Below are 444,244 nucleotides of genomic sequence, written 5' to 3'. Positions count from 1 at the left end.
CAAGTACCGCGCCGACCTCTCCACGCCGGCCGATTGGGTTTTCGCTCGCCTCCAGCCCTGAATTCATCTACTCGTGAATTTATAAGCCCTCGCGCATCCCAGGTGTGTACTTGGGCAACAGCGAGCTATATGCTGCGTTGCAGCATGAATGGGCGCCAGGCGCAGGGAGATGCCGATGGCCGTGGATTTCGGTTTGCAGGGTCAGGTCGCGATCGTGACCGGCTCGACCAGCGGCATCGGTCACGCCATGGCCGACGCCTTGGCCGCCCAGGGCGTCAATATCGTCCTCAACGGCCTGGGCGAGATGAACGCCATCGAGAAGACCCGCGCCGAGCTGGCCGAAAAGCACGGGGTCGAGGTGCTCTATAACGGCGCCGACATGACCAAGCCGGGCCAGATCGCCGAGATGGTGGCCGCCGCCAAGGCTGAGTTCGGCGAGCTGGACATCCTGGTCAACAACGCCGGCGTCCAGCACGTGGCCCCGATCGAGGACTTCCCCGCCGACCAGTGGGACCTGATCATCGCCATCAACCTCAGCTCGGCCTTCCACGCCACAAAGGCGGCGGTGCCGATCATGAAGGAGCAGGGGCGCGGGCGGATCGTCAACATCGCGTCCGCCCACGGCCTGGTCGCCTCGCCGTTCAAGGCCGCCTATGTCGCCGCCAAGCACGGGATACTGGGCCTGACCAAGACCGTGGCTCTGGAGGTCGCCCAGTCGGGGATCACCTGCAACGCCATCTGCCCGGGCTTCGTGAAGACTCCGCTGGTCGAGGCCCAGATCGCCGACCAGGCCAAGGCGCGCGGCATCACCGAGGAAGCGGTGATGAAGGACGTCATCCTGGCCAGCCAGCCCACCAAGCAGTTCGTCACCTTCGACCAGCTGAACGGCATGCTGCTGTACCTGGTCTCCGACGCCGGCGCCTCGGCCAACGGCTCGGCCTTCAGCATCGACGGCGGCTGGACGGCGCAGTAGCCGGGGACATGCCCTTGCGGCGTGTCCCCATCCGCTAGCGCCGCGCCAAGATTTGGGGACACGCCGCAAGGGCATGTCCCCGTCCCAGATCGAGGTCACGCCATGCCCATCGGTCCGTTCAAGAAGAAGCCTTCCGGTCCCAAGCCCCTGGCTCTCGCCCTACAGGGCGGCGGCTCGCACGGGGCGTTCGAGTGGGGCGTGCTGGACCGCCTGCTCGAGGAAGAGGCCCTGGAGATCTCGGCGGTGACCGCCGCCTCGGCCGGGGCGATGAACGCCGTGTGCCTGGCCCAGGGCCTGATCGACGGCGGCCGCGACGGGGCCAAGGCGCGGCTGGAGCGCTTCTGGAAGCAGGTCAATCGCAACGGCGGCCGCAACGTCTTCGGCGACACCTCGATCTGGACCAGCGCCTTCTCCGGCGGGACCGACTGGCTGAAGAACACGCCCGGCTGGCGGCTGGCCGAGACCTTCGCCCTGTCGATGAGCCCCTACGAGTTCAACCCCTTCAACCTGAACCCCCTGCACGACGCCCTGGAGGGCGAGATCGACTTCAAGGCGCTGCGCGAGCGCTCGCCGATCAAGCTCTACATCGCCGCCACCCAGGTGCGCACCAGCAAGGCCAAGGTGTTCCGCGAGACCGAGCTGACCGCCCGCCACATCATGGCCAGCGCCTGCCTGCCCCAGGTGTTTCAGGCGGTGGAGATCGACGGCGAGCCCTATTGGGACGGCGGCTTCCTGGCCAACCCGCCGCTATGGCCGCTGTTCTACGACGACACCCCCGACGACATCCTGCTGGTCAGCCTCAACCCGTTCGTCCGCGAAGAGACGCCCAAGACGCCGGGCGAGATCATGGACCGGCTGAACGAGATCACCTTCAACGCGGCCCTGGCCAGCGAGCTGCGGGCCATCGGTTTCGTGCAGAAGCTGCTGGACGAGGGCCTGCTGAAGGACAACGCCCGGGGCCGCTACCGCCGGATGCTGATGCACGCCATCACCGCCGACAAGGCCCTGGCCGACCTGTCGCTGGGCAGCAAGTTCGACACCGAATGGAGCTTCCTGACCGACCTGCGCGAGCGCGGGCGCAAGGCGGCGGACGACTGGCTGAGCCACTGCCTGACCCAGGTGGGGGTGAGTTCGAGCCTGGACCTGCGGACCGGGTTTCCTTGAGCGTCATCGGCCCGGCGGCTTGACGCCGCCCCGGCGGGGCTTATCCACGCGCCCATGGTTTCCGCCGCTTCTCCCGAGTCTCCCGTCCCCACCGTCGGCGTCGTCTGCCTGCGCGGCGACCAGGTGCTGCTGATCAAGCGCGGCACGCCGCCCAGGCTGGGCCAGTGGAGCCTGCCGGGCGGCCGCCTGGAGTGGGGCGAGACCACCCAGGTCGCCGCCCTGCGCGAACTTCTGGAGGAGACCGGCGTGGAGGCGCAGCTGCTGGGCCTGGTCGACGTGGTCGACGGCCTGTTCACCTCGCGCGAGACCGGCCAGACGACGCGGCACTATGTGATGATCGACTACGCCGCCCGCTGGACTTCCGGCGAGCCGGTGGCCGGCGACGACGCCGCCGAGGCGCGGTTCGTCTCCCTGGCCGAGGCGTTGGAACTGGTGGAGTGGGACGTGACCCGCAAGGTGATCGTCGAGACGTTCGAGCGGTTCGGGGGCTAGGTGGCGGATGCGGCTGGGGACACACGCATGCGTGTGTCCCCAAACCGTGGTGCGGCGCCGGGGCTGGCCTTCCAGCCCTTCCCCCGCCATGGTCCCCGAAAAGGAAACGCCCCCATGACCCTTCACGCCTTCGCCGTGCCGACCTTCACCCAGATGCTGCGCAACCTGTCGGGCTGGCTCGGCAAGGGCGAGGCTTTCGCGGCCGCCAATGGCCTCTCGCCCGCCGAACTGATCGAGGCCCGCCTGGCGCCGGACATGTTCCCCCTGGCCGACCAGGTGCGGTTCGCCTGCCATCAGGCCGCCGACGGGGTGGCGCGGCTGACGGGCCAGGCGCCTTCGGTCCACGCCGAGGTCGAGCCGAGCTTTCTCGCCCTGAAGGCCCGCATCGACGAGACCCTGGCGCGGCTGGACGCCACGCCGGCCTCGGCCTTCGACGGCGCGGAGACTAGGGCCATCGAACTGGTCATGCCCAACGGCATCGTCTTCGACATGACCGGCGAGCAGTTCTTGCGCGACTGGAGCCTGGCTCAGTTCTATTTCCACCTGATGACCGCCTACGCCATCCTGCGCCACAAGGGCGTGGCCCTGGGTAAGCCGGACTATGTGGCGCACGCGATCGCCTATGTGCGGCCGGGGACGATGCCGGAGCAGTAAACCCCCTCAGTCGCTTCGCGACAGCTCCCCCAGAGGGGGAGCATTTGGCGCCGATCAATCCTCCCCCTCTGGGGGAGGTGGCCCGAAGGGCCGGAGGGGGTTGACGCCGCCGCTCCCGCAAGCTCCCATTCAAACAAACGTTCAAAGCAACGTCCGGGAGAGGAACGCGCCATGGCCTATCAACCCTTCGACCTGACCGGCCGCGTGGCCCTGGTCACCGGCGGCAATCGCGGCATCGGGCTGGGCATGGCCAGCGCCCTGGCCCAGGCGGGGGCCGACATCGTGGTCTGGGGCTCCAGCGCCGAGCGCAACCAGGCCGCCGAGGTCGAGCTCCTCAAGCACGGGACGCGGGTCAAGACCCAGGTGGTCGACGTCTCCCAGGAGGCCCAGGTCCGCGAGGGCATGGACGAGGCCGTGGCCGCCATGGGCCGGGTCGACAGCGTCTTCGCCAACGCCGGCATCGGCTATGTGGCCAAGTCCTTCGTCGAGACCCGCACCGAGGACTATCGCAAGACCCTGGCGGTCAATCTGGACGGGGTGTTCTTCACCTTCCGCGAGGCCTGCCGCCACATGGTCGAGCGGGCCAGGGCCGGCGATCCGGGCGGTTCGCTGGTGGGCATCGCCTCGCTGGCGGCCATCGAGGGCGCGGCCCGCAACCAGGCCTACGCCGCCACCAAGGGGGCGGTGATCTCGATGATGAAGGCCGTGGCCGTCGAGCACGCCCGCTACGGGGTGCGCGCCAACGCCATCCTGCCCGGCTGGATCGCCACCGACATGACCCAGAGCGCCCAGGACAGCGACGCCTTCGCCGAGAAGGTGATCCCCCGCGTGCCGGCCCGCCGCTGGGGCAAGCCGGACGACTTCGGCGGGGTGGCCGTGTACCTGGCCTCCGACGCGTCCAGCTATCACTGCGGCGACACCTTCGTGATCGACGGCGGCTATTCGATCTTCTGAACGGGGACGAAAACTGGACGGCCTGGTCCACGAAAACCCCTTGCAGACAAGGGACTTGCGGAACTTCACGTCAAGTGAGAAGGTTTCATTTGTCGACAGCCTGGGCATCAGACCCGGGCGTCGCCAGAGGAAACGAAGATGACCCCGCAAGACGTCGTGAGCCTGGCTCCGCCCCGAGGCATGCTGGCCCTGATCGCCATGATCCTGACCTCGATGGCGGCCTGCTTCTGGACGTCCGAGGCTGACGCCCGTCCCGACGCCCTGTGGCGCGACGGTTCCGAACACTGATCGAAGGCTGACCTCGCGGCACGCTTTGCCGCGTCCCCGACAGCGTCCACCCTCCCGGGAAACGGGAGGAAAACCATGACCCTTCGCACGCCGCTGTGCGACCTGCTCGGCATCGAGCATCCGATCCTGCTGGCCGGCATGGGCGGGGTGTCCTACGCCCGGCTGGCGGCGGCGGTCTCCAACGCCGGGGGCTACGGCGTGCTGGGCATGGCCGGCACAAGCCCGGACTTCATCCGCCTGCAGATGGCCCAGGTCCGCGACCTGACCGACCGGCCGTTCGGCGTCGACCTGCTGGCCGCCACGCCCGACGCCCTGACCGCCTCGGTCGACGCCATCATCGCCGGCGGGGCCTCGTCCTTCATCGCCGGCCTGGGCGTGCCCCTGCCGATCATCGAGAAGCTGAAGGGCGCCGGGCTGAAGGTCATGGTGGTGTGCGGGGCGGTGAAGCACGCGGTGAAGGCTCAGGCGGCGGGCTGCGACGCGGTGATCTGCCAGGGCGGCGAGGGCGGCGGGCACACGGGCCTGGTCGGCACCTTGCCGCTGGTGGCCCAGGCGGTGGACGCGGTCGACATCCCGGTGGCGGCGGCGGGTGGGCTACATGACGGGCGGGGCCTGGCCGCAGCCCTGGCCCTGGGCGCCCAGGGCGTCTGGATGGGCACCCGCTTCATCGCCTCGGTCGAGGCCCATGCCGGCGACCTCTATCGCCAGGCGGTGGTCGAGGCCACCGACGAGGACACCGTCCGCACCCGATCCTATTCGGGCAAGCCGATGCGGGTGCGCAAGAACGCCTGGGTCGACGATTGGGAGGCGCGGCCCGCCGACATCCAGCCGTTCCCGCAGCAGGCCATGGTCTCGATCCAGGCCGGGGCCATGGGCGGCATCGGCGGCCAGCTGGAGGGGCTGGACCCGTCGCGGTCGTGCTTCGCCATGGGCCAGAGCGCGGGCGGGATCCGCGAGGTGCTGCCGGCGGGGGAAATCGTGGCGCGGGTGATGGCCGAGGCCGAGGCGGCGATCGCCAGAAGCGCGGCGTTGGTGGCGCACTGACTTGCCCCCACCTGACCGCTTCGCGGTCTGTCCGCCCCCGTAGGGGGCGGAGGACGCGCGCTCAACGTCCTCTTCCCCCTTCGGGGGAAGGAGGGCCGAAGGCCCGAAGGGGGCAAGTGTGCGCCGCCTAAGCGTCCTTAAGTCTTCACCTCCGGCAGCATCCGCTGGAAGTGCGCCTCGACCTGCGCATGGCACTCGCACGCCCGCCGCTCCAGGCGCGCCTGGTCGAGGATCTCGATCCGCCCCCGGCCGGTGCGGATCAGGCCCTCGTCCTGCAGGGCCTTGGCCACGGCGGTGACGGTGGTGCGCTGGACGCCCAGCATGTCGGCCAGGGTCTCCTGGGTCAGGCGGATGGTGGCGTCGTTGGCCCGGTCGTGGGTCGACAGCAGCCAGCGGCACATGCGCTGGTCGATGCTGTGCAGGGCGTTGCAGGCCGAGGACTGCATCATCTGGGCCAGCAACACGTCGGCATAGCGGGCGAACAGCTCGGCCAGAGGCGGCGATCGGCGCTTGGCCTCTTCCAGGCGCATGGTCGGGATGCTGAGGGCCGTGCCCGGAATGCGGACCACGGCGCGGCCGTAGGCGGGCTTGAAGCCGGCGCTGACGATGCCGCCGACCGCGCCCTCGCGGCCGATGGAGGCCACCTCGATCTCGTCGCCGTCGCGGGTGACCACCAGCAGCGAGACCATGGTCGAATAGCAGGGCAGGGTGGTGGTCACCACGTCCTCGCCGGCCTCGAACAGGGTGGCGCCCGTCACCAGCGAGATCGACGACAGGTGCGGGGCCAGCTGGGCCAGGTCGGCCGGGCGCAGGGCGGCCAGCAGGCGGTTGCCCGCGCAGCCCGCCGGCAGGGCCGTGCCCGTCATAGGGGTTTCACCGGTGTCAGCCATGTTCGCCTCCTGGAAGACAGCCAAGCTCTTCGGATGCAAAGCGCGCAGGCGGCGGATCAGTTTCCTGTCGACGACGGAGGGGTTCCGAGTCACCGTCCGGCGACGCTTCCGGCCATGCTTGGCCCTTGGGGGGAAGAGACCATGCGCGACCGCGCCGTCGTTCGACATCGGCTGAGCCAGTACAGCGCCCTATGGTTGGGCGGCTTCCTGGTGGTGCTGGTCATCGCCGCCGGGGCCAGCCTGGTGGCGGGGTTGGACCTGATCGACGTGGCCGACTGGGTGCTGCCGGCCGCCTTCGTACTGCTGAGCGCGGCCATGGTCGTGGGGGTGGTGGCCACGGCGATCTCGAAGGTGGGGCTGGCCACCAGGAGCCTGGTCACGGCCCTGGGCCTGCTGCTGCTCCTGCCGCTGCTGTGGGCGCCGGTGCTGGCGGTGGTGGTCACCGCGGCCATCGGCGGGGTGGCGATCGAATATTCCACCGCCTATGCCGGCTTCCGGATCACCGTCAGCCACCTGATCTATCCGCTGATCGCGATGTTCACCGAAAGCCCGCTGGTCACGGCCGTCTGGACGATGTTCCAGGTCGCCGCCTCGGTGATCGGGTTTTTGGCGTCGGCGGTGCAGGTCTGGAAGGCCGTGCGGGGCTTCCTCTACGACGGCGACGGGGACGTCGAGGCGGCTTAAGGCGCGTCCTTACTGAACCCAAAAACTTGTCATCCCGGACGTAGCGAAGCGAAGATCCGGGACCGACCTGGAGCGCGGCGCTCAGGCGTCGGTCCCGGATCGGCGCGCTGCGCGCTTGTCCGGGATGACAGTTTTGGTCGTTCGTAGCGTGTCGAAGCTTAACTCAGCAACGTCGGTTTCAGCAGCTCGCCGGTCTCGTCCTGCAGGTGCATGCGCACCGGAAGGCCCACGCCCGTGGCCTGTTCGGCCAGGCGTCGGGCGGCCGTCTCGGCTTGGCGGCGCGTGGCGTAGGCGCCCACCCGCAGCTGTTCGCCGATGATCGCCCAGGTGTCTCCGACGCGAACGACGCCGTAATGCACTTCGGTCATGTCGACCTCCCTGCAGGTGTGTTCCCCCACCTTATCCACAGGGTCGCTCCGATCGATGGCCTTCGCAAGGCCTAACCGAGTCCGCGATGAGTCCGGCGGTTCGCGCAGCAGGCGCGAGACGGTGACAGGGCGGGCGACAGCGGAGATAGTGGGGGCCATGAACCGCCTGCTCCGCAACGCCTTGCCGATCCTCGCCGTCCTGGCGCCCGCCCTGACCCTGGCCTCCGTCGCCGTGGCCCAGGATCGCGGCCCCGTCGAGCGCCAGCAGCTGCTGGAGCTGGCCTTCACGCTGGGCGAAAGCCATGCCCTGCGCCAGACCTGCCAGGGCGAGGGCGACCAGTACTGGCGCTCGCGCATGGTGCGGCTGACCGAGGTGGAGAAGGCCGACCAGGCCTTCGACGCCCAGCTGCGCGACCGGTTCAACACCGGCTACGCCGCTCGCCAGGGCCAGTACCCGCAGTGCGACGACGCCAGCCGCGCGGCCGAGCAGCAGGTGGCTCGCAAGGGTCAGGCCCTGTCGACCAAGCTGGCCCAGTCGATGGTGACCCGCGCCCAGCCGGACCAAGCGGCGCCGGATTCCGTGGCGGAGCACTAAGTCCCGCGCTAGGGTCTCCCCCAACGGTTGTGGGAGGCTTGTTCGTGCTGTCTTACCTTGTTCCGCTGGTCCTTGTGGGTCTGGCGCTGTTCCTGGTGGTCAACGTCATCAAGATCGTGCCCCAGGGGCGCGAGTTCACCGTCGAGCGGTTCGGCCGCTACACCCGCACGCTCAAGCCCGGCATCTCCATCCTGACTCCGTTCGTCGAGAGCATCGGCCGGCGGGTCAACATGATGGAGCAGGTGCTGGACGTGCCCCAGCAGGAGGTCATCACCAAGGACAACGTCTCGGTGAAGGTCGACGCCATCGTCTTCATCCAGGTGATGGACGCCTCGCAGGCCGCCTATCGGGTCGACAACCTGATGTACGCCATCACCCAGCTGGCCCAGACCAACCTGCGCACCGTGGTCGGGTCGATGGAGCTGGACGAGGTGCTCAGCCAGCGCGACGCGATCAACACCCGCCTCTTGTCGACCATCGATCATGCGACGGGGCCTTGGGGCGTGAAGGTGGCGCGGATCGAGATCAAGGATCTGACGCCGCCGGCCGACATCACCAACGCCATGGCCCGTCAGATGAAGGCCGAGCGCGAGCGCCGGGCCGTCATCACCGAGGCCGAGGGCGAGAAACAGGCCCAGATCGCCCGCGCCGAGGGCCAGAAGCAGTCGGCCATCCTGCAGGCCGAGGGCCGCCGCGAGGCCGCCTTCCGTGACGCCGAGGCCCGCGAGCGGGAAGCCGAGGCCGAGGCCAAGGCGACGGCCTTCGTGTCGGAAGCCATCTCCAAGGGCGACGTCAACGCCATCAACTACTTCATCGCCCAGAAGTACGTCGAAGCCTTCGGCGAGCTGGCCAAGAGCCCGCAGCAGAAGACCGTGATCGTGCCCGCCGACTTCGCCGGCCTGACCGGTACGGTCGCGGGCGTGGCCCAGCTGATCAAGACCCTGGGCGGCGACGACGCGCCGGTGCGTCCGGCCGTGCCGCCGACCCCCAAACGCGGAGCCTGACCCCATGCACGGCCTGACGGTGCTCTACGCGACCCACCCGTTCTGGGTCTGGCTGGCGGTGGCGGCCGTCTTCCTGGCGGTCGAGGTGGCCACCGGGACCGGCTGGCTGCTGTGGCCGGCGGCGGCGGGCCTGCTGGTGGGCCTTTTGACCCTGGTGGTCTCGCCAGGTCTGCCGGCGGAGCTGGTCCTGTTCGCCGTGCTGACCATCGCCGCCACCTATCTGGCGCGGCGGTTCCTGCGGCCGGTGCTGGAGGCGGGCAACCCCGACCTCAACGACCCGTCCCTGCGCCTGGTCGGCCGCGACGGCGAGGCGCTGGACGGCTTCGCCAACGGCAAGGGCCGGGTGTTCGTCGACGGCAAGGAATGGGCGGCCGTGGCGCCGGAGGGCGTGCCTCCGGCGGCGGGCCAGAAGGTGATGATCGTCGCGGTCGAGGGGGCCGTGCTGACGGTCCGATAGTTCCAACCCTCTCCCATAGGGAGAGGGAGGGACCCATGCGAAGCATGGGAGGGTGAGGGGTTAAAACGTCGGACGGCGTGCCGGCAGGGCGTTCGAGCGAAATCGGTGAGGGTGTAACCCCTCACCCTCCCACCGCTACGCGGCGGGCCCCTCCCTCTCCCTTTGGGAGAGGGTTTTAATTCTTCAGTCGGTACCCGGTCTTGAACACCGCCCACACAGCCGTCAGGCAGATGGCCAGGAAGCCCAGGGTCGCCCCGAAGCTGACCAGCGGGTTCAGGTCCGACACCCCGTAGAAGCTCCAGCGGAAGCCGCTGACCAGATAGACCACCGGGTTGAACAGGGTGATCTTCTGCCAGATCGGCGGCAGCATGCTGATCGAATAGAAGCTGCCGCCCAGGAAGGTCAGGGGCGTGACCACCAGCATCGGCACGATCTGCAGCTTCTGGAAGTCGGTGGCCCAGACCCCGATCACGAAGCCGAACAGGCTGAAGGTCACCGCCGTCAGCACCAGGAAGCCCAGCATCCAGAACGGATGCAGGATCTCGTAGGGCACGAAGACCCGCGCCGTGGCCAGGATCAGCAGGCCCAGGCACACCGACTTGGTGGCCGCGGCCCCCACATAGCCGATCACCGTCTCGACCCACGACACGGGCGCCGACAGCAGCTCGTAGATCGTGCCGGCCCATTTGGGCATGTAGATGCCGAACGAGGCGTTGGAGATGCTCTCGCCCAAGAGCGACAGCATGATCAGGCCGGGGATGATGAAGGCGGCGTAGCTGACCCCGTCGATGGCCTGCATGCGCGAACCGATGGCCGAGCCGAACACCACGAAATAGAGGCTGGTCGACAGCACCGGCGAGATCACGCTCTGGGCCAGGGTGCGGAACCAGCGCGCCATTTCGAACTGGTAGATGGACTTGATGGCGTGGATGTTCATCGCGCGTGCACCAGGCTGACGAAGATATCTTCCAGCGACGATTGGCTGGTGTGCAGGTCCTTGAAGTCGACGCCCTCCTCGGAGAGGCGCCGCAGCAGGCCGGCGATGCCGGTCTCCTCGGCCTGGGCGTCGAAGGTGTAGACCAGCTCGGTCCCGTCCTTGCCCAGCTCCAGGGCGTAGTCCGACAGCCTGGCGGGGATCGCGGTCAGCGGGCTCTGCAGCTGCAGGCTCAGCTGCTTCTTGCCCAGCTTGCGCATCAGCACGTCCTTGTCCTCGACCAGGATGATCTGCCCCTTGCTGATCACCCCGATCCGGTCGGCCATCTCCTCGGCCTCCTCGATATAGTGGGTGGTCAGGATGATGGTGACGCCGCTCTCACGCAGCTTGCGGACCATCTCCCACATGTCGCGCCGCAGCTCGACATCGACCCCGGCGGTGGGCTCGTCCAGGAACAGGATGGTCGGCTCGTGGCTCAGGGCCTTGGCGATCATCACCCGGCGCTTCATGCCGCCCGACAGCGTCATGATCTTGGCGTCCTTCTTGTCCCACAGCGAGAGATCCCGCAGCACCTTCTCGATATGGGCGTCGTTGCGCGGCTTGCCGAACAGGCCGCGACTGAAACTGGTGGTGGCCCAGACGGTCTCGAAGGCGTCGGTGTTCAGCTCCTGCGGCACCAGGCCGATCTTGGTGCGGGCCGCGCGGTAGTCCTTGACCACGTCGTGGCCGTCGGCCGTCACCGTGCCGGTGCTGGGATTGACGATGCCGCAGACGATGCTGATCAGCGTGGTCTTGCCGGCCCCGTTGGGACCCAGGAGGGCGAAGATCTCGCCCTTCTCGATGTCGAGGTCGATGGTCTTCAGGGCCTGGTGCCCGGAAGCATAGGTCTTGGTCAGACCGGAAACGGAAATGATCGCCATGGGGGCCCTGGGCTGGGTTCGCCCCCCTCCGGAGCGAAGCCGCCTGAGCCAGATGGGGCGCGCGCGGGGACTTGGCTAGGGCTCATGAGCGATATGAGCCGAAGTTTGTCGGCGGCCTTACGAGACGGTCAGCCGTCGCAGGCGCGGGATGGCGACCGGCTCGGCGACCGGCTCCACCTCGGCCACGACCGGGGCCGCGAACGCGATCGTGAACCGGCTGCCCTGGCCGGGCTCGCTCTCCACCCGGATCTCGCCGTGCATCAGCTCGACGATCTGGCGGGTGATGCTCAGGCCCAGGCCCGTGCCGCCGCCCCGGTCGGCGGCGTCGCCCGCCTGCTCGAAGGGCAGGAACACGCTCTCCAGCTGGTCGGCCGCGATGCCGACACCGGTGTCTTCCACGACGAAGCGCAGCCGCGCCGCCTGGCCCTCGGCCCCCGCGCACGACAGCGTCAGGGCCACCCGGCCGGCGGGGGTGAACTTGATGGCGTTGCCGACCAGATTGATCAGCACCTGGCGCACGCGCTTCTCGTCGGCGTCGATGAAGCGCGGCGTGTCCGGCGCGATCTCGACGGTGAAGTCCAGGTTCTTGTCCTCGGCCGGCAGGCGGAACATCTCGCCCACCCCGGCGACGCAGTCGTGCAGGTCGAACGGCGCGGCCAGCAGTTCGAACTTGCCCGCCTCGATCTTGGCCGCGTCCAGGATGTCGCTGATCACCGCCAGGAGGTGCTCGCCGCTGGCGGCCATGGTCTTGATCGCCGCGCGCTGCTTGGGATCCAGGTCCGTGCGGTTCAGCCAGTAGGCATAGCCGATGATGGCGTTGAGCGGCGTGCGCAGCTCGTGGCTCATATTGCCCAGGAAGCGGGACTTGGCGTCGCTGGCCGCTTGCGTCGCGGCGTGGGCGGCGGCTTCCCGGCGCCGGCGCTCTTCGTAGTCGCGGCGCATCCGCAGCACCCGGAAGACCAGGAAGCCGGCGGTCAGCACCAGCCAGACGCCCAGGATCACCAGGTAGTATTCCTCGGCCGAGAGGTACGAACCTTCGAAGGCGATGTCCTGGAGCGTCACCGCCAGATCGCTGCCCGCCGGGGCGTCGCTGGTGGTGACGGCCACCGAGCGCACGGCCTTGAGGTTCGGCGCGACCTCGGCCGCCGAGACGTTGTGGGCCGTCAGCCACCACTGCTCGGGCGCCAGCCGATCCAGCGGCAGCCGGACCTCGTTGTGTCCGCTCACGACGGGGATCTCGGCGGACAAGGGGATCGACGCGCCCCCCAGCCGGTCCCGCAGGGCCGGGTCGGGCGAGGTCTTGACGACCAGGCGCAGCCGGTCGCCCTGGCCGCGATAGGTGAAGCGCAGGGTCGCCGTCTGGAGGTGCGAGAAGTCCACGCCCTTGGCCTTGCGATCCAGGGCCAGTTGCAGCCCGTAGCCGCAGAAGGGATAGGCCGAGCCCTCGCCCAGCCGGCAGGTCCAGGACAGAGGTTTGGCGGGATCGGCGAGCGCGACCGTGCGGCCGCCGTTCTCCGCGTCCGAAAAGACATAGGCGGCGAACCGGCCCGCCTCGGGCGACAGCACCAGCGTCTGCTGGGTCAGGGCGCTCTTGCCCAGGACGGCGGCGAACGAGATCGCCACGAGCAGGAAGATCGCCGCTTCCAGCCTGATGTTGGCGTAGCCCAACCAAGGCTTCCGCTGGTCCGGTTGCTTGTGCAAGACGTTCCCCCGGCCTCCCGGGTCGGCCGGAAGCTTACTAAACCGCGATGTAGCGTTACCACGGCAGCGTTTCGCTATCGTTAGCGGAACGGCGAAACGTGCGCTCAGCGCGCCGGCAGGGGCGGCAGCTCCAGTTTCCGCATCTCGGCCATCCGGCCGTACAGCGCCACGATGGTTCGATGGCGGGGCAGGTCGCCGGCGTCCTCCACCGCCTCGTGCAGGGCGATCAGGCCTCGGCGCAGGGCGGCGTTGGCGCGGTCCAGGGCCTCCAGCGACAGGTCCGGAGCGGTGGTCGCCGCCAGCTCGGCATAGTGGACGCCGTAGGTGTCGGACGCCTCGGCCAGCAGGTCGGCGATGGCCTGGTTCTCCCAGACCCGCGCCTGGGTCCCGCGCTCGATCTCCTGGGCGGCCAGCAGGGAGAGCAGGGCGATCACCCCCACGCGGGTGGCCATGAACTCGCCCTGCTGCTCGGGCGGGCCGGGAATGGCCAGGCTCATGAAATTGCCGCGCAGGATGTCGGGCAGGGCGGGGGTCATCAGATCGCCTCCAACTCTGCCAGGCGCTCGGCCAGGATCAGGTCGTGGCGGCGGGCGGTGTACCAGCCGGAGATGGCCAGCATCGGGTCGGTAAAGCCGCCGTCGCGGTACTCCTTGGCCGCCGAGGTCCAGATCGCCTGGCCCTTCACGGCGTTGAACAGCGACCACCAGGCCAGGGCCTCCACATCGATCCGAAGACCGCTGGCCGCTTCCCACAGGGCGATGGCGTCGGCCTGCGGGATCAGGCCCGCGACCTTGCCCGTGTCGAAGTGGTTCCACAGCGGATCGAAGGCCCAGCCCAGGTCCTCCAGCGGATCGCCCAGATGGGCCATCTCCCAGTCCAGGATCGCCAGGATCGTCCCGGCCCCATCGTGCATGAAGTTGCCGGTGCGGTAGTCGCCGTGGACGATGCTGATCCGCTGGGCGGGCGGCGGCGGATGGCGGTAGAGCCAGCGGATGGCGGCGCGGACGATGGGCTGGGGATGCTGCTCGTCGGCCGCGATCACGCCGGACCAGTGGTCCAGGGCGATGCGCCAGCAATCCTCCGGGGCGGGGGCGTCGGCGACCTGCCGGATCGGCGTGCCCTCATGGTCCAGCGCCGCCAGTTTGCCGAGGTCGGTGAAGAACTGCTCGCCCAGGGCCTGGGCGTGCTCGGCGTAGGGATCGAAGACGAACGGCGAGGGCACGGTCCCGCCGTCGATCCGCTCCATCAGGAAGAACGGCCGCTCCAGCGCCCCGCCGTCCTCCTCCAGGGCGATGGCCTGGGGCACGGGCAGGTGGCCGTGGACGGTGCGGTAGGCCAGGAACTCCAGCCGCCGATCGGTCTCGATCAGGCTGCCGGGTGGGTCGCGGCGCAGGATCATGCCGCGCGTCACGCCTCCCGTGTCGGCGTCCAGGCGGTAGGTCTCGCGGCTGGCCCCGCCGGGGATGCGCGACAGGTTGGTCACGGCCGTCGGCGCGCCCCACAGCCGGGTGAGATAGGCCTCCAGCCCGGCCTTCAGGTCGCTCACGGGGCCCCCCTCATGGCGCCATGTCCAGGATGGACTTGAAGCCCGACGTGGCGTGCGGCCCCAGCACCAGCTGCTCGAACACCCCACGCCCGACGTGGGGGGTCCCGTCCGGGCGTCGCCAGGTCGCCTTCGACAGGGCCTGGACGTGCAGGTGGAAGGGCAGGGCGCGGTCGAGGTCCGCCAGGACCAGGTCCTCGCGTTCCACCTTCAGCGGGCCGTGGTTGAGGCCGTGGCCCCAGACCGGATGGTTGTAGCCCAGCCCCAGCATGAAGAACTCGGCCTGGGGCTCGAGGGTGATCTCGCCGCCGTCCGGCAAACGGACGACGCCCTGGCCCGCATGCCGCGTGCCCGGGCGCCAGTCGACGGCGTAGTCGACCGCGTCGAAGTCGGTGACCCCGTCGTGCGCCGAGCCCAGCGGCGCCCACACCGCCCGCCGGTTCCAGGGTCGGCCCAGCTCGTCGTCGTTGGTGTGGAAGAAGAGGTCGCCGTCCGGAAACACGCACGGCGTCCACAGCCAGAAGAACTGCGGCAGGACGGCCGGGGCCAGGTCCTGGCCGTCGCGCGCCCCGACCGGTCGCACGCCCCACGAGCGGTCGCGGGTGCCCACGAAGCCGGAGACGTCGTGGCGGGCGCCGTCCACCTCGATCCAGCCCGCATAGGACCCGTTCTGGGTCAGGCGGGTGTAGTCCATCAGGGTGCGCGGCCCGATCCGGCGGGTGAAGCGCGGCTCCTCGATGGGGAACGACCGGCCCTCGAACACCACCTCGGCCCGGATGCCTTGGCCGGGCGCCTCGACCGCCACCTTCAGCCGGCGCAGCGGCTCCAGCACCTCGATGCGGATCGGCCCGACCGAAAGGTCCATCCGCTCCATCTCCAGCCAGCGGCTGGCGTGCAGGTTCACCTGGCGGCCGTCCTTCATCCAGCAGAAGGCGGCGTCGGCGATGTTGAGGTGCGGATAGACCCCGAAGGCGGCGGCGAAGAAGGCGTCGCCATTACCCGTTGGTTCGTAGCCGTTGAAGAAGTAGCGGTCGTAGAAATTGCGATCCGTCCCGGCATAGGCCACCGGCTCGGCCGTCTGGTGGATCGGGTATTCGTCGCCCCGGGTCAGCATGGCCGTCAGGCCCGGCCGCCGGGGGTGAACTCCACGTCCAGCTTGCTGATGGCGTGGACGAAATTGTTGGGGGCGATCTCGATTTCGCCGGTCCAGCGGATGTCGGGGAAGCGGGCCAGGATCTGGCGATAGGCCTCCTCCAGCTGGATCTGGGCCACCCGCTTGCCGATGCAGACATGCGGACCATAGCCGAAGGCGATGTGCTTGTCGGCGTTGGGGCGGGTGACGTCCAGCCGGTCGGGATCGGCGAACACCGCCTCGTCGCGGTTGGCCGCGCCGTAGTACATCACCACCTTCTCGCCCTCGGCGATGGCCTGGCCGGCGATCTGCGCGTCCCGCGTGGCGGTGCGGCGCATGTAGATCACCGGGCTGACCATGCGGATGAACTCGTTGACCGCGCCGGGCAGCAGCGACGGATCGGCGACCAGCCGGGCCTTCTGCTCCGGAAACTCGGTCAGCAGCTTCATCGTACCCGACAGGGTGTTGCGGGTGGTGTCGTTGCCGGCGAAGACGATCAGCAGCCAAGAGCCGTCCAGATATTCGTCGCTGAGCAGGGTCCCGTCGACCTGGGCGCGGGCGATGGCGCTCATCAGGTCGGCCTGCGGGTCCTCGCGACGCTTCTTCAGCATGGTCTGGCCGTAGTCGAACATCTCCTCGACGTTGGTGTTGAAGTCCTGGACGAACTGCATCAGCTCCAGCGTCGGGGTGATCGGCGCGGTGGCCTGCTTCAGGGCAAGGTCCTGGGCCATCTCCAGATAGTGCATCCACTTCAGGAACTTGCCGCGATCGGCGGCCGGCACGCCCAGGATCTCGCACAGGGTGAACAGCGGCAGCTTGGACGAGAAGTGCTCGACCATGTCGCAGCGGCCCAGCGGGGCCATCTCGTCCAGCAACCGGCCGACCTCGGCCCGCACCGCCTCGGTGACGCCGCGCAGATAGGCGGGCGTGAAATAGGCCATGTGCTCGCGGCGCAACTGCATGTGCTCGGCGCCGTCGAGATTGATCATGGTGTCCATCGAGGCGCGATAGAGCAGGGCGTGGCGCTTCTGCGGGTCGCCGTGCTGCATCAGGATCCCCCCCTTGCGCGACGAGAAGGTCTGGGGATCGGCCTCCACGGCCATGATGTCGGCATGGCGGGTGATCGCCCAGAAGCCGGGGCCGCCATAGGGCTCGGGATGCCACATCACCGGCGCCTGGGCGCGCATCCGGGCGAAGTCGCCATAGGGCTGGCCGCGCGAGAACTGCTGGATCTCCGACAGGTCCACGCCGTCCAGGATGGGGAACAGGGTCGGGGCGCCGGGACCCGGAACGCCGTCGGTCGCGGTCTCGCTGACAAGCTGCATGGCTGCATCTCCCTATGAGCCCGCGAACTTCGCCGCGTGGACGATGGGAGTAGTTCAGACGACAGGTGTCGTGTCAATCGACTGGCGTTGAATCCAGGTGCATGGCAGAACGGGGGCGAAAGGGAGAGCGGTCTTGGCCAGAGCGGCGGTGGAGCGGAAGGGCGGCCTGCGCGAGGCCCAGCGCCTGCTGACGCGCGAGCGGCTGGTCGACGCGGCCATCGCCCTGTTCGGCCGGCGGGGCTTTCGGGCCGTCACCGTCGAGCAGATCGCCGCCGAGGCCGGGGCCAACCGCGCCACCTTCTACCTGCACTTTCGCAACAAGGAGGACGTGGCCAACGCCATCGGCGATCGGCTGGTCCCCAACATCCAGGCCACCTTCGCGGCCTTGGACGCCATTCCGAACCCGACCCTGGAGGACGTCCGCGCCTGGCTGGCCCAGGGCATGGCCGAGCAGACCGAGGAGCGGCGCAACCTGCTGGCCGTGGCCACCGAGGCCAATGTCGCCGACCCGGATCTAGCCGACGACTATCTGCGCTTCATCGGCATGTTCATCGACGCCATGCCCAACTATCTGGCGCGGTTTTCCGACGCCGAGCGCCCGGCGGCGCGTACGCGCATGCTGATGCAGATCGTGCAGTTCGAGCGACTGTCCTACGTGATGGTGGTGCAGCGCGCCTCGGCCCCGCTGGACCCGCTGCTCGACGAGCTGGCGGCCAGCTGGCGGCGGTTGCTCACAGCCTGACCCTGAAACGAGAACAGCGCCCGCGCCGAGGGGGGAGGCGCGGACGCTGCTTTTACAGGACGATCGGGGCCGGCTGGGGGGGGGAAGGGCCGGCTTGTCCGCGTCGAATAAGAGATTGGGATCCGAACCGGGCTTCGCAACGGCGCGACCAAGGTCTTTTCGCGGCGGATCGTTTCAGGGCGGAGATGGTGTTGCGGGCGCTCCCCCGAACCGCGCCCGATAGGCCTGGGGCGTGGTCGCCAGGGACTTCCTGAAGTGATGCCGCAGGGCCGGGGCGCCGAAGCCGACGGCTTGGGCGATCTGCTCGACGCCGGCCGGGGTGGTCTCCAGCAGCTCCCGGGCCCGGGCCAGGCGCTGCGCCAACAACCAGCGGGCCGGGGTCAGGCCCGTGGCGGCCTCGAAGCGGCGCAGGAAGGTGCGCGGGCTCATGCCGGCGGCCTCGGCCAGGCTGGCCACGGTGTGCTCGCGGGCAAGGTCGGCGCGCATGCGGTCCAGGATCGGCGACAGGCGGCCGGCCTCGTGGCTGGTCGGCACGGGCCGCTGGATGAACTGGGCCTGGCCCCCGTCGCGGTGGGGCGGGATCACCAGCCGCCGGGCCACGGTGTTGGCCGCCTCGGAGCCAAAGTCGCGGCGCACCAGGTGCAGGCCCAGGTCCAGCCCTGCCGCGCTGCCGGCCGAGGTCAGGACGTCGCCCTCGTCGACATAGAGCACGTCGGGCAGCACATCGATGTCGGGATGCAGCGCCCGCAGTTTGTCGACATAGCGCCAGTGGGTGGTGGCCCGCCGCCCGGCCAGCAGCCCCGCCGCCGCCAGCACGAAGACGCCCGAGCAGATCGACATCACCCGCGCGCCGTTGGCGTGGGCGGTCTGGAGCGCCCGGATCAACGGCTTCGGCACGGGCGTGTCGGCGCCGCGCCAGCCGGGGGCGACGATCGTGCCGGCCGCCTCGATCAATTCCAGCCCGCCGTTGGCCACCACCTGCACCCCGCCCAGGCCGCGCAGGGGACCCGGCTCGACCGCCGCCGTCGCGAAGTCGTACCAGTCCGGCCCCATCTCCGGCCGGGGCAGGCCGAACAGCTCGACCGCCACCCCGAACTCGAAGGTGCACAGGCCGTCATAGGCCAGGGCGACGACCTTGCGGTTGGCGGGTCCTTTGGGGTTTGGCATGATCTTTACGGTCATTGTCGATCCCGCCAGCTAACGCCGGGCCGCGCCGTGGGGCAAGTCTTCCTCGCCAACAGAGGAGGCCGCCATGAGCTTTGTGTCCGAGATCCCCGCCGCCGCGCCCGCCGTCGCCGCCGCCCACTTCGCCGCTCGTCTCAGCCTGGAGACCGACTGCGCCGACGTCGCCGCCGCGATGAGGGCGGGAGAGGTCGATTTCGTCCTGCTGCACGTGGTGGGCTCGGCGCAGGCCTATGCCCGCCGCCACGTGCCGGGCGCGCTCCACCTGCGCCACGCCGACATGACCGCCGAGCGCATGGCCGCTTGGCCTGCCGACACCCTGTTCGTGGTCTATTGCGCCGGCCCGCACTGCAACGGCGCCGACCGCGCGGCGCTGAAGCTGGCGGGGCTGGGGCGGCCGGTAAAGCTGATGATCGGCGGGATCACGGGCTGGGAGGACGAGGGTTTGGCCTTCGCGACGGGGGAAGAGCCTGGAGTGTTGGCGGCCTAGTTCGGCGGCGCGGCTGGGGACACGCATGCGTGTCCCCGATCGGTGGCGCGGCCTCAGGCCTTCTCGCCCAGCGTCTTCAGCATGCCCAGCCGGGCCAGCTCGTCGGCGCGTTCGTTGTGCACATGGCCGGCGTGACCCTTGACCCAGCGCCAGTCCACCTCGTGTCGAGCCCGCGCGGCGTCCAGCCGCTGCCACAGGTCGACGTTCTTGACGGGGCTCTTGTCGGCGGTTTTCCAGCCCTTGGCCTTCCAGCCGTGAATCCACTGGGTGACGCCCTTCATCACGTACTGGCTGTCGGTGTGCAGCTCGGCCTTGGTCGGCTTGTTCAGCGCTTCCAGGGCCTGGATGGCGGCCATCAGCTCCATGCGGTTGTTGGTGGTCGCCAGCTCGCCGCCGCAGATTTCCTTCTTCTTGTCGCCGTACATCAGAAGGGCGCCCCAGCCGCCGGGGCCGGGATTTCCGCGACAGGCGCCGTCGGTATAGATCACCAGGCGCGGGGTCACGCGCCGGCTCCGAACAGGCTGAGGCCCTCGCGGTGAACGGCCAGCTTGCGCTCGTATTCCAGCGGGTCCTTCGGCTTGACCAGCGCCCCGGCCGGGGTCGAGCCCCAGTCGGCCAGGCGGGTCAGGAAGAAGCGCATGGCTGCCCCCCGCGCCAGGATCGGGATCGCCTGGCGCTCGGCCGGGCTCAGCGGGCGGCGGCGCTCGTAGCCGGCGATCAGGGCCCGGGCGGCGGTGATGTTGAAGCTGCCGTCGGCCTCGAAGCACCAGGCGTTCAGGGTCACGGCCACGTCGTAGGCATAGGCGTCGTCGCAGGCGAAGTAGAAGTCGATGGCGGCGGCGAACTTGCCGTCCGGCTTGAAGAAGACGTTGTCGGGGAAGTAGTCGGCGTGGATCACGCCCGACGGCAGGTTCCGGGGCCAGGCCAGGGCCAGCTCGGCCAGGTCCTTGTCGATGGTGGCGGAAAGGCCGGGCTTGAGGCCCTCGGCGTCCTTGCGGTGCTTGGAGAACAGCGGCGCCCAGTGGGGCTGGCCCAGGTCGTTGGCGCGGCGAGCCGGATAGCCCTCGCCGGCCAGGTGCAGCCAGGCCAGGCCCTCGCCCGCCTCGCGGCAGTGGGCGACGGTCGGCCGGCGCGCCGACAGGCCCGGCAGGAACTCGACCATGGCGGCCGGCTTGCCGCGCAGGGTCTTCAGGCTCTTTCCCGAGCGGTCGACGATCGGCCGGGCGCTGGGATAGCCGCGATCGGCCAGCCAGGTCAGCAGGTCCAGGAAATAGGGCAGATCCTCGGGCTTGGCGCGCCGCTCGTAGACCGTGAGAATGAACCGGCCGGTCGTGGTCTCCAGCAGGAAGTTGGAGTTCTCCACCCCCTCGGCGATGCCCTTGAACGCCACGGCCTCGCCCAGGTCGTAATCGGCCAGGAAGGCGGCGAGTTCGTCGTCGGTGATATCGGTATAAACGGCCATGGCGCGGGGATGCGGGAGCGGGCGCTGGCGGTCAAGGGTGTCGTCGGATTTGTGCTAGGATCACGTCGGAAGGAGACGATCCATGATCGGTGAACCGGACAGCGATGAGGAGCCAGAAGTTTTGGTGGATCAGCATGCGCCCGGACGGTCTCAGGAAGCGTCTGCCGATGAGCGGCTTGCGCGCGGAGCAGTGTTCATGGCTCGTTACAGGACGACTTTCGAAGCGCTGGCGAAAGAGGACAGCGCCGCCGATCCGGAAATTATTCGCCAGATCAAACTCGGCGACGAGATCATGGATGAGTATGTCGAGACGTTTGGTGCACTAGCTAAGCCGACGGATTGACCCCCCAACGCCCGTCATCCTCGGACTTGTTCCGAGGATCCCTCGATCCGCCGCGAGGCCGCTAGCCGAGTGTGGAGCAGTCATGCTCCCGATCTGGTTCTGTCTCCGCGAGCGAAGCTGAAGCAGAGGTCCTCGGAACAAGTCCGAGGATGACGGGGGGAGGGGCGGGCCTCAGGCCGTCAGCAGCCGCGGCAGCTTGAACGTCACCGTCTCGCGGGCCTCGACCAGTTCATCGACGGTGAGGTCGTAGCGCGCCGCCATGGCGTCGATCACGCCCTGGACCAGGTCCTCGGGCGCGGAGGCGCCGGCGGTGAGGCCCACGGTCGAGACGCCGGCGAACCACGACCAGTCGATGCCGCGCGCGTCGTCGATCAGCTGGGCGTCGCTGGCCCCGGCCCGCTTGGCCACCTCTTTCAGGCGCACCGAGTTGGACGAGTTCCTGGAGCCGACCACCAGCACCAGTTCCGACGCCTCGGCCAGCGACTTGACCGCCTCCTGGCGGTTGGTGGTGGCGTAGCAGATGTCTTCCTTGTGGGGCGCGGCGATGGTCGGGAACCGCTGCTTGAGCAGGTCCACCATCTCGGCGGTGTCGTCGACCGACAGGGTGGTCTGGGTCAGGAAGGCCACGTTGCCGGCGTCCTTGGGAACCCAGGTGCGGGCGTCGTCGATGTCCTCGATCAGGGTGACGGCGCCGGGCGGCAGCTGGCCCATGGTGCCGACCACCTCGGGATGGCCGGCGTGACCGATCAGCACGATCTCGCGTCCGGCGTCGAAATGCTTCTGGGCCTCGACATGGACCTTGGAGACCAGCGGGCAGGTGGCGTCCAGATAGACCATCTCGCGGGCCTTGGCCTCGGCCGGCACCGACTTGGGCACGCCGTGGGCCGAGAACACCACCGGGCGGTCGGCGGGCGCTTCCTCCAACTCCTCGATGAACACCGCGCCCAGGGCCTTGAGCCGGTCGACCACGTGGCGGTTGTGGACGATCTCGTGGCGCACATAGACCGGCGCGCCGAACTTCTCGATCGTGCGCTCGACGATCTGGATCGCCCGGTCGACCCCGGCGCAGAAGCCGCGCGGGCTGGCCAGGACGACGCGAAGAGCGGGGCGGCCGAGGGGGGGAAGAGGCACGTGGGCGTTCATGGGCGCCAAACTAAGGGTTCCGCGTCCTCCGCGCCAGCGCCGCCGCGGAGTCTGCTGCGCATTGCGACGTCACGCATATGCCTTTATCAGGCTCCATGACGCTGGCGGGTATCCCGCTCAAGCTTTCATTCTCGCACCGGACGTTTCATGCGCCGCAATCTTACCGTCGCCCTCAGCGCCCTGATGGCTCTTTCGATCGCCGCGACGGCGACGTCCGTGCACGCCCAGATGGGCGGCCGTGGCGGCCAAGGTCCGGGTGGCGGCGGCGGCGACGACGACCAGGCCGCCAAGAAGAAGAAGCGCGACGACGAGTGGAACCAGCCCAAGGCTCCGCTGGCCCAGCTGCGCAACGCCGGCCCGTGCCCCTATGTGAAGGTGCTGTACGACGCCAGCCGCTATGTCGAGTTCAAGGACGGCAAGGAAGCCGCCGCCTCGACCGGCTATACCGGCGAGATCCAGGGGCTGACCTCGGGCTGCGCCTATAAGAGCAACGACCCGATCAAGATGCAGGTCGACCTGCTGTTCGCCCTGGGCCGCGGCCCGCAGGCGACCGGCGCCCAGAAGACCTATCGCTATTGGGTGGCCGTGACCGAGCGCAACAAGGACGTGCTGGCCAAGGAATATTTCGACCTGCCGGTGACCTTCCGCGACGGCCAGGACCGCGTCTACGCCAACGAGACGCTCAAGACGATCACCATCCCGCGCGCCGACGAGAAGGTCAGCGGCTCCAATTTCGAAGTGCTGATCGGCTTCGACGTGACCCCGGAAATGGCCGCCTTCAACCGTGAGGGCAAGCGCTTCCGCGTCAACGCCGGCCAGACCCAGCAGGCTCAAACCCAGACCCCCGGAAACGTCGCCAAGCCATGAGTGATTTGAAGCGGTCCCTGAGCGAGGCGGCCGCGGCCGCCTTCCAGGCCGCCGGACTGTCCCCCGACTACGGTCGCGTCACCGCGTCCGACCGGCCCGACCTGGCCGATTTCCAGTGCAACGGCGCCCTGGCGGCGGCCAAGAGCGCCAAGCGCAATCCGCGCGAGATCGCCGTCCAGGTGGTCGACATCCTCAAGACCGACCCGCGCCTGGCGTCCGTCGAGATCGCCGGGGTCGGCTTCATCAACATGCGCGTCTCCAGCGACGCCCTGGCCGCCCGCGCCAACGAGATCGCCGCCGATCCGCGCGCCGGGGCCGAGCCCCTGGCCCATCCACGCCGCGTGCTGGTCGACTATGCCGGCCCCAACGTGGCCAAGCCGATGCACGTGGGCCACCTGCGCGCCTCGATCATCGGCGAGTCGGTCAAGCGCCTGTACCGCTTCCGCGGCGACGACGTGGTGGGCGACGCCCACTTCGGCGACTGGGGCTTCCAGATGGGCCTGCTGATCAGCGCCATCATGGAGGAGGACGCCTTCATTCGCGCCCTGCTCGAGCGCCTGGTCGAGGCCCCGCGCGGCTTCTCCGCCGCCGACGAGGCCAAGGTGATGGCCGAGTTCGCCTCGCGCGTCAGCCTCGAGGACCTGGACCGCCTCTATCCGGCCGCCTCGGCGCGCCAGAAGGAAGACCCCGAGTTCAAGGAAAAGGCCCGCAAGGCCACCGCCGAACTGCAGAACGGCCGCTTCGGCTACCGCCTGCTGTGGCGCCACTTCGTCAATATCAGCCGCGTGGCCCTGGAGCGCGAGTTCCACGCCCTGGGCGTCGATTTCGACCTGTGGAAGGGCGAGAGCGACGTGCAGGACCTGATCGCGCCGATGGTACGCCAGCTGGAGGTCAAGGGCCTGCTGGTCGACGACCAGGGCGCCCGGATCGTCCGCGTGGCCCGCCCCGGCGAGACCAAGAAGAAGAAGCTGCCCGACGGCTCGGTGATCGAGGTCGAAAGCCCTGATCCGCTGCTGGTGGTGTCGTCGGAAGGCTCGGCCATGTACGGCACGACGGACCTCGCCACGATCCTGGACCGCCGCAAGAGCTTCGACCCGCACCTGATCCTCTACGCCGTGGACCAGCGCCAGGCCGACCACTTCGAGCAGGTGTTCCGCGCCTCCTACCTGGCCGGCTACGCCGAGCCGGGCGGGCTGGAGCACATCGGCTTCGGCACCATGAACGGCGCCGACGGCAAGCCGTTCAAGACCCGCGCCGGCGGGGTGCTGAAGCTGCACGACCTGATCGAGATGGCCCGCGAGAAGGCCCGCGAGCGCCTGCGCGAAGCCGGTCTGGGCGCGGAACTGTCGGAAGAGGCCTTCGAGGACACCGCCCACAAGGTGGGGATCGCGGCCCTGAAGTTCGCCGACCTGCAGAACTTCCGCGGCACCTCCTACGTCTTCGACCTGGATCGCTTCACCAGCTTCGAGGGCAAGACCGGCCCGTACCTGCTGTACCAGTCGGTGCGCATCAAGAGCATCCTGCGCAAGGCGGCCGAGCAACGGGTCGTCTCGGGCGCGATCGTCGTCGGCGAGCCGGCCGAGCGCGACCTGACCCTGCTGCTGGACGCGTTCGAGGGCGCATTGAGCGAGGCCTACGACAAGAAGGCCCCCAACTTCATCGCCGAGCACGCCTACAAGCTGGCCCAGACCTTCTCGAAGTTCTACGCCGCCTGCCCGATACTCGGCGCCGACGAGCCGGAAATCCGGGCCTCGCGCCTGGCCCTGGCCGAGACGACGCTGAAGCAGCTGGAACTGGCACTGAATCTGCTGGGCATCGAAGCGCCGGAGCGGATGTAGGAGTTCTCGCTAGGCGCGCTCAAGATCCTTGAGCGTCGCCAGCAGGCCTTCCACACCACCGGTCTCAAGATACTGCTGGGCCACCAGAACCAGGCGCAGCTGCTTGGCCAAGAGCGCCAACTGGCGGTGCTGGTTCTCGGTGCGCTTCTGGGCGGTCTCGGCCTCCAGCGCGTCGGCTTCGGCCAGCAGCTTGCGGACTTCCGCCAGGGTCTTCTCGTTCTGCACCCCGGCGCGCTTCAGATACTCCTTGATGCTGCGCAGCCCCTCGGCGGCGATGGCGCGGGCCTCGTCGCGGACCGTGGTCTGGGTCTCCGGATCGGCGATGGCGTCCAGCACCCTGCCCAAAGCGCTGTTGAGCTTGCTCATTAAGCCGGTGCGGGCCTCGCCCTCCAAGGGTAGCAGTCCTCGCGCGTCGATCAGCGACGGCAGGTTCATGCCGTCCGACACCAGAGCTTTGCGCCGAGCTTCGACGAAGACCTTGATGACGAACCGCGAGGCGGTGATCGCCTGCTCTGACTGCAAGACGGTCGCCGCCATGACGACGCCATGCTCGGTGAAGGCGTAGGGGCGGTGGCGCGTGCCGCCTCGGCCAATCTTTGAGGTCACAATTTGCAACCTCAAAGCCGCGAACTCTTCAGCGGAGAGCTGGAAGGCGAAACCGTCAAATTTCGTCTCGTTTCGTCGTGTCTGCTGATTGAGGCGTTTGGTTTCGACGTCGAACAGCCGGGCTAGATCCGCGTCGAGGATCACCGATAGCCCGCGCACCTGGAACACCTGCGGCGTGAAGGATACTTCGCCGAACCCATCGGCTGGATGCTCGTCGATCATAGGTCGCCCCTTGAGATCGCAAATTGCGATCTCAAGTTTGATCATGTTCCCGAAATGTTCTCAACCCTCGCGCGACCTCGCACGCGCACCGTTGACTCCCGTCGCCCCCTCGCCCAAACACCGCTTCGACTCACGCGGGAGACATCGGGATTCTGTCCCGAGGCCGAAGGCGCAACCGCCCCGGAAACGCTCAGGCAAAAGGACCGCGCGGGTTTAGGAACGCTGGAAAGAGGCACTCCGAAAGGTTTGCCCGCCGAAGGAGCAAGGTCCCGTTTCGGGGCTGGAATCTCTCAGGTCAAAGGGACAGCGGGGGCGAGACCACCTGGCGAAAGCCGGGCGGCGTCGCCGACCCCGATTGGAGCCCAAAGCGTGTCCGACCAAGATCTCAAGAAGACCCCGCTCTACGACGCGCACGTCGCGGCCGGCGCCCGCATGGTGCCGTTCGCGGGCTATCACATGCCGGTGCAGTACAAGGACGGGGTGCTGAAGGAGCACCTGTGGACCCGCGAGCACGCGGGCCTGTTCGACGTCTCGCACATGGGCCAGGCGCGGCTGCGCGGCGACAACCCGGCCAAGAGCTTCGAGAAGCTGGTCTCGGCCGACTACCAAGGCCTCAAGCCCGGCAAGCAGCGCTACGCCGTGCTGCTGAACGCCGAAGGCGGGGTGATCGACGACCTGATGACCGCCCGTCCCGACGACGACGGCCTGTTCATCGTCGTCAACGGCGCCTGCAAGGACAACGACTACAAGATCATCGCCGAGGCCCTTAAGGGCGAAGCCACGGTCGAGCGCCTGGAAGACCGCGCCCTGCTGGCCCTGCAAGGCCCCGAGGCCGCCGCCGTCCTGGCCGCCCATGTGCCGGAAGCGGCGGGCATGGTGTTCATGGACAGCGCCGCCGTCACCGCCTTCGGGACAGATGTCCTGATCTCGCGCTCGGGCTATACCGGCGAGGACGGCTACGAGATCTCTGTGCCCGCCTCCGAGGCCGCCCGCATCTGGAACACCCTGCTGGAAGACGAGCGCGTGAAGGCCATCGGCCTGGGCGCCCGCGACAGCCTGCGCCTGGAAGCCGGCCTGCCGCTCTACGGCCACGACATGGACGAGACCGTCTCGCCCATCGAGGCCGGCATGCCGTTCGCCGTCGGCAAGAGCCGCCGCGAGGCCGGCGACTATCTGGGCGCCGATCGTATCGCCAAGGAACTGGCCGGCGACCTCAAGCGCGTGCGTGTCAATCTGAAGGTGCTGGAAGGCGCCCCGGCCCGCGAGGGCGCTGAGATCGCCGACGAGGGCGGAGCCGTGATCGGCGTGGTCACCAGCGGCGGCTTCGGCCCCAGCTTCGGCGGCGCCATCGCCATCGGCTTCGTGCCGCCCGAATTCGCGACGGTCGGCTCGACCCTGAAGGTCATCGTCCGCGGCAAGCCGCAGAGGGCCGAGGTCGTGACCTCGCCGTTCGTCCCCACCCGCTACGTGCGCAAGCTTTAATCCAAAAGGGCCAAGACCATGAAGTTCACCAAGGATCACGAGTGGGTCGAAGTCGCCGGCGACATCGCTACCGTCGGCATCACCGGCTACGCCGCCGAGCAACTGGGCGACGTGGTGTTCGTCGAAGTCCCCGAAGTGGGCAAGACCGTGAAGCAGGGCGACGCCCTGGCCGTGGTCGAGAGCGTCAAGGCCGCCTCCGACGTCTACGCCCCGGTGTCGGGCGAGGTGGTCGAGGCCAACGGCGAGCTGTCGGACGCGCCCGAGACCGTCAACGCCGTGCCGGAAGCCGGCGGCTGGTTCGCCAAGCTGAAGCTCTCCAACCCTGCCGAGCTGGACGCCCTGATGGATCGCGCGGCCTACGAAGCGTTCCTGTCGACCCTCTAAGTCCCTTCGTCGTCCCGGACCGCCGCCGCTGTCCGGGACGACCCGTATAGGCATCTCCCCATGCGCTACCTGCCCCTCACACCCGAAGATCGCGCCGACATGCTCGGCGTCATCGGCGCGGCCTCGATCGACGAGCTGTTCGTCGACGTGCCCGCCGTCGCGCGTCGCACCGAGCCGGTCGACCTGCCGTTCCACGCAGGCGAGCTGGAGGTCGAGCGCGAGATGCTCAGCCTGTCGCGCCGCAACCACTCGGCGTCGGAAGGCCCGTTCTTCGTGGGGGCGGGGGCCTATCGCCACCATGTGCCGGCCACGGTCGACCACATCATCCAGCGGTCGGAATTCCTGACCAGCTACACGCCCTACCAGCCCGAGATCGCCCAGGGCACGCTGCAGGTGCTGTTCGAATTCCAGACCCAGGTCGCGGCCCTGACCGGCATGGAAGTGGCCAACGCCTCGCTCTATGACGGCTCCACCGCCGCCGCCGAGGCGGTGATGATGGCTGCCCGGATCACCCGCCGGAACAAGGCCGTCCTGTCGGGCGGCGTGCACCCGCACTATGTCGGCACGGTCGAGACCCTGGCCCACGCCGCCGGTGTCGCCACCGACCGCCTGGCGCCCGCCATCGACGCCGAGGACGCGGTGATCGCCGCCATCGACGCCGACACCGCCTGCGTCGTCGTCCAGACCCCCAACGTGTTCGGCACGGCCACCGACGTCAGCAAGATCGCCGCCGCCGCCCAGGCCGCCGGCGCCCTGCTGATCGTGGTCACCACCGAGGCGGTCTCCTACGGCCTGCTGAAGTCGCCCGGCGAGATGGGCGCCGACATCGTCGTGGCCGAGGGCCAGTCGATCGGCAACGGCCTGAACTTCGGCGGTCCGTATGTGGGCCTGTTCGCCTGCAAGGAAAAATACGTCCGCCAGGCCCCCGGCCGGCTCTGCGGCGAGACCGTGGACGCCGACGGCCGTCGCGGCTTCGTCCTGACCCTGTCGACCCGTGAGCAGCACATCCGCCGCGACAAGGCCACGTCGAACATCTGCACCAACAGCGGCCTGTGCGCCCTGGCCTTCAGCATCCACATGAGTCTGCTGGGCGAGAAGGGCCTGCGCCGGCTGGCCCTGGTCAACCACCAGAAGGCCGTGAAGCTGCGCGACGCCCTGGCCGCCGTGCCGGGCGTCGAGATCCTGACCCCGCGCTTCTTCAACGAGTTCGCGGTTCGCCTGCCGGGCAACGCCGCCGAGATCGTCGAGACCCTGGCCGGCAACGGCGTCCTGGCCGGCGTGCCGTTCTCGCGCCTCGACCCGGGCGCGGGCCTGGACGACGTGCTGCTGGTGGCCGCCACCGAGACGACGCCCGACGCCGACATCGTCTTCTTCTCCAAGGTCCTGTCCAAGGTCATCGCCCAATGAGCATGAACAACGTCGGACGGCCGACCCGTCCCGAAGCCGCCAACAGCGATGTCGCCGGCCATGAAACCCTGACCGGCGCGCGCGGCCTGCTGCAGGACGAAGCCCTGATCTTCGAACTGGACGCCTGGGACAAGACCGGCGTCGACCTGCCGGACGCCCCCGCCGCGGACGATCTGGGCGACCTGGTCCGCACCTCGGCCATCGGACTGCCGGGTCTCTCGGAGCCCGAGGCCGTGCGCCACTACGTGCGTCTGTCGCAGAAGAACCACGCCATCGACCTGGCGCTTTATCCGCTGGGCTCGTGCACGATGAAGCACAACCCGCGCCTGAACGAGAAGATGGCCCGCCTGCCGGGCTTCTCCGACATCCATCCGCTGCAGCCGCAGTCGACGGTGCAGGGCGCCATCGAGCTGATGGACCGCCTGGCCCACTGGCTGAAGACCCTGACCGGCATGCCCGCCGTCGCTCTGTCGCCGAAGGCCGGCGCGCACGGCGAGCTGTGCGGCCTGCTGGCCATCCGCGCCGCCCACGAGGCGGCCGGCAACGGCCACCGCAAGACGGTCCTGGCCCCGACCAGCGCCCACGGCACCAACCCGGCCACGGCGGCCTTTTGCGGCTACACGGTCGTGGAGATCGCCCAGACCGACGACGGCCGGGTCGACCTGGCCGACCTGGAGTCCAAGCTGGGCGACCACGTGGCCGCCATCATGGTCACCAACCCCAACACCTGCGGCCTGTTCGAGCGCGACGTGGTCGAGATCGCCCGCCTGACCCACGCGGCGGGCGCGTACTTCTACTGCGACGGCGCCAACTTCAACGCCATCGTCGGCCGGGTGCGCCCGGGCGACCTGGGCGTGGACGCCATGCACATCAACCTGCACAAGACCTTCTCCACCCCGCACGGCGGCGGCGGTCCGGGCGCGGGTCCGGTGGTGCTGTCGGCGGCCCTGGCCCCGTTCGCCCCCACCCCGTGGGTGGTCAGCCACGAGCACACCTTCAAGCTGGTCGAGGAGGCGGAAGGCCCCGCCGCCCAGGCCTTCGGCCGCATGAGCGCCTTCCACGGCCAGATGGGCATGTTCGTGCGGGCCTATGCCTACATGCTCAGCCACGGCGCCGACGGCCTGCGCCAGGTGGCCGAGGACGCCGTGCTGAACGCCAACTACATCAAGGCCCGCCTCAGCGACCTGATGAGCCCGGCCTTCCCGGACGGCCCGTGCATGCACGAGGCCCTGTTCGACGACGCCTGGCTGGAAAGCACCGGCGTGACCACGCTCGATTTCGCCAAGGCGATGATCGACGAGGGCTTCCACCCGATGACCATGTACTTCCCGCTGGTGGTGCACGGGGCGATGCTGATCGAGCCGACCGAGACCGAGAGCAAGCAGGAGCTGGACCGCTTCATCCATGCGCTTCGGGCTCTGGCCGGCGCGGCGAAGAGCGGCGATGTCGACCGCTTCAAGGGCGCGCCCTACCACGCGCCGCTCAAGCGGCTGGACGAGACCCAGGCGGCCCGCAAGCCTCGCCTGAGGTGGAAACCTGTGGCCCCCGCGCCACTGGCTGCGGAATAGCGGTCACAGTCGTACAAAGCGACAACGGGGCGCCTTTACGGAAGGGCGCCCCGTTCTCATATCGGGTTCTGTGAGCCGAGGAGGCCGGCCGTCGCCGGGATCGAACGGACCACGGAACCCGTTTCTTCCTGTCATGAACATCGCCCTCGCCATGCCGCCCGTGCGCTTCTCCGCCGCCGACGAACTCGCCCGCGAGCTTCTCGGGCGGATCGTGCGCGTCGTGCTGGTGACGCTGGGCCTGATCCTGATCGTGGCGGGCTTCCTGATCGCGCCGCTGCCGGGTCCTTTGGGCGTGCCGGTGACGGTGGTCGGGCTGATGCTGGTGCTGCGCAACTCGTTCCGGGCTCGGAAACAGTTCGTCCGCTTCCAGCACGCCCACCCCAAGCTGCTGTTCCCGCTGCGCCGGTTGCTGCGCCGCGAGCCCGAGGTGATGCCGGTGGCCTGGCAGCAGGTGCTGCGTATGGAGCGCCTGATCATCCCGCGCAGCCTGCGCCGGGCCAAGCGCTGGCGCCGGTCGCTGAAGACCTCCGGGCTCAAGCGCCAAGCCGCCAAGCAGGGCTCATCCTCCTTCAAGCAGGGGTCGTGAACACCCCGGCCGATACGCTCGCCAGACTCCCTTCGAGGCTCTACCGCCGCCGTCGTCGTCTGGCCCTGGTCCTGCGGGAAACCGCTGGGCGCGTGGCCCGCTGGGCGGCGCTGGCCTTCGGCATCCTGGTGCTGCTGGCCGGGGTGATCCTGACGCCGCTGCCAGGGCACCTGGGCCTGCCGCTGCTGGTCATCGGCCTGATGATCGTGCTGCGCAACTCGTTCCAGGCCAAGCGCCGCTTCCTGCGCTGGCAGCGCCGCCACCCCAAGCTGATCTTCCCGATCCGGAGGCTGATGCGCCGCGAGCCGGAGATTATGCTGGTGGCCTGGCAGCAGCTGCTGCGTTCGGAGAAACTGTTCCTGCGCAAGGCGTCCTGGCGGGTGCTGAAGCGCGGGCGGAAGTACCTGCGGCGGCGCTGGCTGAAGAAGCAGCCGGTCTGAGGCTCACTGCCTCGACACTTGCCCCCACCTGACCGCTGCGCGGTCTGTCCGCCCCCATAGGGGGCGGAGCTGCTTCCCCCGCGCCTGCCACACGCGGCTCCGCCCCCTACGGGGGCGGACAGGCGACGAAGTCGCCAGGTGGGGGCAAGTGCGCACGCACCGCGCTTTACCCAAAAGAAAAGGGCGCGCCCCGTGAGGAGCGCGCCCTTCTGTCTTTTTGCCGTACTCGAAACCGCTATTGCAGCTTCGCGCCGATCTGGCCGATGGCCGTGTCGACCAGGCCGTCCGAGGCGCCGGACGCCAGGCGGGCGACCAGGATCTGCTCGGCGGCCTGGGCGGCCAGGTCCACGGCGGCCGACTTGACGTCGGCGGCGGCCTGGGCCTCGGCCTGGGCGATCTTGCGTTCGGCCATTTCGGCGCGGCGCGCGATCTGCTCTTCCAGCTTGGCCTTGGCTTCCGACGCGATCAGGGCGGCGTCGACCTTGGCGGCCTCGATCATGCCGGCGGCCTGACGTTCGGCTTCCTCGCGCTGGGCCTTCACGTCCGCGAGCAGGGCCTGGGCCTCTTCCCGCAGCTGTTGGGCTTCGTCCAGCTCGGCTTTGATCTTGGCCGCGTGGGCGTCGAGCCCCGCGAACAGGGCGCCGGGCAGGACCTTGAGCACGACCAGCAGGCCGATGAACAGGGCCAGGGCGACCAGGACCCACAGCTCGGGGTTGGCGAGATCGAAGAGGCTTTCGTGTTCCATCGTCGTCTCTCCTTAGGCCAGCGAGGCCTTGAGCTCGGCGGCCGTGGCCGCCTTGCCCGTCAGCTTCTCGACGATGGCGCCGGCCGTGTCCGAAGCCACCGTGCGAACGTGGCCCATGGCCTCGTCGCGAGCGGCTTGGATGCGGGTCTCGGCGGCCGCCAGCTTTTCAGCCAGCGCGGCCTCTTCCTTCGCCTGACGCTCGGCGGCTTCGGCCGAAGCCTTGGCCTTGGCGTCCGCCGCGGTCTTCTGGGCCTTGGCGCGAGCCTCGGCCACCTCGGCGGCGGCCGCGCGGGCCTGCACCTCGGCTTCGTCCTTCAGACGACGGGCGTCGGCGATGTCGCCGGCGATCTTGGCGCCGCGAGTCTCGATCGCGCCGCTGACCCGGGGCAGAAGCACCTTGGACAGCACCGCGAAGAGCACGGCGAAGATGAGCAGCAGCCAGACGATCTGACCACCCCAATGCTCGAACTGCAGCTGCGGAAGGCCGCCGCTTTCGTGCTTGGGGGCTTCAGTCGTCTCAACCGTGCCTTGATGTTCCGTCGCCATGGGCGAAGAAGCCTCTTAGCTAGGAGTGATTACGAGAACAGGATCAGGAAGGCGATGACCAGGGCGAAGATGCCCAGGGCTTCCGTCAGAGCCATGCCCAGGAACAGCATCGGGCGCTCTTGAGCGGCGGCGGTCGGGTTCCGCAGCGCGCCTTGGAAGTAGTTACCGAACATGATGCCCAGGCCGACGCCCGCGCCGATCATGCCCAGCATGGCCAGACCAGCGCCGATGTACTTCGCGGCTTCAGCGTTCATTGTGAGGCTCCTTGAGAGGGTAGATTAGGTTGAAAATGAAGGGGTGATCAGTGGCTGTCGAGGTGCACGACGTCGTTCAGATAGACGCAGGTGAGCACCGCGAACACGAAGGCCTGAAGGAAGGCCACCATGAACTCTAGGGCCGTCAGGGCGACGACGGAGGTCAGCGACAGCAGGCCCACCAGCCAGTAGGCCGGGGCCATGGCCAGCAGGATGGCCACGAAGGTCGCGAAGATCTTCAGCACCACGTGGCCGCCCAGCATGTTGCCGAACAGACGAAGGGCCAGGGTGACGGGGCGGATCAGGAACGAGATGATCTCGATCGGGACCAGCAGGAAGTACAGGGGCCACGGCACGCCCGACGGGGCGAACAGCTTGAAGAATTTCAGGCCGTTCTTGGCGAAGCCCACGGCGATCACGGTCAGGATCACCAGCATGCCCAGGGTCAGGGTCACGGCCAGCTGCGAGGTGGCGGTGAAGCCCAGGAAGTTGCCGGTCCAGCCGAACAGCATGCCCTGCAGGTTACAGAACAGCACGAAGGCGAAGAGGGTGAAGACGAACGGCAGGTACTTCTTGCCGTCGTGGCCGATGATCGAACTGGTCAGGCCGTCGACCAGTCCATAGAGCAGCTCGCCGGTGGTCTGCAGGCGGCCGGGGATGACGGCGCCTTTGCCGGCGAAGGCGTAGAAGACGATGATCAGGGTCGCGGCCAGCAGCATGGCGGCGATCGAGTTGGTGATCGACAGGTCGATCGCGCCCAGGCCCGGGACAGTAACGGACGGCAGCTCCACGATCTTCTGGATCAGGAACTGGTGCATCGGGTCGATCGGCGTGGCCAAGGCCCTAGTCTCTCTTCTGCTTGGGGGCGGTAGACCCGCCTCCCGTGTCTCCGTCGACCTTTTGGATCGACGCCTGCGCGCTCAGTTTCGTCGCCTTGCGGACGACGGTGTAGATCGAGACCCCCATGCCGATCAGCAGTCCGCCGACCATGCCCCAGGGCCCAGTGCCGGCGTAACGGTCGAGCAGCCAGCCGAAGCCGAGCCCCACCAGAACGCCGCCGATCAGATCCGCCAGAAGACGATAGCCGTCCGTGGACGATTTCTCGTGCTCGGCGCGCTTCGGCGCGTCCGCCGCCTTCCGGGCCTCGAAAGCGTCGAGCCGAGCGTCCAGGCTTTGCAGGGCCTCGTCGTTCGGTTCGTCGGCCTTGGGCATGGGAAGCGGTCAGGTCCGAAAACGCCCGCGGCCACCTCGAAAAGAGGCGGAATTCCGGCCGGCTTGATCGCGGCGGAACCTATAGGGCGCGCTGCGGTGCGTCAAGGTTGGGAGAGTTCAAAGCAAGTGGCGGATTCATAACAGTTTTTGGCGATCCGCGCGACCGAATGGCGGAATCCGCGCGCCCTTACGTGGTCAACATCGCCAGCGCGGTCGCACAGGCGCCGCCGGGGCGGGCTTCTCGTCGCCGCAAAGCGCGCAGCTGTGCAGAAAAGCCTCGTCACAATTGTCCGATCAATCCATGTTACCGCAACCATTGCCGACGCCTCGACGCGCCGGCGGGCTTATGGAGGGAAGAAACACGTCATGATCCGCGTCACTCGTAGTCTGCTCGGCGCCGCGGCGCTGTGCGCCGTCCTCGCGCCGGCGTCCTTGCCCCAGGCCGCCACGCCGCAGCCCCTGCCAGCCTACAAGAACTTCAAGGCGGCCATCTATATCGCGGTCAACGACGCCAAGGCCCTGTCCGACAAGGCCGTCTTCGACGCCCAGTTCGAGCGCGCCAGCCGCCAGTTGCACTTCGACAAGGTCTATCTGGAGGTCTACCGCAACAACAACTTCGCCACCGACGAGCAGATCCAGCGGGTGAAGGGCTGGTTCGAGGCGCGGGGCGTGCAGGTGGCCGGGGGAATCACCCTGGCGGCCGGCGGCGAGGGCGGGCAGTTCGGCACCTTCGACTACGAAAAGCCCGCCGACCGGGCCGAGTGCGAGAAGGCCGTGCGCCTGGCGGCCAAGCACTTCGACGAGGTGATCCTCGACGACTTCTTCTTCTACACCTCCAAGAGCCCGGCCGACATCGCCGCCAAGGGCGACCGCTCCTGGACCCAGTACCGCCTGGAGACCATGCGCGCGGTCAGCAAGGACCTGGTCCTGGGCCCCGCCAAGGCGGTCAATCCCAAGGTCCGCATGATCATCAAGTACCCCAACTGGTACGAGCACTTCCAAGGCCTGGGCTACGACCTGGAACAGCAGTCGCAGATGTTCGACGGCATCTACACCGGCACCGAGACCCGCGATCCGGTGATCACCGACCAGCTCTTGCAGCAGTACGAGAGCTATTCGATCGTCCGCTACTACGACAACATCCGGCCGGTCGGCTCGAACGGAGCCAAGGGCAACGGCGGCGGCTGGGTCGACACCTTTTCCACCCTCTATGTCGACCGCTACGCCGAGCAGCTGTGGGACACCCTGCTGGCCAAGGCGCCGGAGATCACCCTGTTCAACTGGCGGCCGATGAACGAGCCGATCGCGGTCAAGCCGGGCGAGCGCCCGTGGAAGGACAAGGCGACCAGCTTCGACTGGAACGCCATGGCCGCCAGCTACAAGAGCTCGGGCAAGGCGGGCGATCCGGGGCCCGGCTGGGGCCGCGCGGCCGGCTGGTCGCTGGAGAAGATCGACAAGGACCTGGGCTATCTGGGCAAGCCCGTCGGCATCGCCGCCTACAAGCCCTACCAGTCGTCGGGCGAGGACTTCCTGCACAACTATCTGGGCAATGTGGGCATTCCCATCGAGCTGTCGCCCAACTTCCCCAAGAACGCCGACGTCGCCCTGCTGACCCAGGCGGCGGCCAAGGACCCCAGGATCGTCGAGGAGATCAAGGGCAACCTGGTGGCCGGCAAGACGGTGTTCATCACCTCGGGCCTGCTGGGCGCCCTGCAGGGCAAGGGCATCGAGGACATCCTCGAGGTGCGCGACACCGGCCGCAAGGTGGCCCTGCGCGACTTCCTCAACGGCTATGGCGCCGGCAATGGCGAGAGCCTGAACGACGCGGCCCGCGAGCATCCGCCCGTGCTGTTCCCGGAGCTGGCCTTCTACACCAACGACAGCTGGCCGATCATCCGGGGCGTGGCCAACGCCAAGGGCTTCCCGATCCTGCTGATGAACCGCTACGGCGGCGGCGTGATCTATGTGATCGCCATGCCGGAGAACCCCGGCGACCTCTACAACCTGCCCCAGGGCGTGCTGACCGAGATCAAGCGCTACATCCAGCGCGACTTCCCGGTGCGGCTGGACGCGCCCGACCGGGTCAGCCTGTTCGCCTACGACAACGGGACCTTCGTGGTGCAGTCGTTCCGCGACGACGACACGGCGGTCAGCCTGTCGCTGCTGGGCGAGGGGGTGAAGCTGCGCGACCTTTCGACCGGCAAGCTGGTCGCGGCCCAGGCCCCCGACGGCAAGGCCGACGCCTGGCGCCGCCAGGGCGTTCCGGCCCGCACGACCTTCGCCGCCGGCGTCGCTCCGCACAGCTACACCGTCTATCGAATCGAGAAATAGCCGCCGAAAAACCCCGGCGCGGCGTTTCGCGCCGGGGTGCTCCATTGCTTTTTGGGGCGTTTTGGGGTCTTAGAGGCGCACTTTCCAACAGCCCGAAGATTCATGTCGCATCTCAAGAACACCGGCTTCGCCGACCGCATCACCGCCGCCGCCGAAGCCAAGAAGGCCATGCTGGCCAAGATGAAGGTGAAGCCCACCGTTCAGGATCCCAATTTCGAGCAGCGCCACGCCGAAAAGGAAGCCGAACTGGAGCGGGTCCGCGCCGAGCGCGCCGCGATCAAGGAAGCCGCTCGCCAGGAAATCCTGGCCCGCGAGGAAGCGGCCCTGGCCGAGAAGCGCGCCAACCGCAAGGAACGCAAGGCCCTGTCGGCCGCCGAGCAAAAGGCCGCCCGCGACGCCAAGTACGCCGCCCGCAAGGCGCGCCAGAAGTAATCATCCGATACTCGCTCGACCGCGTGGTTCCGACCCGTTCAAGGGCGGACCATGCGAGGGCTTGAGCCAGTGCACGTCGACTTCGCCCTCCTCGCCACGATGTTCGCCGTCGCGGCGGTCGCCGGGGCGTTCGACGCCATCGCCGGCGGCGGAGGTCTCCTGACCCTGCCCGCCCTGCTGCTGGCCGGCGCCCCGCCGGTCGCGGCCCTGGGCACCAACAAGCTGCAGGGGGCGTTCGGGGCCCTGTCCTCGACCACGGCCTTCGCCCGGCGCGGCCTGATCGACTGGAAGACCGCCCTGCCGGTCGCCGGGGCGGCGGCGCTCGCCGGCCTCTGCGGAGCCCTCTGCGCCAGCCTGCTGTCGCCGCGCCTGCTGGCGACCCTGGTCCCGATCCTGCTGATCGTGATCGCCCTCTATTTCGGCTTCTCGCGGGCGCTGAAGGGCGAGGACGTCCATCCGCGCCTGACCACGCCGGTCTTCGCCTTCTGCGTGGCGCCGCTGATCGGCTTCTACGACGGCATCTTCGGGCCCGGGGCGGGAGCCTTCTACATGGTGGCCATCGTCACCCTGCTGGGCTACGGCGCGCTGAAGGCCACCGCCCATACGAAGCTAGCCAACGCCGCCTCGAACCTGGGGAGTCTGCTGCTGTTCGTCCTGAAGGGGGCGGTGATCTGGCCGGTGGGCCTGGTCATGGCGGCGGGGGCGTTCCTGGGCGCCCAGGTGGGCTCGCGCCTGGCCATGCGGTTCGGGGCCAGGCTGATCCGGCCGCTCTTGGTGGTGATGTCGTGCGCCATGGCGGTGAAGCTGCTCGGCGACCCTGCCAATCCGTTGAGGCAAGCGGTCGTTGGGCTGTTTGCCGGCTAACACTTGCCCCCTTCGGGCCTTCGGCCCTCCTTCCCCCATAGGGGGAAGAGGACGTGCGTTTTCGTCCTCCGCCCCCTACGGGGGCGGACAGGCGGCGAAGCCGCCAGGTGGGGGCAAGGGAGTGCGCCGCTGACCTACTGCGCCGCCACCAACTGCTCGGCCGTGGACAGATCCACGCTCACCAGTTGGCTCACCCCCCGCTCGGCCATGGTCACCCCGAACAGGCGATCCATCCGGCTCATCGTCACCGGGTTGTGCGTAATGGCGATGAAGCGCGTCCGCGTGCGCCGGCGCATCTCGTCCAGCATGTTGCAGTAGCGGTCGACGTTGGCGTCGTCCAAGGGCGCGTCGACTTCGTCCAGCACGCAGATCGGGGCCGGATTGGCCAGGAAGACGCCGAAGATCAGGGCGCTGGCGGTCAGGGCCTGCTCGCCGCCGCTCATCAGGCTCATGCTGGCCATGCGCTTGCCGGGCGGGCAGGCGAAGATCTCCAGACCCGCCTCCAGCGGATCGTCGCTCTCGATCAGCTTCAGCTCGGCCTGGCCGCCGCCGAACAGGGCCGTGAACAGGGTCTGGAAGTTGGCGTTGATGATGTCGAACGCGGCCAGCAGGCGCTCGCGCCCCTCGGCGTTCAGCTCCTCGATGCCCGCGCGCAGCTTGCCGACGGCGCCCGACAGGTCGGCCCGTTCGGTGCGCATGGTCTCCAGCCGCGCGGCGTATTCGTTGGCCTCTTCCTCGGCGCGCAGGTTCACCGGCCCGATGGCGTCGCGCTCGCGTTCCAGCGCGAACAGGTGAGCTTCCACGCCCGCGGCGTCCTTGGGCACGGCGATGGCCTCGCCGGCCAGGTGACGGCCCAGCTCCTCGGGCTCCATGCGGGCCTGTTCGCGGATGTGGCCGGCCACCTCGGCGAAGCGGGCGCGGACGGCGTCGAGCGTGGCCACCAGGGCCGCGCGCTTCTCGCGGGCTTCCGAGGCGGCCTGCTCGGCGGCGCGGGCCGCGCGGTCGGCGGTCAGGCGGGCGGTCTCGGCGGCCTCCAGGGCGTCGGAGGCCTTGGCGCGGCGGTCCTCGGCGGCCGAGAACTGCTCGACGATCGCCACCAGCTTCTCGGCCAGCACCGTCGGGGCCTCGCGGGCCGCGTCCAGGGCGGCGGCGGCCTTGACCCGGTCGGCCTCCAGGCTGGTCTCGCGCTTGGCCGAGGCCTCGCGGCGCTTGGACCAGTCGGCGTGGTCGCGCTCCAGGCTCTCCAGGCGGCGGGCGCGGCCGGCGGTCTCGCGGGTCTCCTGGTCCAGGGCCGAGCGGGCGGCGGCGGCGGCCTCGCGGGCGGCCGTGGCGGCCGCTCGGGCGGCGGCCAGACGCGGGGCCAGATCCTCGACGCTCTCGGTCCCGGCGGTCTCGGCGCGGACGGCGGCCAGGGCGGTGTCGGCCTCGGTGCGTTCGGCCTCGAAGCGGGCGATGGTGTCGTCCAGCGACTGGGCGCGGGCCTCGCGCTGAGCCGCCTCGCGCTCGAAGCGGGTCACCTGCTCGCGGGCGCCGTTCAGCAGGCGCTCGGCGTCGGGCGGACCGCGACGCTTGTCCCGCAACGTTTCCTCGGCGACCCGCAGGGCGTCGGCGGCGGTCTTCAGGGCGGCGGTCGCGGCCTCGGCGCGGGGGGCGACCTGGTCGATCTCGGTCTCGACCTCGGCCAAGCGCGTGCGCTGCTCCAGGCGGACGGCGGCGGGCTTGGGCGCATCGGCCTTGGCCACGAAGCCGTCCCAGCGCCACAGGTCGCCCTCCTTGGAGACCAGCCGCGCGCCCACCGGCAGGCCCTTGGCCAGGCGGTCGCCGTCGGCGCGCTCGACCACGGCCACGTGCGAGAGGCGGGCGGCCAGCTCGGGCGGGGCCTTGATCAGCGGCGCCAGGGGCGTCGCCCCTTCGGGCCAGGCCACGGGCTTGGCGTCGGCCCCGGCCCAGTACGAAGGGGCGCGGGCGTCCAGCGCCGCCTCCAGGTCGTCGCCCAGGGCGGCGGCCAGGGCCGCGCCGTAGCCCTTCTCCGGCGTCACCGCGTCCAGGGCCGGCGAGAAGCCGCTCTTGGCGCGCGGGGCGGTCAGCTGGGCCAGACCCCGGGCCTCGGTGCGCAGGCGGCCCAGCTGGTCCTCCACCTTGCGGGCCAGGTCGCGCGCCTGGGCCTCGGCCTGGGCGGTCTTGACCCGGGCGGCTTCCGCATCCTCGAGGGCCTGACGGGCGGCGGCGAGGCCCGCCTCGGCGTTGGCGAAGCGCTGGCGGGCCTCGGCGGCGGCCGGATCGACCACTGGACCGACGGCGGCGCGCTCGGCCTTGGCCTGGTCCAAGGCGCGGACGGTGCGCGCCAGGCGGCTTTCGGCCTCGGCCAGGCGCTGGGCGGCGGCGCGGGCGCGGGCCTCCTCGGCGGCGGCGCGGGCGGCCAACTGCTCGACCTCGGAGTCCGCCTTGGCACGGGCCTCCTCGGCGGCCTTGGCGGCGGCGGCCAGTTCGGGACCGCGTGCGGGCGCGGCGGCGATCAGGGCGCGCAGTTCGGAGAGCTCGGCGTCGGCGCGGGCCAGGGCCTGGACGGCGTCCTGCAGGCCCTGGGCTTCACGCGCCCGGTCATCGTCGATGCGGGTCAGGTCGGCCGACAGCCGCTCGAACTCGGCCTGGGCGGCCTCGGCCTCGCGCTCGGCGCGGTCCTTCTGGATGGCCAGTTGGCCCAGGATGGCCTGGGCGATCGAGGCCTCCTCGCGCAGCGGCGGCATGGCGGTCTCGGCCGCCAGGATGGCGGTCTGGGCGGCGGCGGCGGCGCGGGCGGTCTCCTCGACGGCGCGGGCGCTTTCGGTGGCGTCGGTCTGGGTGCGGTTGAGGTTGTCGCGGGCTTCGGTCCAGCGGGCGTAGAGCACCGCGCCCTGCACCGCGCGGATCTCGGCCGACAGGCGCTTGTATTTCTCGGCCTGGCGGGCTTCGCGGCGCAGGCGGCCCAGCGCCGTCTCCAGCTCGCGGGCCACGTCCTCCAGGCGCGAGAGATTGGCCTCGGCCGCCCGCAGCCGCAGCTCGGCCTCGTGGCGGCGGGTGTGCAGGCCCGAGACCCCGGCGGCCTCCTCCAGGATGCGGCGGCGGTTCTGCGGCTTGGCGCCGATCAGCTCGCTGATCTGGCCCTGGCGGACAAGGGCCGGCGAATTGGCCCCGGTCGAGGCGTCGGCGAACAGCAGCTGGACGTCGCGCGCCCGCACCTCGCGGCCGTTGATGCGGTAGGTCGAGCCTTCGCCCCGGTCGATGCGGCGCACCACCTCCAGCGTCGGATCGTCGTTGAACTGGGCCGGGGCGGTGCGGTCGGAATTGTCGATCGTCAGGGTGACGTCGGCGTGGTTGCGGGCCGGACGATTGCCGCTGCCGGCGAAGATCACGTCGTCCATGCCGCCCGCGCGCATGGCTTTCGCCGAATTGGCCCCCATCACCCAGCGCAGGGCTTCCAGCAGGTTGGACTTGCCGCAGCCGTTGGGGCCGACGATGCCGGTCAGGCCCGGCTCGATCCGGAATTCCGTCGGCTCGACGAAGGACTTGAATCCTTGAAGGCGCAGGCGCTGGAACTGCACGCGCGCCCGCTCCTCAGCCTTTGCCGGGCTTGGCTTGGGACGCCTTGGCGACGGCGCTGGCCAGGGCTTCCAGCGATTGACCGCCCTCGGCCCGCAGGCCGTCGACGAAGAAGGTGGGGGTCACCTCGATGTTGTCGCGCTTGGCGGCCAGTTCGACCCGAGCGTTGACGGCGTCCAAGGCCTTCTGGTCCTCCAGGGCGGCGGTGACCTCGGCCTCGGTCAGGCCGAAGTCCTTGCCGATCTTGGTCAGACCGCCCCAGAAGTCGCCGCTGCGGTAGATCTCTCGCTGCTGGTGGAAGATCGCGTCGACCACGTGGAAATACTTGTCCGCGCCCACCCGCCGGGCCAGCAGATAGCCGGCCGCGGCGAACTCGTAGGGCGGGGTAAGGTATTCGCGGAAGACATACCGCACCTTGCCGGTGGCGATGAACTGCTTGTTGAAGTCGGGGAAGATCTCGTTGTTCCAGTCGGCGCAGTGGCTGCACGACAGCGAGGCGTATTCCACGACCTGGACCTTGGCCTTGGGCGAACCCAGGACCATGTCGCCCTCGGCCGGCGGCAGGGCGGCGGCGCGCGCGATCGTCGGGACGGCCGCAAGGCCGGTCCCGGCGACCGCCAGACCCAAGGCGGGCAGACCTGTTCCGATCAGGGCGCGCCGGTCGAGGATCATTTCGCGGCGGCCTCGGCCGCGGCGATGTCGGCGTCCAACTGGGCGATCGTGCGCTCGCCGCCGTCGTCGCCGCCCGACTTCTTGCCGTTGATGATGAAGGTCGGGGTGCCGGTGATCTTGGCGTCGGCGGCGTACTTCTCGACGCGGGCGTTGAGGGCCTTGATGGCCTTCTCGTCGCTGACGCAGGTGTTGAACTGGTCCTCGCTGAGGCCGGCCGACTGGGCGATGCGCAGCAGCACGCCGCGATAGTCGCCGGTGGTGAACATCTCTTCCTGCGAGTGGTAGACGCTGTCGATCACCGAGAAATACTTGTCCTTGCCGGCGCAGCGGGCCAGCAGGAACGAGGCGGCGGCCACCTGCTCGGGCGGGGTCAGGAACTCGCGATAGACGTAGTTGACCTTGCCGGTGTCGATGTACTTGGCCTTGAAGGCCGGGAAGACCTCGTTGTTCCAGCGGCCGCAGTGGACGCACGACGCCGAGGCGTACTCGATGACCGTGACCTTGGCGTTGGGATTGCCCAGCGACATGTCGTCGGCGGTGGCGGTGTCGCCCTTCTTGCCGCAGCCGGCGAGCGCGACGCCCAGAGTGGCGGTGAGGGCGACGGCGGTCAGGAGCCGGCGGTTCAGCGGACGCATGAGATCTTCCCTGGGAAAGTCGTGAACAGTGGAGTTAAGCGCGATTCTTTAGTCGCGTGAAAAGGGCGCGGATAAGGCGTCGCATCAGCCTATCGGACGTCAGGTTGTCAATCCAGAGATGGGGCCAGACATGGGGCCAGAGAAGCGGCTAGCGCGGATCGCGCAGCACGCCGCGTCCCAGCTTCAGCAGGGCGTCCTTGAGGCCGCCCTCCGGCTGGCCCGAGAGGCTGTCGGCCAGGTCGCGCTCCTGGGCGGCGTCCAGAGGCGGCTTGCGGCGCGGCCTGGGCTGGGTGGATGCGGCGGGCGCCTTCACCGGACCCTGGACGATGCGCAATTTGGTCACCGCGCCCTTGCCCAGCAAGAGATCCAGGCGCTGGGTGATCTGCGGGGCCTGGTGCTGGATCAGCGAGGCCACAGGCCCGTCGACCCGCAGCTCCAGCGTGCCGCCCTCGCCGGTGCGGCTCTTGATGACCCGGACGGGTTCGGTGCGGCGGGCCAGGGTCTCGCCGACGATCTCGCGCCAGCGGGCCTGCAGCACGGCCGGCCCCTGGCCGAACTTCTCGTCCAGCTTCTTGATCAGCGGCGCCAGCGACTTGCCGGCGGGCGGCGGCGGGCGGACCTGCGGACGCGTGCGGCGGCGCTTGAGGATCTCGAGAGCTTCTTCCGCGGTGGGCAGGGGGCGACGGCGCATGGGGGCAGGTTAGCAGAGCCGGGCGGGTGGCGGGAGGCCGCCGGGCCTCAGGCGATCAGATAGTCGGCGAGGTCGGGGAAGGCGCCCTTGAAGGTGGCCAGCAGGACGAGCTCGTCGCCGCCGCCGTCGGCGTCGTAGCTCAGATAGGTCTGGCGACCGCTGACGACGCTTTTCAGGTAACCCTCGGCGAAGGCCCTTTCGATCGACACGTTCAGCAGGGCCGACAGGTCGACCGTCTCGCCCGCCGACAGGTCCATGATCGTGGCCGCATCGGCCGTCTCGAAGACGAAGGTGTCGACGCCGGCGCCGCCCGAGGCCTTGGCCGCGTGGGCCAGCACCAGGGTGTCGTTCCCGCCCTCGCCGCGCAGCTCGACGATCTCGGCGGACGATGGGAAGGACAGGGCCCGCAGGGTGTCGTTCCCGTCGCCGCCCTCGGCGAAGGCCAGCGGCGTCAGGTCGTCGTCGCCCCGGCCGCCGCTGATCCGCGAGACCCCGGAAATGACGTCGTCGCCCGAGCCGCCCACGATGTGGGGCGCGTTGGCGGTGTCGTTCCCCGCCTCGACGCTGGTGACCGCCGTGCCCGTGACGACGATGCCCAGGGTGGTGTCGCCGTAGCTGATCCGGCCCTGCTGCGAATAGAAGGTGTCGGCCGTGCCGTCCAAGGCGGCCTTGATGACGCCGCCCGGTCCCGGGCCGAAGTCGGCGCCGACGAAGACCTCGTCGTGGCCCGCCCCGTCCAGGATCAGGGTGGTCGGCAGGCTGCCCAGCACGCTGATCCAGTCGTCGCCGTCGCCGCCATCGACACAGCCGCCGCCACTGCTGGAGTACCAGTCGTCGCCGGCCCCCATGCGCAGGACCTCGCCGGGCTCGGCGAAGGGGCCGAACGAGAAGTGATCGTCGAAGGGCGTGCCCTCCACGCGGGCGGTGTCGGAATATTGGATGATCAGGTTGGAGACCGGTCCCGTCACCGCGCGCAGGTACGAGCCGGGGCCGACGGCGGCGTAGTCGCTGTCGTTGGAGGGATCGGCGTCGCGATTGACGTCGCCCGGCGCGAACTTGCTGGCGCTCACGCTGGTGCCGTCGGCCCACTTCCACCCGGTTTCGGTCCGATGGGCGCCGACCCAGTTGGGATAGGTGTTGATGGGCGCCTGGATCTCGTCGGCGAAGTGCTCGATCCACTCGTCGCGGGGCGAGGTGCTCTCCTTGAGCAGGAAGGCGCCGACGCTGGCGGCGAGGGCGGCGGCCTCCTCCCAGGTGAGCGCGTGACCGACGGATATGAAGTTCATGGGGCGCTCGGCCATGGGGCGGACCTCCTCTTGGACGCGTGGAGGTTGCTCTCGTCCGGAAGGGGCGCCTAGGGACGATCCGTCCGCGCGGGCGGCGGGCCGGCTCACAATGCCGTGCTTGCACGCTCTGGAAGCGGGTGACACGCCCGGCGCCGCTCCGCCATAAGGGGGCATGCTCGACATCCCCGCCCTCCGCGCCGCCCTGCTGGCCTGGTACGACGACCAGGCGCGCGACCTGCCCTGGCGGACCGGGCCGGCGGCGGGCAAGGCGGGACAGCGGTCCGATCCCTATCGTGTCTGGCTGTCGGAGGTGATGCTGCAGCAGACCACCGTGCCGCACGCCACGCCCTATTTCTTGAGCTTCACCCAGCGCTGGCCGACGGTGTCGGACCTGGCGGCGGTGGAGGATGGCGACCTGATGGCCGCCTGGGCGGGGCTGGGCTACTACGCCCGGGCCCGCAACCTGCTGGCCTGCGCGCGGGCCGTGGCGGCCGATCATGGTGGGATCTTCCCCGGCACCGAGGAAGCCTTGCGCGCCCTGCCGGGCGTGGGCGCCTATACCGCCGCGGCCGTGGCGGCCATCGCCTTCGACCAGGAGGCCAATGTCGTCGACGGCAATGTCGAGCGGGTGATGGCGCGGCTGTTCGCGGTGGAGGCGCCCGTCCCCGACGCCAAGCCCGAACTCAAGCGCCTGGCCGGGACGCTGGTCACGGCCGAGCGCCCGGGCGACTGGGCCCAGGCCCTGATGGACCTGGGGGCCACGGTCTGCCGGCCGAAAGGCCCTCTGTGCGACCGCTGTCCGGTCTCCACCTGGTGCGAAGGCTTCAAGACCGGCGCGCCGGAGACCTATCCCCGCAAGGTGAAGAAGGGCGAGCGGCCGCATCGTCATGGGGTGGCCTATGTCCTGACGCGCGGCGAGGCGACCGCCCTGGTCCGCCGCCCGCCCAAGGGCCTGCTGGGCGGCATGCTGGGCCTGCCCACCAGCGACTGGCGCGCCACGCCCTGGTCCGACGCCGAAGCAGCCGCCGCCGCGCCGGCCGCCGGGGCCTGGCGCGACATGGGGACGGTGGAGCACGTCTTCACCCACTTTTCCCTGACGCTACGGGTGCTGCGGGCCGAGTCCAACGGCCAGGGCGACTTCGTCTGGACGGGGCGCGAGGGGCTGGGCGCTCTGCCCAGCGTCTTCCTGAAGGCGGCCAAGGCGGGGCTGGAGCGGCTGGTCTAGGTCTAAAAAGTCCCGCGCCCTGGTGCGAACGCCCGATGGGCGCGAGACGGCCTCGCCCTTAGCCTGCCGGTGACGGACAGGGCTGCCGGCGATGAAAACAAGCATGGGCGGATGCGGTCTTCTGGGCCTGCTGGTCGCGGCGATGCTGGCGGTCGCGCCGACCGCCGCGCGGGCCGGCAACTGGGTGATCAGCAAGGCTGACTATCCGCCCGAGGTCTTGGCGCACATGAACAGCGTCAGGCACGAGGCCGACGCGAGCCGGCCGCAGCTGGAGACCAGCGACGCCAGGCCGGTGCGCAAGTACCGCGAGTTTCTCGACGACCTGGCGGCCAAGGGCGGCTCGCGGATGGACCAGATGAAGGCGGTCAACGCCTATGTCGACGGCCACGTCCGCCAGAGGCCCGACCTGACCCTGGACGGCGACATCTGGGCGCCGCCCTACCGGACGCTGGTCGAGGGCGGCGACTGCGAGGACGTGGCCCTGGTCAAGTACTGGGGGCTCAAGCGCCTGGGCTTCGATCCCAAGGACATGTTCCTGGTCATGGGCATGACCCTGCTGACCCACCCGCCCGAGGGCCACGCCCTGCTGGCGGTGCGCCAGCCGGACGGATCGTTCCAGGTGCTTTACAACCTCACGCCCAGGATCGAGGACGCCCGCAGCCTCAGCTATTTCGAGCCGGCCTACGCCCTCAACGAGGCGGGCTTCTGGAAGATCGAGGACCCGGGCTGGATGGACAAGGACTACTGGCAGGCCGCCTTCGCCCGCGCCGTCCAGCGCCAGAGCCGATAGGGCCTAGTTCATCCCCGCGCGAACCTGGCTGCGCAGGACGTCGATGGGGGCCAGGCCCGCGTCGGTTTTGAAGTGCCAGTAGGTCCAGCCGTTGCAGGCTGGGGCCGACTGCACCAGGGCGCCGATCTTGTGGATCGAGCCCGACAGGTCGCCCACCGTGATCGAGCCGTCGGCGCGCACCTTGGCGGCGTGCGAGCCTTTCGAGCAGAACAGGGTGTCGCCCGGATTGAGCAAGCCGGCCTCGACGATGGTGCCGAACGGCACGCGCGGCTCGGCGCGCTTGCTGCCCATCACGTCCAGGTCCTGCGGCGCGATGGGAACGACCTTGGCGATGCGCTCCTTGGCGTGGGCGATGTACTCGGCCTCACGCTCGATGCCGATGAACTTGCGGCCCAGGCGCTTGGCGGCGGCGCCCGTGGTGCCCACGCCGAAGAACGGGTCCAGGATCACGTCGCCCGGCTTGGTGGTCGACAGGATGACGCGATAGAGCAGGGCTTCGGGCTTCTGGGTCGGGTGGGCCTTGTTGCCGTCCGAACCCTTGATGCGCTCCTCGCCGGTGCACAGCGGGATGGTCCAGTCCGAGCGCATCTGCACCTCGTCATTGGCCATCTTCAGGGCGTCGTAATTGAAGGTGTAGCGCTTGGCGGCCTGGCTCTTTGAGGCCCAGATCAGGGTCTCGTGGGCGTTGGCGAAGCGGGTGCCCTTGAAGTTGGGCATGGGGTTGGACTTGCGCCAGATCACGTCGTTGAGGATCCAGAAGCCCAGGTCCTGCACGGCCACGCCGACGCGGAAGATGTTGTGATAGCTGCCGATCACCCAGATCGCGCCGTCGTCCTTCAGCACCCGGCGGGCGGCCTTCAGCCATTCGCGGGTGAACTTGTCGTAGGCGGCGAAGCTCTCGAACTGGTCCCAGTGGTCGTCGACCGCGTCGACCTTGGAATTGTCGGGACGCAGCAGGTCGCCGCCCAGCTGCAGATTGTAGGGCGGATCGGCGAAGATCAGATCGACCGACTTCTCGGGCAGGGCGTTCATCTGCTCGATGCAATCGCCCATGATGATGGTTTCAGGCCCGAAGGACATGTCCGCTTCCCGTCAAAAACAACGAGCGGAATCATGAGTCTCGATGGTTACGCCGGCGTGAATGGACGTGGTTACCGGCCCGTTAACCCAGGATTTTGAGTCCGATCGGACTCACTTTCTTGGGGAGAGTGGCGTAGGCCCCCTCAGTCGGCTTCGCCGACAGCTCCTCCAGAGGGGGAGCATCTGGCGCCGATCGATCCTCCCCCTCTGGGGGAGGTGGCCCAGAGGGCCGGAGGGGGATCAGCCGCCGAGGTCTTCGACCAAGTCGCCCGCCAGAGCCGCCTTGACCGGCGCCCAGCTCATGCGGTGGATCGGCGAGGGGCCCAGGCGGCGCAGGCCCTCCACGTGGATGGCGGCGTGATAGCCCTTGTGGCCGGCGAAGCCGTAGCCGGGATAGAGGGCGTCGGCCTCGACCATGATCCGGTCGCGGGCCTCCTTGGCCAGGATCGAGGCGGCGGCGATGGAGCACGACAGGCTGTCGCCCTTGACCACGGTCTTGATCGGGCAGGGCAACTTGAAGCGGTAATTGCCGTCGACCAGGGCCATGGCCGGCTGCACCGACAGGCCCTCGATGGCCCGACACATGGCCAGGCCCGCGGCGTGCAGGATGTTGAGCTCCTCGATCTCCTCGATGCTGGCCATGCCCACGCACCAGGCGACGGCAACCGACTTGATCTCGATCTCCAGCGCCGCGCGGGCCTTGGCGGTCAGCTTCTTGGAGTCGTTGAGGCCCGCGGGGACCCGGGCGGGATCCAGGATCACCGCCGCCGCGCTGACCGGCCCGGCCCACGGCCCGCGCCCGGCCTCGTCCACGCCGCAGACAAGGCCGGGACCGCAGGCGGCTTCCAGCATCATGTCGGGGCCCGTGCGGGCGAAGGTGGAGGGCTTGGGCATGGGGAAGTGTCTAAGCGGATTTGGCGGGGTTGGGAATCCGCGAGACCACCTCTCAACCGTCATTCCCGCCCTTGTGGCGGGAACCCCTGGTACAGCCCGCAAGTGAATTGCCGTGGCGCGCTGGCGCGCCACCCCTCCGCACCTGCGGCGGACAAAGGGGTTCCCGCCACAAGGGCGGGAATGACGAAAATAAAAAAAGGCGGAGAGGGAGTTCCTACCGCGCCAGCTTCCGGCACTCTTCATGCCGGTAGCAGCTGACGAAGTGGTCGTTGACCAGGCCCGTGGCCTGCATGAAGGCGTAGACGATCACCGGGCCGCAGTATTTGAAGCCCTTGGCCTTGAGCATCTTGGCCATGTCGACGGCCAGGGGCGTCTGGGCGGGCACGTCGCCCATGCCGGTCCAGCGGTTCTGGATCGGCTTGCCGTCCATCATGCCCCACAGGAGCTTGGAGAAGTCCTCGCCGCGCTCGCGCATGTCGCAATAGATGCGGGCGCCGGAGATGGCCGCGTCGATCTTGCCGTTGGAGCGGATGATTCCGGCGTCGGCCATCAGCCTCGCGCGATCCGCATCCCCGAACCTCGCCACCTTGTCCGGGTCGAAATTGGCGAAGGCGGCGCGGAAGGCCTCGCGCTTGCGCAGGATGGTGATCCACGAGAGCCCGGCCTGGAAGCCGTCCAGCACCAGCTTCTCCCACAGGGCGCGGGAGTCGTACTCGGGCACGCCCCATTCGTGGTCGTGATAGGCCTCGTAGAACGGGTCGCCGTTCATGCCGCGCCAGGTGCAGCGATGGATCTCGGTCATGGCCGCGAGCTTGGCCGAACTCGCGGGCGATTTCCAGAACTTTTCGGGAACATCAGTCCGGCAGCTGGAACAGCGCCTCGACCGTGGTGTCCAGCGCCCGGGCCAGTTTCAGCGCCAGCACGGTAGAGGGGACGAAGACCCCGTTCTCCACCGTGTTGATCGTCTTTCGGGTGACGCCGACCTTCTCGGCGAGGTCGGCCTGGGTCAGTCCGGCCGCCGTCCGCGCGGCCTTGAGGGTATTCAGCAGCGGGACTTCACTCACGATCGGCGCGGCGCTCCAGGAACAGGAACCGCAGGGCCGGGACCGCCACGGCGACCGACAGCAGGATGTGGGCGATTTCGCCCAGTTCCAGACGCACGAAGGGGGCGCTGGCGTAGAGGCCCACGATGCACAGGGTCAGGGCCCAGAAGCCCCAGGCATAGGCCTGGGCTCGATGGGCGCGGGTGGTCTCGTCGTCGAGCACGGCGCGCACCGCCTTGCCGTAGCGCCAGGCCCCGCCGGTGGCCAGCAGGACCAGCAGCACCAGGCCCAGGAACAGGTGCGCGCCCAGCGAGACGATCTCGACGTTGCGCAGCGGCGCGTGCGGCGTGGCGTAGCCGCTGAAATAGGCCCCCTGCCAGATGAAGAACAGGACGGGGACCCACAGCATGCGGTTGCGGCGGCGCTGGGCGCGTTCGGCGATCTGGCCGGGCGAGGCGTTGGAGGTCATCGGAGCGGTCCTGAATGTCACCTATGGGTTACTTGTAACCTTGAGGTGACATCCGGTCAAGCTGGCGGCGCGGCGGGCAGCCAGTCGGGCCGGTCCACCCGCACGGGGCGACCGTCGACGGTCAGCTCGGCGCCTTCGATGCGGTCCAGGCGCAGCAGGGCCATGGCCCGGCCGTCGCGGCCCGACAGCACCTCGCCGGCCCGAAGCTCGCCCGCCAGCACCTCGGCGCCGAAGGCCGGGGCGGGGCCGTCGAAGACCAGCGGCAGCATGCGGTTCTTGATCGTGCCGCGCCGCTTCATGCGGCTGGTGGTCTCCTGGCCGACGAAGCAGCCCTTCTTGAAGTCGATCCCGGCCAGTAGGTCGAAGTCGGCCTCGATGGGATAGGTCTTGTCCGTGCCCCAGTCGGCGGGGCCGGGCGCGCCCAGGGCCAGGCGGTGGGCCTCGTAGTCGTCTTCCGTGGCGGTGGTCGCCTGGTCGGCGGCGTAGAGGCGCGAACCCAGGGCGGGCAGGCGGGGATCGACATGGCCCTCGGCGGCGGGCCAGGCGGCGAACACCGCAAGGTCGCTCGCCGCGATCTCCACCTTGGCCCGCAGCTTGTACATGGTCAGGCGCATGACGATGGCGTCGCGATGCTCGGCCGCCACGTCCAGCAGGACGCCGTCCTCGCCGCCCGCCACGAACAGGTCATAGAGCAGTCGGCCCTGCGGCGTCAGCAGGCCCGAAAAGCGCAGCTCGCCGGGCGCCAGGGTCTCGACCTCCTGGGTCAGCAGGCCGTTGAGGAAGCTCTTGGCGTCGGGGCCGGTCACGGCGATGACGGCGCGGCTGTCGAGGCGGGCGATCTGGCTCTGAGTCATGCGCTCACATGTGGCGCGCAAGACGCACCCGCGCCAGTCCTTAACGAATGAAAAGCTGAGCCGTTAACGAGGGATGCGCCGACTCGCCGCTGGCCCTATACATGCTCCGATGACACAGCGGGCCTTCCCGATTCTCTTCATCACCGCCACGCGTATCGGCGACGCCGTGCTGTCGTCCGGCCTGATCAAATTCCTGGCCGACCAGATCCCCAACGCCCGCTTCACCATCGTCTCCGGGCCTTTGGCCGCGCCCCTGTTCGCCCACGTCCCGGGTCTCGACCGGGTGATCGTCATGGAGAAGGGCAAGGGCAAGGGCCACTGGTTCAAGCTGTGGAACCAGGTGCGCCACAAGAAGTGGGGCCTGGTGGTCGACCTGCGCGGCTCGGGCACGGCCCTCTTCCTGCGCCGCGAGAAGCGGGCGATCTGGAAGAAGCAGATCGGCGGCGAGCCGCTGCACAAGGTGATCGACGCCGCCCGCGTGCTAAAGCTGGAGGGCGATCCGCCCTCGCCGCATCTCTACATCACGCCCGAGGTCCAGGCGCTGGCCGATCAATTGCTGGCCCCGCGCGCCGGCGAGCCGATGGGGCCGATCCTGGCCGTGGGCCCGGCCTCCAACTGGGTGGGCAAGGTCTGGCCGATCGAGCGCTTCGCCCAGACCGCACAGCAGCTGCTGGGCCCCGGCGGTCCGCTGGCGGGCGGGCGGCTGATGATCCTGGGCGGCCCGGGCGACGAGCGCATGGTCGAGGAACTGCGCATGGCCTCGGCCCGGGGGCGCTATATCGACCTGACCGGCAAGGTGGACCTGCTGACCGCCTATGCGGCGCTGAAGCGCGCCGACCTCTTCATCGGCAACGACAGCGGCCTGATGCACATCGCCGCCGCCGCCGGCATTCCCACGCTGGGCCTGTTCGGTCCGTCCGACGAGCGCCGCTACGGTCCTTGGGGCGCGACCGCCAAGGCCGTGCGCGGCCCGCGCAGCTTCGAGCAGTTCCTGGCCGTCGACCCCGACCTTTCCCAGGCCATCCGCCACATGAGCGACCTGCCGGTGGCTACCGTAGTCAAGGCCGCCAAGGCCCTGCTGGCCGAGGTGAAGGCGGGGGCGGTCGCGGTCTCCGAGCCCGAGGCGGCGGTCGAGGAAGCCGCGCCCGAACCCACGGTCGAGGACGCGGCGATGACGCCGGAGCTCCAGGCGGTGGTGGAGGATGTGGCGGCGCCGGAGGTGGTCGAGACCGAAGCCTCCGAGGACGCCGTCGAGGCGGACCGCTCCTAGCCTACCCCACACCCGTCATCCTCGGACTTGTTCCGAGGATCCCTCTGTCGGCTGGTTTGCCGGTGAAGGTGAGGTCGCGACCTCGCCGCTTCACGGATCATCCTTCTTCGCGGTTGAAACAGGGATCCTCGGAACAAGTCCGAGGATGACGGGTGTGGGGTGGGTCTGTGAGCCCGCCCTAGATCCGCCCCAACCCGTCCATGATCGCCGTCAGCGCCACCACCGTCTCGGCCTCCATGGCGCTGTGGCCGGCGTTGGTGCGCACATAGGTCGCCGGCTTCACGCCCACGCCGTCCAGGGCCGCGACCAGGCGCGAGGCCTGGGTCAGGGGGCAGACCTGGTCGAAGCGGCCGTGGACGATGTGGACCGGGATGTCCTTGATCCGCCCGACCTCCCGGGTGATCTCGTCCGGCTTCAGGAACAGGTCGTTGGCGAAGAAGTGGGCCTCGATCTGGGCGAAGCACAGGGCGAAGTCGGCCTCGCCGAACTTCCCTGGATCGCCGCTCTCGGGGATCATGTTCGAGATCGCGCCTTCCCAGACCGACCACGCCACGGCCGCCCGAAGTTGGGCCTGCTTGCCGGCCTCATCGGCGGGCTTGCCGTCGAAGATCGCCTTGTAGGCGCCCATCATGTCGCCGCGCCGCTCGGGCGGGATCTCCTCGACGAAGCCCTTCCACTCGTCGGGATAGGTGACATAGGCGCCCGGTTCGCTCAGGGCGTAGGGCGTCTGGTCGAACACCGCCGCATTGCCCTGGTACATGTAGAGCAGGTCCTCGCGCGTCCCCAGGAAGATGCCGCGCAGCACCAGCGAGGCCACGAACTCGGGATGGCGGATGGCGTAGACCAGGGCCAGGGTGCTGCCCCAGCTGCCGCCGAACACGTGCATCTTGCCGGTGATCCCGAGGGCGTCGCGCAAGGTGTTGATGTCGGCCACCAGATGGTCGGTGTCGTTGCGCACCAGGGCCACGGCGGGGCCGTGGCTGGCCACGGTCGGCGTGCTCTTGCCGCAGCCGCGCTGGTCGAACAGGATCGTGCGGTAGCGCTTGGGATCGAAGAACCGCGACATCACCGGCGCGCAGGCCCCGCCCGGCCCGCCGTGCAGGAACATCACCGGCTCGCCGTCGGGATTGCCGTATTCCTCCCAGTAGAGGGTGTGGTCGGGGCCGCTGTCGACCCGCAGCATGCCGGTGCGGTTAGGCTCGCCCTGCGGATACTTCCACTGGCTCGTGACCTTGCTGGTGGCCTGGAGACGGGAAAAGTCCATGGGAGCCTCGCGACGCTGGAAGGGACGGGTGGGAGGTGCGCCCGCCGCGCGCGGCGGTCAATGTCGATTTGCCTTGCGGCGGCGGGAGCGGGCTCCTAGACCGCCGGAAACCCTCGCGAAAAGCCCGCCCAGGAGCGCCCCATGACCCAGACCTTCGACCTGATCGTGCGCGGCGGCGAGGTGGTCAATCACGCGGGGCGCGGCTTTGCCGACATCGGCGTGCGGGGCGGCAAGATCGTCGCCATCGGCGACCTCGGCCAGGCCAGCGCCGGCGAGGTGTTCGACGCCACCGGCCTGACCGTCCTGCCGGGCGTCATCGACAGCCAGGTCCACTTCCGCGAGCCGGGTCTGGAGTGGAAGGAAGACCTGGAAAGTGGTTCGCGCGGCGCGGCCCTGGGCGGCGTGGTCGCCGTCTTCGAGATGCCCAATACCGAGCCCACCACCACCGACCCGGACGCCCTGGCCGACAAGCTGGCCCGCGCCAAGGGCCGCATGCACACCGACCACGCCTTCTATGTGGGCGGCACCCACGAGAACGCGACCTTCCTGGGCGAGCTGGAGCGCCTGCCCGGCTGCTGCGGCATCAAGGTGTTCATGGGCGCCTCGACCGGCACCCTGCTGGTCCAGGACGACGCGGGCGTCGAGAACGTGCTGCGCCATGTGAACCGCCGCGCGGCCTTCCACTCCGAGGACGAGTACCGCCTGGCCGAGCGTCGCAGCCTGGCCCGCCCCGGCGACTGGACCAGCCACCCGGAGGTTCGCGACGCCCAGGCGGCCATGCAGTCGACCGAGCGCCTGGTCCGCATCGCCAAGTCGCTGGGCAAGCGCATCCACGTGCTGCACGTCACCACCCACCAGGAGATCGACTTCCTGGCCAAGCACAAGGACGTCGCCAGCGTCGAGGTCACGCCCCAGCACGCCACCCTGGTCGCGCCGGAAGCCTATGAGCGCCTGAAGGGCTTCGCTCAGATGAACCCGCCGATCCGCTCGGCCGAGCACGTGGCCGGGGTCTGGCACGCCATCGAGAGCGGCATCGCCGACGTGCTGGGCAGCGACCACGCCCCCCACACCCGCGAGGAGAAGGCCCGACCCTATCCGGCCTCGCCCTCGGGCATGCCGGGGGTGCAGACGCTCGTTCCCATCATGCTGACCCACGTGGTCGACGGCCGCCTGAGCCTGGAGCGCTTCGTCGATCTGACCAGCCACGGCGTCAACCGCATCTTCGGCCTGGCCGACAAGGGCCGCATCGCCGAGGGCTTCGACGCCGACTTCACCATCGTCGACATGAAGGCCAAGCGGACCATCACCCACGACTGGATGGCCACCCGCTCGGGCTGGACCCCCTTCGACGGCTTCGAAGCCAAGGCCTGGCCGGTGGCCACCATCGTGCGCGGCACGGTGGTGATGCGCGACGACGAGATCGTGGCCGAAGGCACGGGCGCGCCGGTGCGGTTCCTGGAGACGCTGGCGGGGTAGGCTCACCCCCTTGCCCCCACCTGACCGCTTCGCGGTCTGTCCGCCCCCGTAGGGGGCGGAGGACGCACGCGCCGCGCTTCTTCCCCCTACGGGGGAAGACGACCGCGAAGCGGTCCGTAGGGGGCAAGTGTTAGCCGCCTCGACTTTTCTGCGAAGGCCCTGTCGAAATCCCCCACCCTCGCGCGTCTCTGGACGAGGGCGCGATGTCGCGCCGATGGAGGATCCGATGAAGTACCTGCTGCTGATCTACACCCCCGAGGCCAGCTTCGCCCGCCCCGAGGTCCAGGCCCGGACGCCGGAGATTCTGGCCGGCCACCAAGCCTTGCAGGCCGAGCTTCGGAGCCAGGGCGTGGCCTGGTCGTCGGGGCGGTTGGAGCCGACGGCGAGCGCCCGCACCCAGGTCCAAGCCGCCGACGGGCGTGTGGTCCACGACGGGTCGTTCGCCGAGACCAAGGAACAGCTGGGCGGCTACTACCTGGTCGAGGCGCCCGACATGGCCGCGGCCGAGGCCTGGGCGGCCAGGATTCCGCAGATCGAGGGCGGCAAGATCGAGATCCGGCCGATCATGCAGAGCTACGACTGAGGCCTTCTTCGGGGCTGTTGAAAAACTTGCCCCAGGATGTCGAGTCCGGCGAGGCTGCCGCGTCTCTGATCCGAGACCGGGTGGCGCTTCCGCCGGACCGGCCGTCGAGAAGGATCCAAGCCATGCAATACGCCCTGCTGATCTACGAGGACGAAAGCCAGTACCGCGACGACAGCGGCCGGGCCTGGGAGGCGATCATCCAGGCCCACCAGGCCTTCGCCGGCGAGTTGGCCGAGAAGGGCCTGCTGCGCGGCGGGGCGGGGCTGAAGACGGCCGACACCGCCACCACCGTGCGCCGGACGCGGGGCCAGAACGGCCTGCACGACGGTCCCTTCGCCGAGGCCAAGGAGCAGCTGGGCGGCTTCTACATCATCGAGGTTCCCGACCTGGACGCCGCCCTGGCCTGGGCGCGCAAGCTGCCGATGGCGGGCGATGGCTCCGTCGAGGTCCGCCCCGTGATCGACGAGGGCTAGGTGCCGATGGCGGGGGCGTCTCTCGACCGGGCGGCGCGGGAGGCCGGGGGGCGGGTGATCGCCGCCCTGGCCGCCCAGTTCCGCGACCTGGACCTGGCCGAGGACGCCTTCGCCGAGGCCTGCGCGCGGGCGGCGGCGGTGTGGCGGGAGGACAGCGTCCCCCGCGATCCGGCCGCCTGGCTTTACGCCGTGGCGCGGCGGGCGGCGCTGGACATGGTCCGGCGACGGGCCACCCGCCGGCGCCTGCCGCCCGACCCGCCCGAGCCGCCGCCCAGCGCGGAGGAGCTGTTGACCCGCGACGACCGCCTGATCCCCGACGAGCGGCTGCGGCTGATCTTCGTCTGCTGCCATCCGGCCGTGGCGCCCGACGCCCGGGCGGCCCTGACCCTGCGCCTGGTCTGCGGTCTCTCGACGCCCGAGATCGCCCGCGCCTTCCTCGTGCCCGAGCCGACCCTGGCCCAGCGGATCGTGCGGGCCAAGCGCAAGATCGCCGAGGCGGGGGTGGCCTTCGAGGTGCCCGGTCCCGAGGCCTGGCCCGAGCGGCTGGGGGCGGTGCTGTCGACCCTGGAGATCGCCTACGCCAAGGCCCACGAGGACGCCGCCGGGGCCGGCCAGCACGCCGGCTACGCCCGCGAGATGCTGGACCTGACCGCCGTCCTGGCCGAGCTGCTGCCGCGCGAGCCCGAGTGCCTGGCCTTCGCCGCCCTGGTCCGCTACGCCGAGGCCCGCCGGCCGGCGCGGCTGGACGAGAGCGGGGCGATGACGCCGCTGTCCGACCAGGATCCGGCCCTGTGGCGGCGGCCGCTGATCGACCAGGCCGAGCGGCTGCTGCACGCCGCCGCGCGCCTGGGCCGGCCGGGGCCGCGCCAGCTGCAGGCGGCCATCCACGCGGCCTGGTGCTCGCGCGCCAGCCTGGCCGAGCCGCCGCCTTGGCCGACCGTACTGGCCCTCTACGACGCCCTGCTGACCTGGCGCGACGACGGCGTGGTGCGACTGAACCGCGCCGTGGCGGTGGCCGAGGTCTTGGGGCCCGCCGAAGCCCTGGCGCAGGTCGACGCCCTGGACGGGACGGGCTTCCGCGACTTCGGCCCCTTCCACGCCGTGCGCGCCGATCTCCTGGCCCGGCTGGGGCGCGGCGGCGAGGCGGTCGCGGCCTACGACCGCGCTCTGGAGCTGGACCCGGCTCCGGCCGAGCGCCTGTGGCTGGAGCGGCGGCGCGGGTTGGCGGCGGCGCGCTAGGGTCCTGAAAACAGGGTGGATTGCGCCCCGCCCAAGTCCGGTTAACACTTCGACTCATGGATGGGACGTCAGAGACCCACGCGCCGTTTCGAGACGCCCGCTACGCGCCCCGGGCGCTGGAGGTCGAGCGACGCGGCGACGTTCTGATCCTGCGCAATCCAACCCCTTTTTCCAGCACCGTCCAGACCACGGTCGCGCCCCTGCTGCGGTGGTCGTCCCAGGCCCCGCACCGGGTCTGGCTGGCCGAGCGCAAGCCCGGCGAAGAGGGCTGGCGGACCGTGACCTACGCGAAGGCCTGCGAGCAGGTGATGCGCCTGGCGGGCGGTCTCCTGAGTCTGGGCCTGGAGCGCGGCAAGCCCCTGCTGATCCTGGCCCGCAACGGGATCGACCACGCCCTGATTTCCTATGCCGCCATGATGCTGGGCGCGCCCATCGCGCCGGTCTCGCCGCAGTACGGGCTGAAGGGCGCGGATTCCGGGCGCCTGGCCTTCGCGGTCGAGCGGATCAAGCCGGCCATGGTCTATGTCGACGACGCCGACGACTTCGCCGAGGCTCTGGCCGCCCCGTTCCTGGCGGGCCTGCCGGTGATCGCCAGCCGCAACCCCCGCCCGGGCGACCAGCCGTTCGACACCCTGGAGCCGTCCAGCGAGCACTCGGTCACGATGTGCCGTCCGGGCGACACGGCCAAGCTGCTGCTGACCTCCGGCTCGACGGGCAAGCCCAAGGCGGTGATCTGCACCCACGCCAATATCGCCCTCAACGCCGCCCAGATCGCCGCCTGCTACGCCGATCCCGACCCGCCGGTGCTGGTCAATTGCGCGCCCTGGAGCCACAGCCTGGGCGCCAACGCCATACTGCACATGGTGCTGCACCGGGGCGGGACGCTGTACATCGACGCCGGCCAGCCGGTGGCGGGCAGGTTCGACGAGACGGTGCGCAATCTGCGCGAGGTGGCCACGACCTATCACAACATGGTCCCAGCCGGCTGGGGCCTGCTGGTCGGCGAACTGGAACGCGACGAGGCCCTGGCGGCCCGATTCTTCGAGAAGGTGCGGGTGCTGCAATATGGTGGCGCCTCCATGGCCCAGTCGATCCTCGACCGCGTCCAGGCCGTGGCGGTGCGGGTGACCGGCCAGCGCGTGACCTTCGCGGCCGGCTACGGCGCCACCGAGACCGGTCCGACCGCCTGCAACATCCATTGGCTGAACGCCCGCTCGGGCATGGTGGGGCTGCCCACGCCCGGCACGTCGGTGAAGCTGGTCCCGGCGGCGGGCGAGGGGGCCAAGTACGAGATCCGGGTCAAGGGCCCGCAGGTCTCGCCGGGCTATCTGGACATGCCCGAGGCCTCCGCCGCCGCCTTCGACGAGGAGGGCTTCTACCGGCTGGGCGACGCGGCGCGACTGGCCGATCCGATCAATCCCGCCGCGGGCCTGGTGTTCGACGGGCGGCTGGTCGAGAACTTCAAGCTCAGCAGCGGCACCTTCGTGGCGGCCGGCGCCCTGCGTGTGGCGGCGATCTCGGCCATCGCCGGGGCCGTGTCCGACGCGGTGGTCTGCGGCGAGGGCCAAGAGGGCGTGGGGCTGATGCTGTTCCTGGACCCCAAGGCGGCCCTGCGCATCGGCGAGCCCGAGGCGGTGCGGGCGGCGATCCGCGCCGGTCTGGAGCGTCTGAACGGCCTGGCCAAGGGTGGGGCCCGGGTGACCCGGGCCCTGATCCTGGACGGCGCCCCCGACGCGGCCTCCGGCGAGCTGACCGACAAGGGCTACATCAACCAGGCCCTGGCCCGCGAGCGGCGGCCGGTCGAGCTTGAGCGGCTGTTCGCCGAAGAGCCGGACGACGGGGTGATGGTGTTTACATAGAGCGCGGCGCGTGAAGGTGGGGACACACACTCACCCCACGATCCTGCTCATTCTGCCGAGGCCTAGCCGTGAGTGTGTGTCCCCGTCTCGGGGCGCGGCTCTCGAAGGGTGTTCACCACCCCCAGGCAGATCAGCAGCTGCCCGAAATAATACAGCCCCCATATCGCCAGGCCCGCCGCGAAATTGTCCGCCCACGGTCCGTTGCGGCCGAAGATGATGAGGTCCGAGACCACGAACATCAGCGCCCCGATCCCGACCCGGTAACGCGGAAAGCGGCTCAGCCAGGCCGTGGCCGCCATCAGCGACAGGCCAAGGCTGTAGACCGCCACGCCCGGCGCTCCGGCCCGGTCGACGGGCAGCAGGAAGGCGACGGTCACCACGGCGGGGACCAGGATCACGGCCAGGGCCAGCTGGCTGCGGCTGGGCGCGGGGCGGCGGTTGCGCAGGTAGAGGACGATGGCCGTCAGGTGGCCGGCCAGGAAGCCGATGGCGCCCACCGTCAGCCCGGCCGCGCCCAGCAGCACGTCGCCCAGGGCGCCGAAGGCCATCACCGCCGCCAGCAGCCAGCCGTCCAGCGAGCGGGCGTTGAGGGCGGCGTAGACGGCCAGCAGCCCGACGCCCAGTCCCTTCCAGGTCAGCGAGGCCGCCTGGGGCAGGCCCAGGCTCCACGACGCCACATAGCTGACCCCAGCGACGATCGAGGCGATCAGCACGGCCTTGGCCAGGCTCTTGGATTGAGACATCGACGCTTCCCCTTACCGGCGCTCTTCGGCGGCGCTTCGAGCGGGCAGACTGCGATGCGCCGGGCCGTTGGCGCAACCTTCCCAACCGTCATCCTCGGACTTGTTCCGAGGATCCCTCGTTCCGCTGGTTTGCCGGTTGGGGTTCGTCTCGACCTCGGTGCTTCACGGATCATCCGTCTTCGCGGCTGAAGCAGGGGTCCTCGGAACAAGTCCGAGGATGACGGATGGTGGGAAGCCGCGACCAGCGTTGGCCTATGCCGCGAAATGTCGGAAGGTCCCCCGAACGGTACGGAGAAGACCATGAACGGCGCCGACGCCCTGATCACCACCCTGGCCGACAACGGCGTCACCGCCTGCTTCGCCAATCCCGGCACCAGCGAGATGCAGTTCGTCGCCGCGCTCGACCGCGAGCCGCGCATGCGCTCGGTGCTGTGCCTGTTCGAGGGCGTGGCGACCGGGGCGGCCGACGGCTGGGGGCGGATGACGGGAACGCCCGCCTGCACCCTGCTGCACCTGGGGCCGGGCTACGCCAACGGCGCGGCCAACCTGCACAACGCCCGCAGAGCCTACACCCCCATCGTCAACGTGATCGGCGACCACGCGACCGATCACCGCCAGTACGACGCGCCGCTGAATTCCGACATCGCGGCGCTCGCCGCGCCCAATTCGATCTGGGTCAAGTCGGCCGAGACCGCCGACGCCGTCGGTCCCCTGGCCGCCGAGGCGGTGGCCGCCAGCTTCGGGGCGCCGGGCGGCAACGCCTGCCTGATCCTGCCCGCCGACAGCGCCTGGAACGAGACCAACACCTCAGGACCCGTGATCGCGCCGCCCCGGCCGCGCGCGCCCGATCCGGCCGCCGTCGCCGCCGTCGCCCAGGCCCTGAAGGCGGCCGCCAAGCCCGTGCTGCTTCTGGGAAGCGGCGCGTGCGGCGAGGCGGCCCTGGCCGCCGCTGGGCGGGTGGCGGCCACCGGCGTGCGGGTGCTGACCGACACCTTCACCGCCCGCCAGGCGCGGGGCGAAGGCCGCTTCCGGCCCGACAAGCTGCCCTATTTCGGCGAGCAGGCCCTGAAGGACCTGGAGGGCGCGGACCTGATGGCCCTGGTCGCCACCACCGAGCCGGTGGCCTTCTTCGCCTATCCCGACCGGCCCAGCGTGCTGGTGCCCGAAGGCTGCGCGACCCTGACCCTGAGCGACCGGGCTGCAGACGCGGTCGCCGCGCTCGAAGCCCTGGCCGACGCCCTGGGCGCGCCGGCGACCGGCGCCGTGGAGCCCTACGCCCCGCCCGCCGCCCCGAGCGGCAAGCTGGACGCCTGGGCCATCGGCGCGGCTGTCGCGCGGCACATGCCGGCGGGCGCGATCATCTCCGACGACGCGGTGACCGCCGGCCTGCCGATCTTCACCCAGACCCGCAACGCCCGCGCCCACGACTGGCTGTCCCTGACCGGCGGGGCCATCGGCCAGGGCGTGCCCCTGGCCATCGGCGCGGCCGTGGCCTGTCCGGACCGCAAGGTGCTGAGCCTGAACGGCGACGGGGCGGCGATGTACACGGTCCAGGGCCTGTGGACGATCGCCCGCGAGCGGCTGGACGTCACCGTGGTGGTGTTCGCCAACCACGCCTATCGCATCCTGGGCATCGAGATGGGCCGCACCGGCGGCGGCGAGCCGGGGCCGGCGGCCTCGCGGTTGCTGGACCTGGGCGATCCGAGGATCGACTGGGTGTCGGTGGCGGGAGGGCTGGGCGTCCCCGCCGAACGGGTCGAGACGGCCGAGGCGTTCGACGCGGCGCTGGAGCGGGCGATGCGCGAGCCGGGTCCGAGGTTCATCGAAGCGGCGATGCGATAGAGGCCGGAGGCAAGGCTGGGGACACACGCATGCGTGTGTCCCCAATGGTGGCGAGGCGTCCTGGGCCTACCCCGGCAACCTCAACACCGCCCGCAGCCCCCCCATCGGCGACCTTTGCAGCGTCAGCTCCCCGCCCAGCCCGCGCGCCATGTCGCGCGCGATGGCCAGGCCCAGGCCCACGCCCTTTTCGTTCTGGTTCCGCGACTCGTCCAAGCGGTTGAACGGCTTGAAGGCCTCCTCGTAGCGGTCCTCGGGGATGCCCGGGCCGTCGTCGTCGACGAACAGCCAGATGCCGCCGCCCGGCACGACGGTGGACGAGACCCGCACGGCCTTGCCGTGGGCGGCGGCGTTGTCGACCAGGTTGGCCAGGGCGCGCTTGAAGGCGTTGGGCCGCACGACGGCGGTCAGGTCGTCGCCGATGGAGACCTCCACCGTGGCGCCGGCTCGCATCGCCCCGTCGCACACGCCCTGGATCAGCGGCCGCAGCAGCACTTCGCGCGGGTCCTCGCCGCCCTCGCCGCGGGCGAAGGCCAGGTACTCGTCGATCATGTGCTCCATTTCGGAGAGGTCGCGCTGCATGGCCTCGTTCCGGGGGCCAGGCTCGGCCAGGGCCAGCTCCAGCTTCAGCCGGGTCAGCGGCGTGCGCAGGTCGTGGCTGACGCTGGCCAGGAGGGCCGTGCGCTGCTCGATGTGGCGCTGGATGCGGGCCTTCATGGCCAGGAAGGCCTGGGCCGCCTGGCGCACCTCGCGCGCGCCGTGCGGCTTGAAGGCGGCCTGGTCGACGCCCTTGCCGAAGGCGTCGGCCGCGTCGGCCAGGCGCTCGATGGCCCGCACCTGGTTGCGGATGAACAGGATCGCCACCGCCGTCAGCAGCAGGGTGGCCCCCACGATCCACAGGATGAAGATGTGGCCCTGGGTGGCGAAGGCCCGGTCGCGCGGGGCGATGATCCGCAGCACCCCTTCGTCGACCTTCACCCGGATGTCGACGTGGGCCGGATAGTGGTCGCCGCTGGCGTCGAACCAGAACGGCGCGTCCAGGCGGTCGGACAGGGCGTGGTTCAGCGAGCGGTCCACCACCCGGAACAGCGAGTTGCGCTTGCCTGCCGGCAGGGACTTGCCCTTCTGCAGGGCGATGGACAGGTCCATCGACTCCTCGGCCCGCTCGGTCAGCTTCTCCATCGCGGCGGGCGAGTGGTCGTCCTGGTAGCTCTCGACCGCCCAGGCCACGTCGCCGGCCAGGCCTTCGGACAGGCGGCTGGTCACGGTGTCCCAGTGGGCGTCGAAGAAGGCCCAGGTCACGGCGATCTGCATCACCGACACCGGCAGCACGATGATCAGCAGGCTGCGGCCGAACAGCGAGGTCGGCAGCCAGCGCTTGATCGGACGGGGGATGTGCAGGCGGGTGGGGAGGCGGAACATCAATCCGGCGCCAGCCTGTATCCCACCCCGCGCACGGTCTGCAGGTAGCGCGGGTTCTTCGGGTCCGGCTCGATCTTGCGGCGCAGGCGGGTGACCTGGACGTCGACGGCGCGGCCGGTGGCGTCGACGGTGTCGCGCGCCAGTTCGAGGCGGTCCACCGGTTCGTGGGCCGCCTTGGCCAGGCGGCGCAGCAGGGCGACCTCGGCCTCGGTCAGGCGGATGGGCTCGCCGTCGCGGGTCAGTTCGCCGCGCTCGGGCTCGAAGGCGCAATGGCCCAGGCTGAGGGCGCGCGGCCCCGACGGCTTGGGCGCCGAGCGGCGCAGGATTGACTCGATGCGCAGCAGCAGTTCGCGGGGTTCAAAGGGCTTGGCCAGGTAGTCGTCGGCGCCGTGGGTCAGGCCCTCGATGCGGTCGGTGGTCTGGTCGCGGGCGGTCAGCATCAGGATCGGCGTCTTGCCCGCCTCGCCGCCCCGCGCCCGCAGGCGTTTGGTGAAGGAAAAGCCGTCCTCGCCGGGCATCATCACGTCCAGCACCAGCAGGTCGAAGTCCATGGCGGTGGTCAGGCGGTCGGCGTGGGCCGCGTCGGCGGCGGCGCTGACCCGGAAGCCCTGGCGGCTGAGGAATTCCTTGAGCAGGGCGCGGATGCGGTCGTCGTCGTCGACCACCAGCAGGTGGCGCTCGGCGCGGTCTTCCGGGGTCATAGGCCGTCCCGCCGGTTGAGGCCGACGCCTTGGCGCGGACCCGCCAGGGCCGCCAGGATGCGGCGGGTCCCGGGCACCCCGTCCAGGCCCCCGGTGCGATAGGCCTTGCCCAGCAGGGCGCGCAGGCGCTCGGACACCCGGGTCTCGAAGGCCACGCCCTCGGCGGTCAACTCGGCCGGGCGGCGGCGAGCGTCCAGGTCGCCGGGCGCCTTCTGGGCCAGGTTCAGGCGCTGGAGGTCCGACAGGGTCTTGCTGGCGGCCTGCTTGGAGAGGCTGGTCAGTTTGGAGAGGTCCTGCACCCCGATGCCGGGGCGGCGGCGCAGCAGGAAGGCGGCGCGCCAGTGCGAGCGGCCCAGGCCCGGACCCTCGCCCTCGAGCGCCGCGTCCACCGCCGCCCACAGGGCCGCCTCGGCCAGCAGCAGCAGCTCCAGCCCGCTGTCCAGCTGGTCCTCGCCCAGGATCAGGCGCGGATCGGTCGAGCCTCCCGAGAGGCCGCCAGAAAGACCGGGTGAAAGCGGCGAGGCCATCAGCTTGCGTCCATTTTATTTGACCTTCGCCGGCTCGGAGCGTCTAAGAGCCGGGTTCCAAATAAGGAGGTCTTGGACCGATGTCTCTCGTTCCCTTCGACGATCGCGATGGTTGGATCTGGCTGGATGGCCAGTTCGTCGCCTGGCGGGACGCGAAGGTGCACGTATTGACCCACGGCCTTCACTACGCCTCGTCGGTGTTCGAGGGCGAGCGGATGTATGGCGGCGAGATCTTCAAGCTGACCGAGCATACCGAGCGCCTGTTCAAATCGGCAGAGATCCTCGATTTCAAGATCCCCTACACGGTGGCCGAGATCGACGAAGCGTGCAAGGCGACGGCGGCCAAGAACGGACTGACCGACTGCTATGTGCGGCCCATCGCTTGGCGCGGTAGCGAGATGATCGGGGTTTCGGCCCAGCAGACCAAGATCCACGTGGCCATCGCCGTGTGGGACTGGCCCAGCTACTTCGACCCGGCGACCAAGGCCAAGGGCATCCGCCTGACCTGGGCCAAGTACGACCGTCCGGCCCCGACCACGATCCCGACCGCCGCCAAGGCCGCCGGCCTCTACATGATCTGCACCATCTCCAAGCACGCCGCGGAGAAGGACGGATATGCCGACGCCATGATGGTGGACTATCGCGGCTACATCGCCGAGGCGACCGGGGCCAACGTGTTCTTCGTCAAGGACGGCGCGCTGCACACCCCGATCCCCGACTGCATCCTGAACGGCATCACCCGCCAGACGGTGATTGCGATCGCCAAGGAACGCGGGATCCAGGTGATCGAGCGCCACATCGAGAAGGCCGAGCTGTCGGGCTTCACCGAGTGCTTCATCGTCGGCACCGCCGCCGAGGTCACCCCGGTGGCCGAGATCGGCGAGTTCAAGTTCACTCCGGGCAAGCTGTCGCTGGACCTGATGGACGCCTATGCCGCCCTGGTGCGGCGGGAAGAACTGACGCCGGCCTGAGGCCGCCGCGCACCACCGCGTTGAAGGATCCCGGAGCGGCCGCCGCTCCGGGATTTTTCATGCCCGCTTCCTGGCTCGGAAGATGGCGCTTGACTCATTTAGACGATTAGCTAATCATCGCAATATGAGCCAGGTCTTCAAAGCCCTTTCCGATCCCACCCGCCGCCGCGTGCTGCTTCTGCTGCGCCAGGGGCCGATGAGCGCGGGCGAGCTCAGCGACCAGTTCGACGTCTCCAAGCCGACCATGTCGGCGCACTTCGCGGTTCTGAAGGAGGCCGACCTCGTCCACGCCGAGAAGGCCGGCAAGTCGATCATCTATCACCTGAAGCTGTCGGTGCTCGAAGAGGCGCTGCTGGGCTTCGTCCATTCGTTCGATCTCGGCGCGGACGCGCCGAAGCCCCAGGAGGAGGGTGTGCAATGACCAAGGAAGCCAAGCACGAACTGATCGGGAATTTCGCCTGGGCCGGCGCCATTCTGGTGGTGGCCCTGGCCGGGGTCGTGGCGCGCAAGCAGGGCTATGTCGACAGCGAGACGGTCACCCGGATCGTCATCGGGCTGAACGGGCTGATGATCGCCTGGCAGGGCAACCGCCTGCCCAAGGCCTTCGTGCCCAACGCCTGCGCCGGCAAGGCCCGGCGGGTCGCGGGCTGGTCGCTGGTGCTGAGCGGGCTGGTCTATGCCGCACTGTTCGCCTTCGCCCCCATGCAGATCGCGGTCGCCGGCGGGGTCGCGGCGGTGGTGACCGGCTTCGCCGTCACCCTGGGCTACTGCCTGGCGCTGCGGGACAAGGCGAAGGCGGCTTAGGGGCCCTCCAACGGCTGTCATCCGGAAAGCGTGAAGCGCTTGTCCGGGATGACGATGAAAAGGTGGATCCCAAGTTTGTTGACTAGGAAACCTTCTCGCGATAGTTTCCTAGTCAACAAATGAGGCGGCCATGACGGACGACGTTCCGGTTTCCCATCTGACGTCGCACCTGGGCTATTGGCTGCGCTACGTCTCCAACCACGTCTCCCACACCTTCGCCCGCAAGCTGGAGGGCGAGGGGGTGACGGTGGCCGAGTGGGCGCTGCTGCGCGAGCTCTACGGCGAGACCGCCCAACTCCCCAGCCGCCTGGCCGAAAAGCTGGGCCTGACGCGCGGAGCGGTCAGCAAGCTGGCTGACCGGCTGGAGGCCAAGGGCCTGGTGACGCGCGAGGCCGATGCCAAGGACCGCCGCGCCCACCGCCTGGCGCTCGGTCCGGACGGCCGCGCCCTGGTCCCGCGCCTCGCGGCCCTGGCCGACCGGAACGACGCCGAGTTCTTCGACCATCTCACGCCCGAAGAGCGCCGGACGATCGAGCGCCTGATGAGAACCATCGTCGAGCGGCGTGGCCTGAAGACCATCCCGCTCAGCTAGCCCGCCCCTTCATCACTGAGAGGACCGCGCCATGAACGCGCAGCAGAAGGCCCTGGCCGGGGATTGCCTGGCCGCCTCCGAAAACGGAACCATGACCTTCCCCCAGATCGTCGGCGCCCTGATCGACGGCGGTTTCGAGAGCTACGCCGTCGACTTCCGGCGGGAGACCGCCACCTACTACCTGCCCAGCGGCGACAGCGTGGCGCTGCCGGCCCACGAGGCCGAGGGGCCGGTGGCCGCGGCGTTCGACGTGGCCGCCGTGCAGGCCGCCATCCGCGAGGCCCAAACCCTGGCGCCCGGCTACACCTACAAAGGCTTCTGCGCGAAGGTAAAGGCGGCGGGCTGCGCCGGCTACCTGGTCTCGTTTCCCGGTCGCCGGGCCGTCTATTTCGGCCGGACCGGCGAGGTCCACACCGAGCACTTTCCGCCCTGACGGCCAAAGGCGCCCGGCAAAACCGCCTCGAACATAGTAAACGGATTTCCAGTTAACCATCTATACTGCTCAGCGCTCACGAAATTCAGTTTTCGCACGCGGCTTGCACCTGATCCGGCCAACGATAACCGGATGGGGTTCCTAGACGTCATGAGCATCAACAGCGCCATGCAGGCCGGCGTGTCCGGCCTGCTCGCCAATTCGTCGGCCCTGGCGGCGATCTCCGACAACATCGCCAACGTCAACACCGTCGGCTACAAGCGCAGCGGCGCCAACTTCTCGTCGATGGTCACGTCCAACTCCAGCGGCCTCTACAGCGCCGGCGGGGTGTCGTCCAAGACCCACCAGTTCATCAGCCAGCAGGGCCTGGCCCAGGCCACCAATTCCAATCTCGACCTGTCGATCTCCGGCTCGGGCTTCTTCGTGGCCACCGAGAAGGCCGAGGGCCTGACTCCCACCGACACCCGCTCGTTCACCCGCGCCGGCTCGTTCCAGCTCGACAACCTGGGCTACCTGCGCAACGACGCGGGCCTGTACCTGCAAGGCTGGCTGGCCGATCCGATCACCGGCCTGATCACCACCGACCCGTCGGACCTGTCGCGGCTGTCGTCGATCAACGTCGCCTCGGTGGGCGGGGCGGCCGAGAAGACCACCCGGGCCGGGGTCAACGCCAACCTGCGCTCCGAACAGACGGTGTCGGCCGCCGCCAACGCCAAGGTCGCCAAGACCGGCGTCGCCGAGACCCCCTCGGGCACGGCGGACTACAGCGTCGCCTACAGCCCGACCGGAACCGGGAACCAGTACGCCGTCACGGTCAGCCGCAACGGCGTGGACATCTCCACCGGCGTGGCCACCTACGATCCCACCAGCGGCGCCCTGACCGGCTATGTGCCGACCGGCTCCAGCACCGCCGTCACCACCCTGACCACCGGCGGCCAGACGGTGAACCTGTCGGACCTGGGCATGACCACCAAGGCCGACGCGGTGGCGGGCGGCGCCTATGACCCGGCCACCAATTCGATGTCGGACTACGCCCTGGACCCCACAAAAGGCGTCAAGCCGGACTTCGAGATCCAGATCCCGGTCTCGGACTCCAAGGGCGGCCAGCGCACCATCACCCTGTCGCTGATCAAGGGGCCGGGTCCCAACGAATGGTTCGCCGAACTGCGGGCCAAGCCCGGCGACCTGGACAACAACGCCAACGGCCTGATCAGTTCGGGCAAGGTCACCTTCACCACCGACGGCAAGCTGGCCAGCACCGGCGAGCTGTTCGGCAGCACCAGCCCCACCTCGATCAGCATCGGCGCGTCCGATCCGACCGCCACGGGGACGGGGCCGCGCTGGGCCGACGGCCTGGGCATCGACAGCCAGGACATCCAGATCGACCTGGCCAACGCCGCCGGGGGGCTGACGCAATACAACAGCCAGTCGGTGGTCCAGTCGGTCAACACCAACGGCACGGCCTTCGGCAACCTCACCAACATCGAGGTCGACGACCAGGGCTATGTCTCGGCGATCTTCGACAACGGCGTGACCCGCCGGATCGCACAGGTTGCGATCGCCACCTTCCAGAACCCGGACGGGCTGAAGGCGGTGAACGGCAACGCCTATCGGGTGACCAACGAGAGCGGCGGCTACAGCCTCAAGGCGCCCGGCGAAGGCGGGGCGGGCTCGATCGCGCCCTCGACCCTGGAAGCCTCGACCGTGGACCTGTCGACCGAGTTCACGGGGCTGATCACGACGCAGCGGGCCTATTCGGCCTGCTCGAAGATCATCACGACGGCCGACGAGATGCTGCAGGAGCTGCTGAGCATCAAGCGGTAGGGATGGAATCTACCCCGCCACCCGCGCTTCCAGCTCGGCCAGGCGCGCGCGCGTCGAGGCCAGGTCGGCGCCGAAGCGCGCCGGGTCGGCCGCGGCCAGCCGCGCGGCGACGTCGTAGCTCTCGCGATAGAGGTCCAGGGCCCGCATGCGGTGACCCCGGTCCTCGCGCAGGTCGGCCAAGCGCTCCAGCGACACCGACAGGGCGCGCTTGGCGTTCGGGTCGGCGGCTTCGCGGCCGCCGTGCGAGCGGCGCAGGGCCAGGGCCTCCTCGAAGGCCGACAGGGCCTCGTTCAGGCGGCCTTCCATCTCGGCCACGTCGCCCACGCCCGACAGGGCGCTGGCCAGCAGGTCGTCGGCGGCGAAGTCGCCATGATCTTGGGGGGGCTTGGCGGCGCGGACGGCGCGGGCGTAGCTGACCGATTCCTCATAGGCTTCGGCGGCGTCGTCCAGCCGGCCCTGGCCTCGGGCGAAGTCGCCCAGGTCGCGGCGGGCCAGCGCCTTCTCGTGATCGGTTCCGGCCACGCGCAGCAGGCGGTTCAGGGTCTGGGCGGCGTCTGACCAGGCCTCGGCGCGGCTCTGGGCCACCAGGCGGGCGCGCAGTTCGGAGAAGGTCTCGGCCGGGGCGTCGACCGCCACGGGCGCGGCCACGACGGGCTCGGGCGCGACTTCGACAGTCTCGGTTTCCACCGCCGGGGTCGCCACGACCTCCGGCTCGGGCGGCGCGGCCACGAACGCGACCGCCGGCTCCGACGCGACGTCGGCGGCCGCCACCGGAACGGCGACCAGATCGCCCCCCAGGTCCGTCGGCGCGGGCTTGGCCTTGCGCTTGGGCTTGGGACGCGGAGTCAGGGCGGCGACGAGCAACACGGCCCCCGTAATCGCCGCCGCCCAACCCACGAACGGGCGGTGCGGCTCGAAGGGGCCGAGATCCAGGTTCTGCGCCCATCCCCCGATGACGCCCCAACCTGCGATAACGTACCCCGATGTCGCCAGGATCGCCCCCAGGACGATCCCCACGAGCCGAGCCATCATGTCGCCCCCTTCATGACCGCGTTCGTAAGGAGCGGCAGGTGACGGCGCCGTCATTTCCGCGTCGAGCCGTGACAACCGTCAGGGGAAGCGCCGACGAGAAGCGGCGCGCGAACGGGCGCCTCGCCAGCGGCCTGCCTCTAAATCAGCCACGTCCGGGGCCGGGGGTAGGCTTCGCCCTTCAACAGATAGACCAGGCCCATGATCGCCCGGACCACGAACCAGACCCAGACGGCCCCCATGATCGACCCGCCGATGAACATCATCGGTATGCCGACGATGAAGATCAGCAGCGCCGCGCCCAGCAGGAACAGCGCGCCGCCGATCAGGAACCACCAGATCGACAGCCAGAAGCTGCGGATGGCGAAGGTGTAGTGGCTGGCGTTGATCGGCCCGGCCTCGCCCCGATAGACATAGGCGACGATCAGCCCGACCAGGAAGGTCAGTCCGTTGGTGAAGCCCAGCAGATAGAGGGCGTAGACGACGATCGGCAGGATCTTGTCTTCCTCGACGCGGCTCGGTTCGGAGGGCGCGGGGCTTTGGGCGATGTCGCTCATCGTCAGATCATCCAGTTGCGCGGCGTGGGATAGGCCTGGCCCTTCAACAGCCAGGACAGGCCAAGGATGCATCGCACCGCCACCCAGATGCCGACGGCCGGCAGGATCACGAAGCCGATGCCGATGGGCGTCAGCAGCCCGCCGATCACGGAAAACAGCAGCGACAGCCAGAAGGTGCGGATCTGGAAGACGTAGTGGCTCTGCATCCACTCGGGCGCGGCGGCCTTGCTGACATAGGCCAGGATCACCCCGACCACGGCGGTCATGCCCACCGACAGCAGGGCCGCCAGATAGAGGGCGTAGACGACCACGGGCATGGTCTTGTCGTCCTGCAAGGCGGGCGGGACGGCGGGATCGGCGGCGGGATCGTTCTGGGTCATGAAACGATGGTCGTCGAAGACGGGCGCCGATGCAAATTAAGGTCCGGTCAGGCTGGGCTTCCTCCTCACCCGCGCAGCGGGGGAGGTGGCGCGGCGCGGATACGCGCCGTGACGGAGGGGGCGTCGTGCGGCGGCCTGACGCCCCCTCCGTACGCTTCGCGTCCACCTCCCCCGTTTCACGGGGGAGGAGAGAGAAATGCCGTCAGACGCCGTCGACGATGGCCTGCAGGGTCCGCTTCAGCCAGGCGGCCATCATGACCTGCTGGTCCGTGCCAAAGGACGCCAGGTCCAGCTGGCGAGCATAGGTGGTGAAGCCGGTCGAGACCATGATGATCTGGGTGGCGCGGGCCCGGGCGTCGGGTTCGCCGATCCACTGGGCCAGGGGGGCGATGGCGTGGGCGTCGATGACCCGGGCGGTGATCGCGCGGGCGTCGGCGTCGCCCATCGAGAGCGCGATCAGGTCCAGCAGCCGGAAGTCCGAAGCCCGCTCGGTCAGGAGCTCGCCCAGCCGCTCGCCGGCCAGGGCCCGGTCCAGGCCGAAGACGTCCTCGTTCACGGTCAGCAGGTCGATCAGCGCCGCCTCGAACAGTCCCGCCTTGGAGCCGTAGTAGCGCAGCAGCAGGGTCGAGCTGGTGTCGGCCACCGCGGCGATGTCGCGGATGCCGGTCTGGGAATAGCCCTGGCGGCAAAAGACCGTCTGCGCCGCCGCCAGGATCCTGGTCTTGCTGGCCTGGGCGTTCCGGCGTTTGGGCGCGCGCGCGTCTTCCATGCCTGCCGATACATCCCCGTTTGACAGTCTCGCAAGTCGGTCCATAAGTTATCAATCGATAACTTAATGAAAGGGAGGCAGGGATGGCGACCTATGTGCTGGTGCACGGCGGCGGGCATGGCGGCTGGTGCTACCAGAAGGTGGCGCGGCTTTTGCGCGCGCGCGGACACGAGGTCTATGCGCCGACGATGACGGGCCTGGGCGAGCGCGCCCACCTGCTGAGCGCCGACATCGACCTGGACTTCCAGATCGACGACATCGTCCAGGTTCTGGAGTTCGAGGACCTGAAGGATGTGATCCTGGTGGGCCACAGCTATGGCGGCATGGTGATCACCGGCGTCGCCGACCGGGCCGCCGCCGGCCGCGTGGGCCACGTGGTCTATCTGGACGCGGCCAATCCCGAGGACGGCCAGTCGCTGGAGGACGTGGCCGGCCCGATGATGGCCCTGGCCCGCCAGGCCGGCCGGGTCCAGGACGGCATCGAGCTGGTGCTGTGGCCGTTCCCCGGCGCGGGCCAGTTCTACGGCGTGACCGATCCGGACGACCTGGCCTGGATGGACGACAAGCTGACGCCCCATCCCTGGGCGTGCTTCGCGCAGAAGCTGCGCCTGACGGGCGTGGGAGCCAGGATCCCCCAGTCGCACATCGTCTGCACCTCGACCCTACCGGGCCGGGACGTCGAGACCCTGACGGCGCGGGCGGAAGGGCGGTTCTGGGAGGTGGATACGGGCCACGATCTGATGATTACGGAGCCGGAGAAGGTGACGGAGTTGCTGGACCGGGTGGCGAGGGGGTAGGGCCTACCCCGTCGGCAACAAATCATCCGGCAGGGCGTGCGGGTCCAGCCCCTCGCCGCGCCCCAGCCAGGGCAGCACCGCCAGCAGCAGGATCAGCACGAAGGCCATGCGGGCGGCCAGGGCGATGGCGACGCCGGCCATGCCGGGGGTGAAGGCCAGCAGCAGCAGCACCAGGGTGCCGAAGGCCAGCAGGCCCATCACCCAGGTCAGGCCCTCGCGGGCGGCCATCACCCCCGCCGTTTCGAACCTTGCACGCGGGGCGAGGTCGGCGGCGACGGCGGCCACGGCGCGGGCGAACAGCGAGAAACTCTCCAGCCGGTCCTCGAACCGCCCCGGCCCCGCCCAGCTCTGGGCGGTCAGCACCAGCTTGCGGCGGCGGGTGAACGTCAGGGTCAGGGCGCGGCGCCGTCCGCCCTCGCGCGGCTTGGCCAGGCGGAAGGCGGTCAGGTCGGTCAGGGAGAAGCGCCGCTCGCGCGGGCCCCGGCGTTCGACCAGCTCCGCGCCCTCCAGGGTCCAGACCGTCTCGGGCTGGAACGGAACCAGGCGGGCGCTGTGCCGCAGCGCGCTCACCCCCGGACGGCGGTGATTTCCACCCCGGCCGCGGCGGCGTGGGGGGCGAGGGCCAGGGGCTTTTCGACCCGCACCCGGGCGCGGGTCACGCGGGCGTCGTCGAAACAGGCCTGGGCCATGCGCTCGGCGAAGGTCTCGACCAGGTCGATGTGGCCCTCGGCGGCGATGGCTTGGGCGGCCTGCAGGATGGTCTCGTAATTGACCGTGTCGCCCAGTTCCTCGCAATGGCTGGCCGCGACGTCCAGCTCGACGTCGATGACCAGGGGCTGCTGGCGGCCGTGCTCGTGGTCGTAGACACCGATCCAGGCGTCGACCTTCAGGCCGCGCACGAACACCTTGGTCACGATCACCTTGGCCGGATTGGGCCGGGGGGCTTGGTTCGGAGCTTGGGTCAGGGGCTGGGCGGACACGGGGAAACTCTTCAGGGGCCGACGATGTCGGGGGTGCGCCAGCCCAGGTGCTGACCGGCGTCGACCGCGATCATCTGGCCCGTGACCGACCCCGCGTCAATGAGGTAGCGCAGGGCCGCGGCGATCTCGCCCGGCGAAACGGCCTGTTCCAGCGGCGTGCCGGCGGCCTCGCGCTCGAACTCGCCGGGCGCCTGGTGGACCGAGGCCAGCACCGGGCCGGGGCCGATGGCGTTGACGCGGATGCGCGGCGCCAGTTCCTGGGCTAGGGTACGGGTCGCCCACCACAGGCCGGCCTTGGACAGGCTGTAGCTGAAAAACTGGGGATTGGGCCGCAGCACCCGCTGGTCGACGATGTTGACGATCAGACCGCGCGTCTCGGCGGGCAGGGCGGCGGCCAGGGCCTGGGCCAGCACGACCGGCGCGCGGAGGTTGGCGTCGAGGTGGGCGTCCCAGCTGTCGCGGGTGGCCGTGGCCAGCCGGTCGTCCTCGAAGGTCGAGGCGCTGTTGACCAGCAGGGTGACGGGGCCCAGGGCCTGGGCGGCGCGGGTGATCAGGCCCGCGGTCTGGTCTTCGTTCGTCAGTTCGGCGTCGAGCACGACGGCCTTGCGGCCCAGCGCGACGATCTCGTCGGCGACGGCCTGGGCCTCGTCCCGCGCGGTGCGGTAGTGCACGGCGACGTCGAAGCCGGCCCGCGCGGCCTCCAGGGCCAGCACGCGGCCCAGCCGGCGACCGGCGCCGGTGACCAGGGCCGCGCCGCGCGTCGTCATCGGTTTAGTCGAAGCGGCCGAATTCGAACTTGTTGAGGCCGAGGATGACCACCAGGAAGAGGGCGATGACGCCGATCGCGAGCATGGGCTGGGTCCGTTGTCGGATTGAAAGATGATCTGGGCTTTAGCGGTGCGCGGGACTGACCGCAAGCGACAGACGCGCTAGGGTCACGTCCATGCTCTGGCGTCGCCGTGTCGAACCCTTCACCCGTCCCCTGGTCTATGCCTGGTTCCGCTTCAAGCGGGGGCTGACGCTGGGCGTGCGCGGGGTGGTCACCGACGCCGAGGGGCGGGTGCTGATGGTGCAGCACACCTATGTGCCCGGCTGGTACCTGCCCGGCGGCGGGGTGGAGCGTGGCGAGACCGCCGAGACGGCGGTGATCCGCGAGCTGCAGGAGGAGGCGGGGATCAGGGTGATCGGGCCGATGAGCCTGGTCTCGATCCACAGCAACGAGCCGCACCATCCAGGCGACCACGTGCTGGTCTATCGCGTCCACGCCTGGGAGCCCTGCGCCGCCAGCGCTCAGGGCGAAATCCACGAGATCGGATGGTTCGCCCCCGACGCCTTGCCCGACGACGTCACGCCCGGCAACCGCCGCCGGATCGCGGAGGTGTTTCACGCGGCCGACAAAGACCCCATGTGGTGAGGCGTGCGATCATGGCTTCCCCAGTGATCAACGATCATTAAAATGGATGTTTGAACGAGGGCCGCCGTCCTTCCGGACGCGAGCCGCCCCAACCCGGAGGAGCACGGCATGCGCGACTACCTGAAGTTCTACATTGATGGCCAATGGGTCGAGCCCAAGGGCAAGCAGACCGTCGACGTGATCAATCCGGCCACCGAGGCCGTGGCCGGCCGGGTGACCCTGGGCACGGCCGAAGACGTCGACATCGCCGTCCGCGCCGCCCGCAAGGCGTTCGCCACCTTCTCCCAGACCAGCCGCGAAGAGCGTATCGACATCCTCGAGCGCATCGTCGCCGAGTACCAGAAGCGCTTCGAGGACATGGCGAAAGCCATCACCGAGGAGATGGGCGCCCCGTCGTGGCTGGCCCAGCGCGCCCAGGCCGCCATGGGCATCGCCCACGTCCAGACTGCCCTGCAGGTGCTGAAGGACTACAAGTTCACCGAGGATCGCGGCACCACCCGCCTGGTCAAGGAGCCCATCGGCGTCTGCGCCTTCATCACGCCGTGGAACTGGCCGGTGAACCAGATCGCCTGCAAGGTGGCCCCGGCCATCGCCACCGGCTGCACCATGGTGCTCAAGCCCTCGGAAGTGGCGCCCTTCTCGGCCTGGATCTGGACCGAGATCCTGGCCGCCGCCGGCGTGCCGGCCGGGGTCTATAATCTGGTCAACGGCGACGGCCCCGTGGTGGGCGCGGCCCTGTCCTCGCACCCCGAGGTCGACATGGTGTCGTTCACCGGCTCGACCCGGGCCGGCATCGAGGTGGCCCGCAACGCCGCCCCCACCGTCAAGCGCGTGCACCAGGAGCTGGGCGGCAAGAGCCCCAACATCATCCTCGACGACGCCGACTATCAGAAGGCGGTCGGCGGCGGCGTGGCCTCGGTGATGATGAACTCGGGCCAGTCGTGCAACGCCCCCACCCGGATGCTGGTGCCCTCCAAGCGCATGGACGAGGTGATCGCCATCGCCAAGGCCGCCGCCGAGGCCCACACCGTGGGCGACCCCAACGGCAATTCGAAGCTCGGTCCCGTGGTCTCCGAGGTGCAGTGGAACAAGATCCAGGGCCTGATCCAGAAGGGCGTCGACGAGGGCGCCACCCTGGTGGCCGGCGGTCCGGGCAAGCCGGAAGGGCTGGAGACCGGCTACTATGTGAAGCCCACCGTCTTCGCCAACGTCACCTCGGACATGACCATCGCCAAGGAAGAGATCTTCGGCCCGGTGCTGGCGATCCTGGGCTATGACGGCGTCGATCAGGCCGTCGCGATCGGCAACGACACCGAGTACGGCCTGGCGGCCTATGTCTCGGGCAACGACGCCGAAGAGGTCCGCAACGTGGCCTCGCGCCTGCGGGCCGGCCAGGTGATCCTCAACGGCGCGGGCACCGACCTGATGGCCCCGTTCGGCGGCTACAAGATGAGCGGCAACGGCCGCGAATGGGGCGACCACGCCTTCGGCGAGTTCCTCGAAACCAAGGCCGTGCTGGGCTACTCGCCCAAGGTGGCGGCGGAGTAAGATCCGCCTCCCCTTGTGGGACGGACGAGGGGTCGCGCCGGCGAAAGCCGCGCGGCCCCTTCTTCGTTTGGGATCAGAACTGGCGGGGAACCGGCGTCCATTCGAAGACGGATTCGTAGAGGTCGTCCCAGCGAGGATTGTCGCGCTCGATCAGGTTGATCTTCCATTGCCTGGGCCAGCGCTTGATCGAGGTTTCACGCTGGATCGCTTCTGTCATGCGGTGGTGAATTTCATACCAGACGAGGCGATTGAGGGCATGTTTGCGCGTGAAGCCCGATTGGCCTTCGCGGTGCTGGACGATCCGTGTCTGAAACTGGCCGGTGACGCCTGTGTAGAGCGTGCCCCGATAGTGGTCGGTCATCATGTAGACGGCGATCCAGGCTTCGCTTGAGACCATGGCGCATTCCTCCCATGCGACCGGAACAATACATGAACATATAAGCTTCGTCATTCCCGCCCTTGTGGCGGGAACCCCTCTATCCGCCGCAGGTGCGGGAGGGTGGCGCGCCAGCGCGCCAAGGCATTTCACTTGCGGGCTGAGCCAGGGGTTCCCGCCACAAGGGCGGGAATGACGGCTGAAAAATTGGAGACATAAGGCAATCGGTTGACGTTTGGGCACGCTTTACGTTCGCGTCAGGCTGCGCGACCCTCCCGGTTAACAACGATAATCGACCGGGAGAGAACGATGGACGGCGTCGACAGCCTCGCGCCCGCGCGCGATCCGAGCACCGCGCCTTTCAAGCCGCTGGCCATGCGCGGACCCCAGGTCAGCGTCGACCGGCGGGCCGACGGCAGCATCGTCATCACCTCCGACCATCCGCCCGGCGACGGGCCGCGCACGATCAGCCACCTACTGGCGGAAAAGGCGGCACTGCATCCCGACCGGCCGTACCTCAAGCAGCGGGAGCCCGACCACGGCCCCTGGCGGCAGGTCACCTACGGCCAGGCCCAACGAGCGGTCGAGGGGATCGCCCAGTGGCTGATCGACCAGGCCCTGACCGCCGACGACAGCGTGATGATCCTGTCGGGCAATTCCATCGAGCACGCCCTGATGACCCTGGGGGCCTATGGCGCGGGCGTGCCGGCCGCTCCGGTCAGTCCGGCCTACAGCCTGATCTCGACCGACCACGGCAAGCTCAAGCACTGCTTCGACAAGGTCGCGCCGCGCGTGGTGTTCGCTCAGTCCGGCGTGCTGTTCGCCGGGGCGATCGCCACCCTGCGGGCGATCCGGCCGGACCTGCTGCTGGTCACGGCGGATGGGACCGGTGACGGGGCCGTCGCCTTCGAGACGGTGGCCGCCACCGTCCCGCGCGACGTCGCCGCCAAGCGCGAGGCCCTGACGCCAGAGACGGTGGCCAAGTACCTGTTCACCTCCGGCTCGACCGGCATGCCCAAGGGCGTGCCCCAGACCCACGCCATGATGGCGGGCGTCATCGCGGGGCAGGAGGGCCTGCGCATCGACGAGCCCACCGACGAGATCCCCGACAGCCTGGAATGGATGCCCTGGAGCCACATCTCGGCCGGCAACATCAGCTTCAACGGCGCCCTGTGGGCCGGCGGTACGCTCTGGATCGACGAGGGCAAGCCGCTGCCGGGCATGTTCGAGACCACGATCAAGAACCTCTACGAGGTCTCGCCGGTGGTGTTCGGCTCGGCCCCTATCGCCTTTTCCATGCTGGCCGGGGCGATGGAGAGCGATCCGGTGCTGCGCAAGGCCTTCTTCAAGAACCTGAAGTACATGGGCTATGGCGGCGCCACCCTGTCGGACGATGTCTATACCCGGATGCAGGCCCTGGCCGTGGCCGAGACCGGCCATCGCGTGCCGCTGACCACCATGTACGGCGCCACCGAGACCCAGGGCGTCACCGTGGTCCACTGGATCACCGAGCGGGTCGGGCTGGTGGGTCTGCCCCTGCCGGGCATCGCCCTGAAACTGGCCCCGGCCGGCGCCAAGTACGAGGTGCGGGTCAAGGGGCCGACGGTCGCGGCGGGCTATCACAAGGACCCGGAGAAGACGGCGGCCGCCTTCGACGAGGAGGGCTTCTACAAGCTGGGCGACGCCGCCCGGTTCGTGGACCCGGACGATCCGTGCAAGGGGCTGGTTTTCGACGGGCGGGTGACCGAGGACTTCAAGCTGACCAGCGGCACCTGGGTCAGCGTCGGCGTGCTGCGTCCCGACATCGTGGCCGCGTGCAGCCCCTACATCCACGACGCGGTGATCGTCGGCCAGGACAAGCCGTTCATCGCCGCCATGGTCTGGCCCTCGCCGGCGGGCCTGTCGGCCCTGCTCCTCGACGACGGGCCCGGCACGCCGCTGGACAAGCTGACGGAGATCCTCCGTGAACGGATCGGAGCGTTCAACGCCGCCGCCGGCGGGTCGTCGCGACGCGTGGCCCGGGTGGCGATCCTCACCGAACCGCCGTCCATCGACGCCGGCGAGATCACCGACAAGGGCTATGTGAACCAGCGCGCGGCGCTGGAGCGTCGGGCCAAGGTGGTCGAGGGGTTGTATGCCGACCCGCCGGGGGATGGGGTGATCGTGATCTAGCGCCGCAAACCCCCTCCGGCCCTCTGGGCCACCTCCCCCAAAGGGGGAGGATCTAGGCCGAGCAATGCTCCCCCTTTGGGGGAGCTGTCGCGGAGCGACTGAGGGGGTTTATTGCGTGTCCGAGTTGACGAACGCCGGCCAGCTCAGCGTCCCGCGATCCAGCACGATGGTCTTGTCCGAATAGCCCGTGGCCATCAGCTCCGCCGGCTTGGCGGGGATGGCCGAGGCGCCACGCGGCCAGCCGTCGCGGATCTCGATCACGGCCACCTCGACCTTGCCGGCCGCCCGTGCGGTGAAGCTGAGGGTCACGCCGTTGGGGTCGGGGGCGTGGTAGGACAGGCTGCTCCACTCGCCCGCCTGGGTGGGCAGGACCAGCGGACGGCCGTTCAGGCGCGGTTGGTCGAGGGCCACACTGGGGCGGATGCGCAGGGTCAGGACCTCGGCGCCCGGGGTGGGCACGGCGCGGACCAGCAGGCGGTCGCCGGCCCGGTCCAGGGTCAGGGTCGGGCGCTCGACCGGCAGGACGGCGGTCGGCGCCATCCAGACCGGGTTGCGATAGAGCGGCGGATAGGCCTTGAGCGCCGGGGTGTTGTCGGCGTCCGACAGCACCACCCGCGACCAGGGGTCCAGGCGCGGCTGGGGCGAGACGCGCCAGGCCGTGCCGGTCGACAGATCCGCCAGGTGGCTGGCCTCGGCCAGGCGCGGACGGTCGGGCGCGCCCTCGGCCAGGCCGGCATAGGCCAGCAGGCCCGCCCCGGCCGCCGCCGCCACGCCCGCGAAGATCGGGGCCCAGCGATAGGCGGCGAAGTCGAAGGCCAGGGGCAGCAGGGCCGGGGCGGCCAGGATCGCGAAGGCGGCCAGCACGGCCGGCTCCTGCAGGCCCACGCCCGCGAAGGTCCAGGCCCCCCAGGCGCCCAGTTGGGCGACCACGGCGACGGCCACCACGCAGACGGCCAGGGTCAGGGCCCAGGCCACGCGGCGGTCGCGAGTTCCGCCCACGGCCATGACCAGGGCGGCCGCCAGGCTGGCGGCCAGCAGCGGCCAGGCCAGCATCACCGAGCCGGCGGGCAGCCAGACCATGGCCGCGACCGCCAGGCCCAGCAGCACCAGCAGCGAGCCCAGCCAGGGCCCGAACACCCCCACGCCCTTGCCCAGGCTCAGCCAGGCCAGGACGATCGCCCCGCCCGCCAGGTACAGGCCGATGGGGTCGTAGCCGCCGACGATGCTGCATGCTCCGCCCAGGGCGGCCAGCGCCAGGCTGACCCAGACCCGGCCCCAGACGCCCTTGAGCCCGCGCGCCTGCAGCACCAGCACGCCCATGCACGACCCGATCAGCAGCACGCCCGCGCCCAGCAGGAGGGCGTCGAACTGGCCCAGCACCGCGTAGTAGCGCTGCTGGTCGCCGATCCCGATCAGGCGTCCGGCCAGGTGCAGGGCCAGCACCGCCGTCACGGCCAGCAGCAGGAAGCCGGCGATCCCGCGCAGGATCTCCACGAAGGTCACGGCCTTGCCGCGCAGGGCGCGATAGCCGGTGAAGACGATCAGCACCCCCGCCACGCCCAGGATCGCCCAGCCCACATTGACGGGATAGGCCACCAGGCTCTGACCCAGGACGTCGGAATAGATCAGGTCGGGCGCGCGGCCGGGCAGCTGGGCGCCGCCGGCCAGGGCGCGGACGGTGGGCAGGGCCTGGTCGCCCAGGTTCTGCAGGCTGCCTTGGTCCAGGTGCTCGGGCGTGGCCAGGGGCGTGTGATAGGCCAGCTGGTCGTCGATGAAGGCGAAGTTCAGCCCCGGCAGGCCCTTGCGCAGGGCATGGGTGAAGTCGGTGTCGTTGGGCATGCGCTGGTAGACGGCGGCGGCCAGCGAGTTGGCGGTGGGCTGATGGGCGGCGCGGGCGTAGAGGCCGACCAGGTCGCCGGCCTCGGTCCCGGTCTGGAACATGGAGGCGCGGCCGGAATCGCCGCGCGCCTCCATGTTGATCACCACGCCCACATGGTCGCGCAGCGGGTCGCGGGCGAAGAAGGCCTCGGCGCCCAGCAGGCCCGGCTCCTCGCCGTCGGTGAACAGGAAGATCACGTCGCGGGCCGGGGGCGGACCGGCCTTCAGGGCGCGGGCGATCTCCAGGGCGGCGGCGACCCCGGCCGAGTCGTCGGCCGCGCCGGGCGAGTTGTGGACGGTGTCGTAGTGGCTCATCACCAGCACGGCGGGGGCGTCGCGGTCGGTTCCGGGCAGGGTGGCGACGATGTTCTGCACCGCCCCCACGGCGGCGGCGCGGGGCGACCACTTGGCCGCGTCGCGCACGCCCTCGCCGGCTCGGACCACCACCTCCAGCCCCAGGCCGTTGACCCGTGAGAGCAGGTGATCGCGCACCCGGACGATCTCGGCCGAGCCGGTGGGGTGGGGCTTGCGGCCGATGGCCCGCACGTCGGCCATGGCCCGTCCGGCCGAGAACTGGTCGGCGGGCGCGTTGGCGGGCAGGGGCGGCGGGGTGCGCAGGGCCAGGTTGGCGATGGCCAGGCCCAGCAGCAGACAGACCCAGACGCCGAGCAGCCGGACGGTCTTCATCGCGATGCGCCTCCGCAGGTCGAGCCCCGCCCCAGGGAATAGAGGGCAGGGTGAGGCGCTTCGGGATTCGAGGAAAGCCGGACAAAACGAAAAGGGCGACCCGGTCGCCCGGATCGCCCTCTCGTCTTCTACCCTATCCCGCTCATCCCGGCGAAAGCCGGGACCCAAGCCGAGTCCAGGGGTGACGCTCTGACCAAACAATCCGCTCAGCTTGGGTCCCGACTTTCGTCGGGATGAGCGGAGTTGTTAAGCCTAGAACTTCGACCGCAGCGTCACGCCGTAGGTGCGCGGCGCGCCGAGGAAGGCGTCGTAGGTGATGGTGTCGTTGGCCGCGTTGTAGGGCTGGTTGCCGACGTTGCCTTGCAGGGTGCCGTTGAAGGCCACCTGGGCGTACTTCTCGTTCAGCAGGTTCATGCTCCACAGCTCGACGGCCCAGCGGTCGTCCTGGGCGCCCAGGCCCACGCGGCCGTTCACGACCGTATAGCCCTTCTGCATCTTCGGCGGGAACAGGTCCGACCCCGTGTTGTACGAGGACGAATACTTGGCGCCGATGTTGAAGCGGGCCTTCAGGGCGTCGCCCACCGGGGTCTCGTAGGTCACCGAGCCGGAGGCCGAGTACTTGGGCGCCAGCGACAGGCGGCTGCCCGGCAGCAGGGCCAGGGCGCCGGTCGGGTCGTTGGCGACCGGCTGCTTGCCGTACTTGGTGTCGGCGTAGGTGAAGCCCGCTTGGGTGACCAGGCCGCGCACCGGGGTGAACCACAGGAAGTCGGTGTCGATGCCCTGCGAGGTCACTTCCTTGATCGAGCGCACCGCGAACGAGGTGCCCAGGAAGGTGTTCAGCTGGAAGTCGGTGTACTTCTGATAGAACACCGTCGCGTTCAGCAGGACCGTGCGGTTGAACAGGGTGTTCTTCATGCCGGCTTCGTAGCTGTCGACGAACTCGCCCGGGAACGAAGTGTCGGTGATCGGCACGACGCCCAGGCCGCCGGTGGGCAGGCCGTTGGACGACTGGGTGCGGTCCAGGTTGTAGCCGCCGCCCTTGTAGCCGCGGGCGTACGAGGCGTAGGTGAACACTTCCGGCGAGAAGCGGTACGACGCCTTGACGGTGCCGCTCCATTCCTTGTCGGTGCGCTCCTGGGTGGTGCCGCGGCCGTTGAACGCCGGGTTGGCCCAGGGCAGGCACATGTTGCCGACGACGCTGGAGATCAGGCTGGCGCCGGTCGAGGTGGCGAACAGGGCGGCCGGCACGCCGCGACCGACCAGGGCGGCGGCGATGCGCTGCTGGCCGGCGGAGGTCAGCACCGAGGCGCAGCCCGATCCGCCGTCCGAGGTGGTGTAGTAGGAATCCAGGTCCTTCTTGTCGATGCTGTAGCGCAGGCCGACGGTCAGGTCGAAGGCGTCGGTGACGTGCCAGCTGTTGTTGGTGAAGAAGGCCGCCGTGGTGGCGCGCTGGTTGTAGGTGTCGTGCAGGCCCTGGCCGCCGACATAGGTCGTGCCGTAGGGCTTGCCCGAGGCCTGCGAGATGAAGGCCGCGCCGTTGGCCTGGTTCACGGTGATGCCGGCCGCGGCCATGCTCTTGGCGATGCCCGACAGGATCACGGTCGACAGGTAGGGCTCGTAGTCGTTGCCGTAGTAGAAGTTGGCTTCCGACTTCAGGCGCTCGTCGGCCAGGAAGGCGCCGACCAGCCAGTCGAAGTGGTCGGTCTTGCCGGCCAGGCGCAGTTCCTGGCTGTAGGTGGTGAACTCGCTGTAGTTGGTGCCGTCCTTGTTGCGATAGGCCAGGTCGGCGGTGGTGAAGTCGGCGTCCTGGCCGTTGTCGGTGCGCCATTGGCGGATGGCCGAGATCGAGGTCAGGGTGCCGATCGGCAGGTCGATGTCGCCCTGCAGCGAGACGCCCTTGTCTTCCACCGACGACGGCGCGCCGCGGTTCGAATAGGTGACGCGGTCGTAGGGATCGTCGGTGGCGGAGGCCACGCCCTTGCCGCCAGCCAGGGCGTTGATGATCGCCGTGGTCGGGCCGGTCTTGATCTGCACCGCGCCGCAGCAGTTCTCGTCGCGCTTGGTGTAGTCGCCGATCAGCTTGAAGGTGGATTCGTCGTTGGGGACGAACAGCAGCTGGCCGCGCACGGTGTAGAAGCCCTGGTCGGCGTCCTGGTCGCGCTTGCTGGGGCCCTTGCCGGTGACCACGTCGTTGAAGCCGTCGCGCTCGCGGGCGGCGACGTACAGGCGGCCGGCCAGGGTGTCGGTGCCCAGCAGCGGGCCGGTGACCGAGGCCGAGGCGCCCTTGGCGCCGTAGTTGCCGGCCGTGACTTCAGCCGTGGCGCCGAAGCCGAACTCGGGCTCCTTGGTGACGATGTTGATGACGCCGGCCGAGGTGTTCTTGCCGAACAGGGTGCCTTGCGGGCCCTTCAGCACCTCGATGCGCTCCATCTCGCCCAGGTCGCCGAACGACACGCCGTTGCGGGGGCGGTAGACGCCGTCGATCACCACGCCGACCGAGCTTTCCAGGCCGGGGTTGTCGCCGACGGTGCCGACGCCGCGGATACGGGCGGTGGTCGAGGCTTCCGACGTGGTGGAGGTCACGGTCAGGCCGGGGGTCAGGACGGTCAGGTCCTTGATGTCCTTGACGCCGGCGTCTTGCAGCTGCTTGGCGCCGACGGCGGTGACCACCACCGGAACGTCCTGCAGGTTCTGCTCCCGCTTCTGGGCGGTGACGACGATGCTGTCGACGGTGGGGATGTCGGTTGTTTCCTGGGCCTGAGCCGCGATGGGGGTCAGACCGGCGAGCACGACGGCGGACGCCGTGCCGCAAAGCACCTGGGTGAAGCGCATTTCCTACCTCGGTTCGTTTTATGGCTTGAGCGCTTGCATCGCCCCCGCCTTTTGATTTGGTCCCACCCGAACGATTGTTCGAATAGACACGCAAGGGTTACGGCTCCGCCGGGAGCTCGGCAAGGGAAAACCTTATGGATTAAAGGTTCGCGAACGGCTGTTGCGCGGATGCGACAGCGTTATGCGAGCATGCCGGGTCTTCCGTACCCACTTTTTGAGGAGCCGGATCGGTCGCGTCGTCATAGTGGGGTCCGCCCTTGCGTCGGCGCGCGGACGGACGCATGTGCGCTGCATGCCCGTCTCTTCCGCCTACCGCCCCGATCCGGTCTTCATGCGCCTGGGTCCCGATTTCGCCGACCCGGTGGCTCCGGCCGACTTCCCGCGCGCCGTCTTGAGGTTCCGCAACGAGCGCGCCGCCGCGACCGTGGGGCTGGACGGGCTGGGCGAGGCCGAATGGCTGGCCCATTTCGCGCGCTTCCAGCCGTTGCCGGACAATCAGCCGGGGCCGCTGGCCATGCGCTATCACGGCCACCAGTTCCGGACCTACAATCCCGACCTCGGCGACGGGCGCGGCTTCCTGTTCGCCCAGCTGCGCGAGGCGAGCTCGGGGCGGCTGCTGGACCTGGCCACCAAGGGCTCGGGCCAGACGCCGTGGTCGCGGGCCGGCGACGGGCGGCTGACCCTGAAGGGCGGGGTGCGCGAGATCCTGGCCGCCACCCTGCTGGAGGCCCTGGGCGTTCCCACCTCGCGGGCCTTCTCCCTGGTCGAGACCGGCGAGGACCTGACGCGCGGCGACGAGCCCAGCCCCACCCGCTCGGCCGTGCTGACCCGTCTGTCGCACAGCCACGTCCGGTTCGGCACCTTCCAGCGCCAGGCCTATCTGGAGCGGCCCGACAACATCACCCGGCTGGTCGACCATGCGGTCGAGACCTATTTCCCGCACGTCGCCGACCTGCCCGATCGGCCCACCGTCCTACTGCAACAGGTGGTCGCCGCCAGCGCCCGCCTCTGCGCCCGCTGGATGGCGGCCGGCTTCGTGCACGGCGTGCTCAACACCGACAACATGGTGGTGACCGGCGAGAGCTTCGACTACGGCCCCTGGCGGTTCCTGCCCAAGAACGACCCCAACTTCACCGCCGCCTATTTCGACCATTCGGGGCTCTACAGCTTCGGCCGCCAGCCCGAGGCGGTGTTCTGGAACCTGCAGCAGCTGGCCGGGTGCCTGGCCCTGGTGGCCGAGGACCAGGGGCTGATCGCGGCCCTCAACGGCTTTTCCAACGCCTATCGCGACGCCCTGCGCGGGGCGGTGCTGAACCGGCTGGGGCTGAAGAGCCGCTCGCCCGACGAGGACGTCGACCTGGTCCAGGCCGCGTTCGTGGCCCTGGCGGCCGGCGGCGAGGCCCTGCGTTGGGAGCCGTTCTTCTTCGACTGGTTCGGCGGCGAGGCTTCGGAGCGTCGCGCCCTGGAGGGGCCGCGCGCCGATCTTTACGGCCAGGAGGCGTTCCTGGACTTCCGCCGCAAGCTGTCGGCCTTCGAGCCCGACCGTCCCGAGCGGCTGGAAGACCCGGTCTTCGCCCGTCCCGAGCCGGAGGAACTGCTGATCGACGAGGTCGAGGCCCTGTGGGCGCCGATCGCGGAGGCCGACGACTGGTCGGCCCTGGAGGCCAAATTGCGGCGGCTGGAGGCCGCCCGTGTCGCCTATGCGTTAGCGGACTGACATCAAGGTGAGACATATCTGCCGCATGCTGAGCTTTTCCGACTCGGGCGGGAACGATCGTCAAGCTTCGGCCTTACATGGGTTGAAGGCTTGTCCCCTCAAGAGCGGTTTGCCGGTGGAGAAATTCGCATGCGTATCTTCCAACCCGTGATGCTGGTCTGCGCCGTGGCCATGTCGTTCATCGGCGCCCTGGGCCTGCCGGGCTGCGCCCGCGCCATCGGCGAATGCCTCAACGACCGCCACGAGATGGCGTAGACCTGATCCGGCCACACGCCTTCCTTCTCCCCTTGCGGGAGAAGGTGTCGGCCGAAGGCTGACGGATGAGGGGTCGCGCCGACCTGTCCGCCGCTCGCGGCTGAACCACCTATCAACCCCTCATCCGACCTGCTGCGCAGGCCACCTTCTCCCGCAAGGGGAGAAGGAAGCTTGTATCACCCCGCCCACGGCGCATTGGCCATCCGCTTGGCCAGGAACGCGATCAGCACCTCCACGCGCGCCGGGCGGATGGTGCTGGGCGGCGTGACCAGGTGCAGGGCGATGGGCGGCGGGGCCCAGTCGGGCAGCACCTCTTCCAGCAGCCCCGCCTTGATGTCCTCCCAACACAGAAAGTCCGGCTGCATGGCCAGGCCCAGGCCCGCCAGCAGCGACGGGCGCAGGATGTCGGCGTTGTTGGAGCGCAGGGGCGCGGGCAGGCTGACGGCGTACTGTCCGTGCTCGGCGTGTTCGAACCGCCAGACGTCCTTGGTCCGGCTGTTGGTGTAGAACATGCCGCTCATGCGGCTGAGGTCCTTGGGGTGGCTGGGCCGGCCGTGCCTGTCGAAATAGGCCGGGGCGCCCACCAGCATCACCCGCACCGGACAGAGCCGCCGGGCCAGGAGGCTGGAATCCTCCAGGGCCGAGATCCGCAGGGCCAGGTCGAAGCCGTCCTCGACGATGTCGACCAGCTGGTCCGAGAGCGACAGCTCGACCGACACCTCCGGATATTGCGCATGGAAGTCGGGCAGGGCGGGGCCCAGGTGGGCGATGCCGAACGACATCGGCGCGGCCACCCGCACCAGGCCGCGCGGGGTGGCCGACTGGGCGCTGGCCTCGGCCTCCAGCGCCTCGCCCTCGGCCAGTATGCGCGCGGCGCGGTCCAGCGAGGCGCGGCCGGCCTCGGTCAGGGACAGCCGCCGCGAGGTGCGGTGGAACAGCGTGGCCCCCAGCTTGCGCTCCAGCCGGGTGACGGCCTTGGACACCGTGGCCTTGGACAGGGCCAGCTGCTCGGCCGCGCCGACGAACGAGCCGGTCTCCGCCACCTTGGCGAACACGGCCCAGGCCTCGAAGTCGGGGAGTTTCATGCTTTGAGCTCCAACAATCCCAATCCCACCCCAACTCCCAACATCCCGGCGAAGGCCGGGACCCAAGCCGAGTCTCAAGAAGGAGCGCTGCGCGCCGGTGAGATCAGAGGCCTATTCCGCCCCGTCAGCTTGGGTCCCGACCTTCGTCGGGATGTTGTATGAAAGGTGCGTTTTCAGAAACGGTTTGTTTCGATCATTTCCATTTCGGATCGCAAGGCAAGAGGCCATCTTCTCCTCAACAGAGACGGCCACACGGGTTCGTCTCCAGGAGATCAAGACGATGATCGACGTTCGAACCTTCGACAGCCTGGGCGGCGCCAACCACGGTTGGCTGGACGCCAAGCACCACTTCTCGTTCGCCGACTACCACGACCCCAGCCGCGTCCACCACGGCGCCCTGCGGGTGTGGAACGACGACACCATCGCGGCCGGCACGGGCTTCCCGCCCCATCCGCACGCCGACATGGAAATCATCACCTATGTCCGCGAAGGCGCGATCACCCACCAGGACAGCCTGGGCAACAAGGGCCGCACCGAGGCGGGCGACGTCCAGGTGATGAGCGCCGGCACGGGCATCCGTCACTCGGAGTACAATCTGGAAAGCACCACCACCAAGATCTTCCAGATCTGGATCATCCCCAACAAGCGCGGCGAAGGCCCCGCCTGGGGCGCCAAGCCCTTCCCCAAGGGCGACCGCTCCGGGAAGTTCGTGGCCCTGGCCAGCGGCTTCGAAGGCGACACCGACGCCCTGCCGATCCGCACCGACGCCCGCGTCCTGGGCGCGACGCTGAAGGCCGGCGAGACCACCGAGTACGCCATCGGCGCCGACCGCAAGGGCTACCTCGTTCCGTCGACCGGCAAGGTCGAGGTCAACGGTGTGGCGCTGAACACCCGCGACGGCGCGGCCATTCAAGACGAGGCGGTGATCCGCGTCACCGCGCTTGAAGACGCCGAGCTGGTGCTGGTCGACGCCGCCTAACGCCTGGCCTTCCGCCTTTCCCGGCCTCGCGCCGGGGAGGGCGGAAAAAGGCGGAAACGTCAAAGCCGAAAAACAGAAACTCCGATGTTCTCCCGCTTCTTCAAACCCAAGACCCAACCCCAAGTTCAGATCAAGGAGGCCAAAGTGGCCAAGGTTCTCGTTCTCTACTATTCCGCCTATGGCCACATCGAAGCCATGGCCAACGCCATCGCCGAAGGCGCGCGCAGCGCCGGCGCCACCGTCGACATCAAGCGCGTGCCGGAACTGGTGCCCGAAGAGGTCGCCAAGAAGTCCTACTACAAGATGGATCAGGCCGCCCCGATCGCCACGATCGCCGACCTGGAGAACTACGACGCCATCATCGTGGGCACCGGCACGCGGTTCGGCCGCATGAGCTCGCAGATGGCCAACTTCCTCGACCAGGCCGGCGGCCTGTGGGCCCGCGGCGCGCTGAACGGCAAGGTGGGCGCGGCCTTCACCTCGTCGGCCACCCAGCACGGCGGCAACGAGACCACCCTGTTCTCGATCATCACCAACCTGCTGCACTTCGGCATGACCATCGTGGGCCTGCCCTACAGCCACGCGGGCCAGATGACGGTCGAGGAAATCACCGGCGGCGCGCCCTACGGCGCCACCACCATCGCGGCCGGCGACGGCTCGCGTCAGCCCAGCCAGATCGAGCTGGACGGCGCCCGTCACCAGGGCGAGATCGTCGCCAAGACCGCCGCCAAGCTGTTCGGCTAAGCGGCCCCATATAAGAGCCTTCCGGTCGAACACCCTCCCCCCTCCGGTTCGACCCCGAGGCTCCCGCGACCGGTTCCCTTCCCCCTCCCCCAGGGGACCGGTCGCCCACGGCCGGCCGGCTCTCGCGCCCCGAGAGCCGGCCGGTTTCTTTTCCGCTCCACCCCAATCCAAAGGAACCCCGCCATGCGCCGTCGTCGCGCCAACATCCTCGTCGAAGCCTGGAAGCTTCTGGTCATGATGGTCACTGTCCGGATCGTCGCCCGCCACGTCCGGGGCCGCCGTCTGGGCTGGCGCTAGTCCCGGTTCGCCGTTCTCCCGGGGCGAGCGAAAACACTATCTGAAATAGAAATTTTCTGCCTTCATGCCTGTGTCGGGTAAGCGTCATAGGGGAGGTGGACATGTCGTGGGTCGACTGGCTGCTCAATCCGACGGGGCTGACGCCGCACGGCTTCTGCCTCAGCTGGGCCCCGGGCCTGGTGACGCTGCACGCGGCCTCCGACGTCGTGATCGGCCTGGCCTATCTGTCGATCCCCCTGGCCATCGCCGCCTTCGTCAAGCGCCGGCCCGACATCAAGTACAGCTGGGTGGCCTATCTGTTCGTGGCCTTCATCCTGGCCTGCGGCACCACCCACCTGATGGCGATCCTGACCCTGTGGGTGCCGGCCTACGGGGTCGAGGGCCTGATCAAGCTGGTCACCGCGATCCTGTCGATCGCCACGGCCGCCATCCTCTGGCCCCTGATCCCCAAGATCGCCGCCCTGCCGTCGGCCGCCGAGCTGGAGCGCCGGGTCGACGAGCGCACAGCCGAGCTGGCCCGGGTGGTCGAGGCCCAGAAGGCCACCCTGGCCGAGCGCGACCTCCTGCTGCGCGAGGTCTATCACCGGGTGAAGAACAATCTGCAGATGGTCGACGCCCTGCTGGTCATGCAGTCGCGCCAGCTGGCCGATCCCCAAGCGCGCCTGGCCCTGCGCGGCCTGCGAGACCGGGTCTTCGCCCTGGGCCTGGTGCATCAGCAGCTGATGACCTCGGCCGACCTGAAGACCTTCGACATCGCCCCCTTCCTCAGCGAGCTGTCCAGCAACATCGTCAACGGCGGCGGCGACAGCGAGGTGGCCCTGTCGGTCGAGGCCCTGCCGCTGGACGTGGGTCTCGATTTCGCCATTCCGCTGGGGCTTCTGGTCAATGAACTGGTGACCAACTCGCTCAAGCACGCCTTCCCGGAAGGCGGCGGCGAGATCGACGTCAATCTCAGCCGCGAGGCCGACGGCGAGCTGCTGCTCGTCGTGGCCGACAACGGCACGGGCTACAGCGCCGAACCCCTGCCGCCCCGGGCGGAACGGGTGGGCCTGGGCTCGACGATCATCGAGGGACTAGTCGCGCAGTTGGAAGGAACGATCATGGTCGAAAGTCGAAAAGGCCTGACCCGCAGCGAGATCCGCGTCGCAGCGCCGGTAGCCGCATGAGCGCCGCCGACCTCCAGAAATCGCGGGTGCTCATCGTCGACGACGAGTTCCTGATCGCCCAGGGCCTGTGCATGCAGGTCGAGGAAATGGCCATGGAGGTGTGCGGCACCGCCACCAACGCCGACGAGGCCCTGGCCCTGGCCATGATGCACCGTCCCGAGGTGGTGCTGATGGACATCCGCCTGCGCGGCGACAAGGACGGGGTCGACGCGGCCCAGGAGATCTCGCGCGCCGTCGGATCCAAGGTGATCTTCATCACCGGCTCGCGCGAGCAGTCGACGATCGACCGCATCTACCAGGACCATCCGGCCGGCGTGCTGTTCAAGCCGGTGTCGGACCGTCAGCTGCGGTCGGCGATCGGCCTGGCCCTGGCCGGATAGGCGCCCTTCCAGGGTGTGACATTCTGTCATGCAACCCGGCGCCGACCTTGCACGTATCTAGACCATGGGCCGGCGATGTGCCGGCATGCGTCAGGACCAAAGCCGTGAACGACACCGATTTCCGCTCGCCCCACCATGTCGACCAGCACGTGGGCGCCCTCATCCGCGTGCGTCGCAAGGCGCTGGGCATCAGCCAGACCGAACTGGCCGAGGCCCTGGGCGTCTCGTTCCAGCAGGTCCAGAAGTACGAGCGCGGGGCCAACCGGGTCAGCGCCTCCAAGCTGTTCGAGATCGCCCAGAAGCTGGACACCCCGCTGTCGGCCTTCTTCGAGGGTCTGGAGTCGCCCGAGGAGGCCGGATGGCAGGGCCAGGACGACGTCGTGCGCTTCCTGGGCCAGCCGGGTTCGCAAGCCCTGGTCGCCGCCTTCACCACCCTGCGCCCGCAACTGCGCTCGCGCCTGGTGGCCCTGGCCCAGGCCCTGGCCAATACGGACGACGGGTCGGAAGAGAAGTAGGGTAGGGCTGAAGCCCTACCCCGCCTTCGTCATCTTGAAGATGCCCTGGGCGTTGCCGCTGTCGAAGCGCAGGTCCAGGCGCTCGATGCCTGTCTCGTCCACGAAGCGGTCTCGGCTGATGAACTCGTGGAACGAGCCCGGCACCGTGAGCACCACCTCGCCGGCGTCCGTGGCGAAGGCGCGCTCGACCGGCTGGGCCTTGAAGGCGGTCTGGCGCACGCGGCCCGAGCCGGAGACCTCGACCTTGTCCTTGACCGGCCGGCCCAGGGCCTTCTGGCCCTCGGCCACGGCCTCGACGTCGGGCACCCGGTCGGTGGCGTGGTTGAAGGCCTGGCCCTCGGTGGCGATCCAGGCGGCCTCGCCCGACTCGGCCAGCAGGGCCTGATAGTGCTCCAGGCGCGGCGTGGCGTGGGTGCGCTCAAAAGCGGAAACGACCTGGGGCAGGGCGGCGCGGGCGGTGTCCAGGTCGCAGGTTCCCTCGGCGGCGAAGGCGGCCAGGGCCCGTTGGGCCTCGATCCCCAGGGCGTCGGCGGTCGAGTCGAACACGGCGTGGGCGATCACCCCGAAGGCCGGCGAGAACCGCTCCACATGCAGCTCGCTGACGAAGAACTGCGGAATGGCTTCGGGCAGGTCGCGGTGGGCGAAGGCCCGGCCGGTCATCTTCAGGCGGTCCAGCGGATAGAGGTCGGCGACCTGGTAGCCCAGCGGCTCCAGGATCCGGGCGAAGGCCAGGTGGCCGGCCGGCAGGGCGCCGGTCGGCTGGTCTTCGCCGAAATCGATCGTGCGAAGCGCCCCGTGGTCGAACACCAGCCGATGCCCCGCCGCCCGGCGCTCCGACACATAGGCCGCGCCCAGCGGCACCCGGCCCATGATGTCGTGGAACAGCACCGCGTTCAGGGCCATGGCGAACACCGCGCGCGAGACCGGGCCCTCGGCTTCCGAGGCCAGGGCCGGATCGATGTCCAGCACGTCCAGGATCGTGGCGGCGGCCTTCTGGCCGACGGCCGAGGCGACGAGGGTGGCAAGGTGGCTCATCTGAAATCCTAGACGTCGAACGTGACGCCCTGCGCCAGCGGCAGGGTGGTCCCGTAGTTCACGGTGTTGGTGGCGCGGCGCATATAGGTCTTCCAACTGTCGGAGCCGGCCTCGCGGCCGCCGCCGGTCTCCTTCTCGCCGCCGAAGGCCCCGCCGATCTCGGCGCCCGAGGGGCCGATATTGACGTTGGCGATGCCGCAGTCGCTGCCCTCGCCCGAGACGAACAGCTCGGCCTCGCGGACATTGAGGGTGAAGATCGACGACGACAGGCCCTGGGCCACGTCGTTCTGGGCGGCGATGGCTTCGGAGAGCTCCGAATAGCGCATCACGTAAAGGATCGGGGCGAAGGTCTCGTGCTTGACGATCTCCACCTGTCCGTCGATCTCGACCAGGGCGGGGGCGACGTAGAAGGCGTCCGGACCGGCCATGTCCACGCGGTCGCCGCCGACCACCCGGCCGCCCGCCGCGCGGGCCTGAGCCAGGGCGCCCTGCATGGCGTCGAAGGCGGCCTGGTCGATCAGCGGGCCGACCAGGGTTCCGGCCGCGCGCGGATCGCCGACCGGCACGCTGGCATAGGCCGTCTTCAGCCGACCGACAAAGGCCTGATAGACGCTGTCGTGGACGAACAGGCGGCGCAGGGTGGTGCAGCGTTGGCCGGCCGTGCCCATGGCCGCGAAGGCCACGCCGCGCAGGGTGAGGTCGAGGTCCGCCGAGGGGGCGACGATGGCGGCGTTGTTGCCGCCCAGCTCCAGCAGCGCGCGGGCGAAGCGGGCGGCCAGGCGCGGCCCCACCTGCCGGCCCATGGCCGTCGAGCCGGTGGCCGAGACCAGAGGGACCTTCGGATGGTCGACCAGGACCTCGCCCACGTCGCGGCCGCCGATCAGCAGGGTGGAGAGGCCAGCGGGCGCGTCCGGGCCGAACTTCGCGGCCGCGCGCTCGAACAGGGCCTGGACAGCCAGCGCCACCAACGGGGTCTTTTCCGACGGCTTCCAGACGACGCTGTCGCCGCAGACGAAGGCCAGGGCCGCGTTCCACGACCACACCGCCACGGGAAAGTTGAAGGCCGAGATGACGCCGACCACGCCGAGCGGATGCCAGGTCTCCATCATCCGGTGGGCGGGGCGCTCGGTGGCGATGGTCAGGCCGAACAGCTGGCGCGACAGGCCCACGGCGTAGTCGCAGATGTCGATCATCTCCTGCACCTCGCCCAGGCCCTCGGACGTGACCTTGCCGGCTTCCAGGGTGACGAGGGCGGCCAGGTCCGCCTTGGCCGCGCGCAGCTCCTCGCCCAACAGGCGCACCAGCTCGCCGCGACGCGGGGCGGGGACCTTGCGCCAGGCCAAATAGGCGGCATGGGCGGCGTCGATGGCGGCGTCGGCTTGGGCGGGGGTGTGTTCGGCCAGGCTGGCCAGCACCTCGCCGGTCACCGGCGAGCGCGCGGCCAGGGTCCCGCCGTCGAGGGCGACGGTCACGCCCAGGCGCTGGAGGAGGGCGCGGGCTTCAGAGACGGCGGAGGGCAGGGTGGTCATGCGGTGGTCCTGACGGGGAATCTGGAGAGGCTCATAACTCAATTGCCCCTCGGCGGTCCCAGCCGAACCGCCGCCGATCCCGTACCGAACACCGCCGCCACCGCGGCGCTGTAGTCCTGCACCAGCCGGGGGGTGAAGCGGTCATAGGCGTCCTGGAACGCCCGGCCCAGGCCGTGCTCGCCGCTGAAGCTGGCGCCGAAACCCTCGACCGCCAGGGTCAGCACCGCCTCGCGCAACGCCGTCTTGCGGTCGGCGTCGGTGGAGCCCACCAGGTTGAAGTGCACCCCGCCGTCGGCCACGTGGCCGAAGTCGCACAGGGTAAAATCGGGGAAGTCGGCCTCCAGCATCAGCACGGCGTCGCGGCGGAAGCGGGCCAGGTCGCGGCGGCGGAACGACAGGTCGAAGCCCACCACCGGCCCGCTGGCCCGCAGGCCTTCCGACAGGCCATGGCGCAGAGCCCACATCTTCTCGGCCGGACCGAACAGAGCGTCGACCAGCGGGCTGTCGTCGCGTTCCAGAAGGTCGCCGGCGATCTGCTGGATCACCTCGTCCAGGCCGGCCTCGCCTTCGCGCGGGGCCCAGCTGCGGGTCAGCTCCACCAGCACGGCGTAGTCGGGAACGCCGCCGGCGAACGGGTTGCTGAGCGACGGCACGTGCGCGATGGCCCGCTCCATGGCCGCCTTGGACATGCCCTCGAAGGCCGTCAGGGTCGAACCCGCCTCGGCCTCGAAGGCCTGGAGCAGCGGCAGCACGTCTTCCGCGTCGCGCGGCACCAGCAGGGCGGCGGCGCTCTGACGGGGGCGGTGGTGGACCTCGACCGTGACCTTGGTGATCACCCCGAACGCCCCGCAGCCGCCGACGAACAGCTGGCGCAGGGCGACGGCGGCGTTGTCCTTGCGCAGGCCATGGGACAGCTGCAGCACCGTGCCCGCCGCGTCGGCCAGCACCACTTCCAGGCCCAGCACGTGGCGGCGCATGTCGCCATAGCGCAGGAACCGCGCCCCACCGGTGTTGGTGGCCGCCATGCCGCCCAGCGACGGGTCGGCGCCCAGGTCGATGGGCAGGAACAGGCCGTGCGGCTCCAGGGCCGCGTTCAGGGCCGACAGCCGCACGCCCGCGCCGACGGTGGCCGTGCGGTCGGCGACGTCGATCTCCAGCGGGGCGGTCAGACGGTCCAGCGACAGGACGAGGTGCGCGCCGCTGGCGTCCGGCGTCGAGCCTTCGGCCAGGCCGGTGTTGGCGCCCTGCGGGACGAACTTCAGGCCGTGGCGCACGCAATAGGCCACGACCGCCGAGACCTGCTCGGTGCTGGCCGGCCGCACGACCGCCGCCGCCACGCCGCCGGCATAGCGGGCGGGCGTCTCGTAGGCGGCGCGGTCGGCCGGATCGAGGATCAGGCCGGCCCCTTGCGAACTCGTGTCGCCGACGAGGGCCGCCAGGGCGTCTTGGTGAGCTTGATCCAGCACGGGCGCGCGAAACTCCAGGGGCGGACATCATCCCCGCCGTTCCGTCGAATCCTAGTGGCGCGATCGTCGGTTTGCCGCCAAAGTTTCGGCGAAACGCAGGTCTGAGCCGACGAAATGCCTCTGGATGCCATCGATAGCAAGCTGATCGCCGCCCTGAAGGACAACGGCCGGGCCTCGACCGCCGATCTGGCCCGCCGCGTCGGCCGCTCGCGCACCACCGTGCAGAGCCGGATCGAGCGGCTGGAGCGCGACGGGGTGATCCTGGGCTACGGCGCGCGCCTGGCCCCCGACCTCGAGCACGGGGCGGTGCGCGTCCACGTGATGATCAAGATCGGTCCCAAGGAGGCCCGCGCCGTCGAGGCCGCCCTGCGCGCCATCCCGCAGGTGCGGCTGCTGCACTCGGTCAGCGGCGACTACGACATGATCGCCGTGGCCGCCACCGCCTCGGTGGCCCAGATGGACGAGGTGCTGGACCAGATCGGCCACGTGGCGGGCGTGGAGCGCACGACCTCGTCGATCATCCTGTCGACGAAGTTTGATCGGTAGGGGCGCCCTTGAGCCGCCTCGATCCAGGTTGCTTCTCAGCCACGCGCTAAAGTCGGCTTTCGACCCGTTTCGGACCAAGACCCTCTCCCCTTGCGGGAGAGGGTGGCCCCACGAAGTGGGGTCGGGTGAGGGGTCTCTCAGAACTCTCCGGACAGGGCTTTCGACCCCTCATCCGACCTGCTTCGCAGGCCACCTTCTCCCGCAAGGGGAGAAGGATTCATGTCGACTCATCACCCCTAGCTGACACCTCGGTGATCGGCTCGGTGGGGCGACGCCCTCCGTCTAGGCTCTGGCCAACGCGCTGGCCGCCTTGCCGTCGTACTGGCCGCCGAAGTTGGCCTTCAGGTGGGCCATGATCGCGCCGACGTTGGCGTCGGGGTTCTGGACCCGGAAGTCGTTGATGGCCTCGCGCAATTGCGCTTCCGTCATCTGCTTGGGGCCATAGGAGGATAGAATCGCCAGTTCGGTTTCAGCCGCCTTGGTCCGCTCGTCCACCTTCGAGACATCGCCGTCGGCTTCGACCCGTCGCGCGCGTTCGGCCGCGAGGTTTTCCAGCGTCAACTTCGTGTTTTTCAAGAACTTCGCGACGGTTGCGACGACTTTCTCGTCGGTGACTTCGGTCACGCCGCGCTTGAACTCTTCGGTCGTGATCTGGGTAGCTTCGCCGATCAGCGTGGTGAGCAGGTCGGCCTTCAGGCGGTCGCTCGCCTTGCGCGCCGCCAGTTGGTCAGCCTTGAGCTCGTCGAGCAAAGCCATGTCGCGGTCCTTTCAAGTCACTCTGTTCGGTCGTGCTGTAGTGGGGGACGGGAGACAGCCGTTCAAGAGCCCATCCGCTCGGCCGCCAGGATCGCGGCCAGCATGGCCAGGGCCAGAAGGCCGGCGACGACGCCCAGGCCCTGCCAGCCCCACACCCCGACGACGAGGCCCCCCAGGGGCGGGCCGATCAGGGCGCCGCCGGCGCCGAACTGGGTGATCAGGCCGTTGGCGGCGGCGATGCGGGGATCGTCGGGCGCGCGGGCCCCGGCCAGGACCGGCAGGCGGGCGAAGACCAGGGACGAGGCGATCCCGCTCAGCAGCAGGGGCAGTGCGGCGACGCAGGCGACCGCCGCCGTCCGTCCGGCGATCACGGCCGGGTGGAAGATGAACGGCGTGGCCAGGGCGGTCAGCACCAGGGCGGGGATGATGGCGACCACCACCCGGCCCGGCCGCGCCCCCGCCGCGTGCAGGATGCGCACGGCCAGGACCGAGGCGGGCAGGGCGGTCAGCGACACCAGGCCCGTGGCCAGGCTGGCGGTCGACAGGCTGGCCCCCGCCCGCTCGACCAGGAAGCTGGGCAGCAGCATGGTCACCGCGCAGACGAAGACGGTGTAGAGGCCGAAGCCGAAGGTCAGGACCACGGCCGCGCGGTCGGGCCAGACGATCCGTCCGCCGCCGGCGGCCACCGACGGCTGGCGGAAGGCGGCCGGCAGGCCCAGCAGGCACAGTCCGGCCCACAGCAGCAGGGCCGCGCGCGGGCCGCCGATCTCGATGGCCAGGCCGGTCACGCCGCTGCCGATGGCCACGCCCACCGGCACGAAGGTGCTCCACAGGGCCAGGGCCGCGCCCCGGATGCGGTCGGGGGCGACGGCGGCGATCAGGGTGGGGGCGGCGATGACCACCAGCACATAACCCAGCCCCTCGACGGCCCGGGCGGCGAAGAGGACGGCCACGTGGGTGGCGAAGGCCTCGGCCAGGCTGGCGGCCAGCAGGACCAGCAGGCCCGTGGCCAGGAACCGCCGTCCGCCGAACCGGCTCAGGGCCAGGCCCGCGACGACGCCCAGGGTGGCGCCGCCGATCTCCAGCAACGAAGTCAGCAGGCCCGCCTGGGCCAGCGACAGGTGGAAGGTCTCGCGCAGCACCGGGGCCAGCACGGCGATCTTGGGCAGTTGCGCGGCGGCCAGCACCCCGATCAGCCAGAGCGCGACGATGTTCAGCCAGGTGCGAAGCATGGCCGCTGTCTAGGACCGCGCGCGACTCGGGGACACGTAAAAATTATGCGTGGTGGGCGGATCGACATTCAGTCGCGGCCTATCCCCCAAAACCGCCGTCATTCCCGCCCCTGTGGCGGGAACCCCTCTGTCCGCCGCAGGTGCGGATGTGTGGCGCGCCAGCGCGCCAAGGCGCTTCACGTGCGGGCTGTACCAGGGGTTCCCGCCACAAGGGCGGGAATGACGGTTGAAAGGGAGAGATTCCGAGGCTGTCGGGCTAGGCAAGCGCTGAATGTCGATAGGGCCTAGGCCGCGACGTCAGGAAAGCGTGGTGGCCAGGCGCGCGACGCGGCCGTCGGCCAGGGGCAGGGTCTCCCATTGCAGCACGCTGGGCTGGATCGGGATCTCGCGGCTGGCGTTGGCGCCGGTGCGGAAGCTCGTCCGCTGGTAGGGCCGCTCGAACCAGCCGTCCGCCGCCAGGGTCGCCTCGGCCCGGGCGATCTCGGGACTGGCGAAGCGCCAGAGCGACACACCCATGAAGTCGCCCGGATCGACCCGCCAGGTCGCCGCGCGGGCCGGCGAGACCGCCAGCAGCCGGTGGGTGGCGTCGCAGACCAGGTGCACGGGCAGGGCCGAGGTCTCGACCAGCCGCCGCAGGGCCGCGTCGCCACGATGGTCGGCGCGGGCGGCGACCAGGGCCAGGATCGCCTCGCGGTGGGTCTCGTCGGGCTCCTGCGCGCCGCTCTCCCAGCGCGAGACAGTGGCCTGCGACACCGCCAGGAGCTCGGCCAGATGGCCCTGCTTGACGGCGTTGAGGCGGCGGAACCGGCGCAGCGCCCGCCCGACGGGAAGATCGTTCGGCATGGCGCCAGGGTAGCGGCTGGAGCCCTCACGGCCAAGGGCGAGGTCCGAGACGGCTGTTACTTGACTCCCGCGCCGCCTCGCCCCTTAATCTCCTCATACGAGAATTATCTCCGCACTAAATCCTTGAGAGTGGTTGGCGCGGAGCCTCCGCCCGCGCGCCGCAGAGCCGTGGGAGGAATGCATGTCGTCGACGCCGACAATCGATCACGTGGTCGTTCTGATGCTGGAGAACCGCTCGTTCGACAGCATGCTGGGCTGGGCCTACCAGACGGGAGCCCCCTCCCAGGTGATCCCGGCGGGCAGCAGCCCCAACTTCGACGGCCTGCAGGACGTGAAGCTGGACACCTTCTTCAACAACGCGACCAATCCGTCGGTTTCCAGTCCGCCGATCAAGGGCGCCTCGGGCTGGACCTCGCCGACCATCGATCCGGGCGAGGAGTTCGAGCACGTCAATCTGCAGTTCTTCAACACCACCACCTTCCCGCCGCCCAACGCCGCCAACATGCTGGGCTATGTGCAGGACTTCGTGGAGGTGATGACGGCCCTGGGCCTGGACACCAGCGCCATCGTCGCCGCCGCGCCGCAGGTGATGCAGACCTACACGCCCCAGCAGCTGCCGGTGCTGAACCAACTGGCCGAGGCCTATGCGGTCAGCGACGCCTGGTACGCCTCGGTCCCGTCCCAGACCAATCCCAACCGCGCCTTCCTGATGTGCGGCACCTCGCTGGGCCTGACCAACAACGGCCAGCTGGAAGACCCCAATTCGCCGGCCAAGGCCATCGAGGACCAGCTGGGCATGCTGGTGGGCGACGACCGCTTCGACGCCCCGACCATCTTCAACGCCGTGGACGCCGCCGGCCGGGGCTGGAACGTCTTCTGGCAGGCGCCCTATCTGCCGCAGAAGATCTCGACCCTGCTGGAGTACGGCGGAACCCTGGCCAAGATCCTGGCCGTGGTCGATCCGCCCGTCGGCATCGCCCTGCTGGCCGCCTGGGAGGCCTTGCAGCCCTATGTCAGCTACCTGCAGGGGCTGACCGATGGGTCGCTGGGCTCCTGCTACACGTGGCGGCTGTTCCCGCAGATCCAGGGCCTCAAGAACGCCTCCAGCAAGTTCCAGTCGCTGGACCAGTTCCACAAGCTGGCCCAGGCGGGGAACCTGCCGGCCTTCAGCTATATCGAGCCCTATTGGACGATCTCGCAGACCACCATGGCCAGCCAGTCGTCCCTGCCCAAGGCGCTGATCACGGCGCTCGGCAACGACTACCACCCGCCCAGCAATCTTTTGGTCGGCGAGCAGTTCGTGAAGGAGGTCTATACCAGCCTGATCTCGCACCAGGACGCCTGGCAGAAGACGCTGTTCCTGATCACCTTCGACGAGTTCGTCGGCACCTTCGACCACCAGACCGCGGGCCTGGCCGAAGGCCTGGTGCAGCCGCCCTGGGGCTCGGGCACGCCGCCGGCCCTGGCGACCCAGAACAACTTCAACTTCGACCGGCTGGGCGGCCGCGTGCCGACCATCGTGATCTCGCCCTGGGTCCAGGCGGGCACGGTGTTCCGCTCGTCCACCGACACGCCCTACGACCACACCTCGATGATCGCCACGGCCCTGAAGCTGCTGGGCGGGTCCAGCCAGCTGTCGCAGTTCGGGTCGCGCGCCGAAAACGCGCCCACCTTCGAGGGGCTGCTGAACCTCTCCAAGCCGCGCACCGACGCCACCAATCCCGCCTTCATGGACAAGACCCGGAAGAACGGCGACCCGGTGAACTACGGCGACAGCTTCCTGCTGAAGAACCAGAACGGCCACCACCTGACGGCCTTCCAGGCGGCGACGAAGGTGTCGGTCCCGGGCCTGCCCAGCGGGGCCATGGGCATGGCGGTCGACATCGGCCTGGCGGCCCTGTTCCCGACCCTGGGCCAGGGCACGCCGTCGCCCATGAGCTTCCTGACGCCGTCCCCCCTCGCCTCCGGCCAGGTGCCCGACCAGGCCCAGGGCTATCTGATCTCGCGCGAGACGGGGCTGATGGCCGCCGACGCCCTGGGGGCGTGGGCCGACTCCCACGACGTCTATTACTACACCCCCTACTTCACCAGCGACTACGCGCCCAATCAGACCTGGACGATCAAGAACCACAGCCGGCCGGGCCATTCGATCCAGTACGGCGACCAGGTGACCCTGATGAACCAGGCCTATTCGGGCCAGGGCCTCTGCAAGGACGGCCGGCCGTTTGAGGGCAACTGGATCACCACCTCCAGCAGCTACGACACCTGGACGGTGGAGCCGGCGCCAGTGACCTTGCCGAGCTGAGGGGGCGGCATTCGATCGTCCTCCCTCTTCTCGTCGTCATTCCCGCCCTTGTGGCGGGAACCCCTTGTTCAGCTTGCAAATGAAGCGCCTTGGCGCGCTGGCGCGCCACACCTCCGCACCTGCGGCGGATAGAGGGGTTCCCGCCACAAGGGCGGGAATGACGAAGGTAAAAAGAAGCACCGCTCACACGAACGCGGCCAGAGCCTCGCCCGCGAACGGTTTCATCCCCGCGTGGTCGCCGTCGCGCACCTTCACCGCCCAGTCGGGATCGGTGATCAGGGCGCGGCCGACGGCGATCAGGTCGAACTCGCCGCGCTCCATGCGGGCGATCAGCCCGTCCAGGCTGGTGGGCGTCGAGCGCTCGCCGGCGAAGACGTTGATGAAGTCGCCCGACAGCCCCACCGAGCCGACGCTGATGGTCGTCGCCCCGGTCAGTTTCTTGGCCCAACCGGCGAAGTTGAGGCCCTCCTCGCCGTCGATCTCCGGAAATTCCGGCGTCCAGAACCGGCGCTGCGAGCAGTGCAGGACGTCGACTCCGGCCTCGACCAGGGGAACCAGCCAGTCGGCCATCTGGCCCGGCGTATGGGCCAGGCGCGCGGCCAGGTCTTGCTGCTTCCACTGGCTGACCCGCAGGATGATCGGGAAGTCCGGACCCACCGCCGCGCGGATGGCGGCGATCGTCTCGGCGGCGTAGCGCGAACGGTCCTTGATCGAGGCGCCGCCGTAGCGGTCGGGGCGCTGGTTGGTCCCGTCCCAGAAGAACTGGTCCACCAGATAGCCGTGGGCGCCGTGCACCTCGAGCGTATTGAAACCCAGCCGCTTGGCGTCGGCCGCCGCGCGGGCCCAGGCGGCGACGGAGTCGGCGATGTCCTCCTGCGTCATGGCCACGCCGGAAGGCTGGCCCGGCTTGACCAGGCCGGACGGGCTCTCGGGCGGCCGGTCGCGGTCCCAGCCGGCGGTCAGGCTCTCGATCGAGCCGGTGTGCCACAGCTGCGGCCCCATGGCGGCGCCTGCGGCATGGACGGCGTCGATCACCGCCTTCCAGCCGTCCAGGGCCGGGCCGTGGAAGAACGGCACGCCCGGATCGTTGCGCGAGCTGGGCCGCTCGATCACCGTCCCCTCCGACAGGATCAGCCCGACCTGGCCCTCGGCCCGGCGGCGGTAGTAGTCGACGTGCGGCCGGCCGGGCAGACCGCCGTGGGCGAACGAGCGGGTCATGGGGGCCATGACGATCCGGTTCTTCAGAGCCAGGGACTTCAGGCGGAACGGTTCGAACAGCACGTCGGGGGCGGTCGACACGGGCGCTTCCTCGCGGAGTTTTTCGTTGCGGGAAGCATGGGAGGGCCGGGGGCGGCGGGCAAAGCCGAACTGTTCAACCCCCTAAAGGACTGGCCCCTGAAGGATCGCCGCGCGAGACGGGCAGGAAGTGACGGTCCATGGCGGTGTGCAGGTCGCCCAGCACGCGGCCCAGCACCTGCTGGTCCCCCTGTGGCAAGTCGCGGAAATGGCGCACGAACCGGCCCTCGCGCTCGATGGCCGCGCCGATGGCCAGCACCGTCTCCGAGCCCTTGGCGGTCAGGCGCAGCAGGGTGGCGCGGCGGTCGCCCGCGCCGCGCTCGCCCGTCACCAGGCCCAGGTCCGTCAGCTTGCGGATGCGGGCGGTCAGGGCGGCGTTGGTGACGTTCAGGGCCAGGGCCAGGTCGGTGGGCCGCAGCGGCCGCTCGGCGTCGATCATCAGGGCGCCCAGCAGGTGGAAGTCGGCGATGCTCAGGCCATGCCGCCCGGCGGTGCGGTTGAGCTCGGTCTCGACCAGCTGGGCCACCCTGGCCAGGTGCCACATCGGCCCGAAGTGGGCGACGTCCAGGCCCAGGGCGCCGAAGAAGGCGCGGCCGGCTTCCAACTGGTCGACCGGGGCGCGGGGCTTGGGATCTCTGCTCATCGAGCCAGGATAGCGGCCCCGCGCGGCGGCGACAGTCCCGAACGGCGTTCGGCGATTTGACTCTCGATTGACTGTGTGTCACACAGTGTATGTCACACACCAAGTGGCGCACACCATGCGACGTACACCATGCCTCAAGACGCCGACATTTTCGAAACCCTGCGCCAGGAGCTGCGGCGCGGGACCCTGATCCTGGCGGTCCTGGCCCAGCTGCAGGTCGAGCGCTACGGCTACAGCCTGCGCCAGGCCCTGGCCGAGGTGGGTCTGGAGATCGACGAAGGCGCCCTCTATCCGATGCTGCGCCGGCTGGAGAGCCAGGGCCTGCTGACCAGCGAGTGGCGCGAAGAGGACAAGCGCAAGAAGCGCTTCTACCGCCTGTCGTCCGAGGGCGTGGCCGTGCTGGCCCGCCTGTCCGCCGAATGGCGGACGATGAACGACACCCTGCAAAACCTGATCTGAGAAAGGACCGGTCATGGACCTGCTCGACCGCTACCTGGCCGCCGTCGCGGCCCTGCTGCCGAAAGACCAGCGCGAAGACATCGTCGCCGAGCTGCGCGACATCCTGCTCAGCCGCATGGAGGAAGAGGAGGCCCGGCTCGGGCGTCCCCTGACCCGCGCCGAGACCGAGGCGGTGCTGCGCGACTTCGGCCATCCGATCGCCGTGGCCGGGCGCTATGGCCCCACGCGCACCCTGATCGGGCCCGAGCTCTATCCCTTCTACATGTTCGCGGTGAAGGGCCTCCTGATCCTGGCGGCGGTGGTCACGGCCCTGCCACAGGCGGTCTCAGTGATCATCGGCGGCCAGGAGGTGACGGCCGGCGTCTCGCATTTCCTGTCCGACTTCCTGACCGCGGCCATGATCTTCATCGGCGCGGCCACCGTCGTGGCGGCCGGGATCGAGCGGGGCTGGATCCCCACGGGCCGGCTCATGGGCTGGAGGGTGTCGGACCTTCCGCGCCTGGACGGCCGGAAGAACAAGCTCCTCAAGTCGCGCTTCGAGGCCTCGTTCGAAGTCTCGGCCCTGGCGCTGTTCATCCTGTGGTGGACGGGCGCGGTGGAGGCGCCGTGGTCGACCGCGATCGGCAAGCAGGGGCTGTACCTGGCCCCGGCGGCGATCTGGACCAGCCTGCACCTGCCGATCCTGCTGCTGGCCGTCTGGCAGCTGGTCGCCAGCGTGATGACCCTGGTCCGTCCCGACTGGGTCCGGGCGCGGGCGGGCCTCTACATCGTCGCCGATCTGGCGGGCCTGGCCCTGGCGGTGATCCTGTGGCGGACCGGCAGGCTGGTGGAGGTGCTTTCGCAGGGTTCGGGACCGAACCCGACCGAGGTGGCGGGCCTGCAGACCTCGCTGGACCTGTCCTTCCACATCACCGCCGGGATCATGATCGTGGTCCTGATCTGCAAGACCATGGGCAGCGTCTGGCAGCTGGTGAAGGGGGCCCCGGCCGAGCGCGGCGCCCTGGCCTAGGGGATATCCTGATTTTTCAAAGGCGACCCGCCGGAGCCCCTCCGGCGGGTCGCCGCTGACGCTGCGTTAACCTCTGTGGCGCCCCTCGAAAAACTGCCCGAAAAGCAGTCACTATGTCCTGCGAGACAATTCGAGGGCGCGTTAGAGTAACAGTGTCGCGCGGACGGGATTCCGTAGAGAGCGACCCGGCCGAAGTCTTCGTGAACGGCTCAATATTCGTCCCGAAGGCGAAATTTGGGACTGTCGCGTTTTTTCGTTGGAATCAATGCATTAACCATTCGATCTGTCGCGCGGGGCGGCAAAGTTCAGGGTGCGGCGCCGCGTGCGCTTGCGACTCGTGGCCTGATGCGTCATAAGGCGGTCATAAGCAGGACTTCGGCCACCATCGTGAACCGGCCGAACCTCCGCTTTCAGAGCGGCCCGACAGTAGTTTTTCCGGGTTTCTGAGGGCGTTTTTGTCGGGGGGCGCACCGCCCTCGCCGCGCAGGACACGAGTTTTGAATATCAAGTCGCAGACGTGCGCAGACGCGCGCGCGCTGATCGGCGCTGTTTTGGTCGGATCCGCCACGGGTCTGGCTCTGGGCGGCGTCTACCTCGCGGGGGGCATGGCCCAAGCCGCGCATCAGCACGCTCGCGTTTCGCGCCTGGCCGACGGCGCCGAGGGGAATTTCTCCGACGCGGCGCTGTATTCGGCCGCGTCGCGGATGGACGCCGGGGCTTTGGCTATCGCCCGCCGTCACGATCCCTACACCATCTCCGGCGACGCCCAGCGCGACCGCCAGTCGGCGCTCCTGGTCGAGCGCCTGGAACAACGCCGCGCGTCCGACGATGACCGCCCGCCGATGATGCTGCGCGCCAGCTTCGGCGGGGCCTTCAATCCGGCCGTCGCGCCCTTCCGCCTGACCAACGCCCTGGAAAGCTCGCGTGAACTCGAGTGCCTTTCCGAGGCGGTCTATTACGAGGCCCGCGGCGAGACCCCGAGCGGCCAGGCGGCCGTGGCTCAAGTCGTATTAAACCGCGTGCGCCACCCTTCGTTCCCCAAGTCGATCTGCGGCGTGGTGTTCCAAGGGGCCTCCAACCGGGGTTGCCAGTTCAGCTTCGCCTGCGACGGCTCCATGCGCGGCCGCCGCGAGCCGGGGGCCTGGAACCGCGCCCAGAAGGTCGCCGCCCGCGCCCTGTCGGGCTCGGTGATGAGCGAGGTCGGCGCCGCCACCCACTTCCACACCACCGGCGTCGCGCCGGGCTGGGGTCCGCGCCTGATGCGCGTGGCCCAGGTGGGCATGCACGTGTTCTACCGCTTCGGCGGTCGCTCGGGCGCGCCGGACGCCTTCAGCCGCACGCCGCGGCCGTCGACGGCCGACGAGCTGCCGGGCGTGACCTTGGCCAGCAACGCCGACGGCGCCGCCCCGATGCGGGTGGCCAGCGCCCTGACCGTGGTCTCGCCGGCGCCGCAAGCGCCGTCCAGCGGCCTGGTCGCGGGCGGCATGGGCGGCCCGGCCGGTCCGGTCTCCGAGCCCGCCTCGGCCCCGGCCATGCACCCGACCAAGACGTCGAGCGAAGCGATCAAGTCCGCAGGGGCGATCGCGACCGGAGCTGCTTCCTGACGGCTCCGGGCATGTGACTGCTGGCGAAGCGCATCTGCTTCGCCCGCTTGCCCACGAAGTAATGCAGGTCCTTCCCGTGGACGGCGCGCCAGATCACCTCGGCGGCGTCCTCCACGGGATAGACCGGCAGGCCGCCCTCGCGCAGGGTGTCGGCCATGTTCTGGTTTGAGCCCGGCGCCCCGGCGTTGAGGATCGGCGTCTCGACGAACCAGGGCATCACGCAGGCCACGCTGACCCCGTGCGCCTTCCACTCGATATCCAGCGCCTCGGACAATCCCCGCACCGCGAACTTGGTGGCCGAATAGACCGCCAGGCTGGGCGAGCCGTAGAGGCCCGCGCAGGACGAGATGTTGATCAGCCGCGATCCGGGCGTGGCCTTCAGCCAGGGCAAGGCGGCGCGGGCCCCGGCGATCACGCCCTTGACGTTGATGTCCAGCTGCAGATCGATCTCGGCGTCGTCGTGGCTCTCGAACGGGCCGAACTTGGCGACCCCGGCGTTGTTGAGCAGCACGTCCAGCCGCCCCTCGGTCAGCCGGGCGAAGTCGGCCAATACGGCGGTCCACGAGGCGCGGTCGCGCACGTCCAGCTTGAAGATCGCGCCGTTGGCCGGACCGATGGCCACCAGGGCCGCCTTCAGCCCCACCGCGTCGATGTCTGACAGGCCCACGAACCAGCCCTCGGCGGCGAACCGCTTGGCGGCGGCCAGGCCGATGCCGCTGGCCGCGCCGGTGACGAACACGGCCTTGCGACCGTCCGCGGTGGCGTTCATGGCGTCCCTCCCGTTTTTGTTTGTTATCACCGATCAGACGCCGGGAGGGCGAGGCGGTCAAGGGTGGTGGCTGGGGTTGGGGACACGCGCGAGCGCATGTCCCCGTCCCAGGATCGATCTTTAGTCCGTCTGGTCGTCGACCTCGGCGTCCGGCCCGTTCTTCTTGATCGACTCGATGGCGTTCTTGGCCGAGGCCTTGGAGCTGTAGCCCTCGGTCCAGAAGATGCTCTCGCCGTTGTAGGTGAAGTAGGCGACGAACTCGCCCGCCTTGTTCTTCTTGATCAGGAACTTGTGGGCCATGGGGATTTCTCCTTGTGCTCTGACTGCGTCGTCAAGCCGACGCGGGCAACCTCGACCCGGGGCGCGGAGGCGTCAATCGGGTGAGGCTTCCCAACGGCCCGGGAAGGCGTAACTTTTACAAACCTTCACATACCGAGCGCCCATGACCCCCGATCAACGCCTCGACCAGCTGTCGCGCGACCTGCTGGCCACGCCCTACGCCCAGCTCAACGCCATCCAGAAGAGCGTCATCGACCTGATCGCCGACGAGGCGCCCACCGGGATCAACGAGGCCCTGGTGTCCGACGATCGCGGCTTCTGGGATCGCCTGGCCGACAAGGTCGCGGCGGTCGGCGGCTCGTGGGCCTTCATCGGCGGCTTCTCGCTGGGCCTGGCCGTGTGGACGGGGCTGAACCTGGCGCTCAAGCCGTTCAACCTGGCCTTCGACCCCTATCCCTTCATCTTCCTCAACCTGATCCTGTCGACCATCGCGGCCCTGCAGGCGCCGGTGATCATGATGAGCCAGAACCGCCAGGCCAAGAAGGACCGGCTGAACGCCGAGCACGACTATGTCGTCAACCTGCGGGCCGAGCTGGAGATCATGCGCCTGCACGACAAGCTGGACGCCCTGCGCGAGCGCGAGATGGTCGAGATCTTGCGGTGCAATTCGGAGACGCTGGAGATCCTGAAGGCCCAGGTGGCGAAGATGGCCGAGGGGCGGGACTAGGAACCCCTCTCCCAGAGGGAGAGGGAGGGGCCCAAGCGAAGCTTGGGAGGGTGAGGGGTTTCGCCCTCGCCGATTTCACACGAACGCCCTGCCGGCACGCCGTCCGACGTTTTAACCCCTCACCCTCCCACCGCTACGCGGCGGGTCCCTCCCTCTCCCTCTGGGAGAGGGTTTTAGACAACCGCCTCAGCGCCTGGGGCGGTTGCCCGAACGCCCGCACGAAGGCGCGGCGCATGCGCTCCTGGTCGCCGAAGCCGGTCTCCAGGGCCACGTCCTCCACCTGCAGGGGCTGGCTGTCCAGCAGGGCGCGGGCGGCCTCCACCCGCAGGCGCTCGACCGCCTTGGCCGGGGTGGCGCCGGTCTCGGCGGCGAACAGGCGGGCGAAGTTGCGCGGGCTCATGGCCGCCTGGCGGGCCAGCTGCTCGACGGTGAGCGGCTCTCCCAGGTTCTCGCGGGCCCAGGCCAGCAGGCCGTCGAACCGCCCGCCGCGCATTTCCAGCAGGGCCGAGAACTGCGACTGGCCGCCCGGGCGGCGGTGATAGACCACCAGCTCCTGGGCGGTCTTGCGGGCGATGTCTTCGCCCAGGTCCGCCCCGATCAGGGCCAGGGCGAGATCGATGCCGGCGGTGATCCCGGCCGAGCTCCACAGCGAGCCGTCCTGGACGAAGATCCTGTCCGGCTCCAGCCGCACGGCCGGGTAGCGCCGCTGGAAGTCGGCCGAGCGCCGCCAGTGGGTGGTGGCCCGCCGCCCGTCCAGCAGGCCGGCGGCGGCCAGGACATAGGTTCCCGAACAGACGCTGGCGGTGCGCCGGGCGGTCGCGGCGGCGGCCCGCACGAAGGCCAGGGTGTCGGCGCAGATGGCCGGGGTGCGCGTGCCTTCGCCGCCCGAGACGATCAGGGTGTCCAGAGGCGGGGCGTCGTCGAAACCGGTGGCGCTCATCATCATGCCCGACGAGGAGATCACCGGCCCGGCTTCGCGCGCCAGCAGGGCCAGGCGATAGGCGCCGGGCGCGAAGCGTCCGGCGATCTCGAAGGCGGTGATCGGTCCCGCCACGTCCAGCAGTTGGAAGGCCGGAAAGACCAGGAAGCCGATGGTGCGGGTCATGGCGGGCTCGCTTGGCGCTTTTCGAGGGAACTATGTCATTTCAGCCTGACGCTAGGCGGGGGATGATCGGGCGTCAACAGGAGGGCTCCCCATGACCAAGCCACAGCCGTTCCACATCGTGTTCGCCCTGTTCCCCGGTGTCACCCACCTGGACTTCACCGGACCCCACCAGATCCTTTGCCGCCTGCCCGGCGCCCAGGTGGTGGTCGCCAGCGAGGCGGGCGGCGAGATCGAGGCCGACGGCCTGGTCTTCGCCCACCTGCCGCGCCTGGCCGACATCGAGCGCTGCGACCTGCTGTGCGTGCCCGGCGGCTTCGGCACGACGGAGGCCATGGCCGATCCGGCCTATCTGGATCAGCTGCGCCGGCTGGCCGGCATGGCGCGCTACGTCACCTCGGTCTGCACCGGCTCGCTGCTGCTGGGCGCGGCGGGGTTGCTGCAGGGCAGGCGCGCGGCCTGCCACTGGGCCTGGCGCGACCAGCTGGCCCTGTTCGGCGCCACGCCCGACCCGGCCCGGGTGGCGCGCGACGGCAATGTGTTCACCGGCGGCGGGGTGACGGCGGGCGTTGACTTCGCCCTGACCATCGTCGCCGAGATCGCCGGGGCGGAAACCGCCCAGGCCATCCAGCTGGCCGTGGAGTACGCGCCGGCCCCGCCCTTCCAGTCCGGCCGCCCCGAGACCGCTCCGCCCCAGGTGCTGGAACGCATCCAGGCCCTCTACGCCAAGGGCATGGACGAACGCTGGGCGGCGGCCCGGACGGCGGCGCAGGCGCTGGGCGCGGAGGCTTGAGGCGAGGCTCCCCGCCGCCCCCACACCCGTCATCCTCGGACTTGTTCCGAGGACCCGTCTTTCAGCGGGTTTGCCGTTTGCCGGACAGGCGCCGCACCCGCCGCGCGCGTCCTGAGATGACAGCCCGGCGGACACAGGGATCCTCGGAACAAGTCCGAGGATGACGGTGGAGAGAGGGAGTTCGCGTCAACGCGGAAATATCCCGAAAACCACCGTGACTTGATCCAGCCGCAAACCTGCACCAAAACGCTCCGGGGACTGGAGATGTCGCGCATGCGTTGGGTCAAATCGGTTATCGCCCTGCTGGCTGGCGTGGGAGCGCTGTCGGCGGCGCTTCCGGCCTCGGCGGACGACACCTTCACCTACGGCGTCTGGCGCAACCCCAAGAATTCGGTCCATGTCGAGATCAAGCCCTGCGGCGGCGGGCGCGCCTGCGGGGTCGTGGTGTGGGCCAACGACGAGGCCAAGGCCGACGCCAAGAAGGGCGGCACGCCCAACCTGGTGGGCCTGCAGCTGCTGCGCGACTTCGCCCTGCAGAAGAACGGCAGCTGGAAGGGCAAGGTCTTCGTGCCCGACCTCAACATGACCCTCGGCGGCACCGCCGACTTCCCCGACGCCACCACCATGAAGGCCAAGGGCTGCCTGCTGCTGTTCTGCAAGTCGCAGACCTGGCGGCGGGTGGACGTGGTGGCGGGCGGTTCGCCGTCGAGCTAGGGCGCTCCGAGCCTGACCAAGCCTGAGCTGTTCCAGCCAGATGTCGGCGCGACGGCTTGACCCCCCGTCTGCATGCCAACGGCTTTCGCTTGTAGGCGCTCGGGCTGACAGTAAGCTTGGCTTTGAAACGAGCGGGGGTATGACATGGCTGCGGTCGCGAGGCGTAACTTCACAGGTCGGCTCCTGGGCCTGACGGCGTTGGCCGCGACCATGCCGTCGCTGGCGACCGCGGGACAAACCGTGCCCTCGGCGACGCTCGTCTCCGACTTTCGGGCGATGTGCATGGCCACCGACGCCAGCCGGGAGGGGGCGCTCGCCGAGGCGGAAAAGCGGCATTGGGTCAAATCCCCGACGAAGGGCTTCGCCCGGGGCAATGAAACCTTCATCGAGGCCAGACGGTCAGGCGACAGGCTTCTGTTGGTGAGCGAAAATCCCGGCGACCTGTTGGGGGGCGACGGCAAGCAAAGGATCCGGGTCCGCTACAAGGTGTGCCAAGTCTTCGCGGCGGTCGATGATCCCAAGGCCGTGATAAGTTTCGCCGAGGGTGTCGTCGGGCCGATAGAGCCCTACAGCGCCGACAGGTTCGCACGGGAGTGGTTCTATTCCCGTACGGACGCGGGTCCCAGGCCGCTGCGCACCAACGGCGATGCTGTCGAAGCCGCCCGCGCCGGCCGTTTTCGCCAACTGATGGTCAGCGACGAGCAGACGCCGCACAAGGCGGAGAACACGGCATTGAGCTATACAGTGGTGGTCATGCCCTAGGCCGGATCCAGCTCCGGATAATGCCGGAAGATCCCCTCGGTGCTGAACGCGATCCGCCGGTCCGACTTCAGATAGGCCGCGATGTTGGGCCGCTTGGCCACCGCGTCGCGCAGGGCGAGCACGCGGCCGATCTTCGGCGCCAGCCGCTTCATGGCGTGCGGAAAGGCGTAGGTCAGCCCCTCGACCGCCTGGAACAACGACAGGTCGGCATAGGTCAGGGCCTCGCCGGTCAGCCAGCCACCCTTGGGCGCGCGCTCCAGCACCGTCTCGAACCAGCCCAGGTATTTCGGGATCCGCTGACCCCGAAACTCCTCGGCCCGCCGGGCGGCCTCGGCCTTCTGGTCCTCGTAATAGAGGCCCATGCCGACGGGGTGGTGGACGTCGTGGGCCTCGGCGACCAGGTCGGCGATGGTCAGCTGCAGCTGGTGGACCCACAGCTTTCCGGCCTCGGCCTTGGGCGCGAGATCGTGCCTCAGGCCCAGGTGCAGCAGGATGTTGGCCGTCTGGCCGATCACCAGGTCGCCGTCGACCAGGAAGGGCGGGGCGAAGGGCGGGTGGTCGCCCCGGTCCAGGTCGGCCATCAGGGCCGCCTCGCCGCCGCCGTCGGCCTCGTCGCCGCGCGCCACGTCGACATAGGCCGCTCCGGCCTCCTCCAGCGCCAGACGCACGAACTCGCCGCGCCCCTGTATCGTGGGCCAGTAATGCAGTTGGTAGGTCATGGGGTGGAAACAGCTGGGGGGCGCGAAAGGATGCGCCGAAAACCCCCTCAGTCGCTTCGCGACAGCTCCCCCTGAGGGGGAGCATTGCGCCGCGTAAATCCTCCCCCTCAGGGGGAGGTGGCCCAGAGGGCCGGAGGGGGTCAGCTCCGCGTCACCGGTCCCGGCGCCGAGTCCGTCTCGATCTCATCCATCAGCTCACGGATCATTCGCGCGTGACCCTCGGCCAGGTCGCCGGAGAACACCGGGCGGGCCACGTCGGGTGGCACGCCCACGGCCTCGAAGCGCTCGCCGCGCGGGTCGCGATAGATCTCGGCCGGCAGGGTCAGCATCCAGCCGTTGGGCAGGGGCTTGTTCAACTGGTCCGACAGCCCGCCGCGCGTGCGCTCGCCCACCTGCACCACATTGGGCAGGGCGCGCATGGCCAGGACGAAGGTCTCGCCGGCGCTGACCGTGACGTCGCTGGTCACCAGATAGACCGGGCCCGTGTAGCGGGGACCGCGCGCCGGATCGACGTGGAAGGCCTGGGGCGCGACGTCGGCCGCGCCGGCGGCGTTCTTGCTCCAGGCCAGGCGCGAGCGGTCGGCGAAGCGGCCGGCGATGCGCAGGCTGATGGCGTCGAAGCCGCCGCGATTGTTGCTGACGTCGACGATCACCGCCTTGGCGCCGGCAAAGGCGGCCAAGGCGTCGTCCAGGGCCTTGTCCAGGGCGGCCGGATCGTCGGGCGCGCCGTCCTTGTCGAAGGCGCCCATGGTCACGACGTTCAGATAGCCGACCTCGCCCACGCGGCCCCAGAAGACGCGGTTGTTGGCCACCTGGTGGCCCTTGCCCTTCAGCACCCCGTCCAGCACGCCGCGCCGATAGGCCTGCAGCCAGGCCTTTTCCGAGGCGGCGGGGTCGTCGGTCCGCGACTGGGTGCGCACCTTGATCAGGGTGGCGGCCTCGCCGCTCTCGAACGCGCGCTCGTCGTCGCCGCCCAGGGTGGCCTGCAGGCCCACGTGCGGATCGTCCAGACCGTCCATCAGCCCGGCCAGCACGTCGTAGAGCGCCGCGTCGTTGGTCGCCTTGGCGGCCGCCTTGTCGGCGATGCGGGCGCGGGCGGTCCAGTCGATGTGGCGGGTCTGGGACGAGGGGTAGAAGGCCGCGAAGGTGCGGGCGGTCAGGGCGGTGATCCGGCGCGGGGTCCAGTCGGTCTTGGCCGCGCAGGCCTTGGGCAGGACCGGCAGGCGGTCGAACACATAGACCGTGTCGGCCGGACCCGACGAGAAGGCGACGGTGTCGGGGCCCAGGGCCCGGCTGACGGCCAGCACCCCGTCCGGATCGGGCTCGGGGCGCGGATCGGGATAGCAGACCCCGTCGACGGCGTGGAACAGCCTGGGCTTACCGGCCTGGAACTGGACCACGTAGCCATAGCCGCGCGAGCGCCAGACGCCGTCCATGGCGGGCTGGGCCAGGGCCGGGGCGGCAAGCGTCGTCAGGGCGACGGCGAGGGTGAGGGCGCGACGGCGCGGCATGCGTGAGTTTCCCCTGGGATCGGCGAGAGCATCCGGTGCGTCGGGGCGGCAAGGCAAGCGCGGCTTTGGGCGTTCCGATTGCTCCAAGTCGCCGAATGGTGGAGCCTGGGCGCGGCTCGCTCGAAAGGACCCGCCGGATGGACGCGCCGCGCACGCACTACTGGGGCAAGTATCGCGGCAAGGTGGTCGATAACCTGGACCCGCTCTTCATGGGCCGCGTGCTGGCGGAGACGCCGGCGGTCCCGCAAGGCCAGCCGAGCTGGGCCATGCCGTGCGCGCCCTATGCCGGCCCCGGCGTCGGCGCCTTCGCCCCGCCGCCCATCGGCGCGTCGGTGTGGATCGAGTTCGAGGGCGGCGACCTGGACTATCCGATCTGGGCCGGCTGCTTCTGGGGTCAGGGCGAGGTCCCGCTGGCCGACGACGGTCCGCCGACCGCCGTGCTGAAGACCGACACCGTCACGGTGGTCATCGACGACCGGCCGGAGGTCGGCGGCTTCGACCTGTCGGTCCAGCCCGCGCTGGGCGAGCCGATCCGCATCGGCGCCGGAGACGAGGGACTGTCGATCACGGTCGGGCCGATCAGGTTCACCGCCCGCGACGGCCAGGTCACCCTCGTCTCGGAAGCCAACCTCTTGGCCCTGACCCCGGAGACCGTCACCCTGGCCGGGCCGTCGGCCAGCATCTCGCTGGTCGAGGACATGGTGCTGATCCGGGGGCGGATCGTCACCGGCGACGAGCTGGCCTAGAGCGGACCGGCATTCAAGCGCAGCCCGTCCCCCATAACGGCCGTCATTCCGGGCCTTGTGCCCGGAACCCCTGGTTCAGCTTGCACGTGAGGCGCAAGCGGTTCGCCGGCGAACCGCCCCATCCGCACCGGCGGCGGGCAGAGGGGTTCCGGGCACAAGGCCCGGAATGACGGAGCTTAAAAGATATGACGCAGCTGAATGTCGATCCGACCTAGCCGATCTTCACGCTGGTCATCGAGATCGCCGCGAAGACGTCGTCGGTGAGGAACAACACCGGCTCGCCCGCCGCCTGCGCGCCCAGCACGTAGAGCAGGGGCAGGTAGTGCTCGGCGCTGTTGATCGAGGCCTCGGCGTCGGGGCCGAGGCTCCGCCAGTCGATCAGCGGATCGTGGTCGCCGGCGGCGATCAGGGCCTTGGCCGTCTCGTTGAAGCGCGGCGCCCAGTCGGGGGTCTCGCCCGTGCGGAAGTTCACCGCCCGCAGGTTATGGACGATGTCGCCGCTGCCGACGATCAGCACGCCCTCGTCGCGCAGGGCGGCCAGGCGCTTGCCCGCCTCGTAGTGCCAGCGGTCGGGCCGGCCGCGATCCAGCGACAGCTGCACCACCGGCACGTCGGCGTGCGGATACATCGGCCGCAGCACGCCCCAGGCGCCGTGGTCCAGGCCCCGCGTGGGATGCTGGACGACAGGATCGGGCGACAGGATCTCGGCCACGCGCCGGGCCAGCGCCGGATCGCCCGGCGCGCCGTAGCGCACGTCGAACAGGGCCTGGGGGAAGCCGCCGAAGTCGTGGATGGTCTCGGGGGCCTCGGCCGCGCTGACCGCGCTGGCGCCCATGGTCTCCCAGTGGGCGCTGATCATCAGCACCGCCTTGGGACGCGGCAGCTCGGCGCCCAGCGCCGCCCAGGCGCGGCTCCAGTCGTTGTCCAGGATGGCGTTCATCGGCGAGCCGTGGCCGAGGAACAGGACGGGCAAGCGGGCGGTCATGGTGGGTGGTCCGATTAGATACTGTAGAAGTTACAGATGGGGTGCCGGTGGACGGGTGCAAGGTCCGGGATGCGGCTGGGGACACACGCATGCGCGCGGGGCCGTTAGTTCGCGCTCAAGATGGAGTGGGGGGACGGGCCTAATCGTCGCGCCTGGAATTTGGCGCCGCGCCAAGGCTGGCGTTCTTCTCCCGCGCGGGCTAGCAGACCGCCCCATGATCCGCCTCGACAACATCTCCAAGCAGAACGGCCACCAGATCCTGTTCATCGAAGCCTCGATGGGCATCCAGAAGGGTGAAAAGGTCGGGCTGGTCGGCCCCAACGGCGCCGGCAAGACCACGCTTTTCCGCATGATCACCGGCCAGGAGCAGCCCGACGACGGGCTGGTGGCGAGCGATCCCGGCATCAAGATCGGCTATTTCAGCCAGGACGTCGGCGAGATGTCGGGCCAGAGCGCGGTCGCCGCGGTGATGGACGGCGTCGGCCCCGTCAGCGCCCTGGCCGCCGAGATGGCGCAGCTGGAGGCGGTGATGGTCGACCCGGACCAGGCCGACCGGCTGGACGCGGTCATGGAGCGCTATGGCGAGGTGCTGGAGCGCTTCCAGGAGCTGGACGGCTATGCGCTGGAAGCCCGGGCGCGCGAAGTTCTGGCGGGCCTCAGCTTCAGCCAGGAGCGCATGGACGGCGACGTCGGCCTCTTGTCGGGCGGCTGGAAGATGCGCGTGGCCCTGGCCCGCATCCTGCTGATGCGCCCCGACGCCATGCTGCTGGACGAACCCTCCAACCACCTGGACCTGGAGAGCCTGATCTGGCTGGAGGCGTTCCTGAAGAATTACGACGGCGCGCTGCTGATGACCTCGCACGACCGCGCCTTCATGAACCGCATCATCGGCAAGGTGGTCGAGATCGATGGCGGCCAACTGATCACCTACTCGGGCGATCTGGACTTCTACGACCAGCAACGCGCTCTGACCGAGCAGCAGCGCCAGGCGCAGTACGAGCGCCAGCAGGCCATGCTGGCCAAGGAAATCAAGTTCATCGAGAAGTTCAAGGCGCGCGCCTCGCACGCCGCCCAGGTGCAGAGCCGGGTCAAGAAGCTGGACAAGATCGAGCGCGTCGAGGCCCCGCGCCGCCGCCAGACGGTGCAGTTCGAATTCCAGAGCCCGCCCCGCTCGGGCGAGGACGTGATCAGCCTGCGTGGCGTGCGCAAGGGCTATGGCGACAAGCCGATCTATGACGGCTTCGACTTCCTGGTGCGCCGGCGCGAGCGCTGGTGCGTGCTGGGCGCCAACGGCGCGGGCAAGTCGACCCTGCTGAAGCTGGTGGCCGGCGACGCCAAGCCCGACCAGGGCGCGGTCCACATCGGCGCCAGCGTCCGGATGGGCTATTTCGCCCAGCACTCGATGGACCTGCTGGACGGCGAGGAGACGATCTTCGAGTCGCTGGAGCGCTCGTTCCCGCAGGCCGGACAGGGCGCGCTGCGGACCCTGGCGGGCTGTTTCGGCTTCTCCGGCGACGATGTGGAAAAGCCCTGCCGCGTACTGTCCGGCGGCGAGAAGGCTCGCCTGGTCATGGCCAAGATGCTGTTCGATCCGCCGAACCTGCTGGTGCTGGACGAACCGACCAACCACCTGGACATGGCCACCAAGGAGATGCTGGTGGCGGCCCTGGCCGACTTCGAGGGCACCATGCTGTTCGTCTCGCACGACCGCCACTTCCTGGCGGCCCTCTCCAACCGCGTGCTGGAGCTGACCCCCGAGGGCGTCCACCAGTACGGCGGCGGCTATACCGAATATGTCGCCCGCACGGGCCAGGAAGCGCCGGGGCTGCATCCGGGCGGGTAGGGGCCCCTGTCACCCATCCGCGACAGCCGCCGCGCCTAAGCGCCCCGCCGCCTCCTTAAGCGCGTCGCGTGCTTTCCCGCGGGGCCGGGCTTTGTTAAGGCGGGGACCGTGAGCGCTTCCCCCCTTCCTCCGCAGTCGCCGCTGTCCGCCGAGCCTGTCGCGACCCCCGTCGCCGAGCGGCCCGCGCGCGTGGCCACCCGGGGCGGGGCGCTGGACCTGCTGCGGCTGCTCGCCTCGCTGCTGATCGTGCTCTACCACTTCGGCGCGGAAGGCCCGATGCGGATCGAGCGCTTCGGCCAGGTGTTCTCGCGCGGGTTTCTGGCGACCGACTTCTTCCTGATGCTGTCGGGCTACGTGCTGGGCCGGGCCTACGGCGCCTCGACCCTGACGGGACGGATCAGCCACGGGCGGTTCTGGGTGCGGCGGGTCGGACGCGTCTGGCCGGGGCACCTGGTGGTGCTGGCCATGATGGCCGTGCTGGTGCTGATCCTCAACGCCGTGGGCACCGACGCCCACAAGCCCTCGCGCTTCGCCTGGGACCAGCTGCCGGTCCAGGCCCTGCTGGTCCATGCCTGGGGCTTCAACAGCGACGGCTGGAACCTGCCCAGCTGGTCGCTGTCGGCCCTGATCGTCTGCTACGCGGTGTTCCCCTGGATCTGGCGGGTCGCCGACAAGGTGCGCTGGCCGTGGATCCTGCCGCTGGCCGGAGCCCTGGCCTTCGCCGCCTGCGAGGTGCTGGCGCGCAAGGTGTTCGACCACGCCCTGTCGGATCTGCAGTTCCGCTTCGGCGTGGTGCGGGCCCTGCCGCTGTTCACCCTGGGCGTCTGCCTGGCGCGGGCGGTGGAGATGAACTGGCCCTCGGAGAAGGCCGCGCGCGGCCTGCTGGTCGGCGGGGTCGTGCTGCTGGTGGCCATGCAGCCGCTGGACCGCTACGCCCTGCCCGACGAGCTGTGGTTCGACGTGCCCTGCCTGGCCGCCATCGCCGCCATCGTGCTGGGGGCCGGCCGCCTGCCCGTCAAGCATCCCCGCGCCTGGATCGAGGAGGGCGCCAAGCTGTCGTTCGCCCTGTTCATCACCCACATCTTCGTGGGCGTGATCTACTGGAGCGCGGTGCACAAGCTGATCGAGACCGTGCCGATCGGCATCGGCTGGCAATGGCTGATGTGGCTGGCCTCGTTCCCCCTGGCCATGGGCGCGGCCTGGGCGTTCCACACCTATATCGACCAGCCGCTACAGGACCGCCTGGCGCCGTGGCTGCGCGGGAAGCGGTAGGACGCGCGACCGGGGACATGCACTTGTGCGTGTCCCCATCAGGAAGCGCCGAGCTTGAATTTGGGGACACGCGCATGCGCATGTCCCCGGCCGAGGCCGCTTAACCCCGCTGCTTTTCCAGCACCGCCGCCAGGCCCTGCAGGATCACCCCGTGGGTGGCCGGGTCGGAATCGGTGCGGTGCAGCAGCTTGATCGAGGCCACGTGCACCTTGATCCCCGCCAGCAGGTTGGGGGTCATGGTCTCGGCCTCGTCCAGCAGGTCGCACAGCGAGCGGGCGGCCACCTCGACGGCCTCGTTGCGCTCGGCGCCGCTGAGGCTGACGATGTCGCCGGCCCGGGCATAGAGCTTCTCGATCCGCAGGGCGTCGTCCACCTCGGCGATCAGCAGCTTGTCCAGCGCGGCGATGTAGTCGTCGATGCCGGTCAGGGACGGCTCGCGCAGGGTCTCCAGCGTGGCGTCGGCGCGCTTGAGGGCCTCGGCCACGTACATGCCGCCCTTCTGCGCCATCAGCTGGCCCAGGCGCGGCTTCATGCGGCTTTTCTTGACCTCGCTCATGCGATCGACTTCATCGGCTTGATCAGGGCGTCCAGTTCGTCCTGGCTCATGTTCTGGCCCTCGGGCTCGCCCAGTTCAATGGACTGATCGTCGCGGCGGCGGCCGTCTGGGAATTCCACGGGAGGTCCTTGGTTGCGCCAGCGCCGGTCGGGGCCGACATAGGCGTCGCATTCGATGAACAGGCGGTCGCCTTTGGCCACCCAGAGGATGCGCTCAAGCATGACGGCCGGCGAGATCGGCTTGGTGACGATGAAGTTGGCGCCGCAGTCGCGGGCCTTCTCCACCTGGCTGCGGCGGGTGTGGGAGGTGACGATGATCACCGGCGTCATCCGATTGGCCTCTTCGGCCTCGCGGCGCAGCCAGCGGGTCAGGTCGTAGCCGTCCAGCTCGGGCAGGGCGCTGTTGCTCAGCACCAGGTCGTACTGGTGGAACTTCAGCTCTTCGCGCGCCTCGGCGCCGTCGGCCTTGCGGGTGATGTTGCGCAGGCCAAAGCTCGTGAGCACGCCCACGAGAATGTCGAGGGACTGGGGGTTGTCGTCGACGACCAACGCCCGAGCCTTCTCGAGATTGATGTACTGACTTGGCTGCAAGACCCCGACGCGCTCCGCCCCCTGTCCCGCGACGTGCCGGGACCGTTACCCTATGCCTGAACACCGTTAAGAAAGGGCTGTCGCCTAAAGGGTGGGGCGGATTGTCGCACCATTTGCGGTTGGGGCGGCGACCCTCCTCACCCGCATGGCGGGGGAGGTGGCGCGATGCGGATACGCATCGTGACGGAGGGGGCGTCGTGTGGCGGCCGGACGCCCCCTCCGTCCGCTGCGCGGACACCTCCCCCGTTTCACGGGGGAGGAGAGAAGCCGGCCGCCCTCAAACCGCGTCCAGGCCGATATCCAGCACCACGGCCGAGTGGGTCAGGGCGCCGACGCTGATGACGTCCACCCCCGTTTCGGCGATGGCGCGGACGGTGGTCAGGTTCACCCCGCCCGAGGCCTCCAGCACCGCGCGGCCCTTGGCCAGCGACACGGCGGTCGAAAGGTCGTCGAGGCTGAAATTGTCGAGCATGACCACGTCGGGGCCGTGCTTCAGCGCGTCTTCCAGCTGGTCGAGCCCATCGACCTCGACCTCGACCTTGACCAGGTGGCCGGCGAAGGCGCGGGCCCGGCGGACGGCCTCGCCGACGCCCCCGCAGGCCGCCACGTGGTTGTCCTTGATCAGGATGGCGTCGTCGAGGCCGAAGCGGTGGTTGATGCCACCGCCGCAGCGCACGGCGTATTTCTCCAGCGCCCGCAGGCCCGGCGTGGTCTTGCGGGTGTCGACGATGGTGGCGCTGGTGCCCTCGACCATGCGCACATAGGCGCGGGTCAGGGTGGCGATGCCCGACAGCTTGCCCAGCAGGTTCAGCCCCGTGCGCTCGGCGGCCAGCACGGCGCGGGCGTTGCCCTCGGCCCGGGCCAGGATCGCGCCGGGGGCGGCGTCGGCCCCGTCGGGGGTGACGACCTCGAAGGTCGCGGTCGGGTCCAGGGCGGCCAGGGACAGGCGCGCGCACGACAGCCCCGCGATCCGCCCGTCCTGCCGCGCGGCCCACACCACCGACAGGCGGGCGTCCGGATCGATGCAGGCCTGGGCGGTGATGTCGCCGGCCCGGCCCAGATCCTCGGCCAGGGCCATGTCGATGATCGGGCGGACGAGGAGGTCGGGGAGCGGCGTGATGGGGGGCGTGATCGGGGGGGTAATCAAAACAGCTCCGACAGCGGGATATGGATCTGCGACGAGAACAGCGGCGAGACATAGGCGTCGCCGTCGAGAACGGTGATCGAAGTCCAGGTCCCGTCGGGCTTGGGTTCGCGATGGACGGTCACGCGACGAGCCTTGGGTTCGACCACCCAGTATTCGGGCACGCCGGCCAAGGCATAGAGGCGACTTTTCTCGGCGAGATCGTAACGACGGGTCGCGATTGAGACCTCGACCACCAGCACGGCCTGCGACGCCTGAGCGAATTTTTCGAGAGCGCCGGCGTGCATGACGAGGATGTCGGGCAGCGGCGCGTTGTGATCGTCGATATGCAAGGTGGCGCCCGCGAGCACCTTGAACTTTTGAGGCGCCACGACCGCTTGCGTGGCGCTCTTGAGGGCGACGCCGACATTGATGCTGACTTCGCCATGATCCGTCGAGGCTGGCGCCATCTGAATGATTTTCCCCTCGATCAGTTCGAAGCGACCCGGGACGCCCTCGAAGACCCCGGCTTCGTCCATTCGTTCGAACTGGTCGAAGTCGAACAGGAAGTCCCTGCGCCCAGAGTCATCGATCCACGGCGCGTCGAAATCCCACGCGAAGCCGCCGCGTTCCTCGAAGCCTGGGTTCGTCGCCGTCATGACTGCGCCTCCGTTCCCGTTATGTGCCCCTATTCCGCCGCGTAGCGCAAGCCGACGGCGGAGGCGTCCAGGGTGACGAAGGTGCGCTCGGCCAGGGCCGTGGCGGGGAAGTCGGCGCGGAAGTGGCCGCCTCGGCTTTCCTGGCGGGCCAGGGCGGCGCGGGCGATCAGCTGGGCGGCGACCAGGGTGGGGGCGCGGTCGTGGGCCGCTTCGAGGGCGTCGAGCACGGCGGCCAGGCGGGCCAGGCCCTCGGCGTCGCGGATCACGCCCGCGTCGCGGCTCATGGCCTGGCGCAGGATCTGGAGGGCGGCGTCGGGCAGGTCGGGCGCCGGTTCGGCCGCGACGGGTTCGCCGCCCATCGCGAGATCGCGGGCGACCCGGCCGGCGCGGGCGCCGAAGACGGCCGCTTCCAGCAGGCTGTTGGAGGCCAGGCGGTTGGCGCCGTGCACGCCGGTGGCGGCGCATTCGCCGGCGGCCAGCAGGCCGGGCAGGCTGGTGCGACCGTCCAGGTCCGTGGCGACGCCGCCCATGTGGTAGTGCACCGCCGGGGTCACCGGGATCGGCTGGACGCGCGGGTCGATGCCCGCGCCCATGCAGGCGGCGAAGACGGCCGGGAACTCGCGGTCGAAGTGCGCGCCGACCGCCGCCGTGGCGTCCAGGAACGCGCCGCGACCCGCCGCGCGTTCGGCGTGGATGGCGCGGGCGACGACGTCGCGCGGAGCCAGCTCGCGGGCGGGGTGGTAGTCGGCCATGAACGCCCGGCCGTCCGCATTGCGCAGGATCGCCCCCTCGCCGCGCAGGGCCTCGGTGGCCAGGGGGGCGGGGTCCTTGCCGATGTCGATGGCCGTGGGGTGGAACTGCACGAACTCCGGATCGGCGATCTCGGCCCCGGCCAGGGCGGCCAGGCCCAGGCCCTCGCCGCGCACCTGGGCGGGCGTGGTGGTGACGGCGTAGAGGCCGCCGATCCCGCCGGTGGCCAGGATCACCGCCGGGGCGACGATCTCGACCAGCGTCCCGTCGATCTCGGCCAACACCCCGACCACGCGGCCGGTCGCGTCCTGGAGCAGCCGCCGGGCGCGGGCGTTCTCGCGCACCTCGATGGAGGGCGCGGCGCGCACCGCCGCGACCACGGCGGCCATGATCGCCGCGCCGGCCCCGTCGCCGCCGACCCGGGCGACCCGGGCCTTGGCGTGGGCGGCTTCCAGGCTGAGCACGAAGTCGCCGTTGGCCTGGCGGTCGAACGGCGCCCCCAGGGCGGCGAGCGCGCGGACGGCGGCGGGGCCTTCGGTGGTCAGCAGCTCGACCGCCGCCGGATCGCACAGGCCCGCGCCCGCCGCGACGGTGTCGGCCGCGTGCAGGGCCGGGGCGTCGTCGTCCGACAACGCCGCCGCCATCCCGCCCTGCGCCCAGGCGCTGGAGCAGCCGGTGGCCAGCGGGACGGGCGACAGCACCAGCGCCTTGCCGGCGGCGAGGGCGGCGGTCAGGCCCGCCAGGCCCGCCCCGAGGATCACGGGGCCGTCGAAGAGGATGCGGCGCTCAATCATCTTACGCTCCAACTCCCTTCCCCCTTGATGGGGGAAGGGCCGGGGATGGGGGTGAACACGGCGGTTCAGCCATCGAAGAAGACAAGGGTGGCGGTGAGGCGGATAGGCCGCGCCACCCCCATCCCAACCCTTCCCCCATCGAGGGGGAAGGGCTTTTAGATCAGCTCAACGTCCACGTGGTGCTGGGCCTTGACCAGGTCGTAGCGGGCCGGAACGGTCGGCGGGGGCAGGTCGATCATCCGCTGCACGGCCAGCTTGGCGCGGATGGCCACCGACGGGTCGATCGTCACCTCGAACCGGTCATGCAGCAGGGCGTCGTGGATGTTCTGCAGGCTGATCTTCTTCATGTGCGGGCACATGTTGCAGGGGCCGATGAACTGGGTGCCCGGGCTTTCGGCCTGGACGTTGGAGGCCATCGAGCACTCGGTGATCAGCACCACCTGCTTGGGCTTGCGCAGGGCGACATAGTCGTTCATCGCCGCCGTGGAGCCGGCGAAGTCGGCCGCCTCCAGGATCTCGGCCGGGCACTCGGGGTGGGCCAGGATCTCGGCTTCGGGCCAGGCGTAGCGCATGTCGGCGATGTCCTGGGCGGTGAAGCGCTCGTGCACCTCGCAGCGGCCGGCCCAGGCGATGATCTTGACGCTGGTCTGGCGCGCGACGTTGCGGGCCAGGAACTCGTCGGGGATCAGGATCACCTTGTCGACGCCCCACTCGCGGGCGGCCCATTCGACCACCTGCACGGCGTTGGCGCTGGTGCAGCAGATGTCGGTCTCGGCCTTCACGTCGGCGGTGGTGTTGACGTAGGTGACGACCGGGATCCCGGGGTGGCGCTGCTTGATCAGCCGCACGTCGGCGCCGGTGATCGAGGAGGCCAGCGAGCAGCCGGCCCGCAGGTCGGGGATCAGCACCTTCTTTTCCGGGGCCAGCACCTTGCTGGTCTCGGCCATGAAGTGCACGCCGGCCTGGACGATCACGGCCGCGTCGCACTTGGCCGCCTCGCGGGCCAGGGCCAGGCTGTCGCCGACGAAGTCGCCCACGCCGTGGAAGATCTCGGGCGTCATGTAGTTGTGGGCCAGGATGACGGCGTTCTTCTCGCGCTTGAGCCGATTGATCTCGGCGATCAGGGGCGCGTGGGCCTGCCATTCCAGCGGGGTAACGTGGTGCTTGACCTTGTCCCACATGCCGGCGGTGGCCGCCTGGACGTCGGGGGTGAAGGCGAGGGGCGCGCAGCCGTCGGCCATGTGATCCTCTCTTATGCTCAAACTGAGCATTTCTCGGGCCTCAAAAAACGCCGGAGACGAGGGCCCGTTCCTCTGGGCGCCATCTCGGCGTCACCCTTATGCTGAAATTGAGCAAAAGGGATGGATCACATATAGACCTTCCGAGCGGGATTGCAAAGCGCCTGGGGAAAAATCCGTATGCGGCGCCCGCCCTGGCCGCACGGGCGATCCAAATTAAACCTTTCCGTGCATCACGCGTCATGATTGTGTTCAGGGAAGCGGCGCGCGATTCCGGTCGGACGGACGCTCGCGGAAACCAGGGGGAAAGCCATGAGCCAGTCCAAGCGCTACTTCGCCAGCCGGCGCGAGTTCTTCCTGGCCACGGGGGCGTTGGCCGCCGGCGCGGCCGTGGCGCCCGGCGTGGCGCGGGCCTTTTCCGAGCGCGAGGTGCGGCGGCTCAAGGCCCAGCCCGTCATCCCCGACGCCGCCTGGCAAAGGCTGGCCCGGGCCATGCCCACCGGCCGGGTGCTGCGGCCCTACGACGCCGACTACCGGCTGATCGTCCTGCCCAACAACCTGCGCTACGCCGACGTCCTGCCCCAGGGCGTGGCCCGCTGCGCCTCGGAAAAGGACGTGGCCGCCGCCCTGCTGTGGGCGCAGCGCGAGCGCGTGCCGCTGATCACCCGGGGCGGCGGCCACTCCTATGCCGGCTATTCCACCACCGAGGGGCTGATGATCGAGACGGGGCTGATGAACCAGGCCTCGTACGACGTGCGCACCGGGGTGCTCAGCGTCCAGGCCGGGGCCCGCAACCGCGACCTTTACACGGCGCTCGCCCTCAACAAGCGGGCGGTGACCCATGGCCGCTGTCCGTCGGTGGGGGCGGCCGGCTTCCTGCTGGGCGGCGGCATCGGCTTCAACATGCGGGCCCGGGGCCTGGCCTGCGACCAGGTGACGGGCGTCCGGATGGTGACGGCCGACGGCGCGATCCACGACCTGTCGCCCCGCTCGACGGGGATCGACAAGGACCTGTTCTGGGCGGCCCGGGGCTGCGGCGGCGGCAATTTCGGGATCAGCACACGCTTCGACCTGCAGACCTTCGACGTCTCCAGCCTGAAGGTCACGGTGTTCGAGCTGACCTGGAGCCGCACGCCCCAGACGCCCAGCCGCGTGCCGGTCGAGGTGCTGGGCGAGCGGCTGATGGCGGCGCTGAACGCCGCGCCCGACGCCCTGGGCTCGCGGGTGTCGTTCGGGGCGGTCACCCCGCTGCAGGTGGCGGCGGGCTACGACGTGCCGGTCAGCGTGCTGGGCCAGTATGCCGGCCCGCCCGGCGAGCTGGAGGCGATCCTGCGGCCGGTCACGGACCTGGTCGCCCCCACCGGGGGCTTCGGCCTGAAGTACCTGGACTATTGGGACGCCCAGACCGTGCTGCACGAGGACGGCTTTCCCACCTTCTACCAGGAGCGCTCGGCCTTCGTGAACCGGCCCTTCGGCCTGGACGACCTGACGGCGGGTTTCGCCCACCTGCGCCGCTGGCCGGGGACCTACGGCTATTGCGACCTGCGATTCTTCCAGACCGGCGGTCAGGTCAACAAGCCCAAGTGGAGCGACACCGCCTTCGTCCACCGCGACAGCCGTTGGCTGATGGTGGTGGGCCTCTACTGGAACGAGTCCGACGACCACAACGCCGCCCTCCTGGACCGCAACCACATCTGGCAGAACGACTTCTACGCCGCCATGCGCCCCCGCGCCGGCGGCGGCGCCTACCAGAACTTCGCCGACCCTTCGCTGGTGGATTACCGCGAGGCCTATTACGGGCCGAACCTGGGGCCGTTGCGGGCTCTGAAGACCAAGGTCGACCCGGCGGGGGTGTTCAACTTCCCCCAGGCCATCTGAGGGGCCGCTTCAGAAGCGGCCCAGCAGGGTCAGTTCGAAGCGGCGGCCGCGCGGGTCGGCATAGGGGCTGTAGCCAAGGCTCGCGGCGTCGGCGACCACCGGGGCGTCGTGGTCCAGCACGTTGAGGATCCCGCACCGCACCTCGATCGAGCGCGCCGGCGCCGTGGACGGCAGCTCGAAGCGATAGGCGCCGGCCAGATCGAAATAGACCTGGCGGGGAATCCAGGCCGAGCCCTGATAGCGCTCCATCTGGTCGATGGCGGCCTGGCTCTGGCCCGCCCGCGCGATCCGGTAGTGATCGTAGTATTGCGCGGTGACGCCCATCATCCACGGGCCTTGCGACCACTCCAGGCCCGCCGTGCCGCGCCAGCTCAGCGGTCCCGCCGCGTCGCCGACCACATTGACGGGGTCGGTATTCAGATCCTGGCGGCGCCTCAGGGAGGGCTGCCACGTCGCCGAGCTGGAGAACCGCAGCTCGCCGGCCTTTCGGGTGGCGACCACATAGTCCAGCTGGAAGTCCACCGCCTGGCTGATCGTCTCGCCGATGCTGAGGGAGGTGACGTCGATGCCGGTGATCGCCCCCGCCGTATAGCCCTTGGCCCGGTCGGCGTCGGTCAGGGCCGCGCGGGTCACCCGGCCCGGATAGAGGGACTCGTGGCTTAGGAAGTAGTCCACGCTGCCGTCGTGGATCAGCACGGGCTCGCCGGTCTTGGCGATGCGCGTGTAGTCGACCGAGAACCTCAGGCCGGGCAGGGCGCTGGGCGTCGCCACCAGGCCGACCGAAACGCTGCGCGCCCGCTCGGCGGCCCGCGATCCGCCCGTGGCGACGCCGAACGCCTGCTCGGTCCCGATGGGCTCGCCGCCCCGCTTGGCGTCGCGCGGCGCGGCGAACCACGGGATGTATCTGTAGCCCGCCGCCTCGCCGCCCAGGGCGTCGTAGAGATCGGCGTCCGAGACGTAGGGCGTGGTCGCCGAAGCCAACTGGCCGATGGCCGGGGGCAGGAAGCCTGACGCCGCGCTGGCGCGCAGCATCACGTCGCGTATCGGAAAGACCCGCAGGCCCACGGTGTAGACCGACACCGCCTGGCGGTCGTCGACCGTCTCGTTGTTGGTGTCCACGCCGTCCTCGAGATTGGCGGGAAGGATCGACCGCACGGCGTCGCGACGCGCCGCCAGCTGCAGCTCCAGCCCGGACAGCAGCAGAGGTCCGCCGTCTCGCGGCGTGAGCGGCGCGCGGGCCTCGGCGTAGTAGGAGCGGACGCTCTGGGTCACGTTGGCGGGCATGCCCGCGACGAAGCCGCCGCTAGGCGGGTTCACGAAGGTGGCGGTCGGGACGTGCTCGCGGCGATCCTCGGCCAGCAGCGACAAGGTCAGCGGACCGCCGGGCAGGTCGGTGACCGTTCCGGCCAGCCTGGCCGAGACGACGCGAAAGCGGTTGGACTGGGTGTAGACGCTGGTGGCGTCGCGCCGATAGGCGTCCAGCGCCTTGAGGAAGGTCTGGTAGTCGCCCAGCGGAAACAGCGCCGGCAGGCCTTGCGGCTGCTCGCCGACCAGGCCGGCATAGTAGTCGTCGCCGACGCTGTGTTCGGTCCGGACGCTGCGGACCTCGGCGTCGCCCACCGTGTAGTCGGCGTTGAGCTTCCAGGCGGCCGGCAGGTCGACGATCAGGCCGGCGGTGGCCCGCGTCGTCGTGGTGCGGTTGCGCCGCTCGATCGACTGGCCCGGGATCGCATAGTCGAGGGTGACCAGGCTGGTGAACGGATTGGCCGGGGCGTCGGGGCCCAGATTGACCTCGTCATAGGTGGTCAGGGGGCTGAACGAGCGCCCCTCGTTGCGCAAGGCCAGGCCGTCGACATAGGCCTCCACCCTGTCGCCGAACCGGCGGCGGATGCTGAGAAGGGCCGACGAGGTTTCCGGCCGCGTGACCAGGCTGGCCCGCGGGTCGATCAGGCCGGGCGCCAACGCGGCGTCGACCTTTCCGGCGTTGGCTGTCAGCAGCGCGCCGCCGTCGCTGGCGAGGCCGCCATAGCCGACCGGGACGAAGGTGGAGCTCGCGCCCAGGGCGGCGCCGCCATAGGCGTCCTTGAGGACCAGCGGCTCGGCGTAAGCGGGGCCGAAATAGCTGTAGTTCGTGATCCTGACCGCGGTGCTGGCGGGCGGTTCGCGCAGGAACGCGGCCGGGTCGTTGGCGTAGCGCCGCGCCCGGGCCCTGGCGGGATAGTCGCGCTCGCCGATCCGCAGGTCGGCGCCCATCGCATGGCTGAAGGCGACCATCACGTCGGTGCGGCCGCCGTCCGGGGTGAAGCCGATCCGGCCGTCCACCCGCTGGGTCGGCGCATCGAAGCGGGAGGTGTCGCCGTAGGTGACCGCCAGGTCGGCGCCCCGGTAGTCGCGCTTCAGCACGATGTTGACCGTCCCGGCCATCGCGCCCGCGCCGTAGATCCCGCCGGACGTGGCGGTCAGCACCTCGATGCGGTCGACCGCCGACAGCGGCACGGCGTTGATGTCGGCCTGCAGGAAGGCGTTGCTGTTCGAAGGCAGGCCCGGCATGCGGCGGCCGTCGATCAGCACCAGGGTCTGGTTGGCCCCCAGGCCCCGCAGATCGATCTCGGACCGGCTGCTGCCGTTCTGGCCGGCGGGATCCTGGACCGCCGCCCCGACCTGGCCGTTGCTGGACAGGCGTCCGCGCAGGAAGTCGTCGAGGGTCTCGGCGTGCGACAGGGCCAGGTCGCGCGAGCCCCAGACCTTGTAGGGCTGGATGTCGTTCTGGGTGCGCTGGATGTCGCTGTTCTGGCTGCGCCGGCCGGTGATCAGGAGCTCGGGCAGGGCCACCACCTCGTCGACCTGCGGCGGCGCGGCGGCGGCGGGGGGCAAGGCGTAGACGACGAAGGCGCCGTCGGGCGTGCGGCGAACGCCCAGGCCGCTGCCCTCCAGCAGGCGGGCCAGGGCCGTCTCGACCGACATCCTGCCCTTCAGGACCGGGGCCTTGCCGGCGACCGGCGAGGCGAACATCAGGTCGACGCCGCCCTGCCTGGCCACCTCGAACAGGGCCGAGGCCAGGGTGTCGCGATGAATGTCGAAGGCCACCAGGCGGCCGGCGGCGGCCTGGGCCGGAACGTCCGTCAGGGCGGCCCCGAGCACGACCGCGAGCAGCGCCAGGACAAGTCGGTCGTGCCGGCGAAAAGGCATTGAGGGCTCTAGCTGCGCTATCGGCCCCGAATAACACCGATATGGGCGGCGGAGCCAGCCCGCCTGAACGGCGATCCTATCCCTTGGCCTTCGCGCCCTTCCCCGCCTTCTTCGCCGACTGGACCGGCGAGTGGCGATCCCAGGCGTCGGCCATGGCCTGGGCCAGGGCGTCCAGGGCGAACGGCTTGCGCAGCAAGGTCCAGGGGGTCTCGTCGGCGCGGACCAGTTCCTGGCCGGTATAGCCGGAGCTGAGCAGGATCGGCAGTTCGGGGCGCTCGCTGGCCAGGACCACGGCCAGGTCCACCCCGCTCTTGCCGCCCGGCATCATCACGTCGGTGATCACCAGGCCCAGGGTGGGGTCGGCGCGGGCGATGACCAGGGCCTCGTCGGCGTTGGCGGCGCGGCTGACCATGTGGCCCAGCTCGTCGAGCATGGCCGAGATCAGGTCGCCCACCTCCACGTCGTCCTCGACCAGCAGCACGTGGGCCATGGCCCGGGTGGCGGGCGGCTGGACGGCCAGCACCTCGACCGGGCTGAAGGCCTCGCGCACCGGCAGCAACATGGAGACGGTGGTGCCGACACCAGGCTCGGACTCGATGGTCACCTCGCCGCCGCTCTGGCGCACGAAGCCGTAGACCTGCGACAGGCCCAGGCCCGTGCCCTTGCCCACCGGCTTGGTGGTGTAGAACGGCTCGAAGGCTCGCTGCAGGGTCTCGGCGTCCATGCCCGAGCCGGTGTCGCGCACGGCCACGCGCAGATAGCGGCCGGGCGGCAGCTCGCCGCGCGGCTCGGCCAGGTCCACGCCTTCGGACAGCACGGTGATCCTGCCGCCGGCCGGGGTGGCGTCGCGGGCGTTGACCACCAGGTTCAGCAACGCCGCCTCGAACTGACTGGAGTCGGTCAGGGTGGTGCGGGCGCCGGCCTTCAGATCCAGGCTCAGGTCCACCCCCTCGCCGACGGCGCGGCGCAAGAGGCCCTCGCTCTCGACGATCATGGAGTCGATCCGGCAGATTTCCGGGTTCAGCGGCTGGCGGCGGGCGAAGGCCAGCAGGTGCTGGGTCAGCTTCTCGCCGCGCCGGGCGGCCGACTGGGCCGCGCTCAGCATGCGCGCGCGCCGGCCCTCGTCCTCGGGATTGCGCTGCAGCACGTCCAGGGCGCCGATGATCACGGTCAGCAGGTTGTTGAAGTCGTGCGCCACCCCGCCGGTCAGCTGGCCGATGGCCTCCAGCTTCTGCGATTGGGTGAGCGCGGCCTGGGCGTCGTCGCGCTCGGACAGGGCCTCCTGCACGCGGTCGGCCAAGAGCTCGTTCAGGCCCGTCAGCTTGACCTCGGCCTCCTTGGCGTCGGTGACGTCGAAGGCGATGCCGATGAAGCCGATGAACTCGCCGCCGGGGCCCAGGCGGGGCTGGGAGAACGACTTCAGCCAGCGGGTCTGGCCGTCGGCCCGGCGATAGCGGCCCTCCATGTTGAACGGCCGGCGCGAGGCCTCGCCGGCGATCTGGGCCTTGAGGATGCCGGGCAGGTCGTCGGCGTGCAGCCGCGAGCGCCAGTCCAGCACCAGCGACTCCTCGTAGGAGACGCCGGCGAAGTCCTGATAGGCGGCGTTGACGAACTCGCGCGCCCCGTCCTCGCGGCTGATCCACATCAGGGCCGGGGCGCTGTCGGCCAGGGCGCGGAAGCGGGCCTCGCTCTCGCGCAGCCTCTCCTCGGCCAGCCGCCGCTTGGTGATGTCGTAATTGACGCCCAGCACGCGGATCGCCCGGCCGGTCTCGTCGCGGACCACCTCGCCCTGGCCGTGGATCCAGCGCTCGCCGTCGGGATGGTCGGCCAGGCGGTATTCCACCTCGTAGAGCGGGCCGCTCTTGATGGCGTCGCGGATCTTCTGCTGGATCAGGGGGCGGTCGTCGGGATGGACGCACTGGACCAGGGCGGCCATGTCGACCGGGCCGTCCACCGCCACGCCCAGGTTCTCGCGGGCGGTGCGCGACAGCTCCAGGGTGTTGTTGGCCACGTCCCATTCCCACGGACCGACCCCGGCCGATTTCTGGGCCACCTGCAGGCGGGCCTCGGCCTCGGCCTGGCGGCGGCGCGCCAGGCCCAGCTGGGCCAGGTTGTCGCGCAGGGCCTGGGCCAGGGCGGTGGTGATGATCGCCGACAGCACGAACAGCACGAGGGTGGCGATCTCGCCCTGGTCGATGTCGCCGCGCAGTCCGCCCCACAGCCACCAGGCGAAGGCCGAACCGATCACGATCGGCACGGCGCCCCAGCGCCAGCCGGCATAGAGGGTGACCACCACCAGGGCCGGGAAGAAGGCCTGGGTGGCCCCGATCCCGCTGCTCAGCCCCAGCAGAGCTATGCGCAGGCCCATCGCCGCGAGGATCGCCGCCGCGGTGATCAGCGCCGCCCGCCAGAACGGCGGCGGGGTCCTGGGAACCAGCCAGGCGCTGATGGCTTCAGGCCAGGCGCGCCCAGGCGTTTTTACGTGCGGATCTTCAATCTTCATGGGACTCCATGCGCACATAATCGCTTGCCTAGAGCATGGACACGCTTACCTAGGACACGCAACACGGGAGATCATGATGGCTGCGAACCTGAACACCGGCTTCACCGCGAAACAACGCGCCGACATCGTGGCGGGCCTCAACAAGGTTCTGGCCGACAGCTACGCGCTGTATCTGAAGACCCACGGCTACCACTGGAATGTGCGCGGCCCCAACTTCCAGGCGCTGCACGTGCTGCTGGAAGGCCAGTACACCGAGGAGTGGACGGCGCTGGACGCCATCGCCGAGCGCATCCGCGCCCTGGGCGAGCTGGCTCCGATGGGCTACGCGGCCTTCGGCAACCTCTCCAGCATCAAGGACGGCGACGCCGAGAAGGACTGGGAGGGCATGTTCGAGGAACTGCTCGCCGACAACGGCACGGTGATCGCCACCCTGCGCGACGCCTTCGAAGCCGCCGACGCGGCCGGCGACGAGGCCACGGCCGACCTCTACACCCAGCGCCTGGCCGCGCACGAAAAGCACGCCTGGATGCTGCGCTCCACCCTCGGGGGCAAGTGAGGCTGACGCCAGGGCGCTTCGGGGGCGTCTTCAGGGACGCTACGTGCCCGGTCTAGTCGATCGCAGGATGGCCGTCAGGGCCGCCGTCGCGCTGGTCGCGTTCGGCGGCCTTTCGGCGTGCGCGTCGGCGGGCGACGACCTGCCCGACGGCTTCGGCCGGGCCGGCGGGATGGCGACCATCACCCGCTCGCTCTCCGACGCGGGCCTGGCTCGCTACACCGCCGACATGGACCTGGCCATGCTGGCCCTGGCCCGCCGCCACGATCCGCGTCCCCACACCGACTACTGGGGCCGGGTGCGCGGCTGGGAGAAGCTGGACCTGCACAAGATCCCGCGCCTGGGCGACCGCGAGGCCGACTTCGTGGAGGCGCGGGTCATCAACGGCTTCAAGGCCGCCAGCCCGGCGGCGCTGGAGGCCTCGAGGCCCTTCATCCTGACCGGCGCGCCCGAGCAGCGGCGCAAGGCCCTGCTGTGCATGACCCAGGCGGTCTATTTCGAGGCCGGTTTCGAGCCCCTGGCCGGCCAGCAGGCCGTGGCCCAGACCGTGATCAACCGGATGCGCCATCCGGGCTATCCCAAGTCGGTCTGCGGGGTGATCTACGAGGGCGCGGCGCGAGGCACCGGCTGCCAGTTCAGCTTCACCTGCGACGGCTCGCTGCAGCGGGCGATCAGCCCGGCCGTCTGGACCAACGCCGAGATCGTGGCCAAGCGGGCCCTGAACGGCTTCGTGGCCAAGGACGTCGGCGCGGCCACCCACTATCACGCCGACTATGTCTATCCGTACTGGGCGCCCACCCTGGTCAAGCTGACCACCCTGGGCACGCACGTCTTCTACCGCTGGACCGGACGGTCGGGCACGCAGGCCGCCTTCCGGGGGCGCTATTCGGGCGACGAGACCCTCTCGGACGAGATCCTGATGGGCGCCGATCCGCGCACCCTGGAGGCCGCCCCGCCCGGCAGCCTGGCCGCCGCCGCGGCCGCGGGCGTCCTGCCGGTGGTCACCCGCGAGCCGGCCAAGATCGTCAGCCCCGAGGGCGTGGTCGAGATTCTGCCGCCCCTGACCGGCGACCCCGCCGCCGCCATGCGCGGCGGCCGCCGCCTGCCCACGCCGGAAGAGGTGGCCCGGATCAACAAGGCCCTGGGCGCGCTGGAGGCTCCGGTGATCGACACCACGGTCAAGACCGTCGAGGAGGCCCCGCCGCCGGCCCCGCCCCCGCCGCCGCCCAAACCGGTGCAAAGGCCGCCCAGCCTGGTCAATCCGCTGAACTAGGCGGCGGTCCTACTGGCCCCAGTTGACGTTGAACATCACCGTCCGGGTCAGCCGTATCTCGGGCAGGATGGCCTTCACGGCCTTGGCGGCTTTGCGGGACACCCGCTGCAGCCGCATCCGCATCTTGTCGGGGCGGCATTCGCGCAATCGTCCGTCGGGCGTCCATCGGCAGTCGAAGCTCATGCTGGCGGGGGGCAGGTCCTTGGCGCTGACGCCCGTGTTCGGCGCCTGCGTCAGGCCGCCCGCGACCCAGGCCGTCCATCCCGAGGGGTTCTTCTCCGACCGGCCGTGGGTCGAGACGCTGACCTGGACCGTCTCGGGCGTCGGCAGGGTGGCGCGATAGGCGCCGGCCAGGGCGATCGCGGCGGCGCCGTAGCCTTGGCCGGCGGGGGACTCCGCCACGACCGTGCAGTCGTACAGCCCGCCCGACGGGGCCAGGGGCGCCAAGCAGGTGAGCGTCGTCATGCCGATCGGCGCGGCGTCCCTGGGGCGCGCGGCCTCGATGGTCTCGCGGGAGGGCGCCTGGACGGGATCGACGTCGCTGAGGCCCTTCGGATGCTGGAAGGCGTGGAACACATAGATCGGCTTGCCCGCCAGCTGCTCCCGTTGGTCGACCGGAATCCGCATGAGGCGGGCGATCTTGATCAGGGCGTTGTCGAAGTCGAAATCGGGACGACCCTCGCCGACCACGACGCAATCGGCCAGCACGCCCTTTTCGGTGGGCACGCACCGCAGCCGGGCCCAGCTGGATACGCCCATGCGGTTGGCCCGGTCGGGATAGTAGCGGGCGGCGTCTTCCTGGTTCAGTCTGACCTGTGTGTCCGCCGCGATGGGACCCTGGGCCACCGCCTGGCCGCCGAGCAGGCCAAGCGCCGTGGCTACTCCGATCACGTATCGCCGCATGGTGAGCCCCCCGGTTCGCCGTTCTTGGGGAAGACCCTAGTTCGCCAACGTCAGGTTGCAACGAGAATTCGGCGCCCGACGCCGGCTCAGTCGCAGCCGTCGACCAGGACCAGCTTGCTGTCGGTCGCACCATGGCGGACGGCGAACAGGGCTTGAGCCTCGGGGTCCTGCAGGAACGCGGCGGCGTGGTCGCGCGAGGGGAATTCCAGGATCACCATGCGGTCGGGCGTCCAGTCGCCTTCCACGACCTCGGGCTTGACGCCCTGAACGATGTATCGGCCGCCGTGTTTTTCGATGAAGGCCGGGATCGCCGCGACATAGGGCATGAAGCCGCGAAGGTCGTGGATGGAAAAGTCGAGCACCAGATAGGCCTTCATCGTCTTCTCCGAGGGGCGCGCTAGATCCCGAAGGCCTTGGCGTAGGTCACCGCGACCGGCTGGTCCAGCGCGCCCGGCGTCAGGGCCAGGGCCATGAAGGAAGGGCCGGAGAACGGGGCCTTCACGGTGGCCGCGGCGGCCGCGTCATAGCCGGCGCGGGGATAGTAGTCGGGGTGGCCCAGCACGATCACGGCCTCGACCCCGGCCTTGCGGCACAGGGCGTGCCCGACCTGCATCAGGGCCAGGCCCACACCGTCCCGCTGGCGCGCGGGCAGCACCGACAGCGGGGCCAGGGCGGCGAAGCGCCGGCCGGTGTCGGTCGCCAGGGCGCTGAACAGGACGTGGCCGACGATGAAGCCGTCTTCCTCGGCCACCAACTCGACCAGGACGTCGCCGTCCGCGCGCAAGGCGTCGACGAGGGCGGCTTCACCCTGGTGGCCTTCAGGAGTCTGGCCGAAGGCGGCGGCGACCACGGCGTGGATCTCCGCCGCGTCTTCCGCCGCCGCTTCCCGGATCAGCATTACCAGGCGCCGATCTTCTCGGCCTCGTGGTGGCTGATCGGGTGGTGGGCCTTCTTGTGGTCTTCCTCGGCCAGGAAGCGCACGGCCTCCAGGGCGGCCATGCAGCCCATGCCCGCGGCCGTGACGGCCTGGCGGTAGATGTCGTCGGTGACGTCGCCGGCCGCGTAGACGCCCGCGACGGCGGTCGAGGTCGTGCCCGGCTTGACCGTCAGATAGCCGCCGGCGTGGGTTTCCAACTGGTCCTTGAACAGCTCCGACGACGGGGCGTGGCCGATGGCGATGAACACGCCGTCGCAGGGGACGGTTTGCGTCTCGCCGGTCTTGACGTTCTTCAGCCGCACGCCGGTGACGCCCATCGGATTGGAGTCGCCCAGCACCTCGTCGATGGCGCTGTCCCAGATCACCTCGATCTTGGGATGGGCCAGCAGGCGCTCCTGCAGGATCATCTCGGCCCGCAGCTCGTCCTTGCGGTGGACGAGCGTGACCTTGCTGGCGAAGCTGGTCAGGAACAGGGCCTCTTCCACGGCGGTGTTGCCGCCGCCGACGACCACGACTTCCTTGTTGCGATAGAAGAAGCCGTCGCAGGTGGCGCAGGCCGAAACGCCGAAGCCCTGGAACTTGCTCTCGCTCTCCAGGCCCAGCCACTTGGCCTGGGCGCCGGTGGCGATGATCAGGGTCTCGGCGAACCACTCCTGGCCGCTGTCGGTCTTGATGTGGAACGGGCGCTTGGAGAGGTCGGCCGACAGCACGATGTCGCTGACGAACTCGGTGCCCACATGCTCGGCCTGGGCCTTCATCTGGTCCATCAGCCAGGGGCCCTGGATGACGTCGGCGAAGCCGGGATAGTTCTCGACGTCGGTCGTGATGGTCAGCTGGCCGCCGGGCTGGATGCCGGCGATCAGCACGGGCTTCAGCAGCGCGCGGGCGGCATAGATGGCGGCGGTGTAGCCGGCGGGACCCGATCCGATGATCAGGCAGCGGGTGTGGCGGGGTTCGGGAGTCGACATGGCCGCAGATATAGGGCCGATTCCGGTCGTGCGCGACTCCGCGCGAGCATCGGGGAGGGGGACATGAAGCCAAACAAGTTCATGGGCGTGGGGATCGGCCTCGGGGTCGCCCTCGGCGCCGGCCTGGGCGCGGCCCTGCACAACATCGCCATCGGCGTCGGCCTGGGGATCAGCCTGGGCGTGGCCCTGGGCCTGGCGATGGGCCGGGCCGACGCCGGCAAGGACTAGGGCCGATGGGACCGATGATCGGCTTCAAGGGATTGCCCAGCGGCCTGATCGTCGGCCTGGGCTTCGGCGGCCTGGCCTGGCTGATCACCGGCATGCCCGGCGCGGGGATCCTGTTCGGCGTGGTGTTCGGCGGGATCATCTACGCGGTGGTCCGCTACTCGGCCCTCTACGGCAAGCCTGCGACCGGCGGCGAGGGCGGATCCGTCGGCGACGACACCTCGACCTACGACAGTTCCTATTCGTCCTGGATGTCGAGCACGTCGAGCGACGACCGGACGGACGACAACTGCTTCGACAGCGGTTCTGACAGCTCGGACGGTGGAAGCTGCGACAGTGGCGGCGGGGATGGTGGGGGCGGCGGCGACTGAGGTCGTCCGCTAGGCGCATTCAAGGTTTGGCGTTATCGTTCGCGCATGAACGCTCTGCTCGACCGTATCACCATTGAGCCCGGCAAGGCTGGAGGGCGTCCCTGCATCCGTGGCCTCCGGATGCGGGTCCAGGACATCCTGGAAATGCTGGCGTCGGGCATGACCTCGGCCGAGATCGTCGAGGAGTATCCGTACCTCGAACCTGACGACGTTCGCGCCGCCCTGGCCTACGCGGCGGCGGCGATGGCCGACACAGCCGTCGTGGCCGCTTGAAATTCCTGATCGACGCGCAGCTGCCGCCAAGCCTTGAAGCCTGGTTCGAGGCCAGGGGGCACGAGGCGCGGCACGTCGCCTCGCTCTCGGCGCTGAATGCTCCCGACGCGGAGATTTGGGATCGGGCCATAGCCGGCGGCTATGTCATCGTGACCAAGGACAGGGATTTCGTCGAGTGGGCGCGCAGCCGAACGCCCAGGGCCCGTATCCTTTGGGTACGTTTCGGCAATATGCGGCGTGAAGTTCTTCAGGCGCGCCTGGACGCGGCATGGTCAGAACTGGAAGCCGTCCTCGCCAGCGATACGACCGTGATCGAGGTCGGGCGTTAGGCGATTGACGCCTCGTCCACGATTTCAGGGTTAATATGGACGAAAGCCCCACGAGCCCGCCCATGACCGCCCCCTTCATCGAGATCGCCGGCCGCCGGATCGGCGCCGACTATCCGCCCTATGTGATCTGTGAGCTGTCGGGAAACCACAACGGCAGCCTGGAGCGCGCCCTGACCATGATCGACGCCGCCGCCGATACCGGCTGCGACGCGATCAAGCTGCAGACCTACACCGCCGACACCATCACGCTGGACGTCGACCGTCCCGAGTTCAAGATCCGCGGCGGCCTGTGGGACGGGCGCAGCCTGCACGAGCTCTACCAGGAGGCCCAGACCCCCTACGAATGGCACGGCGCCCTGTTCGAGCGCGCCGCCGCGCGCGGGGTGACGATCTTCTCCAGCCCCTTCGACGAGACCGCCGTCGACCTGCTGTCGGGCCTGGAAGCCCCGGCCTACAAGATCGCCTCGTTCGAGGCCGTGGACCTGCCGCTGATCCGCTACGCCGCCAAGCAGGGCAAGCCGCTGATCGTCTCCACCGGCATGGCCAACCTCGCCGAGATGCAGACCGCGCTGGACACCGCCCTGAGCGCCGGCGCCCCGGGCGTGCTGCTGCTGCACTGCGTCTCCAGCTATCCAGCCCAATTCGAAGATGCAAATCTGCGCACCATCGTCGACATGGCCCAGCGTTTCGGCTGCCCCATCGGCCTGTCGGACCACACGCCCGGCACGGCCGCCTCGGTGGCGGCGGTCACCCTGGGCGCCTGCGCCATCGAGAAGCACTTCACGCTGGCCCGCGCCGACGGCGGCCCCGACGCCGCCTTCAGCCTGGAGCCCGCCGAGTTCCGCGCCCTGTGCGACGACACCCGCAACGCCTTCAAGGCCCTGGGCGGGGTGAACTACGACCTCCTGGGCTCCGAGCGCGGCAACCGCCAGTTCCGCCGCTCGCTCTACGTCACCGCCGACGTCGCCGCCGGCGAGCCCCTGACCCGCGCCAACGTCCGCTCGGTCCGCCCCGGCGAAGGCCTGCCCCCCGCCGACTACGAAGCGGTGCTGGGCCGCCCGGCCGCCCGCGCGCTGAAGCGCGGCGAGCCTCTGGCTTGGGACATGGTGGGGTAGGGGGCGGGCTCAAGGCAGGTCGACCTCCGGCAGTTCGTCCGGGTGATCGTCGGGGCGCCAGGTGCGGGGTGACTTTCGCGGCAGGGGTCTCGTATCGGGCGGCGCCGGGGATGGGGCCGAAGCCTTTCGAGCGGGCGCCTTCGAGGGCGTGACTTTCGCCTTGGAGGCGGGTGATTTCGCGGTCTTGCGTGCGGGTTGCTTGGGCGGCGGCGCACTCGGCGGGGCGGACGGTGTCTCCGAAGCGACGGTCTCCTCCAATGTCGGCTTCGACGTCATGTCGAGCAGGAGCTGCGCGAGACGAACCCGGCCGGGATCGGCGCTGATCGTGCTCCAGCGCGTCTGAAGATCGGTTCTGATCACCGCCTGATAGGGACCCAGCCCGCGCTCATAGGTGATGAGCGCTCGGATGCACCAATAGTGCTCGAAGGCGCTGGCGAAGTTCCGATTGTAGCCTACGAGCCAGAGAATATTGATCGTGCTCTGGTTCTCGATGGCGATCAGGATCCGCATCAAGCGACGGCCGGGTCGATCATCCTCCGCGAACCTGCTCAGGATTTCGCGCACGGACCATGGCGACAGATTCGAGGCCCGGCCGAGGGCCTCGTTGGCGATCTCCGTCATCTTTCGGGTGCGCGACAGACTGCTGGATTCCGCGGCGCGCAGACGCTCGTAGCGGTTGGCCAGAGCCTCGAAGGCGGCGATATCGGCGTCCAGACCCTCGGTGGGCCGCACCGCGCGCGGCAGCACCGAGAACAGGCGGCTGATGTCGAACCGATTTAGCGAATAGCGTCCGCCGGTCAGGTCGGGGTTGCAACCGAAGGTCAGCAGCTGGGTCGCGCCGGGCTTCTCCAACCAGTGATAAGGCGGCTTGGTCCCGGAGGGATCGACCAGGGTCGCCAAGGCCGCCTCCTGCAGCTTGCCCAACATGTACGGGTCCTGCTCCAGGACGAACCGCAGGTCTGGGAAACGCAGCAGCAGGGCGATGAACTTGCCGATCTGCTCGGGCGTGGCGTCCGGGCCGCGCATCCCTTCCTTGTCGAAGAGGCCAAGATCGCTGGCGATGTAGAGCGACAGCCGGAAGGTGTTGATGAACTGCTTGATGCGCCTGGGATTGTATTCGAACAGCGCGCCCACGACCTTGACGATGTTGCGGATACGCTCGGAGTCCCGGTCCACCTCGAACCGATTGTATTCCCGGTCCGGGGGAGGCGCGAGCGGCGCCGAGGGGCCAGGAGCGGACGTGAACGCGGACGTACCGCCCCCGGACGGATCGTCGTTCTCCACCTCGGACGGTGCGGCCGGTCGGGCTAGGGGCAGCCGTTCCGACCAATAACCCCCCAGCCGCGCCCACCACCCCGGCGGCGGCGCGGCGAGCGTGGTGTCGCGGAAGAAGCTCTGGAGCGCTTTCTCGTCGGCCGCGACGGGCAGGGAGAAGCTGATCTGGATGAACTTCTCCAGATAGCCGTAGCCGAAATAGAGCGGGGTGTAGGTGTCCTTCTCGTCGTTGGGTTTCCAGTGGGCGCTGTCGCGCAGGAAGGGCAGGATGTCCTTGTATTTCTGGGCGATGCCGGCGGCGACCTTCTCGCGGTCCATGCCGATGACGAAGACCAGGTTGCGGGAGTCGCCGATCATCAGGTTGATCGCCTGCATCAGGTCGGCGGCGCGCGGCACGTCGCAGCGGTCCAGGTCGTCGATGAAGATGAAGACGCGCCGCTTGCCCGCATAGGCCTCGATCAGCCGGTTCAGGTCCTGGTGGAAGGTCTCGATGAACGTGACGTGGCCCTCGTAGTCGGGCTTGGAGATGTACTTTTCCAGCTTCCAGGACAGCGGCAGCTTGATGAAGGCGCCGAACTTCAGAAGCCCGGCTATGCCGACGGCGGCGATCATGCCGGCCGTCCCGGTGGAGGCGGCCAGCAGCAAGGGCTCGCCGCCAAGGATCAGGCTGGGCTTGGTCTTGTCCTCGGGCTTGATCGTCACCAGCCAGTCCAACAACTGCCGGGTCTCGTCCTGATGGAGCGTGACCAGCCGCCAAACCTCGAAGGCCCCGAACGCCAGGGCCAGCGCCGACAGCAGGATCAGCCCCAGCTCGAACCAGGCCGCCAGCCCGTTCAGCCGCTTGATGAACAACAGGATGTCCCCGCGCCAGGCGCGGAACGTCCCGACCTCTTCCCGCAGCGACTTGACGAAGGCCAGGGCGAAGGCCGCCCACAGGGCGTCCTGCTTGTCGTGCCGCCAGGCGTTGAAGCGCACGCTCAGGGCCTTGGCGGGCCGCTCGCTCGGCTTCAACCCGCCCAGCCATTCCGGCAGACGCTCCGACAGGGGACGGCGCGTCCGCGCCGCGCCGATGGCGTTTTCCAGCTGCAGCAGGAACGAAGACTTGCCGCTGCCCCACTCGCCCTCGATGGAGATGGTCAGGGGCGGCTTGGTGGCGTCGGCGGTCAGGAAGCGCGCTATGGCCTCGACATAGGGGGTGAAGCCCAGGCTGTCGACCGCGGTCGCCCCGTCGCCGAGGGCGCTGCCGGAGATGCTGTCGGCCTCGGGGGCCTGTGGGGCTGCTTGGGTCATCGCGCGGCCTGCTCGCCTAGTTTGCGCCTAGACAACCTGCACTATGGGGTTGAGGCAAGCGGGCGTTCGCGCCTGGACGACCGCCGTGACGATCCCGCCCGATGCTAGGGCGAAATGTCGCACCCCTGCATCCCAAGCGGGAAAGTCCTCGTTGCTTCGTCGGGCTGGCGCCGGGCTTGCGTGGATCGCGCATTCTGCGGCGTTGAGAGGAGGCGTTGGCGATGCCCCGCTTTCATTTCGAGGTTCGGGGCGCGCAGCGCTTTCCCGATCCCGACGGTGTGATGCTGAAAGACCGGGCCACGGCCCGGAAGGAGGCGGTGCGCCTGTCGGCCGCCTTGATGCGTGATTATCCAGAGGTTTTCGCCGAGGGACGCTCGTGGAGCGTCCACATCCTGGACCAGGAGGGGCGAACCCTGGAGACCCTGCCGCTCGACCCGCCGCGTTGGGCCTGAGGCCCGCGCCGGGTTCAGCTTCAGCGTGCCAAATTCTCCTGCGGGGCGACTTGGGCGTGCGGGATCGGCACGCTGGCGCTAGCCGCCGGGCAGGAGGCCCAGGCGCTTGCCGATGATCCGGTCCACGGTCCGCTTGGGCAGCAGGCCGCCGATCAGCAGCTGCATCGGCTGGGGCGTGACGGTGTAGCGGACCTTGGGGCGGGCGGTGGTCAGCGCGGTGTGCACCACCTCGCCGATGCGCTCGGGCGGCAGGCCCGACTTGCCCAGCGACAGCATGTAGGCCCGCAGCCGGTCCAGGGCCGGGGCGTAGATGGTGCCGGCATAGGCGGCCACGTCGATCTCGTCGGCCTTGTCCCAGATGGGGGTGGCCACCGCCCCGGGGGCGACCACGATCACGTCCACCCCGTAGGGCAGGAGCTCGCGGCGCAGGGATTCCGACAGGCCCTCCAGCCCGAACTTGGTGGTGCAGTAGGGGGCCATGAACGGATTGGCGTTGCGCCCGCCCACCGAGCCGATGTTGACGATGCGGCCGGGGTTCTTGGGTCCCGTTCCGCGCGCGCCGACCAGCGGGGCGAAGGCCTGGGTGGCGATCACCACGCCGGTCAGATTGACCTCCAGCTGCTTGCGCCACTCGTCGACGGGCAGGTTCAGCAGCGGGCCGGCCACGGCGACGCCGGCGTTGTTGACCAGGCCCGCCAGGGTGGCCTCGCCCAGCACCGCCTCGACCTGGGCGGCGGCCTCGCGCACGGCGGCCTCGTCGGTGACGTCGAAGGTCAGGGGCGTGACCCCGTCGCCGAACGCCGCCACCAGCCGTTCGGCGTCGGCGGCCTTGCGCACGCTGGCGAAGACGTGGAGCCCCTTGCGGGTCAGGGTCTGGGTGACGGCCCAGCCGATGCCGGTGGAGGCGCCGGTGACGACGACGGATTTCTTCTGGGCCATGTTCGCCTCCCCTTGTTACAGCCAAGATGGGGCAGGTGAACGGCGTTATCCAGCCCGTCCGATCACCGCCAGGAACCGCTCGGCCACGCGCGCGGCGCCGCGGCCGTCGCAGACCGCCGCCGAGGCGGCCGAGAGGCGGTCGCGCAGCAGGGGATCGGCCAGCAGGCGGGAGAGCTGCGTCCGGAAGGCGGTCTCGAAGTCGGGGGCGGCGACGTCCAGGGCCAGCACCGCGTCGGCCCCGGCCAGGGCGGCGCTGGCCTCGCGCTGGTTGGCCGCCAGCACCAGCAGCAGGGTCGGCAGGGCCAGGACGCAGCGCTCCCAGCTGGTGGAGCCGCCGGCCCCGACGGCCAGGTCGGCCTCCAGGGTGAGTCGCGGCATGTCCTGGCTGTCGACGTGCAGGACCACGCGCGGCTCGGCGGCGGCCAGGGCGCGCAGGGCCGGCAGGCTGGGGGCGCCCGAGCCGAGCACGACGTCCAGCGTGGTGTCGCCCATCAGCGGCAGCATCAGCTCCACGACCCGGCCGGTGATCCCCCCGACGTCGGTCAGGCCCAGCGAGACCAGGATGCGGCGCACCGGCGGGGCGGCGGCGCGGCGGGCCAGGGCCTCCTTGCGCAAGGCGCCGAAGGCCGGACGGACGGGAGCGTTGTTGGGGCCTAGCAGCAGTTCGGCGCCGGGCGGGATCAGGCCGTCGTAGTCGGCGGCCTTGCGGGCCGGGCCGGAGTCCAGCACCAGGTCGGCGGCCAGGGGGCGGTCGGCCAGGTCGTCGATGACCAGGGTCGGCCTGCCGCCGGCGATGGCGCGGTGGTCGTCGGTGGAGAGGCCGTAGTGGTCGATGATCACGGCGTCGGCATCTCCGGCTACCTTTGCCGCGACCTCGACGAGTTCGACCGGCGTGCGCGCCCCGGTCGTGATCCGGGCGATGTCGGCTCCGAAGGCGTCCAGCACCGTTGCCGTGGCCGGGGTGGCGAGGACGATGCAGGTCGCGCCTGCGTCCTGAAGCGCCCGGGCCAAGGTCAGACAGCGCATGACGTGGCCGCCGCCGACCGCCGGTCCGGCGTCGGGGACGATGAGGATGGAGGGGGTGATCACCGTGCCGCCCCTTTTCTTGCCGTCATCCCGGGCCTTGTGCCCGGGACCCCTCTATCCGCCGCAGGTGCGGGAGGGGCGGACCGCCGGCGGTCCGCTTGCATCTCACCGGAAAGCTGAACCAGGGGTCCCGGGCACAAGGCCCGGGATGACGCGCTGAGAGAGATGGGCGGAATGGAGAAGCTCACAGCCGTCTCACCCCGCCGAACGTCGCCAGGTCCTCGCGCTGCGCCAGCAGCCGCCGCACGTCGTCGGAGGTGAAGGCGCGGTCCAGCGGGTAGAGGGCGTCGTAGACGGCCGCCACGAAGGCGTAGTCGGCCGGGCCCTCGAGCGCCCAGCGCACCTCGCCCTGGTCCGGCTGGGCCAACAGGGCCAGGGACGACCAGCGGGCGGGGGGGCGGGTCTCGCCGCCGCCACGCAGCATCAGGGCCATGCTCTCGGCCGCCAGGCGGCGCAGGCCTTCGGCGGTGATCACCTCCACCCCCTGGCCGGCCGGAAAGGCCGCTCCGGGCGAGCGGTTGGTGGTGTGGTCGGCCTTCTCGGCCAGATGCAGGTCCAGGGTGGCGTCGATCAGGTCGGGATCGATCAGCGGGCTGTCGTCGCCGATCCGCACCACATGGTCGGCCGGGTGGGCCTCCAGCGCCCCGGCCAGGCGCGCCAGCTCGTCCTGGGGCGGCCCGCGATGGACGGCGATCGCTTCGCGCCGCACCGTCGCCTCCAGGGCGTCGTCGGCGGGGGCGGTGGTGGTGGAGACCACGATCTTGTCGATCCGCCGGGCGCGGGCGACCCGCTCGATCTGGCGCACGATGGCCGGCGCGCGGGCCAGCGGCATCGAAGGCCGGCCCGGCAGGCGTTCGTCGCCCATGCGGGCCTGGATGACGGCGAGGATCACCGGGCGATCATCGTCCAACGGGCCTGGTTTGGATAGCGGGGGCGCGATCCGTCCAGGCGCCTATTCCCCGGTCAGCAGCAGCCGGGCCGCCACGGGCTTGGGCTGGGCCAGGATCGCCTCGACCCACTTGGTGGCGCTGGCGCAGCGGCCTTCCGACGAGAGCTTGTCGGTGGTGTTGTCGCCCATGCCCAGCACCCAGGCCGGATCGCCGCCGCGCGCCAGATAGTCCCGGACGGCGGCGTCGATATCGGCCTCGGTGGAGGGTTCGCGCACGACCGGCGTCTTGGCCCCGGCCCGGGCGGCGACCAGCTGGGCGTGGCCGATCTTGGCCAGTTCGTCCACCAGGTCCGGGCCCAGGGTGCGCGAGGTCTCCTCGCTGACGCCGCCGTTCTCGACCAGTTCGTAGCAGGCCTTGGGATTGTAGCGTCCCAGTGTCTTCATGGCGGCCAGCTGGATCTGGACGAAGGCGATGTAGTCGTCGTCGGGAGCCTGGGCCAGGGCGCCGGCCAGCTTGGCGCGGGTGGCCAGGGCGAAGTCGTAGGTGCGCTTGCGCGCGCCGTCCTCGTCGACCTTGCCGGCGACCATGTCGTTGAAGACGCTCTCCTCGAAGGCCGCGTAGCCCTCCGGGTCGATCTCCATCAGCTCGCGCATGCTCTGGTTGGACATCAGGCCGTCGTGGAATTCCTTGCGGTCGCCCGGACCCATCGAGGGCTCGGGCGCGGCCTGGGCTCCCGTCGCGGCGCAGCACAGCAGGGCGGCGGCCAGGACCGCGAGACGACGAAACATGAAACCCCCGAACGCACGACAACTGGCGGTCAAGCTAGAGGAGGGCGGATGGCGAGGCTAGTCCGGCGGTCCGGGGCAGACCAATGCTTCGCTCGCCAAATCTCTTAAACTTCCGTCATTCCGGGCCTTGTGCCCGGAACCCCTCTGTCCGCCGCAGGTGCGGATGGGGCGGACCGCTAGCGGTCCGCTGGCGCTTCACGTGCAAGCTGAACCAGGGGTTCCGGGCACAAGGCCCGGAATGACGGCCGTTATGGGGGATAGGTCGCGACTGGATGCCGTTCCGCCTCAATCCGGCTTGGCCGTCCGCGCGTCCATCCGCGCCACCACCTCGGCGGCGGCGCGGGCGGTCTCGTCGACGGGTTCGTAGGTCCAGCCGTGGAAGGCGCCGCCATAGGGGCGGGCCGCGCCCAGGCTTTCCAGTTCCTGGTGCAGCAGGCGGAACTTCAGGCTCTGGCCGTCCATCTTCAGGATGAACACCGGCTTGCCCGTCGAGGCCGCCTCGGTGGCCATGTTGGTCGAGTCCTCGGTGACCAGGATGTAGTCGGCCGCCGCCAGGAAGGCGAAATAGGGGTTGGGGCCCTGGCCGTCCCAGATGATCCCCGGCAGGTGGCGCAGGCGGGCGGTCAGCAGGGCCTTGGCCTGTTCGGGCGTGCGCCGCGAGAAGGTCATCAGCAGGCTGCCGCCCTCCTGCTCCAGCGGCAGCTGGATCTGGTGGGCCATTTCGGCGGCGCGCACGGCCGACAGGTCGAAGGCCTTGGACTTGCCGCCCAGCAGCACCGCCACGCGCGGGTGGGGCAGGGCGTCGATCTGGTCCTTGAAGGCCTCGTACTCGGTCTCCAGGCGCTTCTGGGTCACGCGGTGGGGCGAGCCGGTGATCGGCAGCACGTTGTCGCCCGTCAGGCGGTCGTGCCGGGGCGGGATCACCAGGTCGAACATGTTGGCGGGCACGCGCGGGTCCTGGATCTGGACCACATAGGTCTTGCCGCCCGACCAACGCCGGGCGCGGATCGACAGGGGCAGGGTGGCGCGGCCGGCGGCGATCCACAGGTCGGGCCAGGGGGCGGCGATCTCGCTTTCGGGGGTCAGCCAGCGGCGCGGCAGCCAGTTGGCCCACCAGGGCAGGCGGCCGGTGCGGCCGCTCCAGCCCACGCGCTTGACCACGATCCTGGCGGGAACCTGGCGGGCCACGGCCTCGGCCAGGCCCACGGCCTGGGCCTCGATGCCGGCCCGGCCGTCGGAGATGGCCCAGATGACGATCGGCTCGCGGGCGGGAAGTTCGGGCTCGGGCGGGGCGACGGGTTTGGGCGCGGGCTTGGCGGTCTTGGGGCGCGGCGCGGGCTTGGGCGCGGGCGCGGTCTCGACATCGCCCGGACGCGACTTGGGCCGGGCCGCCGTGCGCGGCTTGGGGGCGGGCGTGGGTTCGGGCGCGACGGGCGCTTGCGTCTTCGGCGCGGCCTTGGCCTTGGGCGCGGCCTTCCGGACAGGCGCCGTCGCGGCCGCCTTGGCGGCCTTGGGCGCGCGGGGCTTGGGCTGGGCCGGCTCCCCGTCCTGTCGTTTCTTTTCAACCACGTCGCGATCCTGGCCAGGCACGCCGAAACGCCGGCACGCTAGGCGCACCGGCGTTATGGAGGCAATGGCCTTGGAATGGGGCCTAAGCTTGACCGGGAGAGGTCAGCCTAGATCCACTCGACCTTGAGGATCTCGTAGGCCTTCACGCCGCCGGGCGTGTTGACCTCGACCACCTCGCCGACTTCCTTGCCGATCATCGCGCGCGACAGCGGCGAGGAGAGCGAGATGCGGCCTTCCTTCACGTCGGCCTCGTGGTCGCCGACGATCTGGTAGCGGGCCTCTTCCTCGGTGTCCTCGTCGACCACGCTGACGGTGGCGCCGAACTTGACCTGCTTGCCCGACAGTTTCGTCACGTCGATCACCTGGGCGCGCGCGATCTTGTCCTCGATCTCGGCGATCCGGCCCTCGATCCAGCCCTGGCGTTCCTTGGCCGCGTGGTACTCGGCGTTCTCCGAGAGGTCGCCATGGGCGCGCGCTTCGGAGATCGCGGCGATCACCGCCGGCCGCTCGATCGTCTTCAAACGCTTCAGTTCTTCGTCGAGGGTCTGGTAACCCCCGGCGGTCATCGGCACTTTTTCCATTGCGGATTTTAGCTCGGTTCGCCTTAGGGGAGGAAGACTCCCGGACGCTGGCGGGCACGACCGGGGGCTGAGAGGATAGGCGCCGCGTTAGCGATAAGCAAGTGCCCGCCCTGAAAGCCAAGCTTGATCCCGTTGTCGCTCGGGATCAAGCGCGCTTGCGCAGGCCTTGTTCCGATTGACCTTGCGGGGGTAGCTGGAACTGTCCGACCAGCCCGGCCAGCTGGCTGGCGTCGCCGTTCAGGGTCTGGGTGGCGGCGGCGGTCTGCTCGACCATGGCCGCGTTCTGCTGCAGCACCTGGTCCATCTGGTTCACGGCCGTGTTGATCTGCGAGAGGCCGTCGGCCTGGTGGGCGGCGCTGGCGGCGATCTCGCTGACCAGGCCGTCGATCTCGGCGATCTGCACCACGATGCGCTCCAGGGCCTGGCCCGTGCGGCCCACCAGGTCCACGCCCGTCCCGACCTGGCTGGTCGAGGTGGTGATCAGCTGCTTGATCTCCTTGGCCGCCTCGGCCGAGCGCTGGGCCAGGCCCCGCACTTCGGACGCGACGACCGCGAAGCCGCGCCCGGCGTCACCGGCCCGGGCGGCTTCCACGCCGGCGTTGAGGGCCAGGAGGTTGGTCTGGAAGGCGATCTCGTCGATCACCCCGATGATGGTCGAGATCTGGGTCGCCGAGGTCTCGATGGCCCCCATGGCGCCCACGGCCTCGTCGACCACCTCGCCCGAGCGGCGGGCGTCCTCGCGGGCCTGGGCCACCACCTGGGCGGCGCGGCGGGCGCCGTCGGCGGTCTGGCCCACCGTGGCGGTGATCTCGTCCATGGCGCTGGCGGTTTCCTGCAGGCTGGCGGCCTGCTGCTCGGTGCGGCGCGACAGGTTCTGGGCGGCGTCGGCGATCTGGTCCGAGCCCCGGCGCACGCCGGCCACGCGGTCGTCGATGACGATCAGGGCGTCCGACAGCTTGCCGGCGGCCTGGTTGAAGTCGGCGCGCAGCTGCTCGTAGGACTCGGCGAAGCGCTCGACCAGACGCACCGACAGGTCGCCCTTGGCCAGGCGCGACAGGCTCTCGGCGAGGGCGTCGACCATGTCGGCCCGTTGGCGCTCGGCCTGGGCCTGGACGGCGGCGTGGGCGACGCGGTCGGTCTCCTGGCTGCGGCGGGCGGTCTCGGCGGCCTCGTCGGCTTCGCGGGCCTCGGCCATGGCGGCCTCGGCCTTGGCGCGGGCGCGGTGGGCGACGCCGAACATGTGGTTGACGTTGGCGCAGATGCCGATCAGGGCCCCGGCCTCGACGATCAGAATGGCGGCGTGGACGATCACGCGGCCAAGGCTCGCCGAACCGGGGAACACGGCGGCCGGCAGGATGTAGGACAGGCCCAGGTGGTGCACGGCCACGGTGGCGGCGGCCGCGGCGATCACCGTCCAGTCGCAATAGACCACCAGCAGGGCCAGGGCCGCGAAATAGGCCATGTGCATGTCGATCTGCCAGGCGTGGCCGCCCAGGGCGGCGACCAGCAGCGAGACCTGCGCCATCAGGGCCACGCCCGACAGGGCCCGGCCGAAGGTCCCGCCGGCCTTCAGGGCGACGCCCCCCAGGGCGGCCACCGCCGTCGCCGCCACGGTCAGGGCGATGGGCGAGTCGTGGACGCCCAGCTTGGCCAGGGCCACCACCGGGATCATCAGGGCGGTCAGCAGGGCGATCATCTGGGCGCCGACGCGACGCTGGTCGTCCAGGTTCGAGAAGATCAGGCGCATCAGAGGGTCTCCGGGGGGAGGGGGGTGCCCAAGGGGGTGCATTGTCCGGCGGCGTCGGGGTCGAGCAGCAGCCAGGCGCCGGCCGCGCGCAGGCGGGGCTCCAGGGCGTCGGGCTCGCCGCGCAGGATCAGGATGAAGGGCGCGCCGCCGGCGCCGGCGATCTGGCCGGCCGAGGCGGCGGCCGAGGCGGCCCGGGCCGAGCTCCACCACGGCGGAAAGACGGCGGCCACCCGGGCCGGATCGCGCGGCGCCGCGCCGGCGGCCACGGTGGCGCCCAGGGTGACCAGGATCGCCGCCCCGCAGGCCACGACCAGCCCGGCCGCCCGCAGCGCGCTACGCGCGGTCCGTTCGCCTGTCGGGGTTCCAGCCTGGGTCAAGACGGGCTCCAGCCGCCCGGCAACCGGGCGATTCAGGAGGCAGGATGGGCCGCGTCCGTGAGGGAATGCTTAACCATGCTTAACGGGCGACGCCGTGTCGCAGAGGGGCTCGGGACGGGGACATGCGCATGCGCGTGTCCCCACCCGGTGCAGGGCTTTCGGTCAACGTGGTTTGCAGCCTTGGGGACACGCGCATGCGCATGTCCCCGGTCGGGTCTAAGAGGCGTAGTCGTACGGTCCGCCGCGCTCCAGGGCCTTCTTGTAGGCCGGCCGCGCGTGCAGGCGCTCCAGCAGGGCCTTCACGTGCGGGCGCGAGGCCGCGCCGGCGCGGGCCACGGCGGCTTCCAGGGGGAAGCTCATGACGATGTCGGCGGCGGTGAATTCCGAGCCGGCGAACCACGGGTGCTTGGTTAGCTCGGCCTCCCAATAGTCGATGTGGGCCTTCAGCTGCGGGTCGATCATCTGGCTCTGGGCCTTGGCCGAGATCGCCTTGACCACACCCTTCAGCAGGCCCGGCGCGCGGGTGGGCAGGACGGTGAAGACCAGCTTCAGCAGCAGCGGCGTCATGGCCGAGCCCTCGGCATAGTGCAGCCAGTAGGTCCAGCGCAGGCGCTCGTCCGTGCCGGCGGGCGGGATCAGCCGGCCCTGGCCGTAGGTCTCGATCAGATATTCGACGATGGCCCCGGTCTCGGCGATGGTCTTGCCGCCGTCGGTGATCACCGGCGACTTGCCCAGCGGGTGGACGGCCAAGAGCTCGGGCGGGGCCAGCATGGTCTGGGCGTTGCGCTCGTAGCGCTTGGCCTCGTAGGGAACGCCCAACTCTTCCAGCAGCCACAGCACCCGCTGGCTGCGCGAATTGTTCAGGTGGTGGACGACGATCATGGCGCTGGCTCCCGCTTTTGCCCACCATGACCGGGCGCCGCTAGCGTCAGTCAAGCCGGCGGTTATGCTGATGCTTGGAACGATGGGGAGGGGCTGACGTGGGCGTGAACAAGACCAAGCTGGTGCTCAGCCACGGCGGGGTGAAAATCTACCACAGCTGGAAGGGGACCCGGCCCCAGACCTACTGGTACGCCCTGACGCCCGGCTACAACGCCGAGGGCGGCCAGGACCTGGACTTCGACATCCGCGAACTGCCGGCGCGGTTCACCGAGGGCCTGCGGATGGAGGAGCGGCCCTACGACGAGGGGAGCTTCGAGCGCGAGGCGGCGGCCCATAAGGAGGCCCTCAAGCGCGCCATCGACGGCGGCCACGACTTCCTCAAGGGGCGCAAGCGGCGTGGGTCGTGGGAACCGCCGACCGCCGCGACGGGGCTGACGGGCCTGTTCTGGGGTTGGCTCGAGCGGCTGGGTCGGTGGGACGCTAGCGCCGCCACCAGAGGATCGAGCCCACGATCAGGGCGGCGACCTGGGCGAAGACGATCAGGGTGAGCCAGGCCGAGAACGGCTGCTTGCGGGTCTTGTGGCGGAAGACCGGGCGGGCCAGCAGGGCGCCGGGGCTGCCGCCGAGGGCGGCCAGGGTCAGCAGGACGCGCTCGGGCACGCGCGACCGCTTGTCGGCGGCGGCGGCCTTGTCGAAGCCGAAGATCGCGAAGGTCGCCAGGTTCAGAATGCCCAGATAGACGGCGAGGAAGACGCTCACGCGGGGACCGGCGCCTCCAGCGGCTTCAGGTCGGGCTCGACCCAGCCGCGGCGGGCCTCGACGCTGAACAGCCGCTCGCGCGACCAGAAGGTCAGGGGCCAGGCCTTGTCGCCCATGGGCGTGGCCAGGAGGCGCGCGGCCGCCTCGCCGTCGGAAGTGCCGGCCGGCAGGGCGGCGACGAAGGCGCGGATGGCGGCCAGATAGGCCTGGGTGATGGTCTCGTGATAGCCGCTGGTGTCGTCGTTCGTCCCGCCGACGGCGACGTTGTAGGTCTGGATAATGCGAGGCATGTCGCGTTCCAGGTTCTCGTTCCGTGTGCGGATGAGGCGCATCGTGGCGGTCAGGTGCGCGGCGTGGGTCCAGGCTTCCTTGGGCAGGGAGTGGTCCAGCAGGCGAGCGGCGAGGTCGGCGACTTCAGCGTCGGTGTAGGGGGCGGCGGTCATGGGGATGGCTTAGCCGTTGGCGGGGCGGGGCTCAACGGGGGCGGGGCCGAGGCGCACCCACTTGCCCCCACCTGACCGCTTCGCGGTCTGTCCGCCCCCGTAGGGGGCGGAGGACGGAAAGCGCGCGTCCTCTTCCCCCTCCGGGGGAAGGAGCGCCGAAGGCGCGAAGGGGGCAAGTGATGGCTACAACCGCCCGCGCCTTCCGCCCTTCAACTTCTCCAGCGCCCGCCTGGCGTGCTCGGCCTGAGCCGCCACGGGCGTGGCCGTCGGCGGGATCAGATCGTGGACCATGGCGCTCAGGTCGCCGACGCTCTTGGTGGCCAGCAGGCCCGCCGTGGCGGCGTCCATCAGGGGTTTGCGGCCGGAGGGGACGATCAGGCCGACCTTGCGGGCGACCATGGCCAGCTGGCCGATGGCCTTGGCCTTGTCGAGCGCCTGGCGGACGGCGGCGGGATCGTCGCCCCGGTCCACCACCTTCCAGGCCGCGTCCAGGGCGGTGATCAGCTTGTATTGCAGCTCCACGAGCCAGGCGGGGATGTCGGTCTTGGTCATGCCCACAGTGTGCGGCCGTTCCGGAGGCCTAGGATCGGAAACGTGCGTTTTTGTGTAAGGGGTTGGTTTGGTTGGGGTTTGTTTCGGCGGGAGCGGGGATAGAGGCATGATCGGCGCGGCCGGGGACATGCACTTGTGCGTGTCCCCAAGCTCATCATGAAAGCCCACGGGAAGCGCCGCGCCTGCTGATGGGGACACGCACAAGTGCATGTCCCCGGCCGCGCCAGCCCTGTGGATAACTGCAACGCGCACGGCTCAAACGAAAACCGCCGCGACCGGCCTTTCGGCGGATCGCGGCGGTTGGTTCGTCGAGTCAGGCGGCTGGGGACACGCGCATGCGCATGTCCCCGGTCGGCTTACTGGTAGCTCTGCAGCGGACGCACTTCCAGCGCTTCGGCCGGGGCGCCCGAGATCGCCTGGGCGGCGGCCAGGGCGCCGGCGCTGGTGGTGTAGTAGGGCACCTTCATCATCAGGGCCGTGCGGCGGATCTCGAAGCTGTCCTCCAGGGCCTGCTTGCCCTCGGTGGTGTTGAACACCAGCTGCACGCCGCCGTTCTTCATCACGTCGACGATGTGCGGACGGCCTTCCAGCACCTTCTTGACCAGCTCGACCTCGATCCCCTGCTCGGCCAGGTAGCCGCGCGTGCCGACCGTGGAGATCACCTTGAAGCCCGCCGCCTGCAGCAGCTTCACCGGCTCGACGATCCAGGGGCGGTCGCTTTCCTTGACCGAGACGAAGGCGGTGCCCTCGGTCGGCAGCTTGACGCCGCCGCCCAGCTGGCTCTTGGCGAAGGCGCGGGCGAAGGCCGGGCCCAGGCCCTGCTCGCCCTCGCGGATCCAGTCCAGGCCCATGACCTCGCCGGTCGAGCGCATTTCCGGACCCAGCACCGTATCGACGCCGGCGAAGCGGGCGAACGGGAAGACCGCTTCCTTGACCGCGATGTGGTCGTAGGGGACGTCCTTCAGGCCGAAGGAGGCCAGGGTCTCGCCGGCCATCACCTTGGCGGCGATCGCGGCGACGGGGCGACCGATGGTCTTGGCCACGAACGGCACGGTGCGCGAGGCGCGCGGGTTCACTTCCAGCACATAGATGCGCGGGTTTTCCGAGTGCGGCTCCTCGATGGCGAACTGCACGTTCATCAGGCCGCGGACGTTCAGGGCCAGGGCCATCTTGACGGTCTGGCGCTTCAGCTCCTCGACGGTCTCGGCGCGCAGCGAGAAGGGCGGCATCGAGCAGGCCGAGTCGCCCGAGTGGACGCCGGCTTCCTCGATGTGCTCCAGCACGCCGGCCACGAACACGTCCTTGCCGTCGCACAGGGCGTCGACGTCCACCTCGGTGGCGCGGCTGAGGTAGTGGTCCAGCAGGATCGGGTGCTCCAGCGAGATCTCGCCGGCCCCGGCGATGTAGCGCTCCATCGCCTCGTGGTCGCGGATGATCTCCATGCCCCGGCCGCCCAGCACGTAGGAGGGGCGCATCACGAACGGGAAGCCGATCTTGTCGCCTTCGGCGCGCGCTTCGTCCCAGGTGCGGGCGATGGCGTTCTCGGGCTGGGCGATGTCCAGGCCGTTCAGCAGCTGCTGGAAGCGCTCGCGGTCCTCGGCCAGGTCGATGGCGTCGGGGGTGGTGCCCAGGATCGGCACGCCGGCCTCTTCCAGGGCGTGGGCCAGCTTCAGCGGGGTCTGGCCGCCGAACTGCACGATGACGCCGGCCATCTCGCCCTTGCTCATCTCGACATGCAGCAGCTCCAGCACGTCCTCGGCCGTCAGGGGCTCGAAGTACAGGCGGTCGGAGGTGTCGTAGTCGGTCGAGACGGTCTCGGGGTTGCAGTTGACCATGATCGACTCGATGCCGATCTGGTCCAGCGCGAAGGCCGCGTGGCAGCAGCAGTAGTCGAACTCGATGCCCTGGCCGATGCGGTTGGGACCGCCCCCCAGGATCACCGCCTTCTTGCGGTCCGAAGGCTGGCTCTCGCACTCGGGGATCTGGCCCAGAACGCCGGTCTCGTAGGTCGAGTACATGTAGGGCGTGGAGGCCAGGAACTCGCCGGCGCAGCTGTCGATGCGCTTGAAGACCGGGCGGACGTTCAGGTCCTGGCGGGCCAGGCGCACGGCCTTCTCGGTCGAGCCGGCCAGCTTGGCCAGGCGGGCGTCGGAGAAGCCCTGGGCCTTCAGGGCGCGGAAGCCGGCCGCGTCGGTGGGCAGGCCGCCGGCCTTCACCCAGCCTTCCTGGCGCACCAGCTCGGCGATCTGGCGCAGGAACCAGGGCTCGTAGGAACAGGCGGCGTTCACTTCCTCGACCGTCAGGCCGTGGCGGAAGGCCTGGGCGATCACGCGCAGGCGGTCCGGCGTGGGCGTGCCCAGGGCGCGGATCACGGCGGCGCGGCCGGTGTCCGGATCATCGGCGCCGGCGATCTCGATCTCGTCGAAGCCGTTCAGCCCGGTTTCCAGGCCGCGCAGGGCCTTCTGGACGCTTTCCTTGAAGGTGCGGCCGATGGCCATCACCTCGCCGACCGACTTCATGGCGGTGGTCAGCAGCGGCTCGCTGCCCGGATACTTCTCGAAGGCGAAGCGCGGGATCTTGGTGACGACGTAGTCGATGGAAGGCTCGAACGAGGCCGGGGTCGCGCCGCCGGTGATGTCGTTCTTCAGCTCATCGAGCGTGTAGCCGACGGCCAGGCGGGCGGCGACCTTGGCGATGGGGAAGCCGGTGGCCTTCGAGGCCAGGGCGGACGAACGCGACACGCGCGGGTTCATCTCGATCACGACCATGCGGCCGTCGGCGGGATTGAGGGCGAACTGGACGTTCGAACCGCCGGTCTCGACCCCGATCTCGCGCAGCACGGCGATGCTCGCCGCGCGCATCCACTGGTATTCCTTGTCCGTCAGGGTCAGGGCCGGGGCGACGGTGATCGAGTCGCCGGTGTGGACGCCCATCGGGTCGATGTTCTCGATCGAGCAGACGATGATGCAGTTGTCCGCCGTGTCGCGGACGACCTCCATCTCGTATTCCTTCCAGCCCAGGACGCTCTCTTCGATCAGCACCTCGGTGGTGGGCGAGAGGTCGAGACCCCGCGCGACGATCTCTTCGAACTCCTCGACATTGTAGGCGATGCCGCCGCCGGTGCCGGCCAGGGTGAAGGACGGACGGATGATCGCCGGCAGGCCGACGAACTCCAGGCCCTCGCGGGCCTCGTCCATGTTGTGGGCGGCCTTGGACTTGGGGCTTTCCAGGCCCAGCTTGTCCATGGCGTCGCGGAACTTCTGGCGGTCCTCGGCCTTGTCGATGACCTCGGCCTTGGCGCCGATCATCTCGACCCCGAACTTCTTCAGCACGCCCTGTTCTTCGAGGGCGAGCGCCGTGTTCAGCGCGGTCTGGCCGCCCATGGTGGGCAGCAGGGCGTCGGGACGCTCCTTCTCGATGATCTTGGCCACCATGTCGGGCGTGATCGGCTCGATATAGGTCGCGTCGGCCACGTCCGGATCGGTCATGATCGTGGCGGGGTTGGAATTGACCAGGATGATCCGGTAGCCCTCGGCGCGCAGCGCCTTGCAGGCCTGGACGCCCGAATAGTCGAACTCGCACGCCTGGCCGATGACGATCGGACCCGCGCCGATGATCAGGATCGAGGAGATGTCTGTTCTTTTGGGCATGTCAGTCCTCAATCAGTCCGGCTTCCCAGCCGTCATAGTCAATATTGTAGGTCTCGGCCCATCGCCCCACCTGCATCCTCATCAGGAGCAGCGAGATTGGATCGAGCGGCATCTTCTTCCTAAGGATCAGCCCATCGTCTTCAGCGCTGGGCAGGATCTCGAAGCCGGCCTTGGCCGCCACGGTCCGCAGGCTGTCCAGATCGCCGCCGTACATGAAGAACCAGACCGCGCGTCGCCGACGTCCGGGCCCCGGCTTGGGGAGAAGCGACATGGCGAGAGCATCTTGGTCCTGAACCGTGGCCTTTGACTTTGATCCGGACGGCCGTGTGAGAAACGACATCGTTCACTCGCGCGCAGAGACACGGTCGCGCACATCCGCGCGCCCGCTGCCGACCATCTTGCAGGTTAAGCCGCCCGTTTAGAGACGGAGTCGATCCGGCGCAACCCTGGAGTCTGCGTTCACCCTAACCCCGCGTCACGGCGGGATTTCACCGACCGCCGATCGCCGGAGGAGCCGGCACCGTGGGGGCGCCCGGCGGGACCTCGGCGGGCTCGTCGGTCAGGCTCCAGGCCCAGCCGGCCTCGGCCCGCTCGAAGCCCATGCGGAACAGGGTCGCGCGGTTGTCGGTGGCGAAATCCAGGCCCGAGGTGTCGACGTCGGCGCTGTCGGGAATGGCCGCGTAGAACAGCTGGCCGCCGTTGCGGCGGGCGAAGGCGCTGCTGGCCGCCAGGTGGGTGCGCATCAGGGCCTTGCTCATGGCGTCCCACGAGCGGCCGACGATGGATCCGGCCTTGCCCTTGGTGAAGCCGAACGTGCCGCCGACCTTGCCGTTGACGATCACATACAGCCGCCCGGGTCGCGCCTGGCCCTTGGCGGCGGTCCATAGCAGCAGGGATTCGGGGGCCACGAAGAACGGGATGGTCACCCCGCCGTCGACGTGCATTTCCGACAGCCGGCGGCTGGGACCCTCGATGCCGATCAGGGTGGGCGGGAAGACGCCGGGAATGCTGGCCGAGGCCACCAGCACGTCCTTGAACAGCTGGATCGAGGCCGGGTCGCCCCGGCTGGCTATGGCCCCCATGTCCCAGATCACCGTCTCCTCGGTGTCCAGATTGGTGGTGGCGATCAGGAGGCGGCGGCCGCGCTTGTGCTCGGCGACGATGGCCTGCAGCAGGTCGGGGGTGACATTGGCGTCGACCAGGGCTTTCAGGCCGCCGTTGCTGTAGACGCTGGTGTGGAACAGCAGGCCCAGGCCCCGGGCCTTCAGGATTCTGCCGGCCGCCTTGCCGGTATAGGCCTCGGTCAGGCGGTCGTCCCAGGTGGGGCCCAAGAAGGCGAAGGGGGCGGTCAGGGCGCCGGTCGAGACGCCGGTGACGATGTCGAACTCCGGCCGCTCGCCGCGCTTGGTCCAGCCGGCCAGCACGCCCGCGCCATAGGCCCCGTTCGAACCGCCGCCCGACAGGGCCAGGACGTCGAAGGTTCGCTGGGCCGAGGCGCGCTTGCGGGCCGGCTCGGCGAAGCGGATGGCCGCGTCGCTGTCGCTGGCGTTGAAGCGCAGCTCGGCCAGGCCCTTGGGGGCGGGGCCGGCCAGGTCCTTGGCGGTGTAGGCGTCGCGCGACAGCGACCCGCAGGCGGCCAGGCTCGAGGCCAGGCAGAGCACGGCGAGAAGGCGAAACAGGCGCATGGGGCTCTAGGGATCGCTGCGGACGTCGAAACGGTGTTACGCGACCGTCGGCGGGGCGTCCATCGCGCCCAAAAGCTTTACGCCCCCAGAAGCTTTGCGCCCAAAGAAAATGGGCCGGCGCCAGGCGCCGGCCCATTCCAGATTTCGCGGTAGCGAAGCCGATTAGGCTTGCAGGTTGCCCGCGGCCATCTTGCCCGAGCGGCGATCCTGCTCGAGGTCGTAGGTGATCTTCTGACCTTCGTCCAGGCCGCGCAGGCCGGCGCGCTCGACGGCCGAGATGTGCACGAAGACGTCAGCGCCGCCGTCGTCGGGTTGGATGAAGCCGAAGCCCTTGGTGCCGTTGAACCATTTCACGGTGCCGGTAGCCATAGTTCGTAGTCCTTGCAGTCTATATGCGTCGTCGGAGACGTTCCGGGCGACGACCAAATTTCGTTGGGGATCGGTAGGCGCGTCCGGCGCTCTCGTGGAGAGAGCATGGAAAAGCAGGCCGAACGGCAGCGAATTCGATAAGCCAACATGGGCCTCTACAGAGGCCACGGCAAGTGAATTCGTAAATCGACTTGAATCGAAAATAGTTTTGGACCCCAAGCGGGGCTTTGAACGTTAAGCAATTCTCTCGCGCTACTGCGGGAATTTTTGAGTTTCAAGGAGCGCCACATGACCCTGATCGAGCGGATTCCTCTGCTGAACGACCAGGAGCTGGTCACGCTTCTGGCCAACGCTCGTCGCCTGGACATCGTCGGCACCCCCGCCCAGCGCACCAGCGCCGCCGAGGTGCTGCCCGTGCTCGAACTGGAAGCCTCCAAGCGCCGCGCCGTCGCCCTGGAAACCGCCACCAAGAAGCGCGGCGCCACCGCCGCGGCGCGACGCAAGGCCGCGGCCGAAGCGGCCTGAAATAGCGCTCGGAGTCCGAAAAGGCGCCTTGCGCCCGCCGTTATTGATAGTCATTCTCAACACCAGAGCGCTTCGGAGGCGATCATGGTGTTTCGAACGGCGGGCGCCGGCTGGCTGGCCCTGATGATGCGAGCGGAACGGACCCGGGCGGGCCACGAGCCCGACACCGAATGGCTGCTGCACGGCCCCACCGAGCCCGAAGCGGTCGAGGACGACGAGACCGCGCCTCGGCTGCTGGCGGCCGAGTAGCCGCCTAGCGGGCCTTCAGGGCGGGTCCTTCAGACTGGGCGCCGATGCCGTCCAATCGGGCGACCGCCTCGACGGACAGTTTCAGCTCGGCCGCCGCCAGGTTCTCGCGCAGGTGGCCGACCGAGGACGTGCCCGGGATCAGCAGGATGTTCGGCGCGCGTTGCAGCAGCCAGGCCAGGGCCGTCTGCAGGGGCGTGACGCCCAGCTCGGCCGCCACCTCCGACAGGGCCGAGGACTGCAGCGGCGAGAAGCCGCCCAGCGGGAAGAACGGCACATAGGCGATCCCCAGCCCGGCCAGTTCCTCGACCAGGGCCTCGTCCTCGCGATGGGCCAGGTTGTAGAGGTTCTGCACGCAGACCACCGGGGCGATGGCGCGCGCCTGGGCGACCTGGGTCGAGGTGGCGTTGCTGAGGCCCAGGTGACGGATCAGGCCCTGGCGTTGCAGCTCGGCCAGGGCGGTGAACCCTTCCTCGATCGAACCCTCGGTGGGGCCGGCGTGGCCGTCGCCCAACACCCGCAGGTTCACCACGTCCAGCACGTCCAGACCCAGGTTGCGCAGGTTGTCGTGCACCGCGCGCTCCAGCTCGGCCGGGCTCTGGGCCGGGTTCCAAGAGGCGTCCTCGCCGCGCACCGCGCCCACCTTGGTGACGATGGTCAGGCCGTCGGCGTAAGGGTGCAGGGCCTCGCGGATCAGCTGGTTGGTGACGTGCGGGCCGTAGAAGTCGCTGGTGTCGATGTGGTCGACCCCGCTGGCCACGGCCTCGCGCAGCACGGCCAGGGAGCCTTGCGGATCCTTGGGCGGTCCGAACACCCCCGGCCCGGCCAGCTGCATGGCGCCGTAGCCCATGCGATGGACGGCGCGGTCGCCCAGCGTGAAGACGCCGGCCTGGGAAAGATCGGTCATGGGAAGCTCCTGGGACTTTGAACAGCCCTCAAGGTGGAGACGTTCCCGGCTTGCGATAAGCCGAGCAGCGCCGCACGGGCCGTGCGGAAAGTCGCACAATGGCGCGCGTCCGCTCTTGCCCGATCGTCCCGGTTTCTTGCGCCTCAGGCCTAGACCAGCGCCTTGCGCGCCGCTTCCCAGTATTGGGCGCCGGTGATCAGGGTCACGACCGCCGCGATCCACAGCAGGGCATGGGCGCCGACGGTGGCCGGGTTAACCACCGACGGGTCGGTCGGTAGGTGGAAGGCCGACCACGAGGCCAGGATCATCTCCGCGCCGATGGCCACCAGCTGCAGGGTGGTCTTCCACTTGGCCAGCAGGGTGACCGGCAGCTTGATGCCCTTGCCCGCGCCCACCTCGCGCAGGGCGCTGACGGCGAATTCGCGGAACAGGATCAGGCCCGAAGGCAGGATCACCAGCGGGTTGGGGCCCAGCGCCATCAGGCCCAGCAGGGCGCCGCAGACCAGGATCTTGTCGCCGATCGGGTCGAGGATCGCGCCCCAGATGCTGACCGCGTCCAGCTTGCGCGCCAGCCAGCCGTCGAAGAAGTCGGTCACCGCCGCCACCACGAACGCCCAGAACGCCCAGCGCTGCAGCGACATCTGCTGGCTCACGCTGATGTGGTCGGACAGGTACGGCACCCCGCCCGCCGCCGCGGCCAGGGCCACGAACATGAACAGGGCGATGACCAGGCGCGCGGAGGTCAGGATGTTGGGCAGGGCTTTCATGGCGCAGGTTCTAACGCATGAACGCGGGGAAGGGCTATGGGGCCGCCACGGGCGCCTTGGCCGAAACGACCACCTTGGCCTTGGCCGGGTCGTCCGGCGCGGCGCTCAGGGCGTAGACGCCGGCCAGGGTCTTCAGCCGCGCGACGCCCTTCGCGTCCTTGCGCAGCCGGATCGTCTCGGACTTGCGGCCATTGACCCAGGGCTCGACGACGGCGTCCTGGCCTTTCCAACCGGCGAAGCGGTAGTCCAGGCGCAGGTCGCCGGGGATATCGACCGGCTTTTCGTCGATGATCGGCAGGTTGGCGTAGTTGGGGCTGTAGCCGTTGAAGCTGGTCACGTCGAACGGATCGACCTTGGGCAGGATGGCCGCCAGCTTGGGACCCAGCATCACGCAGATCGGCTTGGGCTTGGCCGCCTCGCGCTCGCGCAGGAAGCACCACACCTCCTGCGAATTGATCATCGCCTGGGAAGAGAACGATCCGACATAGAAGCCGGGCGTGCCGGCCGGGGCCAGCACGCCGCGCACCAGAATGCTGTAACCGGTCAGGTCCTCCTTCAGCACGCCGGTGCGCTTGAACGCATAGGGGAAGGTGACGATCGTCTCGCCGGGGTCCGCCTGTTCCGCGGCGACCGGCGGACTGGCCGAGGCCAGGCGGCGGGCCTCCAGCCCCGCGCCGCCGTTGGCCTGGCCTGGGAAGTTCATGGGCACGACGACCCGGCCGCCGGGGACGTCGGCCTTCTTGGACATCAGGCCGGACTGGGCCAGCATCAGGGCGGTCAGGCCGAATTCCTCGCCCGCCGGAAGCTCCGACGTCACCTTGCAGTCGCTCAGCTTGCCGGCCGCGTCGGCCTGGCAGTCCAGCAGCACCTTGGCGTCGCCGGGCGCGGGCGTGGGCGAGACGTCGTCCGTCACCACCACCCTCTGCGCCGTGGCGAGCGTCGCGGCGGCCAGGACGCCGGCCAAGATCAGGGCGCCGGCCGCCAGCCGAAGTGTCTTGCGCATGTGTTCCCCCGTTGCGCCGCGACGCTAGCAGCGTCGCGCAACCTGTGGAAGAGCATGTTCCCATCCGAGAAGGTCTTTGACGGGGCTCAGACTCCCGCCCTCAACCCCGCCATCATCACGCTGAGCAGCCGCCGCGCCCCGGCCTCCCAGCCGGGCAGCTCGTAGCCCTGGCTGAGGCCGCTCATCATGCGCAGTATGTCCTCGAAACCGATGTCGGGACGGATCGCTTCGGCGGCATGGGCGGCGTCGGTCAGGCGGCCCAGGGCCGACAGGATGGTGGCCCCCGAGTCGGCATAGAGCCGCGAGCCCTCGCCGGGATCGGCGCGCAGGGCCGGGGCCACGACGCGCTTGGTGGCCATGTAGTCGATCAGCAGGTCCAGCCACGCCTCCAGCGCCTCGCCCGCCGGACGCTGGGCCAGCAGGGCGTCGGCCGAGGCGGCCAGCTGCTCGATCTCACGCGCATAGACCGCCGCCACCAGGGCCTCGCGGGTGGGGAAGTGGCGGTAGAGCGTGCCGATGCCGACCCCGGCCCGGCGCGCCACGTCCTCCAGCGGCGCCTCGGCCCCGAGTTCAGCGAACGCCGCCTTGGCCGCCGTCAGCAAGAGGTCGCGGTTGCGCAGGCTGTCGGCGCGGGGCTTGCGGAGCTTGGTGTCGGAAATTTCGGACATCGACCTTGAAAAACGGAGGCTGCCTCCGAATATCTATCCGGAGCCTTCCTCCATTTAACCCTCCAGGCGGGCCCGAACAACAACCCTGCATGGGATACGAGAGTCATGAGCGATCAATTCGGAGCCAAATCCACCACCGACGAGGTGCTGGCCGGCGTCGACCTCCACGGCAAGCGCGTGCTGGTCACCGGCGTTTCGGCCGGCCTGGGCGTTGAGACCGCCCGCGTGCTGGCCGCCCACGGGGCCGATGTCGTCGGCGCCGCGCGCGACCTGGACAAGGCGCGGGGCGCGACGGCCGTGGTGCGCGAGGCGGCGGCCGCCGGCGGCGGTTCGCTGGAGCTGGTCGCGCTGGACCTGGCGGACCTGAAAAGCGTGCGGGCCTGCGCCGACGCCTTGGTGGCCGATGGCCGTCCGTTCGACATCGTCATCGCCAACGCCGGCGTGATGGCCCCGCCGTTCGGTCGCACCGCCGACGGTTTCGAGACCCAGTTCGGCACCAACCACCTGGGCCACTTCGTGCTGATCAACCGCATCGCGCAACTGCTGAAGCCCGGCTCGCGGGTGGTGTCGCTGGCCTCGTCGGGCCACCGCTTCTCGGACGTGAACCTTCAGGATCCCAATTTCGAGACCACCGAATACACCCCGTTCGGAGCCTATGGCCGCTCCAAGACCGCCAATGTCCTGTTCGCCGTCGAGTTCGACCGCCGCCACAAGGACCGGGGCGTGCGCGCCACGGCCGTCCATCCCGGCGGCATCCAGACCGAGCTCGCCCGTCACCTCGACCCGGGGATGATCGCCGGCATGCTGGAGACCATCAACGCCCAGGCCAAGGCCGAGGGCGGCGAGGCCTTCTCGTGGAAGACCATTCCGCAGGGCGCGGCCACCAGCGTCTGGGCCGGCGTCGTCGCCCCGGTCGAGGCGGTCGCCGGGCGCTATTGCGAGGACTGCGGCGTGGCTCAGTTCAGCGAGGACGACTCGATGCTGCGCCAGGGCGTGCGCGCCTACGCCCTCGACCCCGACAACGCCAAGGCCTTGTGGGCGCTGAGCGAGAAGATGGTCGGCGAGACGTTCTAAGAGCGTACCCACTAGTCACCGTCATCCCGGGCCTTGTGCCCGGGACCCCTCTGTCCGCCGCAGGTGCGGAAGTGTGGCGCGCCAGCGCGCCATTGTCTCTCACGTGAAAGCTGAACCAGGGGTCCCGGGCACAAGGCCCGGGATGACGGGTATTGGGGAGGGTGAAGCACGCTCTGAACTGTCAGAGCTGTTCGAGGCGAAAGGAATTCGTCGTCCTGAGTGCTGAAGATCCTCCCATGGGGTCGTTTCTTGCGTCGCGGCGGTGGAGGCCGTAAGCCATGCTCCGATAGTCGGGGAGCGTAGCGACATGGCCAAAGACCAGGCGGACAAGATCGACGGCCCGTCCAACCGCCGGGTGCTGACCGCCAGCCTGGTGGGCACGGCGGTGGAGTTCTACGACTTCTACATCTACGCCACGGCCGCCTCGCTGGTGTTCGGCCAGCTGTTCTTCCCGTCCAAGTCGGCCAGCCTGCAGCAGATGGCGGCCTTCGCCAGCCTGGGCGTGGCGTTCCTGGCCCGGCCGCTGGGCGCCATCGCCTTCGGCCATTTCGGCGACCGGGTGGGGCGCAAGTCGACCCTGGTGGCCTCGCTGGTGCTGATGGGCGGCTCGACCCTGGCCATCGCCTTCCTGCCCACCTACGCCATGGCCGGCTGGATCGCCCCGACCCTGCTGTGCCTGCTGCGCTTCGGCCAAGGCTTCGGCCTGGGCGGCGAGTGGGGCGGGGCCGCCTTGCTGGCCGTCGAGAACGCCCCGCCCGGCTGGCGCGCGCGCTTCGGCATGTTCCCGCAGTTGGGCGCGCCAGTGGGCTTCATCGCCGCCAACGGCCTGTTCCTGATTCTGGGCCTGGTCCTGACGCCCGAGCAGTTCCTGGCCTGGGGCTGGCGCCTGCCGTTCCTGGGAAGCCTGGCCCTGGTGGCCGTGGGCCTGTGGGTGCGTCTGAAGCTGACCGAGACCCCGGCCTTCGCCGCCGCCATCGCCCACGAGCCGCCGCCCGCCGTGCCGCTGGGCGAGCTCCTGCGCGACCACTGGAAGGCCACCCTGTGCGGCACCCTGGCGGCCATCTGCTGCTTCGCCGTCTACTACCTGATGACCGCCTTCGCCCTGGGCTACGGCGCCAAGGACCTGGGCTATGGCCGCACCGCCATGCTGAGCGTGCAGCTGGGGGCGATCCTGTTCATGGCCGCCGGCATCGTCGTGGCCGGCTACTGGGCCGACGCCACCAGCCCGCGCCGGGTGCTGATGGCCGGCTGCGGCATGACCGTGGGCATCGGCGTCCTGCTGCCGTTCATGATGGTGACCGGCTCGCTGCCGACCATCGGCCTGTTCCTGGTGCTGGGCCTGCTGGTCATGGGCTTCGTCTACGGCCCGCTGGGCGCCTATCTGCCCGACCTCTTCCCCGCCCGAGTGCGCTACACCGGCGCCTCGGCGGCCTTCAATCTGGGCGGCATACTGGGCGGGGGGCTGGCGCCGATGATCGCCCAGGCCCTGGCTGACAAGGGCGGGCTGGCGCCGGTGGGCGGCTATCTGGCCGTGGCGGCGGGCTTGAGCTTCCTGGGCCTGCTGGCGATCAAGCCAAAGGCGGCTTAGCGCACTTCACTCACTTGCCCCCACCTGACCGCTTCGCGGTCTGTCCGCCCCCGTAGGGGGCGGAGGACGAAAACGCGCATCCTCTTCCCCCTCCGGGGGAAGGAGGGCCGCAGGCCCGAAGGGGGCAAGTGGTCGCCTCTCGAACACCCGTTTGCCCTGGCTCCACTTCCGCGCCACTCTGGCTCCCAACAACAAGACCTCGGGAGGCGCACCCATGAACCCCAATGCGGAATTCGACGTCGTCGTGCACGGCGCGACCGGCTTCACCGGCCGGCTGGTGGCCGAGCACTTCGTCAAGCATCACCCGGACGCCAAGTGGGCGATGTCGGGCCGCAGCGCCGACAAGCTGGCCGCCGTGCGCGACGAGATCGGCGCTTCCAAGGACACGCCGCTGATCGTCGCCGACGCCGACGACCCCGCCTCCCTGCGCGCCATGGCCGCCCGGGCCAAGGCGGTGCTGACCACCGTCGGCCCCTATCAGCTCTACGGCTCCGACCTGGTCGCCGCCTGCGCGCAGCTGGGAACCGACTATCTGGACCTCTGCGGCGAGCCGGCCTGGATGCGCCAGATGATCGACGACCACGAGCGCGCGGCCCAGGACAGCGGCGCGCGGATCGTCTTTTCCTGCGGCTTCGACTCCATCCCGTTCGAGCTGGGCGTCTGGTTCGTGCAGCAGGAGGCGATCCGGCAATTCGGCGCCCCCGCCGCCCGCGTGAAGGGGCGCGTGCGGGCCATGCGCGGCACGTTCTCGGGCGGCACGGCGGCCAGCCTCAAGGCCACCATGGCCGCCGCCGCGCGCGATCCCCAGGTGCTGGAGCACTTGAAGAACCCCTTCGCCCTGACCCCCGACTTCGCCGGACCCAAGCAGCCGCACGGCGCGGCCGTGGCCTATGACGAGGACCTCGCCTCCTGGACCGCCCCGTTCGTGATGGCGGCCATCAACACTCGCAACGTCCACCGCTCCAACTGGCTGATGGACCAGCCCTACGGCGCCGACTTCGTCTATGACGAGATGATCCTAACGGCGCCCGGCGAGGCGGGGGAGGCGGCCGCCAAGGCCGTCGGCGCGGCCAATGCGGCCATGGGCGCCGAGGGCGGCCCCAAGCCGGGCGAAGGCCCCAGCAAGGAAGAGCGCGAGGCCGGCTTCTACGACGTGCTGTTCGTCGCCCTGGCCGAAGACGGCCGCCAGGTCCGCGCCGGCGTCAAGGGCGACAAGGACCCCGGCTATGGCTCCACCAGCAAGATGATCGCCGAGACGGCCCTCGCCCTGATCGACACGCCCGACGTGGCCGGCGGCATCTGGACCCCCGGCGCGGCGCTGCAAGGCAAGCTGGTCGAGCGGCTGGAGACGGGGGCGGGGCTGAAGTTCGCGGTGGAGTAGCCGCCCTCAATCGCGCCCACCGATTGCGCCTCTGGAGGTTTCACGACAGTCTCCGCCGGTTTCGGGCGCGGGGGCGGATCGTCGGCATGGTCGATACTGTGGTGCTGATCCTGTCCTCGGCCACGGCCGGGGTGGGACTGTTTTCGGCCGCCCAGCTGGGTCTTCGGCGCAGCGTGGCGTCCTCGGCCCTGGGTCTCTTCCTGCTGATCAGCGCCCTGTCGGGCGTGGACCTGATCCTGGACCGCACCGGCGTCTACGCCGCCGCGCCGTGGGCGACGGGCATCCTGTGGACCACCTCGCTGTTCCTGGCTCCGGCGATCCTGGCCTATGTGCTGGCCATGACCGGCGCGCCGGAGGACGGCTGGACCCTGGCGCGCCTGGCCCGCATCGGCTGGCCGGCGGGCGTCGCTCTGCTGCTGGTGCTGCCGTTCTTCCTGCTGCCCGCCCGTATGCGTCTGGCGGTCTATGAGGGCGCGGGCGCCGACCCGTGGGTGGGACCGATCCAGCTGGCCCTGGTGGTGCTGTTCCTGGCCGTGACCCTGGGCTACCTGGCCGCCGCCTTCCGGGTGCTGGGCCGGCACGTGCGCCGGGTGCGCGACCTCTTCTCCAACATCGAGAACCGCACCTTGAGCTGGCTTAGAGTGCTGCTGCTGGTCATGCTGGCGGCCTGGATCTGGGGGGCGGTCAAGTCGGCCCTGACCGCCGGCTTCGTCCACGCCGGCTGGCTGGACGCGGCGGCCGCGGCGGTCGAGCTCAGCTGGACGGCGGCTATCGGCCTGTTCGGTCTGTCGCAGCAGCCGATCTTCACCGCCCAGACCGAGACGCCCCGCGCCCTGCCCGCCGGCGGCAAGTACGCGCGTTCCGCGCTCGCCGAAGCGCGCCAGGCCGAGATCGCCGCCCGGCTGGACCAGGCCATGCGCTCGGGCGGGCTGCACCGCGATCCCCTGCTGTCGCTCAGCGCCCTGGCCGGCCGGATCGGGGTGTCGCCCAACCACCTGTCCCAGACCCTGAACGAGCACCTGGGCCAGAGCTTCTTCGACTATGTGAACCGCTGGCGGGTCGAGGAGGCGATCTCGCGGATCCAGGCCACCGACGAGGCCATACTGACCATCGCCTACGACGTGGGCTTCAACTCGCGCTCCACCTTCAACGCCGCCGTCGCCAAGCATTCAGGCCGTCCGCCCAGCGCCTTCCGGCCCTCGGCCCCGCGTCCGAGCCGCTAGGCCCGGAAGGCTCTCCGGGTTCGAGCCTACCCGTCCGGACGACGCCCGCCGTCGCCCCGGCCAGGGTCATGACCATCATCCTCCCTTGAAGAGAGATCGTCATGATCCGTCGTCGGAACCACCCCAGCCTCGTCGTGGCCGCCCTTGTCGTCGCCGCCTTCTCAGCCGGTTCGGCCCGCGCCCAGGCGCGGGAGACCGAGCAGCCCGAGCGGCTGTTCCTGCTGGGGGCCGGCGTCTACGCCACCAGCAATCCCTATGCGAGCGCCCGCGAGGAGGTCGAGACCGGTTTCCTGCCGCTGTTCGTCTATCAGGACCGCTTCCTGACGGCCGACCTGTCGGGCCTGGCGATCACCGCCTATTCCAGCGACCACATCGAGCTGGCCGCCCGGATCAGCCCGCGCTTCCAGTTCGTCGATCCCAAGGACACCCGCGACTTCGCCTTCCTGGAGCGCGACACCGGCGTCGACGTGGGCGCCCGCCTGACCGGCTCGCTCGGTCCCGCGCGGCTGAGCCTGGAATATCTGGCCGACGTCTCGGGCGAGACGAAGGGCCAGGAGCTGAACCTGGACGTGGCCGTCAGCGCCTCGCCGACCGAACGCCTGTCGGTCGAGGCGGTGGTCGGCGTCTCGTGGAAAGACGAGGCCCTGGCGACCTGGCTCTACGGCCTGAAGGAGTCCGAGGTCGGGGCGGCCCGCGCCTACCAGTTCGGCCGCTCGCCCAGCGCGCCGTCGGGCGGGGTCTGGGTTCCGTCGTTCGGCGTCCAGGTCCGCTACCAGGTCAGCGACCGGGTCTATGTGATCGCCGCCGCCGAGACGGAGTTCTACGGTCACGAGATCACCGACAGCCCCCTGATGGCCAAGGATTTCACCACGGCGGGGTTCGTCAGCCTCGTCCGTCGCTTCTAGGCGGGGCGGGACCGTGCGTTCGGCGCGCGTGGAGACGGCGGCGATCCTGCTGATCTGGCTGGCGGCCACGGCGCCCATGGCCGTGCTGGCCTGGGTCGTGGCGCCGCGCCTGATGACGCCCGGCGATCCCCTGCCGGGCCTGGTCTTCTGGCGGATGATCGTGGTCGGCATGGCCTGGCAGTTCGTGCTGTCGCTGATCGTGCTGCGGCTGGAGGGCGTGCCCCTGCGATGGGCGGATCTGCGTCGGCGGCTGTGGCTGACGACGCCGGTCAACCGGTTGACCGGCCGGCCGCTGGCGGGAACCTTCCTGCTGGTCCCGGTGTTCGTCGCCCTCGGCTTCGTCGGCGACGAGCTGGTCACCGCCTGGTTCCAGGACACGGACCTGGGCCACCGCCTGGCCCGGGCCGTCCCGCGCTTTGCCTTCATCGAGGCCCTGGATACGCCCAAGGCCCACGGCCGCTGGGACCTTCTGGGTCTGGCCCTGGTTTCCGGCCTGTTCAACTACGGCCTGGGCGAGGCGCTGCTGTTCCATGGCGTGCTGTTGCCGCGCATGGAGAAGGCCTGGGGGCGTTGGGCGTGGCTGGGCAACGGCCTGCTGTTCGCCGCCTATCACGTGCACAAGTTCTGGCTGCTGCCCGGTCTGCTGATCAGCTGTCTCTGCTACAGCCTGCCGGCCCAGGCCTTCCGCTCCACCTGGCTGGCGGTGCTGATCCACGGCCTGGAGGGCGTGGTCCTGGTCGTCGCCGTGGTCGCGGTGATCGTGGGGTCGTGAAGCGGCCTTACCATTTGCCAAGTCGGCCGCCAGCGGCGACGCTCCCAGCATGCTGATCTTCGAATGGATCCTGATCCTGCTGCTGGGCGCGGTGCTGCTGTCGGCCCTGGCGCGGCGGGTGGGCGCGCCCTATCCGGCGCTGCTGGCCCTGGGCGGGGCGGCGGTGGCGCTGATCCCCGGCGCGCCGCGCCTGGAGCTGGAGCCGGAGCTGATCCTGGCCCTGTTCATCGCCCCGGTGCTGCTGGACGCGGCCTACGACTCCTCGCTGCGCGACCTGAAGGACAACTGGCGGCCGGTCTCGTCCCTGGTGCTGGTGGCCGTCAGCCTGACCACCCTGGGCGTGGCCTGCGCGGCGCGCTGGCTGTTTCCGGACATGCCCTGGGCGGCCGCCATCGCGCTGGGAGCCATCGTCGCCCCGCCGGACGCCGTGGCGGCCCTGGCCGTACTGCGGCAGGTCCGGCCACCGCACCGGGTGCTGAAGATCCTGGAGGGCGAGAGCCTGCTCAACGACGCCTCGGCTCTGCTGATCTACCGCCTGGCGGTGGGGGCGGCGGCCGGCGGCTTCAGCCTGGTCCATGCGGCGCCGACCTTCGCCCTGGTGGCGGTGGGCAGCGTGGCGGTCGGCTACGGCCTGGCGCGCTTTTCGCGGCCGCTGTTCGGGCGGGTGACGGATGTGCCCAGCTCCGTGATCATCCAGTTCGTCTCGACCTTCGGGGTGTGGATCCTGGCCGAGCGGCTGGGGCTGTCGGGGGTGATCACCATCGTCGTCTACGGGGTCAGCCTGGCTCGGCGGACCAACCTGCCGATGGCGGCCCGGCTGCGCATCCCCTCGTTCGCGGTCTGGGAGTCGGTGACGGTGGTGCTGAACGTCCTGGCCTTCACCCTGATCGGCCTGCAGATCGGCCCGATCCTGGAGGGGCTGTCGCCGCACGAGCGGGCTGCGTATCTGCGCGCGGCCGGGGCGATCCTGGCGACGGTGATCGGGGTGCGGCTGGCCTGGGTGATGACCTACAACACCGGGGTGCGGTTGAAGAACCGCTGGTTCGGCATGCGCGTGGCCCGGCCCAGCATGGCCGCGCCCACCGCCCGGGGCGGGCTGGTGGTGGCCTGGTGCGGCATGCGCGGCATGGTCAGCCTGGCCGCCGCCCTGGCCCTGCCGCAAGGCTTCCCCTATCGCGACTTCATCCAGCTGGCCGCCTTCGCTGTGGTGCTGGGCACCCTGGTGATCCAGGGCCTGACCCTTAAGCCGCTGCTGGGTCTGCTGCGCCTGCCCGACGACGACCCGGTGCGCCAGGAGCTGAAGATCGCCCGCGCCGCGACGCTGAAGGCCATGCTGGCCGAGCTGGAGGGCGACGACAGCCCGGCCGCCGAGGCCCTGCGCCGCGAATACGGCGACGCCCTCAGCCTGATGCGCCAAGGCCAGAACGCCCGCGACTCGGCCGACAACGCCCTGCGCCGGCGGGTGGTGGCGGTGTCGCGGGTGACGATCTCCGACCTGCGCCATCGGGGCGAGATCGGCGACGACGCCTATCGGGCGCTGGAGGAGGAGTTCGACTGGCTGGAGCTGTCGGCTAGGGAGTAGGGGGGCGGTGGATCACCACTTGCCCCCACCTGGCGGCTTTGCCGCCTGTCCGCCCCCATAGGGGGCGGAGCCGCGAACGCTAAGCTCTTCCCCCTATGGGGGAGGAGGGCCGAAGGCCCGGAGGGGGCAAGTCGGCGCGCAACGCGTGTGCGGCGGTTTTCCTAGCTCTTCCGGAAGAACGCGTGGATCCGCTCGGCCAGCGGCTGGCTCACCCCGTCCACCTTCATCAGGTCCTCGACCGCCGCGCGGCTGACGCCCTTGGCCGACCCGAACGCGTGCAGCAGGGCCTTCTTGCGGCCGGGACCCACGCCCTCGATCTCGTCGAGCGGGTTCTTCTTCAGATCCATGCTGCGCCGCGTGCGGTGCGCCCCGATGGCGAAGCGGTGGGCCTCGTCGCGCAGCCGCTGCAGGTAGTAGAGCACCGGCGACTTTGGCTCGAGCATGAACGGGACCTTGTCCGGCAGGAAGAACCGCTCCAGCCCCGCGTCGCGGTCCGGCCCCTTGGCCACCCCGACGATGGCGATGTCATCGACGCCCAGGTCGGCCATCACCTCCAGGGCCGCGTCCAGCTGACCCTTGCCGCCGTCGACCAGCACCAGGTCGGGGCGGTTTTCGCTGTCGCCCTCTTCCTCTTCCTTGACCAGGCGCGAGAAGCGGCGGCGCAGCACCTCCTTCATCATCCCGTAGTCGTCGCCCGGCGTCAGCTCGGTCGAGCGGATGTTGAACTTGCGGTACTGGCCCTTCATGAAGCCTTCCGGCCCGGCCACGATCATGCCGCCGACAGCATTGGTGCCCTGGATGTGGCTGTTGTCGTAAACCTCGATCCGCTCGGGCGGGGCCTCCAGGCCGAACGCCTCGCAGACGCCGGCCAGCAGCTTGGTCTGGGCCGAGCCTTCGGCCATCTTCCGGCCCAAAGCCTCGCGGGCGTTGGTCAGGGCGTGGTCGACCAGATCGGCCTTCTCGCCGCGCTTGGGGGTGGCGATCTCGACCTTGCGACCGCTCTTCAGGGCGAAGGCCTCGGCCAGCAACTCGCGGTCGGCCGGGTCCAGGTTGGTCAGGATCAGGCGCGGGATCGGCTTGTCGTCGTAGAACTGGCCCAGGAACGCGGTGAGGATCCGCTGCTCCTCGGTGGTGTTCTCGTCGGTGTCCTCGGCGTTGCCGGTCACGCGCGGGAAGTAGGCGCGGTTGCCCCAGTTCTGGCCGGCGCGGAAGAAGAACACCTGCACGCAGGCCTGGCCGCCCTCGACGTGCAGGGCCACGACGTCGGCCTCCTCCACGGTCTCGGGATTGATCTGGCTCTCCTGGGCCACGGCGGCCAGCGCCCGGATGCGGTCGCGCAGGCGGGCGGCGCGTTCGAACTCCAGGTCCTCGGACGCGGCTTCCATCTGCTGGGCGATCGACGCCATCACTGCGCGCGACTTGCCCCGCAGGAAGGCCTCGGCCTGGTCGACCAGGGCCTGGTAGTCGTCCTTGCCGATCAGGCCGGTGCAAGGCGCGGCGCAGCGCTTGATCTGATGCAGCATGCAGGGCCGCGAGCGGGTGTCGTAAACGCTGTCGCTGCACGAGCGGAGGAGAAAGGCTTTCTGCAGGGTGTTCAGCGTGCGGTTCACGGCCCCGGCGCTGGCGAACGGCCCGAAATAGTCGCCCTTGATCGTGTGGGCGCCGCGATGCTTGCGCAGCTGCGGCGCGCCGTGGTCGCGGCGGATGACGATCTCGGGAAAGCTCTTGTCGTCGCGCAGCAGCACGTTGAAGCGCGGCTTCAGCTGCTTGATCAGGTTGATCTCGAGCAGCAGGGCGTCGGCTTCGGTGCGGGTGGTGACGAACTCCATCGACCGCGTGGCGTCGACCATGTGGGCGATGCGGTTGGTGTGGAAGCGGCCCTGGGCGTACTGCACCACGCGCTTCTTCAGGCTCTTGGCCTTGCCGACGTAGAGGACTTCCTCGTTCTCGCCGATCATCCGGTAGACGCCGGGCCCGTCGGGCAGGCGCGTGACCTCGTCCTTGATCAGGGCGGCGCCGCGCAGGGCGTTGGCGGGGATGTCGGTGGTCGCGTCGTTCACGGGGGAGATATAGGCGAGTCTGGCCGGTTCAGCGATCTTCGAGGCTGTGGAAGATGCGGGCCACAGTCAGTCTATCCGCCCGCGCGCGATACTGGATGACATAGATGTTGGCGTGAAACGGCACATAGAGTTCGCGATAGCGCCCGGTGGCGCTGCTCGATCCTCGTTCCGGGAAGGAGGTCAGCGTCTCGACCGCCTCGACCAAGCAGGCGCCCAAACCGTCCGCAAACGACAAGCCGCGCTTGAAGAGCCAATCCTCGAGACGGTCTATATCATTTAGCGCCTCTTCGGTGATGAACAGGCGCATCAGCGCGTGCGACTACCGAGATTTAGGAGTCGATTCCTGAACTCTTCCCAAGGCACGCCGCCCGTCCTTTCGGCTTCGTCGCAGATCCGATCTAGTTCGTCGGCGTAGGCCTCGTTGTCGCCTTCGAGGCCGTTGTCATGCGGAGCGCGAACTGGCGGCCCGTTCCACGGGGCGCTGGTCTCTTCGAAGCCTGGCTGCTCTAGGGCGTGCCCGAGGACTCCAAGTGCATACTCCTCAACGCTCTGACCCGCAGCTTCCGCGCGCGCTCGCAAGCGCGCCGCGCGCTCGCCTTCAATCTTCAGGGTGATCTCGCCATCAGCCATGTTCACATGATGTTCCATCCGGGGTTTGTCGTCAACGCGCCCGCCCTGTATGACCCGCCCCATGACCACGCGCCCGCTCTTCGTCACGCCGCTCTACGAGGCCAGCCTGGCCGGGGAGAAGGGCTTCGCCGACTTCATCGACGAACTGCACGACGCCTGCATCGCCGTGGCCGAGGACGACGAGGCCGGCCAGGCCTGGGCCGAGAAGAAGGGCTATCTCGGCTACACCTCCTACGCCTCGCTGGACGACCTGGCCCAGCGCGACAGCCTGTTCGCGGACCTGAAGAAGAAGCTCGACAAGCACGCGCTCGCCTTCGCCAAGGCCCTGCATTTCGACCTGGCCGGCGGCAAGCTGGTGATGGACAGTTTCTGGATCAACATCCTGGAGCCGGGCGGCCAGCACACCGGCCACATCCACCCCCACAGCGTCATCTCCGGCACGGTCTATGTGACGATCCCGCCGGGCGCCTCGGCCCTGAAGTTCGAGGATCCGCGCCTGCCGATGATGATGGCCGCGCCCACCCGCCAGGCCGACGCGCCCGAGACCCTGCAGCCCTTTGTCTATGTCCAGCCCGAGCCGGGCTCGATCCTGATGTGGGAGAGCTGGTTGCGCCACGAGGTGACGCCCAACCAGGCCGAGGAACAGCGGATCAGCATCAGCTTCAACTACGCCTGGCGTTAAGCCGCCGGCGCGTAGTCGGGTTCAGCGGAGGGCTGCTCGTTGTCCGTGACGACCGGCCGCGCGCGCCAGTGGCGGTCCAGGCAGAACGCGGCGATGGCCAGCCACAGCAAGCCCAGGAACGCGTGGCCGCGCTGCCAGTAGCCCACGTCGTGGCCGGTGCGCACGTTCCACACGCCGGTCAGCAGGGCCAGCACCAGCAGCAGGCCGAAGAACCAGCCCAGCGAGAAGTGGGCCAGACGGCGATGGCCCGGCTTGCCCCACAGGGCCCAGGCGGTGAACAGCGGGGCGAACTGGATGGCCAGGCCCACGCCGCAGGCGCGGTGCATGGGGTCGGGCCAGTGGAAGAGGCCGGCGAACAGGGCGCCCAGGCCGGTCATCGACACCCAGAGCCCCGCGAAGGCCGAGACCCGGCGGCGGCCGCCGGCGTGCTCCAGGACGTGGGCGAAGCCGGCCCCGGCCGCCATGCCGGCCAGGCCCGCCAGGATCATGCCGATGTTGAACACCTGGGGCAGGGGCGCCTTGGGGCCGCCCAACTCGCTGATGAACTGGGCCCCGGCGTCGAAGCCCGGGAACAGGCGCTGGGCCAGCCAGACGTCGGCCACCATGATCGCCGGAACGATCAGGCCGATCCTCAGCAGGCTTCCCACACTCAACACGCGTCCCGTCTCCGGCTGATCGGACCCGCCCTAGATCGCGCCGGGCGGGGGCGGGGTCAAGCGGTGGGTCCGTCTTCCGCCGACGAAGCCCGCCCGGCCAGGCGTTCGCGCAACGCCTGGTTCTCGGCCTCCAGCGCGGCCAGCCGCTCGCGCAACGGCTGGACCGCGTGGCCGATCTCGGCCTCGGTGAAGCGGGGAACGATGTGCTGGGGGCAGTTCCAGTCGAAGGCCGCCAGACGCAGCCGGAACAGCCTTTCGGGCCTGGCCCGGTAGCCGGGAATCGTCACCTGGGCGAGGAGGTCGCGATGGTCGTCCAGCGCCAGGCGCTCGGCGTGGGCCAGGATCTTCAGCCGGGCCCGCCGGGGATAGTCCACCAGGATCAGCGCCACCCGGTCGTTGGCGTCCAGATTGCCGACGCTGATGTACTGGCGGTTGCCGGCATAGTCGGCGAAGGCCAGGGTGACCTCGTCGATCACCTTCAGGAAGCCGGGCGGTCCGCCGCGATGCTGGACATAGGGCCAGCCCGTCTCGGAGACGCTGGCCATGTAGAAGCTGTCGCGCTGCGCGATGAAGGCGACCTCGTTTTCCGTGAACCGCTCGAACCGCCGGTCGACCTCGCCCGGCCGCCACAGATGGTCGACGCCCATCTCCGCCTGGGCCGCCCGCACGCTGGGCGAACTGGCCAGGTCCAGGAAGCTGTATCGGCTCACGGGCGGTCTCCTCGGATAGACGGGCGACAGAGGGCCAGCACAGGGGGGCAGCAAACGACCCGCCTGTCTTGATCAATCGCCCGACCAAATCCGAGGCCGTGGGGACGGGCCCGTGAGGCCCGTCCCCACCCGGGGTCACTTCTTGCCGAACAGCTCGCCGAAGAAGTCGCCCTTGTTCCAGCTGGGACGCGCCGGCATGTCGGCCAGTTCGCGGGCGATCTCGTAATTGACCAGGGCGAAGCGGGCCCCGGCGTTGTAGTCGATCGGCAGCTTCAGGTCGTCGCTGGGCTTGTGATAGTGGGTGGCCAGGAAGTCGCGGAAGCCCTTCTCGCCGCCGTTCTTGAAGCCGGTCATCAGGAACACCGACGGCACGCCCTGCTCGACGAAGCGGTAGTGGTCCGAGCGGACGAACAGGCCCTCTTCCGGCATCGGGTCGGCCGACAGGCCGATGCCCACGCGGCCGGCGGCGCGGCCCACGGCCGGACCGATCGACGAGCGGTCGGCGCCGAAGGCCACCACGTCCTGGAAGTCGTACAGCAGCACCGGCATGTCCAGATTGACGTCGGCGGCGATGCCGGCCTTGGGCACGGTCGGGTTGTTGGCGAAGTAGTCCGAGCCGATCAGGCCCTTCTCCTCGGCGGTCACGGCCAGCAGCACGATCGAGCGCTTGGGCTTGGTCTTGGCTTCCTTGAAGCCGCGCGCCACTTCCAGCAGGGTGGCGATGCCGGCGGCGTTGTCCAGGGCGCCGTTGTTGATGACGTCCGGACCCTTGCCGTGCAGGCCCAGGTGGTCGAGGTGGGCCGACAGGATGATCGTCTGGGCCTTCAGCGTCGGGTCCGAGCCTTCGATCAGGCCGACGACGTTGCTGCTCTGGCGCTTCTCGATCTCGGTCTTCAGCTGGATCGTCACGTTGGTGGGCAGGTCGAAGCCCTTGACCAGGCCCTCCGGCGTCTCGGCCGTGGCCAGCACGGTTTCCAGCGAGGTCGGGGCGCCGGCGAACAGCTTGGCGCCGCCCTTCAGGCTGAGGCTGGCCAGGCCCGGGGCCGCGGCGCCGCGCACGCTGGGCGCGCCCTCGGCGTCGTTCCAGGTCATCCGCCAGTCCTGATAGCCGGGGATGCCGCGCGCGAACGGGCGGTTCTTCTCGCTGCTGGTGGTGGGCAGGGTGATGACGCCGATCGCGCCGCGCTTGGCGGCCTCGACCCGCTTGGTGTTGGTGTTGCCGTAGTGGGCGCGGACCTCGGTCTGGAAGCCCGACGGGGCGCCGTTCAGGATGACGACGATCTTGCCCTTCACGTCCAGGCCCGCGTAGTCGTCGCGGCCGCGCTCGGGGGCGACGACGCCGTAGCCGACGAAGACCAGCGGCGCGGTGACCGAGGTCTCGGCCTGGCGGGCCTGGGCCGAGGGCAGGTAGTCCTCGCCGAAGGTCAGGGCGCCGGTCTTGCCGTCGGCGCCGGCGAACGAGACGCCGCCCTCGTTGGCCGCGCGGAAGGCCGTCAGCGGCACTTGCTGCAGGTACGAGCCGTTGTCGCCGGCCGGCTTGACGCCCATCACCGCATATTGCGAGGCCACGTACTGGGCGGCGATGTCGTAGCCGCGCGTGCCGGCCTCGCGGCCTTCCAGCAGGTCGTCGGCCAGGAAGCCCATGTGGGCCTTGATGGCGGCGGCCGAGGGCTTGAAGTCGCTGCCGACGGGCTTGGGCGCGGCGGCCTTGGCGGGCGCCGGCTTGGTCGCGGCGGTCGCCAGGGCGGGTTGGACGGCCATCAGCAGGGCGGCGCCGGCGAGAGCGGCGCGACGGGAGAACGGCATCGAGGAAGGCTCCAGGAACGGGGCGATCCCCGCGAAAAGCGCGACCTTGACCAGACCGGCGCGGCTTGTCGAGATCGTGCGCCTGAACGTTTTGTAATCTTTCCGGAAAACGGCGCTTTGCGGGCGGGCGTGAAGAGGGCGTTTACCTTGTCTGGTCAGGCCCGCTTAACGCCTCGCGGCCAGATTGGCGGCGACGTCCAGAGGATATGCCGTGCAGGTTTCCGCCACCCCCGCCTACAGCGCTCCGCGACCTGTCGCGACCCAGGCCCAGCCGGCCCCGCCGGTCGACCTGACCCAGCTGGCCGTGGCCCAGACCAACGCCAAGGCGACCGCCGCCGCCGGCGCGGCCCTCGGCGCGGCCACGGGCGAACTGACCGGCACGCTGGTCAATATCAGCGCCTAGGCATCGATCCGGCGCTTTCCAACCTTCCGTCATTCCCGCCCTTGTGGCGGGAACCCCTCTGTCCGCCGCAAGGGCGGATGAGTGGCGCGCCGGCGCGCCAAGCCGCTTCACATGCCAGCTGAACCAGGGGTTCCCGCCACGAGGGCGGGAATGACGGCAGGAGGGGTTACGGCCTCTCATGCCGATTAACCGCCTAATTTCACCGCCTTTCCTTAAGCCCGCTTAACCGACGCATCGCACATTGCCCTGGCAACCAGGGAGTCGGCCCGTGCAAGCCCTCAACATCGCCGCGGCCGGTATGGCCGCCGCCACCGATCGTCTCAGCGCCAGCGCCCAGCGCACGGCCGCCTGGGGCGTGGAGCAGGTCCAGGGCGAGCAGAAGATCGACCTGGCCAAGGAAGCGGTCGAGCAGATCTCGGCCAAGACCGACTTCAAGGCCAACGCCGCCGTCGCCAAGACCGCCGACGAGATGACGGGCGCCCTCCTGGACATCCTCGCCTAGGACCGCCCGCCGTCGGCCACGAGCCGGTTCGAGCCCAATCCGCATTCCCCCCTGCGCGGGCTCGAACCTGCCGCCCTCCGGCCATGCCGGGGGGCGGCTCCAGGCGCTTAACGAGAAGGCTTCCACTTGGCCGCCCGGGCCTTGGCCTCGCCGGCGGCGTCCAGCGGCTGGCCCACGATCATCGCATCGACGCTGGCCATGACGGCGGAAGGGGTCTCAGACCCCGCCGTGCGGTAGTCGGCGCTCGAGGCCGGTCCGGCCGGGCTGACGGCCCGCACCTTCCAGGCCGAGGGTTCGCGGCAGGCGATGCCGGCGACCGGCGCCTGGCCCGAGGCCTGGAAGGTGCGGCAATAGAGGCCCGCCTTGTCCTTGAACGACAGGCCGATGCGCACCGGACCCGCGCCCTGGCCCGAGGCCTGGGTGTTCAGGGCCTGGGCCAGAGGGCCGGCGGCGATGGGGGCCGGCTCGTCGCCGCCGCTGAGGGTGGCGGGCGAGGGCATGGCCATCCGGCCGACCACCAGGCCGGCCACCAGGCAGGCGGCCATGGCGATCCAGGACGGGAAGCCGCCTTCGCCGGCGGCGCGCGCGGGCTTGGGGGGCTTCAGCTTGGGTTCGCGCGCCTTGGCCGCCTTGGCCTTCTTGGCCTGGGCGCCGGGGAAGGCGATCACTTCGGCCGGCTTGGGAGGCGGCTTGGGCGCGGCCTTGGCCTGGCCGGACACCGCCTGGGTCAGGGTCTCGGGCGGGGGCTGGCGCATGACGCCGGCATGGGCGCCCGACAGCAGGCGACGCAGCGCCCGCTGGGTCTCGACCCGCAGGGCCAACTGGGGATCGGTGGCCATGGCCGCCTCGATCCGCGCCATGGCTTCCGGCGGCAGCTCGCCGTCGACAAAGGCGAAGACCTCTTCGTCAGGAACGGTCATGGCTGGGCTCCCTGGTCGATCAACACAGTCTGCAACGTCGCGCGGCCACGGGCCAGACGGCTGGTCAAAGTGCCCATCGGCACCTCCAGGCTGTCGGCGGCCTCTTGATAGGATAGTCCCTCGATCAGCACCAAGGCGACCGCGATCCGCTGGTCCTCGGGCAGGGCGGCCAGGGCGCGCTCGACCGCCGAGGCCTCCAGCCGGGCTTCCAGCGAGGGGGCGGTGGGGTCGGCCGCGAACGCGCCCAGCTCGGGCGGGGCCAGGATGCGCCCGCGTCTCTGGCGGGTGCGGGCTTCGTCGATCCAGGCGTTGCGCATGATGCGGAACATCCAGCTGTCCAGTCGTGAATCCGGGCGCCACTGGTCGCGGCGCGTCAGGGCGCGCTCCACGGTCAGCTGCGTCAGGTCGTCGGCGTCCGCCGGTTCCCAGGCCAGCACCCGCGCCATCCGACGCAACCGGGGCAGCAGGGCCAGCATCTCCGTCTGGAAAGAATCCAAGGTTCGCCTTCGTCACCTGGGGAAGAAACGTCTCGCCGGCGGCGTTTAGTCCCTGAAGCCTAAACTTATTCCACACACGCCGCGATGCGGCCAATGTGTCGTCGATAGCGCAAGGACATTGATGTTTCGCAACTCCCGTTCAGGTCCCGCCATCGCGACCCTGTCTTGCCTGCTGGCCCTGAGCGCCGGACCGGTCCAGGCCCAGGCCTTGCCCACGCCGTCCTCGGTGCTGGGCCGGGTGGGCCTGCCGCTGCCGGACGCGGCCGACCGGCTGGTCTCGGGGCTCGACCAGGTCGCCGAGCGGCTGACGCCCCAGGCCCTGGCGGATGCGCGGTTGGACCGGCTGACGGCCCTGGTTCGCGCCCATCCCCGCGCCCTGGAGCTGGACGATCTGGGCCAGCCGGTGGTGCGCGGCCAGGTACTGGCCGTCTCGCCCAGCTCCGAGGCCTTGGCCAGGATCGCGGCCGCCGGCTTCGTGGAGGTGCGCCGCACCACGTCGGACGCCCTGGGTCTGTCGCTGGTCACCCTGGCGACGCCCAAGGGGCTTTCGGCCAAGGCGGCGGTCAAGCGCCTGCGCGAGCTCGACCCCGAGGGCAAATACGACTTCAACCATCTCTATGCCGACGCCGGGGCGGGCGCGGTGATCGCGTCTGGCGCGGCGGGCCTGGCCTCCGGGGCCGGGGAGGCGACGCGGGCGGGCCTGCTGGACGGGGGCGTGGCGACAGACCCGCCGGTGTTCACCGGCGTGAAGCTGGAGCAGCGGGGGTTCGCCAAGGGCGGTCCGCGTCCCAGCCCGCACGGCACGGCCACCGCCTCGCTGATGGCGGCGGGCGGGGTGCGCGAGCTGCTGGTCGCCGACGTCTACGGCCAGGGCCCGACCGGCGGCTCGGCCGAGGCCATCGTCGGGGCGCTGTCGTGGATGGCGCAGGCCCGCGCGCCGGTGATCAACATCAGCCTGGTCGGGCCGGCTAACGGTCCGCTGGGCGCGGCGGTCAGGGCGCTGGTGGCCAAGGGCTGCCTGATCGTGGCGGCGGTCGGCAACGACGGCCCGGCCGCCCCGGCCCTCTATCCGGCCTCCTATCCGGGGGTGATCGCCGTGACCGGGGTGGACCGCCGCCGCCGGCTGCTGCCGGAAGCAGGGCGCGCCGCCCATGTGGACTTCGCCGCCTATGGCGCCGAGGTGAAGGTCGCCGCGCCGGGCGGCCGGGCCGTCAGCGCGCGCGGCACTTCCTACGCCGCCCCGGTGGTGGCCGCGCGCCTGGCCCGGCTGCTGGACGTCCCCAACCCGGCGGCGGCTCAGAAGGCCGTGGCCAAGCTCGCCGAGCAGGCCGCCGACCTGGGCGCGCCGGGCGTCGACCCGGTGTTCGGCAAGGGCTTCGTCGAGGCCGCCGCACCTTAAGTCGGAAAAAAGTTCGCGGGGTCGGGAAGAAACCGAAAGCCTCCGTCGTTGGACGGGTCAGAGGCGGACAGAGCGCCGCCTCGAGCCATTCCTTGGAGGAAGACCATGCGCAAGATCTCGTTCTTCACGACCGCCACGGCCGCCGCCCTGCTGCTGACCGCCCCGATGGCCCAGGCCCAGATCCTGGGGGGCGGCGGCGGCCTCGGTGGTGGATTGGGCGGGGGTCTGGGCGGCGGCTTGGGCGGTCTGACCGGCCAGGGCGCCGGTTCGCTGACCGGCTCGGGCCAGTTCGGCCTGCCCGACACCAGCGGCGTGACCTCGCGCGCCGGCGACACGGTGAGCCGCGCCCGCTCGCGGACGAGCGACGCCACCGGCCGCGTGCGCGGCGCCGCCGACGGCGCGGTCCAACGCACCAAGGGCGCGGCCGGCTCGGCCAAGGGCGCCGTCGAGGGCGCGGCGAGCAACGCCAACGCCGCCGGGGCGGCCTCGGGTTCGGCCACCGGCTCGGCTTCCGGCGCGGGCTCGTCCCTGACCGGCGCCCTGTCGGGCAACGGCTCGGGCGGCGGCTCGCTGAGCGCCCCGGACACCAGTGGCGTGACCTCGCGGGTTTCCAACGCCGCCGCCACCGGCCGCAACGCCGTGGGCGCGACGCGGGACCGGGTCGGCTCGGCCGCCTCGCGCGGGACCGGCGTGGCGCGCAACGCCGCCGGCTCGGCCCGCGACGCCGCCGCCTCGACCAGCCTCGGCGGTTCAGGCTCGGGCGACGCCTCGGGCAGCCTGACCCGCGACGGCCTGACGGGCTCGGCCAACGGTTCGGGCTCCAGCAACGCCTCCACCTCGCGCGGTTCGACCGGCAACAGCGGCTCGCTGGGCCTCAGCGGCTCGGCCTCGCGCAGCGGCGCCAGCGCCTCGGCCTCGGGGACCGGCGCGGGCGACGTCAAGGTCGGCAACTAAGCCCGACCGCTCCGTCGGGACTTCAGGCGGCTCCGAAAGGGGCCGCCTTTTTTTTGGCGCGGAGCTCCCAAAAGCAAAACGCCCGCCCCGGTCTCCCGGGACGGGCGTCTGACTTTCGAACCTCGAACCCGCTTACGAGTCCAGGAAGCTCCGCAGCTTCCGCGACCGCGACGGGTGCTTGAGCTTGCGCAGGGCCTTGGCCTCGATCTGGCGGATGCGTTCGCGGGTGACCGAGAACTGCTGGCCGACCTCTTCCAGGGTGTGGTCGGTGTTCATACCGATGCCGAAGCGCATGCGCAGCACGCGTTCTTCGCGCGGGGTCAGCGAGGCCAGCACGCGGGTGGTGGTTTCCCGCAGGTTGGACTGGATGGCCGCGTCGATGGGCAGGATGGCGTTCTTGTCCTCGATGAAGTCGCCCAGGTGGCTGTCTTCCTCGTCCCCGATGGGGGTTTCGAGCGAGATCGGCTCCTTGGCGATCTTCAGGACCTTGCGCACCTTCTCCAGCGGCATGGCCAGCTTTTCGGCCAGCTCTTCCGGGGTCGGCTCGCGGCCGATCTCGTGCAGCATCTGGCGGCTGGTGCGGACGATCTTGTTGATCGTCTCGATCATGTGCACCGGGATGCGGATGGTCCGCGCCTGGTCGGCGATCGAGCGGGTGATCGCCTGGCGGATCCACCAGGTGGCGTAGGTCGAGAACTTGTAGCCGCGGCGATATTCGAACTTATCGACGGCCTTCATCAGGCCGATATTGCCTTCCTGGATCAGGTCCAGGAACTGCAGGCCACGGTTGGTGTACTTCTTGGCGATCGAGATCACGAGACGGAGGTTGGCTTCCACCATCTCCTTCTTGGCCTGACGGGCCTCGCGCTCGCCCTTCTGCACGGTCTGGACGATGCGGCGATAGTCGTCGATCGGCACGCCGGTCTCGGTGGCCAGGGCCGCGATCTCCTGACGGATGTCCAGGACCGAGTTCGAGTCATTCTCGACGAACTTGGTCCAGCGCACGCCCATGGCCTTGACCTGCTCGACCCAGTTCGGGTTCAGCTCGGAGCCGAAATAGGCCTTCAGGAACTCGCCGCGGCTGATGCCGTAGCTGTCGGCCAGGCGCAGCAGGCGGCCTTCAAGGCCGATCAGGCGCTTGTTGATCGCATAGAGCTGCTCGACCAGCGCCTCGATGCGGTTGTTGTTCAGCTTCAGCGTCTTCAGGTGCTGGATGATGGTGGTCGACAGGCCCTCGTAGGCCTTGCGGTCGGCGTCGCTGAGGTCGGTGCCCTTCAGGCGGCTGCCGACCAGCTTGTCCTGCAGCTTGCGGAAGGTCTCGAACTCGCCGGCGATGGCGTCGAGGATGGCCATCACGCCTTCGCGCAGCTCGCCTTCCATGGCGCTGACGGTGGGACCGGCGCCGTCGTCGAAATCGTCCTCGTCGTCGCCTTCGCCCTCGGCCTTCGGCTCGCCGCCGGCTTCCTCATCGACGGGTTCGGCCGGCTCGTCGTCGGCGGCGGGCGCGGCGGCCACGCCGTTGATGGCGGCGTAGGTGCCTTCCAGGTCGATGACTTCGCGCAGCAGGATGCGGCCGGTGCCCAGCTCCTCGCGCCACACCATGATGGCTTCGAAGGTCAGGGCGCTTTCGCACAGGCCCCGGATCATGGTGTCGCGGCCGGCCTCGATGCGCTTGGCGATGGCGATTTCGCCCTCGCGCGACAGCAGCTCGACCGAGCCCATCTCGCGCAGGTACATGCGCACGGGATCGTCCGTGCGGTCGTAGGCCGCCGGCTTCTCGCTGGTGATGACCGCCTGGTTGTCCTCGCGGGCGACGACCTCGCCGCCTTCGCTGTTCTCGGCGTCCTCTTCGGCCTCGACCACGTTGACGCCCATCTCGCTCAGCATGGCGAGGGTGTCTTCGATGGCTTCCGAAGTGACTTCTTCCGACGGCAGCACCTTGTTCAGCTCGTCCATCGTGACGTAGCCGCGGGCTTTCGCCTGCTTGATGAACTTCTTGACGCCGGCGTCGGTCAGGTCGAGCAGGGGGCCGTCGCCACCGGTGGCTTCAGGCGCTTCCGTCTCGGCCGAGGAATTGGTGCTCATTCAAGTCTCCGAAGCGACGCGGCGCCCCAAGCCTGGCGCGCGTCGAGAAATGTGTGGTGGTCGCTCGCGCATCGCGCCCTGACGTCCGGCCAAGCTCTCCAGTGAACCGCTGAAAAAATTCTCAAGAACAACGCGTTTCATGCGCCGAAGAGCCATGACCAAACGCTCCGCGAGCTGAGCTCGTTGCGGAGGCCGTGTCTTCGGGCGCGATCCGCGTCGCCTCTTGCGAGGTTTCGGCCGTCACTGGGACCTGTCGGCGGCGAGGGTGACATCCTGTTTCAAGGAGGGCGCGCGCGACGGCGGCCCGGGCGATGTCAATCAGCAGCGTGGCAAATCCTTGAGTCGCCAGATGGCGTTGCGTGACGCGCGAGTCAAGATGGGTAGTCGGAAGTATCGTTTTATTTCAGTACGTCCGCAGGGGATCCAAAGCGGCTCAGCTGGCCGCCTGCCAGAACTCCAGCCCACTGATCTGCCGTTCCAAGAGCGCGTTGCGGGTGCGCAGGTCGCGGGTGGCGGTCAGGGTGCCGGTGGTCACCGCCTCGCGGCGCAGGGCTTCCAGGGCCCGTTCGTTGTCGGCGATCTCGACCAGGGCCTCGTAGCAGGCCGACCACAGGGCCTTGGCGCGATGGGCGTCGGTCTTGGGGTCGAGGAACGGGGCGCTGATCGCCCCGGCCACGCGCTCGGCCTCGGCCGCCTGCGGACCCAGGCCCTTGCGGTCGAGGATGGCGCGGAACGGGGTCTCGTCGCTGATCTCGTCGGCCAGGGCCTCGAACAGCTCGGCCGCCAGCGGGGCCAGGCGCGGATCGCCGAAGCCGACCCGCTCGATGGCCTCGTCATAGGGCCGCGCCCAGCCCGGATGGCGCAGGGCGGCCACGGCCACGGCGGCGTGGAACGGATTGAGGCGTCCGCCGATCTCGGCGCGGGCGATGCCCCGGATGCCCGGATCGGGCGGACCCCGGTCGCGGCCGCCGCGCCACGGGCCGCGCGGGGTGAACGGCCGGCCGCCGCCGTCGCCGAAGCCGCCTCCGAAATTGCCTTGCCCGCCGCCGCCGCCCGGCTTGGGGAACAGGGCGTCCAGCTTTCCGTAGAGGTCGTCGCGATAGGCGGCGGCCAGGTCCTTGTCGGCGATGGTCCCGGCGGCGGCGCGCAGGCGCTGCTTGAAGCCGGCCTTGCGCTCGGGCGTGTCCAGCGGCTCGGCGTCGCGCTCGCGGTTGAACAGGGCCTCGACGAAGGGCGTGGTCTGGGTCAGCTGGCTCTTCAGGGCGGCGGGGCCCTGCTCGCGCAGCACGTCGTCGGGGTCCTTGCCGCCGACCACGATCGAGAACTTGAACGAGCGGCCGGGCTTCAGCAGCGGCAGGGCGCGGTCGATGGCCCGGCTGGCGGCGCGCTGGCCGGCCTTGTCGCCGTCGAAGCTGAGGGTGGGCTCGGGATGCAGGCGCCACAGCACCTCCATCTGCTCCTCGGTCATGGCCGTGCCCATGGGCGCCACGGCCGGCAGGCCCGCGCGCTGGCAGGCGATGACGTCCATATAGCCCTCGACCACCAGCATCGGCGTCTGTTCGGTGGGGGCGGCGGCCTGGGCGGCGTGCAGGAGCTTCCGCGCCTCGTAGAGGCCGTACAGCAGCCGACCCTTGTGGAAGAGCGTGGTCTCCGGCCCGTTCAGGTACTTGGCGCGGGCGGCGGGATCCATGGCCCGGCCGCCGAACGAGACGACCTTGCCCCGAGTGTCGGTGATCGGGAAGATGATCCGGTCGCGGAAGCGGTCATAGGGCTGGCCGCCGTCTTCCGGCGCGATCAAGAGGCCCGCATCGACCAGCTCGGCCGGCTTGGCGCCCTTGGCGACCAGATAGTCCTTCAAGGCCGTGCGGCTGTTGGGCGAGAAGCCGATGCGGAACCGGCTCCACTGATCCTCGGGCAGGGCGCGGCGCTTGAGGTAGTCGCGGGCGGTCTGGCCGACCGGGCGGCGCAGCTCGCTCTCGAACCAGGCGGCGGCCAGTTCCATCCAGTCGCTGAGGCCGGCGCGCTTCTTGTCCTCCTGGGCGGCGCGGGCGTCGGGTTCGGGCAGGGCCATGCCCGCCTCGGCCGCCAACCGCTCGACCGCCTCGGCGAAGGTCAGCCGCTCGGTCTCCTGCAGGAAGCTGATGATGTCGCCGTGCTTGCCGCTGGAGAAGCAGTGGTAGAAGCCCTTGTCGTCGTTGACGAAGAACGAGGGGCTCTTCTCCTTGGTGAACGGCGACAGCCCCGCATATTCGCGCCCCTGCCGCCGCAGCTTCACCGACTTCCCGATCACGTCGGAAGGGCGAAGGCGTTGCTTCAGTTCGTCGAGGAAGTGGTCGTCGAAACGCATGGCTGGCTAAGGGGAAGATAGGCCGAAATCGTGCGTTTCGCACGCCGGATGATCGGTTCGTCCAGAGTTGGATCAGCGCTGTGGATAAGCGCGCGGCCGGGGACATGCCCTCGCGGCGTGTCCCCATGTCTCGCACTGCGTCTGATGGGGACACGCCGCAAGGGCATGTCCCCGGCGCTAGGCCGCCGCCAGGAACCGCATCCGCACCTTGGGCCACAGCATGTTCACCGCCAGGCCGGCCAGCACCAGCACCGCCGCGCTCAGCTTCCAGACCGGCAGGCTCTCGCCCAGCAGGATCGCCGAGGCGCCCATGCCGAACACCGGCACCAGCAGGGCCATGGGCGTCACCGTCGCGGCCGGGTGGCGGGCCAGCAGCCAGCCCCAGGCGGCGTAGCCGAACATGGTGTTGCCCACCGCCTGCCAGGCCACGGCCGCCCAGGTCAGGGCGTCGGCGCGGCGCACGCCCTCGACCATGGCCGGCCAGCCCTCCAGCCACAGCGACATCAGAAACAGCGGCGGGATCGAGAAGAGGGACGCCCAGACCACGTAGGAGAGCATGTTCACCGCCCCGGCCTGGCGGGCGACGATGTTGCCGCCGGCCCAGCTGGCCGCCGCGCCCAGGATCAGAGCCACGCCCAGCGGGGTGGCCGCCCCGCCGCCGTGGGCGGCGATCAGCACGATGCCGGCCACCGACAGCAGGAGGGCCGCGATCTGGAACGGCTGCACCTTCTCGCCGCTGATCTTCATGGCCATGCCGATGGTGAAGAACACCTGGGTCTGCACCACCAGCGAGGCCAGGCCCGGCGAGATGTGGCCCTTCATGGCCACGAACAGCAGGCCGAACTGCCCCGCCCCGATCAGTAGGCCGTAGGCGGCCAGGTTGCTCCACGGAACCTTGGGCCGCTTGATGAAGAAGGCCATCGGCAACAGCACCAGGGTGAAGCGCAGGGTGGCCAGCAGCAGCGGCGGCAGGTGGTCCAGCGCCACCTTGATGACCACGAAATTGGTCCCCCACACCGCTACCACGGCCAGGGCGAGCAGGAAGTGGCGCAGCGGCAGGGACATCGGCGGGCTCCGGGCGGGTCGCGCCGTATCTAGGCCCTTACGCCAGGCCGCGCCATGTCAGTCGATCACCGGGCGGCTCGTTTGCTCGTCAAGCTCGACGCGCGCGATGGCGGCGGCGTCGCCGGTCCGCCAGCCGGCCAGCAGCTTGACGTCGTAGATGTGCTCGCCCTGCCAGACGCTCAGGACCCAGCAGCGCCGCGGCTCGGCGGCCTGGCGGTCGTCGGCGCAGGGCGTCACCGAGCGCAGGTCGGCCAGGGCGAGGCGGCTCAGGATCGCCGGACAGGTCTCGGCGGTCTTGGCGGCCAGGCCGCAGTCGAGGGCGAAGGCCGGGTCCGGCGCGGCGGCGTCCTTGGCCAGCTTGCCCAGCCACCACGCGCCGCTCAGGGCGAGTTCGGCCGTCGGCGCGTCGAAGAAGGCCACGTCGCGACCGGCCAGCTCCGCGCAGGCTTGGCGTGCCGAGGGCGGCGGCGGGCCTTCGTAATAGTCGTCCTCGCGGGCCGGCGGGGCCAGCAGGTGATAGCCGCTGCCGGCCTTGACGCTGGCGGCGCGCACGGCCGTGTCGGCGCCCTGGTCGGGTCCGGCGGGCTCGAAGCTGACCACCACGTTGTCGCGGGCGCAGACGCCGGGCGACCAGGTGGCGCGCGGCGCGGTCTGGAAGGCCAGGTCGCGCAGGGGGCGGACGGGCGTGCGGCCGCTGGGCGGCGGATCGGACGGCGTCAGCAGGTCGGCCACTTGGCCCATCACTCTTTGGGTCAGCTCGGCTGGCGGCAGGGCGCGGGCCTGCGTCTTGCTGAGGGGCGGGCTTTGGGCCGCCGCCGGTGCGGCGAGCGCCAGGCTCGCCAGAATGAGCGCCGTGCCCGCCAGGGCGGCCGCGTCTCGCCTCGCCATAGCCAGTCCTCCAAAGGCCGCGGCCAGAGTGATCTTGCCAATGTGGCCGTCAAGCGGCGACGACCTGTCTCGAAATTCAAACAAATGTTCGATATGCTCCGGAAAGAGCGCCGAGACCGGCGTCGAACCTAGGGAGACGAGGCCATGTCCAACTGGGATTTCGTGGTCGACAGGACCGACCTTCGGCAGGCCGAGACGCTGGCCGTCCAGCCGCCCGACCTGGCCGAGGGCGAGGCGCGGCTGGCCATCGAGCGCTTCGCTCTGACCTCCAACAACATCACCTATGCGGTGTTCGGCGAGGCCATGCGCTACTGGGACTTCTTCCCCGCGCCCGAGGGGCGGGGCCGGATCCCGGTCTGGGGCCATGCGCGGGTGGAGGCGTCCAACCACCCCGACCTCGCCGTGGGCCAGCGGTTCTACGGCTACTATCCGATGTCCAGCCACCTGACGGTGACGCCGCGCAAGACCCGGACGGGCTTCGCCGATGTCGCCCCGCATCGGGCCGAGCTGCCGCCGGTCTACAATCAGTATCAGGCGGTGGGCGAAGCTAGTCCGGCCGAGGACTACCAGGCCTTGCTGCGGCCGCTGTTCATCACAGGCTTTCTCATCGAGGACCTGCTGGACGAGAACGACCTCTTCGGCGCCCGGTCGGTGCTGCTGACCAGCGCGTCCAGCAAGACGGCGATCAGCTTGGCGTTCCAGCTGAAAGCGCGGGGCAAGGCGCGTGTGGTGGGCCTGACCTCGCCGCGCAACAGGGCCTTCGTCGAGGCCCTGGGCTATTACGATCAGGTCGTGACCTATGACGCCCTGGCCACCGCGCCGATCGAAGAACCGGTGGTGGTGGTCGACTTCGCCGGCGACGCGCCGGTGCTGAAGGCCGTGCACGAGCGGTTCGGCGACGCCCTGGCCTTCAGTCTCCTCGTCGGCGGCACGCACTGGGAGGCCGAGCGCGGCGGGGGCGAGCTGCCGGGTCCCAAGCCGGTGTTCTTCTTCGCGCCGGACCGCATCCGCAAGCGCGCCGCCGACTGGGGTCCAGGCGGCCTCGACCAGCGCCACGACGCGGCCTGGGCGCCGTTCGCGGCCGATGCGCCGAGGTGGCTGAAGGTGGTGGAGGGCGCGGGACCCGAGGCCGTGGCGGAAGCCTATCGCGCGGTGCTCGACGGCAAGGCCGGACCCGACGAAGGCCGGATTTTGAACCCTCTCCCATAGGGAGAGGGAGGGGCCCAAGCGAAGTTTGGGAGGGTGAGGGGTTAAAACGTCGACCGGCGTGCCGGAAGGTCGAATGAGGCTGGGGACAGGCACATGTGCCTGTCCCCGACCGTGGCAGGGCGCCAGCGTGAAATCGGTGAGGATGTAACCCCTCACCCTCCCACCGCTACGCGGTGGGCCCCGCCCTCTCCCTCTGGGAGAGGGTGTTATTTGGCCAGGTCCGCCGGCGTGGTCGGCTCGGAGATCACCGCTTCCATCCGCTTCCAGCGGGCGTCCTGCGACGGTCCGGCCCGTTCGACGTGGGCGCGGACCATGTCTTGGCCCAGGTTGTAGTTGATCACGTAGCTGCGATAGGCCGTGATGAAGCTCAGCGACTTCTCGGCCTTGGCGCGGGAGCTGAGGCCGTACTTGGCCAGGGCCGCCACGGCGGCGTCCTTGTCGAGCTTTCCGGACAGATAGAGGTCGGCGATGGTGTTCTGCGCGCCGGCCAGATCCGCTGTGGCCTCGCCCAGGGCGTCGTAGGTCTGGGCCGTGGCCGGGTCCAGTCCCGCCAGCGGGTAGAGGACCTTGCGCTCGAAGGCCACCTTCTCCTCGCCCGGGAAGGCCAGGTGGATGCCGTAATTGGCCGAGCCCTCGGCGATCAGCGATTGCGGCGAAAACAGCGGATAGACGCTGAACTCGACCCAGCCCTTGGCCTTGGTCAGCTTCTCTTCCAAGAGGGCGTTCAGCACGTGGTGGCCCGGATAGCCCTCGTGGCAGCCCAGGTCGACGGCGCGGCTGATCGGCACGGGCAGGTCGGTGTTGACCTCGATCAGGCTGTGGGCGCCGCCCTTGTACCAGTTGTAGCCGCCCCAGGGCTTGTTGGTGACGAACGAGAGGTCGAAGCGCTCGTTGGCGGGCAGGGCGATGTGGGCGGCCGTGCGCGCCTTGCACTCGGCGATGGCCGCCTTCATCACCGGCTCCAGCCGGTCGGCCGGGATGGTGTAGCGCGACTTGAAGGCGTCGACCCGAACGGCCAGGTCGCCGTCGCCGGGCACCAGCTTGGCGATCTTCTCCAGGATCGGGTCGTAGTCGGCCAGCGGCTTGATCGGCGGGCGCACGCCGAACAGGCCCTCGGCCTCGTCCTGGAAGCTGAACTTCGTGCCGGCCAGCATGGCGAGACGCGTCTGGGCGGCCTTGACCTGACCGGCCAGGAAGGCCTTGCGGCGCACCAGATCGGGGCTGAGCTTGGCGGTGTCGACGGCGGCCAGGGCCGTGGCCAGGCGGTCGGCCTCGGCGCGCAGGGCGGCCACGTCGCGCGGCGCGGCCTTGGCGGCGGTCGCCCACTCGGCGGGGCCGTAATAGGCGTCCACATAGCCCGGCTCGCGCTCGCCGGCCTCCAGCGTCAGGCGCACGAAGTCCTTGGCGATGATGTCCAGTTTGGCGGCCGGCGGCGGATTGGCGGCCTGCTCCCCGGCCAGGACGGGGGTGGCGAGCAGGGCGAAGGCGGCGGTCGCGGCGGCCAGGCGCAGGATCATGGGAAGCGTCTCGAAGCGAAGGAGGCCGGCACGCTGCACCGGGGCGTTCGACGGATCAAGCGCACTCTCGCTGTCATCCCGGACGAGCGCGCAGCGCGAAGATCCGGGACCGACGCGTGAACTCAGAGCTCCAGGTCGGTCCCGGATCGGCGGTCCTTCGGACCTTGTCCGGGATGACAGCCCTAGTTGCTCAGCTCTGGGCAAGGCTCACCGCCGAAAGATCGCCCGTCCAGCCTTTGCGGGCCTGGGCGAGATGCGCGTCGGCCTGGACGGTCTGGCCCAGTTTGCGTTCGGCCTGGGCCAGGACGTTGAGGGTGACCGGATCGGCGGGACGGCGGACCAGGGTCGCGCGGGCCTCGCGGGCCGCGCCCTCGGCGTCGCCCGAGGCCAGCAGGGCGGCGGCGAGGCTGCGGCGGGGCGGGTACCAGATCGGCGGGTCGGTCATGTCGGCGAAGCGCTTTTCCTCAAGCTCGGCGGCCTTGCGCAGGATCGTCGCCGCCTCCTGGGGCCGGCCGTCCAGCATGGCCGCGCGGCCGTCCAGCACCAGCCGCGCCAGCCTGGTGGCCTCGGCCATCTGGCCGGCATAGCCGCCGAAGCTCTTCAGCGCGCCTTTGCCGAGCTCCACCTGGGCGGTCTCGCGACGCAGGCCGGCCACGTCGCCCTGGCGACCCAGGGCCTCGGCCCGGGCGTAGCGCCACATCGCCTTCAGATAGGGCTGGCCAGGCGCGGTCAGGGCCAGCACCTCGTCCGGCGGCGCCAGGCGCGCGGCGGTGGCGTAGGCCGAACCGGCCACCATCTGGTTCCAGGCGTCGTCCGCCTGGAGCCGGGGCGCGTAGGCGATGGCCGAGCGGGCCAGGGTCAGGCCGCCGTCCGCGTCGCCGGACATCAGGGCGCCGGCCATGCCGAACTGCACGTTGTGCCCATGATAGAAGAGCTTGAAGGCGTCGTCGCCGAAGCCCTGGGCCTGGGCGTTGGCCTGGTCGATCTTCGCCGCCCGCACGTTCGATTGCAGCGCGTCCTCGTAGCGGCCCACCCAGTAGAAGGTGTGCGAGGGCATGTGGACCAGGTGGCTGGCCGACGGGGCCAGGGCCTCCAGCTTGTCGGCATAGGGCTCGGCCCGGGCGGTGAAGCCGCTCATCTCGGTGGCGTGGATGTAGAAGTGGATGGCCGGGGCGTTGTCCGGATCGCGCTTGAGCGTGGCCTCCAACAGTTCGACGGCGCGCGGCAGGTTGCCCTTGGCGCCCCGCAGCGAAGCGGGGACCATCAGGGCGTCGGCGGCCAGCACCGCCAGCTCGTTGTCGTCCGGGTTGGCGCGGGCCAGGGCGTCCATGGCCTTGGCGTAGGCGTCGTCGCCCGGACCCTTGCCGCCGCCGTTCCGGTAGCGGGCGCTCATGGCCGCGATCATCTCGCGCTCCAGCGGCGTGGCCTTGGCGGCCAGGGTCGCAGCGCGAGCCATCAGGGCGACCATCTCGCCCTGGGTCTTGCTGTCGACCGTGTAGTTGATGGTGGCCCCGCCGGCCCAGGCCTGGCCCCACAGGCACATGGCGCAGTCGGGATCGCGGCGGGCGGCCTCCTCGAAGGCGGCCACGGCGGCCTTGTGGGCGAAGGCGTGGCCCAGCTGCAGGCCGTTGTCGAAGAAGGCCTGGGCCTCTGGCGAGGTCGTCGTGATCTTCCAGCGCGACGCGCCGTAGCCGCTTTTGAGCGTCGTCGGGGCCGCCGGGGCGTCAGTCTTGGCGGCCTCGACCAGGCCCGAGGCGCAGAGGCCCAGGGCCAGGATCGGCGGGGCGGTCCCGTCGGCCTGGGTGAAGCCGGGAACGAGGGCGGCCATCAACCCGGCCGCCAGAATCTTCGCACGCATCGACTTCCCCCCAGATCGAGGCGGATGTTCCCGCGCCGAACGCCGGTCGGTCAAGCGCGCGGTCAGCCCCGGGCGGCGACCGCCAGGCCCGGGAAGTCGCTGAAGACGCCGTCGACGCCGGCCGCGTAAAGCGCCTTGAACACCGCCGCCACGTCGCCCGGCTGGGCCAGGTAGTCGGCGGCGGCCGCGTCGCCCCGGCGCAGGCTGGCGGGCAGGAAGTAGTTCTCGGCCCGCACCGTCCAGGGGTGCACCGCCAGGCCGGCGGCGTGGGCGTCCTTCACCAGGCTGGTGGCCGGCAGCAGGGTGTCGGCGTCCTGCGGTACGACCTGCGTCTTTTCCGGACCCAGGCCGTCGGCATAGATCGCCACCTCCTTCAGGCCCGAGGCCGAGGTCAGCTGGGAATAGGTGACGTTCGGCAGGTCGGGCGGGCCGCCCTCGCCGGCGGTCAGCAGCACCAGCCGCGCCTTGGTCTTGGCGCGGATGGTCTTCAGCGGCGTGACCTCGAAGCACTGGACGAAGACCGGCGCGGTGGCCGAGTTCAGCTCGTTCTTCTTGAGCAGGGCCACCAGGCGATCCTCGACTGGCAGGCCGATGCTGGCGAAGTAGCTCGGGTGTTTCATTTCGGGATAGACGCCGACGGTCCGGCCCGTGCGCTGTGAGCCGGCCTTGGCGATGGCCACCACCTCGTCGAAGGTCAGCAGCTGGGCCTGGCCGTCGTATTGGGTGTTGCCGGGGCGCAGCTGCGGCAGGCGCTCGCGGGCCCGCAGGGTCTTGATCTCGGCCAGGGTGAAGTCTTCGGTGAACCAGCCGGTGATCGACTGGCCGTCGATGGTCTTGGTGGCCTTGCGGTCGGCGAATTCGGCGCGGTTGGCCACGTCGGTGGTGCCGCCGATCTCGTTCTCGTGCCGGGCGATCAGGTGGCCGTCCTTGGTGGGCACCAGGTCCGGCTCGATGAAGTCGCAGCCCTGGTCGATGGCCAGGTTGTACGAAAGCTCGGTGTGCTCCGGACGCAGGCCCGAGGCGCCGCGGTGGGCGATGACGATGGGCTTGCGGGCGGCGCGGGCGAAGCCCAGGCCCGGGGTGGCGGCCAGGGCGGCGGCGGCCAGGGCGTGGGTGGTGAGAGCGCGTCGGGTCAGCAGGGTCATGGCCGCCATCTAGCGCGCCGGTGTGACGGTTTGACCAGCCCGGGATCGCGCCGCGCGGCGGCGGAATCTTTTTCGGATCCTGCCCGCATCCGGAGCGCGAGACGGTGCGTAGCTGCTCGCGATCGGCCCGCTCGTACCGCTTTTCCGGGCCGTCGCCAGCGCGTCCGCCGCCCCGTCCCCCACCTGACCGGCGGACGAGCCGGGGGCCCTTCCGCCTTCCTTCCCCCCGTCGGGAGGCGGAGGGGTCCTTGAGCTTCGCGACTTGGGAGGCTCCCTACTCCTTCGGCGCGCGGCCCAGGATGGCGCGCAGGCTCTGGGCCTTCTGGGGCAGGTCGGCGGCCAGGCGCGAGGCCATTTCGCGCACGCCCACCGCATAGGCGTCGCCGCCGTCGGCGATCTCCAGCGCCCGCTGGGCCAGTTCGTCGAGGTCGCGGCCCATGGCCTCGATCTGCTCGCGGGCCAGCAGCCGCGCTTCGCGCTGCAGGCGCCGGACGCGCTGGGTGGTGGTCTCCGGGCCTCGGCTGAGATTGTAGAGCTCGACGGGCTGGGCCTCGTCGGGGACCACGGTCAAGAGGGGGCCGTTCATGGGGTCTGACTCCTCGGGCGGCGCCTGAAGCGGGGCCGGCCCTCGGAAATACAAGGTGGCGGACTCGCCGACCGTTCCCCGGGTTTCGAGCGGTCCGTGCGATCGGTCGGACCCTGTGGCGCCCCGGACACTTAATCGCGGCCGTGGGGCGGCGAGCGCCTAGTTCGCGGGCGCAGCCCCGCCCTTTTCGCAGGCGCCCTGATAGGTGCTGACCGCCTGGACGTGCAGGGTTTGCTTGCGACCGAAGGCCGACAGGACCAGCTCCAGGTCGGTGGTGGCGCTGGTCGTGAAGTCGCCGCGCACCACGCCGGAGAGGTCGTATTTGATGTGATCCTTCTCGCAGGCCTGGGCCAGGGAGAAGCCGTCGGCGGTGCGGGTCATGACCGGCTTGCCGCAGGGCGAGGCCTTCTGGGCCGCCTCGGCGCCGGGGTCGAAGCCCTCGCCGACGCACTGGGTCGATTCCTCGGGGCCCATGGGCGTCTTGGTGACGGTCTTCCAGAGGCCCGGCTTGAGGGTGGTGGGACCGCCGGCCACGGGCGCCGCCGCGACGGGACCCTCGGCCGCGCCGGTCGTCCCGGCCTTGTCGTCGGTGCGGGAGCAGGCGGCAAGGCCCGTCAAGCTCGTCAGGGCCAGGACGGAAATCAGAAGACGTGAACGCATGGGTGAAGCCTAGCGCGACCGGCGGACAGCGCAAGCCGCCGCCGGTCAAACGCGCGATCAGCCCGGATAGACCGCCATGGCCGGCGTATGAACGCCGCCCGAGGTCGAGGATGCCGCCGGAGCGGGCGCCTGGGCGGGTGCGGTCGAGGTCGGAGCCGGGCGTTGGAACTTCAGGCTGCGGCCCTGGAACTGGGCGCCGCTCTCCATGGCCAGCTGCTCGTGGGTGATGTCGCCGTCGACCACGGCCGTGCCGTAGAGACGCACCTGCTTGGCCGAGACCTGGCCGGTCACCTTGCCGTGGATCTCGATGACCTGGGCGAAGAGCTGGCCTTCGACGCGGGCGTTGGGGCCCAGCACCAGCTTGCCCACGCGGATGTCGCCCTGGACCACGCAGTCCAGGTGCAGCTCGCCGTCGCCCATCACGTCGCCCTTGATGGCCACGCCTTGGGCGATCATCGAGGCGGGCTTGGGACGCGGCGGCGGAGCCGGGGTCGGCTGCGGAGCCGGAGCCTGTGCGACCGGCGCGGCGATGGGCTCCAGGGCCAGCGGCGGGTTGGTGTCTTTCTTCTTGGCGAACATGGCGGCGGCCTTGTCTCGAAATGGGTCGTTGTGTCTGGAGCGCAGCAAATCCGGCGCCGTTCCGCAGGCCCAAAGCCGCCGACTCGGCCCATGCTGCCCCCATGGCCGAACAGACCCTCGAACAGCTGATCGACCGCCTCCGCGCCGTGGAGGCCGAGATCGAGGCCGCCTTCGCCGCGCGGGACGCCGAGCGGGCCGCGGCCGCCGGCATGGTGATCCGCGACGGCAAGCCCTGTTTCAAGGCCGACGCCCTGCGTCGCCAGAAGGCGCATCGCAAGACCGTGGGCCTGGCCCGCACGCCCTGGCCCACCCTGATCACCATGCCGCTGATCTACGGCATGGCCCTGCCGCTCGCGATCCTCGACCTCAGCGTCAGCCTCTACCAGCTGGGCTGCTTCACCGCCTGGGGCATCGCCCGGGTCAGGCGCTCCGAATACGTGGTCATCGACCGCCATCGCCTCGGCTACCTGAACCCGGTGCAGAAGCTCAACTGCGTGTTCTGCGGCTATGGCAACGGCGTCATCGCCTATGCCCGCGAGATCACCGCCCGCACCGAGCAGTACTGGTGCCCGATCAAGCACGCCCTCAAGGTCAAGGGCAGTCACGAGCGCTATCGCGACTACCAGGCCTACGGCGACGCCGAGGGCTATGTCGCTAGCTCGGGGGCGTATCGGGAACGGCTGAAGCGAGGGGAGTAGGGCGGCGTCAGGCCTGCGAGGGATCCAGCAGATCGAGCCGTCGCCGGATTTCGTTTCGGACCTGTTCCAACTGCTCGGGGCTCGGTCTGATGTCCCGCCTGTCGCCCCGCTCTGGACGCCGACGCTTGACGACGAGGCGGATGCGCTTGGCGCGGGGTTGGGTCATGGAGAGCTCCTCGTGAAAGATTGCGCGTCCTCCGCCCCCTGCGGGGGCGGACAGACCGCGAAGCGGTCAGGTGGGGGCAAGTGGGTGTGATCTCACGCCAGCGGCTGTGAGCGGATGGAAAGGGATGCGGAGCGCCGGACGACGTCCGGAGTGTCTAGTGTGTGTACCGTTTCGACGAAGCCGATCGCTCCGCGCGCTCGTTATCCGTCAGCGTCCGGTAGGCGGCCCTGTTGAGGCCTAGCCGGAGACCGGTCCCGGTCGTTTCCGATCAGGACTGGCGACGAGGGCGCGGATCTACGACGCACGCGCTTTATCCCCGTTCGACGCCGACGGCGGGCGGGCTTCCCAACGATGGAAGTCCCCGGACACGCTGAAGTAACCCCCTCCAGCCCAGTCCCGCTCGATCGCCCCCCGCCGCCGCATCGGTCGCTGGCCATGCGCCCTTTCCATGCGGCGAGGTGACTCTGAGTCTACGGGAGGTTTCGGCGCCGAGGCGGTGGTGACGCTGGTTTTCGTGCAGGGCGTTGAAAGAGCTGAGGTTCTTCGGAGCGCCGGCGGGGATAGACGCCGCCCTATCCCCCAAAAGCCTTCCCTCCCCCTCGCGGGGAGGGTGGCCCTGGCAGCGCCAGGGTCGGGTGGGGGCTGCTGAGTCAGCGATCAAAAACCCCATCCAACACCCGGCGCCGATCCCCCACACGTCGGCTTCGCCGCCACCCTCCCCGCAAGGGGGAGGGAAGGGACGCTAGTTCTATCCCTACGCGCCGCCCCCTTCCTCGCGAAGGGGAGCCAGCCTTTCATCTCACGGCGAGACGGTCGCCGGTCTGGACAGGTCACTCAAGGACGGCCCGAAGGGCCGCCGCGTGGCGGCTGGCCGGAGGCCAGTCCTTGACTGACCTGTCCAGACCGGCACGCTGCTGCCTCCAAGAGATGTAAGGCGGGGCAGGGCGCGAGACGCCTGCCGTTGAGGGGGCGAAACCTTGTTGGACGAGCACTAGCTGGTGATGGCAACAAGTGCCGCCTTCAAATCAGGCGCGACTTCGAAGCCCTCGGGAATGGTGAAGGCATGTAGAAGCTTGTCGTCATAGCCATGGTCTTTGATTACGGGCTTGAGCGCCTTCCAGAGATCTTTGCCCAAAACCGTATCGACGGTCTTGCCCGCGTCACCCCATAGGTTGGCCGAATCCTCGCCACCCCCATTCGGCCAGACGACGCGTAGAATAACCCGCCGCTTCTCAAAAAATGTGTCCTTAGCGCCTGTAACCTTTGCGAGTGCTTGTTGGCGCCAAGCGCCAGCGTCCGCCTCACTGACTCCATAAAGCGCGGCTAGATAAGCGGGGTCGCAAAAATACGCCTCAACGTCGCAACCCCGCGTTACCCAAAGTCGCACGCCGTCGGTTTTGTAGAGTTTGATCCATCGTTCGACTTCCGCATCGTTCATAAAGTCGCGATCACGGTGAATGAGAGCTCGTAGACCCAATTGGCCATCAGTCAGCAAACCGCGGAGGAGCGTCTTTGGGGAGATTGTCGACGCCAAAGCAGCGGCATACCGCGACCCGACGCGCGAGATCGGTCCATTGACGTAGCAGCGCTCGGATCCCGGCATCGTCCTCATCCTCGACGAAGAAGAGCGCATGCTTATCGAGGCCGCCCCATCCCATGAGGCGCCTGATGGTTTCGTCGTCGTCGGTCTTGATCTGCCCTTCGCTCATCCAGACCAGCTTGGCCTTTGGGCTGGCCGCTTTAGCAATGTTGGGGCTGTGGGTCGTAAGTATGATTTGAGTCTCGAACTCTGGTGCCGCCTTCTCCAGCGCTTCGATCAGGCGCTCTTGTTTGTCTGGGTGGAGGTGGGCATCTGGCTCGTCAATGAGCAGGAGCTTTGGTCTGAATGACACCAGATAGGCGAAGATTTGGATGACCTGTAGGACACCAGTCGCCGCTGTTTCGAGCGACCTGTAGCCGCCGCCAAGGCCAGCGTCAGTGTAGCCCGCCGAAATGTTGAAGTCTTCGCGCTCGTCGTAGGTGACGCGGACGCTAATGCCAGGGTGAACCTCTTGGATGAGTTGGTTCAGGCGCACTAGACGTTTACTTGCGTCAGCTGCGGTTTCGCCAGATCTTACAACCGTAAGTCCCAAGAGAATGTTTCGCAACACACCGCCAGCGTCGCCCGACGCCGCCTGGCGGCGCAGAGAGGGTTGGGCGAGGATTGTCTCTCGCTCCGCGAGGCCAGCAAGACCCGGAATATAGGCGGTCAGAAACGTTGCTCGCTGCTTATATGGCGAGACGGCAGCACCGCCTTCGATGTGAGCTGTGATGCCACCCCTGTTGCGGGCGGCCCAAAGTTTCACGGTAGCAACTGGCCCCTGTTTCTCGTCACCAGCAGGTTCATGTTGAAACGCGACCTGGGTTGGCGGTGTGTTGGTGCCAGCCTTCAACTCTCCTCGATAAGCTGTCTTCAAAGGCTCGCTTGAAGGAAGATAGTCGATGCGCTCGAATGCTATCATCTCCTTGCCGTTCTTAGGCGTGATGTAGCTCGCGCAACGGGCGGACCAATGGATCGCCTGGAGGACGGAGGATTTTCCTGAGCCATTGGGACCAACAAGGATCGTGACCGATCCAAGGGCGATCCTGACATTGTTGATCGCCTTGAAGTTCTCGATGGTGACGAAATCAACCGGTGTCCAACGCCGAGTTCGAACGACCTTTGGCTCTGGTACGGGCGGCCACCCATCTATTTGCATAATGACTGGTGGTGTGACTTCGACAGACCTTTCAAGAGCAGCTGGCGAAACGCCTGCTGTTGGGGCGTCGAGACCTGCTTTCGCGGACCGGTATCCGTCACGCAGTTCGTACCTCAGGCTCGGCGAGTCTTCGCGGACAAGATCTGGAAAACGGGCCTCGATTTCTGCGTTCCGCAGTCTAAGCGCATCGTAGTCAGCATCTGAGATCGACGGTGCGCCGTCTTCCCAATAGCGAGTGTCGTGTTCCTGAACCTCGTCGGCTAGGCGACCTAGCTCGGAAGCGGCCTGAGGCTCTGTCAGCCGGTCAACGGCAAGGTCTTCGGGCGAGTCCATGCGGCAAGCTTAACTGATGCGTGCGCAAAAGCACCCTTAGTTCGCCTTGCGGGGTGGATCGATACCGAACTTCAGCTTCGGGAGGATTCGAACGTCTGGCTATGGCGTTTGCGAACCCTTGTATGGTGGTGAGGATTTTCTCCTAACGTTACAACCGCCCCTTCCGAAACGCCTCCGCCTGCTCCGCCCGTAACTCCTGCCGCACCCGCTTCGGCATCGCCTTGTCCACCGCCTCGCCCGGGGCCGTCAGGGCCTCGTTGGCGAACTCGAGATCCATCAGCTTCATGCGCTTGATCTCGTCACGCAGCCGCGCGGCCGTCTCGAACTCCAGGTTCGCCGCCGCCTCGCGCATGCGGGCCTCCATGTCCTTCAGCGCGGCCTTGAAGTTGTCGCCGCTGAAGGGCTTGGCGTCCTTGCCTTCGCCGACGCCGCCGATCGGGACCAGGACGCGGTCGCCGCGTTCGTAGGGGCTGTCGAGGATGTCCTTGATGTCGCGCTTGACGCTCTCGGGCGTGATGCCGTGTTCGAGATTGTAGGCGTGCTGCTTCTCGCGGCGGCGGGCGGTCTCCTCCATGGCCCGCTCCATGCTGCCGGTCACCCGGTCGGCATAGAGGATGACCTTGCCGTCGACGTTCCGGGCCGCGCGGCCGATGGTCTGGATCAGCGAGGTCTCCGAGCGCAGGAAGCCTTCCTTGTCGGCGTCGAGGATAGCCACCAGGCCGCATTCGGGGATGTCCAGGCCCTCGCGCAGCAGGTTGATGCCGACCAGCACGTCGAACATGCCCAGACGCAGGTCGCGGATGATCTCGATCCGCTCCATGGTGTCGACGTCGCTGTGCATGTAGCGCACGGCGATGCCCTGCTCGTTGAGATATTCGGTCAGGTCCTCGGCCATCTTTTTCGTCAGGACGGTGACCAGGGTGCGGTAGCCGGCGGCCTTGGCGATGCGGATCTCGTCCACCACGTCGTCGACCTGGCTGGCCCCGTTCTTGGAGACCGGGCGCACCTCGACCGGCGGATCGATCAGGCCGGTGGGGCGGATCACCTGCTCGGCGAAGACGCCGCCGGCCCGCTCCAGCTCCCAGGCGGCCGGGGTGGCGCTGACGTGCACCGACTGCGGGCGCATGGCGTCCCACTCCTCGAACTTGAGGGGGCGGTTGTCCAGGGCGCTGGGCAGGCGGAAGCCGTACTCGGCCAGGGTCCATTTGCGGTTGCGGTCGCCCTTGTACATGGCGCCGATCTGCGGAACCGTCTGGTGGCTCTCGTCGGTGAACAGCAGGGCGTTGTCGGGGATGTATTCGAAGAAGGTCGGCGGCGGCTCGCCCGGCCGGCGGCCCGACAGGTAGCGGCTGTAGTTCTCGATGCCGGCGCAGGAGCCGGTGGTCTCGATCATCTCCAGGTCGAAATTGGTGCGCTGCTCCAGGCGCTGGGCCTCCAGCAGCTTGCCGTTGGCCTCCAGCCAGGCCAGGCGCTCCTTGAGCTCGGCGCGGATGGAGATGATCGCCTGGCGCAGGGTGGGGCGCGGGGTGACGTGGTGGCTGTTGGCGTAGACCTTGATGCTGTCCAGGTCGCCGGTCTTCTTGCCGGTCAGCGGGTCGAACTCGCTGATGGCCTCGACCTCGTCGCCGAACAGGGAGACGCGCCAGGCGCGGTCCTCGTAGTGGGCGGGGAAGATCTCGATGGTGTCGCCGCGGCGGCGGAACGTGCCGCGCTCGAAGGCGGCGTCGTTGCGCTTGTACTGCTGGGCGACCAGGTCGGCCATCATCTGCTTTTCGTTGATGGTCTGGCCGACCTCCAACGTGAAGGTCATGGCCGTATAGGTCTCGACCGAGCCGATGCCGTAGATGCAGCTGACGCTGGCCACCACGATGACGTCGTCGCGCTCCAGGATCGCCCGCGTGGCCGAGTGGCGCATGCGGTCGATCTGCTCGTTGATGGAGCTGTCCTTTTCTATGTAGGTGTCGGTCCGGGGCACATAGGCCTCGGGCTGGTAGTAGTCGTAGTAGCTGACGAAGTACTCGACAGCGTTCTCGGGGAAGAAGCCCTTCATCTCGCTGTAGAGCTGGGCGGCCAGGGTCTTGTTGGGGGCCAGGATCAGGGCCGGGCGCTGGGTGGCCTCGATCACCTTGGCCATGGTGAAGGTCTTGCCCGAGCCGGTGACGCCCAGCAGCACCTGGTCGTTCTCCTTGCCCTCCAGCCCGGCCACCAGTTCGGCGATGGCGGTCGGCTGGTCGCCGGCGGGCTGGTAGTCGCTGACGAGCTTGAACGTCTTGCCGCCTTCGGACTTCTCCGGCCGCGCGGGGCGGTGCGGGGTCCAGAGCATGGGCATGGCGTCGGCCGCGGCGACCTCCGCGTCCAGGGCGACGTCATGGATGAACTTCGCGGAGACGTCCCCAAAACCTTCAAGGGGGCCGCCGCCGGCATCGGTCTGGGGGGATCGGGCCATGACGGGAAGGTAGGTCCGCCGGGGCGGGAAGGCTAGGGGGGCTGCTGACAGGGCGTGTCAGCATGTGGCGGCAGCTGGCGGCATTGTCTTTCGATGGCCAAGGTTGCAAGGTTCGGCCCGAATACAACCACGGGGGTGGCTATGGGTGGGGTGAAGCGTGCGGCGGGCCTCCTGGTCCTGGCCGCGATGGGTCTGACGGGCGGGGCGGCCCAGGCCCAGAACGGCGACATGCGGCTGATCCGGGGGCCGGTCTATGGCGAGCTGCGCGACGTGCTGGGCGCGGCCCTGCCGGTGGCCCAGCCCAATCCGAAATGCCCCAAGCCCGCCCTGCTGCCCGACGGCGCCTGCCTGGACAGGATCGTGGCGGCCATGAAGACCCGGGGCGACACGACGGAGCGGGTGCTGACCTCGCCCCAGGCCGCGCCGGGCGCCCTGGTCTCCGGCGAGATCGGGCGGGACTTCCGGCTCTACGACATCAGCCTGAGCGGCGGCCAGATCGCCGTCCAGCCCCTGACCCTGCCGACCTCGTCGGTGCGCCTGCCGCGCGTCTGCTACGGCACGGGCCGGGGCGTGGAGTACCGGATCGAGCCGCGCGACGTGCTGGTGGCCCGCGAGGTCCAGACCGCCTCGTGCGGCGGGCCTGTGCCGCCGCTGGGCATGGGCGGTCCGCGCCGGCCGCCGATCGGGCCCAACGAGCCGGGCGAGCGCTGGCCGGCCACCGAGACCCTGGCGGTCACGGGCGCCCCGCGCCAGCTGGCCCCGCCGCGTCCCGACTGCCCGCCCGAGGCGGCGCTGCGCGACGGCCTGTGCTTCGCCGCCGGCATCGGCGTGCTGACCGCCCGTCCGGACCTCAAGGAGCTGGACGTCATCGGCGCCAAGCGATCGGTGGTCCCGGGCCAGATCCTGGGCGAGAAGGACACCGAGCAGTACGTGCTCAAGCGCAAGGGCAAGACCGGCTTCAAGGCCGACAAGCGCTGGTTCGACAAGTCCATGCTGTCCGCGCCGGGCGGCTGCGGCCTGTTCGACACCGGCGGTTTCGAGGTCGAGCCCGGCGAGATGGTGCACGAGCGGGCCCTGGCCGGCTGCGGGGCGCCGGGCGCGCCCCAGCCCCAGGCGATCTACGAGGCCTATGGCGCGATCATGCCGGTGGTGTTCGGCAACCGCCCCGGCTGCGCCGAGCGCGGCGAGCAGCTCTTGGGCGGCGCCTGCTTCACCGAGGTGATCGGCTACATGAAGGCCCGCGGCATCGGCAAGACCCAGGTCCTGATCCTGGACCGCGTCTACGGCGTGGGCACCAAGATCCACAGCAACGGCCAGATCGGCTTTTCCTACGCCGAGGTCTGGGTCAATCCGGACGGCACCTACAAGGCCGACCGCAAGCGCGGCTATTCGGACAAGATCCGCGCGGGCGTGTGCATGAGCATCACCGACGCCGGGCCCCAGGCCAGCGGCGTCGTGCTGGTCTATGGCGACGGCGGCGTGATGGCCCAGGCCTATCAGTGGGTGGGCTGCCCGGTGCGGTAGGGGGCGTTCCGCGCGCCCCGCCCCCTGTGTGGATCGTCCGGAATCCGAAAAAATATCGCGCCCGGACGATCGCCTAAAAAAGCATCGATAAAATAAAACCGTTGCGGGTCGCATCATTTGCGACCACTGATGTCGCCGTTGAATATCGAACTGGCTCGGTTGCTCTCCACGCTTGCTCTTCGGATCGAGCTCCGGGTCTACCCTGAACCTTTCCGACAATTTGATCGCGCGGCCTGTTTTGGGTCTCGTGTACTCGTATGCGAAAGGTCTCTAACATGGCTAGCGGCACCGTGAAGTGGTTCAACGGCACCAAGGGCTTCGGCTTCATCCAACCCGACGACGGCGGCGCCGACGTCTTCGTGCACATCTCGGCCGTCGAGCGCTCGGGCCTCGGCTCGCTCGATGAAGGTCAGAAGCTCAACTACGAACTCGAGCGCGACCAGCGCAGCGGCAAGATGTCCGCCGGCCAGCTGACGGCGGGCTAAGCGACCAGAAGGGCCGGGCGGCGAAAGCTTCCCGGCCTTTTTCATGATGCGGCGCCGTTCGCCCCGAGCTTGACCTGGGGTTGCGCGGGCCTTCGCAGGCGCTACTCTGTGCCCCTTCGGGGGATGTCATGATTGTAAAAGCGTATGCGGTGGCGGCGATGGCCGTCGTGGCCGGGACCGTGGTCGTCGATCCGGCGGCCGCCCAGACTCCGGTCAAGCCGGCGGCCAAGCCGGTGGCGAAGGCTCCCGTCGCCAAGGCCGCCACCCCCAAGCCCGCTTCCCCAAAGCCGGCGTCCAGGGGCTCCAAGGTCATCCTCTACGGACCGCCGCCCGCCTGGGTGAAGCCGGCGCCCCTGCCGCCCACGCCCAAGGCCGAGCCGGGCGCGGCCTGGGCCCTGCGCCTGTCGGACGGCCAGATGTCGTACGGCGGGCCGAACGGCGACGAGTCCTATGTCGAGATCGCCTTCGACATCCTGTCCGAGGAAGGCCTGGCCGCCGGCAGCCTGACCCAGGAATGGGACCCCGACAGCGAGACGGTGACGATCAACCGCCTGAACATCCTGCGCGACGGCCAGGTGATCGACGTCCTGAAGTCCGACAAGTTCGAGATCCTGCGCCGCGAAACCAATCTGGAGTCGGCCATGCTGGACGGCCGGCTGACCGCCGCCCTGCAGGTCAAGGGGCTGCAGGTGGGCGACACCCTGGACATGGCCGTCAGCCGCACCTACCGCGACCCGCTGGCCGGGGCGCGTCCGGAGTTCAACACCGCCATCGACCACGCCGGCGTGGCCGGGCGGGTGCGCTATCGCCTGTCGTGGCCCAAGGAGCGGCCGATGCGCTGGCGCAAGGGCGCCGACCTGCCGGCCCCGACCGTGGTCGAGACCGCCACGGGGACCGAGCTGACCCTGGACCTGACCGACATCAAGGCCCCGCTGGCCCCGGTGGGCGCGCCGCTGCGCTATCTGGACGTGCGGTCGCTGTCGCTGACCGGCTTCGACGACTGGGCCCAGGTCTCCAGCCTGATGGCCCCGCTCTACGCCAAGGCCGCCACCCTGGAGCCGGACTCGCCGCTGAAGGCCGAGGTGGCCAAGATCGCCGCCGCCAGCTCCGATCCGACCGTGCGCGCGGCGATGGCCCTGAAGCTGGTGCAGTCGCGGGTGCGCTACGTCTTCGTCGGTCTGGACGGCGGCGGGCGCAAGCCGGCGGCGGCCGACGACACCTGGCGTCACCGGTTCGGCGACTGCAAGGGCAAGACCGTCCTGCTGCTGGCCCTGCTCAAGGAGCTGGGCATTCCGGCCGAGGCGGCCCTGGTCAATTCCAAGGGCCTGTCCGACGGGCTGGATCGCCGCCTGCCGGGCCTGGACCACTTCGACCACGTGATCGCCCGGGTCACCATCGGCGACAAGGTCTACTGGCTGGACGGCACCCGCTCGGGCGACGAGGCCCTGGCCAATATCGAGACCCCGGCCTTCAACTGGGCCCTGCCGCTGCGCGACAAGGACGGGGCGCTGGTGAAGATGGAGCGCAAGCCCGCCAGCCGGCCCTACAGCGAGGTGGTCACCACCATCGACGCCTCGGCCGGGGTCGACGCGCCGGCCCAGGTGACGATCGAGACGGTGTTCCGGGGCGACCAGGCCATCGAGACCAATCGCCAGATCGCCGGCCTGCCGCGCGACGAGGTCCGCCGCAACACCAAGCGCGGCTGGGAAAGTGAGATGTCGTGGGTCGAGTTCTCCGACGTCGACTGGACCTATGACGCGGCCGGCGCCCTGTTCGTCCTGACCCTGCGCGGCGCGGGCAAGATCGACTGGTGGGACGCCAACGGCGGCGCCCGCCAGTGGGACGTGACCAACAGCCAGTTCGCCTTCGGCACGTTCCAGCGCGACAGCGCCCAGGACACCGAGGCGCCCTACGCCATCGACTTCCCCGCCGCCGCCCGCTGGGTCACCGCGGCGGTGCTGCCCGACAAGGCCGACGGCCTGGTGGTCTCGGGCAAGTCTCTGGACGACACGATCGGCGGCCTGCGCGCGCGCCGCAGCTACCAGGTCGAGGACGGCCGCATGAACATGGTGCGCAGCCTGCGCGGCATGGGTCCGGAGATCACCGCCGCCGAGGCCAAGGTCGCCACCGACCGGGCCAAGCGCGACAAGCTGGGGGTGATCGCCGTCACCATCCCGGCCAAGGGCGAGAAGATCCTCAAGGCCAAGGGCGACGACAGCCTCCTGTCGACCGCCTACGACGCCTGGAACGCCGGGCGCGAGGACGAGGCGCTGAAGCTGTTCGAGAAGGCCCGGGACGTCGAGGGCTCGCGCACCCAGGCCTGGATGGGCATGGTCGGGATCTGGCAGAGCCGCAAGGCGTATGACAAGGCGCTGGAGATCGCCGACCAGGGCGCGCGCAAGGACCCCGACAAGGCCGACGCCTGGAAGGCCCGGCGGGCCGGGGTGCTGATGGCGGCCGAGCGCTACGACCAGGCGGTGACCGAGCTGACCGCCGCCGTCGCCGCCTCGCCCAAGTCGTCGGACCTCTTGATCAGCCTGTCGTGGGCGCACAAGGGCCAGGGCCATCCGGAGCTGGCGACCCAGGACCTGGACCGCGCCGTGGCCGTGGCCCCCGAGGACCGCAAGGCCCTGCGCGCCCGCGCCGCCCACGCCGTCACCCTGAAGGACCACGCCGACGCCGTGCGCCGCTACGAGGCCCTGATCGCCCAGGACCCCGACGACGCCCTCAACTTCACCGGCCTGGCCTGGGCCTATGTCCAGGCCGGCGACCTGGAGGAGGCCGGCCGACAGATCGACGAGGCCCTGCGCCTGGAGCCGCTGGACACCGCCATGCTGTCGCAGCGCGAAAGCGTGAACCTCGAGCGCAAACGCTACGACCAGGCCCTGGCCGACGCCGACCTGGCCCTGCGCCTGCGGCCCGAGGTCGCCTCGCTGTGGAACGACCGCTGCTGGGCGCGGGCGGTGGCGAACAAGGACCTCGACAAGGCCCTGGCCGACTGCGACGCGGCGCTGAAGATGTCGCCGCGCATGGCCGCCGCCCTGGACAGCCGGGGCCTGGTGCGCCTGCGCCAGGGCAAGCTGGAGGCGGCTCTGGCCGACTACGACGCTGCGTTGGCAGAACGTCCCAAGCAGGCCGCCTCGCTCTACGGGCGCGGCCTGACGCGGATCAAGCTGGGCCGCAAGCCCGAGGGCCAGGCGGATTTGGCGGCGGCGGTGGCCCTGGACGACCGCATCGGCCAGCGGTTCGAGGGGTATGGGCTGAAGGCGGAGTAACCCAAAACCCGCTCATCCCGGCATTCGCCGGGATGAGCGGTTATTTGGAGTTCCCTACAAATCCCCCCACAGTGGCACGGTCAGCGGGCGGCCCCATTTGGCCAGGGCGGCCAGGACGTCGGGGCGGGCGCGGACGGCTTCGTCGCGGGCGACCATGGCGGCGGCGAAGGGCGCGCGCTTGGGCGGCGGCTTGGTGGTGCGGAAGGCGCTGAGGGCGCCGGCCCGCTCGACCGGATCCTCCAGCCGCTTGATGTACAGCGCCGCCAGCTCGTCCTGGGCGTCCAGGCAGGCCAGGGCGTCGGCCAGGGCGCCGGCGTTGTCCTTCCAGCGCGCGCGCATGCCGGCGACCAGGGTCTCGGCGGCGGCCTTGTCGCCCAGCTGCACGCGGGCGCAGGCCTTGTTGCCGTCGACCAGCATCAGGCCGTACTTGGCGGTCTGCTTGATGTCGACCGCGTCCAGGGCCTTGAGGGCCTCGTTCGGCCGGGCGGCCCGGTTCAGCATGACGGCGCGGTTGATGGTCTGGCTGACGCGGTCCTTGCCCACGGCCTCCAGCACCACCTTGTCGGCCTCGTCGTAGCGGCCCTGGTCGAAATAGGCGAAGGCCAGGACGTTGAGCATCCACGAGCGGTGGTCCTCGGCGTCGGTGAAGGTCTCGCCGGCGCGCAGGCGGGCGGCATAGGCCTCGCCCAGGGCCACGGCCTCGTCGTAGCGGCCCAGGTTGCTGAGATCGCTGACCGCCTCGGCGACCGGCTCCAGGGTGTTGGGGGCGGCCTTCATGCGACCCTGCCGGTCGGCCAGCTCGGCCTGGGCGATGGCGACCCAGTCGAAGCGGCCCTCGGCCTCCAGGTCGGCCCACAGGGATTCGAAGCGGCGGTCCTGGGCGATCGTCAGCAGGTCGTCGACGCGGGTCATGGCCATGATCGCCCCGCGGGCCTTGGCCTTGTCGCCGGTCTCCAGCAGGCGGCGGGCGCGGCGGCCGGCCCATTCGTTGCGGTCCATGTCCCGCAGGGTCTGGTTGGTCCAGGGCACCTCGTGCAGCCGGGTCAGCAGCTGGGCCTCGCGGACCGGATCGTCGCGCAGCTTGAACAGGATCCAGCGCAGGCGCTTGGGCTCCCAGTCGGCGATCTGCGAGGGATCGCCGTCGATGATCGCGTAGAGGTGGGGCAGGTAGTCGTCGGGCGCCTCGCGGTCCCAGGCGTCGTCCATCAGGGCGTCGTGGCCGAAATAGGCCATGCGCGGATCGACCGGCAGGGCGATCAGCGACCGCGCGGCGGCCAGGGCCTGGGGGCTGCCGCTGGGCGCGCAGACCATGGCCGCCATCTGGGCGATGCCCTGGGTGCGCGGGCTTTGCACGGAAAAGCGCGGATCGGCCATCAGCTTGGCCAGGTGGCTCTTCTCGCCCTTGCAGGCCTTCAGCTCGCTCTCGAAGACCTTGGTGACCGTCTCGCGGATCTCCAGCTCCAGGGTCAGCCGCTCGGCGACGGCGCCCGTGGCGCAGAAGGCGGCGGCAAGGCTCAAGGCGACGCCCAAGGCGCGCGTGACGATACGCATGAAAACAGATCCCCCGAATCCAGCCCGCAACACAGCATGGCCGTGCGGCGTCGGCAACGTCCGGTGGAGCTTACAGTTTCGGCGGGGCGGTGACGTCGGGGCCGGCGGGAGCGGGGACGCGGCGGGCCGAGACGATCGGCACCGGCGGGTCCAGGATCTGGCCCTTCATCACCGGATTGATCGCCTTGCCGGGCGTGGGCAGGGCCAGGATTTTCTTGGCCACGTCCATGCCCTGGACCACGCGGCCGAAGGCGGCGAAGCCCAGGTTGTCGCCGGGAGCGGCCGGGTTGGCGTCGAGATAGGGCGCGTCGCCGATGCAGATGAAGAAGTCCGAGGTGGCCGTGCCGGGCGCGGTGCGGGCGATGGAGACCGTCCCGTCGACGTGCTTGAGCCCCGTCTGGCTGGTGGGCTCGTGGGCGACCGGCGGCAGGGCGCCGACGTTCTGCAGTCCGCCCTGGATCAGGCCGTAGTCGACGGCGCCGGGCGCGCGGGAGGCCCGGAAGAAGGTGGCCTTGTCGTAGAGCTTGCGGTCGACATAGCGCAGGAAGTTGGCGGTGGTGACGGGCGCCTGGGCCACGGCCAGCTCGATGACGATCCGGCCCTGCGGGGTGTCGATGGCGACATAGACCGGCGGCTTGGGGGCGGGGGCCGGGGCCGGCGTCTGGGCGGGCGTGGTCTGGGCGGCGGCCGGGAACGCGGCCAGGGCGCCGGCCAGAGCCAGGATTTCGCGACGGGCGGGGAGGCGGTGGGTCATGGCGGGCAGGTTAGCCCTGTCCGGCCCGATCTTTCCACCTCGATCCGCCCTTGGTCCGCCGAGGGGGGAGCGGATCGCGAGGGAGCGCCGGCCCCCTCGCGCCGCGTATCGCCCGCCTGGGATCAGGCGTTGGCGCCGCCATCGACCAGGATGCCCGAGCCGGTGACATAGGCGGCTCCGGGGCCGGCGAGGAAGGCGACGGCCTCGGCCACTTCCCAGGTCTTGCCGTAGCGGGGGATCGACAGGGTCGGCAGAACCGACGGCGCGATCGGGCCGTCGGCGGGGTTCATGTCGGTGTCGGTCGGACCCGGACGGACTAGGTTGACCGTGATCTCGCGCGCGCCCAGCTCGCGGGCGAGGCCTCGGGTGAAGCTCTCCAGCGCCGACTTGGTGGCCGCATAGACGGTCAGTCCGCCGAACGGGACCTGCAGGCCCACATTGCTGCCGATGGTGATGATCCGGCCGCCGTTCGGAATGTGCTTCAGCGCGGCCTGGGTGGTCAGGAAGACGCCCCGCACATTGACGTTCAGCTGGACGTCGATCTCCTCCAGCGGTTGCTCGGCGAACGGGCCGATGCGCGCGACCCCGGCGTTGTTGACAAGGATGTCGAGGCCGCCGAGGTCGGCGACGGTCTTCTCGACCGCCGCGACGACGGCTTCGGGGCTGGCGGCGTCGGCCTGGAGGGCGACGGCCTTGCGGCCCAGGGCTCGGATCTGGGCGGCCAGCGCCTCGGCCTTTTCGGCGGACTTCTCGTAGGTGATGGCGACGTCGGCGCCGTCCTCGGCCAGCTTCAGCGCGATGGCCGCGCCGATGCCACGCGCGGCGCCGGTGACCAGGGCGCGCTTACCCGAAAGGCGAAGTGAAGGGGTGCTCATGAGGGTTTTCCTGTGGCTCTGCCAATTCTGTGTCGATCGGCACGGAAATAGCTGGGGAGCTTGTGCGCCCGGCGCAAGGAATTATGTATCGATCAACAAAAATTAGAGATTCGCATGTCGTCGCCCCCCTCGGCGGCCCCTGGTCCTGGCCGGGGGCGCCCCCGCAGTTTCGATCGAGACCAGGTCCTGGAACGGGCGATGCGCGTGTTCTGGGCGAAGGGCTTCGCCGGGGCGTCGATGACCGACCTGACCACGGCCATGGGCATCGCCTCGCCCAGCCTGTACGCGGCGTTCGGGTCCAAGGAAGGCCTCTATCGCGCGGCCATCGACCACTATCTGGCGCTCTACGATGCGCCCTCGCGGTGCGCGCTGGCGCTGCCGACGGCGCGGGAAAGCGTCGAGGCCCTGTTGCGCAACGCCGTCAGCGCCTTCTCCAGCTGCGACACCCCCAGCGGATGCATGGTCGTGCAGACGGCCGCGGAGGCCGGCGACATGTCGGCCGATCTGGCGGCCAGCCTTTGCGCGCTGCGCGCCGCCAACGACGAGTCCCTCGCGGCCAGGCTGCGAAAGGGGGTGGAGGAGGGCGACGTTCCCGCGGGGACGGATGTCCGCGCCGTCGCCGACTTCTACGCCACCGTCCGCAACGGCCTGAGCCTCAGCGCGCGGGGCGGGGCCGGGACGGACCAGTTGAACTCGGTCGTCACCTCGGCCATGGCGGCCTGGGCGCCGCTGACGGGGGCCTGAGGCCCTCCCGAGCGCGCGCCTTACACCAGCATCCCGTGCCCGCGCAGCACCACCAGCCGGCCGGGGTTGAAGAACGGCAGGCACAGGGTCACGGCGATCAGGACCTCGAAGACCAGGCTGGCGAGGTTCAGCCGGCCGCCGCGGCCCCGGTCGGCCAGGGCCGAGAACGACCGGCCCAGGGCCGCGCCCAGCCAGGCCGTGGCCAGGGCGAAGGCCATGGCCGCGCCGACGCCGGGCTGGTAGCTGAGGAACAGGGCCGTGGCCGCGTGGGACAGGATCACCAGGCCCCCCAGGGCCCGGCCCTCGCCCCAGGGCACGGTGGGCGGGGCTTCGCTGTCGGACGGCGGCGGGCCCAGCACCGAGCCCGGCCGCGCCAGGGTCAGGCCGCCCAGCACGCCGCCGATCACGCAGGCGATCAGCGCCAGGATCAGCGAGAGGCCGTAGCTGGAAATGGTCACGCGTGCTGGTCTCCGGCCGGGGTCATGCGGGCGCCCGGCAGACGGCTTCGATGTTGAAGCCGTCCGGGTCGAGCACGAAGGCTCCGTAATAGTTGGGGTCATAATGCGGCCGCGGGCCCGGCGCGCCGTTGTCTTTCCCCCCGGCGGCGAGCGCGGCGGCATGAAAGGCGTCGACCTGCGCCCGGCTCGTGGCCGAGAAGGCCACGTGGAACTTGCCCGAAAGGCCGTCCTGGCCGGCGATCCAGAACCAGGGGCGGTCATCGCCGTAGCCGACCACGTCGACGCCGTTCGTATATTCCTTGGGCACGACATACAGCGGGGCGATCCCCAGCGGCGCCAGGGCCTGGTCGTAGAAGGCCTTGGCGCGGGCGTAGTCGGAAACGCCGATGGTGATGTGGTCGATCATCGCCAATCCTTCCTTCAGCGCACCCGCACGTCGAACACCGCCTTGCGGTCGTCGGGGCGGTCGGGCTCCCAGGGGCGCTTGAGGGTGAAGGACAGGGTGGTGCGGCCGCGCGCCAGGGCCTTGTAGCTGTAGACCGTGGTCACCGGGCCGCCGGGGCGCTCGGCGTCGGTGACGCGGCTGGAGCCGCCGCCCAGGATCGGCGAGGCCTCCTCGTCCAGCCGCCAGCCATGGCCCGTACCGGCGTTCATCGGCAGCACGATGTCGAAGGCCTGGCCGCGCGCCACGGTCACCGGACCGGCCTGGTCGGCGGTCAGGGTCAGGGCCGGCGGCGGCGGGCCGGCGGCGCAGCCCCCCAGCACCAGCAGGGCGGCGGCCATTGTTGCGGCATAAAGCGTCTTCATGATCGTCCCTAACGTGATCTCGGCTTCGTCCGTCATCTGACTTGGGCCGCGAACGACCCACAGCAAATCGTCCCTGGCCGTCCTTGACTCCCCCCACCGCCGGTCCTAACTCCTGCCCGGCGTTGGCACTCGGTGGGAGCGACTGCTAACAGCAACGCTCCCCGCTGGCCGACGAACCATAATTTAAAACCGTCCCGACGGAGAAGACTCATGAAATTTCGCCCTCTCGGCGACCGCGTCCTGGTGAAGCGCGTCGAAGAAGAAACCAAGACCAAGGGCGGGATCATCATCCCCGACACCGCCAAGGAAAAGCCGCAGGAAGGCGAAGTCGTCGCCGTCGGCCCCGGCGCCCGCAACGACAAGGGCGAAGTCGTCGCCCTGGACGTGAAGGCCGGCGACCGCATCCTGTTCGGCAAGTGGTCCGGCACCGAAGTGAAGGTGGACGGCCAGGACCTGCTGATCATGAAGGAAAGCGACGTCCTGGGCATCGTCGAGGCCTAAGGCCCGACCGCTCGACGACCGCTTCCTACCCGTAATTCTCTTTTAGAAGGGCTCATACACATGGCCGCTAAAGACGTTTATTTCTCCTCGGACGCGCGCGACAAGATGCTGCGCGGCGTCAACATCCTCGCCAACGCGGTGAAGGTGACCCTGGGCCCCAAGGGCCGCAACGTCGTGATCGAAAAGTCCTTCGGCGCCCCGCGCTCGACCAAGGACGGCGTCTCGGTCGCCAAGGAAATCGAACTGGCTGACAAGTTCGAGAACCTCGGCGCGCAGATGATCCGCGAAGTCGCCTCCAAGACCAACGACAAGGCCGGCGACGGCACCACCACCGCCACCGTGCTGGCCCAAGCCATCGTCCAGGAAGGCCTCAAGTCGGTCGCCGCCGGCATGAACCCGATGGACCTGAAGCGCGGCATCGACAAGGCCGTCGGCGTCGTCGTCGAGGAAATCAAGAAGTCCTCCAAGAAGGTCACGACCAACAGCGAGATCGCCCAGGTCGGCACCATCTCGGCCAACGGCGACAAGGAAGTGGGCGACATGATCGCTCGCGCCATGGACAAGGTCGGCAACGAAGGCGTCATCACCGTCGAGGAAGCCAAGACCGCCGAGACCGAACTCGACGTCGTCGAAGGCATGCAGTTCGACCGCGGCTACCTGTCGCCGTACTTCATCACCAACGCCGACAAGATGGAAGTTCAGCTGGAAGAGCCGCTGATCCTCCTGTTCGAAAAGAAGCTGTCGTCGCTGCAGCCGCTGCTGCCGGTGCTGGAAGCCGTCGTCCAGTCGGGCCGTCCGCTGGTGATCATCGCCGAGGACGTCGAGGGCGAAGCCCTGGCCACCCTGGTGGTCAACAAGCTGCGTGGCGGCCTGCGCGTCGCCGCCGTCAAGGCTCCGGGCTTCGGCGACCGCCGCAAGGCCATGCTGGAAGACATCGCCATCCTGACCGGCGCTCAAGTCGTGTCGGAAGACCTGGGCATCAAGCTCGAGAACGTGTCGCTCGACATGCTCGGCAAGGCCAAGAAGGTCTCGATCACCAAGGACGACACCACCATCGTGGACGGCGTCGGTGAAAAGTCGGCGATCGAAGCCCGCATCACCCAGATCAAGCGCCAGATCGAAGACACCACGTCGGACTACGACAAGGAAAAGCTGCAAGAGCGTCTGGCCAAGCTGGCCGGCGGCGTTGCCGTCATCCGCGTCGGCGGCTCGACCGAAGTCGAAGTGAAGGAAAAGAAGGACCGCGTCGACGACGCCCTGAACGCGACCCGCGCGGCCGCCGATGAAGGCATCGTCCCCGGCGGCGGCACCGCCCTGCTGAAGGCGTCGAAGGCCCTGGCCACCCTGGTCGGCGACAACGACGACCAGACCGCCGGCATCGCCATCGTCCGTCGCGCCCTGCAGGCCCCGATCCGTCAGATCGCCGAGAACGCCGGCGTGGAAGGCTCGATCGTGGTCGGCAAGATCCTCGAGAAGGACGACGCGACCTTCGGCTTCAACGCCCAGACCGAGCAGTATGTCGACCTGGTCGCCGACGGCGTCATCGACCCCGCCAAGGTGGTCCGCACCGCTCTGCAGGACGCCGCCTCGGTGGCCGGCCTGCTGATCACCACCGAAGCCGCCATCGTCGAAGCGCCCAAGAAGGCCTCGGCCGGCGGCGCCCCGGGCGGCATGCCGGGCGGCATGGGCGACATGGATTTCTAAGAAGTCCTGTCAGCTCAAGCTGATAGCTAAGAGAAGGGCGGGGCCGCGAGGTCCCGCCCTTTTTCTTTGATCTAAAACTAAAATGTCGGTTTTCCGACGGAAGCTAAATTTGACGTTGAGCGTTCCCTACCTTCGAGGGAATCCCCCGGATGGCTGGCGGCTCAGAAAGAACGCCCATGAAAGACGCGACTTTGACGCGGCTCGCGCGCGAGGCTGATTTCCGGTCTCGCGTGAACGAGAAGCTTCTGAAAGCCTTGATGGCCCTGCTGGCGGTCAAGGACGAGCACCTGCTCGACGAGCTGTGCGTCGTCTTCGAGCATGCCCGCCAGAAGGAGGGCGAGATCGGCGAAGGCGGGCCGGACGTCTGGCGGGGTGTTGACCGGCAGATCGGCGTGCTGCTGGACCTGGCGCACACCGAAGACCTGGACGCCATCGAACAGGAGGCCTGGAAGCACTAGGCTTTCAGGACGCCTGGACGGGCTTGGCCGCGCCGGCCCGCTTGCGCCAGGCGACGAACGGTATGCCGATCACGATCGCGACCAGCAGATAGAGTCCCACGGCGGGGGCGACGGCCTTGTCGCCCGCCAGGTTCAGGCTGGCCAGGGCCAGGGCGATGCCCGGATGGCGCTGGGCCGAGGCGAAGGCCAGGTCGGTCCGGTGGTCCGGCTCGGGCCCGCCCAGCAGCAGGCCGGACACCAGGCCCGCCAGCACGAAGATCAGGAAGGCGATCAGCGCGCCGTCGCCGATCAGCCCCACGATCGGCCCCCACAGCTTGAACACGATCGGCAGGGCCGACAGCACCAGCAGGCCCGTGCCCAGCTTGGACAGCCACGGCTGGGCCTTGATCGCCAGGTCCGGGGCGAAGCGGCGGACCAGCGCGCCGGCCGCCAGGGGCAGCAGGATGATCGTGAACAGAATGCCCGCCACCTTGCCCATGGGCGCCAGCACGTCCACGCCCAGGACGCTGGCCAGCAGGTGGCTGGCCAGGGGGATCCAAACCAGGGCGAACAGCGAGCAGGCTGTCAGCAGCCCCACCGCGTAGACCACGTCGCCGCCCGCCTTGATCTGCTTGCCGGGCAGCATCGGCGGGATCGGCGCCAGGGACAGGGCGATGAGCACCCCCATGACCGCGTGCGGCGGGCGCAGCAGGAAGACGATGGCCAGGGCCACGGCCAGCATCACCCCGAAGGCCGAGAACAGCGAGCGCGCCAGCAGCCAGGGTCGGCGCAGCACCGAGATCAGGTCCTTGGGGATCGCCGACAGGCCCAGGGCGAAGACGGTGATGATCAGGCTGGCCTTCAGGGTCAGCACGATTATGGCCACGATGCTCATCGCCCGGATCCCGGATCGGCCCGCGAGGCGAGCCTGCTGGACTCAAGGCTGGCGCCGAAGGGCGCGGGGGTCACTGCGGGCATCCCCTAGGCGTGGGGTCCGCGATACCTGAGGGGCCCGGAACATTCACGGTTGTGGATAACCGATCACGCTCGCGTTAACACCTGGAGCTTTTTCATGGCCAAGCCCGTTTCCGAATCCGCGAACGCAGCAAGCGTTCCCTGGAGGGCTGGTCGATGGCGCGTCACGAGATTCACCATTTCCGTAACCGGCGTACCCCCAAGGCCGTGTACATCGCCTTGGGTTTGGGTCTGTGGCTGACCCTGGGTCTGGTCAGTCAGGCCGCGTTCCAGTACCTGGGCTAGAGCTCGCCCGACACGCGTATGCCGCTACCATTCGTCACGCATCTTTCCTGGAGTTGAGGGCGTAGCTTCACCTCGAGACGCGCGGAACGACGCGTCCGTCGGGAGTGAACGCCATGCGTGAGAACCTTGTCCGCCGCCTGCGCGAGCGGCGCCTGCCGCCCGTCGGCCTGATCCTGCTGGGCCTGGCCAGCTGGGTCTTCCTGGGCGTGGTCGCCCAGGTTGGATTTCGCCTGATCGGGTGACGGGCCCGATGACCAGCCCGCGAAACCTGCTACATCGGCGGACATGTTTCGCCAGCGACCCGACGCCGATCTGATCGTCCAAGGCTGGATGGTCGCGGTGATGGTCGAGATCGCCGGCGAGCGTCTGCCGGTCCGCCACTACTTCGCCGTCGGCAAGGCCGACCGCGCCCAGGCCGAATGGGCGGCCGTGGACCTAGCCATGCAGGCCGGGCCGGTGGCCTCCAGCCCCTCGGCGGGCCGCGAGCCCGTGGAGGCGATGAGCGAACTGGTCGCCTACCGCATGCGGGACCTGGGCCTGAAGGTGGGCGAGGCACGGGCCTTGGGGGACAAGTATCCGAGGCGGTGGTTGATGGGGTAGGGCGCGACGCCCCCTCCGTCATGTCGCCTATCGGCGCCATGCCACCTCCCCCGTTTCACGGGTGAGGAGAAGGTTAGCGCGGCTCCTCCTCACCCGTGAAACGGGGGAGGTGGCGCGAGGCGTAGCCTCGTGACGGAGGGGGCGTCCCCGCCCCAACCGTATCGACCGCTGAAATCTTCCAGCAACACGCCCGTAGCGCTCGCCCGGCAGAACGGCGTCATGAGCACGACCCACGATCCTTCCCCTCGCAATCTTGGCCGCCGCCGCCTGCTGACCCTGGCCGGCGCCGCGCCCCTGGCCCTCGCCGCCGCGCCCGTCCAGGCCGCCGGCCCCGTCTGCCGCCTGACGCCCCAGGTCACCCAAGGCCCCTACTGGTTCGACCCCAAGCTCAATCGGGCCGATGTCACCAAGGGCAAGCCCGGCGTTCCCACGCGCGTGGCGGTCACGGTGCTGGACGGCGCCTGCCGGCCGCTCGCCGGCGCCCGGGTCGACATCTGGCACTGCGACGCCTCGGGGGTCTATTCGGGCTACGAGGGCCAGGGCGACGACCACAAGACCGGCGCCAAGGGGCAAACCTTCCTGCGCGGCGCCCAGGTCACCGACGCCGACGGCCGCGTGACGTTCCGAACCATCTGGCCCGGCTGGTACGAGGGCCGCACCCCGCACATCCACCTCAAGGTCCACCTGGACGCCCGCACGGTGCTGACCTGCCAGCTGTTCGTGCCCGACGCCCTGTCCGAATGGCTCTACGAGAACGTCCCGGCCTATCGCCGCTCGGGCAAGCGCGACACCTTCAACCGCCAGGACGGCATCGCCCGCCAGGGCGGCGAGGCCATGGTCGCGGCGGTCAAGGAAGGCGCGGACGGCTACGAGCTGGCCCTGACCGTGGGCGTGGATTCGGCCGCCGACTGGAAGGACGAGGGCTTCGGGCCGGGCGGGCCGATGGGCATGGGACCGCCGCCGGGAGGGTTCCCGGGCGGTCCGCCGCCGGGTGGTCCCACCGGTCGTCCGCCAGGCCCGCCGCCGGGCGGCTTCCCGGGCGGTGGTCCGCCCGACGGCATGGGCGGCCGGCCCCGCCGCCAGGCTCTGACCGGCGAGGCGCGGGTCAAGGCGGTGGTGCCGGGGGTCTGAAGGCGCCCGTCAAAAAGTTTGTCATCCCGGGCGTAGCGAAGCGGAGACCCGGGACCGACGCGTGAACTCAGAGCTTCGGGTCGGTCCCGGATCGGCGCGCTGCGCGCTTGTCCGGGATGACAGTTTTTATTTGCGTCGAAGGTGGGGTTCCCATCCCCGTCGTCCCAAGCCATCCTCCGCCCCAACAACCGTTCGGAGGGGGCGTTCGATGTCACGCAAGCTGTGGGCCGCGTTCGGCCTGATCGTCGGCCTGGGGCTGAGCGCCAGCGCCTGCGCGCAACCCGCGCCGGCCGCTCCGACCGGGCCCAACGACTACGCCAAGGACGAAAGCTGGCTGTGCCGCCCCGGCCGCGCCGACGCCTGCGCCGCCGACCAGACCGCGACCGTCATCCAGGCCAATGGGTCGACCAGCGTCGAGACCTTCAAGGCCGACCCCAACGCCCCCATCGACTGCTTCTACGTCTATCCGACGGTCTCCAGCGACCCCGGCGGCAACAGCGACATGACGCCGGACCTGCCCGAAAAGGCCGTGGCCGACCAGCAGTTCGCCCGCTTCGGCTCGGTCTGCAAGCTGTACGCCCCCAACTACCGCCAGGTGACCATCGCGGCCCTGCGGCGGGTGATGATGGGCCAAGCCTCGAACGGCGACGGCGAGCTGGCCTATGGCGACGTGCTGGCCGCCTGGAAGGACTATCTGGCCCGCGACAACCACGGCCGCGGCGTCGTCCTGATCGGCCACTCCCAGGGCTCGCGCATCCTGCTGCGGCTGATCAAGGAGGAGGTCGACGGCAAGCCCGTGCAGAAGCAGCTGGTCTCGGCCCTGATCCTGGGCATGAACACCCCCGTCGACCCGGCCAAGGACGCCTACGGCTCGCTGCCCCTGTGCCGCAAGGCCGGCCAGACCGGCTGCGTGATCAGCTACGTCTCGTTCCGCGCCGACGTGCCGCCGCCGGCCACCAGCAAGTTCTTCGGCAAGGTGGCCGAGCCGGGTCTGCGCGCGGCCTGCGTGAACCCCGCCGCCCTGGCCGGCGGCTCGGCCCCGGTGAAGAGCTATTTCAGCGACCGCACGATCATGGGCAGCAAGATGCGCCCGGCCACGGTCTGGGCCCAGGGCGTGGAGGTTTCGACGCCGTTCGTCGAGCTGCCGGGCCTGGTCTCGGCCGAATGCGTGCGCAGCGGCGAGTTCGACTACCTGGCCGTGACCGTCCATGCCGACAAGGCCGACCCCCGCACCGACACCATCCCCGGCGACCTGCTGGTGCTGGGCCAGCCGCTGAAGGACTGGGGCCTGCATCTGGTGGACGTGAACCTGACCATGGGGGACCTGGTCGGCGTGGTGGGGGCGCAGTCTAAGGCTTACGTGGCGGCGAAGTAGCGGATCTGAGGCGCACCCACTTGCCCCCACCTGACCGCTGCGCGGTCTGTCCGCCCCGTAGGGGGCGGAGGACGCACGCTCTATCGTCCTCTTCCCCCTACGGGGGGAAGGAGCGCCGAAGGCGCGAAGGGGGCAAGTGACGCCGTCAGTCCCTAGTCACGCTCTTGAACACCGTCACGCCCAGGACGGCGAAGATGATGAAGCCGATCAGGAACAGGAAGAACAGGATCTTGGCGACGCCGGCCGCCGCGCCGGCGATGCCGGTGAAGCCCAGGGCGCCGGCGATCAGGGCGACGATCGCCAGGATGATGGCCCATTTCAACATGGTGGTTTCCTCGAACACTTGAGCCCACCCGTCGCGGGCCTGGCCGAGAAACGCCGCTTTCAGTTCCGATGTTCCCTTTGGCGCCCCCGCCGCCCCTTGCGGCGCCTTGTGTTCGCCGCCCTGGCTGGGTAACCCGTATCCATGGCCTCCAAGCCCGAAAGCCCGACGGAACCCTTCAAGCGCGCCCTGGCCCACGCGGCGCGCTCGCTCGCCGAGACCCCCGACCTGGAGGTGGTGTTCTCCGGCGAGGGTCCCAGCCTGGTCGGCAACCGGGCGGTGCTGCCCCATCCGCCGCGCGACCTGAACAGCAAGGAAGCCGCCCGCATCCGGGGCCTGGCCGACCAGATGGCCCTGCGGCTGGCCCACCACGACAATGTCGCCCACGCCCGCGCCCGCCCCAGCTCGCCCGACGGCCAGGCGGCCTTCGAGGCCATCGAGCAGGCGCGGATCGAGGCCATCGGGTCCAACAACCTGGGCGGGGTGCGCGCCAACCTGACCGCCGCCCTCGAGGCGCGCCTGGAAAAGCAGGGCCTGACCCGCGCCGTCGCCACCGACCGCCAGTCGGCCCCCATGGCCGAGATCCTGGGCCTGATGGTCCGCGAGCGCCTGACCGGCGACGCCCCGCCCGACGGGGCGAAAGCTCTCGTCGACATTCTGCGCGCCGACATCGAGTCCAAGGCCGGCAAGGACCTGGACCGCCTGGCCGCCGCCATCGACGACCAGGCCGCCTTCGCCAAGGTCACCCGCGAGATCCTGCGCGATCTCGACCTGGGCGAAGACATGTCCGACGCCACCGAGTCCTCCGACGAGGACGAGGGCGACGAGGACCAGAACACCGAGGCCAGCGAAGACGACAGCGGCGAAGGCGAGGGCGAGCAGTCCGAGGGCGCCGATCCCCAGCAGACCGAGACCTCCGACCGCGAGACCGAGGCCGGCGACGAGGAGATGGTCCAGTCCGAGCAGGACGGCGATCCCGAGGAGACCGAGGAAGCCCCCGAGATGGGCGACGGCGCCAAGCCGGCCCGTCCCGATCCCGGCCAGGGCGGCGCGGGCGAGCCGGCCTACAAGGTGTTCACCACGGCCTATGACGAGGTGGTGCCCGCCGAGGACCTCTGCGACGCCGACGAGCTGACCCGGCTGCGCGCCTATCTGGACCAGCAGCTGAACGCCTTCTCCAGCGTGGTCTCGCGCCTGGCCAACAAGCTGCAGCGGCGCCTCTTGGCCCAGCAGAACCGCGCCTGGACCTTCGACCTGGAGGAGGGGATGCTGGACGTCGCCCGCCTGACCCGGGTGATCATCGACCCCACCGCCCCGCTCTCCTTCAAGCAGGAGGAGGACGTCGAGTTCCGCGACACCGTCGTCACCCTGCTGATCGACAATTCGGGCTCCATGCGCGGCCGGCCGATCATGGTGGCCGCCGTCTGCGCCGATATTCTCGCGCGCACCCTGGAGCGCTGCGCGGTCAAGGTCGAGGTGCTGGGCTTCACCACCCGCGCCTGGAAGGGCGGCAGCGCCCGCGACGAGTGGATCAAGGCCGGCAAGCCGCCCGCCCCGGGCCGCCTCAACGACCTGCGCCACATCATCTACAAGAGCGCGGATGCGCCCTGGCGCCGGGCCCGCAAGAACCTGGGCCTGATGATGCGCGAGGGGCTGCTGAAGGAAAACATCGACGGCGAGGCCCTGATGTGGGCCCACCAGCGCCTGGTCGGCCGGCCCGAAGCCCGCCGCATTCTGATGGTGATCTCGGACGGCGCGCCGGTGGACGACTCCACCCTCAGCGTCAATTCGGGCCACTATCTGGAGCGCCACTTGCGGCAGGTGATCGCCGAGATCGAGACCAAAAGCCCCGTCGAGCTGATCGCCGTGGGCATCGGCCACGACGTGACCCGCTACTATCGCCGCGCCGTCACCATCGTCGATGTGGAACAGCTGGGCGGCGCCCTGGTCGACCAGTTGGCCGGGCTGTTCGACGAGGAGCCCAAGGCCGTCAAGCGCGCCAAGGGCCTGCTGGCCGCCCCGCCGACCGTGGTGCCCCAGGCTCCGAAGGCCGCCCGCAAGGTCCCCGCGTGATCGGACTGCGCGGCTTTCTCGTGCTGGGCCTGGCCTCGCTGGCCCTGGGCCAGTGCGCCAAGAGCCCGCCGCAGCCGGCCGTCCTGCCGGTGGCCCCGGTCAAGGTCGGGCCGGAGATCGGCCTTTCGACCACGCCCGTGCCCTTGAGCTCAGCCAATCCGCCGCCCGTCTCCATCGGCCGTTTCGTCTATGCCGGCGGGATCGCGATCAGCAGTCCCGACACCGCCCGCCTGCACGGCCTGTCGGACCTGAAGTTCGGCCCCGACGGTGGGATCGTCGCGGTCAGCGACGACGGCGACCTGTTCGAGGCCAAGCTGGTTCTGGACGAGACCGGCCGCCTGGTCGGCCTGACCGACGGCAAGCTGTCGCCGCTGAAAGGGCTCGATGGCAAGCCGCTGCAGGGCAAGGAGCAGTCCGACGCCGAGGGCCTGGCGATCCTGGCCAATGGCGACCGCCTGGTCAGCTTCGAGCGCGATCACCGCATCTGGCTCTATCCGCGCCAGCCGGACGGCAGCTACGGCCTGCCGCGCGCGGTCAGCAAGCCGGCCACCACCTTCCCCGACAACGAGGGCATGGAGGCCCTGACCGCCTATCCTATCGCCGGACCCGACGCCTATCTGGTGGGCGGCGAGGAGGGCGAGGTGTGGCTGTGCAAGGTCTCCGCCCCCTGCGTGGGCCTGGCCCCGCAGTCGCCGCCGGACTTCACCTGGGGCCTGACGTCTTTCGCGGCCTTCGAGGGCCAGGCGGTGGCGGCCCTCTATCGCGCCTATGACCCGATCCGGGGCTGGCGCGGCCAGGTCCGCTTCATCGTCGACCCCCGCGCCCCCGCCGCCAAGCAGGTGGTGGCCGCGTCGCTGACCCTGGACGGGGCCGTGACGCGCGACAACTTCGAGGGCATCGCGTTGAGCCGTTCGCCGTCGGGCGCGACGCGGATCTACATCCTGTCGGACGACAACGACGCCCCCAACGAACGCACCCTGCTGATGGCCTTCGACTGGACGGCGCCGCCCCCGCCGCCGCCGGCCCCGCCCAAGAAGGCGCCGGTCCGCAAGCGCTGACCGAACTGGTTGCGAAGCCTCCCCGGTAGCCTAGATTGGGTGTCGCATTCGGGGGAATGGCCATGTTCGATCGGTTCAAGAAGCGCCTGGGGCTTGGGGGAGCGGCCAAGCCCGATCTCGACGGCGCCTATCGCCCGCATCGCGCCGAGGACGTCGCGCGGTTCACGCTGCTGGCCGCCGACGCCTTTCCCGAGTTCGCGGGCCGCATCACCTGTTTCGGCGCCGACTGGCTGGGGCGGCAGTTCGCCACCGACAACGTCCGGATCGTGGGCGGCCAGCCCCAGGTGTTGATGCTGGAGCCCGGCACGGGCGAGGTGCTGGAAATCCCCGTCAGCCAGGCCGGGTTCCACGACGAGGAACTGGTCCGCTACGCCGACGAGGCGGTGGCTCTGGGCTTCTACGCCCAATGGCGGGCGGCCGGCGGCCCGCCGCCGGCCTATGACCAGTGCGTGGGTTACAGGACGCCGCTTTATCTGGGCGGGGCCGACGAGGTCGCCAATCTCGAGCTGAGCGACCTGGACGTCTATTGGACGATCTCGGCGCAGCTGCTGGCGAGGGTGAGGAAAGCCTAGGGAGCGGACTCAATTGGATCGCTGAATTTCAGCTGTCATCCCGGCCGTAGCCCTGCGCAGCGGGGCGAAGAGCCGGGACCGACGCGTGAACTCAGAGTTTCGGGTCGGTCCCGGATCGGCGCGCTTCGCGCTTGTCCGGGATGACAGCCGATAGGGTTCTGAGAACAAAACCCATGCGGCGCCTACCCCTCCACCACCTCGTACAGTTCCCGCGCTTCGCTGGCCGGTCCTCGCCGCTCGCCGAAGCCGACCACCCGCACGGCGACGATCCGGCCGCCGACGGCGAACATCAGGCCGTCGCCGATGCGCAGGCCGCGCGAGGGCTTGTCGACGCGGCTTTCGACGCCGGTGCGGGTCAGGCGGATGCGGCCTTCCTCGACGAAGCGGCCGGCCAGGGAGCGGGTCTTGAAGAACCGCGCGCGCCACAGCCAGACGTCGGCGCGGCAATGGCCAGAATCTTGGGGGGCGGCGCCCTCGTCGCTCATGACGCCGCCTTCACGGCGGCGGGCTTCCTGCGGCGCGGTTTCTTGCGCCGGGGCGGCGGCTCGGTGAGCTTGGCCAGGGCCGCGAAGGGCGAGTCCGGACGCGCGACCACCTTGGGCTCGGGCCGCTGGGCGCCGCGCCGTTTCCAGACGATGGGATCGCCCTCCTTGGGGCGGATGGCCGGGGTGTAGTCGAGCGCCCGCAGCACGGCGGCGGCCTCGGCCGGGGTCCAGCCCAGGGTGTCGCGGGCGGCGTCGGTCAGCACCACCCCGCCGGGCTTCTGGCCCTCGCGCAGCAGGGCGTCCAGCCGCTCCAGCATCTCGACCGGGGCCACATGCTTGCCCACCAGCCGCAGGCCGTTGGCGGCCAGGGCGCGGGCGTCCGGCGTGGGGCTGGGGGCGAGGGCCAGCCGTTCGGACGCCGCGCGCCAGCCGCCCGGCGTCAGGGCCCGCGCGGTGGCCAGGGCCTCGGGCCGCAGCACCGAGGGCAGGAACAGGCTGAAGGCCCCGATCCGCACGCCCAGGCTCTTCAGCGTCCGCCGCTCGGCCTGGCTCATGGCCTTCAGGTCCGTGTCGACGGCCCGCTTGTCCAGCACCCCGCCGGCCTCCAGCAGGCGGTGAGCCAGGCCCCGGGGCAGGCCCTTCAGCTCGCCGCCGGACAGGGCGCGGGCCAGCTTGCGCAGACCTGGCAGCTGGCGGTCGATCTCGCCGGCCAGGAAGGCGTCCAGGCGACGCTCGGCCCGCTCCCGCGCGGCCGTGTCGCCCAGTTCGCCCAGCAGGCGCGCGCGGGGGTGCAGCAGGTCGCCGCCGGAACGCACGGCGCCGGCCGCCGCGCCGTCCCACAGGATCGCGCCGTCGGGTGTCAGGGTGAAGGCCGTGTCCGGCTCGGCCGCCAGCTTGCCCAGGCGTCGCCCGATCTCCGGGGTGACGGCCCGCTGGGCGGTGTTGCGCAGCGCCTTTTCCTCAAGCGCCGTCGCGCCCTTCTCGGGCACGAAGGTGACGCCGGTCAGCCGGCCGACCACATGGCCCTCGACCGTCACCGCCCCGTCGGCGCCGACCCCGGCCAGCGGGACCTCGCGGTCGCCCAGCTGGCGCATCAGCACGCTGGTGCGCCGGTCGATGAACCGGGCCATCAGCTTCTCGTGCAGGGTGTCCGACAGCCGATCCTCCAGCTGCCGCGTCACCCCCTGCCAGTGCTGCGGGTTGTGCAGCCAGTCGTTGCGGGCGGCGATGTAGCTGAGCGTGCGCACGCCCGAGAGCCGCGCGGCCAGGCTGTCGATCTCGCCGTCGGTGCGGTCCAGCGCCTTGAACTGGCCGGCGATCCAGTCCTCGGGCAGGCGCTTTCGGCCCGTGGTCAGGTCGTCGAACAGGGTGCGGACCATGCGCTGGTGGTCGTCGTCGGTGGTCTTGCGGAAGTCGGGGGTCTGGCAGACGTCCCACAGCCGGATCAGGGCCGAGCGGTCGGCCTTGCAGCGGGCGACCACGTCCTCCTGCTGGGCCAGCTTCCGTAGGGTGCGCTCGTCCAGGGCCTCTTCGGACAGGGTGAGACCCCCGCGCGGCGGCGGCTCGGCCAGGGAGCGCAGCAGGCCGTGGAGCGAGCCGAAGTCCAGGCGCGCGTTGCGCCATTCGGCGGCGATCACCGGCTCGAAGCGGTGGTTGACCACGCTCTCGACCAGGTCCTCGTCCATCTCCTCGCAGTCGCCCGTGACCCCGAAGGTGCCGTCGCGGGTGAAGCGCCCGGCGCGGCCGGCGATCTGGCCCACCTCCTGGGGGTGCAGCCAGCGGGTGCGCTTGCCGTCGAACTTACGCAGGCCGGCGAAGGCCACATGGTCGACGTCCATGTTCAGCCCCATGCCGATGGCGTCGGTGGCCACCAGGAAGTCGACCTCGCCGGACTGGTAGAGGGCCACCTGGGCGTTGCGGGTGCGGGGGCTGAGCGAGCCCATGACCACGGCCGCGCCACCCCTTTGCCGCCGGATCAGCTCGGCGATGGCGTAGACGGCGTCGGTGGAGAAGGCGACCACGGCGGTACGCCGCTGCAGGCGGGTCAGCTTCTTGGAGCCGGTGTAGCTGAGGGTCGAGAACCGCTCGCGGGTGACGATCTCGGCGTCGGGCAGCAGGCGGCGCACCAGCGGGGCCATGGTTCCCGCGCCCAGCAGCATGGTCTCGTACTTGCCCCGCGCGTGCAGCAGCCGGTGGGTGAAGATGTGGCCGCGCTCGGGATCGGCGGCCAGCTGGATCTCGTCGATGGCCACGAACTCGACCTCGCGGCCCAGGGGCATGGCCTCGACCGTGCAGACGAAATAGGCCGCGCGAGGCGGGACGATCTTCTCCTCGCCGGTGATCAGGGCGACGGACGCCTTGCCGCGCAGCTTGACGATGCGGTCGTAGATCTCGCGGGCCAGCAGGCGCAGCGGCAGGCCGATCATCCCCGAGGCGTGGCCCAGCATCCGCTCGACGGCCAGGTGGGTCTTGCCGGTATTGGTGGGGCCGAGCACCGCCGTCAGCTTGGAAGGGGCCAGGCCTGTGGAACGGTCACTCATGGTTCGAAAGTGGGATGGGAATCGAGGCTAGGCAAGCGGGGGTGTGGCGAAGCCCCCTCCGGCCCTTCGGGCCACCTCCCCCAGAGGGGGAGGATTGATCCGCGCCAAGATGCTCCCCCTCTGGGGGAGCTGTCGCGGAGCGACTGAGGGGGCTTTCCGGAACCGCCCTCTCGCCCGGTGGTTCAGCCAAGGCAACCCGGAACCCCGCCATGTCCCAACTCGACCTGTTCCCCGCCGCGTCCGACGATGCCCCCGCTCCGCTGATCGGCCTGGTCTCGGGCCTCGCCGCCGGGCTCGTCGCCGCCTACGCCATGACCAGGTTCCAGGCCTTCGTCGGCGAGGCGATCAAGCCGGGCCTGGGCGGGACGGGCACGCCCTCGACCGAGAAGGCCGCCGACCGGCTGTCGAAGCTGGCGACCGGCAAGGCCCTGCCCAAGGACCGGCGACCCGTGGCGGGCGAGGCGGTGCATTACATCGTCGGCAGCGTGGTGGGCGGCCTCTACGGCCTGGCCGCCGAGCGCCAGCCCAAGGTCACGGCCGGCCACGGGGCGCTGTTCGGGGCGACGGCGGCGACCGTGCTGGACGAGGCGCTCGTGCCTGCCACGGGCCTCGGCCCCGGCCCAACCAAGGCGCCGGTGACCTCCCACCCCTATTCCTACGCCTCGCATCTGGTGTTCGGCGTGGTGACCGAGGGCGCGCGCAAGCTCTTCCGGCGGTTCTTCGTCATGGTGCGGGAAGGGCTGGGGACCCTGCCGTTCCGCAAGAGCCCCGCCCGCCACGTGAGCCTGGACCGCGCGCCTGATGACTGGCGCACGCTGGCCCTGGCCTTCCTGCTGGGCGCCACGGCCGGTCCCCGGACCAGCGCGCCCGTCACCGCCGTCACCTGGGCCGCGCGGCTGGGCTGGATCGACCTGAAGGGCTCGAAGCTGGCGTTCCTGGCCTCGCCCTGGGCGGTGGCGGTGACCACGCCGATGGCCTTGAGCGAGCTGGTGATCGACAAGCTGCCCGCCACGCCTCACCGCACCCAGCCCGGCGCCGTCGCCGCCCGGGCCGCCAGCGGCGCCCTGGCCGGAGCCGCCCTCGGCGCCGGACGCCCGGTCGCGGGCCTGGCCGCACTCGCCGGCGCCGTCGGGGCCGGGGCGGCGACCCTGCTGGGCCACACCCTGCGCGTGAAACTGTCGAAGGCCGCCGGCCGCGACTGGCCCGTGGCCCTGACCGAAGACGCCCTGGCCGGCGGCGGCGCGCTCCTGGTGGCCCTGGCGGCCGCCGCGCCGGCGGCGGGAGGAGGGGGCGACGTTCGCGCCCGTGCGGCGGCGGTATGCGGACGGGGTGGTGGCGGGTCTCTAGCCAGCGCACTTGCCCCCTACGGATCGCTTCGCGATCGTCTTCCCCCATAGGGGGAAGAGCCTCCGCCGTGGGCTCGGCGCGCGAGGCTCCGCCCCCTATGGGGGCGGACAGGCGGCGCAAGCCGCCAGGTGGGGGCAAGTGTGGACCCGCTTACCGCTCGAACACCACCTTGCCGTCCACCACGGTCAGCACCGGCTGGGCCTTCAGGATCTCCGGCGGCGCCACCGTCATCAGGTCGCGGTCGAAGACCGTTACGTCGGCCTTCTTGCCGGCTTCCAGCGTGCCACGGTCCTTTTCGGCGAAGGCGGCATAGGCTGGGCCCCAGGTCAGCATGCGCAGGGCCTGATCGCGGGTGACGGCCTCGTCCAGATGCCAGTCGGCGTTGGCGAAGCCGTCCAGGCTGTGGCGGTAGACGGCGGCGTAGAACTCGATGCGCGGGTCGCCGACCTCGACCGGGGCGTCCGAGCCGGCGGCGATCACCGCGCCGCTATCGAGAAAGTCCTTCCAGCGATAGCCCTCGTGCAGCCGGTCCTTGCCCAGGCGCGCGGGGGCGAAATAGAGGTCGCCGATGGCGTGGCTGGGCTGCATGGAGGCGATCACCCCCAGCCTGGCGAAGCGCGGCACGTCGGTGTCGGCGACGATCTGGGAATGTTCGATGCGCCAGCGGGCCTTGGTGTCGCCGCCGAGGCTTTCCTCGAACCAGTCCAGGGTCATGCGGTTGCCCCGGTCGCCGATGGCGTGCATGGCCACCTGGGCGTTCACGGCCTTGGCCTTCTTCATCAGCGCCAGGCCCTGGTCGCGCGGGGTCAGCTGCAGGCCCAGCCCCTCGGCGTCGCTATAGGGTTCGAGCAGCGCCGCGCCGCGCGAGCCCAGGGCGCCGTCCATATAGAGCTTGACGCCGCGCACCCGGATCAGGCCGGTCTTGTCGGCGAACGGCCCCTTGGCCAGCACCTCGGCCGCGCCGCTGGGGTCCATGTAGTTGTCGACCCGCAGGCTGAACTTCTGCTCGGCCGCCAGGCTTGTCTGGATCGCCAGGTCCGGCGCCTCGACGCTCATGTTTCCCAGGCCCGTCCAGCCGCGCGAGGCGTAGAGGGCGCCGGCCTGCTCCAGGGCCTGGCGCTTGAGGGCGTCCGACGGCGGCGGGATCACCCCGGCCACCAGCGGGATGGCGTTGTCGACGAACATGCCCGAGGGTTGGCCGTCGGCGCCCTTCAGCACCTGGCCGCCGGCCGGGACGGGGGTGTCGGCCGTCACCTTCGCCGCCGCCAGGGCCGCCGTCGAGGCGACCACGGCGTGGCCGTCGGCGCGCTCCAGCACCACCACGCGGCCGGGCGCGGCGCGGTCGAGATCGGCGCGGTCGGGGAAGCGCTTCTCGGGCCAGTGGGTCTCGATCCAGCCCCGGCCGTAGATCGGGCCGTCGGGATGGGCGCTCGCATAGGCCTTCACGGCGGCGACCAGCTCTTCGACCGAGGCGGTCTTGTCGAGGTTCAGGGTCAGCTCGCGCAGGCCGATGCCGGTCAGGTGGGCGTGGGCGTCGACGAAGCCGGGATAGGCCGCGGCCCCCTTCAGGTCGACGTCGCGCGCGCCCTTGGCCGCCTTGGCCTGGGCGGCGGAAAGGTCGCCGACGAAGACGATGCGGTCGTCGCGGATCAGCACCGCCTGGGCCGTCGGGGCGGCGGCCACGCCGGTGTGGATCGGCCCGCCGTGGATCAGGATGTCGCCGGCGATTGCGGGGGCTAGACTGACGGAGGCGAGCAGGGCGGCCAGGACGAAGGTGCGGCGCAAGGTGAAATCCCCCGATAGCAAGAAGCGGAAATCGTAGGGCGCCGCTCGCCGGGCGCAACCAGGATGGTTATGTTCCACCCCATGACCCCCTCCGTCAGTCAGGGCTTCTGCCTGTTCGAGACGCCGATCGGCCTGTGCGGCCTGGCCTGGAACGACCAGGGCCTGGTCGGCGCCCAGTTGCCCGACGCCGCGCCCGGCGCGTCGTGGGCCCGCTTGCGCCGCCGCCATCCCGAGGCCGTCGAGGCCGATCCGCCGCCGCCCGAGCACCAGCGCACGGTCGAGCGGATCCTGGATCTCCTGAACGGCGGCCGCGACGACCTGATCGACGTGGTCCTGGACTACGGCGTGGTCTCCGACTTCAATCGCCGTGTCTACGCGGTGGCTCGCGCCGTGCCGCCCGGCGAGACCATCACCTACGGCGAGATCGCCAAGGCCGTCGGCGAGCCCGGCGCGGCCCGCGTCATCGGCAAGGCCATGGGCGACAATCCCTGGCCGATCATCGTGCCCTGCCACCGCGTGCTGGGCGCCGACGGCAAGCCCGGCGGCTTCTCCTCGCCCGGCGGGGTGGAGACCAAGGCCAGGCTGCTGACCATCGAAAAGGCGCGGACCACCAAGGTCCCCACCCTGTTCGACCTGGAATTCTCGGTGGCGCCTCAGCGGGGGCGGTAGGGCGGGCAAGCCTCGGTCGCGGGCGGCTCATGGTGGCTTTGAAGCGCTCAATATTTCCATTATGCTGGAAATATGGAATCGATACGCGCCGTCGACATGCTGTCCGCCCTCGGCCACGAGGGGCGCCTGGCGATCTTCCGCCTGCTGGTGAGGGCCGGCCCGGCCGGGGTCGCGGCGGGCGACATCGCCCGGACGCTGGGCGTCCTGCCCAACAGCCTTTCGGCGAACCTCAACGTCCTCTCGCACGCCGGTCTGACCACGTCCCGGCGCGAAGGGCGGTCGATCATCTACTCGGCCGACTACGGCGCGATGAGCGGCCTGCTGGGCTTCCTGGTGGACGACTGCTGCGACGGCGCGCCGGAAATCTGCGCGCCGCTGGCCCCGGTTCTCGCCAAGGCCAAGGGGTGCGACCCGGCTCGAGCGTCCGGCGCGGGCTGCTGAGCATGACGGCGTTCAGCCCGTCTCGCCGCCTCGTCGCGGAAGGCCTCGGCTCGGCCTTGCTGCTGGCCGTGGTGGTCGGGTCCGGGATCATGGGCGAGCGACTGGCGGGCGGAAACGTGGCCATCGCCCTGCTGGGCAACACCCTGGCGACCGGCGCGGCGCTGGTGGTGCTGATCGGCGTGTTCGGCCCGATCTCCGGTGCGCACTTCAACCCGGTGGTGACCCTGGTGGCGGCCCTGCGGCGGGACCTGCCGGCGCGCCTGGCTGTGGCCTATGTCCTCGCCCAGCTCGTCGGCGCGGTGCTGGGCGTCTGGATCGCCCACGCCATGTTCGGCGAGCCGATCCTCCAGGTCTCGACCAAGCTGCGCTCCGGCGGCGCCCAGGCCCTCGCCGAGGTGGTGGCGACCTTCGGGCTGGTGGCGGCCGTCCTGGGGACCGCGCGGTTTCGGCCCGACAGCACGCCGATGGCCGTCGGCCTCTACATCACGGCCGCCTATTGGTTCACCGCCTCGACGTCCTTCGCCAATCCGGCGGTGACGGTGGCGCGCAGCCTGTCGGACACCTTCGCCGGGATCGCGCCCGCCAGCGCCCCGGTCTTCATCCTCGCCCAGTGCGTCGGCGCCCTCCTCGCGGCGGGCGTCTTCGGCTGGCTTCTCAAGACGGACACCCCCGCATGAGCGACGCCGATTTTCCCATCGTCATCTTCCACAACCCGGCCTGCGGAACGTCGCGCAACACCGTGGCCATGGTGGAGGCCGCCGGCTATGCGCCCAAGGTGGTGGAGTATCTCCAGGCCGGCTGGACCCACGACCAGCTGCGCGACCTGGCCGGTGAGGCCGGCCTGACCTTCCGCCAGCTGCTGCGCGAGAAAGGGACGCCCGCCGAGGCGCTGGGCCTGCTGGCCGACGACGTCGCCGAGGATCGCATCCTGGACGCCATGGTCGAGCATCCGATCCTGGTGAACCGGCCTCTGGTCGTGACGCCGAAGGGGGTGAGGCTGTGCCGCCCCTCGGAGCGGGTGTTCGACCTGCTGGAGCGATGGCCCGAGACCTTCACCAAGGAGGACGGCGAGGTCGTGACGCCCTGATCGGGGCGACCGGGAGGGCTAACAAGCTTGAGCGGTTAACGCGGGTTCACCGTTCGCCGAACACGAGCGAAACGAATCATGACCGAATCAGCGACTTCGCCCGATTCAGTGTTTGTTCCCTACCATCTATTGTAGCTTAAAACGGATTAACCACAAATAGGTTCGCGTTCGCCGGGCTTCCAGGTTTCGCCTGACGCCCGTGCCGGCAATCCAGGTAGACCTTTTCTGGACTCGATCAATCTTGGCGTGCATGCTGAGCCGTCAGCGCACCAGGGGGCGTGCATGTCGGGAACGGTCATCGTCGTCAGCCCGCGAGGGCAGACCATCGTCCAACTGAACGGTCGTCTATTCGCGGAGCCCGCCGAGCGCGAAGGGCCGACCTATATTCTCGTCAGGCAGGCGGGAGCGAGACCCCTGAGGAGCCCTATGCCGACCGACAAGGGCGGCGTCACCATGAGCTTCGTGACCGGTTCGTACGAGGGCCTCCCGGCGGCAAGACTGGGGCGCGTCGCCACCAACTCCCTCAGTGTGGGAGACTTCGGGCGCCTGTTGGCGGACTTGCCGGACGGCATGTACCGAGAAGTCCTTCTCGACACGAGGGCGCCGGGGGTGTTCGGACTCAATGAGTGAAACGACCAGCCCGTTTCGAGCGGGTATCGCCAATCTGCGCGAGACGACCAAATGGCTGCTGTCTGGCGTTTTCGGCGTCGCGGCGTTGATCGTCGGCGGCGTGTCCTTCTCCGAACTCGGCGCCCTTGATGACGGCTATCGCTTCGTCATCGTCATACTGGCGATCGCATCGGCGGCGATCCCATGCTGGCTCCTGATATTCCAGGCCGTTCAAGTCCTCCGCAGCGAAATCTATGCGCTCGGCGACTTTACGGCGGCGCCGGCGGCGACCGAGCTTGGGACAGTCGGTGCGAAAATCTCGGCTCGGGCGCAAGGCGCTCTGCCCGGCGATCTGTCGCTACAGGCGTTCGCGGAGCGTTTCGACATTCTGCGCCGGGAGGCATGGGATAACGCCTCCGACGACAACGCCGGCCAAAAGGCGCTGAAGGAGCTTGACGACACCCGCGACTATTGGCTCGAAGCCTGCCTGGCCGGGCTGACGCAGTTGCGCTTCGACCGGCTGATGAGAACGCTTCCGTGGGCTGGAGGCCTGATCCTGGTGGCCATGCTGGTGTTCGCGGGCGGGTCACACAAACCCGAAGACATCGCCCTGCTCGACAAGCCTTATGCCGAGCCTCTTGGTCCGCAGCGGATCGCGGACCTGAGGGCGCAGGGCGCGCCGGCCGAGTGCCTCGCCCCAGGCGCCCATCTCATCGTCGTCGAAGCGCCGAAGGCCGCCCCTCAAGCCGCTCTTCTTGTCGGCCCAGGCCTCTATCCGGCAGCCTGCATACGTCGGGTGATCATCTCGAACGGCGCTGTGGTTCTAATGCGATAGGGCGGTCAGGCGGCCGCCGTCCCGCTAACCGGGCGTGCAGGTGGCGCTGACGCGCTTGGCGTTCATCACCCCGGCCAGGGGCAGGCCGTTGATGGTCTTCATGTGGACGTTCAAACGGAAGGCTTCGGTGGTGTAGGTCCCGTTGGCGGTGACCGGGGCCACGCGGCCCTTCTTGTCGGTCCAGGTGCCCTTGAGGGCCACCTTGCCGTCCTGGACCACGCGGGTCTCGTAGTCGCAGGTGTATTTGCGGGTGCAGATGCCCTTGGCGAACTGCTCGACGTCGGCCTGCTTGAGGCAGCGGTCTTCCTTGCCCGCCGGGATCGGGCCGATGCGGTAGCTGTACTCCCACTGGCCGGGCAGGATGGTCTCCTGCTTGCCCGCCGCCTGGGAGGCCACGGCGACGGCGCTCGCGCCCAGAATCAGGGTTCCGGCGATCAGGGCGGGGGCGAGCAGGCGCATGGGGCGGGTCTCCTTCAGGGCCGTCCTTATATAAGAGTGGCAGATGAACCGCCGTTGAAGGCGATGTTTGGGCGGCGGCCATTCCGGTTCGCGGCTTGACTCGGCAAGCGCCCTTCGACTATATCGCCCGCTCTCGCGCGGCGGTCCGTCCCTCGCGCGCCCGAATTCATGTTGCGGAGCCTTGGCTTCGCCCAAGCCCAAGGTATCCACCATGTCGCGCCGTTGCGAACTCACCGGGATCGGTCCGATGGTCGGCCACAATGTGAGCCACTCGAACATCAAGACCAAGCGCCGCTTCCTGCCGGCCCTGTCGCCCGCGACCCTGCAGTCGGACTCGCTGGGTCAGACCTTCAAGCTGCGCATCAGCAACGCCGCCCTGCGCACCCTGGACTTCAAGGGCGGCCTGGACGTGTTCCTGCTGGGCGCCAAGGACGAGCAGCTGTCGCCGCGCGCCCTGAAGATCAAGGCCCAGGTGAAGGCGAAGGCCAAGGCCGTCGCGGCCGCCGCCTAAGACTTTCTCGGTTTAGGCCGAACGAAAGGCCCGCGAGGTTCGCCTCGCGGGCCTTTTCGCGTCTGGAGTCTAGGCCGAGGCCCGCTCCACCAGGTCGTGGGGCTCCAGGACGTCGACGGGGGCCGCCGCGCCGGGCGGGCGGCGCAGGGTTTCCAGCAAGAGGTCCAGGGCGCGGCCGGTCATGCGGTCCATCGGCTGGCGCACCGTGGTCAGGGGCGGCCAGACGCGGGTGGCCAGCAGGGTGTCGTCGAAGCCGGTGACGGCGAGATCCCGGGGCAGAGACACGCCCCGCCGGTGGGCTGTCCACAGGGCCGCGGCGGCCATGTCGTCGTTGGCCGCGACGATGGCGTCGGGCGGCTGGGCCAGGTCCAGCAGCCGCTCGGCGGCCTCCAGGCCCGAATCGAAGGTGAAGCGGCCCTCCACGACCAGGTCGGCGGGCAGGGGCAGGCCGTGCGCCGCCAGGGCCTCGCGGCACCCGGCCAGGCGCTCGACGCTGTCGGAATGGTCCTGGGGACCGGCGATCACCGCGATGCGCCGCCGGCCCTTGGCGATCAGCAGCTGGGTGACGGCGCGCGAGGCGGCGCGGTTGTCGATGCGCACGGTGATCATGTCGGGCAGGGGCGCGGCCGTGGCGATGGCGGCGGTCGCCAGGCCCAGGGCCTGGAACGCGGACGCGCCGGAAAGGGCCGTGTCGAACGGCGGCAGCAGCAGGAGGGCGTCGGCCCCGGCCTTGCGCAGCCCTCGGGCGGCCTCAAGGGCCTCGTCCGCCGAGCCGACCTTGCGGGCCATCAACTGCAGGCCGCGCTCGGCGCTGGCCACGGCGGCGGCCGCCAGGGTCATGTCGATGAACAGGCTGTCGACCCCGGCATAGATCAGGCCCACCCGGGCGGGCGTGGCGCCCACCAGCCGCCGCGCGGCGGAATTGGGCACGTAGCCCAGGGTCTCGATGGCGGCCAGCACCCGCTCGCGCGTCTCGCGGCTGAACTTGCCGGTGTCGTTGAAGACGTTCGACACGGTCATGGCCGAGACGCCCGCCCGGGCGGCCACGTCCTTGATGGTGACCCTGGCGTCGTCGCGCGGGCGTCTGGAGCGCTGCATCCCGGTCCTGAAAAGCGGCTTGTGGTTTAACGATAAACCCAGCAACGGTTCGACGCGAGTCCCTCGGGGGGACGCCAGAACACGCTTCGGGACACCGCATGACCTCTTCTTCCGCCGCCGCCTCGACCCCAGTCTCTTCCGACGCCTCCAAGCCCGCCAAGAGCCACTACGTCATCCTGGACGGCCTGCGGGGCGTGGCCTCGCTGATGGTGGTGGTCTTCCACCTGTTCGAAGCCTATTCGGGCGGCGTCCCGCAGAACCAGATCATCAACCACGGCTATCTGGCGGTGGACTTCTTCTTCCTGCTGTCGGGCTTCGTGATCGCCTACGCCTATGACGACCGCTGGGCGGGGATGGGCCAGTGGCAGTTCTACAAGCGCCGCCTGGTGCGGCTGCAGCCGATGATCGTGGTGGGCGGGCTGATCGGGGCGGCTCTGCTGGGGCTGCAGCACTTCTCGATCTTCCCCAAGCTCCAGAGCGTCGCCGCCTGGCAGGTGGCCGGGGTGCTGCTGCTGGGCTTCTTCATGATCCCGCTGCGGCCCTCGGCCGAGATCCGGGGCTGGGGCGAGATCTATCCGCTGAACGGCCCGCAGTGGTCGCTGTTCTACGAGTATATCGCCAACATCCTCTACGCCGCGGGCCTGCGGAAGCTGTCCAACCGGGCGCTGGGCGTGCTGGTGGCCGTGGCGGGCCTGGCCATGGTCCACCTGCTGGTCACCGGCCCCCGGGGCGACCTGATCGGCGGCTGGGCCCTGGACCTGAACGGCGTGCGCATCGGCCTGACGCGGGTGATGTTCCCGTTCTTCGCCGGGGTGCTGCTGATGCGGCTGGGCAAGCGGATCAAGGTTCCGAACGGTTTCGCCGTCTGCAGCCTGCTGCTGATCCTGGCCGTGTCGCTGCCACGCTTCGGCGGGACCGAGCGGCTGTGGCTCAACGGCCTGTACGAAGCCGTCTGCGTAATCGCGCTGTTCCCGCTGATCGTGGCCATCGGGGCCGGGGAGAAGGACGCCGACGGCCCGTCGGTGCGCGTGGCCCGCTTCTTCGGCGACCTGTCCTACCCGCTCTACATCACCCACTATCCGCTGATCTACATCTACACGGGCTGGGTGGTGGATCGGAAGATCCCGGCCGCCCAGGGGGCGTTGGCGGGCGTAGGGGTGTTCGTGCTGGCCGTGGCGATCGCCTGGGCGTGCCTGAAGCTCTATGACGAGCCGGCCCGGCGGCGGCTGGCCGCCCGGCTGCTGCGATAGCGCATACGAAAAAGCCCTCCCCGTCGCCGGAGAGGGCTCTTCCACGCGCGGGAGAGAGGGCCGATACGCCGCCCTCTCGAACTGATCCCGGCGAAGCTCTTTAGCGGGCGCGGACGGCGGCCGGGGCGGCGGCGACGTCTTCCTGGCCGTTCAGCTGGGCGACGGCCTTGTCGACCGAGGCCTTGACGCACGAGGGGTAGACGTAGCTGGCCAGGGCGGTGCCGCGCACTTCGGCCCAGCAAACGGTCGAGGCGGCCTTGGTCACTTCGGCGCGCAGCTCGGCTTGGGTCTTGCCGGCGGTCTTGATGCGGACTTCGGCGGCGCCGGCGGGGGCGGCGGCGAACAGGGCGACGGCCGAGGCGGCCAGAACGAGGGTGCGGATCATGGGACGGATTCCAGGCAGTGTTGATCGGTCAACCCGTCTGGACACGTTTCCCCTGGGCGACTGGTCCGGAATCTCGTCCGCTCTGTCGCCGTCGTCTGGAGCTATAAATTAGGTCGCTTCAGTTATCAACGATAATGTTGCGATGCACCTAAAAAAGTTTACGCGAAATTCAAGGTTGCAAGCGGGGCTGTAGAGCCCGGCTCCGCGCGGCGGGGGCCACGCGAAGCCGAGGCCTTACGCGGACTAGTAGTTGACCTTCAGGAAGCCGTTCGAGCGGAACGCGGAGCGGTCGTAGGCGCTGAGGCTGGGGCTGTCGACCTTCTGCACGGCGGTGCGGGTCACTTCGCGCACGCAGTAGCTGTACAGGTCGCGGTCGCGGGGATTGACGTCTTCGCGGCAGATCGACGAGGCGGCGGCCACGATATCGGCGTGGATGGCGGCGTCGGTGCGGCCGCGGACCTTGACGTGCTGCTCGGCGGCGAAGGCCGAAGAAGCGGTGGCGAAGGCCATGGCCGAAGCGGCCAGAACAAACAAAGCTTTCATGATCTTAGTTCCGAAAGGGGGTTGGGGTTCAACCACCTCCCGACGCGTTCCTCTGATGACCGTTGGGATCTCGCCCGCTCAGTCATCATTTATAGTACTTATAGTGACAACGTTGTCATTTCAAGTAAAATATTGAGTTTCAAAGGAAACTAGTTTTGGGCGGCAAATGATCCTTCTCCCCTTGCGGGAGAAGGTGGCCTCGCGGAGCGAGGTCGGATGAGGGGTTGAAAGCCGGCTCAGCCGCAAAACGACGGATAGGGCGGCGCGACCCCTCATCCGTCGGCTACGCCGACACCTTCTCCCGCAAGGGGAGAAGGATTCTAGGAACCAAACCCCTTCAGATACCCCGGCACCATCCCCGCCGGCATCGGCCGCGAGAAGTGATACCCCTGGATCTGGTCGCAGCCGTAGCCGGCCAGGACGTCCAGCTGAGTCTGGTCCTCGACGCCCTCGGCGACCACCTTCATGCCCATGGACGTGCCCAGGGTGATCACCGCCTTCACGATGGCCGCGTCCTCGGCGTTCTGGACGAAGGACTTGTCGATCTTCAGCCGGTCGATGGGGAACTGGCGCAGGTTGGCCAGGCTGGCGTAGCCGGTGCCGAAGTCGTCGAGCGCGATCATCACCCCGGCCTTGTGCAGCGCACGCACGGTGTCGCTGACCATCTCCGAGCCCCAGCCCATATAGACGTTCTCGGTGACCTCGATGGTCAGGCGCTCGCAGGGCACGTTCCAGCGCTTGAGCCGGTCCTGGACCTCTTCGGCCAGGCGACCGCTGCGGAACTGGGCGGCCGAGATGTTGACCGCCACGCGGCCGAACTCCACGCCCTGGTCCAGCCAGTCGCGCATCTGCGCCAGGGCGCTCTCGAAGGCCAGGTCCCCCAGCTTCAGCGACAGGTCCTGGTCCTCGAAGGCGGCCATGAAGCGGTCGGGGGTCAGGACGCCCTGCTCGGGATGGTCCCAGCGCATCAGGGCCTCGAAGCCGGTGACGCTGCGCGAGGCGATATCGACCACCGGCTGGTAGTAGAGGACGAATTCCTTCTGCGCGATGGCCGCGCGCACGTCGCGCAGCAGCTCAATCCGCTGCTCCAGGGCCGAGCGCATCGAGGGATCGAAGACCACGCTGCGGTTTCGGCCCTCGTCCTTGGCCCGATAGAGCGCGATGTCGGCGTTCTTGATCATGTGGCTGGGATCGGCGTCGAGGTCGCCGTGCAGGGCCGCCCCGATGCTGGCGCTGACCGAGAAGCTGCGGCCGCCGTGCTCGATGGGCCGGCGCAGCAGGTCCTGCAGGGCCGCCACGGGCCGCATCATGTCGGCCTCCGAATGCAGGCCGCGCAGGATCACCGCGAACTCGTCGCCGCCCAGGCGCGCCACCGTATCGCCCGCGCGGAAGGCCGCGTGCAGCATCTCGGCCAGGCGCTTGAGCAGGGCGTCGCCGGCGTCGTGGCCCAGGGTGTCGTTGATGTCCTTGAAGTGATCGACATCGATCATGATCAGGCCGAACAGCTCGCCCAGCATCTCCGAGGCGTCGACGGCCTCCTGGAACTTGCGATTGAAGTAGGCGCGGTTGGGCAGGCCGGTCAGGGTGTCCTTGAAGGCCAGGTTCTCGACGGCCTCGGTCTGGCGGCGACGGTCGGTGATGTCCTTGAAGAGGTTGACCAGCCGCTCGGGCTTGCCGTCCGCGCCCAGGAACTTCTTCCCGACCGAGCGCACCCAGGTCTCGACCCCGTCGTCGCGGTTGAGGCGGAATTCGAAGACCTGGGCCTCGCCGTCTTTCCGGTTGCGGACCAGCTCGGCCATCTTCTCGCGGTCGTCGGGATGGACGATCTCCAGCGGGTCGTCCTTGAACAGGCACCACTTCTCCAGCTCCGGCGAGGTGCCCGAGCAATAGATCTCGCCGGTCCGCAGGTCGTATTCGCGGACCATCAGGTCGTCCAGCTCCAGCGCCATCTTCAGCCGCTGCTGGTCGCGCTCGGCCTTCAGGGCCGTCTCGGCATAGCCGCTGACGTCGCGGGCGGTGACGATCACGGCCAGGACGCGGCCGGTGTCGGCTAGGGTGGCGGCGAATTCGGTGCGCCAGATGCGGGGCTCGGCGCCGCCCACCGAGATGGCGCGATAGCGCGAGAACGCCTCGCCGAACGCCATGCAGCGCTCCAGGCTCTCCAGGTCCTCGGGGCTGACGAGCGCGCGGCGGAAGTCGTCGCCGATCTCCAGATCCGGCGACAGGCCCTGGCTGTCCCAGTCGGGGCTGACGGCCGTCAGGCGGAAGCTGTTGTCGACCAGGGCCGCGGCGAACGGCGCATGGCGCACGAAGGTCTCGAAGGCGTCCATCTGGTCGCCCGGCGACTTGACGTTGTCGGCGTTGATCGAGACGTGGTTGCGCAAGGCCGTTCTCGTCATGGGTCGGGTTGTCGACTTCTTGTTTATTTTCCTGGGCTTGGTTGTGACCGAGCTTCGATAAGAAAACGTAACGTAACGGCGGTATGCGAGGTTTCGTCGCTATTTAAGGTGGCGCGGACGCCCAGACCTGGGGCAGGTGTGAGAAATCCTCCGCCCCCGCGCAGCCAAGCCGCATTGACAAGCGGCCCCCACGCTTCGAAAACGCGGCCTCTCTCGCCTACCCGGAAACGACCGAGCCCTCGATGACCTACATCGTTACCGACGCCTGCATCCGCTGCAAGTTCATGGACTGCGTCGAGGTGTGCCCGGTCGACTGCTTCTACGAGGGCGAGAACACCCTGGTGATCAATCCGGACGAATGCATCGACTGCGGCGTCTGCGAGCCGGAGTGCCCCGTCGACGCCATCAAGCCCGACACGGAAGACGATCCGGACGGCAAGTGGCTGAGAATCAACTCCGACTACGCCAAGATCTGGCCGAACATCACCGTGAAGGGCACGCCGCCCGCCGATCGCGAGGAGTTCGAGCGCGAAACCGGAAAATTCGAGAAATATTTTAGCGAAAAGCCCGGCAAGGGCTCCTGATCCGGGCGGTTTGGGCGGCTAAACAGGTCCCAAGCCTTTCATCAAGCTGAATTTTATGATATTGTCGGTTCCGACGTGAGGGACGCGACTGTTCGCGCCTGCCCGTCATGTGGACGATGTCAGCCGGGAAACCGGCGCGCCCGATCGAAGGCGAAGGGTGACCTAAGAACTATTCCAAATCCTGACCGCCATTGGGCCCGCGAGCAGTTCGCGGACGGGTTCCTGTCGCCGTTTTGGATCCCCTTTGGATGCCTTCGACGCGGTGTTTTGGGCTGTGCCCGAACTTATTGAGGACGAACGAATGAGCAAGAGCGGTCTGGAATTCTCGGTCGGCGATCACGTCGTTTACCCCGCGCACGGCGTGGGCAGCATCCAGGGCATCGAAACCCAGGAAGTGGCCGGGATGTCGCTCGAAGTCTACGTCATCACCTTCGATCACGAGAAGATGACCCTGCGCGTTCCGACCAAGAAGGCCAAGGCCGCCGGCCTGCGTCCGCTGGCCGAAGGCAATGTCGTGAGCCAGGCCCTGACCACCCTGAAGGGCCGCGCGCGCGTCAAGCGCACCATGTGGTCGCGTCGCGCCCAGGAATACGAAGCCAAGATCAATTCGGGCGACCTGATCTCGATCGCCGAGGTCGTCCGCGACCTGCACCGCGCCGAGAACCAGCCGGAACAGTCCTATTCGGAGCGCCAGCTCTATGAATCGGCCCTGGACCGCATGGCCCGCGAAGTCGCCGCCATCGAGCGCATCGACCGCGAAGCCGCCATCGGCATCCTGACCAAGTCCCTGGTCAAGACCGCCGCCGCCGCCTGAGGCGACTAGGCAGCCGATACGAAAGCGCCCCCGGATGGAAGTCCGGGGGCGTTTTTCGTTTCTCTTCATCCCAACATCCCGACGAAAGTCGGGACCCAAGCTGAATCAGCAGAACTGCCTCGGCTGTCCCGTTCGCAAGCGCCATCCCCGACATGCCGCTTGGGTCCCGACTTTCGTCGGGATGTTGGGAATTGTGGGAGAGCCTAACCCGCCTTGCGCGCCTTGGCCTTGGGCGCGGCCTTCTTCGCCGGCGCCGCCGTCTTCGCCCCGCTGCTCTTCCCCGCCAGGCTCGCCCGCAGCGCCTCCATCAGGTCGACCACGTTGGTGTCTTCCGCCTCCTCGACCGTCTCGATCTTGTGGCCCTTCTTCTTCTCGGCGATCAGGTCCTTGAGCGCCTTTTCGTAGCGGTCGACGAACTGGCTGGGATCGAAGGGCCCCTCGCGCTGTTCGATGATCTTCTCGGCGATGGCGATCATCGAGGCGTCGGGCTTGGCGTGGCTGATGCCGGCGAAGATCTCGTCGGCCTTGCGCACCTCCGCGTCGCTGCGCAGCGTGTAGGCCAGGATGCCCAGGCCGCGCGGCTCCAGGGCCAGCAACCGCTCGCGGGCCGACATCACCACGCGGCCGAGGGCGATCTGGCCCGAGCGCTCCATGGCCTCGCGGATCACCCCGAACGCCTCCTGGGCCAGCTTGCCGTCGGGCGCCAGGTAATAGGGGTTGTCCCAATAGATGCGGTCGATCTCGTCGGCGGGCACGAAGCGCTCGATGTCGATGGTCTTGGTGCTCTCCAGCCGCACCGACTTGATCTCCTCGTCGGTCAGCAGCACGTACTCGCCCTTGCTGACCTCGTAGCCCTTGACCAGCTTGCTCCGCTCCACCGGCCCGGTGTCGGGGTCGGTGGTGATCATCTTGATGCGGTTGTTGGTCTTGGGATTGATCAGGTTGAAGTGCACCTCGCCGCCGCTGTCGGTCGCCGTGTAGAGCGCGACCGGGCAGGTCACGAGCGAGAGGCGCAGGTGTCCCTGCCAGGTGGGGCGGTAGGCCATGGTCGAGCGTCCTTGGGGCGTAGGACTCGACTCAACGGGCGTGGCGACGGTTCGTTCGCCCTAGCCGCACGCCGCGGCTTCGCCCGTCTCCAGGTCGATGCGGAAGCAGTGCTCGTGGCCGCTCTCCAGGTCGCGGACGATCAGGCTGATTTCCGGTTCGGCCAGCGGCGGCAGGTCCTCGGCATAGGCCACGGCGGCGGCTTCGAACGAGGCCTCGGTCACCACCCGGGCGCGGTGGCGGTCCTCGTGGCGGGCATGGACGCTGAAGCGGCGGTCTTCCTGGGTCATGCCGCTACAACGCGCCAGGACCGGGATGGATTCACGGATCGACCGCGCCGCGCCGTTCGTTGATGCTGGGCCGACCGCTTGGAGCGCCCCATGGCCGCCTCGAAACTCGCCCGCTATCAGGAGATGCGGGACTTCAGCCAGACCGCGGAGCCCTCTGGCTCGCCGTCCGGCAAGGACGCCAAGGTCACCAAGTCCGACCAGCTGCGCTTCGTGATCCAGAAGCACGCCGCCACCCGTCTGCATTTCGACCTGCGGCTGGAACACGACGGGGTCTTCAAGTCGTGGGCGGTGACGCGCGGACCTTCGCTCGACCCGCGCGACAAGCGCCTGGCGGTCGAGGTCGAGGACCATCCCCTGGCCTATGGCGACTTCGAGGGCACGATCCCCAAGGGCCAGTACGGCGGCGGCACGGTGCAGCTGTGGGATCGCGGCTACTGGGCGCCCGAGCCGGGCTTCGAGGACATCGACAAGGCCCTGGCCAAGGGCGAGCTGAAGTTCGTCATGGAGGGCGGGCGGCTGCACGGTTCGTGGGTGCTGGTGCGGCTGCGCGACGAAGGCAAGCGCCACAACTGGCTGCTGATCAAGCACCGCGACGAGGCCGCCGTGGACGAAGACGGCGGGGCCCTGGCCGCCGAGGACCGCTCCATCGCCTCGGGCCGGACCATGGCGGCGATCGCGGCCGGAGAGGGCAAGGGTGCGGCGCCATTCATGACGGCGGCCAAGGGCAAGGCCGACGCCGTCTGGCAGAGCCGCGAGAACGCCGCCTCGACGGCCGCCGCTTCGCCCAAGGTCGCGAAATCACCCAAACCCTCGAAAGCGGCCAAACCCACCGCCATGCCGCGTTTCGTCGAACCCCAGCTGTGCAAGCTGGTCGACAAGCCGCCGGCCGGGAAGGCCTGGGCGCACGAGATCAAGTTCGACGGCTACCGCCTGCAGCTGCGGGTCCAGGACGGCCAGGCGCGGCTCTTCACCCGCAAGGGCCTGGACTGGACCGACAAGTTCCCCGCCGTGGCCAAGGCCGGCGCCGCCCTGGCCGACGGCATGATCGACGGCGAACTGGTGGCGCTGGACCACACCGGCGCCCCCAGCTTCGCGGCCCTGCAGGCGGCGATCTCGGACGAGCAGACCGACGACCTGGTGTTCTTCGTCTTCGACCTGCTGTTCGCGGACGGCGAAGACCTGCGCGACCTGCCGCTGTCCGACCGCAAGGCGCGGCTCAAGGCCCATGTGGAGGGCGCCGACGCGGTGATCCGCTATGTCGACCACTTCGTCACCGCCGGCGACGCGGTGCTGCAGTCGGCCTGCCGGATGGACCTGGAGGGCATCATCTCCAAGTCGCTCGACGCCCCCTACCGCTCGGGCCGTAGCGAGACCTGGGTCAAGTCCAAGTGCCGCCAGGGCCACGAGGTGGTGATCGGCGGCTGGACCACGACGGGCGACGCGTTCCGTTCGCTGATCGCTGGGGTCAACCGCGACGGCGAGCTGGTGCATGTGGGCCGCATCGGCACGGGCTTCGGCCGCGCCGTGGTCGACAAGCTGCTGCCCAAGCTGAAGGCCCTGGAGACCGACCAGAACCCCTTCACCGGCAAGACCGCGCCGAAGAAGGGGGCGGGCGTTCACTGGGTGAAGCCCCAGCTGGTGGCCGAGATCCAATATGCCGGCTTCACCGGCGAGGGCGCGATCCGCCAGGCCTCGTTCAAGGGGCTGCGCGAGGACAAACCCGCCGCCGAGGTCGAGGCCGAGGCGCCGGCCGACGCCGACACGACGGCTCTCGCCCAGCCCAAGCCCGCCAAGACCACCATAGCCAAGACCAAGGGCAATGCGGTGGTGCTGGGCGTCACCCTCTCCCATCCCGACAAGCCCCTGTGGCCCGACGCGAACGACGACCGGCCGGTCACCAAGCTGGATCTCGCCCAGTACTACGAGACGGTCGGCGACTGGATGCTGCCCCACATCCAGGGCCGCCCCTGCTCGATGATCCGCATGCCCGACGGCATCGGCGGCGAGCAGCGGTTCTTCCAGCGCCATTCGGGCAAGGGCCAGTCGGCCCTGATCACCGAGGTGACGGTCAGCGGCGACCGCCAGCCCTACATCCAGTTCGACCGCGTGGAGGCCCTGGTCGCCGCCGCCCAGGTGGGGGCGCTGGAACTCCACCCCTGGAACTGCGCCCCGGGCAAGCCCGACCAGCCGGGCCGCCTGGTTTTCGACCTCGACCCGGCCCCGGACGTGCCCTTCGCCGCCGTGATCGAGGCCGCCCGCGAGGTCCGCGACCGCCTGGAGGACCTGGGCCTGGTCGGCTTCTGCAAGACCACCGGCGGCAAGGGCCTGCACGTGGTCACGCCGCTGAAGGCTTCAGGGATCGACTGGCCCGCCGCCAAGGCCTTCGCCCGCGACCTCTGCGCCGCCATGGCCGCCGACGCCCCCGACCGCTTCCTGATCACCATGGCCAAGAAGGACCGCGGCGGCCGCATCTTTCTCGACTACCTCCGCAACGACCGCATGGCCACGGCGGTGGCGCCCCTGTCACCGCGCGGACGCGAGGGCGCGCCGGTCTCGTTCCCCCTGACCTGGAGCCAGGTGAAGTCGGGCCTGGACCCGGCGCGCTATACGATCCGCACGGCGCCGGGGCTGATCGGGAAGTCCTCGGCCTGGGAGGATTACGGCGAGGGCGCGCGGTCGCTGGCGGCGGCGATCAAGCGGCTGGGGCGGGGGTGAGGGGGCATTCCCGAATTAAAGTGCCCGGCTGGCTGCTCGACTCGGTGAAATTGGCTACTCGCGCTTCTGGGGCGTAAATCTAAATACGACTTAAGCTTGACCATGTTCCGTAAATGTCGGAACGCCCTGTCGGGCGACGGGCGACGGGCGACGGGCGACGGGCGACGGGCGACGGGCGACGGGCGACGGGCGACGGGCGAGATACCTATGAGCAAGCTGGACAGCCAACTGGGCGAATTCCTTATGAGGAACTCGGTCGTCGATGGCGGCGGCCTGCCGTTGGTACATTCGACCAAGGCGTTCCACCTGCGCAGTCTTCAGCAAAGCAACACCCTGCTGGCCAGCGACTGCGACGTCTTCATCGGTGAGAAGCTGAACTATTTCTTCGTGGGGCGTCCCGCCTACAAGACCGAGACCGAGGAGGCCGAAAGCGCCTACTGGGAGTTTCCGTGCTGCTTTGTCTTCGAGTTCGAAGCGATCGGCGACATCAAGCGGATTTTCCCGTTTGACTCGGGTGCTTTCAGCCAAAGGCGCTATCCCAGCTACCTGAAGATGATGAAGCCCGAGGCCTTTGAGGTTTCCTCGGTGGCCAATTCGCCTGGCCGGATCATCGGCGCGTTCTTCGGCTCGCCCAGCCGCTATTTTGAGATGAAGCCAGTCGGCACGGACGAGTTCCACGCCGAGCACCTGCTCAAGCCGATGGACATGGAGGTCAAGGCGCTTCACCGGCTATCGTTGGAAAAAAGCGCTACCAGCTTCGATGACCGTCGTCTGACGATCGAGGTGCAAAGCTCAAGCGACGTGGACCTGACAATCACTCAGCCCTTGGCCGTGATCGCCCCGTCGGAGTTCTTTGAGGACGACGTCTTTCGCAATCACGTCGAGACGGTGTGGAAGGCCACGCCGATCTCCTATCCGGTCTTTTCGCTCAACGTGAAGACCGCTTATGGCCAGATTTACGAGAAGGTTCGGGAGTTTTATGCGGCCCGGGGGCTTTTGTGACCGCCTATCGACTAAGCGGCCTGCTGTCGTTCCGCCGCACGGGCGCGGCGTTTCTAATCCCCTGCTTTGCACCTGAGCAGTCCAACGAGGCCTTTGCCCAGGAGGTCGACGAGCAGGGACGGATCGGGCGCTTCCTGCCCATCGATGTCGATCGTTACGCCAGCGACCCCACGCCGCCGCCGGAACTGCGTCGCGAGGCCAGCGACGATGCCGTGTTCGCCGTACGCCTCAACGACGGACAGGTGATGATCGGCGGCTTCGACGAGGTTCGCCGGCGCCTGGCTGGCGTTGACCTAGAGCGTCTGGGCTCACCGTTCTTTAACGTCGACGCCCTGGCGTTCATAGGCGACCTGCTGGCCCGTGACGCAGCTGTCGAAAAGGCCAGCCATCAGTTTCGCTCGCCCAGCATCGCGCGTGAATGGCGCCGTCTGGAGGCGCGCGGGCGGATCGCAGGTCTGGCGCGGATCAAGGAAAAACCGGCCGCGCCCGAGCCGAAACTCTCCGACCTCGAATGGCTGGATCGCTATGGCACCTCCGAGGAGTGGCCCAAGCGCTGGTTGGTTGCCTGGAAGGTTCCCGAAGCGCGTGGCACCCTTAAAGACCTAGCCGAACGCGAACTGCAAGGTTTCGACCCACCCGGTGACCCGGGGCCGGTCTTCAAGGCTCTTTTGGCCGAGGAGCTCTACAATCGCCGCTTCTTAGATTTGGCGATCGACTGGCTGCTGCAGAATCATTTCACCCGTAGCTGGGTCACCACCTGGGATGCCGCGCGCCGAAGGCTCAACATCGTCGGTGAAGACTATGAACGAGAGCGCATGTTCGGTTTGGGCGTAGCAGCTTTGGACCGATCGAGGGATATGGACGGCGCGCTATCGCCCCCCGATTGGGCGCGCCTGTGGGCTAGGCTCTTCCGGGTCCGGCGCGGTGATCGCAAGCACCTCATCAACCTCGGTCTCTCGATGGACCACCGCTACTTCCGGGATCCGGTCTTCCAGCAGAAGGTGTTGGCCTCGATCGCTAGTCGCCGACGTGATGGCGTCGAAAACGTTCTGATACCTTGGCTGCTTCATGCGCCGACCGACAACGGCTGGATCGCCGTCTACGTCAATCTGCATCCCGCGCGCATCCCCATGGAGCTCAAGTATCGGGGCTTGGAGTTTCTCGCCGCCGGCAACGTGCGCTATCGCGGTTGGCGCACGCTGTGGACGTCGATGTCCAACGATCCACTGCTCAACGCGCCCTTCGATGAATTTGCCCGCCGCTGGCTGCATCTGGCTTCGCCGACCCTGAAGGCATGGCCAGAAATGCTGGCCGAAATGCTGCAACGACATCCCCAGGATTCGGAGTTGCGCGAATTGGCCTACCGCTGGATCCAAAACCGGCCAGAGGGTGATCGCATACGCCTTCTACTGGGCTTTCTCGATGCCCAATATAGACGTCCTGCTTGATCCCCCTAAACCAACACCAGATCCCCCTGGCCCCGCCGCGCGATCAGGTCCCCGATCGTTTCGAACAGCGTCGACAGGTTGACCGGCTTGCGGATCACGTCGTCCGCTCCCGCCGCTTGGCAGTCGGCGTCGAGGCCCGCGCCGCCGTCGGCGGTGACGACGATGACCGGCAGGTGGGCCTTGGCGTCGGGGCGGGCGCGGATGGCGCGGATGGCGGCCAGACCGTCCATGCCGGGCATGCGCAGGTCCATCAGCACCAGGTCGTAGGCGTGGGCGTCGATCATGGCCAGGCCCGTGGGGGCGTCCTCGGCCTCGTCCATCTCGACCCCGCCGGCCCGCAGCATCTCGGCGATGACGCGTCGGTTCATGGCGTTGTCTTCGACGAACAGCACCCGCATGGGCGGCGACGCTCCTGGCTTACGGGACGACGATGGCCCGACAATCCAGGTCCATCAACAACTTAATGGTGGTTAGTCAGGCGGTGGCGACCGCCTGGGCGCCGTTGTCGTCCGCCGTCTCGCCCGATGCGGCGCCCGCGATCAAGACGCCGAGCGCGTCGATCAAGACGGCCGCGGTGACCGGCTTGCGAACGACCAGGGCCGCGCCGGCGGCCAGCAAGGCGGGGTCGGTCTCGACGGGAGCGTCGGCGGGCAGCAGCACCGCCACCCGGGCCGGGGCCCAGGAGGTCAGGTCGGCGGCCAGGCCGGCGGGCTCACCCAGGGCGGCGGCGTCGGCCAGGACAAGGTCGAAGCGCCGGTCCAGCGCCGCCTCGGTCGCCGCGTCCGCCGAGGCGGCCGTCTCCAGCAGGCGCACCTTGGGCTTCAGCACCGCCTTGAGCACCGACAGGCTCAGCGGGTTGGGATCGCACAGCAGCAGGGCGCAGTCCTCCAGCCGCGCGGCCGGGGCCGCCGCCGGGGCCGCGGCGCGTTCCAGCGGCAGGCTTACGGTCACGGTCGTGCCGCCGCCGGCCAGGCTGTCCAGGACGATTTCGCCGCCCATGGCGTCGACCAGCCGCCGGCAGATGGCCAGGCCCAGCCCGGCCCCGCCATGGGCGCGGGTGCGGCTGGAATCGGCCTGGCGGAAGGGCTCGAACACCTGGTCCAGCTTGTCGGCCGGGACGCCGACGCCGGTGTCGGCGACCTTCAGCACCAGCCGCTCTTCGAGGGTTTCGACAGACAGCCGCACCCCGCCCTCGGCGGTGAACTTCACGGCGTTGGACAGCAGGGCGAACAGGATCTGGCGCAGGCGGCCGGCGTCCTCGACGATCCGCTGGGGCGCGTCCTCGACCTCGCAGGTCAGGGCCAGGCCCTTGGCGGCGGCCTTGTCGGCCCACAGCTGGACGGCGTCGCGGCACAGGCGCGGCAGGTCCAGCGGCGCGCGGTGCAGGGTGACGCCGTCGGTCTCGATCCGCGCCATGTCCAGGATGTCGTCGACCAGGGCCCGCATGGTCTCGGCCCCGGCGTTCATCACCCCCACCCGCTCGCGCAGCTGAGGCGTAAGGTCGGGATCGGCCAGCACCACCTCGGTCATGCCCAGCACGCCGTTCAGCGGGGTGCGCATCTCGTGGCTGGTGTTGGCTAGGAACTCGGTGCGGGCGCGCAGGGCCTTTTCGAGGGCCAGGTTGGCCTCGCGCAGCTTGCGGTTGGCGGCGCGGGCCAGGTTGCGGCTGCGGCGCACGCCCAGCACGGCGGCGGCCAGCAGCGAGGCGATCAGCAGCGAGCCGGCGAGCAACAGGGTGACCACGGTGTTGCGCGAGCGGGCCAGCCGCACGTCGCGCTCCAGCTGGCCGGACTTCAGCTGGGCGATGCGCGAGGCCTGGTTGGCGTAGTCGAACTGGGCGGCCATCAGGGCGGCGTTGGTCGAGGCCGCCAGGGTCTGGCCCTGGTCGTCCAGCCGCTTGAAGGCCTTCAGATGCGTGAGGGCCTGGCGGGTGTCGCCCACCTGTTCATAGGCCCGGTAGGCGGTGGCGTGCAGCTCCAGGAAGTCGGGGCCGGTGGTCTTGGGGTCCACGCCGGCCAGCAGCGGGGCCAGCTCCCGCAGGGCCGCCTGGGGCCGGCCGCGCGCCAGTTCGACCTGGGCGGCGGCCTTGCGCACCGAGCGCTGGGCGGCCGCCGCGTCGGGCAGGGGGGCGAGCAGGGCGCGGGCCTCGTCGATCAGCGCCGCGCCGGTCTCGGGCCGGCCGCCGCGCGCCTGGGCGATGGCCAGGTTGGCGACGATCCGGGCTTCCAGCTGGGGGCTACCCATCTTGCGGGCGATCAGCCGGGCCTTCTCGAACTCGACGACGGCCCGGTCGTAACGTTCGCCCGACATCAGGGCGTTGCCGATGTTGTTGGCCGCGCTCAGCGCCAGCAGCTGGTCGGCCGGATAGGCTTCGGCCGACAGGGCGTAGTAGTGCAGCACCTTCTCGTAGTCGTGGGCGTCCTGGTAGATCGAGCCGATGTTCTGCAGGGCCACCGCCTGGCCGCGGGCCTGGCCGGCGCGGCCGAAGATGCGGTAGGCCTCCTGGTAGTCGCGCAGGGCGGTCTGGACGTGGCCCTGCTCGGCCTCCGCCCCCGCCTGGCTCATCAACAGGTCGCCGTGCAGCTTGGTGTCGGGCGCCTTGGCGGCGGCTACGGCCAGGGCCTCGGCCAGGATCGGGCCGGCCTCGCCGGAGCGGCCGAGCCGCACCAAGGCCTCGCCGTGCAGCCACTGGGCCGAGGCGATCTCGACGGCGCGCTTGGGGCTCCGGTCGGCCCGGGCCAGGTCCAGCGCCTCGCCCGACAGCACCAGGGCGGCCTGAGGATCGCCCATCATGGCGTCCTTGGCGGCGGCGAGGCGGGTGTCGAAGGCCGTGGCGGGGGCGGTCGCGGGTGACGCGGCGGAAGCCTGGGCTCGGACCGTCAGCGGCGCGGCGAGCAACGCCGCCGCCAGAAGCGCCGAACCCATCCGTCTCGTGAAGACCATGCACCCGCCCGAGCATTCCGCCGCGAACCGGCGAAGCAGCTCAGGATACCAGACGTGGCGGAGGAGCTTGGCCGCGACCGGACGTCGCATGCTGACAGCAGGCTGTCAGCGGCGACCCTCTAGCCTTTCGGGCGTTGTCCCACGGCCAGGAGAAGCGCCATGACCGACCTGCCCCTGAAGGCCCGCTGCCATTGCGGCGCCACCCAGTTCGAGGTGACCCAGGCGCCCGTCGAGCTGACCGACTGCAACTGCTCGTTCTGCTCGCGGCGCGGGGCCCTGATGGCCTATTACAAGCCCGCCCAGTTCAAGCTGACCACGGCCCGCGACCGGGTCTCGACCTACCAGTGGGGCCACTATCTGGGCCAGCATCACCACTGCGCGATCTGCGGCTGCCCGACCTATTCGGAATTCCCCAGCTTCGACAGCGGCGAGCCCGACTTCGACGACCCGCGCATCAGCATCAACGCCCGGCTGCTGGTGGATTTCGCCTGGGATGAGCTGCCGGTGCGGAAGAACGACGGGAAGGCTTATTGAGGCGTCGGGACGCCCCCTCCGTCACGCCGCGTATTCGCGGCGCGCCACCTCCCCCGCTTTGCGGGTGAGGAGGAAACCGCGTCGATCTTCTCCTCCCCCGTGCAACGGGGGAGGTGGCCGCGAAGCGGACGGAGGGGGCGTCTAGCCGCCGCTAGGCCGCCTTGCCGAACCGCTCCACGGCGGTCTTCAGCAGGCGCGGGTCGATCGGCTTGTTCAGCACGGTGACCTCTTCGAAACCCGGGCGCGGCAGGGCGCCGTAGCCGGTGGCGAAGACGAAGGGGATGCCGGCGGCCCGCAGGCGCTCGGCCACCGGGAACACCATGGTGCCGCCGATATTGACGTCCAGCACGGCCCCGTCCAGGGCCGGCGGAGGCAAGGCGGCGTCGCGCAGATAGGCCAGGGCGTCGTCCACGGCTCCGAACGAGCCGGAGATCTCGCAGCCGAAATCGGTGAGCAGGTCCTCGACCATCAGGGCCACCAGGGCCTCGTCCTCGACGATCATCACGCGGGTGGCGCTCATGGCATTCTGGCTCCGTCGGCGAGGCGTTCCGACAGCGGCGCGCGCAGGATGTAGCTGAGGCCCTTGGGCTGGTAGCTGAGGGCGGCCTCGCCGCCCAGGTCGCGGGCCAGGCCGCTTTCCAGCAGCCGGCTGCCGAAGCCCCGGCGCTTGGGCACGAAGACCGGCGGGCCGCCGCGCTCGACCCATTCCAGCGCCAGGCCCGGCGCGCCGTTCACCGGCTCGAACCGCCACACCACGGTGACCTGGCCGCTGGCGGTGGTCAGGGCGCCGTGCTTGGCGGCGTTGATGACCAGCTCGTGCAGGGTCATGTGCAGCGCCACCGCCGTCTCGGCGCTGAGGGTCACGGCCGGGCCCCGGGCGGTGAAGCGCGGATCGGCCAGGCCGCCGAACGGCTGCAGAGCCGCCTCCAGCACGTCGCGCAAATCCGTGCGGCCCCAGGCCTGGCGGGTCAGCAGCTCGTGGGCGCGCGACAGGCCCATCAGCCGCGACTCGAACGATTCTGCGAAGGCGTCGGGGCTATCGGCGTTGCGCAGGGTCTGGCGGGCGATCGACTGCACCGAGGCCAGGGTGTTCTTCACCCGGTGGTCCAGTTCGCGCAGCAGGAAGGTGCGGCGGTCCAGGGCCTGGTTCAGCGAAGCGTAGAGGTTGGCGTTCTCGATGGCCGCCGCCGTGGCGCGGGCCATGGTCTCCAGCTTCAGCACCGTGTCGGGCGGCGGGGTCTGGCCGGTGGCCCAGTAGGCGCCGATGGCCGCGATGGGATCGTTGACCCGCACCGGGGTCATCACCAGGCTTTTGACGAAGGTGGGGCGATAGGCGTCGTGCGGGATGCGGTCGTCCAGATAGATGTCGGGGATCACCACTGTCTGGGCGTTCAGCATGGCCCAGCCCGAGATGCAGGCGGTCAGCGGGAAGCGCTGGCCCTTCCACATCGGGCCGATGGCGTCCTCGTCCAGGTACCAGCAGCGGTCGCCGTCGCGGAGCACGAAACACACGCCGTCGGCGCCGGAGATCCGGCGAGCGGCCGACCGCACAACGGCGGCGACCTCCTCGATCGTATGCGTGCCGGACAGGGCCTCGATCGTCTCGACCAGGGTGATCAGGGCGGCGTGGTTCGCCTGTTCCGAACGCTCGGCGTTCGCGACGTTTAGCACTCTTGGGTGTCCCGAATACGCGTGTCCCCGACGCAACCTTAGGAAGCGATTTTCATCGCGGCAAGGTGGAGTTCGTGGTTAAGGCTCGTCCGGACGCTTCGCGGTACCGGTCCCGTCCGAAACCCACGTTTCAGTCGGCGGGAAGATTCTCAATGACTTCAACGGACGAGGCGTTGGGACCCAGGGTCAATTCCCGCGACAATCGGTCGCGATCCAAGGCGCCCTCCCAACGGGCCACCACGAGCGTGGCCACGCCGTTGCCGATGAAATTGGTTAGGGCCCGGCACTCGCTCATGAACCGGTCCACCCCGACCAGCACGGCCAGGGCGGCGATGGGGATGTCGGGCACCACGGCCAGGGTGGCGGCCAGGGTGATGAAGCCGGCCCCGGTCACGCCGCTGGCGCCCTTGGAGGTCAGCATGGCGATGCCCAGCAGGGCCGCCATCTCGCCGAAGGTCAGGTGGGTGTTGGTCGCCTGGGCCAGGAACAGGGTGGCCAGGGTCATGTAGATGTTGGTGCCGTCCAGATTGAAGCTGTAGCCGGTGGGCACCACCAGGCCGACGACCGACTTCTTGGCCCCCAGCCGCTCCAGCTTCTCGATCAGCTGGGGCAGGGCGCTCTCGCTGCTGCTGGTGCCCAGCACGATCAGCAGCTCCTCGCGGATATAGGCCAGGAACTTCAGGATCGAGAAGCCGCAGGCCCAGGCGATGGCGCCCAGCACCACCAGCACGAACAGGATCGCGGTGACGTAGAAGGCGCCCACCAGCGCGCCCAGCTGCAGCAGGGCCGTCACCCCGTACTTGCCGATGGTGAAGCCCATGGCCCCGAAGGCGCCCAGCGGGGCCAGCTTCACCACCACGTGGATGATGCCGAAGAACAGCTTGGCCAGGTCGCTCATGCCGGCGGCCATCCGGTCGCCGAACTCGCCCAGGCGCGTGCAGGCGAAACCCGTCAGCACGGCGATCACCAGCACCTGCAGCAGGTTGCCCTCGGCGAAGGCCCCGAAGAACGTCTCGGGGATCAGGTGCAGCAGATAGTCGACCAGGGTCTCGCCGTGATGGGCCTTCTCCAGGTAGCCGGCGGCGATCTTGGGATCCAGGTGGGCCGGATCGATGTTGAAGCCGTGGCCCGGATGCAGGATGTGGCCGACCACCAGCCCCACGAACAGGGCCAGGGTCGAGACCACCTCGAAATAGATCAGGGCCTTGATCCCCACCCGGCCGAACGCCTTGATGTCGCCCATGTGGGCGATGCCGCCCGCCACGGTCAGGAAGATCACCGGCGCGATCACCAGCTTGACCAGCTTGATGAAGGCGTCGCCCAGGGGCTTCAGCTGCACGCCGATGTCGGGCCACAGCGCCCCGACCAGTATGCCCAGCGCGATGCCGATCAGCACCTGCACGTACAGCGTCTTCAAAGGCCGAAGCAGAGCCATGGCGTTTCCCCTGTTCGCCTCAGGGAACGCCGCTTCGGCCGCGCCTGGCAACGCTTTTCGACGCCCGATCCAGGCTGGGGTTCGCACACTCGAAAACTTGCGCTATGCACCCCTGGCCCGCGCTACGCGGTCCAGTAGCTCAGCAGGATAGAGCAGCGCTTTCCTAAAGCGAAGGTCGGGGGTTCGAGTCCCTCCTGGACCGCCATGGGCGGCTAAACTGACTAGTTATCGCAATGCTTAAAGTGAACGTTCAAAGTACGTTTAGTAAGGCATCAAGATCGGTCTCGATTTGGACATTATATTTCCGGTCCAAGCCAGCTTGGCGCGCCAAATTGGAGAACTGGTTCTCGGCAATCACCAAATCGCTGTATGGCAAGACGGTGCTGAACGCGCGAAGGTCGCGCATGTCGTTATTGTTGATCGCGCGCGGTTGGGCTTCCAAGCGCAAGGCGATCTCGGTTTCGATGTCGTAGGTAGGCGTATCCCGAACCACGGCCCGTAGGCCTGCGCCGTTATTGGCGGCCAGATCAGCTTTGGACAGCCCCATGCGCTCAGCGATATCGAGAAAGACTTCCTGCTGCTCTATCGCGGTGATCGCGCGGTAGATCTTGCGGCGCATCGTTTCGGGCTGATCGCGATGCTGGGCTCGCCGAGCTTCGATCCGCGTGCGCAGTTCGTCGCAACCTCCGTCAAAGCGACGGATCGCCTCGACACGAATTTCGTCCGGCGTCTCCATTAGGTAGCGCAGCATCCAGCCCTGCGGGTCGTCGAGAACGGCCTGGGCCAAGACGGCGGTTGGGCCGTCGAGGCGAGGGTCGCCGGCTTCGGCTGTGGATTCGAAGAATACTTGAGATAGAAACCAATCGGCCTGCGCAGCGGGCGGGGGGCGGTCAAATAGCCTTGCCAGGACGCCCGAAACCTCGTGCTCAAGCCGGCGATGCAGTCCGCGGAATACCCATGCGCCGCTCAGAATCACCTGGGTCATGGCAAGGTCCAGCCGACGTTCCAGGCGATTGACCTTATGCGTCTCGTATAGATTTGTGGCGGTAAGAGGTAGCAATACCGCCCCAGCCTGCACTACCGGAACAAGGGCTTCGAGAACCTTTCGGGCGGCGGGATATTCCTGTGGCGACTTGGAAGCTTGGGCTAGAGCGATCCATTTATTCTGATCAAGATAAACGATCTTCATATTACGTTTCGCCACCTCCAATGAGCCGTAACCATTACGATCACCGGCAGTCACTCGGGCAGAAAGCCTCCACCCGCCTCCGCAGCGCCTCGAATCCATCTCGATCCACCCCCGCCCCGTCGATCACCGCTATCGCCTCCTCCACATGCCCCGCGCTCGACGCCGTCAGCACGGTGCTCGCCACGGCTGGGTGCATCAGGCTGAAGGCCAGGGCGAAGGCGGGGCGGGCCTCTGGCGCGATGTCGAGCGTCGTCCACACCGGAGCGTCGTCCAGCATCCGCCCGGCCAGCAGGGGGCGGATGGCGATGAAGCCTCGGCCTTCGGCGGCGAGGCGGTCGAGATAGGGGGCGGCTTCCAGTTCCAGGGGGTTGAGGTAGGTGACCAGGCCCTCGACCCAGGGGCGGTCGAGGCTCGCGCGCAGCATCGCGTCGGAATAGGGGAAGATCGCCAGGGCACCGATCTTGCCGTCGTCCTTCAGCCGCGCCCAGGTCTCGCCGGCGGCGTCGCCGTCGCGGTCGAGGACGGCCAGGCGCGGGGCGTCGTCGTTGGGCGTGTGGCGGATCATCCATTGGACGACGTCGATGCGGTCGGCGCCCAGGGCCTGGCGGTCGGCCTCGATCAGGGCTTGCGCGCGGGCCGGGTCGAAGCGGTCTTCGGAGAAATGAGGGACGGGAATCTTGGAGACGATCTGGATTTCCGCGCCCGGCCGGGCGCGGCGCAGGGCCTGGATCGCCGCACAGGCCAGGGGATGGCTCTCGTATTCGTGGCTGACATGGAAGCTGGTGACGCCGCGGTCGTAGAGCTGGAGCATCAGGGCCGTGGCCGAGGCCAGGTCGAAGCGGGGCGCCAGCAGGCGCATGGTCCCGAAGCAGAAGGCCGACAACTCGATCCCAGAGCGCCCGAAGGCCCGGCGCTGCATCAGGCCCGCGCGGCGGCGGCGGCTTCCGCGAGCGGACTGATGAAATAGGTCTTCCACAGCAGGCGGTCGCCGCTGACCTGCGCCTCGTAGGCCTTGCGGCCGTGCAGCACCTCGTCGTCGCGGAAGAACACCGCGTCGCCCGCCTGGAGCCGGAAGGCCGCCACGGCCTCGTCGGCGATCATGGCCTCCAGCGCCACCTTGAAGTCCTCGCGCAGGGTCGCCACCGCCTCGCCCTGGTCGGGCAGGACGCGGAACCAGTTCCAGTTGACCTTGGTGCGGTCGCCGTCCCGGCGCAGCACGGTGGTGGTGCGGGTGGCCTTGCCCTTGCCGAAGCGCACCGGCGTGGTCAGCAGGCGCTCCAGGAGGTCCGGGTCCTTGGCGCGCAGATAGTCGACCACCGCGCTGCCGGCCACGAACAGGCTCTCGCCGCCGCTGCTGGCCTGTTTCTGCAGGTAGAACAGACCGATGTCCTGGATGGCGGTGCCGTAGGCGGTGTCGCTGTGCAGCGGCTGGCCGACCTTGGCGTGGCGATAGGTGTCCAGGCGGTCGGGCTCGAAGCGCACGTCCATCCAGCCGCCGGGGGCCTGGATCTCCTCGCCGGTGACGCTGTCCTCCAGGGTCTGGGCGCACTGGCCCAGGGTCTCGCCGATCCCCTGCCAGAAGTCGCGCGGATCACCGGCCGGGACCACGCCCGACACCCGCAGCACCCCGACCTGGCCCATCCGCTCGGGGACCAGGGCGCGCAGCTCGGCCTCGGTCAGGCTGGAAGCGTCCAGATGTTGCAGCCAGGCGTCTTGCATGGTCCTAGGCCTTGAGTTGGACGAACAGCGCCTTGCCCGCCACGAAGCTCAGCTGGATGCGCTCGGCGTTGTCCTGGCAGAAGCGGTCGCCGACCACGCGCGGGCCGTCGCCGAACACCCAGAAATAGTCGTCGAAGATGATCCAGCCGCCCGGCTTGACGAACGGAATCCAGGCCCGGGCGTCGGCGTCGGCGTTTTCGAAGGTGTGGTTGCCGTCGATGTGCAGCACGGCGATCTGGCCCGTATAGGCCACCGTGCCGAAGGTGTCGGTGGTGACGGTCAGGTCCGGGCCGTAGCGCTTGGCGCCCTCTACCGAGGGGGCGCGGATGTAGTTCAGCCGGCCGTCGGCCAGGGGGGCCAGGTTGATCTCGAAGATCCGCAGCGCCTGGTCCATGTCGGCCGCGGCGCTGGCGGCGTCCAGCAGGGCGTCGCCCTGGGCCAGGGCCTCGACCGCCCACGGATCGCAGCACAGCACCGAGCCGATGTCGTAGCGCTTGGCCAGCAGGGTGAAGAGGGCGGCCGACTTGCCCCACCACGAGCCGATCTCGACGATGTCGCCCTGCGGCGCGCAGCGGACGATGTCGATCACCGCCAGCAGCTTCTCCTCACTGCTCATGCCCGAGATGGTCTCGACCAGCCGCATCGTGCCGGCCAGCTGGGCGGGGGTGAGGGCGGGGCGAAGGGGCAGGGCGGTCTCGAACAGGGCGGGGGCCGCGACCTGGCCCATGCGGTCCTGCAGGACGCGATAGCCCTGTTCGGCGTCCTCGATGCTGGACTTGCCCGACAGGCGCACGCCCGGGGCGATGGCCTCCAGCTCTTTGGAGAGATGCAGCCAGATCACATAGTGCGGGGTGTAGATGTCGGTGACGCCGTGAGCGGTGACCAAGGCCGCCAGCTCGCCCGCGAAGCTGGCGTCGCTGACGAAGGGCAGCTTGCCCCAGGCTTCATAGGCCTCGGAGGCGGGGTCGTAGTCCAGCGACGAGGCGCCGACCACGCGGCGGCCCTCGGCGACCATGCGGGCCCGGAACTCCGCCCCGCCCGGATAGCCGGCGGGAAAGATCAGCACCGTATCGCCCACGCAGCTTCCTCGCGCCAAGACCCGTTCGCGGCCATGTGGCCGCAACATGGTTAATCGACCCTGAACCCGGACGGCTTCCTGGCCAAGAGGTTAGACCGGCGTTAACCATGATCGGGCGATACGACGAGCTCTACCGGCCAGCCGCGAGCCCCCATGACCGTCCAGACCAACGCTCCGCCCCAGGACATGGACGCGGCGATCCACGCGCTGCTGGGCGGCGACGCGCAAGGGGCTCTGAAGGCCTTCCGGGCCCTGTCGGCGGCCGAGCCGTCCAAGTTCGAGCTGCGCTACTGGCTGTCCAGCGCCGCCGCCGCCATGGGCGAGACCGACGAGGCCCAGGCCGCGCTGAACGACGGGCGGCTGCTGCACGCCTTCGCCCTGATCCGGGGCATGGGCGGCGACCTGCCGCGCCTGACGAAGGACCCGAAATACGCCCAGGAGGTCGGCGACAAGATCTACGACGTCAAGTCGGTGGCGACCGCCGGGGTGGCCTTCAGCATGGCGCTGCAGGCCGGAAGCGAGGACGTCCAGACCCTGTTCTCCTACGGCCTGTGCCTGCATCACCAGGGTCGTGCGGAAGAGGCGGCCATGGTGTTCCAGGCCGTCAACGAGAGCGACCGCGCCGCCGCCGCGGCCCACCAGTTCCTGCTGTTCGCCCTGTTCTATGTCGATGACGGCATCGCGCGTCAGGCCCAGGCGGCCCGCGAATGGGCGGCGCTCTACGAACGCAAGACCCCGCCCGCGCCGTTCGCCAACAGCCGCGATCCCAAGCGCAAGCTGCGGATCGGCTATGTCTCGCCCAGCTTCATCCAGGTGCAGGCCCGCCAGTTCGTGGCCGCCGTCATCGACCATCTGGATCGCGACGCCTTCGAGGTGTTTCTCTATCCGGGCTCGGCCGAGGGCGAGACCGGCTGGGCCCAGCCGGTCACCGTGCGCGGCGTCGACAAGCTGACCGACGAGCAGTTCGCCGCCCAGATCCGCGCGGACCAGATCGACGTGCTGATCGACGTCTGGGGCCACAATCCGGGCAACCGCCTGACCATGTTCGGCCACCGCGCCGCGCCGGTGCAGGCCAGCTGGTTGAACTACCAGCAGACCACCGGCATGGCCCGCATGGACTATTCCATGCAGACCCAGGGCGTGGAGACGCCGGACATGCAGGACCACTTCACCGAGACGGTGTGGATGGTGCCCGACTCCAGCGCCCCCTACCGCCCCGACGCCGACGTGGTGGTGGCCCCCGCGCCGTCCCTGGCCAGCGGCCAGGTGACCTTCGGCAGCTTCAACAACCCGGCCAAGCTGACCGACCAGACGGTGGCGGCCTGGGCCCGGATCCTGAAGGGCCGCCCCGGCTCGCGGCTGCTGCTCAAGTACAGCTATTACGAGGACCAGGTCATGGCCCGGTCCACCGCCGCGCGCTTCGCCGCCCACGGGGTGGGCATGGAGCAGCTGGTGTTCGCCGGCCACACCAAGGGCCAGGCCTACGAGGAGGCCTTCGCCCTGGTCGACCTGGCCCTGGACCCCTCGCCGTGCCCGGGCGGCACCACCTCGTTCGAGGCCCTGGCGCGCGGCGTGCCGGTGCTGACCCTGAAGGGCGAGACCTATTACAGCCGCATCGGCGTGCCCATCGTCGCCGGCGCCGGGCTGCACGACCTGATCGCCGACAGCTGGGACGACTACGTGGCCAAGGCCGTCGCGGTCACCGAAACGGCCGAGGGCCTGCAGGCCCTGCGCGACCGCGCCGCCGCCGGCTTCCTGGCCGCCCCCTATCGCGACGAAGCGCGGATCACGCGGTCTCTAGAGGCGGCCTACCGGGGGATGTTCGAGCGGTGGTGCGAGGCCCAATAGTCTTTCCCTCCCCCTCGTGGGGAGGGTGGCCCTGGCAGAGCCAGGGTCGGGTGGGGGGCTGCTGATTCAGCGGATCAGCCCCCGTCCAACACCCTGCACCGATCCCCCACCCGACCCGCTACGCGGCCCACCCTCCCCACAAGGGGGAGGGAAAGGTAACTAGGCCCCCAACTCCGCCAACATCGCGTGCAGCCTCCGCACCCGCTCCTCCGACCGGGCGAACACCCGGTCCGGCTTGGCCATGTCGTAGTCGGGGCTGACGCGTCGGCAGATGGCGTGGTCTTCCTCGAAGATGCGGCGGTTCATGGTGGCGGTGGACTCGAAGAAGCCCTCCACGGCGGCCTCCGCCCCCGGCTTCACCCGCGAGGTCAGCAGGCGGCTGCAGAAGTGGGTGCGGCCCGGCTCCCGCGACGGGAAATAGGTCTGCAGGGCGTAGGAATAGCCGAAGGTCGAGGAGACCATGGCGAACGGGAAGACGTGGATCGTCCAGTAGCCCGCATAGGGCTCGCCGATGTCGAAGAACCGCTTCATCACCGACAGACCCTTGGCCGAGCGGGCGTCGTTCACCTGGCCATGCCAGGTCATGTTGCGGCCGTCGTAATCGACCCGCGCTTCGCTGAGGCCCAGGGTGGCCAGGGTTTCGCCGTGGATCGGAGCGACGTGGTAGATCTCGAGCGCGTTCTCGACCGCCACCCGCCAGTCGCACTCGAAGGCGAAGGCGTTGAAGTCGCGGCGGGCCGTGATCCGGCGCGAGACTTCCTCCAGCGCCCCGAAGGTCGCGCCCAGCTGGTCCTCCAGGTTCTCGACCGGGGTCACGCCCACGAACAGGAAGTCGCCGCACCAGGCGACGGGGAACTTGCGGATGTCCACGCCCGCCAGTTCGGCTTCGTCGAAGGCCGCGCGCTGGGCCACCCGCAGGCAGCCGCCGCGATAGCTCCAGCCGTGATAGGCGCAGGTCATCCGGCCTTCGCCGGCGTCGCCCAGGAAGAACCGCGCGCCCCGGTGCGGGCAGATGTTGTCGCTGGCGAGGATGGCGCCCTCGTCGTTGAACAGCACCAGCTCGCCCAGGCCCCAGTCCAGCCGCAGCCAGGCGCCGGGCGCGGGCAGTTCGGCGCGGTGGGCGACCAGGTGCCAGAAGTCGGTGTGGAGGCGGGTCTCCAGCGGGCCCATGGTCACAGGCGCCGGGCCGGGGCGGCGTAGAGGGTGGTCCCGTCCGGCGCGCCGCGCACCACCACCGCGCCGGCCCCCACCGTGCAGTCGGCCCCGATCTTCACGCGTGGCAGCACCCGGGCGCCCGAGCCGAAGAAGCTGCCGGCCCCCACCCGCACGCCGCCGGTCAGGTCGACGTGGCAGCTGAGGGTGACGAAGTCGCCGACCTCGGCGTCATGGCCGATGCTGCTATGGCCGTTGACGGTCACGTGCCGACCCACCACGGCGTCGGACGAGATGTTGGCGAACGGGCCGACGACCAGGCCTTGGCCCAGGCGCGCCGAGCCGGTGATCCAGGCGCCGGCGTGGACCAGGCGCTCGGCGAACACCCCGCCGCGTGCGGTGAGGCGCTCGACCAGGGCGCGCTTGCCCGCCGGGCCGCCGACGCACAGCACCAGGCGCTGGCCGGGGGCGGGATCGAAGCCGTGGGTGTCGCCCAGCTGGGGCAGGTCGCGGCCGAAGGCGGCCATGGGCGCGTCGCCGTCGTCGAGATAGCCGGCGAAGCGGTCGCCGGTCGCGGCGAAGGCCGGGGCGAACCAGTCGAACACCTCGCGGGCGAAGGCGCCGCCGCCCACCAGCACGTAGTCGGTCATGGTCGTGTCCCCCTCAGCTGGCCAGGTAGCCGCCGTCGACGGCCCAGACCGCCCCGGTCACCCAGGACGCGGCCGGCGACAGCAGGAAGACGGCGGCGTTGGCCACGTCGTCCGGCGCGCCGAAGCCCAGCAGGTGCTGGGCCTCGTAGGCGGCCACGCCCTCTGGCGACAGGCCGCGCGACAGGCGCTCGTGCATGGCGGTGACCACCCCGCCGGCGGCGATGGCGTTGACCCGGATTTTGCGCGGCGCCAGCTCGCAGGCCAGCGAGCGCGTCAGCCCCTCGACGGCGGCCTTGGCGGCGGAATAGGCGACCATGCCGGGACGGCCGCGCGAGGCGGCGGCCGAGGACATCAGCACGATGGAGCCGCCGTCCTTCATCACCTTGGCCTTGGCGGCGGCGCGGGCCAGGCCCAGGGCGCCGAAGGTCGCCGCCCCGAAGGCGGTGTCCAGCTGCTTGGCCTTGGTCAGGCGGGCGGGCAGCACCAGCTCGGCGCCGGCCGCGTGGAAGATCCCGTCCAGCCCCTCGGCCTCCAGGCCCAGGGCCGAGACCTGGTCGGCGACGGCGTCGGGATCGGAGAGCTCGCCGGCCACGGCCCGGTGGCCTTCGCCCGAGAGGCTGTCGACGGTCTCGGCCAGGCGGGTCTCGTCGCGCCCCAGGGCGACGATCCGGGCGCCCAGGCTTGCGGCCAGATGGGCGGTCGCCCGGCCCAGGCCCGACGAGGCGCCGGTGATCAGCAGGGTCCGGCCGGCCAGGGCGTTCGAAGCGAAAATCATGGCGGCAGGGTTACAGGTAGAGCGTCTCGGCACAAGCCAGCGGCGCCAGGTCGGCCAGCACCGCGCCCCATGAGAACCCCACCCCGAACCCGACCAGCATCAGCCGGGTGGGGCCGCCAGTGACGCGCTGGGCCATGTCGGTGGTCAGCAGCAGCGGGATGGTGGCCGAGCTGGTGTTGCCGAAGCGGTCGATATTGATCGGCAGACGATCGCCGTCGGCGCCGATCTTCTTGCCCAGGTGCCTCAGCATGAAGCGGTTGGCCTGGTGCAGCAGATAGGCCTCGACGCTGTCGCCCTCGGCTCCCGCGTCGGCCAGGGTGTCCTTCACCAGCTTGGGCACGGCCCGCAGGGTGAAGGTGAAGACCTCGCCGCCGTCCATGAACAGGCAGGCCGGGTCGGGGCCGTTCTCTCGGCGCGGATCGGGCTGGGCGGCGCGATAGGCCCCGTCGGGAATGATCAGGTGGCCGGCGCCCGCGCCATCGGTGCCCAGGCGGAAATGCATCGCCGGGGCGCCGGGCGCGGCCTCGACGGCGGTGGCCGAGCCGGCGTCGCCGAACACCAGGGCGGTGCCCCGGTCGGACGGGTCGAGCGTGCGGCTGATGGTGTCGCCGGCCAGGACCAGCACGCGTTTCAGCCCGGCCTTGACCAGGGTGGAGGCCAGCCACAGGCCGTAGACATAGCCCGAGCAGCCCAGATTGACGTCGAAGGCCTGGGCGTGGGTGGCCAGCCCCAGCTTGCCGTGCAGCACGCAGGCGGTGGCCGGCAGCCGGTGGTCGGGGGTCTGGGAGACGAAGATCAGGGCGTCGACGCTGGCTGGCGCCCAGTCCAGCCGTTGCAGCAGGGTCTGCGCCGCCGCCTGGCAGAGGTCCGACGCGGTGCCGCCGTCCTCGACCCAGTAGCGGCTCTCCACCCCGATCATCTTGACCACGTCGGCCACGGCCGCCTCGCCGAAGCGCTCGACGAAGGCGTCGTTGCCCAGCTTGCGCGCGGGCAGGGCGCTGACCACGCCGCGCAGGGCGACGCCGTCCAGCGCGTAGCCGCCGGGAGAGGGCGTGGCCGCGTCGGTCATCAGGCCGCCTTGGCGAGAGCGATCAGGGCCTCGATCTCGGCCACGGTGGCGGCCTTGGCCAGGGCCTGGCCGTCGACCAGCTGGCCGTAGACCTCGTCGATCAGGGCGATGGTCGAAACCACGGCCAGCGAGTCCCAGTTCTGGGTAGCCAGGTCGAGATCGGCGGTGACCTCGGACTCGTCGATCTCGAAGATCTCGGCCAGGCCGGCGTAGAAGGCGCTCATTTCGGTACTCTCCGTCATAGGACGACGCTCGTGGCCGCCCAGGAATAGCCGACCCCGAAACCCACCAGCAGGGCGCGGCGCGGGGAGGCGGCCTCGTCCAGCAGGGGTTCCAGGGCGATGGGAATGGTGGAGGAAACGGTGTTGCCGCAGTCGCGCATGCGCAGCACGAACCGCTCGGGCGGGATGGCCAGCTTGGCGCGCAGCCGCTCCAGCATGAAGGCGTTGGCCTGGTGGAACACGAAGAGGTCGTGGTCCTCCATGGTCCGCCCCGAGCGCTCCAGCAGCTTTGCGATGGCCGCCGGCACCGCCTTCAGGGTGAAGGTCATGATCGCCGCGCCGTTCATATAGAGATGGTCGGCCGATCGGACGTTGCCCGAGGCGTCGGTGGTCTCCACCGCGCTTTCGGCGTCGCGAGCCCGTCGGAAGCCGCCGGCCGGCACGATCAGGTTGTCGGCGCCCGCCCCGTCCGTGCCGAACAGCACCGGGTCGATGGCCGGGGCGTCGGCCTCGACGGCCTCGACCAGGGTGGCGGCGGCCCCGTCGCCGAACAGGGTGCGCACGCTCTTGTCCATCGGATGGATGAGCTTGGAATAGGTGTCGGCGGTCAGCAGCAGCACACGCTGCGCCTGGCCGCTCTCGATCAGGGCCTTGGCGATGGACAGGCCGTAGACGAAGCCCGAGCAGCCCAGGTTGAAGTCCAGGGCGCCGGCGCTCTGGGGCAGGCCCAGCCGGTGCTGCAGCACACAGGCGGTGGTGGGCAGGATGTAGTCGGGGGCCTGGGTGCACAGCAGCAGGAAGTCGATGCCGGCCGGATCGACGCCGCGCTCGGCGAACAGCCGCCGGGCGGCCGCCTCGGCCAGGTCGCCGGCCGTCTCGCCCGCTGCGGCGATCCGCCGCTCGGCGATGCCGGTCTTTTCCAGGATCTTTTCGGCCGGCCAGTCGGGGTACAGGCGCGCGAGGTCGTCGTTGGAGAGCCGCCCCTCCGGCAGATGACTGGCGATCGCCTTGATTTTGGCCGTTCGCACCTGGGTTCGCCTCGATCCCGGACCGGAATCGCCGGCCCGTCCCCACGCTCGCCAATTATGCTTAACGGCCATTTAACCATGTCAGCCCAGGTTGCGAGCGGCGCCGTTTCGCGCCTCGCAGCCGCCTGGAGATCGCCGTGGCTCCCGAAGACATCCTGCAGGCCGCCAAAGAGGCCCTCCTGGCGGGCGACGCCGCCCAGGCCGAGCGCCTGACCGCGCCGCTGATGGCCGAGCACGAGGACCGGATCGATCTCAACTATCTGCGCGCCGCCGTGCTGGCCGCCCTGGGCCAACCGGCCCGCGCCCAGGCCGCCATGGACGCCGCCTGGCTGGCCCACGCCGTGCTGCTGATGGAAGAGAACGACATCGACATCCAGCGGATGGTCCGGGACGGGCCCTACGCCCACCAGGTGGCCATGATGTTCTACCGCGAGGGCTATGTCGGCCCGGCGGCCGTCGCCTGCGGCTCGGCGATCAACGACGAGCGGGTCGCCCGGGGCGGGGCGATGGACCTGTTCGGCCAGATCCTGCACCACCAGGGCCGCATGGAGGCCGCGCTCGCCGCCTACGACCGGGCCCTGACGATGACGGGCGCCGACCACCTGCCCAGCTTCATCCTCTACGCCCTGTTCTTCGCCCGCGACGGCGTGGCCCGTCACGCCGCCCTGGCGCGGCAGTGGGGCGAGACCGTCGCCGGCTACGTCCCGCCCACGGAGCTGCCGCTGGCGCCGACGGCCGGCCGCAAGCTGCGGATCGGCTACGTGGCCCCCAGCTTCACGGTCAACCAGACCCGCCAGTTCGTCCTGCCGGTGCTGGAGAACCACGACACCGACGCCTTCGAGATCTTCGCCTATGTGGACGACGTCGCGGCCGAGGAACTGCCCGGCCACGTCACGGTCCGCGCGATCAAGCGCGGCCAGTACGACGCCGCCGTCGCGCTGATCCGCAATGACGGCATCGACGTGCTGGTCGACGCCTGGGGGCACGCCAAGGACAACAACCTGATGGCCTTCGCCCGCCGCGCCGCGCCGATCCAGGTCGCCTGGCTGAACTACATGCAGACCACGGGTCTGGCGACCATGGACTATTCTCTGATCGGCCACGAGATGGCCTTGCCGGGCTCGGAGGACTTCTTCGTCGAGCGCCTGTTCGACGTCGGGCCGGTGCTGGGTCCGTTCCGTCCCACCCCGACCGCCCGCACCTCGCCGGCCCCGGCCCTGACGCGCGGCTTCCTGCTGTTCGCCAGCTACAATCACCCGGCCAAGATCAGCGACGAGACCGTGGCCGGCTGGGCCAAGATCCTGAAGGCCTGTCCGGACGCCAAGCTGCTGTTCAAGTACAGCTACTTCGTCGATCCGCTGCTGCAGACCACCACCCAGTGCCGCTTCATGGCCCACGGCGTCGAGCCGAACGCCATCGTCTTCGCCGGCCACTCCAAGGGCGAGGAGTACGAGCAGTCCTTCGCCGAGATCGACATCGCCCTGGACCCCGTCTCGTGCCCGGGCGGCACCACCACGCTTGAGGCCTTCTCGCGCGGCGTGCCGGTGATGGGCGTGCGCGGCCAGGACTTCTACAGCCGCATCACGGTGGAGGCCCTGACCGCCGCGGGCCTGACCGAGCTGCTGTCGGACGACTGGGACGAGGCGGCCGCCAAGGCCGCCGCCTTCGCCGCCGACCTACCGGCCTTCGACGCCCTGCGCGCCCGCGTGCGCCCGGCCTTCGACGCCTCGGACTATCGCGACGAGGCCGGGGTGACTCGGCGGCTCGAGGCGGCGTTCCAGCGGATGGTCGAGATCAAGGCGGCGGCCCAAACCGACGAGCAAGCCGACGCCCAGGCGGCGTGACGGTCACGAGGTTCCAAAGAGTTTCGTCCATGATCACGATCAGCTTCCTGGGCCACGCCAGCCTGTCCTTCGACGGCCCGACCGGCAGCCTGGTCTGCGATCCGTGGTTCTCCACCGTGCCGATCTACGGCAACTCGGCGATCAAGTATCCGCTGGTGCCGGCCGAGATCGAGACCCGGTTCCGCCGCGCCACCCACGTCTATATCAGCCACCACCACGAGGACCATTTCCACGCCCCGTCGCTGGACCTGCTGTCGCGCGACGCGACGATCTTCGTGCCGGCCTTCGAATATGTGGACCACCCGCGCGCCCGCAGCATGGAACTGACGCTGAAGGCGATGGGCTTCCGCAACGTGGTCACGCTGGAGACCTTCGAGAGCCTGACCATCGACCTGGGCGAGCCGGTCAAGCTGACCCTGATCCCCAGCGCCAAGAGCCGCTGGCACGACTGGGAAAACAGCGGGATCCTGGTCGAGACCGCCGACTGGAACGCGGTCAATCTCAACGACAACCTGGCCGACCGCGAGCTGCTGGCCGACATCCGCGCGCGCTGCGCCAGGATCGACGTGGCCTTCGTGCCCGGCAGTCCGTCCACGGAATATCCCGGCGCCTTCGACTTCACGGTGCGCGAGAAGGTCTCGCTGGGCCGCCAGAAGCGCGACGAGATCAGCCAGGCCCGGCTGATCATCGAGGAGATGCGGCCCACCTATCTGGTGCCCATCGCCAGCGACATCGCCTGGCACCGGCCGCAGGACCAGTTCCGCAACTATTCGGACAAGCCCACCCCGACCTCGTTCGCCAAGCGCCTGATCCGGGCAGGGCTGGTCGATGACGAGCACTTCGTCATGCTGTCGCCCGGCGACCGCTTCGACCCGGTCTCGGGCGAGGTGGCCAGCCTGGCCGGACCGGTGAACTACGCCGGCTTCCGCCGGCGCCTGCGCCGCATGGCTCAGGACTTCGTGCCGCTGATCGACGACCACGACGCCTATATGGAGGCCGGCGACTTCGACGCGGCGGCCTACGAGGCGCTGATCCCGAGGCTCAACGCCTATCTGCCGCCGTTCCCCCAGGCCGCCGGCCCGGTGCGCATCGACTTCCTGATCGTCGATCCGGGCGGCAAGCCCCTGCGCCGCATGGCCGTCAGTCTGCGGGGCCAAGCGGTGCATGTGGACGACCGCCCGGTGGACGACACCGCCCAGGACCAGGAGATCGTCGTGCCGACGGCGATCTGGGCCCAGACCTTCGGCGGCAAGGTGCTGCGGCGCGACCTGTTCGGACTGTGCGTCAACCGCCAGCTCAAGCCCTTCCGCACCGAGGTCGCGGCCCTGCGCTACTTCATCACCTACTATTTCGACTTCGGCGACCTGTCGCCGTGGGTGCGGATTTCCGAGCCGGACCCCGGGGCCAATCTCGAAGAGATGCGCCGGCTGTCGTCGGACCTGGCCCCGCGCTTCCCGCTCGAACGTCTGCAGGGCGAGTACCGCCAGAAGGTGGCGTCGTGAGCGTGGCCTGCCCCGTCTGCGGCGCGGCGACCCGCGAGATCCGCAACGCCTTCAGCGAGACCCACGCGGCCCTGATCCATCCGGGCGCGACGCTGCACCAGTATCTCTGCGAGGCCTGCGGTCACGGCGTGCTGCGCCACGACATCCCGCCGGAGAAGCTCTACAGCTCGGCCGTCGCCCTGCCCACCGACCACTCGGCCGGCGACCTGCGGCTGGACTTCATCCGCCGCCACCTGGACCTGGCGAGCGTGGACGGCGTCATCGCCGACATCGGCGGCGGTCCGGGCGAACTGGCCGAGCAGGCCCGCGCCGTCACCGGTCGCGACAAGGCCCTGGTCATCGACTTCGTGGACCGCGTGAGCTTCGACCAGATCGAGTTCGTGCCGCTCGACCTCAACGGCGAGACCGAGCGCCTGCCCGACCTGCTGGCCGAGCATCGCGGCGCGCGCAACCTCTTCATGCTGTCGCACGTGGTCGAGCACCTGGCCGATCCCTACGACCTGCTGGGCCGGCTGACGGCCTTCCCCGAGAGCCTGGTCTATATCGAGGTGCCCAATTTCGGGGTCCATCACGGCACGGCGTCGCTGAAGTTCTCGCTGAACAACCTGGACCACACCCACTATTTCACCGACCGGTCGCTGATCGCCCTGGTCCACGGGGCGGGCTTCCAGGTGCTGGCCTTCGAGACCCAGGACCCGCCGCGCATGCCGGCCATCCGCGTGCTCTGCGCCCCCCGGCGGGTGAGCAACGCCCTGCTGGACTACAACGACCACTTCGCCTTCGTCGCCGACCAGCTGCGGGCCAAGATCCTGGCCGCCGAGCCGGGGCGCGAGGTGTGGATCTGGGGCTTCTCGGCCTTCGCCGCCAAGGCGGTGGCCGACCTGGGCGAGGACCGGGGCCGGCTGAGCGCCATCTTCGACACCCGCTACGGACGGCCCGACTACCAGGGCGTTCCGGTGATGGCCGAGCCCGCCCAGGCGGCGACGGCGAATGGCCAGCCGCCCCTGATCGTCTGCGGCTCGACCTATTCCACCGTGCAGAAGGTCATCCGCGAAAAGGCCGCGCGCCTGTTCCCGGGGGCGGAGTTCTTCACCGTCGCGCTCGACGGGGCGCCCGCCTAGCTCGGGGCGTCACCAATCTGTTTCACGGCGGGGATAACGGGAGGAGGCTCGCGTTCTTCCTCCGATCCCGGAACACGTCCTTGGAACAGCAATTCGATCTGGCCGTGGTCGGCGCCGGCATTGTGGGCCTGGCCCACGCCCTGGCCGCCGCCCGGCTGGGCAAGCGGGTGGCGGTGATCGACCGCGACGCCCAGGCCAACGGCGCCTCGGTGCGCAACTTCGGCTTCGTCACCGTCACCGGCCAGGCGCGGGGCGAGGTGTGGCGACGCGCGCGGCGTTCGGCCCGGGTCTGGGACGAGGTCGCCGGCCCGGCCGGGATCGCCGTCCTGCAGCGCGGCCTGACCATGGTGGCCCGTCGTCCGGAGGCGAGGGCGGTGCTGGAGGCCTTCCTGGAGACCGAGATGGCGCAGGGCTGCGGCTGGCGCGAGGCCGGCGACCTGACCGATCGCCTGCCGGCCGGCGGCCAGGTGCTGGGCGCCCTGACCAGCACGGTCGACCTGCGGGTGGAGTCCCGCACCGCCATCCCGCGCCTGGCCGCCTGGCTGGCGGCGACCCACGGCGTGACCTTCCTGCGCGGCGTGGCCGTGCGCGGCGTCGAGACCGGCCGGTTGGAGACCTCGGCCGGGACCGTCCGCGCCGACGCCATCGTCGTCTGCCCGGGCGACGACCTGGTGACCCTCTTCCCCGACACCTTCGCCGGCGCCGAGGTGACGCGCTGCAAGCTGCAGATGTTGCGCCTGGCCGATCCGGGCTGGCGCCTGCCCGCGCCGGTGATGTCCGACCTCGGCCTGGTCCGCTACCTGGGCTATGCCGACCTGCCTCAGGCGGGCGCCTTGCGTGCGCGGCTGGAGGCCGAGCAGGCCGAGCATCTGGAGCATGGCGTCCACCTGATCGTGACCCAAAGCGCCGACGGCTCGCTGGTGGTCGGCGACAGCCACCACTACGCCCCCACGCCCGACCCCTTCGCCCGCGACGATGTCGACGCCCTGATCCTGGACGAGTTCGCCCAGGTGTTCGGCCGGGCCCCGCCGCCGGTGCTGGAACGCTGGACCGGAACCTACGCCTCGGCCCGTGGTCACAGCCTGATCGAGGCCCCCCTGCCGCGCGTGCGCCTGGTGACCGTGACCAGCGGCACCGGCGCCTCCACCGCCTTCGGCCTGGCCGAGGACGTGATCGCCGGCCTCTACGACCTGCCGCAAGGAGCCGCCGCATGAGCCAGAGCCCCATCCAGGCCGTCGTCTTCGACTGGGCCGGCACCATGATCGACTTCGGCTGCCGCGCGCCGGTCACGGCCTTGCGGACCGTGTTCACCCAGGCGGGCGTCGAGATCACCGAGACCGAGGCCCGGGCCGACATGGGCAAGGCCAAGCGCGATCACGTCCGGGCCCTGCTGGCCCTGCCGCGCATCGCCGCCGCCTGGGCGGAGCGTCACGGCGCCGAGCCTTCCGAGGCCGACGTCGACCGCCTGCACGACGCGGTCGAGCCGATGATGCGCGCGGCCGCCCGCGACTGCGCCAAACTGATCCCCGGCGCGGCCGAGCTGGCCGCCGACCTTGCCGCCCGGGGCGTGAAGATCGGCTCGACCACCGGCTACACCCGCCCGATGATGGCCGACATCCTGCCCCTGGCGGCCCAGCAGGGCTATGCGCCGGCCGTGGTGATCTGCGCCGGCGAGACGGCGGCGGGGCGGCCCTCGCCCCTGATGCTGTGGAAGGCCCTGGTCGAGCTGGGCGCCTGGCCCGCCCGCGCCTGCGTCAAGGTGGACGACGCCACGGTCGGGATCGGCGAAGGCCTGGAGGCCGGCGCCTGGACGGTGGGCCTGTCGGCCTCGGGCAACGGCGTGGGCCTGGACCAGAACGCCCTGGCGGCCCTGCCCCCCGCAGAGCGCGCCGCCCGCATCGAGGCCTCGGCCCGGGCCCTCCACGACGCCGGCGCCCACTACGTCGTCGAAAGCGTCACCGACCTGGCGCCGATCCTGGCCGAGATCGAGACCCGGATCGCGCGGGGCGAGACGCCGGCGGTTTAGAGGTTACGCGATCTCTCAATTTCATCGTCATTCCCGCCCTTGTGGCGGGAACCCCTCTATCCGCCGCAGGTGCGTGAGGGTGGCGCGCTAGCGCGCCAAGGCATTTCACTTGCAGGCTGAACCAGGGGTTCCCGCCACAAGGGCGGGAATGACGGACGTGAAGGGGATGGCTCCCTACTCCACCAACCGCAGCATCTCCCGCAACGTCGGTGTCTCGTCGTCCCGTCGCCAGGCCAGGCCCGTCTCCAGTGTCGGCGGGTCCTGGATCTCGACGTAGCGGACGCCGGCGCGGGCCAGGTTGCGCAGGGAGGCCGGGACCAGGGCCACGCCCAGGCCGGCGGAGACCAGGCTGATGATGGTCTGCATCTGGATGGCCTCCTGCACGATCCGGGCGGGGCGGCCCCGGGCGGCGAAATAGGTGGTGACCAGGTCGTGGAAGGCCGGGGCGACGGTGCGGGGAAACAGGATCAGCGGCGCGTCGGTCAGAGCCTCGGGGGCCAGGACGCCGTCCGGCCCCACCGGCAGGCGGCCGCTGTCGATCCAGGCCGCCGGCACCGCCGCCATCAGGGGTTCGGACACCAGACGTCTATAGGCCAGGGGCGCGGGCAGGCCGCGGTCGGCGGGCGGGATGATCACGCCCGCATGGCGCTCGCCGGCCACCAGGGCGGGGATCTGCACGTCGCTGGTGGCCTCGATCAGGCGGATCTCCACTTCGGGAAAGGCGTCGGCGTAGCGGCGGACGAGATCGGGCAGCAGGCTGTAGTCGGCGGTGCTGACGAACGACAGCGACAGGTGGCCGGCCAGGCCGTCGCGCAGGCGGGCGGCGCTGGCGGGCAGGGCGTCCAGCCCGTCCAGGGCCGCGCGCACCTGGGGCAGCCACTGCTCGCCCAGCGGGGTCAGGCGCACGCTGCGCTTGGTGCGCACGAACAGCGGCGCGCCCAGGCTGCGCTCCAGGGCCATGATCGACTGGCTGAGCGGCGGCTGGGTCATGTTCAGCCGTTCGGCCGCCCGGCCGAAGTGCAGGGTGTCGGCGACCGCCGCGAAATGGCGCAGCTGGCGGGTATCCATTTGATATATCCAACGACCTAATAGAGCGCTTTTAATATATTTTGAGAGCGTTGTCCGGGGGCGTAAAAACCCCACGTCCAACATTGAGATTATTCCCATGCCTCCCTATCGCTCGCGCACCTCCACCCACGGCCGCAACATGGCCGGCGCCCGGGGCCTGTGGCGCGCCACGGGCATGAAGGACGAGGACTTCGGCAAGCCGATCATCGCGGTGGCCAACAGCTTCACCCAGTTCGTCCCGGGCCACGTGCACCTGAAGGACCTGGGCCAGCTGGTCGCCCGCGAGATCGAGGCGGCCGGCGGCGTGGCCAAGGAATTCAACACCATCGCCGTCGATGACGGCATCGCCATGGGCCACGGCGGGATGCTGTACTCGCTGCCCAGCCGCGAGCTGATCGCCGACAGTGTCGAGTACATGGTCAACGCCCATTGCGCCGACGCCATCGTCTGCATCTCCAACTGCGACAAGATCACCCCCGGCATGCTGATGGCCGCCATGCGGCTGAACATCCCGGTGGTCTTCGTCTCGGGCGGGCCGATGGAAGCCGGCAAGGTGCAGATCAAGGGCGCGATCCGCGCTCTGGACCTGGTCGACGCCATGGTCGTGGCCGCCGACGACAAGTACACGGACGAGGAAGTCACCGCGATCGAGAAGGCCGCCTGTCCGACCTGCGGCTCGTGCTCGGGCATGTTCACGGCCAATTCGATGAACTGCCTGACCGAAGCCTTGGGCCTGTCGCTGCCCGGCAACGGCTCGGTCCTGGCCACCCACGCTGATCGGGAAGCTTTGTTCAAGGAGGCCGGCCGGCTGGTCGTCGACCTGTGCCAGCGCTGGTACCAGCAGGAAGACCCCACGGCCCTGCCGCGCGGCATCGCCACCCGGGCGGCGTTCGAGAACGCCATGAGCCTGGACATCGCCATGGGCGGCTCGACCAACACCGTGCTGCACCTGCTGGCCGCCGCCAGCGAGGGCGGGGTCGAGTTCTCGATGGCCGACATCGACCGCCTGTCGCGCCGCGTGCCCTGCCTGTCGAAGGTGGCCCCGGCCAAGAGCGACGTGCACATGGAGGACGTCCACCGCGCCGGCGGCGTCATGGCGATCCTGGGCGAGCTGGAGCGCGGCGGGCTGATCGACGCCAGCCAGCCCACCGTCCACGCCACCACCCTGGGCGAGGCCCTGGCCCGCTGGGACATCGGCCGCACCAACAGCGCCACGGCCCGCGAATTCTTCCGCGCCGCGCCCGGCGGCAAGCCCACCCAGATCGCCTTCAGCCAGGCCGCCCGCTGGGAGGAGCTGGACACCGACCGCGAGAAGGGCGTCATCCGCTCGGTCGAGCACCCGTTCTCCAAGGACGGGGGCTTGGCCGTGCTGTTCGGCAACCTGGCCCCCGAGGGCTGCATCGTGAAGACGGCCGGGGTCGACGAGTCGATCCTGACGTTCAACGGCACGGCGCGGGTCTATGAGAGCCAGGACGCGGCGGTCAGCGGCATCCTGGGCGGCCAGGTCAAGGCCGGCGAGGTGGTGGTCATCCGCTACGAGGGCCCCAAGGGCGGGCCGGGCATGCAGGAGATGCTGTACCCGACCACCTATCTGAAATCGAAGGGCCTGGGCGCGGCCTGCGCCCTGATCACCGACGGCCGCTTCTCGGGCGGCACCTCGGGCCTGTCGATCGGCCACGTCTCGCCGGAAGCCGGCGAGGGCGGGCTGATCGCCCTGGTCGAGACCGGCGACCCCATCGTCATCGACATTCCCAACCGCGGCATCACCCTGGACCTGCCGGACGCTGTGATCGCGCAGCGCCGCGAGGCCCAGCTGGCCCGGGGCAAGGACGCCTGGAAGCCGCTGGACCGCCAGCGCGAGGTTTCGCCCGCCCTGCGCGCCTATGCGGCCATGACCACCAACGCCGCGCGCGGCGCGGTGCGCGACGTCAGCCAGGTCGAGCGGTCCTAAGGCGCCAGGGCTCACAAACTCCGGTTTCAGCCTCGCTCGCAGGTTGACAAGCCAAGCCCCCTGCCGGTCAAATCACCGCAGGGGGACGGGGATGACCGCCGATTACGATGAGCCGGCGCCGCGCCGGGCGCTGGTGGGCCGGCTCCTGGTCTTGCGCGGCGAAATACTGGACCGAGTACTGGGCCGGATCGCGGGCGGCGAAGAGGACTATCCGGCCGAGGGCGTGCTGGAGCGGCCCGAACGCCGCAGCGGTCTGAAATGGCTGTTGTCGCAACCCTGGCACCGGCTCGAGGTCCCCGCCGTGGCGGCGATCATCGTGGGCAGCGTGGCCCTGGCGGCGATCTTCATCAGCCTGCAGGCGGCCCTGCCCAAGCAGGACCAGGTGGCGGCCCTGCTGTCCCAGCGCACCATCCACTATCTGGACACCGAGGGCGGCCTGCTGGGCCGCGAGGGCGCGCCGCGTCCGAACGTCGCCCATCTGCGGGCGACCAATCCCAACTCCCTCAACGCGGTCGTCGCCATCGAGGATCGCAGCTTCTACAGCAACGACGGGGTCTCGCTGATGGCCCTGGCGCGCATCGTCAAGGACGCCTTCCGCAAAGGCGGCGGCTCGACCCTGGCCATGCAGCTGGCCAAGAACGTCTACCAGCTGGACAAGGCCGAGACCTGGGAGGACGCGCCGCCTCCGCCGCCGGTCAAGGTGGAGAAGGGCAAGACGGCGCCCAAGGTCGAGCGTCCGTTCCGGATCAAGACGCCGCTGGTCTGCAAGGTGTCACGCACCGCGTGCCGCAAGATCTACGAGATCGACCTGGCCTATAAGTTCACCCGCGAGAACACCAAGGACCAGCTGCTGGCGGTCTATTTCCAGGTGGTCCAGCCTTATCCGGGCAAGCCGGGGGTCGAGAACGCCGCCCGTCTGTGGTTCGGCAAGGAGCTGGACCAGCTGTCCATCGCTCAGGCCGCCCGGGTGGCCGCCGCTCTCAAGGGCACCTGTTATTCGCCGCTGGGCGTGAACTACGAGGCCTGCGATCAAGACCTGCCGCGCGTGCGGGCCGCCAACGTCATCCACGCCATGCGCGACCAGGGCATGATCGGGTCCGACCAGGAGAAGGCCGCCCTCGCCGAGAACCGCACCATGGTGGTCGAACCGCGCGAACCGGCCGGTTCGGTGGTGGCCCGCTGGCTGCACCGCTACGCCCGCGAGGGCCTGCCCCAGGACGGCGACCTGACGGTGCGCACCACCCTGGACCCCCGCCTGATGAAGGCCGGGCGCGAGGCCCTGGCCATCGCCCCGCCGGACGTCCAGGGCGCCCTGGTGGCGCTGGACCCGCGCACCGGCGCGGTGCGGGCCATGATCCCCGGCCGCCGGCCCGGCGACTCGTTCAACCTGGCCGCCGAGGGCCGCCGGCCGGCGGGCTCGGTGCTCAAGCCGCTGCTCTACACCGCCGCCCTCGAGGCGGGGGCCACCCCCGGCAGCCTCTGCGACGACGCCCCCTATCCGGGCGGTCCGCGCAACGCCTACAAGGCCGATCCCAAACGCATGCCCCTGTGGGAGGCCCTGCAGAACTCCAGCAACCGGGTGACCATCCGCCTGGGCGAGCAGGTCGGGGCCGACGCCATGAACAACCTGTCCGAACGGGTCGGGATGAAGTTCATCGGGGCGGGCCAGACCACCCATCCGTTCCCGTCCGGCGACCGGCTGGCCTGGATCGGCGAGGGCGCCCAGGCCAATATCCGCCTGCTGGACATCGCCGCCGCCTATGCCCCGTTCGCCAACGGCGGCCTGGCCGTCGCCCCCTACGGCGTGGCCGGCTATGTCGATAGCGTCGGCGACACCGAGACCCTGGCCCATGCGCCGCCGGTCCGGGCCCTGGACCCCAGGATCGCCGGCGAGATGCGGGCCATGCTGCGCCGCGTGGTGACCGCCGGCACCGGCAAGGAGGCCGAGGTGCCCGGCCTGCGAGTGGCGGGCAAGACCGGCACCACCAACAAGCTGGGCGACGGCTGGTTCGTCGGCTTCGACGACGGCCTGGTGGTGGCGGTCTGGCTGGGCCAGGACCGCGCGCCCGGCAAGCCGGCCAAGTTCCAGCCGGTGTCGGGTCACACCGCGGCCGGGGTGTTCCACAAGTTCCTGGTCGAGGCCCGCCAGGGCCAGGCGCCGCCGCTCCCGGCCGGGGGCGAGCCCGCGCCCTTCTGGCCGAACGGTCCGGTGGTGGCCCTGCGTCCCGGCGCGCTCAGCTGCGACGCGGGCCTATGAACGTGGCGCTGCGTATCTGCGCCGACTGCGGGCGCCCGGCGCGGGCCGCCGACCGCTGCTGCGCGGCCTGCGGCGCCCCGACGCCGACGGTGGTGGGCCGACGGCTGGACATGGGTCCGGCGGCGGCGGCCGACTGGTCGCGCCTGGCCGGTCCCGGCGCCCACGGTCCGTTCGTGGCCGACAGCGCCCTGCTGTCCTGGGCGGCCTGCGGCGAGACGGTGGTGGGGCTGCGCGACGACGGCCGCACCGGCGAGTTCGTGACGCTGGAGGTCCGCGACGGGGCCCTGGTCTTCACCCCCGCCGGCCCGGCGACGGGCGCGGGCAAGCTGGTGGCCCCCCTGCTGGGCGGGCCGCTGGGGGTCTTCGCCGTGTCGGCCGGCCAGGTGGCGACCTGGACGCCGGGCGCGGCCCCGTCCGGCTGGACGCCGCCGGGCGAGATCGTCGCGGCCGCCGTCGCCGCCTCGGGCGAGCTGTGGCTGGCCGTGCGCCAGGCCGACGAGGTGCGGATCCTGGCCGGGCCGGGCGGCCCGGCCATGGCCCTGGTCGCCTCGATCCGCGACTTCGCTCCGGCCGGGGACGAGAGCCTGGAGCTGGCGGTGGATTCCGAGACCCCGGGCCGGGGCGTCGTGCTGCTGCTGGGCCGCCGCCGCTCGGCGGTGATCGAGGACGGGGTGGTCACGGCCCTGGTCCCCGCGCCGCTGGAGACCGTTTCGTCCGGCCCGCCGGCGCCGCGCTTCCAGCCGCCCTGGCGCGTGGGGCGGCCCTGGCTGACGGGACTGGGCGGCGACCAGGCCGTGGTGGTCTGGGACGGCGCGGCCCTGACCGGCTTCGCCCTGCCGCTGCGGGCCCACGCCGCCCGCGCCCTGGTCATGACCCGCACCGGCGCGTGCGTGGCCTTCTGCGAAAGCGAGACCCTGACCATCACCTGGAACGCCGTCGGCAGCCGGCTGATGTCGCGGGTCGCCGACACCCCGCCGCTGCACGGCGCGGGCCTGGGGCTGGAGGACGAGGTCCTGCTGGCCTATCGCGGCGAGACCGGCGCCGGCTTCCACGTGCACGGCGTCGGCCAGGCCCATGGCGCGCCGCGACCGGACCCGCGCCTGCCGGCCACCACCGACGTCCTGCGTCCCGCCGTCTGGCTGCCGCCGCTCGAGGTCGGCGACGAGGCCTGGGCCGCCATGCTGTGGCGCTCGCGCCTGGTGGCCTGGCGCTGCCCCCTGACCCCGGGGACGCTTCGCTGATGCCCTACGATTTCTTCTCGTTCCACGGTCCCCAGTTCGGCCTGACCACCCTGACCGCGCTCAGCGCCACGCCGCTGGCGGTGCTGATCTACATCGTCGCCTTCCGCCGGGGGCTGAAGCCGGGGCTGCGCGACGGCCGCTCGCCGCGCCAGATCCGCCTGGCCGCCCTGACGGTGGCCCTGGCCTGCGCCGGGGTGGTGCTGACCCTGGACGCGGCCGCCCCGTTCGGCTGGCTGTTCCTGGGCATGATCGCCCTGGTCGCCGCCGCCCGCCTGGCCTGGCCCCGGGCGATGGTCGCGCCGGCCATGCTGGCGATCGTGGCCCTGCTGGCGCGGGCCTTCGTCCTGCAGGCGGTGGTCTGACGCCATGACCGCACGGCCCATCCTCTTCATCGGTCTCGGCGGCGTCGGCGCCCAGGTGCTGAGCCTGCTGCGGCGGCGATTGTTCGACCAGACCGGCGCGGCCGCCCCGCCGCACGTGGCCTTCCTGTGCGTCGACAGCGAAAAGCCGGGCGACCTCGCCCAGCCCGCCGCCGTCGCCCTGGCTCCCGGCGAGCACGTCGCCGCGCCGCTGGACATGGCCAACCTGGCCGAGATCCGCGAGCGGCCCAAGCGTTTCCCGCACGTGGGCGCCTGGTTCGACCCGGCGGTGCGGCCGGTCCACCCCCTGGCCGGCGCCACCGGCGTGCGGGCCCTGGGGCGGCTGGCCTTCTTCCAGAACTACCGCGCGATCCGCGAGGGGCTGGCCGCCAAGCTGAACGCCCTGGCGCCGGACGGCGGCCCGGTCGAGGTCAAGGTCGTGGCCTCCCTAGCCGGGGGGCTGGGCTCGGGCATGCTGATCGACCTCGGCTTCCTGCTGCGCGACCTGCGGCCGGAGGGGCTGTCCAGCGAGGCCGTGGTCCTGCTGCCGGGCCTGTTCGACCGTTCGGAGGGCGCGCCGGCCCATGCCAGCGGCTATGCGGCCCTGCTGGAGCTGGAACACCACAGCCGCGCCGACGAGACCGGCGCCGCGCCGGGCTTCACCGCCGCCTGGACCCGCGCCGAGTTCGACGCGCCCCGCCGCATCGAAGGTCCCGTCTTCGACATTACCTGGCTGGTCGGTCCCGAGGGCGACGAAGAGGCCGATCCGGCCGAGACCCTGGAACTGGTCGCTGAGCAGCTGTTCGTCCGGCACGGCGGCCATCACGCCGCGCTGTCGAGCCGCATCCGCCAGGACCTCGACGCCGCGGCCGGGAGCCTGGCCCGCACCGTCCGCATCGCCCTGGACGACGAGCCGGACGACGGCCTCGCCCAGGGCCTGTCGTGCCGCTACGGCGCGTTCGGCCTGGCGCGGATCTACGCCCCGCAAGGGGCGCTGGATCGCGGCGAGGGCGCGGTGTCGCGCCTGCTGGCCCGCTGGCTGGCCGAGCCGGCCGTGCGTCCCGAGCGGGTGGACCGCCTGATCGCGGGCGACGACCTCTATCTGGGCGAGGAGAAGCCCGGCCGCGCCAAGCTGAAGGCGCTCTACGCCGCCATCCAGGCCGACGCGGGCCGCACCGCCGGCCGGGCCATGGCCGAGCTGTGGGGCAAGGAGGCCGAGGCCCTGCTGGCCCAGCCCGCCGACGCCGCCTTCGCCGCGCGGTTGCTGGCGACGCGGGACGAACTGCATCGCGCCTGGCTGGCCGAGGACGTCGGTTCGTTCGACGCCCTGCTGAAGACCAACGGCCAGGCCGTCTTCGCGCGGATCGAGGCGCGGCTGAACACCCTGGTGACCACGGCCCTGGGCGACGAGCGCGACCGCTTCCCCGTCGCCGTGGCGGCGCTGGAGATTCTCTATCGCCGCTATGGCGAGATCGCCCAGGCGGCCGAGGCCTCGGCCCGTCTTCGGCGCGAGCGCCTGGACCTGTTCCGTACACGGACGGAGAAGTTGCTGGGCTATCTGGACAGCCGCGCTCCCCGGGTGCGCCGGGCCGTCGCCGAGGTGGCCGTCGAGGCCGCCGGAACCGCCCTGCTGGCCGAGCTGGACCTGCTGACCGACCAGCGGATCGCCGTCACCTGCCGGGCCGCGCGCGAACTGATCGGCCAGCCCGGCGACAGCGGCCGCGAGCTGGTGGCCAGCCTGCAGGCCCGCCTGGCCGACCTGCGCTCGGCCCTGGCCCGGATGAAGTCCGGCATCGGCCAGCGCCTGGTCTCCGCCCAGCAGGGGGTCAGCTCCACCCGCAGCATCCGGCTGGACGCGGCGGGCGCCTCGGCCAGCGGCGTGGGCGACGACGCCTTCGCCGCCACCCTGGAGCGCCGGTTCCACGCCGCCGAGGCGGAGGGGCGGCCGTCGGCCTCGCTGTGGGTCCTGGCGGGCGTGCTGCGCGACGGCGGCGACGAGGCCATGCTGACCCGCCTGGCCGCCTTCGTCGACGCCGAGCTTTCCCAGCTGACCGCGCGGGCCAGCGACATCCCGGCCGCCTTCGCCGCCCGTCACGACGGGGCGCCGGACGGCCAGCCCTATCGCGGCGAGCTGGCGCTGTGGGCCAAGGCCGGCGCGCCGCGCCTGGCCCTGCGCGCGGGCGGGGCGGACGACTGGGCCGCCGAGGCCCCGGCCGCCCAGATCCTTCTGGCCCTGCACGAGCGTGGCGCGGCGGGTCCCCGCGGCCGCTTCGAGACCACCCTCCAGGCGGCCCTGAAGCCGCACGCGCCCGAGGTGGTGGAGGGGCCGGCCGACGCGGCCTATCTGCACACCCAGAGCCTGGGCTTCCCCCTGACCGCGATCGTCGAGATCGCCGCGTACCGCAAGGCCTATCAGGCCCGCCTGGCCGTCGAGGCCGAGGGCATGGCCGGGCTGCACGGCGACCTGGACATCGAGCGCTACGCCGACATCGTGCCCCTGGGCGTGGAGGAGGGCCGGGCGCGCTCGGCCGCGATCCAGACCCTGGCCCTGGCCCTGGCCTCGGGCCTGGCCTGGCCGGAAGCCAAGGACGGCGGCCACGCCATCGTCTACAGCCACTATGACGGCGACTATCCGTTCGCCCAGTCGCTGGGCCTGGCCCCCCGCGCCATCCGCACCCTGGCCTCGCCCGACCGCGACGACCGGCAGCTGGCCGGGCAGGTGGCCGACCTCCTCAACAACCAGGCCGACGGCGCCACCCTGGCCCGGCTGATCGTGCTGCTGGACCGGGCGGCGGCGGGGCAGGACGCCATCCGCACGGCCGAATGGCGCCGCGCGGCGGCCCAGGCCTCGCGCATGCTCAGCGCCCGCCACGGCGAGCTGCGGGACGAGGTCGAGGTCCAGCGCGCCGCCTTCGCCGACTGGGCGCAGGCCGTGCCGGACGCGGACGGTCCGTTCTGGAGGATCAAGCCCGATGCCGCTTGAACCGACCTGCGCCGCCTGCCGCCGCCGCGCCGAGGCGGGCGACCTGTTCTGCCGGGGCTGCGGGGCCTTCCTGGCGCCCCTCTCCGTGACCCTGGCCAAGGGGCGCGGCGGGGCGCGGATCATGGCCTTGGCGACGGGCGACGCGACCACCCGCGCGGGCTGGGAGGACCTGGACCTGATCGTCTCGGACCTGACCCGCGATCCGCCGGCGCCGATCGACGACGTGCCGCTGCTGGCCGTGCTGGACGGCGAGGGCGGGCTGGTCCTGCCGGTGCTGAGCCGGGTGGTCGCCGCCGGGGCGCCGCTGTCGGCGGGGGTCTTCGTCTGCCACCGGGCGACCACGCCGCGCCGCTCGGCCCGGGTGGCCACGGCCGCCTTCAACGCCCCCAAGGCCGAGATCCGCGCCGGCGCGACCGTCTGGGCCGACGCCTTGCGGATCGAGGGCGACGAGGCCTTCGTGCCCGTGCATCTGACCAGCCTGGGCGGCATCGCCGTGGTGACCAGCGCGCGGCTGGCGATGGTGGGCGGCGCGGGCCGGGCCGCGCCCCGTCCCCTGCGTCAGGAGCTTCTGCCCGGCGAGCGCGCCACGGTTCCCGCCGCCGTCTCGCCCGGCGACCGCCGGGCTCTGGCCGCCCTGCGCGGCGAGGCGCGGGCCCGGCTGCTGATCGAGCTGGAGGACCGTGCGACCCCCATCGAGCTGCCGCTGACCGTGGTCCGCCAGGCCCCGGCCAATCTGATGGTCGCGCCGCGCGCCCGCTCGGCCGCCCTGGGCGGACGCCGGCTGCGGCTGGGCGTGCGGATCGAGAACGACGGCGGCGCGCCCCTGCGCGTCAGCGCGGTGGCCGTGCGCCGCCAAGGGGAGGGCGAGTGGCGCTCCGTGCGCATCCCCCTGGCCTGGCGCGATCCGCTGGGGCCCAAGCAGGTCCGGCACGGCGAGCTGCGGCCCTGGATGACCGCCGACGGCCTGGCCGAGGGCGAGGCCCTGGCCGTGGGACCCCATCGCTACGAGGTGCGCGTGATCGCCGAGGCCGGGGCGCGGGGCGACGCGGCCCTGACCGTGGACGCCGACTTCCAGGTGGTGATCCGGGCCGAAAAGCCCCTGCGCGCCCGGCTGTGCATCGACTTCGGCACCACCGAGAGCGCCGCGGCCATCAGCGACGGGGCCATCAAGATCTACCAGCCTGTCGAGCGGCCGCCGTCGGTGGTCGAGCTGGGCGCGTTGGGGGCCAGCGCCGACGACAGCCAGCGCTTCCTGCGCACGGGCGTGGTGATCGACGCGGAGGGCCAGGTGTTCTTCGGCGAGGAGGCCGAGGAGGTCGCCGCCGCCGATCCCGACGCCCTGCGCGTGGAGAACCTCAAATGGCTGGGGGAGACGCGCGAGGCCATCGAGCTGCGCACCTTTACGCAGATCGGCGAGCGGCTGCGGCTGGGCCAGCCGGTGCGGGTCGAGACCATCGACCCGATGCTGCTGCGCACGGCCTTCCTGCGCACCGTCCGTGATCTGATCGAGACCCATCCGGACGTCGCCGCGACCATCGACGCCAAGACCGTGGTCTTCGCCACCCGCCCGGCCATCTTCACAGACAAGCAGACCCGCGAGCTGGTCGACACCTTCCGCGCCGCCGGCCTGCCGGCCCCGTGCATGAAGCCCAGGCTGTTCGGCTCCAAGACCCTGATCTCGGAGAGCTGGCCGCCGCTGCTGACGGCCCTGGAGGAAGAGGCGCGGCTGGCCCGCCTGCGGGGCGCGGCGGCCGACGGGCCCTGGCCGGCCTCCTGGCGCCTGCCGGCCCCGGCCCTGTCGCGGGCGGCCCACATCATCGTCTACGACGTGGGCGGCGGCAGCGCCGACATCTCGCTGCTGCGCCTGACCGGCGAGGTCACGGTGCGGCGGGTCGACGACCTGGCCACGGCCACCTCGCGCGCCTTCACGGGCCTGGGCTTCGCGGCCCTGATCGAGGGCGTCCTGTCCGCCTGGCTGCTGGAGCAGACGGGCGAGCGGTTCGACCCCGCCGCCAAGGGGCCGGCGGCCCGGGCGGCCATGGCCCGCGCCGTGCGGGCGTTCCAGTTCAACGACGGCCTGTTCTCGATCTTCGCCTCGACCCTGCGCGAGGTGCTCACCGGACCCGTCGTCGACGCGGCCGCCGTCGAGGCGGCCCTGCGGGCGGTGGTCGAGGCCGACGCCCAGGTGGCCGCGCGGCTGGACCTGATGCTGCCGCTGAGCCTGGTGGGCGCCGACGGGGAGGTGGCCATCGGCCAGGACGACGCCCTGCGCCTGGCGGGTCGCATCGTCTCCCGGTTCGCCGAGGTGCACTACCAGCCCCTGGCCGACCTCACCCGCGACCTGCGCGAGGAGGCCGGGGTGCGCGCCGGCCATCCGGGCATGCGGCTGATCCCGTCGGGTCGGGGCGGGGCCTTCCCCCTGGCCCGCGCCCTGATCGCCCTGCTGTGGAGCGACTTCGACGCGGCGGGCCTGCACATCCTCAGCCTCAATCCGGTCGAGGCCAAGTCGATCACCAGCTGGGGCGGGGCGTATCTGGCCGACCAGTCGCTGTCGGGCGGCCGCTACCGGTTCAGCGGCAACGCCTCGCTGAACCAGTTCCGGGTCAGCCTGCCGGTCTGGGACAACCGCCGGCAGTCCGCGCCGATGGAGCCGGTCGACGACGCCGATCCCGTGCGCGCCATCCTCCAGGCCTCCGAGCTGGGCGAGCTGGTGCTGCAGGAGCACGCCGAGGTCTTCCGAGGCCCGCCCCAGGCCGACCCGCTGGACGTGGTTTCCCGCGTCCGGCTGGACCGCCGCGCGGCGCCGGAGCGGCAGTGGCTGGTGGTGGTGCAGGCGCGGGGCAAGCCCAAGGCGGTGCTGGTGGAGGCCGACAGCCGGGCCGCCGCCGTCGAACGGGTGCAGGCGGAGGCGAACCGATGAGCGCGCGCTTTTCCTTGTCGAGAGCTTGGCCCGCCATGGGTCTGGCCCTGCTGCTGGCGGCCGGTCCGGCGACGGCGCGCCAGCCCGCCTCGGCCGCGCCCCAGCCCGCGGCCGAGATCGCGCTCAAGCCGGCCGTCGCGCCCGAACCCTCGCCGGCCGAGCTGCAGCGGCGCAGGTTGCAGGTGCGGGCCCTGGAGGCCGTCCAGGCCCGCACGCGCTCGCTCTCGGTCCTGACCCTGGGGGCCTCGATCCTGCTGGGCCTGGAGACGCTGCTGCTGATCGGCGGCGGGCTGTGGGTCTGGCGGGCCCAGCGGAAGGCGCGGGGTCGGGTCAAGGCCCTGGCCGAGACGGTGGCGCGGCTGGAAGCGCGGCTCGACGAGATGGCCGCCGCCCCGGCCGGGAGCCGGCCGGACGCCGATGGACCGGGCGCCCCGACCGAGGCCTGGTGGCGCGACGCCCGGGCGGGCCTGATCGAGGACATACTGGCCAGGCTGCCGGCCTCGGCCCCGGCGGCGGGCCAGGCGCCTGTCCCGCGTCGCGCCGCCGAGCCGGCGCCGTCCGAGGGCGAGCCGGCGGCTGTGGCCGCTTTCCTCAGGGCGTTCGACGCGCCGCACGAACCGTTCGGACGGGCGCTGCAGGCCGCCGCCGGCTCGGGCTTCCTGGCCCGGCTGGAGGGCGCCGAGCGCCTGGCCGCCACCCTGTTCATCGCCAGCGAGAGCCTGACCGCCCAAGGCGATCCGGGCGCCTATCGGGCCGCCTTCGACACCCTGCTGGCCGATCTGGGCCTGCCGGGCCACACGGCGGTGATCGGCGAGGTCGGCGCCCGGGCGGGCGTGGACCCGGCCGCCTTCTACTATGCCGAGAGCCCGATCAGCGACACCATCGCCCGCACCCTGTGGCCGGGCATCCGGCGCCCCGACGGCGTGGTCGTGCTGAAGAGCCACGTCCGCGTTCATTGAACGGGAAAACCCCAATTGTGGCCGAAACGCGGTTGACTCGGGACGAGCCGTTCGCCTCTAATTAAACCGTCGGTTGGGGGACTAGGCCATGCATTCTAGAATGTTTTCTACGCTCGTCGCTGGCGTCGCGGCGGCCTCGATCCTGTCCGGAAACGTCCTGGCGGCCGAGTTCCAGGCGCGGGGCGTGGCCCAGGTCTCGACCGTGGGCAAGAAGGACCCCCGCCTGATCCGCGCCCAGGCCATGGCCGCGGCCAAGCGCGAGGCGGTGATCTACGCCATCAACAAGGTGCTGGGCCCGGGCTCGACCAGCCGCCCCGAGGTGGCCGCCCAGATCGACGGCATCGTGGCCCAGATCGGCGACGACGCCATCGTCGACAGCAGCAACCAGAGCTTCAAGGGCGCCTACGAGCAGGGCCTGACCCTCAGCCTCGACGAGGCCAGCTTCCGCCGCCTGCTGGTGGACGCGGGCATCGGCAACTACGCCAGCTTCCGCGCGTCCAGCATCCTGGTGATCATGGACGAGTACGTGACGACGCCGCGCGACCTGCAGGCGCCGTTGTCTGAACTGACGATCTACAAGAAGCGCGAGGGCGAGAGCTTCTCGGCGGCGGCCAAGTCCAGCACGGCCGCCTCGTCGTCGGCCGCCTACAAGGCCAGCGCCGCCAGCAGCAGCGGCGGGGCCTATTCCAACAGCGCCGGGTCCTCGGGCGCCATGCGCGACGGCTATGGCGGCGGGGCCGCCTACAGCGAGAACGCCGCCTCGCGCGGGGCCTATGGCGAACGCTCGGCCGGCTCGGTCTCGGCCGCCGCCAACGAGCGCTACGCCCAGAGCGACAGCATGGCCGTCAAGGCCGAGCGCCACGACAACGTCGACTATGTGCGCCTGGTCAAATACCAGCCGCGCACCAAGGCTCCCTCGCAGGTCAGCCTGACCTACAACGCCATGAAGGGCTCGATGCAGAACTATAATCTGCGCGTGCTCGACAACGACGTGTTCCGCAGCCGCTACTTCGGCAAGAAGTCCATCACCCTGGACGACATGACCAAGAGCGCGGAGCTGGCCAAGTACGTCACCTTCGCCCGCAACGACGCCAAGGCCGACTACTTCATGGCCGGGGCGGTGGTGCTGGTCGACGCCGGGCGCAACGCCAACACCGGCGAGATGACCTGCTCGGGCGTGTTCTCGTTCAAGACCTATTCCACCTCGACCAGCGAGGACATCGCCGCCGACACCGTGTCGGAGACGGCCAGCGGCATGAACGCCGACGCCTGCTCGGCGAACCTGGCCCAGAAGCTGGCTGTGATCGCCGGCGACGTGGCCGGTCCGCGCATCCAGGCCTATTTCAAGAACAACGCCACCTATGGCGGCCAGACCATCGTCACCCTGACCGGCGGCTCGCTGTCGCCGATGACCCGCGCGGCCTTCCTGCGCGGCGTGCGGGCGACGCCGGGCGTCCAGCGGGCCGACTCGCGGGTCTCCAGCGACAGCCAGTTCGAACTGGTGGTGGCCTATAACGGCGAAGACCCGCTGGACCTGGCCCTGGCCGGCAGCCTGTCGGGCGACGCCCAGTTCAGCCGCCTGGGGTCGCGCGCGGGTCCCGGCACGGTGCTGATGTGCCTGAACGGGCCGTGCCCGCGCTAGGCGTCTTCACGACGACCCAAGAACAGGACGACGGCGGGCGGGGCGGGACGATGAGCTGGCGGATGGGCTGGAAGACCCTTGTGGCCTTGGCCATGCTGATCGGCGGCCTTGGCGCGTCGCCGGCCTGGGCCGTCGACTTCGAGATCTACGCGACGCCCGGCGTCTTCCTGCCGCCCAACGAGGCCCCCGACAGCGTGGCCCGCAAGGCCCTGCCGGTGAAGGACTACGGCGACACCTTCGTCAAGCAGATGAAGGGGGCGTTCGCCAACGTCTCCGACACCATCACCGAGACCAAGGCCAAGCGCACCTTCGTGGCCTCGCTGCAGGTGGCGCGCGTGGCCACCTTCGAGATCCCCAAGCCCGAGATCGGCGCCACCTCGCCCTACGCCTCGGTCACGGCCAGCCTCTACCTGACCAATATCGGCACCGGCGAGGTGGTCTACGCCTATACCCTGACCCAACCGGCGACCATGTCGGTGGTCTCGGTCGCCAAGGGCAAGGCCGTGCCGTCCAGCGTCTATGCCGAGCTGATCCGCAAGAGCTACGAGGGCGCGGTCGGGAAGCTGGTGGAGCGGGCCAAGAACGACTTCAAGCCGTTCGAGGTCAACGCCACCGCCCGCAAGGCCGTCGGCGCGACGATGATGGTGGTCGACCAGGGCGCCGAGGGCGGGGTGGGTCCCGGCGACGTGCTGGAGGCCCCCGACGGGGCCACGGTCAAGACCGTCTTCACCGACCCGAAATACACGATCGCCGACACCCTGGTCGGCAAGGTCGCCCAGGGCCAGAAGCTGAGCCGGCTCAGCGCCAAGACCGTGGACGAACTGCAGCGCCCCACCGCCGTGGTGGCCGTCGGGGTCAACGCCTCGGAGCTGCCCGACGAGGTGATCACCCAGATGGCGACCGACGCCATCGCGTCGCAGCGGCTGTTCAACCTGATCCCGGTCAACCGCAGCTTCACCCAGGTGCTGGCGGTGGTGAAGGCCAAGACCCAGATCAGCGGCAAGGGGCTGAACAACCGCCCGCCGCCGCAGTACTACATCCGGGTCAGCGTCCTGCGGCCCATGGCCTTCGAGGCGCCGACCGGCCGCAAGGGCGAGGTCATGCCGGTGACCGCCGCGCGGACCCTGATCGAGGTGGTCGACGCCGCCGGCCGCGTGGCCTATGCGGGCACGGCCTACAGCTCCACCCCGGGCAACCGCGCCTCGCCCAAGCCCGCCGAGCTGACCGCCCCGGACGGCGACTTCAATCCCGTGGTGCGCCGCGAGCGCGCCACCCGTGACGCCCTGACCACCCTGGCCACCCAGATGAAGACGGGCCTGGTCTTCACCCAGGCCGACCTGAAGGTGGCCAATGTCAGCGGCGGGCGGATCAACATCGCCGACCCCAAGGGCCAGCTGGCGGTGGGCTACAGCGCCGACCTGCTGCAGAAGGTCGGCCGGGTGGGCAATCTGAACAACGTGATGGCTCCGCTGTGGACCGTGCACGTGGACGGGATCGCCGAAAAGACCGCCACCGTCACGGCCGACCTGCCGGTCTACGAGGGCGCGCGCCAGCCGTCCGGCGGCGACATCATGCGCGTGCAGCAGCTGCCGGGCGCCTCGGGCCGCAACGCCAAGCGCTACGGCGACTGCTCGTCCTCGGCCAGCACGGGCACCCGCAAGATCGACGGCTACGACGCCCTGGCGCTGAACCGCTTCGCCGCCCGCTCGGGCCAGGACCTGTACCTGACCAAGTTCGTCGACCAGCAGTCCGCCATGCTGGAGGCCACCGGCCTGTTCGCCAAGGCCGCCGCCGTTCCGCGCCAGCCGGAGACCGCCTGCGTCGAGCCCGTGCACCGCATCGAGCCCCAGCCCGAGGTCTGCGCCGCCAACATCTGCAAGACCACGGTGCTGATCCGCCTCAGCTACCGCCTGCGCAACGGCCAGCAGGTCACGCGCCAGGGGCTGGAGCGCAAGATCACCAACGGCGTCTACGCCACCACGCCCAAGACCCTGCGGGCCCAGCAGACCGAGCTGGACTGGACCGAGGAGACCTTGCGGCTGCTCAACGAGATTTTCGACAAGTCCGACCTGAAGAAGACCCTCGCCGCCCTCTGACCCCGACCCTCCTTTTCACGGAGCTTCGACATGCGCGCCCGCCGCCCGATCCTGCTGGCCTTCGTCGCGATCCTCAGCGCCACCCAGCCGGCGCTGGTCCAGGCCGCCGGCCGCGCGCCGGTCGCCGCCACCGGCGGCGAGACCTACAGTCAGATGGACGTGCTGCTGGCCGAATGGACCCGGATCGACGCCCAGATGAAGGCCGCCAGCTACGCGGTCTACAACGTGCTGGCCACACAGGAGGAGCGCCGGGCTCTGGACCTGAAGGTGGCCGCCGTCACCCAGATCAAGGACCCCAAGGAGCGCGAGGCCAAGCTGATCGTCGTGCAGGGCGAGGCCCAGGCCGAGCTGGCCAAGATCGACTTCGCCGAGCGCGGCGCCGAGATCAAGGAAGACCTGAACGACGAGCAGTGGGAGCAACTGCGCCTGGCCTTGGCGCTGCTGATCGATACCCTGCCGCGCGGCAAGAAGGCGTTCGAGGCCTTCAAGCCGGCCCTGGACGCCTCGATGAGCCAGGCCAAGCAGAACTTCGATACCGCACAGGGCTTCCAGAAGATCTCGATGGGCGTGGAAGTGGCCCGCCAGGCCGCCGTGGCCGCCGCCGTGGTCGGCAAGGGCCTGCAGAGCCTAGCCACCACCGCCAAGGTGATTGGCGACCTCAGCACCTTCATGAGCGACCGCCCCAAGCCCTCGCCCCTGGCGCTGAAGCGCACCCCGGCCATCGCGGCGTTCGACTGAGGACGGACCTAGAGGCAAGGCCATCCGAGACCCGATGGAGCCGACATGAACCAACCTCGGCTCGTTCCGCCGAACATACAGGCGAAATACAATCAGTGGCGGCGCTGGCAGGAATTCTTCGGCTGGCTCCACGTCCTGATCGGCGCGCTGTCCGTCGGGTGCACGGTCGTCATCGGCGCCAACGCCGCGCAGAAATTCATCGACAATACGGCCGCGACGGTCAGCCTTTCGGTGGTCTCCGCCGTCGCGACGTTCGTGCTGACCTTCATCAACAGCCGCCAGAAGAACGAGGCGTTCGAGCGCGCGGCGCGCGAGCTGGAGAAGGCCATGGCGCGCTACCAGCTGGATCCGGAGATGCCCGAGATCGAGCTGGCGGAGGCCGAAATTCGGGGAATTGACCTCCTCAACGAGGCCAAGCCGGGGTAACACCCCCAGATGGGAAGTTCCAAACTCAGTCCTGAATTCGAGATCGTGGTCGACGGCGAGACCTATGTGTGGCGGCTGCACCGTCAGCCCGGCTGGTCGGGCGACGGCATCGAGCGGCACGGCATGGCCCTGGGCGTGCGCCACAAGGAGGGCCAGCGCGACGCGGTGGTGGAGTTCCCGCCGGACCCGAATCCCCGGTTCGGCGCCCCGCTGCTCAAGCCCGCCCAGATCAAGACCAAGCTGGTGGCCAAGGCCATCGGCTCGGCCGTCGCGGCCGGCTGGGAGCCGTTCTCGCGCGGCAAGACGGTCTATGTCGTCGTGGACGAAACCGGCGGCTGACGGGGCCTATCCCCCAAAGCTCCCGTCATTCCGGGCCTTGTGCCCGGAACCCCTGGTTCAGCCCGCATGTGAGACGCAAGCAGACCGCTGGTGGTCCGCCCCATCCGCACCTGCGACGGATAGAGGCGTTCCGGGCACAAGGCCCGGAATGACGAGCGTTTAAAAGGCGGGGCGCGGCTGAAGGCCGACGCACCCTAATCCGCCGGCGGGGCCACCTCGACATAGGCGCGGAAGATCTGGCCGTTGCTGGTGAAGCCGGCGCGCTGGACGCTGGCGATCTGGGCGCCGGCGGGCGGCTCGGGATAGCTCTGGTGGCGGCGCGGGTCGAAGGGCTCGCCCGGCTGGGGCCAGATCAGTCGGGCCTGGTCGCCCAGGGCGTGGCTGATGGCGTCCTGCAGGTCGGCCTTGTCGCGGGCGGCGACGAACAGCTCGCTCTGGGCGGTCTGGGCCTCGTCCAGCAGGGCCGCGACCAGCCGCTCCTCCTCGCCCAGGGCCTGGTAGCCGCGCGCCCCCACCCGACGGGCGCTGGAGATGACCAGGTCGCGCCAGTCGCGGGCCTCGAACCCGCTGGAGTCCAGCCAGGTCTTCAGCCCGTCCAGCGGATCGGGCGCGGTCTCCTCGACGCTCGTCTCGGCCTCGGGCGGGGCGGTTTCCACTAGGGGCGAAGGCTCGGCGACCAGGCTGACCGCCGGCTCGACAACCGGGGGCTCGGCGGTTTCGAAACCCGCCGTCGAAGGCTCGACCGGAGCGGGGGCGGCCTGCGGCTCGATGGGATCGGACGCAACCGACGGGACGACCGGTTCGCCGACTTCCGGCGCGCTGGGCGAGGCGACGGCGGCCGCCTTGCGCCGGTGGTCGCGCCACAGCGTCCAGGCCACCAGGCCGGCGATCACCGCGGCGGCGATCGCCGAGAGGATGATCGCCCAGGGCGGACCGGGCGCCTTGCGCGGCGCGGACGGTTCGGTGGGACCCAGATGGAGGTTCCGTTCCTCGACGGGCAGGGCCGCCACCGGGGCGTTCGTCGCCGGTTTGATCTCGGCGGGCGCGGTCCTGGCGGGGGGCGGGGATGCGGTGACCTTGGCCGGGGGCGGCGTGGGCTTGGGCGCCTGAACCGGCGGCGTCTCGCGCGGCGCGACGGCCGCCTTGGGCTGAGGCTTGGCCGGCGTCGGCTGGGCCTTGGCCTGCGCCTTGGGCGGGGCCTGAACCGGGGGTTTGGCCGGAGCGGCCTTGGCTTGCGGCGGCGCCTGTTGGGGTTTGGCTTGTTGGGGCTTCGCCTGGGGCTTGGCGACCGGCTTGCGGCGCACCGGCTCGTCCGACAGGCCGGCGTCGCGGGTCAGGCGGTCCAGGCAGCGGTCGATGTCGCGCTCGTTGACCAGCGAGCCGCAGGCGTCCTGGGCTTGGGCCGGGGCGACGGCGACCGACGCGCTCGCCGCTGCCAGAGCGATCAACGCTGCGCACCAAACCCGCATGGCCTCTCCGACATGTCTCCGGGGCCAAGCTTGGCCCACCCCCGGAGACTGTCTAGCAGAACTTCTCGCCGAGAGGTGGAGCGACTAGGAAGCGCCCACTTTCCAACCCCCGCCCAGGGCCTGGATCAGGGTCACCGCCGTGGTCTGGCGGGCCACGGTGGCGGTCAGCAGGGCGCGGCGGGCCGACAGGGCCGAGGCCTGGGCCGCGACGACGTCGGTATAGGCCACCTGGCCGGCCTTGTACTGGTTGAGGATCATCTGCTCGGTCTGATCGGCGGCGTCGGCGCTGGTCTTCAGCAGGGCGTAGCGGCGCTCCAGCACCTGGACGGCGGTCAGCTGGTTCTCGACGTCCTCGAAGGCGCTGAGCACGGTCTGACGGTAGTCGGCGACCGAGGCGTCGTAGGACGCGCGGGCCTGTTCCACCTGGGCCTTGCGGGTCCCGGCGTCGAACAGGGTCTGGGCGGCGGTCAGGCCCAGCGACCAGGTGTTGGCTGACGCCGAGAACAGGTTCCCCAGGCTGGAGCTGCTGGAATTGCCCGAGGCCGACAGGCCGATGGTCGGGAAGAAGGCGGCGCGGGCCACGCCGATGTCGGCGTTGGCGGCGGCCACCCGGCGCTCGGCGGCGGCGATGTCGGGGCGGCGCTCCAGCAACTCGGAGGGTACGCCGGCCGGCACGTCGGGCAGGCGGGCGGTCCAGTTCGGATCGGCGGCCAGCTTGAAGGCGCTGGCCGGCTCGCCGATCAAGGTGGCGATGGCGTTCTCGTAGGTCGCGCGGTCCTGGCGCAGGGTCTCCAGGTCCGCCTGGGCGCCGGCCAGCTGGGTGGTGGCCTGTAGCACGTCGGACTTGGGGGCGATGGCGGCGTTGTAGCGGTTCTGGGTGATGGTCAGGCTGCGCTGGTAACCCTCGACGGTCTTGGCCACGAGGGCGATCTCGGCGTCGGTCTGGCGCAGGCCCAGATAGTTGACCGCCAGCTCGCCCTGCATCGACAGCTTGGCGCCGGCCAGGTCGGCGGCGCTGGCTTGTTCGCTGGCCTTGGCGCCGTTGATCCCCTGGCGGATACGGCCCCACAGGTCCGGCTCCCAGCTGGCGCCGAGGCTGGCCTGGTAGCGAGTGGCGTTGCCCGAACCGCTGGTGGAATTGGCCGAGGCCGAGCCGCCGGTCTTGGTGGCCGAACCCGACAGGTCGATGGTGGGGAACAGGCTGGCGCGCTGCTCGCGCACCAGGGCCCGGGCCTGGCGGTAGTTGGCCTCGGCGGCGGCGATGGTCTGGTTGGAGACGTTCACGCGGCCGATCAGGGCGTCCAGCTGGGGATCGCCCAGCAGGGTCCACCAATCGCCCCGGTCGGCGAGGTCGCCGGGCGTGGCGACCTTCCAGCCGTCCAGGGCCTTGAACGTGGCGGGCAGGGGCGTGGAGGTCGGCAGGCTTGGCTTCTCATAGGCCGGGCCGACCGTGCAGGCCGACAGCAGGATCAGGGCCGAACCGGCGAGGGCAAGGTGCTTAGAGACGGACATCAGGCGGGCTCCGGGTCGGAGGGCATGTGGGACAGGTGGCGCTCGTCGCGCGCCTTGCCCCGCAGGCGGTCGAGATAGACGTAGACGACCGGGGTGGTGATCAGGGTCAGAAGCTGGCTGGCGATCAGGCCGCCGATGATGGTGATCCCCAGCGGGCGGCGCAGCTCGGCGCCCTCGCCGAAGCCGATGGCCAGGGGCAGGGCGCCCAGGGCCGCGGCCAGGGTGGTCATCAGGATCGGCCGGAAGCGCAGCAGGCTGGCCTCGCGCACCGCGTCGATGGCTGAAAGCCCGCGAGATCGCTGGGCCTCCAGGGCGAAGTCGATGATCAGGATGGCGTTCTTCTTGACGATGCCCAGCAGCAGGAACACCCCGATCAGGGCGATCACCGAGAACTCCATCTTGAAGATCAGCAGGGCCAGCATGGCCCCCACGCCCGCGGCCGGCAGGGTGGACAGCACCGTCAGCGGGTGGACGTAGCTTTCGTAGAGAATGCCCAGCACGATGTAGATCGCGATGATGGCCGCGGCGACCAGGAACGGCTGCTGCTTGTTCTGGTCCTGGGCGCTGCGGGCGCTGCCCTGGAAGCTGCCGTGCACGCTGGTGGGCAGGGCGATGTCGGCCTCGGCCTGCTTGATGGCCGCCTGGGCGTCGCTGAGCGACATGCCGTCGGCCAGGTTGAACGACACGGTGGTGGCCAGCTCGCCGTTCTGGTGGTTGATCGAGGTGGGGGTGGCGGCCTGGGCCACGCTGGAGATGGCGCTGAGCGGCGTCATCGGGGTGATCGCGGTGTTCAGGGCCGAGCCGGTCGAGGCGTCGCGCAGGGCCGGGTTCACCGCCGCGCCGCTTGTTGAAGTCGCCGCTGTGCCGCCGCTGGCGGCCGTCGGCACATAGACGTCCTTCAGCGCCTCGGGCCCGGTCGAGAACCGGCGGTCCCATTCCATGATCACGGCGTACTGGTTGACGTCCTCGTAGATGGTGGCGACCTGGCGCTGGCCGAAGGCGTTGTAGAGGGCGTTGTCGACGGCGCGGGGCGTGACGCCCATCCGCGAAGCGCTGTCGCGGTCGATGGTGACGAAGGTCTCCACCCCGTTTTCCGACTGGTCGCTGTCGACGTCGGTCATCACGTCCGAGCGCGCCTTCATGGCCTCGGCCAGCTTGGGCGCCCATTCCTTGAGGGCGGCGCTTGAGTCGCTGGTCAGGGTGTACTGATAGGTCGAGTTGGCCGAGCGCCCGCCCATCCGCACGTCCTGCACGGGGTTGAGGAAGACGCTGATGCCGGTGACCTTCTGCAGTTTGGGCCGCAGACGGGCGATCACCGCCGAGCCCTTCTCCTTGCGGTCGTCGGCCCCGTCGCCCAGGGGCTTGAGGTTGACGAACATGAAGCCGCCGCCGGCCCGGGCGCCGCCGGTGAAGCCCACCACGGTGTCGACGGCCGGGTCCTTGCGGATGATGTCGACCACCTGTTTCAGCTTGGACTGCATGACGTGGAACGACACGCTCTGGTCGGCGCGCAGGCCCGCTTGGATCTGGCCGCTGTCCTGCTGGGGGAAGAAGCCCTTGGGCACGGCCACGTAGAGCCAGGCGGTCATGGCCACCACGGCCACCAGGATCAGCAGCACCACCGGCTTGGCCGCCAGGGCCCAGTCCAGGCTGTATTCGTAGGTCTTGTGGATACGGTCGAAGCCGGCCTCGAACCAGCGGGCGATCCGGCCCTCCTTCTTGCCCTCCTTGGGCGGACGCAGCAGGTAGGCGCACATCATCGGGGTGGTGGTCAGCGAGATGACCAGCGAGATCATCACCGCCGCCGACAGGGTGACGGCGAACTCGCGGAACAGGCGCCCCACCTGGCCGCCCATGAACAGCAGGGGGATGAAGACGGCCACCAGCGAGACGCTGATCGACAGCACCGTGAAACCCACCTCGCGCGCGCCCAGCAGGGCGGCCTTGTGGCGGTCCATGCCCTTTTCGATGTGGCGGGCGGTGTTCTCCAGCACCACGATGGCGTCGTCGACCACGAAGCCGGTGGCCACGGTGATGGCCATCAGGCTGAGGTTGTTGAGCGAGAAGCCCAGCAGGTACATCACCCCGAAGGTGCCCAGCAGCGAGACGATGGTCGCCGCCGCCGGGATGAAGGTGGCCCGGGCGCTACGCAGGAAGGCGCTGACCACCAGCACCACCAGCACGATGGAGATCAGCAGGGTGACCTCGATCTCGTGCAGCGAGGCGCGGATCGAGTTGGTGCTGTCGCTGGCGACCTGGACATTGATGTCGCCGGGCAGTTGGGCGCGCAGCTCGGGCAGGGTGGCGCGAACGCTGTCGACCGTCTGGATGATGTTGGCCCCCGGCTGGCGGGTGACCAGGATGATGATGGCCGGCTTGCCGTTGAAGAGGCCCAGGGTGCGGGTGTCGGCGACGCTGTCGGTGACCTCGGCCACGTCCATCAGGCGCACGGGGGCGTCGCCGCGCCAGGCCACCACCAGGGGAGCGTAGTCGGCGGCCTTGCGCCCGCCGGGGCTGGTATAGACCTGGAAGCGCCGGCCATCGCCCTCGACCTGGCCCTTGGGACGGTTGGCGTTGGCCGACTGCACGGCGGCGCGCACGTCCTCCAGGGCGATGCCGTATTTGTTGAGCAGGAACGGGTTCACCGACACCCGCACGGCCGGCAGCGAGCCGCCGCCGATCTCGACGTCGCCCACGCCCGTCACCTGCGACAGGCGCTGGGCCACGATGTTGGACACCGCGTCGTAGATCTGGCCCGGGGTCTTGGTGTCGCTGGTCAGGGCCAGAATGATCACCGGGGCGTCCGACGGGTTCTGCTTGCGGTAGCTGGGGTTGGATTTCAGCGTGGCGGGCAGGTCGGAGCGGGCGGCGTTGATGGCGGCCTGCACCTCGCGGGCGGCGCCGTCGATATTGCGGTTGAGGTCGAACTGCAGGGTCACCCGGGCCGAGCCGGTGCTGCTCTGCGAGGTCATCTCGGTGACGCCGGGGATGGTGCCCAGCCGTCGCTCCAGCGGGGTGGCGACGCTGGAGGCCATGGTCTCGGGGCTGGCCCCCGACAGGTTGGCCGAGACCGAGATGGTCGGATAGTCCACCTGCGGCAGGGGCGAGACCGGCAGCACGAAGAAGGCCGCGATGCCGGCCATGGCCAGGCCGATGGTCAGCAGGACCGTGGCCACCGGCCGCTTGATGAAAGGCGCCGACAGGTTCATGACGGCGCCCCCGGGATCGGGTCGGGATCGGTCCGGTCGGGCGCGACGTGGTCGTCGACGTCGCGGTGAACGCCCTTGTCGGCCGGGGCCAGGCGGTCGAAGGCCAGATAGATCACCGGGGTGGTGAACATGGTCAGAAGCTGGCTGACCAGCAGGCCGCCGAAGATGGCGATGCCCAGCGGCCGGCGCAGCTCGCCGCCCTCGCCGAAGCTCAGCATCAGCGGGATGGCCGCGAACAGGGCCGCCAGGGTGGTCATCAGGATCGGGCGGAAGCGCAGGATGGCCGCCTGGAAGATCGCCTCGCGCGGGCTCTTGCCCTCGTTGCGCTGCGCCTCGATCGCGAAGTCGATCATCATGATCGCGTTCTTCTTGACGATGCCGATCAGCAGGATGATGCCGATGATCCCGATCACGCCCAGGTCGTTGCCGGTGATCCACAGGGCCAGCAGGGCGCCGACACCCGCCGAGGGCAGGGTCGACAGGATGGTCAGCGGGTGGATGTAGCTCTCGTAGAGCACGCCCAGCACGATGTAGACGCAGACCACGGCCGCCAGGATCAGCCACAGCTGGTTGCCCAGCGAGTTCTCGTAGGCCCCGGCCGCGCCCAGGAAGGTGTGGGTCACCGACACGGGCATGTCGATGTCCTTCATGGCGCCGCGGATGTCGTCCACCGCCTTGCCCAGCGAGACGCCCGGGGCGGTGTCGAAGCCGATGGTGGTGGCCGGGAACTGGGCCACGTGGGTCACCTGCAGCGGGGCGCTCTGTTCCTTGATGGTCGAGATCGCCGACAGCGGGGTGGGGCTGCCGCCGCCGGTCTTGAGGTTCAGCAACCCTAAGGATTCCGGCGCGGTCAGCAGGCCCGGCTTGGCCTCCAGGATCACGCGGTACTGGTTGGTCTCGGTGAAGATGGTCGAGACGATCCGCTGGCCGAAGGCGCTGTAGAGGGCGTCGTCGATATCGGACGCCGTGATCGAAAGCCGAGCGGCGGTGTCGCGGTCGATGTCGACATAGGCCGCCGCGCCCGTGGCGTTGGCGTCGCTATAGACGTTGCGGACGGACTTCACGCTGGCCAGCCGCTCGGTCAGCTTGGCGGCCCATGCCTTGACGGTGGCGGTGTCGGCGCCTTCCAGCGACAGGCGGTAGAGCGTCGGGCCGGTCTCGGCGTCGATGGTCAGGTCCTGGGTGGGCTGGAGATAGAGGTGAACCCCCGGCACGGCGGCGACGCGGTCGCGCAGCCGCTGCATGATCTTCTCCTGCGAGCCGCTGCGATCGGCCTTCAGGTTGACCAGCATCTGGCCGGTGTGGAGCATGGAGTTGTTGGCCCCGTCGACGCCGATGAAGGAGCTGAGGCTCTCCACCGCCGGGTCGTCGAGGATGGCCTTGGCGGCCTGCTGCTGCAGCCCGGCCATGCGGTCGTAGGAGACCGACTGCTCGACCTCCGTCCGCGCTTGAAGCTGGCCGGTATCCTGGGTCGGGAACAGGCCCTTGGGGATCACCAGATAGAGCAGGGCGGTCAGGGCGAAGGTGGCCAGGGCCACCACCAGGGTCGCGGTCTGGCGCTCCAGCACCCAGTTCAGGCCCCGCTCGTAGTGGTGCTCGACGCGCTCGAACACCGCCTGGGACTTCCTGGCGATCCGGCCCTGGTGCTCCTCGCCGGCCGACTTCAGCCAGCGGGCCGACAGCATCGGGGTCAGGGTCAGGGACACCACGGCCGAGATCAGGATGGTGATGGCCAGGGTGATTGCGAACTCGCGGAAGAGCCTTCCGACCACATCACCCATGAACAGCAGCGGGATCAGCACCGCGATCAGCGACACGGTCAGCGAGATGATCGTGAAGCCGATCTCGCGCGCCCCCTTCAGGGCCGCCTGCATCGGCTTGACCCCCTTCTCCAGGTGGCGGGAAATGTTCTCGATCATGACGATGGCGTCGTCGACCACGAAGCCGGTCGCGATGGTCAGGGCCATGAGGGAGAGGTTGTTCAGCGAGAAGCCCAGGAGGTACATCACCCCGCACGAGCCGATCAGCGAGATCGGCACGGCCAGGCCCGCGATCAGCGTGGCGCGCAGGCTGTGCAGGAAGAAGAAGATCACCACCACGACCATCACCACGGCCAGCAGCAGCTCCATCTCCACATGGTGGACCGAGCCCCGGATGCCGGTGGTGCGGTCGGCCAGCACCTTGACCTCCAGGCTCGAGGGCAGGGCCTCCTCCAGCTCGGGCAGCTTGGCCTTGATGGCGTCGACGGTCTGGATGACGTTCGCGCCCGGCTGGCGCTGGACGTTGACGATGATCGCCGGGGTGTCGTTGGCCCACGCTCCAAGACGCGTGTTCTCGGCGCTCTGCACGACCTGGGCGATGTCGCGCAGACGGATCGGGGCGCCGTTCTTGTAGGTGACGATCAGGCTGGAATAGTCGTCGACGGTCAGCAGCTGGTCGTTGGCGTTGATCGTGTAGCTGCGGGTGGGGCCGTCGAAGCTGCCCTTGGCGCTGTTGGCGTTGGCGCTTGAGATGGCGCTCTGCACGTTGGCCAGGGTGATGCCGTAGCTGGCCATGGCTTGCGTGTCGGCCTGGATGCGGATGGCCGGACGCTGGCCACCGCTGAGCGAGACCAGGCCCACGCCCGAGACCTGGCTGATCTTCTGGGCCAGGCGCGTGTTGACCAGGTTCTGCACCTCGGTCAGCGGCAGGGTGTCGGAGGTCACCGCCAGGGTCAGGACGGGCGCGTCGGCGGGGTTGACCTTGGCGTAGACCGGCGGGGCGGGCAGGTCGGCCGGCAGCAGGCTGTTGGCCCCGTTGATCGCCGCCTGCACCTCCTGCTCGGCCACGTCCAGGCTTTCACCCAGGTTGAACTGCAGGGTGATGATCGAGGCGCCGGCCGTGCTGGTCGAGCTCATCCGGGCCAGGCCCGACATCTCGCCCAGCTGGCGTTCCAGCGGGGCGGTGACGGTCTGGCTCATCACCTCCGGACTGGCCCCGGGGTACAGGGTCTGGATCTGGATGGTGGGATAGTCGACCTGGGGCAGGGCCGACAGCGGCAGCAGCTTGAAGCCGACCAGGCCTGCCAGGACGATGGCCGCCATGAACAGGGCCGTGGCGACCGGCCGCTGGATGAAGGGACGCGAGGGGTTCATGGCTTGGGCCTATTCGGCCTGCTGCCGGCGACGGCGCTCGCCGCCCTCGCCCTTGCCCGCGCCTTGGCCCTTCCCCGCGCGCTGGCCCTTGCCCTTGCCGGCCTGGCCGGGCAACTGAACCTTGCCGCCGTCGCGCAGGCGGTCGCCGCCTTCGGTGATGACTTTCTCGCCCACCTTCAGGCCGGTGGCGATCGACACCTGGGCGGTGGTCGAGGGACCGGCCGTGACCTTGCGCTTGCTGACGGTCTGGTCGGAATTCAGCACCCAGACGAAGGCGCCGTCGCTGCCCTGGCGCAGGGCGGTGGCGGGCACGACGACCGCGTTCTTGATGTTGTCCAGCTCCAGCCGGACATTGACGAACTGGCTGGGGAACAGCGTGCCGCCGGCGTTGGGGAAGCGGGCCTTGGCCTTGACGGTGCCGGTGCCGGTGTCGACCACGTTGTCCAGGGTCGAGAAGGTCCCCTTGTCCAGGGTGGTGGTTCTCGTCCGATCAAGAGCGATGACGGGCAGGGCCGCGCCGCTGTAGGCGCGGGCCGAGATGCGCGGCACGTCGTCCTGCGGGACGGTGAACTCCACGTCGATCGGCGAGACGGTGGTGATCACCGCCACCCCGGCCGTTTCGCCCGTGCCGACATAGTTGCCCACGTCCACCACGCGCAGGCCCACCCGGCCGCTGACCGGGGCGACGATGCGGGCGTAGCCGACGTTCAGGCGCGCGGTGCCGACGGCGGCCTTGTCGGCCATCACCGTGCCCTGCAGCTGCTTGACGGTGGCGGCCTGGGTGTCGACCTCCTGGCGGGCGATGCTGTCCTGCGACAGCAGGGTCTGGTAACGGGCCAGGGTGACCTGGGCGCTGGCCAGTTGGGCCTCGTCGCGGGTCAGGTTCCCCTGGGCCTGCATCAGGTCCATCTGGAACTGGCGCGGGTCGATCTGCACCAGCGGCTGGCCGGCGCGGACCATCTGGCCCTCCTTGAAAAGCACCTGGGTGATCACGCCCGACACCTGCGGACGGACGGTCACCGTCGCGGCCGGGGTCACCGTGCCCAGGGCCTCGATGGTCACGGGCAGGTCGGCCTGGCCGGCCACGGCCACCGCCACCGTGCTGGCCGGACCGCCGCGACGTCCGCCGCCGCCGCCGGGACCACCCGGTCCGCCGGGGCCGCCGCCTTCGCCGCCTTCGGTCTTGGGCGCGTGCATCAGGCTCCAGGCCAGCCAGACGATCCCGGCCAGCACCGCCAGGGCGATCGCGCCGCCGATGATCTGGGCCCTGCGGCTGACGGGGCGACGGCCCTGGCCTTGAGTCGAGGGGGCGGCGGGGTTGGTCATCAAGGCCTCGAGGCGAGCAGACGAAAGGGGCGGCGAACACTGACGCTTCCAGGGCAACAAACGCCACAGTGGGCGAAGGGATGCCTGGAAAGCGGCCCGCGTTCTCCCAGGCTTTCTTGGCCAGCCACGTTACCTCGGCATTTCAGCGCGGAAATGTGGGGCGAGCGGTTTTCGCCACATCGCCCGGGACGCGAAGCTCGGCCTTTCCAAGTCGCGCACGATGGGCGATAGTTCGCGCATAGGGCGTGTTTGAACCGCTCTCAACCTTATATCGGCGCGCCGGAACCGAAGCCTTCGAGCCTCGGGCGGCCGCCCGTCCGTGGGAATCAAGCGGCCGCGCCCCGAGCGGCCGCGATGGGGAGGCAAGGATCATGAAGGCTCATATCAAGACCGCTTTGGTCGGCGTGTCGCTGACCGCTCTAGCCCTAGGCGCTGGGATCGGGGCGGCCGGACCGGCCATGGCCCAGACGGCGCCGACGAAAGAGCAGGTGAAGGCCGCCCTGGAGATCGCCAAGGACAACGTCTTCGCCAGCCCGCCGGCGGCGGTGCCCGAGCGGGGCGACGACCGGCCGCGCCTGGAGCTGGCGCCCACCGTGCCCGCGGGCCTGGGCGAGGAGGGCGAGGACATCTATGTCGATGGCCGCCAGAACATCGAATACAAGTTCTCGATCGAGCTGACCGAGGGCACGATCCGCAACCCCTGGACCCTGGGCCTGGACAAGGTTCTGCTGCGTTCGTACCACGGCTCGAAGGTCGATCCCCGCACGCCGTTCCTGGCCCCGACCATCACCATGCAGCCGGGCCAGACGGTGCGGATCACCCTGGCCAACAACATCCTGGAGAAGGACAAGGACGGCAAGCCGCTGCCGGCCGCCAAGTGCGTGGTTCCGGACGGCGGGGTGAACGTCCCCCACTGCTTCAACGAGACCAATCTGCACGCCCACGGCCTGTGGGTCTCGCCGTCGGGCAACAGCGACAACGTGCTGATCTCGATCAATCCGGGCGTGACCTTCGACTACGAATACGCCGTGCCGTCCGACCACCCGGCGGGCACCTTCTGGTACCACCCGCACAAGCACGGCTCGACGGCCCTGCAGGTGTCCAGCGGCATGGCCGGCGCCCTGGTCATCAAGGACACCCGCATCCCCACCGCCGACAAGCCCGGCGACATCGACGTCCTGCTGCAGGAAGCCGACGGCAAGCCCTTCGAGGACAAGGTGGTGATGTTCCAGCAGGTGCAGTACGCCTGCTTCGACGACGCCGGGAAGATCCAGAAGTCCAACACCCCCACCGGCCAGCCCTGGGTGTGCAAGACCGACCAGTTCGGCGAGATCCGCGACTACGCCCAGCAGCTGAGCCCCAGCGCCAGCTGGAAGAATTCCGGGCGCTTCACCTCGATCAACGGCCGGGTGCAGCCGGCGGTGGACAAGCTGGTCTCCGGCCGCTTCGAGCGCTGGCGGCTGGTCCACGGCGGCGTGCGCGAGGCGGTCAATTTCCGCCTCTTCCCGATGAAGGCGGGCGCGCCCAACTGGAACACCGTGCCGGCCCAGGACCAGGCTGCCTTCATGCAGCGCTACTGCGCCGGCCAGGCCCTGCCGATGTGGGAGGTGGCGGTCGACGGCCTGACCCGCCAGGAGGTCTACAAGACCACCGAGGCGCGGCTGCAGCCCGGCTATCGCGCCGACCTGCTGGTCTATTTCCCGACCGCCGGCAACTACTGCATCGTCGACGGGGCCAGCGACGCCCTGGGCAGCCCCAGCCTTGTGCCCGAGCCGATCAAGCTGCTGGGCGTGGCGGTGGTGGACCAGGGCCAGGCGGCCACCAATCCCGACGCCCTGCTGGGCGCCCTGCTGTCGCGCGCCGCCACCCGCAACATCAAGGACCCGGTGGTGCAGAAGACGGTGCTGGACGACCTCAACGCCGGGCTGAAGCTGTCGAAGTTCGTCTGGCACAAGACGATCGATCCCAAGGAGCTGAACTCCAAGCCCCAGCGCCTGGCCTTCAACATCGACACCAAGCCGACCCCGGCCCTGTTCGAGGTGCTCAATCCCGACCTGCCGCCCGGCGAAAGCGGCCCCTACAAGCCCGACCGGATCGACCGCAAGGCCGTGCTGGGCGAGGTTCAGGAATGGGATCTGACCTCGGACTTCGCCTCCCACCCGTTCCACATCCACGTGAACCCGTTCCAGGTGATCGAGGTGCTGAACAAGGCGGGCGACCCGGTGACCACCCCCGGCACGCCGGCGTTCGATCCGGACTATGCCGGGGTGCTGAACCAGTGGAAGGACACCCTGTTCGTCAAGCAGGACTACAAGATCAAGGTCTACACCCGGTACGAGCGCTACATCGGCGAGTACGTCCTGCACTGCCACATCCTCGACCACGAGGACCAGGGCATGATGGCCAATGTCAGCATCGGCATCCCCGACGGCCTGGGCGGCCGCGCCGAGGCCCACGGGCCGGGCGGGGTGATGCATGATCACGGGGGGAAGTAGGGAGCTTCCCCCTCCGCTCCTACCGCCGTCATTCCCGCCCTTGTGGCGGGAACCCCTCTGTCCGCCGCAAGGGCAGAGGGGTGGCGCGCCAGCGCGCCAAGGCAGCGCACTTGCGGGCTGAACCAGGGGTTCCCGCCACAAGGGCGGGAATGACGGCCATTAAAGAGGGCGGTGGGAGATCCTACTCCGCCGCCTGCAACCGCTCCGGCGGCGCCAGCACCGCTCCGCCCGCCAGTGGCAACCGCACCTGGGCCAGCAGGCCGTGACCGGGCAGACTAAGGCGGATGTCGCCGCCGTGGGCGCGGACGATGGAGCGGGCCGAGCTGAGGCCCAGGCCCACGCCCTGCTTGCTGGAGGTGCGGGCCTCGACGCCGCGATAGAACGGGGTGAACACCCGCTCCAGCTCGTTCGCCTCCAGGCCGGGGCCGTCGTCCTGGATCTCGACCACCGTCTCGTCGCCCTCGACGCTCATCCGCACCCGGGCGGTGTCGCCGTACTTCAGGGCGTTGCCGACCAGGTTGGCGAAGACCCGTTGCAGGCCCAGCACCGAGACCTCGACCTCGGCCGGTTCGCCCGGCTCCAGGGCGACGTCGGCGCCGGTGACCTCGGCCTCGTCGATCACGCATTCCAGCAGCGAGCGCAGGTCCACCCGCTGGCGGGCGCCGGCCTCGGCGTCCTCGCGCATGAAGGCCAGGACCGAGGTGATCATGGCCTCCATCTGGTCCAGGTCCTGGCCGATCTCGCGGCGCAGGGCGGGCGAGGCGCGCTCCAGGCGGAAGCGCAGGCGGGCCAGCGGCGTGCGCAGGTCGTGGCTGATGGCCCCGATCATCGCCGTGCGGTCGGTGATGTAGCGGCTGAGGCGCCCCTGCATGGCGTTGAAGGCCCGGGCGGCGCGGCCGATCTCGGCGGGGCCGTCGGCGACGATCACCGGCGAGGCCGGGTCACGGCCCAGCTGCTCGGCGGCGGCGGCGAAGCCGGCCAGGGGCGCGGCCAGGCGGCGGGCGAAGATCCAGCCCAGCGGCGCCACCACGGCCAGCGACAGGGCGAACCACATCAGCACCCGGCGCTGCCAGCTGTTGGGGAAGGCCTCGGGCTGCGGCCGCAGGGTCACCCACTGGTCCGGGCCCACGCGCAGGGCGGCCACGAAGTCGCCCTCGATGAACGGCGGCGGAGCGAAGCCGAACAGGCTGCGGGCGGTCGGAGCGGGCAGGGGGCGGCCGGGGACGTCCGGCTCGGGCGCGGCGGCGCGGGCCGGCGGCGGGGTCTGGACGACGGGCGCGGCCGGGGGCGGCTCGGCCGCGACGACGGTCCGGGCGGCGGCGACAGGTGCGGCGGGCGCCGGCGGGGTCGGCTCGCGGGCCGCGGCGTCGGCCACCGGGTCCAGCGGGGTCGAGACCGGAGCATCGCCGCGCAGCGACGGGGGCAGGACATAGACCGACGACGAGCGGAACGGCGCGGAGAACAGCGGGTCGGTCCCGCGCCCGGACCGGTCGGACGAGGCGAAGGCCGCCGAGCGGTCGAAGGTCCGGCCGCCGGCCCCATTTCCAAACGCCCGCTGGCCGCCGGTCTGCATCTGGCGCATCGCGGCGGCGCGGCCTTGGAAGCCGCCGCCCTGGAATCCGCCAGGCGCGGCGCCCGGCGGGAAGCTCCCGCGCATGGCCGCGCCCTGGCCGCCGAATCCCTGATCGGGTCGCGCCTGGCCGAACATCGGCCCGCGCGGGCCCATGGCGCCGGGCGGTGGCAGGGTCTGGGCCTCGGCATAGGTGGTGAAGAGCATCAGGGCCATGGGCGGATGGCCCGGGCGGCGGCTCTCGGCGCCGGCGAACGGCGGCGGGGCGTAGAACAGCAGCCGCACGTCCTGGCGCGGCACGTTCAGCAGGCGGGCCAGGTCCGCGCTGGCGGGCTCGGAGGCCACCCAGCCGGGGCTCTGCAGGCTGGGGGGCTGGGTCTCGACGGTGCGGACCAGCGGGCGGTCGTCATCGCCCTTGGCCGGGGCGCCGCGCAGGCCGGCGGCGATGTCGGCCAGGGTGTGGTGCATGGCCGGGGCCGGGGGCAGCAGCAGGGTCAGGCCCAGGGTCACGGTCTGGGCCACCACCAGGCCGGCCAGCAGCAGCGCCATCACCTGGACGGCGATCGGCGGGCTCGGCCACCGTCGTTTGAAAAGGCCCCCCGGCCTGGTCATTCCACCGTGACCTTGGCGTCCAGCATGTAGCCCATGCCGCGATAGGTGCGGATCAGCGGTTGGTCGGACTGGGCCTCGATCTTGCGGCGCAGGCGGCTGATGTGCAGGTCGATGCGGCGGCCGAAGGTCTCCACCGTCTCGCCGGCCAGTATGGTCAAGAGCTCGTCGCGCGACACCACCGAGCGGGCGTGGTCGACCAGGGTGGTCAGGATGGTGAATTCGCCGGGGGTCAGCAGCAGCAGCACGCCGTTGGGAGCGGTCAGCTGGCGGGCGGCCGCGTCCAGGCGAAAGCCGGCGAAGGCGCGCACGTCGCTGCGGGCGCCGCTCTTGCCGCCGGCCCGGCGGCGCATCAGGGCCTTGACCCGGGCCAGCAGCTCGCGCGGCGGGATGGGTTTCACCACATAGTCGTCGGCGCCCAGCTCCAGCCCGACGATGCGGTCGACCGGGTCGCCCAGGGCGCTGAGCAGCAGGATGGCCGGACCGTCGGAACCGGCGACCTGGCGGCACAGCGACAGGCCGTTCTCGCCGGGCAGGTTGACGTCCAGCACCATCACGTCGACCGGCCGGGTCTCCATCGCCTCGCGGGCGGCGGCCACCGTGGCGGCTTCGCGCACCGCATAGCCCTGGCTCGACAGATAGGCCGCCATTTCCTGGCGCAGGACGTCGTCGTCCTCGACGAGAAGGACGTTGGCGGTGTCGGCGGTCGCGGGCTGGATCATGGCGCTGAGCATACGCGCAGATTACGGCCGCCTCGGGACCTTCGCCATGGGCGAAAAGTCGCGGACCGTCGCTTTTTCAAGGTTTTAGGCGTCTAGTCGGTACCGTTTTGTATCGTTCGGAAACATTTCCGCAGCGAACTGAAATATTGCCGCGATTTCGCGCTCGGGCCTGAAACAAAGCGGTCCGGCTGTTCATCCGTCCCGCTCGACGCGGCCCAGGGTCGCGTCGACCAGGGCGTCGAGATTCGCCCCGTCGTCACCGAGGATATCCAGGTCGTCGGCCGTGGCCTCGGCGAACAGGGTCACGGCCTCGTCGCTGGTGGCCAGCAGGGCGACGGCGGCGTCCGCCTCGTCGGGCGGCCAGCGCTCAAGATCGGCCCCCAGGCTGGCGAGGCTGGCTTTGAACCGGGCGATATCCATGGCTACAGATCTTCTTCTGTCTCTGGAGATTGGTCTTCAGCGCGGCGCGCCCCCGCTTGAGGAGCGACCGCACCGCCTGTTCCGAGCAATCCAGACGGTCGGCGATTCTACCAACGTCCAGCTCCTCGAAATAGAACATCGTCAGGGCCTGGTTCTGGCTCGCCGGCAGGCGGTCCAGGGCCAGGCGCAGGCTCTTGGCGCTTTCCATCCGCTCGAGGCGGACATGAGCGTCCTCTGGGGCGCCTTCGGGCCGGGCCGCCCGCTGGTCGGCGTCGGCCAGGCGGGTCAGCGTCTCCTGCGGCTCCGGCGAGGCCTGGGAGACCCCGCGCAGCGAGCGGCGCCGGTCGATGGCCTTGTTGACCGTCACCCGGTGCAGCCAGGTCGAGAACCGCGCCTCGGGCCGCCAGTCCAGCCGCGCCTTCCACACGGCCACGAACACCTCCTGGGCCACGTCCTCGGCCTCGTGCGCGTCGCCCAGCACATTGAGCGCCAGCCTCCGCACCATCCGCATGTGCCGCTCGACCACTAGGCGAAAGGCGCCGGGTTCGTCGCCGGCGCAGGCCAGGAACAGGTCTTCGTCCGAGCGGCTGTCGGCGCCATCGATGTTCGTCGAACCAGGCATTGTTTCGGTCCAAATCAGAGCGTGTCTGAAAATGGTACAGGCAAAACATGGGCCAGATTTCAAATAACAACGATAGTAAAACTAGCTGATACTCAAGAGATACATTTTGTTCGTACTATTCGTAACCTCTGAGAGATTTGCAGAAAGGTTGGAGAAGGTCGAGAGATTTTTGATACGAAGGCGACATACTGCGCTGGCGGGAGGCTTCAGTGAGCATTTCCAGCAACGAACGGTAAAACCGGCGAAGCATCGCGCCGTCCTGGCCGGCGGCCGAAAAGTCCAGGCTGGTCGACAGGACCATCAGGATCTGGGTCGCGCGGGCGACGTGGCGGCACATTTGATCCAGCGCTCCGGCCTCGTGGGCAAGCTTTGCCGAGGCGATGGCGCCGTACAGCGCCTCGTGCACGGCGGCGAGCACGTCGCGCGGGTTCTGGTTGAGATTGCGGGCGGCCGCGTAGGCTCCCAAGGCTTTGGCGTTAGCTGTCGTCATCGCTGCTGCTGGCTCCGAGAATGGCTTTGATCTGCTGTTGAAGAAGCTGGGCGGCCGACAGCTCGCTCTCCATGGTCGCGTACCTGGCGACCAGCTTGGTGCGGTAGGCTTCGGCGTCGGTGCGGATGTCGTCGGCCTTCGACGCCAGGTCGGTGTCGATGGTCTCGAGGCTGGCGATCTGGGTCTGGATCGTGCCGTTGGTGGTGTTGGCGAAACCGCTGAGCAGGCTGGTGATCTGGTTGGCGAAGCCCTGCTGCACCTTCACGGCGATCGCGCCGGTGGTGGCGGGCGATAGGGCGAAGGACAGGCCCTCGTAGATCGTGCCCTTGGCGCCGGTGATCAGGCTGCCGGCCACGGTGAAGAGGCCGCTCTTGCCGCCCACCGTCACGCCGGTGATCGCCCCGTCCACGGCCGTGACCTCCAGGCTGAAGTCGAACGACTGGGTGGTGGCGTTCTTCATCAGCTTCAGGCCGGCGTTGTCGCTGGTGAAGCTGGTCTCGAAGAAGCCGGCGATGCTGGAGAGGTTGGTCAGCAAGAGGTTGTCCAGCGTGGTCTCGCTGGAGAGCTGCAGGTTGTTGTTGGCGTCGAAGGTGATGCCCAGGTCGGCCAGGTTGGCGACGTCGCCGCCGGACGAGGCGGGCGAACCGGAGAGCAGGGCCGAGAGCTGGCGGTTGGCGTCGCGCAGGATGCTGTCGGCGAACAGCACCGCGTCCTCGGGCACCGTGCCGTCCGAGCCGACGGTCTGGTTGGTGACCACGAATTCGCGCAGGGCGTTGTAGGCGTCGATGAAGCCGGTGATCGCCGTCTTGATGTCGTCGTAGTTGGCCTCGACGTCGAGCGTGATCGACTGGCCGGTGGTGGTGGTCTGCAGCAGCGAGATCGACAGGCCGGGCACCACGTCGGTCAGCTCGTTGCCGTCGCTGGTGATGGTCTGCTGGTCGATGGTGACGATGGACGGCTGGGCGGCCTGGAGCTGCGAGGCGAAGGCGCCGGTATCGTCGGTCAGGCCCAGGCCAAGCGCCACGTCGTCGCCCGAGGTGGTCCCGACCGTGATGGCCTGGTTGGTGTTGGTGGTCGACAGCACCAGCCGCGCGCCGGTCCCGGTGTTGATCACCGTGGCGGTCACCCCGCTGGTGGCGGTCTTGGCGTTGATGGCGGTCGACAGGTCGTTCAGCGTCATGGAGGCGGTGACGGTGATGTCGACGGCCGTCCCGTCGGCGGCGGAGAGCGACATCACCCCGTCCAGGCCCAGGGCCGTCTTGGCCGAGGTCTGGGTCGCGGAGGCGACCTTCTGGGCCTTGGCCAGCTGGGTGACGGTGATCTCGTAGGAGGCGGCCGTGGCGTCGCTGTCGGCGCTGACGGCCAGCACGCCCGTGGCGTCGGTCCCGTCCGAGGCGGTGAGATAGGCCTGTTTCTCGTCGAAGGCGTTCGTGCTGGTCGAGATCGAGCTGTAGGTCGAGGAGGCCAGGCTCGACATCGAGTCCGACACCGCCTGCAGCAGGGTTTGCAGGGTCTGGTAGGATGAGATCTTGGTCTTGTTGGCCGTGACCTTGGCGTCGATCGTGTCGGCGCGGGCGGTCTTCTGGGCCACGGCCGCGTCGATGATGGCGTCGGTGTCCAGGCCCGAGGCCGTGCCCGTGACGTAGGTGGTCGAACCGGACGTGGAGACGCTGCTGGTCGTGGTCATGACGGACCTTCGCGCGAGCCTTCAGGGTGAATGGGGAAAAGCGGCGGGAGGGCCAGGGAACCCTCCCGCCCAGGTTTGCTACTGCAGCAGCTTCAGCAGCGACTGGCTCATCTCGTTGGCCTTGCCGAGGGCGGCGATGGCGGCGGAGGTGAGGGTCGAGGCGTTGGTGTAGTTGGTCTGCTCGGACGCGATATCGACGTCCGAGATGGCCGACTTGGCCGACTGCAGGTTCTCCAGGGAGGTGGAGATCACGTCGCCGCGGTACTCGAAGCGCGACAGGGTGGCGCCGACATTGGCCCGGGCCTCGGAGACCTGGGTGATGGCGGCGTCGATCGCGTCCATCGCCGTGGCCGCCGAGGCGGCGCTGGTGATGGACGTGGCGTCGATGCCCAGGGACGCCGTATCGGCGGCCTCGAGCTTGACGCTGATCGTGTCGCTGCTGGAGGTGCCGACCAGGAAGTCGACGCCGGCGCCGTTGGTGTAGGCGCTGGTGCCCGTGCCGGCCGTGGCCGTCCAGGTGACCGTGTTGACCGAGTCGGCCAGCAGGTCCTCGGCGGTGGCCTTGGCCGTGCCGTCGGCGTTCAGCAGCAGCTTGCCGTCGGCGTCGACATAGTCGCCCACGTCGACGGTGGTCGCCGTGCCGTCGGCCAGGTAGCTGACGGCGCCCAGGCTGGTGTTGCCGGTCTCGACCTTGAAGTAGTCGGTGTCCAGGTCGCCCGGGCTGGCGGCCGTGCCCAGCGTGGTCGCCACCGAGGTCCCGCTGGAAGACAGCAGGGCCACCCCGTTGAAGTTGGTCGTCGACGCGATGTCGTCGATTTCGTCCTTCAGCTGGGTGTATTCGGCGTTGATGTAGCTGAGGTCGTCGGTGCTGGAGCTGCCCGACTGCGCCTGGGCCGTCAGCGACTTCATCCGTTGCAGGATGTCGGCGATGTTGGACAGGGCGCCGTCGGCCGTGTTCAGCACCGAGGTGCCGCTGGTGACGTTGGTGGCGGCTTGGTTCAGCACGGTGATGTCAGCGTTCATGGACGTGGCGATGGCGAGACCCGACGCATCGTCCTTGGCGCTCACGATCCGCGAGCCGCTCGACAGCTTGGCCAGGGATTCGCTCTGCGCGGCGCTGTTTGTGTTCAGGTAGCGCAGGGCGGTGTTGGCCGCTGTGTTGGTTGAGATGACAGGCATTTTCTAATCCGGCTCTCTTCTTGAGGCCGCCCCGGACGACCCGGCGCGGGAAGCCTTCCGCCGTTCTGCGCGGCCAGGCTTCGAGAGCGTTGAACGGGGCGCGCGCGGCGGATGGGGCGGTTTATTTTCGCCGCCCTCCACGCCCGTCATCCTCGGACTTGTTCCGAGGACCCCTCTGTCGGCTGGTTTGCCGGTCGAAGAGCGGTCGCGGCCTCACCGCTCCACGGATTGTCCTTCTTCTCGGCTGAACCAGGGGTCCTCGGAACAAGTCCGAGGATGACGGGCGTAGGGGGCGTGGAAACGGTCCGACAAGCGGCCCCAAAAAAACACCGCCCCATCCGCCCCGCACCCTCCGTTGAACCCTGCGAACGGCGCCGCCCGGCGTCACCGGAGGGTTTCCAATGACCGCCATCACCTCGACCACCAGCGCCGCGACGACGGCCACGACCTCCAGCGCGTCCAGCTCGCTGGCCCTGGGCACCACCGATTTCCTCAAGCTGCTGATGACGCAGCTGACCAACCAGAACCCGCTCGATCCCGAAGACCCCACCGAGTTCACCAGCCAGCTGGCGACCTATTCGGGCCTCGAGCAGCAGATCAGCATGAACCAGACGCTGACGACGATGTCGGACAACATGTCGTCGCTGCTGACCCAGGTTCAGCTGCTCGCCTCCGGCCAGAGCTAAGGGGCGGACGCGATGAGCCTTTCCTCCGCCCTTTCCACTGCGGTGTCGGGCCTGTCGGCCCAGAGCCTGGCCCTGGCCGCCATCTCCGAGAACATCGCCAACGCCTCGACCACGGCCTACAAGACCAAGGAGGTCGACTTCCAGTCGCTGGTCACCGGGGCCATGGGCTCGGCCAAGTCGACCAGCTCGGTGGTGGCCAAGTCCAGCCAGGCGCTGAGCGTGGGCGGGGTGATCTCCTCGACCGCCACCTCGACCAATGTCGCCATCGACGGCGCGGGCTTCTTCGTGGTCTCGGCCCACCCGGGCGACACCTCTTCGGACTTGGTCTACAGCCGCAACGGCAGCTTCTCGACCGACGCCGACGGCTACCTGGTCAACAGCGAGGGCTATTACCTCCAGGGCCTGCCCACCGATGCAGACGGCAACGTGCTGGCCAGCAACGCCAGCGACCTGTCGAGCCTGCAGGCGATCAATTTCAACTCGATCGGCGGCACGGCCAAGGCCACCCAGAACGTGACCATGTCGGCCAACCTGCCGGCCGACGCCACGACGGGCCAGGCCTTCACCACCAGCATGGAGGTGATCGACAGCCTGGGCGTCAGCCACACCGTGGGCCAGACCTGGACCAAGACCGGCGACAACACCTGGTCGCTGGCCCTGGCCAACCCGACCCTGACTTCCGACACCACCACGACCTCGGGGGTGATCTCGCCGTCCACGGTGACGGTGACCTTCAACACCGACGGGAGTCTCGCCTCGACCGATCCCTCGCCGGTGGCCCTCGGCATCGCCAGCTATTCGACGGGGGCGGCGACCAGCGCCATCACTCTGAACCTGGGCGCCGCCGGCGGCACCGACGGCCTGACCCAGTTCGCCTCGACCTCCTCGACCCTGTCGATCACCCCGACCATCGAGCAGGACGGCGCCAACTACGGCGAGCTGTCGGGCGTGACCATCGACGCCAACGGCCTGGTCACGGCCAATTTCGACAACGGGGTGAGCCTGGCGATCTACCAGATCCCGGTCGCCACCTTCAGCAATCCCAACGGGCTGACCCACGTCTCGGGCACAGTCTATGACGAGAACACCAACGCCGGCCAGGTGCACGTCAACCTGCCGGGCGACGGCAGCTCCGGCACCCTGGTGGCCAGCGCCCTGGAGGGCTCGACCACCGACATCGCCACCGAATTCAACAAGATGATCATCGCCCAGCAGGCCTATTCGGCGGCCTCGAACGTGATCTCCACCACCAAGGACATGTTCGACACCCTGATCCAGGCGGTGCGCTGATGGACACCATCGAGCGCCTGCGCCTGCGCGCAGAGCACGCCCGCCGGGTGGGCGGCGACGCGCCGCTGGTCACCACGGTGGAAGAGGCCCGGGCCCTGGCGCGCGGCGTGGCCGAAGGGCTGGCCGCCGCGCCCGAGGCCGATCGCCTGCTGCTGCTGTCCAGCCTGCACGAGGTGCAGGCCGCGCTCGACACGCGCCTGTCGCGCCTGGACGCCGAGATGACCGAAGGTCGCCTGCGGATCGCGGCGGTCAATCGCGGTCTCTCCGCGCACCGCTCCTACCGTCCCCGCAAGGACTGACCGCCATGTCGCTGTCCTCGATCATCGGCGCGGCGGGCTCGGCCCTGACGGCTTCGCAGACCCGGATCGCGGTGGCCAACCTCAACGTCGCCAACGCCGACGACGCGACCTACAGCCGCAAGTCCGTCACCAGCGCGGTCAGCACCACCACCCAGACCCTGTCGGACGCCACCATCCTGCGCGTGGCCGACAGCTATCTTTCCAAGACCGTGCTGAAGACCGCCGCCGCCGCCGGGGGCGACGCGGTGACCGACAGCTACATGCAGTCCGACGACGCGGCCCTGGGCTCGACGGCCAACGGCGACGATGTCTCCAGCCTGCTCACGGCCTTCGCCACGGCCCTGTCGGCCCTATCGTCGGGCGCGGACGCCACCAGCAAGGCCCAGCTGGTCTCCGACGCCTCGTCCCTGGCCAGCGGGATCAAGAGCCTGTCGGGCGAGGTCCAATCGCTGCGCACCCAGGCCAATAGCCAGATCGAGACCACGGTCGGCACGATCAACAGCTCGCTCAAGACCCTGGCCTCGCTGAACAGCCAGATCGCCACCGTCTCCGCCCAGGGCGGCGACACCACCAGCCTGGAAGACCAGCGCGACGCGGCGCTCAGCACCCTGTCGGGCCTGATGGGCGTTTCCAGCTACCTCACGTCCGACAACCAGTTGCGGGTCTACACCACCGGCGGCGACGCCCTGCTCGGCACCACGGCCGCCACCCTGACCTACACCGCCTCCAGCACCCTGGGCGCGAGCGCGACCTATCCGGGCTCGATCTCGGGCATCCTGCTGAACGGCAAGGACATCACCTCAAGCCAGACCACCGGCGAACTGGGCGCCCTGGTCACCCTGCGCGACACCACCCTGCCGGCCCAGCAGGACCAGCTGGACGCGATGGCCTCCACCCTGATCGCCCAGGTCAACGCCGTGACCAACGCCGGTTCGTCGGTCCCCGCGCCCAGCAGCCTGACCAGCTCGGGCGCGGTGAGCGCCGGCGACGCCCTCTCGGTGACCGGTACGCTTCGGGTGGCGGTGACCGACTCCAGCGGCAAGACGGTGTCGAGCCAGGACCTGGACCTTTCCGCTTACGCCACGGTCGGCGACTTGGTCACGGCGCTGAACGGGATCAGCGGTCTGTCCGCCGGCATCGGCTCGGACGGCAAGCTGACCATCGCCGCCACCAGCAGCGCCAACGGCGTGGCCCTGGTCGACGACGGGGCGGGGATCTCGGCGAAGTTCGGGTTCAACGACCTGTTCACCGGCTCTTCGGCCTCGACCATCGGCGTGTCGTCCAAGCTGACCAGCGACGCCAGCGGCCTGCCGACGGCGGCCCTCTCGATGACCTCGATCCTGGCGACCGGCGACCTGGCCCTGGCCTCGGGCGACAGCACCATCGCCGACAAGCTTTCCAGCCTGCTGAACACCTCGGTGTCGTTCGCGGCCACGGGCAGTCAGTCGGCCAAGACAACGAGCCTGGCCTCCTACGCCTCCAGCTTCGTCTCGAGCGCGGCGACGATGATCGCGGCCGCCGCCACCCAGAGCGCCAATTCCACCGCCGCCAGCGAGGCGGCGACCTCGCGCCTGCAGAACCTGACGGCCGTGAACATCGACGAGGAGCTGGCCAATCTCACCACCTACCAGAGCCAGTACGAGGCCAACGCCCAGCTGATCTCCCTGGCCAAGGACCTGTTCGACACCCTCGTGAGCATGGTCAGCTGATGCTCAGCCGCGTCGCCACCTTCGCCCACACCAGCCTGATGACGGCGGCCAGTCTGAAGGTCCAGGCCAAGCTGGCCGACCAGCAGGCGCAGACCGCGTCGGGCCTCAAGTCCCAGACCTACGGTGGCATTGCGACTAGCACGGCCAGCGTCCTGACCCTGGGCAACCAGAGCGCCCGCCTGACCGCCGACAACACCGCCGCCTCTTCAGCCTCGGCTTACATCCAGGCGGCCTATTCGGCGGTGGGCGAGATCGCGGACCTGGCCACCACCATTAAGACCCAGCTGGCCTCGATGATGAGCAGTTCCACGCTCGACGCCGACACGGCCGGCCAGTACGCGGCCGACTGGCTGACCGACCTGCAGGCCCTGCTCAACAGCCAGCAGGGCGGGACCTACCTGTTCTCGGGTCAGGCTGTCGACGTCGCGCCCGTCGACTTCTCCGCCGACGGCTACGACCCGACGGCTGGGGCGGACACGTCCTACTACGGCGGGGCGGCGGCGGGGCGGACCTATGTCAGCTCGGAGGGAGAGCGGGTGGGGCTGTCGGTCTCGGCTGACGCCTCGGCCTTCGAGCAACTGGCCCGGGCCATCGCCACGGTGGCGGCCAATCCCACCGACCCGGACGCCATCGCCGACGCCTACGCCCAGGCGGGCACGGCCCTGACCGGCATCGGCACCCTGCAGGAAACCATCGCCATCCAGGCCTCGTCGCTCGACACGATCACCAGCCGCAACGAGGCCAAGATCGACGCCATCGACGCCCTGGTCACCGACCTGAAGGGCGCGGACCTCACCCAGGCGGCGGTGCTCACCACCCAGTACCAGACCCAGCTGGAAGCCCTGTTCTCGATGATCAGCACGCTCTCGTCGCTGAGCCTGAGCAAGTATTTGTAGCCCTCACCAGCCGTCATCCCGGGCCTTGTGCCCGGGATGACGCCGTTGAGGGGGGCTAAGGCGCCGTTCCCGCCGCCTTCATCGCCTCGATCAGCGCCAGGGTGTGCTCCACCTTGGCGCGGTGGTCGGGATCGTTTGGCGCCTTGGCGGCCAGGGTGCGGATCACGACCAGGCCCGCCTCCAACCGGCGCCGCGCCTCGTCCAGGTCCTTGGCCTTGTAGGCCATCTCGGCGACGTGGAGCTCCGCCTCCCAGAGGGCCACCTGCAGGTCGACGTCGTCCGGATCGCCGGCCGCCGCCGCCTGGCGCTCGGGCAGGGCGGCGAGGTACTGGCGGCGCGCCTCGGTGTTGTCGCCCTGGGCCTTGGCCAGGTCGGCCAACTGCTCATGGGCCAGGGCCAGGTTCGCTCGGGCTTGAGTGTCGGCGGGGTCCAGCGCCGCCTGCCGGGCATAGAGCGCCAGGCTCGCCTCGAAGCGCCGCCGGGCGTCGGGAAAGTTTTCACGCTTCTGGAGCAGGGCGCCCAGCGTCAGGTGCAGTCGGGCCAGTTCCAGCCGCCAGTCGCCGTTGTTCGGGTCGCGGGCGACCAGCTTTTCCAGCACGGCCGCCCCGGCCTCGTACTCGGTCTGGGCGGCGGCCAGGTCGCCCTCCCGCCAGGCCAAGGTCCCCAGTTCGCGACGGCAGGCCGCCAGGCTCCTTTGCCATTCGCCCTCGGCCGGGTCCTTGGCGGCCAGCCGCTCGAAGATGGCCAGGCTGGCGCGATAGCGGATGCGAGCTTCGGCGGCGTCCTTTCTCGCGACGGCCAACCTGGCCAGGGCTCCGTGGCTGAGGGCCAGGTCCAGCTGCCGGTCGTCGTCGGAGGGGGCCTGGGCGGCGCGGCGTTCGGCGATGGCGAGGGAGGCCTGATATCGGACCCCCGCCTGGACAAGGTCTTCCCGGCGCTGGGCCAGGTCGCCCAGATGGTTGTCGGCGATCCAGAGGTCGCGCTGACCCTCGTCATAGTTCGGATCGCGCGCCAAGATCCGCTGGGTGATGGCCAGCAGAGCCTCGTAGCGCCTCTGGGCCTCGTCGAGGTCGCCCAGACGCAGGGCGATTTCGCCGAGCATCATCTGGCCCATGGCCAGGTCGTGCTGCTGGTCCAGGTCGTCGGGCGCCCGCGCCGCGCGCCGCTCCAGGAGCGCCAGGGCGGCGGCGTAGCGTCGCCGCATCTCGGCGCGGTCACCGCGCCCGCCGGCCAGGTCCCCGATCTGGGTGTGGATGCCGGCCAGACGCAGCTGGGCCTCCGCGTCCTCGGGCTGGGTCGCCAGTCGCGCTTCCAGGAGGGTCTGGGCGCGCTGGAGGAACCGGGCGGCGCCGATCGTGTCGCCGGCGTCCACGGCCAGGTCGCTGGCCAGGGACAGGGCCGAGGCGTTGTCGGGATCGATGGCCAGGGCGCGCTCGACGGCGGTCCGCGCGGCGGCGATGTCGCGGGTGGCCAGCAGGCTGGCCTGATTCAGATAGAGCTCGGCCGCGTCCCCGCTCGCGGCGGCGGCCTTGCGGCCCAGTTCGGCGGCGGCGGCGGTGGGGTCGCCTTCGGCCAGGCGGGTGGCGGCGTCGCGGGCGGCCGGCGTCGCCTCGGGGCGGGCGGCCTCGGCGTTGGTGGTCTGGACCGCCTTGGCCAGGAGCTCGACCTGGCGCATCAGGGCCTCGATCTGGGCGGTCTGGCGGCGATCGCTGTCGATCAGCTTCTGGACGATGGCGGCGGTCTTGGCGTCGCAGTTGTTGGTGATCGTCACCCGGGCCTGGCCCGAGGCGTTGACCGCCACGCCGCAGGTTCCCGAGGCGACGGCCGACTGGCGCGGCGGCGGGGCCTGGGCAAAGGCGGGTAGGGCGGCGGCGGGCAGGGCGAAGGCGAGGGCGGCGAGCAAACCCAGGACCAGGATCCGCCGCACGGGCTCTACTTCGCCTCGGTGATTTGCACGGCGGCGTTCTGGGCGGCGTTGACCGCGTGGCCGTCCTTTGACGTGGCGGTCTGGTTCACTGGCGCAGCGTCCGGGACGGTCGCGGCGCTCGGCTTGGGCGGCGGCGCGGGCGCGGCGCCGATGCTGACCGACGATGCACCGGCGGCGTTGACGGCATGACCGGCGCCGTCGGCTCGCGCCTCCTGCGTGGTCGCGGGGGCGGAGGCCACGGCCGGCGCCGGAGCCTCGGGCTTCTTCGCCTCGAACTTGCTCCAGACGAAGGCCAGGGCCCCGGCCAGGGCGGTGAGCGCCGCCAGGTTCTTGGGATCCCGAAAGAAGCGCCAGACCTTGCTCATGACCAACCCGTACGCGCCCGTGAGGTGTGATCCATATGATCACAATCCCGGCGCGATCTCCAGGCCGCGCGGGCGTTCGACCGCCAGGGCGGTGACATAGGCCTCCATCAGCCGCACCAGCTCGTCCTCCAGGGCGGCCGGCTCCAGCTCCAGTTCCGGCTCGGCGGCGGCGGCGCGCAGCAGGCCGATGACCGCGTGGGTCAGGACGAAGGCGGTCTCGCGGGTCAGGGCCACCTCCAGCCGCGCCTTGCCGGCGATGGCGGCCAGGAAGGCCTGGTGGTGATGGGCCAGCATGCCGTCGGCGCTCTGGCGGAACAGGGCGTCCAGCAGCACCTGGCGGGTGGCGGGCGAGCCCTCGACGCCGTTCATCAGGGCCCGGACGATGGTGCGCAGGCTGCCCAGGTCCGGCCGCTCGATCAGGGTCTGGGCGATGGCGTCGCGCACGGCGACCGCGCGGCGCTGGGCCAGGGCCGCCAGCACGTCCTGCTTGCCGCCGAAATACTGGTAGAGCGTGCCGATGCTGACCCCCGCCCGCTCGGCGATGTGGTTGGTGGTCAGTTTCTCGACGCCATCGGCCTCGAGAAGTTGAAAGGTGGCGTCCAGAATCGCCTCGATCGTGGTCTCGGCGCGGGCCTGGCGCGGGGTTCTGCGTTGTCTTTCAGTCACTTGGCGTCGCCTCCAAGCCTCGCCGCGTCGCGAGCGGGAAGGCGAGTAGAAACATGAGCAATGCTTACATAACCTGATCGGCGACCCAAGGATCCATTCCCGGGGATCCCGCAAAGGAGCCTCCATGAGCCTTTCCATCGACCAGGTCCGCGCCAAGGTGGCCTCGCAGAAGACCCTGCTGCCGGCGCTCTACGGAAACGTCGATTTCGACGCCACGCCCGAGCGCTTCACCGACGACGCCTCCAAGGCCGTCTCCCGCGACCGCGCCCCGATGGGCGTGCAGGTGACGCAGGACGACCTGGACCGCGTGCGCGCCTACACCATGCTGGGCGACGTGGTCGCCGACGCCTATGCCGCCCTGATCCCCCAGTACGGCTTCCGCCGGCTGATCGAGATGCTGACGGCGGCCTGCGAGCAGGGCGTCCAGGCCGTAGCCGACGCCCCGCCGGAACTGCTGGCCTTCATCGCCGACATGGAGGCCACGCCCGACTGGGTCGACATGGACCTGGTGCGCGAGGGCGCGCGGCTGGACCTCAACGCCACCGCCCACCTGGCGCCGTTCGCGGTGCGCGGAGCGTTCATCGCCACGTTCCTCAACAAGTACTCGGCCCTGCCCATGGCCTTGACCGGGACCCTGAGCAACGACACCGCCGCCCGGCGGGTCAACGAGACGGCCACCTTCTTCGCCACCACCGTCCTGCCCGGGGCGCTGGAGCGTCACGGCGCGGGGTTCAAGGCCGCGGCCATGGTGCGGCTGATGCACTCGATGGTGCGGTTCAACGCCCTGCGCTCGGGACGCTGGGACGTGTCGGTCTACGGCGTGCCGATCCCGCAGGTCGACCAGATGCCGGCCGGGCTGATCCCGATCTTCCTGATGTCGTTCGAGATCATCGGCAAGGGCCGCCGCCACTTCACTCGGGAGGAGCGGGCCAAGGTGGAGCTGGCGCGCTATCGCTGTTTCCTGCTGGGCCTGCCCGAAGACCTGCTGGCCGACAATCCCGAGGGGATCGTGCGGGCCATGACCGCCCGCAACTCCACCCTGCGCCAGGGCTTCGACGACGAGACCTGCGGGGCCCTGATCCGCGCCACTCTGGCCGCCTATCTGCCGCCCGACCAGAGCCCGACCAACCGTCTGCACGACCGCATCGAGCGCCGCTTCGCCAAGGCCTTCTTCCTCAAGCACTTCATGAAGGGCGACCGGGCGGCGGCGGCGCGGATGGGGGTCGAGATCGGGCGGGTCGACCGGCTGGTCTACGCCGCCGTGGCCCTGGTGGTGGTGGCCCAGATGCTGGCCTTCAAGGCCGCCAGCCGCGTCCCCGGCGCGCGCGAGGCGGCCGAGGCGGTGCTGGTGGCCAAGGTCGAGCGGTTGCTGGCGCGGTATGGGCACGCCGAGTTCGTCACGGACGCGGCGCAGTATCGGCCGACGCAGGCGAGGGCGGCTGCGTAACCGCAACCCTCACGCCCCCAAGCCCGTCATCCTCGGACTTGTTCCGAGGATCCCTCTGTCCGCCGGCTTGTCGGTCGGGAGAGGCCGCGATCTCACCGTTCCACGGATCGCCCTTCTTCTCGGCTGAAACACGGGTCCTCGGAACAAGTCCGAGGATGACGGTTGTGGGGGGGCGGTGAGCGCGACCTACTCCCGCACCCGGTCCACTCGCGCCGCAAAGATGTAGCCCACGTGGCGGACCGTGCGGATCAGGTGGGCGCCGCCTTCGATGCGGTCGAGCTTGGAGCGCAGGCGGCTGATGGCGACGTTGACCTGCTGGGGCGCGGGGCGGGAGTGGGCGTCGGGCGGGCCTTGGCGCAGTTCGTCGCGGGTCAGCACCTGGCCCGGACGATCGACCAGGGCCCACAGCACCAGGAACTCGGCGGTCGACAGCGGCACGGGGCGGCCGCGCGGATCGAACAGCTCCTGGGTCGTGGCCTGCAGCCGCCAGCCGTCGAAGCGATAGACCGGCGGGGCGTCGCGGACGGGTTCCTCGACCCGGGGGACGTCGTCGTGATGGCGGCGCAGCACGGCCTTGACCCGGGCCAACAGCTCGCGCGGGCGGTAGGGCTTGACCACATAGTCGTCGGCGCCCAGCTCCAGCCCCACCACCACGTCGCATTCCTCGCCGGAGTCCGACACCACCATGATCGCCGGCGGGGAGGGCAGGCTGAGCAGGCGCGCGCAGACCGACAGGCCCGAGGCGTCGGGCAGCATCATGTCCAGCATCACCAGATTGACCTGGGTCTCGCGCAGGATCTGTTCCATCTCGCGTGCGCTGCCCGCGCCCAGGGTCGTCAGGCCGTAGCCCGAGAGCAGGCCGGTGATGTCGCCGCGGGTGACGGGGTCGCCGTCCAGGATGAGGATGCGCTTTTCCAAGGTCTAGAACATCGCCCTTCCCGTGAGCCGCAGGCTGTACTTGGTCTGCTTGCGCGAGGCCTCGGCCCCGCCCTCCAGGGCTAGGTACGACAGGTCCGAACCGGCGCGGAGCGCGAAGCCCAGGGTCGCGGCGCCCTGCTTGTCGGTGCTGGCGACCATGGTGAAGGGGGTGCCGCCGGCGAAGCTGGCGACGGTGTCGCCCATGGCGCCGGCCAGGGTCTGGCGGTAGCCGACCCGCAGCTCGGGCCGGAACCAGACGGCCTTGCCGTACTGCTTGCCCAGCACCAGGCCCAGGTCGCCGGAGAGGTTGTCGGCCTTGCGCGAGGCCACGGTCAGGTCGAAGCCCGAGCCGCCGCCGTGCTCCTTGCGCTGGCCTTCCCACAGCCAGACATAGTCCAGCCGCGCCTCGGGACGCAGATAGGCGCCCATGACGTTGGCCTCGTAGGCCAGGCCCGCGAAGGCGTTGGCGACCATGCCGTTCCAGGCGGCGGTGTTGGTCAGGCTGACGTCCGCCGTGCCGTCGTCGTCGACGTCCTCGCTGACGAAGCTGCGGTCGCCGTTGAAGCGGCCATAGCCCAGGCCGCCGCCGAGGTTGAACCGCCAGCCGCCCACCGATCGGCGCCAGTAGAGCCCGCCCTGCAGGATCGAGGCGGTGGTCTCCTCGCCCACCTTGGCGACGGTGTCGTGCTCTTCGATGCTGACGGCGGCCAGGGTGACGCCCAGGGCGCCGCCCGCGTCGCCCATGGCCTCGTAGCCGACGACCATGCCGATGGCCTGGGTGTCCGACCCCTGGGTGTCGCCGTCCTCGCGACGGACCAGGGTGTTGATCTCCTGCACCCAGACGCTGTCGGGACCGTAGCGGTCGGCGCCGTCGGGGCGGATGGCCGTGGCGGCCGAGATCTGCTGCTGCACCGTCTGCAGGGCCGAGAACAGGCCCTCGCCCTGGCTGGGCAGCATCTGGTCGTACAGATTGAAGAAGCCGTCGTGGGTGCTCTGGTTGAGGAAGGCGCCGGCGATGTCGGTGTTGTTCGACAGGGCCGCGAACACCGCGTCGTAGGCGGCCGTCTGGCTGCGCGACATCGAGGCCTCGGCCGCCGTGCGCCGCCGCACGTCGATCAGCACGTCGTTGCCCGAGGCGTAGCCGGTGGCGACGTAGAGATAGGGGGCGTGGCCCAGCAGATCCTGGTCGATCGACCCGGCCGTCAGGCTGCCGGCCTGGATCACCGTATAGGTGGTCGGGGCGGTCAGCAGGCTCTTGAGGCTCAGGCCCAGGGTGGCGCCCGACTCGATGGTGGCGGTGTCGACCACCAGCTTGGTCTGGGTGCTCGTCGCCGGATCGACCGTGAAGATCAGGGTGCTGTCGGCGCCCAGGGTCAGGCTGGTGGCGTTGATGGTCTCGGTGTTGGTCAGGCCCAGCGAGCCGTTGCCGATCCGGATGTCCAGCTTGCCGTCGCTGTCGTGCAGCCCGCCCAGCATGTAGCCCGTACCGTCGATGACCAGGCTGTCGGCCCCGTCGCCGAAATAGACGTCGCCCAGCACCCCGCCGTTGAGGATCTGCAGGCTGTCGGCGCCCGAGCCCAACAGGATCTTGCCGCGGATCAGCGGCTCGTCGCCGTCGTCCACCCCGTCGCCGTCGGTGTCGGTGTCGGCCACCCCGTCGTCGCCGTCGTCGCCGTCGTCGACCCCGCTCTGGACGATGGTCACGCCGGTGGTGTTCTTGCTGACGTCGATGGCGACGGCCGTGCCGGTGACGGTCTCGTTGCTGGCGTCGGTGTCGTCGTCGTCGGTGTCGTATTCGTCGTCGGTGGCGTAGGTGTAGGCCAAGATCGTGCGGGTGTTGGTGATCGAGGTCAGGCCGCCGGTCTCGTCGACGATCCCGTAGGCCGAGCCGCCTTCGCCGGCGACGACGGCGCTGATCGTCCCGCTGTTGACGATGCTGGTCATGCTGGACCCGGCGCCGATGCGCAGGGCCGTGGCGGTGACGGCGGTGTCGCCGGTGACCGAGGCGCTGAGCGCGCCGCTGTTCCACAGGGTGTCGGCCACCGCCCCGGCGTTCAGCTTCAGGCCCGTGGCGTCGGCCTCGTAGGCGCTGGCGCTGATCGAGCCCGTCAGCTTCACCCCGCCGGTGATCAGGGTCGACTGGCCGGTGTCGCCGCCCAGCTGCACGCCCGTGGCGCTGATCCCGTCGTGGATGCCCGCGGCGGTGACCGAGCCCTTGATGATCAGGCCATAGGCGTCGTCGCCGGTCCCGACCGCGCCCAGGGTGACGGCGCGGGTGTCCGAGCCGATCAGCAGGGCCGGGACTGAGCCGTAAGACGTGACCGAGGCCGAGCCCTCGCTGCTGTCGGTGGTCCCGTCGCCGTCCTCGTCGTCGGAGGTGTCGTCGTTGGTGTCGGTGGGCGGCACGTCCAGCAACACGCCGCCGGCTACGTCGGCCGTCACCCGCACCGCCCCGCCGCCCTGCAGCAGGTCGTCGGCGTCCAGCAGGGCCTCGTCGTCGGGGTCCGAATAGCGCGAGGTGATCCGGTAGCCGGTGGAATAGACCGAGCCCTGGATGACGAAGGCCCCGGCGACGTCGGCGTCGACCGCCACGCCGACGCTGCCCGCGCCCAACACGCTGACCGAGCCGTTGGTCGTCAGGTTTCCGCTGATGGTCCCGGTCGTATGGATGCCGTAGCCGCGGTCGCCGGTGACCGAGATCGAGCCGCTGTGCAGCAGCGAGCCCGTCAGCGGCGCCTCCAGGCTGATACCCGCCGAGTCGTTGCCCTCGATGGCGATCGAGCCGGACGAGTCGTTGGTGATCGTGCCGACGAACGGGTCGGTCCCGGTCAGGCGGATGCCGTAGCGGTTGGAGCCCTTGGCGAACGGGCCGTCATAGTCGCCGTCATCGTCGTCGTCGGTATAACTATAGTCTTCCGTGAGGTTGATCGAACCGCTGTTGAGCAGGGTTCCGGTGTGGCCGCCCGTCACCAGCATGCCGGTGGAGTCCGAGACGTCGACGGTCGACAGGGCGCCGGCGTTGGTCAGGGTGTTGTCGCTGTCCAGCGTGGCGATGGCGCCCGACACCGTGGGGGTGATCGCCCCGTCGCTGGTGATCTTGACGTCGTCGGCGGCGCCCGAGGCGGCCGTCGAGGTGGCGATGGGCGTCGTGCGCGAGCTGGAGGTCACCTGCGTCTCGGCGCCCGCCCGACCGGCGTACAGCAGAAGCGGCGCCAGGGCGGCGGTGGCGAGGAGTTTGCGGGACATGAACGGCCTGTGATGGGTGCCGTCCCTGGCTAGAGCGCCGCCGTGGCTGGCGGATGACCCGCACGTATCGACGTCGATAAGCTCGGCCTTCGCCTTCGATGCAATGTTTCAGGATTGCGTCTGGAGGTACGGAAAAAACCCCTCTCTCATAGAGGGAGGGAGGGGCCCATCGCATAGCGATGGGAGGGTGAGAGGTTACACCCTCTCAGAACGAAGCACGGCCAGAAGATCGTCGGCGACCCCGCCGGGATCGGCCAGGATTCGCTCGTTCGGCAGCCTCAGAACCACATACCCGAAAAGCTCCAGCACCGCCGTGCGACGCGCGTCATAGTCCTCCCGCCCTTCATGGGTCTTCCCGTCCAGCTCTACGATCAGCTTGCCCGCTTCGCAGACGAAGTCGGCGAAGTAGCGGTCTATGGGGACCTACCGCAGGAATCTGAAGCCGCCCAGCCGGCGGTTGCGGACGAGTTTCCAGAAGGCCTTCTCGGCCAGGGTCTGTTCCTGACGAAGGCGGCGGGCGTTGGCGGTCGCGTCCATGGAGAGAGCTTGGCCGGGTCTCTGGAGCCCAGGCAACCGAAGGAATCGGGATTTTCCGGCCAACGGTGAAACCTCTCACCCTCCCACCGCTTCGCGGCGGGCCCCTCCCTCTCTCTATGAGAGAGGGGATTTTAGGCCCCGCAGCTCTCTCGTACGATCAGGTCCGTCGACAGCCGCTCGGGCCGGTGGTCGCTGGCGGCGTCCAGGACGCGGGCGACCAGGAGGCGGCCGGCTTTCTGGGTGTCCTGCTTGACGGTGCTGAGAGCGGGGGTCGACAGGCGGCTGAGCAGCATGTCGTCGTAGCCCACCACGGAGACGTCCTCGGGCACGCGCACCCCGGCCCGGCGCAGGGCGCGGATGGCGCCCAGGGCGATCAGGTCGCTGGAGGCGAAGATGCCGTCGAACGGCACGCGGCGGCGCACCAGGCTGTTGACCGCCGCCTCGGCCGATTCCAGCTCGAAGTCGGCGGGGCAGATCAGGGCCGGATCGGCGTCCAGGCCGCTCTCCTTCAGCGCCTCCAGATAGCCGGCGCGGCGCTGCAGGGCCTCGGGCTCGGTTTCGCCGAGGAAGACGATGCGCTTGCGGCCCAGCCTGGCCAGGTGCAGCGTCGCCCGCCGCCCGCCCAGCAGGTTGTCCGAGCCGATCGAGCAATATTTCTGGCCCGGCAGCTGGGCGCCCCAGACGGCGAAGCGGGCGTCGGTGTCGGCCAGCTGGTTGAAGGCCTCGTGCAGGTTGCTCTGGCCCAGGAAGATCACGCCGTTGGCGCGGCTGGTGGTGGCCGCCGCGAACAGGTCGTCGAAGCTGGCCGGGGCGGTGTGGCTGACGGTGAAGTCGCAGCCCCGATCGCGCGCCGCCTCGCCGATGCTGGCCAAGAGCTCCAGGAAGAACGGGTGCGACAGCGGCAGCGGCCGGCCGTGGGTGCGCGGGGTGACGATGGCGATCGAGCCCTCCGACCCGATCGGTCCCGCCGGCATGTAGCGGCGGAATGGATAGTCGTGCTCCTTGGCCAGGGCCCAGATGCGCTGCTTCGTCCGTGTGCTGATCGACGGGTGGTCGTTCAGGGCCCGCGAGACGGTGGACGCGGAGACGCCCGACAGCTTCGCCAGGTCGTCCAGCGTGGTGCTGTTGTTGCTACCGCTGCCCATTGCGTCCAGAGATCGAAAAAGCCAAGTTCGCCACCTTTAGCGCACCGAAGGGATTGTTTTGCAAGGCAAGCGCCAGGACGTCGCCGGTCGGGAGCCAGGGCGCGGAGCGCGCTCCGCATGACCCGGGCGCGGCTGTCCTTCGCGCAGATCTGGAACATGTGCTGCGGCCTGTTCGGGGTGCAGATCGTCTGGGGCCTGCAGAACGGCAACACCAGCCGCATCTTCCAGACCCTGGGGGCGGACCTCAACGAACTGGCCATACTTTGGATCGCCGCGCCGGCCACGGGCCTCTTGGTCCAGCCGATCATCGGCCATCTCAGCGACCGCACCTGGGGACGGCTGGGACGGCGGCGCCCCTATCTCTTCTACGGCTCGATCCTGACGGCGGCGGCGCTGTTCATGATGCCCAACGCCGGCAGCGTGGTGTCGGCCAGCCTGGTGCTGTGGATGCTCAGCGCCTCGATCAACGTGGCCATGGAGCCGTTCCGGGCCTTCGTGGCCGACAGCCTGCCCGAGGAGCAGCGCACCACGGGCTTCGCCATGCAGGTGTTCTTCATCGGGGCCGGCGCGGTGTTCGCCTCGGCCCTGCCGTGGGTGCTGGTGCACGGCTTCGGCGTGTCGGGCGTGGCCGAGACGGGCCGCCTGCCGGCCTCGGTGCACGTGGCTTTCTATGTGGGCGGGGTCACCCTGCTGGCGGCGGTGATGTGGACGGTGTTCACCACCACCGAGCATCCGCCCGAGACCCTGGCCGACGGCGCCCGCGTGATCCCCGAGCACCGCACGCCCAGCGCCCAGGGCGCGGCCCTGATGCTGAAAAGCGGCGTGGCCTGGACCCTGGCGGGCCTGGTCGGCGGAGGCCTGGCCTTCCTGCTCGGCTGGCCGCGCGAGATCTACGTGCTGGCCGGTTTCGCCCTGGCCTTCGGCGGCGCCCAGCTGGCGGCCACCTGGCTGCGCCGGCGCGGCCAGGCCTCGCTGGGCGTGCTGGAGGTGGTCGAGGACATGCTGCACATGCCCCCGGTGCTGATCCGCCTGGCGGTGGTGCAGTTCTTCACGTGGTTCGGCCTGTTCGCCATGTGGATCTACACGACGCCCGCCGTCACCGCTCGCCACTACGGGACCACCGATCCGGCCTCGGCCGCCTATAACCAGGGCGCCGACTGGGTGGGGGTGCTGTTCGCCGGCTACAATGGGGTGGCGGCGCTGTCGGCCCTGTTGCTGCCGGCCCTGGTGGCGCGGATCGGGGCCCGGGGCAGCCACGCCGTGTGCCTGGCCCTGGGCGCGGTCGGCTTCCTGGGCTTCGTGATGATCGACGATCCGGCGCTGCTGTGGATCCCGATCCTGGGCATCGGCGTCGCCTGGGCCTCGATCCTGTCGGCGCCCTACGCCATGCTGTCCAGCGCCTGCCCGCCCCACAAGATGGGGGTCTATATGGGCATCCATAACCTGTTCCTGGTGCTGCCCCAGATGATCGCCGCCGTGGTGCTGGGGCCGGTGGTGGGGCGGCTGTTCAAGGGCGAGGCGATCTACGCCCTGGCCCTGGCGGCCGTGGCCTTCGCCTTCGCCGCGCTCAGCGCCCTGGCCATCCAGGATCCGGACCGGGCGCCGGCGTCCTAGCGCGCCCGCGCCGCCCCGATCAGCCAAGCGCGCGATTCGAGGCGGGGCTTGCACAGACGTCGCTCGGTCGGCTCTCACCGCTCCCTCCCATCCGATTTACGCAATAATTGCGTAAATCGAGCCACGCAACAAGCGCAATTTCGCAAGCTCGATCTGTCTGAAACGCACGAAGAAGCTATTTTTCCTGAAATTTAGCGGTAACAGACCGAAATCTGGCAGAACAATGCTATTGCGCCTTGCGTAAAATAGCGCAAGATTGCGCAAGTCGATGAGGCCAGCAGGTCCGCGACGGGGAAGACGACGGCGGCCGAAGAGCCGCGACGATCAGAGGAGGGGAAGGGGGATGACGGGGCGCGGCGCGCCCCGGACGCGTATCGGTCGGGGTGGCCGGTCGCCTGTCGCGTGGGATCGGCCCAGGGCCGCCGCGCAGCGCCAATTTCACAAACCATCGCAGGGTCTCCGCGACGCGCGCCGAGCGCATCGCGGTCTCGTCAAAAAAATCCGCGCGGACAAGGCGCGGCAAAAAATCAGGGAGAACGGGATGAGCAAGTTCAGTTTCCACCGAGGCCGCAAGGCGCTGCTGCGGGGCGGCGCGTCGCTGCTGACGCTGACGGCCCTTGGGACGGCCCTGGGCGCCGCCGCGCCGGCCTTCGCCCAGGACAAGGCCGCCGACGCCTCGGCCACGGTCGAGGAGGTGGTGGTCATCGGCGTGCGCAAGTCGCTGGAGACCTCGCAACAGATCAAGAAGAACGCCGACACCGTCGTCGACTCGATCACGGCCACCGACATCGGCGCCTTCCCGGACAAGTCGGTCGCCGAGGCGCTGCAGCGGGTGCCGGGCATCACCGTCTCGCGCCTGCAATCCAGCGACGACAGCTCGCACTTTTCGGCCGAGCCGGCAGGCGTGCTGATCCGCGGCCTGACCCAGGTGCGCACCGAGTTCAACGGCCGTGACAGCTTCTCGGCCGACGCCGCGCGCGGCCTGAACTTCAACGACATCTCGCCCGAGTTGATGGCCGGGGTCGACAGCTACAAGAACCAGACGGCCGAGATGATCGAGGGCGGCATCGCCGGCACGGTCAACCTGCGCACCCGCCTGCCGTTCGACAGCAAGGGCCAGGTGATCTCGCTGTCGGGCAAGGCCAATTACGGCGACCGCTCGGAGAAGACGACCTACGAATATTCCGGCCTGATCAGCAAGACCTGGGACGTCGACTTCGGCCGCATCGGCCTGATGGCCGACTACGCCTATTCGCACGTGCTGACCCAGACCGAAGGCGTGGTGATGCAGCGCATCGGCACGTTCTGCTCGGCGGGCATGAACGACGGAAACGGCAACGCCATCGTCAACGCCGACGGCTCGATCCCCTGCACCACCAACCCCTACGGCGGCACGGGCTGGCGCTACATGCCCGACCAGGTCAACTACTCGCAGGTCGAGTACGACCGCGTGCGCAAGGGCGCGGCCCTGGCCTTCCAGTACGAGAACAACGACGGCAGCGTCCGCTTCAAGGCCCAGTACAACGACTCCCACTACAAGAACGCCTGGCTGGAGCGCAGCGTGAACGTGGGGCTGTTCGGCATGTGGGCCGTGCCGGCCTATTCGCCCCAGACCACGGCCTTCATCGGCCCGGCCCAGGGCACGCCGGCCTTCACCTTCGGCGCCGACGGCATGCTGGCCTCGGGCGTCCTGACCCAGCCGACCGGCGACTGGGGCGGCAGCACCCAGGAGAACATCGACCGCGGCTCGGCGGTCCCGGGCATGCCGTTCGTCAACTACTGCGGCGCGGGCAGCGCCTGCACGACCCAGCGCGAAGGCCTCTACATCGAGAACCAGGCGCGCAACTTCAACCACTCCGAAGGCACGCGCGACTTCTCGGCCAACCTGCAGTGGGACGTCAACGACCGCCTGCACACCGCCTTCGACGTCCAGTACATCGACGCCGACACCAACAACTACGACATCCTGGTCGCCAACCGGACCATGGCCGACGTCAAGTACCAGGTCGACAAGCACGGCACGCCGCAGGTTGAGCTGCTGCCGGGCTCGAACGTCAACTACGCGCCGGGCTTCCTGGCCAATCCGCACAACTACTGGATCCCGTTCATCCAGGACCACTACGAGGACAACGACGCCAACGAACTGGCCCTGCGCGCCGACGGCGAATACGAGTTCAACGAGGGCGGCTGGCTGAACTCGCTGAAGGTCGGGGTGCGCTACGCCGACCGCAAGCAGAAGGTCCGCTACACCACCTTCAACTGGTCGCCGGTGGCCGCCAACTGGAACTGCAACGGCCCGGGCTTCAACATCGACAACACCGCGCCCGCGCCCTATCCGGCCTCGTGCGGCGCGCGCCCGGACTTCAAGGGCTACGGCGCCGGCATCTGGAGCGTCGCCAGCCTGGGCGACTTCTACGACGGCAAGGTGTTCCCCGACACCAACCTCGTGTTCCTGAGCAAGGCCACCCTGGCCGACCGCGAGGGGGCCATCCAGGCGCTCAGCGGCAAGACCACCAATTCGCCGCTGTCGTGGACGCCGCTGTGCGACCGTCCCAACAACACCGAAGGCTGCTTCATCCCCGCCGAGATGGTCGACGTCGAGGAGGAGACCAAGGCGGCCTACGCCATGCTGCGCTTCGGCGGCGACGACAAGACGCTGTTCGGCGGCGGCGTGACCGTGCAGGGCAATGTCGGCCTGCGCTACGTGGAGACCAAGGTCACCAGCGACGGCGGCGTCGCCTACCCGACCAACACCTGGTACACCTCGGCGGCGACCACGCCCTGCAACGCGCCGCTGGGTCCCAACTCGGTCACCAACATCTCGTGCTGGCTGACCCCGCAACTGTTGGCCTTCAGCAACGGCGCCAGCGCGGAAAACAACTTCTCGGGCAAGCACCACAACTGGCTGCCCAGCCTGAACGTGCGCTTTGGCCTCAGCGACAAGAGCTTCGTGCGCTTCGCCGCCTCGCGGGCCATGTCGCGGCCGGACTTCGGCCTGCTGCGCAACTACGTCGGCATCCAGGTGCCGGCCCTGAACACCACGCCGGACTCGCCGTACGTGATCTACAACTCGCCGACCGCGGCCCACATCCCGGCCAACGTCGTCGGCTATAACTTCCAGTTCAACGCCGACTCCGGCTTCGGGGCGCTCAAGCCGATCACGGCCGACCAGTTCGACGTGACCTTCGAGCACTACTTCTCGGCCAGCAGCTCGTTCAGCTTCGATGTCTTCTACAAGAAGCTGAACGGCAGCATCGCCTACGGCGAGTTCCTGCGCTCGTTCACCAACAACGGCGTGACCCAGAACGTGCTGGTGCGCGGTCCGCGCAACGGCGACGGCGGCGGCGAGCTGAAGGGCTTCGAGGTCGCCTACCAGACCTTCTTCGACTTCCTGCCGGCCCCGTTCGACGGCCTGGGCGTCCAGGCCAACTACACCCACACCAAGCAGGACGGGATCAGCAACTCCAACCTGGCCACCCAGCCGGGCTACGCGGCCGGCGGCACCGTCGCCTTCGGCGGCGGCCTGCAGGTCAACGGGGCGGTCATCGACAGCCACCGCCTGGCCGGCATCTCCGACGACTCCTACAACCTGGTGGGTCTGTACGAGAAGGGTAAGGTCGCCATGCGCCTGGCCTACAGCTGGCGCTCGTCGTTCCTGACCAACAACCTGGACTGCTGCATCGGCCTGCCGATGTACCAGAAGGGCACTGGTTTCCTGGACGGCTCGATCCGCTACCAGGTCAACGACAACATCGAGGTGTCGCTGGACGGTTCCAACCTGCTCGACACCAAGACCATCTTCCAGCAGCAGGTCTTCGGCGACTCCGATCTGACCCCCGGCGCCAAGCCGGTGAAGATCGACTCCTCGTGGATCAAGAACGACCGCCGCGTCCAGCTCGGCATCCGCTTCAAGTACTAGTCGGCGGCGCCGTCGCGGGTCTCCTCCCGCGACGGCGCGTCTTTTGGCCTGGTGTCGCCATCATGCAGATAGACCGCACAAAACGGGTCTCGGCGCCGGCCGGCAGGCTCAGGGTCGTCATCGCCGGCGGGGGCACGGCGGGCTGGATGTGCGCCTCGGGCCTGGTCCGGCTGCTCGATCCGGCCGCCTACGACGTCACCCTGGTGGAGTCCGACGAGATCGGCACGGTGGGGGTCGGCGAGGCCACCCTGCCGCACATCAAGACCTATAACGACATGCTGGGGATCGACGAGGCGCAGTTCCTGCGCGAGACCCAGGGGACCATCAAGCTGGGCATCGAGTTCCGCGACTGGAACCACGCCGGCGACCGCTACATCCATCCGTTCGGAACGTTCGGCGAGCCGTGGAACGGGGTCGACTTCCAGCACCACTGGACGCGCGCTAGGCTGGCGGGACGCGAGGTCGCGCCCTTGCAGGCCTATTCCTACGCCGTGGCCGCGTGCCGCGCCAACGCCTTCGAATTCCCCAACCAGGACGACAAGTCGATCCGCTCGACCTATGCCTACGCCTATCATTTCGACGCCAGCCTCTATGCCGGCTTCCTGCGCCGCTGGGCCGTGGCGCGGGGCGTGACGCGGGTCGAGGGCCTGGTCGCCGACATCGCCCGCGACGGCGACAGCGGCCATGTCCGCGCCCTGACCCTGAAGTCGGGGACGGTGATCCAGGGCGACCTCTTCATCGACTGCACGGGTTTCCGCTCGCTGCTGCTGGGCGGCCAGATGCAGGTCGCGTGGCAGGACTGGTCCAGGTGGCTGCCCTGCGACCGGGCTCTCGCCGTGCCCTGTGCCACGGGCGGCGATGGCCTCACCCCCTACACCCGGGCCAGCGCGGATCTGGGCGGCTGGCGCTGGCGCATCCCGCTGCAGCACCGCACCGGCAACGGTTATGTGTTCTCCAGCGCCTTCCTCGGCGAAGACCAGGCGCGCGAGACTCTGCTGGCCAAGCTGGACGGGGCGGCGCTGGACGAGCCGCGCCTGCTGCGCTTCCAGGCCGGTCGCCGGGTGGAAGGCTGGCGCGGCAACGTTGTGGCCATGGGCCTGGCCAGCGGGTTCCTGGAGCCTCTGGAAAGCACCAGCATCTTCCTGATCCAGGCCGCCGTGATCGATCTGGTCAACCTGATGCCGACCCCAGGCGAGGGCGACCGCATGGACCCCCGGCTGATCGCCGAGTTCAACCGGCTGTTTTCCCTGCAGTACGACCAGATCCGCGATTTCCTGATCCTGCACTACCGAGCCAACAGCCGGCACGGCCAGCCCCTGTGGGACCACGTGCGGACCATGGACATCCCCGACAGCCTGGCCGCGAAGATGGCGCTGTTCGAGGCCCGCGCGCACCTGCCCGACTACAGCTACGGCCTGTTCTCGCGCGACAGCTGGCTGTCGGTGCTGGAAGGCCAGGGGCTGGTCCCGCGCGCCTATGACCGCCTGGCCGACAGCCTGCCGCTGGACGTGCTGGAGACCCGATTGCGCGACCTGAAGGGGCGCATCGACGCCAATGTGGCGACCATGACCTCGCACGCCGGCTTTCTGTCCCGCTACGCGCCGGGCGAGCCCAGGCCGGCCCTGGCGGAGGCGGCGTCGTGAGCGGGGCGCCCAACCGCGTGGTGATCGTGGGGCGCGACGCGACCCTGTGGCTGGCCGCCTGCGTGCTGCGCTCGGCCCTGCGTCCGGCGAGCGTCGCGGTCGAGGCGGTCGAGCTGCCCACGCGCCTTTCGCCCGCCGACCTGCACGCGACCCTGCCGGCGCTGGAGGCCCTGCACGGCCAGTTGCGGCTGGACGAGGCGGCCCTGCTGCGGGCCACGCGCGGCGCCTTCACCCTGGGCCAGAACTTCGCCGACGTCTCGGGCGCGACCCCGGCCTTCTTCCACGCTCACGGCGCCTATGGCGCGCCGATCGAGGGGCGCGACTTCTTCCCGTTCTGGCTGAAGGCCAGGGGCCTGGGCCTGGACGTGGCGCTCGAGGACTTCTCGCTGACGGCCGCCGCCGCGCGGCAGGGCCGCATGCTGCTGCCCGACGAGGAGATCGAGGTCTTCGGCCGCACCGACTACGGCTACCACCTGCCGGCCCTGGCCTATGCCGCCAGCCTCAAGGCCCTGGCCGTCCGGCTGGGCGTGACGCCGCACCAGGCTCTGGTGGTCGCGCCGACCCTGGACGCGGACGGCGACATCGCCGCCGTGGACCTCGGCGATGGCCGCTGTGTCGCCGGCGACCTGTTCGTCGACGCCTCGGGCGCGGAGGCGGTGCTGATCTCGGCCTTGGGCGTGGCCCGCGAGAGCTGGCGCGGTTTCTTCCCCGCCGACCGGGTGCTGCGGGCCCAGGGGCCGCGCTTTGCGTCCCTGCCGCCCTATGCCGAAATCCGGGCCTGGGCGCGGGGCTGGATCGGCCTCTTTCCCAGCCAGGCGGCCACCCATGTGGTCCAGGTCTATGCGGGCGATCTGTGTACGGACGACCAGGCCTTGGAGATGGCTGGCCGGGTATCGGGCCTGGCGCTCTCCGACGCGGTCGTTTCGGCCAGCGACCCCGGCCGGCGCCTGGAGGCCTGGAGCCGCAACTGCGTGGCCCTGGGCGAGGCGGCCTGCGTGTTCGATCCGGTCCACGGGGTGGAGCTGCAGGCCGTGCAGACCGGGCTGGTGCGCCTGCTGTCGCTGTTCCCGGTCAGCGGGGCGTTCGGCGCCGAGCGGGCCGAGTACAACGCCGCCATGCGCGAGACCTTTGAGCGCCTGCGCGACTTCCAGTCCCTGCACCACCTGGCCAACCGCTACGCCAACGCCCCGTTCTGGGAGCGGGCGAGGGCGGCGAGGGCCTCCGACGTGCTGCGGCACAAGATCGCCACGTTCCAGGCGCGGGGCGAAATCCCGCCCTCCGAGCACGAGACCTTCGTCGCCGACAGCTGGCGCGCGGTGATGGTCGGCCACGGCCTCGTGCCCGACACCCACGCCCCGGCCGCCGACCGCACCGCCCCCGAAACCCTGAAGGGCGAGTTCCGGCGCATCCTGGCGTTCATCAAGGACCAGGTGCTCAAGCAGCCGACCCACGACCTCTATCTGGAAAGCGTTTGCTGATGGACGGCGGCGGCTTCAATCCCGGCCTCGACATCGACGCCCTGCCCCGGGTGGCGGCGGTGGGACCGCGCGCGCCGGCCGACTTCGAGGCGGTGGTGCGCGCCGAGCAGCCGCTGGTGATCCGGGGCCTGCTGGAGGCCTGGCCGGCCCTGGCCGCCGGCCGCCGCTCGCCCGCCGACCTGAGCGCCTACCTGAAGGCCATGGACACCGGCGCTCCGGCTCCGGTCATGGAGGCGCCGGCCGCGACGGGCGGGCGCTTCGGCTACGGCGCGGACCTGCGCGAGTTCGCCTTCTCCAAGCGCCAGGCCGGGATCAGCGAGACCCTCGACCGCATCGAGAGCCTGCTGGGCTGGCCCGACGCGCCCTATGTGGCCATTCAGATGCTGCCCCTGACCAGCCACCTGCCGGCCTTCGTGGCGCAGAACCCGATGCCGCTGATGCCTTCGAACGTCATGCCGCGCCTGTGGGTGGGCGGGGCGGTCAGGACCCAGACCCACAACGACCGCGACCACAACCTGGCCTGCGTGATCGCCGGCCGCCGGCGGTTCGTTCTGTTTCCGCCCACCCAGGTCGCCAACCTCTATGTCGGCCCGATGGACAATCCGCCGCCGCTGTCTCTGGTCGACCCCGAGGCGCCGGACCTGGCGCGGTTCCCCCGCTATCGCGACGCCTGGGCCGCCGCCCAGGTCGCCTGGCTGGAGCCGGGCGACGCCCTGTTCGTGCCGAAATACTGGTGGCACCACGTCGCCTCGCTGGCCCCCTACAACGCCATGGTCAACTGGTGGTGGGGCGACACGGGGGCGGGGCTGGAGAAGGCCAACGACGTCTTCCTGACCGCGCTGCTGGCCTTCAAGCATCTGCCGCCGGGCGAACGGGCCTATTGGAAGGCGATGTTCGAGACTCACGTCTTTTCCGAGGGCGCCGAGGCCACCGCCCACATCCCCGACGGCCTGAAGGGCGCGCTGGGGCCGATGAGCCCGGCGTTCCGCGAGACCCTGAAACGCCAGCTGAAGATGGCCCTGCTGAAGGGCGGCGCATGACCGTGGCCGCTCCCGTCGCCCCCCTGCTGATCGGTCGCCAGATCCGCGTCCAGCTGCGCCACCTGGGCGAGGAGCGCCAGCCGCTGCTGGTGGTCGACGACGTGCTGGCCGACCCGGACGCCATGATCGACGCCGCCCGCGCGGCCGCGTTCTACGCGCCGACCCACACCCACTATCCGGGGCTGAACGCCAAGCTGCCGGAGGCCTATTACCGCACGGTGGTCACGGCCCTGCGCGGCCCCCTCGCGGCGGCCTTCGGCCTGCCCGCCGAGGCGGGGCTGAACTATTTCGGCTTCTTCGCCCTGGCCACCACCGACGCGGCCCAGGCCGAGCCGATCCAGAAGATCCCGCACCACGACGGACCCGATCCGGGCCGCCTGGCCATGGTCCACTATCTGTGCCGGGGCGATCACGGCGGCACCGGCTTCTTCCGCCACAAGGCCACGGGCTTCGAGTCCGTCGACCAGGGCCGGCACGAGGCCTATGTCGCCGTCGCCAAGGCCCAGCTGGCCGCCGCCGGCGTCGGCGGACCGGCCTTCGCGGGTCCGGGCATGGCCGACTACGAGCTGATCGGCCAGGCCGAATGCGTGTTCAACCGGCTGATCGTCTACCGCAACCACGTCCTGCATTCGGCCCTGCTGGGCCCGCGCGCGGCCGGCGCCGACCCGGGCCAGGGACGGTTGACCGCCAACGGCTTCCTCGAGGCGGCGGCGTCCCGATGACCCGTTTCAACGCCTTCCCAGTCCTCCCCTGCGTCTCGGCTTCAGCCTGCGGAGCCGAGACGCCCTTTTCCGTTCTGCCGAAAGAGACCGTTCGATGAAGTTGCCAAACCCGGTGCTGTTCGGCGCCCTGCTCGGCGCCCTGGCCGCTCCGGCCTTCGCCCTGGCCGCGGACCGCGAGTGCGCCCAGTCGCCCGGCAAGGTCATCGAGGTCTGCGTGTTCGCCAAGGACGGCGGGGCGTTCTACGCGGTGTCGCGCGGCGGCAAACCCGTGCTGGCGGCCGCGCCCCTGGGCCTGACCTTCGCCGGCGAGCCCGCCGCCCGGATCACCGGCCTGACCGGGGCGAAACGCTCGGCGTCGGATACGACCTGGGACCAGCCGTGGGGCGAGCAGAAGACGATCCGCGACAACCACTCGGAACTGACCGTTTCCCTGGCCGGCGACACCGCGCTCAGCAAGAGCTTCGACGTCACCTTCCGACTGTTCGACGACGGCCTGGGCTTCCGCTACGCCTATACCGCCATCCCGGCCGGCCGGGACGTGGCCGTGGTCGACGACCGCACCGCCTTCAAGCCGGTCGGGGCCTATGACGCCTGGTGGTACGAGGGCTTCGGCCAGGAGCGCGACGAGTACCTCTACAAGCAGACCGACGCGCGCCGGATCACCGTGGCCGAGACGCCGCTGACCCTGCGCCGCGACGACAAGCAGCTTTACCTGTCGTTCCACGAGGCGGCCCTGGTCGACTTCCCCAGCATGCTGCTGGCCGGCGACGGGGCGGGAACCTACAAGGCCCGGCTGATGCCGTGGCAGGACGGCACGCTGGCCAAAAAGACCGGCCCCTTCACCACCCCCTGGCGCACGGTGCTGATCGGCGAGACCGCCGGCGCCCTGGCCGACAGCCGCATCGAGCTGAACCTCAACGAGCCCAGCAAGATCGCCGACACCTCGTGGATCAAGCCGGGCAAGTACGTGGGCATCTGGTGGGAGATGCACCTGGAGCGATCCACCTGGGGCAGCGGTCCCAAGCACGGCGCCAATACCGAGAACACCAAGCGCTACATGGATTTCGCGGCCAAGTACGGCTTCGACGGGGTGCTGGTGGAGGGCTGGAACGAGGGCTGGGACGGCAGCTGGATCGACAACGGCGACAAGTTCAGCTTCACCAAGGCCTATCCCGACTTCGACATCAAGGCGATCACCGACTACGGCCGTTCCAAGGGCGTCAGCCTGATCGGCCATAACGAGACGGCCGGCGCGGTGCCCAACTACGAGGCCCAGCTGGACGACGCCATGAAGCTCTACGCGTCTCTGGGCATGTCGCAGGTCAAGACCGGCTATGTCCGCCACAGCGGCGACATCGTCGACCAGAACGGCGAGAAGCAGTGGTTCGCCGGCCAGTACATGGTGCGCCACAACCTGCGGGTCGCCGAGACGGCCGCGAGATATCACATCTCGATCGACGCCCACGAGCCGGTCAAGGACACGGGCCTGCGCCGCACCTGGCCCAACATGCTCAGCCGGGAAGGCGCGCGGGGCCAGGAGTTCAACGCCTGGGGCGACCCCACCAACCCGCCCGAGCACACGGTGATCCTGCCGTTCACGCGGATGCTGGCCGGGCCGATGGACTTCACCCCGGGCGTCTTCGACGTGGTGCACGGCCGCACCGTCCTGACCCGTCGCGGCCAGTCGACCCTGGCGGTGCAGCTGGCGCTCTATGTGGTGCTCTACAGCCCCGTGCAGATGGCGGCCGACCTGCCGGAGAACTACGAGGCCCGGCCCGACGCCTTCCAGTTCATCCGCGACGTGCCCACCGACTGGGAGGTCTCCAGGACCCTGCAGGGCGAGATCGGCGACTATGTCGTGGTGGCCCGCCAGCCGCGCGGCGGCAAGGACTGGTTCCTGGGCGCCCTGACCGACGAGACCGCCCGCAAGCTGACCCAGAAGCTGGACTTCCTGACTCCGGGCAAGCGCTACGAGGCCCAGATCTACGCCGACGGCCTGGGCGCGGACTACATCGCCAACACCACGGCGCTGGTGGTGTCGAAGAAGGTGGTGACCAGCAAGGACGCGCTGGAGTTCGATATGGCCCCGGGCGGTGGCGCGGCGGTGCGGTTCAGGGCGCTGGACTAGGGGGCGGCATCCCCAACGCCCGTCATCCTCGGACTTGTTCCGAGGACCCCTCTGTCCGCTTCCGCTGCCATGGAGTGGCGCGCTGGCGCGCCAAGGCGAGTCATCGGCGGCTGAACCATGGGTCCTCGGGACAAGCCCGAGGATGACGGATTTATGGGATGCGCCGTGCGCGAAGATGGGGACACACACTCACGCCACGACCTCGCCAGGCTCGTCGAGCGTATGGAGTGAGTGTGTGTCCCCAACTAGGTCTCAGGCGCTGGCCAGGCTCACGCTCGCCGCCTTCAGGCCCGGCGCGCTCGCGGTCACCCGCACCTCGCCCGCCTGACCGCGACGGGTACGGACGATGCCCTGGCAGAGGCCGTTGAAGGCCTTGCGCTGGCTGGCGACGTCGCTCTCGTGGCTGGTGGGGTTGCCGTTGCCGACGCCGATCAGTTGGCCCGGACCGGTGACGGCGAACGACACCAGGTCGTCGGCGCTCGGCACGAGGCGGCCCTTGGCGTCCAGCACTTCCACCTTGAGGATCGCCACGTCCTGTCCGTCGGCCTTGAGGGCCGCGCGGTCGGCGGTGACCCGCAGGGCGGCGGGGGCGCCGGCGGTCTCGCGGCGTTCGCGCAGGATCACCTTGCCGTTCTTGTAGCCGTGGGCCTCGATCACGCCGGGGGCGTAGGGCACCGACCATTCGACGTGGTGGTTGGGCTTCACCTCGCGCACGCCCTGGCTCTTGCCGTTCAGGAACAGCTCGACCTTGTCGCAGTTGCTGTGGGCCCAGACCGCGATCGCCTGGCCTTCCTTGCCCGCCCAATTCCAGTGCGGCAGCAGGTGCAGCAGCGGCTCGGGGCGCCACCAGGCGCGGTAGTAGTAATAGTTGTCCTTCGGGAAGCCGCAGGTGTCGAAGGCGCCGAAGTGCGAGCTGATGCTGGGCCACTTGTTGAAGGGCGTGGGCTCGCCGCGATAGTCGAAGCCGGTCCAGATGAAGCCGCCGGCCATCCACGGACGGTCGGCCGCGTGGCTCCACCACTTCTCGGCGGTGGTGGCCCACCACGGGTGGTCGGTGTCGTAGGCCGGCACGTACAGCTTGGTCTCGTCGCGGACGTATTCCCCGCGCGTGGTGACCACGCTGGCGCTCTCGGTGCCGATGATCGGCACGTTCGGGAACTTGGCGTGGAAGTCGTCCATCTTCTCGTGGCGGTAGTTGAAGCCCTGGACGTCGATGACCGCGCTGATGCCCTCGCCGAAGCCGGAGTCCATGGCGGCGATGACCTGGCGGGTGGGGTCCAGGCGGTTGACCAGACGCTTCATGGTCTTGGCCACCTTGGCGCCGCGCGCGGTGCCCTGCTGGGGCTCCTCGTTGCCGATGGACCAGAGGATGATCGACGGGTGGTTGCGGTCGCGGCGGACCAGGCGCTCCAGCTCGTCCAGCGAGGTGGGGTCGCTGGACATGCGGCGGGTCTCGTCGATCACCAGAATGCCCATGCGGTCGCAGGCGTCCAGCAGCTCGGGCGTGGGCGGATTGTGGGCGGCGCGATAGGCGTTGTTGCCCATCGACTTCAGCTGTTCCAACCGCCAGACCTGCAGGGCGTCCGGGATGGCCGCCCCGACCCCGGCGTGGTCCTGGTGGTTGCAGCTGCCCTTCAGCTTCACGCTCTTGCCGTTCAGCAGGAAGCCCTTGGCGCCGTCGAAGGCGATGTCGCGCACGCCGAAGCGGGTGACGAAGCGGTCGACCACGGCCCCGTCGACCTTGGTCTCGGTGACCAGGGTGTAGAGGTGCGGGGTCTCCAGCGACCACAGGACGGGGTTGGCCAGCTGGACGGTCAGGGACAGCGACTGGCGCTCCCAGGCCGGCAGCAGACCGGTGGCCGGGGCGGGGGCCAGGACCGGCTTGCCGGCGGCGTCCAGCACGGTATGGGCCACCTCATAGGCGGCGCGGCCGTCGCCCTCGTTGACCAGGTCGGTGTCGATCGAGACCGTGCCGTCACCTTTGGCGCGCACGAACACGCCCCATTGCGGCACGTGCACCGGGGCGGTCTTGACCAGCCAGACGTGGCGATAGAGGCCCGCGCCCTCGTAGAACCAGCCCTCGCCCAGGCTGGCGTCCACGCGGACCACCAGGCTGTTGTCCTCGCCCACATTGGCGATGTCGGTGATGTCGACGCGGAAGGGGCTGTAGCCGCTGTCTTCCTGCTCCAGGACATAGCCGTTGACGATTACCAGGGCGTCGCGCATCGCGCCGTCGAACTCGATCGACAGCCGCTTGCCGGCGTCGGCGGCGGGCAGGGCGAAGGTCTTGTGGTACCAGCCCACGCTGGTCTCGGGGAACTCGCGGCCCAGGGGCTTGTAGCCGTGAGCGGCGCGCAGGTCCTCGTCGTCGGGCTTGCCGGACGGCACATAGGCGGGGTTGTCGACGAAGGGCAGCTCCACGCCCCAGTCGTGGGGCAGGGTCACCGGCGCCCAGGCCGAGAGGTCGAAAGCGGTGTCGGACAGCTGGCTGACCTGCCAGTTGGCGGCGGTGGCGCCGGCCTTGGCGAAGGTGCGCTGGTTGGCGCCGAAGCCGAAGTCGCGGGCCGGGTCCTGGGCGTGGCCCAGCTTGAATTTCCAGTCGAAGTCCAGCGACAGGCGCTCGCGCGGGGCCAGGTCGGGGACGGGAAGCGCGGGGGCCGAGGGGGCGGCGGTCTTGGGAGCGGAGCGGGCCGAGGCGGCTGCGGCGAGGGCGGCGGCCCCTGCGGTTGCGGCCAAGGCTTGGCGGCGGCTGAAATCGACCATGGGGGACCTCACGCTAAAGGCAAAAAAATAGGGAGGAAGCGGGGTGCGCTTCCTCCCCAGTGCGCAGGATCATCGGGGAGGAGTGATGAATCCGGCAGTGGCGGCCCGAAAGGCCGCCGGCCGCCGCCCCTCGCAGGAAGGGCGGCGAAAAGGGTTAGAACTTCAGGGTCACGTCCATCAGGAAGCGACGGCCGTAGATGTCGTAGCGACCCAGACGGTTCGGATCGCCGTCGCGGTAGGTGCGCATCGAGGCGTTGGTCAGGTTGTTGACCTGGAAGCGCAGGGCGACGTGGTCGTTGAAGGTGTAGGACGAGCTGAAGTCGAGGGTCTTCTCGCTCTCCAGGGTCTGCAGTTCCGAGCCGTTCCAGCCGTAAATCACGGTCATCGGGCTGTGGTACTTGTAGCCCAGGCGCGCTTCCAGCGGACCGTCGGCGTACCACAGGTCGACCGTGGCGGTGTTCTTGGCCAGGCCCGTCAGGCTCAGCGGCTTCACGGCCGGGGTCATCTCTTCCAGGTTCGAGTCGACATAGGCGTAGTTCGAGTAGATCCCGAACTTGCTGAGCGGACCCGGCAGGAAGAAGAACGGGGTCTGGAAGGTGGCTTCCAGGCCCTGGATGTGACCGCCGCCGCCGTTGACCGGGGTCGACACCGCGTAGGTGGTGCCGCTGTAGGTCTCGGGGGTCTGGGTCCAGCCGATGTAGGTGTCCACGTCCTTGTAGTAGTAGGCCAGGGCGACCAGGGCTTCCGGACGGAAGTACCACTCGGCCGAGGCGTCGAACTGGATGGCCTTGAAGGGCTTCAGGTTCGGGTTGCCGCCGCTGCCGGTATAGGGCGCCCAGGTGGTCAGGGTGCGGCTGGCGCGCAGTTCGTCCAGCGGCGGACGGGCCACGACCTGGGCCAGGCCGAAGCGGGCGATCTTGCCGGAGCCGAAGTCGAACTTGACGTTCGCGCTGGGCAGCACGTCCGTATAGTCGTTGTCGATGGTCACGGCGGTGTAGGTGTCCAGACCCGCGTTCTGCTGGTAGCCGTCGCTGCTGGTCTCGGTGTGGACCACGCGCACGCCGACATTGCCGGTCATCCACGAGCCGCCGACCGAGTCGGCCGCGAAGTTCAGCTTGCCGTAGCCTTCATAGACCTTCTCGTTGACCTTCCAGCGCTGGGCCAGCACGTCGCGGGCGTTGGAATAGTCGAACGCGTGGTCGCCGTAGAGGGCGCGGCCGACGGCGTCCAGGTCGCCGGTCAGGACGGCCGGAACGTTGAAGCCGCTCAGCTGGTACGAGGTGAACATGCTGTTGGGCACGGTCGCCGACTGCAGGCAGTTGCCCCACTGGTCCTGCAGGGTCGGGTCGTAGATGTTGGCCAGGTTCGAGGGGTTGGCGCAGACGTACCAGCGGGCCTGGTCGTGGTCCTTGGTGCGGTCCGAGGTGCGCAGGCCGAATTGCAGGCTCTTGAAGGCGCCTTGCAGCTCGCGGGTGAAGTCCAGGGCGCCGGCGACCAGTTCGTCGTTCAGGTGCTCCAGGCCGTCGTTCTGACCGCCGTTGTTGGCGGCCGACCCGTTCCACGAGGTCTGGGTCAGCGAGATCGTCGGCTCGGTGGTGGTCACGGTCGGCTTCTTGCCGTCGCGGACGTCATAGCTCAGCGAGGTGGGCGAGGAATCCAGGCGCACGGCGCGCCAGTTGTTCTTGCGCTCGGCCTTCGAGTACGAGACGTCGCCGGCCACGGTCCACTGGTCGTTGGTCCACTTGCCGTTCACGCCGGTGGCGAACAGGGTCTTGTCTTCGGTGTAGCGCGCCAGGATCGAGGTCACGCTGGCGCCGGGCAGGGTGGCGGCCACGACGGTGTTGTTGATCAGGGTGTACGAGGCGCCCGGAGCGCTGACGTAATCCCACTGGTTGCCGTTGGCCCAGTTGCCGCGGTTGCGGGCGTAGACGACCTGGTCCTGGTTCTCTTCGATCTTGATCTTCGAATAGAGGACGTCGGCCTTCAGTTCGAAGTTGTCGGTGGGCTTCCACTGCAGGCCGGTCGAGACGCCGTCGCGCTTCTGGCTCAGCTTCTTGACTTCCAGCTGCAGGCCCCACGGCGTGGCGTCGGCGACGCCGTCGTTGTTCAGGTCGCCGCTGGAGTCGCTGGCGCCGACGGGGGTGCGGATGTTGGAGTCGTTCCAGCCCCAGCCCTGCAGCGAGGCGTAGCCGTTCTTCTGCTTCTGGCTGGTCACGCCCAGCACGAAGGCCAGGTCGTCATTGATCTTGTGGATCCACGAGCCCGAGGCGCGATAGCCGGTCTGGCCGTAGTTTGGGATGTCCTTGCCGCCGTCGTAATAGACCGGGCCGGCGCGCAGCACGAACTCGGGGCCCTTGTAGTCGAGCGGGGCGATCGTATCGATGTTGATGGTCGCGGCCACGCCGCCGGCGATCAGGTCGGCCGACTGCGACTTGTAGACCTGCACGCCCTGGACGACTTCCGAGGGGTAGATTTCCCAGCGGACGTTGCGGTCCGGCTCGGTGGAGGCGACTTCGCGGCCGTTGACGGTGCCCAGCACCAGGCGCGCGCCCAGGCCGCGCACGACGGCCTGGCTGTCGTTGCCGCGGTCGCGGGTGGCGTTGACGCCCGGCAGGCGGGCGATGGATTCGGCGATGGTCACGTCGGGCAGGACGCCGATGTCCTTGGCCGAGATGGCCTCGACCACCTTGTCGGAGGTCTCCTTGACCTGCAGCGCTTCGCGCAGGCTCTTGCGAACGCCGGTGACGACGACTTCCTCGACCTGAGCGGTTTCGGGCGCGTCGGCGGCCGGGGCCGGGGCGGTTTGCGCGTGAGCGCTGGCGGCGGCCATCAGGGCCAGGCCGCTGGCGGCCGCGAGAAGCTTGTAATGAGACATCATGGTTCCCCCAGGGACGAACGGCGCCGCGTTCTTAAGGGACGCGGCTGCTCAATGTTGTGATGCGGTGGACGTGGCCGGCGCGAAAAAGGACCGCCGGTTAGGTGGGCGCGGTATCCGCGCCGGCGCGCTTCTGACGAGCGCTCCCCGCCGGCGTCGAGCGTCGGCTGAGGCGAGCTATTTATCATATCAATCACACATGACAAGCCTGGCCGTTCGGCGTGGTAAATCGGCCCCAAAATCGATCGCCAAAATCGGTCTTTCGGATGTCGGAAGGAGCGATCGCCGTTCGTCCTGGGTTTAAGTCAGCGCCTGAAGATGGAGGTCACGCCATGGACGCTCGCCCCACCCTCGTCCCCGCCGCCCAACTGGCCGCGGACAGTCCCGTGCGGTTTCCCAACGAAAGTCCCGAATACCGCGCGGCTCGAACGGCCCTGCTGGCCGAGGAGATCGAGCTGCGCCGGCACCTGGAGCGCGTGGCCGAGCAGCGCCGCGCCCTGCCGCCGGGCGGTGCGGTGGCCGGGAACTACCGCTTCCAGGGCGAGGAGGGCGAGGTCGGCTTCGAAGACCTCTTCCGCGACAAGCAGACCCTGGGGATCTACAGCTTCATGTTCGGCCCCCAGCGCGCGCGGCCCTGTCCGATGTGCACGGCCCTGCTGGGTCCGCTGGACGCCAACGCCGCGGACCTCGACCAGAAGATGTCGCTGGCGGTGGTGGCGCGCTCGCCGCTGGACCGGTTGCTGGCTTTCAAGAAAGAGCGCGGCTGGCGCAACCTGCGGCTCTACACCGACCTGACCGGCGACTATTCGCGCGACTATTTCGGCCTGCTGCCCAGCGGCGACGAGATCCCGGCCTACAACGTCTTCTCCCGCCGCGACGGGACGATCCGCCACTTCTGGTCGGGCGAGATGACCGGCGATTCCGCCGATCCCGGCCAGGACCCGCGCGGCGCGCCCGACCTGGTGCCGCTGTGGAACTTCCTGGACATGAACCCGGAAGGCCGGGGGACGGAGTGGTATCCGAGTTTGGACTATTCGAAGTCGTAACCCCTTTCAGTCGTCATTCCCGCCCTTGTGGCGGGAACCCCTCTCTCCGCCGCAGGTGCGGATGGGTGGCGCGCCAGCGCGCCAAGGCGCCTCACGTGCGGGCTGAACCAGGGGTTCCCGCCACAAGGGCGGGAATGACGGCGTGTAAATGAAGAGGCCGAGCAACTCTCCATCTTCAAAGACCGCCGGGATGCTCTAGCGTCGCCAAAACGCTAGGAGCCCGCCCTTGAAATCTCTCGCCAGGATCTGCGCCGCCGTCTTGGCGATCCTCACGCTCGCCGCCCAGCCCGCCTTCGCGTTCGACCGGCGCCACGCCCAGCCGCCGCCCGTCGCCGCCCACGTCCTGACAGCCGGCGCCGTGGCCTCGCCCGACCGCTACGGCGCCCTGGCCGCCGAGGAAATCCTCAAGAAGGGTGGCAACGCGGTCGACGCGGCGGTGGCCACGGGCTTCGCCCTGGCGGTGACCTATCCCGAGGCGGGCAATCTGGGCGGCGGCGGGTTCATGACCCTGTATGTCGACGGCAAGCCCTACTTCCTGGACTACCGCGAGGTGGCCCCCGCCGCCGCCACGGCCGGCATGTTCCTGGACGCCAAGGGCGAGCCGGTGGCCGCCCGCAGCCAGTTGGGAAACCTGGCGGTCGGCGTGCCCGGCACGGTGCGGGGCCTGGCCATGGCCCACCAGCGGTTCGGCAAGCTGCCCTGGGCCGATGTCCTGGCCCCGGCCATCCGCTACGCCCACGAGGGCTTCCTGGTCACCCCGCAGCTGATGGGCAATCTCGAGGAGGCCCAGGCGCCGTTCGTCGGGGTCACCAATTTCCACGCCCGGTTCGGCGGGCTGAAGGCCGGCGAGACCTTCCGCCAGCCCGAACTGGCCGCCACCCTGGAGCGCATCGCCAAGGGCGGCGACAAGGCGTTCTACGAGGGCCAGACCGCCGACCTGCTGGTGGCCCAGATGGCGCGCGGTCCCGACAAGGGCCTGATCACCAAGGCGGATCTGGCCGCCTACAAGGCCGTCTGGCGCGAGCCGATCCAGGCCGACTGGCGCGGCTTCAAGGTGATCACCGCCCCGCCCCCCAGCTCGGGCGGCATCGCCCTCTTGCAACTGCTGATGATGAAGGAAGACGCCGCGCCGCTGTTCAAGGGCGTGGCTCTCAACAGCCCGCAGTACGTCCACCTGGTCTCGGAGATGGAGAAGCGGGTCTTCGCCGACCGGGCCGAATATCTGGGCGATCCAGACTTCTGGAAGGTGCCGGTCTCAAGCCTGATCGACCCGGCCTATGTGGCCCGCCGCGCGGCCGAGATCGATCCGGTCAAGCCGTCCGTCCTGGCGTCGGTGAAGCCCGGCCTGGAGAAGCCGCAGACCACCCACTTCTCGATCGTCGACCGCTGGGGCAACGCGGTCTCCAACACCTACACGCTCAACGGCTGGTTCGGCTCGGGCGTGGTGGTCGAGGGGGCGGGCTTCCTGCTCAACGACGAGATGGACGACTTCTCGGCCAAGCCCGGCGCGCCCAACATGTTCGGGGTGGTGGGCGGCGACGCCAACGCCATCGCGCCCGGCAAGCGGCCGCTGTCGTCCATGACGCCCACGATCCTGCTGAAGGACGGCAAGCCGGCCATGGTGATCGGCACGCCAGGCGGCTCGCGGATCTTCACCTCGGTGTTCCAGGTGCTGGCCAATGTCTACGACTTCGACCTGTCGCTGGGCGAGGCCCAGAAGCAGCTGCGGTTCCACCATCAGCTGCTGCCCGAGAACGTGATCTTCTCCGAGCCCTACGAACCGATTTCGCCGGAGCTGAAGGCGGCCCTGGAGGCGCGGGGCTACAAGATCGAGATGGGCTTCGTGGGCGACATCGAGGCGATACAGATCATCGACGGCACGCCCGTGGCGGAGCCCGATCCCCGCGCGCGGGGCGTGGGGATGGTGGTGGAATGACCCCTCTCTCATAGAGAGAGGGGCTAAACGCCTACTGCGCCAACGGCACCACGCTGGCCCGCTGACCCACCGTCGCCGTCACGGCCGACGCGTCGGCCACCGCAGCAGCCGTCGGAGCGGCGGCCACGGTCACCGAACTCCCCGGCATCAGGCGCGTGCGGTAGACGAAGGCGTCGCCCTCGCGGGTCATGGGCTTGGGGCCGACCCCGCCCAGGAAGTCGCCATCGATGAAGGCGGTCTCGCCCGCCACCTTGGCCTTGAACGTCACTTCCACCGGCTGGACATAGGCGTGCTTGAGCCAGCCCTCGGCGCTGGGCAGGGCCTCGCCCTTGTAGTCGAACACCGCCGCGTTCTCCCAGTTGGAGCCCTTGCCCCAGCGGGTGCCGCAGGTCTTGGTCGAGACCCAAGCCGGCTCCCAGTAGAAGACGCCCGTGCCGCCGCTGGCGAACACCAGCTGGGTCAGGTCCACCAGGTACTTCTCCTGGCCGGCCGGGGTGGCCGGATAGCCGGCGATCAGCGAGTCCTCGCCCAGCAGGTTGGGCGAGCTGTCGGCGTTGTCGTTGGTGAACGGATAGGCCGTCTCCACCACCAGCACGTCGGCGGCGTAGGTGTTGCGCAGGTGATTGATGGTCTGCCCCAGCTGGGCCATCGAGCGCTTGGACCACTTGGAATAGTAGCTGAGACCGATGATGTCGTAGTCGGTCACGCCCGCCTTGGTGGCCGCCTCGAACCACGGCTCGGCGTTCTCGGGCTGGGCGATGTGCAGCATGATCCGGGGCGGCTTGCCCGTCTCCTTGCCGGCGTCGCGCACGGCCTTGATGCCGGCGTTGAACAGCAGGGCGTTGCGGTCCCAATGGATGGGTTCCTTGGCCTTGGCGAGGCTGGAGACGATCTCGCCGTTGGTCTCGTTGCCCACCTGGACCAGGTCGGGCATCAGGCCTTCCTTGTCCAGTTCCACCAGGGTGTCGTGGGTGAAGGCGTACAGGGCCTTGGCCTGGTCGGGCGTCGACAGCTTGGCCCAGGCCTTGGGGGCGATCTGCTTGTCGCCGTCGGCCCAGTCGTCGGAATAGTGGAAGTCCAGCAGCACCTGCATGCCGGCGTCCTTGGCGCGCTTGATGCTGCGTTTCACGTCCGCGAGGTTGGAATACTTGGTCCAGTCCGGGTCGTTCCAGATGCGGATCCGGGCGGTGTTAGCGCCGGCCGACTTGAAGAACTGGTACTGGTCGACGGTCTTGCCGCCGGACTTATAGACCGCGCCGCAGTCGTCCATCTCGTTGGCGTAGGAGATGTCGACGCCGAGATAGATGTGCGGTTCCGCAGCCTGCGCGGCGGTGAGGCTGATCAGGCTGGCGGCGATGGCCAGGGTGAAGCGGCGTTTGCCCCGCATGACGTTTCCTTCCGACTGACGCGCCCTCTCTGGGGCGGCCGGAAGGTCGCTTCAATTATATTATAAATCAAGGGCGGAGTTTGGAGGTGGGGACACACACTCACCCGCACGCCTCTGCCGGACCGGCGCGGACTTGCCGTGAGTGTGTGTCCCCTAAGTCGGCTACAGCCCCACCCCGAACGTCCGCTCCTCCACATCCACGCCGGGACGCGGCGGTACGCCGTCGGTCCAGATCGGGCGCTGCGTCGGCCGGGCTTCGACCGCTCGCGTCGCCAGTTCCTCATGGCCGAAGTCATCCACCGCGATCACCGCCGCCACGGCCTTGTCGGCGGCCTCCAGCTCGGCGATCTCGTCGGGGCTGACCCAGCCGCCCTCGACCCCGTCCTTCCAGTGGCGGATCTTCTGGGCGCGCAGGCGGTCGTGGATCGGCTGGGTGGCGACCACGCGCTCGAAGGCGTCGATCAACTGGCCCACGGCCTGGTCGGCGCCGCCCACATAGACGTTCTCGATCAGCCGGTCGCGGGTGGCCGAGGGGTGCAGCAAGAGCTCGGCGCAGGCCGAGGTCACGCGGTCCGACGGCCCTCGGCGGCGCGGTCCCAGCGGCAGGATCGCCGCCCGCAGCAGCCAGCCGGCCAGCTGGTTGGGCAGGTTGGCGAACACCTCGTCGAAGCGCTGCTCGATGGTGGCGAAGCCGGTGTCCATGCACCATTGCAGCAGCGGGAAGTCGGCGTCCTGGCGGCCCTCGTCCTCCCAGCGCTTCAGGGCGCCCGACAGGAAATAGAGCTCGGCCAGGATGTCGCCCAGCCGTCCCGACAGCATCTCCTTGCGCTTCAGCGCCCCGCCCAGGGTCAGCAGGGCGATGTCCGACGTCAGGGCGAAGGCGGCGCTATAGCGGCTCATCTGACGATAGAACCGGCTGGCCCGGCCCGCGTCCGGCGCCGAGGCGAAGGCGGCGTCGGTCCAGCTGTGGGCGAAGGCCCGCAGGCCGGTGCGGATGCTGTGCGCCACATGCTTCCAGAACACCGCGTCGAAATCGGCCAGGCCCTTGGCGCGGTCCTCCTCGCCGATGGCCAGGATCTCGCTCAGCAGATACGGATGAGCCCGGATCGCGCCCTGGCCGAACACCATCAGGCTGCGGGTCAGGATGTTGGCGCCCTCGACGGTGATGCCCACCGGGATGGCCCGATACTGCGAGCCCATGTAGTTGCGCGGCCCCTCGATCACGGCCTTGCCGCCGTGCACGTCCATGGCGTCGTTGACCACGGTGCGCATGCGCTCGGTGGCGCCCGACTTCAGCAGGGCCGAGATCACCGACGGATGGTGGCCCAGGTCCAGGCCCGTGCAGGTCAGCCGCCGGCCGGCATCCAGCAGATAGGCGTTACCGGCGATGCGGGCCAGGCGCTCCTGCACCCCCTCGAACTTGCCGATCGGCAGGCCGAACTGGCTACGCACGCGGGCGTAGCTGCCGGTGGTGAGGGCGCTGAACGAGGCCGCAGCGCCCGAAAGGGCCGGCAGGGAAATCCCGCGCCCGGCCGCCAGGGCGGTCATCAGCATCTTCCACCCCTGGCCCACCCGCTCGGCCCCGCCGATCACCAGGTCCATGGGGATGAAGACGTCCTTGCCCCAGTTGGGACCGTTCTGGAACGTCTGGAAGGCAGGCAGGTGGCGGCGGCCGATCTCGACCCCGGCCGTGTCGGTGGGCACCAGGGCGCAGGTGATGCCGATGTCCTCCTCGCCGCCCAACAGGCCGTCGGGATCGCGCAGCTTGAAGGCCAGACCCAGCACGGTGCAGACCGGCCCCAGGGTGATGTAGCGCTTGTGCCAGTTGAGGCGGATGCCCAGCGTCTCCCGGCCCTGCCAGGTTCCGCGACAGACCACGCCCTCGTCGATCATGGCCCCGGCGTCCGACCCCGCCTCGGGGCTGGTCAGGCCGAAGGCGGGCACCTCGCGCCCGTCGGCCAGGCGCGGCAGCCAGTGGTCGCGTTGCGCCTGGGTGCCGAACTTCATGATCAGCTCGCCGGGGCCCAGGCTGTTGGGTACCATGGCGGTCACCGCCGCCGACACCGAGCGGGTGGCGATCTTGCGCACGATCTCGGCGTGGCCGAAGGCGGAAAAGCCGAGGCCCCCGTAGTCCTTCGGAATGATCATGCCGAAGAACTTCTGGCTCTTCAGATAGGCCCAGGCCTCGGGCGGCAGGTCGCGCGTCTCCCAGGTCATGGTCCAGTCGTCGAGCATGGCGCACAGGACGTTCACCGGCCCGTCGATGAAGGCCTGCTCGTCGGGCCGCAGCTTCGGCGTCGGGAAGGCCAGCAGTTCGTTCCAGTCGGGATCGCCGGTGAACAGGGCCGCGTCCCACCAGGTGTCGCCCGCGTCGATGGCCTCGCGCTCGGTCTGGGACAGGGCCGGCATGACGCCGCGCGCCCATTGCAGGATCGGCCGGGAGATCAGGTCCCGGCGGAAATCGAACGTAGTGCTGGTCATGACGCGCCTCGGTTACCGATGCACGTCAAACGCGGTGAGGCCGTTACGGCTCCAGCGGCCGGCGCGCCGCATAGAGCGAGATCGAGCCGGTCGGGGTGGGGATCACGCGCCGCTCCTCAATCTCGGCGAAGCCGGCCCCGGTCATCAGCGACGGCAGCACGCCTCGGGCATTGGGCTCGGTCAGGGAAAAGCCGTCGACCATCTGCACCGGGCGGAACAGCAGCCGCATCAGGGGCGTGCGCTGCAGGCCGTAGTCGCCGACCACCATCGCCCCACCCGGCTTCAGCGCCGCGCGCATGGCGGTCAGGATCGCCGACTTCATCGGCAGGGGGCACTGGTGCAGCACCAGACTGGAGACGACCTTGTCGACCGATCCGGCCGGAACGACGTCGGCCAGTTCGTCGCCCATCGCCCGGCGCCAGTCGATCTCGACCCCGGCCTTGCGCGCCTTGGCGGCGGCCATGGCCAGGACGGCGGGATCGGGATCGATGCCGATGATCCGCGCTTCCGGGCAGGCGGTCTTCAGCATCACCGCGAAGGCGCCGGTGCCGCAGCCGATGTCCAGGATCGTCTCGCCGGGCGCGGGGGTGACCAGGGCCAGCATGGCCGAGCGCCAGACCCGCTCGCGCGTGACCAGGGCCACGACCCGGTCGTAGAAGCCGGTCAGCTCGGGACGGCCCAGGGCGGGCACGAAGGGGCGGGGCTGGGAGGAGGGGGCGTCGGTCATGGCGGCACGATGACTGCCGTGGCGACGGGGCGCTTGAACGTAGCGGCTAGGCGAGGTTCTCATTCGCCGCTCCCCAATTCACCGTCATTCCCGCCCTTGTGGCGGGAACCCCTCCATCCGCCGCACGTGCAGATGGGTGGCGCGCCAGCGCGCCAAGGTACCGCACTTGCGGGCTGAACCAGGGGTTCCCGCCACAAGGGCGGGAATGACGGCTGAAAAGTGAGGGGTCAAAACCCTCAAAGCGAAAGCTGCGTCGCCGTCACCCCGAACATCGCCTTCAGCGTCCGGGCGAAATGGGCGGTGTCGGCGAAGCCGGCCAGGTGGGAGGCGGTGGTCACGTCGTCGCCCTGCGTCAGGGCGCCGAAGGCCCGCTGCACCCGCCGCCAGAGCACGAAGCGCCGAAAGGGCAGGCCCAGGGTCTCGACGAAGAGGTGGCGGTAGCGCTCGGGCGACAGGTCCGCCGCCCGGGCCGCCGCGGCCAGGGGCACGGGGCCGTCGGCCAGGCGCGCGTCGAGGATCGCCAGCGAGCGCTCCAGCCGCTCGGGCAACGGCGCCGGCGGGATCGGGGCGCCGTCGGCGAGCGCCCGCCGCCAGGCCTGGAGGCGCGGATTGATGGAGCTGAGGATCACCGCCTCGGGCAGGGGGCGCAGGGCCGCCAGCATCGCCACGGCCTCGGCGCTGGGCGCGACGGCCTCGATGAACACCTGCCGCGCCTCGCCGTGCGGCGAGAAATGATGCTGCACCAGGGGATCGATCAGCACCGCGCGGGCCGAGCGCGCGCCCAGGGCGTCGTGGACGGTCAGGGGCGTGTCGGACAGCACCAGCTGGGCGGCCAGGTGGCGGTGCGGGACGCTGTGGCCGATCGAGCCGCGCCAGACCGCCCAGCGATCGCCCAGCTCCAGCCGGCCGTGCCAAGCGGGATCGGCCACGGCTACCCCGCCTCCCCCGTCAGCTCGCGCCGGGCCTTGTCCAGTTCCTCGGCGTAGCGGCGGGTGGCGTAGGCTTCCGACAGGATGCCGATCACCTCGCGGTTGGCGTCGACCACGGCCAGTTCGTCGGCCTGGGTGTGGTCGAAGGCGCGCATGACGTCCTTGATCGACTCGTCGGGCAGGAGGGCGGTGTCGGCATAGTCGGCCAGCGACCCCACCGGCTGCTCGCTGTCGTCGGGATGGGCGTAGGCCAGGGCCGTGCGCACGATGCCGGCGTAGCGGCCCGTGGCGTCCAGGGCCACCACCCGCTTGGTCGAGCCCAGCGGATAGCGGCGACGGAACTCGGCCAGGGTGGCGTCGGCGGGGATGGTCTTGGTGTCCTTGCGCATCATCCGGCCGGCGGTCAGGGGACGCATCCAGGAGACGTCGTGGGCGCTGCGGATGGTCTCGCCGCGCAGGTGCAGCCGCCAGGTCGAGAACGAATAGCCGAAGGTCTCGCGCACGATGGCGCTGGCGATCAGCGAGGCCACCAGGGCGGCCGCCGCCACGGTGAAGTCGCCGGTGGCCTCCAGCACCAGGAACGACATGGTGAAGGGCCCGCCCACCACCGCCACCCCAAAGGCGCCCAGCCCGACCAGCGCCGCCACGGTCGGGTCCAGCGACGGCAGCCAGGGCACGAAGGTGGTCAGGGCCGCGAAGATCTGGCCCACCAGCACGCCCAGGAACAGCGAGGCGAAGAAGAGGCCGCCCCGGAAGCCGAAGCTCAGCGACACCACGCTGGCCAGGGCCTTCATGGCCAAGAGGATCAGCAGCATCTTCAGGCCCAAGGCGGCGGTCAGGTTGACGTGCACGGCCCCGTGGCCGGCCGACAGGGTCTGGGGCGTGATCAGGGCCATGGCCGCCAGGGCCAGGCCGCCGACCGCCGGGCGGAAGGTGCGGGGCAGCTTGGACTTGTTGACCAGCCCCTCGGCGCTGGCCACCAGCCGCATCAGGGCCACGCCCAGCAGGGCGCAGACCACGCCCAGCAGGGCATAGAGGCCGTAGTCGAACCACGACTGCACGGCCGGGGTGGTGGTCTTCAGCAGATAGGGCAGGCCGCCCATCCGTCCGGCCACCAGCACCGCGGCCAGGGCGGCGGCGGCCACGGGGGCGAGGTTGGCGACCGTGTAGGCGCCGATCACGATCTCGAAGGCGTAGAAGGCGCCGGTCAGCGGGGCGCCGAAGGCCGCGGCGATGGCCGCCCCGGCCCCGGCGCCGACCAGGGTGCGCATGTCGGCCCGGCGCAGGTTCAGGCGCTGGCCGGCGAATGAGGCCACGGCCGCCCCGGCCTGGGCGTAGGCCGCTTCCAGTCCCACCGAGGCGCCGACCCCGTTGGACAGCATGGTCTGGCCGCAGATGAAGGCGCTGTCGCGGACCGACAGCCGGCCGCCGTGCAGGGCGTTGGCCTCCACCGGGTCGACGGCGGGGCGGGGGCGGTACTTCAGCCAGGCCCAGGTGGCCAGGCCCAGCGCCAGCCCGCCCAGGGGGATGGCCAGGGTCCGCCACGGGGCGATGGCGCTCTGGGCGCTGAGTCGTCCGTCGGCGTCGAAGGCGAACAGCAGCACCTGCAGGCCGTGGGCCAGCTTGGCCTGGATCACCGCCAGGGCCCCGGCGCCGGCGCCGATCAGGGTGGCCACCGCGATCAGCCACAGCTCGCTGGACCGGATCCGTCGCCGCAGCCAGCTCAGCCAGCGCACGGAGGTGGAGGACGGAAGGGACAGCTGCATGGCGCGCTATCTTACGGGTTGTGCGGGGCGGGGCAACGCACAGCCTTCCTTCTCCCCTTGCGGGAGAAGGTGGCCTCGCGGAGCGAGGTCGGATGAGGGGTTGAAAGCCGGTTCAGCCGCGAACGGCGGATCGGTCAGCGCGACCCCTCATCCGTCTTCCTGCGGATGACACCTTCTCCCGCAAGGGGAGAAGGATGCGAACTTTCATGCGCCAGCAGCCAGCGCTTGCGCTCCACCCCGCCGCCGTAGCCGGTCAGGGCGCCGCCGGTTCCGATCAGCCGGTGGCAGGGCACGACGATGGCGATGGGGTTGGCGCCGTTGGCGGTCCCCACCGCCCGGATCGCGGCGGGCGCGCCGATGCGGTCGGCCAGCCGAGCGTAGCTGGCGGTCTCGCCCAGCGGGATCTCGACCAGGGCGGTCCACACCCGGCGCTGGAAGGCCGTGCCGCCGAGAGTCCAGGGGATGGCCTTCAGCGCCGTCAGCTCGCCGGCGAAATAGGCCGCCAGACCGTCGCGGACGGCCGCCGGCGCCGCGCCGGTTTCCACGGCCCGGTCGCGGTGGTGCAGCCGCAGGGCGCGGGCCAGGCGCTCGGGCTTGTCGTGGAACTCCAGCACCCGCAGGCGGCCCTCGGCGTCGGTGACGACGTCGATCTCGCCGATGGGCGTGGGCAGGGTGGCGAGCGTCAGCACCTCAGGCCGCACGCTTGGCCTTCCGCACCGGTGGCGCGCCCTCGTCGGCCAGGGAGGCCCACAGGTGCAGGGCCGCATAGGCCCGCCACGGGCGCCAGGCTTCGGCCCGCGTCAGGAGTTGATCCGCTGTCGGACGATTGCCCTCGGCGTCGCCCAGGGCGCGCATCAGGGCCACGTCGGCGGCGGGAAAGGCGTCGGGCTCGCGCAGCTGGCGCATGGCGATGTACTGGGCCGTCCACTCGCCGATGCCGGGCAGGGCGCGCAGGCGGGCGACCATCTCGGTGAGGCCGGCGTTCGGGGCCAGCAGGTCCGGATCGGCGGCCAGGGCGGCGGCCATGCCCGACAGGCAGCGGATGCGCGCGCCGGGCATCTTCATGCCGGTGAGATCGGCGGCGGCCAACCGTGCGGCCGAGGGGAAGGCGTGAGTCAGGCCGGGCTCGGCCCAGCCCTGCGCCAGGGGCTCGCCGTGCGCGGCCACCAGGTCGCCGGCCAGCTTGCGGGCGGCCGCGACCGTGATCTGCTGGCCCAGGATCGCCCGCACCGCCAGCTCGAACCCGTCCCAGGCGCCGGGCACCCGCAGGCCGGGGCGCACGGCCACCATCCGCGCCAGATCCGGATCGCGCGACAGCACCTCGGCGATGCCGACCGGATCGGCCGACAGGTCGAACACCCCGCGCACCCGCGAGAGGATGCGGGGCAGGGCCGAGGGCCTGGGGAAGCGGACGGCCACGGAGAGCCGGTCGCCGTCCAGCGGCCGCACGGCGAGGGTCCCCAGTGCCCCGTCCAGTGCGATCACCCGTTTGTAGGTGTTGTTCTCGACCAGCTCGACGCCCGGGATCGCCCGCATGGCCAGGAAGGCCAGCATGCCGTCCCAGTCGTAGGGCGGGCGGTAGCGCAGGGTCAGGGAGACGGCTTCTCCGGGCGAGGCGGGGCCGGCCTTGCGGCGGCGCAGGGCGGCCGGCGGTCGGTCGTAGAGCTGCTGGAAGGTCTCGTTGAAGCGTCGCACGCTGCCGAAGCCGGCGGCCAGGGCCACCTCGCCCATCGGCAGGTCGGTCTCGTGGATCAGCTGCTTGGCCAGCAGCACCCGCCGGGTCTGGGCCACCCCCACGGGCGTTGCGCCCAGGTGCTGGAGGAAGAGCCGCCGCAGCTGCCGCCCGCCCACGCCCACGCGTTCGGCCAGGGTCTCGACATCCGCGTCGTCCAGGGCGCCGGCCTCGATCAAGGCGAGCGCGCGGCTGACGGTGCTGGACGTCCCGTTCCAGGCCCCCAGCTGCGGCGAGGTCTCGGGCCGGCAGCGCAGGCAGGCGCGGTAGCCGGCCTCCTGGGCCGAGGCGGCGGTGGCGTGGAAGGTGACGTTGCGGCGCAGCGGCGTGCGGGCCGGGCAGACCGGCCGGCAATAGATCCCCGTCGTCCGGACCGCCACGAACAGCCGGCCGTCGAAGCGGGCGTCGCGGGTCTGGATGGCGCGGTAACAGGCGTCGGGGTCGAGATCCATGGGCGCGATCATAGCGCCGGGCGGGCCGAGGTCTCGCGGTTTTCGGACATGGTCGTCGGGGTCCTCCCCCCACGCTCGTCATCCTCGGACTTGTTCCGAGGATCCCTCTGTCCGCTGGTTTGTGGGGCGAGGTGACGCCGCGAGCGCTCCGCTCCCTGGATCATCCTTCTTCTCGGCTGAAGCACGGGTCCTCGGAACAAGTCCGAGGATGACGGGCGTGGGTGTAGTGAAGCTTTTGCAATCTCCACGCGTCGTATATTCATCAACATGCAAATGTCGAGTGCTCGACATTTCTCGATACAAAAGTCTACAACTCGACTTGATCGATAATGGCCAAGCTATAGTGCGACAAAACGCTCATCGAAAACAGTCAAATACACGAACCTTAACGTCTCATTCGGCATGAACATTATGAGGTGATCAACCGCGATGGTCGCCCAATAGGCTCCAAGTTCGGGTTTGGGGCCTATCATGAAATCTCCTCTGCTTTGGGCGTCCAGCGCCCTGATCGCCGTCGTCGCCGTCTCGGGTTTCGCCGTCGCCCGCCAGGAGCGCGGCGCGCCCGGCGTCAGCCTGGCCCACGACGTGGTCGCCGCCGCCAGCGCCTTCGAGACCTATACGCGCGGGGCCGGGGCGATCTCGGCCGGGTTCGCCAGCGGCGGTTCGGTGGCCGAGGCCCTGGCGACGGGCGCGGCCTACCAGCCCGAGCAGCTGGACGCGGGCATGATCGCCTACGGGGCCATCGCCGCCCTGCAGGAAGAAAGCTTCGTCGAGGGCGTGCGGGCCGCCGCGCGCGAGACGCCGCCCGAGGTGCTGATCGCCCGCCTGGAGGAAAATCCCGAAAGCGTGATCGAGATCGCCGGCGTCGGGGCCGCTGCGGCCCGCGCCCAGGCGGCCCTGCTGCAACGTTCGGTCCCGCTGGGGGCGACGGGCAAGGCGGTCAAGCAGGCGGCCTACGACGTCCAGCGCCAGGACTGGTCCAAGGGCCCGATCGCCGACAACGCCGGCCGCCTGGCCAAGGTCAAGGCGATGTCGGCCCAGTTCTTCAAGCCGGGCGACGAGGACGCCGGCCGGCTGATCCTGGCGGCCACCGCGCCGCGCGAGTCGGCGGCGCCGGCCGAGGGCGGAGCCGCCTTCACCCCGGTCACCGTGCGCGCCGCCGCCCTGGGCGCCCTGGCCGTGCTGGGCGCGGCCGGCGACGAGGACGTGGCCCGCCTGGACAAGGTGATGAGCGAGAAGAAGAGCGGCTACTGCATGAAGATGGCCAAGCTGAACCTCTATCAGTGCCTGGCCGTGGCCGGTCCGCACTACGAGGACGTCTTCTGCCTGGGCCAGCACGCCCTGATCGACACCGCCCAATGCGTGGACGACGCGGCCGGCGGCGCGGCGGCGGCCCCGGCGGCGATGTCCCCGGCCCCCGCGCCGCGTCCGGCGCCGGGCTTCCTGATCCCGGTGGCCAGCAAGGGCCCGGTCCCGAGCGTCGTCCCGGCCGTGGCGACGATGTCGCCCGTGCCGGAAGAGAGCGGCGTCAATCCGGACTATCGCCCGCAATATACCGACGTGTCCCAGGCTCCCCTGGAGGCCGCGCGCCGTCGGTGGTGATCCGCTAAGGCAGCAGTCCCGCCGTGCGGTAGGCGGCGATGGTGCGGTCGTAGATCGCCACGTCGCCGCCGCCCCGCGCCATCAGCTGGGCGCCGTTGATGGCCGACAGCACCGCCAGGGCCTTCTGGCCGGCGTCGGGGCCCGACAGGTCCAGCGCCTGGGTCAGCCAGGTGACGTTCAGGCTGACGAAGCCCTCGACCTCGGCCAGCACCTCGGCGGGCAGGTCGGTTTTCTCGGCGGCCATGATCCCGACCAGGCACATGCGGTTGTCGTTCACCAGGGCCGCGCGGAAGACGTCGGTATAGAGCCGCAGCCGCGCGGCGGGGTCGGGCGCGACGGCCAGGAAACGGTCGAACGCCTTGGCGGCCGTCTCGGTGTAGCGTTTGGCCAGCGCCGCGCCCAGGTCGCCCTTGGTGGGGAAGTGGTAGTGGATGCTGGCGCTCTTGATCCCGACCGTCTTGGCCAGTTCGCGGAAGCTCAGGGCGTTGTAGCCCCGGGCCTGCACCACGGCCTGCCCGGCGTCCATGATCGCCTGTCGCGTATCGAGTTTCGCCTCTGGGGCCACCGGCCGACTCCTTGCCTATCTACCGATAGATAATTGTTGACGGCGCGCCGGGAAAGGCCTTTACGGATTTTGTCTACCTATCGATAGGTAGAATCATCACGGAAGGCAGCCGCCATGAAAATCCACGACTTCGCCATCGGCCCGAACCCCGCCCGCGTCCGTATCGCCCTGGCCGAGAAGGGCCTGGGCGCCGACGTCACCTTCGTGCCGGTCGACCTGCCGGGCGCCGAGCACAGGCAGCCCGCGTTTCTGGAGAAGAACCCGACCGGAACCGTGCCGGTGCTGGAGCTGGACGACGGTCTCTGCATCTCCGAATGCACGGCCATCACCGAGTATCTCGACAATCTGGACGGCGACCCGACGCTGACCGGCAAGACACCGCGCGAGAAGGCGGTGATCCACATGATGCAGAAGCGGGCGGAGTCCGAGCTGATCGACGCGGTGGGAATCTATTTCCACCATGCCACCCCGGGGCTGGGCGCGAAGATGCTGCCCTACAAGAGCCCCGACTGGGACGGCCGCCAAGCCTGGGGCGAGCGCTCGCGCGACAAGGCCGTGGCCGGCATGCGCTATTTCGACAAGGTGCTGCGCGACCGACCGTACGTGGCCGGCGAGACGTTCTCGATGGCCGACATCACCGTCTGGGGCGGCCTGGCCTTCGCCGACTTCGCCCGGATCGCCATTCCGGAGGAGTGCACGGCGCTCGTGGCGTGGCGGGCGCGGGTGGCGGAGCGGCCGAGCGTGAAGAACCCCGCCTGATCCTTCCCCCTTGATGGGGGAAGGTGGCCTGCGAGCAGGTCGGATGGGGGTGAACGCGAAGCGTTCGAAACACCGCCGGCGCCGTGTCACCCCCAACCCCGACCCTTCCCCCATCAAGGGGGAAGGGGGGAGGGTGTCCTACCGGATGCCCGGCACGTGCAGGGCGGCTTCCTTTTCGGCCTTCTGCTTGAAGACCAGGTCGCCGTACTTGCCGTACTCCATGCGGGCGATGGTGCGCTGGTGCACCTCGTCGGGGCCGTCGGCCAGGCGCAGGGTGCGGATGCCGGCATAGGCCTTGGCCAGGCCGAAGTCGGTGGTCACCCCGCCGCCGCCGTGGGCCTGGATGGCGTCGTCGATGATCTTCAGGGCCAGGCGTGGGGCCGCGACCTTGATCATCGCGATCTCCAGACGGGCCGACTTGTTGCCGGCCTTGTCCATCATGTCGGCGGCCTTCAGGCACAGCAGGCGGCACATCTCGATGTCGATGCGGGCGTCGGCCACGCGCTCTTCCCAGACCGAGTGGTCGGAGACGTACTTGCCGAAGGCCTTCCGGCTCATCAGGCGCTTGCACATCTTCTCCAGCGCGACTTCCGCCGTGCCGATGGTGCGCATGCAGTGGTGGATACGGCCGGGGCCGAGGCGACCCTGGGCGATCTCGAAGCCGCGGCCCTCGCCCAGCAGCAGGGCGTCTTCCACCGGCACGCGGACATCCTTGAGGATGACCTCGGCGTGGCCGTGCGGGGCGTCGTCATAGCCGAACACCGGCAGCATGCGGACGATCTCGATGCCGGGGGCGTCCATCGGCACCAGCACCTGGCTCTGCTGCTGGTGGCGGCTGGGATTGTCCGGGTCGGTCTTGCCCATGACGATGGCGACCTTGCAGCGCGGATCGCCCACGCCCGAGGACCACCACTTGCGGCCGTTGATCACGTAGTGGTCGCCGTCGCGCTCGATGCGGGTCTCGATATTGGTGGCGTCCGAGGAGGCCACGGCCGGCTCGGTCATCAGGAAGGCGCTGCGGATCTCGCCGTTCATCAGCGGGCGCAGCCAGCGCTCCTTCTGCTCCAGCGTGCCGTAGCGCATCAGCACTTCCATGTTGCCGGTGTCGGGCGCCGAGCAGTTGAAGACCTCGGACGCGAAGCCGATCTTGCCCAGCTGTTCGGCGATCAGGCTGTATTCGAGGTTGGTCAGCTGCACGCCCTCGAAGACGAAGGTGTCGTCCACGTGGGTCTGGCCGCTGTGCGGCGGCATGAAGAAGTTCCACAGGCCGGCGGCCTTGGCCTTGGCCTTCAGCTCCTCGACGACCTGGACGACCTTCCAGCGCTCGGCGCCCAGGACGTTCATCTCGGCCTCGTAGACCGGCACGGCCGGAACGATGTGCTCTTCCATGAACGCGGTCACGCGGTCCAGGAAACTGCGCTGCGTGGGGGAGATGTCGAAATCCATGGCGTTTCCCGGTCCCGGTTATGCTGCGTTGCGTCAAACAGTTGTTTGAATGCAAGCTAGCGCCGCTTCAGGCGAAGGGCAAGCTGCGAAAACCGATAGGGTCGCGGGCGGCGCCTAGACGACCTCGCGCCGCGCCAGGTGGGCGATGGCCAGGACCAGGGCGACCGCGCCCAGGCCCCCGCCCAACAGCAGGGCGGTCTCCACGCGCCAGGCCTCGCGCGACAGCATGTTGACCGGCATCTGCCAGGGGAAGAACACGCCCTGTTTGGCGGCCGTGGCCACCACCGAGAAGAAGGTGCCGCCGATGCCCAGCGCCAGGGCGGGCACGAAGCTGGAGAAGCGCAGGGCGGTCCACAGCTGGATGGCGGTCAGCAGCAGGGCGGCCAGGGTCACCTTGCCGACCAGGACCAACTGAGCGGCCAGGTCCAGCGCGCCCGTCGGCGCCACGACCGGCCGCATCGCCGACGCGGCCGAGATGGCGGCCAGGCTGAACAGCAGGTTCAGCACGCTCATGGCCGCGACGATGGCGACCACGCAGACGGCCTTGGCGGCGTAGAGCTTCCAGCGGGCGACGGGCAGGGCGCGCAGGTGATCCCAGGCGCGCGGGCCGTGCTCCATGTGGGCGACCAGGGCCGTCAGGGCGGTCACGCTCATCGGCAGCATGAAATAGGCCCAGATGCCCATCGAGGCCTGGGTCCACATCGCCCAGGGCGCGGCCTTGTGGCCCCGCAGCAGGTTGAAGAACATGAAGACGGCGATCAGGGACGGGGCGGCCAGGGCCAGCACGGCGGCCAGCGAGCGGTTCAGCTTGCGGACCTCGACGGTCAGGACGGCGAGCATCAGGCGATCTCCGTGGGGCGTTCGGCGGCGTGGGCGGACGGGGCCACCCGGCGATAGATGTCTTCCAGCGACGGATCGCGCCGGCCGATGGCGAAGACCGACAGGCCTGTCTCGACCAGGGCGCGGTTCAGGGCGGCGCAGGCCTGGTCGCCGTCCTGGCCGGGACGCAGGCGGACGGCCAGGCCTGCGTCGGTTTCGGCCACGGCCAGGTCCAGGCGGGTCAGCACCTGGGCGGCGCGGCGCGGATCGTCGGTGCGCACGCCGATCTCGGGCGCGAGTTCGGCCTTCAGGCGCGACAGCTCGCCCTCCAGCACCAGCCGGCCGTGGTCGACCACGCCCACATGGGTGGCGATCTGCTCGATCTCGCCCAGAAGGTGGCTGGACAGCAGCACCGTGGCGCCGGAGCGGGCGGGCAGGTCGCGCAGGAAGCGGCGCATGTCGGCGATGCCGTCGGGGTCCAGGCCGTTGGTCGGCTCGTCCAGCACCAGCACCGGCGGGGCGCCCAGCATGGCGCGGGCCAGGCCCAGGCGCTGGCGCATGCCCAGCGAATAGTCGCCCGCCCGGCGATCGGCGTGGCGGCGCAGCTCGACCACCTCCAGCACCCGGTCGATCTCGGTGCGGGCCACGCCCAGCAGAGTGGCGGTCAAGGCCAGGTTCTCGCGGCCGGTCAGGTGGGCGTAGAAGCCTTGGGCCTCCAGCAGGGCGCCCACCTCGCGCGCCGCGGCCAGCCGATGGCGGGCGACGTCGATCCCGCGGACCAGAACCGTCCCGCCGCTGGGCCGGATCAGGCCCAGCACCATCTTCAGCGTGGTGGTCTTGCCCGCGCCGTTGCGGCCCAGGAAGCCGTAGACGGCCTGGTCGGGCACGGTCATCGACACGCGGTCGACCGCCGTGCGGGCGCCGAACCGGCGGGTCAGGTCGTGGGTCTCGATGGCGGCGGGCATGGCGGGGCGAGGCTCTTTCTCTTTAAGTCTTATATAAAGTTGCGAAGCGCGCGCCTTTAAGTCAAGATTAAAGATCTGACAGGATCGACACGACCGGAGACCCCCGTGAGCCAGGCGGACATCGACAGCTTTCGCCGCAGGTGCGGCCAGTTTCGGGGGCTGGCCCGGTTCATGGTGATCAGCGTCGGGGCCCTGCTGGCGATGGCCGGCTGGGTGCGGCCGCTGATCCTGTGGCTGCGCGACGGCCAGCCGTTCCAGGGGGCGGAGGTGCTGGCCGACACGATCTGGAACCTGCCGGCCGTCTTCTACCTGTTCGCGGTGTGGTCGATCGGGCGGGCCATGGGCGAGCTGTCCAAGGGGCGGCTGATCCGGCCGACCCTGGCCTCGGCCCTGCGGCGCGTGGGGATCGCCCTGGGCGTGGGCGGCCTGGCCAGCGTGTTCCTGGTGGTCAACCTGCTGCGACTGGTCAAGCCGGGCGTCGGCGGCTATCTGCACTTCGACGTGCCGGCCATGACCCTGGGGATGATCGGCGGCGCCCTCTATCTGCTGGGGCGGGTGGTCGACCAGGCCAGCCGGGTGCAGGCCGAACTCGACGAGATGATCTGATGCCCGTCCGCGTGACCCTCGACGCCCTGATCGTGAACAAGGGGCTGAAGGCGCGCGACCTGGCCGCCCAGGTGGGGCTCAGCGAGACCCAGCTGTCGCTGTTCCGCTCGGGCAAGATCAAGGGCATCCGTTTCGGCACCCTGGCCCGGCTGTGCGCGGCCCTGGGCTGCCGGCCCGGCGACCTGCTGGACTACGACTACGACCCGGCCGACCTGGTGAAGTCCGACGAGTCGGAGTGAGCGGCCGGGAAGGCGGGCGGGACCAGGGCCAGGAAGTTGCGGGCCAGGGGCGAGAGGTCCTCGCGCCGGGTGGCCAGGGCCAGGCTGACGCTGGGCGCGGGGCCGTCGATCGGGCGGTAGACCACGCCCCGCACCGCCAGCTGGGCGATCGAGGCCGGCACCAGGGCCACGCCCAGGCCGGCGGCCACCATGTTGACCATGGCCCCGATCTGCGGCGTCTCCTGGCCCAGGGCCGGTTCGAAGCCCTCGCTGCGGCAGGCCTCCAGCAGCGCATTCAGGAAGGTTTGGCCCAGGGGTCGCGAGAAGATCACGAAGGGCTCGCGCCTCAGGGCCGACAGCGGCACGTGGTCCTGGCCGGCCAGGGCGTGGTTCTCGGGCAGGGCCACGATCAGCGGCTCCTCGCCCAGGGACAGCAGGTTCAGATTGGCGTTGGCCACGTTGCCGGGGCGCACGAAGGCCGCGTCCAGTTCCTCGCGGGCCAGCCGTTCGGCCAGGCGGGTGGACGTGCCCTCCTCGACCGTCAGGGTGGCGTCCGGATAGGTCCAGTGGAAGGCGGTGAAGGCCTGGGTGACCGCCGGATGGAAATTGGCCGACGAGGTGAAGCCCACCCGCAGGGCGCCGCGCAGGCCGCCCCCGGCCCGCCGGGCCGCGCGCGTGGCGCCGTCCACCAGGGCCAGGGCCTGGCGGACTCCGCTGAGAAAGGCCTGGCCGGCCTCGGTCAGGGTCGCGCCCTGCGGCCGGCGGTGGAACAGCGGGTAGCCGATCTCGTCCTCCAGGTCGCGGATCTGCTGGCTCAGCGGCGGCTGGCCGATGCCCAGGCGGGCGGCGGCGCGGATGAAGTTCCGCTCCTCGGCGACGGCCAGGAAGTAACGGAGATGGCGAAGTTCCATGAGGTGTCGGGTTTCGGTCGGCGGCTAGGTTCGGGGCGAGCCCGGAGCGCCTTCCAGGGCGGGCCTTCGTACGGCCTTCCAGGCGATGACCGCCAGGGCCGCGAGGCCGGCGGGGACGATGGCCAGCAGCCACACGACGACCAGGGCCGCCAGTTGCAGGACCGAGATAGCGACCACCAGCGCCTTGTTTTCCGGCTTGGTGACGTTCGGGCAGCGTGAACGGCTGGGCACGGGACGCGTCTCTTTACAGGAGGCCGCTACGTCTCAGGCCGCGCCTGAGCTGTATCGGCCTGAAAACGATACAGAAGCGAACAGATAATCGCGATAACATCGGTCTCGGATCGCCCGTCGCTGAAACGTAAAACTATGTAAAACTATCATCGATGGCAATTGTGTTTTCAATTCGGCTGTCGCGTTGCTGTGAATTTGAGCGGTTTTGATGGTAAAAACATTCTTACTATCGAGAAATGTCCTCGTTATACTTTTTACATATGGGGCTATATACAGCGCGAATACTGCCGCTGCGGCCGGCGAGGGGCGCCGATTCGCGGTGGGGCGCGGCTTGCGTCCGCGGGGCGGCCAAGGTCATTCTGCGCCTCATGAACATCCAGATTCGCCCCCTCGAAGGCCGCTACGTGCGGCTGGAACCCGTCACCCCCGAGCGACTTGGCGATCTGCGCGCCGAGCTGAAGGCGGCGATCGACTGCGATCCCGAGAGCTGGGAGATCATGTCGACCAACGGCTGCGGCGAGGGCTTCGCCGACTGGTGGGGCGCGCTGAAGGGCGAGAGCGAACGCAAGGAGCGGATCGGCTTCGCCATCCGTCGCCTCAGCGACGGCAAGGTGGTGGGCACCTCCAGCTATCTGAACATCCGCAAGCTGCATAAGGGGCTCGAGGTCGGCTCGACCTTCCTGCATCCCGACGCCCGCTCGGGTCCGGTCAATCCGGAGTCCAAGCTGCTGATGCTGGGCCACGCCTTCGCGGCGGGCGCGATCCGGGTGGAGTTCCTGATCGACGTGCGCAACGCCCGCAGCCAGGCGGCCGTCGAGAAGCTGGGCGCCGACAAGGACGGCGTGCTGCGCAACCACAAGATCACCTGGACCGGCCACGTGCGCGACACGGCCGTCTTCTCGATCACCGACGCCGACTGGCCGGGCGTCAAGCAGCGCCTGGATTTCCGGCTGCAGGAGACGTTTATCTAACGCGCGTTAATCATATCGCGCCAGATCGTCGCATCTACTCAAGATAACGTCGATTTCTGAGGTAAAGACGGCGTTATCTATTCTTGCGTAAATGTTTCGCAAGCTTTGCGCGCTAGTTTTCGCACCCATGACGGGTATCGCGTGCTTGAGAATTCTGGTCGCCGGAACCGCCGAGGCGGGCCGGAACATCCCGGTTTCCCAGGTGGAAGCCGCGGCCGACCTGTATCTGAAGCATCGCTGGAAGGCCCCGCGCCGCTACGGCGCCGTCGCGCCCCTGGCCTTCGTTCTGGCCGACACCAAGGCCGACAGCCTCGACCCCGTCGAGATGCAGACCCTGGCCGTCGAGCTGGAGGCAAGCCTGTTCCCCGGCCGTGAAGCCGGCCAGGTGTGCCTGCTGACCTTCGAGGGCGACGAGAAGGCGGTGCTGCAGTTCGCCGCCCTTTCCCAGGCCTCGCTAGCCAGCCTGATCGCCGGTCGCGGCTATGCCGGTCCGGCCGGCCACGTCCAGGTGATCACCGCCGAAGAGATCCGCGAGGTTCCCAGCGCCGCCAGCGAGGCGGTGGTCGAGGAGACCCTGCAGGCGGCCCTGGCCCAGACCGCCCCGCCCGAGGCCCCCGCCTCGGTGGAGAAGGCCAAGGCCGCCGCCGCCCGTCCGGCCCCCGCGGCCGAAAAGCCCAAGCCGCCGCCCCCGCCCGCCACCGGCTGGTGGGGCCTCTACCATCCCCCGTCGGAGTCGTTCGTCGGCGCCGCCATCGGCCTGCGCGCCGACCTGGCCGGTCCGCGTCCCACCGAGGACGCCGCCCTGCTGACCCGCGACCTGACCTGCCTGAACGACGCCCAGTCGGTGTTCGCCAAGGCTGGCGAGGCGGGCATGCTGTTCGTGCCGTTCAGCTTCTGGAACCTGACCAATCCGGCCTCGCAGGAGGCCTACAAGCGCCGGCTGTCGCGCTATCCGATGGGCCTCAAGGACCGGCTGGGGGCGACGATCTACGACACCCCGCGCGAGCCGTCGCTGGGCCTGCTGAGCCAGATCCGCCAGTTCCTGGCCCCGCACTTCGCCTTTGTCGATCTCAACATCACCGAGCCGAACTTTCCGGTCGCCACCCTGCCGGGCGAGTTGGCCACCAGCATCACCCTGACCCTGCCGGACGACGACCTGCGCCTGCGCATCGAGGCCATCGCCAAGTTCGCCGCGGCCAAGAACGCCTATCGCGCCAAGGGCGTGCGCCAGGGCGTCACCGGGGTGCGCGACGTCAAGGAACTGGAAGCCTGCCGCGCCGCCGGCCTGCGCTTCGTCTCGGGCCCCGCGATCTCCGACCTGATGGCCAGCCCCATCGGCGCCGCCCCGGCCAGCGACCTGCCGCTGAAGGTGGCTTAAGGGCTCACCGCCGCTTCGGCGCTCCAGCGCCCCCGACGCGCGGCCCGCGCCTCCTGCTCGACGGCGGCGTAATCGCGCGCGCCGAATTGTTCACAGGTGGCAAGGCCGGCCTGGACCATCGCGGCGCCGAGATCGGGAATCTCGTCCGTCGAGCACTTGCCCTCCCATCCGTCGTATCGGGAAACGTATGTGCCGTCGGGCTTCTGGTCTCGGCCCGCGAAATGGCGGCCGTGCCCGCCGCAGCGGACCTCGCCGCGCGTGAGCCGCTTCAACAGCGTCTTCGCTTCGCGGCCGTAGGGCTCGCCTGGTCGCGCCCATCGACGCGGCGTGGGAACGTCGATGCCCTCCAAGTGGATCGCTTCGCCATGGCAGCGCAGCGTCGCTCCGTCTTCCACCGCCGGCGCACGGCAGGAGGAGACCCAGATCGGAAGGACCGGGCCGGCCTGGGCGGGCGTCGCGGCGACCGAGGAAAGGGCCGCCAGGGCCAGCACGGCGATTTTGAGGTTCGAGGCCATGGGGCGACAGTCCCACCTTCCACCCAAGGTGGCAACGCTCGGCGCCGCTTGCGTTCGGGAGGGCGCTCACGTCGTAGGCGGATCGTCCGTTCCGCCTCCTTTCAAATCCCCTGGATTTGCCAAGCGATGCAAATCACCTTGGGAAGGTGACGAGCATGGGCGGGGCGAGACGATGATCGGCGTGAAACGACTTGGCGTGACAGGGCTGGCGGGCGCGACCTTGGGCGTCCTGATGCTTGCGGGCTCGGCCCAGGCGGCCGGCAAGCCCGCCGCGCCGTCGCCGGAGGCCCGGACCGCCGCCCGCTTCGAGGCCGTGCTCAAGGACCGCGTCCAGCTGCGCCTGTTCCTGCGGGCCATGCCCAAGGGCGGCGACCTGCACAACCACCTGGCCGGCGTGCCCTATGCCGAGGACTTCCTGGCCTGGGCCGACGCCGACGGCCTGTGCGTGACCACAGACGTCCTGCCGTCCATCGCCGAGCCGCCGTGCGACGCGCCGGGCAAGGTCTCGGCCAAGGCCCTGGGCGTCACCAATCCGGCGCTCTACAGCCGCACGATCAATTCGCTGTCGATGCGCAGCTACGACCCCGGCGCCGACGGGGCCCTGCCGTCCGGCCACGACCAGTTCTTCTCGACCTTCGCCCGCTTCGGCACGGTCACCGGCGCCAATGTGCCGGCCATGCTGATGGTGGCCCGCGAATACGCGGCCGGCGATCATGTGAGCTATGTCGAGACCTCGGTGAACCCGTCGGCCATGTACGACCTGGTCGGCCAGGTGAAGGGCATGACCTGGGACGGCGACTTCGCCAAGGCTTACGCCGCCCTCGCGCCCAAGATCCCTGCGATGGTCGAGAAGGCCCGGGCCGAGATGGACGCCGCCGAGATCGAGGCCGACCGCCGCCAGGGGTGCCAGACCCAGAAGCCGCGCATGGGCGCCTGCGCCGTCACCCTGGGCTACCAGGCGTTCGGGGTGCGCATCCTGCCGCCGCAGGTGGTGTTCGCCCAGCTGGTCGCCGCCTACGCCCTGGCCGACGCCGATCCGCGCTTCGTGGGGGTCAATATCGTCGCCCCCGAGGACGACTTCACCTCGCGCGGCGACTACGCCCTGCACATGCGGATGTTCCAGTTCCTCAACACCAAGTACCCGAACGCCAAGTTGTCGCTGCACGCGGGCGAGCTGGCCCTGGGCCTGGCCCCGCCGCGCGACCTGCGCTTCCACGTGCGCGAAGCTGTCGAGGTGGCGGGGGCCAAGCGCATCGGCCACGGCGTCGACATCGCCCACGAGGACGGCGCCCAGGATCTTCTCGCCCGCATGGCGCGGGATCGGATCGCCGTCGAGATCAACCTGACCAGCAACGACGTCATCCTGGGCGTGAAGGGCGCCGACCACCCCCTGGCCCTCTACCGCAAGGCCGGGGTGCCGGTGGTGCTGTCCACCGACGACGAGGGCGTCTCGCGCATCGACATGACCAACGAATATCTGCGCGCGGCGACCGAGCAGGGCCTGGGCTATCGCGACCTGAAGGCCCTGGCCCGCGACAGCCTGGAATACAGCTTCCTGCCGGGGGCCAGCCTGTGGGCCTCGGGCCGCACCCCGGTCGCCGCCTGCGCCAAGCCGGGCAAGACCTGCGAGACCTTCCTGGCGGGCAGCCGCAAGGCTGCCGCCCAATGGCGCCTGGAACGCGAGTTCGAGGCGTTCGAGGCGGGGGGCAGGTAGGGGAGGGATATCCGAACAGCCAGCCAGGACTTTCCGCTAGGCGCGCTCCATAGTTCCCCCGATGTCGGAGGCGGCATCGGGTCCACATAGTCCCGCCGTCGGTTTTGGCCAGCGGAGGGATCCAGCCATGCCCAAGGGCAAGCCCAATATTCTCGTCATGTGGGGCGACGACATCGGTCAGTCGAACCTGAGCTGCTACACCCGGGGCGTGATGGGCTATCGCACGCCCAACATCGACCGCATCGCCAAGGAAGGCGTGATCTTCACCGACGCCTATGCCGAGCAGAGCTGCACGGCGGGCCGCGCCTCGTTCATCACCGGGCAGTGCGGCCTGCGCACCGGTCTGACCAAGGTCGGGCTGCCGGGCGCGGAGCTAGGCCTGAAGGCCGAGGACATCACCATCGCCGAGGCGCTCAAGCCGCATGGCTACCGCACCGGCCAGTTCGGCAAGAACCACCTGGGCGACCGCGACGAGCACCTGCCCACCGCGCACGGCTTCGACGAATTCTTCGGCAATCTCTATCACCTCAACGCCGAGGAGGAGCCCGAGGAGGTCGACTATCCGCAGGAGGCGGACTTCCCGAACTTCAAGAAGAAGTACGGTCCGCGCGGCGTGCTGCACTGCTGGGCCGACGGCAAGGGCGGCCAGAAGATCGAGAACACCGGCCCGCTGACCAAGAAGCGGATGGAGACGTGCGACGAGGAGTTCCTCGAAGCCGCCAAAAAGTTCATCCAGGCGGCCCACGACGCCGGCGAGCCGTTCTTCGTGTGGTTCAACACCACCCACATGCACGCCTGGACCCACGTGAAGCCGGAATGCCTGGGCCAGTCGGGCCGTTGGCAGTCCGAATATCACGACGCCATGATCTACCACGACTGGTGCATCGGCCAGATGCTGGACTTCATCGACAGCCTCGGCGTCGCCGACGACACCTTCGTGCAGTACAGCACCGACAACGGCCCGCACATGAACACCTGGCCGGACGCCGGCACGACGCCCTACCGCAACGAGAAGAACTCCAGCTGGGAAGGCGCCTACCGCGTGCCGTGCATGGTGCGCTATCCGGGCAAGATCGAGGCCGGATCGGAGTCCAACGCCATCGTCAGCCACCAGGACTGGTTCCCGACCATCCTGGCGATCGCCGGCGAGCCCGACATCGGCGAGAAGCTGAAGAAGGGGCACAAGGTCGGCGACACCACCTTCAAGGTGCACCTCGACGGCCACAATCTGCTGCCCTACCTGACCGGCGAGGTGAAGGAGTGCCCGCGCAAGGGCTTCATCTACTTCACGGACGACGGCGACGTGGCGGCCCTGCGCTACGACAACTGGAAGATGCTGTTCATGGAGCAGCGGGTGCCGGGCACGCTGAAGATCTGGCAGGAGCCGTTCGTCGTCCTGCGCACGCCCTACATCTTCAACCTGCGCATGGATCCCTACGAGCGGGCCCAGATCACGTCGAACACCTTCTATGACTGGATGTTCCGCCACATCTTCCTGCTGGTTCCGGCCCAGGCCGGCATCGCGGAGTTCCTGGCCACCTTCAAGGAGTTCCCGCCCCGTCAGAAGGCGGCGAGCTTCAGTCTCGACCAGGTGATCGCGAAGATGACCGAGGCGTCGCAAGGCGCCTGACGGCCGGTCCCGCCTTACCCCGTCGGCGGATCGTCGAAGGTGATGACCACGCTGTCGGCCGACTTGTCGGCCGGGCCGTGGAACACCGCCTCGATGTTGTTGCCGTCGGGGTCGTAGGCGAAGGCGGCGTAGTAGCCGGGGTGGTAGGGGCGCTCGCCCGGCGCGCCGTTGTCGCGGCCGCCGTTGGCCAGGGCCGCCTCGTGGAAGCGGTGGACGGTCTCCCTGTCCCAGGCCTGGAAGGCCAGGTGCACGTGGCTGGCCGGCTCGCCGACATCCACCCACAGCTCGTCGGCGAAGAAGTGCGGACCGGCCGGGGTCTCGCCCTCGACCATCGGCACGCCGACGGCGGTGAGCACGGCGCGGTAGAAGCGTTTCATCGCCTCCAGGTCCTGGGTGCGCAGGTGGATGTGGTCGATCAGGCGGCCGCGATGGAGTTGCATGGGAAGCCTCGTGCGATGACCCGACGGACTTGGAAAACGCGGCCGGCCCGGCCCCGTTGCGGATCACAACTCCAGATGGGCTTTACATTTTTCTTCGCCCATAGATCATGGTTCGCCCATGCCACGAGGTTTCGCAGCCATGCCGACCGAGGGCGAGCTCCCGACCCGGGGGTGTCGATACTGCGCCGCCGAGCTGCGGCCCGGGGCGATCTACTGCACCACCTGCTGCCGGTTCCAGAACCGCTGGCAGGCCATTCTCAGCGGGGTGACCCTGTCGGCGGTGCTGTCGGTGATCCCGGTGGTGACCCTGGCCTACGCCTTCCTGCGCACCAACGTCATCCTGCCCCGCTCGCGGATCGACGCCACGGTGCTGTCGTGCACCCAGTCCCAGGTGCGGCTGGCGGTTTCCAACAGCGGCAATCGCGGGGCGATGTTCCTGGGCGGCTCGGCGACGCTCGAGGAGACCACTGCCGATCCGCAAGTCCGCAAGCTCGGCCAGGAGGCCCTGCTGCTGAACCCCGGCGACCTGAAGCTGGTCAACCTGACCATGCTGTCGCGCGAGGCCCCCTACGACCCGGTCGACATGCCCCTGCGCGCCAAGGACTGCCGCTACCGCCTGACGCTGGACGTGCTGGAGGTCCCCCGCAACAAGCCGCGCCAGGTCACCGCCACCTGCGCCTGCGAGGTGAGCGAATGACCCGGCTGCCGGCCCTGCTCGCCGCCCTCGCCCTGGCCGCCGCGCCGGGCCTCCCCCAGGCCCAGCAGCCCCGCGCGGCGGTCTATCTGGCCATCGTCAAGCCCAGCTCGGCGGCCGCTCAGGCGGGGCTGCAGGACTGGAGCCAGGCCTTCAAGCGCGGCCTGGACGTGGCCCTGTACGACGCCATGAGCACCGCCTTCGGCGCGGGCAAGATCCAGGTCCAGAAGACCGACTACGACAGCGCCCCCTCCCTCCAGCGGCTGGAGACCCTGCGCAAGCAGCGCGAGGCGATCTACATCGTCAGCGCCGTGGCCTCCCAGGCCGGCGAGGTGACCACCATCTCCAGCACCGTGATGCTGGGCGACCTGTCGGGTTCGCTGGCCCCGGTGATCGAGATCCGCCAGCGGGTGAACCTCAACGACTACCGCGCCGACCGCGACGCCCTGACGGTGCTGACCCTCTACGGCCTGGCCAACGAGGCCGCGCGCCTGGGCAAGAAGGCCGCCGCCTGCCGGCTGCTGGCCAAGGCCAACCTGGTGGCCGGGGGCGCGGACCTGCAGGTCTCGGGCCTGGCCGACCTGCCCAAGGTGATCCGCGACAGCAAGAAGAGTCGGTCATGCGGGTAGGGCTCTACCCCTTTCTTCCCGACATCCCGGCGAAGGCCGGGACCCAAGCCGAGTCGGCAGGACCGGCGTGGCCGTCCCGTTTGCAAGCGCCCGTTCGGACGGTCAGCTTGGGTCCCGGCCTTCGCCGGGATGTCGGGAAGCGGGGGTGGGCCTTGGCGCTTGTCTTGACAGCGCTAGCGGTGCTGACCCCTCCCCCCGCCCACGCCCAGACCCGCGTCCAGATCGGCGTCGACAACCTGGCCTCGCGCGACGGCCTGGGGCGCAACGTCTCGGCCGTGCTCAATCTCCAGGTCTGGAAGACCCTGCGCCGCGCCCCGTTTCCCAATCCGCGCAAGCTCGATTTCGGCTCGGGCACGATCTACTGGTTCGAGGGCGACACAGAGGTGGCCGACGCCGAGGGCGGGGCGGCCCTGCTGGAGTCCTACGGCTACGACCTCCTGCTCTGGGGCGCGGCTCAGACCTATGGCGACGGGGTGGCCGTCGACGTCTATCTGACCGCCCCGCGCGACCGCATGCCCCTGGCGACCTGGACGCTGGACGTCCCGGGCAAGGAGACCGGCGGCGCCATCGCCCTGGCCCCGCCGCGCGACCTCTACGCCTTCGCCCCCGTGCTGCTGACCCGCGCGGTGGTCCAGGCCTATACCAGCCCCGGCGCGCTCTTCCTGTGCACGGCCAAGACCGCGACCTGCGCCGATCCCCGGCCCGTGGGTCCCGGCATGGTGGCCATGCGCCAGGAGGGCGAGTGGTCGTTCATCCGGCCCAGCGGCGGCGCGCCCGGCTGGCTGCGCACGCCCGACATCGGGGCCGGCGGCAACGACATCACCGACTTCGCTGGCGCCATGGTCGCCTACGGACGCGGCGACTTCGAGCAGGCCGCGCGCCTGTTCCGCCGCGCGGCGGCCTCGCCCACCGCCGGTCCGGCCGTCGGGGCGGATGCGGCGGGCCTGGCGGCGCTGGCCCTGGCACGACTGGGCGATCCTGGCGCCCGGGCCTATGTCGAGGCCGAGATCGCCCGCCGCGACGCCGCGCCCTTCCTGCTGCAGGCCGCCGCCATGCAGGCCCTCAGCCAGGGCGACCGCCCCCGGGCGGCCGGCTGGGTCCGCCAGGCCGCCGCCTATCTCGACGACGACGACCCCTGGCTCGCCGCCGCGCGACATCTGACGGGCGCGCGTTAGGGCGGTTGACGGTCAAGCTTGCATGCGGAATGACGGGCCGACCTTTGGGGGGAAGCCATGGACCTGATGTTTCAACCGTTCCGCAAATATCTGGACTGCGAAGGGCGCGCGCGCCGCAAGGAGTATTGGCTGTTCCTGCTGCTGGTGCTGGGCGCCCTGGCCGCCAGCCTGGGCCTGGCGATGCTGGGCCAGCTGATCCACGTGCTGCCCCTGCAGCACGGCGGCGTCTATCTGGCCCTGGCGATCCTGGTGGTGTGCTTCATGCCCTGGATGGCCCTGCGCATCCGCCGCCTGCACGACACCAACCGCAGCGGCTGGTGGCTGCTGATCGGCGTGATCCCCTATCTGGGCTCGTTCGTGCTTCTGATCTTCATGGTGCTGGACGGCACGGCGGGCCGCAATAGCTTCGGCCCCGACCCCAAGAAGCGCGGGGAGACGCCGCTGGGCGTGTTCGACTGAGGCCCTCCGCCTCGCCGACATCGCCGTGACGATGCGCCGAGTCGCCGTCGCCTGTGACAATGTATGGTCCATAACAAGCCGGCCGCGACGCCGGAGGGAGGGACCATGCGCATCCTCATCGCCGGGGCGGGGATCGGCGGCCTGACGGCGGCCCTGGCCCTGCACGCGGCCGGCCACGACGTCACCGTCTACGAGGCCGTGCGCGAGATCCGGCCGCTGGGCGTGGGCATCAACCTCCTGCCGCACGCCGCGCGGATCCTGGACGGGCTGGGCGTGCTGGACGCCCTTCTGGCCCAGGGCGTCGAGACCCGGGAGCTGGCCTATTACAACGCCCACGGCCAACGCATCTGGAGCGAGCCGCGCGGCCGGCTGGCCGGGCACGACGCGCCCCAGGTCTCGATTCCGCGCGGGGTGCTGCAAGGCACGCTGCTGGACGCGGTGGTCGAGCGCCTGGGCGCGGAACGGGTGGTCACCGGCCGGCGGCTGACCGGCTTCGAGGCCGACGACACGCGCGCCGTGGCCCTGCTGGAGGACGTCGAGAGCGGCGCCGTCTCGCGCGTCGAGACCGACCTGCTGATCGCCGCCGACGGCATCCATTCCCGGGCTCGCGCCCAGCGCTATCCCAACGAGGGGCCGCCGGTCTATTCGGGGCGCATCCTGTGGCGGGCCACAAGCTGGGCGCCGCCGTTCCTGACCGGCGCCAGCATGATCATGGCCGGCCGCCGCGACCAGAAGTTCGTCTGCTATCCCATCGGTCCGGTCGGGGCGGACGGCCGCCAGCGGATCAACTGGATCGCCGAGCTGTCGGTCGCCCGGGGGCTGGAGCGCGAGGACTGGAACCGCGCCGGCGACCCGGCCGACTTCCTGCCCCGCTTCGCCGGCTGGACCTTCGACTGGCTGGACGTGCCGGGCCTGATCCGCACGGCCGAGGCGATCTACGAGTTCCCGATGGTCGACCGCGACCCGCTGCCCTCCTGGACGGAAGGGCGGATGACCCTGCTGGGCGACGCGGCCCACCCGATGTATCCGATCGGCTCCAACGGGGCGAGCCAGGCGATCCTGGACGTCGAGGCCCTGGCGCGGGCCCTGGCGGCGGAGGCGGATCCGGCCAAGGCCCTGCTGGCCTACGAGGCCGAGCGCCTGCCCGCCACCTCGGCCATCGTCCGCGCCAACCGCGCCGACGGCCCCGAACAGTGCATGCAGATGGCCCACGAGCGCGCGCCCGAGGGTTTCGCCGACGTGTCGGAGGTCTTCGCCCCGGGCGAGCTCCAGGCCATCGCCGACGGCTACAAGCGACTGACGGGGCTGCGGCGCGAGCCCTTGGAGGCCAGTGCATGAGCCCGCCGATGACGCCTCTGATGAGCCTGAAGGTGCTGGTTGGGCCGCCGGTGACGGTGGATGCGGGCGCGCCCGGACGACGCTTCATCCCGATCGTCGGCGGGGCGGTGGAGGGGGCCTATACGGGCCGCGTGCTGCCGGGCGGGGGCGACTGGCAGACGATCCAGCCCGACGGGCGGCTGGAGATCTCGGCCCACTACATCCTCGACCTCGACGGCCATGGCCCGGTCGAGATCCGGTCGGACGGGGTCCGTTCGGGTCCGCCGGAGGTGCTGGCGGCCCTGGCGCGGGGGCAGATCGTCGATCCCTCGCTCTACTACTTCCGCACCGCCGTCCGCATGCTGACCGCCGCGCCGGGGCTTGTCCGGCTGAACGGGATCCTGGCGGTGGCGACCGGCGCGCGCGAGCCGGACTGCGTCCGGCTCGAAGTGTTCGAGGTGGGGTGATCCGCCCCCTATGGGGGCGGACAGACGGCGAAGCCGTCAGGTGGGGGCAAGTCCGTACCCCCACCCTTTCAACAGCTTAGCGGGCGCGGACGGCCGGATAGACGCGGGCGTCGCCCGGCTGGGCGGCGGCGCGTTCCACGGTGTCGCGGATGCACGAGGAATAGACGTAGCCGTGCAGGGCGGTGCCGCTGAACTCGGCGCCGCAGGCCTGGGCGGCGGCCTTGACGATGTCGGCGCGCAGCACGGCCGGAGCTTTGCCCGAGGTCTTGACGCGGACTTCGCCGGCGTTGGCCGAGGCGGCGGTGAACAGCAGGGCGGCCGAGGCGGCCAGGATGGCGGTGCGGATCATGGGGGGCTCCAGAAATGAGGTCGGCTTCAACCCGTTTCAGACGCGTTTCCTTGCGGCGACACGTCGGTTGGCCCCGGCTGCATCGCGATGAGACTCATATAAATGAGACCATCTCCATTATCAATAACCTAGGTTAGTATTTTTTTGTCGCAGCCCCTGGATCAGGACCGGGGACATGCGCATGCGCGCGTCCCCAAGACCGGGCGCGGCGTCGCCAGGGGACATGCACTCAAGGCAAGACCCAGGCCGCATCGCCCCCAACCGTGGTGTGAGTGCGTGTCCCCACCGTCGCCCCCAACGCTGGACGATCATCCCGAAACTCAGCGGATGAAGAAGGGGACACGCACTCGCATCCCGCGCCCCGCCGACCCGGCCGGCGCTCCGCCGCGAGTGCATGTCCCCTCGTTCCGACGTCCGCCCGCGGCGGCGAGGCCTCGCCTTGAAACCTTGGCTGCCAGCGTGCTCTGGGGACTGACCGAGTCAAGGACCGCCTCCGGCGGCCGCGACGCGGCGGCGCGGCGCGCCGTCCTTGACTCGGTCAGTCCCCAGAGCTCCCATCCACCAAGGCTTTAAGGCGTGGCCGCACCCGGCGGGTGCAGAGAGCCGACGGGGGCGATTTGACCGACAGCACCATTCTCGACCTGGGCGAATGGGCCGAAGACAAGTTCTCGAGCTTGTGTGCGGCTGCCGGGGTAACGCGCAATAAGTCCGGTCAAGATCGCACCGGCTGGGACTATATTGTCGAATTCACAACGCCAGCTATCGAAGGCCTGCCAGCAGACCTACAACCGTCGGAGAGGTCGGCGCGCGTGCAGGTTAAGTCGAAGGCCAAGGGCAGGCCCACGATATCCCTCAAGCTCTCTAACGCGCTAAGATTCGCCCGCGAGCCGACTCCCTGCTTTGTGGTGCTTTTTCTAGCCACCCAGGGTGGTAGGCCCGTACGCATATTCGCCAAGCACTTTTGGAAAGCGGAGATCGGAGCCACGCTCAAGCGGGCGCGGGAGGCTGGTGAGGACCCGAATCTGCACAAGCGTATGCTGTCGATCAGTTTCGAGGCTGGTGACGATCACACGGAAGATTTGATCGTCTGGATGAGGAGAACGCTGGACGGCATCGGCGACCGTTACGCAGAGATCAAGGGGCATCTGCAAAGGACAATCGGCCTGGAGGAGGGAGCCATTCATGGCTCGATCCAATTTCCGCACGAGGATCTGGAGGCTATCGTCGATCACCAGATTGGCCTGACTTCCGACGCACCTAGTGTAGTGGTCACCGTCAAGCAGCGGCGGTTTGGCATTGATGCGCCGCGACCGATCATTAGCGGCGTGCCGGACTTGATCAGCATGCGTGCTCATCCTCAGCCGTGTCGTGTCAGGGTTCGCAACGTCATTGAGGAGGTGTGGCTTGAGGCCGAGATGTTCACTCCCGCGTTCCAGGATTTGCCGCCAGAGCTGAAGAAGTTGCGCATTGTCTCCGGCTTTCTGGAATTGATCTATGTGGAGGCCGGCGTGGGTAAGGTGAACCTCAAGGTCGATCAAGCGCGACTCTTTACTCTGATTGAGCTGCGTCACATGGTTCAGCTGCGCCGTATTGCTTCGAAGGGTGAGTTCGAACTTCAAGTTTATTACGATGATAGATTGGTCCTAGGCATCGGTGCGACTACGCCCGTGGTCGAAGATGTTTGGCTAAAGCATCTGCCTGATGGGTTGGACTGCTTGGGGTTGGTCACGACCGGGGTTGCCCCTGCGGGCTTTTTGCTCTCTTTCGCTGATGTTTATGAGGCCTGGGATCGGCTCGTGGATTTCGCCGGCCTAGTCACCGGTGAGAACATGGAATTTGATTGCACGACCGATCCACCGCTGCCCCAATCCCTTGAGGCGAAAACGTTCGTGGCCTTCGATTATCTTGACATTGGTGGTTGGAGCCTATTGGCTGTGGTTTCCCGCTCAATCGAGACCCTTAAAGTTGAAGGCGACCGTCTGAAGTTCACCTGCGGGCCGCCCAGGGTCATGGAGTCGGCCGTGCGGAGCGGCTCAGGAAACGGTGCGCAGGCAGAACTGGCGGCCATGTATCGAAGGACTGTGCAGTTTGCTGCACTACCGCTGGAATTTTTTGGCGGTGACTACCGATCAATGTCGAGGCTTTGCTCTATGCGCGGTACCTAGATTAGGGCGGAAGCGCGGCGATATGAGCTAAGCACATAATGCTCTAAGTTCACCCATGAGTTCAGAAATTACTCTCGTTAGCCCCTACCGCCGCCCAAACAACCTCTCAATATCCGCCAACTTCAGCTCCACGTACGTCGGCCGCCCGTGGTTGCACTGGCCCGAGTGCGGCGTGGCCTCCATCTCGCGCAGCAGGGCGTTCATCTCCACCGCGTTCAGACGCCGGCCCGCCCGCACGCTGCCGTGGCAGGCCATGGTGGAGCAGACCTCTTCCAGGCGCTCCTTCAGGGCCAGGGCCTGGCCGTTTTCGGCGAGGTCGTCGGCGATGTCGCGGACCAGGCCCGCGGCGTCGGTCTTGCCCAGGAGGGCGGGGGTTTCGCGCACGAGGACGGCGCCGGGGCCGAAGCTTTCGACCACCAGGCCCAGGGCCGACAGCTCCTCGGCGCGGGCCACGACGCGTTCGGCCTCGGCGGGGTCGAGCTCGACCACCTCGGGCAGCAGCAGGGCCTGGCGGGCGACGCCGCCGGCGGCCATCTCGCCCTTCATGCGCTCGTAGACCAGGCGCTCGTGGGCGGCGTGCTGGTCGACGATGACCACGCCGTCGCGGGTCTGGGCGACGATATAGGTCTCGTGCACCTGGGCCCGGGCCGCGCCCAGCGGGTGGTCGATCGGGTCGAAGGGGGCGGCGGGAGCCTCCGCGCCCGGATAGGCGATGCTGGGCGGGGCGTCGTAGCCGCCATAGGCCGCCTCGCGCACCGCCTGGGCGACGCCGCCGCCCCCCAAGCTTCCTCCCAGGGTCTGGTAGGTCTCCTCCGGCGCGGCCTCGTGGCGGGCCGAGACGTCCGACAGGCCCGGCAGGGCCTGGGGCGCGGGCCGGGTCCAGCCGCCCGACTGCCAGGCCGAGAAGCCGGCGGGCGACGGTGAGGGCTGGTAGCCCGGATACGCGCTCTGCGACCGGATGCTTTCCAGCGCCGACGCGGCGGTGGTGGTCGACGCGCGGTGTCCCGCCGCCGCCAGGGCGTGGCGCAGGGCCCCGACGATCAGGCCGCGCACCAGGGCGGGATCGCGGAACCGCACCTCGGCCTTGGCCGGGTGGACGTTGACGTCGACCTCGGCGGTGTCGAGGCTGATGTAGAGCGCGGCGGTCGGGTGGCGGTCCCTCGCCAGAAAGTCGGCATAGGCCGCGCGCAGGGCGCCCTGCAGCAGCCGGTCGCGCACCGGTCGGCCGTTGACGAACAGGTACTGGTGGGCGGCGTTGCCCCGATTGTAGGTGGGCAGGCCGGCGAAACCGGTGAGGCGCACGCCGTCGCGGGTCTGGTCGATCTCGATGGCGTTGTCGTGGAAGTCGCGGCCCAGCACGGCCGACAGGCGCGCCAGGCGCCCTTGCGGCCCCGGATGCTCGGGCGGCAGGCGGATGATGCGGCGGCCGTCGATGTCCAGGGAGAAGCCGACGCTCTCGTTGGCCATGGCCTGGCGCTTGATCTCCTCGGTGATCGCCAGGGCCTCGGCGCGCTCGGACTTCATGAACTTCAGCCGGGCGGGGGTGGCGTAGAAGAGGTCGCGCACCTCGATCCGCGCCCCGTGGTCGCCGGCGAAGGCGGCCGGCGCCACCTCGCCCACCTGGCCGCCCTCGACCAGGATCGAATGGGCGTCCGCCTGGCCCTTGGCGCGCGAGGAGATGGAGAGGCGCGCCACCGAGCCGATGGACGGCAGGGCCTCGCCCCGGAAGCCCATGGTGTGGATGCGCAAGAGGTCCCACAGCCCCTCGGCGTCGGGGGCCAGCTTGGAGGTGGCGTGGCGCTCGATGGCCACCGGCAGCTCCTCGGCCGACAGGCCGCAGCCGTCGTCGGCCACCAGGATGCGGGTCAGGCCGCCGCCGTGGGCCTCGACCTCGATCCGCGTGGCGCCGGCGTCGATGGCGTTGTCGACCAGCTCCTTGATGGCGCTGGCCGGCCGCTCCACCACCTCGCCGGCGGCGATGCGGTTGACGGTCTCGGGCGGCAGGCGGCGGATGGGCATTCGGCGAGCTTTCGGGGCGCGGACCCTGGGAAAGGCCCGCATTGCAGCATGGTAATTTGACCGGCCCAGCTTGGGCCCTTCCAAGTGCGGAAGACCGATCATCCTAGATCGATTCCGCCCTGGCTGGAGAAACACAGATAGTGACGCGTACCCGCTTTGCCGCCATCGGCGCCGCCCTGGGCGTGCTGGTCGCCGCGCCCGCCTTCGCCCAGCAGGCCGTCGACGCCTCCGGTCCCATCGACCTCAAGCGTGTCGATCCCCAGGCCGATCTCGTGGAAGAGCTGGTGGTCAACGCCCGCCTGCCCGGGCCGGCCTGGTGGAAGGTCAGCGACGCCGACACCACCGTCTATGTGCTGGGCGTGCCGGCCATGATGCCCTCGAAGCTGGAGGTCGAAGAGTCGGTGTTCAAGCGGCGCATCGACGGGGCCAATGTGCTGATCATGGGCCAGGAGGCCGAGGTCAGCGTGGTGCGGGTGGTCGGCCTGGCCATGGGCGGCAAGCGCTTCTTCATCAGCGACAAGCCCATGCGCCAGACCCTGCCGCCGGACCTGCGGGCCCGGCTGGAGGCGCGGCTGGTGAAGATGAAGGAAAAGCCCGACAGCATGGATGAGGTCAAACCCGCCTTCGCCGGCTTCCTGGTGGCCAATGCCGGAGACGACGGCGACATCTCGATCCATCTGGGCGGGGTCACCGACCGCATCCGCGAGATCGCCAAGGGCAAGGACATCGAGAAGAAGCCGCGCATCCAGTCCCTGCCGGGCTACAGCCTGGTCGACGCGGTCAAGACCCTGGGCGCGGCGCCCCAGCCGCTGCAGGAGCTGTGCCTGGACGCAGGCCTGCGCCAGGCCGAGAGCGGCCAGGGCGGGATCAAGGTGACGGCCGAGCGCTGGGCGCGGGGCGAGGTGCGCGAGGTGGTCTCGGCCGACCGGGGCTTCTCGCGGTGTCTGGCCTCGACCCCGGAGATCGCCCGGGAGCTGCGCCAGGGCCAGGCCGACGCGGTCAAGGCCATCGGGGCGGCGCTTGGCAAACCCGGCAAGGCGGTGGCGGTGATCGAGCTGCGCTCGCTGCTGGCCGAGGGCGGGGTGCTGGATCAGCTGCGGGCGAAGGGATTCACGGTGGAGACGCCGGGGGTGTGATTGCCGCCGGACGCCCCCTCCGTCACGATGCTGCGCATCGCGCCACCTCCCCCGTTTCACGGGTGAGGAAAGGGGCGGCGCGATTCTTCCTCCCTCGTGAAACGGGGGAGGTGGCATGGCGCGGATACGCGACATGACGGAGGGGGCGTTCCGATGCGTTTGAGACTTCCGATAGCCGTGGCGATCCTGGCGTCCGTCGCGCTGGCCACCTCCTCCCAAGCCCAGACCACCACCCCGCCCCTCGACGACCCCGAGGCCAATGTGGTCGACGCCCTGGTGGTGGACGCCAAGCTGCCCGGGCCGGCCTGGTGGAAGATCTCGGACGGCGACACCACCATCTACATGCTGGGCGTGCTGCAGGCCCTGCCGCGCGACCAGGCCTGGGACACCGGGGTGCTGGACCGGCGCCTGGACGGGGCCTTCGCCCTGATCCTGCCGCCGGAGGGCAAGGCCGGCATCGGCGACATCCCCGCCGCCCTGGCCCTGCGCGGCAAGCTGAAGTCCGACACGCCGCTGGACGCGGCCGTCGGCGACCTCGGCCCCAAGCTCGTCCGCGCCCGCGCGACCCTGGGCAAGAAGCCCGACGCCTATGCCGGCTGGAGCCCGCTGGGCGCGGGGATCGCCATGGCCGGCGACTATCGCAAGTCGCTGAAGCTGGAGAGCGAGGAGCCGGAACGCACGGTCCAGCGCCTGGCCCGCAAGCACAAGGTCAAGGCCCGGCCGGTCTCGACCTACAAGGTGCTGGCCCTGGCCAGGACGGCGGTGGGCGGCCATTCGCGCGAGGCGGGGCTGATCTGCCTGGAGGGCGTGTTGGACGAGGTCAACGCCGGCGGCGGCGCGGCGCGGACCGCCTCCCGGGCCTGGGCCGAGGGCGACGTGCGCGGGGCGATCAGCGGCCCGCGCAACTTCCAGCGCTGCCTGCTGGCCCTGCCGGGCGTGGCCGACCTGGAGCGCAAGGGAACCCGCGACGAGGTCGAGGCCCTGAGCGCGGCGATGAAGACGCCGGGCCATGCGGTGGCGATCTTCGGGATTCGCGGCCTGGTGGCGCGGGGCGGGGTCTTGGACCAGATGCGGGCGCGGGGGTTTACGGTGACGGCGCCGGAGTAGGGGCGGGGGAGACCCCCCTCAGTCGCTACGCGACAGCTCCCCCAAAGGGGGAGCATTGCTCGGCCCAGATCCTCCCCCTCTGGGGGAGGTGGCCCAAAGGGTCGGAGGGGGTTTGCGGCGTAAAACGAAAAAGGCCCGGAAGTCGCCTTCCGGGCCTTTCGAAATTCAGCGGATCAAACCGGCCCTACAGGCCCGGCAGCTTGATCTTGCTTTCCTTCTCGCGGGTGATGACGATCGCGCCGTTGCCGGTCAGGGCCTTCAGGCGGGCCTCTTCGGCGGCCGCGTCGACCGAGACGGATTCGGTGGCGCCGGTCTCGCTGGCGGTCGGGGCGGCGGTCTTGTCGCCCTTCTTCCAGAACATCACCTTGCTGGCGAAGCTCTCGTCCTTGTGGGCCAGGTCGCCGTTCTCGTCGTCGACCACGAAGCGGATCAGCGGGTCGGCCTTGTCGACGCCGGCGCGGGCGACCAGCAGCTTCTCGCCGTCCGAGCGGCTGGCGGCGTTGCTCTGGCCGATCAGGGCCTGACGCGCGGCGCTTTCCGGCTGCAGTTCCTGCGGACGCGGCTCGCCAGGCGCCGGCGGACGCAGGGCGTAGTCAGGCGGCACCACCAGCGGCGCCTTGGTGACGACGCGGAATTCGTCCGGAACGACCTTGCTCATGCCCAGAGCCTTGGACGTGGACTGGCAACCGGCGAGGCCCGAGGCGGCCACGGTGGCCAAGACGCCGAGGGTCGCGACCCGATAGAAACTCATGAAACCCATGCTCCAGCGGCCCGCCCCCGGGTAGGCCAAATTTCGGACGCCCTCGATACGACATCCGGGGCCGGGCGCCAATCTTCCTTGAGATCGTGGCCACGTTAGGGCCGTTCGTATCGTCAGAGGCCGTGCCCGTCGGGATGGGCGATCTTTTTCTCTTCCGACAGGAAGCTGTCGATCAGCAGCAGGGCGACCCCGACGTTGATCCACGAATCGGCGACGTTGAAGACCCACGGGAAATGCATCCGCGATACGTCGATGAAGTCGATGACGTAGCCGTAGCGGATGCGGTCGATCAGGTTGTTGCCGAAGGCGCCGGCCATGATCAGCCCCAGGCCCGCGGCCATCGGCCACCGCGTGGCCTTGCGCGCCCAGACGCCCAGGGCGACGACGACGCCGGCGGAAAAGATCGTCAGCAGCCAGCGGCTGAGCTGCGAGTCGCGGAAGAAGCCGAAGCTCATGCCGTAATTATGGACCAGGGTCAGGTACAACGGCCCGGCCACGTGCTGGCTGGCGCCGGGCGTCGTGCCGAGCGTGGCGAGAATCGAGGCCTTGCTGATCTGGTCCAGCACGACGCCGACGATGGCGATGGCGTAGGCGGTCCAGCCGAGGCGGGTGATCTTCATTTCAGTCCCTGATCTTCCTTCTCCCCTTGCGGGAGAAGGTGGCCTGCGAAGCAGGTCGGATGAGGGGGCTCACCGGTCATGCCGCGCGCCCCCTCATCCGTCGCCTGCGGCGACACCTTCTCCCGCAAGGGGAGAAGGAAGCAAACACCTTAAGCGTGCTGGCTGTCCCACCACGCCACCGCTTCGGCGTCGCGAAGGCTAAGCTCCGGATAGCGGGGGTCGGTTCCCACCTCCGGCAGGATGCGCCAGGAGCGGGCGCACTTCTTGCCTTCGGCGAGCGGGACCTCGACGGCCACGCCCTTGACCTCGTCCAGGGCGAAGGCCTGCGCCGTTCCGGCGACCAGGGTCGCCTGGCTGGTTCGGAACACTTCGGCGGCGTCGACGCCGTCGAAGGCGGCCAGCAGGTCGGCGTCGGCGATGTGCACCACCGGCGCGGCCTCCAGGGCCGATCCGATCCGCTTCTCGCGACGCTCCACCTCCAGGGCCGCCGTCACCACCGAGGTCACGGTCTCGACCTTGGCCCAGCGGGCGGCCTCGGCGTCGTTGCGCCAGGCGTCCGGGGTTTCCGGCATCACGCGCAGGACGTTGCTGCCGGCTTCCGGGAAGCGCGTCGTCCAGGCCTCTTCCATGGTGAAGCTGGTCAGGGGCGACAGCCACACCGTCAGGCGCTCGAACACGTAATCGAGCACCGTGCGATAGGCCCGGCGGCGCAGGGCCGTGGGCGCGTCGCAATAGAGGCTGTCCTTGCGGATGTCGAAGAACAGGCTGGAGAGGTCGCCCTGGCAGAAGTCGATCAGCGGCCGGATCACGTCGCTGAAGCGATAGGCCTCGTAGGCGGCCTTCACCTGGGCGTCGAGCTCCCACAGCCGGTGCAGGATGTACTTCTCCAGCGGCGGGAAGTCGGCGTAGTCGGTGACGCGTTCGGCCTCCTCGAAGCCGGCCAGGGCGCCCAGCAGGTAGCGGGTGGTGTTGCGCAGCTTGCGATAGGCGTCGGTCGTGGTGGCCAGGATCGTCTTGCCGATCCGCTGGTCCTCCGAATAGTCGACCATGGCCGCCCACAGCCGCAGGATCTCGGCGCCCGATTCCTTGGTGATGGTCTGCGGCTCGACGGTGTTGCCCTTGGACTTGGACATCTTCTCGCCGTTCTCGTCCTGGGTGAACCCGTGGGTCAGGACGCCCTTGTACGGCGCGCGGCCGCGCGTGCCGCAGCTCTCCAGGAGCGAGGACTGGAACCAGCCACGATGCTGGTCGCTGCCTTCCAGATAGAGGTCGGCGGGTGAGCGGCTGTCGTTGCGGCCTTCAAGCGTGAAGGCGTGGGTCGCCCCGCTGTCGAACCAGACGTCCAGGATGTCGACGACCTTCTCGTACTTCTCCGCGTCATGCTCGCCCAGGAAGTGACTGTCGGGCAGCTCGAACCAGGCGTCGCTGCCGCCATCCTGGATGGCGTCCAGGATGCGGCGGTTGACGGCCTCGTCCATCAGCGGAACGCCCGTCTCCTTGTCGACGAACATGGCCAGCGGCGTGCCCCAGGCGCGCTGGCGGCTGATCAGCCAGTCCGGGCGCGTCTCGACCATCGAGCCGATGCGGTTGCGGCCGGCCTCGGGGTGGAAGGCGGTGTCGGCGATGGCTTTCACGGCCGTCTCGCGCAGGGTCTTGCCGCCCAGCGAGGGCACGGCCTGGTCCATGCGGATGAACCACTGCGGGGTGTTGCGGAAGATCACCGGGGCCTTGGAGCGCCAGCTGTGCGGATAGCTGTGCTCGACGCGGCCGCGCGCCAGCAGGTTTCCGGCCTCGATCAGCTTGTCCATCACCGCGCCGTTGGCGGCCCCGAACTTGCCAGCCTTCTTGCCCTCGGTCTCGATGACCTTCAGGCCCGCGAACAGCGGCACGTGCGGGAAATAGGCGCCGTCGGGATCGACGGTGTCGGGGATGGCGTCCAGGCTCAGGCCGCTCTTCAGCCAGACCAGATAGTCGTCGGCGCCGTGGCCCGGAGCGGTGTGGACGAAGCCGGTGCCGGCGTCGTCGGTCACGTGGTCGCCGGCCAGCAAGGGGACGTCGAAGCCGTAGCCTTCGTCAAACTGGGCGAGGGAGTGGGCGCAGATCAGGCCCGTCGGATCGACCGGCTCGGCGCGGCGCCACGACGCCACCTTGGCCGCCTTGCGCACGTCTTCGGCCAGCTTGTCGGCCACGATCAGGCGGTCGCCGACCTTGGACCACGGGGCGAACTCCAGGTTCTCCTCCATGGCCTCGACCTCGTAGAGGCCGTAGGCGACCTTGGGGTTGAAGCTGATCGCCCGGTTTGCCGGGATGGTCCACGGCGTGGTGGTCCAGATCACCACGCTGGCGTCGTTGGGCGGCAGGCGGAAGACGTTGTCGCCGGCCGCGTTGCCCGACACGGCGTAGCGGTCCTCGTCATAGGCCTTGACCGGGAACTTCACCCACACCGTCGGCGAGACGTGCTCGTGGTACTCGATCTCCGCATCCGCCAGGGCCGTGCGCTCGACGGGACTCCACATCACGGGCTTGGAGCCGCGATAGAGTTGGCCGCTCTGGGCGAACTTGTGGAACTCGGCGACGATGGTGGCTTCGCTGCTGTAGTCCATGGTGGCGTAGCGGTTCCACCAGTCGCCCAGCACGCCCAGGCGCTGGAACTCCACCTTCTGGGCCTCGATCCAGCCGGCGGCGTATTCACGGCAGCGCTTGCGGAACTCGGCGGCGGGCACCTCGTCCTTGCGGCGGCCCTTGGCGCGGAACTCTTCCTCGATCTTCCACTCGATGGGCAGGCCGTGGCAGTCCCAGCCGGGCACGTAGTCGACGTCGTAGCCCAGGGCAAAGCGGCTGCGGACCACGAAGTCCTTCAGCGTCTTGTTCAGGGCGTGGCCGATGTGGATGGCGCCGTTGGCGTAGGGCGGGCCGTCGTGCAGCACGAACAGCGGCGCGCCGTCGGCCTGGCGCTTGGCGCGCACCGCGCCGTAGAGGCCCTTGTCGGAAAGCGCCGCCCAGCCCTCCAGGATCTCGGGCTCCTTCTTGGGCAGGCCCCCGCGCATCGGGAACGGGGTGTCGGGGAGGAAGACGGTCTCGCGGTAGTCGCGGGCGGGCGTGGCGTCGTCGGCCATGGCGTGGCTATCCAGCTTGGAGGTGTTCGGAAAAGAGAGTGCGGGGTCGTTACCCGGCGCGCGCTGGAGCAGTCGTCCGGCGGCGTCACGCCGGGCGGTTAATTCGCGAGGTTTTCCGAACCAAAGGCATGGGGCGGGGATTAGCAGAGGTGGCGGGGAGGGGCAAACGCCCAAAGCTTCTCCTCACCCGTGAAACGGGGGAGGTGGATCGACGCGCAGCGGCGAGACGGAGGGGGTGTCCAGCCGCCGTAACGCCCCCTCCGTCATGTCGCGTATCCGCGCCATGCCACCTCCCCCGTTGCACGGGTGAGGAGGGGGAGCGGCCCTACCGCCGCGCCACGCCGCCCAACATCCACAGCGCCGCCAGGGTGCCGAACAGGACGGCCAGGGAAGAGAGCAGGAACATCCGCAGGCCCTGGGCCAGGGCGACGCCCAGGGTGGTCAGGGCCGCCAGGGTCCAGGCGGTGGCCAGGAGCTTGCTTTCCGGCGAGGTCAGGGTCAGTCGGGGCGGCAGGAGGAGGCGCGCCGCGCGCCTGGCTCTTCGCCTCAGACGTCTTGCCTGCAACCCGATCCGCACCACGCGCTCTCCGACACTGACGCCAAAGGTGTAGGATCGACGGACGGTTGCGTCCAGCGAGAAAAACCAACGTTATCCGTATTTTCGCGGTTTCCGGGGGATAAGTTTCCGGTTCCTGACACGGCAAGGGGCGGGGCTGCCCAATGCGTTTGCTTAACGCGCCCGGGCTTTCCCTTGTCTAGCCCCGTTTCCGGGCTCGCGGAGTGATCGTCACCGTCATCAGCTTGCCCTCGCGGATCAGGACGAAGGCGGTGGGCTTGTCGATGCTGTGGTGGTCCAGCGCCCGCAGCAGGTCGTCCAGGCCGGTCAGCGGCGCGCCGCCGGCGCTGATCAGGAGGTCGCCCTCGCGCACCCCGGCCTTGGCGGCGGGACCGCCGGCGTCCACCTGGGCCACGAACACCGCATAGCCCTGGGTCACGCCCGTGGCGCGGGCCAGGCCCGGCGGGATCGGGGCCTGCTGGGCCACCAGGCCGATGGAGCCGCGCCGCACGTGGCCGTGGGCCACCAGTTCGGCGATCACGAAGCTGGCGGTGTTGGAGGCCACCGCGAAGCACAGGCCCTGGTAGCCGGCGATCACCGCCGTGGCGATGCCCACCACCTCGCCGTTGGAGGCCACCAGCGGCCCGCCGCTGTTGCCGGGATTGAGGGCGGCGTCGGTCTGGATCAGGTCCTCGATCAGCCGGCCGCGCTCGCCGCGCAGGGATCGGCCGAGCGCCGAGACCACGCCGGTCGTGACCGTGGCCTCGAAGCCCAGCGGCGCGCCGATGGCGATCACCAGCTGGCCGCGCCGCAGGGCCTTGGAATTGCCCAGCCGCGCCACCGGCAGGTCGGTGCGCTGATCCAGCTGGACCAGAGCCAGGTCGGTGTCGGGATCGTCGCCCACGCAGCGGCCCGTCAGGCTGCGGCCCTCGGCGGTGATCACCACGAAGCGGCTGGCGCCTTGGACCACGTGGCTGTTGGTCAGGATCAGTCCGTTGGGACCGACCGCGAAGCCCGAGCCCACGCCCTGGATGCGCGGGTCCTCGGTCATGGGATGGATGCGCACGACGCTGGGCCCCACCACCTCGACGGCGCGGACCACGGCGTTGGAATAGGCGTCCAGGATCGTGTCGTCGCATTGCGAGACGCCGCCGGCCTGGGGCAGCTCGCAGAAGTCGAAGACGAACGTCGCCTCGTCCGGATAGGCCAGGATCTCGTGCCGCCGCGGCGCCTTGGGCCGCCGGGCCTGGGCGAACGACTGATACTTGCGTGCTTTGAACATCCGGCCCCCGCCCCGTTTCCGGCAAAGGTTAACAACAGGATGGGGCGAAGGGATAGTCCTTCTCCCCTGACGGGAGCAGGTAGCGGTCGAACGCCGACGGATGAGGGGTCTCTCAGAACGATCCGCTTCGTCTGGCCGTACCGCCGTTCGCGGCGGCGCCGTCTATCGACCCCTCACCCGACCCGCTTCGCGGGCCACCCTCTCCCGCAAGGGGAGAGGGATTGCGACGGTTGAATGTTCATGTATTGTTCTATTCATGGGAGTGCAGTCACGCAAGCTCGGCTTGGCGCGTGCGATGCGGCGTGCGCCGGTCGTCACGGAGCGCCTGTTGTGGGATGTGTTGCGGGACCGTCGGCTGAGCGGCCTGAAGTTCCGTCGCCAGGCGCCGATCGGGCGATATGTCGTCGACTTCCTGTGCCCGAGGCATCGCCTGATCATCGAGGCGGATGGTCCAAGCCACGAGGATAGCCAGCACGATCAACAGCGAGACGCCTGGCTGAGGTCGCAAGGCTTTCGCGTGATGCGTTTTCCAAACAAGGAAATCCAGGACGACCGGGACGGTGTCCTGTCCCAGATTCTGACCGCCTGCGGCTACTGATCCCTCTCCCCTTGCGGGAGAGGGTGGCCTCGCGGAGCGAGGTCGGGTGAGGGGTTGATGAAAGGGGCCGCTGCAAGCGGCGGTCAGGTCGGCGCGACCCCTCATCCGTCGGCTACGCCGACACCTTCTCCCGCAAGGGGAGAAGGATTTTCAACGCCGCTTCAGAATCCCGGACACACGATCGCCCGCGCCGCCTGCTCGTCGCGCAGGATCTGTTCGACCATCAGCTCCAGGCTGTCGAACTTCAGTTCCGGGCGCAGGAAGGCGATCAGGTCGGTTTCCAGGACCTGGCCGTAGAGGTCCTCGTCGAAGTCGAACAGCCAGGTCTCCAGCCGGGTTTCGACGATGCCGGTGGTGGGGTTGTTGCCCAGATTGGCCACGCCCGGCACTTCGCGGCCGTCGGGCAGGCGGGTGCGGGTGGCGTAGACGCCCAGGCGCGGCACCACATAGTCCTCGACCTCGACATTGGCCGTGGGGAAGCCCAGCGTGCGGCCCAGCTGCTGGCCGCGGCGGACCACGCCCTCGATGGCGAACGGACGGCCCAGGATCCGGGCGGCCGCCTCGGGACGGCCCTCGCGCAGGGCGTCGCGCACGCCCGTCGAGGAGAACTTGTCGCCGTCGCGACTGGCCACCGGCTCGGCCACCGAGACGGTGAAGCCGTACTCCTCGCCATAGGCCTTCATCAGCGCGGCGCTGCCGGTGCGGCCCCGGCCGAACGAGATGTCGAAGCCGACGGCCACGTGCTTCACGCCCAGACCGCCCACCAAGACCTTCTCGACGAACTCGCGGTCGCCGAAGCTGGCCATCTCGAAGTCGAAGGGCAGCAGGTACAGCAGGTCCACGCCCAACCCCTCCAGCGCCCGGGCCTGCTGGCCGTGGGTCATCAGCTTGAAGGCCGGCTCGGTGGGGCGGAACAGGCGGCGCGGGTGCGGATCGAAGGTGACCACGCCCAGCGGGGCCTTGCCCGCGAGCGCGGCTTTCGCGGCCTGGGCGATCACCTGCTGGTGGCCGCGATGCACGCCGTCGAAATTGCCCAGGGCCACGGCCGCGCCGCGCTCGCTGTCGGGCAGGTCTTTCCAGCCTTGGACGGTTTTCAGACGCATGACGAACCCCCTAGGCGGCCTTCTTGGGCACAAGCACCACGGCCTGGCCGTCGACGACGGTCTTGCCCTTCACCTGGCAGACGGTGGCCAGGGTGACGCGGCCCTTGGCCGGATCGATGTCGGTGACCGTGGCCTTGACCGTCACCTCGGCGCCGATGCGGACCGGGCGCTTGAAATCCAGGCTTTGCGACAGATAGACCGCGCCCGGACCGGGCAGCTCGGTGCCCAGCAGCGCCGAGATGTAGCCGGCCGACAGCATGCCGTGGGCGATGCGCTCGCCAAACGACGTGGTCGCGGCGTAGTCGGCGTCCAGGTGTACCGGATTGGTGTCGCCGGTCACGGCGGCGAAGGCGACGATGTCGGCCTCGCCCACGACGCGGACCAGCTGGGCCGACTGGCCCACGCTCAGATCCTCGAGAAACAGTCCCGGCATGCGCCCCTCGTCCTTACTCAAGCCCGGCAATCTAGCGAACGGTGACGGCCCTACCAGACCAGATCGGCCATGGCGTGGGTCGCGCCCAGGCGTTCGGCGGCCAGCAGGCCCTTGACCTTGGCGTGGTCCAGCTTGCCGTCGGGGCCCAGCGCCGCCTCGCCGTGGATGCCCTTGGCGATGAACAGGCAGGCCAGGTCCTGGTCGTGGGCGCCCTTGACGTCGGTGATCACCCCGTCGCCGATGCACAGCACCCGCGCGCGGTCGACCGGCCGGCCCGTCAGCTTCTCGGCCTCGGCCAGGGCCAGGTCGTAGATCGGGGCGTAGGGCTTGCCGGCCATCAGCACCTGGCCACCCAGGCTCTCGTAGAGGTCGGCCAGGGCGCCGCCGCAATAGATCAGCTTGCTGCCGCGCTGCACGACGCGGTCGGGATTGGCGCAGATCAGGGTCATGTCGCGGCCGGCGGCGACCGCCAGGCGGTCGGCATAGTCGGCGGGGACCTCGGTCTCGTCGTCATAGAGGCCGCTGACGCCGATGAAGTCGGCGTCGTCCTGCGAGCCGCTCAGGTCCAGGTCGAAGCCTTTGTAGAGCGGGGCGTCGCGGTCGGGGCCGATGCGCCAGACCTTGCCCGGCGCGCGCTGGGCCAGCAGGGCGCGGGTGGCGTCGCCCGAGGTGACGAAGGCGCTCCAGGCCTCGCGCGGCACGCCCAGGCTGTCCAGCTGCTCGACCACGGCGGCCGAGGGGCGCGGGGCGTTGGAGATCAGAACCACCGGCCCGCGCTGCTCGCGCCAGTTCACCAGGGCCTGGCAGGCCTCCGGGAAGCTCTCGACCCCGTTGTGGATCACCCCCCAGACATCGCACAGCAGAACGTCGTAGCGGTCGGACAGGGCCTGGAGGCCGGAGGGCAGGTCGGTCATGGAAACGGGCGGTACCGGGCTGGGACGGGTGCGTCAACGGTAGCGCATGTAGGAATGCGGGGGCGCGAAGGCCAGCGGCGGCGCGGAGTCCGGGTTTTCACCGGGCGGAGACGCGGGGAACGCCCGAGTGCGTTCCGGCCCGGGGCGGGGCAACGTCCATGCCTCGCAACCCCTACGAGGCTTGTTCCATGCATTCCTTCGTTCGCGTCCTGGCGGCGCCCGTCTTGGCCGCCGTCGTCCTCGCCGCACCGGCCGCCCCGAGCCTGGCCAGCACCCAGGCGGCCGACACGACCGCCACCATCGACTTCACCGGCGGCGGCGTCGCGGTGGGCGTCGGGGTGGGCTGGGGCCACGGCGTGCTGCACTTCCGCGGCCAGGACTACAAGCTCAAGACCAGCGGCCTGTCGGCGGTCGACATCGGCGCCAGCCGCTACAGCGCCAGCGGCACGGTGACCGGCCTCAAGCAGGCCTCCGACATCGTGGGCGTCTACCAGGCCGCCGAACTGGGCGCGACGGTGGCCGGCGGCGGCGCGGTGATCTCGATGAAGAACGACAAGGGCGTGGTCATCAAGGCCAACTCCACGACGCGGGGGCTGCGGTTCACGGCCGCGCCGAAGGGGATCAAGATCGAGTTGGCGAAGTAGGGCGCGCGACGCCCCCTCCGTCATGTCGCGTATCCGCGCCATGCCACCTCCCCCGTTTCACGGGTGAGGAGGAAGCCGAGCCGACCTTCTCCTCCCCCGTGAAACGGGGGAGGTGTCCGCGCAGCGGACGGAGGGGGCGTCCCACCGCCCTCACGTCGCGTCGTGGAAGATCACGCCCAGCACCCGTCGCCGGCCCGAGCGCACGGTGCTCACCCCGTGCCGCAGCACCCGCCGATGGACCCCGCGCGTCCCCTCGGCCGGGCGTTCGCGGACGGCGAAGATCACGCCCTCGCCCTGCCTCAGCGGCACGACCTGGGGCCGCGACTGCTGGCGGGGGCGCTGTTCGACCAGCACGAATTCGCCGCCCTCGAAGTCGCGGCCCGGCTCGTCCAGCAGGAAGGCGGCCTGCAGCGGGAAGACGTGCTCGCCGTAGAGGTCCTGGTGCAGGCAGTTGTAGTCGCCGGGGCCATAGGTCAGCAGCAGGGGCGTGGGCCGGACCTGGCCCGCCGCGTGGCAGCGGGCCAGCATCTCGTCCAGGGTCTCGGGGAAGCGCCGGTCCTCGTCCAGCCGTTCCGCCCACCGATTGGCCACGGCGGCCAGGGGGCCGTAGAGGCCTTGCCGCAGCCGCTGCACCGGATCGGGCAGGGGATAGCTGAAGTACTTGTATTCCCCCTGGCCGAAGCCGTGGCGGGCCATGACCACCCGGCTGCGGAAGCCGGCCTCCTGGTCGTAGAGGCCGGCGACCTTGGCGCAGGTCTCGGGCCTGAGCAGCGGCCCGGTCAGGGCCCAGCCCTGGGCGTCGAGATCGGCTTCGATACGCGTCCAGTCCAGACTCATGCGGCCTCGCGAGCCAAAGTCTTTTCGAAGGAGAGCAGGGCCTGCTTGCGCTCCACGCCCCAGCGATAGCCGGAGAGCCCGCCGTCGGCCCGCACCACCCGGTGGCAGGGGGTGATCACCGCCAGGGGATTGGCCCCGCAGGCCTGGGCCACGGCCCGGACGGCGGTGGGCCGGCCGACGGTCCGCGCCACCTGGGCATAGGAGGCGGTGGTTCCAGCGGGGATGGTCCGCAGCGCCGCCCAGACGGCCTTCTGCAACTCCGTGCCCTGGGCGTCGAGCGGCAGGTCCAGCGCCGTGCCGGGACGGTCGATATGCGCCGCCACCGCCTTCAGGTCGGCGGCCAGGCCGGCCGCGTCGGGCGTCAGCCGGGCCGAGCGGAAGCGACGCTCCAGGTCGCGAACCAGGGTCTCTTCGTCGTCGCCCAGGATCACCAGCCGAAGGCCGGCTTCCGAGCGGGCGACCAGGGCCAGGCCCAGGGTGGTCGGGATCGTGGCCCAGCGCAGGGTCTCGCGCGGCTGGTCGGGCTTGCAGCGCAGGCAGGGGCGGAAGCCGGCGGCGCGGGCGCTTTCGCGGGTGTCGTGGAACGCGACGTTCTTGCGCAGCGGCCGCCCGGCGCAGCTGGCCAGGCAGTAGACGCCGGTGGTGCGCACGGCGATGAAGAAGGCGCCGTCCAGGTCGCGGTCGCGGCGGCGCATGGCCTCCCAGCGCGCGTCGTTGGTGGTGAGTTGAGAAGCGGTCATCGGATGTCTCCTTTCGTGAGAAGGAGCATGCGCGCCGCCCGGGACGGCGTCATTCCGATGCTTGTTATGCCGTCTTTTCGGGGCCGCAGATCAGGTCGACGGAAGCGGCGATGGTCGCCTCCAGCTCCTCGCGCGTCTCGCCGGCCCGGGCGCGGACCGACAGGGCGTTCATCAGCAGGCTGGCCGTCTTGCCCAGGACCTTGGCGTCGAGATCGGGCGACAGGTCGCCGGCCTTCTGGCCGCGTTCCAGCAGGCGGATGAAGCCCTGGTCCAGCTCGTGCAGGCCGCCCGCGACCGTCTGGCGAACCTCCGGATCCACGACCGCCTGGCCCAGACCCGCGGTGAGCAGGAAGCACCCCCGTCCGCCGACGTCGCCCGACAGATAGCGGCCCAGGGCCGCCCGGTAGACCCGCGCCAGGGCTTCGCGCGCCGTGCCGCCGGCCCGGAACGCCTGGATCATCGCCGCCCGCGACTCGTCCATGTAGCCGTCCAGGGCGGTCTTGAAGAGCGCCTGCTTGTCGCCGAACGCGCCGTACAGGCTGGGCCGGTTCATGCCCGTCGCGGCGCTCAGGTCGTCCAGCGAGGCGCCGGCATAGCCCTGGTCCCAGAAGGTCTCGGTGGCCTTGGCCAGGGCGACCTGGGGATCGTAGGCGCGAGGGCGGCCTCGGCGCTTCACAGGCTCTTGCGACATCACTCTCTCCTGGCCCGGCCCTGCTATTTTGTACCGTTTCGCAGTTTATTTCTTGACCACCGTTATTTTTATGCGAAACAGTATGAAAAAGCAACGGAGGCGGCGATGGAACTCTATTTCTCACCAATGGCCTGTTCGATGGCGACGCGGATCGCCGCCTACGAGGCGGGCGCCGACGTCCGGTTTCTCCAGGTGGACACCAAGGCCCGGCCCAAGCGGGTGGAGGACGGGACCGAATTCCTGGCCATCAACCCCATGGGCCAGGTACCCGTGCTGCGCACCGACGACGGCGAGCTGATCGTCGAGAACCCGGTGATCCTGCAATATGTGGCCGACCGCTTCCCGGCCGCCGGCCTGATCCCCGCCGACGGGGCCGAGCGGCGCAAGGTGCAAAGCTGGCTCAGCTTCGTGGGCTCGGAGCTGCACAAGGGGGCGTTCACCGCCCTGTTGAATCCCAAGGCCCCGGACGGCGCCAAGGCCTTGGCCCGCGAGGTCGTCGTGGAGCGCCTGGCGGTCCTGGACGCCCATCTGAAGGACCGCGAGTTCCTGGCCGGCCGGTTCAGCGTCGCCGACGCCTATCTGTTCGTGATCCTGACCTGGGCCCGCCATGTGGCGCTGGATCTTTCGCCCTATCCCGCCCTGGCCGCCTATCGCGACCGCCTGCAGGCCCGCCCCTCGGTGGCCCGGGCGCTGGGCGAGGAATTCACCCTGTTCAAGGCCGCGGCCTGATCCCGACCCGTAAGGCGTAACCTCCCCAACCTCTCCCTCCCCGGAGCATTCCCATGCGTCGTCTTCTCATCGCCGTCGCGGCCCTCGCCGCGACGGGCGGCCCCGTCATGGCCGAAACCAAGCCCCAGAACGGTTGGCTGACTCTCAGCACGCCGACCACCCAGGACCACATCGTGTTCGACGGCGCGGTCTGGCGCTGCAAGGCCGACGTCTGCCGCTCGCCCAAGGTGAAGTCGCTGCCGCCGCTGCGCAGCTGCAAGCGCCTGGCCCGCGAACTGGGGCCGATCACCGGCTTCGGCTATCGCGGGGTGACGCTGTCGGAAGAGCAGCTGGCGGCGTGCAACCCCGTGCAGGTGGCCAAGACGCCGAACGCCGCCGAGGTGGCGGCGGCGCGATGAGGGGGCTTTTGCCCGCACATCAATAACCGCCGTCATCCCGGGCCTTGTGCCCGGGACCCCTCTGTCCGCCGCAGGTGCGGAAGAGTGGCGCGTTGGCGCGCCAATGCACTTCACGTGCAAGCTGAATCAGGGGGCCCGGGCACAAGGCCCGGGATGACGGTGTATTTAAAAGGCTGCGGGACCTCGCCCCTAAGGCCGCCACCCCTGGGCGATGAAGTTGATCTGCTGGTCCATCATGGCCGACAGTTCCGAGGCCGGGGCCTGGCGGCAGGCGGCCATGCGGTAGTTCCAGGCATAGGCGGCCTTGAGCACCTCGATGGCTAGCTGCGCATCGAGGTCGGACCGCACGTCGCCGCGCTCCATGCCGCCGCGCAGGGTGTCGTGCAGCATGGTGGTGAGCCGCTCGTTGCGGCCGAACGGCGTCACGCCCGGATCCTGGCTGGGGCTGTAGGAGGCCGCGATATGGGCCAGGAACAGCTTCACCCGCCGGGTCTCGAACTCGTAGTGGATCGCGAAGATGGAGCACAGCCGATCGGCCGTGGAGCCGCGCAGGAACGGCACGACGCGGTCGAACTCGGCGTAGAGTTCTTCCAGTCGCGCATCCATCACATGGCTGAGCACCTCGGCCTTGGAGGCGAAGGTGGTGAAGACGCTGCCCACCGAGACGCCCGCCCGTTCGGCGATCGCCCGGATGGTGGTCTCGTCATAACCCGTCTCGTTGAACAGATCGCGCGCGGCCTCGAGGACCTTCTCGCGCGTCGCCTGTTTCTGATCGTCTCTTACGCCCACGCACCGTCCCCCCGGAAAGCCTGCGTCGCTTGAATTGAATCCGATGGGCGGACGCTCCGACCGGGAGCGTCCGCCCTCGGCCGTTTGTTACGCGCGCGCGCCCGCCAGAATGACTTTCAGTTGATCCGAAAGTCGCGACAGCAGCGCCTCGACCGTCCAGGCGTCGAAAATAGCCCGGCGATAATTGGCGACATACACGTCCCAGATGATCTCGGCGACAAGCTTAACGTCGGCCGACGATTTCAGTTCGCCGCGCTCGACGCCGCGCGTCAGCACGCCGTTCAGCAGGACGAAGATGTGCTTCAGGTGCGCGCGGTTGCGGCGCTCGGCGGTCTCCGAACGGGTCCAGGAGACGGCGATGCTGGCCTGCAGCAGCGGCAGCTGCTCGACGTGGAAGCCGTAGGCCACGGCGAACATGCCGATCACGCCTTCTTCCACGGTCTGGGCGTTGACGCCCGCCTGCTTCATCTGGGCGTAGATGACTTCGTAGTCGGCGGTCAGGATCTCGTCGAACAGCTCGCTCTTGTCCGAGAAGCTGGCGAACACCGCGCCCGTCGACATGCCGGCGGCCTGGGCGATGTCGCGAATGGTCGCGCCTTCGTAGCCACGCTCGGTGAACAGGCGGCGGGCGGCCGACAGGACGCGTTCGCGCGTGCGCTGCTTGGCCAGGGCCCGGCGGGTCAGCTTGACCGGGGTTTCGGTCGGGTAGTCGGTGTTCAGGGAAACAAAGCTCATGCCACACTCTCCAGGCGAGCAAGCGCGGCCTCGGCGCGCTTCTCGAATTCATTGCAATATTCGTCGACGACGCTGGTGAGGACGTCGGCGTAGCGGCGCGCCAGGGCGCGGCCGTCCTGCGTGGCGTCACGCAGGTCGATGATCAGCTGGCGGACTTCCGCCATGGCTTCGTCGCGATCGGACGCGGAGAAGCTGGCGGCGGCGGCGAAAGCGCTCTGGGCCATAAGGATCTCTCCTGTCTCTCCGCTGGTTGAGGGGCGCTGACATGATCTGCGGGGAGGGTTGATCATGTTCAACGAACGCGTACTGGAATTTGAAGGTGGCGCGTTTATCCCCTGTCGCAAGGGCGCGCAACCGAAAAACTGAACTGAAATCAACGAACGGCAACGTTTTGTCCGGTGTATGATACCGGTAGCGCTAGGTCACTGCGACAAATGCGCTCAACGAACAGATTCGGCGAGTCGCGGTATGCAACCGGAACGCTCGATCAAGCGGGCGATCCCAAACCCAGGGTCGAAACTTGGCCGTGCGCGGCGGCTCAAGCTCTGGCCAAGCCCGGGGCGAAGGCCTAGTTTGCCGCCATGGACCTTTTCGACTTCCTGATCCCCGTCGCCCTGGCCGCGGTGCTGATCACCCTCTGCGTGGGCGTCTACGCCCTGTTTCGGGGCGGCGACTTCGGGCGCTCCTATTCCAACAAGCTTATGCGCCTGCGCGTTCTGCTGCAGTTCCTGGCCGTGATCGTGCTGGTCGCCGCCTTCTGGTGGCGCAATCACTGATCGTCGAACCTTGATCTCTCAAGCGGCGAGTGAAACAGAAGTGCGCGCCGCTGGCGCTGGGACATCTTGTCAGGGAACCCGCGACCCATGGTCACGCTCAACCGCATCTACACCCGCACCGGCGACAAGGGCCTGACGCGGCTGTCGACCGGCCAGCCGGTCAGCAAGGCCAGCGTGCGGGTCGAGGCCTATGGCGGTGTCGACGAGACCAACGCCTTCATCGGCGTGGCGCGCCAGCACACGAAAGGTGACGCCGAGCTCGACGCCCTGCTGGAGCGCATCCAGAACGATCTCTTCGACCTGGGCGCGGACCTCGCCACCCCCGAGCAGAACGGCAAGCCCGAATGGGAGCCCCTGCGGGTGGTCGACAGCCAGGTCGAGCGGCTCGAGCGCGAGATCGACCTGATGAACGCGCGCCTCTCGCCCCTGACCTCGTTCGTCCTGCCCGCCGGCAGCCCCGCCTCGGCCGCCCTCCACGTGGCCCGCACCGTCTGCCGCCGCGCCGAGCGCAAGGTGGTGGAGCTGATGGGGATCGAGGGCGAGATCGTCTCGGACGCGGCGCTGAAATACCTCAACCGCCTGTCGGACCTGCTGTTCGTCACGGCGCGCCGGGCCAACGACGACGGCGCGGCCGACGTTCTGTGGAAGCCGGGCGCGACGCGGTAGCATCGTTCCCTCTCCCCTTGCGGGAGAGGGTGGCCCGCGAAGCGGGTCGGGTGAGGGGTTGAAGAACGCAAAAGCCGCGACCGGTCTTTCGGCTTGTCGCGGCTTTGATTTTTGAGAGACCCCTCATCCGTCGGTCTTCGACCGACACCTTCTCCCGCAAGGGGAGAAGGAAGCAGGCGTCTACTCCTTCGGCTTGCTCGCCGAGGGGCCTTCCATCTTCTTCGTGTCGGTGTTGATCGGCGGCACGTTCAGGGGGCGGCGGGTCAGGGTCTCGATCGAATAGACCGTGCCGCACTTCATCCACTTGTCGGCCCACCAGTAGCCGGGGCCGCGCGCCAGGCAGCGCTCCTTGGGCCACACATAGAAGTAGTGATAGCAGAAGACGCTCAGGGTCGCGCCGAGGAACACGGCGAAGAAGATCTTCTGCAGGCGGGTGATGTTGCTCTTCATGAGCGCCTCATACTGGCCCGCCGCGAGGCTGGCCAGAGGCTAAAGCGCGCGGCGTTTCGCGCCTTGGAGCGTGCGATGCGGCAGACGCGGGAGCCGAAATATCTTACAAGCGTTTGAACCGCCCTGGCGGATTATCATTACGCTTACGTCAGGGGAAACTTGCAAACCTGCGTGGACGGGGTAAGTGCCTCCCCGCAGGCAGGAAAAACTAGCCAGGAGGCGGCGTAGACCGATGAAGGTTCTGGTCCCGGTCAAACGGGTTATTGATTACAACGTGAAGGTCCGGGTGAAGCCCGATCAGACCGGCGTCGACCTGGCGAACGTCAAGATGTCGATGAACCCCTTCTGCGAGATCGCGGTCGAGGAAGCCGTCCGTCTGAAGGAAAAGGGCGTGGCCACCGAGGTGGTGATCGTCTCGATCGGCCCGGCCCAAGCCCAGGAAACCATCCGCACGGCCCTGGCCATGGGCGGCGATCGCGGCGTGCTGATCACGACCGACGCCGATCCCGAGCCCCTGGCCGTGGCCAAGCTGCTGGCGGCCGTGGTCGCCGAGGAAGCGCCGCAACTGGTGCTGATGGGCAAGCAGGCCATCGACGGCGACAACAACGCCGTGGGCCAGATGCTGTCGGCCCTGCTGGGCTGGCCGCAGGCCACCTACGCCTCGGCGCTGGAAGTGTCCGGCTCGACCGCCAAGGTCACCCGCGAAGTGGACGGCGGCCTCCAGACCCTGGACGTCGACCTGCCGGCCGTGGTCACCGCCGACCTGCGCCTGAACGAGCCGCGCTACGCCTCGCTGCCCAACATCATGAAGGCCAAGAAGAAGGAGATCGTCAGCAAGACTGTCGCCGACTACGGCGTCGATGTCGCCCCGCGCCTGAAGGTGGTCAAGGTCGCCGAGCCCGCCAAGCGTTCGGCCGGCGTGAAGGTCGAAACCGCCGCCGATCTCGTCTCCAAGCTCAAAACCGCGGGGGTGCTGTAATGGCCGTTCTCGTCGTCGCCGATAACGACAACGCGCACCTGCGCGATGGCACCCACAAGACCGTCACCGCCGCCCTGAAGCTGTCGGGCGACGTGGACGTGCTGGTCCTGGGCCAAGGCGCCAAGGGCGTGGCCGACGCGGCCGCCAAGATCGCCGGCGTGCGCAAGGTGCTGCTGGCCGAGAGCGAAGCCCTAGGCCATGGCGTGGCCGAGGCGGAAGCCGACGCCGTGCTGGCCCTGGCCGGCAATTACGACGCCATCCTGGTTCCGGCCACCGCCGGCGGCAAGAACTTCGCCCCGCGCGTCGCCGCCAAGCTGGACGTGGCCCCGATCAGCGACATCGTCGATGTCGTCTCGGCCGACACCTTCACGCGCCCGATCTACGCCGGCAACGCGCTGGAAACCGTCCAGACCTCGGACGCCAAGAAGGTGATCACCGTGCGTCCCACCGCCTTCGCGGCGGCGGGCGAGGGCGGCTCGGCCTCGGTGGAGAGCGTCGCTGGCGCTGACGCCGGCAAGACCCGCTTCGTCAGCGAAGAGATGGTCAAGTCCGACCGTCCGGAACTGGCCGCGGCCAAGATCGTCGTCTCGGGCGGTCGCGCCATGGGCTCGGCCGAAGAGTTCCAGAAGGTGATCGAGCCTCTGGCCGACAAGCTGGGCGCCGCCGTCGGCGCCTCGCGCGCGGCCGTGGACGCCGGCTATGCGCCGAACGACTACCAGGTCGGCCAGACCGGCAAGGTCGTCGCCCCGTCGCTGTACATCGCCATCGGCATCTCGGGCGCCATCCAGCACCTGGCCGGGATGAAGGACTCCAAGGTGATCGTTGCGATCAACAAGGACGCCGACGCCCCGATCTTCCAGATCGCCGACTACGGCCTGGTCGCCGACTACAAGTCGGCCGTGCCGGAACTGATGGACGCCCTGACGGCGGCCGGTAAGTAAGGCCTCGTCGCAAGACGGATACGGAAAGGCCCGGGAGCGATCCCGGGCCTTTTTGTTGAAGGCTGCTAAGCGGCGTCAGCGGTTGCTTGAGGGGCGCGAAGAGCTGGAAAATCCCCCTTCAGTACCCTTTCCACAAGGCGAGAGAATAGCGCCGTATCGAGGAAGTAGTTTGGGTAGGCGCGTTTCAACGCGTTTATGTCTGCGACTGATACCAAGACGACTTGACGTCGAGAGTCGTCCGGAATCTGGCTTTCAAGGTTGGTGTATTGCCGGTTTGCTTCCGCCGACTCCTTGGCCTTGAACCGCCGCAGCGTTACCCGACTCGCATCGGGATCAAGTTCCACAATGAAGTATTTTGCATCTTTGGCGGCCCCGAGTGTGTGCAGGGTTGTATTGTAGGCCTTAAGCATGTCGCGCGCACTCAACGCCTCGGCCAAGGGGCGTAATTCAGCAAGAAGATCTTCCTTCGTCACCGGCGTATTGGGGACGCATGGCGTGCCTTCAATTGCCGAGATAGCCGTCCCCATGAGGGCGAAGAAGCGGAGCCAGTCTGCATCGCCCTGGTTCGACTTCAGAGCTTGCCTCGTGAAGATACCGACTGCTTCTACTGCGGTCGCCCATGCATGTTGAATCTGGGTGCGCACCTGGATCTCGATCCGGAGACCAGAGTAGGGAACGCCAGGTCCTGACCCAACATACTCGTATACCAAGTGGTATGAACGGTATCCGTCTGGTTTTGGATTTTGGATGTAATCCTTTTCGCCTCGAAATTTGTGGTCGAACTGTCGCCCTTTATAGAGATCAACAAGCTTGTAGACGTCACCCAACTTGCTGAACACCGCACGACACCCAGCGATGTCTTGCATTTGCGTCATACGCATTGACGCCTTCGTCACCAGCTTACGGTGAATGGAGTCCAATCGCTTCTCGCGTTGGGCGATGATGACATTGCGCTCGATCCGCCTAGCGCGATTGCGCAGCGTAATTTGGAACGTGTTCAGCGGATACGCGTGAGATGATCGCCAATTATTGATAACCGCCAGCGCCGCGTAGCCATCTTCCGTAGTGACGGGAAAGGCCATCTTGCTAAGCGCCTTACCGGCCCCATTCACCTCTTGGGGTGTGTACTGGGGTGTAGTCCACGCCATTCCGCTCTCCACCGCTCGCGACAACCAATGCCACGAGTCGTCCAACTGAAGGTACGACGAGCATAATACCAACTTTTCTTCGATATCTGAGGAGGAAGTCGAGAGCGCGTACCTGCTCTGAAAGCCAGTTTATTGGGCTAGCTCCAATCTTGATCCACTCACCCTCACCGCGGACTATGGATCGGCACGCTTACCGACCAAGCGGCGTCGGCGCCGGGGATGGGTGGAGCCACCTTGTCGGCGGCGGCGAACAGGACGGAGAGCACGGCGACGCCGGCGACCAGGAGGAGTTTCATCGGAGCACCTGTGAGCATGAGTGTCGGCCACACCGGCCTTGCCCAGGTAAAATGGCTCGACGGACCGCCGATTACGAACGATGGTATCTGGCCGAACTTGTGAGCCGTACTAACAACCTATGCGCCTGCCGCCGTTCCTGACCCTGACCGCCCTGGAGGCCGCCGCCCGGCATCGCAGCTACAGCCGCGCGGCCCGCGAGCTCTTCGTCACCCACGGCGCGGTCAGTCAGCAGATCCGCAAGCTGGAGGAGGAACTGGGCACGCGCCTGTTCGTCCGCCAGGGCAACGCCATGGTCCCCACCGCCACCGGCCAGCGCCTGGCCGGCCAGGTCGCCGAGGCCCTGGTCACCCTGCGCGCCGGGGTCGACGAGGCCCGGCTGGCGGCCAACGGGCCCCTGGTGATCAGCTCCAGCGCCGCCTTCGCCCGGGGCTGGCTGGTCTCCCGCCTGGAACGGCTGTCGCGCGAGATGGACGAGCCCGACCTGATCGTCCGCGCCGAGGACCGGGTGGCCGACCTGACCACCGACGGCGTCGACATCGCCCTGCGCTTCGGCTGCGGCGCCTGGCCCGGCGTGGAGTCGGCCACCCTGATGATCGAGCGCCTGTTCCCGGTCTGCAGCCCCGCCTTCCTGGAGCGCCACCCGATCGCGCAGCCGCGCGACCTGCTGGACGTGCCGCTGCTGCGCCATGTCAGCCTGCCGTGGTCGATCTGGCTGACCGCCATGGGGATCGACGAGACGCCGCGTCAGCAGGGCCTGGGCTTCGAGGACACCGCCCTGATGCTGGACACCGCCGCCCACGGCGTGGGCGTGGCCCTGGCCCGCAGCGGCCTGGCCGACCGCGACCTGCGCGAGGGCCGGCTGGTGCGGCCGTTCGCGGGGGAGGTGGGGGTGGACACCGGCAACCACTTCGTCTGGCGCGCCGACAGTCCGAAGCTGGCGCGGATCCTCAAGCTGCGCGACTGGTTCCTGGCCGAGACGGCGGAGCTTAGAACCTAGCTCGCCGGCCGAAAGCTGTGATCCGCCCGCGAGCGGATGTTCAGCAGCCGCGCCCCGCGCGGGCCCGTGCGGAAGCTGTAGACGGTGTGGGCCGGGATGAACATCGAGCCGCCGGCCTCCAGCACCTGATCGCCCCAATGCAGCGTCCCCTGGGCCACGTAGAAGATCTCGCAGTCGTCGTGGCTGTGCGGCGCGACCAGGGTGTCGGGGTTGAGGCGCATCTCCATCAGCTGCGGGGTCTCCAGGTCACCGGGCTCGTGGAAGGCCAGCTGGCCCTCCAGCTCGGTGGGGTCGATGTGGTCGCGCATGCTCCCCATCGGGATGTCGCCGATCTTGCGCCAGGGCAGGTCGCCGGGACGGTGGACGCGGATGGTCATGGGGCTCCTCCTGATCGCTCACGTGATCTCTGGAGAGGGTAGGGGCGCGGCGCGTTGACCGTCTCGCGGCCCCCGGCCAATCTTCGGCGCGAAACGGCCATGGACCTCTCATCGCTCGATATCGGCCTGGTCACCCTGGTCGACCCCCGCACGCGACCGCCAGCCGGCGCGATCGTCCAGGACCGCTACGACCTGGACTGCCCCTGGCACCACCACGACATGCACCAGATCCAGTACGCCTTCGAAGGGGCGATCACCCTGGAGGATCCGCACGGCCGCCACCTGCTGCCGCGCAGCCTGGCCGGCTGGATCCCCGCCGGGGTCACCCACCGCGACAGCGTCCGCAAGGTACGCTCGGTCTCGTTGCTGCTGGCGCCCGAGCTGGTGCCCGACGCCGGCGACCGGGTGCGGGTGATCCGGGTCTCGCCGCTGATGCGCGAGATGATCGCCACGGCCGTGCGCTGGCCCATCGACCGGGCCCAGGACGAAACCGGCGCGGCCTTCTTCGCCGCCTTCGCCCGCCTGTGCCGCGAGTGGATCGCCGACGAGGCGCCGTTCACCCTGCCCACCTCGACCGATCCAGTGCTGCAGGCCGCCATCGCCCATACGCGGGCCCATCTGGCCGGAGGCTCGTTCGTCGAGGTCTGCCGGGCCGCCGGCCAATCCGAGCGGAGTCTCCGCCGCCGCTTCCGCGCGGGCCTGGGGACGGGCTGGGAGAACTACCGCCGCCGCGCCCGGCTGCTGGCCGCCATTGAGGCCCTGGGCGACGAGCGCCGCTCCATCGCCCAGATCGCCGCCGACGTCGGCTTCGAAAGCCAGAGCGCCTTCGCCAAGGCCTTCCAGCAACTGACCGGCGAGACGCCCGGGGCGTTCCGGCGGCGCGCGGCCTCAGCTTGACTATGGGCTTGCGCGGCGCCCGTGGCGCTGCCTATCAAGGATCAATCCTTGGTAGAGAGTCCCCATGTCCCGCGTATCCCGGACCGCCCTGACGAGCCTGACCGTCTCGGCGCTTGCCCTGTCCACCGCCCAAGCCGCCGACCTCGACGCCGCCAAGGCCTTCGGGGCGCGCGAGACGGTGGAGCAGATGAGCCTGTCGCCCGACGGCATGTCGGTGGCCATCGTCCAGCCGCTCCAGGACGGCCAGGCCTCGGCGCTGTTCGTGGCGCGGCTGGACGGCTCGGGCCAGCCCAAGCCCATCCTGAGCTCGACCGGCAGCCCCGACCGCCTGCGCCGCTGCAACTGGGCGTCCAACACGCGCCTGGTCTGCCAGATCACCGTGACCAGCCTGACCCAGGGGGCGGTGCGGATCAGCTATTCGCGGATGGTCGCCCTGAACGCCGACGGCGCCAAGGTGCAGGAGCTCAGCGCCCAGACCACCGGCCAGGAGCTGGGCTATCGCCAGAACGGCGGCGAGGTGATCGACCTGATGGCCGACGAGGCCCATCCCGGCTCGGTGCTGATGACCCGCGACTACATGCCGGAATTCGCCACCGGCACCCGGCTGTCCAACCAGAAGGACGGCCTGGCCGTCGAGCGGGTGGATATCGAGACCCTGGTCCGCACGCCCGTCGAGCCGCCGCGCGGCGGGGTGGTCGACTACATCACCGACCAGCACGGCGCGGTGCGGATGTTCGGCCTGCAGCCCAAGACCAACAACGGCTACGCCAAGCCGGTGATCAACTACCAGTATCGCCTGAAGGGGAGCGACGCCTGGCAGCCCTTCGGCGCCTACGACTTCGAGGCCAATACCGGCTTCGCCCCCGTGGTCGTGGATCGCGACCTGAACGTCGCCTACGGCTACGAGTGGGTCGGCGGACGCCAGGTCGTCAGCCGGGTGTCGCTGGACGGAACGCTGAAGCACGAGGTGCTGGTGGCCCGCGACGACGTCGACGTGGACGGCCTGATCCAGATCGGCCGCCAGGGCCGCGTGGTCGGCGCCAGCTACGCCACCGACAAGCGCCAGTCGGTGTTCTTCGATCCGGCGTTGCAGAAGCTGTCGGCGGCCCTGTCCAAGGCGCTGCCGGGCCATCCGGCCGTCACCTTCGTGGACGCCAGCGCCGACGAGACCCGCCTGCTGCTGTGGGCCGGCAGCGACGTCGATCCGGGCCGTTACTATCTCTACGACAAGACCACGCGCCAGCTGAGCGAGGTCATGCCGGACCGTCCCGAGTTGACCGGCGTCAAGCTGGCCGCCGTCCAGGCCGTCACCTACAAGGCCGCCGACGGAACCTCGGTCCCGGCCTATCTGACCCTGCCGCCGGGCAGCGACGGCAAGAACCTGCCGGCCATCGTCATGCCGCACGGCGGACCGGCCTCGCGCGACGAGTGGGGCTTCGACTTCCTGGCCCAGTACTTCGCCCACCAGGGCTTCGCGGTGCTGCAGCCCAACTTCCGCGGCTCCAGCGGCTATGGCGAGGCCTGGTTCGAGGACAACGGCTACCAGTCGTGGCGCTCGGCGATCGGCGACGTCAACGACGCCGGCCGCTGGCTCAAGGACCAGGGGATCGCCGCGCCGGGCAAGCTGGCGATCTTCGGCTGGTCGTACGGCGGCTACGCGGCGCTGCAATCGTCGGTGCTGGACCCGGACCTGTTCAAGGCCATCGTCGCCGTCGCCCCGGTCACCGACCTGGAGAGCCTGCGCGAGGAGTCGCGGCCCTATACCAGCTTCAAGCTCCGCGACGCCCAGATCGGCCACGGCCCGCACGTCAAGGAAGGCTCGCCGGCCCAGAACGCCGAGAAGATCAAGGCGCCGGTGCTGATGTTCCACGGCGACCGGGACGTGAACGTGGGCGTGGGCGAGTCGCGGCTGATGCTGTCGCGGCTGAAGGCGGCGGGCGGCAAGGTCGACCTGGTCGTCTATCCGGGGCTGGACCACCAGCTGGACGATAGCAAGGCCCGCGCCGACATGCTGGCCAAGGCCGACGCCTTCCTGCGGGCCTCGCTGGGGCTGTAGGGGGGATCAGCGTTCATGCGCCTTCTCAATTTCATCGTCATTCCCGCCCTCGTGGCGGGAACCCCTCTGTCCGCCGCAGGTGCGGTAGGGTGGCGCGCTAGCGCGCCAAGGCATTTCACTTGCGAGCTGAACCAGGGGTTCCCGCCACAAGGGCGGGAATGACGGGCTAAAAGGAGGGCTGAGCGTCTTCCGTCGAGCGCCCGCTAGAACCCCAGCAGCCCCGCCGCCAGCAGCAGGGCGGCGTTCTCGCTGGTCTGGCCTTCGTTGGAGGCCCACGAGCCGTCGTTCTCGCAGGCGTCGACGAAGCACCGGGCGGGTGGCGTCCCGGCCTCGATCACCGCCTTCAGCCGGGGATCGGCGCCGGTCAGGCCGGCGTTCGGCCCGCCGCTGGCCCAGCCCGGGATCACGATCCCCCAGACCCGGCAGGCCCAGTGATAGGGGCGGCGGGTCACCCGCTCGCCGTGGCCGGTGACGAAGCCGTGGTCCAGGGCGTTGCAGCCCAGCACGTAGTCCAGCAGCCGCTGGGCGGTGTCGCGCGCGGCCTCGTCGCCCAGCTCGGCGGCAAACAGGCAGACGACCGCGGTGTTCAGGGCCAGCTCCACCGAGCCCCAGATGTAGGCGTCGACCCGCAAGGTGTAGCCGTAGGGATCCTGGGAGACCTCGGCGGCGATGGCCGTGGCCGCCTTCAGGATCGCGTCACGCGCCGTGGCCCCGACCTGACCCGGCGTCCGCGCCAGGCTCATCACCCCCAGCACCTGCGGGCCAGGCCAGAAGAAGGGGAAGACGCCCAGGGCCTTGATCGCCGCGTCGGCCCGGGCCCGCAGCGCCGGATCGCTGGTCTCCACGGCCATTTCGCAGGTGGCCCACAGGATCTCCTGGCGGGGGTCGGGATCGGTATAGGCGTAGTCGTCGTGGGCGACGGCGGGATTGGCCTCCAGCCAGGTCCAGGCGCGCCGGGCGGCGGCCTTGCAGCGGGCGGCGAACGGCGCGTCGAAGGGGGCGAAGACGCGGGCGGCCTGCAGCATCACCCCCACGAAGACCCCGGCGTCCAGGCTGCCCGCGCCCCGGGCCGAGCGCGGATGCGGATCGGCCTGCGGCGGCTGGCCCCAGGCATAGGCGCCGTTCGAGTCGACCTTGTGCAGCACCGAGCCGTCGGTGTTCTGCACGCGCAGCAGCCACTCCAGGCCCCAGCGCGCCTGTTGCAGCAGGTCGGGCAGGCGGGGCCAGCCGGAGGGGACGTCCAGCTTCAGGGCGGTGGCGCGGGCCGGACGCAGGACGTGCAGCCACAGCATCTGGCTGACGCTGATGGCCGCCATGTGGGTCCACTTGCCGTAGTCGCCGGCGTTGTACCAGCCGCCGGTCAGGTCGCGCGCGGCGCCGTCGACCAGGATCGCCGCGTCCCCGGCATGGCCGGCCGCGTGCTTGAGCCCGGTGACGGGATCGTCCACGGCGACATTGGCGCGGATCAGGTGGAAGGCGCGGGCGGCGTCGCGGACCAGGGGCGCATAGAGGTCGTCCGCGATCCCGAACGGATGCGAGGCCGACGTTCCCACCTTCACCCGGTAGCGGCCCGGCGTGACCAGGGCCGAGAAGTCGCCGGTGCGCACGTGCTCGCCGGTGGTGCGGGTCAGGTCGTGGACCGCGCGGTCGAGCCAGCCCTCGAAGACGGCACGGCCCGACAGGGTCTCCACCCGGAAGGGCAGGGCCTGGGTGTCGGCCGCCGGTACAGGCAGGACGAACCGCTTGCCGGCCTTGGGCAGGAAGCCCAGCTGGTTCAGCCTCGGGACGTCGGGGAGGGGCGCAGCCGCCGTGGCCAGCAGGCCGATCCCGCCGGCCAGAACGCCCCGCCGCGACACCGCTCCGTCCGTCATCGCGTGCTCCCCCGGCGGTCGACAGCCTGGCCGCACCTCTGTATCGCATCAGAGACAATCTTCAGTAGAGAGTACAGGGGATCGGAACGACATGCCCTTCGTCACCCATCGCGGCCAGCGCATCCACTACACCGTCGAGGGCGAGGGGCCGCTGGTGGTGCTGCAGCACGGCCTGTTCATGGACGCGGAGAGCTGGCGGGCCAACGGCGTGGTCGAGGCCCTGAAGGGCCGCCATCGCGTGGCCTGCGTCGATTCCCTGGGCCATGGCCTCAGCGACAAGCCCGCCGACCCGGGCCTCTACGCCCAGCCCCAGCGGGCCGGCGACCTGGCCGCCGTGATCGATGATCTGGGCGAGGCGAAGGCCGCCGTCTTCGGCTATTCGATGGGCGCCTGGATGGCTGTGGGCCTGGCCAAGCACCATCCGGAGAAGGTCTCGCGCCTGGTCGTCGGCGGCTGGGACCTGGTGAACGGCCCGCCCAGGACCCCGCAAGGGCCGCTGACCTTCGACATCTTCTGGGCCTTCGCCAAGGCCACCGCCCCGGCTTTGACGGCCTGGGTCACGCCCGACATCGAGCCGGCCATGCGGGCCTGTTTCGAGGCCTTGTCGTCGCAACTGGACGGCGCGGCCGAGGCGGTGCTGGGCGGCGGCTTCCCGGTGCTGCTGTGGGACGGCGAGCAGGACCCCTATCATCCGCCGATGAAGGCCTTCGCCGAGGCCAACGACCTGCCGTTCCTCTCCAGCCCCGGCGGCCACGTGCCGGCCATCGACACGCCCGGCGCGGAGACCGTGGCGGCCCTGGCGGCGTTCCTGGCGGGGTGACACCGATTGGGGACACACGCATGCGTGTGTCCCCAGCCGCGCCTAGAGCTTCTTGAACCCCCGCAGCACGTTGGCCTCGGTGCTCAGCTGCAGCTTGCCGTAGTCGATGCGCGGCGTGTCGGAGAACAGCAGGTAGTAGTACTTCATCTGCTCGGACCACCAGTAGCCGGGGCAGTTGTCGCCCTGGGTCATCGGGGTGGTGGTGATGTCCTTCAGGGCCGTGTAGCCGAAGGCCGCGCGGCTGGTCTTTTTCATTTGCACATAGTGGGCGCCGGCCAAGCGACGGTAGCGGTCGTCGCGGTCGCCCAGCCACAGGTTCAGGCAGGCGTCGGGATATTCGGGGCGCAGGCCCGTGGCCTTGCGGCGCGCCTTGCCGGTGGTGACGTCGATCGATTCCGGGATCACGCCGTAGGCCGCCTGCATCGCCGTGAAGGTGGCCAGGTAGTTGTCGCCCTGGGCCTTGCGCCCCACTTGGCCCAAGAGGCCGGCATAGTAGGCGGCCAGCTCGCTCTGGCTCGTGCCGGTCACCGCCCCGGTCTCGAAATCGACCATCGGGAACCACAGGCGGCCGTCGTAGCGCTTGGCCTGGTGGGCCAGCTGAGCGTCGACGCACTCGACCGCCCAGCGCTTGCAGTCGGCGTCGCCGAACAGCTCCCAGGCGTCCCAGAGGTATTCGTAGAAGCTGTCGGCATAGATATCGATGCTGGCGTTGCGGCTGGTGAAGGCGCCCGTCTCGGCATGGAGGTTGGCGGCCATCAGGCCGATCTTGGAGCGGCGGTCCAGGGCGTGGCGCATGGCCCGCTTGGCCATGTCGAAATACTTGCGGTCGCCGGTGAGCTGGCTCAGCACGCCGAATTCGGAGAGGTAGGTGCCGATCTCGGCCAGGTTGGTGTCCGGGTCGCTGACCGCCCCGGTGCGCAGGTTCACATAGCGATAGGGCAGGCCGTGCGGCGAGGCCTCGAAGGCCTTGGCCAGGCGGTCGGCGAGGTCCCGGGCCTTGGCCAGCAGCACCGGATCGCCGCAGGCCAGGTGGGCCGAGAGGAGACCGCCGACCAGGCGGATGTTGGTCTCGAAGACCTGGGCGTTGCCGTCGACGTCGAAGTCGAGGCTGGTCTTGACCCAGTCGACGCCCGCCTGGAACTCGGCGTCCAGCCCCATGATCCACAGGGTGTCCAGCGCCTCGACCAGCGACAAGCCCAGGTCGTGGCCCTCGACGAAGAACGACTGCGACGTGCCGCTGACCGGGTTGATCTCGTCCTTGCCCCAGGCCTTGGCGACGTAGCCTTGCCAGGCCCACTGGAATTCCGACCGGACGTCGGCGGCCAGCCGGTCCCAGTGCTCCTCGGGTGGTTCGGCGAAGGCGGGAAGGGCGGCGGCCGAGGCGACCAGGGTCAGGGCGTGGCGGCGGGAGGGGCGCAGGTTCATACAAGGAGCTTAGGCGCTTGCTCCGAACGCTGTCACCGTCCCGCACCCCGCCTAACGCCGCGTCAGCCCCGGATTGCCCTCGCTCAGCCGCACGCGCAGGGCGTTCTGGATCATGGCGGTGGCCACGTACTGGCCCACCATGGCCAGGTATTCGATCAGTTGGGGTTCGTCCCAGGCGACGGCCAGGGCGGCCCAGGTCTCGTCGGAGAGCGCCTGGTTGGACAGCAGTTCCTCGACCCCGGCCAGGATCGCGGCCTCGTGCGGGGTCCAGCCCGGCGCGGTCGAGCCCTGGGTGGCCCGCTCGACCTCGTGGTCGGTCATTCCGTAGCGCTTGGCGATCACCACGTGCTCGCCCCACTCGTAGGGCGCGCCCAGCAGCCAGCCGATGCGCAGTATGGCCAGTTCGCGGTCGCGCGGCGGAATCCGCCCCGTGAACAGCACGACCCCCATCCGCATCTGGCAGGCGAAGACCTCGGGATGCTTGGCGACGGTGCGGAAGTATTCGTGGATCACCGGCGGCCGGTAGGCGCCGATGGGGGCCTGGACCTCCTCGATCAGGGCCTCCAGCTCGGGGCCCAGGCCGTCGGGCGCCAGGGGCTCGATCCGCTGGGGCGCGCCGTTGATCTGGGCGTCGCGCGCGGCCAGGGCCGCGGCGTCCCAGTCGCCTTTGCGGCCGATGAGCGACCCGTCCATGCCTTGCTCTCCCAGGTCGTGGCGGACTGACCATAACGCCCCTGGGACCCGGCGCCAGGACGGCCAGAAAGATCGCGCGGAGGCGATGTCGTGCGGCCGGAAAGCTTGTCCGACAACGCTTTCCGCTGCGTCGCAGCAAAGCCTTGGCGAGTGTGGGGTTGCTCGTGCTAGAAAAGCGGGCATGAACTTTGGCGCGGGCGCACGACGCCTCGCCACGCCTCGAACAAGGCCCAATAGCAAGGCTTGTCTGAATGACGGATATCAAGACGGTCGGCGTGATCGGCGCCGGCCAGATGGGGTCGGGGATCGCGCATGTCGTCGCCCTGGGCGGTTATGACGTGCGCCTGCACGACGTCTCGCGCGAGCGCATCGACGCGGGCCTGTCCCTGATCGAGAAGAACCTGGCCCGCCAGGTCGGGCGCGGGATCATCGACGAAGCGGCCATGACCGCCGCCCTGGCGCGGATCACCGCCGCCGAGGACCTGGCCCTGATCGGCGCCACCGACCTGGCCATCGAGGCGGCGACCGAGAACGAGGAGATCAAGAAGTCGATCTTCCGCAGCCTGCAGCCGCACCTGAAGGAAGGCACGCTGCTGGCCTCCAACACCTCGTCGATCTCGATCACGCGGCTGGCCAGCGCCACCGACCGCCCCGAGCGGTTCATCGGCCTGCACTTCATGAACCCCGTCCCGCTGATGAAGCTGGTCGAGATCATCCGCGGCATCGCCACCGACGTGCCCACCTACGAGACGGCCGTCAACTTCGCCAAGTCGCTGGGCAAGATCACGTCCAACGCCGAAGACTTCCCCGCCTTCATCGTCAACCGCGTGCTGGTGCCGATGATCAACGAGGCGATCTACACCCTGTACGAGGGCGTGGGCACGGTCGACGCCATCGACACCGCCATGAAGCTGGGCGCCAACCATCCGATGGGCCCGCTGGAACTGGGCGACTTCATCGGCCTGGACACCGTGCTGAGCATCATGAACGTGCTCTACGAGGGCCTGGCCGACAGCAAGTATCGCCCTTGTCCGCTGCTGGTGAAGTACGTCGAGGCCGGCTGGCTGGGCAAGAAGGCCGGCCGCGGCTTCTACGACTACCGCGGCGAAGTGCCGATCCCGACCCGCTAGTCGGAACAGAGGCTACCAGAGCGTCGGGACGCCGTAGGCGGTCACGAACGGATCGCGCGTGACCAGACGCGCGCCCGCACGCGTCGCCTGGGCGACAAGCAACCGGTCCCACGGGTCCCGATGGATCATCGGAAGGCGGGCGGCGTCGCGCGCGTCCTCCCACGAGATGCTCAACCAAGCGAAGCCCTGGGCCTGGACAACAACGCCAAGATCTTTCGCGACCTGCTGCAGCTCCGCATCGCGCGGACGCTTGTATTCGATCTCATAGGCCGCCACGGCGCTGGTGAGCACCTCGTTGGCCTCGTCCGAAATGGCGTCGAGCGCCCGCGCTGACAGCCTGGAGCGATCGGCCAGGCTCCAGATCAGGGCGTGCGTATCCAGCAGCAAGCGCATTGGCGATCCCAAGTGATCACTTATCTGGAATGATGGAGCGGCGGCCGTCGCGGGCCAAAACTGAAACGATCAGTTTTGGTCGGATGGCTCTTCAGGCGGAAAGATGGGGCTATCCACCTCGGCCAAGGTGTCCGGGTCCGGCCCGATGAACAGGTCTTCCGGAAGGTCGAGCTTGAGGTGCTCCCAGAGGCCGAGCTTGCGCCGTCCTTTCGACGGGACAAAAGCCGGCTCCGACGGGGGCTTGGCGATTGCGACAGTCTCGCCGTCGGACATCAACATGACCTCCTCGCCTGCCCGAACATGGACGACGAGTTCAGCCATCGCATCCTGCGCGGCGGTGTCGATGCGGATCGTCATGGTCAGAACCTAGCACAAGGCCAGGCTCCGCACGACTCCCCTAGCCCGCCCCCATGGCCACGGCGATGTGGTAGGTTGCGAACGAGGCCAGATAGGCCAGACCCGTCATGTAGAGGAACATCACCGAGGGCCACAGCCAGCCGTTGGTCTCGCGCTTGACCACGCCCAGGGTGGCCGCGCACTGCGGGGCGAAGACGTACCAGGCCAGGAACGACAGGGCGGTGGCCAGCGACCACTGGTGGCTGAGCAGCACGCCCAGATGGGTGCCGGCCTCGTCGTCGCCGCCGACGGCGTAGACCGTGCCCAGGGCCGCCACGGCCACTTCGCGGGCCGCGAAGCCCGGGATCAGGGCCACGGTCATCTGCCAGTTGAAGCCGATGGGCGCCATGACCGGCGCGATGAAATGGCCGATGCGGCCGGCGAAGCTGTAGTCGATGGCCGGTCCCGTCGCGCCCTCGGGCGGGTAGGGGAAGGTCGACAGCACCCAGACCAGCACCATCAGCGGCATGATGATCCGGCCGGCGCGGCTGAGGAAGATCTTGGCCCGCGTCCACAGGTTCATCAGCACGTTGCGCGGCTCGGGCCAGCGATAGGTCGGCAGCTCCATCATGAAGGGCTCGACCGTGCCGCGCCAGAACACCCGGCGGATGACGAACGAGACCAGCAGGGCGAAGACAATGCCGCTGGCGTAGAGGCCGAACATCACCAGGCCCGGCAGGCTGAGCACGCCCCAGACCTTGGTGTTGGGTATGAAGGCGCCGATGATCAGGGTGTAGACCGGGATGCGCGCCGAGCAGGTCATCAGGGGCGCGACCAGGATGGTGGTCAGGCGGTCCTGCTTGTTGTCGATCACCCGCGTCGACATGATCCCCGGGATGGCGCAGGCGAAGCTGGACAGCAGCGGGATGAACGCCCGGCCGTGCAGGCCCGCCCCGCCCATGATCTTGTCCATCAGGAAGGCCGCGCGGGTCATGTAGCCGCTGTCTTCCAAGAGCAGGATGAAGAAGAACAGGATCAGGATCTGGGGCAGGAACACCAGCACGCTGCCCACGCCGGCGATCAGGCCGTCCGCCAGGAAGCTGGCCAGCAGGCCCTGGGGCAGGTGCTCGTTGACGAAGCCGGCCAGGGCCGCGAAGCCGCCGTCGATGGCGTCGGCCGGCACGGTGGCCCAGGTGAACACCGCCTGGAACATCACGAACAGCAGGGCGAACAGGATCACCAGGCCGCCCACCGGGTTCAGCAGCACCGCGTCGACCTTGCCCGTCACGGTGTCGGGACGCTCGGGCGGCTTCACGCAGGCCTTGAAGATGCGCTGGGCTTCGGCGTGGGCGGCGCGGATCTCGCCGGCGGTCGGCTCGCGCCAGACGTTCTCGTGGGCGCCGGCATGGCTGGCGGCCAGGGCGCTGGCCTTCTCGACCAGCTCGTCCAGGCCACGCTTGCGGGTGGCCACGGTGGTGGCGATCGGGGCGCCGATCTCCTGGGACAGCCGCTCCAGGTCGATGCGCAGGCCCTGGCGCTGGGCGATGTCGAACATGTTGAGGGCCAGGACGAACGGCCGGCCCACCTGCTTGAGCTCCAGCACCAGGCGCAGCACCAGCCGCAGGTTGGTGGCGTCGGCCACGCAGATCACCACGTCGGGCGCGGTCTCGCCGGCCAGGCGCCCCAGCACCGCGTCGCGGGTCACCACCTCGTCGGGGCTGCGGGCGCGCAGGGAGTAGGTGCCGGGCAGGTCCAGCACGTGGGCGCCGCGACCGCTGGGCAGGGTCAGCACGCCTTCCTTCCGCTCGACGGTGACGCCGGCGTAGTTGGCGACCTTCTGGCGGGCGCCGGTCAGGGCGTTGAACAGGGCGGTCTTGCCGGAATTGGGATTGCCCACCAGCGCCAGGCGGGCGGGGCGATCTGCGACGAGCGTGTCGGTCAAGGCCTAGATCTCTTCGAACTGAACGGTGACGGCGCCGGCTTCCCGGCGGCGCAGGGCCACGCGCATGTCGTCGACGCGCACGGCGATCGGGTCGCGCCCGAACAGGCCCTCGTGCAGGACCTCGAACGCGGCCCCCTCCACGAAACCCATCTCCAGCAGGCGGCGCTCCAGCTCCTCGGGGTCGATGGCCTCCGAATGGCCGGTGGTCCCGCTGACCCGCACGATCACACCGCGCTGGCCCTTGCTGGCCGTGCTCAGCGGTCGCTCGGCGCCCCTGAGGGCCGTGGGTTCGGAAAGGTCGGAGGTCGAGACAGCGTCGGACATGGTCGCACCAAAAAACTTGAGAACGATTATCAGTCCAAGGTCACGCTGTCATGTCACGAATAGGGCGGGGCGTCATGGACGCCCCGCCCCTTCGATATCGGCGATGCGGCCTGGCCTAGAAGGCGTACTTCAGGCTCACCGTGTAGTTGCGCGGCGCGCCGTAGCGGTACTGGCTGTAGAAGCCGGTCTGGGCGTAGTAGGTCTTGTCCGTCACGTTCTCGGCGTTGGCCTGGACCGACAGCTGCTCGTTGATCTCGTAGCGGGCCATCAGGCTGACGGTGGCGTACGAACCCTGGCGGAAGCTGAAGGGCGCGCTGGTCACCGGGTTGGTCGAGGCGCTGTAGGCCTCGCTCTGCCAGTTGACGCCGCCGCCCAGGGTCAGGCCTTCCAGCGCGCCCGACAGTTCGTAGGTGGTGAACACCTTGAACAGCTGGCGCGGGAACGAGGTGTTGACCTTGACGTCGTTGACGTCGCGCATCTGGAACTGGCTGTAGCCCAGCGAGACGTTCCAGTTCTCCAGCGGCTTGCCGATCACTTCCAGCTCGAAGCCCTTGCTGGTCGCGCCCTTGGCCGCGATCGAGGCGCGGGTGGGGGGCGAGGAGCCCGGGATGATGTGGGTCAGGTCCGGGTCGGTCTGGGCCAGGTTGTCCTGCACGATGCGGAACACCGCCACCGTGGTCTGCAGCCGGTCACCGAAGAAGGCGCTCTTCAGGCCGCCTTCCAGGCTCTCGCCGGTGATCGGGGCCAGATAGGCGCCCGTGTAGTCCTGGGCGTTCTGCGGCTGGAAGATCTCGGTGTAGGCGGCGTACAGGCGGTGGTTGGACGACACGTCGTAGAGGGCGCCGACATAGGGCACGAACATGTTGTCGTCGCCGAAGTCGAAGGTCCCGTAGTTGAAGCCCTTCTGATGCCAGCTGGCCACGCGGGCGCCGGCCACCACCTTGAAGGCGTCGGTGACGTTCAGGCGGGTGGCGGCGTAGTAGCCGGTCTGCTTGATCGTTTGGTCGACGCGCGGGATGGCGGTGGTCGAGAAGGTCGGGTGCGGGATCGCCGTCCAGGTGTAGAAGCTGCCCGCCGGATTGAACGAGGCCGCGTCGGCGTCGAAGCTGTCGGTGGTCAGGTGCTGCTTGCTGGCCAGGGCGCCGGCCACGAATTCATGCTGGCGGCCGAACAGCGAATAGTCGCCCTTCAGCTGGACGTCGACGCTGTTCTGGATGCTCTCGCCGTCGTCCCGGTAGGGATAGGGCGCGTACTGCCAGTTGCCGGTGGCCTTGTCGATCAGGCCCGACATGTAGAGCAGCTCGGTCGTCTGGGCGTTGCGCATCCAGTTGTAGTTGACCGTCAGCGACCAGCCGTTGGCGAACTTGTGCTGCAGGTTGGCGAAGACGTTCTGGTTGGTGGTGTCCCAGTAGCTCCACTTGGCCGAGGCGGTCTTGGAGCGATCCCAGATCGCCACCGAGCCGTCCGAGAAGAAGGTGGGCAGCGCGCCCCAGGCCGGGGCGTTCGGCGCGCCCTTCTGCTGGCTGGCGCCCACGCGCAGCAGGGTGTTGTCGTCCAGGTCGGCGTCGATGACTCCGTACAGAACGCTCTTCTCGTTCTTGTACCAGTCGATGAAGTTCTCGCCCTTCTCGTACTTGGCGACGGCGCGGCCGCGGATCTTGCCGCTGGCGGTCAGGGCGCCGGCGACGTCGGCCTGGGCCTGGTAGGTGTTCCAGCTGCCGACGCTGGCGTTCAGATAGCCGGTCAGGTCGGTGGAGGTGGCGTGCTTGCGCACCAGGTTGATCGAGGCGGAAGGGTCGCCGGCGCCGGTCATCAGGCCGGTGGCGCCGCGCACGATCTCGACGCGCTCGTACAGCGACACGTCGGCCATGGTCTCGCCGGCGCCGCCGGCCAGGGTCCAGCCGGTGGGCACGCCGTCGATCTGGTAGTTCTTGATCTCGAAGCCGCGGGCGTTGAACGTGTTGCGCACGTCGTCCACCTGGTTGGCGGCGACGCCGACCGTGTTGGTGACGATGTCGGCCACGGTCTGCATGTTCTGGTCGAGGATGCGCTGGGCGGTGATCACGGTCACCGACTGCGGCGTCTCGCGCAGGGTCAGGCCCAGGCCGGTGGCGGTGTCGATGCGCTCGTTGATCGTGTACGAGCCGGTGATGACCACCTCGTCGACGTGGGTGTTTTCGCCTTGGGCGGCGGTGGTGGTCGTCTGCGCCATGGCCGGCGCCGCGAGCGCCAGGAAAGCGCCGCCCGCCAGCAGCGTGGTCTTCAAGAACATAAGCCCCATCCCGTGGAAGAGGTGGGGCTTCCTCCAACCGACGCCGACCGGAAACCCCACGAAAAATCAAAGCCGCCTGTGCCGACGGTACGAGGGGCTAATACCAATCCATTTTCGCAAATGCAAATGACTCGCAATATGCAACCGAAGCGTCACGAAGCCGGCGATGCGCCCATCGACAGGCCAGGGAGATCCGGATCGCCTCGCGTGCGTTAACCTTTCGTCGCGCGTTCACGACAAGCTGATTTGTGGTTAAGGCGCGGCGTAATGGCTCAGAGTCGTTAATCTGTTCGACTCACGGCCAGCGCGACTCGCATACTGAGCTTGACGATTCGTAGGGAACTCGAATGCGAAGGCTGATGCTGGCGCTGCTGACCGGCGCCTATCTCTGTCTGGCTCTTGTGACCTCCCTGGCCCTCTGGCGCATGGGAGCCGCGCCCGCTGTCGGCCTCTCGGCCTTCATCGGGACCATGGGCCTGTGCTTCGCGATCCATGCCGTGATCGCCAACGCCCTGCAGGGCGCGACCCTGCGCGTCGACATCGAGACCATCCGCGAGGCCCACGGCATCCTGCTGGAGCAGGTCGAGAAGGTGGACGCCCGCATCAGCGGCCTCTTGGAAAGCGTCGCCGACGACGCCCAGCGCCGTTCGGCCGAACTGACCAGCGAGGTCCACCAGCTGGAAGACCTGGTCGTGCGCATGAGCGAGCGGCTGGAGCACCAACTGACCTACCAGGTCGAGGTGGCCCGCAGCGAGCCGCGCGGCCGCTCGCCCCAGTCCAACGCCCTGCTGGAAGTGGTGCAGGACGCCCTGGCCGAGAACCGCGTCGACCTCTATCTGCAGCCGGTGGTCAGCCTGCCCCAGCGCCGGACCGTCTTCTACGAAAGCTTCTCGCGCCTGCGCGACGACACCGGCCGCATCATGATGCCGGCCGAGTACCTGGCCGTGGCCGAGCCCGAGGGCCTGACCGCCGCCATCGACAACCTGCTGCTGTTCCGCTGCGTGCAGATCGTGCGCCGCCTGGCCAAGCAGGATCGCAAGGTCGGGATCTTCTGCAACATCTCGCTGGCCAGCCTCGCCGACGAGGTGTTCTTCGCCCAGTTCCTGGAATTCCTGCAGGTCAACAAGGACCTGCACGGCGCCCTGATCTTCGAACTGGGCCAGCAGGCGTTCAACGACCGCGGCCCGGTGGAGGCTCGCCACATGGCGCGTCTCGCCAGCCTCGGCTTCCGCTTCAGTCTGGACAAGGTCACCGATCTGGACCTCGACTTCCAGGACCTGGCCCGCGCCGACGTGAAGTTCCTCAAGATCGGCGCCCAGATGATGCTGGAGCAGTTGGAGGAACAGGACGGCAAGCTGGTCATCGCCTCGCTGCCAGACCTCAACGCCGAGGACTTCGCGGGCCTGACCCGTCGCTACGGCATCGAGGTGATCGCCGAGAAGGTCGAGGCCGAGCGCCAGGTCGCCGAGGTGCTGGAGCTCGACATCGGCTACGGCCAAGGCCACCTCTTCGGCGAGCCCCGCGCCATCCGCGACGCCATCCTGGCCGAGGCCGATCCCCCCCAGGACTTCATGCGCGGCGCCCTGCGCCGGCGGGCCGGGCGCTAGAGCCGGTCGACATCTAGTCGCGGCCCATCCCCCATAAAGGTCGTCATCCCGGGCCTTGTGCCCGGGACCCCTCTGTCCGCCGCAGGTGCAGCGGTGCGGCGCGCCGGCGCGCCAATGCATCTCACGTGAGAGCTGAACCAGGGATCCCGGGCACAAGGCCCGGGATGACGGGTGTTTAAGGGAATTGGCGCGACCTGGAGCGGCCTACGGCGCCATGAACTGGAACGGGATCTGGATCGGGTCGCTGCTGGGGGCGCCGTCGATGGTCATGGGGCTGTAGCGGTAGAGCTGGCTCATCTTCAGGGCCGCGTCGCCGAAGCCGTAGTCGGCCGGGCTCTCGGAGACGACCCGGCAGATGTCCGGATGCTGGTCCTTGATGCCCGCGCAGCTCAGCAGGGCGCGGCCGCCGACCTCCTCGCGGTGGGCTCTTGCGGGATAGAACCGTTCCGCGATCCCCGGCGCCGCCACCAGCGTCTGGGGCCGGTAGTCCAGCACGCCCTTGGCAACCACCGGCGGCGCGGGCGGGGCCACGATCACCTGGGGATTGGGATAGAGGCCGCCGGTGGCCAGGGTCAGCTCGACCAGGGCGCCGATCGTCGAGCGCCCCTCGTCGGTCCAGATCCGCGCGCGCAGCTTGTCCGCCGCGTCCATGGCCTGCCGGGCCACCTCCGGATCGGGCGGGGTGCTCTCCAGCACGATGCAACCTTCCAGGCGCTCGCCCTGGCCCACCTGGCAGCGCAGGCGGGACGAGCCGTTGACCGGCGGCTTCTCGGCCGGCGCGTCCTTGGGCATGCTGTAGGGCAGGGGTGGGATGGACAGCATGTCGCGCGGGTTGACCCGCAGCTGATCGACCTGGCCGACGCGGCGGTCGAAGGCGACCGGGAACGCGATCCGATGGGGATAGGCGTCGGGGGAGGCGAACCGGTCGACCAGCTTGAGGGCGGCCGCCCCGAAGCCCTCGCCGGGCGAGGTTTCCGCCACCACCCGGCAATCCTCCAGCGGCCCCTTGACCGTGGTCATGCAGTCGAGCCGCGCCGCGCCCTCCAGCCCCCGCGCCTTGGCCGCCGCCGGATAGGCGGCCTGGACCTCGTCGGGCGTCGGACCCGCCACGCGGGCGGGCGTGACCTCCGGGGCGCCCTCGAACCGCCGGCAACGCACGTCGCAGGCGAAGATCGCCGTGATCGGGAACGACATCGCCACCGGCGCGCCGTCGCGCAGGGCGGGCGTGAAACGGTAGAGCGGCGCGAGCTTCAGGGCCGCCTCGCCGAAGCCCTGGCCGGGCTGGTTCTCCTGGGAGACCGCGCAGGCCTCCAGCCGTCCGGCGACAGTCACCGTGCACCAGAGGCTGGCCGAGCCCTCGACGCCGCTGAACCGTGCCACGCGCGGCCAGGCCTCGTAGACGGCGTCCGCCGAGGGCGTCTCCACGGGCCGGGGCAGGACGTATTCCGCCCCGCCCACACGATAGGTCTTGGCCGGCTGGGGCGAGCGGAAGGGGATACGGATGGTCTGGGGCCAGGCAAGCGTCGTCTCCACCTCGCCCGGCGCGGGGGCCTCGTAGCGCTTGACTAGGGCCATCGCGGCCTCGCCGAAGCCTTCGCCGGCCGGGGTCTCCGAGACCAGGGCGCAGGACCGGATCGCCTGGCCGGCGCTCTGGCAGGTGACGACCGCCTCGCCCTCCACGCCCTTGGCCTTGGCGGCGGCGGGATAGACGGCCTGGATCTCGTCGGCGCGCAGGCGGAACACCGGCGCACCGGTCCCTTCCTGGGCGCTCGCGGCCGTGGCCAGGCACGCCGCCGAGATCGCCATCAAGGCGCTGAAACGCTTGAACATGCCCATCGCCCCCGAAGTCACGGGCGCAACCTAGAGAGTAGCGGCGGCCGCGACAAGCCGCGCGGCGCGGGTCTCAGGCGACGGGGCCGCCAGACGGCTTGGCGGGCGGAGCGCCGCCCTGGGGCGGCGTCCCCGATCCCCACTGCGTGCCGCTGGAGAACTCGAAGTTCACCCCTTCGCGGGCGGCGTCCTTGCCCAGCTCGACCACCTCGCCCAGCGGCAGGCCCTTGGGCAGGTTCAGGGTGGCCCGCTGGCGGCCGCCGTCCAGCGGCTCGACCCGGGCCTGGACCGGCGGCCCTAGCAGCTTGTGCCGGCCGATCAGCGCCTGGACCTTGTCGGACGGCCCCGCCAGCACCACGGTGGTCGAGCGCGAGCCCTGGCCCGGCCCACAGGCGGAAAGGGCGGCGACCGTCGCCAGGGCGGCGACCGCCAGAAACAGGCGCTTGGGATGGGATCGGACCATGCGAGCCTCGCGATACGGAAGGCCGCCAGCTTGAACCGCCCCGTTGCGGCCGCCAAGCCCGTCTCAGCCGCCGTAGCGTCCTCCGTAGCAGCGGCGCGCGCCGTCGAGGCTCGAGGCATAGGAGTCGTAGAGACCGCCGCAGGCCACGTCCGAGCCGTCCAGGCTGCGGGCATAGGAGTCGTAGGCGCCGCCCGCGCAGACGCGATGTCCGTCCAGGCTCCGCGCATAGGAGTCGTAGCGCCCGCCGCAGGCCACGTTCGCGCCGTCCAGGCTACTGCCATAGGAGTCGTAGGCTCCGCCCGCGCAGACGCGGTGTCCGTCCAGACTCGTGGCGTAGGAGTCGTAACGCCCGCCGCAGGCCACGTCAGAGCCGTCCAGGCTACGGCCATAGGAGTCATAGGCGCCGCCCGCGCAGACGGAGGTTCCGTCGAGGCTCGTGGCGTAGGAGTCGTAGTCGCAGCCGCAGATCACCCCGCTGGACCCGACCCTTTCATAGCTGGAGGAACCGACCTTGCAGTTCATGCGCGGCGCGGGCGGCGCCTGGGCCTGCTCGACGTCGGCTTCGGGTTGCGCCGCCGCCGGAGCCTGAGTGGCGGCGGGCGGCTGGGGCGTGACGAGGATCTTCGCCTGGGCGCCCTGGCCCTCGAGCAGGGTCGTCATGGCCGTCGCGACCCGCATGGCGGTCTCGCGGTCCGGATACCACCAGACGTTCCGGCTGCGGTATGTCACGCCGCTCGGCCCCGTGACGGTGATGCAGTCGCCGAACTGGCAACCGAACCCGACGGTCCAATGGCCGCCGTCCGGGCTCACGGTCAGGGGGAGGGCCAGTTGCTTCGGATCGACGCTGTAGGCCTCGACGACCTCGACAGGCACACCGCTGGGGGTGGGCGCGATCAACGACTCCTGGCCGGGCGGGGCGGTGATCGTCGTGACCATCGTCTCGGTCCATGTCCAGGGCGAGTTCAGCTCCGGCGCGGCCATCGACCAGACCTGGCTGGCGGGAAAGCCCCGGCTGAAGCCGGTCGCCTGGACGGTCTTGGACTGCTCCGCGATGACGGCGCGGGCGTCGTCGAGCGCGCGATCCTTTGGCGAGCCGCATCCCGCCAGCGCGAGCGCCAGACCCGCCAAGAGCGGCGCGAGGCGTAGCGCCGCCCGCGATCCCAACCTCATCATCCCCCGCTCGCCCCCTCGCAACCGTCCTTTCGAGCGGACCGCAAAGCCAGGACGGCGTCAATCGCGCGGACGGCGCGAGCGCGGCCTTGACGTGTTCCGCCCGCTGGACACCAGCGCCGAACACGTGTGTGTCCTCGCCAAGTCCCGCGGGCGAGCCCCATGCTGATCGAAGCCACCGACGCCCATTTCGCCGCCCTGATCGCCGGCGAGGATCCGCCGGGGCTGCGGGTGGCCGAGGGCGGGGTGGAGACGCCGGAGATGCTGGCCATGCTGCGCGGCCTGTCGGCCGAGGTCGGCGAGAGCTTCCAGCCCAACGCCTGGCTGATCGTCGAGGATGGCGAGGTGGCCGGGCTGTGCTCGCTGGTGCGCACGCCCTATGTCGGCGACACAGTGATGATCGGCTACGGCGTGGCCGCCTCGCGCCGCCGTCGCGGGATCGCCGGGCGGGCGGTGGGCGAGCTCCTGGCCTGGGCGCGGGGCGACTACCGCGTCTCCGTCGTCACCGCCGAGACCTCGGTCCGCAACGGTCCCTCCCAGCGGGTGCTGGAAGCCAACGGCTTTTCCCGCGTCGGCGCGCGCGAGGACGAGGAGGACGGGCCGCTGCTGATCTGGTCGGCCAGCGTCTGACGGGCTCTAGGAGAGGGCCCGGATCAGGGTGGCGAAGGCCTGCTGCATCGGCTTGAGCAGCGTCGCCACGCCCGAGGTGCTCTTGAACGCATAGATCATCCCCGCCGTGAGGCTGAGGATCAGCGCGTTCTCCACCGCCGCGCCGCCAACCTGGTCTTCAGGCAGGGCGCGGATCGAACGACGGCGGAGAAGCGGCATGGCTGTACTCTTTCGGGACGCTACGCCATGCAACTTGCAATTGTTGTGCTTGGGGTGGGGCGTCATCCCCAAGCGCCCGTTATCCCCGCACCTGTCATCCCCACCGCCCGTCATCCTCGGACTTGTTCCGAGGACCCGTCGCTCAGCTGCGAAGAAGGACGATCCGTGGAGCGGTGAGGTCGCGGCTCCACCTGACGCGATAGGTTGGCGGAACGAGGGATCCTCGGAACAAGTCCGAGGATGACGGGCGGGGGTGAGGGAGTGGGGCTGAGCTCAAACCTGTCGCGGAACCGGCGTCCAGTTGACGATGGGATCGTACAGGTCGTTCCAGCAGGGATTGTCCCGTTCGATCAGATTGATCTTCCATTGCCGCACCCAGTGCTTGAGCGTTCGCTCCCGCTGGATCGCTTCGGTCATGACGCTATGGGTCTCGAACCAGACCAGCCGCCAAAGTCCATGGCGCTTGGTGTAGCCTTCGAAGACGCCATCGCGGTGCTGGGCGATGCGGTTGAGAAGGTTGCTGGTCACGCCGACATAGAGCGTGCCGCGCAAGCGGTTGCTGAGCATGTAAACGGCGATCCACGGATATCGCTCTTCCATGACGCGAGTATGTGGCGGATATATTTGTTCTGTAAATGTTCTTTACGCTCTTCGCTCGTCGCCTCCGGTCCCCCACCGCCCGTCATCCTCGGACTTGTTCCGAGGATCCCTGTTTCAGCCGAGTTGTCGGTGCGGGTGGACGGCGACCTCACCGCTCCACGGATCATCCTTCTTCGCGGCTGGACGATGGGTCCTCGGAACAAGTCCGAGGATGACGGGCGGGGGGATGACGGGCGTGGTGGGCGTGATGGGCGGGCAGCGGGCGGGGGGCGCGCCCCCTACACCTTCGCCAATCTCAGATCCTGATAGTCATACGAGAAGTCCGCCAGCGGTGAGACGGCCTTCATGGTCGCGCCCTTCACCACCCCGTCCTTGACCTCGAACACGACGAAGGCGTCTTCCTGGGAGCGGTCTTCGAACCAGGTGCGGAAGGTGTCGCCGTCGAACAGCCGCAGTTCGCCCTTCAGGACGGGGGTCTTGTCGAAGGCGATCTTGAGGGCGGTCTTCTTGCCCCCCTTACCCTTGTTTGGGCCCGTCACCGAGACGGTGATCGTGCCGTACCAGGGATCGCGATAGGTCCCGGCATAGGCGGCCAGGGGCAGGGTGGGCGCCACCCCGCCGCCCTTGGGGGTGACGGCCTCGGCGGCGTCCTTGATCAGCTGGGCGTCCGAGGCGGCCTGGACCTTCTTGCTGGAGGCGATCCAGTCGAAGTCGCTGCGTCCCTGCAGCCGGTCGGGGCCGCCGTAACGCAGGGACCGGAAGAGCGGCGCCTCCTCGGCGTTGGTCATCACCATGATCCCCGACTTCCGTCCCGGCAGCAGGCCCGTATAGGAGATGAAACCGGCCAGGCCCCCGGTGTGCCAGATCAGCTTCTCGCCGCGATGGTCCTGGACGAACCAGCCCAGGCCATAGGCCTGCATCGACGGCCGCGCGGGGTTGTCGGCGTTGGGGCCATCAGTCCAGGCGGTGATGGTGTGGGGCTTCCACATCTCGCGGGCCGAGGCCTCGGTCCACAGCTTCACGCCGTCGGGCGTGGTCCCCAGGCCCAGCTGCGCCTCCATCCACTTGCCGATGTCGCGCGGGCTGGCGTTGACGCCGCCGGCGGCGCCCGCGGCGTCGAAGCTGCCGTCAAAGGGCAGCACCGTCTGCGGGCCCAGGCCCCGCACCGGCGGCCCCATGCGGGCGTGCGGCTCGGCCCGCGAGCGGTCGCCGATCAGCGAGGGCAGGGGCACGGTGTCGGTCATCTTCAGGGGGGTGAGGATCCGCGCCTGGACGAAGTCTTCCCACGGCTTGCCGGTGACGGCGGCGATCACCTCGCCGGCCACCACATAGAGCACGTTGTCGTAGGCGTAGCCGGTGCGGAAGCCGGTTCCCAGCGGCAGGTATTTCATGCCCGCCACGATCTCGGCCCGCGTATGGGTGGGGTTGGGCCAGATCATCAGGTCGCCCGCCCCCAGGGTCAGGCCGCTGCGATGGCACAGCAGGTCGCGCACGGTCAGCAACTTGGTGACGATCGGATCGTGCATCTCGAAGGCAGGCAGGTACTTGGTGACCGGATCGTCCCAGGCCACCTTGCCCTCCTCGACCAGCATGGCCAGGGCGGCGGCGGTCATGGCCTTGGTGTTGGAGGCGATGCCGAACAGGGTGGCGTCGGTGACCTTGTCGGTCCCGCCCATGCGCTTGACGCCGTAGCCCTTGGCCAGGGTGATCCGGCCGTCCTCGACCACGGTGATGCCCAGGCCCGGCTCGTCGGGAAAGGCGGCCATCACCTCCTGGGCGAACTGGTCGATGGCCGCGGCGGCCTTGCCGGTTTCCCGAGACCAAGCCAGGCGCGGTGTCGCGGCCAGGGCCGTGGTCCCCACGGTGGCGAAGGCCGAGAGCAGGGCGGCGCGGCGGGTCGTGGCGATCATGGGGGCGTCCTGACTGAAATCGAGGACGCAATGAAGCCTAGCCGTGGCCCGGCCACAAGCGGTCGTCGGCGGCTAGAAGCGGAACGCCATCTTGGCGCCGACGAACTTCCCATCCGGATCGAAACCCCGGGCGCGGGCGGCCCCGCTGGTGTCGGCGTTGGGCTGGATGCCGCACAGCACGCCGGAGCTGAGCACGCCCTCGTCGGCGATCTTCCGCTCGACCGAGGTGCGGGCGATGCCGGGCGGCAGGGGCGCCGGCGCGCGCGAATAGAGCACCGGCAGGCCGGGCGCTGTCAGGTCCAGCGGGCGGGGCGGGGAGGCCAGCGAGATCGCCCCAGGCTTGGCGGTCTGGGCGTGGGCGACGCCGGCCAAGGTCGCCAGGGCGAGGGCCAGGGGAAGGACGCGGGAAAGAGCCATGGCCCACCCTGCGCCCATCGTGGGCCGGACGTAAAGCGCGGCCGCCTGCGACGCTGCACCGCAGCATTGGTGCTTGAGAAATGACAACGTTGTCATTATGTTGAGGCCATCGAAGGCGACCGCGCCTTCGTTAGCTCGAAACGGAAAAAGTCATGTTCAGCCTGATCGTTCTGACCCTCTCGGCCATCAAGGCCCAGCGCGCCGCCGCCTAAGGCCGCCGCGAACGGCCGTCTTCGGGACGGCTTAGAAAGAGCCCGCGAACCTGGTTCGCGGGCTTTTTTCTTGTGCGGCGCAGCGCGGTCACGCCCTGAACCTCATCCCCTGAACCTCAGGGCCTCGACCAGCAGGGCGAAGGCCGGGGCGGGCTGGCGGCGGCTGGGGTAGTAGAGGTGATAGCCGGAAAACGGCGGGCACCAGTCTTCCAGCACGCGGACCAGGCGGCCCTCGGCCAGGGCCTCGCGGACATGGTCCTCCAGCACGAACGCCACGCCCAGGCCCGCACAGGCCGCCCTGACGATCAGCCGCGTTTCGTTGAAGATCAGCTGGCCGTCCACGCGCACGTGCAGCTCGCGCCCGTCCTTCTCGAACTCCCAGACATAGAGGCCGCCCAGGGTCGGGAAGCGCAGGTTGATGCAGGCGTGGTCGGTGAGATCGTGCGGCGCCAGGGGCCGACCACGGCGCTCGAAATAGGCGGGCGCGGCGACCACGGCCATGCGCAGGTCCGGCCCGATGCGCACGGCGATCATGTCCTTGTCGACCTGCTCGCCCAGGCGTACGCCGGCGTCGAAGCGATCGGCCACGATGTCGCGAAAGCCGGTGTCGACCGACAGCTCGACCTTCACGTCCGGATAGGCGGGCAGCAGGCGCTCCAGGGCCGGCCACAGGATGGTGTCGGCGGCGTGCTGGCTCAGCGTGATGCGCACCGCGCCGGCGGGCTTGTCGCGCAGCTCGGTGACGGCGGCCAGCTGGCTGTCGATCTCGTCGAAGGCCGGTCGCAGGCTGGCCAGCAGCCGCTCGCCCGCCAGGGTGGGGGCGACGCTGCGGGTGGTGCGGGTCAGGAGGCTGAGGCCCAGCCGCGTCTCCAGTCGCCGCACCGTCTGGCTGACCGCCGATTGCGACGAGCCCAGGCGGGCGGCCGCGCGGGTGAAGCTGCGCTCCTCGGCCACGACGAGAAAGGTGGTCAGGTCGCCCAGGTCCTCGCGGCGCATTGATAAGTCCTGCTGATAGGTTCATGCGCATCTTAGCGTCTAATCCGTATCTCGCACGCGCCTTACCTTTGGCTCCAACGCAAGGAGCCGGACATGAAGACGCGCAAGCTGGGGACCCTGGAGGTTTCCGCCCTCGGATATGGCTGCATGGGCCTGTCGTCCGGTTATGGCGACCCCACGCCGGACGGAGAGGCCGTGGCGATGATCCGCGCCGCCTTCGAGCGCGGGGTCACCCTGTTCGACACCGCCGAGGCCTATGGCCCCTTCGCCAACGAGACCCTGGTGGGCGAGGCCCTGGCGCCGGTCCGCGACCAGGTGGTGATCGCCACCAAGTTCGGCTTCGACATCGACCCGGCGACCGGCGCGCGGAGCGGCGGGCTGGACAGCCGGCCCCAGCATATCAAGGCCGTCGTCGAGGCGATGCTCAAGCGCCTGCGCACCGACCGCATCGACCTGCTCTACCAGCACCGCGTCGATCCCGCCGTGCCGATGGAGGACGTGGCCGGGGCGGTGAAGGACCTGATCGCGGCGGGCAAGGTGCTGCATTTCGGCCTGTCGGAAGCCAGCCCGGCCTCGATCCGCCGCGCCCACGCCGTGCAGCCGGTCACGGCGCTGCAGAACGAGTATTCGCTGTGGACCCGGGATGTGGAGCACAACGGGACCCTGGCGGTCTGCGAGGAACTGGGCGTCGGTTTCGTGCCGTTCAGCCCGCTGGGCGCCGGTTTCCTGACCGGCAAGATCGACACCTCGACGCAGTTGGCGGCCAACGACTTCCGCTCGATCTCGCCCCGCTTCGCCGCCGACGCCCGGGCCGCCAACATGGCCATGGTCGATCTGCTGAAGACGATCGCGACCGCCAAGCAGGCCACTCCGGCCCAGGTCGCCCTGGCCTGGCTGCTGGCCCAGAAGCCGTGGATCGCGCCGATCCCGGGCACCACCAAGCTGCATCGCCTGGAGGAAAACCTGGGCGCCGCCGAGGTGACGCTGACGTCGCAGGACCTGGCGGACATCGGCGAGGCCGCGGCGAAGATCGACATCCAGGGCGCGCGCCTGCCCGAGGCCGTCCTGGCCCAGACCGGCCGCTAGGGGAGCGCTTCCATGCAGAATGCGCAAATGGGCGGCGTGGGCCGTCGCGACCTCCTGGCTTTGGGTCTGGGACTGCCCGTGGCAGCGGCGGCGACGGGCGGCGCACAGGCCGCCGTTCCCGCCCAGGCCACGCTGTCGGCGCGCCGCAAGCTGGGCGCGCTGGAGGTGTCGGCCGTCGGGCTGGGCGTCCAGAACATGAGCCGCACCTACCAGACCACGATCCCGTCGCGGCCGGAGATGCTGAGCATCATCCGCGCGGCCCACGACCAGGGCGTGACCTTCTACGACGCGGCCGAGGCCTATGGCCCGCACGAGGTCGAGCGCATCCTGGGCGAGGGCGTGGCCCCGTTCCGCGACCAGGTGACGATCGCTTCGAAGTTCGGCTGGAACATCGACCTGGAGACCGGCCAGCGGCGGCCGGGGCTCAACAGCCGTCCGGAGCATATCAAGCTGGCCGTCGAGGGCATGCTTAAGCGCCTGCGCACCGACCGGATCGACCTGCTCTACCAGCACCGCGTCGACCCCGCCGTGCCCATCGAGGACGTGGCCGGGGCGATCAAGGACCTGATGGCCCAGGGCAAGGTGCTGCACTGGGGCCTGTGCGAGATGGGACCCCAGACCCTGCGCCGGGCCCATGCCGAGCAGCGCGTCACGGCCGTTCAGAACGAATATTCGCTGCTGTGGCGCGGACCCGAGGCATGGCTCGTGGCCACCTGCCAGGAACTGGGGATAGGCCTGGTCTGCTGGAGCCCGCTGGGCGTGGGCTTCCTGACCGGGGCCATCGACGCCAACACCCGCTTCGCCGACGGCGACATCCGCAAGGTCGAGTCGCGGTTCTCGCCCGAGAACCTGCCGGGGAACCTGGCCCTGGTCGCCCTGCTGAAGACCTGGGCGCAGCGCAAGCAGGCCGCGCCCGGCCAGATCGCCCTGGCCTGGTTGCTGGCGCGAAAGCCGTGGATCGTCCCCATCCCGGGCACGACCCAGATGGCGCACATGCTGGAAAACATCGGCGCCGCGTCGGTCGCCTTCACCCCCGGCGAGCTGACCGAGTTCGACGCGGCGGCCTCGGCGATCCGGATCCAGGGCGCGCGCCTGCCCGACACCGTCCTGGCCTTCTCCGAGGTGGAGGCGCCGCCGAGGCGCTAGTTGCCCTCTTCCAGCAGACGCCGGGCGATGACCTGGGCCTGGATCTCGCCGGCACCCTCGAAGATGTTGAGGATGCGGGCGTCGGCCAGCAGGCGGCTGGCGACATATTCCATGGCGAAGCCGTTGCCGCCGTGGATCTGCAGGGCGTTGTCGGCGGCGGCCCAGGCCACGCGGGCGGCCACGAGCTTGGCCATGCCGGCCTCCAGATCGCAGCGCTTGCCTTCGTCCTTCTGGCGGGCGGCGAAATAGGTCAGCTGGCGCACGCCCATGATCTCGGCGGCCATCATGGCCAGCTTGTTGTGGACGCGCGGGAACTCGAAGATCGCCTGGCCGAACTGCTTGCGGTCCAGGGCGTAGCCGAGGCCGGTCTCCAGCGCCGCTTGGGCGACGCCGACGGCGCGGGCGGCGGTCTGGATGCGGGCGCTCTCGAAGGTGGCCATCAGCTGCTTGAAGCCCTGGCCGGGCACCCCGCCCAGCAGGTTTTCGGCGGGCACCGTGAAGCCGTCGAAGCCCAGTTCGAACTCCTTCATGCCGCGATAGCCGATCACCCCGATCTCGCCGCCGCTCATGCCTTGCGCGGGGAAGTCGTTTCCCTCCTCGCCGCGCGGCTTGGGGGCCAGCAGCATGGAAAGGCCGCGATAGTCGGTGGTGGCCGGGTCGGTGCGCACCAGCAGGGTCATGACGTCGGCGCGGGCGGCGTGGGTGATCCAGGTCTTGTTCCCGGTGACCACATACTGCTCGCCCTTCAGCTCGGCGCGGGTGCGCAGGGCGCCCAGGTCGCTGCCGGTGTTAGGCTCGGTGAAGACGGCGGTCGGCAGGATCGAGGCGTCGGCGATCTTGGGCAGCCAGTACTGCTTCTGGTCCTCCGTGCCGCCGGTCAGGATCAGCTCGCCGGCGATCTCCGAGCGGGTGGCCAGCGACCCGACGCCGATCCAGGCCCGCGACAGCTCTTCGGACACCACGCACATGGCCGTCTTGCCCATGCCGCTGCCGCCGTATTCCTCGGGGATGGTCAGGCCGAAGACGCCCAGGGCGCCCAGCTCCTCGACCAGCTCGATGGGGATCAGTTCGTCCTTCAGGTGCCACTCGTGGGCGTGAGGCGTGACCTTCTCCTCGGCGAAGGCGTGGAACTGGTCGCGGATCATCTCGAAGGTTTCGTCCAGACCCGTCTGCTCCAGGGTGGGCTTGCCGCGAGCTTCGGACAGCAGCCGCGCGACGCGGGTCTTCACGCCCTGGGTCCCGCCCTCGACCATCAGCTTCATGATGCCGTTGGAGAACAGGCGGTTCATCACCGCCCGGTCGGTGACCAGGTGGGCGGGGCGGACGATCTCGCCCTGGTTCATCGGCACGCCGCCGATCAGCTGGGCCAGGTATTCGCTGAACAGCAGCTGGGCCAGCAGGGCCTCGATTTCGCCGAACCGCCCCTCGGCCTCCAGCCGCTCGGCCCAGCCGGTGACCTGGTTCAACAGTTCCGCATAGGCCGCGTACCAGCCGAAGCCGTGCACCTGGTGCTGATGTTCGTCGGCCAGCTTGCGGTCGATCTTGCCGGTCTCGCCGACGATGGCGGCCTTCACGGCCGGCTTGGCCTCGGCCACGAACAACTGGACCGCGCCGGTCGCCTCGCGCAGCAGGCCGGTCAGGCCGGGCAGGATGAGGGTCTCGGTCATGGCTTGCTCCCGTGCGCCGAACAGTTGTTTTCTTTCACTGTGGAGCCTTTCGCATCTGCGAGCAATGTCGCAGTGCAGCATAAAATGCGGCCATGGGGATCAAAAGTTCCCTCGCACGTTCAACAGCGGCCCCTGGGAGAGAAACATGCTGGTCGTCCATCACCTCAACGAGTCGCGCTCGCAACGTATCCTCTGGCTGCTGGAGGAACTGGAGCTGCCCTACGAGATCCGCTTCTACGAGCGCGATCACCAGACGCGCCTGGCGCCGCCGGCCCTGCTGCACATTCACCCGCTGGGCAAGTCGCCGGTGCTGACCGACGGGGCGGCGACGATCATCGAGAGCGGGGCGATCACCGACTATGTCATCCGTCGCCACGGCGGCGGCCGGCTGGCGCCCGACCCGGCCAGCACCGACTACGACGCCTACCAGCAGTGGCTGCACTATTCGGAAGGCTCGGCCATGCTGCCCTTGATGCTGCGGCTCTATGTGGGGCGCCTGGGCGCGGCCGGCGCGCCGCTGCATCCGCGCATCGAGAGCGAGATCGCCAACCACCTGGGCTATGTCGACGAGGCGCTGAAGGACCGGGCGTTCTTCGTCGGCGACGACCTGACCGGCGCCGACATCCAGATGAGCTTCGTGGCCGAGGTCGCCAAGGCCCACGGCAAGCTGGCCAGCTATCCGCACCTGGAGGCCTGGATCGCCCGCATGCACGCCCGCCCGGCCTGGAAGGCGGCCCTGGAGAAGGGCGGGGCGTACGGGTTGGGGGATTAGAGGAGGTTCCGGCCGGCGCTCTTTCCGGGGATATCCGAAGGGCGGTGTCGTTCGCGCCTGGGTTTGCCCACAGGCATGTGCTCGCGCACGCTTCACAAGCTTGACGATATCGGCTTAGGTGGGCGCGCGGGATGGGGCCCGCGGGGGGAATTCCTTGAAAAATCTGTATAAAGTCGCCACGGCGGCGATGCTCGCCATGGCGAGCACGGTCGCGCACGCCGGAACCGTCAAGGTGCCCGAAGGCACCGAGGTGGTCATCAGCGTCGAGGACAAGCTGTCGTCCGAGCTCAGCCACGAGGGCGACCGCTTCTCGATCAGCCTGGTGGAAGACGTGCTTCTGCCCGACGGCACGAAACTGCCGGCCGGCCTGAAGGGCGCGGGCGAAGTCACCCACGCCAAGAAGAAGGGCATGATGGGCAAGCCGGGCGAGCTGAACGTCCGCTTCGACTATCTCAAGGCCGGCGACGCCAAGATCAAGCTGCGCGGCCAGAAGGGCGCCGAGGGCGACGCCCGCTACGGCACCACGATCACCCTGACCGTGCTGTTCGGCCCGCTGGGCCTGATCAAGCACGGCAAGGACGTCGAGATCAAACCGGGCCAGCACATGACCGTCTTCACCGACGCGGACGCCTCGGTGAACCTGCCCGACGCGCCGGTCAGCCCGGTCGCCACGCCACCGACGGAGGCTCCGGCCCCGGCGGCCGCTGCTCCGGTGGGAACGATCAACTAGATCCTCCCGGCCTTTCGGACGCCAAACGCCCCCTCCTCGCGGAGGGGGCGTTTTTCGTAAGGGGCCGCCCCTACTGCGCGTCGGCTACCGCCCACGAGAAGTCGGTGTGGGTCGTGGTGGTGGTAAAGTAGTTGGGGTCGGTGAAGAAGGCGATCGGCTTGGTGTAGGCCGCCGGATAGTTGGCGTTGCCGATCAGCGCCACGCCGTGACAGCTGACGCAGTTGGAGGTCACCCCGGCCGGAATGCCGGGCGAGGTCTCCAGATACGGGTTGAAGCAGACCTGCATGGTCGTGCCGCCCGAGGTGGTGGTCTGGGCGTAGGCCGTGCAGCTGGCGTAGTTGTTCCACGGCGCGCCCAGCCCGGCCGGCTGGCCCTGCTTGCTGCCGGGGAAATTGTTGGGCGTGTCGCCGCCCGGCTGCCACCAGAAGGTCTGCCAGGTCCAGAACGGGATTTCCTTGGTGTTGACGTGCATGGCCATCAGCACGCTGTAGTCGCCGGCGGCGGCCTGGACGGCCCGGGCCCCGGTGGCCGCATTGAAGCTCTGGGCCTCGGCGGCGTTCAGCTGGACGGCGTAGAAGGTGCTGAGCGGCGCCCACAGATAGGTGGTGCAGGCCAGCTTCTGCGACTGGACGCTGGCGGCGACGCTGCTGACCTCGGTCGTCGTCGCGGGGCGGACCGGGCCGCTCGCGTCCGGCTGGACCAGCACGCAGGTCGTCCAGGTGTCGGGCGTGGGGTTGGTGGCGTTGGTCGAGCCCGCCGGGCCCTGCCACAGCGGCTGGACGGTCAGGCCGCTGGCCTTGACCAGACCGAACACCGGCTTGATCTCGATGGCCTCGGTCGGGAACTCGTTGATGCCCCGGTCCTGCGGCGTGGTCCCCGCCGGCCAGGCGTTGTTCAGCTTCGTCAGGCTGGCGCCGCTGGTATAGGAGTAGTTGACGCCGCCCGGCCCGGGCTGCGGGGCGCCCAGGAAGGTGGCCGCCTGCGGGTCGAACTTGACGTCCACGGCGATCGGGAAGTTGGCGTGGACGCTGGCCGACAGCGCCTTCAGCCGGGCGTCCTTGGTGTGATGGAACTGGGCCGGCGACTGGAACTTGCGGCCGGCGGGCGGCTTGGGCGCGGCGGCGTCCAGCGAGGCGTTGGTCGCCTGGGCCGGGGCGAAGACCGTAGAGGTGTCGGCCCAGGTGTCCCAGATCGGCAGGTTCTGGCCGTTGAGGATCTGGCCCGACGGCGACGCCATGGCCTGCCACAGGCTCCAGGCGTGGGCCGTGATGGCCGCGGTGTCGTTGTTGGTGACCCAGCCGTTGATCGTCGCCGCCGGCACCGGGAAGTTCGGTCCGGTGGGCAGGGGCACCGGCGTCACGGCGGTCACGACCGCCGTCGCCCCGTCCTTGCCGCCCGCCGTCTTGCCGCCGTCGCAGGCCCCCAGGGCCATGACCGCCACGGCGGCCGCCATCAAGCCGATACTGCGCATGTTTCCACCCTCAGCCCGAGGCGCTCCTTCGGCGCCCGCGCGGGTAGTAACGGCCGCGTCGATGCAATCGTCAATAGCGAAGAATGAGTGACTCTCGGTTTGCGTGTCTCGCCCACCTCACCCGTGAAACGGGGGAGGTGGCGCGCTGCGAATACGCAGCGTGACGGAGGGGGCGTCAGGCGAGTTCAAGGTCAATCGATACCGGAGCCAACGGCCTGGACGCCCCCTCCGTCACGTCGCCTATCGGCGCCGCGCCACCTCCCCCGCTGCGCGGGTGAGGAGGACAGGAGCGAAAAAAATCGCACATGAACGAAGTCTGTCGGCGAGCCTGACGATCCGGTTCAGCTTCGCCTTGGCATGGTGCGTCTCACGGGGCCGACGGCTCCGGAAGATTTCGCAAGGGACTAGAAGACCATGACCATCATGACCACCACCAAGAAGATCTCCCTGGGCCTGGCCATGACCGCCACCGCCCTGTCCATGGCCGTCGCTCCGACCACGGCCAGCGCCATGTCGCAGAAGCTGGGCGGCGTCGTCGGCTGCAACGCCTCGGGCGGCAAGCAGGAGGTCGGCGCGGTGATCGGCGGCCTGCTGGGCGCGGTCGCCGGCAACAAGCTGGCCAAGAACGACCGCGGCACGGGCACGGCCATCGGCGCGGTGGTCGGCGCGGGCGCCGGCTCCTATGCCGGCTGCCAGATGCAGAAGAGCCGCGCGGCCGAAAACGCCGGCGGGATCTATGTCAGCGACGGCATCCGCGTGGCCAACAGCGTCGACGCCGCCCCGATGACCAAGATCAAGGGCAAGTACGTCGCCCGCTCGAACCTGAACCTGCGCGCCGCCGCCACCACCCGCGGCCAGGCCGTCGGCTCGGTCCGCGCCGGCGAGGTGTTCCAGGCCCTGGGCCGCACCGGCGACGGCAAGTGGATCCTGGTCGGCCAGGACGGCGTCGGCGTCGGCTACGTCTCCAGCGCCTACGTCTACCGGGCGTAAGCCTGAACGCATCCCCCCGGAACGGGCCGCTTAGCGTCAGGCCCGAGTAAGGCGAGCCCGTCTGTCCCCCGGCAGGCGGGCTCGTTGCCGTGAAAGGACGCCCCCTCCGTCACGATGCGTATCCGCATCGCGCCACCTCCCCCGCTGCGCGGGTGAGGAGGATCTTCTCCTCCCCCGTGAAACGGGGGAGGTGTCCGCGCAGCGGACGGAGGGGGCGTTCTACAGCCGAAAGCCGCCCAGCCAGGTCTGCCACACCACCACGAAGCCGCCGTGCAGCAGCACCGCCGGCCATAGCGATCCGGTCCGCCAGCGCAGCAACGCGCAGCCGAGGCCCAGGATGGCGGTGCAGACCAGGAAGTCGGGCCGCAGGAACATCGTGGCGTGCGGCAGGAAGGTCAGGGTCTCCAGCGGATGCCAGGCCACGTAGAGGACGGTCGAGACGGCGATGGCGAGCCAGGGGCTGCGCGTCTCGTCCCGGCCGGGAACCATCAGCCCGCGAAACGGGATCTCCTCGCCCAGGGCCGGCACGAACAGCACCGTCAACAGCCGCAGGGGCAGGCCGGATGCGGTCGACGTCAGGGCGTAGAGCCCGGTCGAAAAGCCGATGGCCGCCATCAGCACGCCGGTCAGCAGCGCCACGCCCCCGCACAACGCCCAGCCGTGCGCGGTGGGCAGGGTGGTGAGGGAAAGGGCGAGGCGGCGAAGAAGGGGCGGCACGCGCTCACCTTACGGCGTTCAGGACCTGTCGTGAATGTGTCTCTCCGACAGGTCCACGGCGCTGGACGGACCGTCTAAGGCCGCGATGGGCCGACAGGCAGGGTGAGCGTGGCGGGTTTCAGCCCCGGCGCGGCGGCTCGAACCGTCACGTCGCCGCTTGCGCCCGAGCCGCGTACGAACGCCGTCGCCGCGCCGCGGAAGGTGTGACGGACCGGCGAGGCGAACGGCGTGTGGTCGGTCGGTGCGGCGTTGTCAGTGGCGACCAGCCGGCCCGCGCCCGACACCGCGAAGGTGACGGCGAGGTCGGACGAGGGCACGACCACGCCCTTGGCGTCCACCACTTGGGCGCGGACGAAGGCCAGGTCGTCGAAGCTGGAGCCCACGGCTTGGTCGTCGCTGGCCAGCAAGATCCGGTCCGGCTTGCCGGCCGTGCGCAGGCGATCGCTGGGGCCGTCTCGACCGCAAGTGGCGGTCACTTCGCCCGGCGCGAAGGTCACGCTCCACTGCCGGGGCGCGCCGTCGGCGGGTAGCGGCTTGGCGCCCAGGGCGCGGCCGTTCAGCGTGACCTCGACCGAGGGGCAGTTGCTGTAGACCTCGATGGTTTCCGGATGCGGCGACAGATCCGCGGGCGTCCAGTCGTCGAGGATTTGGGCCTTTGGCGCGGGGGTGGCCACGGCGATCATGGTGGGCAGGGCGGGGGCAGGGCCCGCGCCGTCGTTGGATGGCGGCGGGGCGGCCGGGGCGGCGTTGCGCACCACGTGGATGACCGGCCGCTCGGACCACCAACCCGCCCGCTGCATGCCCGAGACCTTCAGGGCGCCTGTCCGGTCCAACAGGCCGGCCGGGTTGTCGATATTGGGCCAGCCGCTGCGGTCGGCCTCGCCCAGATAGTCGACCCCGGTCCACAGGAACATGCCGACATAGGGGGCGTAGTCGCGCACGGCGATCCACGAGCCGCGTGTGTGGCTGTTTTCGGTGCCGACGATCTTGCGGGCGGGTTTGGCCTCGTGGGCGGCGGTCAGCTCATTCTCGCGATAGTTCTGGCCCACCACGTCCAGCATGTCGGCCAGGCCGTTGTCGTAGTCGCCGGTCACATTGGGGCGGAACAGGCCCATGGTCACGGGACGGGTCGGATCGGTGGCGTGCATCACGGCGAGCAGACTTTTCAGCGCGGCCTTGGCCTGGACCGGATAGGCGGTGTCGTGGATTTCGTTGCCGGCGCTCCAGATCACCACGCTGGGGTGGTTGCGGTCGCGACGCAGCATGTCGCGGGCGTCCCGCTTGTGCCAATCGCCGAAGAACAGATGGTAGTCGCCAGGGGTCTTGGCCACGTTCCACTGGTCGAAAAGCTCATCCATGACCACCAGGCCCATCTGGTCGGCCAGATCCAGGAATTCCGGCGAGGGCGGGTTGTGCGCGGTGCGGATGGCGTTGACGCCCAGGGCCTTGAGAGCCGTGAAGCGCTGACGCCAGACGGCCAGGGGCACGGCCGCGCCCACCGCTCCACCGTCGGCGTGCAGGGCTACGCCCTTCAGCTTGATGTTTCCGCCGTTCAGCCAGAAGCCGGTCTCGGCCTCGAAGCGGGCCTCGCGGATTCCAAAGGGCGTGACCTGGGTGTCGCTGGATTGGCCGTCGGCCCCGATCACCCGGATGGACGCCTGGTAGAGGCTGGGGTGATCCAGGTCCCAAAGGCGCGGCGAGGGGATGGCGAGTTCGGCGGTCAAGGTCTCGGTGCGGGCGACATCGACCGCGACGGGGGCGACAGTCTGCTTGGCCACGAACTCGCCGTCCGGTCCGGTGATGACGAGCTCCAGTCCGGCGAGGGCGGCAGCCGCGCCGCTGTTGGTGATGTCGACCTCGATCCTGGCCGTCGCCTGGTCGCGGCCGATAGTGGGCGTGCTGACGAAGACACCGTCCTGTTCGACATGCAGGTCGCCGGTCTGAATCAGCCGGACATTCCGATAGACGCCCGAGCCGGCGTACCAGCGCGACGAGGGGGCGAATGATGTGTCGGCCCGCACGGCCAGCACGTTGCGGCCGTCGGCACGCAGAAAGTCGGTGATGTCGTAGCGCAGACCGACATAGCCGTTGGGCCGGTAACCCAGGTGATGGCCGTTGACCCAGACGCCGCTGCGCTCCATCACCCCGTCCAGTTCCACGAAGACGCGGCGGCCGAGCGTCGGCTTGACGTCGAGGGTCGTGCGGTACCAGGCCACGCCCGTCGGCAGGAAGGCGCCCGCCCCGCCCGCCGGCGCCTTGAGGTCGAACGGCCCGGCGATGGCCCAGTCGTGCGGGACCGACACAGTGGCCCAGCGCGAGTCGTCCAGCTCTGCGGTCTCCGCGCCTTCGGGATCGCCCTGGAAGAAGCGCCAGCCGTCGGCGAGAGGCGTGGTCTGGCGATCAGCGGCATGGGTGGCGGAGGCCAGGAGGGCGAGCGTCGCGGTGACGAGCAGGGCTTTGGTCTGTCGCAAGATGTCCTCCCGGGGCGGCCAAGCGCTCTTGGGAAGCAACCGGTCCGAATAAATCCCATAATGTGGATAATTATTCCACTTAATGGAAGTTTAGCGCCGACAGGAGTGGCTGACAATGCCGTGGGCGTCGACTGCGCCCCTAGGTCCGCCAGCGCAGCGTCGCGGCTTCCACCGGGTTGCGGAACGGGCGGCGTTCGCGGCGGCTGGCGTTCCATTCGCGCTTGAGCTGGTGGTACCAGCGGCCCTGCTGGTCGGCGTCGCCCATCCACATCAGGGGCGGGTTGTCGCGCAGGCCCCGGGCCTGGGCTTCCACGATCCGGCCGTCCTGGCGCAGGAAGGCCCGGGCGGCGGCGCGGATCACCGGATAGAGCAGGACGAAGGCCGGATGGTCGGACCAGATGATCTGGTTCATCCGCGTCTTGCCGGCGTTGATCGGGGTCATGGCCGACAGGGCCAGCACCTGGCGCTCGCCCACCTTCACATGCTCCCAGCGCAGGCCCGGCAGGCGGAAGGTGATCTCGGTCAGGGGCTCGCCGCCCAGGATGGCGTAGGCCTTGGAGTTCTTGCTGGGCTCGTGCCGGGTCATGGTGAAGCCGGCCTCGGAGGGGGCGAAGGCCTTGTTCTTTTCGTGCTGGCTGGCGCCGGTGCGCCACCACCACTGCTGGTGCACGAAGGGGCCGTGGGCCGGGTCGATCAGGCCCAGCACGGCGTGGTCGATATGGATGTCGTAGTCCAGATGGTCGACCAGCTTGGGCTTGCCGCCGACCACGCCGGGGATCGTCGGCGGCGGCTCGGGCGGGGCGCCCTCGAAGCGCGGATCGGCCGACATCCAGATCCACACCAGGCCCTGCCGTTCGACCAGCGGATAGGTCTTCACCCGCACGCGGGAGACATCGCAGGGACTGTCGGCGGTCAGGGACGGGATCTTGGCGCAGGCGCCGTCGGTGCGGAACCGCCAGCCGTGATAGGGGCATTCCAGGGTCTCGCCGCCGCCCGCCTCGGTCCGCACCTTGCCGGCCGACAGCTTGGCGGCCCGGTGCGGGCAGACGTCGCGCAGGGCGTAGACCGCCCCGGCCCTGGTGCGCCCGATCACCACCGGCTCGCCCAGATACTCGCGGGCCTCCATCTTGCCGGGCTTCAGGTCGGGCGACAGGGCCGCCACGTACCAGGCGTCCAGCACGAAGCCTTCGCCGAAGGGCGCGGACCTGGACCCCGGCCGGGCGGCCAGCGATTGCGCGTCGTCAGCCATGTCCGTCATTCGCCCCGCGACGCGCCCCCGCGCGTCGACCTCGATGGGCAATAGCCTGTCGCCGGGGCGACGGTCCCGTGAAGAGTTTGTGTCGCCTACTTGCTGGCCGCCGTCTCCACCAGGCGCTGGTAGAACCGCACCATGCGCTCGACGTTGGCGACCGAGATGTGCTCGTCGGTGCCGTGGATCATCTTGGTGGCGTCGACGGTCAGGACCAGGGGCTGGAACTTGTAGATGTCGTCGGCGATGGGGCCCATGTAGCGGCTGTCGCTGGCGGCGGTCATCAGGGCCGGGGCGACGGGGGCCTGGCTCTCGTCGCCGGCCACGGCGGCCAGGGTCTTCCAGCCCTCCGAGGTGGTGGAGGCCACCTTGCTGGGCTCGTCCGGGGTCTTCACCCAGGCCAGCTTCACCGGCAGGTCGCCGACCGCCTTTCTGGCCCGCGCCATGACGTCGGCCGAGGTGTCGCCGGGGGCGATGCGGTAGTTGATCCAGGCCGTGGCGTCCTGCGGCAGGACGTTCTCCTTGGGAGAGCCTTTCAGCATGGTGGGGGCGATGGTGGTGTGCAGCATGGCCGCGCCCGCCGGGGTCTTGGCCGTCTGGCCGATCAGCAGCGGCGAGAACAGCCAGGTGTTGGCGGCCGCCATCTTGATCGCGGGCGAGCTGTGCGGGGCGAGAGCCTTCAGCATGTCGGCGCCGGGGCCGGTGAACTTCATCGGGAAGGGGTTGTCGGCGATGGCCAGCACGGCCTTGGCCAGGGTGGTCACGCCCGTCTGGGCCGGCGGGGCCGAGGAGTGGCCGCCGACGGCGGGGGCGGTGACGGTGAGGGTGGCGTAGCCCTTCTCGGCGGTGGCGATCAGGGCGACCTTGCCCTTGGTCACCGGATGGTCCTCGACCACCACCATGCCCTCGTCGAGCACGAACTGGGCCTTCACGCCGCGCGACTTCAGCAGGGCGGCGGCGGCCCGCGCCCCGACGCCGCGCACCTCCTCGTCATGGCCGCTGACCAGGATCACCGTGCGCTTGGGGGCGAAGCCCGTCTTGGCCAGACCGTCCAGGGCTTCGAACAGGGTGACGAGGCTGCCCTTGTCGTCGATCGAGCCCCGGCCCCAGACCGCGCCGTCGGCCACCACCCCGTCGAACGGCGGATGAGTCCACGAGCCCTCGCTGCCGGGCGTCACCGGCACCACGTCCTGGTGGGCCATCAGCACGATGGGGGCCAGGGACGGGTCGCTGCCCTTCCAGGTGTAGACCAGGGCGTGGCCGGCCACGACCTCGCGGGTCATCACGCGGTGGGCGTCGGGATAGGTGGTCTGCAGCCAGGCGTGCAGCTTGTCCCACTCGGCCGGCTGATCCTCGGCGGCGTCCTGGTGGCTGACGGTCCGGAAGCGCACGGCCTCGCCCAGATGTAGGGCCGCCAGGGCGGCGTCGACGGGGCGGGCCGTCGCCAGCTTGATGGAAGAGGTGTCGACCGCCGTCGGGGCCTTGAAGGTGGCCGTGCGCACCGCCACCACGGCCCCGACCGCCAGCGCCAGCCCCACGGCCGTCAGCGCCGTCTTGCTCTTCCAGCCCATGAGTACGCTCCCCGCGAACATTTGTTGGACGGGACTGTGCGACGAGTTTGGAGCGGCGCCAAGGGTAATTTCGATACGATGATGATGCGTATTTCGGTCGGGATACGCGGCCGGGGACATGCACTCGTGCGTGTCCCCAAACCCATCCCCGGAATGCAGCGCCTGAAACTGGGGACACGCGCGAGCGCATGTCCCCGGCCGTGGCCGATTTGCCTTCCACCGTCCTCTCCCGCATAGGCTGGCCGTCTGGCGAACGGAGTCGGCGGAGCGGCATGGGCAGCGTCCTGGTCCTGGGAGGAACGGGTTTCATCGGGGCCCCGCTGGTCGCCCGGCTGCTGGCGGACGGCGTCGAGACGGCCGTGGGCCACCATGGCGCGCGCGCCGTCCCGGCCGGAGCGCGGTCGGTCACGTTGGAGCGCGGCGACCCGGCGGCGGTGGTCGCCGCCCTGGCGGAGACCGGCGCCGACACCGTCATCGACCTGATCGCCTACACCGCCGCCGACACCCTGCCGCTGCTCGACGCCCTGAACGGCCGCATCGCCCGCTACGTCATGGTCAGCTCGGTGGACGTCTACCGCAACTACGAGGGCCTGCACCGCAAGGGCCGGCCGACGCCCATCTGGGACCGGCTGACCGAGGACTCGGCCCTGCGCGACAGCCGCTATCCCTACCGCCTGGCCAAGCCCCGGCCGGCTTCCGATCCCCAGGCCTGGATGGACGGCTACGA

Annotated in this window: 417 protein-coding genes, 1 tRNA gene, 5 pseudogenes and 1 riboswitch (2 of these 424 only partly in view); of the genes and pseudogenes, 195 read left to right on the top strand and 228 right to left on the bottom strand. The window is 69.6% G+C overall.

Translation table 11 applies throughout. From position 1 onward, the window contains the following. The 8 genes from yaaA to AC07OA_RS03155 form a co-directional block, all read left to right on the top strand. Positions 1-61 carry the 3' portion of a peroxide stress protein YaaA gene (yaaA, locus tag AC07OA_RS03190; RefSeq protein ID WP_494662307.1) on the top strand. Its footprint begins 707 nt before the window's first position, so only the last 61 of its 768 coding nucleotides appear in the window; its start codon lies beyond the left edge, outside the window; its stop codon occupies positions 59-61. Positions 62-175: 114 nt separating this feature from the next. Further along, on the top strand, positions 176-973 hold the full coding sequence (locus tag AC07OA_RS03185; RefSeq protein ID WP_494662306.1) for a 3-hydroxybutyrate dehydrogenase: 798 nt from the start codon (positions 176-178) through the stop codon (positions 971-973). Between the two features lie 102 nt (positions 974-1,075). Next, positions 1,076-2,137: a patatin-like phospholipase family protein gene (locus tag AC07OA_RS03180; protein WP_494662305.1), complete on the top strand. Its 1,062-nt coding sequence runs from the start codon at positions 1,076-1,078 to the stop codon at positions 2,135-2,137. Positions 2,138-2,191: 54 nt separating this feature from the next. Beyond that, the gene (locus tag AC07OA_RS03175) at positions 2,192-2,629 is read left to right on the top strand and encodes an NUDIX hydrolase (RefSeq protein WP_494662304.1); all 438 of its coding nucleotides are present in this window, start codon (positions 2,192-2,194) and stop codon (positions 2,627-2,629) included. Between the two features lie 114 nt (positions 2,630-2,743). Then, complete coding sequence (locus tag AC07OA_RS03170; protein WP_494662303.1) at positions 2,744-3,283, top strand: DUF1993 domain-containing protein; 540 nt, start codon at positions 2,744-2,746, stop codon at positions 3,281-3,283. Between the two features lie 171 nt (positions 3,284-3,454). Continuing rightward, entirely contained in the window at positions 3,455-4,237 is a 783-nt protein-coding gene (locus tag AC07OA_RS03165; protein WP_494662302.1) for an SDR family NAD(P)-dependent oxidoreductase, read from the top strand. 138 nt (positions 4,238-4,375) lie between these two features. Further along, positions 4,376-4,525, top strand: a complete 150-nt coding sequence (locus AC07OA_RS03160; protein ID WP_494662301.1) for a hypothetical protein — start codon at positions 4,376-4,378, stop codon at positions 4,523-4,525. Positions 4,526-4,600: 75 nt separating this feature from the next. Then, entirely contained in the window at positions 4,601-5,569 is a 969-nt protein-coding gene (locus tag AC07OA_RS03155) for an NAD(P)H-dependent flavin oxidoreductase (protein ID WP_494662300.1), read from the top strand. Between the two features lie 137 nt (positions 5,570-5,706). On the opposite strand, the gene AC07OA_RS03150 is transcribed toward AC07OA_RS03155, so the two are convergent. Continuing rightward, the gene (locus AC07OA_RS03150; RefSeq protein WP_494662299.1) at positions 5,707-6,459 is read right to left on the bottom strand and encodes a Crp/Fnr family transcriptional regulator; all 753 of its coding nucleotides are present in this window, start codon (positions 6,457-6,459) and stop codon (positions 5,707-5,709) included. Positions 6,460-6,600: 141 nt separating this feature from the next. On the opposite strand from AC07OA_RS03150, the gene AC07OA_RS03145 reads away from it, so the two are divergent. After that, a complete protein-coding gene (locus AC07OA_RS03145) occupies positions 6,601-7,143 on the top strand; it encodes a hypothetical protein (RefSeq protein ID WP_494662298.1) in 543 nt (180 codons plus the stop codon). Positions 7,144-7,301: 158 nt separating this feature from the next. Here AC07OA_RS03145 and AC07OA_RS03140 read toward each other — a convergent pair whose 3' ends face one another. Beyond that, entirely contained in the window at positions 7,302-7,511 is a 210-nt protein-coding gene (locus AC07OA_RS03140; RefSeq protein ID WP_494662297.1) for a hypothetical protein, read from the bottom strand. A 157-nt stretch (positions 7,512-7,668) separates the two neighbouring features. Between AC07OA_RS03140 and AC07OA_RS03135 the strand changes: the two genes are divergently transcribed. The 3 genes from AC07OA_RS03135 to AC07OA_RS03125 are packed head-to-tail and all read left to right on the top strand — an operon-like array spanning position 7,669 to position 9,567. Further along, positions 7,669-8,106, top strand: a complete 438-nt coding sequence (locus tag AC07OA_RS03135) for a TIGR02301 family protein (protein ID WP_494662296.1) — start codon at positions 7,669-7,671, stop codon at positions 8,104-8,106. Between the two features lie 47 nt (positions 8,107-8,153). Further along, positions 8,154-9,110, top strand: a complete 957-nt coding sequence (locus AC07OA_RS03130; protein ID WP_494662914.1) for an SPFH domain-containing protein — start codon at positions 8,154-8,156, stop codon at positions 9,108-9,110. A 4-nt stretch (positions 9,111-9,114) separates the two neighbouring features. Further along, positions 9,115-9,567, top strand: coding sequence for an NfeD family protein (locus AC07OA_RS03125; protein WP_494662295.1), 453 nt, complete (start codon positions 9,115-9,117; stop codon positions 9,565-9,567). Between the two features lie 175 nt (positions 9,568-9,742). Here the strand turns inward: AC07OA_RS03125 and AC07OA_RS03120 are convergent, their stop codons facing one another. From AC07OA_RS03120 to AC07OA_RS03090, 7 genes are all read right to left on the bottom strand, one after another. Further along, the gene (locus AC07OA_RS03120) at positions 9,743-10,504 is read right to left on the bottom strand and encodes an ABC transporter permease (RefSeq protein WP_494662294.1); all 762 of its coding nucleotides are present in this window, start codon (positions 10,502-10,504) and stop codon (positions 9,743-9,745) included. Further along, positions 10,501-11,421, bottom strand: a complete 921-nt coding sequence (locus AC07OA_RS03115; protein ID WP_494662293.1) for an ABC transporter ATP-binding protein — start codon at positions 11,419-11,421, stop codon at positions 10,501-10,503. The genes AC07OA_RS03120 and AC07OA_RS03115 overlap by 4 nt, the downstream gene beginning before the upstream one ends. Before the next feature lie 117 nt (positions 11,422-11,538). Continuing rightward, the gene (locus tag AC07OA_RS03110; protein WP_494662292.1) at positions 11,539-13,122 is read right to left on the bottom strand and encodes a sensor histidine kinase; all 1,584 of its coding nucleotides are present in this window, start codon (positions 13,120-13,122) and stop codon (positions 11,539-11,541) included. A gap of 104 nt (positions 13,123-13,226) precedes the next feature. Next, on the bottom strand, positions 13,227-13,658 hold the full coding sequence (locus tag AC07OA_RS03105) for a hypothetical protein (protein WP_494662291.1): 432 nt from the start codon (positions 13,656-13,658) through the stop codon (positions 13,227-13,229). Beyond that, entirely contained in the window at positions 13,658-14,668 is a 1,011-nt protein-coding gene (locus tag AC07OA_RS03100; protein ID WP_494662290.1) for a phosphotransferase family protein, read from the bottom strand. Before AC07OA_RS03100 ends, AC07OA_RS03105 begins: the two co-directional genes overlap by 1 nt. A 10-nt stretch (positions 14,669-14,678) precedes the next feature. Beyond that, positions 14,679-15,779, bottom strand: a complete 1,101-nt coding sequence (locus AC07OA_RS03095) for an Rv3169 family protein (protein ID WP_494662289.1) — start codon at positions 15,777-15,779, stop codon at positions 14,679-14,681. A 5-nt stretch (positions 15,780-15,784) separates the two neighbouring features. Further along, positions 15,785-17,122 (bottom strand): cytochrome P450, encoded by a 1,338-nt coding sequence (locus AC07OA_RS03090; protein ID WP_494662288.1) that lies wholly within the window; start codon positions 17,120-17,122, stop codon positions 15,785-15,787. A 133-nt stretch (positions 17,123-17,255) separates the two neighbouring features. On the opposite strand from AC07OA_RS03090, the gene AC07OA_RS03085 reads away from it, so the two are divergent. Then, complete coding sequence (locus AC07OA_RS03085; RefSeq protein ID WP_494662287.1) at positions 17,256-17,864, top strand: TetR/AcrR family transcriptional regulator; 609 nt, start codon at positions 17,256-17,258, stop codon at positions 17,862-17,864. Positions 17,865-18,038: 174 nt separating this feature from the next. Here the strand turns inward: AC07OA_RS03085 and ftrA are convergent, their stop codons facing one another. Further along, positions 18,039-19,031, bottom strand: coding sequence for a transcriptional regulator FtrA (gene ftrA, locus AC07OA_RS03080; RefSeq protein WP_494662913.1), 993 nt, complete (start codon positions 19,029-19,031; stop codon positions 18,039-18,041). Positions 19,032-19,116: 85 nt separating this feature from the next. Between ftrA and AC07OA_RS03075 the strand changes: the two genes are divergently transcribed. Then, positions 19,117-19,536, top strand: coding sequence for a rhodanese-like domain-containing protein (locus AC07OA_RS03075; RefSeq protein ID WP_494662286.1), 420 nt, complete (start codon positions 19,117-19,119; stop codon positions 19,534-19,536). Between the two features lie 53 nt (positions 19,537-19,589). Here the strand turns inward: AC07OA_RS03075 and rnhA are convergent, their stop codons facing one another. Then, positions 19,590-20,039 (bottom strand): ribonuclease HI, encoded by a 450-nt coding sequence (gene rnhA / locus AC07OA_RS03070; RefSeq protein WP_035076835.1) that lies wholly within the window; start codon positions 20,037-20,039, stop codon positions 19,590-19,592. Further along, positions 20,036-20,998 carry a homoserine kinase gene (thrB, locus tag AC07OA_RS03065; protein ID WP_494662285.1) on the bottom strand — a complete coding sequence of 321 codons (963 nt, stop codon included), beginning with the start codon at positions 20,996-20,998 and terminating at the stop codon, positions 20,036-20,038. Before thrB ends, rnhA begins: the two co-directional genes overlap by 4 nt. A gap of 82 nt (positions 20,999-21,080) precedes the next feature. Between thrB and AC07OA_RS03060 the strand changes: the two genes are divergently transcribed. Continuing rightward, positions 21,081-21,341 (top strand): hypothetical protein, encoded by a 261-nt coding sequence (locus AC07OA_RS03060; RefSeq protein ID WP_494662284.1) that lies wholly within the window; start codon positions 21,081-21,083, stop codon positions 21,339-21,341. A 171-nt stretch (positions 21,342-21,512) separates the two neighbouring features. Here the strand turns inward: AC07OA_RS03060 and ispH are convergent, their stop codons facing one another. Beyond that, positions 21,513-22,484 carry a 4-hydroxy-3-methylbut-2-enyl diphosphate reductase gene (ispH, locus tag AC07OA_RS03055; protein WP_494662912.1) on the bottom strand — a complete coding sequence of 324 codons (972 nt, stop codon included), beginning with the start codon at positions 22,482-22,484 and terminating at the stop codon, positions 21,513-21,515. Between the two features lie 147 nt (positions 22,485-22,631). On the opposite strand from ispH, the gene AC07OA_RS03050 reads away from it, so the two are divergent. Further along, on the top strand, positions 22,632-23,351 hold the full coding sequence (locus AC07OA_RS03050; RefSeq protein ID WP_494662283.1) for a Tat pathway signal sequence domain protein: 720 nt from the start codon (positions 22,632-22,634) through the stop codon (positions 23,349-23,351). Beyond that, positions 23,348-25,189: an arginine--tRNA ligase gene (locus AC07OA_RS03045; protein WP_494662282.1), complete on the top strand. Its 1,842-nt coding sequence runs from the start codon at positions 23,348-23,350 to the stop codon at positions 25,187-25,189. The genes AC07OA_RS03050 and AC07OA_RS03045 overlap by 4 nt, the downstream gene beginning before the upstream one ends. 9 nt (positions 25,190-25,198) lie before the next feature. On the opposite strand, the gene AC07OA_RS03040 is transcribed toward AC07OA_RS03045, so the two are convergent. Continuing rightward, positions 25,199-26,017, bottom strand: a complete 819-nt coding sequence (locus tag AC07OA_RS03040; RefSeq protein WP_494662281.1) for an ORF6N domain-containing protein — start codon at positions 26,015-26,017, stop codon at positions 25,199-25,201. A gap of 125 nt (positions 26,018-26,142) precedes the next feature. After that, positions 26,143-26,233: riboswitch (glycine riboswitch) on the top strand. Between the two features lie 138 nt (positions 26,234-26,371). Between AC07OA_RS03040 and gcvT the strand changes: the two genes are divergently transcribed. From gcvT to AC07OA_RS03010, 6 genes are all read left to right on the top strand, one after another. Next, positions 26,372-27,499: a glycine cleavage system aminomethyltransferase GcvT gene (gcvT, locus tag AC07OA_RS03035; protein WP_494662911.1), complete on the top strand. Its 1,128-nt coding sequence runs from the start codon at positions 26,372-26,374 to the stop codon at positions 27,497-27,499. A gap of 18 nt (positions 27,500-27,517) precedes the next feature. After that, positions 27,518-27,883, top strand: a complete 366-nt coding sequence (gcvH, locus tag AC07OA_RS03030) for a glycine cleavage system protein GcvH (protein WP_494662280.1) — start codon at positions 27,518-27,520, stop codon at positions 27,881-27,883. Positions 27,884-27,943: 60 nt separating this feature from the next. Beyond that, a complete protein-coding gene (gene gcvPA, locus AC07OA_RS03025) occupies positions 27,944-29,290 on the top strand; it encodes an aminomethyl-transferring glycine dehydrogenase subunit GcvPA (RefSeq protein WP_494662279.1) in 1,347 nt (448 codons plus the stop codon). After that, positions 29,287-30,858, top strand: a complete 1,572-nt coding sequence (gene gcvPB / locus AC07OA_RS03020; protein WP_494662278.1) for an aminomethyl-transferring glycine dehydrogenase subunit GcvPB — start codon at positions 29,287-29,289, stop codon at positions 30,856-30,858. Before gcvPA ends, gcvPB begins: the two co-directional genes overlap by 4 nt. 133 nt (positions 30,859-30,991) lie before the next feature. Further along, the gene (locus tag AC07OA_RS03015; RefSeq protein ID WP_494662277.1) at positions 30,992-31,444 is read left to right on the top strand and encodes a hypothetical protein; all 453 of its coding nucleotides are present in this window, start codon (positions 30,992-30,994) and stop codon (positions 31,442-31,444) included. Beyond that, on the top strand, positions 31,441-31,884 hold the full coding sequence (locus AC07OA_RS03010; RefSeq protein ID WP_494662276.1) for a hypothetical protein: 444 nt from the start codon (positions 31,441-31,443) through the stop codon (positions 31,882-31,884). The genes AC07OA_RS03015 and AC07OA_RS03010 overlap by 4 nt, the downstream gene beginning before the upstream one ends. A gap of 235 nt (positions 31,885-32,119) precedes the next feature. Here the strand turns inward: AC07OA_RS03010 and AC07OA_RS03005 are convergent, their stop codons facing one another. From AC07OA_RS03005 to AC07OA_RS02985, 5 genes are read right to left on the bottom strand one after another with little or no spacing between them, the layout of a single operon-like run. Next, a complete protein-coding gene (locus AC07OA_RS03005; RefSeq protein ID WP_494662275.1) occupies positions 32,120-32,629 on the bottom strand; it encodes a F0F1 ATP synthase subunit B in 510 nt (169 codons plus the stop codon). Positions 32,630-32,641: 12 nt separating this feature from the next. Next, the gene (locus tag AC07OA_RS03000) at positions 32,642-33,175 is read right to left on the bottom strand and encodes a F0F1 ATP synthase subunit B family protein (RefSeq protein ID WP_494662274.1); all 534 of its coding nucleotides are present in this window, start codon (positions 33,173-33,175) and stop codon (positions 32,642-32,644) included. Positions 33,176-33,204: 29 nt separating this feature from the next. After that, complete coding sequence (locus tag AC07OA_RS02995) at positions 33,205-33,429, bottom strand: F0F1 ATP synthase subunit C (protein ID WP_494662273.1); 225 nt, start codon at positions 33,427-33,429, stop codon at positions 33,205-33,207. Positions 33,430-33,476: 47 nt separating this feature from the next. Then, positions 33,477-34,247 carry a F0F1 ATP synthase subunit A gene (locus AC07OA_RS02990; RefSeq protein ID WP_494662910.1) on the bottom strand — a complete coding sequence of 257 codons (771 nt, stop codon included), beginning with the start codon at positions 34,245-34,247 and terminating at the stop codon, positions 33,477-33,479. A gap of 25 nt (positions 34,248-34,272) precedes the next feature. Then, positions 34,273-34,641 (bottom strand): AtpZ/AtpI family protein, encoded by a 369-nt coding sequence (locus AC07OA_RS02985; protein ID WP_494662272.1) that lies wholly within the window; start codon positions 34,639-34,641, stop codon positions 34,273-34,275. Positions 34,642-35,007: 366 nt separating this feature from the next. On the opposite strand from AC07OA_RS02985, the gene AC07OA_RS02980 reads away from it, so the two are divergent. The 3 genes from AC07OA_RS02980 to AC07OA_RS02970 all read left to right on the top strand — a co-directional run bounded on the left by AC07OA_RS02980 (position 35,008) and on the right by AC07OA_RS02970 (position 38,268). Beyond that, complete coding sequence (locus AC07OA_RS02980; RefSeq protein WP_494662271.1) at positions 35,008-36,972, top strand: hypothetical protein; 1,965 nt, start codon at positions 35,008-35,010, stop codon at positions 36,970-36,972. Positions 36,973-37,074: 102 nt separating this feature from the next. Next, entirely contained in the window at positions 37,075-37,404 is a 330-nt protein-coding gene (locus AC07OA_RS02975; RefSeq protein WP_494662270.1) for a DUF6481 family protein, read from the top strand. Positions 37,405-37,455: 51 nt separating this feature from the next. Next, positions 37,456-38,268, top strand: a complete 813-nt coding sequence (locus tag AC07OA_RS02970; RefSeq protein WP_494662269.1) for a TSUP family transporter — start codon at positions 37,456-37,458, stop codon at positions 38,266-38,268. 134 nt (positions 38,269-38,402) lie between these two features. Here the strand turns inward: AC07OA_RS02970 and smc are convergent, their stop codons facing one another. The 5 genes from smc to AC07OA_RS02945 form a co-directional block, all read right to left on the bottom strand. Beyond that, entirely contained in the window at positions 38,403-41,849 is a 3,447-nt protein-coding gene (smc, locus tag AC07OA_RS02965) for a chromosome segregation protein SMC (RefSeq protein ID WP_494662268.1), read from the bottom strand. Positions 41,850-41,862: 13 nt separating this feature from the next. Then, positions 41,863-42,519: a DsbA family protein gene (locus AC07OA_RS02960; protein WP_494662267.1), complete on the bottom strand. Its 657-nt coding sequence runs from the start codon at positions 42,517-42,519 to the stop codon at positions 41,863-41,865. Next, positions 42,516-43,154 carry a thioredoxin domain-containing protein gene (locus AC07OA_RS02955; protein WP_494662266.1) on the bottom strand — a complete coding sequence of 213 codons (639 nt, stop codon included), beginning with the start codon at positions 43,152-43,154 and terminating at the stop codon, positions 42,516-42,518. Before AC07OA_RS02955 ends, AC07OA_RS02960 begins: the two co-directional genes overlap by 4 nt. A 148-nt stretch (positions 43,155-43,302) precedes the next feature. Further along, on the bottom strand, positions 43,303-43,845 hold the full coding sequence (locus tag AC07OA_RS02950) for a DUF721 domain-containing protein (protein WP_494662265.1): 543 nt from the start codon (positions 43,843-43,845) through the stop codon (positions 43,303-43,305). A gap of 47 nt (positions 43,846-43,892) precedes the next feature. Beyond that, positions 43,893-45,146, bottom strand: a complete 1,254-nt coding sequence (locus AC07OA_RS02945; RefSeq protein ID WP_494662264.1) for a calcium-binding protein — start codon at positions 45,144-45,146, stop codon at positions 43,893-43,895. Between the two features lie 157 nt (positions 45,147-45,303). On the opposite strand from AC07OA_RS02945, the gene mutY reads away from it, so the two are divergent. Then, entirely contained in the window at positions 45,304-46,356 is a 1,053-nt protein-coding gene (mutY, locus tag AC07OA_RS02940) for an A/G-specific adenine glycosylase (protein WP_494662263.1), read from the top strand. 103 nt (positions 46,357-46,459) lie between these two features. Further along, the gene (locus AC07OA_RS02935; RefSeq protein ID WP_494662262.1) at positions 46,460-47,146 is read left to right on the top strand and encodes a transglutaminase-like cysteine peptidase; all 687 of its coding nucleotides are present in this window, start codon (positions 46,460-46,462) and stop codon (positions 47,144-47,146) included. A 3-nt stretch (positions 47,147-47,149) separates the two neighbouring features. Here AC07OA_RS02935 and AC07OA_RS02930 read toward each other — a convergent pair whose 3' ends face one another. The 6 genes from AC07OA_RS02930 to ygfZ form a co-directional block, all read right to left on the bottom strand. Continuing rightward, positions 47,150-48,226 (bottom strand): site-specific DNA-methyltransferase, encoded by a 1,077-nt coding sequence (locus AC07OA_RS02930; protein WP_494662261.1) that lies wholly within the window; start codon positions 48,224-48,226, stop codon positions 47,150-47,152. 240 nt (positions 48,227-48,466) lie between these two features. Further along, entirely contained in the window at positions 48,467-49,120 is a 654-nt protein-coding gene (gene rnhB / locus AC07OA_RS02925) for a ribonuclease HII (protein ID WP_494662260.1), read from the bottom strand. Between the two features lie 214 nt (positions 49,121-49,334). Continuing rightward, positions 49,335-49,922 (bottom strand): DNA-3-methyladenine glycosylase I, encoded by a 588-nt coding sequence (locus tag AC07OA_RS02920; protein WP_494662259.1) that lies wholly within the window; start codon positions 49,920-49,922, stop codon positions 49,335-49,337. Positions 49,923-49,974: 52 nt separating this feature from the next. Next, positions 49,975-50,184, bottom strand: coding sequence for a helix-turn-helix transcriptional regulator (locus AC07OA_RS02915; protein WP_494662258.1), 210 nt, complete (start codon positions 50,182-50,184; stop codon positions 49,975-49,977). Further along, entirely contained in the window at positions 50,177-50,632 is a 456-nt protein-coding gene (locus AC07OA_RS02910) for a hypothetical protein (RefSeq protein WP_494662257.1), read from the bottom strand. Before AC07OA_RS02910 ends, AC07OA_RS02915 begins: the two co-directional genes overlap by 8 nt. A gap of 56 nt (positions 50,633-50,688) precedes the next feature. Beyond that, complete coding sequence (gene ygfZ, locus AC07OA_RS02905; protein ID WP_494662256.1) at positions 50,689-51,486, bottom strand: CAF17-like 4Fe-4S cluster assembly/insertion protein YgfZ; 798 nt, start codon at positions 51,484-51,486, stop codon at positions 50,689-50,691. Positions 51,487-51,595: 109 nt separating this feature from the next. Between ygfZ and AC07OA_RS02900 the strand changes: the two genes are divergently transcribed. After that, on the top strand, positions 51,596-52,756 hold the full coding sequence (locus tag AC07OA_RS02900; protein WP_494662255.1) for a glycosyltransferase family 9 protein: 1,161 nt from the start codon (positions 51,596-51,598) through the stop codon (positions 52,754-52,756). 178 nt (positions 52,757-52,934) lie between these two features. On the opposite strand, the gene pip is transcribed toward AC07OA_RS02900, so the two are convergent. Then, positions 52,935-54,020, bottom strand: a complete 1,086-nt coding sequence (gene pip, locus AC07OA_RS02895) for a prolyl aminopeptidase (RefSeq protein ID WP_494662254.1) — start codon at positions 54,018-54,020, stop codon at positions 52,935-52,937. 141 nt (positions 54,021-54,161) lie between these two features. On the opposite strand from pip, the gene AC07OA_RS02890 reads away from it, so the two are divergent. The 5 genes from AC07OA_RS02890 to AC07OA_RS02870 all read left to right on the top strand — a co-directional run bounded on the left by AC07OA_RS02890 (position 54,162) and on the right by AC07OA_RS02870 (position 59,650). Then, positions 54,162-55,496: a dihydroorotase gene (locus AC07OA_RS02890; protein ID WP_494662253.1), complete on the top strand. Its 1,335-nt coding sequence runs from the start codon at positions 54,162-54,164 to the stop codon at positions 55,494-55,496. A gap of 226 nt (positions 55,497-55,722) precedes the next feature. Then, complete coding sequence (locus AC07OA_RS02885; protein ID WP_494662252.1) at positions 55,723-56,079, top strand: YciI family protein; 357 nt, start codon at positions 55,723-55,725, stop codon at positions 56,077-56,079. Between the two features lie 122 nt (positions 56,080-56,201). Further along, on the top strand, positions 56,202-56,552 hold the full coding sequence (locus tag AC07OA_RS02880) for a YciI family protein (protein ID WP_494662251.1): 351 nt from the start codon (positions 56,202-56,204) through the stop codon (positions 56,550-56,552). 6 nt (positions 56,553-56,558) lie between these two features. Then, positions 56,559-57,791, top strand: coding sequence for an RNA polymerase sigma factor (locus AC07OA_RS02875; protein ID WP_494662250.1), 1,233 nt, complete (start codon positions 56,559-56,561; stop codon positions 57,789-57,791). A 56-nt stretch (positions 57,792-57,847) separates the two neighbouring features. Further along, positions 57,848-59,650, top strand: coding sequence for a feruloyl-CoA synthase (locus tag AC07OA_RS02870; protein ID WP_494662249.1), 1,803 nt, complete (start codon positions 57,848-57,850; stop codon positions 59,648-59,650). Positions 59,651-59,712: 62 nt separating this feature from the next. Here AC07OA_RS02870 and AC07OA_RS02865 read toward each other — a convergent pair whose 3' ends face one another. Further along, complete coding sequence (locus tag AC07OA_RS02865; protein ID WP_494662248.1) at positions 59,713-60,393, bottom strand: lysoplasmalogenase; 681 nt, start codon at positions 60,391-60,393, stop codon at positions 59,713-59,715. Between the two features lie 300 nt (positions 60,394-60,693). Here AC07OA_RS02865 and AC07OA_RS02860 point away from each other — a divergent pair, with 300 nt between their 5' ends. Then, positions 60,694-62,235, top strand: coding sequence for an acetolactate synthase large subunit (locus AC07OA_RS02860; RefSeq protein WP_494662247.1), 1,542 nt, complete (start codon positions 60,694-60,696; stop codon positions 62,233-62,235). A 66-nt stretch (positions 62,236-62,301) separates the two neighbouring features. On the opposite strand, the gene AC07OA_RS02855 is transcribed toward AC07OA_RS02860, so the two are convergent. From AC07OA_RS02855 to AC07OA_RS02845, 3 genes are read right to left on the bottom strand one after another with little or no spacing between them, the layout of a single operon-like run. After that, complete coding sequence (locus tag AC07OA_RS02855; protein WP_494662246.1) at positions 62,302-63,654, bottom strand: ATP-binding protein; 1,353 nt, start codon at positions 63,652-63,654, stop codon at positions 62,302-62,304. Then, positions 63,654-64,355, bottom strand: a complete 702-nt coding sequence (locus AC07OA_RS02850; protein ID WP_494662245.1) for a response regulator — start codon at positions 64,353-64,355, stop codon at positions 63,654-63,656. Before AC07OA_RS02850 ends, AC07OA_RS02855 begins: the two co-directional genes overlap by 1 nt. Beyond that, on the bottom strand, positions 64,352-64,882 hold the full coding sequence (locus AC07OA_RS02845) for a MarR family winged helix-turn-helix transcriptional regulator (protein ID WP_494662244.1): 531 nt from the start codon (positions 64,880-64,882) through the stop codon (positions 64,352-64,354). The genes AC07OA_RS02850 and AC07OA_RS02845 overlap by 4 nt, the downstream gene beginning before the upstream one ends. A gap of 80 nt (positions 64,883-64,962) precedes the next feature. On the opposite strand from AC07OA_RS02845, the gene AC07OA_RS02840 reads away from it, so the two are divergent. From AC07OA_RS02840 to flgE (AC07OA_RS02815), 6 genes are all read left to right on the top strand, one after another. Beyond that, positions 64,963-65,853, top strand: a complete 891-nt coding sequence (locus AC07OA_RS02840) for a branched-chain amino acid aminotransferase (RefSeq protein WP_494662243.1) — start codon at positions 64,963-64,965, stop codon at positions 65,851-65,853. Positions 65,854-65,977: 124 nt separating this feature from the next. Beyond that, positions 65,978-66,274 carry an autorepressor SdpR family transcription factor gene (locus AC07OA_RS02835; RefSeq protein ID WP_494662242.1) on the top strand — a complete coding sequence of 99 codons (297 nt, stop codon included), beginning with the start codon at positions 65,978-65,980 and terminating at the stop codon, positions 66,272-66,274. Continuing rightward, the gene (locus AC07OA_RS02830) at positions 66,271-66,657 is read left to right on the top strand and encodes an ammonium transporter (protein WP_494662241.1); all 387 of its coding nucleotides are present in this window, start codon (positions 66,271-66,273) and stop codon (positions 66,655-66,657) included. Before AC07OA_RS02835 ends, AC07OA_RS02830 begins: the two co-directional genes overlap by 4 nt. Positions 66,658-66,787: 130 nt before the next feature. After that, positions 66,788-67,249, top strand: coding sequence for a MarR family winged helix-turn-helix transcriptional regulator (locus tag AC07OA_RS02825; RefSeq protein ID WP_494662240.1), 462 nt, complete (start codon positions 66,788-66,790; stop codon positions 67,247-67,249). A gap of 31 nt (positions 67,250-67,280) precedes the next feature. Beyond that, a complete protein-coding gene (locus AC07OA_RS02820) occupies positions 67,281-67,682 on the top strand; it encodes a DUF1398 domain-containing protein (RefSeq protein WP_494662239.1) in 402 nt (133 codons plus the stop codon). A gap of 150 nt (positions 67,683-67,832) precedes the next feature. Next, positions 67,833-69,506, top strand: a complete 1,674-nt coding sequence (gene flgE, locus AC07OA_RS02815; RefSeq protein WP_494662238.1) for a flagellar hook protein FlgE — start codon at positions 67,833-67,835, stop codon at positions 69,504-69,506. A gap of 9 nt (positions 69,507-69,515) precedes the next feature. Here flgE (AC07OA_RS02815) and AC07OA_RS02810 read toward each other — a convergent pair whose 3' ends face one another. From AC07OA_RS02810 to AC07OA_RS02795, 4 genes are all read right to left on the bottom strand, one after another. Next, positions 69,516-70,538 (bottom strand): tetratricopeptide repeat protein, encoded by a 1,023-nt coding sequence (locus AC07OA_RS02810; RefSeq protein ID WP_494662237.1) that lies wholly within the window; start codon positions 70,536-70,538, stop codon positions 69,516-69,518. A gap of 137 nt (positions 70,539-70,675) precedes the next feature. Then, the gene (locus tag AC07OA_RS02805) at positions 70,676-71,092 is read right to left on the bottom strand and encodes a DUF4870 family protein (RefSeq protein WP_494662236.1); all 417 of its coding nucleotides are present in this window, start codon (positions 71,090-71,092) and stop codon (positions 70,676-70,678) included. A 2-nt stretch (positions 71,093-71,094) separates the two neighbouring features. Beyond that, complete coding sequence (locus AC07OA_RS02800) at positions 71,095-71,472, bottom strand: DUF4870 family protein (RefSeq protein WP_494662235.1); 378 nt, start codon at positions 71,470-71,472, stop codon at positions 71,095-71,097. 202 nt (positions 71,473-71,674) lie between these two features. Continuing rightward, on the bottom strand, positions 71,675-72,241 hold the full coding sequence (locus AC07OA_RS02795) for a TetR/AcrR family transcriptional regulator (RefSeq protein WP_494662234.1): 567 nt from the start codon (positions 72,239-72,241) through the stop codon (positions 71,675-71,677). A gap of 83 nt (positions 72,242-72,324) precedes the next feature. On the opposite strand from AC07OA_RS02795, the gene AC07OA_RS02790 reads away from it, so the two are divergent. Beyond that, positions 72,325-73,038, top strand: coding sequence for an alpha/beta fold hydrolase (locus tag AC07OA_RS02790; protein ID WP_494662233.1), 714 nt, complete (start codon positions 72,325-72,327; stop codon positions 73,036-73,038). 3 nt (positions 73,039-73,041) lie between these two features. On the opposite strand, the gene AC07OA_RS02785 is transcribed toward AC07OA_RS02790, so the two are convergent. Genes AC07OA_RS02785 through AC07OA_RS02775 form a run of 3 tightly spaced genes read right to left on the bottom strand, consistent with a single transcriptional unit; the run spans position 73,042 to position 74,785 of the window. Next, the gene (locus AC07OA_RS02785) at positions 73,042-73,608 is read right to left on the bottom strand and encodes a hypothetical protein (protein ID WP_494662232.1); all 567 of its coding nucleotides are present in this window, start codon (positions 73,606-73,608) and stop codon (positions 73,042-73,044) included. Beyond that, positions 73,605-74,003, bottom strand: a complete 399-nt coding sequence (gene folB / locus AC07OA_RS02780; protein WP_494662909.1) for a dihydroneopterin aldolase — start codon at positions 74,001-74,003, stop codon at positions 73,605-73,607. Before folB ends, AC07OA_RS02785 begins: the two co-directional genes overlap by 4 nt. Positions 74,004-74,029: 26 nt before the next feature. Continuing rightward, a complete protein-coding gene (locus tag AC07OA_RS02775; protein WP_494662231.1) occupies positions 74,030-74,785 on the bottom strand; it encodes an SDR family oxidoreductase in 756 nt (251 codons plus the stop codon). 176 nt (positions 74,786-74,961) lie between these two features. Here AC07OA_RS02775 and AC07OA_RS02770 point away from each other — a divergent pair, with 176 nt between their 5' ends. Beyond that, positions 74,962-75,432 carry an NUDIX domain-containing protein gene (locus AC07OA_RS02770; RefSeq protein ID WP_494662230.1) on the top strand — a complete coding sequence of 157 codons (471 nt, stop codon included), beginning with the start codon at positions 74,962-74,964 and terminating at the stop codon, positions 75,430-75,432. Positions 75,433-75,540: 108 nt separating this feature from the next. After that, a complete protein-coding gene (locus tag AC07OA_RS02765; protein WP_494662229.1) occupies positions 75,541-76,980 on the top strand; it encodes an aldehyde dehydrogenase family protein in 1,440 nt (479 codons plus the stop codon). Between the two features lie 73 nt (positions 76,981-77,053). Here AC07OA_RS02765 and AC07OA_RS02760 read toward each other — a convergent pair whose 3' ends face one another. Further along, positions 77,054-77,377, bottom strand: a complete 324-nt coding sequence (locus tag AC07OA_RS02760; RefSeq protein WP_494662228.1) for a GIY-YIG nuclease family protein — start codon at positions 77,375-77,377, stop codon at positions 77,054-77,056. A gap of 288 nt (positions 77,378-77,665) precedes the next feature. Between AC07OA_RS02760 and AC07OA_RS02755 the strand changes: the two genes are divergently transcribed. After that, on the top strand, positions 77,666-79,528 hold the full coding sequence (locus AC07OA_RS02755) for an AMP-binding protein (protein ID WP_494662227.1): 1,863 nt from the start codon (positions 77,666-77,668) through the stop codon (positions 79,526-79,528). A gap of 108 nt (positions 79,529-79,636) precedes the next feature. Here the strand turns inward: AC07OA_RS02755 and AC07OA_RS02750 are convergent, their stop codons facing one another. Continuing rightward, a complete protein-coding gene (locus AC07OA_RS02750) occupies positions 79,637-82,093 on the bottom strand; it encodes a M28 family metallopeptidase (protein WP_494662226.1) in 2,457 nt (818 codons plus the stop codon). Positions 82,094-82,345: 252 nt separating this feature from the next. Beyond that, positions 82,346-84,925, bottom strand: coding sequence for a TonB-dependent receptor (locus AC07OA_RS02745; RefSeq protein ID WP_494662225.1), 2,580 nt, complete (start codon positions 84,923-84,925; stop codon positions 82,346-82,348). A gap of 292 nt (positions 84,926-85,217) precedes the next feature. Between AC07OA_RS02745 and AC07OA_RS02740 the strand changes: the two genes are divergently transcribed. From AC07OA_RS02740 to AC07OA_RS02730, 3 genes and pseudogenes are all read left to right on the top strand, one after another. Continuing rightward, positions 85,218-86,642 carry a protein adenylyltransferase SelO gene (locus AC07OA_RS02740; protein WP_494662224.1) on the top strand — a complete coding sequence of 475 codons (1,425 nt, stop codon included), beginning with the start codon at positions 85,218-85,220 and terminating at the stop codon, positions 86,640-86,642. 129 nt (positions 86,643-86,771) lie between these two features. Next, positions 86,772-86,897, top strand: a complete 126-nt coding sequence (locus tag AC07OA_RS02735; protein WP_494662223.1) for a hypothetical protein — start codon at positions 86,772-86,774, stop codon at positions 86,895-86,897. Positions 86,898-86,899: 2 nt separating this feature from the next. After that, positions 86,900-87,065 (top strand): annotated as a pseudogene (locus AC07OA_RS02730) (hypothetical protein); the annotation flags it as partial. A gap of 8 nt (positions 87,066-87,073) precedes the next feature. On the opposite strand, the gene AC07OA_RS02725 reads toward AC07OA_RS02730, so the two are convergent. After that, a complete protein-coding gene (locus AC07OA_RS02725) occupies positions 87,074-87,982 on the bottom strand; it encodes a LysR family transcriptional regulator (RefSeq protein WP_494662222.1) in 909 nt (302 codons plus the stop codon). Between the two features lie 280 nt (positions 87,983-88,262). Here AC07OA_RS02725 and AC07OA_RS02720 point away from each other — a divergent pair, with 280 nt between their 5' ends. The 5 genes from AC07OA_RS02720 to AC07OA_RS02700 all read left to right on the top strand — a co-directional run bounded on the left by AC07OA_RS02720 (position 88,263) and on the right by AC07OA_RS02700 (position 92,063). After that, positions 88,263-88,961, top strand: coding sequence for a pirin family protein (locus tag AC07OA_RS02720; RefSeq protein WP_494662221.1), 699 nt, complete (start codon positions 88,263-88,265; stop codon positions 88,959-88,961). Positions 88,962-89,105: 144 nt separating this feature from the next. Then, entirely contained in the window at positions 89,106-89,705 is a 600-nt protein-coding gene (wrbA, locus tag AC07OA_RS02715) for an NAD(P)H:quinone oxidoreductase (protein ID WP_494662220.1), read from the top strand. Between the two features lie 398 nt (positions 89,706-90,103). Beyond that, positions 90,104-91,168 carry a sensor histidine kinase gene (locus AC07OA_RS02710; protein ID WP_494662219.1) on the top strand — a complete coding sequence of 355 codons (1,065 nt, stop codon included), beginning with the start codon at positions 90,104-90,106 and terminating at the stop codon, positions 91,166-91,168. Beyond that, the gene (locus tag AC07OA_RS02705; protein ID WP_494662218.1) at positions 91,165-91,548 is read left to right on the top strand and encodes a response regulator; all 384 of its coding nucleotides are present in this window, start codon (positions 91,165-91,167) and stop codon (positions 91,546-91,548) included. The genes AC07OA_RS02710 and AC07OA_RS02705 overlap by 4 nt, the downstream gene beginning before the upstream one ends. A gap of 104 nt (positions 91,549-91,652) precedes the next feature. Next, complete coding sequence (locus tag AC07OA_RS02700) at positions 91,653-92,063, top strand: helix-turn-helix domain-containing protein (protein ID WP_494662217.1); 411 nt, start codon at positions 91,653-91,655, stop codon at positions 92,061-92,063. A 15-nt stretch (positions 92,064-92,078) separates the two neighbouring features. Here the strand turns inward: AC07OA_RS02700 and AC07OA_RS02695 are convergent, their stop codons facing one another. From AC07OA_RS02695 to AC07OA_RS02685, 3 genes are read right to left on the bottom strand one after another with little or no spacing between them, the layout of a single operon-like run. Continuing rightward, positions 92,079-93,098, bottom strand: coding sequence for a 2-oxoadipate dioxygenase/decarboxylase family protein (locus AC07OA_RS02695; protein ID WP_494662216.1), 1,020 nt, complete (start codon positions 93,096-93,098; stop codon positions 92,079-92,081). 8 nt (positions 93,099-93,106) lie between these two features. Then, on the bottom strand, positions 93,107-94,627 hold the full coding sequence (gene amaB, locus AC07OA_RS02690; protein ID WP_494662215.1) for an L-piperidine-6-carboxylate dehydrogenase: 1,521 nt from the start codon (positions 94,625-94,627) through the stop codon (positions 93,107-93,109). A gap of 38 nt (positions 94,628-94,665) precedes the next feature. Further along, positions 94,666-96,093 carry an FAD-binding oxidoreductase gene (locus AC07OA_RS02685; protein WP_494662214.1) on the bottom strand — a complete coding sequence of 476 codons (1,428 nt, stop codon included), beginning with the start codon at positions 96,091-96,093 and terminating at the stop codon, positions 94,666-94,668. A gap of 114 nt (positions 96,094-96,207) precedes the next feature. Here AC07OA_RS02685 and AC07OA_RS02680 point away from each other — a divergent pair, with 114 nt between their 5' ends. Then, positions 96,208-96,639, top strand: a complete 432-nt coding sequence (locus AC07OA_RS02680; protein ID WP_494662213.1) for an Lrp/AsnC family transcriptional regulator — start codon at positions 96,208-96,210, stop codon at positions 96,637-96,639. Between the two features lie 282 nt (positions 96,640-96,921). On the opposite strand, the gene AC07OA_RS02675 is transcribed toward AC07OA_RS02680, so the two are convergent. The 3 genes from AC07OA_RS02675 to AC07OA_RS02665 all read right to left on the bottom strand — a co-directional run bounded on the left by AC07OA_RS02675 (position 96,922) and on the right by AC07OA_RS02665 (position 99,470). Then, positions 96,922-97,395, bottom strand: coding sequence for a GatB/YqeY domain-containing protein (locus AC07OA_RS02675; RefSeq protein WP_494662212.1), 474 nt, complete (start codon positions 97,393-97,395; stop codon positions 96,922-96,924). 62 nt (positions 97,396-97,457) lie between these two features. Next, on the bottom strand, positions 97,458-98,627 hold the full coding sequence (locus AC07OA_RS02670; protein ID WP_494662211.1) for an MFS transporter: 1,170 nt from the start codon (positions 98,625-98,627) through the stop codon (positions 97,458-97,460). A gap of 297 nt (positions 98,628-98,924) precedes the next feature. Beyond that, on the bottom strand, positions 98,925-99,470 hold the full coding sequence (locus AC07OA_RS02665) for a helix-turn-helix domain-containing protein (protein ID WP_494662210.1): 546 nt from the start codon (positions 99,468-99,470) through the stop codon (positions 98,925-98,927). Positions 99,471-99,651: 181 nt separating this feature from the next. Here AC07OA_RS02665 and AC07OA_RS02660 point away from each other — a divergent pair, with 181 nt between their 5' ends. Continuing rightward, complete coding sequence (locus tag AC07OA_RS02660) at positions 99,652-101,775, top strand: alkaline phosphatase family protein (protein WP_494662209.1); 2,124 nt, start codon at positions 99,652-99,654, stop codon at positions 101,773-101,775. A gap of 183 nt (positions 101,776-101,958) precedes the next feature. Here the strand turns inward: AC07OA_RS02660 and AC07OA_RS02655 are convergent, their stop codons facing one another. Together AC07OA_RS02655 and AC07OA_RS02650 are read right to left on the bottom strand one after the other, a co-directional pair. After that, on the bottom strand, positions 101,959-103,074 hold the full coding sequence (locus AC07OA_RS02655; protein WP_494662208.1) for an NADH:flavin oxidoreductase: 1,116 nt from the start codon (positions 103,072-103,074) through the stop codon (positions 101,959-101,961). Between the two features lie 73 nt (positions 103,075-103,147). Continuing rightward, a complete protein-coding gene (locus tag AC07OA_RS02650; RefSeq protein WP_494662207.1) occupies positions 103,148-103,714 on the bottom strand; it encodes a MarR family winged helix-turn-helix transcriptional regulator in 567 nt (188 codons plus the stop codon). A 129-nt stretch (positions 103,715-103,843) separates the two neighbouring features. On the opposite strand from AC07OA_RS02650, the gene AC07OA_RS02645 reads away from it, so the two are divergent. The 3 genes from AC07OA_RS02645 (at position 103,844) to AC07OA_RS02635 (ending at position 106,786) form a co-directional block, all read left to right on the top strand. After that, positions 103,844-104,173 carry a PadR family transcriptional regulator gene (locus AC07OA_RS02645; RefSeq protein WP_494662206.1) on the top strand — a complete coding sequence of 110 codons (330 nt, stop codon included), beginning with the start codon at positions 103,844-103,846 and terminating at the stop codon, positions 104,171-104,173. Positions 104,174-104,186: 13 nt separating this feature from the next. Beyond that, on the top strand, positions 104,187-105,182 hold the full coding sequence (locus tag AC07OA_RS02640; RefSeq protein WP_494662205.1) for an HAAS signaling domain-containing protein: 996 nt from the start codon (positions 104,187-104,189) through the stop codon (positions 105,180-105,182). Positions 105,183-105,679: 497 nt separating this feature from the next. Beyond that, positions 105,680-106,786, top strand: a complete 1,107-nt coding sequence (locus AC07OA_RS02635) for a cell wall hydrolase (RefSeq protein WP_494662204.1) — start codon at positions 105,680-105,682, stop codon at positions 106,784-106,786. Here AC07OA_RS02635 and AC07OA_RS02630 read toward each other — a convergent pair. Next, complete coding sequence (locus AC07OA_RS02630) at positions 106,746-107,555, bottom strand: SDR family oxidoreductase (protein ID WP_494662203.1); 810 nt, start codon at positions 107,553-107,555, stop codon at positions 106,746-106,748. The genes AC07OA_RS02635 and AC07OA_RS02630 overlap by 41 nt on opposite strands. A gap of 120 nt (positions 107,556-107,675) precedes the next feature. Then, positions 107,676-107,855 (bottom strand): YegP family protein, encoded by a 180-nt coding sequence (locus AC07OA_RS02625; protein WP_291871498.1) that lies wholly within the window; start codon positions 107,853-107,855, stop codon positions 107,676-107,678. Between the two features lie 142 nt (positions 107,856-107,997). Here AC07OA_RS02625 and AC07OA_RS02620 point away from each other — a divergent pair, with 142 nt between their 5' ends. Continuing rightward, complete coding sequence (locus AC07OA_RS02620) at positions 107,998-108,561, top strand: DUF1003 domain-containing protein (RefSeq protein WP_494662202.1); 564 nt, start codon at positions 107,998-108,000, stop codon at positions 108,559-108,561. A 133-nt stretch (positions 108,562-108,694) separates the two neighbouring features. On the opposite strand, the gene AC07OA_RS02615 is transcribed toward AC07OA_RS02620, so the two are convergent. Beyond that, complete coding sequence (locus AC07OA_RS02615; protein WP_494662201.1) at positions 108,695-109,666, bottom strand: GlxA family transcriptional regulator; 972 nt, start codon at positions 109,664-109,666, stop codon at positions 108,695-108,697. A 91-nt stretch (positions 109,667-109,757) separates the two neighbouring features. Between AC07OA_RS02615 and AC07OA_RS02610 the strand changes: the two genes are divergently transcribed. The 3 genes from AC07OA_RS02610 (at position 109,758) to AC07OA_RS02600 (ending at position 111,932) form a co-directional block, all read left to right on the top strand. Further along, entirely contained in the window at positions 109,758-110,456 is a 699-nt protein-coding gene (locus AC07OA_RS02610) for a DJ-1/PfpI family protein (protein WP_494662200.1), read from the top strand. A 273-nt stretch (positions 110,457-110,729) separates the two neighbouring features. After that, on the top strand, positions 110,730-111,170 hold the full coding sequence (locus AC07OA_RS02605) for a DUF2147 domain-containing protein (protein ID WP_494662199.1): 441 nt from the start codon (positions 110,730-110,732) through the stop codon (positions 111,168-111,170). A gap of 144 nt (positions 111,171-111,314) precedes the next feature. Continuing rightward, on the top strand, positions 111,315-111,932 hold the full coding sequence (locus AC07OA_RS02600; RefSeq protein ID WP_494662198.1) for a hypothetical protein: 618 nt from the start codon (positions 111,315-111,317) through the stop codon (positions 111,930-111,932). Here the strand turns inward: AC07OA_RS02600 and AC07OA_RS02595 are convergent. Then, positions 111,929-112,651: a glutathione S-transferase gene (locus AC07OA_RS02595; RefSeq protein ID WP_494662197.1), complete on the bottom strand. Its 723-nt coding sequence runs from the start codon at positions 112,649-112,651 to the stop codon at positions 111,929-111,931. The genes AC07OA_RS02600 and AC07OA_RS02595 overlap by 4 nt on opposite strands. Before the next feature lie 140 nt (positions 112,652-112,791). Further along, positions 112,792-114,162, bottom strand: coding sequence for a S41 family peptidase (locus AC07OA_RS02590; protein WP_494662196.1), 1,371 nt, complete (start codon positions 114,160-114,162; stop codon positions 112,792-112,794). Between the two features lie 137 nt (positions 114,163-114,299). On the opposite strand from AC07OA_RS02590, the gene AC07OA_RS02585 reads away from it, so the two are divergent. After that, positions 114,300-114,908, top strand: a complete 609-nt coding sequence (locus tag AC07OA_RS02585; RefSeq protein ID WP_494662195.1) for a phage baseplate assembly protein V — start codon at positions 114,300-114,302, stop codon at positions 114,906-114,908. A gap of 211 nt (positions 114,909-115,119) precedes the next feature. On the opposite strand, the gene ygiD is transcribed toward AC07OA_RS02585, so the two are convergent. Then, the gene (ygiD, locus tag AC07OA_RS02580) at positions 115,120-115,893 is read right to left on the bottom strand and encodes a 4,5-DOPA-extradiol-dioxygenase (RefSeq protein ID WP_494662194.1); all 774 of its coding nucleotides are present in this window, start codon (positions 115,891-115,893) and stop codon (positions 115,120-115,122) included. A 214-nt stretch (positions 115,894-116,107) separates the two neighbouring features. On the opposite strand from ygiD, the gene AC07OA_RS02575 reads away from it, so the two are divergent. Together AC07OA_RS02575 and AC07OA_RS02570 are read left to right on the top strand one after the other, a co-directional pair. Next, positions 116,108-117,736 carry an ABC-F family ATP-binding cassette domain-containing protein gene (locus AC07OA_RS02575; protein ID WP_494662193.1) on the top strand — a complete coding sequence of 543 codons (1,629 nt, stop codon included), beginning with the start codon at positions 116,108-116,110 and terminating at the stop codon, positions 117,734-117,736. Between the two features lie 108 nt (positions 117,737-117,844). Next, entirely contained in the window at positions 117,845-119,008 is a 1,164-nt protein-coding gene (locus AC07OA_RS02570) for an acyltransferase family protein (protein WP_494662192.1), read from the top strand. A gap of 100 nt (positions 119,009-119,108) precedes the next feature. Here AC07OA_RS02570 and AC07OA_RS02565 read toward each other — a convergent pair whose 3' ends face one another. From AC07OA_RS02565 to nadA, 6 genes are all read right to left on the bottom strand, one after another. Further along, on the bottom strand, positions 119,109-119,564 hold the full coding sequence (locus AC07OA_RS02565) for a hypothetical protein (RefSeq protein ID WP_494662191.1): 456 nt from the start codon (positions 119,562-119,564) through the stop codon (positions 119,109-119,111). After that, entirely contained in the window at positions 119,561-120,154 is a 594-nt protein-coding gene (locus tag AC07OA_RS02560) for a response regulator (protein WP_494662190.1), read from the bottom strand. Before AC07OA_RS02560 ends, AC07OA_RS02565 begins: the two co-directional genes overlap by 4 nt. A gap of 277 nt (positions 120,155-120,431) precedes the next feature. Continuing rightward, positions 120,432-121,232 carry a carboxylating nicotinate-nucleotide diphosphorylase gene (gene nadC / locus AC07OA_RS02555; protein ID WP_494662908.1) on the bottom strand — a complete coding sequence of 267 codons (801 nt, stop codon included), beginning with the start codon at positions 121,230-121,232 and terminating at the stop codon, positions 120,432-120,434. A gap of 65 nt (positions 121,233-121,297) precedes the next feature. Then, positions 121,298-121,936: a Uma2 family endonuclease gene (locus AC07OA_RS02550; protein WP_494662189.1), complete on the bottom strand. Its 639-nt coding sequence runs from the start codon at positions 121,934-121,936 to the stop codon at positions 121,298-121,300. Between the two features lie 29 nt (positions 121,937-121,965). Beyond that, positions 121,966-123,480, bottom strand: a complete 1,515-nt coding sequence (locus AC07OA_RS02545; protein ID WP_494662188.1) for an L-aspartate oxidase — start codon at positions 123,478-123,480, stop codon at positions 121,966-121,968. A 155-nt stretch (positions 123,481-123,635) separates the two neighbouring features. Then, a complete protein-coding gene (gene nadA / locus AC07OA_RS02540; RefSeq protein ID WP_494662187.1) occupies positions 123,636-124,721 on the bottom strand; it encodes a quinolinate synthase NadA in 1,086 nt (361 codons plus the stop codon). Between the two features lie 309 nt (positions 124,722-125,030). On the opposite strand from nadA, the gene AC07OA_RS02535 reads away from it, so the two are divergent. After that, positions 125,031-126,596, top strand: a complete 1,566-nt coding sequence (locus AC07OA_RS02535; RefSeq protein WP_494662186.1) for an FAD-binding oxidoreductase — start codon at positions 125,031-125,033, stop codon at positions 126,594-126,596. A gap of 9 nt (positions 126,597-126,605) precedes the next feature. Here the strand turns inward: AC07OA_RS02535 and AC07OA_RS02530 are convergent, their stop codons facing one another. Together AC07OA_RS02530 and AC07OA_RS02525 are read right to left on the bottom strand one after the other, a co-directional pair. After that, positions 126,606-129,785, bottom strand: coding sequence for a TonB-dependent receptor domain-containing protein (locus AC07OA_RS02530; protein ID WP_494662185.1), 3,180 nt, complete (start codon positions 129,783-129,785; stop codon positions 126,606-126,608). Between the two features lie 76 nt (positions 129,786-129,861). After that, positions 129,862-132,288, bottom strand: a complete 2,427-nt coding sequence (locus tag AC07OA_RS02525; RefSeq protein ID WP_494662184.1) for a hybrid sensor histidine kinase/response regulator — start codon at positions 132,286-132,288, stop codon at positions 129,862-129,864. Between the two features lie 76 nt (positions 132,289-132,364). Here AC07OA_RS02525 and AC07OA_RS02520 point away from each other — a divergent pair, with 76 nt between their 5' ends. Both AC07OA_RS02520 and AC07OA_RS02515 read left to right on the top strand, forming a co-directional pair. Beyond that, entirely contained in the window at positions 132,365-132,844 is a 480-nt protein-coding gene (locus tag AC07OA_RS02520; RefSeq protein WP_494662907.1) for a Dps family protein, read from the top strand. 67 nt (positions 132,845-132,911) lie between these two features. Further along, the gene (locus tag AC07OA_RS02515; RefSeq protein ID WP_494662183.1) at positions 132,912-134,114 is read left to right on the top strand and encodes a cell wall hydrolase; all 1,203 of its coding nucleotides are present in this window, start codon (positions 132,912-132,914) and stop codon (positions 134,112-134,114) included. Positions 134,115-134,123: 9 nt separating this feature from the next. Here AC07OA_RS02515 and AC07OA_RS02510 read toward each other — a convergent pair whose 3' ends face one another. The 4 genes from AC07OA_RS02510 to trxB all read right to left on the bottom strand — a co-directional run bounded on the left by AC07OA_RS02510 (position 134,124) and on the right by trxB (position 136,922). Beyond that, positions 134,124-135,017, bottom strand: coding sequence for a hypothetical protein (locus tag AC07OA_RS02510; protein ID WP_494662182.1), 894 nt, complete (start codon positions 135,015-135,017; stop codon positions 134,124-134,126). An 86-nt stretch (positions 135,018-135,103) separates the two neighbouring features. Further along, positions 135,104-135,394, bottom strand: coding sequence for a DUF1330 domain-containing protein (locus AC07OA_RS02505; protein ID WP_494662181.1), 291 nt, complete (start codon positions 135,392-135,394; stop codon positions 135,104-135,106). A 20-nt stretch (positions 135,395-135,414) separates the two neighbouring features. Next, positions 135,415-135,915 carry a GNAT family N-acetyltransferase gene (locus tag AC07OA_RS02500; RefSeq protein ID WP_494662180.1) on the bottom strand — a complete coding sequence of 167 codons (501 nt, stop codon included), beginning with the start codon at positions 135,913-135,915 and terminating at the stop codon, positions 135,415-135,417. Then, positions 135,915-136,922, bottom strand: a complete 1,008-nt coding sequence (gene trxB / locus AC07OA_RS02495) for a thioredoxin-disulfide reductase (protein ID WP_494662179.1) — start codon at positions 136,920-136,922, stop codon at positions 135,915-135,917. The genes AC07OA_RS02500 and trxB overlap by 1 nt, the downstream gene beginning before the upstream one ends. A gap of 63 nt (positions 136,923-136,985) precedes the next feature. Between trxB and AC07OA_RS02490 the strand changes: the two genes are divergently transcribed. The 5 genes from AC07OA_RS02490 to pseI all read left to right on the top strand — a co-directional run bounded on the left by AC07OA_RS02490 (position 136,986) and on the right by pseI (position 139,235). Continuing rightward, the gene (locus tag AC07OA_RS02490) at positions 136,986-137,150 is read left to right on the top strand and encodes a glycine zipper domain-containing protein (RefSeq protein WP_494662178.1); all 165 of its coding nucleotides are present in this window, start codon (positions 136,986-136,988) and stop codon (positions 137,148-137,150) included. A gap of 5 nt (positions 137,151-137,155) precedes the next feature. Beyond that, a complete protein-coding gene (locus AC07OA_RS02485) occupies positions 137,156-137,518 on the top strand; it encodes a hypothetical protein (protein WP_494662177.1) in 363 nt (120 codons plus the stop codon). 45 nt (positions 137,519-137,563) lie between these two features. Continuing rightward, the gene (locus tag AC07OA_RS02480; protein ID WP_494662176.1) at positions 137,564-137,791 is read left to right on the top strand and encodes a DUF433 domain-containing protein; all 228 of its coding nucleotides are present in this window, start codon (positions 137,564-137,566) and stop codon (positions 137,789-137,791) included. Further along, on the top strand, positions 137,788-138,120 hold the full coding sequence (locus AC07OA_RS02475) for a DUF5615 family PIN-like protein (RefSeq protein WP_494662175.1): 333 nt from the start codon (positions 137,788-137,790) through the stop codon (positions 138,118-138,120). The genes AC07OA_RS02480 and AC07OA_RS02475 overlap by 4 nt, the downstream gene beginning before the upstream one ends. A gap of 62 nt (positions 138,121-138,182) precedes the next feature. After that, positions 138,183-139,235, top strand: coding sequence for a pseudaminic acid synthase (gene pseI, locus AC07OA_RS02470; RefSeq protein WP_494662174.1), 1,053 nt, complete (start codon positions 138,183-138,185; stop codon positions 139,233-139,235). 9 nt (positions 139,236-139,244) lie between these two features. On the opposite strand, the gene AC07OA_RS02465 is transcribed toward pseI, so the two are convergent. Beyond that, positions 139,245-141,800: a KAP family P-loop NTPase fold protein gene (locus tag AC07OA_RS02465; protein ID WP_494662173.1), complete on the bottom strand. Its 2,556-nt coding sequence runs from the start codon at positions 141,798-141,800 to the stop codon at positions 139,245-139,247. 221 nt (positions 141,801-142,021) lie between these two features. Here AC07OA_RS02465 and AC07OA_RS02460 point away from each other — a divergent pair, with 221 nt between their 5' ends. Then, positions 142,022-142,252, top strand: a complete 231-nt coding sequence (locus AC07OA_RS02460) for a DUF6894 family protein (protein WP_494662172.1) — start codon at positions 142,022-142,024, stop codon at positions 142,250-142,252. 78 nt (positions 142,253-142,330) lie between these two features. Here AC07OA_RS02460 and AC07OA_RS02455 read toward each other — a convergent pair whose 3' ends face one another. From AC07OA_RS02455 to AC07OA_RS02415, 9 genes are all read right to left on the bottom strand, one after another. After that, the gene (locus tag AC07OA_RS02455; protein WP_494662171.1) at positions 142,331-143,191 is read right to left on the bottom strand and encodes an SDR family oxidoreductase; all 861 of its coding nucleotides are present in this window, start codon (positions 143,189-143,191) and stop codon (positions 142,331-142,333) included. Between the two features lie 45 nt (positions 143,192-143,236). Then, a complete protein-coding gene (gene pseG, locus AC07OA_RS02450; RefSeq protein WP_494662170.1) occupies positions 143,237-144,280 on the bottom strand; it encodes a UDP-2,4-diacetamido-2,4,6-trideoxy-beta-L-altropyranose hydrolase in 1,044 nt (347 codons plus the stop codon). Between the two features lie 181 nt (positions 144,281-144,461). After that, positions 144,462-145,169 (bottom strand): cytidylyltransferase domain-containing protein, encoded by a 708-nt coding sequence (locus AC07OA_RS02445; protein WP_494662169.1) that lies wholly within the window; start codon positions 145,167-145,169, stop codon positions 144,462-144,464. A 60-nt stretch (positions 145,170-145,229) separates the two neighbouring features. Further along, complete coding sequence (locus AC07OA_RS02440; protein ID WP_494662168.1) at positions 145,230-145,955, bottom strand: hypothetical protein; 726 nt, start codon at positions 145,953-145,955, stop codon at positions 145,230-145,232. 285 nt (positions 145,956-146,240) lie between these two features. Then, complete coding sequence (locus AC07OA_RS02435) at positions 146,241-147,212, bottom strand: mitochondrial fission ELM1 family protein (RefSeq protein ID WP_494662906.1); 972 nt, start codon at positions 147,210-147,212, stop codon at positions 146,241-146,243. Positions 147,213-147,631: 419 nt separating this feature from the next. Then, a complete protein-coding gene (greA, locus tag AC07OA_RS02430) occupies positions 147,632-148,105 on the bottom strand; it encodes a transcription elongation factor GreA (protein ID WP_494662167.1) in 474 nt (157 codons plus the stop codon). A 145-nt stretch (positions 148,106-148,250) separates the two neighbouring features. Beyond that, positions 148,251-149,852 carry a methyl-accepting chemotaxis protein gene (locus tag AC07OA_RS02425; RefSeq protein WP_494662166.1) on the bottom strand — a complete coding sequence of 534 codons (1,602 nt, stop codon included), beginning with the start codon at positions 149,850-149,852 and terminating at the stop codon, positions 148,251-148,253. After that, positions 149,852-150,229 carry a hypothetical protein gene (locus tag AC07OA_RS02420; RefSeq protein ID WP_494662165.1) on the bottom strand — a complete coding sequence of 126 codons (378 nt, stop codon included), beginning with the start codon at positions 150,227-150,229 and terminating at the stop codon, positions 149,852-149,854. Before AC07OA_RS02420 ends, AC07OA_RS02425 begins: the two co-directional genes overlap by 1 nt. A 216-nt stretch (positions 150,230-150,445) precedes the next feature. Then, on the bottom strand, positions 150,446-151,111 hold the full coding sequence (locus AC07OA_RS02415) for a glutathione S-transferase family protein (RefSeq protein ID WP_494662164.1): 666 nt from the start codon (positions 151,109-151,111) through the stop codon (positions 150,446-150,448). 98 nt (positions 151,112-151,209) lie between these two features. On the opposite strand from AC07OA_RS02415, the gene AC07OA_RS02410 reads away from it, so the two are divergent. Further along, positions 151,210-151,659, top strand: coding sequence for a hypothetical protein (locus AC07OA_RS02410; protein ID WP_494662163.1), 450 nt, complete (start codon positions 151,210-151,212; stop codon positions 151,657-151,659). Here the strand turns inward: AC07OA_RS02410 and AC07OA_RS02405 are convergent. From AC07OA_RS02405 to AC07OA_RS02375, 7 genes are all read right to left on the bottom strand, one after another. Then, a complete protein-coding gene (locus AC07OA_RS02405; RefSeq protein ID WP_494662162.1) occupies positions 151,592-151,870 on the bottom strand; it encodes a DUF1294 domain-containing protein in 279 nt (92 codons plus the stop codon). The two genes, AC07OA_RS02410 and AC07OA_RS02405, sit on opposite strands and share 68 nt — an antisense overlap. After that, positions 151,867-152,313 (bottom strand): hypothetical protein, encoded by a 447-nt coding sequence (locus tag AC07OA_RS02400; RefSeq protein ID WP_494662161.1) that lies wholly within the window; start codon positions 152,311-152,313, stop codon positions 151,867-151,869. The genes AC07OA_RS02405 and AC07OA_RS02400 overlap by 4 nt, the downstream gene beginning before the upstream one ends. A 183-nt stretch (positions 152,314-152,496) precedes the next feature. Next, entirely contained in the window at positions 152,497-152,865 is a 369-nt protein-coding gene (locus AC07OA_RS02395) for a hypothetical protein (protein ID WP_494662160.1), read from the bottom strand. Positions 152,866-153,221: 356 nt separating this feature from the next. Next, a complete protein-coding gene (gene carB, locus AC07OA_RS02390; protein ID WP_494662159.1) occupies positions 153,222-156,515 on the bottom strand; it encodes a carbamoyl-phosphate synthase large subunit in 3,294 nt (1,097 codons plus the stop codon). A 1-nt stretch (position 156,516) separates the two neighbouring features. Further along, positions 156,517-156,786, bottom strand: coding sequence for a hypothetical protein (locus AC07OA_RS02385; protein ID WP_494662158.1), 270 nt, complete (start codon positions 156,784-156,786; stop codon positions 156,517-156,519). Positions 156,787-157,003: 217 nt separating this feature from the next. Continuing rightward, complete coding sequence (locus tag AC07OA_RS02380) at positions 157,004-158,200, bottom strand: patatin-like phospholipase family protein (protein ID WP_494662157.1); 1,197 nt, start codon at positions 158,198-158,200, stop codon at positions 157,004-157,006. A gap of 162 nt (positions 158,201-158,362) precedes the next feature. Next, on the bottom strand, positions 158,363-158,569 hold the full coding sequence (locus tag AC07OA_RS02375) for a cold-shock protein (RefSeq protein WP_029908363.1): 207 nt from the start codon (positions 158,567-158,569) through the stop codon (positions 158,363-158,365). 288 nt (positions 158,570-158,857) lie between these two features. On the opposite strand from AC07OA_RS02375, the gene AC07OA_RS02370 reads away from it, so the two are divergent. After that, positions 158,858-159,094, top strand: a complete 237-nt coding sequence (locus AC07OA_RS02370) for a hypothetical protein (RefSeq protein WP_494662156.1) — start codon at positions 158,858-158,860, stop codon at positions 159,092-159,094. 84 nt (positions 159,095-159,178) lie between these two features. Beyond that, the gene (locus tag AC07OA_RS02365; RefSeq protein WP_494662155.1) at positions 159,179-159,343 is read left to right on the top strand and encodes a hypothetical protein; all 165 of its coding nucleotides are present in this window, start codon (positions 159,179-159,181) and stop codon (positions 159,341-159,343) included. A 4-nt stretch (positions 159,344-159,347) separates the two neighbouring features. On the opposite strand, the gene AC07OA_RS02360 is transcribed toward AC07OA_RS02365, so the two are convergent. From AC07OA_RS02360 to AC07OA_RS02345, 4 genes are all read right to left on the bottom strand, one after another. Continuing rightward, a complete protein-coding gene (locus tag AC07OA_RS02360) occupies positions 159,348-160,247 on the bottom strand; it encodes an aldo/keto reductase family oxidoreductase (RefSeq protein WP_494662154.1) in 900 nt (299 codons plus the stop codon). Positions 160,248-160,396: 149 nt separating this feature from the next. Beyond that, positions 160,397-161,014, bottom strand: a complete 618-nt coding sequence (pgsA, locus tag AC07OA_RS02355; RefSeq protein ID WP_494662153.1) for a CDP-diacylglycerol--glycerol-3-phosphate 3-phosphatidyltransferase — start codon at positions 161,012-161,014, stop codon at positions 160,397-160,399. 34 nt (positions 161,015-161,048) lie between these two features. After that, the gene (locus AC07OA_RS02350; protein WP_494662152.1) at positions 161,049-162,017 is read right to left on the bottom strand and encodes a hypothetical protein; all 969 of its coding nucleotides are present in this window, start codon (positions 162,015-162,017) and stop codon (positions 161,049-161,051) included. A gap of 86 nt (positions 162,018-162,103) precedes the next feature. Further along, entirely contained in the window at positions 162,104-162,685 is a 582-nt protein-coding gene (locus AC07OA_RS02345; protein WP_494662151.1) for a TetR/AcrR family transcriptional regulator, read from the bottom strand. Between the two features lie 105 nt (positions 162,686-162,790). Between AC07OA_RS02345 and AC07OA_RS02340 the strand changes: the two genes are divergently transcribed. From AC07OA_RS02340 to AC07OA_RS02310, 7 genes are all read left to right on the top strand, one after another. After that, positions 162,791-163,759, top strand: coding sequence for an SDR family NAD(P)-dependent oxidoreductase (locus tag AC07OA_RS02340; RefSeq protein WP_494662150.1), 969 nt, complete (start codon positions 162,791-162,793; stop codon positions 163,757-163,759). Between the two features lie 307 nt (positions 163,760-164,066). Beyond that, the gene (locus tag AC07OA_RS02335; protein WP_494662149.1) at positions 164,067-165,347 is read left to right on the top strand and encodes an MFS transporter; all 1,281 of its coding nucleotides are present in this window, start codon (positions 164,067-164,069) and stop codon (positions 165,345-165,347) included. A 214-nt stretch (positions 165,348-165,561) separates the two neighbouring features. After that, entirely contained in the window at positions 165,562-166,728 is a 1,167-nt protein-coding gene (locus AC07OA_RS02330) for a saccharopine dehydrogenase family protein (RefSeq protein ID WP_494662148.1), read from the top strand. Between the two features lie 86 nt (positions 166,729-166,814). After that, entirely contained in the window at positions 166,815-167,951 is a 1,137-nt protein-coding gene (locus AC07OA_RS02325; protein ID WP_494662147.1) for a helix-turn-helix domain-containing protein, read from the top strand. A gap of 101 nt (positions 167,952-168,052) precedes the next feature. After that, positions 168,053-168,856, top strand: a complete 804-nt coding sequence (locus AC07OA_RS02320) for a MipA/OmpV family protein (RefSeq protein ID WP_494662146.1) — start codon at positions 168,053-168,055, stop codon at positions 168,854-168,856. Positions 168,857-168,869: 13 nt separating this feature from the next. Further along, positions 168,870-169,628: a CPBP family intramembrane glutamic endopeptidase gene (locus AC07OA_RS02315; RefSeq protein WP_494662145.1), complete on the top strand. Its 759-nt coding sequence runs from the start codon at positions 168,870-168,872 to the stop codon at positions 169,626-169,628. Between the two features lie 49 nt (positions 169,629-169,677). Next, the gene (locus tag AC07OA_RS02310; protein WP_494662144.1) at positions 169,678-171,210 is read left to right on the top strand and encodes a cation:proton antiporter; all 1,533 of its coding nucleotides are present in this window, start codon (positions 169,678-169,680) and stop codon (positions 171,208-171,210) included. A 161-nt stretch (positions 171,211-171,371) separates the two neighbouring features. Here the strand turns inward: AC07OA_RS02310 and uvrC are convergent, their stop codons facing one another. From uvrC to AC07OA_RS02295, 3 genes are read right to left on the bottom strand one after another with little or no spacing between them, the layout of a single operon-like run. Continuing rightward, on the bottom strand, positions 171,372-173,279 hold the full coding sequence (uvrC, locus tag AC07OA_RS02305; protein WP_494662905.1) for an excinuclease ABC subunit UvrC: 1,908 nt from the start codon (positions 173,277-173,279) through the stop codon (positions 171,372-171,374). Positions 173,280-173,298: 19 nt separating this feature from the next. After that, the gene (locus tag AC07OA_RS02300) at positions 173,299-173,577 is read right to left on the bottom strand and encodes a type II toxin-antitoxin system RelE/ParE family toxin (RefSeq protein ID WP_494662143.1); all 279 of its coding nucleotides are present in this window, start codon (positions 173,575-173,577) and stop codon (positions 173,299-173,301) included. Then, complete coding sequence (locus AC07OA_RS02295; protein WP_494662142.1) at positions 173,577-173,918, bottom strand: hypothetical protein; 342 nt, start codon at positions 173,916-173,918, stop codon at positions 173,577-173,579. Before AC07OA_RS02295 ends, AC07OA_RS02300 begins: the two co-directional genes overlap by 1 nt. A gap of 43 nt (positions 173,919-173,961) precedes the next feature. Here AC07OA_RS02295 and AC07OA_RS02290 point away from each other — a divergent pair, with 43 nt between their 5' ends. After that, positions 173,962-174,582 (top strand): TIGR02466 family protein, encoded by a 621-nt coding sequence (locus tag AC07OA_RS02290; RefSeq protein WP_494662141.1) that lies wholly within the window; start codon positions 173,962-173,964, stop codon positions 174,580-174,582. On the opposite strand, the gene AC07OA_RS02285 is transcribed toward AC07OA_RS02290, so the two are convergent. The 3 genes from AC07OA_RS02285 to AC07OA_RS02275 form a co-directional block, all read right to left on the bottom strand. Continuing rightward, positions 174,579-175,238: a DUF998 domain-containing protein gene (locus AC07OA_RS02285; protein ID WP_494662140.1), complete on the bottom strand. Its 660-nt coding sequence runs from the start codon at positions 175,236-175,238 to the stop codon at positions 174,579-174,581. The genes AC07OA_RS02290 and AC07OA_RS02285 overlap by 4 nt on opposite strands. Positions 175,239-175,294: 56 nt before the next feature. Next, on the bottom strand, positions 175,295-175,948 hold the full coding sequence (locus AC07OA_RS02280; RefSeq protein ID WP_494662139.1) for a pyridoxamine 5'-phosphate oxidase family protein: 654 nt from the start codon (positions 175,946-175,948) through the stop codon (positions 175,295-175,297). Positions 175,949-176,083: 135 nt separating this feature from the next. Then, positions 176,084-177,754 (bottom strand): M20/M25/M40 family metallo-hydrolase, encoded by a 1,671-nt coding sequence (locus AC07OA_RS02275; protein WP_494662138.1) that lies wholly within the window; start codon positions 177,752-177,754, stop codon positions 176,084-176,086. Positions 177,755-177,965: 211 nt separating this feature from the next. On the opposite strand from AC07OA_RS02275, the gene AC07OA_RS02270 reads away from it, so the two are divergent. Further along, positions 177,966-178,157 (top strand): hypothetical protein, encoded by a 192-nt coding sequence (locus AC07OA_RS02270; RefSeq protein ID WP_494662137.1) that lies wholly within the window; start codon positions 177,966-177,968, stop codon positions 178,155-178,157. A gap of 268 nt (positions 178,158-178,425) precedes the next feature. After that, a complete protein-coding gene (locus AC07OA_RS02265) occupies positions 178,426-178,659 on the top strand; it encodes a flagellar basal body rod C-terminal domain-containing protein (protein ID WP_494662136.1) in 234 nt (77 codons plus the stop codon). Between the two features lie 107 nt (positions 178,660-178,766). Here AC07OA_RS02265 and AC07OA_RS02260 read toward each other — a convergent pair whose 3' ends face one another. Both AC07OA_RS02260 and AC07OA_RS02255 read right to left on the bottom strand, forming a co-directional pair. After that, positions 178,767-179,579: an anti-sigma factor family protein gene (locus AC07OA_RS02260; RefSeq protein WP_494662135.1), complete on the bottom strand. Its 813-nt coding sequence runs from the start codon at positions 179,577-179,579 to the stop codon at positions 178,767-178,769. Next, positions 179,576-180,076: a sigma-70 family RNA polymerase sigma factor gene (locus AC07OA_RS02255; protein ID WP_494662134.1), complete on the bottom strand. Its 501-nt coding sequence runs from the start codon at positions 180,074-180,076 to the stop codon at positions 179,576-179,578. Before AC07OA_RS02255 ends, AC07OA_RS02260 begins: the two co-directional genes overlap by 4 nt. A gap of 121 nt (positions 180,077-180,197) precedes the next feature. On the opposite strand from AC07OA_RS02255, the gene AC07OA_RS02250 reads away from it, so the two are divergent. Beyond that, positions 180,198-181,475, top strand: a complete 1,278-nt coding sequence (locus tag AC07OA_RS02250) for a S8 family serine peptidase (RefSeq protein WP_494662133.1) — start codon at positions 180,198-180,200, stop codon at positions 181,473-181,475. Positions 181,476-181,580: 105 nt separating this feature from the next. Beyond that, on the top strand, positions 181,581-182,429 hold the full coding sequence (locus tag AC07OA_RS02245) for a hypothetical protein (protein ID WP_494662132.1): 849 nt from the start codon (positions 181,581-181,583) through the stop codon (positions 182,427-182,429). Between the two features lie 132 nt (positions 182,430-182,561). Here AC07OA_RS02245 and rpoD read toward each other — a convergent pair whose 3' ends face one another. The 4 genes from rpoD to AC07OA_RS02225 all read right to left on the bottom strand — a co-directional run bounded on the left by rpoD (position 182,562) and on the right by AC07OA_RS02225 (position 188,814). After that, complete coding sequence (rpoD, locus tag AC07OA_RS02240) at positions 182,562-184,514, bottom strand: RNA polymerase sigma factor RpoD (protein WP_494662131.1); 1,953 nt, start codon at positions 184,512-184,514, stop codon at positions 182,562-182,564. Positions 184,515-184,947: 433 nt separating this feature from the next. Further along, positions 184,948-186,861, bottom strand: a complete 1,914-nt coding sequence (gene dnaG, locus AC07OA_RS02235) for a DNA primase (protein WP_494662130.1) — start codon at positions 186,859-186,861, stop codon at positions 184,948-184,950. 177 nt (positions 186,862-187,038) lie between these two features. Next, complete coding sequence (locus AC07OA_RS02230) at positions 187,039-187,926, bottom strand: EamA family transporter (RefSeq protein WP_494662129.1); 888 nt, start codon at positions 187,924-187,926, stop codon at positions 187,039-187,041. 57 nt (positions 187,927-187,983) lie between these two features. Next, on the bottom strand, positions 187,984-188,814 hold the full coding sequence (locus AC07OA_RS02225) for a hypothetical protein (protein ID WP_494662128.1): 831 nt from the start codon (positions 188,812-188,814) through the stop codon (positions 187,984-187,986). Positions 188,815-188,958: 144 nt separating this feature from the next. Between AC07OA_RS02225 and AC07OA_RS02220 the strand changes: the two genes are divergently transcribed. Beyond that, the gene (locus tag AC07OA_RS02220; protein ID WP_494662127.1) at positions 188,959-190,023 is read left to right on the top strand and encodes a DUF2855 family protein; all 1,065 of its coding nucleotides are present in this window, start codon (positions 188,959-188,961) and stop codon (positions 190,021-190,023) included. 206 nt (positions 190,024-190,229) lie between these two features. Here AC07OA_RS02220 and AC07OA_RS02215 read toward each other — a convergent pair whose 3' ends face one another. From AC07OA_RS02215 to AC07OA_RS02190, 6 genes are all read right to left on the bottom strand, one after another. Next, the gene (locus tag AC07OA_RS02215) at positions 190,230-191,540 is read right to left on the bottom strand and encodes a hypothetical protein (RefSeq protein ID WP_494662126.1); all 1,311 of its coding nucleotides are present in this window, start codon (positions 191,538-191,540) and stop codon (positions 190,230-190,232) included. Between the two features lie 190 nt (positions 191,541-191,730). Further along, positions 191,731-193,398, bottom strand: coding sequence for a tetratricopeptide repeat protein (locus AC07OA_RS02210; RefSeq protein ID WP_494662125.1), 1,668 nt, complete (start codon positions 193,396-193,398; stop codon positions 191,731-191,733). Between the two features lie 62 nt (positions 193,399-193,460). After that, complete coding sequence (locus tag AC07OA_RS02205) at positions 193,461-194,552, bottom strand: glycerophosphodiester phosphodiesterase (RefSeq protein ID WP_494662124.1); 1,092 nt, start codon at positions 194,550-194,552, stop codon at positions 193,461-193,463. A 265-nt stretch (positions 194,553-194,817) separates the two neighbouring features. Further along, entirely contained in the window at positions 194,818-195,129 is a 312-nt protein-coding gene (locus tag AC07OA_RS02200) for a hypothetical protein (protein ID WP_494662123.1), read from the bottom strand. A gap of 159 nt (positions 195,130-195,288) precedes the next feature. Beyond that, on the bottom strand, positions 195,289-195,789 hold the full coding sequence (locus AC07OA_RS02195; RefSeq protein ID WP_494662122.1) for a hypothetical protein: 501 nt from the start codon (positions 195,787-195,789) through the stop codon (positions 195,289-195,291). Between the two features lie 57 nt (positions 195,790-195,846). Next, on the bottom strand, positions 195,847-196,368 hold the full coding sequence (locus AC07OA_RS02190; RefSeq protein WP_494662121.1) for a bactofilin family protein: 522 nt from the start codon (positions 196,366-196,368) through the stop codon (positions 195,847-195,849). 101 nt (positions 196,369-196,469) lie between these two features. Between AC07OA_RS02190 and AC07OA_RS02185 the strand changes: the two genes are divergently transcribed. Beyond that, the gene (locus AC07OA_RS02185; protein ID WP_494662120.1) at positions 196,470-197,066 is read left to right on the top strand and encodes a hypothetical protein; all 597 of its coding nucleotides are present in this window, start codon (positions 196,470-196,472) and stop codon (positions 197,064-197,066) included. A 7-nt stretch (positions 197,067-197,073) separates the two neighbouring features. On the opposite strand, the gene AC07OA_RS02180 is transcribed toward AC07OA_RS02185, so the two are convergent. The 4 genes from AC07OA_RS02180 to uvrB form a co-directional block, all read right to left on the bottom strand. After that, positions 197,074-197,232 (bottom strand): hypothetical protein, encoded by a 159-nt coding sequence (locus AC07OA_RS02180; protein WP_494662119.1) that lies wholly within the window; start codon positions 197,230-197,232, stop codon positions 197,074-197,076. A gap of 991 nt (positions 197,233-198,223) precedes the next feature. Further along, positions 198,224-198,670 (bottom strand): hypothetical protein, encoded by a 447-nt coding sequence (locus AC07OA_RS02175; protein ID WP_494662118.1) that lies wholly within the window; start codon positions 198,668-198,670, stop codon positions 198,224-198,226. Positions 198,671-198,716: 46 nt separating this feature from the next. Further along, entirely contained in the window at positions 198,717-200,303 is a 1,587-nt protein-coding gene (locus AC07OA_RS02170; RefSeq protein WP_494662117.1) for an ATP-dependent nuclease, read from the bottom strand. Positions 200,304-200,451: 148 nt separating this feature from the next. Then, a complete protein-coding gene (uvrB, locus tag AC07OA_RS02165) occupies positions 200,452-202,749 on the bottom strand; it encodes an excinuclease ABC subunit UvrB (protein WP_494662116.1) in 2,298 nt (765 codons plus the stop codon). 141 nt (positions 202,750-202,890) lie between these two features. On the opposite strand from uvrB, the gene AC07OA_RS02160 reads away from it, so the two are divergent. From AC07OA_RS02160 to AC07OA_RS02150, 3 genes are all read left to right on the top strand, one after another. Next, positions 202,891-204,273, top strand: a complete 1,383-nt coding sequence (locus AC07OA_RS02160) for a hypothetical protein (RefSeq protein ID WP_494662115.1) — start codon at positions 202,891-202,893, stop codon at positions 204,271-204,273. 275 nt (positions 204,274-204,548) lie between these two features. Beyond that, positions 204,549-204,758 (top strand): cold-shock protein, encoded by a 210-nt coding sequence (locus AC07OA_RS02155; RefSeq protein WP_494662114.1) that lies wholly within the window; start codon positions 204,549-204,551, stop codon positions 204,756-204,758. Positions 204,759-204,886: 128 nt separating this feature from the next. After that, positions 204,887-208,033: a DUF3857 domain-containing protein gene (locus tag AC07OA_RS02150; protein WP_494662113.1), complete on the top strand. Its 3,147-nt coding sequence runs from the start codon at positions 204,887-204,889 to the stop codon at positions 208,031-208,033. Positions 208,034-208,087: 54 nt separating this feature from the next. On the opposite strand, the gene AC07OA_RS02145 is transcribed toward AC07OA_RS02150, so the two are convergent. From AC07OA_RS02145 to AC07OA_RS02135, 3 genes are all read right to left on the bottom strand, one after another. Continuing rightward, positions 208,088-209,584, bottom strand: coding sequence for a hypothetical protein (locus AC07OA_RS02145; protein WP_494662112.1), 1,497 nt, complete (start codon positions 209,582-209,584; stop codon positions 208,088-208,090). 70 nt (positions 209,585-209,654) lie between these two features. Then, on the bottom strand, positions 209,655-210,338 hold the full coding sequence (locus tag AC07OA_RS02140; RefSeq protein WP_494662111.1) for a peptidylprolyl isomerase: 684 nt from the start codon (positions 210,336-210,338) through the stop codon (positions 209,655-209,657). A gap of 122 nt (positions 210,339-210,460) precedes the next feature. Then, positions 210,461-211,213: an SDR family oxidoreductase gene (locus AC07OA_RS02135; protein ID WP_494662110.1), complete on the bottom strand. Its 753-nt coding sequence runs from the start codon at positions 211,211-211,213 to the stop codon at positions 210,461-210,463. Positions 211,214-211,411: 198 nt separating this feature from the next. On the opposite strand from AC07OA_RS02135, the gene AC07OA_RS02130 reads away from it, so the two are divergent. After that, a complete protein-coding gene (locus AC07OA_RS02130; protein ID WP_494662109.1) occupies positions 211,412-211,957 on the top strand; it encodes a TetR/AcrR family transcriptional regulator in 546 nt (181 codons plus the stop codon). 20 nt (positions 211,958-211,977) lie between these two features. Here AC07OA_RS02130 and AC07OA_RS02125 read toward each other — a convergent pair whose 3' ends face one another. From AC07OA_RS02125 to AC07OA_RS02115, 3 genes are read right to left on the bottom strand one after another with little or no spacing between them, the layout of a single operon-like run. Beyond that, positions 211,978-212,409, bottom strand: coding sequence for a DUF4345 family protein (locus AC07OA_RS02125; protein ID WP_494662904.1), 432 nt, complete (start codon positions 212,407-212,409; stop codon positions 211,978-211,980). 28 nt (positions 212,410-212,437) lie between these two features. After that, entirely contained in the window at positions 212,438-212,821 is a 384-nt protein-coding gene (locus AC07OA_RS02120; protein ID WP_494662108.1) for a VOC family protein, read from the bottom strand. Positions 212,822-212,835: 14 nt separating this feature from the next. Further along, a complete protein-coding gene (locus AC07OA_RS02115) occupies positions 212,836-213,222 on the bottom strand; it encodes a protease inhibitor I42 family protein (RefSeq protein WP_494662107.1) in 387 nt (128 codons plus the stop codon). 210 nt (positions 213,223-213,432) lie between these two features. Between AC07OA_RS02115 and groES the strand changes: the two genes are divergently transcribed. The 3 genes from groES to AC07OA_RS02100 all read left to right on the top strand — a co-directional run bounded on the left by groES (position 213,433) and on the right by AC07OA_RS02100 (position 215,885). Continuing rightward, entirely contained in the window at positions 213,433-213,723 is a 291-nt protein-coding gene (gene groES / locus AC07OA_RS02110; RefSeq protein ID WP_494662106.1) for a co-chaperone GroES, read from the top strand. A 60-nt stretch (positions 213,724-213,783) separates the two neighbouring features. Further along, positions 213,784-215,427, top strand: a complete 1,644-nt coding sequence (gene groL, locus AC07OA_RS02105) for a chaperonin GroEL (protein ID WP_494662105.1) — start codon at positions 213,784-213,786, stop codon at positions 215,425-215,427. Between the two features lie 230 nt (positions 215,428-215,657). Next, positions 215,658-215,885, top strand: a complete 228-nt coding sequence (locus tag AC07OA_RS02100) for a hypothetical protein (protein WP_494662104.1) — start codon at positions 215,658-215,660, stop codon at positions 215,883-215,885. A 4-nt stretch (positions 215,886-215,889) separates the two neighbouring features. Here the strand turns inward: AC07OA_RS02100 and AC07OA_RS02095 are convergent, their stop codons facing one another. Beyond that, complete coding sequence (locus tag AC07OA_RS02095) at positions 215,890-216,759, bottom strand: hypothetical protein (RefSeq protein WP_494662103.1); 870 nt, start codon at positions 216,757-216,759, stop codon at positions 215,890-215,892. 478 nt (positions 216,760-217,237) lie between these two features. On the opposite strand from AC07OA_RS02095, the gene AC07OA_RS02090 reads away from it, so the two are divergent. From AC07OA_RS02090 to AC07OA_RS02075, 4 genes are all read left to right on the top strand, one after another. Then, positions 217,238-217,366, top strand: a complete 129-nt coding sequence (locus tag AC07OA_RS02090; protein WP_494662102.1) for a hypothetical protein — start codon at positions 217,238-217,240, stop codon at positions 217,364-217,366. Positions 217,367-217,409: 43 nt separating this feature from the next. Next, the gene (locus AC07OA_RS02085; protein WP_494662101.1) at positions 217,410-217,724 is read left to right on the top strand and encodes a hypothetical protein; all 315 of its coding nucleotides are present in this window, start codon (positions 217,410-217,412) and stop codon (positions 217,722-217,724) included. 219 nt (positions 217,725-217,943) lie between these two features. Continuing rightward, complete coding sequence (locus AC07OA_RS02080) at positions 217,944-218,855, top strand: intradiol ring-cleavage dioxygenase (protein WP_494662100.1); 912 nt, start codon at positions 217,944-217,946, stop codon at positions 218,853-218,855. A gap of 208 nt (positions 218,856-219,063) precedes the next feature. Beyond that, positions 219,064-220,230: a DUF3089 domain-containing protein gene (locus tag AC07OA_RS02075; RefSeq protein ID WP_494662099.1), complete on the top strand. Its 1,167-nt coding sequence runs from the start codon at positions 219,064-219,066 to the stop codon at positions 220,228-220,230. A 145-nt stretch (positions 220,231-220,375) separates the two neighbouring features. Here AC07OA_RS02075 and AC07OA_RS02070 read toward each other — a convergent pair whose 3' ends face one another. After that, complete coding sequence (locus tag AC07OA_RS02070; RefSeq protein WP_494662098.1) at positions 220,376-220,555, bottom strand: DUF1328 domain-containing protein; 180 nt, start codon at positions 220,553-220,555, stop codon at positions 220,376-220,378. A 141-nt stretch (positions 220,556-220,696) separates the two neighbouring features. On the opposite strand from AC07OA_RS02070, the gene cobT reads away from it, so the two are divergent. The 3 genes from cobT (at position 220,697) to AC07OA_RS02055 (ending at position 224,255) form a co-directional block, all read left to right on the top strand. Next, on the top strand, positions 220,697-222,625 hold the full coding sequence (gene cobT / locus AC07OA_RS02065; RefSeq protein ID WP_494662097.1) for a cobaltochelatase subunit CobT: 1,929 nt from the start codon (positions 220,697-220,699) through the stop codon (positions 222,623-222,625). Beyond that, the gene (locus tag AC07OA_RS02060; RefSeq protein ID WP_494662096.1) at positions 222,622-223,683 is read left to right on the top strand and encodes an esterase-like activity of phytase family protein; all 1,062 of its coding nucleotides are present in this window, start codon (positions 222,622-222,624) and stop codon (positions 223,681-223,683) included. Before cobT ends, AC07OA_RS02060 begins: the two co-directional genes overlap by 4 nt. A gap of 62 nt (positions 223,684-223,745) precedes the next feature. Beyond that, a complete protein-coding gene (locus tag AC07OA_RS02055; RefSeq protein WP_494662095.1) occupies positions 223,746-224,255 on the top strand; it encodes a T6SS immunity protein Tdi1 domain-containing protein in 510 nt (169 codons plus the stop codon). Between the two features lie 182 nt (positions 224,256-224,437). Here the strand turns inward: AC07OA_RS02055 and AC07OA_RS02050 are convergent, their stop codons facing one another. Next, on the bottom strand, positions 224,438-224,740 hold the full coding sequence (locus AC07OA_RS02050; RefSeq protein ID WP_494662094.1) for an RNA-binding S4 domain-containing protein: 303 nt from the start codon (positions 224,738-224,740) through the stop codon (positions 224,438-224,440). Further along, the gene (locus AC07OA_RS02045) at positions 224,737-227,280 is read right to left on the bottom strand and encodes a helicase-related protein (protein ID WP_494662093.1); all 2,544 of its coding nucleotides are present in this window, start codon (positions 227,278-227,280) and stop codon (positions 224,737-224,739) included. Before AC07OA_RS02045 ends, AC07OA_RS02050 begins: the two co-directional genes overlap by 4 nt. A gap of 209 nt (positions 227,281-227,489) precedes the next feature. Between AC07OA_RS02045 and AC07OA_RS02040 the strand changes: the two genes are divergently transcribed. Further along, the gene (locus AC07OA_RS02040) at positions 227,490-228,677 is read left to right on the top strand and encodes a DUF1440 domain-containing protein (protein WP_494662092.1); all 1,188 of its coding nucleotides are present in this window, start codon (positions 227,490-227,492) and stop codon (positions 228,675-228,677) included. A gap of 100 nt (positions 228,678-228,777) precedes the next feature. Here the strand turns inward: AC07OA_RS02040 and AC07OA_RS02035 are convergent, their stop codons facing one another. Further along, positions 228,778-230,412, bottom strand: coding sequence for an amidohydrolase (locus AC07OA_RS02035; protein ID WP_494662091.1), 1,635 nt, complete (start codon positions 230,410-230,412; stop codon positions 228,778-228,780). Between the two features lie 81 nt (positions 230,413-230,493). On the opposite strand from AC07OA_RS02035, the gene AC07OA_RS02030 reads away from it, so the two are divergent. The 6 genes from AC07OA_RS02030 (at position 230,494) to AC07OA_RS02005 (ending at position 234,053) form a co-directional block, all read left to right on the top strand. Next, positions 230,494-231,081 carry a methylated-DNA--[protein]-cysteine S-methyltransferase gene (locus tag AC07OA_RS02030; protein WP_494662090.1) on the top strand — a complete coding sequence of 196 codons (588 nt, stop codon included), beginning with the start codon at positions 230,494-230,496 and terminating at the stop codon, positions 231,079-231,081. A gap of 72 nt (positions 231,082-231,153) precedes the next feature. Beyond that, entirely contained in the window at positions 231,154-231,522 is a 369-nt protein-coding gene (locus AC07OA_RS02025; RefSeq protein ID WP_494662089.1) for an ArsR/SmtB family transcription factor, read from the top strand. 2 nt (positions 231,523-231,524) lie between these two features. Continuing rightward, on the top strand, positions 231,525-232,199 hold the full coding sequence (locus AC07OA_RS02020) for an MIP/aquaporin family protein (RefSeq protein WP_494662088.1): 675 nt from the start codon (positions 231,525-231,527) through the stop codon (positions 232,197-232,199). Next, the gene (gene arsC / locus AC07OA_RS02015; RefSeq protein WP_494662087.1) at positions 232,196-232,609 is read left to right on the top strand and encodes an arsenate reductase (glutaredoxin); all 414 of its coding nucleotides are present in this window, start codon (positions 232,196-232,198) and stop codon (positions 232,607-232,609) included. The genes AC07OA_RS02020 and arsC overlap by 4 nt, the downstream gene beginning before the upstream one ends. A 282-nt stretch (positions 232,610-232,891) precedes the next feature. After that, positions 232,892-233,239 (top strand): hypothetical protein, encoded by a 348-nt coding sequence (locus tag AC07OA_RS02010; RefSeq protein ID WP_494662086.1) that lies wholly within the window; start codon positions 232,892-232,894, stop codon positions 233,237-233,239. After that, positions 233,232-234,053 (top strand): hypothetical protein, encoded by an 822-nt coding sequence (locus AC07OA_RS02005; protein ID WP_494662085.1) that lies wholly within the window; start codon positions 233,232-233,234, stop codon positions 234,051-234,053. The genes AC07OA_RS02010 and AC07OA_RS02005 overlap by 8 nt, the downstream gene beginning before the upstream one ends. A 24-nt stretch (positions 234,054-234,077) precedes the next feature. Here the strand turns inward: AC07OA_RS02005 and AC07OA_RS02000 are convergent, their stop codons facing one another. Further along, positions 234,078-234,512: a DUF3617 domain-containing protein gene (locus AC07OA_RS02000; protein ID WP_494662084.1), complete on the bottom strand. Its 435-nt coding sequence runs from the start codon at positions 234,510-234,512 to the stop codon at positions 234,078-234,080. Positions 234,513-234,723: 211 nt separating this feature from the next. On the opposite strand from AC07OA_RS02000, the gene rpmB reads away from it, so the two are divergent. Beyond that, a complete protein-coding gene (gene rpmB, locus AC07OA_RS01995; protein ID WP_494662083.1) occupies positions 234,724-235,023 on the top strand; it encodes a 50S ribosomal protein L28 in 300 nt (99 codons plus the stop codon). A gap of 69 nt (positions 235,024-235,092) precedes the next feature. Here the strand turns inward: rpmB and AC07OA_RS01990 are convergent, their stop codons facing one another. Then, positions 235,093-236,121 carry a LacI family DNA-binding transcriptional regulator gene (locus AC07OA_RS01990; RefSeq protein ID WP_494662082.1) on the bottom strand — a complete coding sequence of 343 codons (1,029 nt, stop codon included), beginning with the start codon at positions 236,119-236,121 and terminating at the stop codon, positions 235,093-235,095. 98 nt (positions 236,122-236,219) lie between these two features. On the opposite strand from AC07OA_RS01990, the gene AC07OA_RS01985 reads away from it, so the two are divergent. Further along, on the top strand, positions 236,220-237,371 hold the full coding sequence (locus AC07OA_RS01985) for an acyltransferase family protein (RefSeq protein WP_494662081.1): 1,152 nt from the start codon (positions 236,220-236,222) through the stop codon (positions 237,369-237,371). A 100-nt stretch (positions 237,372-237,471) separates the two neighbouring features. Here AC07OA_RS01985 and AC07OA_RS01980 read toward each other — a convergent pair whose 3' ends face one another. The 3 genes from AC07OA_RS01980 to AC07OA_RS01970 all read right to left on the bottom strand — a co-directional run bounded on the left by AC07OA_RS01980 (position 237,472) and on the right by AC07OA_RS01970 (position 240,629). Beyond that, a complete protein-coding gene (locus AC07OA_RS01980) occupies positions 237,472-237,756 on the bottom strand; it encodes a hypothetical protein (RefSeq protein WP_494662080.1) in 285 nt (94 codons plus the stop codon). 243 nt (positions 237,757-237,999) lie between these two features. Then, entirely contained in the window at positions 238,000-238,299 is a 300-nt protein-coding gene (locus tag AC07OA_RS01975; protein ID WP_494662079.1) for a hypothetical protein, read from the bottom strand. A gap of 320 nt (positions 238,300-238,619) precedes the next feature. After that, positions 238,620-240,629 carry a putative bifunctional diguanylate cyclase/phosphodiesterase gene (locus AC07OA_RS01970; RefSeq protein WP_494662903.1) on the bottom strand — a complete coding sequence of 670 codons (2,010 nt, stop codon included), beginning with the start codon at positions 240,627-240,629 and terminating at the stop codon, positions 238,620-238,622. 311 nt (positions 240,630-240,940) lie between these two features. Here AC07OA_RS01970 and fdxA point away from each other — a divergent pair, with 311 nt between their 5' ends. Both fdxA and AC07OA_RS01960 read left to right on the top strand, forming a co-directional pair. Beyond that, positions 240,941-241,282 carry a ferredoxin FdxA gene (gene fdxA / locus AC07OA_RS01965; protein WP_494662078.1) on the top strand — a complete coding sequence of 114 codons (342 nt, stop codon included), beginning with the start codon at positions 240,941-240,943 and terminating at the stop codon, positions 241,280-241,282. A gap of 301 nt (positions 241,283-241,583) precedes the next feature. Further along, a complete protein-coding gene (locus AC07OA_RS01960) occupies positions 241,584-242,096 on the top strand; it encodes a CarD family transcriptional regulator (RefSeq protein ID WP_494662077.1) in 513 nt (170 codons plus the stop codon). A gap of 203 nt (positions 242,097-242,299) precedes the next feature. On the opposite strand, the gene ku is transcribed toward AC07OA_RS01960, so the two are convergent. Together ku and AC07OA_RS01950 are read right to left on the bottom strand one after the other, a co-directional pair. Continuing rightward, positions 242,300-243,142 (bottom strand): non-homologous end joining protein Ku, encoded by an 843-nt coding sequence (ku, locus tag AC07OA_RS01955; RefSeq protein WP_494662076.1) that lies wholly within the window; start codon positions 243,140-243,142, stop codon positions 242,300-242,302. A 60-nt stretch (positions 243,143-243,202) separates the two neighbouring features. Then, positions 243,203-243,430 (bottom strand): DUF5961 family protein, encoded by a 228-nt coding sequence (locus tag AC07OA_RS01950; protein WP_494662075.1) that lies wholly within the window; start codon positions 243,428-243,430, stop codon positions 243,203-243,205. 90 nt (positions 243,431-243,520) lie between these two features. Here AC07OA_RS01950 and ligD point away from each other — a divergent pair, with 90 nt between their 5' ends. From ligD to AC07OA_RS01935, 3 genes are all read left to right on the top strand, one after another. Beyond that, a complete protein-coding gene (ligD, locus tag AC07OA_RS01945) occupies positions 243,521-246,145 on the top strand; it encodes a DNA ligase D (protein WP_494662074.1) in 2,625 nt (874 codons plus the stop codon). A 207-nt stretch (positions 246,146-246,352) separates the two neighbouring features. Continuing rightward, positions 246,353-247,147 (top strand): hypothetical protein, encoded by a 795-nt coding sequence (locus AC07OA_RS01940; protein ID WP_494662073.1) that lies wholly within the window; start codon positions 246,353-246,355, stop codon positions 247,145-247,147. Beyond that, positions 247,144-248,595, top strand: coding sequence for a hypothetical protein (locus AC07OA_RS01935; protein ID WP_494662072.1), 1,452 nt, complete (start codon positions 247,144-247,146; stop codon positions 248,593-248,595). The genes AC07OA_RS01940 and AC07OA_RS01935 overlap by 4 nt, the downstream gene beginning before the upstream one ends. Positions 248,596-248,600: 5 nt before the next feature. On the opposite strand, the gene AC07OA_RS01930 is transcribed toward AC07OA_RS01935, so the two are convergent. Together AC07OA_RS01930 and AC07OA_RS01925 are read right to left on the bottom strand one after the other, a co-directional pair. Next, positions 248,601-248,993, bottom strand: coding sequence for a response regulator (locus tag AC07OA_RS01930; protein ID WP_494662071.1), 393 nt, complete (start codon positions 248,991-248,993; stop codon positions 248,601-248,603). A gap of 76 nt (positions 248,994-249,069) precedes the next feature. Beyond that, on the bottom strand, positions 249,070-251,538 hold the full coding sequence (locus AC07OA_RS01925; RefSeq protein ID WP_494662070.1) for an ATP-binding protein: 2,469 nt from the start codon (positions 251,536-251,538) through the stop codon (positions 249,070-249,072). Positions 251,539-251,697: 159 nt separating this feature from the next. Between AC07OA_RS01925 and AC07OA_RS01920 the strand changes: the two genes are divergently transcribed. Both AC07OA_RS01920 and AC07OA_RS01915 read left to right on the top strand, forming a co-directional pair. Beyond that, complete coding sequence (locus AC07OA_RS01920) at positions 251,698-252,072, top strand: GFA family protein (RefSeq protein WP_494662069.1); 375 nt, start codon at positions 251,698-251,700, stop codon at positions 252,070-252,072. 3 nt (positions 252,073-252,075) lie between these two features. Then, positions 252,076-252,144, top strand: a pseudogene (locus AC07OA_RS01915) (hypothetical protein); the annotation flags it as partial. 79 nt (positions 252,145-252,223) lie between these two features. Here the strand turns inward: AC07OA_RS01915 and AC07OA_RS01910 are convergent. From AC07OA_RS01910 to AC07OA_RS01900, 3 genes are all read right to left on the bottom strand, one after another. Continuing rightward, on the bottom strand, positions 252,224-252,592 hold the full coding sequence (locus AC07OA_RS01910) for a response regulator (protein WP_494662068.1): 369 nt from the start codon (positions 252,590-252,592) through the stop codon (positions 252,224-252,226). After that, complete coding sequence (locus AC07OA_RS01905) at positions 252,589-253,743, bottom strand: sensor histidine kinase (RefSeq protein ID WP_494662067.1); 1,155 nt, start codon at positions 253,741-253,743, stop codon at positions 252,589-252,591. The genes AC07OA_RS01910 and AC07OA_RS01905 overlap by 4 nt, the downstream gene beginning before the upstream one ends. 130 nt (positions 253,744-253,873) lie before the next feature. Continuing rightward, complete coding sequence (locus tag AC07OA_RS01900; protein ID WP_494662902.1) at positions 253,874-255,160, bottom strand: dicarboxylate/amino acid:cation symporter; 1,287 nt, start codon at positions 255,158-255,160, stop codon at positions 253,874-253,876. Between the two features lie 146 nt (positions 255,161-255,306). On the opposite strand from AC07OA_RS01900, the gene AC07OA_RS01895 reads away from it, so the two are divergent. Continuing rightward, positions 255,307-255,383, top strand: a tRNA-Arg gene (locus tag AC07OA_RS01895). Between the two features lie 45 nt (positions 255,384-255,428). On the opposite strand, the gene AC07OA_RS01890 is transcribed toward AC07OA_RS01895, so the two are convergent. Genes AC07OA_RS01890 through AC07OA_RS01875 form a run of 4 tightly spaced genes read right to left on the bottom strand, consistent with a single transcriptional unit; the run spans position 255,429 to position 259,164 of the window. After that, positions 255,429-256,367, bottom strand: coding sequence for a hypothetical protein (locus tag AC07OA_RS01890; protein WP_494662066.1), 939 nt, complete (start codon positions 256,365-256,367; stop codon positions 255,429-255,431). Between the two features lie 40 nt (positions 256,368-256,407). Further along, a complete protein-coding gene (locus AC07OA_RS01885) occupies positions 256,408-257,286 on the bottom strand; it encodes an aldo/keto reductase (RefSeq protein ID WP_494662065.1) in 879 nt (292 codons plus the stop codon). Continuing rightward, positions 257,286-258,086, bottom strand: coding sequence for a TauD/TfdA family dioxygenase (locus AC07OA_RS01880; protein WP_494662064.1), 801 nt, complete (start codon positions 258,084-258,086; stop codon positions 257,286-257,288). The genes AC07OA_RS01885 and AC07OA_RS01880 overlap by 1 nt, the downstream gene beginning before the upstream one ends. Before the next feature lie 4 nt (positions 258,087-258,090). Further along, entirely contained in the window at positions 258,091-259,164 is a 1,074-nt protein-coding gene (locus tag AC07OA_RS01875) for a class I SAM-dependent methyltransferase (protein WP_494662063.1), read from the bottom strand. A gap of 153 nt (positions 259,165-259,317) precedes the next feature. On the opposite strand from AC07OA_RS01875, the gene AC07OA_RS01870 reads away from it, so the two are divergent. Beyond that, positions 259,318-261,012: an O-linked N-acetylglucosamine transferase, SPINDLY family protein gene (locus AC07OA_RS01870; RefSeq protein ID WP_494662062.1), complete on the top strand. Its 1,695-nt coding sequence runs from the start codon at positions 259,318-259,320 to the stop codon at positions 261,010-261,012. Between the two features lie 159 nt (positions 261,013-261,171). Here AC07OA_RS01870 and AC07OA_RS01865 read toward each other — a convergent pair whose 3' ends face one another. The 6 genes from AC07OA_RS01865 to AC07OA_RS01840 are packed head-to-tail and all read right to left on the bottom strand — an operon-like array spanning position 261,172 to position 265,907. Next, positions 261,172-262,182, bottom strand: coding sequence for an aromatic ring-hydroxylating oxygenase subunit alpha (locus AC07OA_RS01865; protein ID WP_494662061.1), 1,011 nt, complete (start codon positions 262,180-262,182; stop codon positions 261,172-261,174). Positions 262,183-262,184: 2 nt separating this feature from the next. Then, positions 262,185-262,814, bottom strand: a complete 630-nt coding sequence (locus AC07OA_RS01860; protein ID WP_494662060.1) for a NeuD/PglB/VioB family sugar acetyltransferase — start codon at positions 262,812-262,814, stop codon at positions 262,185-262,187. A 13-nt stretch (positions 262,815-262,827) separates the two neighbouring features. Then, positions 262,828-263,589 (bottom strand): SDR family NAD(P)-dependent oxidoreductase, encoded by a 762-nt coding sequence (locus AC07OA_RS01855; RefSeq protein ID WP_494662059.1) that lies wholly within the window; start codon positions 263,587-263,589, stop codon positions 262,828-262,830. 10 nt (positions 263,590-263,599) lie between these two features. After that, on the bottom strand, positions 263,600-264,658 hold the full coding sequence (locus AC07OA_RS01850) for a 3-oxoacyl-ACP synthase III family protein (protein ID WP_494662058.1): 1,059 nt from the start codon (positions 264,656-264,658) through the stop codon (positions 263,600-263,602). After that, on the bottom strand, positions 264,658-264,882 hold the full coding sequence (locus AC07OA_RS01845) for a phosphopantetheine-binding protein (RefSeq protein ID WP_494662057.1): 225 nt from the start codon (positions 264,880-264,882) through the stop codon (positions 264,658-264,660). Before AC07OA_RS01845 ends, AC07OA_RS01850 begins: the two co-directional genes overlap by 1 nt. Before the next feature lie 14 nt (positions 264,883-264,896). Continuing rightward, entirely contained in the window at positions 264,897-265,907 is a 1,011-nt protein-coding gene (locus tag AC07OA_RS01840; protein ID WP_494662056.1) for a ketoacyl-ACP synthase III, read from the bottom strand. A gap of 137 nt (positions 265,908-266,044) precedes the next feature. Here AC07OA_RS01840 and AC07OA_RS01835 point away from each other — a divergent pair, with 137 nt between their 5' ends. From AC07OA_RS01835 to phnX, 5 genes are all read left to right on the top strand, one after another. Further along, the gene (locus tag AC07OA_RS01835) at positions 266,045-267,751 is read left to right on the top strand and encodes an O-linked N-acetylglucosamine transferase family protein (RefSeq protein ID WP_494662055.1); all 1,707 of its coding nucleotides are present in this window, start codon (positions 266,045-266,047) and stop codon (positions 267,749-267,751) included. A 29-nt stretch (positions 267,752-267,780) separates the two neighbouring features. Further along, positions 267,781-269,253, top strand: a complete 1,473-nt coding sequence (locus AC07OA_RS01830) for an MBL fold metallo-hydrolase (protein ID WP_494662054.1) — start codon at positions 267,781-267,783, stop codon at positions 269,251-269,253. Further along, positions 269,250-270,374, top strand: a complete 1,125-nt coding sequence (locus AC07OA_RS01825; RefSeq protein ID WP_494662053.1) for a methyltransferase domain-containing protein — start codon at positions 269,250-269,252, stop codon at positions 270,372-270,374. The genes AC07OA_RS01830 and AC07OA_RS01825 overlap by 4 nt, the downstream gene beginning before the upstream one ends. Positions 270,375-270,454: 80 nt before the next feature. Then, on the top strand, positions 270,455-271,588 hold the full coding sequence (locus tag AC07OA_RS01820; protein WP_494662052.1) for a TIGR03364 family FAD-dependent oxidoreductase: 1,134 nt from the start codon (positions 270,455-270,457) through the stop codon (positions 271,586-271,588). Beyond that, positions 271,585-272,400, top strand: a complete 816-nt coding sequence (gene phnX / locus AC07OA_RS01815) for a phosphonoacetaldehyde hydrolase (RefSeq protein ID WP_494662051.1) — start codon at positions 271,585-271,587, stop codon at positions 272,398-272,400. The genes AC07OA_RS01820 and phnX overlap by 4 nt, the downstream gene beginning before the upstream one ends. 174 nt (positions 272,401-272,574) lie before the next feature. On the opposite strand, the gene AC07OA_RS01810 is transcribed toward phnX, so the two are convergent. Then, a complete protein-coding gene (locus tag AC07OA_RS01810) occupies positions 272,575-273,468 on the bottom strand; it encodes a LysR family transcriptional regulator (protein ID WP_494662050.1) in 894 nt (297 codons plus the stop codon). A 97-nt stretch (positions 273,469-273,565) separates the two neighbouring features. Here AC07OA_RS01810 and ilvD point away from each other — a divergent pair, with 97 nt between their 5' ends. The 12 genes from ilvD to AC07OA_RS01750 all read left to right on the top strand — a co-directional run bounded on the left by ilvD (position 273,566) and on the right by AC07OA_RS01750 (position 291,379). Continuing rightward, positions 273,566-275,419, top strand: a complete 1,854-nt coding sequence (ilvD, locus tag AC07OA_RS01805) for a dihydroxy-acid dehydratase (RefSeq protein WP_494662049.1) — start codon at positions 273,566-273,568, stop codon at positions 275,417-275,419. 91 nt (positions 275,420-275,510) lie between these two features. Beyond that, complete coding sequence (locus AC07OA_RS01800) at positions 275,511-277,676, top strand: transglycosylase domain-containing protein (protein ID WP_494662048.1); 2,166 nt, start codon at positions 275,511-275,513, stop codon at positions 277,674-277,676. Next, positions 277,673-278,917 (top strand): hypothetical protein, encoded by a 1,245-nt coding sequence (locus AC07OA_RS01795; RefSeq protein ID WP_494662047.1) that lies wholly within the window; start codon positions 277,673-277,675, stop codon positions 278,915-278,917. Before AC07OA_RS01800 ends, AC07OA_RS01795 begins: the two co-directional genes overlap by 4 nt. Further along, a complete protein-coding gene (locus AC07OA_RS01790) occupies positions 278,917-279,279 on the top strand; it encodes a hypothetical protein (RefSeq protein WP_494662046.1) in 363 nt (120 codons plus the stop codon). The genes AC07OA_RS01795 and AC07OA_RS01790 overlap by 1 nt, the downstream gene beginning before the upstream one ends. Before the next feature lie 4 nt (positions 279,280-279,283). Beyond that, a complete protein-coding gene (locus tag AC07OA_RS01785; protein ID WP_494662045.1) occupies positions 279,284-282,259 on the top strand; it encodes a tubulin-like doman-containing protein in 2,976 nt (991 codons plus the stop codon). Next, the gene (locus tag AC07OA_RS01780; RefSeq protein ID WP_494662044.1) at positions 282,249-285,179 is read left to right on the top strand and encodes an Hsp70 family protein; all 2,931 of its coding nucleotides are present in this window, start codon (positions 282,249-282,251) and stop codon (positions 285,177-285,179) included. The genes AC07OA_RS01785 and AC07OA_RS01780 overlap by 11 nt, the downstream gene beginning before the upstream one ends. Positions 285,180-285,214: 35 nt before the next feature. Continuing rightward, positions 285,215-286,138, top strand: coding sequence for a hypothetical protein (locus AC07OA_RS01775; RefSeq protein WP_494662043.1), 924 nt, complete (start codon positions 285,215-285,217; stop codon positions 286,136-286,138). A gap of 100 nt (positions 286,139-286,238) precedes the next feature. Beyond that, on the top strand, positions 286,239-287,780 hold the full coding sequence (locus AC07OA_RS01770) for a hypothetical protein (protein WP_494662042.1): 1,542 nt from the start codon (positions 286,239-286,241) through the stop codon (positions 287,778-287,780). Positions 287,781-287,830: 50 nt separating this feature from the next. Continuing rightward, positions 287,831-289,876 carry a hypothetical protein gene (locus AC07OA_RS01765; RefSeq protein ID WP_494662041.1) on the top strand — a complete coding sequence of 682 codons (2,046 nt, stop codon included), beginning with the start codon at positions 287,831-287,833 and terminating at the stop codon, positions 289,874-289,876. 30 nt (positions 289,877-289,906) lie between these two features. Then, entirely contained in the window at positions 289,907-290,614 is a 708-nt protein-coding gene (locus tag AC07OA_RS01760; protein WP_494662040.1) for a hypothetical protein, read from the top strand. 45 nt (positions 290,615-290,659) lie between these two features. After that, the gene (locus AC07OA_RS01755; protein WP_494662039.1) at positions 290,660-291,040 is read left to right on the top strand and encodes a hypothetical protein; all 381 of its coding nucleotides are present in this window, start codon (positions 290,660-290,662) and stop codon (positions 291,038-291,040) included. Between the two features lie 9 nt (positions 291,041-291,049). Next, entirely contained in the window at positions 291,050-291,379 is a 330-nt protein-coding gene (locus AC07OA_RS01750; RefSeq protein ID WP_494662038.1) for a hypothetical protein, read from the top strand. A 194-nt stretch (positions 291,380-291,573) separates the two neighbouring features. On the opposite strand, the gene AC07OA_RS01745 is transcribed toward AC07OA_RS01750, so the two are convergent. The 5 genes from AC07OA_RS01745 to AC07OA_RS01725 all read right to left on the bottom strand — a co-directional run bounded on the left by AC07OA_RS01745 (position 291,574) and on the right by AC07OA_RS01725 (position 302,029). Continuing rightward, entirely contained in the window at positions 291,574-292,827 is a 1,254-nt protein-coding gene (locus AC07OA_RS01745) for a hypothetical protein (protein WP_494662037.1), read from the bottom strand. 105 nt (positions 292,828-292,932) lie between these two features. Continuing rightward, positions 292,933-294,360 (bottom strand): efflux transporter outer membrane subunit, encoded by a 1,428-nt coding sequence (locus AC07OA_RS01740; protein WP_494662036.1) that lies wholly within the window; start codon positions 294,358-294,360, stop codon positions 292,933-292,935. Further along, positions 294,360-297,569, bottom strand: coding sequence for an efflux RND transporter permease subunit (locus AC07OA_RS01735; RefSeq protein ID WP_494662035.1), 3,210 nt, complete (start codon positions 297,567-297,569; stop codon positions 294,360-294,362). Before AC07OA_RS01735 ends, AC07OA_RS01740 begins: the two co-directional genes overlap by 1 nt. Next, a complete protein-coding gene (locus tag AC07OA_RS01730) occupies positions 297,566-300,703 on the bottom strand; it encodes a multidrug efflux RND transporter permease subunit (protein ID WP_494662034.1) in 3,138 nt (1,045 codons plus the stop codon). Before AC07OA_RS01730 ends, AC07OA_RS01735 begins: the two co-directional genes overlap by 4 nt. Positions 300,704-300,712: 9 nt before the next feature. Then, complete coding sequence (locus AC07OA_RS01725) at positions 300,713-302,029, bottom strand: MdtA/MuxA family multidrug efflux RND transporter periplasmic adaptor subunit (protein ID WP_494662033.1); 1,317 nt, start codon at positions 302,027-302,029, stop codon at positions 300,713-300,715. Positions 302,030-302,400: 371 nt separating this feature from the next. Here AC07OA_RS01725 and AC07OA_RS01720 point away from each other — a divergent pair, with 371 nt between their 5' ends. Next, positions 302,401-304,524: a multicopper oxidase family protein gene (locus AC07OA_RS01720; RefSeq protein ID WP_494662032.1), complete on the top strand. Its 2,124-nt coding sequence runs from the start codon at positions 302,401-302,403 to the stop codon at positions 304,522-304,524. A gap of 181 nt (positions 304,525-304,705) precedes the next feature. Here AC07OA_RS01720 and AC07OA_RS01715 read toward each other — a convergent pair whose 3' ends face one another. From AC07OA_RS01715 to AC07OA_RS01685, 7 genes are all read right to left on the bottom strand, one after another. Then, complete coding sequence (locus AC07OA_RS01715) at positions 304,706-306,706, bottom strand: sensor histidine kinase (RefSeq protein WP_494662031.1); 2,001 nt, start codon at positions 306,704-306,706, stop codon at positions 304,706-304,708. Further along, entirely contained in the window at positions 306,703-307,425 is a 723-nt protein-coding gene (locus AC07OA_RS01710) for a response regulator (protein WP_494662030.1), read from the bottom strand. Before AC07OA_RS01710 ends, AC07OA_RS01715 begins: the two co-directional genes overlap by 4 nt. A 192-nt stretch (positions 307,426-307,617) precedes the next feature. Next, positions 307,618-307,845 (bottom strand): hypothetical protein, encoded by a 228-nt coding sequence (locus AC07OA_RS01705; RefSeq protein ID WP_494662029.1) that lies wholly within the window; start codon positions 307,843-307,845, stop codon positions 307,618-307,620. Beyond that, the gene (locus tag AC07OA_RS01700) at positions 307,793-308,467 is read right to left on the bottom strand and encodes an RNA polymerase sigma factor (RefSeq protein ID WP_494662028.1); all 675 of its coding nucleotides are present in this window, start codon (positions 308,465-308,467) and stop codon (positions 307,793-307,795) included. The genes AC07OA_RS01705 and AC07OA_RS01700 overlap by 53 nt, the downstream gene beginning before the upstream one ends. Positions 308,468-308,582: 115 nt before the next feature. Next, complete coding sequence (locus AC07OA_RS01695; protein WP_494662027.1) at positions 308,583-308,957, bottom strand: flagellar protein FliS; 375 nt, start codon at positions 308,955-308,957, stop codon at positions 308,583-308,585. Next, positions 308,944-310,644, bottom strand: a complete 1,701-nt coding sequence (gene fliD / locus AC07OA_RS01690) for a flagellar filament capping protein FliD (RefSeq protein WP_494662026.1) — start codon at positions 310,642-310,644, stop codon at positions 308,944-308,946. The genes AC07OA_RS01695 and fliD overlap by 14 nt, the downstream gene beginning before the upstream one ends. 78 nt (positions 310,645-310,722) lie before the next feature. Next, entirely contained in the window at positions 310,723-311,823 is a 1,101-nt protein-coding gene (locus tag AC07OA_RS01685) for a flagellin N-terminal helical domain-containing protein (RefSeq protein WP_494662025.1), read from the bottom strand. A 401-nt stretch (positions 311,824-312,224) separates the two neighbouring features. Here AC07OA_RS01685 and AC07OA_RS01680 point away from each other — a divergent pair, with 401 nt between their 5' ends. The 5 genes from AC07OA_RS01680 to AC07OA_RS01660 are packed head-to-tail and all read left to right on the top strand — an operon-like array spanning position 312,225 to position 316,703. Further along, positions 312,225-312,509 carry a flagellar hook assembly protein FlgD gene (locus AC07OA_RS01680; RefSeq protein WP_494662024.1) on the top strand — a complete coding sequence of 95 codons (285 nt, stop codon included), beginning with the start codon at positions 312,225-312,227 and terminating at the stop codon, positions 312,507-312,509. Positions 312,510-312,521: 12 nt separating this feature from the next. Then, entirely contained in the window at positions 312,522-313,799 is a 1,278-nt protein-coding gene (gene flgE / locus AC07OA_RS01675; protein ID WP_494662023.1) for a flagellar hook protein FlgE, read from the top strand. After that, positions 313,799-314,098 carry a hypothetical protein gene (locus AC07OA_RS01670; protein ID WP_494662022.1) on the top strand — a complete coding sequence of 100 codons (300 nt, stop codon included), beginning with the start codon at positions 313,799-313,801 and terminating at the stop codon, positions 314,096-314,098. The genes flgE (AC07OA_RS01675) and AC07OA_RS01670 overlap by 1 nt, the downstream gene beginning before the upstream one ends. A gap of 5 nt (positions 314,099-314,103) precedes the next feature. Beyond that, positions 314,104-315,807, top strand: coding sequence for a flagellar hook-associated protein FlgK (gene flgK, locus AC07OA_RS01665; RefSeq protein ID WP_494662021.1), 1,704 nt, complete (start codon positions 314,104-314,106; stop codon positions 315,805-315,807). Then, positions 315,807-316,703 (top strand): flagellin, encoded by an 897-nt coding sequence (locus AC07OA_RS01660; RefSeq protein ID WP_494662020.1) that lies wholly within the window; start codon positions 315,807-315,809, stop codon positions 316,701-316,703. Before flgK ends, AC07OA_RS01660 begins: the two co-directional genes overlap by 1 nt. Before the next feature lie 55 nt (positions 316,704-316,758). Here the strand turns inward: AC07OA_RS01660 and AC07OA_RS01655 are convergent, their stop codons facing one another. Genes AC07OA_RS01655 through AC07OA_RS01645 form a run of 3 tightly spaced genes read right to left on the bottom strand, consistent with a single transcriptional unit; the run spans position 316,759 to position 319,661 of the window. Then, entirely contained in the window at positions 316,759-318,630 is a 1,872-nt protein-coding gene (locus tag AC07OA_RS01655) for a tetratricopeptide repeat protein (protein ID WP_494662019.1), read from the bottom strand. 5 nt (positions 318,631-318,635) lie between these two features. Then, positions 318,636-318,995 (bottom strand): hypothetical protein, encoded by a 360-nt coding sequence (locus tag AC07OA_RS01650; RefSeq protein WP_494662018.1) that lies wholly within the window; start codon positions 318,993-318,995, stop codon positions 318,636-318,638. A 39-nt stretch (positions 318,996-319,034) separates the two neighbouring features. After that, on the bottom strand, positions 319,035-319,661 hold the full coding sequence (locus tag AC07OA_RS01645; RefSeq protein ID WP_494662017.1) for a TetR/AcrR family transcriptional regulator: 627 nt from the start codon (positions 319,659-319,661) through the stop codon (positions 319,035-319,037). Between the two features lie 124 nt (positions 319,662-319,785). Here AC07OA_RS01645 and AC07OA_RS01640 point away from each other — a divergent pair, with 124 nt between their 5' ends. Then, positions 319,786-321,108, top strand: coding sequence for an oxygenase MpaB family protein (locus AC07OA_RS01640; RefSeq protein ID WP_494662016.1), 1,323 nt, complete (start codon positions 319,786-319,788; stop codon positions 321,106-321,108). Between the two features lie 186 nt (positions 321,109-321,294). Here AC07OA_RS01640 and AC07OA_RS01635 read toward each other — a convergent pair whose 3' ends face one another. The 4 genes and pseudogenes from AC07OA_RS01635 to AC07OA_RS01620 all read right to left on the bottom strand — a co-directional run bounded on the left by AC07OA_RS01635 (position 321,295) and on the right by AC07OA_RS01620 (position 326,954). Further along, a complete protein-coding gene (locus AC07OA_RS01635; RefSeq protein ID WP_494662015.1) occupies positions 321,295-322,026 on the bottom strand; it encodes a response regulator transcription factor in 732 nt (243 codons plus the stop codon). Between the two features lie 3 nt (positions 322,027-322,029). Next, positions 322,030-325,272 carry an autotransporter outer membrane beta-barrel domain-containing protein gene (locus tag AC07OA_RS01630; RefSeq protein ID WP_494662014.1) on the bottom strand — a complete coding sequence of 1,081 codons (3,243 nt, stop codon included), beginning with the start codon at positions 325,270-325,272 and terminating at the stop codon, positions 322,030-322,032. Positions 325,273-325,467: 195 nt separating this feature from the next. Beyond that, positions 325,468-325,809 (bottom strand): annotated as a pseudogene (locus AC07OA_RS01625) (endonuclease domain-containing protein). 131 nt (positions 325,810-325,940) lie between these two features. After that, positions 325,941-326,954 (bottom strand): LacI family DNA-binding transcriptional regulator, encoded by a 1,014-nt coding sequence (locus AC07OA_RS01620; protein ID WP_494662013.1) that lies wholly within the window; start codon positions 326,952-326,954, stop codon positions 325,941-325,943. Positions 326,955-327,071: 117 nt separating this feature from the next. Here AC07OA_RS01620 and AC07OA_RS01615 point away from each other — a divergent pair, with 117 nt between their 5' ends. The 7 genes from AC07OA_RS01615 to AC07OA_RS01585 all read left to right on the top strand — a co-directional run bounded on the left by AC07OA_RS01615 (position 327,072) and on the right by AC07OA_RS01585 (position 339,498). Continuing rightward, on the top strand, positions 327,072-328,568 hold the full coding sequence (locus AC07OA_RS01615; RefSeq protein WP_494662012.1) for an MFS transporter: 1,497 nt from the start codon (positions 327,072-327,074) through the stop codon (positions 328,566-328,568). 541 nt (positions 328,569-329,109) lie between these two features. After that, positions 329,110-332,487: a TonB-dependent receptor gene (locus AC07OA_RS01610; RefSeq protein WP_494662011.1), complete on the top strand. Its 3,378-nt coding sequence runs from the start codon at positions 329,110-329,112 to the stop codon at positions 332,485-332,487. A 62-nt stretch (positions 332,488-332,549) separates the two neighbouring features. Next, positions 332,550-334,130 carry a tryptophan halogenase family protein gene (locus tag AC07OA_RS01605; protein WP_494662010.1) on the top strand — a complete coding sequence of 527 codons (1,581 nt, stop codon included), beginning with the start codon at positions 332,550-332,552 and terminating at the stop codon, positions 334,128-334,130. Next, positions 334,127-335,608 (top strand): tryptophan 7-halogenase, encoded by a 1,482-nt coding sequence (locus tag AC07OA_RS01600; protein ID WP_494662009.1) that lies wholly within the window; start codon positions 334,127-334,129, stop codon positions 335,606-335,608. The genes AC07OA_RS01605 and AC07OA_RS01600 overlap by 4 nt, the downstream gene beginning before the upstream one ends. Beyond that, on the top strand, positions 335,608-336,648 hold the full coding sequence (locus tag AC07OA_RS01595) for a cupin-like domain-containing protein (RefSeq protein ID WP_494662901.1): 1,041 nt from the start codon (positions 335,608-335,610) through the stop codon (positions 336,646-336,648). The genes AC07OA_RS01600 and AC07OA_RS01595 overlap by 1 nt, the downstream gene beginning before the upstream one ends. Beyond that, positions 336,645-337,370, top strand: a complete 726-nt coding sequence (locus tag AC07OA_RS01590) for a DUF6445 family protein (protein WP_494662008.1) — start codon at positions 336,645-336,647, stop codon at positions 337,368-337,370. Before AC07OA_RS01595 ends, AC07OA_RS01590 begins: the two co-directional genes overlap by 4 nt. Before the next feature lie 94 nt (positions 337,371-337,464). Beyond that, positions 337,465-339,498: a glycoside hydrolase family 97 protein gene (locus tag AC07OA_RS01585; RefSeq protein ID WP_494662007.1), complete on the top strand. Its 2,034-nt coding sequence runs from the start codon at positions 337,465-337,467 to the stop codon at positions 339,496-339,498. Positions 339,499-339,750: 252 nt separating this feature from the next. Here AC07OA_RS01585 and galA read toward each other — a convergent pair whose 3' ends face one another. Both galA and AC07OA_RS01575 read right to left on the bottom strand, forming a co-directional pair. Beyond that, on the bottom strand, positions 339,751-342,261 hold the full coding sequence (galA, locus tag AC07OA_RS01580) for a beta-galactosidase GalA (protein WP_494662006.1): 2,511 nt from the start codon (positions 342,259-342,261) through the stop codon (positions 339,751-339,753). Positions 342,262-342,415: 154 nt separating this feature from the next. After that, the gene (locus AC07OA_RS01575) at positions 342,416-345,139 is read right to left on the bottom strand and encodes a TonB-dependent receptor (protein WP_494662005.1); all 2,724 of its coding nucleotides are present in this window, start codon (positions 345,137-345,139) and stop codon (positions 342,416-342,418) included. Positions 345,140-345,468: 329 nt separating this feature from the next. On the opposite strand from AC07OA_RS01575, the gene AC07OA_RS01570 reads away from it, so the two are divergent. Both AC07OA_RS01570 and ggt read left to right on the top strand, forming a co-directional pair. Then, positions 345,469-346,182, top strand: a complete 714-nt coding sequence (locus tag AC07OA_RS01570) for a DUF899 family protein (protein ID WP_494662004.1) — start codon at positions 345,469-345,471, stop codon at positions 346,180-346,182. A gap of 226 nt (positions 346,183-346,408) precedes the next feature. Beyond that, positions 346,409-348,118, top strand: coding sequence for a gamma-glutamyltransferase (ggt, locus tag AC07OA_RS01565; protein ID WP_494662003.1), 1,710 nt, complete (start codon positions 346,409-346,411; stop codon positions 348,116-348,118). Between the two features lie 31 nt (positions 348,119-348,149). Here ggt and AC07OA_RS01560 read toward each other — a convergent pair whose 3' ends face one another. The 7 genes from AC07OA_RS01560 to AC07OA_RS01530 all read right to left on the bottom strand — a co-directional run bounded on the left by AC07OA_RS01560 (position 348,150) and on the right by AC07OA_RS01530 (position 357,592). Beyond that, positions 348,150-349,505 carry a glycoside hydrolase family 53 protein gene (locus tag AC07OA_RS01560; RefSeq protein WP_494662002.1) on the bottom strand — a complete coding sequence of 452 codons (1,356 nt, stop codon included), beginning with the start codon at positions 349,503-349,505 and terminating at the stop codon, positions 348,150-348,152. A 162-nt stretch (positions 349,506-349,667) separates the two neighbouring features. Continuing rightward, complete coding sequence (locus tag AC07OA_RS01555) at positions 349,668-351,986, bottom strand: acyl-CoA dehydrogenase (protein WP_494662001.1); 2,319 nt, start codon at positions 351,984-351,986, stop codon at positions 349,668-349,670. A gap of 43 nt (positions 351,987-352,029) precedes the next feature. After that, positions 352,030-352,713: a class I SAM-dependent methyltransferase gene (locus AC07OA_RS01550; protein WP_494662000.1), complete on the bottom strand. Its 684-nt coding sequence runs from the start codon at positions 352,711-352,713 to the stop codon at positions 352,030-352,032. Positions 352,714-352,949: 236 nt separating this feature from the next. Beyond that, a complete protein-coding gene (locus AC07OA_RS01545) occupies positions 352,950-353,642 on the bottom strand; it encodes an AraC family transcriptional regulator (RefSeq protein WP_494661999.1) in 693 nt (230 codons plus the stop codon). Between the two features lie 2 nt (positions 353,643-353,644). Beyond that, a complete protein-coding gene (locus tag AC07OA_RS01540) occupies positions 353,645-355,408 on the bottom strand; it encodes a chloride channel protein (RefSeq protein WP_494661998.1) in 1,764 nt (587 codons plus the stop codon). Between the two features lie 134 nt (positions 355,409-355,542). Beyond that, complete coding sequence (locus AC07OA_RS01535; RefSeq protein WP_494661997.1) at positions 355,543-356,109, bottom strand: methylated-DNA--[protein]-cysteine S-methyltransferase; 567 nt, start codon at positions 356,107-356,109, stop codon at positions 355,543-355,545. After that, entirely contained in the window at positions 356,099-357,592 is a 1,494-nt protein-coding gene (locus tag AC07OA_RS01530) for an AlkA N-terminal domain-containing protein (protein WP_494661996.1), read from the bottom strand. Before AC07OA_RS01530 ends, AC07OA_RS01535 begins: the two co-directional genes overlap by 11 nt. Positions 357,593-358,063: 471 nt before the next feature. Here AC07OA_RS01530 and AC07OA_RS01525 point away from each other — a divergent pair, with 471 nt between their 5' ends. Next, positions 358,064-359,194: a hypothetical protein gene (locus AC07OA_RS01525; protein WP_494661995.1), complete on the top strand. Its 1,131-nt coding sequence runs from the start codon at positions 358,064-358,066 to the stop codon at positions 359,192-359,194. 4 nt (positions 359,195-359,198) lie between these two features. Here AC07OA_RS01525 and AC07OA_RS01520 read toward each other — a convergent pair whose 3' ends face one another. Further along, complete coding sequence (locus tag AC07OA_RS01520) at positions 359,199-359,720, bottom strand: TetR/AcrR family transcriptional regulator (protein ID WP_494661994.1); 522 nt, start codon at positions 359,718-359,720, stop codon at positions 359,199-359,201. Between the two features lie 153 nt (positions 359,721-359,873). Between AC07OA_RS01520 and AC07OA_RS01515 the strand changes: the two genes are divergently transcribed. Continuing rightward, positions 359,874-360,518: a glutathione S-transferase family protein gene (locus AC07OA_RS01515; protein ID WP_494661993.1), complete on the top strand. Its 645-nt coding sequence runs from the start codon at positions 359,874-359,876 to the stop codon at positions 360,516-360,518. Between the two features lie 138 nt (positions 360,519-360,656). On the opposite strand, the gene AC07OA_RS01510 is transcribed toward AC07OA_RS01515, so the two are convergent. From AC07OA_RS01510 to AC07OA_RS01500, 3 genes are all read right to left on the bottom strand, one after another. After that, positions 360,657-361,964, bottom strand: coding sequence for an acyl-CoA dehydrogenase family protein (locus AC07OA_RS01510; protein ID WP_494661992.1), 1,308 nt, complete (start codon positions 361,962-361,964; stop codon positions 360,657-360,659). A gap of 114 nt (positions 361,965-362,078) precedes the next feature. Further along, positions 362,079-362,804: an ABC transporter permease gene (locus AC07OA_RS01505; protein ID WP_494661991.1), complete on the bottom strand. Its 726-nt coding sequence runs from the start codon at positions 362,802-362,804 to the stop codon at positions 362,079-362,081. After that, positions 362,804-363,748: an ABC transporter ATP-binding protein gene (locus AC07OA_RS01500; protein ID WP_494661990.1), complete on the bottom strand. Its 945-nt coding sequence runs from the start codon at positions 363,746-363,748 to the stop codon at positions 362,804-362,806. The genes AC07OA_RS01505 and AC07OA_RS01500 overlap by 1 nt, the downstream gene beginning before the upstream one ends. Positions 363,749-363,853: 105 nt before the next feature. Between AC07OA_RS01500 and AC07OA_RS01495 the strand changes: the two genes are divergently transcribed. After that, entirely contained in the window at positions 363,854-364,354 is a 501-nt protein-coding gene (locus AC07OA_RS01495; RefSeq protein WP_494661989.1) for a DUF2975 domain-containing protein, read from the top strand. Further along, positions 364,354-364,593 carry a helix-turn-helix domain-containing protein gene (locus tag AC07OA_RS01490; protein ID WP_494661988.1) on the top strand — a complete coding sequence of 80 codons (240 nt, stop codon included), beginning with the start codon at positions 364,354-364,356 and terminating at the stop codon, positions 364,591-364,593. Before AC07OA_RS01495 ends, AC07OA_RS01490 begins: the two co-directional genes overlap by 1 nt. Here the strand turns inward: AC07OA_RS01490 and AC07OA_RS01485 are convergent. Beyond that, entirely contained in the window at positions 364,551-365,483 is a 933-nt protein-coding gene (locus AC07OA_RS01485; RefSeq protein WP_494661987.1) for a LysR family transcriptional regulator, read from the bottom strand. The genes AC07OA_RS01490 and AC07OA_RS01485 overlap by 43 nt on opposite strands. Positions 365,484-365,507: 24 nt before the next feature. Further along, positions 365,508-365,714: a hypothetical protein gene (locus AC07OA_RS01480; protein ID WP_494661986.1), complete on the bottom strand. Its 207-nt coding sequence runs from the start codon at positions 365,712-365,714 to the stop codon at positions 365,508-365,510. A 368-nt stretch (positions 365,715-366,082) separates the two neighbouring features. On the opposite strand from AC07OA_RS01480, the gene AC07OA_RS01475 reads away from it, so the two are divergent. After that, positions 366,083-366,685, top strand: coding sequence for a GNAT family N-acetyltransferase (locus AC07OA_RS01475; protein WP_494661985.1), 603 nt, complete (start codon positions 366,083-366,085; stop codon positions 366,683-366,685). A gap of 127 nt (positions 366,686-366,812) precedes the next feature. After that, on the top strand, positions 366,813-368,063 hold the full coding sequence (locus tag AC07OA_RS01470) for a hypothetical protein (RefSeq protein WP_494661984.1): 1,251 nt from the start codon (positions 366,813-366,815) through the stop codon (positions 368,061-368,063). Here the strand turns inward: AC07OA_RS01470 and AC07OA_RS01465 are convergent. Continuing rightward, positions 368,060-368,578 (bottom strand): thermonuclease family protein, encoded by a 519-nt coding sequence (locus AC07OA_RS01465; RefSeq protein WP_494661983.1) that lies wholly within the window; start codon positions 368,576-368,578, stop codon positions 368,060-368,062. The genes AC07OA_RS01470 and AC07OA_RS01465 overlap by 4 nt on opposite strands. A 172-nt stretch (positions 368,579-368,750) precedes the next feature. Between AC07OA_RS01465 and AC07OA_RS01460 the strand changes: the two genes are divergently transcribed. Together AC07OA_RS01460 and AC07OA_RS01455 are read left to right on the top strand one after the other, a co-directional pair. Next, on the top strand, positions 368,751-370,292 hold the full coding sequence (locus AC07OA_RS01460; RefSeq protein ID WP_494661982.1) for an adenosine deaminase family protein: 1,542 nt from the start codon (positions 368,751-368,753) through the stop codon (positions 370,290-370,292). 127 nt (positions 370,293-370,419) lie between these two features. After that, positions 370,420-371,922 carry an arylsulfatase gene (locus tag AC07OA_RS01455; RefSeq protein WP_494661981.1) on the top strand — a complete coding sequence of 501 codons (1,503 nt, stop codon included), beginning with the start codon at positions 370,420-370,422 and terminating at the stop codon, positions 371,920-371,922. 14 nt (positions 371,923-371,936) lie between these two features. Here AC07OA_RS01455 and AC07OA_RS01450 read toward each other — a convergent pair whose 3' ends face one another. After that, positions 371,937-372,362 carry a VOC family protein gene (locus AC07OA_RS01450; protein WP_494661980.1) on the bottom strand — a complete coding sequence of 142 codons (426 nt, stop codon included), beginning with the start codon at positions 372,360-372,362 and terminating at the stop codon, positions 371,937-371,939. A 139-nt stretch (positions 372,363-372,501) separates the two neighbouring features. Between AC07OA_RS01450 and AC07OA_RS01445 the strand changes: the two genes are divergently transcribed. From AC07OA_RS01445 to AC07OA_RS01420, 6 genes are all read left to right on the top strand, one after another. Beyond that, positions 372,502-373,059, top strand: a complete 558-nt coding sequence (locus AC07OA_RS01445; RefSeq protein ID WP_494661979.1) for a hypothetical protein — start codon at positions 372,502-372,504, stop codon at positions 373,057-373,059. Then, positions 373,056-373,685 carry a hypothetical protein gene (locus AC07OA_RS01440; RefSeq protein WP_494661978.1) on the top strand — a complete coding sequence of 210 codons (630 nt, stop codon included), beginning with the start codon at positions 373,056-373,058 and terminating at the stop codon, positions 373,683-373,685. The genes AC07OA_RS01445 and AC07OA_RS01440 overlap by 4 nt, the downstream gene beginning before the upstream one ends. Before the next feature lie 179 nt (positions 373,686-373,864). Then, positions 373,865-374,860, top strand: coding sequence for a hypothetical protein (locus AC07OA_RS01435; RefSeq protein WP_494661977.1), 996 nt, complete (start codon positions 373,865-373,867; stop codon positions 374,858-374,860). A 57-nt stretch (positions 374,861-374,917) separates the two neighbouring features. Next, entirely contained in the window at positions 374,918-375,319 is a 402-nt protein-coding gene (locus AC07OA_RS01430) for a DUF805 domain-containing protein (RefSeq protein WP_494661976.1), read from the top strand. Between the two features lie 105 nt (positions 375,320-375,424). Further along, entirely contained in the window at positions 375,425-376,657 is a 1,233-nt protein-coding gene (locus tag AC07OA_RS01425) for a flavin-dependent oxidoreductase (RefSeq protein WP_494661975.1), read from the top strand. Further along, a complete protein-coding gene (locus AC07OA_RS01420; RefSeq protein ID WP_494661974.1) occupies positions 376,654-377,103 on the top strand; it encodes a DUF3237 family protein in 450 nt (149 codons plus the stop codon). The genes AC07OA_RS01425 and AC07OA_RS01420 overlap by 4 nt, the downstream gene beginning before the upstream one ends. 76 nt (positions 377,104-377,179) lie before the next feature. On the opposite strand, the gene AC07OA_RS01415 is transcribed toward AC07OA_RS01420, so the two are convergent. Then, positions 377,180-377,452, bottom strand: coding sequence for a hypothetical protein (locus tag AC07OA_RS01415; RefSeq protein ID WP_494661973.1), 273 nt, complete (start codon positions 377,450-377,452; stop codon positions 377,180-377,182). Positions 377,453-378,069: 617 nt separating this feature from the next. Here AC07OA_RS01415 and AC07OA_RS01410 point away from each other — a divergent pair. Beyond that, on the top strand, positions 378,070-379,617 hold the full coding sequence (locus AC07OA_RS01410) for a hypothetical protein (protein ID WP_494661972.1): 1,548 nt from the start codon (positions 378,070-378,072) through the stop codon (positions 379,615-379,617). Positions 379,618-379,701: 84 nt separating this feature from the next. On the opposite strand, the gene mutL is transcribed toward AC07OA_RS01410, so the two are convergent. Further along, a complete protein-coding gene (gene mutL / locus AC07OA_RS01405; protein WP_494661971.1) occupies positions 379,702-381,636 on the bottom strand; it encodes a DNA mismatch repair endonuclease MutL in 1,935 nt (644 codons plus the stop codon). A 140-nt stretch (positions 381,637-381,776) separates the two neighbouring features. Between mutL and AC07OA_RS01400 the strand changes: the two genes are divergently transcribed. Both AC07OA_RS01400 and AC07OA_RS01395 read left to right on the top strand, forming a co-directional pair. Next, a complete protein-coding gene (locus AC07OA_RS01400; RefSeq protein ID WP_494661970.1) occupies positions 381,777-382,772 on the top strand; it encodes a TraB/GumN family protein in 996 nt (331 codons plus the stop codon). Between the two features lie 153 nt (positions 382,773-382,925). Beyond that, the gene (locus AC07OA_RS01395) at positions 382,926-383,879 is read left to right on the top strand and encodes a TraB/GumN family protein (protein WP_494661969.1); all 954 of its coding nucleotides are present in this window, start codon (positions 382,926-382,928) and stop codon (positions 383,877-383,879) included. A gap of 184 nt (positions 383,880-384,063) precedes the next feature. Here AC07OA_RS01395 and AC07OA_RS01390 read toward each other — a convergent pair whose 3' ends face one another. From AC07OA_RS01390 to AC07OA_RS01365, 6 genes and pseudogenes are all read right to left on the bottom strand, one after another. Continuing rightward, on the bottom strand, positions 384,064-384,630 hold the full coding sequence (locus tag AC07OA_RS01390; RefSeq protein ID WP_494661968.1) for a DUF3035 domain-containing protein: 567 nt from the start codon (positions 384,628-384,630) through the stop codon (positions 384,064-384,066). Between the two features lie 122 nt (positions 384,631-384,752). Continuing rightward, positions 384,753-385,259, bottom strand: coding sequence for a signal peptidase II (gene lspA / locus AC07OA_RS01385; protein ID WP_494662900.1), 507 nt, complete (start codon positions 385,257-385,259; stop codon positions 384,753-384,755). 15 nt (positions 385,260-385,274) lie between these two features. Next, positions 385,275-385,387: pseudogene (locus tag AC07OA_RS01380) on the bottom strand (hypothetical protein); the annotation flags it as partial. Between the two features lie 21 nt (positions 385,388-385,408). Further along, the gene (ileS, locus tag AC07OA_RS01375; RefSeq protein ID WP_494661967.1) at positions 385,409-388,375 is read right to left on the bottom strand and encodes an isoleucine--tRNA ligase; all 2,967 of its coding nucleotides are present in this window, start codon (positions 388,373-388,375) and stop codon (positions 385,409-385,411) included. A gap of 325 nt (positions 388,376-388,700) precedes the next feature. Further along, positions 388,701-388,952 (bottom strand): hypothetical protein, encoded by a 252-nt coding sequence (locus AC07OA_RS01370; protein ID WP_494661966.1) that lies wholly within the window; start codon positions 388,950-388,952, stop codon positions 388,701-388,703. A 178-nt stretch (positions 388,953-389,130) separates the two neighbouring features. Beyond that, the gene (locus AC07OA_RS01365) at positions 389,131-390,213 is read right to left on the bottom strand and encodes a S1C family serine protease (RefSeq protein ID WP_494661965.1); all 1,083 of its coding nucleotides are present in this window, start codon (positions 390,211-390,213) and stop codon (positions 389,131-389,133) included. 283 nt (positions 390,214-390,496) lie between these two features. Between AC07OA_RS01365 and AC07OA_RS01360 the strand changes: the two genes are divergently transcribed. Continuing rightward, entirely contained in the window at positions 390,497-390,811 is a 315-nt protein-coding gene (locus AC07OA_RS01360) for an endonuclease domain-containing protein (protein WP_494661964.1), read from the top strand. A gap of 161 nt (positions 390,812-390,972) precedes the next feature. Here AC07OA_RS01360 and AC07OA_RS01355 read toward each other — a convergent pair whose 3' ends face one another. Genes AC07OA_RS01355 through AC07OA_RS01345 form a run of 3 tightly spaced genes read right to left on the bottom strand, consistent with a single transcriptional unit; the run spans position 390,973 to position 393,261 of the window. Further along, positions 390,973-391,914: a bifunctional riboflavin kinase/FAD synthetase gene (locus AC07OA_RS01355; RefSeq protein WP_494661963.1), complete on the bottom strand. Its 942-nt coding sequence runs from the start codon at positions 391,912-391,914 to the stop codon at positions 390,973-390,975. Between the two features lie 10 nt (positions 391,915-391,924). Further along, positions 391,925-392,347, bottom strand: a complete 423-nt coding sequence (locus AC07OA_RS01350; RefSeq protein ID WP_494661962.1) for a MaoC family dehydratase — start codon at positions 392,345-392,347, stop codon at positions 391,925-391,927. Between the two features lie 50 nt (positions 392,348-392,397). After that, complete coding sequence (locus tag AC07OA_RS01345) at positions 392,398-393,261, bottom strand: TIGR01459 family HAD-type hydrolase (RefSeq protein ID WP_494661961.1); 864 nt, start codon at positions 393,259-393,261, stop codon at positions 392,398-392,400. Positions 393,262-393,449: 188 nt separating this feature from the next. Between AC07OA_RS01345 and AC07OA_RS01340 the strand changes: the two genes are divergently transcribed. Continuing rightward, complete coding sequence (locus AC07OA_RS01340) at positions 393,450-393,905, top strand: hypothetical protein (protein ID WP_494661960.1); 456 nt, start codon at positions 393,450-393,452, stop codon at positions 393,903-393,905. A gap of 150 nt (positions 393,906-394,055) precedes the next feature. Here the strand turns inward: AC07OA_RS01340 and AC07OA_RS01335 are convergent, their stop codons facing one another. From AC07OA_RS01335 to AC07OA_RS01325, 3 genes are all read right to left on the bottom strand, one after another. Further along, the gene (locus AC07OA_RS01335; RefSeq protein WP_494661959.1) at positions 394,056-394,742 is read right to left on the bottom strand and encodes a 2OG-Fe(II) oxygenase; all 687 of its coding nucleotides are present in this window, start codon (positions 394,740-394,742) and stop codon (positions 394,056-394,058) included. Then, positions 394,739-395,482, bottom strand: coding sequence for a methylated-DNA--[protein]-cysteine S-methyltransferase (locus AC07OA_RS01330; protein ID WP_494661958.1), 744 nt, complete (start codon positions 395,480-395,482; stop codon positions 394,739-394,741). The genes AC07OA_RS01335 and AC07OA_RS01330 overlap by 4 nt, the downstream gene beginning before the upstream one ends. Before the next feature lie 64 nt (positions 395,483-395,546). Beyond that, positions 395,547-396,173 carry a TetR/AcrR family transcriptional regulator gene (locus AC07OA_RS01325; protein WP_494661957.1) on the bottom strand — a complete coding sequence of 209 codons (627 nt, stop codon included), beginning with the start codon at positions 396,171-396,173 and terminating at the stop codon, positions 395,547-395,549. Positions 396,174-396,278: 105 nt separating this feature from the next. Between AC07OA_RS01325 and AC07OA_RS01320 the strand changes: the two genes are divergently transcribed. Further along, positions 396,279-396,902, top strand: a complete 624-nt coding sequence (locus tag AC07OA_RS01320; RefSeq protein WP_494661956.1) for a glutathione S-transferase C-terminal domain-containing protein — start codon at positions 396,279-396,281, stop codon at positions 396,900-396,902. Between the two features lie 53 nt (positions 396,903-396,955). Beyond that, complete coding sequence (locus AC07OA_RS01315) at positions 396,956-397,300, top strand: DUF8200 family protein (RefSeq protein WP_494661955.1); 345 nt, start codon at positions 396,956-396,958, stop codon at positions 397,298-397,300. Positions 397,301-397,489: 189 nt separating this feature from the next. Here AC07OA_RS01315 and AC07OA_RS01310 read toward each other — a convergent pair whose 3' ends face one another. The 3 genes from AC07OA_RS01310 to AC07OA_RS01300 form a co-directional block, all read right to left on the bottom strand. Beyond that, positions 397,490-398,089 (bottom strand): TetR/AcrR family transcriptional regulator, encoded by a 600-nt coding sequence (locus AC07OA_RS01310; protein ID WP_494661954.1) that lies wholly within the window; start codon positions 398,087-398,089, stop codon positions 397,490-397,492. 87 nt (positions 398,090-398,176) lie between these two features. Then, positions 398,177-398,824, bottom strand: a complete 648-nt coding sequence (locus tag AC07OA_RS01305) for a TetR/AcrR family transcriptional regulator (protein ID WP_494661953.1) — start codon at positions 398,822-398,824, stop codon at positions 398,177-398,179. Continuing rightward, complete coding sequence (locus AC07OA_RS01300; protein ID WP_494661952.1) at positions 398,821-399,048, bottom strand: CC0731 family SpdR-regulated protein; 228 nt, start codon at positions 399,046-399,048, stop codon at positions 398,821-398,823. Before AC07OA_RS01300 ends, AC07OA_RS01305 begins: the two co-directional genes overlap by 4 nt. Before the next feature lie 357 nt (positions 399,049-399,405). Here AC07OA_RS01300 and AC07OA_RS01295 point away from each other — a divergent pair, with 357 nt between their 5' ends. Together AC07OA_RS01295 and AC07OA_RS01290 are read left to right on the top strand one after the other, a co-directional pair. Beyond that, positions 399,406-399,600 carry a twin transmembrane helix small protein gene (locus tag AC07OA_RS01295; RefSeq protein ID WP_494661951.1) on the top strand — a complete coding sequence of 65 codons (195 nt, stop codon included), beginning with the start codon at positions 399,406-399,408 and terminating at the stop codon, positions 399,598-399,600. Positions 399,601-399,687: 87 nt separating this feature from the next. Beyond that, the gene (locus AC07OA_RS01290) at positions 399,688-400,266 is read left to right on the top strand and encodes a cob(I)yrinic acid a,c-diamide adenosyltransferase (protein WP_494661950.1); all 579 of its coding nucleotides are present in this window, start codon (positions 399,688-399,690) and stop codon (positions 400,264-400,266) included. A gap of 180 nt (positions 400,267-400,446) precedes the next feature. Here the strand turns inward: AC07OA_RS01290 and AC07OA_RS01285 are convergent, their stop codons facing one another. Beyond that, positions 400,447-400,716: a hypothetical protein gene (locus tag AC07OA_RS01285; RefSeq protein ID WP_494661949.1), complete on the bottom strand. Its 270-nt coding sequence runs from the start codon at positions 400,714-400,716 to the stop codon at positions 400,447-400,449. Between the two features lie 232 nt (positions 400,717-400,948). On the opposite strand from AC07OA_RS01285, the gene AC07OA_RS01280 reads away from it, so the two are divergent. Next, positions 400,949-401,695 (top strand): electron transfer flavoprotein subunit beta/FixA family protein, encoded by a 747-nt coding sequence (locus AC07OA_RS01280; RefSeq protein WP_494661948.1) that lies wholly within the window; start codon positions 400,949-400,951, stop codon positions 401,693-401,695. Next, positions 401,695-402,636 carry an electron transfer flavoprotein subunit alpha/FixB family protein gene (locus AC07OA_RS01275; protein WP_494661947.1) on the top strand — a complete coding sequence of 314 codons (942 nt, stop codon included), beginning with the start codon at positions 401,695-401,697 and terminating at the stop codon, positions 402,634-402,636. The genes AC07OA_RS01280 and AC07OA_RS01275 overlap by 1 nt, the downstream gene beginning before the upstream one ends. Before the next feature lie 65 nt (positions 402,637-402,701). Here the strand turns inward: AC07OA_RS01275 and AC07OA_RS01270 are convergent, their stop codons facing one another. After that, positions 402,702-403,718 (bottom strand): RelA/SpoT domain-containing protein, encoded by a 1,017-nt coding sequence (locus tag AC07OA_RS01270; protein ID WP_494661946.1) that lies wholly within the window; start codon positions 403,716-403,718, stop codon positions 402,702-402,704. A 230-nt stretch (positions 403,719-403,948) separates the two neighbouring features. After that, on the bottom strand, positions 403,949-404,080 hold the full coding sequence (locus AC07OA_RS01265) for a hypothetical protein (protein ID WP_494661945.1): 132 nt from the start codon (positions 404,078-404,080) through the stop codon (positions 403,949-403,951). A 119-nt stretch (positions 404,081-404,199) separates the two neighbouring features. Here AC07OA_RS01265 and AC07OA_RS01260 point away from each other — a divergent pair, with 119 nt between their 5' ends. Beyond that, complete coding sequence (locus AC07OA_RS01260; RefSeq protein WP_494661944.1) at positions 404,200-405,078, top strand: LysR substrate-binding domain-containing protein; 879 nt, start codon at positions 404,200-404,202, stop codon at positions 405,076-405,078. Here AC07OA_RS01260 and AC07OA_RS01255 read toward each other — a convergent pair. Beyond that, complete coding sequence (locus tag AC07OA_RS01255) at positions 405,075-405,455, bottom strand: cupin domain-containing protein (protein WP_494661943.1); 381 nt, start codon at positions 405,453-405,455, stop codon at positions 405,075-405,077. The genes AC07OA_RS01260 and AC07OA_RS01255 overlap by 4 nt on opposite strands. 99 nt (positions 405,456-405,554) lie before the next feature. Here AC07OA_RS01255 and AC07OA_RS01250 point away from each other — a divergent pair, with 99 nt between their 5' ends. Then, complete coding sequence (locus tag AC07OA_RS01250; protein ID WP_494661942.1) at positions 405,555-406,352, top strand: AraC family transcriptional regulator; 798 nt, start codon at positions 405,555-405,557, stop codon at positions 406,350-406,352. Positions 406,353-406,416: 64 nt separating this feature from the next. Then, complete coding sequence (locus AC07OA_RS01245) at positions 406,417-408,408, top strand: alpha/beta hydrolase family protein (RefSeq protein ID WP_494661941.1); 1,992 nt, start codon at positions 406,417-406,419, stop codon at positions 408,406-408,408. A gap of 203 nt (positions 408,409-408,611) precedes the next feature. Here AC07OA_RS01245 and AC07OA_RS01240 read toward each other — a convergent pair whose 3' ends face one another. Then, positions 408,612-410,279, bottom strand: a complete 1,668-nt coding sequence (locus tag AC07OA_RS01240; RefSeq protein WP_494661940.1) for a glycoside hydrolase family 9 protein — start codon at positions 410,277-410,279, stop codon at positions 408,612-408,614. Between the two features lie 91 nt (positions 410,280-410,370). On the opposite strand from AC07OA_RS01240, the gene AC07OA_RS01235 reads away from it, so the two are divergent. Beyond that, positions 410,371-411,099, top strand: coding sequence for an alpha/beta fold hydrolase (locus AC07OA_RS01235; RefSeq protein ID WP_494661939.1), 729 nt, complete (start codon positions 410,371-410,373; stop codon positions 411,097-411,099). A gap of 42 nt (positions 411,100-411,141) precedes the next feature. Here the strand turns inward: AC07OA_RS01235 and AC07OA_RS01230 are convergent, their stop codons facing one another. Both AC07OA_RS01230 and AC07OA_RS01225 read right to left on the bottom strand, forming a co-directional pair. Then, positions 411,142-412,524: a glycoside hydrolase family 47 protein gene (locus tag AC07OA_RS01230; protein ID WP_494661938.1), complete on the bottom strand. Its 1,383-nt coding sequence runs from the start codon at positions 412,522-412,524 to the stop codon at positions 411,142-411,144. Positions 412,525-412,575: 51 nt separating this feature from the next. Further along, on the bottom strand, positions 412,576-413,217 hold the full coding sequence (locus AC07OA_RS01225; RefSeq protein ID WP_494661937.1) for a carboxymuconolactone decarboxylase family protein: 642 nt from the start codon (positions 413,215-413,217) through the stop codon (positions 412,576-412,578). Positions 413,218-413,468: 251 nt separating this feature from the next. Between AC07OA_RS01225 and AC07OA_RS01220 the strand changes: the two genes are divergently transcribed. Further along, the gene (locus tag AC07OA_RS01220; protein ID WP_494661936.1) at positions 413,469-414,347 is read left to right on the top strand and encodes a 3-hydroxybutyryl-CoA dehydrogenase; all 879 of its coding nucleotides are present in this window, start codon (positions 413,469-413,471) and stop codon (positions 414,345-414,347) included. A 12-nt stretch (positions 414,348-414,359) separates the two neighbouring features. Here AC07OA_RS01220 and AC07OA_RS01215 read toward each other — a convergent pair whose 3' ends face one another. The 5 genes from AC07OA_RS01215 to AC07OA_RS01195 form a co-directional block, all read right to left on the bottom strand. Then, a complete protein-coding gene (locus AC07OA_RS01215; protein ID WP_494661935.1) occupies positions 414,360-414,740 on the bottom strand; it encodes a type II toxin-antitoxin system VapC family toxin in 381 nt (126 codons plus the stop codon). A gap of 69 nt (positions 414,741-414,809) precedes the next feature. Next, the gene (locus AC07OA_RS01210) at positions 414,810-415,097 is read right to left on the bottom strand and encodes a hypothetical protein (protein ID WP_494661934.1); all 288 of its coding nucleotides are present in this window, start codon (positions 415,095-415,097) and stop codon (positions 414,810-414,812) included. Between the two features lie 40 nt (positions 415,098-415,137). Next, positions 415,138-417,018, bottom strand: coding sequence for a ferrous iron transport protein B (feoB, locus tag AC07OA_RS01205; RefSeq protein WP_494661933.1), 1,881 nt, complete (start codon positions 417,016-417,018; stop codon positions 415,138-415,140). Positions 417,019-417,021: 3 nt separating this feature from the next. Beyond that, positions 417,022-417,342, bottom strand: coding sequence for a FeoA family protein (locus tag AC07OA_RS01200; RefSeq protein WP_494661932.1), 321 nt, complete (start codon positions 417,340-417,342; stop codon positions 417,022-417,024). Positions 417,343-417,457: 115 nt separating this feature from the next. After that, positions 417,458-419,614 carry a TonB-dependent siderophore receptor gene (locus tag AC07OA_RS01195; protein ID WP_494661931.1) on the bottom strand — a complete coding sequence of 719 codons (2,157 nt, stop codon included), beginning with the start codon at positions 419,612-419,614 and terminating at the stop codon, positions 417,458-417,460. Between the two features lie 347 nt (positions 419,615-419,961). Here AC07OA_RS01195 and tipF point away from each other — a divergent pair, with 347 nt between their 5' ends. Further along, positions 419,962-421,221 (top strand): flagella assembly cyclic-di-GMP phosphodiesterase TipF, encoded by a 1,260-nt coding sequence (tipF, locus tag AC07OA_RS01190; protein ID WP_494661930.1) that lies wholly within the window; start codon positions 419,962-419,964, stop codon positions 421,219-421,221. 204 nt (positions 421,222-421,425) lie between these two features. On the opposite strand, the gene AC07OA_RS01185 is transcribed toward tipF, so the two are convergent. The 3 genes from AC07OA_RS01185 to AC07OA_RS01175 form a co-directional block, all read right to left on the bottom strand. After that, positions 421,426-423,051 (bottom strand): TonB family protein, encoded by a 1,626-nt coding sequence (locus tag AC07OA_RS01185; protein WP_494661929.1) that lies wholly within the window; start codon positions 423,049-423,051, stop codon positions 421,426-421,428. 73 nt (positions 423,052-423,124) lie between these two features. Further along, positions 423,125-423,514: a hypothetical protein gene (locus AC07OA_RS01180; RefSeq protein WP_494661928.1), complete on the bottom strand. Its 390-nt coding sequence runs from the start codon at positions 423,512-423,514 to the stop codon at positions 423,125-423,127. Positions 423,515-423,577: 63 nt separating this feature from the next. Further along, positions 423,578-424,687 (bottom strand): hypothetical protein, encoded by a 1,110-nt coding sequence (locus AC07OA_RS01175; RefSeq protein ID WP_494661927.1) that lies wholly within the window; start codon positions 424,685-424,687, stop codon positions 423,578-423,580. Positions 424,688-424,846: 159 nt separating this feature from the next. Between AC07OA_RS01175 and AC07OA_RS01170 the strand changes: the two genes are divergently transcribed. Then, positions 424,847-425,314 carry a GNAT family N-acetyltransferase gene (locus AC07OA_RS01170; RefSeq protein ID WP_494661926.1) on the top strand — a complete coding sequence of 156 codons (468 nt, stop codon included), beginning with the start codon at positions 424,847-424,849 and terminating at the stop codon, positions 425,312-425,314. 6 nt (positions 425,315-425,320) lie between these two features. On the opposite strand, the gene AC07OA_RS01165 is transcribed toward AC07OA_RS01170, so the two are convergent. The 5 genes from AC07OA_RS01165 to AC07OA_RS01145 all read right to left on the bottom strand — a co-directional run bounded on the left by AC07OA_RS01165 (position 425,321) and on the right by AC07OA_RS01145 (position 429,647). After that, complete coding sequence (locus AC07OA_RS01165) at positions 425,321-425,512, bottom strand: hypothetical protein (RefSeq protein ID WP_494661925.1); 192 nt, start codon at positions 425,510-425,512, stop codon at positions 425,321-425,323. A gap of 273 nt (positions 425,513-425,785) precedes the next feature. Next, the gene (locus AC07OA_RS01160; protein WP_494661924.1) at positions 425,786-426,079 is read right to left on the bottom strand and encodes a GIY-YIG nuclease family protein; all 294 of its coding nucleotides are present in this window, start codon (positions 426,077-426,079) and stop codon (positions 425,786-425,788) included. A gap of 311 nt (positions 426,080-426,390) precedes the next feature. Next, on the bottom strand, positions 426,391-428,022 hold the full coding sequence (locus AC07OA_RS01155) for a serine hydrolase (protein WP_494661923.1): 1,632 nt from the start codon (positions 428,020-428,022) through the stop codon (positions 426,391-426,393). A 72-nt stretch (positions 428,023-428,094) separates the two neighbouring features. Then, on the bottom strand, positions 428,095-428,439 hold the full coding sequence (locus tag AC07OA_RS01150; RefSeq protein WP_494661922.1) for a hypothetical protein: 345 nt from the start codon (positions 428,437-428,439) through the stop codon (positions 428,095-428,097). 314 nt (positions 428,440-428,753) lie between these two features. Continuing rightward, positions 428,754-429,647 (bottom strand): LysR family transcriptional regulator, encoded by an 894-nt coding sequence (locus AC07OA_RS01145; RefSeq protein WP_494661921.1) that lies wholly within the window; start codon positions 429,645-429,647, stop codon positions 428,754-428,756. Positions 429,648-429,740: 93 nt separating this feature from the next. Here AC07OA_RS01145 and AC07OA_RS01140 point away from each other — a divergent pair, with 93 nt between their 5' ends. Together AC07OA_RS01140 and AC07OA_RS01135 are read left to right on the top strand one after the other, a co-directional pair. After that, entirely contained in the window at positions 429,741-430,733 is a 993-nt protein-coding gene (locus tag AC07OA_RS01140; protein WP_494661920.1) for an aldo/keto reductase, read from the top strand. Positions 430,734-430,745: 12 nt separating this feature from the next. Then, positions 430,746-431,879: an aldo/keto reductase gene (locus AC07OA_RS01135; RefSeq protein WP_494661919.1), complete on the top strand. Its 1,134-nt coding sequence runs from the start codon at positions 430,746-430,748 to the stop codon at positions 431,877-431,879. Here the strand turns inward: AC07OA_RS01135 and AC07OA_RS01130 are convergent. Continuing rightward, a complete protein-coding gene (locus tag AC07OA_RS01130; protein WP_494661918.1) occupies positions 431,876-433,546 on the bottom strand; it encodes an acyl-CoA dehydrogenase family protein in 1,671 nt (556 codons plus the stop codon). The genes AC07OA_RS01135 and AC07OA_RS01130 overlap by 4 nt on opposite strands. A gap of 145 nt (positions 433,547-433,691) precedes the next feature. Here AC07OA_RS01130 and AC07OA_RS01125 point away from each other — a divergent pair, with 145 nt between their 5' ends. Together AC07OA_RS01125 and AC07OA_RS01120 are read left to right on the top strand one after the other, a co-directional pair. Next, positions 433,692-434,318: a glutathione S-transferase gene (locus AC07OA_RS01125; RefSeq protein WP_494661917.1), complete on the top strand. Its 627-nt coding sequence runs from the start codon at positions 433,692-433,694 to the stop codon at positions 434,316-434,318. A 154-nt stretch (positions 434,319-434,472) separates the two neighbouring features. Then, a complete protein-coding gene (locus AC07OA_RS01120; protein ID WP_494661916.1) occupies positions 434,473-435,048 on the top strand; it encodes a hypothetical protein in 576 nt (191 codons plus the stop codon). Between the two features lie 70 nt (positions 435,049-435,118). Here the strand turns inward: AC07OA_RS01120 and AC07OA_RS01115 are convergent, their stop codons facing one another. Then, positions 435,119-436,519, bottom strand: a complete 1,401-nt coding sequence (locus AC07OA_RS01115; RefSeq protein ID WP_494661915.1) for a hypothetical protein — start codon at positions 436,517-436,519, stop codon at positions 435,119-435,121. A 414-nt stretch (positions 436,520-436,933) separates the two neighbouring features. Here AC07OA_RS01115 and AC07OA_RS01110 point away from each other — a divergent pair, with 414 nt between their 5' ends. Both AC07OA_RS01110 and AC07OA_RS01105 read left to right on the top strand, forming a co-directional pair. Continuing rightward, positions 436,934-437,509: an SH3 domain-containing protein gene (locus AC07OA_RS01110; protein ID WP_494661914.1), complete on the top strand. Its 576-nt coding sequence runs from the start codon at positions 436,934-436,936 to the stop codon at positions 437,507-437,509. 89 nt (positions 437,510-437,598) lie between these two features. Then, positions 437,599-437,685, top strand: a pseudogene (locus tag AC07OA_RS01105) (hypothetical protein); the annotation flags it as partial. A 43-nt stretch (positions 437,686-437,728) separates the two neighbouring features. On the opposite strand, the gene AC07OA_RS01100 reads toward AC07OA_RS01105, so the two are convergent. The 4 genes from AC07OA_RS01100 to AC07OA_RS01085 all read right to left on the bottom strand — a co-directional run bounded on the left by AC07OA_RS01100 (position 437,729) and on the right by AC07OA_RS01085 (position 443,517). Then, positions 437,729-438,226: a CPBP family glutamic-type intramembrane protease gene (locus tag AC07OA_RS01100; protein WP_494661913.1), complete on the bottom strand. Its 498-nt coding sequence runs from the start codon at positions 438,224-438,226 to the stop codon at positions 437,729-437,731. Positions 438,227-438,300: 74 nt separating this feature from the next. Next, positions 438,301-440,697, bottom strand: coding sequence for a glycoside hydrolase family 2 TIM barrel-domain containing protein (locus AC07OA_RS01095; protein ID WP_494661912.1), 2,397 nt, complete (start codon positions 440,695-440,697; stop codon positions 438,301-438,303). Positions 440,698-440,836: 139 nt separating this feature from the next. Continuing rightward, complete coding sequence (locus AC07OA_RS01090; protein ID WP_494661911.1) at positions 440,837-441,946, bottom strand: Rieske 2Fe-2S domain-containing protein; 1,110 nt, start codon at positions 441,944-441,946, stop codon at positions 440,837-440,839. Between the two features lie 95 nt (positions 441,947-442,041). Further along, complete coding sequence (locus AC07OA_RS01085) at positions 442,042-443,517, bottom strand: M20 family peptidase (protein WP_494661910.1); 1,476 nt, start codon at positions 443,515-443,517, stop codon at positions 442,042-442,044. Positions 443,518-443,789: 272 nt separating this feature from the next. Here AC07OA_RS01085 and AC07OA_RS01080 point away from each other — a divergent pair, with 272 nt between their 5' ends. After that, a protein-coding gene (locus AC07OA_RS01080) for an NAD-dependent epimerase/dehydratase family protein (RefSeq protein ID WP_494661909.1) crosses the window boundary here: on the top strand, positions 443,790-444,244 show its 5' portion. 514 nt of this gene lie beyond the right edge of the window; 455 of the gene's 969 nt are visible here — the first part of the coding sequence; it begins with the start codon at positions 443,790-443,792; its stop codon lies beyond the right edge, outside the window.

This window comes from Caulobacter sp. GW821-FHT09B08 (assembly GCF_059418225.1).
Note: the sequence above shows the minus strand (reverse complement) of the source record. Positions and strands in the feature narration are given on the sequence as shown.

Excerpts from the sequence above, each read along its gene's own strand:
- AC07OA_RS03185 (WP_494662306.1), top strand. The coding sequence starts at position 176 with ATGGCCGTGGATTTCGGTTTGCAGGGTCAGGTCGCGATCGTGACCGGC.
- AC07OA_RS03180 (WP_494662305.1), top strand. The coding sequence starts at position 1,076 with ATGCCCATCGGTCCGTTCAAGAAGAAGCCTTCCGGTCCCAAGCCCCTG.
- AC07OA_RS03175 (WP_494662304.1), top strand. The coding sequence starts at position 2,192 with ATGGTTTCCGCCGCTTCTCCCGAGTCTCCCGTCCCCACCGTCGGCGTC.
- AC07OA_RS03170 (WP_494662303.1), top strand. The coding sequence starts at position 2,744 with ATGACCCTTCACGCCTTCGCCGTGCCGACCTTCACCCAGATGCTGCGC.
- AC07OA_RS03165 (WP_494662302.1), top strand. The coding sequence starts at position 3,455 with ATGGCCTATCAACCCTTCGACCTGACCGGCCGCGTGGCCCTGGTCACC.
- AC07OA_RS03160 (WP_494662301.1), top strand. The coding sequence starts at position 4,376 with ATGACCCCGCAAGACGTCGTGAGCCTGGCTCCGCCCCGAGGCATGCTG.
- AC07OA_RS03155 (WP_494662300.1), top strand. The coding sequence starts at position 4,601 with ATGACCCTTCGCACGCCGCTGTGCGACCTGCTCGGCATCGAGCATCCG.
- AC07OA_RS03150 (WP_494662299.1), bottom strand. The coding sequence starts at position 6,459 with ATGGCTGACACCGGTGAAACCCCTATGACGGGCACGGCCCTGCCGGCG.
- AC07OA_RS03145 (WP_494662298.1), top strand. The coding sequence starts at position 6,601 with ATGCGCGACCGCGCCGTCGTTCGACATCGGCTGAGCCAGTACAGCGCC.
- AC07OA_RS03140 (WP_494662297.1), bottom strand. The coding sequence starts at position 7,511 with ATGACCGAAGTGCATTACGGCGTCGTTCGCGTCGGAGACACCTGGGCG.
- AC07OA_RS03135 (WP_494662296.1), top strand. The coding sequence starts at position 7,669 with ATGAACCGCCTGCTCCGCAACGCCTTGCCGATCCTCGCCGTCCTGGCG.
- AC07OA_RS03125 (WP_494662295.1), top strand. The coding sequence starts at position 9,115 with ATGCACGGCCTGACGGTGCTCTACGCGACCCACCCGTTCTGGGTCTGG.
- AC07OA_RS03120 (WP_494662294.1), bottom strand. The coding sequence starts at position 10,504 with ATGAACATCCACGCCATCAAGTCCATCTACCAGTTCGAAATGGCGCGC.
- AC07OA_RS03115 (WP_494662293.1), bottom strand. The coding sequence starts at position 11,421 with ATGGCGATCATTTCCGTTTCCGGTCTGACCAAGACCTATGCTTCCGGG.
- AC07OA_RS03105 (WP_494662291.1), bottom strand. The coding sequence starts at position 13,658 with ATGACCCCCGCCCTGCCCGACATCCTGCGCGGCAATTTCATGAGCCTG.
- AC07OA_RS03095 (WP_494662289.1), bottom strand. The coding sequence starts at position 15,779 with ATGCTGACCCGGGGCGACGAATACCCGATCCACCAGACGGCCGAGCCG.
- AC07OA_RS03090 (WP_494662288.1), bottom strand. The coding sequence starts at position 17,122 with ATGCAGCTTGTCAGCGAGACCGCGACCGACGGCGTTCCGGGTCCCGGC.
- ftrA (WP_494662913.1), bottom strand. The coding sequence starts at position 19,031 with ATGCCAAACCCCAAAGGACCCGCCAACCGCAAGGTCGTCGCCCTGGCC.
- AC07OA_RS03075 (WP_494662286.1), top strand. The coding sequence starts at position 19,117 with ATGAGCTTTGTGTCCGAGATCCCCGCCGCCGCGCCCGCCGTCGCCGCC.
- thrB (WP_494662285.1), bottom strand. The coding sequence starts at position 20,998 with ATGGCCGTTTATACCGATATCACCGACGACGAACTCGCCGCCTTCCTG.
- AC07OA_RS03060 (WP_494662284.1), top strand. The coding sequence starts at position 21,081 with ATGATCGGTGAACCGGACAGCGATGAGGAGCCAGAAGTTTTGGTGGAT.
- ispH (WP_494662912.1), bottom strand. The coding sequence starts at position 22,484 with ATGAACGCCCACGTGCCTCTTCCCCCCCTCGGCCGCCCCGCTCTTCGC.
- AC07OA_RS03050 (WP_494662283.1), top strand. The coding sequence starts at position 22,632 with ATGCGCCGCAATCTTACCGTCGCCCTCAGCGCCCTGATGGCTCTTTCG.
- AC07OA_RS03045 (WP_494662282.1), top strand. The coding sequence starts at position 23,348 with ATGAGTGATTTGAAGCGGTCCCTGAGCGAGGCGGCCGCGGCCGCCTTC.
- AC07OA_RS03040 (WP_494662281.1), bottom strand. The coding sequence starts at position 26,017 with ATGATCGACGAGCATCCAGCCGATGGGTTCGGCGAAGTATCCTTCACG.
- gcvH (WP_494662280.1), top strand. The coding sequence starts at position 27,518 with ATGAAGTTCACCAAGGATCACGAGTGGGTCGAAGTCGCCGGCGACATC.
- gcvPA (WP_494662279.1), top strand. The coding sequence starts at position 27,944 with ATGCGCTACCTGCCCCTCACACCCGAAGATCGCGCCGACATGCTCGGC.
- gcvPB (WP_494662278.1), top strand. The coding sequence starts at position 29,287 with ATGAGCATGAACAACGTCGGACGGCCGACCCGTCCCGAAGCCGCCAAC.
- AC07OA_RS03015 (WP_494662277.1), top strand. The coding sequence starts at position 30,992 with ATGAACATCGCCCTCGCCATGCCGCCCGTGCGCTTCTCCGCCGCCGAC.
- AC07OA_RS03005 (WP_494662275.1), bottom strand. The coding sequence starts at position 32,629 with ATGGAACACGAAAGCCTCTTCGATCTCGCCAACCCCGAGCTGTGGGTC.
- AC07OA_RS03000 (WP_494662274.1), bottom strand. The coding sequence starts at position 33,175 with ATGGCGACGGAACATCAAGGCACGGTTGAGACGACTGAAGCCCCCAAG.
- AC07OA_RS02995 (WP_494662273.1), bottom strand. The coding sequence starts at position 33,429 with ATGAACGCTGAAGCCGCGAAGTACATCGGCGCTGGTCTGGCCATGCTG.
- AC07OA_RS02990 (WP_494662910.1), bottom strand. The coding sequence starts at position 34,247 with ATGCACCAGTTCCTGATCCAGAAGATCGTGGAGCTGCCGTCCGTTACT.
- AC07OA_RS02985 (WP_494662272.1), bottom strand. The coding sequence starts at position 34,641 with ATGCCCAAGGCCGACGAACCGAACGACGAGGCCCTGCAAAGCCTGGAC.
- AC07OA_RS02980 (WP_494662271.1), top strand. The coding sequence starts at position 35,008 with ATGATCCGCGTCACTCGTAGTCTGCTCGGCGCCGCGGCGCTGTGCGCC.
- AC07OA_RS02975 (WP_494662270.1), top strand. The coding sequence starts at position 37,075 with ATGTCGCATCTCAAGAACACCGGCTTCGCCGACCGCATCACCGCCGCC.
- AC07OA_RS02970 (WP_494662269.1), top strand. The coding sequence starts at position 37,456 with ATGCGAGGGCTTGAGCCAGTGCACGTCGACTTCGCCCTCCTCGCCACG.
- AC07OA_RS02960 (WP_494662267.1), bottom strand. The coding sequence starts at position 42,519 with ATGATCCTCGACCGGCGCGCCCTGATCGGAACAGGTCTGCCCGCCTTG.
- AC07OA_RS02955 (WP_494662266.1), bottom strand. The coding sequence starts at position 43,154 with ATGCGTCCGCTGAACCGCCGGCTCCTGACCGCCGTCGCCCTCACCGCC.
- AC07OA_RS02950 (WP_494662265.1), bottom strand. The coding sequence starts at position 43,845 with ATGCGCCGTCGCCCCCTGCCCACCGCGGAAGAAGCTCTCGAGATCCTC.
- AC07OA_RS02945 (WP_494662264.1), bottom strand. The coding sequence starts at position 45,146 with ATGGCCGAGCGCCCCATGAACTTCATATCCGTCGGTCACGCGCTCACC.
- mutY (WP_494662263.1), top strand. The coding sequence starts at position 45,304 with ATGCTCGACATCCCCGCCCTCCGCGCCGCCCTGCTGGCCTGGTACGAC.
- AC07OA_RS02935 (WP_494662262.1), top strand. The coding sequence starts at position 46,460 with ATGGGCGGATGCGGTCTTCTGGGCCTGCTGGTCGCGGCGATGCTGGCG.
- AC07OA_RS02930 (WP_494662261.1), bottom strand. The coding sequence starts at position 48,226 with ATGTCCTTCGGGCCTGAAACCATCATCATGGGCGATTGCATCGAGCAG.
- rnhB (WP_494662260.1), bottom strand. The coding sequence starts at position 49,120 with ATGCCCAAGCCCTCCACCTTCGCCCGCACGGGCCCCGACATGATGCTG.
- AC07OA_RS02920 (WP_494662259.1), bottom strand. The coding sequence starts at position 49,922 with ATGACCGAGATCCATCGCTGCACCTGGCGCGGCATGAACGGCGACCCG.
- AC07OA_RS02910 (WP_494662257.1), bottom strand. The coding sequence starts at position 50,632 with ATGACCTCCAACGCCTCGCCCGGCCAGATCGCCGAACGCGCCCAGCGC.
- ygfZ (WP_494662256.1), bottom strand. The coding sequence starts at position 51,486 with ATGACTCAGAGCCAGATCGCCCGCCTCGACAGCCGCGCCGTCATCGCC.
- AC07OA_RS02900 (WP_494662255.1), top strand. The coding sequence starts at position 51,596 with ATGACACAGCGGGCCTTCCCGATTCTCTTCATCACCGCCACGCGTATC.
- pip (WP_494662254.1), bottom strand. The coding sequence starts at position 54,020 with ATGGACTTTTCCCGTCTCCAGGCCACCAGCAAGGTCACGAGCCAGTGG.
- AC07OA_RS02890 (WP_494662253.1), top strand. The coding sequence starts at position 54,162 with ATGACCCAGACCTTCGACCTGATCGTGCGCGGCGGCGAGGTGGTCAAT.
- AC07OA_RS02885 (WP_494662252.1), top strand. The coding sequence starts at position 55,723 with ATGAAGTACCTGCTGCTGATCTACACCCCCGAGGCCAGCTTCGCCCGC.
- AC07OA_RS02880 (WP_494662251.1), top strand. The coding sequence starts at position 56,202 with ATGCAATACGCCCTGCTGATCTACGAGGACGAAAGCCAGTACCGCGAC.
- AC07OA_RS02875 (WP_494662250.1), top strand. The coding sequence starts at position 56,559 with ATGGCGGGGGCGTCTCTCGACCGGGCGGCGCGGGAGGCCGGGGGGCGG.
- AC07OA_RS02870 (WP_494662249.1), top strand. The coding sequence starts at position 57,848 with ATGGATGGGACGTCAGAGACCCACGCGCCGTTTCGAGACGCCCGCTAC.
- AC07OA_RS02865 (WP_494662248.1), bottom strand. The coding sequence starts at position 60,393 with ATGTCTCAATCCAAGAGCCTGGCCAAGGCCGTGCTGATCGCCTCGATC.
- AC07OA_RS02860 (WP_494662247.1), top strand. The coding sequence starts at position 60,694 with ATGAACGGCGCCGACGCCCTGATCACCACCCTGGCCGACAACGGCGTC.
- AC07OA_RS02855 (WP_494662246.1), bottom strand. The coding sequence starts at position 63,654 with ATGTTCCGCCTCCCCACCCGCCTGCACATCCCCCGTCCGATCAAGCGC.
- AC07OA_RS02850 (WP_494662245.1), bottom strand. The coding sequence starts at position 64,355 with ATGACCCCGGAAGACCGCGCCGAGCGCCACCTGCTGGTGGTCGACGAC.
- AC07OA_RS02845 (WP_494662244.1), bottom strand. The coding sequence starts at position 64,882 with ATGGCCTCGCCGCTTTCACCCGGTCTTTCTGGCGGCCTCTCGGGAGGC.
- AC07OA_RS02840 (WP_494662243.1), top strand. The coding sequence starts at position 64,963 with ATGTCTCTCGTTCCCTTCGACGATCGCGATGGTTGGATCTGGCTGGAT.
- AC07OA_RS02835 (WP_494662242.1), top strand. The coding sequence starts at position 65,978 with ATGAGCCAGGTCTTCAAAGCCCTTTCCGATCCCACCCGCCGCCGCGTG.
- AC07OA_RS02830 (WP_494662241.1), top strand. The coding sequence starts at position 66,271 with ATGACCAAGGAAGCCAAGCACGAACTGATCGGGAATTTCGCCTGGGCC.
- AC07OA_RS02825 (WP_494662240.1), top strand. The coding sequence starts at position 66,788 with ATGACGGACGACGTTCCGGTTTCCCATCTGACGTCGCACCTGGGCTAT.
- AC07OA_RS02820 (WP_494662239.1), top strand. The coding sequence starts at position 67,281 with ATGAACGCGCAGCAGAAGGCCCTGGCCGGGGATTGCCTGGCCGCCTCC.
- flgE (WP_494662238.1), top strand. The coding sequence starts at position 67,833 with ATGAGCATCAACAGCGCCATGCAGGCCGGCGTGTCCGGCCTGCTCGCC.
- AC07OA_RS02810 (WP_494662237.1), bottom strand. The coding sequence starts at position 70,538 with ATGATGGCTCGGCTCGTGGGGATCGTCCTGGGGGCGATCCTGGCGACA.
- AC07OA_RS02805 (WP_494662236.1), bottom strand. The coding sequence starts at position 71,092 with ATGAGCGACATCGCCCAAAGCCCCGCGCCCTCCGAACCGAGCCGCGTC.
- AC07OA_RS02800 (WP_494662235.1), bottom strand. The coding sequence starts at position 71,472 with ATGACCCAGAACGATCCCGCCGCCGATCCCGCCGTCCCGCCCGCCTTG.
- AC07OA_RS02795 (WP_494662234.1), bottom strand. The coding sequence starts at position 72,241 with ATGGAAGACGCGCGCGCGCCCAAACGCCGGAACGCCCAGGCCAGCAAG.
- AC07OA_RS02790 (WP_494662233.1), top strand. The coding sequence starts at position 72,325 with ATGGCGACCTATGTGCTGGTGCACGGCGGCGGGCATGGCGGCTGGTGC.
- AC07OA_RS02775 (WP_494662231.1), bottom strand. The coding sequence starts at position 74,785 with ATGACGACGCGCGGCGCGGCCCTGGTCACCGGCGCCGGTCGCCGGCTG.
- AC07OA_RS02770 (WP_494662230.1), top strand. The coding sequence starts at position 74,962 with ATGCTCTGGCGTCGCCGTGTCGAACCCTTCACCCGTCCCCTGGTCTAT.
- AC07OA_RS02765 (WP_494662229.1), top strand. The coding sequence starts at position 75,541 with ATGCGCGACTACCTGAAGTTCTACATTGATGGCCAATGGGTCGAGCCC.
- AC07OA_RS02760 (WP_494662228.1), bottom strand. The coding sequence starts at position 77,377 with ATGGTCTCAAGCGAAGCCTGGATCGCCGTCTACATGATGACCGACCAC.
- AC07OA_RS02755 (WP_494662227.1), top strand. The coding sequence starts at position 77,666 with ATGGACGGCGTCGACAGCCTCGCGCCCGCGCGCGATCCGAGCACCGCG.
- AC07OA_RS02750 (WP_494662226.1), bottom strand. The coding sequence starts at position 82,093 with ATGAAGACCGTCCGGCTGCTCGGCGTCTGGGTCTGTCTGCTGCTGGGC.
- AC07OA_RS02745 (WP_494662225.1), bottom strand. The coding sequence starts at position 84,925 with ATGCGCTTCACCCAGGTGCTTTGCGGCACGGCGTCCGCCGTCGTGCTC.
- AC07OA_RS02740 (WP_494662224.1), top strand. The coding sequence starts at position 85,218 with ATGCCCGTCTCTTCCGCCTACCGCCCCGATCCGGTCTTCATGCGCCTG.
- AC07OA_RS02735 (WP_494662223.1), top strand. The coding sequence starts at position 86,772 with ATGCGTATCTTCCAACCCGTGATGCTGGTCTGCGCCGTGGCCATGTCG.
- AC07OA_RS02725 (WP_494662222.1), bottom strand. The coding sequence starts at position 87,982 with ATGAAACTCCCCGACTTCGAGGCCTGGGCCGTGTTCGCCAAGGTGGCG.
- AC07OA_RS02720 (WP_494662221.1), top strand. The coding sequence starts at position 88,263 with ATGATCGACGTTCGAACCTTCGACAGCCTGGGCGGCGCCAACCACGGT.
- AC07OA_RS02710 (WP_494662219.1), top strand. The coding sequence starts at position 90,104 with ATGTCGTGGGTCGACTGGCTGCTCAATCCGACGGGGCTGACGCCGCAC.
- AC07OA_RS02705 (WP_494662218.1), top strand. The coding sequence starts at position 91,165 with ATGAGCGCCGCCGACCTCCAGAAATCGCGGGTGCTCATCGTCGACGAC.
- AC07OA_RS02695 (WP_494662216.1), bottom strand. The coding sequence starts at position 93,098 with ATGAGCCACCTTGCCACCCTCGTCGCCTCGGCCGTCGGCCAGAAGGCC.
- amaB (WP_494662215.1), bottom strand. The coding sequence starts at position 94,627 with ATGACCACCCTGCCCTCCGCCGTCTCTGAAGCCCGCGCCCTCCTCCAG.
- AC07OA_RS02680 (WP_494662213.1), top strand. The coding sequence starts at position 96,208 with ATGCCTCTGGATGCCATCGATAGCAAGCTGATCGCCGCCCTGAAGGAC.
- AC07OA_RS02675 (WP_494662212.1), bottom strand. The coding sequence starts at position 97,395 with ATGGCTTTGCTCGACGAGCTCAAGGCTGACCAACTGGCGGCGCGCAAG.
- AC07OA_RS02670 (WP_494662211.1), bottom strand. The coding sequence starts at position 98,627 with ATGCTTCGCACCTGGCTGAACATCGTCGCGCTCTGGCTGATCGGGGTG.
- AC07OA_RS02665 (WP_494662210.1), bottom strand. The coding sequence starts at position 99,470 with ATGCCGAACGATCTTCCCGTCGGGCGGGCGCTGCGCCGGTTCCGCCGC.
- AC07OA_RS02660 (WP_494662209.1), top strand. The coding sequence starts at position 99,652 with ATGTCGTCGACGCCGACAATCGATCACGTGGTCGTTCTGATGCTGGAG.
- AC07OA_RS02650 (WP_494662207.1), bottom strand. The coding sequence starts at position 103,714 with ATGAGCAGAGATCCCAAGCCCCGCGCCCCGGTCGACCAGTTGGAAGCC.
- AC07OA_RS02645 (WP_494662206.1), top strand. The coding sequence starts at position 103,844 with ATGCCTCAAGACGCCGACATTTTCGAAACCCTGCGCCAGGAGCTGCGG.
- AC07OA_RS02640 (WP_494662205.1), top strand. The coding sequence starts at position 104,187 with ATGGACCTGCTCGACCGCTACCTGGCCGCCGTCGCGGCCCTGCTGCCG.
- AC07OA_RS02630 (WP_494662203.1), bottom strand. The coding sequence starts at position 107,555 with ATGAACGCCACCGCGGACGGTCGCAAGGCCGTGTTCGTCACCGGCGCG.
- AC07OA_RS02625 (WP_291871498.1), bottom strand. The coding sequence starts at position 107,855 with ATGGCCCACAAGTTCCTGATCAAGAAGAACAAGGCGGGCGAGTTCGTC.
- AC07OA_RS02620 (WP_494662202.1), top strand. The coding sequence starts at position 107,998 with ATGACCCCCGATCAACGCCTCGACCAGCTGTCGCGCGACCTGCTGGCC.
- AC07OA_RS02615 (WP_494662201.1), bottom strand. The coding sequence starts at position 109,666 with ATGACCCGCACCATCGGCTTCCTGGTCTTTCCGGCCTTCCAACTGCTG.
- AC07OA_RS02610 (WP_494662200.1), top strand. The coding sequence starts at position 109,758 with ATGACCAAGCCACAGCCGTTCCACATCGTGTTCGCCCTGTTCCCCGGT.
- AC07OA_RS02605 (WP_494662199.1), top strand. The coding sequence starts at position 110,730 with ATGCGTTGGGTCAAATCGGTTATCGCCCTGCTGGCTGGCGTGGGAGCG.
- AC07OA_RS02600 (WP_494662198.1), top strand. The coding sequence starts at position 111,315 with ATGGCTGCGGTCGCGAGGCGTAACTTCACAGGTCGGCTCCTGGGCCTG.
- AC07OA_RS02595 (WP_494662197.1), bottom strand. The coding sequence starts at position 112,651 with ATGACCTACCAACTGCATTACTGGCCCACGATACAGGGGCGCGGCGAG.
- AC07OA_RS02590 (WP_494662196.1), bottom strand. The coding sequence starts at position 114,162 with ATGCCGCGCCGTCGCGCCCTCACCCTCGCCGTCGCCCTGACGACGCTT.
- AC07OA_RS02585 (WP_494662195.1), top strand. The coding sequence starts at position 114,300 with ATGGACGCGCCGCGCACGCACTACTGGGGCAAGTATCGCGGCAAGGTG.
- ygiD (WP_494662194.1), bottom strand. The coding sequence starts at position 115,893 with ATGACCGCCCGCTTGCCCGTCCTGTTCCTCGGCCACGGCTCGCCGATG.
- AC07OA_RS02575 (WP_494662193.1), top strand. The coding sequence starts at position 116,108 with ATGATCCGCCTCGACAACATCTCCAAGCAGAACGGCCACCAGATCCTG.
- AC07OA_RS02565 (WP_494662191.1), bottom strand. The coding sequence starts at position 119,564 with ATGAGCGAGGTCAAGAAAAGCCGCATGAAGCCGCGCCTGGGCCAGCTG.
- nadC (WP_494662908.1), bottom strand. The coding sequence starts at position 121,232 with ATGGCCCTGGCCGAGGATCTGGGCCGGGCCGGCGACATCACCGCCCAG.
- AC07OA_RS02550 (WP_494662189.1), bottom strand. The coding sequence starts at position 121,936 with ATGACGGCGACGAACCCAGGCTTCGAGGAACGCGGCGGCTTCGCGTGG.
- AC07OA_RS02545 (WP_494662188.1), bottom strand. The coding sequence starts at position 123,480 with ATGATTGAGCGCCGCATCCTCTTCGACGGCCCCGTGATCCTCGGGGCG.
- nadA (WP_494662187.1), bottom strand. The coding sequence starts at position 124,721 with ATGGCCGACGGCTGCGCGCCCCTCGCCTTCACCCCCGACGTCCAGGCG.
- AC07OA_RS02535 (WP_494662186.1), top strand. The coding sequence starts at position 125,031 with ATGAGCCAGTCCAAGCGCTACTTCGCCAGCCGGCGCGAGTTCTTCCTG.
- AC07OA_RS02530 (WP_494662185.1), bottom strand. The coding sequence starts at position 129,785 with ATGCCTTTTCGCCGGCACGACCGACTTGTCCTGGCGCTGCTCGCGGTC.
- AC07OA_RS02525 (WP_494662184.1), bottom strand. The coding sequence starts at position 132,288 with ATGAAGATTGAAGATCCGCACGTAAAAACGCCTGGGCGCGCCTGGCCT.
- AC07OA_RS02520 (WP_494662907.1), top strand. The coding sequence starts at position 132,365 with ATGGCTGCGAACCTGAACACCGGCTTCACCGCGAAACAACGCGCCGAC.
- AC07OA_RS02515 (WP_494662183.1), top strand. The coding sequence starts at position 132,912 with ATGGCCGTCAGGGCCGCCGTCGCGCTGGTCGCGTTCGGCGGCCTTTCG.
- AC07OA_RS02510 (WP_494662182.1), bottom strand. The coding sequence starts at position 135,017 with ATGCGGCGATACGTGATCGGAGTAGCCACGGCGCTTGGCCTGCTCGGC.
- AC07OA_RS02505 (WP_494662181.1), bottom strand. The coding sequence starts at position 135,394 with ATGAAGGCCTATCTGGTGCTCGACTTTTCCATCCACGACCTTCGCGGC.
- AC07OA_RS02500 (WP_494662180.1), bottom strand. The coding sequence starts at position 135,915 with ATGCTGATCCGGGAAGCGGCGGCGGAAGACGCGGCGGAGATCCACGCC.
- trxB (WP_494662179.1), bottom strand. The coding sequence starts at position 136,922 with ATGTCGACTCCCGAACCCCGCCACACCCGCTGCCTGATCATCGGATCG.
- AC07OA_RS02490 (WP_494662178.1), top strand. The coding sequence starts at position 136,986 with ATGAAGCCAAACAAGTTCATGGGCGTGGGGATCGGCCTCGGGGTCGCC.
- AC07OA_RS02485 (WP_494662177.1), top strand. The coding sequence starts at position 137,156 with ATGGGACCGATGATCGGCTTCAAGGGATTGCCCAGCGGCCTGATCGTC.
- AC07OA_RS02480 (WP_494662176.1), top strand. The coding sequence starts at position 137,564 with ATGAACGCTCTGCTCGACCGTATCACCATTGAGCCCGGCAAGGCTGGA.
- pseI (WP_494662174.1), top strand. The coding sequence starts at position 138,183 with ATGACCGCCCCCTTCATCGAGATCGCCGGCCGCCGGATCGGCGCCGAC.
- AC07OA_RS02465 (WP_494662173.1), bottom strand. The coding sequence starts at position 141,800 with ATGACCCAAGCAGCCCCACAGGCCCCCGAGGCCGACAGCATCTCCGGC.
- AC07OA_RS02460 (WP_494662172.1), top strand. The coding sequence starts at position 142,022 with ATGCCCCGCTTTCATTTCGAGGTTCGGGGCGCGCAGCGCTTTCCCGAT.
- AC07OA_RS02455 (WP_494662171.1), bottom strand. The coding sequence starts at position 143,191 with ATGGCCCAGAAGAAATCCGTCGTCGTCACCGGCGCCTCCACCGGCATC.
- AC07OA_RS02440 (WP_494662168.1), bottom strand. The coding sequence starts at position 145,955 with ATGTTTCGTCGTCTCGCGGTCCTGGCCGCCGCCCTGCTGTGCTGCGCC.
- greA (WP_494662167.1), bottom strand. The coding sequence starts at position 148,105 with ATGGAAAAAGTGCCGATGACCGCCGGGGGTTACCAGACCCTCGACGAA.
- AC07OA_RS02425 (WP_494662166.1), bottom strand. The coding sequence starts at position 149,852 with ATGCGCCTGATCTTCTCGAACCTGGACGACCAGCGTCGCGTCGGCGCC.
- AC07OA_RS02415 (WP_494662164.1), bottom strand. The coding sequence starts at position 151,111 with ATGATCGTCGTCCACCACCTGAACAATTCGCGCAGCCAGCGGGTGCTG.
- AC07OA_RS02400 (WP_494662161.1), bottom strand. The coding sequence starts at position 152,313 with ATGACCGCCGCCCCCTACACCGACGCTGAAGTCGCCGACCTCGCCGCT.
- AC07OA_RS02395 (WP_494662160.1), bottom strand. The coding sequence starts at position 152,865 with ATGACCAAGACCGACATCCCCGCCTGGCTCGTGGAGCTGCAATACAAG.
- carB (WP_494662159.1), bottom strand. The coding sequence starts at position 156,515 with ATGCCCAAAAGAACAGACATCTCCTCGATCCTGATCATCGGCGCGGGT.
- AC07OA_RS02385 (WP_494662158.1), bottom strand. The coding sequence starts at position 156,786 with ATGTCGCTTCTCCCCAAGCCGGGGCCCGGACGTCGGCGACGCGCGGTC.
- AC07OA_RS02380 (WP_494662157.1), bottom strand. The coding sequence starts at position 158,200 with ATGCGCCTGTTTCGCCTTCTCGCCGTGCTCTGCCTGGCCTCGAGCCTG.
- AC07OA_RS02375 (WP_029908363.1), bottom strand. The coding sequence starts at position 158,569 with ATGGCTACCGGCACCGTGAAATGGTTCAACGGCACCAAGGGCTTCGGC.
- AC07OA_RS02370 (WP_494662156.1), top strand. The coding sequence starts at position 158,858 with ATGACCCTGATCGAGCGGATTCCTCTGCTGAACGACCAGGAGCTGGTC.
- AC07OA_RS02365 (WP_494662155.1), top strand. The coding sequence starts at position 159,179 with ATGGTGTTTCGAACGGCGGGCGCCGGCTGGCTGGCCCTGATGATGCGA.
- AC07OA_RS02360 (WP_494662154.1), bottom strand. The coding sequence starts at position 160,247 with ATGACCGATCTTTCCCAGGCCGGCGTCTTCACGCTGGGCGACCGCGCC.
- pgsA (WP_494662153.1), bottom strand. The coding sequence starts at position 161,014 with ATGAAAGCCCTGCCCAACATCCTGACCTCCGCGCGCCTGGTCATCGCC.
- AC07OA_RS02350 (WP_494662152.1), bottom strand. The coding sequence starts at position 162,017 with ATGCGCAAGACACTTCGGCTGGCGGCCGGCGCCCTGATCTTGGCCGGC.
- AC07OA_RS02345 (WP_494662151.1), bottom strand. The coding sequence starts at position 162,685 with ATGTCCGAAATTTCCGACACCAAGCTCCGCAAGCCCCGCGCCGACAGC.
- AC07OA_RS02340 (WP_494662150.1), top strand. The coding sequence starts at position 162,791 with ATGAGCGATCAATTCGGAGCCAAATCCACCACCGACGAGGTGCTGGCC.
- AC07OA_RS02335 (WP_494662149.1), top strand. The coding sequence starts at position 164,067 with ATGGCCAAAGACCAGGCGGACAAGATCGACGGCCCGTCCAACCGCCGG.
- AC07OA_RS02330 (WP_494662148.1), top strand. The coding sequence starts at position 165,562 with ATGAACCCCAATGCGGAATTCGACGTCGTCGTGCACGGCGCGACCGGC.
- AC07OA_RS02325 (WP_494662147.1), top strand. The coding sequence starts at position 166,815 with ATGGTCGATACTGTGGTGCTGATCCTGTCCTCGGCCACGGCCGGGGTG.
- AC07OA_RS02320 (WP_494662146.1), top strand. The coding sequence starts at position 168,053 with ATGATCCGTCGTCGGAACCACCCCAGCCTCGTCGTGGCCGCCCTTGTC.
- AC07OA_RS02310 (WP_494662144.1), top strand. The coding sequence starts at position 169,678 with ATGCTGATCTTCGAATGGATCCTGATCCTGCTGCTGGGCGCGGTGCTG.
- AC07OA_RS02300 (WP_494662143.1), bottom strand. The coding sequence starts at position 173,577 with ATGCGCCTGTTCATCACCGAAGAGGCGCTAAATGATATAGACCGTCTC.
- AC07OA_RS02295 (WP_494662142.1), bottom strand. The coding sequence starts at position 173,918 with ATGGAACATCATGTGAACATGGCTGATGGCGAGATCACCCTGAAGATT.
- AC07OA_RS02290 (WP_494662141.1), top strand. The coding sequence starts at position 173,962 with ATGACCACGCGCCCGCTCTTCGTCACGCCGCTCTACGAGGCCAGCCTG.
- AC07OA_RS02275 (WP_494662138.1), bottom strand. The coding sequence starts at position 177,754 with ATGCCGTTCTCCCGTCGCGCCGCTCTCGCCGGCGCCGCCCTGCTGATG.
- AC07OA_RS02260 (WP_494662135.1), bottom strand. The coding sequence starts at position 179,579 with ATGACCGTTCCTGACGAAGAGGTCTTCGCCTTTGTCGACGGCGAGCTG.
- AC07OA_RS02250 (WP_494662133.1), top strand. The coding sequence starts at position 180,198 with ATGTTTCGCAACTCCCGTTCAGGTCCCGCCATCGCGACCCTGTCTTGC.
- AC07OA_RS02245 (WP_494662132.1), top strand. The coding sequence starts at position 181,581 with ATGCGCAAGATCTCGTTCTTCACGACCGCCACGGCCGCCGCCCTGCTG.
- rpoD (WP_494662131.1), bottom strand. The coding sequence starts at position 184,514 with ATGAGCACCAATTCCTCGGCCGAGACGGAAGCGCCTGAAGCCACCGGT.
- dnaG (WP_494662130.1), bottom strand. The coding sequence starts at position 186,861 with ATGCGTTTCGACGACCACTTCCTCGACGAACTGAAGCAACGCCTTCGC.
- AC07OA_RS02230 (WP_494662129.1), bottom strand. The coding sequence starts at position 187,926 with ATGTCCCTGCCGCTGCGCCACTTCCTGCTCGCCCTGGCCGTGGTAGCG.
- AC07OA_RS02225 (WP_494662128.1), bottom strand. The coding sequence starts at position 188,814 with ATGGCGAGGCGAGACGCGGCCGCCCTGGCGGGCACGGCGCTCATTCTG.
- AC07OA_RS02220 (WP_494662127.1), top strand. The coding sequence starts at position 188,959 with ATGTCCAACTGGGATTTCGTGGTCGACAGGACCGACCTTCGGCAGGCC.
- AC07OA_RS02215 (WP_494662126.1), bottom strand. The coding sequence starts at position 191,540 with ATGATCCTGCGCCTGGCCGCCGCGACCGCCGCCTTCGCCCTGCTCGCC.
- AC07OA_RS02210 (WP_494662125.1), bottom strand. The coding sequence starts at position 193,398 with ATGCGTGCGAAGATTCTGGCGGCCGGGTTGATGGCCGCCCTCGTTCCC.
- AC07OA_RS02205 (WP_494662124.1), bottom strand. The coding sequence starts at position 194,552 with ATGGCGGCCATGACCCTGCTGACCCGACGCGCTCTCACCACCCACGCC.
- AC07OA_RS02200 (WP_494662123.1), bottom strand. The coding sequence starts at position 195,129 with ATGAACGGCCCCCTCTTGACCGTGGTCCCCGACGAGGCCCAGCCCGTC.
- AC07OA_RS02195 (WP_494662122.1), bottom strand. The coding sequence starts at position 195,789 with ATGCGTTCACGTCTTCTGATTTCCGTCCTGGCCCTGACGAGCTTGACG.
- AC07OA_RS02190 (WP_494662121.1), bottom strand. The coding sequence starts at position 196,368 with ATGTTCGCCAAGAAGAAAGACACCAACCCGCCGCTGGCCCTGGAGCCC.
- AC07OA_RS02185 (WP_494662120.1), top strand. The coding sequence starts at position 196,470 with ATGGCCGAACAGACCCTCGAACAGCTGATCGACCGCCTCCGCGCCGTG.
- AC07OA_RS02180 (WP_494662119.1), bottom strand. The coding sequence starts at position 197,232 with ATGACCCAACCCCGCGCCAAGCGCATCCGCCTCGTCGTCAAGCGTCGG.
- AC07OA_RS02175 (WP_494662118.1), bottom strand. The coding sequence starts at position 198,670 with ATGAACGATGCGGAAGTCGAACGATGGATCAAACTCTACAAAACCGAC.
- AC07OA_RS02170 (WP_494662117.1), bottom strand. The coding sequence starts at position 200,303 with ATGGACTCGCCCGAAGACCTTGCCGTTGACCGGCTGACAGAGCCTCAG.
- uvrB (WP_494662116.1), bottom strand. The coding sequence starts at position 202,749 with ATGGCCCGATCCCCCCAGACCGATGCCGGCGGCGGCCCCCTTGAAGGT.
- AC07OA_RS02160 (WP_494662115.1), top strand. The coding sequence starts at position 202,891 with ATGGGTGGGGTGAAGCGTGCGGCGGGCCTCCTGGTCCTGGCCGCGATG.
- AC07OA_RS02155 (WP_494662114.1), top strand. The coding sequence starts at position 204,549 with ATGGCTAGCGGCACCGTGAAGTGGTTCAACGGCACCAAGGGCTTCGGC.
- AC07OA_RS02150 (WP_494662113.1), top strand. The coding sequence starts at position 204,887 with ATGATTGTAAAAGCGTATGCGGTGGCGGCGATGGCCGTCGTGGCCGGG.
- AC07OA_RS02145 (WP_494662112.1), bottom strand. The coding sequence starts at position 209,584 with ATGCGTATCGTCACGCGCGCCTTGGGCGTCGCCTTGAGCCTTGCCGCC.
- AC07OA_RS02140 (WP_494662111.1), bottom strand. The coding sequence starts at position 210,338 with ATGACCCACCGCCTCCCCGCCCGTCGCGAAATCCTGGCTCTGGCCGGC.
- AC07OA_RS02135 (WP_494662110.1), bottom strand. The coding sequence starts at position 211,213 with ATGAGCACCCCTTCACTTCGCCTTTCGGGTAAGCGCGCCCTGGTCACC.
- AC07OA_RS02130 (WP_494662109.1), top strand. The coding sequence starts at position 211,412 with ATGCGCGTGTTCTGGGCGAAGGGCTTCGCCGGGGCGTCGATGACCGAC.
- AC07OA_RS02120 (WP_494662108.1), bottom strand. The coding sequence starts at position 212,821 with ATGATCGACCACATCACCATCGGCGTTTCCGACTACGCCCGCGCCAAG.
- AC07OA_RS02115 (WP_494662107.1), bottom strand. The coding sequence starts at position 213,222 with ATGAAGACGCTTTATGCCGCAACAATGGCCGCCGCCCTGCTGGTGCTG.
- groES (WP_494662106.1), top strand. The coding sequence starts at position 213,433 with ATGAAATTTCGCCCTCTCGGCGACCGCGTCCTGGTGAAGCGCGTCGAA.
- groL (WP_494662105.1), top strand. The coding sequence starts at position 213,784 with ATGGCCGCTAAAGACGTTTATTTCTCCTCGGACGCGCGCGACAAGATG.
- AC07OA_RS02095 (WP_494662103.1), bottom strand. The coding sequence starts at position 216,759 with ATGAGCATCGTGGCCATAATCGTGCTGACCCTGAAGGCCAGCCTGATC.
- AC07OA_RS02090 (WP_494662102.1), top strand. The coding sequence starts at position 217,238 with ATGCGTGAGAACCTTGTCCGCCGCCTGCGCGAGCGGCGCCTGCCGCCC.
- AC07OA_RS02085 (WP_494662101.1), top strand. The coding sequence starts at position 217,410 with ATGTTTCGCCAGCGACCCGACGCCGATCTGATCGTCCAAGGCTGGATG.
- AC07OA_RS02080 (WP_494662100.1), top strand. The coding sequence starts at position 217,944 with ATGAGCACGACCCACGATCCTTCCCCTCGCAATCTTGGCCGCCGCCGC.
- AC07OA_RS02075 (WP_494662099.1), top strand. The coding sequence starts at position 219,064 with ATGTCACGCAAGCTGTGGGCCGCGTTCGGCCTGATCGTCGGCCTGGGG.
- AC07OA_RS02070 (WP_494662098.1), bottom strand. The coding sequence starts at position 220,555 with ATGTTGAAATGGGCCATCATCCTGGCGATCGTCGCCCTGATCGCCGGC.
- cobT (WP_494662097.1), top strand. The coding sequence starts at position 220,697 with ATGGCCTCCAAGCCCGAAAGCCCGACGGAACCCTTCAAGCGCGCCCTG.
- AC07OA_RS02055 (WP_494662095.1), top strand. The coding sequence starts at position 223,746 with ATGTTCGATCGGTTCAAGAAGCGCCTGGGGCTTGGGGGAGCGGCCAAG.
- AC07OA_RS02050 (WP_494662094.1), bottom strand. The coding sequence starts at position 224,740 with ATGAGCGACGAGGGCGCCGCCCCCCAAGATTCTGGCCATTGCCGCGCC.
- AC07OA_RS02045 (WP_494662093.1), bottom strand. The coding sequence starts at position 227,280 with ATGAGTGACCGTTCCACAGGCCTGGCCCCTTCCAAGCTGACGGCGGTG.
- AC07OA_RS02040 (WP_494662092.1), top strand. The coding sequence starts at position 227,490 with ATGTCCCAACTCGACCTGTTCCCCGCCGCGTCCGACGATGCCCCCGCT.
- AC07OA_RS02030 (WP_494662090.1), top strand. The coding sequence starts at position 230,494 with ATGACCCCCTCCGTCAGTCAGGGCTTCTGCCTGTTCGAGACGCCGATC.
- AC07OA_RS02025 (WP_494662089.1), top strand. The coding sequence starts at position 231,154 with ATGGAATCGATACGCGCCGTCGACATGCTGTCCGCCCTCGGCCACGAG.
- AC07OA_RS02020 (WP_494662088.1), top strand. The coding sequence starts at position 231,525 with ATGACGGCGTTCAGCCCGTCTCGCCGCCTCGTCGCGGAAGGCCTCGGC.
- arsC (WP_494662087.1), top strand. The coding sequence starts at position 232,196 with ATGAGCGACGCCGATTTTCCCATCGTCATCTTCCACAACCCGGCCTGC.
- AC07OA_RS02010 (WP_494662086.1), top strand. The coding sequence starts at position 232,892 with ATGTCGGGAACGGTCATCGTCGTCAGCCCGCGAGGGCAGACCATCGTC.
- AC07OA_RS02005 (WP_494662085.1), top strand. The coding sequence starts at position 233,232 with ATGAGTGAAACGACCAGCCCGTTTCGAGCGGGTATCGCCAATCTGCGC.
- AC07OA_RS02000 (WP_494662084.1), bottom strand. The coding sequence starts at position 234,512 with ATGCGCCTGCTCGCCCCCGCCCTGATCGCCGGAACCCTGATTCTGGGC.
- rpmB (WP_494662083.1), top strand. The coding sequence starts at position 234,724 with ATGTCGCGCCGTTGCGAACTCACCGGGATCGGTCCGATGGTCGGCCAC.
- AC07OA_RS01990 (WP_494662082.1), bottom strand. The coding sequence starts at position 236,121 with ATGCAGCGCTCCAGACGCCCGCGCGACGACGCCAGGGTCACCATCAAG.
- AC07OA_RS01985 (WP_494662081.1), top strand. The coding sequence starts at position 236,220 with ATGACCTCTTCTTCCGCCGCCGCCTCGACCCCAGTCTCTTCCGACGCC.
- AC07OA_RS01980 (WP_494662080.1), bottom strand. The coding sequence starts at position 237,756 with ATGATCCGCACCCTCGTTCTGGCCGCCTCGGCCGTCGCCCTGTTCGCC.
- AC07OA_RS01975 (WP_494662079.1), bottom strand. The coding sequence starts at position 238,299 with ATGAAAGCTTTGTTTGTTCTGGCCGCTTCGGCCATGGCCTTCGCCACC.
- AC07OA_RS01970 (WP_494662903.1), bottom strand. The coding sequence starts at position 240,629 with ATGGACGCCTTCGAGACCTTCGTGCGCCATGCGCCGTTCGCCGCGGCC.
- fdxA (WP_494662078.1), top strand. The coding sequence starts at position 240,941 with ATGACCTACATCGTTACCGACGCCTGCATCCGCTGCAAGTTCATGGAC.
- AC07OA_RS01960 (WP_494662077.1), top strand. The coding sequence starts at position 241,584 with ATGAGCAAGAGCGGTCTGGAATTCTCGGTCGGCGATCACGTCGTTTAC.
- ku (WP_494662076.1), bottom strand. The coding sequence starts at position 243,142 with ATGGCCTACCGCCCCACCTGGCAGGGACACCTGCGCCTCTCGCTCGTG.
- AC07OA_RS01950 (WP_494662075.1), bottom strand. The coding sequence starts at position 243,430 with ATGACCCAGGAAGACCGCCGCTTCAGCGTCCATGCCCGCCACGAGGAC.
- ligD (WP_494662074.1), top strand. The coding sequence starts at position 243,521 with ATGGCCGCCTCGAAACTCGCCCGCTATCAGGAGATGCGGGACTTCAGC.
- AC07OA_RS01940 (WP_494662073.1), top strand. The coding sequence starts at position 246,353 with ATGAGCAAGCTGGACAGCCAACTGGGCGAATTCCTTATGAGGAACTCG.
- AC07OA_RS01930 (WP_494662071.1), bottom strand. The coding sequence starts at position 248,993 with ATGCGGGTGCTGTTCGTCGAAGACAACGCCATGAACCGACGCGTCATC.
- AC07OA_RS01925 (WP_494662070.1), bottom strand. The coding sequence starts at position 251,538 with ATGGTCTTCACGAGACGGATGGGTTCGGCGCTTCTGGCGGCGGCGTTG.
- AC07OA_RS01920 (WP_494662069.1), top strand. The coding sequence starts at position 251,698 with ATGACCGACCTGCCCCTGAAGGCCCGCTGCCATTGCGGCGCCACCCAG.
- AC07OA_RS01910 (WP_494662068.1), bottom strand. The coding sequence starts at position 252,592 with ATGAGCGCCACCCGCGTGATGATCGTCGAGGACGAGGCCCTGGTGGCC.
- AC07OA_RS01890 (WP_494662066.1), bottom strand. The coding sequence starts at position 256,367 with ATGAAGATCGTTTATCTTGATCAGAATAAATGGATCGCTCTAGCCCAA.
- AC07OA_RS01885 (WP_494662065.1), bottom strand. The coding sequence starts at position 257,286 with ATGCAGCGCCGGGCCTTCGGGCGCTCTGGGATCGAGTTGTCGGCCTTC.
- AC07OA_RS01880 (WP_494662064.1), bottom strand. The coding sequence starts at position 258,086 with ATGCAAGACGCCTGGCTGCAACATCTGGACGCTTCCAGCCTGACCGAG.
- AC07OA_RS01870 (WP_494662062.1), top strand. The coding sequence starts at position 259,318 with ATGACCGTCCAGACCAACGCTCCGCCCCAGGACATGGACGCGGCGATC.
- AC07OA_RS01865 (WP_494662061.1), bottom strand. The coding sequence starts at position 262,182 with ATGGGCCCGCTGGAGACCCGCCTCCACACCGACTTCTGGCACCTGGTC.
- AC07OA_RS01860 (WP_494662060.1), bottom strand. The coding sequence starts at position 262,814 with ATGACCGACTACGTGCTGGTGGGCGGCGGCGCCTTCGCCCGCGAGGTG.
- AC07OA_RS01855 (WP_494662059.1), bottom strand. The coding sequence starts at position 263,589 with ATGATTTTCGCTTCGAACGCCCTGGCCGGCCGGACCCTGCTGATCACC.
- AC07OA_RS01850 (WP_494662058.1), bottom strand. The coding sequence starts at position 264,658 with ATGACCGACGCGGCCACGCCCTCTCCCGGCGGCTACGCGCTGGACGGC.
- AC07OA_RS01845 (WP_494662057.1), bottom strand. The coding sequence starts at position 264,882 with ATGAGCGCCTTCTACGCCGGCCTGGCCGAGATCTTCGAGATCGACGAG.
- AC07OA_RS01830 (WP_494662054.1), top strand. The coding sequence starts at position 267,781 with ATGATCACGATCAGCTTCCTGGGCCACGCCAGCCTGTCCTTCGACGGC.
- phnX (WP_494662051.1), top strand. The coding sequence starts at position 271,585 with ATGAGCCAGAGCCCCATCCAGGCCGTCGTCTTCGACTGGGCCGGCACC.
- AC07OA_RS01810 (WP_494662050.1), bottom strand. The coding sequence starts at position 273,468 with ATGGATACCCGCCAGCTGCGCCATTTCGCGGCGGTCGCCGACACCCTG.
- ilvD (WP_494662049.1), top strand. The coding sequence starts at position 273,566 with ATGCCTCCCTATCGCTCGCGCACCTCCACCCACGGCCGCAACATGGCC.
- AC07OA_RS01800 (WP_494662048.1), top strand. The coding sequence starts at position 275,511 with ATGACCGCCGATTACGATGAGCCGGCGCCGCGCCGGGCGCTGGTGGGC.
- AC07OA_RS01795 (WP_494662047.1), top strand. The coding sequence starts at position 277,673 with ATGAACGTGGCGCTGCGTATCTGCGCCGACTGCGGGCGCCCGGCGCGG.
- AC07OA_RS01790 (WP_494662046.1), top strand. The coding sequence starts at position 278,917 with ATGCCCTACGATTTCTTCTCGTTCCACGGTCCCCAGTTCGGCCTGACC.
- AC07OA_RS01785 (WP_494662045.1), top strand. The coding sequence starts at position 279,284 with ATGACCGCACGGCCCATCCTCTTCATCGGTCTCGGCGGCGTCGGCGCC.
- AC07OA_RS01780 (WP_494662044.1), top strand. The coding sequence starts at position 282,249 with ATGCCGCTTGAACCGACCTGCGCCGCCTGCCGCCGCCGCGCCGAGGCG.
- AC07OA_RS01775 (WP_494662043.1), top strand. The coding sequence starts at position 285,215 with ATGGGTCTGGCCCTGCTGCTGGCGGCCGGTCCGGCGACGGCGCGCCAG.
- AC07OA_RS01770 (WP_494662042.1), top strand. The coding sequence starts at position 286,239 with ATGTTTTCTACGCTCGTCGCTGGCGTCGCGGCGGCCTCGATCCTGTCC.
- AC07OA_RS01765 (WP_494662041.1), top strand. The coding sequence starts at position 287,831 with ATGAGCTGGCGGATGGGCTGGAAGACCCTTGTGGCCTTGGCCATGCTG.
- AC07OA_RS01760 (WP_494662040.1), top strand. The coding sequence starts at position 289,907 with ATGCGCGCCCGCCGCCCGATCCTGCTGGCCTTCGTCGCGATCCTCAGC.
- AC07OA_RS01755 (WP_494662039.1), top strand. The coding sequence starts at position 290,660 with ATGAACCAACCTCGGCTCGTTCCGCCGAACATACAGGCGAAATACAAT.
- AC07OA_RS01750 (WP_494662038.1), top strand. The coding sequence starts at position 291,050 with ATGGGAAGTTCCAAACTCAGTCCTGAATTCGAGATCGTGGTCGACGGC.
- AC07OA_RS01740 (WP_494662036.1), bottom strand. The coding sequence starts at position 294,360 with ATGTCCGTCTCTAAGCACCTTGCCCTCGCCGGTTCGGCCCTGATCCTG.
- AC07OA_RS01735 (WP_494662035.1), bottom strand. The coding sequence starts at position 297,569 with ATGAACCTGTCGGCGCCTTTCATCAAGCGGCCGGTGGCCACGGTCCTG.
- AC07OA_RS01730 (WP_494662034.1), bottom strand. The coding sequence starts at position 300,703 with ATGAACCCCTCGCGTCCCTTCATCCAGCGGCCGGTCGCCACGGCCCTG.
- AC07OA_RS01725 (WP_494662033.1), bottom strand. The coding sequence starts at position 302,029 with ATGACCAACCCCGCCGCCCCCTCGACTCAAGGCCAGGGCCGTCGCCCC.
- AC07OA_RS01720 (WP_494662032.1), top strand. The coding sequence starts at position 302,401 with ATGAAGGCTCATATCAAGACCGCTTTGGTCGGCGTGTCGCTGACCGCT.
- AC07OA_RS01715 (WP_494662031.1), bottom strand. The coding sequence starts at position 306,706 with ATGACCAGGCCGGGGGGCCTTTTCAAACGACGGTGGCCGAGCCCGCCG.
- AC07OA_RS01710 (WP_494662030.1), bottom strand. The coding sequence starts at position 307,425 with ATGATCCAGCCCGCGACCGCCGACACCGCCAACGTCCTTCTCGTCGAG.
- AC07OA_RS01705 (WP_494662029.1), bottom strand. The coding sequence starts at position 307,845 with ATGGATATCGCCCGGTTCAAAGCCAGCCTCGCCAGCCTGGGGGCCGAT.
- AC07OA_RS01700 (WP_494662028.1), bottom strand. The coding sequence starts at position 308,467 with ATGCCTGGTTCGACGAACATCGATGGCGCCGACAGCCGCTCGGACGAA.
- AC07OA_RS01695 (WP_494662027.1), bottom strand. The coding sequence starts at position 308,957 with ATGACGACAGCTAACGCCAAAGCCTTGGGAGCCTACGCGGCCGCCCGC.
- fliD (WP_494662026.1), bottom strand. The coding sequence starts at position 310,644 with ATGACCACGACCAGCAGCGTCTCCACGTCCGGTTCGACCACCTACGTC.
- AC07OA_RS01685 (WP_494662025.1), bottom strand. The coding sequence starts at position 311,823 with ATGCCTGTCATCTCAACCAACACAGCGGCCAACACCGCCCTGCGCTAC.
- AC07OA_RS01680 (WP_494662024.1), top strand. The coding sequence starts at position 312,225 with ATGACCGCCATCACCTCGACCACCAGCGCCGCGACGACGGCCACGACC.
- flgE (WP_494662023.1), top strand. The coding sequence starts at position 312,522 with ATGAGCCTTTCCTCCGCCCTTTCCACTGCGGTGTCGGGCCTGTCGGCC.
- AC07OA_RS01670 (WP_494662022.1), top strand. The coding sequence starts at position 313,799 with ATGGACACCATCGAGCGCCTGCGCCTGCGCGCAGAGCACGCCCGCCGG.
- flgK (WP_494662021.1), top strand. The coding sequence starts at position 314,104 with ATGTCGCTGTCCTCGATCATCGGCGCGGCGGGCTCGGCCCTGACGGCT.
- AC07OA_RS01660 (WP_494662020.1), top strand. The coding sequence starts at position 315,807 with ATGCTCAGCCGCGTCGCCACCTTCGCCCACACCAGCCTGATGACGGCG.
- AC07OA_RS01650 (WP_494662018.1), bottom strand. The coding sequence starts at position 318,995 with ATGAGCAAGGTCTGGCGCTTCTTTCGGGATCCCAAGAACCTGGCGGCG.
- AC07OA_RS01640 (WP_494662016.1), top strand. The coding sequence starts at position 319,786 with ATGAGCCTTTCCATCGACCAGGTCCGCGCCAAGGTGGCCTCGCAGAAG.
- AC07OA_RS01630 (WP_494662014.1), bottom strand. The coding sequence starts at position 325,272 with ATGTCCCGCAAACTCCTCGCCACCGCCGCCCTGGCGCCGCTTCTGCTG.
- AC07OA_RS01620 (WP_494662013.1), bottom strand. The coding sequence starts at position 326,954 with ATGGGCAGCGGTAGCAACAACAGCACCACGCTGGACGACCTGGCGAAG.
- AC07OA_RS01615 (WP_494662012.1), top strand. The coding sequence starts at position 327,072 with ATGACCCGGGCGCGGCTGTCCTTCGCGCAGATCTGGAACATGTGCTGC.
- AC07OA_RS01610 (WP_494662011.1), top strand. The coding sequence starts at position 329,110 with ATGAGCAAGTTCAGTTTCCACCGAGGCCGCAAGGCGCTGCTGCGGGGC.
- AC07OA_RS01605 (WP_494662010.1), top strand. The coding sequence starts at position 332,550 with ATGCAGATAGACCGCACAAAACGGGTCTCGGCGCCGGCCGGCAGGCTC.
- AC07OA_RS01595 (WP_494662901.1), top strand. The coding sequence starts at position 335,608 with ATGGACGGCGGCGGCTTCAATCCCGGCCTCGACATCGACGCCCTGCCC.
- AC07OA_RS01590 (WP_494662008.1), top strand. The coding sequence starts at position 336,645 with ATGACCGTGGCCGCTCCCGTCGCCCCCCTGCTGATCGGTCGCCAGATC.
- AC07OA_RS01585 (WP_494662007.1), top strand. The coding sequence starts at position 337,465 with ATGAAGTTGCCAAACCCGGTGCTGTTCGGCGCCCTGCTCGGCGCCCTG.
- galA (WP_494662006.1), bottom strand. The coding sequence starts at position 342,261 with ATGGTCGATTTCAGCCGCCGCCAAGCCTTGGCCGCAACCGCAGGGGCC.
- AC07OA_RS01575 (WP_494662005.1), bottom strand. The coding sequence starts at position 345,139 with ATGATGTCTCATTACAAGCTTCTCGCGGCCGCCAGCGGCCTGGCCCTG.
- AC07OA_RS01570 (WP_494662004.1), top strand. The coding sequence starts at position 345,469 with ATGGACGCTCGCCCCACCCTCGTCCCCGCCGCCCAACTGGCCGCGGAC.
- AC07OA_RS01560 (WP_494662002.1), bottom strand. The coding sequence starts at position 349,505 with ATGCGGGGCAAACGCCGCTTCACCCTGGCCATCGCCGCCAGCCTGATC.
- AC07OA_RS01555 (WP_494662001.1), bottom strand. The coding sequence starts at position 351,986 with ATGACCAGCACTACGTTCGATTTCCGCCGGGACCTGATCTCCCGGCCG.
- AC07OA_RS01550 (WP_494662000.1), bottom strand. The coding sequence starts at position 352,713 with ATGACCGACGCCCCCTCCTCCCAGCCCCGCCCCTTCGTGCCCGCCCTG.
- AC07OA_RS01540 (WP_494661998.1), bottom strand. The coding sequence starts at position 355,408 with ATGCAGCTGTCCCTTCCGTCCTCCACCTCCGTGCGCTGGCTGAGCTGG.
- AC07OA_RS01530 (WP_494661996.1), bottom strand. The coding sequence starts at position 357,592 with ATGGATCTCGACCCCGACGCCTGTTACCGCGCCATCCAGACCCGCGAC.
- AC07OA_RS01525 (WP_494661995.1), top strand. The coding sequence starts at position 358,064 with ATGAAATCTCCTCTGCTTTGGGCGTCCAGCGCCCTGATCGCCGTCGTC.
- AC07OA_RS01520 (WP_494661994.1), bottom strand. The coding sequence starts at position 359,720 with ATGGACGCCGGGCAGGCCGTGGTGCAGGCCCGGGGCTACAACGCCCTG.
- AC07OA_RS01515 (WP_494661993.1), top strand. The coding sequence starts at position 359,874 with ATGAAAATCCACGACTTCGCCATCGGCCCGAACCCCGCCCGCGTCCGT.
- AC07OA_RS01510 (WP_494661992.1), bottom strand. The coding sequence starts at position 361,964 with ATGGATTTCGACATCTCCCCCACGCAGCGCAGTTTCCTGGACCGCGTG.
- AC07OA_RS01505 (WP_494661991.1), bottom strand. The coding sequence starts at position 362,804 with ATGCTCGCCGTCCTGACCGTCGAGGTCCGCAAGCTGAACCGCTCGCTG.
- AC07OA_RS01500 (WP_494661990.1), bottom strand. The coding sequence starts at position 363,748 with ATGCCCGCCGCCATCGAGACCCACGACCTGACCCGCCGGTTCGGCGCC.
- AC07OA_RS01490 (WP_494661988.1), top strand. The coding sequence starts at position 364,354 with ATGCCCGTCCGCGTGACCCTCGACGCCCTGATCGTGAACAAGGGGCTG.
- AC07OA_RS01485 (WP_494661987.1), bottom strand. The coding sequence starts at position 365,483 with ATGGAACTTCGCCATCTCCGTTACTTCCTGGCCGTCGCCGAGGAGCGG.
- AC07OA_RS01475 (WP_494661985.1), top strand. The coding sequence starts at position 366,083 with ATGAACATCCAGATTCGCCCCCTCGAAGGCCGCTACGTGCGGCTGGAA.
- AC07OA_RS01470 (WP_494661984.1), top strand. The coding sequence starts at position 366,813 with ATGACGGGTATCGCGTGCTTGAGAATTCTGGTCGCCGGAACCGCCGAG.
- AC07OA_RS01465 (WP_494661983.1), bottom strand. The coding sequence starts at position 368,578 with ATGGCCTCGAACCTCAAAATCGCCGTGCTGGCCCTGGCGGCCCTTTCC.
- AC07OA_RS01460 (WP_494661982.1), top strand. The coding sequence starts at position 368,751 with ATGATCGGCGTGAAACGACTTGGCGTGACAGGGCTGGCGGGCGCGACC.
- AC07OA_RS01455 (WP_494661981.1), top strand. The coding sequence starts at position 370,420 with ATGCCCAAGGGCAAGCCCAATATTCTCGTCATGTGGGGCGACGACATC.
- AC07OA_RS01450 (WP_494661980.1), bottom strand. The coding sequence starts at position 372,362 with ATGCAACTCCATCGCGGCCGCCTGATCGACCACATCCACCTGCGCACC.
- AC07OA_RS01445 (WP_494661979.1), top strand. The coding sequence starts at position 372,502 with ATGCCGACCGAGGGCGAGCTCCCGACCCGGGGGTGTCGATACTGCGCC.
- AC07OA_RS01440 (WP_494661978.1), top strand. The coding sequence starts at position 373,056 with ATGACCCGGCTGCCGGCCCTGCTCGCCGCCCTCGCCCTGGCCGCCGCG.
- AC07OA_RS01430 (WP_494661976.1), top strand. The coding sequence starts at position 374,918 with ATGGACCTGATGTTTCAACCGTTCCGCAAATATCTGGACTGCGAAGGG.
- AC07OA_RS01425 (WP_494661975.1), top strand. The coding sequence starts at position 375,425 with ATGCGCATCCTCATCGCCGGGGCGGGGATCGGCGGCCTGACGGCGGCC.
- AC07OA_RS01420 (WP_494661974.1), top strand. The coding sequence starts at position 376,654 with ATGAGCCCGCCGATGACGCCTCTGATGAGCCTGAAGGTGCTGGTTGGG.
- AC07OA_RS01415 (WP_494661973.1), bottom strand. The coding sequence starts at position 377,452 with ATGATCCGCACCGCCATCCTGGCCGCCTCGGCCGCCCTGCTGTTCACC.
- mutL (WP_494661971.1), bottom strand. The coding sequence starts at position 381,636 with ATGCCCATCCGCCGCCTGCCGCCCGAGACCGTCAACCGCATCGCCGCC.
- AC07OA_RS01395 (WP_494661969.1), top strand. The coding sequence starts at position 382,926 with ATGCGTTTGAGACTTCCGATAGCCGTGGCGATCCTGGCGTCCGTCGCG.
- AC07OA_RS01390 (WP_494661968.1), bottom strand. The coding sequence starts at position 384,630 with ATGAGTTTCTATCGGGTCGCGACCCTCGGCGTCTTGGCCACCGTGGCC.
- lspA (WP_494662900.1), bottom strand. The coding sequence starts at position 385,259 with ATGAAGATCACCCGCCTCGGCTGGACCGCCTACGCCATCGCCATCGTC.
- ileS (WP_494661967.1), bottom strand. The coding sequence starts at position 388,375 with ATGGCCGACGACGCCACGCCCGCCCGCGACTACCGCGAGACCGTCTTC.
- AC07OA_RS01365 (WP_494661965.1), bottom strand. The coding sequence starts at position 390,213 with ATGTTCAAAGCACGCAAGTATCAGTCGTTCGCCCAGGCCCGGCGGCCC.
- AC07OA_RS01355 (WP_494661963.1), bottom strand. The coding sequence starts at position 391,914 with ATGCGTCTGAAAACCGTCCAAGGCTGGAAAGACCTGCCCGACAGCGAG.
- AC07OA_RS01350 (WP_494661962.1), bottom strand. The coding sequence starts at position 392,347 with ATGCCGGGACTGTTTCTCGAGGATCTGAGCGTGGGCCAGTCGGCCCAG.
- AC07OA_RS01345 (WP_494661961.1), bottom strand. The coding sequence starts at position 393,261 with ATGACCGACCTGCCCTCCGGCCTCCAGGCCCTGTCCGACCGCTACGAC.
- AC07OA_RS01340 (WP_494661960.1), top strand. The coding sequence starts at position 393,450 with ATGCATTCCTTCGTTCGCGTCCTGGCGGCGCCCGTCTTGGCCGCCGTC.
- AC07OA_RS01335 (WP_494661959.1), bottom strand. The coding sequence starts at position 394,742 with ATGAGTCTGGACTGGACGCGTATCGAAGCCGATCTCGACGCCCAGGGC.
- AC07OA_RS01330 (WP_494661958.1), bottom strand. The coding sequence starts at position 395,482 with ATGACCGCTTCTCAACTCACCACCAACGACGCGCGCTGGGAGGCCATG.
- AC07OA_RS01325 (WP_494661957.1), bottom strand. The coding sequence starts at position 396,173 with ATGTCGCAAGAGCCTGTGAAGCGCCGAGGCCGCCCTCGCGCCTACGAT.
- AC07OA_RS01320 (WP_494661956.1), top strand. The coding sequence starts at position 396,279 with ATGGAACTCTATTTCTCACCAATGGCCTGTTCGATGGCGACGCGGATC.
- AC07OA_RS01315 (WP_494661955.1), top strand. The coding sequence starts at position 396,956 with ATGCGTCGTCTTCTCATCGCCGTCGCGGCCCTCGCCGCGACGGGCGGC.
- AC07OA_RS01305 (WP_494661953.1), bottom strand. The coding sequence starts at position 398,824 with ATGAGCTTTGTTTCCCTGAACACCGACTACCCGACCGAAACCCCGGTC.
- AC07OA_RS01300 (WP_494661952.1), bottom strand. The coding sequence starts at position 399,048 with ATGGCCCAGAGCGCTTTCGCCGCCGCCGCCAGCTTCTCCGCGTCCGAT.
- AC07OA_RS01295 (WP_494661951.1), top strand. The coding sequence starts at position 399,406 with ATGGACCTTTTCGACTTCCTGATCCCCGTCGCCCTGGCCGCGGTGCTG.
- AC07OA_RS01290 (WP_494661950.1), top strand. The coding sequence starts at position 399,688 with ATGGTCACGCTCAACCGCATCTACACCCGCACCGGCGACAAGGGCCTG.
- AC07OA_RS01285 (WP_494661949.1), bottom strand. The coding sequence starts at position 400,716 with ATGAAGAGCAACATCACCCGCCTGCAGAAGATCTTCTTCGCCGTGTTC.
- AC07OA_RS01280 (WP_494661948.1), top strand. The coding sequence starts at position 400,949 with ATGAAGGTTCTGGTCCCGGTCAAACGGGTTATTGATTACAACGTGAAG.
- AC07OA_RS01275 (WP_494661947.1), top strand. The coding sequence starts at position 401,695 with ATGGCCGTTCTCGTCGTCGCCGATAACGACAACGCGCACCTGCGCGAT.
- AC07OA_RS01270 (WP_494661946.1), bottom strand. The coding sequence starts at position 403,718 with ATGGCCTTTCCCGTCACTACGGAAGATGGCTACGCGGCGCTGGCGGTT.
- AC07OA_RS01265 (WP_494661945.1), bottom strand. The coding sequence starts at position 404,080 with ATGAAACTCCTCCTGGTCGCCGGCGTCGCCGTGCTCTCCGTCCTGTTC.
- AC07OA_RS01260 (WP_494661944.1), top strand. The coding sequence starts at position 404,200 with ATGCGCCTGCCGCCGTTCCTGACCCTGACCGCCCTGGAGGCCGCCGCC.
- AC07OA_RS01255 (WP_494661943.1), bottom strand. The coding sequence starts at position 405,455 with ATGACCATCCGCGTCCACCGTCCCGGCGACCTGCCCTGGCGCAAGATC.
- AC07OA_RS01250 (WP_494661942.1), top strand. The coding sequence starts at position 405,555 with ATGGACCTCTCATCGCTCGATATCGGCCTGGTCACCCTGGTCGACCCC.
- AC07OA_RS01245 (WP_494661941.1), top strand. The coding sequence starts at position 406,417 with ATGTCCCGCGTATCCCGGACCGCCCTGACGAGCCTGACCGTCTCGGCG.
- AC07OA_RS01240 (WP_494661940.1), bottom strand. The coding sequence starts at position 410,279 with ATGACGGACGGAGCGGTGTCGCGGCGGGGCGTTCTGGCCGGCGGGATC.
- AC07OA_RS01235 (WP_494661939.1), top strand. The coding sequence starts at position 410,371 with ATGCCCTTCGTCACCCATCGCGGCCAGCGCATCCACTACACCGTCGAG.
- AC07OA_RS01230 (WP_494661938.1), bottom strand. The coding sequence starts at position 412,524 with ATGAACCTGCGCCCCTCCCGCCGCCACGCCCTGACCCTGGTCGCCTCG.
- AC07OA_RS01225 (WP_494661937.1), bottom strand. The coding sequence starts at position 413,217 with ATGGACGGGTCGCTCATCGGCCGCAAAGGCGACTGGGACGCCGCGGCC.
- AC07OA_RS01220 (WP_494661936.1), top strand. The coding sequence starts at position 413,469 with ATGACGGATATCAAGACGGTCGGCGTGATCGGCGCCGGCCAGATGGGG.
- AC07OA_RS01215 (WP_494661935.1), bottom strand. The coding sequence starts at position 414,740 with ATGCGCTTGCTGCTGGATACGCACGCCCTGATCTGGAGCCTGGCCGAT.
- AC07OA_RS01210 (WP_494661934.1), bottom strand. The coding sequence starts at position 415,097 with ATGACGATCCGCATCGACACCGCCGCGCAGGATGCGATGGCTGAACTC.
- AC07OA_RS01200 (WP_494661932.1), bottom strand. The coding sequence starts at position 417,342 with ATGTCCGACGCTGTCTCGACCTCCGACCTTTCCGAACCCACGGCCCTC.
- AC07OA_RS01195 (WP_494661931.1), bottom strand. The coding sequence starts at position 419,614 with ATGTTCTTGAAGACCACGCTGCTGGCGGGCGGCGCTTTCCTGGCGCTC.
- tipF (WP_494661930.1), top strand. The coding sequence starts at position 419,962 with ATGCGAAGGCTGATGCTGGCGCTGCTGACCGGCGCCTATCTCTGTCTG.
- AC07OA_RS01185 (WP_494661929.1), bottom strand. The coding sequence starts at position 423,051 with ATGTTCAAGCGTTTCAGCGCCTTGATGGCGATCTCGGCGGCGTGCCTG.
- AC07OA_RS01180 (WP_494661928.1), bottom strand. The coding sequence starts at position 423,514 with ATGGTCCGATCCCATCCCAAGCGCCTGTTTCTGGCGGTCGCCGCCCTG.
- AC07OA_RS01175 (WP_494661927.1), bottom strand. The coding sequence starts at position 424,687 with ATGATGAGGTTGGGATCGCGGGCGGCGCTACGCCTCGCGCCGCTCTTG.
- AC07OA_RS01170 (WP_494661926.1), top strand. The coding sequence starts at position 424,847 with ATGCTGATCGAAGCCACCGACGCCCATTTCGCCGCCCTGATCGCCGGC.
- AC07OA_RS01165 (WP_494661925.1), bottom strand. The coding sequence starts at position 425,512 with ATGCCGCTTCTCCGCCGTCGTTCGATCCGCGCCCTGCCTGAAGACCAG.
- AC07OA_RS01160 (WP_494661924.1), bottom strand. The coding sequence starts at position 426,079 with ATGCTCAGCAACCGCTTGCGCGGCACGCTCTATGTCGGCGTGACCAGC.
- AC07OA_RS01155 (WP_494661923.1), bottom strand. The coding sequence starts at position 428,022 with ATGATCGCCACGACCCGCCGCGCCGCCCTGCTCTCGGCCTTCGCCACC.
- AC07OA_RS01150 (WP_494661922.1), bottom strand. The coding sequence starts at position 428,439 with ATGGCTCTTTCCCGCGTCCTTCCCCTGGCCCTCGCCCTGGCGACCTTG.
- AC07OA_RS01145 (WP_494661921.1), bottom strand. The coding sequence starts at position 429,647 with ATGCGCCGCGAGGACCTGGGCGACCTGACCACCTTTCTCGTCGTGGCC.
- AC07OA_RS01140 (WP_494661920.1), top strand. The coding sequence starts at position 429,741 with ATGAAGACGCGCAAGCTGGGGACCCTGGAGGTTTCCGCCCTCGGATAT.
- AC07OA_RS01135 (WP_494661919.1), top strand. The coding sequence starts at position 430,746 with ATGCAGAATGCGCAAATGGGCGGCGTGGGCCGTCGCGACCTCCTGGCT.
- AC07OA_RS01130 (WP_494661918.1), bottom strand. The coding sequence starts at position 433,546 with ATGACCGAGACCCTCATCCTGCCCGGCCTGACCGGCCTGCTGCGCGAG.
- AC07OA_RS01125 (WP_494661917.1), top strand. The coding sequence starts at position 433,692 with ATGCTGGTCGTCCATCACCTCAACGAGTCGCGCTCGCAACGTATCCTC.
- AC07OA_RS01115 (WP_494661915.1), bottom strand. The coding sequence starts at position 436,519 with ATGCGCAGTATCGGCTTGATGGCGGCCGCCGTGGCGGTCATGGCCCTG.
- AC07OA_RS01110 (WP_494661914.1), top strand. The coding sequence starts at position 436,934 with ATGACCATCATGACCACCACCAAGAAGATCTCCCTGGGCCTGGCCATG.
- AC07OA_RS01090 (WP_494661911.1), bottom strand. The coding sequence starts at position 441,946 with ATGGCTGACGACGCGCAATCGCTGGCCGCCCGGCCGGGGTCCAGGTCC.
- AC07OA_RS01085 (WP_494661910.1), bottom strand. The coding sequence starts at position 443,517 with ATGGGCTGGAAGAGCAAGACGGCGCTGACGGCCGTGGGGCTGGCGCTG.